365 protein-coding genes, 4 tRNA genes, 4 pseudogenes and 1 riboswitch are annotated in these 387,833 nt (G+C 71.2%); of the genes and pseudogenes, 130 read left to right on the plus strand and 243 right to left on the minus strand.

Features of this window, described 5'->3' with window-relative positions:
• Positions 1 to 466: 466 nt before the first annotated feature.
• Genes DJ010_RS09950 through argC form a run of 11 tightly spaced genes read right to left on the minus strand, consistent with a single transcriptional unit; the run spans position 467 to position 10,631 of the window.
• Entirely contained in the window at positions 467 to 1,051 is a 585-nt protein-coding gene (locus tag DJ010_RS09950) for a DNA-3-methyladenine glycosylase (protein ID WP_109693539.1), read from the minus strand.
• Positions 1,035 to 2,450: an argininosuccinate lyase gene (gene argH / locus DJ010_RS09955; protein WP_109693841.1), complete on the minus strand. Its 1,416-nt coding sequence runs from the start codon at positions 2,448 to 2,450 to the stop codon at positions 1,035 to 1,037. The genes DJ010_RS09950 and argH overlap by 17 nt, the downstream gene beginning before the upstream one ends.
• A gap of 14 nt (positions 2,451 to 2,464) precedes the next feature.
• On the minus strand, positions 2,465 to 2,938 hold the full coding sequence (locus tag DJ010_RS09960) for an NUDIX hydrolase (protein ID WP_109693540.1): 474 nt from the start codon (positions 2,936 to 2,938) through the stop codon (positions 2,465 to 2,467).
• Complete coding sequence (argG, locus tag DJ010_RS09965) at positions 2,938 to 4,377, minus strand: argininosuccinate synthase (RefSeq protein WP_109693541.1); 1,440 nt, start codon at positions 4,375 to 4,377, stop codon at positions 2,938 to 2,940. The genes DJ010_RS09960 and argG overlap by 1 nt, the downstream gene beginning before the upstream one ends.
• Positions 4,378 to 4,890, minus strand: coding sequence for an arginine repressor (locus DJ010_RS09970; RefSeq protein WP_109693542.1), 513 nt, complete (start codon positions 4,888 to 4,890; stop codon positions 4,378 to 4,380). It abuts the gene before it with no gap.
• Positions 4,887 to 5,789, minus strand: coding sequence for an ornithine carbamoyltransferase (argF, locus tag DJ010_RS09975; protein WP_109693543.1), 903 nt, complete (start codon positions 5,787 to 5,789; stop codon positions 4,887 to 4,889). Before argF ends, DJ010_RS09970 begins: the two co-directional genes overlap by 4 nt.
• Positions 5,786 to 7,021, minus strand: a complete 1,236-nt coding sequence (locus DJ010_RS09980) for an acetylornithine transaminase (RefSeq protein WP_109693544.1) — start codon at positions 7,019 to 7,021, stop codon at positions 5,786 to 5,788. Before DJ010_RS09980 ends, argF begins: the two co-directional genes overlap by 4 nt.
• Complete coding sequence (gene argB, locus DJ010_RS09985; RefSeq protein ID WP_109693545.1) at positions 7,018 to 7,968, minus strand: acetylglutamate kinase; 951 nt, start codon at positions 7,966 to 7,968, stop codon at positions 7,018 to 7,020. The genes DJ010_RS09980 and argB overlap by 4 nt, the downstream gene beginning before the upstream one ends.
• Positions 7,965 to 9,116: a bifunctional glutamate N-acetyltransferase/amino-acid acetyltransferase ArgJ gene (gene argJ / locus DJ010_RS09990; protein ID WP_109693546.1), complete on the minus strand. Its 1,152-nt coding sequence runs from the start codon at positions 9,114 to 9,116 to the stop codon at positions 7,965 to 7,967. The genes argB and argJ overlap by 4 nt, the downstream gene beginning before the upstream one ends.
• A gap of 52 nt (positions 9,117 to 9,168) precedes the next feature.
• The gene (locus tag DJ010_RS09995) at positions 9,169 to 9,585 is read right to left on the minus strand and encodes an ACT domain-containing protein (protein WP_158282992.1); all 417 of its coding nucleotides are present in this window, start codon (positions 9,583 to 9,585) and stop codon (positions 9,169 to 9,171) included.
• The gene (gene argC, locus DJ010_RS10000) at positions 9,582 to 10,631 is read right to left on the minus strand and encodes an N-acetyl-gamma-glutamyl-phosphate reductase (protein ID WP_439331692.1); all 1,050 of its coding nucleotides are present in this window, start codon (positions 10,629 to 10,631) and stop codon (positions 9,582 to 9,584) included. Before argC ends, DJ010_RS09995 begins: the two co-directional genes overlap by 4 nt.
• Positions 10,632 to 10,724: 93 nt before the next feature.
• Here argC and DJ010_RS10005 point away from each other — a divergent pair, with 93 nt between their 5' ends.
• Both DJ010_RS10005 and DJ010_RS10010 read left to right on the plus strand, forming a co-directional pair.
• Positions 10,725 to 11,534: a maleylpyruvate isomerase family mycothiol-dependent enzyme gene (locus DJ010_RS10005; RefSeq protein WP_109693549.1), complete on the plus strand. Its 810-nt coding sequence runs from the start codon at positions 10,725 to 10,727 to the stop codon at positions 11,532 to 11,534.
• Positions 11,534 to 12,088: an LOG family protein gene (locus tag DJ010_RS10010; RefSeq protein WP_109693550.1), complete on the plus strand. Its 555-nt coding sequence runs from the start codon at positions 11,534 to 11,536 to the stop codon at positions 12,086 to 12,088. Before DJ010_RS10005 ends, DJ010_RS10010 begins: the two co-directional genes overlap by 1 nt.
• Before the next feature lie 28 nt (positions 12,089 to 12,116).
• Here DJ010_RS10010 and DJ010_RS10015 read toward each other — a convergent pair whose 3' ends face one another.
• On the minus strand, positions 12,117 to 13,718 hold the full coding sequence (locus DJ010_RS10015; protein ID WP_109693551.1) for a TolB family protein: 1,602 nt from the start codon (positions 13,716 to 13,718) through the stop codon (positions 12,117 to 12,119).
• A 76-nt stretch (positions 13,719 to 13,794) separates the two neighbouring features.
• On the opposite strand from DJ010_RS10015, the gene DJ010_RS10020 reads away from it, so the two are divergent.
• Together DJ010_RS10020 and DJ010_RS10025 are read left to right on the plus strand one after the other, a co-directional pair.
• Positions 13,795 to 14,799 (plus strand): ATP-binding cassette domain-containing protein, encoded by a 1,005-nt coding sequence (locus tag DJ010_RS10020; RefSeq protein ID WP_109693552.1) that lies wholly within the window; start codon positions 13,795 to 13,797, stop codon positions 14,797 to 14,799.
• The gene (locus DJ010_RS10025; protein WP_109693553.1) at positions 14,799 to 15,629 is read left to right on the plus strand and encodes an ABC transporter permease; all 831 of its coding nucleotides are present in this window, start codon (positions 14,799 to 14,801) and stop codon (positions 15,627 to 15,629) included. Before DJ010_RS10020 ends, DJ010_RS10025 begins: the two co-directional genes overlap by 1 nt.
• Here the strand turns inward: DJ010_RS10025 and DJ010_RS10030 are convergent.
• From DJ010_RS10030 to DJ010_RS10055, 5 genes are all read right to left on the minus strand, one after another.
• Positions 15,626 to 18,568 (minus strand): ATP-binding protein, encoded by a 2,943-nt coding sequence (locus DJ010_RS10030; RefSeq protein ID WP_109693554.1) that lies wholly within the window; start codon positions 18,566 to 18,568, stop codon positions 15,626 to 15,628. The genes DJ010_RS10025 and DJ010_RS10030 overlap by 4 nt on opposite strands.
• A 40-nt stretch (positions 18,569 to 18,608) precedes the next feature.
• Entirely contained in the window at positions 18,609 to 21,092 is a 2,484-nt protein-coding gene (gene pheT / locus DJ010_RS10035) for a phenylalanine--tRNA ligase subunit beta (protein ID WP_109693555.1), read from the minus strand.
• A 4-nt stretch (positions 21,093 to 21,096) separates the two neighbouring features.
• Entirely contained in the window at positions 21,097 to 22,203 is a 1,107-nt protein-coding gene (gene pheS, locus DJ010_RS10040) for a phenylalanine--tRNA ligase subunit alpha (RefSeq protein ID WP_109693556.1), read from the minus strand.
• Positions 22,204 to 22,245: 42 nt separating this feature from the next.
• Complete coding sequence (locus DJ010_RS10045) at positions 22,246 to 23,271, minus strand: sensor histidine kinase (RefSeq protein WP_109693557.1); 1,026 nt, start codon at positions 23,269 to 23,271, stop codon at positions 22,246 to 22,248.
• A 149-nt stretch (positions 23,272 to 23,420) separates the two neighbouring features.
• Positions 23,421 to 23,636, minus strand: coding sequence for a hypothetical protein (locus DJ010_RS10055; RefSeq protein WP_109693558.1), 216 nt, complete (start codon positions 23,634 to 23,636; stop codon positions 23,421 to 23,423).
• A gap of 166 nt (positions 23,637 to 23,802) precedes the next feature.
• On the opposite strand from DJ010_RS10055, the gene DJ010_RS10060 reads away from it, so the two are divergent.
• A complete protein-coding gene (locus DJ010_RS10060) occupies positions 23,803 to 24,237 on the plus strand; it encodes a VOC family protein (protein ID WP_109693559.1) in 435 nt (144 codons plus the stop codon).
• Here DJ010_RS10060 and DJ010_RS22065 read toward each other — a convergent pair.
• The 7 genes from DJ010_RS22065 to DJ010_RS10090 all read right to left on the minus strand — a co-directional run bounded on the left by DJ010_RS22065 (position 24,213) and on the right by DJ010_RS10090 (position 27,771).
• Positions 24,213 to 24,383 (minus strand): hypothetical protein, encoded by a 171-nt coding sequence (locus tag DJ010_RS22065; protein ID WP_158282993.1) that lies wholly within the window; start codon positions 24,381 to 24,383, stop codon positions 24,213 to 24,215. The two genes, DJ010_RS10060 and DJ010_RS22065, sit on opposite strands and share 25 nt — an antisense overlap.
• 30 nt (positions 24,384 to 24,413) lie before the next feature.
• Entirely contained in the window at positions 24,414 to 25,199 is a 786-nt protein-coding gene (locus DJ010_RS10065) for a TrmH family RNA methyltransferase (RefSeq protein ID WP_439331693.1), read from the minus strand.
• Between the two features lie 28 nt (positions 25,200 to 25,227).
• A complete protein-coding gene (gene rplT / locus DJ010_RS10070; RefSeq protein ID WP_109693561.1) occupies positions 25,228 to 25,617 on the minus strand; it encodes a 50S ribosomal protein L20 in 390 nt (129 codons plus the stop codon).
• Between the two features lie 49 nt (positions 25,618 to 25,666).
• Complete coding sequence (gene rpmI / locus DJ010_RS10075) at positions 25,667 to 25,861, minus strand: 50S ribosomal protein L35 (RefSeq protein WP_109693562.1); 195 nt, start codon at positions 25,859 to 25,861, stop codon at positions 25,667 to 25,669.
• Between the two features lie 15 nt (positions 25,862 to 25,876).
• Positions 25,877 to 26,497, minus strand: a complete 621-nt coding sequence (gene infC / locus DJ010_RS10080) for a translation initiation factor IF-3 (RefSeq protein ID WP_245927414.1) — start codon at positions 26,495 to 26,497, stop codon at positions 25,877 to 25,879.
• A gap of 322 nt (positions 26,498 to 26,819) precedes the next feature.
• Positions 26,820 to 27,215: a hypothetical protein gene (locus DJ010_RS10085; RefSeq protein WP_109693564.1), complete on the minus strand. Its 396-nt coding sequence runs from the start codon at positions 27,213 to 27,215 to the stop codon at positions 26,820 to 26,822.
• 7 nt (positions 27,216 to 27,222) lie between these two features.
• Entirely contained in the window at positions 27,223 to 27,771 is a 549-nt protein-coding gene (locus DJ010_RS10090) for an SseB family protein (RefSeq protein WP_109693565.1), read from the minus strand.
• Positions 27,772 to 27,838: 67 nt separating this feature from the next.
• Here DJ010_RS10090 and DJ010_RS10095 point away from each other — a divergent pair, with 67 nt between their 5' ends.
• Both DJ010_RS10095 and DJ010_RS10100 read left to right on the plus strand, forming a co-directional pair.
• Entirely contained in the window at positions 27,839 to 29,056 is a 1,218-nt protein-coding gene (locus DJ010_RS10095; RefSeq protein WP_211318736.1) for an amino acid deaminase/aldolase, read from the plus strand.
• 49 nt (positions 29,057 to 29,105) lie between these two features.
• Positions 29,106 to 29,663 (plus strand): nucleoside/nucleotide kinase family protein, encoded by a 558-nt coding sequence (locus DJ010_RS10100; protein WP_245927416.1) that lies wholly within the window; start codon positions 29,106 to 29,108, stop codon positions 29,661 to 29,663.
• 30 nt (positions 29,664 to 29,693) lie between these two features.
• On the opposite strand, the gene DJ010_RS10105 is transcribed toward DJ010_RS10100, so the two are convergent.
• From DJ010_RS10105 to DJ010_RS10250, 30 genes are all read right to left on the minus strand, one after another.
• A complete protein-coding gene (locus DJ010_RS10105) occupies positions 29,694 to 30,128 on the minus strand; it encodes a PH domain-containing protein (protein ID WP_109693566.1) in 435 nt (144 codons plus the stop codon).
• Positions 30,129 to 30,133: 5 nt separating this feature from the next.
• A complete protein-coding gene (hisG, locus tag DJ010_RS10110; RefSeq protein WP_109693567.1) occupies positions 30,134 to 30,982 on the minus strand; it encodes an ATP phosphoribosyltransferase in 849 nt (282 codons plus the stop codon).
• A 10-nt stretch (positions 30,983 to 30,992) separates the two neighbouring features.
• Positions 30,993 to 31,256, minus strand: a complete 264-nt coding sequence (locus DJ010_RS10115) for a phosphoribosyl-ATP diphosphatase (protein WP_109693568.1) — start codon at positions 31,254 to 31,256, stop codon at positions 30,993 to 30,995.
• A gap of 11 nt (positions 31,257 to 31,267) precedes the next feature.
• Positions 31,268 to 31,753 (minus strand): 6,7-dimethyl-8-ribityllumazine synthase, encoded by a 486-nt coding sequence (ribH, locus tag DJ010_RS10120; RefSeq protein ID WP_109693569.1) that lies wholly within the window; start codon positions 31,751 to 31,753, stop codon positions 31,268 to 31,270.
• Positions 31,753 to 33,024 (minus strand): bifunctional 3,4-dihydroxy-2-butanone-4-phosphate synthase/GTP cyclohydrolase II, encoded by a 1,272-nt coding sequence (locus DJ010_RS10125; RefSeq protein WP_109693570.1) that lies wholly within the window; start codon positions 33,022 to 33,024, stop codon positions 31,753 to 31,755. Before DJ010_RS10125 ends, ribH begins: the two co-directional genes overlap by 1 nt.
• Positions 33,021 to 33,617 carry a riboflavin synthase gene (locus tag DJ010_RS10130; protein ID WP_109693571.1) on the minus strand — a complete coding sequence of 199 codons (597 nt, stop codon included), beginning with the start codon at positions 33,615 to 33,617 and terminating at the stop codon, positions 33,021 to 33,023. Before DJ010_RS10130 ends, DJ010_RS10125 begins: the two co-directional genes overlap by 4 nt.
• Entirely contained in the window at positions 33,617 to 34,636 is a 1,020-nt protein-coding gene (gene ribD, locus DJ010_RS10135; RefSeq protein WP_109693844.1) for a bifunctional diaminohydroxyphosphoribosylaminopyrimidine deaminase/5-amino-6-(5-phosphoribosylamino)uracil reductase RibD, read from the minus strand. The genes DJ010_RS10130 and ribD overlap by 1 nt, the downstream gene beginning before the upstream one ends.
• Positions 34,637 to 34,761: 125 nt before the next feature.
• A riboswitch (FMN riboswitch) is annotated at positions 34,762 to 34,907 on the minus strand.
• Between the two features lie 85 nt (positions 34,908 to 34,992).
• Positions 34,993 to 35,655 (minus strand): ribulose-phosphate 3-epimerase, encoded by a 663-nt coding sequence (gene rpe / locus DJ010_RS10140; protein WP_109693572.1) that lies wholly within the window; start codon positions 35,653 to 35,655, stop codon positions 34,993 to 34,995.
• 11 nt (positions 35,656 to 35,666) lie between these two features.
• Positions 35,667 to 37,256, minus strand: coding sequence for a RecQ family ATP-dependent DNA helicase (locus DJ010_RS10145; protein ID WP_109693573.1), 1,590 nt, complete (start codon positions 37,254 to 37,256; stop codon positions 35,667 to 35,669).
• 28 nt (positions 37,257 to 37,284) lie between these two features.
• Positions 37,285 to 38,250: a non-homologous end-joining DNA ligase gene (gene ligD, locus DJ010_RS10150; protein ID WP_109693574.1), complete on the minus strand. Its 966-nt coding sequence runs from the start codon at positions 38,248 to 38,250 to the stop codon at positions 37,285 to 37,287.
• A gap of 29 nt (positions 38,251 to 38,279) precedes the next feature.
• A complete protein-coding gene (locus DJ010_RS10155) occupies positions 38,280 to 39,317 on the minus strand; it encodes an LLM class flavin-dependent oxidoreductase (RefSeq protein WP_245927418.1) in 1,038 nt (345 codons plus the stop codon).
• Between the two features lie 4 nt (positions 39,318 to 39,321).
• The gene (locus DJ010_RS10160) at positions 39,322 to 40,728 is read right to left on the minus strand and encodes an RsmB/NOP family class I SAM-dependent RNA methyltransferase (RefSeq protein ID WP_109693576.1); all 1,407 of its coding nucleotides are present in this window, start codon (positions 40,726 to 40,728) and stop codon (positions 39,322 to 39,324) included.
• Positions 40,725 to 41,651 (minus strand): methionyl-tRNA formyltransferase, encoded by a 927-nt coding sequence (gene fmt / locus DJ010_RS10165; RefSeq protein ID WP_109693577.1) that lies wholly within the window; start codon positions 41,649 to 41,651, stop codon positions 40,725 to 40,727. Before fmt ends, DJ010_RS10160 begins: the two co-directional genes overlap by 4 nt.
• The gene (gene def / locus DJ010_RS10170) at positions 41,648 to 42,193 is read right to left on the minus strand and encodes a peptide deformylase (RefSeq protein ID WP_109693578.1); all 546 of its coding nucleotides are present in this window, start codon (positions 42,191 to 42,193) and stop codon (positions 41,648 to 41,650) included. The genes fmt and def overlap by 4 nt, the downstream gene beginning before the upstream one ends.
• A gap of 20 nt (positions 42,194 to 42,213) precedes the next feature.
• On the minus strand, positions 42,214 to 44,274 hold the full coding sequence (locus DJ010_RS10175; RefSeq protein WP_245927420.1) for a primosomal protein N': 2,061 nt from the start codon (positions 44,272 to 44,274) through the stop codon (positions 42,214 to 42,216).
• Between the two features lie 125 nt (positions 44,275 to 44,399).
• Complete coding sequence (gene metK / locus DJ010_RS10180) at positions 44,400 to 45,599, minus strand: methionine adenosyltransferase (RefSeq protein WP_109693579.1); 1,200 nt, start codon at positions 45,597 to 45,599, stop codon at positions 44,400 to 44,402.
• A 105-nt stretch (positions 45,600 to 45,704) separates the two neighbouring features.
• Positions 45,705 to 46,946 carry a bifunctional phosphopantothenoylcysteine decarboxylase/phosphopantothenate--cysteine ligase CoaBC gene (coaBC, locus tag DJ010_RS10185; RefSeq protein ID WP_170124629.1) on the minus strand — a complete coding sequence of 414 codons (1,242 nt, stop codon included), beginning with the start codon at positions 46,944 to 46,946 and terminating at the stop codon, positions 45,705 to 45,707.
• Between the two features lie 13 nt (positions 46,947 to 46,959).
• Positions 46,960 to 47,292 carry a DNA-directed RNA polymerase subunit omega gene (gene rpoZ / locus DJ010_RS10190; protein ID WP_109693581.1) on the minus strand — a complete coding sequence of 111 codons (333 nt, stop codon included), beginning with the start codon at positions 47,290 to 47,292 and terminating at the stop codon, positions 46,960 to 46,962.
• Between the two features lie 39 nt (positions 47,293 to 47,331).
• On the minus strand, positions 47,332 to 47,889 hold the full coding sequence (gmk, locus tag DJ010_RS10195) for a guanylate kinase (RefSeq protein WP_342769486.1): 558 nt from the start codon (positions 47,887 to 47,889) through the stop codon (positions 47,332 to 47,334).
• Between the two features lie 37 nt (positions 47,890 to 47,926).
• Entirely contained in the window at positions 47,927 to 48,247 is a 321-nt protein-coding gene (gene mihF, locus DJ010_RS10200; RefSeq protein ID WP_109693583.1) for an integration host factor, actinobacterial type, read from the minus strand.
• A 144-nt stretch (positions 48,248 to 48,391) separates the two neighbouring features.
• Entirely contained in the window at positions 48,392 to 48,874 is a 483-nt protein-coding gene (locus tag DJ010_RS10205; RefSeq protein WP_109693584.1) for a hypothetical protein, read from the minus strand.
• Positions 48,871 to 49,737 (minus strand): orotidine-5'-phosphate decarboxylase, encoded by an 867-nt coding sequence (gene pyrF / locus DJ010_RS10210; RefSeq protein WP_109693585.1) that lies wholly within the window; start codon positions 49,735 to 49,737, stop codon positions 48,871 to 48,873. The genes DJ010_RS10205 and pyrF overlap by 4 nt, the downstream gene beginning before the upstream one ends.
• Positions 49,734 to 50,774: a quinone-dependent dihydroorotate dehydrogenase gene (locus DJ010_RS10215; RefSeq protein ID WP_109693586.1), complete on the minus strand. Its 1,041-nt coding sequence runs from the start codon at positions 50,772 to 50,774 to the stop codon at positions 49,734 to 49,736. The genes pyrF and DJ010_RS10215 overlap by 4 nt, the downstream gene beginning before the upstream one ends.
• Complete coding sequence (gene carB / locus DJ010_RS10220; RefSeq protein WP_109693587.1) at positions 50,771 to 54,076, minus strand: carbamoyl-phosphate synthase large subunit; 3,306 nt, start codon at positions 54,074 to 54,076, stop codon at positions 50,771 to 50,773. Before carB ends, DJ010_RS10215 begins: the two co-directional genes overlap by 4 nt.
• On the minus strand, positions 54,076 to 55,194 hold the full coding sequence (gene carA, locus DJ010_RS10225) for a glutamine-hydrolyzing carbamoyl-phosphate synthase small subunit (protein ID WP_109693846.1): 1,119 nt from the start codon (positions 55,192 to 55,194) through the stop codon (positions 54,076 to 54,078). Before carA ends, carB begins: the two co-directional genes overlap by 1 nt.
• On the minus strand, positions 55,194 to 56,516 hold the full coding sequence (locus DJ010_RS10230) for a dihydroorotase (RefSeq protein WP_109693588.1): 1,323 nt from the start codon (positions 56,514 to 56,516) through the stop codon (positions 55,194 to 55,196). The genes carA and DJ010_RS10230 overlap by 1 nt, the downstream gene beginning before the upstream one ends.
• Positions 56,513 to 57,463 (minus strand): aspartate carbamoyltransferase catalytic subunit, encoded by a 951-nt coding sequence (locus DJ010_RS10235; protein ID WP_109693589.1) that lies wholly within the window; start codon positions 57,461 to 57,463, stop codon positions 56,513 to 56,515. Before DJ010_RS10235 ends, DJ010_RS10230 begins: the two co-directional genes overlap by 4 nt.
• Complete coding sequence (pyrR, locus tag DJ010_RS10240) at positions 57,460 to 58,065, minus strand: bifunctional pyr operon transcriptional regulator/uracil phosphoribosyltransferase PyrR (RefSeq protein WP_109693590.1); 606 nt, start codon at positions 58,063 to 58,065, stop codon at positions 57,460 to 57,462. Before pyrR ends, DJ010_RS10235 begins: the two co-directional genes overlap by 4 nt.
• A gap of 165 nt (positions 58,066 to 58,230) precedes the next feature.
• Complete coding sequence (gene fdhD, locus DJ010_RS10245; protein WP_109693591.1) at positions 58,231 to 59,256, minus strand: formate dehydrogenase accessory sulfurtransferase FdhD; 1,026 nt, start codon at positions 59,254 to 59,256, stop codon at positions 58,231 to 58,233.
• Between the two features lies 1 nt (position 59,257).
• Positions 59,258 to 61,516, minus strand: coding sequence for an FdhF/YdeP family oxidoreductase (locus DJ010_RS10250; protein WP_245927421.1), 2,259 nt, complete (start codon positions 61,514 to 61,516; stop codon positions 59,258 to 59,260).
• Between the two features lie 110 nt (positions 61,517 to 61,626).
• Between DJ010_RS10250 and DJ010_RS10255 the strand changes: the two genes are divergently transcribed.
• Positions 61,627 to 62,991 carry an FAD-binding oxidoreductase gene (locus DJ010_RS10255; RefSeq protein ID WP_245927422.1) on the plus strand — a complete coding sequence of 455 codons (1,365 nt, stop codon included), beginning with the start codon at positions 61,627 to 61,629 and terminating at the stop codon, positions 62,989 to 62,991.
• 286 nt (positions 62,992 to 63,277) lie between these two features.
• On the opposite strand, the gene DJ010_RS10260 is transcribed toward DJ010_RS10255, so the two are convergent.
• Positions 63,278 to 64,246, minus strand: coding sequence for an alpha/beta hydrolase (locus DJ010_RS10260; RefSeq protein ID WP_109693593.1), 969 nt, complete (start codon positions 64,244 to 64,246; stop codon positions 63,278 to 63,280).
• Positions 64,247 to 64,392: 146 nt separating this feature from the next.
• On the opposite strand from DJ010_RS10260, the gene DJ010_RS10265 reads away from it, so the two are divergent.
• On the plus strand, positions 64,393 to 65,412 hold the full coding sequence (locus DJ010_RS10265) for an AraC family transcriptional regulator (RefSeq protein ID WP_109693594.1): 1,020 nt from the start codon (positions 64,393 to 64,395) through the stop codon (positions 65,410 to 65,412).
• Between the two features lie 26 nt (positions 65,413 to 65,438).
• Here the strand turns inward: DJ010_RS10265 and DJ010_RS10270 are convergent, their stop codons facing one another.
• Positions 65,439 to 66,371 carry a MinD/ParA family ATP-binding protein gene (locus DJ010_RS10270; protein ID WP_109693595.1) on the minus strand — a complete coding sequence of 311 codons (933 nt, stop codon included), beginning with the start codon at positions 66,369 to 66,371 and terminating at the stop codon, positions 65,439 to 65,441.
• Here DJ010_RS10270 and DJ010_RS22665 point away from each other — a divergent pair.
• Positions 66,370 to 66,582, plus strand: coding sequence for a hypothetical protein (locus DJ010_RS22665; protein ID WP_245927474.1), 213 nt, complete (start codon positions 66,370 to 66,372; stop codon positions 66,580 to 66,582). The two genes, DJ010_RS10270 and DJ010_RS22665, sit on opposite strands and share 2 nt — an antisense overlap.
• Before the next feature lie 85 nt (positions 66,583 to 66,667).
• Here the strand turns inward: DJ010_RS22665 and DJ010_RS10280 are convergent, their stop codons facing one another.
• The 23 genes and pseudogenes from DJ010_RS10280 to DJ010_RS10390 form a co-directional block, all read right to left on the minus strand.
• Positions 66,668 to 68,041: a dihydrolipoyl dehydrogenase family protein gene (locus DJ010_RS10280; RefSeq protein WP_109693596.1), complete on the minus strand. Its 1,374-nt coding sequence runs from the start codon at positions 68,039 to 68,041 to the stop codon at positions 66,668 to 66,670.
• A gap of 17 nt (positions 68,042 to 68,058) precedes the next feature.
• Complete coding sequence (gene nusB, locus DJ010_RS10285) at positions 68,059 to 68,475, minus strand: transcription antitermination factor NusB (protein WP_109693597.1); 417 nt, start codon at positions 68,473 to 68,475, stop codon at positions 68,059 to 68,061.
• Positions 68,472 to 69,038 (minus strand): elongation factor P, encoded by a 567-nt coding sequence (gene efp, locus DJ010_RS10290; protein WP_109693598.1) that lies wholly within the window; start codon positions 69,036 to 69,038, stop codon positions 68,472 to 68,474. Before efp ends, nusB begins: the two co-directional genes overlap by 4 nt.
• Positions 69,039 to 69,100: 62 nt before the next feature.
• Positions 69,101 to 69,541 (minus strand): type II 3-dehydroquinate dehydratase, encoded by a 441-nt coding sequence (locus DJ010_RS10295; RefSeq protein WP_109693599.1) that lies wholly within the window; start codon positions 69,539 to 69,541, stop codon positions 69,101 to 69,103.
• Positions 69,538 to 70,638 (minus strand): 3-dehydroquinate synthase, encoded by a 1,101-nt coding sequence (aroB, locus tag DJ010_RS10300; protein ID WP_109693600.1) that lies wholly within the window; start codon positions 70,636 to 70,638, stop codon positions 69,538 to 69,540. The genes DJ010_RS10295 and aroB overlap by 4 nt, the downstream gene beginning before the upstream one ends.
• Positions 70,635 to 71,195, minus strand: coding sequence for a shikimate kinase (locus tag DJ010_RS10305; RefSeq protein ID WP_245927424.1), 561 nt, complete (start codon positions 71,193 to 71,195; stop codon positions 70,635 to 70,637). The genes aroB and DJ010_RS10305 overlap by 4 nt, the downstream gene beginning before the upstream one ends.
• The gene (gene aroC, locus DJ010_RS10310) at positions 71,192 to 72,370 is read right to left on the minus strand and encodes a chorismate synthase (RefSeq protein ID WP_109693601.1); all 1,179 of its coding nucleotides are present in this window, start codon (positions 72,368 to 72,370) and stop codon (positions 71,192 to 71,194) included. Before aroC ends, DJ010_RS10305 begins: the two co-directional genes overlap by 4 nt.
• A 128-nt stretch (positions 72,371 to 72,498) precedes the next feature.
• Positions 72,499 to 73,257 (minus strand): prepilin peptidase, encoded by a 759-nt coding sequence (locus DJ010_RS10315; RefSeq protein WP_109693602.1) that lies wholly within the window; start codon positions 73,255 to 73,257, stop codon positions 72,499 to 72,501.
• A complete protein-coding gene (locus tag DJ010_RS10320) occupies positions 73,254 to 74,063 on the minus strand; it encodes a shikimate dehydrogenase (protein WP_109693603.1) in 810 nt (269 codons plus the stop codon). Before DJ010_RS10320 ends, DJ010_RS10315 begins: the two co-directional genes overlap by 4 nt.
• A complete protein-coding gene (mltG, locus tag DJ010_RS10325; RefSeq protein WP_109693604.1) occupies positions 74,060 to 75,211 on the minus strand; it encodes an endolytic transglycosylase MltG in 1,152 nt (383 codons plus the stop codon). The genes DJ010_RS10320 and mltG overlap by 4 nt, the downstream gene beginning before the upstream one ends.
• Positions 75,204 to 75,698 carry a Holliday junction resolvase RuvX gene (gene ruvX / locus DJ010_RS10330; protein ID WP_109693605.1) on the minus strand — a complete coding sequence of 165 codons (495 nt, stop codon included), beginning with the start codon at positions 75,696 to 75,698 and terminating at the stop codon, positions 75,204 to 75,206. The genes mltG and ruvX overlap by 8 nt, the downstream gene beginning before the upstream one ends.
• Complete coding sequence (gene alaS / locus DJ010_RS10335; RefSeq protein ID WP_245927426.1) at positions 75,695 to 78,403, minus strand: alanine--tRNA ligase; 2,709 nt, start codon at positions 78,401 to 78,403, stop codon at positions 75,695 to 75,697. The genes ruvX and alaS overlap by 4 nt, the downstream gene beginning before the upstream one ends.
• Positions 78,404 to 78,688: a DUF6167 family protein gene (locus DJ010_RS10340; protein ID WP_109693606.1), complete on the minus strand. Its 285-nt coding sequence runs from the start codon at positions 78,686 to 78,688 to the stop codon at positions 78,404 to 78,406. It lies immediately after the preceding gene.
• A gap of 10 nt (positions 78,689 to 78,698) precedes the next feature.
• The gene (locus DJ010_RS10345; protein WP_109693607.1) at positions 78,699 to 79,268 is read right to left on the minus strand and encodes a hypothetical protein; all 570 of its coding nucleotides are present in this window, start codon (positions 79,266 to 79,268) and stop codon (positions 78,699 to 78,701) included.
• A gap of 24 nt (positions 79,269 to 79,292) precedes the next feature.
• Positions 79,293 to 80,672, minus strand: coding sequence for a replication-associated recombination protein A (locus DJ010_RS10350; protein WP_211318737.1), 1,380 nt, complete (start codon positions 80,670 to 80,672; stop codon positions 79,293 to 79,295).
• 49 nt (positions 80,673 to 80,721) lie between these two features.
• Positions 80,722 to 81,825, minus strand: coding sequence for an ABC transporter ATP-binding protein (locus DJ010_RS10355; RefSeq protein ID WP_245927462.1), 1,104 nt, complete (start codon positions 81,823 to 81,825; stop codon positions 80,722 to 80,724).
• 128 nt (positions 81,826 to 81,953) lie between these two features.
• On the minus strand, positions 81,954 to 83,027 hold the full coding sequence (locus DJ010_RS10360) for an ABC transporter ATP-binding protein (RefSeq protein ID WP_109693609.1): 1,074 nt from the start codon (positions 83,025 to 83,027) through the stop codon (positions 81,954 to 81,956).
• Positions 83,024 to 84,025: an ABC transporter permease gene (locus tag DJ010_RS10365; RefSeq protein ID WP_109693610.1), complete on the minus strand. Its 1,002-nt coding sequence runs from the start codon at positions 84,023 to 84,025 to the stop codon at positions 83,024 to 83,026. Before DJ010_RS10365 ends, DJ010_RS10360 begins: the two co-directional genes overlap by 4 nt.
• Before the next feature lie 101 nt (positions 84,026 to 84,126).
• A complete protein-coding gene (locus DJ010_RS10370) occupies positions 84,127 to 85,914 on the minus strand; it encodes an ABC transporter substrate-binding protein (RefSeq protein ID WP_109693611.1) in 1,788 nt (595 codons plus the stop codon).
• 67 nt (positions 85,915 to 85,981) lie between these two features.
• Entirely contained in the window at positions 85,982 to 86,992 is a 1,011-nt protein-coding gene (locus DJ010_RS10375) for an ABC transporter permease (protein WP_109693612.1), read from the minus strand.
• Positions 86,993 to 87,165: 173 nt separating this feature from the next.
• Positions 87,166 to 88,947, minus strand: coding sequence for an aspartate--tRNA ligase (gene aspS / locus DJ010_RS10380; RefSeq protein ID WP_109693613.1), 1,782 nt, complete (start codon positions 88,945 to 88,947; stop codon positions 87,166 to 87,168).
• A 143-nt stretch (positions 88,948 to 89,090) separates the two neighbouring features.
• A pseudogene (gene hisS / locus DJ010_RS10385) lies at positions 89,091 to 90,446 on the minus strand (histidine--tRNA ligase); the annotation flags it as partial.
• 1 nt (position 90,447) lies between these two features.
• Positions 90,448 to 91,170, minus strand: coding sequence for an MBL fold metallo-hydrolase (locus DJ010_RS10390; RefSeq protein ID WP_109693615.1), 723 nt, complete (start codon positions 91,168 to 91,170; stop codon positions 90,448 to 90,450).
• A gap of 46 nt (positions 91,171 to 91,216) precedes the next feature.
• On the opposite strand from DJ010_RS10390, the gene DJ010_RS10395 reads away from it, so the two are divergent.
• The gene (locus DJ010_RS10395; RefSeq protein WP_109693616.1) at positions 91,217 to 92,443 is read left to right on the plus strand and encodes a DUF349 domain-containing protein; all 1,227 of its coding nucleotides are present in this window, start codon (positions 91,217 to 91,219) and stop codon (positions 92,441 to 92,443) included.
• An 18-nt stretch (positions 92,444 to 92,461) separates the two neighbouring features.
• Here the strand turns inward: DJ010_RS10395 and DJ010_RS10400 are convergent, their stop codons facing one another.
• The 14 genes from DJ010_RS10400 to DJ010_RS10465 form a co-directional block, all read right to left on the minus strand.
• Entirely contained in the window at positions 92,462 to 94,696 is a 2,235-nt protein-coding gene (locus tag DJ010_RS10400) for a RelA/SpoT family protein (RefSeq protein ID WP_109693854.1), read from the minus strand.
• Positions 94,697 to 94,818: 122 nt separating this feature from the next.
• Positions 94,819 to 95,385 (minus strand): adenine phosphoribosyltransferase, encoded by a 567-nt coding sequence (locus DJ010_RS10405; RefSeq protein ID WP_109693617.1) that lies wholly within the window; start codon positions 95,383 to 95,385, stop codon positions 94,819 to 94,821.
• A gap of 5 nt (positions 95,386 to 95,390) precedes the next feature.
• Entirely contained in the window at positions 95,391 to 96,638 is a 1,248-nt protein-coding gene (gene secF / locus DJ010_RS10410) for a protein translocase subunit SecF (protein WP_109693618.1), read from the minus strand.
• A complete protein-coding gene (gene secD, locus DJ010_RS10415; RefSeq protein ID WP_109693619.1) occupies positions 96,638 to 98,383 on the minus strand; it encodes a protein translocase subunit SecD in 1,746 nt (581 codons plus the stop codon). The genes secF and secD overlap by 1 nt, the downstream gene beginning before the upstream one ends.
• A 1-nt stretch (position 98,384) precedes the next feature.
• Positions 98,385 to 98,723, minus strand: coding sequence for a preprotein translocase subunit YajC (gene yajC, locus DJ010_RS10420; RefSeq protein WP_158282994.1), 339 nt, complete (start codon positions 98,721 to 98,723; stop codon positions 98,385 to 98,387).
• Between the two features lie 159 nt (positions 98,724 to 98,882).
• Positions 98,883 to 99,971, minus strand: coding sequence for a Holliday junction branch migration DNA helicase RuvB (gene ruvB / locus DJ010_RS10425; RefSeq protein ID WP_109693621.1), 1,089 nt, complete (start codon positions 99,969 to 99,971; stop codon positions 98,883 to 98,885).
• Positions 99,972 to 99,974: 3 nt separating this feature from the next.
• Positions 99,975 to 100,589 (minus strand): Holliday junction branch migration protein RuvA, encoded by a 615-nt coding sequence (gene ruvA, locus DJ010_RS10430; RefSeq protein ID WP_109693622.1) that lies wholly within the window; start codon positions 100,587 to 100,589, stop codon positions 99,975 to 99,977.
• Positions 100,586 to 101,107, minus strand: a complete 522-nt coding sequence (ruvC, locus tag DJ010_RS10435) for a crossover junction endodeoxyribonuclease RuvC (protein ID WP_109693623.1) — start codon at positions 101,105 to 101,107, stop codon at positions 100,586 to 100,588. Before ruvC ends, ruvA begins: the two co-directional genes overlap by 4 nt.
• A 144-nt stretch (positions 101,108 to 101,251) precedes the next feature.
• Positions 101,252 to 102,019, minus strand: coding sequence for a YebC/PmpR family DNA-binding transcriptional regulator (locus DJ010_RS10440; RefSeq protein WP_109693624.1), 768 nt, complete (start codon positions 102,017 to 102,019; stop codon positions 101,252 to 101,254).
• A 35-nt stretch (positions 102,020 to 102,054) separates the two neighbouring features.
• Positions 102,055 to 102,630 carry a pyridoxal 5'-phosphate synthase glutaminase subunit PdxT gene (gene pdxT / locus DJ010_RS10445; RefSeq protein WP_146207313.1) on the minus strand — a complete coding sequence of 192 codons (576 nt, stop codon included), beginning with the start codon at positions 102,628 to 102,630 and terminating at the stop codon, positions 102,055 to 102,057.
• A gap of 30 nt (positions 102,631 to 102,660) precedes the next feature.
• Positions 102,661 to 103,686 carry a signal peptidase I gene (locus tag DJ010_RS10450; RefSeq protein ID WP_109693625.1) on the minus strand — a complete coding sequence of 342 codons (1,026 nt, stop codon included), beginning with the start codon at positions 103,684 to 103,686 and terminating at the stop codon, positions 102,661 to 102,663.
• Positions 103,683 to 104,330: a SipW-dependent-type signal peptide-containing protein gene (locus tag DJ010_RS10455; RefSeq protein WP_109693626.1), complete on the minus strand. Its 648-nt coding sequence runs from the start codon at positions 104,328 to 104,330 to the stop codon at positions 103,683 to 103,685. Before DJ010_RS10455 ends, DJ010_RS10450 begins: the two co-directional genes overlap by 4 nt.
• Positions 104,327 to 104,914 (minus strand): signal peptidase I, encoded by a 588-nt coding sequence (locus DJ010_RS10460; RefSeq protein WP_109693627.1) that lies wholly within the window; start codon positions 104,912 to 104,914, stop codon positions 104,327 to 104,329. The genes DJ010_RS10455 and DJ010_RS10460 overlap by 4 nt, the downstream gene beginning before the upstream one ends.
• 17 nt (positions 104,915 to 104,931) lie before the next feature.
• A complete protein-coding gene (locus DJ010_RS10465; protein ID WP_158282995.1) occupies positions 104,932 to 105,477 on the minus strand; it encodes an alternate-type signal peptide domain-containing protein in 546 nt (181 codons plus the stop codon).
• Positions 105,478 to 105,690: 213 nt separating this feature from the next.
• Between DJ010_RS10465 and DJ010_RS10470 the strand changes: the two genes are divergently transcribed.
• Complete coding sequence (locus DJ010_RS10470; protein WP_109693629.1) at positions 105,691 to 106,485, plus strand: hypothetical protein; 795 nt, start codon at positions 105,691 to 105,693, stop codon at positions 106,483 to 106,485.
• Here DJ010_RS10470 and DJ010_RS10475 read toward each other — a convergent pair.
• From DJ010_RS10475 to pgsA (DJ010_RS10485), 3 genes are all read right to left on the minus strand, one after another.
• Positions 106,482 to 107,105: a hypothetical protein gene (locus tag DJ010_RS10475; RefSeq protein WP_146207314.1), complete on the minus strand. Its 624-nt coding sequence runs from the start codon at positions 107,103 to 107,105 to the stop codon at positions 106,482 to 106,484. The genes DJ010_RS10470 and DJ010_RS10475 overlap by 4 nt on opposite strands.
• A 63-nt stretch (positions 107,106 to 107,168) precedes the next feature.
• Positions 107,169 to 108,062 carry a pyridoxal 5'-phosphate synthase lyase subunit PdxS gene (gene pdxS / locus DJ010_RS10480; protein WP_109693631.1) on the minus strand — a complete coding sequence of 298 codons (894 nt, stop codon included), beginning with the start codon at positions 108,060 to 108,062 and terminating at the stop codon, positions 107,169 to 107,171.
• A gap of 9 nt (positions 108,063 to 108,071) precedes the next feature.
• Positions 108,072 to 108,743, minus strand: coding sequence for a phosphatidylinositol phosphate synthase (pgsA, locus tag DJ010_RS10485; protein WP_109693632.1), 672 nt, complete (start codon positions 108,741 to 108,743; stop codon positions 108,072 to 108,074).
• A gap of 115 nt (positions 108,744 to 108,858) precedes the next feature.
• On the opposite strand from pgsA (DJ010_RS10485), the gene DJ010_RS10490 reads away from it, so the two are divergent.
• Positions 108,859 to 109,413, plus strand: a complete 555-nt coding sequence (locus DJ010_RS10490; protein ID WP_158282996.1) for a TetR/AcrR family transcriptional regulator — start codon at positions 108,859 to 108,861, stop codon at positions 109,411 to 109,413.
• 31 nt (positions 109,414 to 109,444) lie between these two features.
• Entirely contained in the window at positions 109,445 to 110,221 is a 777-nt protein-coding gene (locus DJ010_RS10495; protein ID WP_146207315.1) for a maleylpyruvate isomerase family mycothiol-dependent enzyme, read from the plus strand.
• A gap of 22 nt (positions 110,222 to 110,243) precedes the next feature.
• Here DJ010_RS10495 and DJ010_RS10500 read toward each other — a convergent pair whose 3' ends face one another.
• From DJ010_RS10500 to DJ010_RS22070, 5 genes are all read right to left on the minus strand, one after another.
• On the minus strand, positions 110,244 to 110,780 hold the full coding sequence (locus tag DJ010_RS10500) for an HIT family protein (protein ID WP_245927428.1): 537 nt from the start codon (positions 110,778 to 110,780) through the stop codon (positions 110,244 to 110,246).
• Positions 110,777 to 111,502, minus strand: a complete 726-nt coding sequence (locus DJ010_RS10505; protein ID WP_109693635.1) for a TetR/AcrR family transcriptional regulator — start codon at positions 111,500 to 111,502, stop codon at positions 110,777 to 110,779. The genes DJ010_RS10500 and DJ010_RS10505 overlap by 4 nt, the downstream gene beginning before the upstream one ends.
• A gap of 30 nt (positions 111,503 to 111,532) precedes the next feature.
• Positions 111,533 to 112,519 (minus strand): glycoside hydrolase family 25 domain-containing protein, encoded by a 987-nt coding sequence (locus tag DJ010_RS10510; protein ID WP_109693636.1) that lies wholly within the window; start codon positions 112,517 to 112,519, stop codon positions 111,533 to 111,535.
• A complete protein-coding gene (gene thrS, locus DJ010_RS10515; RefSeq protein ID WP_109693637.1) occupies positions 112,520 to 114,562 on the minus strand; it encodes a threonine--tRNA ligase in 2,043 nt (680 codons plus the stop codon).
• Between the two features lie 364 nt (positions 114,563 to 114,926).
• Positions 114,927 to 115,085 carry a hypothetical protein gene (locus DJ010_RS22070; protein ID WP_158282997.1) on the minus strand — a complete coding sequence of 53 codons (159 nt, stop codon included), beginning with the start codon at positions 115,083 to 115,085 and terminating at the stop codon, positions 114,927 to 114,929.
• Between the two features lie 52 nt (positions 115,086 to 115,137).
• On the opposite strand from DJ010_RS22070, the gene DJ010_RS10525 reads away from it, so the two are divergent.
• The 6 genes from DJ010_RS10525 to DJ010_RS10550 all read left to right on the plus strand — a co-directional run bounded on the left by DJ010_RS10525 (position 115,138) and on the right by DJ010_RS10550 (position 122,874).
• Positions 115,138 to 115,893, plus strand: coding sequence for an MBL fold metallo-hydrolase (locus DJ010_RS10525; RefSeq protein ID WP_109693638.1), 756 nt, complete (start codon positions 115,138 to 115,140; stop codon positions 115,891 to 115,893).
• Positions 115,894 to 116,106: 213 nt separating this feature from the next.
• The gene (locus DJ010_RS10530; protein WP_109693639.1) at positions 116,107 to 117,210 is read left to right on the plus strand and encodes a tyrosine-type recombinase/integrase; all 1,104 of its coding nucleotides are present in this window, start codon (positions 116,107 to 116,109) and stop codon (positions 117,208 to 117,210) included.
• Positions 117,211 to 117,525: 315 nt separating this feature from the next.
• Positions 117,526 to 118,602 carry a zinc metalloprotease gene (locus DJ010_RS10535; RefSeq protein ID WP_146207316.1) on the plus strand — a complete coding sequence of 359 codons (1,077 nt, stop codon included), beginning with the start codon at positions 117,526 to 117,528 and terminating at the stop codon, positions 118,600 to 118,602.
• A 1,026-nt stretch (positions 118,603 to 119,628) separates the two neighbouring features.
• Complete coding sequence (gene mobF, locus DJ010_RS10540; protein ID WP_109693641.1) at positions 119,629 to 122,319, plus strand: MobF family relaxase; 2,691 nt, start codon at positions 119,629 to 119,631, stop codon at positions 122,317 to 122,319.
• 95 nt (positions 122,320 to 122,414) lie between these two features.
• A complete protein-coding gene (locus tag DJ010_RS10545) occupies positions 122,415 to 122,666 on the plus strand; it encodes a hypothetical protein (RefSeq protein ID WP_109693642.1) in 252 nt (83 codons plus the stop codon).
• On the plus strand, positions 122,659 to 122,874 hold the full coding sequence (locus DJ010_RS10550; RefSeq protein WP_109693643.1) for a helix-turn-helix domain-containing protein: 216 nt from the start codon (positions 122,659 to 122,661) through the stop codon (positions 122,872 to 122,874). The genes DJ010_RS10545 and DJ010_RS10550 overlap by 8 nt, the downstream gene beginning before the upstream one ends.
• Positions 122,875 to 122,962: 88 nt before the next feature.
• Here DJ010_RS10550 and DJ010_RS21805 read toward each other — a convergent pair whose 3' ends face one another.
• From DJ010_RS21805 to DJ010_RS10565, 4 genes are all read right to left on the minus strand, one after another.
• Positions 122,963 to 123,376 carry a calcium-binding protein gene (locus DJ010_RS21805; protein WP_146207317.1) on the minus strand — a complete coding sequence of 138 codons (414 nt, stop codon included), beginning with the start codon at positions 123,374 to 123,376 and terminating at the stop codon, positions 122,963 to 122,965.
• A gap of 101 nt (positions 123,377 to 123,477) precedes the next feature.
• The gene (locus DJ010_RS10555) at positions 123,478 to 123,891 is read right to left on the minus strand and encodes a hypothetical protein (RefSeq protein WP_146207318.1); all 414 of its coding nucleotides are present in this window, start codon (positions 123,889 to 123,891) and stop codon (positions 123,478 to 123,480) included.
• 404 nt (positions 123,892 to 124,295) lie between these two features.
• Positions 124,296 to 124,370 (minus strand) — tRNA-Val (locus tag DJ010_RS10560).
• A gap of 50 nt (positions 124,371 to 124,420) precedes the next feature.
• Complete coding sequence (locus tag DJ010_RS10565; RefSeq protein WP_109693645.1) at positions 124,421 to 125,242, minus strand: aminotransferase class IV; 822 nt, start codon at positions 125,240 to 125,242, stop codon at positions 124,421 to 124,423.
• A gap of 129 nt (positions 125,243 to 125,371) precedes the next feature.
• Here DJ010_RS10565 and DJ010_RS10570 point away from each other — a divergent pair.
• From DJ010_RS10570 to DJ010_RS10580, 3 genes are all read left to right on the plus strand, one after another.
• Positions 125,372 to 125,444, plus strand: a tRNA-Gly gene (locus DJ010_RS10570).
• A gap of 26 nt (positions 125,445 to 125,470) precedes the next feature.
• A tRNA-Cys gene (locus DJ010_RS10575) sits at positions 125,471 to 125,544 on the plus strand.
• 11 nt (positions 125,545 to 125,555) lie between these two features.
• Positions 125,556 to 125,630 (plus strand) — tRNA-Val (locus tag DJ010_RS10580).
• A gap of 84 nt (positions 125,631 to 125,714) precedes the next feature.
• On the opposite strand, the gene DJ010_RS10585 is transcribed toward DJ010_RS10580, so the two are convergent.
• Both DJ010_RS10585 and DJ010_RS10590 read right to left on the minus strand, forming a co-directional pair.
• Entirely contained in the window at positions 125,715 to 126,452 is a 738-nt protein-coding gene (locus DJ010_RS10585; RefSeq protein ID WP_109693646.1) for a collagen-like protein, read from the minus strand.
• Positions 126,453 to 126,854: 402 nt separating this feature from the next.
• The gene (locus DJ010_RS10590; protein WP_109693647.1) at positions 126,855 to 127,517 is read right to left on the minus strand and encodes a nitroreductase family protein; all 663 of its coding nucleotides are present in this window, start codon (positions 127,515 to 127,517) and stop codon (positions 126,855 to 126,857) included.
• 126 nt (positions 127,518 to 127,643) lie between these two features.
• Here DJ010_RS10590 and DJ010_RS10595 point away from each other — a divergent pair, with 126 nt between their 5' ends.
• Positions 127,644 to 129,149: an adenylate/guanylate cyclase domain-containing protein gene (locus tag DJ010_RS10595; protein ID WP_211318738.1), complete on the plus strand. Its 1,506-nt coding sequence runs from the start codon at positions 127,644 to 127,646 to the stop codon at positions 129,147 to 129,149.
• 15 nt (positions 129,150 to 129,164) lie between these two features.
• On the opposite strand, the gene DJ010_RS10600 is transcribed toward DJ010_RS10595, so the two are convergent.
• Positions 129,165 to 129,557, minus strand: a complete 393-nt coding sequence (locus DJ010_RS10600) for a nuclear transport factor 2 family protein (RefSeq protein ID WP_109693649.1) — start codon at positions 129,555 to 129,557, stop codon at positions 129,165 to 129,167.
• 55 nt (positions 129,558 to 129,612) lie between these two features.
• Between DJ010_RS10600 and DJ010_RS10605 the strand changes: the two genes are divergently transcribed.
• Both DJ010_RS10605 and DJ010_RS22420 read left to right on the plus strand, forming a co-directional pair.
• Positions 129,613 to 129,825: a hypothetical protein gene (locus tag DJ010_RS10605; protein ID WP_109693650.1), complete on the plus strand. Its 213-nt coding sequence runs from the start codon at positions 129,613 to 129,615 to the stop codon at positions 129,823 to 129,825.
• A gap of 37 nt (positions 129,826 to 129,862) precedes the next feature.
• Entirely contained in the window at positions 129,863 to 130,564 is a 702-nt protein-coding gene (locus DJ010_RS22420) for an SHOCT domain-containing protein (RefSeq protein ID WP_211318739.1), read from the plus strand.
• A 9-nt stretch (positions 130,565 to 130,573) separates the two neighbouring features.
• Here the strand turns inward: DJ010_RS22420 and DJ010_RS10615 are convergent, their stop codons facing one another.
• Together DJ010_RS10615 and DJ010_RS10620 are read right to left on the minus strand one after the other, a co-directional pair.
• Positions 130,574 to 131,692: an SMP-30/gluconolactonase/LRE family protein gene (locus DJ010_RS10615; protein ID WP_109693651.1), complete on the minus strand. Its 1,119-nt coding sequence runs from the start codon at positions 131,690 to 131,692 to the stop codon at positions 130,574 to 130,576.
• Positions 131,689 to 133,179, minus strand: a complete 1,491-nt coding sequence (locus DJ010_RS10620; RefSeq protein ID WP_109693652.1) for a flavin monoamine oxidase family protein — start codon at positions 133,177 to 133,179, stop codon at positions 131,689 to 131,691. The genes DJ010_RS10615 and DJ010_RS10620 overlap by 4 nt, the downstream gene beginning before the upstream one ends.
• A gap of 209 nt (positions 133,180 to 133,388) precedes the next feature.
• Here DJ010_RS10620 and DJ010_RS10625 point away from each other — a divergent pair, with 209 nt between their 5' ends.
• Positions 133,389 to 133,988, plus strand: coding sequence for a TetR/AcrR family transcriptional regulator (locus DJ010_RS10625; RefSeq protein WP_109693653.1), 600 nt, complete (start codon positions 133,389 to 133,391; stop codon positions 133,986 to 133,988).
• A gap of 20 nt (positions 133,989 to 134,008) precedes the next feature.
• Here the strand turns inward: DJ010_RS10625 and DJ010_RS10630 are convergent, their stop codons facing one another.
• Positions 134,009 to 135,121 (minus strand): potassium channel family protein, encoded by a 1,113-nt coding sequence (locus tag DJ010_RS10630; RefSeq protein WP_245927430.1) that lies wholly within the window; start codon positions 135,119 to 135,121, stop codon positions 134,009 to 134,011.
• Between the two features lie 9 nt (positions 135,122 to 135,130).
• A complete protein-coding gene (locus DJ010_RS10635) occupies positions 135,131 to 136,129 on the minus strand; it encodes a YihY/virulence factor BrkB family protein (protein WP_245927431.1) in 999 nt (332 codons plus the stop codon).
• 67 nt (positions 136,130 to 136,196) lie between these two features.
• Here DJ010_RS10635 and DJ010_RS10640 point away from each other — a divergent pair, with 67 nt between their 5' ends.
• Positions 136,197 to 137,327, plus strand: coding sequence for an aminoglycoside phosphotransferase family protein (locus DJ010_RS10640; RefSeq protein ID WP_158282998.1), 1,131 nt, complete (start codon positions 136,197 to 136,199; stop codon positions 137,325 to 137,327).
• Between the two features lie 49 nt (positions 137,328 to 137,376).
• Here the strand turns inward: DJ010_RS10640 and DJ010_RS10645 are convergent, their stop codons facing one another.
• On the minus strand, positions 137,377 to 138,831 hold the full coding sequence (locus DJ010_RS10645; RefSeq protein ID WP_109693865.1) for a glycine hydroxymethyltransferase: 1,455 nt from the start codon (positions 138,829 to 138,831) through the stop codon (positions 137,377 to 137,379).
• Between the two features lie 352 nt (positions 138,832 to 139,183).
• Here DJ010_RS10645 and DJ010_RS10650 point away from each other — a divergent pair, with 352 nt between their 5' ends.
• The 4 genes from DJ010_RS10650 to DJ010_RS10660 are packed head-to-tail and all read left to right on the plus strand — an operon-like array spanning position 139,184 to position 142,611.
• Positions 139,184 to 140,914: a nitrite/sulfite reductase gene (locus tag DJ010_RS10650; RefSeq protein WP_109693655.1), complete on the plus strand. Its 1,731-nt coding sequence runs from the start codon at positions 139,184 to 139,186 to the stop codon at positions 140,912 to 140,914.
• Complete coding sequence (locus tag DJ010_RS22280; RefSeq protein WP_170124631.1) at positions 140,911 to 141,069, plus strand: hypothetical protein; 159 nt, start codon at positions 140,911 to 140,913, stop codon at positions 141,067 to 141,069. Before DJ010_RS10650 ends, DJ010_RS22280 begins: the two co-directional genes overlap by 4 nt.
• Positions 141,066 to 141,809, plus strand: coding sequence for a phosphoadenylyl-sulfate reductase (locus tag DJ010_RS10655; protein WP_109693656.1), 744 nt, complete (start codon positions 141,066 to 141,068; stop codon positions 141,807 to 141,809). The genes DJ010_RS22280 and DJ010_RS10655 overlap by 4 nt, the downstream gene beginning before the upstream one ends.
• Positions 141,810 to 141,867: 58 nt before the next feature.
• Complete coding sequence (locus DJ010_RS10660) at positions 141,868 to 142,611, plus strand: sirohydrochlorin chelatase (protein WP_109693657.1); 744 nt, start codon at positions 141,868 to 141,870, stop codon at positions 142,609 to 142,611.
• A gap of 128 nt (positions 142,612 to 142,739) precedes the next feature.
• On the opposite strand, the gene DJ010_RS10665 is transcribed toward DJ010_RS10660, so the two are convergent.
• The 14 genes from DJ010_RS10665 to DJ010_RS10730 form a co-directional block, all read right to left on the minus strand.
• Entirely contained in the window at positions 142,740 to 143,123 is a 384-nt protein-coding gene (locus DJ010_RS10665) for a DUF3037 domain-containing protein (protein ID WP_109693658.1), read from the minus strand.
• Positions 143,120 to 143,890: a HipA family kinase gene (locus DJ010_RS10670; RefSeq protein ID WP_109693659.1), complete on the minus strand. Its 771-nt coding sequence runs from the start codon at positions 143,888 to 143,890 to the stop codon at positions 143,120 to 143,122. Before DJ010_RS10670 ends, DJ010_RS10665 begins: the two co-directional genes overlap by 4 nt.
• Complete coding sequence (locus DJ010_RS10675) at positions 143,887 to 144,744, minus strand: polyphosphate kinase 2 family protein (RefSeq protein WP_109693660.1); 858 nt, start codon at positions 144,742 to 144,744, stop codon at positions 143,887 to 143,889. Before DJ010_RS10675 ends, DJ010_RS10670 begins: the two co-directional genes overlap by 4 nt.
• 5 nt (positions 144,745 to 144,749) lie before the next feature.
• The gene (locus DJ010_RS10680; RefSeq protein ID WP_146207319.1) at positions 144,750 to 145,286 is read right to left on the minus strand and encodes a GNAT family N-acetyltransferase; all 537 of its coding nucleotides are present in this window, start codon (positions 145,284 to 145,286) and stop codon (positions 144,750 to 144,752) included.
• Between the two features lie 5 nt (positions 145,287 to 145,291).
• Positions 145,292 to 145,798 carry a phosphoribosyltransferase gene (locus tag DJ010_RS10685; protein ID WP_245927432.1) on the minus strand — a complete coding sequence of 169 codons (507 nt, stop codon included), beginning with the start codon at positions 145,796 to 145,798 and terminating at the stop codon, positions 145,292 to 145,294.
• Positions 145,799 to 145,821: 23 nt separating this feature from the next.
• Positions 145,822 to 146,409 (minus strand): regulatory protein RecX, encoded by a 588-nt coding sequence (locus DJ010_RS10690; RefSeq protein WP_109693662.1) that lies wholly within the window; start codon positions 146,407 to 146,409, stop codon positions 145,822 to 145,824.
• Positions 146,406 to 146,696 (minus strand): putative quinol monooxygenase, encoded by a 291-nt coding sequence (locus DJ010_RS10695; protein WP_109693663.1) that lies wholly within the window; start codon positions 146,694 to 146,696, stop codon positions 146,406 to 146,408. The genes DJ010_RS10690 and DJ010_RS10695 overlap by 4 nt, the downstream gene beginning before the upstream one ends.
• 1 nt (position 146,697) lies before the next feature.
• Positions 146,698 to 147,741, minus strand: a complete 1,044-nt coding sequence (gene recA, locus DJ010_RS10700; RefSeq protein WP_109693664.1) for a recombinase RecA — start codon at positions 147,739 to 147,741, stop codon at positions 146,698 to 146,700.
• Positions 147,742 to 147,940: 199 nt separating this feature from the next.
• Complete coding sequence (locus DJ010_RS10705; protein ID WP_109693665.1) at positions 147,941 to 149,203, minus strand: MFS transporter; 1,263 nt, start codon at positions 149,201 to 149,203, stop codon at positions 147,941 to 147,943.
• The gene (locus DJ010_RS10710) at positions 149,200 to 149,394 is read right to left on the minus strand and encodes a DUF3046 domain-containing protein (protein WP_109693666.1); all 195 of its coding nucleotides are present in this window, start codon (positions 149,392 to 149,394) and stop codon (positions 149,200 to 149,202) included. Before DJ010_RS10710 ends, DJ010_RS10705 begins: the two co-directional genes overlap by 4 nt.
• Positions 149,391 to 149,945 carry a DinB family protein gene (locus tag DJ010_RS10715; RefSeq protein ID WP_245927433.1) on the minus strand — a complete coding sequence of 185 codons (555 nt, stop codon included), beginning with the start codon at positions 149,943 to 149,945 and terminating at the stop codon, positions 149,391 to 149,393. Before DJ010_RS10715 ends, DJ010_RS10710 begins: the two co-directional genes overlap by 4 nt.
• 76 nt (positions 149,946 to 150,021) lie before the next feature.
• A complete protein-coding gene (locus tag DJ010_RS10720; protein ID WP_109693668.1) occupies positions 150,022 to 151,065 on the minus strand; it encodes a hypothetical protein in 1,044 nt (347 codons plus the stop codon).
• A gap of 250 nt (positions 151,066 to 151,315) precedes the next feature.
• Positions 151,316 to 151,762, minus strand: a complete 447-nt coding sequence (locus tag DJ010_RS22075; RefSeq protein WP_158282999.1) for a DUF6069 family protein — start codon at positions 151,760 to 151,762, stop codon at positions 151,316 to 151,318.
• 112 nt (positions 151,763 to 151,874) lie between these two features.
• A complete protein-coding gene (locus tag DJ010_RS10730) occupies positions 151,875 to 153,308 on the minus strand; it encodes a PucR family transcriptional regulator (RefSeq protein WP_109693669.1) in 1,434 nt (477 codons plus the stop codon).
• A gap of 85 nt (positions 153,309 to 153,393) precedes the next feature.
• Between DJ010_RS10730 and gabT the strand changes: the two genes are divergently transcribed.
• On the plus strand, positions 153,394 to 154,731 hold the full coding sequence (gabT, locus tag DJ010_RS10735; RefSeq protein ID WP_109693670.1) for a 4-aminobutyrate--2-oxoglutarate transaminase: 1,338 nt from the start codon (positions 153,394 to 153,396) through the stop codon (positions 154,729 to 154,731).
• A gap of 1 nt (position 154,732) precedes the next feature.
• A complete protein-coding gene (locus DJ010_RS10740) occupies positions 154,733 to 156,106 on the plus strand; it encodes an NAD-dependent succinate-semialdehyde dehydrogenase (protein ID WP_109693671.1) in 1,374 nt (457 codons plus the stop codon).
• Between the two features lie 19 nt (positions 156,107 to 156,125).
• On the opposite strand, the gene DJ010_RS10745 is transcribed toward DJ010_RS10740, so the two are convergent.
• Positions 156,126 to 156,452 carry a DMT family transporter gene (locus tag DJ010_RS10745; RefSeq protein WP_109693672.1) on the minus strand — a complete coding sequence of 109 codons (327 nt, stop codon included), beginning with the start codon at positions 156,450 to 156,452 and terminating at the stop codon, positions 156,126 to 156,128.
• 68 nt (positions 156,453 to 156,520) lie between these two features.
• Between DJ010_RS10745 and DJ010_RS10750 the strand changes: the two genes are divergently transcribed.
• Both DJ010_RS10750 and DJ010_RS10755 read left to right on the plus strand, forming a co-directional pair.
• Positions 156,521 to 157,084: a TetR/AcrR family transcriptional regulator gene (locus tag DJ010_RS10750; protein ID WP_109693673.1), complete on the plus strand. Its 564-nt coding sequence runs from the start codon at positions 156,521 to 156,523 to the stop codon at positions 157,082 to 157,084.
• 56 nt (positions 157,085 to 157,140) lie between these two features.
• Entirely contained in the window at positions 157,141 to 157,665 is a 525-nt protein-coding gene (locus tag DJ010_RS10755) for a GNAT family N-acetyltransferase (RefSeq protein ID WP_109693674.1), read from the plus strand.
• Between the two features lie 295 nt (positions 157,666 to 157,960).
• Here DJ010_RS10755 and hutI read toward each other — a convergent pair whose 3' ends face one another.
• The 5 genes from hutI to hutH form a co-directional block, all read right to left on the minus strand.
• Complete coding sequence (hutI, locus tag DJ010_RS10760; protein ID WP_109693675.1) at positions 157,961 to 159,157, minus strand: imidazolonepropionase; 1,197 nt, start codon at positions 159,155 to 159,157, stop codon at positions 157,961 to 157,963.
• Complete coding sequence (locus tag DJ010_RS10765) at positions 159,154 to 160,344, minus strand: formimidoylglutamate deiminase (protein ID WP_109693676.1); 1,191 nt, start codon at positions 160,342 to 160,344, stop codon at positions 159,154 to 159,156. Before DJ010_RS10765 ends, hutI begins: the two co-directional genes overlap by 4 nt.
• 74 nt (positions 160,345 to 160,418) lie before the next feature.
• Positions 160,419 to 161,615, minus strand: a complete 1,197-nt coding sequence (locus DJ010_RS10770) for an allantoate amidohydrolase (RefSeq protein ID WP_211318741.1) — start codon at positions 161,613 to 161,615, stop codon at positions 160,419 to 160,421.
• Entirely contained in the window at positions 161,612 to 163,264 is a 1,653-nt protein-coding gene (gene hutU / locus DJ010_RS10775; RefSeq protein WP_109693677.1) for a urocanate hydratase, read from the minus strand. Before hutU ends, DJ010_RS10770 begins: the two co-directional genes overlap by 4 nt.
• On the minus strand, positions 163,261 to 164,826 hold the full coding sequence (hutH, locus tag DJ010_RS10780) for a histidine ammonia-lyase (RefSeq protein WP_109693678.1): 1,566 nt from the start codon (positions 164,824 to 164,826) through the stop codon (positions 163,261 to 163,263). Before hutH ends, hutU begins: the two co-directional genes overlap by 4 nt.
• A gap of 85 nt (positions 164,827 to 164,911) precedes the next feature.
• Here hutH and DJ010_RS10785 point away from each other — a divergent pair, with 85 nt between their 5' ends.
• Positions 164,912 to 165,679, plus strand: a complete 768-nt coding sequence (locus DJ010_RS10785) for an IclR family transcriptional regulator (RefSeq protein ID WP_109693679.1) — start codon at positions 164,912 to 164,914, stop codon at positions 165,677 to 165,679.
• 2 nt (positions 165,680 to 165,681) lie between these two features.
• On the opposite strand, the gene DJ010_RS10790 is transcribed toward DJ010_RS10785, so the two are convergent.
• Positions 165,682 to 166,269, minus strand: coding sequence for a hypothetical protein (locus DJ010_RS10790; RefSeq protein ID WP_109693680.1), 588 nt, complete (start codon positions 166,267 to 166,269; stop codon positions 165,682 to 165,684).
• Positions 166,270 to 166,431: 162 nt separating this feature from the next.
• On the opposite strand from DJ010_RS10790, the gene DJ010_RS22670 reads away from it, so the two are divergent.
• Complete coding sequence (locus tag DJ010_RS22670) at positions 166,432 to 167,439, plus strand: helix-turn-helix transcriptional regulator (protein ID WP_245927434.1); 1,008 nt, start codon at positions 166,432 to 166,434, stop codon at positions 167,437 to 167,439.
• A gap of 26 nt (positions 167,440 to 167,465) precedes the next feature.
• Here the strand turns inward: DJ010_RS22670 and DJ010_RS10800 are convergent, their stop codons facing one another.
• Positions 167,466 to 168,332: a GNAT family N-acetyltransferase gene (locus DJ010_RS10800; protein ID WP_109693681.1), complete on the minus strand. Its 867-nt coding sequence runs from the start codon at positions 168,330 to 168,332 to the stop codon at positions 167,466 to 167,468.
• A 41-nt stretch (positions 168,333 to 168,373) separates the two neighbouring features.
• On the opposite strand from DJ010_RS10800, the gene DJ010_RS10805 reads away from it, so the two are divergent.
• The 3 genes from DJ010_RS10805 to DJ010_RS10815 are packed head-to-tail and all read left to right on the plus strand — an operon-like array spanning position 168,374 to position 172,320.
• Positions 168,374 to 168,874 carry a DUF2243 domain-containing protein gene (locus tag DJ010_RS10805; protein ID WP_109693874.1) on the plus strand — a complete coding sequence of 167 codons (501 nt, stop codon included), beginning with the start codon at positions 168,374 to 168,376 and terminating at the stop codon, positions 168,872 to 168,874.
• Positions 168,875 to 168,881: 7 nt separating this feature from the next.
• Positions 168,882 to 170,456 carry a non-homologous end-joining DNA ligase LigD gene (locus DJ010_RS10810; protein ID WP_109693682.1) on the plus strand — a complete coding sequence of 525 codons (1,575 nt, stop codon included), beginning with the start codon at positions 168,882 to 168,884 and terminating at the stop codon, positions 170,454 to 170,456.
• A 52-nt stretch (positions 170,457 to 170,508) separates the two neighbouring features.
• Positions 170,509 to 172,320: a hypothetical protein gene (locus tag DJ010_RS10815; RefSeq protein WP_146207320.1), complete on the plus strand. Its 1,812-nt coding sequence runs from the start codon at positions 170,509 to 170,511 to the stop codon at positions 172,318 to 172,320.
• 18 nt (positions 172,321 to 172,338) lie between these two features.
• Here the strand turns inward: DJ010_RS10815 and DJ010_RS10820 are convergent, their stop codons facing one another.
• Genes DJ010_RS10820 through DJ010_RS10835 form a run of 4 tightly spaced genes read right to left on the minus strand, consistent with a single transcriptional unit; the run spans position 172,339 to position 175,652 of the window.
• Positions 172,339 to 172,941, minus strand: coding sequence for a DM13 domain-containing protein (locus DJ010_RS10820; RefSeq protein ID WP_109693684.1), 603 nt, complete (start codon positions 172,939 to 172,941; stop codon positions 172,339 to 172,341).
• A gap of 13 nt (positions 172,942 to 172,954) precedes the next feature.
• A complete protein-coding gene (locus DJ010_RS10825) occupies positions 172,955 to 173,767 on the minus strand; it encodes an ABC transporter permease (RefSeq protein WP_245927435.1) in 813 nt (270 codons plus the stop codon).
• Positions 173,764 to 174,660, minus strand: a complete 897-nt coding sequence (locus DJ010_RS10830; RefSeq protein WP_109693685.1) for an ABC transporter permease — start codon at positions 174,658 to 174,660, stop codon at positions 173,764 to 173,766. Before DJ010_RS10830 ends, DJ010_RS10825 begins: the two co-directional genes overlap by 4 nt.
• Entirely contained in the window at positions 174,660 to 175,652 is a 993-nt protein-coding gene (locus DJ010_RS10835) for an ABC transporter ATP-binding protein (RefSeq protein WP_439331694.1), read from the minus strand. The genes DJ010_RS10830 and DJ010_RS10835 overlap by 1 nt, the downstream gene beginning before the upstream one ends.
• Before the next feature lie 54 nt (positions 175,653 to 175,706).
• Here DJ010_RS10835 and DJ010_RS10840 point away from each other — a divergent pair, with 54 nt between their 5' ends.
• Positions 175,707 to 176,219 carry a TOPRIM nucleotidyl transferase/hydrolase domain-containing protein gene (locus tag DJ010_RS10840; protein WP_211318742.1) on the plus strand — a complete coding sequence of 171 codons (513 nt, stop codon included), beginning with the start codon at positions 175,707 to 175,709 and terminating at the stop codon, positions 176,217 to 176,219.
• A gap of 6 nt (positions 176,220 to 176,225) precedes the next feature.
• On the opposite strand, the gene DJ010_RS10845 is transcribed toward DJ010_RS10840, so the two are convergent.
• A complete protein-coding gene (locus DJ010_RS10845; protein ID WP_109693686.1) occupies positions 176,226 to 177,674 on the minus strand; it encodes an N-6 DNA methylase in 1,449 nt (482 codons plus the stop codon).
• A gap of 59 nt (positions 177,675 to 177,733) precedes the next feature.
• On the opposite strand from DJ010_RS10845, the gene DJ010_RS10850 reads away from it, so the two are divergent.
• The 3 genes from DJ010_RS10850 to DJ010_RS10860 are packed head-to-tail and all read left to right on the plus strand — an operon-like array spanning position 177,734 to position 180,335.
• Positions 177,734 to 179,041 carry a nicotinate phosphoribosyltransferase gene (locus DJ010_RS10850; RefSeq protein ID WP_109693687.1) on the plus strand — a complete coding sequence of 436 codons (1,308 nt, stop codon included), beginning with the start codon at positions 177,734 to 177,736 and terminating at the stop codon, positions 179,039 to 179,041.
• Positions 179,038 to 179,625, plus strand: coding sequence for an isochorismatase family protein (locus tag DJ010_RS10855; protein WP_109693688.1), 588 nt, complete (start codon positions 179,038 to 179,040; stop codon positions 179,623 to 179,625). The genes DJ010_RS10850 and DJ010_RS10855 overlap by 4 nt, the downstream gene beginning before the upstream one ends.
• Positions 179,622 to 180,335 carry an NUDIX hydrolase gene (locus DJ010_RS10860; RefSeq protein ID WP_109693689.1) on the plus strand — a complete coding sequence of 238 codons (714 nt, stop codon included), beginning with the start codon at positions 179,622 to 179,624 and terminating at the stop codon, positions 180,333 to 180,335. The genes DJ010_RS10855 and DJ010_RS10860 overlap by 4 nt, the downstream gene beginning before the upstream one ends.
• Here the strand turns inward: DJ010_RS10860 and DJ010_RS10865 are convergent.
• Together DJ010_RS10865 and DJ010_RS10870 are read right to left on the minus strand one after the other, a co-directional pair.
• Entirely contained in the window at positions 180,284 to 181,588 is a 1,305-nt protein-coding gene (locus tag DJ010_RS10865; protein ID WP_109693690.1) for an APC family permease, read from the minus strand. The genes DJ010_RS10860 and DJ010_RS10865 overlap by 52 nt on opposite strands.
• Positions 181,585 to 182,286, minus strand: coding sequence for a pyridoxamine 5'-phosphate oxidase family protein (locus tag DJ010_RS10870; protein WP_109693691.1), 702 nt, complete (start codon positions 182,284 to 182,286; stop codon positions 181,585 to 181,587). The genes DJ010_RS10865 and DJ010_RS10870 overlap by 4 nt, the downstream gene beginning before the upstream one ends.
• A 70-nt stretch (positions 182,287 to 182,356) precedes the next feature.
• On the opposite strand from DJ010_RS10870, the gene pdxR reads away from it, so the two are divergent.
• A complete protein-coding gene (pdxR, locus tag DJ010_RS10875) occupies positions 182,357 to 183,685 on the plus strand; it encodes a MocR-like pyridoxine biosynthesis transcription factor PdxR (protein WP_109693692.1) in 1,329 nt (442 codons plus the stop codon).
• A gap of 19 nt (positions 183,686 to 183,704) precedes the next feature.
• Here pdxR and DJ010_RS22080 read toward each other — a convergent pair whose 3' ends face one another.
• Positions 183,705 to 183,851: a hypothetical protein gene (locus DJ010_RS22080; RefSeq protein WP_158283000.1), complete on the minus strand. Its 147-nt coding sequence runs from the start codon at positions 183,849 to 183,851 to the stop codon at positions 183,705 to 183,707.
• A 106-nt stretch (positions 183,852 to 183,957) separates the two neighbouring features.
• Here DJ010_RS22080 and DJ010_RS10880 point away from each other — a divergent pair, with 106 nt between their 5' ends.
• From DJ010_RS10880 to DJ010_RS22290, 3 genes are read left to right on the plus strand one after another with little or no spacing between them, the layout of a single operon-like run.
• Positions 183,958 to 184,332: an ArsR/SmtB family transcription factor gene (locus DJ010_RS10880; protein ID WP_109693693.1), complete on the plus strand. Its 375-nt coding sequence runs from the start codon at positions 183,958 to 183,960 to the stop codon at positions 184,330 to 184,332.
• Positions 184,329 to 184,838, plus strand: coding sequence for an SRPBCC family protein (locus DJ010_RS22285; protein ID WP_170124632.1), 510 nt, complete (start codon positions 184,329 to 184,331; stop codon positions 184,836 to 184,838). Before DJ010_RS10880 ends, DJ010_RS22285 begins: the two co-directional genes overlap by 4 nt.
• Complete coding sequence (locus DJ010_RS22290; RefSeq protein WP_170124633.1) at positions 184,835 to 185,416, plus strand: TIGR03086 family metal-binding protein; 582 nt, start codon at positions 184,835 to 184,837, stop codon at positions 185,414 to 185,416. The genes DJ010_RS22285 and DJ010_RS22290 overlap by 4 nt, the downstream gene beginning before the upstream one ends.
• On the opposite strand, the gene DJ010_RS10890 is transcribed toward DJ010_RS22290, so the two are convergent.
• The 3 genes from DJ010_RS10890 to DJ010_RS10900 are packed head-to-tail and all read right to left on the minus strand — an operon-like array spanning position 185,413 to position 187,134.
• Positions 185,413 to 186,048 carry a hypothetical protein gene (locus DJ010_RS10890; protein WP_109693694.1) on the minus strand — a complete coding sequence of 212 codons (636 nt, stop codon included), beginning with the start codon at positions 186,046 to 186,048 and terminating at the stop codon, positions 185,413 to 185,415. The two genes, DJ010_RS22290 and DJ010_RS10890, sit on opposite strands and share 4 nt — an antisense overlap.
• Before the next feature lie 14 nt (positions 186,049 to 186,062).
• Positions 186,063 to 186,467: a VOC family protein gene (locus DJ010_RS10895; protein ID WP_109693695.1), complete on the minus strand. Its 405-nt coding sequence runs from the start codon at positions 186,465 to 186,467 to the stop codon at positions 186,063 to 186,065.
• Positions 186,468 to 186,489: 22 nt separating this feature from the next.
• On the minus strand, positions 186,490 to 187,134 hold the full coding sequence (locus DJ010_RS10900) for a class F sortase (RefSeq protein ID WP_109693696.1): 645 nt from the start codon (positions 187,132 to 187,134) through the stop codon (positions 186,490 to 186,492).
• A 47-nt stretch (positions 187,135 to 187,181) separates the two neighbouring features.
• Between DJ010_RS10900 and DJ010_RS10905 the strand changes: the two genes are divergently transcribed.
• Positions 187,182 to 187,520 carry a TfoX/Sxy family protein gene (locus DJ010_RS10905; RefSeq protein WP_109693697.1) on the plus strand — a complete coding sequence of 113 codons (339 nt, stop codon included), beginning with the start codon at positions 187,182 to 187,184 and terminating at the stop codon, positions 187,518 to 187,520.
• Here the strand turns inward: DJ010_RS10905 and DJ010_RS10910 are convergent.
• The 5 genes from DJ010_RS10910 to DJ010_RS10930 all read right to left on the minus strand — a co-directional run bounded on the left by DJ010_RS10910 (position 187,483) and on the right by DJ010_RS10930 (position 194,738).
• Positions 187,483 to 189,873: an ATP-binding cassette domain-containing protein gene (locus DJ010_RS10910; protein WP_109693698.1), complete on the minus strand. Its 2,391-nt coding sequence runs from the start codon at positions 189,871 to 189,873 to the stop codon at positions 187,483 to 187,485. The genes DJ010_RS10905 and DJ010_RS10910 overlap by 38 nt on opposite strands.
• Positions 189,870 to 190,922 (minus strand): hypothetical protein, encoded by a 1,053-nt coding sequence (locus tag DJ010_RS10915; RefSeq protein WP_170124634.1) that lies wholly within the window; start codon positions 190,920 to 190,922, stop codon positions 189,870 to 189,872. The genes DJ010_RS10910 and DJ010_RS10915 overlap by 4 nt, the downstream gene beginning before the upstream one ends.
• A 237-nt stretch (positions 190,923 to 191,159) precedes the next feature.
• The gene (locus tag DJ010_RS10920) at positions 191,160 to 192,545 is read right to left on the minus strand and encodes a sensor histidine kinase (RefSeq protein WP_211318743.1); all 1,386 of its coding nucleotides are present in this window, start codon (positions 192,543 to 192,545) and stop codon (positions 191,160 to 191,162) included.
• Positions 192,542 to 194,074, minus strand: a complete 1,533-nt coding sequence (locus tag DJ010_RS10925) for an NAD(P)/FAD-dependent oxidoreductase (RefSeq protein WP_245927437.1) — start codon at positions 194,072 to 194,074, stop codon at positions 192,542 to 192,544. Before DJ010_RS10925 ends, DJ010_RS10920 begins: the two co-directional genes overlap by 4 nt.
• Before the next feature lie 253 nt (positions 194,075 to 194,327).
• The gene (locus tag DJ010_RS10930; RefSeq protein WP_109693699.1) at positions 194,328 to 194,738 is read right to left on the minus strand and encodes a VOC family protein; all 411 of its coding nucleotides are present in this window, start codon (positions 194,736 to 194,738) and stop codon (positions 194,328 to 194,330) included.
• Positions 194,739 to 194,780: 42 nt separating this feature from the next.
• On the opposite strand from DJ010_RS10930, the gene DJ010_RS10935 reads away from it, so the two are divergent.
• The 3 genes from DJ010_RS10935 to htpX all read left to right on the plus strand — a co-directional run bounded on the left by DJ010_RS10935 (position 194,781) and on the right by htpX (position 201,114).
• On the plus strand, positions 194,781 to 199,346 hold the full coding sequence (locus DJ010_RS10935) for an ATP-dependent helicase (RefSeq protein ID WP_109693700.1): 4,566 nt from the start codon (positions 194,781 to 194,783) through the stop codon (positions 199,344 to 199,346).
• Positions 199,347 to 199,348: 2 nt separating this feature from the next.
• Complete coding sequence (locus DJ010_RS10940) at positions 199,349 to 200,149, plus strand: DNA-formamidopyrimidine glycosylase family protein (RefSeq protein WP_109693701.1); 801 nt, start codon at positions 199,349 to 199,351, stop codon at positions 200,147 to 200,149.
• A 62-nt stretch (positions 200,150 to 200,211) separates the two neighbouring features.
• Positions 200,212 to 201,114, plus strand: a complete 903-nt coding sequence (htpX, locus tag DJ010_RS10945; protein WP_109693702.1) for a zinc metalloprotease HtpX — start codon at positions 200,212 to 200,214, stop codon at positions 201,112 to 201,114.
• A 273-nt stretch (positions 201,115 to 201,387) separates the two neighbouring features.
• On the opposite strand, the gene DJ010_RS10950 is transcribed toward htpX, so the two are convergent.
• The 9 genes from DJ010_RS10950 to DJ010_RS10990 form a co-directional block, all read right to left on the minus strand.
• Complete coding sequence (locus DJ010_RS10950) at positions 201,388 to 201,687, minus strand: helix-turn-helix domain-containing protein (protein ID WP_109693703.1); 300 nt, start codon at positions 201,685 to 201,687, stop codon at positions 201,388 to 201,390.
• A gap of 97 nt (positions 201,688 to 201,784) precedes the next feature.
• A complete protein-coding gene (locus tag DJ010_RS10955) occupies positions 201,785 to 202,252 on the minus strand; it encodes a CinA family protein (protein WP_109693704.1) in 468 nt (155 codons plus the stop codon).
• A 10-nt stretch (positions 202,253 to 202,262) separates the two neighbouring features.
• Entirely contained in the window at positions 202,263 to 204,587 is a 2,325-nt protein-coding gene (locus DJ010_RS10960) for a bifunctional metallophosphatase/5'-nucleotidase (RefSeq protein WP_109693705.1), read from the minus strand.
• Positions 204,588 to 204,592: 5 nt separating this feature from the next.
• Positions 204,593 to 208,186: an ExeM/NucH family extracellular endonuclease gene (locus tag DJ010_RS10965; protein WP_109693706.1), complete on the minus strand. Its 3,594-nt coding sequence runs from the start codon at positions 208,184 to 208,186 to the stop codon at positions 204,593 to 204,595.
• 244 nt (positions 208,187 to 208,430) lie between these two features.
• Positions 208,431 to 216,656 (minus strand): ExeM/NucH family extracellular endonuclease, encoded by an 8,226-nt coding sequence (locus tag DJ010_RS10970; RefSeq protein WP_109693707.1) that lies wholly within the window; start codon positions 216,654 to 216,656, stop codon positions 208,431 to 208,433.
• Between the two features lie 175 nt (positions 216,657 to 216,831).
• Positions 216,832 to 217,461 carry a CDP-diacylglycerol--glycerol-3-phosphate 3-phosphatidyltransferase gene (gene pgsA, locus DJ010_RS10975; RefSeq protein WP_109693708.1) on the minus strand — a complete coding sequence of 210 codons (630 nt, stop codon included), beginning with the start codon at positions 217,459 to 217,461 and terminating at the stop codon, positions 216,832 to 216,834.
• Entirely contained in the window at positions 217,458 to 218,885 is a 1,428-nt protein-coding gene (rimO, locus tag DJ010_RS10980; protein ID WP_109693709.1) for a 30S ribosomal protein S12 methylthiotransferase RimO, read from the minus strand. The genes pgsA (DJ010_RS10975) and rimO overlap by 4 nt, the downstream gene beginning before the upstream one ends.
• A gap of 49 nt (positions 218,886 to 218,934) precedes the next feature.
• The gene (locus DJ010_RS22425; protein WP_211318744.1) at positions 218,935 to 220,695 is read right to left on the minus strand and encodes a helix-turn-helix domain-containing protein; all 1,761 of its coding nucleotides are present in this window, start codon (positions 220,693 to 220,695) and stop codon (positions 218,935 to 218,937) included.
• A gap of 5 nt (positions 220,696 to 220,700) precedes the next feature.
• On the minus strand, positions 220,701 to 223,286 hold the full coding sequence (locus tag DJ010_RS10990; protein ID WP_109693710.1) for a DNA translocase FtsK: 2,586 nt from the start codon (positions 223,284 to 223,286) through the stop codon (positions 220,701 to 220,703).
• A 310-nt stretch (positions 223,287 to 223,596) separates the two neighbouring features.
• Here DJ010_RS10990 and DJ010_RS10995 point away from each other — a divergent pair, with 310 nt between their 5' ends.
• Positions 223,597 to 226,692, plus strand: a complete 3,096-nt coding sequence (locus DJ010_RS10995; RefSeq protein WP_109693711.1) for a M4 family metallopeptidase — start codon at positions 223,597 to 223,599, stop codon at positions 226,690 to 226,692.
• An 89-nt stretch (positions 226,693 to 226,781) separates the two neighbouring features.
• Here the strand turns inward: DJ010_RS10995 and DJ010_RS11000 are convergent, their stop codons facing one another.
• Genes DJ010_RS11000 through DJ010_RS11010 form a run of 3 tightly spaced genes read right to left on the minus strand, consistent with a single transcriptional unit; the run spans position 226,782 to position 230,345 of the window.
• A complete protein-coding gene (locus DJ010_RS11000; protein WP_109693712.1) occupies positions 226,782 to 228,467 on the minus strand; it encodes a ribonuclease J in 1,686 nt (561 codons plus the stop codon).
• Positions 228,464 to 229,354: a 4-hydroxy-tetrahydrodipicolinate synthase gene (dapA, locus tag DJ010_RS11005; protein WP_109693713.1), complete on the minus strand. Its 891-nt coding sequence runs from the start codon at positions 229,352 to 229,354 to the stop codon at positions 228,464 to 228,466. Before dapA ends, DJ010_RS11000 begins: the two co-directional genes overlap by 4 nt.
• A 46-nt stretch (positions 229,355 to 229,400) precedes the next feature.
• Positions 229,401 to 230,345 carry an LLM class F420-dependent oxidoreductase gene (locus tag DJ010_RS11010; RefSeq protein WP_109693714.1) on the minus strand — a complete coding sequence of 315 codons (945 nt, stop codon included), beginning with the start codon at positions 230,343 to 230,345 and terminating at the stop codon, positions 229,401 to 229,403.
• Between the two features lie 11 nt (positions 230,346 to 230,356).
• Here DJ010_RS11010 and DJ010_RS11015 point away from each other — a divergent pair, with 11 nt between their 5' ends.
• On the plus strand, positions 230,357 to 231,718 hold the full coding sequence (locus DJ010_RS11015; protein ID WP_109693715.1) for a pyridoxal phosphate-dependent decarboxylase family protein: 1,362 nt from the start codon (positions 230,357 to 230,359) through the stop codon (positions 231,716 to 231,718).
• Between the two features lie 140 nt (positions 231,719 to 231,858).
• Here DJ010_RS11015 and DJ010_RS11020 read toward each other — a convergent pair whose 3' ends face one another.
• A complete protein-coding gene (locus DJ010_RS11020; protein WP_245927467.1) occupies positions 231,859 to 232,326 on the minus strand; it encodes a dihydrofolate reductase in 468 nt (155 codons plus the stop codon).
• Positions 232,327 to 232,398: 72 nt separating this feature from the next.
• Here DJ010_RS11020 and DJ010_RS11025 point away from each other — a divergent pair, with 72 nt between their 5' ends.
• A complete protein-coding gene (locus DJ010_RS11025) occupies positions 232,399 to 233,277 on the plus strand; it encodes a hypothetical protein (protein WP_109693717.1) in 879 nt (292 codons plus the stop codon).
• Between the two features lie 21 nt (positions 233,278 to 233,298).
• Here DJ010_RS11025 and DJ010_RS11030 read toward each other — a convergent pair whose 3' ends face one another.
• Genes DJ010_RS11030 through gcvT form a run of 3 tightly spaced genes read right to left on the minus strand, consistent with a single transcriptional unit; the run spans position 233,299 to position 235,533 of the window.
• Positions 233,299 to 234,093: a thymidylate synthase gene (locus DJ010_RS11030; RefSeq protein ID WP_109693718.1), complete on the minus strand. Its 795-nt coding sequence runs from the start codon at positions 234,091 to 234,093 to the stop codon at positions 233,299 to 233,301.
• 28 nt (positions 234,094 to 234,121) lie between these two features.
• Positions 234,122 to 234,391 (minus strand): hypothetical protein, encoded by a 270-nt coding sequence (locus DJ010_RS11035; RefSeq protein ID WP_109693719.1) that lies wholly within the window; start codon positions 234,389 to 234,391, stop codon positions 234,122 to 234,124.
• The gene (gene gcvT / locus DJ010_RS11040; RefSeq protein ID WP_109693720.1) at positions 234,391 to 235,533 is read right to left on the minus strand and encodes a glycine cleavage system aminomethyltransferase GcvT; all 1,143 of its coding nucleotides are present in this window, start codon (positions 235,531 to 235,533) and stop codon (positions 234,391 to 234,393) included. The genes DJ010_RS11035 and gcvT overlap by 1 nt, the downstream gene beginning before the upstream one ends.
• A gap of 56 nt (positions 235,534 to 235,589) precedes the next feature.
• Here gcvT and DJ010_RS11045 point away from each other — a divergent pair, with 56 nt between their 5' ends.
• Entirely contained in the window at positions 235,590 to 237,092 is a 1,503-nt protein-coding gene (locus DJ010_RS11045; protein ID WP_109693721.1) for a leucyl aminopeptidase, read from the plus strand.
• A 35-nt stretch (positions 237,093 to 237,127) separates the two neighbouring features.
• Here DJ010_RS11045 and DJ010_RS11050 read toward each other — a convergent pair whose 3' ends face one another.
• On the minus strand, positions 237,128 to 237,520 hold the full coding sequence (locus tag DJ010_RS11050) for a hypothetical protein (protein ID WP_245927438.1): 393 nt from the start codon (positions 237,518 to 237,520) through the stop codon (positions 237,128 to 237,130).
• Between the two features lie 92 nt (positions 237,521 to 237,612).
• On the opposite strand from DJ010_RS11050, the gene lpdA reads away from it, so the two are divergent.
• The 3 genes from lpdA to DJ010_RS11065 are packed head-to-tail and all read left to right on the plus strand — an operon-like array spanning position 237,613 to position 241,261.
• Positions 237,613 to 239,016, plus strand: a complete 1,404-nt coding sequence (gene lpdA / locus DJ010_RS11055; RefSeq protein ID WP_109693723.1) for a dihydrolipoyl dehydrogenase — start codon at positions 237,613 to 237,615, stop codon at positions 239,014 to 239,016.
• A gap of 44 nt (positions 239,017 to 239,060) precedes the next feature.
• Positions 239,061 to 240,905, plus strand: a complete 1,845-nt coding sequence (sucB, locus tag DJ010_RS11060; protein ID WP_109693724.1) for a 2-oxoglutarate dehydrogenase, E2 component, dihydrolipoamide succinyltransferase — start codon at positions 239,061 to 239,063, stop codon at positions 240,903 to 240,905.
• Positions 240,905 to 241,261 carry a hypothetical protein gene (locus DJ010_RS11065; protein WP_109693725.1) on the plus strand — a complete coding sequence of 119 codons (357 nt, stop codon included), beginning with the start codon at positions 240,905 to 240,907 and terminating at the stop codon, positions 241,259 to 241,261. Before sucB ends, DJ010_RS11065 begins: the two co-directional genes overlap by 1 nt.
• Before the next feature lie 12 nt (positions 241,262 to 241,273).
• On the opposite strand, the gene DJ010_RS11070 is transcribed toward DJ010_RS11065, so the two are convergent.
• Entirely contained in the window at positions 241,274 to 242,224 is a 951-nt protein-coding gene (locus DJ010_RS11070; protein WP_109693726.1) for a hypothetical protein, read from the minus strand.
• A 1,106-nt stretch (positions 242,225 to 243,330) separates the two neighbouring features.
• Here DJ010_RS11070 and DJ010_RS11075 point away from each other — a divergent pair.
• The gene (locus tag DJ010_RS11075) at positions 243,331 to 244,230 is read left to right on the plus strand and encodes a TIGR01777 family oxidoreductase (RefSeq protein WP_109693727.1); all 900 of its coding nucleotides are present in this window, start codon (positions 243,331 to 243,333) and stop codon (positions 244,228 to 244,230) included.
• Here DJ010_RS11075 and DJ010_RS11080 read toward each other — a convergent pair.
• Positions 244,176 to 244,778, minus strand: a complete 603-nt coding sequence (locus DJ010_RS11080; protein ID WP_146207321.1) for a hypothetical protein — start codon at positions 244,776 to 244,778, stop codon at positions 244,176 to 244,178. The two genes, DJ010_RS11075 and DJ010_RS11080, sit on opposite strands and share 55 nt — an antisense overlap.
• Before the next feature lie 70 nt (positions 244,779 to 244,848).
• Between DJ010_RS11080 and lipB the strand changes: the two genes are divergently transcribed.
• A complete protein-coding gene (gene lipB, locus DJ010_RS11085) occupies positions 244,849 to 245,577 on the plus strand; it encodes a lipoyl(octanoyl) transferase LipB (RefSeq protein ID WP_245927439.1) in 729 nt (242 codons plus the stop codon).
• Between the two features lie 13 nt (positions 245,578 to 245,590).
• Here the strand turns inward: lipB and DJ010_RS11090 are convergent, their stop codons facing one another.
• Positions 245,591 to 246,160 carry a DinB family protein gene (locus DJ010_RS11090; RefSeq protein ID WP_109693890.1) on the minus strand — a complete coding sequence of 190 codons (570 nt, stop codon included), beginning with the start codon at positions 246,158 to 246,160 and terminating at the stop codon, positions 245,591 to 245,593.
• Between the two features lie 73 nt (positions 246,161 to 246,233).
• Between DJ010_RS11090 and DJ010_RS11095 the strand changes: the two genes are divergently transcribed.
• From DJ010_RS11095 to DJ010_RS11110, 4 genes are read left to right on the plus strand one after another with little or no spacing between them, the layout of a single operon-like run.
• Positions 246,234 to 247,196 carry an ABC transporter ATP-binding protein gene (locus DJ010_RS11095; RefSeq protein WP_109693729.1) on the plus strand — a complete coding sequence of 321 codons (963 nt, stop codon included), beginning with the start codon at positions 246,234 to 246,236 and terminating at the stop codon, positions 247,194 to 247,196.
• On the plus strand, positions 247,193 to 248,197 hold the full coding sequence (locus DJ010_RS11100; protein WP_109693730.1) for a hypothetical protein: 1,005 nt from the start codon (positions 247,193 to 247,195) through the stop codon (positions 248,195 to 248,197). Before DJ010_RS11095 ends, DJ010_RS11100 begins: the two co-directional genes overlap by 4 nt.
• A 54-nt stretch (positions 248,198 to 248,251) precedes the next feature.
• Positions 248,252 to 249,208, plus strand: a complete 957-nt coding sequence (lipA, locus tag DJ010_RS11105) for a lipoyl synthase (protein WP_109693731.1) — start codon at positions 248,252 to 248,254, stop codon at positions 249,206 to 249,208.
• Entirely contained in the window at positions 249,205 to 249,915 is a 711-nt protein-coding gene (locus DJ010_RS11110; RefSeq protein ID WP_109693732.1) for a DUF4191 domain-containing protein, read from the plus strand. The genes lipA and DJ010_RS11110 overlap by 4 nt, the downstream gene beginning before the upstream one ends.
• 3 nt (positions 249,916 to 249,918) lie before the next feature.
• Here the strand turns inward: DJ010_RS11110 and DJ010_RS22430 are convergent, their stop codons facing one another.
• Genes DJ010_RS22430 through DJ010_RS11125 form a run of 3 tightly spaced genes read right to left on the minus strand, consistent with a single transcriptional unit; the run spans position 249,919 to position 252,093 of the window.
• Positions 249,919 to 251,319, minus strand: coding sequence for a hypothetical protein (locus tag DJ010_RS22430; RefSeq protein ID WP_211318745.1), 1,401 nt, complete (start codon positions 251,317 to 251,319; stop codon positions 249,919 to 249,921).
• Entirely contained in the window at positions 251,316 to 251,609 is a 294-nt protein-coding gene (locus DJ010_RS11120; RefSeq protein WP_109693733.1) for a hypothetical protein, read from the minus strand. The genes DJ010_RS22430 and DJ010_RS11120 overlap by 4 nt, the downstream gene beginning before the upstream one ends.
• A 43-nt stretch (positions 251,610 to 251,652) precedes the next feature.
• Positions 251,653 to 252,093 (minus strand): RDD family protein, encoded by a 441-nt coding sequence (locus DJ010_RS11125; RefSeq protein ID WP_109693894.1) that lies wholly within the window; start codon positions 252,091 to 252,093, stop codon positions 251,653 to 251,655.
• Positions 252,094 to 252,319: 226 nt separating this feature from the next.
• Here DJ010_RS11125 and glnA point away from each other — a divergent pair, with 226 nt between their 5' ends.
• Together glnA and DJ010_RS11135 are read left to right on the plus strand one after the other, a co-directional pair.
• Positions 252,320 to 253,738 (plus strand): type I glutamate--ammonia ligase, encoded by a 1,419-nt coding sequence (gene glnA / locus DJ010_RS11130; protein ID WP_109693734.1) that lies wholly within the window; start codon positions 252,320 to 252,322, stop codon positions 253,736 to 253,738.
• A 349-nt stretch (positions 253,739 to 254,087) separates the two neighbouring features.
• Positions 254,088 to 254,291: pseudogene (locus DJ010_RS11135) on the plus strand (nuclear transport factor 2 family protein); the annotation flags it as partial.
• A gap of 38 nt (positions 254,292 to 254,329) precedes the next feature.
• Here DJ010_RS11135 and DJ010_RS11140 read toward each other — a convergent pair.
• The 3 genes from DJ010_RS11140 to DJ010_RS11150 are packed head-to-tail and all read right to left on the minus strand — an operon-like array spanning position 254,330 to position 257,096.
• The gene (locus DJ010_RS11140) at positions 254,330 to 254,806 is read right to left on the minus strand and encodes a MarR family winged helix-turn-helix transcriptional regulator (RefSeq protein ID WP_109693736.1); all 477 of its coding nucleotides are present in this window, start codon (positions 254,804 to 254,806) and stop codon (positions 254,330 to 254,332) included.
• 45 nt (positions 254,807 to 254,851) lie between these two features.
• A complete protein-coding gene (locus DJ010_RS11145) occupies positions 254,852 to 256,030 on the minus strand; it encodes a DUF3500 domain-containing protein (protein ID WP_109693896.1) in 1,179 nt (392 codons plus the stop codon).
• On the minus strand, positions 256,008 to 257,096 hold the full coding sequence (locus DJ010_RS11150) for a zinc-dependent alcohol dehydrogenase (protein ID WP_109693737.1): 1,089 nt from the start codon (positions 257,094 to 257,096) through the stop codon (positions 256,008 to 256,010). The genes DJ010_RS11145 and DJ010_RS11150 overlap by 23 nt, the downstream gene beginning before the upstream one ends.
• A gap of 232 nt (positions 257,097 to 257,328) precedes the next feature.
• Between DJ010_RS11150 and DJ010_RS11155 the strand changes: the two genes are divergently transcribed.
• Both DJ010_RS11155 and DJ010_RS11160 read left to right on the plus strand, forming a co-directional pair.
• Positions 257,329 to 258,114, plus strand: a complete 786-nt coding sequence (locus DJ010_RS11155; RefSeq protein ID WP_109693738.1) for an SDR family oxidoreductase — start codon at positions 257,329 to 257,331, stop codon at positions 258,112 to 258,114.
• Positions 258,115 to 258,123: 9 nt separating this feature from the next.
• Complete coding sequence (locus DJ010_RS11160) at positions 258,124 to 259,059, plus strand: dihydrodipicolinate synthase family protein (RefSeq protein WP_109693739.1); 936 nt, start codon at positions 258,124 to 258,126, stop codon at positions 259,057 to 259,059.
• Here DJ010_RS11160 and DJ010_RS11165 read toward each other — a convergent pair.
• Positions 259,005 to 259,736 carry a TetR/AcrR family transcriptional regulator gene (locus tag DJ010_RS11165; protein WP_109693740.1) on the minus strand — a complete coding sequence of 244 codons (732 nt, stop codon included), beginning with the start codon at positions 259,734 to 259,736 and terminating at the stop codon, positions 259,005 to 259,007. The genes DJ010_RS11160 and DJ010_RS11165 overlap by 55 nt on opposite strands.
• Positions 259,733 to 260,635 carry a LysR family transcriptional regulator gene (locus DJ010_RS11170; RefSeq protein WP_109693741.1) on the minus strand — a complete coding sequence of 301 codons (903 nt, stop codon included), beginning with the start codon at positions 260,633 to 260,635 and terminating at the stop codon, positions 259,733 to 259,735. The genes DJ010_RS11165 and DJ010_RS11170 overlap by 4 nt, the downstream gene beginning before the upstream one ends.
• 128 nt (positions 260,636 to 260,763) lie before the next feature.
• Between DJ010_RS11170 and DJ010_RS11175 the strand changes: the two genes are divergently transcribed.
• From DJ010_RS11175 to DJ010_RS11185, 3 genes are read left to right on the plus strand one after another with little or no spacing between them, the layout of a single operon-like run.
• Positions 260,764 to 262,275, plus strand: a complete 1,512-nt coding sequence (locus DJ010_RS11175) for an FAD-dependent monooxygenase (RefSeq protein ID WP_109693742.1) — start codon at positions 260,764 to 260,766, stop codon at positions 262,273 to 262,275.
• Entirely contained in the window at positions 262,272 to 263,441 is a 1,170-nt protein-coding gene (locus DJ010_RS11180) for an alpha/beta hydrolase (RefSeq protein ID WP_109693743.1), read from the plus strand. Before DJ010_RS11175 ends, DJ010_RS11180 begins: the two co-directional genes overlap by 4 nt.
• A 6-nt stretch (positions 263,442 to 263,447) precedes the next feature.
• Positions 263,448 to 264,251 (plus strand): amidohydrolase family protein, encoded by an 804-nt coding sequence (locus DJ010_RS11185; RefSeq protein ID WP_109693744.1) that lies wholly within the window; start codon positions 263,448 to 263,450, stop codon positions 264,249 to 264,251.
• Here DJ010_RS11185 and DJ010_RS11190 read toward each other — a convergent pair.
• The 8 genes from DJ010_RS11190 to DJ010_RS11220 form a co-directional block, all read right to left on the minus strand.
• Positions 264,238 to 265,068: an ATP-binding cassette domain-containing protein gene (locus tag DJ010_RS11190; RefSeq protein ID WP_109693745.1), complete on the minus strand. Its 831-nt coding sequence runs from the start codon at positions 265,066 to 265,068 to the stop codon at positions 264,238 to 264,240. The genes DJ010_RS11185 and DJ010_RS11190 overlap by 14 nt on opposite strands.
• Positions 265,065 to 266,957, minus strand: coding sequence for a dipeptide/oligopeptide/nickel ABC transporter permease/ATP-binding protein (locus DJ010_RS11195; protein ID WP_146207323.1), 1,893 nt, complete (start codon positions 266,955 to 266,957; stop codon positions 265,065 to 265,067). Before DJ010_RS11195 ends, DJ010_RS11190 begins: the two co-directional genes overlap by 4 nt.
• A gap of 46 nt (positions 266,958 to 267,003) precedes the next feature.
• Positions 267,004 to 267,951, minus strand: a complete 948-nt coding sequence (locus DJ010_RS11200) for an ABC transporter permease (protein ID WP_109693747.1) — start codon at positions 267,949 to 267,951, stop codon at positions 267,004 to 267,006.
• Between the two features lie 7 nt (positions 267,952 to 267,958).
• On the minus strand, positions 267,959 to 269,482 hold the full coding sequence (locus DJ010_RS11205) for an ABC transporter substrate-binding protein (RefSeq protein WP_158283001.1): 1,524 nt from the start codon (positions 269,480 to 269,482) through the stop codon (positions 267,959 to 267,961).
• A gap of 32 nt (positions 269,483 to 269,514) precedes the next feature.
• Positions 269,515 to 270,678, minus strand: a complete 1,164-nt coding sequence (locus tag DJ010_RS11210) for an alpha/beta hydrolase family protein (RefSeq protein ID WP_146207324.1) — start codon at positions 270,676 to 270,678, stop codon at positions 269,515 to 269,517.
• A gap of 331 nt (positions 270,679 to 271,009) precedes the next feature.
• Positions 271,010 to 271,162: a hypothetical protein gene (locus tag DJ010_RS22085; RefSeq protein WP_158283002.1), complete on the minus strand. Its 153-nt coding sequence runs from the start codon at positions 271,160 to 271,162 to the stop codon at positions 271,010 to 271,012.
• A 333-nt stretch (positions 271,163 to 271,495) separates the two neighbouring features.
• The gene (locus DJ010_RS11215; protein WP_109693750.1) at positions 271,496 to 272,845 is read right to left on the minus strand and encodes an NAD(P)/FAD-dependent oxidoreductase; all 1,350 of its coding nucleotides are present in this window, start codon (positions 272,843 to 272,845) and stop codon (positions 271,496 to 271,498) included.
• Positions 272,842 to 273,600 carry a transporter gene (locus DJ010_RS11220; protein WP_109693751.1) on the minus strand — a complete coding sequence of 253 codons (759 nt, stop codon included), beginning with the start codon at positions 273,598 to 273,600 and terminating at the stop codon, positions 272,842 to 272,844. Before DJ010_RS11220 ends, DJ010_RS11215 begins: the two co-directional genes overlap by 4 nt.
• 244 nt (positions 273,601 to 273,844) lie before the next feature.
• Between DJ010_RS11220 and DJ010_RS11225 the strand changes: the two genes are divergently transcribed.
• Positions 273,845 to 274,480, plus strand: coding sequence for a TetR/AcrR family transcriptional regulator (locus DJ010_RS11225; RefSeq protein WP_109693752.1), 636 nt, complete (start codon positions 273,845 to 273,847; stop codon positions 274,478 to 274,480).
• 33 nt (positions 274,481 to 274,513) lie between these two features.
• Here the strand turns inward: DJ010_RS11225 and DJ010_RS11230 are convergent, their stop codons facing one another.
• From DJ010_RS11230 to DJ010_RS11260, 7 genes are read right to left on the minus strand one after another with little or no spacing between them, the layout of a single operon-like run.
• Complete coding sequence (locus tag DJ010_RS11230; protein WP_109693753.1) at positions 274,514 to 275,974, minus strand: aldehyde dehydrogenase family protein; 1,461 nt, start codon at positions 275,972 to 275,974, stop codon at positions 274,514 to 274,516.
• A 25-nt stretch (positions 275,975 to 275,999) separates the two neighbouring features.
• Positions 276,000 to 277,097, minus strand: a complete 1,098-nt coding sequence (locus DJ010_RS11235) for a Zn-dependent alcohol dehydrogenase (RefSeq protein WP_109693754.1) — start codon at positions 277,095 to 277,097, stop codon at positions 276,000 to 276,002.
• A complete protein-coding gene (locus DJ010_RS11240) occupies positions 277,094 to 277,882 on the minus strand; it encodes an enoyl-CoA hydratase/isomerase family protein (RefSeq protein WP_109693755.1) in 789 nt (262 codons plus the stop codon). The genes DJ010_RS11235 and DJ010_RS11240 overlap by 4 nt, the downstream gene beginning before the upstream one ends.
• 2 nt (positions 277,883 to 277,884) lie before the next feature.
• Complete coding sequence (locus tag DJ010_RS11245; protein WP_109693756.1) at positions 277,885 to 279,498, minus strand: class I adenylate-forming enzyme family protein; 1,614 nt, start codon at positions 279,496 to 279,498, stop codon at positions 277,885 to 277,887.
• On the minus strand, positions 279,495 to 280,277 hold the full coding sequence (locus DJ010_RS11250; RefSeq protein WP_109693757.1) for a gamma-glutamyl-gamma-aminobutyrate hydrolase family protein: 783 nt from the start codon (positions 280,275 to 280,277) through the stop codon (positions 279,495 to 279,497). The genes DJ010_RS11245 and DJ010_RS11250 overlap by 4 nt, the downstream gene beginning before the upstream one ends.
• A complete protein-coding gene (locus DJ010_RS11255; protein ID WP_109693758.1) occupies positions 280,274 to 281,617 on the minus strand; it encodes a glutamine synthetase family protein in 1,344 nt (447 codons plus the stop codon). Before DJ010_RS11255 ends, DJ010_RS11250 begins: the two co-directional genes overlap by 4 nt.
• Entirely contained in the window at positions 281,610 to 282,272 is a 663-nt protein-coding gene (locus tag DJ010_RS11260; RefSeq protein ID WP_109693759.1) for a hypothetical protein, read from the minus strand. Before DJ010_RS11260 ends, DJ010_RS11255 begins: the two co-directional genes overlap by 8 nt.
• Positions 282,273 to 282,492: 220 nt before the next feature.
• Between DJ010_RS11260 and DJ010_RS11265 the strand changes: the two genes are divergently transcribed.
• The 8 genes and pseudogenes from DJ010_RS11265 to DJ010_RS11295 all read left to right on the plus strand — a co-directional run bounded on the left by DJ010_RS11265 (position 282,493) and on the right by DJ010_RS11295 (position 292,038).
• A complete protein-coding gene (locus DJ010_RS11265) occupies positions 282,493 to 284,016 on the plus strand; it encodes a flavin-containing monooxygenase (protein ID WP_109693760.1) in 1,524 nt (507 codons plus the stop codon).
• A complete protein-coding gene (locus DJ010_RS11270) occupies positions 284,013 to 285,074 on the plus strand; it encodes an alpha/beta hydrolase (protein WP_109693761.1) in 1,062 nt (353 codons plus the stop codon). The genes DJ010_RS11265 and DJ010_RS11270 overlap by 4 nt, the downstream gene beginning before the upstream one ends.
• Positions 285,075 to 285,142: 68 nt before the next feature.
• Positions 285,143 to 285,238 (plus strand): annotated as a pseudogene (locus DJ010_RS22675) (FAD-dependent oxidoreductase); the annotation flags it as partial.
• A 508-nt stretch (positions 285,239 to 285,746) separates the two neighbouring features.
• Positions 285,747 to 286,364, plus strand: a pseudogene (locus DJ010_RS23035) (FAD-dependent oxidoreductase); the annotation flags it as partial.
• A gap of 118 nt (positions 286,365 to 286,482) precedes the next feature.
• Positions 286,483 to 287,715 carry an acyl-CoA dehydrogenase family protein gene (locus tag DJ010_RS23060; RefSeq protein WP_211318746.1) on the plus strand — a complete coding sequence of 411 codons (1,233 nt, stop codon included), beginning with the start codon at positions 286,483 to 286,485 and terminating at the stop codon, positions 287,713 to 287,715.
• A gap of 237 nt (positions 287,716 to 287,952) precedes the next feature.
• Complete coding sequence (locus DJ010_RS11285) at positions 287,953 to 288,531, plus strand: SDR family oxidoreductase (protein WP_245927469.1); 579 nt, start codon at positions 287,953 to 287,955, stop codon at positions 288,529 to 288,531.
• A gap of 33 nt (positions 288,532 to 288,564) precedes the next feature.
• Positions 288,565 to 290,163, plus strand: a complete 1,599-nt coding sequence (locus DJ010_RS11290; protein WP_109693762.1) for a long-chain-fatty-acid--CoA ligase — start codon at positions 288,565 to 288,567, stop codon at positions 290,161 to 290,163.
• A 9-nt stretch (positions 290,164 to 290,172) separates the two neighbouring features.
• The gene (locus tag DJ010_RS11295) at positions 290,173 to 292,038 is read left to right on the plus strand and encodes an FAD-dependent oxidoreductase (RefSeq protein WP_211318747.1); all 1,866 of its coding nucleotides are present in this window, start codon (positions 290,173 to 290,175) and stop codon (positions 292,036 to 292,038) included.
• 25 nt (positions 292,039 to 292,063) lie between these two features.
• Here the strand turns inward: DJ010_RS11295 and DJ010_RS11300 are convergent, their stop codons facing one another.
• The 4 genes from DJ010_RS11300 to DJ010_RS11315 form a co-directional block, all read right to left on the minus strand.
• Positions 292,064 to 292,330, minus strand: coding sequence for a DUF6510 family protein (locus DJ010_RS11300; protein ID WP_109693763.1), 267 nt, complete (start codon positions 292,328 to 292,330; stop codon positions 292,064 to 292,066).
• A gap of 27 nt (positions 292,331 to 292,357) precedes the next feature.
• A complete protein-coding gene (locus DJ010_RS11305; RefSeq protein WP_109693764.1) occupies positions 292,358 to 293,083 on the minus strand; it encodes a ferredoxin reductase in 726 nt (241 codons plus the stop codon).
• The gene (locus DJ010_RS11310) at positions 293,083 to 293,682 is read right to left on the minus strand and encodes a sulfite oxidase-like oxidoreductase (RefSeq protein WP_109693765.1); all 600 of its coding nucleotides are present in this window, start codon (positions 293,680 to 293,682) and stop codon (positions 293,083 to 293,085) included. The genes DJ010_RS11305 and DJ010_RS11310 overlap by 1 nt, the downstream gene beginning before the upstream one ends.
• 76 nt (positions 293,683 to 293,758) lie before the next feature.
• Positions 293,759 to 294,085, minus strand: a complete 327-nt coding sequence (locus DJ010_RS11315; RefSeq protein ID WP_211318748.1) for a YidH family protein — start codon at positions 294,083 to 294,085, stop codon at positions 293,759 to 293,761.
• A 66-nt stretch (positions 294,086 to 294,151) separates the two neighbouring features.
• On the opposite strand from DJ010_RS11315, the gene DJ010_RS11320 reads away from it, so the two are divergent.
• A complete protein-coding gene (locus DJ010_RS11320; RefSeq protein ID WP_109693767.1) occupies positions 294,152 to 295,255 on the plus strand; it encodes an aromatic ring-hydroxylating oxygenase subunit alpha in 1,104 nt (367 codons plus the stop codon).
• Between the two features lie 13 nt (positions 295,256 to 295,268).
• Here DJ010_RS11320 and DJ010_RS21810 read toward each other — a convergent pair whose 3' ends face one another.
• Entirely contained in the window at positions 295,269 to 295,928 is a 660-nt protein-coding gene (locus tag DJ010_RS21810) for a hypothetical protein (RefSeq protein ID WP_146207325.1), read from the minus strand.
• A 250-nt stretch (positions 295,929 to 296,178) separates the two neighbouring features.
• Entirely contained in the window at positions 296,179 to 298,269 is a 2,091-nt protein-coding gene (locus tag DJ010_RS11330) for an acetate--CoA ligase family protein (RefSeq protein ID WP_211318749.1), read from the minus strand.
• A 60-nt stretch (positions 298,270 to 298,329) separates the two neighbouring features.
• On the opposite strand from DJ010_RS11330, the gene DJ010_RS11335 reads away from it, so the two are divergent.
• The 10 genes from DJ010_RS11335 to DJ010_RS11380 are packed head-to-tail and all read left to right on the plus strand — an operon-like array spanning position 298,330 to position 309,455.
• Entirely contained in the window at positions 298,330 to 298,995 is a 666-nt protein-coding gene (locus tag DJ010_RS11335; RefSeq protein WP_109693769.1) for a TetR/AcrR family transcriptional regulator, read from the plus strand.
• Positions 298,992 to 300,134 carry a polyamine ABC transporter substrate-binding protein gene (locus DJ010_RS11340; protein WP_109693770.1) on the plus strand — a complete coding sequence of 381 codons (1,143 nt, stop codon included), beginning with the start codon at positions 298,992 to 298,994 and terminating at the stop codon, positions 300,132 to 300,134. Before DJ010_RS11335 ends, DJ010_RS11340 begins: the two co-directional genes overlap by 4 nt.
• Position 300,135: 1 nt before the next feature.
• On the plus strand, positions 300,136 to 301,026 hold the full coding sequence (locus tag DJ010_RS11345; protein WP_109693771.1) for an ABC transporter permease: 891 nt from the start codon (positions 300,136 to 300,138) through the stop codon (positions 301,024 to 301,026).
• Entirely contained in the window at positions 301,026 to 301,853 is an 828-nt protein-coding gene (locus DJ010_RS11350) for an ABC transporter permease (RefSeq protein ID WP_109693772.1), read from the plus strand. The genes DJ010_RS11345 and DJ010_RS11350 overlap by 1 nt, the downstream gene beginning before the upstream one ends.
• A complete protein-coding gene (locus DJ010_RS11355; protein ID WP_109693773.1) occupies positions 301,850 to 302,932 on the plus strand; it encodes an ABC transporter ATP-binding protein in 1,083 nt (360 codons plus the stop codon). Before DJ010_RS11350 ends, DJ010_RS11355 begins: the two co-directional genes overlap by 4 nt.
• Complete coding sequence (locus DJ010_RS11360) at positions 302,929 to 304,272, plus strand: flavin monoamine oxidase family protein (protein WP_211318750.1); 1,344 nt, start codon at positions 302,929 to 302,931, stop codon at positions 304,270 to 304,272. The genes DJ010_RS11355 and DJ010_RS11360 overlap by 4 nt, the downstream gene beginning before the upstream one ends.
• A gap of 2 nt (positions 304,273 to 304,274) precedes the next feature.
• Positions 304,275 to 305,438: an acyl-CoA dehydrogenase family protein gene (locus tag DJ010_RS11365; protein ID WP_109693774.1), complete on the plus strand. Its 1,164-nt coding sequence runs from the start codon at positions 304,275 to 304,277 to the stop codon at positions 305,436 to 305,438.
• A 1-nt stretch (position 305,439) separates the two neighbouring features.
• The gene (locus DJ010_RS11370; RefSeq protein ID WP_109693775.1) at positions 305,440 to 306,225 is read left to right on the plus strand and encodes an enoyl-CoA hydratase-related protein; all 786 of its coding nucleotides are present in this window, start codon (positions 305,440 to 305,442) and stop codon (positions 306,223 to 306,225) included.
• A gap of 45 nt (positions 306,226 to 306,270) precedes the next feature.
• Entirely contained in the window at positions 306,271 to 308,577 is a 2,307-nt protein-coding gene (locus tag DJ010_RS22445) for a sulfatase-like hydrolase/transferase (RefSeq protein ID WP_211318751.1), read from the plus strand.
• A complete protein-coding gene (locus DJ010_RS11380) occupies positions 308,574 to 309,455 on the plus strand; it encodes a formylglycine-generating enzyme family protein (protein ID WP_109693776.1) in 882 nt (293 codons plus the stop codon). Before DJ010_RS22445 ends, DJ010_RS11380 begins: the two co-directional genes overlap by 4 nt.
• Positions 309,456 to 309,475: 20 nt before the next feature.
• Here DJ010_RS11380 and DJ010_RS11385 read toward each other — a convergent pair whose 3' ends face one another.
• Positions 309,476 to 310,216, minus strand: coding sequence for an IclR family transcriptional regulator (locus DJ010_RS11385; RefSeq protein ID WP_158283003.1), 741 nt, complete (start codon positions 310,214 to 310,216; stop codon positions 309,476 to 309,478).
• 164 nt (positions 310,217 to 310,380) lie between these two features.
• Here DJ010_RS11385 and DJ010_RS11390 point away from each other — a divergent pair, with 164 nt between their 5' ends.
• The 8 genes from DJ010_RS11390 to DJ010_RS11425 are packed head-to-tail and all read left to right on the plus strand — an operon-like array spanning position 310,381 to position 319,144.
• Positions 310,381 to 311,952: an ABC transporter substrate-binding protein gene (locus DJ010_RS11390; protein ID WP_211318752.1), complete on the plus strand. Its 1,572-nt coding sequence runs from the start codon at positions 310,381 to 310,383 to the stop codon at positions 311,950 to 311,952.
• Between the two features lies 1 nt (position 311,953).
• Positions 311,954 to 312,988, plus strand: coding sequence for an ABC transporter permease (locus DJ010_RS11395; protein WP_109693778.1), 1,035 nt, complete (start codon positions 311,954 to 311,956; stop codon positions 312,986 to 312,988).
• Positions 312,985 to 313,869 carry an ABC transporter permease gene (locus DJ010_RS11400; protein WP_109693779.1) on the plus strand — a complete coding sequence of 295 codons (885 nt, stop codon included), beginning with the start codon at positions 312,985 to 312,987 and terminating at the stop codon, positions 313,867 to 313,869. Before DJ010_RS11395 ends, DJ010_RS11400 begins: the two co-directional genes overlap by 4 nt.
• The gene (locus DJ010_RS11405) at positions 313,869 to 315,680 is read left to right on the plus strand and encodes an ABC transporter ATP-binding protein (protein ID WP_109693780.1); all 1,812 of its coding nucleotides are present in this window, start codon (positions 313,869 to 313,871) and stop codon (positions 315,678 to 315,680) included. Before DJ010_RS11400 ends, DJ010_RS11405 begins: the two co-directional genes overlap by 1 nt.
• 4 nt (positions 315,681 to 315,684) lie before the next feature.
• Positions 315,685 to 316,815 carry a serine hydrolase domain-containing protein gene (locus tag DJ010_RS11410; RefSeq protein ID WP_109693781.1) on the plus strand — a complete coding sequence of 377 codons (1,131 nt, stop codon included), beginning with the start codon at positions 315,685 to 315,687 and terminating at the stop codon, positions 316,813 to 316,815.
• 13 nt (positions 316,816 to 316,828) lie between these two features.
• Positions 316,829 to 317,713, plus strand: coding sequence for a beta-keto acid cleavage family enzyme (locus DJ010_RS11415; protein ID WP_109693782.1), 885 nt, complete (start codon positions 316,829 to 316,831; stop codon positions 317,711 to 317,713).
• Between the two features lie 10 nt (positions 317,714 to 317,723).
• Positions 317,724 to 318,665 (plus strand): 3-hydroxyacyl-CoA dehydrogenase NAD-binding domain-containing protein, encoded by a 942-nt coding sequence (locus DJ010_RS11420; RefSeq protein WP_109693783.1) that lies wholly within the window; start codon positions 317,724 to 317,726, stop codon positions 318,663 to 318,665.
• Positions 318,662 to 319,144, plus strand: coding sequence for a thioesterase family protein (locus tag DJ010_RS11425; RefSeq protein ID WP_109693784.1), 483 nt, complete (start codon positions 318,662 to 318,664; stop codon positions 319,142 to 319,144). Before DJ010_RS11420 ends, DJ010_RS11425 begins: the two co-directional genes overlap by 4 nt.
• On the opposite strand, the gene DJ010_RS11430 is transcribed toward DJ010_RS11425, so the two are convergent.
• Positions 319,124 to 320,158 (minus strand): RNA polymerase subunit sigma-70, encoded by a 1,035-nt coding sequence (locus tag DJ010_RS11430; RefSeq protein WP_245927444.1) that lies wholly within the window; start codon positions 320,156 to 320,158, stop codon positions 319,124 to 319,126. The two genes, DJ010_RS11425 and DJ010_RS11430, sit on opposite strands and share 21 nt — an antisense overlap.
• A gap of 149 nt (positions 320,159 to 320,307) precedes the next feature.
• On the opposite strand from DJ010_RS11430, the gene DJ010_RS11435 reads away from it, so the two are divergent.
• From DJ010_RS11435 to DJ010_RS11445, 3 genes are all read left to right on the plus strand, one after another.
• A complete protein-coding gene (locus tag DJ010_RS11435) occupies positions 320,308 to 321,843 on the plus strand; it encodes an MFS transporter (RefSeq protein ID WP_109693785.1) in 1,536 nt (511 codons plus the stop codon).
• 105 nt (positions 321,844 to 321,948) lie between these two features.
• Positions 321,949 to 322,866 (plus strand): aldose 1-epimerase family protein, encoded by a 918-nt coding sequence (locus DJ010_RS11440; protein WP_109693786.1) that lies wholly within the window; start codon positions 321,949 to 321,951, stop codon positions 322,864 to 322,866.
• 128 nt (positions 322,867 to 322,994) lie between these two features.
• Positions 322,995 to 323,843, plus strand: coding sequence for an endonuclease/exonuclease/phosphatase family protein (locus tag DJ010_RS11445; protein WP_109693787.1), 849 nt, complete (start codon positions 322,995 to 322,997; stop codon positions 323,841 to 323,843).
• Positions 323,844 to 323,977: 134 nt separating this feature from the next.
• Here DJ010_RS11445 and DJ010_RS11450 read toward each other — a convergent pair whose 3' ends face one another.
• The 6 genes from DJ010_RS11450 to DJ010_RS11475 all read right to left on the minus strand — a co-directional run bounded on the left by DJ010_RS11450 (position 323,978) and on the right by DJ010_RS11475 (position 329,998).
• Positions 323,978 to 324,439 carry an SRPBCC family protein gene (locus tag DJ010_RS11450; RefSeq protein ID WP_109693788.1) on the minus strand — a complete coding sequence of 154 codons (462 nt, stop codon included), beginning with the start codon at positions 324,437 to 324,439 and terminating at the stop codon, positions 323,978 to 323,980.
• Between the two features lie 48 nt (positions 324,440 to 324,487).
• Positions 324,488 to 325,639: an acyl-CoA dehydrogenase family protein gene (locus DJ010_RS11455; RefSeq protein ID WP_109693789.1), complete on the minus strand. Its 1,152-nt coding sequence runs from the start codon at positions 325,637 to 325,639 to the stop codon at positions 324,488 to 324,490.
• Positions 325,640 to 325,691: 52 nt separating this feature from the next.
• Positions 325,692 to 326,513: a glycosyltransferase family 2 protein gene (locus DJ010_RS11460; protein WP_211318753.1), complete on the minus strand. Its 822-nt coding sequence runs from the start codon at positions 326,511 to 326,513 to the stop codon at positions 325,692 to 325,694.
• Positions 326,510 to 327,520 carry a glycosyltransferase gene (locus tag DJ010_RS11465; RefSeq protein ID WP_109693790.1) on the minus strand — a complete coding sequence of 337 codons (1,011 nt, stop codon included), beginning with the start codon at positions 327,518 to 327,520 and terminating at the stop codon, positions 326,510 to 326,512. The genes DJ010_RS11460 and DJ010_RS11465 overlap by 4 nt, the downstream gene beginning before the upstream one ends.
• A complete protein-coding gene (locus DJ010_RS22685; RefSeq protein ID WP_245927446.1) occupies positions 327,517 to 329,190 on the minus strand; it encodes a glycosyltransferase in 1,674 nt (557 codons plus the stop codon). Before DJ010_RS22685 ends, DJ010_RS11465 begins: the two co-directional genes overlap by 4 nt.
• 61 nt (positions 329,191 to 329,251) lie before the next feature.
• Positions 329,252 to 329,998 (minus strand): SDR family oxidoreductase, encoded by a 747-nt coding sequence (locus tag DJ010_RS11475; protein ID WP_109693791.1) that lies wholly within the window; start codon positions 329,996 to 329,998, stop codon positions 329,252 to 329,254.
• 59 nt (positions 329,999 to 330,057) lie between these two features.
• Between DJ010_RS11475 and DJ010_RS11480 the strand changes: the two genes are divergently transcribed.
• The 3 genes from DJ010_RS11480 to DJ010_RS11490 are packed head-to-tail and all read left to right on the plus strand — an operon-like array spanning position 330,058 to position 334,347.
• Entirely contained in the window at positions 330,058 to 331,563 is a 1,506-nt protein-coding gene (locus DJ010_RS11480; RefSeq protein WP_109693792.1) for an FAD-dependent oxidoreductase, read from the plus strand.
• A gap of 28 nt (positions 331,564 to 331,591) precedes the next feature.
• Positions 331,592 to 332,773 carry a zinc-dependent alcohol dehydrogenase gene (locus tag DJ010_RS11485; RefSeq protein WP_109693915.1) on the plus strand — a complete coding sequence of 394 codons (1,182 nt, stop codon included), beginning with the start codon at positions 331,592 to 331,594 and terminating at the stop codon, positions 332,771 to 332,773.
• Positions 332,770 to 334,347 carry a phytoene desaturase family protein gene (locus DJ010_RS11490; RefSeq protein WP_109693793.1) on the plus strand — a complete coding sequence of 526 codons (1,578 nt, stop codon included), beginning with the start codon at positions 332,770 to 332,772 and terminating at the stop codon, positions 334,345 to 334,347. Before DJ010_RS11485 ends, DJ010_RS11490 begins: the two co-directional genes overlap by 4 nt.
• Here DJ010_RS11490 and DJ010_RS11495 read toward each other — a convergent pair.
• Positions 334,344 to 334,784 (minus strand): SRPBCC family protein, encoded by a 441-nt coding sequence (locus DJ010_RS11495; protein WP_109693794.1) that lies wholly within the window; start codon positions 334,782 to 334,784, stop codon positions 334,344 to 334,346. The two genes, DJ010_RS11490 and DJ010_RS11495, sit on opposite strands and share 4 nt — an antisense overlap.
• The gene (locus DJ010_RS11500) at positions 334,784 to 335,668 is read right to left on the minus strand and encodes an SDR family NAD(P)-dependent oxidoreductase (RefSeq protein ID WP_245927448.1); all 885 of its coding nucleotides are present in this window, start codon (positions 335,666 to 335,668) and stop codon (positions 334,784 to 334,786) included. The genes DJ010_RS11495 and DJ010_RS11500 overlap by 1 nt, the downstream gene beginning before the upstream one ends.
• A gap of 139 nt (positions 335,669 to 335,807) precedes the next feature.
• Between DJ010_RS11500 and DJ010_RS11505 the strand changes: the two genes are divergently transcribed.
• From DJ010_RS11505 to DJ010_RS11515, 3 genes are read left to right on the plus strand one after another with little or no spacing between them, the layout of a single operon-like run.
• Positions 335,808 to 336,419, plus strand: coding sequence for a flavodoxin family protein (locus DJ010_RS11505; RefSeq protein WP_211318754.1), 612 nt, complete (start codon positions 335,808 to 335,810; stop codon positions 336,417 to 336,419).
• A gap of 22 nt (positions 336,420 to 336,441) precedes the next feature.
• The gene (gene nadE, locus DJ010_RS11510; RefSeq protein ID WP_109693796.1) at positions 336,442 to 337,251 is read left to right on the plus strand and encodes an NAD(+) synthase; all 810 of its coding nucleotides are present in this window, start codon (positions 336,442 to 336,444) and stop codon (positions 337,249 to 337,251) included.
• 3 nt (positions 337,252 to 337,254) lie between these two features.
• Positions 337,255 to 337,722 carry a CinA family protein gene (locus tag DJ010_RS11515; protein ID WP_109693797.1) on the plus strand — a complete coding sequence of 156 codons (468 nt, stop codon included), beginning with the start codon at positions 337,255 to 337,257 and terminating at the stop codon, positions 337,720 to 337,722.
• Between the two features lie 25 nt (positions 337,723 to 337,747).
• Here the strand turns inward: DJ010_RS11515 and DJ010_RS11520 are convergent, their stop codons facing one another.
• The 8 genes from DJ010_RS11520 to DJ010_RS11555 form a co-directional block, all read right to left on the minus strand.
• Positions 337,748 to 339,025 carry an RNA polymerase sigma factor gene (locus tag DJ010_RS11520; protein WP_109693798.1) on the minus strand — a complete coding sequence of 426 codons (1,278 nt, stop codon included), beginning with the start codon at positions 339,023 to 339,025 and terminating at the stop codon, positions 337,748 to 337,750.
• A gap of 54 nt (positions 339,026 to 339,079) precedes the next feature.
• Positions 339,080 to 339,457: a YciI family protein gene (locus tag DJ010_RS11525; RefSeq protein WP_109693799.1), complete on the minus strand. Its 378-nt coding sequence runs from the start codon at positions 339,455 to 339,457 to the stop codon at positions 339,080 to 339,082.
• 101 nt (positions 339,458 to 339,558) lie between these two features.
• On the minus strand, positions 339,559 to 340,986 hold the full coding sequence (locus DJ010_RS11530; RefSeq protein ID WP_109693800.1) for a phytoene desaturase family protein: 1,428 nt from the start codon (positions 340,984 to 340,986) through the stop codon (positions 339,559 to 339,561).
• 5 nt (positions 340,987 to 340,991) lie between these two features.
• Complete coding sequence (locus tag DJ010_RS11535) at positions 340,992 to 341,507, minus strand: VOC family protein (protein ID WP_109693801.1); 516 nt, start codon at positions 341,505 to 341,507, stop codon at positions 340,992 to 340,994.
• A 5-nt stretch (positions 341,508 to 341,512) separates the two neighbouring features.
• Complete coding sequence (locus DJ010_RS11540; RefSeq protein WP_109693802.1) at positions 341,513 to 342,403, minus strand: Gfo/Idh/MocA family protein; 891 nt, start codon at positions 342,401 to 342,403, stop codon at positions 341,513 to 341,515.
• Positions 342,404 to 342,441: 38 nt separating this feature from the next.
• Positions 342,442 to 342,927 (minus strand): hypothetical protein, encoded by a 486-nt coding sequence (locus DJ010_RS11545; RefSeq protein WP_109693803.1) that lies wholly within the window; start codon positions 342,925 to 342,927, stop codon positions 342,442 to 342,444.
• 10 nt (positions 342,928 to 342,937) lie between these two features.
• Positions 342,938 to 343,516 carry a DUF6529 family protein gene (locus DJ010_RS11550; protein WP_109693804.1) on the minus strand — a complete coding sequence of 193 codons (579 nt, stop codon included), beginning with the start codon at positions 343,514 to 343,516 and terminating at the stop codon, positions 342,938 to 342,940.
• 71 nt (positions 343,517 to 343,587) lie between these two features.
• Entirely contained in the window at positions 343,588 to 344,091 is a 504-nt protein-coding gene (locus DJ010_RS11555; protein WP_109693805.1) for a VOC family protein, read from the minus strand.
• A 126-nt stretch (positions 344,092 to 344,217) separates the two neighbouring features.
• Here DJ010_RS11555 and DJ010_RS11560 point away from each other — a divergent pair, with 126 nt between their 5' ends.
• Positions 344,218 to 345,159 (plus strand): carboxypeptidase-like regulatory domain-containing protein, encoded by a 942-nt coding sequence (locus tag DJ010_RS11560; RefSeq protein WP_109693806.1) that lies wholly within the window; start codon positions 344,218 to 344,220, stop codon positions 345,157 to 345,159.
• 46 nt (positions 345,160 to 345,205) lie between these two features.
• Positions 345,206 to 345,898, plus strand: coding sequence for a hypothetical protein (locus DJ010_RS11565; protein ID WP_211318755.1), 693 nt, complete (start codon positions 345,206 to 345,208; stop codon positions 345,896 to 345,898).
• A 58-nt stretch (positions 345,899 to 345,956) separates the two neighbouring features.
• Here the strand turns inward: DJ010_RS11565 and DJ010_RS11570 are convergent, their stop codons facing one another.
• Positions 345,957 to 346,415, minus strand: coding sequence for a DUF4383 domain-containing protein (locus DJ010_RS11570; RefSeq protein WP_109693807.1), 459 nt, complete (start codon positions 346,413 to 346,415; stop codon positions 345,957 to 345,959).
• 173 nt (positions 346,416 to 346,588) lie between these two features.
• Between DJ010_RS11570 and DJ010_RS11575 the strand changes: the two genes are divergently transcribed.
• Positions 346,589 to 347,947, plus strand: a complete 1,359-nt coding sequence (locus tag DJ010_RS11575) for a helix-turn-helix domain-containing protein (protein WP_158283004.1) — start codon at positions 346,589 to 346,591, stop codon at positions 347,945 to 347,947.
• Positions 347,948 to 347,966: 19 nt separating this feature from the next.
• Here the strand turns inward: DJ010_RS11575 and DJ010_RS22925 are convergent, their stop codons facing one another.
• From DJ010_RS22925 to DJ010_RS11600, 6 genes are all read right to left on the minus strand, one after another.
• Positions 347,967 to 348,092 carry a hypothetical protein gene (locus DJ010_RS22925; protein WP_281271135.1) on the minus strand — a complete coding sequence of 42 codons (126 nt, stop codon included), beginning with the start codon at positions 348,090 to 348,092 and terminating at the stop codon, positions 347,967 to 347,969.
• 350 nt (positions 348,093 to 348,442) lie between these two features.
• Positions 348,443 to 348,997 carry a manganese efflux pump MntP gene (locus DJ010_RS11580; RefSeq protein ID WP_109693809.1) on the minus strand — a complete coding sequence of 185 codons (555 nt, stop codon included), beginning with the start codon at positions 348,995 to 348,997 and terminating at the stop codon, positions 348,443 to 348,445.
• A 289-nt stretch (positions 348,998 to 349,286) separates the two neighbouring features.
• On the minus strand, positions 349,287 to 352,280 hold the full coding sequence (locus tag DJ010_RS11585) for a bifunctional [glutamine synthetase] adenylyltransferase/[glutamine synthetase]-adenylyl-L-tyrosine phosphorylase (RefSeq protein WP_109693810.1): 2,994 nt from the start codon (positions 352,278 to 352,280) through the stop codon (positions 349,287 to 349,289).
• Positions 352,277 to 352,963, minus strand: coding sequence for a type 1 glutamine amidotransferase (locus DJ010_RS11590; RefSeq protein ID WP_109693811.1), 687 nt, complete (start codon positions 352,961 to 352,963; stop codon positions 352,277 to 352,279). Before DJ010_RS11590 ends, DJ010_RS11585 begins: the two co-directional genes overlap by 4 nt.
• 10 nt (positions 352,964 to 352,973) lie before the next feature.
• Positions 352,974 to 354,311: a glutamine synthetase family protein gene (locus DJ010_RS11595; RefSeq protein WP_109693812.1), complete on the minus strand. Its 1,338-nt coding sequence runs from the start codon at positions 354,309 to 354,311 to the stop codon at positions 352,974 to 352,976.
• 17 nt (positions 354,312 to 354,328) lie between these two features.
• Positions 354,329 to 354,793, minus strand: coding sequence for a hypothetical protein (locus DJ010_RS11600; RefSeq protein ID WP_109693813.1), 465 nt, complete (start codon positions 354,791 to 354,793; stop codon positions 354,329 to 354,331).
• Positions 354,794 to 354,819: 26 nt separating this feature from the next.
• Between DJ010_RS11600 and DJ010_RS11605 the strand changes: the two genes are divergently transcribed.
• Together DJ010_RS11605 and DJ010_RS11610 are read left to right on the plus strand one after the other, a co-directional pair.
• Positions 354,820 to 355,509, plus strand: coding sequence for a response regulator transcription factor (locus DJ010_RS11605; protein ID WP_109693814.1), 690 nt, complete (start codon positions 354,820 to 354,822; stop codon positions 355,507 to 355,509).
• 3 nt (positions 355,510 to 355,512) lie between these two features.
• The gene (locus DJ010_RS11610; RefSeq protein ID WP_109693815.1) at positions 355,513 to 356,826 is read left to right on the plus strand and encodes a sensor histidine kinase; all 1,314 of its coding nucleotides are present in this window, start codon (positions 355,513 to 355,515) and stop codon (positions 356,824 to 356,826) included.
• A gap of 2 nt (positions 356,827 to 356,828) precedes the next feature.
• Here the strand turns inward: DJ010_RS11610 and DJ010_RS11615 are convergent, their stop codons facing one another.
• The 3 genes from DJ010_RS11615 to DJ010_RS11625 form a co-directional block, all read right to left on the minus strand.
• Positions 356,829 to 357,215, minus strand: coding sequence for a hypothetical protein (locus tag DJ010_RS11615; RefSeq protein ID WP_109693816.1), 387 nt, complete (start codon positions 357,213 to 357,215; stop codon positions 356,829 to 356,831).
• A 50-nt stretch (positions 357,216 to 357,265) separates the two neighbouring features.
• The gene (locus DJ010_RS11620) at positions 357,266 to 357,634 is read right to left on the minus strand and encodes a hypothetical protein (protein ID WP_109693817.1); all 369 of its coding nucleotides are present in this window, start codon (positions 357,632 to 357,634) and stop codon (positions 357,266 to 357,268) included.
• 133 nt (positions 357,635 to 357,767) lie between these two features.
• Complete coding sequence (locus DJ010_RS11625; RefSeq protein ID WP_109693818.1) at positions 357,768 to 359,861, minus strand: NAD(+) synthase; 2,094 nt, start codon at positions 359,859 to 359,861, stop codon at positions 357,768 to 357,770.
• Between the two features lie 72 nt (positions 359,862 to 359,933).
• Here DJ010_RS11625 and DJ010_RS11630 point away from each other — a divergent pair, with 72 nt between their 5' ends.
• The 4 genes from DJ010_RS11630 to DJ010_RS11645 all read left to right on the plus strand — a co-directional run bounded on the left by DJ010_RS11630 (position 359,934) and on the right by DJ010_RS11645 (position 363,390).
• The gene (locus DJ010_RS11630; protein ID WP_109693819.1) at positions 359,934 to 360,398 is read left to right on the plus strand and encodes a VOC family protein; all 465 of its coding nucleotides are present in this window, start codon (positions 359,934 to 359,936) and stop codon (positions 360,396 to 360,398) included.
• Positions 360,399 to 360,507: 109 nt separating this feature from the next.
• Complete coding sequence (panB, locus tag DJ010_RS11635) at positions 360,508 to 361,338, plus strand: 3-methyl-2-oxobutanoate hydroxymethyltransferase (RefSeq protein WP_109693921.1); 831 nt, start codon at positions 360,508 to 360,510, stop codon at positions 361,336 to 361,338.
• A 48-nt stretch (positions 361,339 to 361,386) separates the two neighbouring features.
• Positions 361,387 to 362,556 (plus strand): PQQ-dependent sugar dehydrogenase, encoded by a 1,170-nt coding sequence (locus tag DJ010_RS11640; protein ID WP_109693820.1) that lies wholly within the window; start codon positions 361,387 to 361,389, stop codon positions 362,554 to 362,556.
• A 6-nt stretch (positions 362,557 to 362,562) separates the two neighbouring features.
• Complete coding sequence (locus DJ010_RS11645; RefSeq protein ID WP_245927449.1) at positions 362,563 to 363,390, plus strand: alpha/beta fold hydrolase; 828 nt, start codon at positions 362,563 to 362,565, stop codon at positions 363,388 to 363,390.
• Between the two features lie 52 nt (positions 363,391 to 363,442).
• On the opposite strand, the gene DJ010_RS11650 is transcribed toward DJ010_RS11645, so the two are convergent.
• The 3 genes from DJ010_RS11650 to DJ010_RS11660 form a co-directional block, all read right to left on the minus strand.
• Entirely contained in the window at positions 363,443 to 364,357 is a 915-nt protein-coding gene (locus tag DJ010_RS11650; protein WP_109693821.1) for a putative endonuclease domain-containing protein, read from the minus strand.
• A 105-nt stretch (positions 364,358 to 364,462) separates the two neighbouring features.
• Positions 364,463 to 366,505 carry a M3 family metallopeptidase gene (locus tag DJ010_RS11655; RefSeq protein ID WP_109693926.1) on the minus strand — a complete coding sequence of 681 codons (2,043 nt, stop codon included), beginning with the start codon at positions 366,503 to 366,505 and terminating at the stop codon, positions 364,463 to 364,465.
• A 32-nt stretch (positions 366,506 to 366,537) separates the two neighbouring features.
• Positions 366,538 to 367,725, minus strand: a complete 1,188-nt coding sequence (locus tag DJ010_RS11660; RefSeq protein ID WP_109693822.1) for a hydroxymethylglutaryl-CoA reductase — start codon at positions 367,723 to 367,725, stop codon at positions 366,538 to 366,540.
• 181 nt (positions 367,726 to 367,906) lie between these two features.
• On the opposite strand from DJ010_RS11660, the gene DJ010_RS11665 reads away from it, so the two are divergent.
• The 7 genes from DJ010_RS11665 to DJ010_RS11695 all read left to right on the plus strand — a co-directional run bounded on the left by DJ010_RS11665 (position 367,907) and on the right by DJ010_RS11695 (position 374,600).
• Positions 367,907 to 368,437 (plus strand): TasA family protein, encoded by a 531-nt coding sequence (locus DJ010_RS11665; protein ID WP_109693823.1) that lies wholly within the window; start codon positions 367,907 to 367,909, stop codon positions 368,435 to 368,437.
• Positions 368,438 to 368,547: 110 nt separating this feature from the next.
• Positions 368,548 to 369,150 carry a signal peptidase I gene (locus DJ010_RS11670; RefSeq protein ID WP_211318756.1) on the plus strand — a complete coding sequence of 201 codons (603 nt, stop codon included), beginning with the start codon at positions 368,548 to 368,550 and terminating at the stop codon, positions 369,148 to 369,150.
• 128 nt (positions 369,151 to 369,278) lie between these two features.
• On the plus strand, positions 369,279 to 371,087 hold the full coding sequence (locus DJ010_RS11675) for an Ig-like domain-containing protein (RefSeq protein WP_109693824.1): 1,809 nt from the start codon (positions 369,279 to 369,281) through the stop codon (positions 371,085 to 371,087).
• Positions 371,087 to 371,509 (plus strand): hypothetical protein, encoded by a 423-nt coding sequence (locus DJ010_RS11680; RefSeq protein WP_109693825.1) that lies wholly within the window; start codon positions 371,087 to 371,089, stop codon positions 371,507 to 371,509. Before DJ010_RS11675 ends, DJ010_RS11680 begins: the two co-directional genes overlap by 1 nt.
• A 1-nt stretch (position 371,510) precedes the next feature.
• Positions 371,511 to 372,209, plus strand: coding sequence for a response regulator transcription factor (locus tag DJ010_RS11685; protein WP_245927451.1), 699 nt, complete (start codon positions 371,511 to 371,513; stop codon positions 372,207 to 372,209).
• Between the two features lies 1 nt (position 372,210).
• A complete protein-coding gene (locus DJ010_RS11690) occupies positions 372,211 to 373,371 on the plus strand; it encodes a histidine kinase dimerization/phospho-acceptor domain-containing protein (protein WP_109693827.1) in 1,161 nt (386 codons plus the stop codon).
• Between the two features lie 41 nt (positions 373,372 to 373,412).
• On the plus strand, positions 373,413 to 374,600 hold the full coding sequence (locus tag DJ010_RS11695) for a sensor histidine kinase (protein ID WP_146207326.1): 1,188 nt from the start codon (positions 373,413 to 373,415) through the stop codon (positions 374,598 to 374,600).
• Between the two features lie 7 nt (positions 374,601 to 374,607).
• On the opposite strand, the gene DJ010_RS11700 is transcribed toward DJ010_RS11695, so the two are convergent.
• The 6 genes from DJ010_RS11700 to DJ010_RS11725 form a co-directional block, all read right to left on the minus strand.
• Complete coding sequence (locus tag DJ010_RS11700; RefSeq protein ID WP_109693829.1) at positions 374,608 to 375,264, minus strand: thymidine kinase; 657 nt, start codon at positions 375,262 to 375,264, stop codon at positions 374,608 to 374,610.
• Between the two features lie 19 nt (positions 375,265 to 375,283).
• Positions 375,284 to 376,432: a hypothetical protein gene (locus tag DJ010_RS11705; RefSeq protein ID WP_109693830.1), complete on the minus strand. Its 1,149-nt coding sequence runs from the start codon at positions 376,430 to 376,432 to the stop codon at positions 375,284 to 375,286.
• On the minus strand, positions 376,429 to 376,959 hold the full coding sequence (locus DJ010_RS11710) for a SigE family RNA polymerase sigma factor (protein ID WP_245927453.1): 531 nt from the start codon (positions 376,957 to 376,959) through the stop codon (positions 376,429 to 376,431). The genes DJ010_RS11705 and DJ010_RS11710 overlap by 4 nt, the downstream gene beginning before the upstream one ends.
• A gap of 92 nt (positions 376,960 to 377,051) precedes the next feature.
• Entirely contained in the window at positions 377,052 to 378,188 is a 1,137-nt protein-coding gene (locus DJ010_RS11715) for an alkaline phosphatase family protein (protein ID WP_245927455.1), read from the minus strand.
• Positions 378,185 to 378,775: a DUF5998 family protein gene (locus DJ010_RS11720; protein WP_109693832.1), complete on the minus strand. Its 591-nt coding sequence runs from the start codon at positions 378,773 to 378,775 to the stop codon at positions 378,185 to 378,187. Before DJ010_RS11720 ends, DJ010_RS11715 begins: the two co-directional genes overlap by 4 nt.
• A gap of 18 nt (positions 378,776 to 378,793) precedes the next feature.
• Positions 378,794 to 381,502 (minus strand): bifunctional acetate--CoA ligase family protein/GNAT family N-acetyltransferase, encoded by a 2,709-nt coding sequence (locus DJ010_RS11725; protein WP_109693833.1) that lies wholly within the window; start codon positions 381,500 to 381,502, stop codon positions 378,794 to 378,796.
• Positions 381,503 to 381,748: 246 nt separating this feature from the next.
• On the opposite strand from DJ010_RS11725, the gene DJ010_RS11730 reads away from it, so the two are divergent.
• Positions 381,749 to 382,045, plus strand: coding sequence for a hypothetical protein (locus tag DJ010_RS11730; RefSeq protein ID WP_109693834.1), 297 nt, complete (start codon positions 381,749 to 381,751; stop codon positions 382,043 to 382,045).
• A gap of 6 nt (positions 382,046 to 382,051) precedes the next feature.
• Here the strand turns inward: DJ010_RS11730 and DJ010_RS11735 are convergent, their stop codons facing one another.
• The 6 genes from DJ010_RS11735 to DJ010_RS11755 form a co-directional block, all read right to left on the minus strand.
• Complete coding sequence (locus DJ010_RS11735; RefSeq protein WP_109693835.1) at positions 382,052 to 382,390, minus strand: cupin domain-containing protein; 339 nt, start codon at positions 382,388 to 382,390, stop codon at positions 382,052 to 382,054.
• 46 nt (positions 382,391 to 382,436) lie between these two features.
• Entirely contained in the window at positions 382,437 to 383,204 is a 768-nt protein-coding gene (locus DJ010_RS11740) for a GNAT family N-acetyltransferase (protein ID WP_245927457.1), read from the minus strand.
• 56 nt (positions 383,205 to 383,260) lie between these two features.
• Positions 383,261 to 383,410: a hypothetical protein gene (locus DJ010_RS22090; RefSeq protein WP_158283005.1), complete on the minus strand. Its 150-nt coding sequence runs from the start codon at positions 383,408 to 383,410 to the stop codon at positions 383,261 to 383,263.
• A gap of 135 nt (positions 383,411 to 383,545) precedes the next feature.
• On the minus strand, positions 383,546 to 384,016 hold the full coding sequence (locus DJ010_RS11745; RefSeq protein ID WP_109693836.1) for an HNH endonuclease: 471 nt from the start codon (positions 384,014 to 384,016) through the stop codon (positions 383,546 to 383,548).
• A gap of 15 nt (positions 384,017 to 384,031) precedes the next feature.
• Positions 384,032 to 384,499 carry a hypothetical protein gene (locus DJ010_RS11750; RefSeq protein ID WP_146207327.1) on the minus strand — a complete coding sequence of 156 codons (468 nt, stop codon included), beginning with the start codon at positions 384,497 to 384,499 and terminating at the stop codon, positions 384,032 to 384,034.
• A 476-nt stretch (positions 384,500 to 384,975) separates the two neighbouring features.
• Positions 384,976 to 386,082, minus strand: a complete 1,107-nt coding sequence (locus tag DJ010_RS11755) for a phage major capsid protein (protein ID WP_109693838.1) — start codon at positions 386,080 to 386,082, stop codon at positions 384,976 to 384,978.
• A gap of 358 nt (positions 386,083 to 386,440) precedes the next feature.
• Between DJ010_RS11755 and DJ010_RS11760 the strand changes: the two genes are divergently transcribed.
• The 3 genes from DJ010_RS11760 (at position 386,441) to DJ010_RS11765 (ending at position 387,695) form a co-directional block, all read left to right on the plus strand.
• Positions 386,441 to 386,743 (plus strand): hypothetical protein, encoded by a 303-nt coding sequence (locus DJ010_RS11760; protein ID WP_109693839.1) that lies wholly within the window; start codon positions 386,441 to 386,443, stop codon positions 386,741 to 386,743.
• Positions 386,744 to 386,862: 119 nt separating this feature from the next.
• Positions 386,863 to 387,153 (plus strand): hypothetical protein, encoded by a 291-nt coding sequence (locus tag DJ010_RS21815; RefSeq protein ID WP_146207328.1) that lies wholly within the window; start codon positions 386,863 to 386,865, stop codon positions 387,151 to 387,153.
• Positions 387,154 to 387,269: 116 nt separating this feature from the next.
• On the plus strand, positions 387,270 to 387,695 hold the full coding sequence (locus DJ010_RS11765; RefSeq protein ID WP_109693840.1) for a hypothetical protein: 426 nt from the start codon (positions 387,270 to 387,272) through the stop codon (positions 387,693 to 387,695).
• Positions 387,696 to 387,833 lie beyond the last annotated feature (138 nt).

A 387,833-nucleotide genomic window follows, 5' to 3' on the forward strand; every position in this document is an offset into this window, starting at 1 on the left:
GCACGCCGCCAGCGTTCGTCCTGAGCCAGGATCAAACTCTCCATAAAAAGCTGAACCCAGCAAGAACCAAACAAACTAGCATTCGCCAGAATCATTTGACTTGCCAAAAACCACGAACACCCACACCAAGATGCAGATGCCGCACAAACAAATCACAACGACATAAATTGCATGACACACTGTTGAGTTCTCAAACATCACACGCACACCGCGGCCGGCTCTCGCCAGGGCCCTCGGGGCAACCTGTGAAACTTTACCGGCGAGGCTTGGGGCCGTCAACTCCGCGACATCAGTGTGTCGGCGGGAGCTGCCGGCCGCGAAGCCGCTGCCGTGTCGTGGCACAGAGCTGACCAGGGACCTGTTGCCTCTCGGCGGGTTTGGGAGCCGCGTGCTGCGACGTGGAGGAAGTTATCAGCACCCCGGTGGTCCGATGCAAATCGGGGTGCACCTCCGCCGGGAACGGCGCTCAATCGCCCTCCGCACGGGGGTGTCGGCGGTACGGCGAGACGGTCGGATCGCCCACCGCCCAGAACCGCCAGGGCCGTCCCGCGGCCAGCCGCAGACCGGTGCGCGGACCGCTGGCGACCTCCGGTGGCGGCTCCCCCGGTGTCAACGTGACCTCCCCGTCCGTGAGGTCGGTGCCGTAGTGGTCGAGCCGGATCCCGAGCGCCTTGCACAGCCTCCCGGGACCCCGGGCCAGGTCGCGGTCGATCACGCCGGGACGGTGGGCCCGGGCGACCTCCAGGCCGTCCACGACCTCACCCGCCCGCATCAGCACCGCGCTCGCCGTGCCCTCGGGTCCGACGCTGACGTTGGCGCAGACGTGGATGCCGTGGCTGAGGTAGCAGTAGAGGAAGCCCGGCGGTCCCCACATCACCTGGTTGCGGGGGGTGGGCCCGCGGAAGGAGTGCGACCCGGGATCGGCCGGGCCGGCGTACGCCTCCACCTCGGTCAGCCGTACGGCGACCGGCCCGTGCCGCAGCACCGCGCCGAGGAGCCGCGGTGCGACCTCCTCGACGGGACCGTCCAGGAGCTCAGCGAGCGCGCTCACGCACCGCGTCCAACGCAGCCCGGGCGTCGGCGACCCGGCTCCGCAGCTCGGCGAGCTGCTCGGCCACCCGCGTGGGTGCGGTGCCGCCGCGGCCGTCGCGCGAGGAGACCGACCCCTCGACGGTGAGCACCGAACGCACCTCCGAGGTCAGGTCCGGCGAGATGGCGGCGAAGTCGTCGTCGGTGAGCTCGTGCAGCTCGATGCCGCGCTGCTCGCACTCCCGGACGCAGGCACCGGCGACCTCGTGGGCGACCCGGAACGGCACGCCCTGCCGCACCAGCCACTCTGCGATGTCGGTCGCGAGCGAGAAGCCCTGCGGGGCGAGCTCGGCCATCCGGTCGACGTCGAAGGTGAGCGTCGCGACCTGCCCGGTGAAGGCGGGCAGCAGCACCTCGAGGGTGTCGATGGAGTCGAATACCGGCTCCTTGTCCTCCTGGAGGTCCCGGTTGTAGGCCAGCGGCAGCGCCTTGAGCGTCGTCAGCAGGCCGGTCAGGTTGCCGACCAGCCGGCCGGACTTGCCACGGGCGAGCTCGGAGATGTCGGGGTTCTTCTTCTGGGGCATGATGCTCGACCCGGTCGACCACGAGTCGTGCAACGTGACGAAGGCGAACTCCTTGGTCGCCCACAGGATCACCTCCTCGGCGATCCGGCTGACGTCGACGCCGGCCTGGGCCGCGACGAACGCGAGCTCCGTGACGAAGTCACGGGACGCGGTGCCGTCGATGGAGTTCGCGGTGGACCCGGTGAAACCGAGCTCGGCGGCAACCAGCTCGGGGTTGAGGCCGAGGCTCTGCCCGGCGAGCGCGCCCGACCCGTACGGCGAGTCCGACTCCACCCGCCGCCGCCAGTCGGCGAGCCGGTCGACGTCGCGCAGCAGCGCCCACGCGTGCGCCAGCAGGTGGTGCGAGAGCAGCACCGGCTGCGCGTGCTGGAGGTGCGTGCGCCCCGGCATGATCGCTACCAGGTGCTCCTCGGCCTGTCCGGCGAGCGCGTCGACGAGGTCGAGCAGCAGGCCGCCGACGATGGTCGAGTGGTCGAGCAGGTAGCAGCGGAACAGCGTGGCGATCTGGTCGTTGCGCGAGCGGCCCGCGCGGAGCTTGCCGCCGACCTCGGTGCCGACCTCCTCGATGAGGAGCCGCTCGAGCGCGCCGTGGACGTCCTCGTCCGACGGGTCGGGTACGACGGTGCCCGCGGCGATGCCGTCCGAGAGCGCGTCCAGCCCGCGATGGAGCTCGGCCTCCTCGGCCGGCGTCAGCAGCCCGGCCGCACCGAGCGCCTTGGCGTGGGCGTGGGACCCGGCGATGTCGTAGTGCGCCAGCCGCCAGTCGAAGTGCGTCGACCGCGAGAGGGCCTCGAGCTCGGGCGAGGGTCCACCGGCGAACCGGCCGCCCCACAGCATCCCGGCGTTCGTGCTCACACCGCACCTCCGATCGTGTCGATCGCGACCCGCATGGCGTCGATGAGCTCCGCCGACGCGGCCGTGCCGTCCGCGGCCAGGCCGTCGGGTGTCCACCAGGCCGAGCCCAGCATGTTGCCCGTCTCCGCCTCGACCAGGTTGTCGAAGGTGACCTCGACGGTCTCCTCGAGCGGCAGCGCGAAGAAGTGGGCGTCGTTGACGTAGTCGCGCCCGTCCCAGGTGAACGGCTGCTCGGCGCGGAGCACCGGGCCCACCAGCTCGTCGGGGACGATCACGATCCCGGTCTCCTCGAAAAGCTCGCGGGTGGCTGCCTCGGTCAGCGACTCCCCCGGGTCGACGGCGCCGCCCACGCTGCCCCAGTAGAGGACGCCGGGTGCGGCGGGGTTCTGCTCGTGCAGCAGCAGGACCCTGCCCTGCGGGCTGACCGGGAGCACGCGGGCCGCGAGCCTCAGCTGGTCGGATGCACTCATCAGTCGGTCCCGAGCTCCATCGCGGCGTCGTCGAGCATCGCCTCTTCGTCACCGGTCAGCTCGGGGTTGGCCGCGATCCGCTCGGCGCCTCCCGACTCGATCTCGCCGTAGAGCACACCGTGCTCCACCGCGACCAGGCCCTGGTGCATGGGCTGGTCGGCGTACTGCTCGAGCTTGGCCCGCGAGTCGGCGATGTCGAGGTTGCGCATCGTCAGCTGGCCGATCCGGTCGGCCGGGCCGAAGACGGCGTTCTCGGTGCGCTCCATCGAGAGCTTCTCCGGGTGGTAGGAGAACGCCGGTCCGTCGGTGCTGAGGATCGTGTAGTCCTCGCCCCGCCGCAGGCGCAGCGTGACCTCGCCGGTCACCAGCGAGGAGATCCAGCGCTGGATCGACTCACGCAGCATGAACGCCTGCGGGTCGAGCCATCGGCCCTCGTAGAGCAGCCGGCCGAGCCGGCGCCCGCTCGCGTGGTAGTTCTCGATCGTGTCCTCGTTGTGGATCGCGTTGAGCAGCCGCTCGTAGGCGATCCAGAGCAGCGCCATGCCGGGCGCCTCGTAGATGCCGCGGGACTTCGCCTCGATGATCCGGTTCTCGATCTGGTCGGACATGCCGAGCCCGTGCCGACCGCCGATCGCGTTGGCCTCGAGGACGAGGGCGACCGCCCCGTCGGCCCCGTCGTACCGCCTGCCGTTGATCGTCACCGGTCGCCCGGCCTCGAACCCGACGGTGACGTCCTCGCTGGCGATCTCCACCGACGGGTCCCAGAACTTCACGCCCATGATCGGCTCGACGGTCTCGAGCGACACGTCGAGGTGCTCGAGCGTCTTGGCCTCGTGGGTGGCGCCCCAGATGTTGGCGTCGGTGGAGTAGGCCTTCTCCTTGCTGTCCCGGTAGGGCAGGTCGTGCTCGGTGAGCCACTGGCTCATCTCGGCGCGGCCGCCGAGCTCGTGCACGAACTCCGGGTCCAGCCACGGCTTGTAGATGCGCAGCTCGGGGTTGGCGAGCAGGCCGTAGCGGTAGAACCGCTCGATGTCGTTGCCCTTGAACGTCGAGCCGTCGCCCCAGATGTCGACGCCGTCCTCGTGCATGGCGCGGACCAGCATCGTCCCGGTGACGGCCCGGCCGAGCGGGGTCGTGTTGAAGTAGGCGCGGCCGCCGGAGCGGATGTGGAAGGCGCCGCACGCCATCGCGGCCAGGCCCTCCTCGACCAGCTCGCGGCGGCAGTCGACGGCGCGCGCGATCTCGGCGCCGTACTCCAGGGCGCGCGCGGGCACCCCGGTGATGTCGGGTTCGTCGTACTGGCCGATGTCCGCGGTGTAGGTGCACGGGACGGCGCCCTTGTCGCGCATCCAGGCCACGGCGACGGAGGTGTCGAGCCCGCCGGAGAAGGCGATGCCGACGCGCTCGCCCTTGGGCAGGGTGGAGAGGACCTTGGACACTTACTGATTCCTTTCGGCAAGGGCGAGGAACTTGTGGGCCAGGGCGTCGCCGCCGGCGGGGTCGCGACCGATCACCAGCACGGTGTCGTCGCCGGCGATGCAGCCGAGCACGTCGGGGAGCTCGACCTTGTCGATGGCGCTGGCGAGGAACTGGGCCGCACCGGGCGGCGTACGGAGGACGACGAGGTTGGCGCTCGCCTCCGCGCTCGTGAGCAGCTCGGCGCACAGCCGCGCCAGCCGCTGCGAGGACGCGGCGCTCTCGCCGTGGATCGGCGTCCGGTCGCCGCCCTCGGCGGGGACCGCGTAGACGAGGACGCCGGACGCGAGCCGGACCTTGACGGCCTCGAGCTCCACCAGGTCACGGCTCAGCGTCGCCTGGGTGACGTGGACGCCGCGACTGCCGAGCAGCTCGGCGAGCTCGGTCTGCGAGCGCACCTCGCGGCTGCCGAGCAGGTCGGTGATCAGCTGCTGGCGGGCGCTCTTGGTCATCGGGGTCAGGGCGCGCTCGCTCACGGCGAACCTCCTCCGCTCTCGTCACGGCGCGCGTCCAGCCACGCGAGGACCGCCTTCTGGGCGTGCCGGCGGTTCTCCGCCTCGTCCCAGACCACGCTCTGCGGGCCGTCGATGACAGCGGCCTCGATCTCCGAGCCGCGGTACGCCGGGAGGCAGTGCAGCACGATCGCGTCGGGCTTCGCGTGCGTCAGCAGCTCGGAGGTGACGGCGTACGGCGCGAACGTGGCCCGCCGCGCCTCGGCCTCCTCCTCCTTGCCCATCGAGACCCAGGTGTCGGTGACGACGACGTCGGCGCCGCTCACGGCCGCCACCGGATCGGTGGTGACCTCCGAGGACCCGAACGCCGGTGCGTAGCCGTCCGGACATCCGAAGACGACCTCCATGCCCGCGATCGCGCCCGCGAGGGCCCACGAGTTGCCCATGTTGCAGGCGGCGTCGCCGAGGAAGGCGACCTTCAGGCCGGCCAGCGAGCCCTTGTGCTCCTGCACGGTCAGCAGGTCGGCCAGCAGCTGGCAGGGGTGGAACTCGTCGGTGAGCGCGTTGACCACCGGCACGCCGGCGTGCGCCGCCATCTCGTCGATCCGGTCCTGGCCGTGGGTGCGCCAGACGATCATCGTGGCCTGCCGCCCGAGCACCCGCGCGACGTCGGCGACCGACTCGCGCTTCCCGATGCCGGCGAGGTTGCCCTCGACCAGCATCGGGTGGCCACCGAGCTCGGCGATGCCCGCCGAGAAGGACGCCTGGGTGCGCAGGGTCGGCTTGTCGAACACCATCGCGATCGTGCGCGGGCCGGTGAACGGCTGGTGCTCGAACGGCTTGGCCTTGAGCTCGGCTGCCAGCGCCAGCACCGCTGCCTGCTCGTCCGCGGTCAGGTCGTCGTCGCGGAGGAAGTGCCTCATGCGCCCTCCTCGGCGGTCGAGCCTGTCGATACCCCCGCTGAACCGAGGATCCCTGGCCAGACGGCGAGGAAGCCGTCGACGTCCTGGTCGGTCAGCACCAGCGGCGGCGCCAGCCTGATCCGCTCCGGGGTCGGGGCGTTGAGGATGTAGCCGGCGTCCTGCGCCGCTGCGACGACGTCGGCGGCCTTCGGTTCGACGAGGTCGAGCCCGATGAGCAGCCCGGCGCCGCGGACCTCGGTCACCCGCGGGTCGTCGGCAAGGCCCTCGCGGAGCCTGGCCCCGGTCGCCGCCGCGTGGGCGAGCAGACCGTCGTCCTCGATCGTGTCGAGGACCGCGAGTGCGGCCGCCGCGGCCACGGGGTTCCCGCCGAACGTGGTGCCGTGGTTGCCGGGGTCGAAGAGCTTGCCGGAACCTCCGGTCGCGATGCAGGCACCGATCGGGATGCCGCCGGCGAGGCCCTTGGCGAGGGTGACGATGTCGGGGGTGACCTGCTCGTCGACCAGGTCGGGGTGCTGGTGGGCGTACCAGGCCCCGGTCCGCCCGACACCGGTCTGCACCTCGTCTAGCCACAGCAGGGCCCCGTGATCGTGGGCGATCCGATGGGCTGCGGGCAGGTAGCCGGTCGGAGGTACGACGACGCCGGCCTCCCCCTGCACCGGCTCGACCAGCACGGCGGCGGTCCGCTCGTCGATGGCTGCCTCGAGCGCGGCCGCGTCGCCGTACGGCACGAAGACGACGTCACCGGGCAGCGGCTCGAACGGCTCGCGGTAGGCCTGCTTGGACGTCAGCGCGAGCGCGCCCATGGTCCGGCCGTGGAAGCCGCCCTCGGTCACGACCACCCGGGTGCGGCCGGTGCGGCGGGTCAGCTTGAAGGCGGCCTCGTTGGCCTCGGCGCCGGAGTTGGTGAAGAACACCTTGGTCTCGAGGGGCTCGACCGCCGAGCCTGTCAGCAGGGCGCCCAGGCGCTCGGCGAGCTCGACCTGCGGCCGACTGGCGAAGAAGTTGGAGATGTGGCCGAGGGTGCCGAGCTGCTCGGTCACCGCCGCCGTCAGCCGCGGGTGGGCGTGACCGAGCGCGTTGACGGCGATGCCGCCGAGCAGGTCGACGTACTCGCGGCCGTCGGCGTCCCACACGTGGGCGCCCTCACCGCGGGTGAGGACCAGCTTCGGCGGACCGAAGGTGTTCATCAGCGCGCCGGCGTACCGCTCGGTCCAGGACTGGGTGATGGTCATGCGCCGATCTCCCTGGCCTTCCGGGTCTTGGTGGTGACGCCGGGCAGCACCTGCGTGCCGACGCCCTCGTCGGTGAACAGCTCGAGCAGCACGGCGTGCGCCTGCCGGCCGTCGACGACGGTCGCGCGCTGCACGCCGCCCTTGACCGCCTGCAGGCAGGCGCCCATCTTCGGGATCATCCCGCTCGCGAGCGTGGGCAGGATCTCCTCGAGGGCCTCCGGCGCGATCTCGCCGATGACCTCCTCAGGGTCGGGCCAGTCGAGGTAGAGACCCTCGACGTCGGTGAGCACGAGCAGCTTCTCGGCGCCGAGTGCGACGGCGAGGGAGGCCGCGGCGGAGTCGGCGTTGACGTTGAGGACCACCCCGCCGACGTCGGGGGCGACGCTGGAGACGACCGGGATCCGGCCGGCCTCGATCAGGTCGAGCACGGACTCGGGGCGCACCTTGGTCACCTCGCCCACGAGCCCGAGGTCGACCTCCTCGCCGTCGACGACGGTGCCGGTGGCCTCGGCGGTGAACAGGCCGGCGTCCTCGCCGGACAGGCCGACGGCGAGCGGGCCGTGCTCGTTGATCAGGCCGACCAGCTCGCGCTGCACCTGGCCGACGAGCACCATCCGGACGACGTCCATCGCTTCCGGCGTGGTCACCCGGAGCCCGCCGCGGAACTCCGAGGCGATGCCGAGCCGGCCGAGCATCTGGGAGATCTGCGGGCCACCGCCGTGCACCACCACCGGCTTGAACCCGGCGAACCGGAGGAACGCGATGTCCTCGGCGAACGCCGTCTTCAGCTCGGGGTCGGTCATCGCGTTGCCGCCGTACTTCACCACCACGACCTTCCCGTGGTAGGCCTTCAGCCACGGCAGGGCCGCGGCCAGGGTGGAGGCCTTCTTCGGGTCGGGACGCCCCGGGTCGTGGAGCGTGCTCTCGATCTGGATGTCGTCGCTCATGAGCTGTAGGCGCTGTTCTCGTGGACGTAGGCGTGGGTCAGGTCGTTGGTCCAGACCGTCGCCTCCGCGGAGCCTGACTTGAGGTCGATCGTGACCGTGACCTTCCGGCCCGTGAGGTCGATGGTCGCGGGGTCCTCCCCCGGGCCCGAGCTCCGGCACACCCAGACGTCGTTCATCGCGACGTCGAGGTCGGCGGGGTCGAACTCCGCGCTCGTCGTGCCGATGGAGGCGAGCACCCGGCCCCAGTTGGGGTCCTTGCCGAAGACCGCGGCCTTGAACAGGTTGCTCCGTGCGACGCTGCGGCCGACCTCGATCGCGTCCTCCTCCGACGCCGCGTTGAGCGTGGTGATCGCGATCTCATGGTCCGCGCCCTCGGCGTCGGCGAGCAGCTGCATCGCGAGCGAGGTGCACACCTCGGTGAGCGCGGCGGTGAACTCCTCGACGCCCGGCGCGATCCCACTGGCGCCGCTGGCCAGCACCGTCACCGTGTCGTTGGTCGACATGCATCCGTCGGAGTCGACCCGGTCGAAGGTGACCCTGGTCGACGCCCGCAGCGCCGCGTCCAGATCGGCGGCGGGCACGACGGCGTCGGTGGTGATCACGACGAGCATGGTGGCCAACTGCGGAGCGAACATCCCGGCGCCCTTGGCCATCCCCCCGATGGACCACCCGTCCCGCTCCACGACGACCTGCTTGCTGACGGAGTCGGTGGTCATGATCGCGTGAGCGGCGTCGTCACCGCCGTCGGAGGAGAGGGCCGCGTGGACGGCGTCGACGCCGGCGAGCAGCGTCGGCCGGTCGTTGCGCAACCCGATCAGGCCGGTCGAGCAGACGACGACGTCCACCGCGCCGATGCCGAGGTGGGAGGCGACCCGCTCGGCCACCTCGTGGGTGGTCTGGAAGCCCTCGGCGCCGGTGTAGCAGTTGGCACCGCCGGAGTTGAGGACGACCGCCCTGACCACGCCGTCCTTGACGACCTGCTCGCTCCACAGGACGGGGTTGGCCTTGCAGCGGTTGGCAGTGAAGACGCTGGCGGAGTCGAAGCGGGGGCCCTGGTTGACGACGAGGGCGAGATCCTTGCCGCCGCCGGCCTTCAGGCCGCAGTGGACGCCGGCGGCGACGAAGCCGGCGGGAGTGGTGACGCTCATGTTCGTGGGGTTTCCTTCGGGTGCGAGCCGGACCGGCCCAGGTCGAGCGGGCTCAGTCGGCGGGGACGGCGGGGGTGACGTCGTGCCCCGATCGTCGCCACGCGTCCTCGGCCCGGTCCGCGTCGTTCTTGGGCACCAGAATCCAGTCGGTGTCGAAGGTGGAGAGTGCGAACACGCTCACGCCCGCCTCGGCGAGCGGCGCCAGCAGCGAGACCAGCACTCCCGTGACACCCGACGACAGGTCGAAGTCGGCGGAGCCGTCCTCCGGCAGCACCGCGAACGCGGTGTAGGGCTTGTGGTGTCGCGCCTTCTTCGGGACGTCCCGGGCGGCGCACACCACCGAGGTCTCGGTCGCGGTGGCGGTCACCGAGAAGATCGACGACGACTCCGCCCAGGCGGGGATGTCGGCGCCGGGGCCGAGCTGTACGACGGCGAGGCTCTCCGGGTAGCGGGCCAGGGTGTAGGTCACGGTGCGACTCCTACGGTCGAGAGGCCGGTGGTCTCGTCGTACCCCAGCGCGAGGTTGAGGCACTGCACGGCAGCGCCGGCGGTGCCCTTGGCGAGATTGTCGACCGCGCCGACGGCGACCAGCCGGCCGGCGGCCTCGTCGACGGTGACCTGCAGGTGGACGGCGTTCGACCCGACGACGGAGCCGGTCTGCGGCCACTGGCCGGGGGCGAGCAGGTGGATGAACGGCTCGTCGGCGTAGGCCTTCGCGTAGACGTCGTGCGCCTCGGCGGCGGTGAGCGGACCGGCGAGCGGCGCGGTGACCGTGGCGAGGATGCCCCGCGGCATCGGCGCGAGCAGCGGCGTGAAGCTGACCTTCACCTGCGCGTCGGTGAGCCCGCCGAGGTTCTGGGTGATCTCCGGCGTGTGGCGGTGCACGCCGCCGACGCCGTACGCCGTCATGCTGCCCATCACCTCGCTGCCGAGCAGGTGCGGCTTGGCGGCCTTGCCCGCGCCGCTGGTGCCGGAAGCGGCGACCACGACGATGTCGGGGGTCACCAGGCCCGCAGCGACGGCGGGAGCGATCGTGAGCGTGGAGATGGTCGGGTAGCAGCCCGGGACGGCGACCCGCCGCGCACCGGCCAGCAGGTCACGCTGACCCGGCAGCTCGGGGAGGCCGTAGGGCCAGGTGCCGGCGTGGTCGCTGCCGTAGAACCGCTCCCAGACCTGCGCGTCCGCGAGCCGGAAGTCCGCGCCGCAGTCGATGACGACGACGGAGTCGTCGAGGTCGCCGAGCTGGGCGGCCAGTGGACCCGACTGCCCGTGCGGGAGTGCCAGCACCACGACGTCGTGGCCCGCCAGCGTCGCCACGCTGGTCTCGTCGAGGACCCGGTCGGCGAGCGGTACCAGGTGCGGCTGGAGCGATCCCAGCAGCTCGCCGGCGTTGCTGCCCGCGGTGAGCGCGCCGATCTCCACGTGCGGGTGGGCGAGCAGCAGGCGCAGCACCTCGCCGCCGGCGTACCCGCTGGCGCCGGCGACGGCGACCCTCACCCGTGGTGGATGACTCATGTGCATGACTATACAGAACTCTGTATGTTTCCTCGCAACCGGGTTCGGGAAACCGCTCGCCGTCGTCGGCGGGTCGCCGTAGCGTCCTGCCGCGTGACCCGACTCGAGTACCCGGACTACCTCGACCATATCCGCCGCGACTCGGCCCGGTTCCGCGAGGTTCTCGCGGACTGCGACCCCGATGCGCGCGTCCCGTCGTGTCCCGACTGGTCGGCCGACGACCTCCTGTGGCACCTCACCGGCGTCCAGCACTGGTGGCACGCGATGATCGAGAACCGGCCGCGGACGGCCGAGGAGATGGGGTACGCCGAGCCCGAGCGCCCCGAGGGCCACGCCGCCCTGCTCGCGGCGTACGACGCGGCGCACTCCGCGTTCGTCACCGCCCTCGAGGCGGCCGATCCGTCCGAGCCGGCGTACTCCTGGTCGGGCGACCCCGCGAACCACACGGTCGCGTTCACCTACCGGCGCCAGGCGCACGAGGCCCTCATCCACCGGCTCGACGCCGAACTGACCGCCGGGGTCGTGACGCCCCTCGACACCGCGCTGGCCGCCGACGGCGTCGACGAGGCGCTGGACTGGATGTACGGCAACCTGCCGCCCTGGGGCAGCTTCGACCCGCTCCCCCGCTACGTCGAGTTCCGGATGCCCGACGCCGGCGTCTCGGTCTGGACCCAGCCGGGGATCTTCGCCGGCACGTCGCCGGGCGGTGACGTCTACGCGGACGAGAAGGACATGCACGTCGTGCCGGCCCCGGAACGACCGGCCGACGTCGTGGTGGAGGGCGTGGCCGCCGCGCTCGACGCCTGGCTGTGGAAGCGCCGCGACGACGCCGGCATCGTCGTGACCGGCGACCGCGAGGTCTACGACTTCGTCCGGACCGTGCTCGACCACCCCATCGACTAATGATCCGACGACTCGCGATCTTTCTCGGCTCCCGCAACGGCTCCGATCCCCGCTTCGCCGACGAGGCCTACGACGTCGGCGTCCGCCTGGCCGAGCGCCGGATCGAGCTCGTGTACGGCGGCGGCGGGTCCGGCCTGATGGGGAGGATCTCCCAGGGCGTGCTGGACACCGGCGGCCGGGTCTACGGCGTCATCCCACGGTTCATGGTCGAGCGCGAGTGGGGACGGCTGCACGAGCCGGGCGTGCAGATGCACGTCGTCGAGACCATGCACGAGCGCAAGGCGATGATGGCCGAGCGCGCCGAGGCGTTCCTCACCCTGCCCGGTGGGCTCGGCACCCTCGAGGAGCTCTTCGAGGTCTGGACCTGGCAGACGCTGGCGCTCCACCGCAAGCCGGTCGGCCTGCTCAACACCGGTGGCTTCTGGGACCCCTTGGTCGGGACGCTCGGTCGGCTCGCCGACAGCGGCTTCATGGACCGCAGCACCGTCGACGACCTGGTCGTCGCGCCGGACCTCGACGGCGCGCTCGACGGCCTCAGCGCCCGGTTGCCCTGACTTCTGATCTTCCCGGTCCGCCGTCGGGTCAGCGGGTCCCCCAGGCGGGGATGCCGACCTCGCCCGGCGGCACGTCGGGCACGACGAGGTTGGTGCCGGTGCCGTCGGCCTTGAGCACGACGCTGGTGAGCACCTCCGTGCCGGTGTCGTCGACGACGGTCGCCGCGATCGCCGTGCCGTCCACCGACCAGGCGGGGTGGGCGTAGGGGCCGTCGACGACGAGCTGCGTCCCGCCACCGTCGAGGTCGAGCGTCCAGATGGCGCCCTCGGACTCGGCGGGCGTCGGCGAGGCGAGCAGCAGCAGCCGGCTGGACTCCTCGGAGTAGTCGAGGTGGCTCAGGTAGCCGGCGATGTCGACCGGCAGCTGCTCGGGCTCCCCGCCGTCGACGGAGACCCGCCAGAACGTGGACCCGACGTTCTCGTCGTCGACGCCGTAGATGAGCTCGGTCTCGGAGATCCAGATCGGCGTGCCCTTCACGTCAGGCTCCTCGACGAGGAGCTCGACCCCGCTGCCGTCGGGGTTCGCGAGCCAGAGGCCGTCAGGGTCGCCGTCGGGGTCGCGGTCCTCGTTGCAGAGCACGGCCAGGCGCGAGCCGTCGGGGCTCCAGGACGGCCGGCTCGCCCGGTGGCAATCGCTCTCCTCGGTGAACAGCGGCCGCTCCTCCGACGACTCCAGGTCGACCCGGATGATGACGTTGGCCGACTGGTAGGTCATCGTGCGTCGGTCGGGCGAGATCGACGGAAGCCGGGCGTCGATGCCGGCCCTGGTGACCGGCTCGTGCTCACCGGTCTGCGCATCGACCCGGTAGACGCGGGAGACGCCGTCCTGGACGTACGGCGCCAGCATCACGTCGTCGGGCACCAGCGCCCCTCGGTCGTCCGGCTCCCCGCTCCCGGTGTCGGTCACGCTCGGGTCGTCCGATCCGGTCGGGTCGTCGCCGTCGTCGTCGCGGAGCAGGAGGATCCCGGCCGCGACCAGCCCGCCGATCAGCAGCGCGACGAGCACGACGAGCAGGAAGACCCCGGCCCGGCTGGATCGCTGCTCGTGGATCACGGGCGGCGGCGCGCCGTGCTGCGGCGGCGGCGCCGCATAGGCCTGCACGTCGACCGTGGGTCCGGGGTCGGGAGATGGTGGGGCCGCGTCCGCCTGCGACGGCACCGGGACGCCCTCGTCGGACAGCACCTGGGTGCCGGGGCGCTCGGCGGTCGAGTGACCGGGCACGATCCCGGGGGCCGGGCCGTTCGGCGCGGTCGGCGGTACGCCGGCGGGCAGGGTGCCCGCGTCCGCGCGGAACATCCGCACCAGCGAGTCGTCGACCTTGCCGAGCGCGTAGGCGAGCGAGGCCAGTGCCCAGCAGGAGCGGGTCGGGTCGTCGGTGCCGCGGTCCCGCGCGAGCGCTGCGCCCGCCTCCCGGATGGCGGCCTCGGGAGCCGCACCGTGGTCGAGCACGTCGAGCACGCGGCGCAACGCCCCCAGCCGGACGGCGTCGACCAGCAGGTTCAGCTCACCCAGCGACGCCTCGTCCTCGGCCAGGAAGTCGTCGAGGATCCCCCGGAACTCCTCCGCCGAGTCGAACACGCCCGGACCGCGGGCCGACACGAGGTCGCGCAAGGAGTCGTGGAGCGCCATGGCGCACATCCTGTCAGGAGCCCCTGCGAAACCGCAGTGAAGGCGCCGTGAAACCGAGCGGCGCGACAGTCGAGCCATGGACAACACCACTCCCTCCCACCCGACCGCGGCCGACCACGCGGTCGACGCGTCCGGACTGGTCAAGCGGTTCGACGACTTCCGCGCGGTCGACGGTGTCGACCTCCAGGTGCGACGCGGCGAGGTCTTCGGCGTGCTCGGACCCAACGGCGCCGGCAAGACGACGATGCTCTCGATGCTCGCCACCCTGCTGCCGATCGACGGTGGTAGCGCCCGGGTCTTCGGCGTCGACGTGGCCTCCGACCCGCACCGGGTGCGGCAGCTCGTCGGCGTCACCGGCCAGTACGCGTCGGTCGACGAGAATCTCACCGCGGCGGAGAACCTCTACCTCTTCGGACGGCTGCTCGGCCTCTCCCGCGTTCACGCCCGTACCACCGGGGCCAACCTGCTCGAGCGCTTCGGGCTGACAGGAGCCGCCGACCGGAAGATCGCCCAGTTCTCCGGTGGCATGCGCCGACGGCTCGACCTGGCCGCATCCCTCATCGCGCGCCCGCCGTTGATCTTCCTCGACGAGCCGACCACGGGCCTCGACCCGCGCACGCGCGGCCAGATGTGGGAGACCATCCGCGAGCTGGTCGCTCAGGGATCGACCATCCTGCTCACGACCCAGTACCTCGACGAGGCCGACCAGCTCGCCGACCGGATCGCCGTCATCGATCGTGGCCGCAAGGTCGCCGAGGGCACCTCCGACGAGCTCAAGTCCTCGGTCGGCAACTCGACCCTGCAGGTGCGGCTCACCGACCGCGACGCCGCTGGGCACGCCGCGACCGTCGTCGAGAGGGTGCTGGGCGAGTCGCCGGTGCTCACCCCGGAGGCCGGCGGTCTGAGCATCGCGCTGCCCGACCCCAACCGCGCGGCCGACGTCCTCATCGCTCTGCGGGAGGCGGCCCTCACCATCAACACGGCCGCGGTCCAGCAACCAACACTCGACGAGGTCTTCCTGGCCCTGACCGGCCACCACAGCGAGCACGACACCGACATCGAGAACGAGGAGGTGGCCTGATGGCGACCCAGACCCTGCTCCCCCCGACCGACGCCGCTCCCTCGGCGCCCGCGCTGTCGGCGCGGCCATCACTCCGCGAGACCGTCAACCAGACGCTCGCCATGGCGTGGCGGGCGACCAAGAAGATGCGCCGGAACCCCGAGCAGTTCTTCGACGTGACGCTGCAGCCGCTGTTGTTCACCGCGATGTTCGCCTACATCTTCGGCGGCGCGATCTCGGGCAGTGTCAGCGACTACCTGCCGATCGTCATCCCCGGCATCCTCGCCCAGACCGCTCTGACGACCTGCATGGCGATGGGCACCCAGCTGCGCGAGGACATGGACAAGGGCGTCTTCGACCGGTTCCGGTCACTGCCGATCGCCCGGATCGCGCCGCTCGCCGGGCCGGCGCTCGCCGACGTCATCCGCTACACGATCGCCTCGACCCTGACCATCCTGGTCGGCCTGGCGATGGGCTTCCGGCCCGGCGGTGGCGTGCTCGGCACCATCGGCGGCTGGGCGCTGACGATCTTCGCCGCGTGGTCGCTCGCGTGGATCTTCACCTGGCTCGGCACCGTCGCCCGCTCGGCCCAGGCGGTTCAGGGGATCTCGCTGATGATCATGTTCCCGCTCACGTTCCTGTCCAACGCGTTCGTGCCGGCCGAGACGCTGCCCGGCTGGCTCGAGGCGTTCGTCAACGTCAACCCGGTCTCGCACGTCGTCACCGCCTGCCGTGACCTCATCAACGACGGCGCGCTGACGGCCGAGGTCGGCTGGGCCGTCCTCGGTTGCCTGGTCGTGGTGGCGGTCTTCGCACCGCTCGCGGTGCGGTCCTACTCGAAGAAGATCTAGTACAAGCGCTCCAACAGCGCCCGGACCTCTTCCTTGAGGTCCGGGCCGCGGCGCTCGCCGTACTCCGCGGCGAGGCGGGCGAGCCCACCCGGGGCCGCGGACTCGGCGGCGTCGACCACGGCGTTCCAGGACAGCGTCGGGTAGAACCGGTTGTAGGCGAACCGGTCGGCCAGCACGAGCAGCCGCAGCGCGTCGTCGGCCGGCTGCGTCCTTCGGTGCAGTCCCCAGCTCCCGAGTGCGAACAGGGCGATTCCGACGACCGGGTAGTCCACCCAGGGGGTGGTGCCGTCGAGCAGACGTGGTACGACGGCCGCGAGCTCGTCGTGGAAGCCCTGCGCCTCGCCCGCCTCGCCGTACCGAGCGTGGGCGACGACGGCGATGGATCGGCCGAAGACGACCCACGGCGTGGCGTCGGTCGCAGGGACCCCGGGGAACCGGATCGTCTCGAGCTCCTGAGCCGCTTCCCGGGCCAGTCGCAGACCTTCGGTCACGTCTCCGCACGCGAGGGCAAGCTCGGCACGAGCCGAGAGGACGGTGCCGGCCGTGCCGAAACCGGTCGTCCGGCGCGGGTGGGCGTCGATCCGGGCGATGACCCGCTCCGCCTCCTCGAGGTCGCCCTCCTTCACGGCGACCATCGCGAGCAGGGCCTCGCACTGGAGCGCGTCGTCCTCGGCTCCGATGCGCCACAGCACGGGGAGCGCCTGCCGCAGGTGCGCCTCGGTGGCGTCCGCCTTGCCGAACTGGGCGTGCAGCCCCGCGAGCTGGGCATGCAGGATGGCCCGGCTCCACGGTCCCTGGGCATCGTCGACGAGCGTCAGGGCCTGCTCACCGTGCTCGATCGCGGCTTCGGGGTCGCCGGCGTTCTCGGCCTCGCGTCCGAGCCACTGGAGGGTGATCGCCCGGACCTGCGGGTCGGGGTCGTCGAGAAGCGAGCGGGCGACGGCGGGGTCTTCGCCCGGCCCGACGGCCAGCGTCACGAGGACCATCGCCCGCAGCGCCGGGCTGCTGGCATCCGGCCCGAGCGCGCGGAGCAGCGCGAAGACCTCCTCGGTCTCGGGGAGCGAGGCCATGGAGGAGTTGATGAGCGCCATCGACCAGGTGGCCCGTGCCTCGTCTGCGTGCTCGGCCGGGGGCGTCCAGTCCCGAAGGGCATGGAGGAGCGGTGCGACCAACAGGATGACGCGGGCGTGGTCGCCGCGCAGCGACCAGTAGGCGCCGAGTCCGGCGAAGAGGGTCACGACCGCCTCCGGTGCCGGCTCGGCGAGGGCCTGCCGGAGGGCGTCGGCGAGGTTGTTCTCCTCGGCTTCCATCCGGTCGATGGCGTCGTACTGGTCGAGGCTGAAGATCCGCTGACCGTGCTCGCGCGCGAAAGCCACCGCCCACGCCCGGTGGGCTACCCGGGCCGCCGCCTCCTCTCCCACCTCGGCGAGCCGGGTGCGCCCGAACTCCCGGACCGTCTCGAGCATCCGGTAGCGCACTCCGCCGCCCCCGGTGTCGGTGACCGTGAGCAGCGACTGGTCGACGAGGCGCTCGAGGGTGCCGATCCCGTCCGCGCCGAGCACGCTGGTGGCGGCGTCGGCGGTGAAACCGTCGTGGAACACCGAGAGCGTGCGCAGCGCCCGCTGCTCACGCTCCTCCAGCAGGACCCACGACCACTCGATCACGGCGAGCAGGGTCTGGTGGCGGTCGGGTGCGGTGCGGTCGCCGCCCCGCAGCAGCGCGAACCGGTCCTCGAGGCGCCGATCGATGTCGTCGACGCTCATCGCCCGGACCTTGACCGCCGCCAGCTCCAGGGCGAGCGGCAGCCCGTCGAGCCGGCGGACGATGCGGTCGACCGCCTCAGCCGGGGTCGCGACGCCGGGGCGGGCGGCCTCGGCCCGCTCCCGGAACAGGCGCGCTCCGTCGTCCGGGTCGAGCCGGCCCAGCGGGAACACCTGCTCGGCTGCGATCGCGAGCGGTGCCCGGGTCGTCGTCAGCACCCGCAGCGTCGGGACGGTCGCCACGAGGAAGGCGACGAGGTCGGCCACCGCTGCGACGAGGTGCTCGCAGTTGTCGATCACGAGCAGGGTCGGTGCGGTGTCGAGGTGCTGCGCGATCCGGGTGCGGACGTCGCTCCGCTGCGCGGGACTCAGCACCCGCCGCCCGGTGACCGAGTCCCGGACGCCCAGCACCGAGCCGACCTCGCCGACGACATCGGCAGGGTCGGCGACGCCGACCAGCTCGACGACGTGGACGACCGGCTGGTCGGCTCCGGCCGCCATCAGCTGGGCGAGCCGGGTCTTCCCGAGTCCGCCGGGCCCGAGGATCGACACCACGCGGTGCTGCTCCACGGCGCTGCGGAGCGCGCGGAGGTCGTCGTCACGGCCGACCAGGCTCGAGGCGTAGTGGCGGATTCCCGACCGCACCGGCCGGTCGCGGGCCAGCAGCTCGAGGTGGAGGGCCTGGAGCGCGGGACCCGGGTCGACTCCCAGCCGATCGGCCAGGTCGGCGCGGTGACGCTCGTACCGGTCGAGAGCGGTCGGCACGCCGCGGACCGCGGCCTCGGCCCGCAACAGTGCGGCCAGCACCTCGTCGTCGTGCTCGGCGCGCTCGAGGAGGGGCAGCGCCTCGTCGTACCGGTGCTCGGCGGCCAGCCGCAGGCCCAGGGGTCGCACCGCCCACGCGTCGACGTCCTCCGGCCCCAGGTCGAGGCGGTAGCCACCCGCGGTGCGGGAGATTGCTTCGGCGGCCGTCGCAGACCGGGCGCGGGACACCACGACCTGCAGCGCCTTGGCCGGGTGGGCGGGTACGTCGTCGATCCCCCACACCTCCTCGACCAGCCGCGCGTCGGAGACCGGGCGCCCGGTGGCTGCGACGAGCGCGCGCAGCAGGGCGTGCGTGCGCTCCCCGGGGACCGGGCGTCCGTCCCAGGTGACCTCCTCGAGGACCGTGAGCCTCACCGCCGGGCGGAGCCCCTCGTCGCCCCAGCCAGCCGCTCGGTCATGCGCGCTGCACGGCTCCGACCCTCTCGGCCGCCCGGGCGACCGCGGCGTCGCGAGCGGCGCTCGTCTCGGTCTCGGTGAGCGTCCGGTCGGGCGCGCGGAAGCGCAGGGCGAAGGCCAGCGACTTGCTGCCCTCGCCGATCTGCTCCCCGGTGTAGACGTCGAACAGCCGCACCGACTCGAGCAGCTCGCCGGCGCCCTCGCGCAGCGCGGCCTCGACGTCGGCGGCCGGCACGTCGTCGGCCACAACCAGGGCGACGTCCTCCTTCGCGACCGGGAACGAGGAGAACGACGGGCCCGGGATCACGACGGCCGCGTTCGCCATCACGACGTCGAGGTCGACCTCGAGCGCCGCGCTGCGGGCGGGCAGGCCGAGCTGGACGCACACCTGCGGGTGCAGCTCGCCGGCGTGGCCGACCTCGACGCCCTCGACGAGGAGCCGCGCGCACCGACCGGGGTGCCAGGGCATCCGGGCGCCCTGGCGCACCTCGAGCGGCGTGCCGAGCTCGTCGGCGAGCAGCCGGGCGAGGCCGACGGCGTCGGACCAGTCGGCGTTGCGGCCGGCGCCCCACCAGCCGGCGCGTTCGCGCTCGCCGGCGACCACGACGGCCAGGTGCAGGGGCTGCCGGGGCAGGGCCTCGAAGAGCTTCGGCAGGTCGGCCTCGTCGGGACGGCGGTCGACGCCGTAGATCGGCGCCGGACCGCGGTCGACGGGGAACGCGACGGTGCCGGTCTCGAACAGCGCGACGCCGGGCGCGCCGCGGCCGACGTTGCGAGCGGCGGCCTTGAGGACGCCGGGCAGCAGCGTCGTGGTGTACGCCGGTTCCTCCGCGGACAGCGGGTTGGCGAGCGGCACCGTGTGTCGCCGTACGTCGTCGTCGGGCAGGCCGAGCGCGTCGAAGGTCGCCTCGCCGACGAACGGGAAGCTGACCACCTCGACGCAGCCGGCTCCCGCCAGCGTCCGGCCGATGCGTCGGCGGAGCTGCTGGGTGCGGGTCAGGCCGCGGCCGGTCGCCTCCCGCGGGACCACGGACGGGACCTTGTCGTAGCCGACGATCCGCACGACCTCCTCGACCAGGTCGAACGGGTCGGTGATGTCGGGGCGCCACGGCGGTGGGGTGACGGTGACCCCGTCGGCATCCGCGTCGACGGTGGAGCCGATCGCGCGCAGGTTGGCCACGACGGTGTCGGCACTGATCGGGATGCCGCTGATCCGTTCGGGGAGGTCGTAGCCGATGCGCACGGAAGGCTGCTCGGGAGCCGTCCCGATGACCGTGACGCCGGGGCCGGCGGTGCCGCCGCCGAGCTCGACGAGGAGCTCGACCACGCGGTCGGCCGCAGCCGCGCAGATGGTGGGGTCGACGCCGCGCTCGTTGCGCTTGCCGGCCTCCGAGCTGATCTTGTGCCGTTTGCCGGTCCTGAACATCGAGACGGCGTCCCAGTGAGCGGCCTCCACCAGCACGTTGGTGGTGGTCTCCGACATCTCGGTGGTCTCGCCACCCATGACGCCGCCGAGGCCGATGATCCCCGAGTCGTCGGTGACGACGAGGTCCTCCGGCGAGAGCGTGCGCTCGTTGCCGTCGAGCGTCGTCATGCGCTCCCCTTCGGCGGCGCGACGGACCCGGATGGTGCCCTGCAGCTTGTCGAGGTCGTAGCCGTGGATCGGACGACCGGTCTCCAGCATCACGTAGTTGGTGATGTCGACGGCCAGCGAGATCGGTCGCATCCCGGCGTGCGTGATGCGCTCGGCCAGCCAGCCCGGGGTCGAGGCCGCCGGGTCGAAGCCGGTGACCGTCCGGGCGACGAAGACCGGGCAGCCGACCGGGTCGTCGACGACGACCGGGTAGCCGTCGTCGTTCGCGTCCGGGACGTCGCGGGCGGCCGGGTCCCGGAACGGGGCGCCGAAGGCGAGCGCCGCCTCGCGGGCGATGCCGCGCAGCGACAGCCCGTAGGCGCGGTCGGGGTTGATCTCGAACTCGATCACCTCCTCGCGGAGGCCGAGCACGTCGAACGCGTCGTCGCCCGGCTTCCCGGCATCGGACGGCAGCACGATGATGCCGTCGTGGTCCTCGCCGATGCCCAGCTCGCGGGCGGAGCAGATCATGCCGGCCGAGACGTGGCCGTAGGTCTTGCGCGCGGAGATCTCGAACCCGCCGGGGAGCACCCCGCCGGGGAGCACGACGACGACGAGGTCGCCGGGACCGAAGTTGTGCGCGCCGCAGACGATGCCCTGCGGCTCGCCGGTGCCGTTGGCCTCGCCGACGTCGACGGTGCACCAGTTGATGGTCTTGCCGTTCTTCTGCGGCTCGGGCTCGGCCGTCAGCACCTGGCCGATGACGAGCGGGCCGGAGATGCCGTCGGCGGCGCTGTGGATCGCCTCGAGCTTGAGCCCGAGGTCGGTCAGCCGGTCGGTGAGCTCCTCGGTCGTGACGTCGGCCGGCAGGTCGACGTACTCCTTGATCCAGGAGAGCGGTGCCTTCACAGGATCAGAGCTCCGTTCCGAATGCGGTCGTGAAGCGGACGTCGCCCTCGAACAGCGCGCGCAGGTCCGCCAGGTCGTGCCGGAACATCAGGGTCCGGTCGATGCCCATGCCGAACGCGAAGCCGGTGTAGCGCTCGGGGTCGACCCCGCAGGCCGTCAGCACGCGCGGGTTGACCACGCCGCAGCCGCCCCACTCGATCCAGCCCTCGCCGCGGCAGGTGCGGCAGGAGGCCGGGTCCACGCCCTTGCAGACGAAGCACTTGAGGTCGACCTCGGCCGACGGCTCGGTGAAGGGGAAGTACGAAGGACGGAAGCGGGTCGTGATGCCCTCGCCGAACAGTCGCGAAGCGAAGTGGTCGAGCGTCCCCTTGAGGTGGGCCATGGAGATGCCCTCGTCGACCGCCAGGCCCTCGACCTGGTGGAACATCGGGCTGTGGGTGGCGTCGTACTCGTCGGTGCGGAAGACCCGGCCGGGGCACACCACGTAGATCGGCGGCTCGCGGTCGAGCATCGTCCGGGCCTGCACGGGCGAGGTGTGGGTCCGCAGCACGACGCCGCTCTCGGTGCCGCCCTCCCCCGCCGTCCAGAACGTGTCCTGCATGGTGCGGGCCGGGTGGTCGGCGCCGAGGTTGAGGGCGTCGAAGTTGAGCCACTCCGCCTCGATGACCGGCCCCTCCGCGACCTCCCACCCCATGGCGACGAAGATGTCGGCGATCAGTTCCGAGCCGGTCGTGATGGGGTGGCGCGCGCCGGCCGGGATGCGGTCGGTGGGAAGTGTGACGTCGACGGTCTCCTCCACCAGGATCCGCGCGGCGTGCTCGGCCTCCAGCACCTCCTGCCGGGCGGCGAGCGCCTGGTTGACCTCGCCCCGCGCGCGGCCGACCCGCTGCCCGGCCTCCTTGCGGGCCTGCGGCGGCAACGCCCCGATCTCGCGGTTGGCGAGCGCGAGCGGCGAGCGGTCGCCCGCGTGGTCGGTGCGGACCCGTTTCAGGTCGTCGAGGTCGGCGGCTGCGGCGATGGCGGCGAGGGCCGCGTCGCGCGCCGCGTCGACCTCCTCGGGCTGCACGGCGGCAACCTCCACGGGGTCGTAGTCGGTGTTGGGTCCGGACACGGACGTCAGTCTAGGAAGCGACCACCGGTGGCAGCGAACCGGTTACCGACCGTGGACGGGCCAGGTCGCGGTCACCGACGCGCCGCCGCCCGGCCGGTCCTCGATGAGCACCGTGCCGCCGTGCGCGCGGACCAGGCCGTTGACGATGTAGAGCCCCAGCCCCGACCCGCCACCGGAGCTCGCTGTCCAGAACTTGGTGAAGACCCGCCCGCGGAGCTCCGCGGGGATGCCGTCGCCCTCGTCGGTCACCGTGATGGCGACGTAGGAGGAGTCGGCCCCGTCCGGCGCGATCGTCACCGTGACGTCCCCTTCGCCGTGCCGGACGGCGTTCTCGACCAGGTTGGTCACGACCTGGGTGACCTTGTCGGGGTCCGCCGCGATCGGCGGCACCTCCTCGGTGTGGAGCGTGATGGTGCGCGAGGTGGCCGCGTGCCGGACCGACGCGACGACCCGCTCCGAGAGCTGGACGAGGTCGCACGGGCGCGGATGCATCTGCAGCCGTCCGGTGTCGATGCGCGCGACGTCGAGCAGCTCCGCGATCAGCCGGGACAGCCGGTCGGCGTCGGCGGCGACCGTGGTCAGCATCAGCTTCTTCTGCTCGTCGTTGAGCTGCTCCCACCGGTTGATGAGCGCGTGCACGAAGCCGCGGACCCCGGTCAGCGGCGATCGCAGCTCGTGCGCGACGGTCGCGACCAGGTCGGAGCGCTCGCGGTCGAGCCGGGCTCGCCCCCGCCCCGACCGCAGGCTGACGGCCACCATCTCCACCGGCCCGCCCCGTTCCGCGCGGTGGAGGGCCGCCGCGACCAGCACCTCCGTGCCGTCCGGCAGGAGCCAGGTCTGCTCCGGGATCGCCTTGCGCGACGGCAGCCCGGCGTACGGCGCGTTGCTCTCCACCCACCCGTTGCCGTCGTGATCGCTCAGTGCCAGCACCGCGACCAGCGGCATCCCGGTCAGGTCCTCGGTGATCCCCAGCATCCGCCGCGCCGCGGCATTGGTCACCAGCACTCGCCCGTCCGGCCCCGCGACCACCACCCCGTCGGGCAGGGCGTCCAGGACGTCGAGCGGCATGCGCTCGATGCTAGTCGGGGCGCTGCTCCTCGCCCCATCGCCCGAGCGCGACGACCGCCTCGCGCAGGGCGAGGCCGCGGTCGGTCAGCGCGTAGGCCCGGGTGTTGTGCCGCAGCGGCAGCCTCGTCGAGACGGCCGAAGAGGAGTCGTTACGCGGCGGGCGCCGCGCTGCGCTTGTCGAGCTTGCTCTTGCGCCAGGCGCAGAAGGCGATCGCGACGAGGAACCCCGGCCAGCTCAGGAAGAAGCCCAGTGTGCCGCCCCATGCGTCGTTCCGGACAGCCGGGTGTCGGTGGGTGTACCAAGCCCCCACCGGCGCTGCCGCCAGGAGGACCAGCATCACGATGACGGAGGCGAGAACGTCCACGGCTGGAGGCTAGTGGTCGCCGGCCGAGTCCGCCGTGGAGTTGCGACATTGGAGTTCTGCTAACCCGCGAAGCTCGGTACGTCACCCCGTCCGGTCCGGCCACGCCACCATGGTGGAAGCGAGGCGCGGACTTCCGCTGTGCGCGTGATCTGGCCATCCTGGGTCCATGAGGTTGGGCAGCGCGATCCCGGCACTCCCGGTCCGGGACGTGCCCCGCGCGGTCGAGCACTACCGGGCTAAGTTCGGCTTCGAGGCGGTGCACCAGGACGACGGGCTCGCGGTCCTGGTGCGCGACGACCTGCGGCTGCACCTCTGGTATGCGGACGACCAGGGGTGGCAGCTGCGCCCGGTGGACGACATGCTGGACTCCCCGGTCCGAACCGGTGCCGAAAGCTTCCTCGCCGGAACGGCCAGCTGCCGGATCTCCGTCGAACCACGTGAGGCCATCGACGAGATCTACTCGGACCTTGCTGCTGCCGGAGTGCTTCACCCCACGGACGCGGGCGCGCCACGTGACACCGACTTCGGCACTCGAGAGTTCGCTGCCCTCGACCTCGATGGCAACTTGCTCGAGTTCTACTGCTGGACAGGGCCCGGCTGAGCGCCGGTCGCCGGTTCGCGGAGGTGGAGCTCGATGCGGGGTCCGTCGTAGAACTCTCCGATGATGTCGCCGTCGCGTTCGCGGACCAGGTTGATCCGGGCGGTGCCGTGGCGGGTGACCATCCGGGCCAGGCCGTGCGGGGTCACCCAGCGGTAGGCACCAGGTCGGACAGGTGATCAGCCGCGCTGCACCCGCGCGCTCGCGTAGAGACAGACTGCCGCGGCCGTCGCCAGGTTGAGGCTCTCGGCCCGTCCGTGGATCGGGATCCGGACGCGGTGGTCCGCGAGCTCGGCGAGCCCGGCGGGAAGGCCCCAGGCCTCGTTGCCGAACAGCCACGCGGTGGGCGCGGCGAGCAGCTCGTCGGCGTCGTAGAGGTCGACCTCTCCCCCGCCCTCGGCGGCGAGGACGGTGAGGCCCGCCTCCTGCGCGGCGCGTACGGCGAGCGCCGGGTCGCGCTCGACGGCGACCGGGACGTGGAAGAGGCTGCCGACGCTCGCGCGGACCGTCTTCGGGTTGTAGGCGTCGACGGAGTCGCCGGCGAGCACGACACCTCCGGCGCCCGCGGCGTCGGCGGTGCGGATGATCGTGCCGGCGTTGCCGGGGTCGCGGACGTCGGCGCAGATCGCGACGAGTGGTGCGGCGAGCGCTCCGGCCAGCGGGACGTCCAGGTGCTCGACGACGGCGACCAGGCCCGCGGGGGTGACGGAGTCGGAGAGCAAGTCGAGGGCGCGGCTCTCGACCAGGGTGACCCGACCGTCCGGGAGGCCGGCGAGGAGGCCGGCGTGCTGCTCTGCCGCGGCGACGGTGGCGAACACCTCCATCACGCGGTCGGGCACCTCGAGGGCGCCCTCGACGGCCTTCGGGCCGTCAGCGAGGAAGAGCCGCCGCTCGGTGCGTACCGAGCGGCGGCTCAACTTCCTTGCCTCCTTGACACGAGCATTGCTCGCGGCGAGGGGCGTCACGGTCTCGACAAGCTCGACCAGCGAGAGATCAGGCCGAGGCCTGGGCCGGAGCGTTGACGTCCTCCGGCAGCGCGGCCTTCGCCTGGGCGACCAGTGCCGAGAAGGCAGCCGGCTCGTTGACGGCCAGGTCGGCGAGGATCTTGCGGTCGACCTCGACGCCGGCCAGGTTGAGGCCCTGGATGAAGCGGTTGTAGGTCATGCCCTCCGCGCGTGCGGCGGCGTTGATCCGCTGGATCCACAGGCGACGGAAGTTGCCCTTGTTCTTCTTCCGGTCGTTGTAGCTGTAGACCAGCGAGTGGGTGACCTGCTCCTTGGCCTTGCGGTACAGGCGCGAGCGCTGGCCGCGGTAGCCGCTGGCGCGCTCGAGGGTGGTCCGACGCTTCTTCTGCGCGTTCACTGCGCGCTTGACGCGTGCCATCTTCTTCTACTCCTTGTTTCGAATGCTCGGTTGCAGCTGCGGAGGCCGGTCAGAGACCGAGCATTTTCTTCGCACGCGGGACGTCGTTCTTGGCGACCTCGGTGGTGCCGGTCATGCGGCGGGTCACCTTCGACGCCTTCTTCTCCAGGTTGTGGCGCTTGCCGGCCTTCTCCCGCAGGATCTTGCCGCTGCCCGTGACCCGGAACCGCTTGCTGGCACCGGAGTGCGTCTTGTTCTTCGGCATCTCTTCTTCTCTTCTCTACAGGTCGATGTCGGGATCGAGGGCTTCGTTGGCGCGCTTCTGCTTCTTGTGGGTCGAGGGCTGGTGGGCGACGCGCTCGGCGTGCTCGGCTGCCTTCTCCGCGTCGCGCTCGGCGGCGGCCTCCACCTTGGCGGCCTTCACCTCGGCCTTCGCCTCGGCCTTCTTCTTGTTGGGACCCAGGACCATGATCATGTTGCGGCCGTCCTGCTTCGGGGCGGACTCCACGAAGCCCAGCTCCTGGACGTCCTCGGCCAGCTTCTGCAGCAGCCGGAACCCGAGCTCGGGGCGGTGCTGCTCGCGACCGCGGAACATGATGGTGATCTTGACCTTGTCGCCGGCCTTGAGGAACCGCACGACGTGACCCTTCTTGGTCTCGTAGTCGTGCTGGTCGATCTTCGGCCGGAGCTTCATCTCCTTGATGATGACGTTGGTCTGGTTCCGTCGTGCCTCACGGGCCTTCTGGGCGTTCTCGTACTTGAACTTCCCGTAGTCCATGAGCTTGCAGACGGGCGGCTTGCCCATCGGAGCGATCTCGACGAGATCCAGGTCGGCCTCCTGGGCCAGCTTCAGTGCCTGGTCGGTCGGGACGATCCCGACGGTCTCGCCGTTGGGTCCCACGAGTCGGACCTCGGGTACCCGGATCCGCTCGTTGATACGCAGCTCGGTGCTGATGTGTCCTCCAGTGTGGTTGGTGCCGGGATGGTCCCCGCGTCCTCGGTGAGGTACCCGAAAACGAAGAACGGCTCCCGCTCATCAAGCGGAAGCCAGTCGCGACACCCCGTTCGCCGCACGCTCACGCGCACGACCAGGTCTCATGGACCGGACCCGACGACCTGTTCTGCTAGGCGGTCGATGCGGGTGGGAGATGTGTTGCCTGATCCCCGCTTGTGGATCAGCCACCCGGGGGTGACTGATCGGTCAACGGAGGATGTTACCGGAATCATTCCCCCGGCGCAGAATCCGCGTCGCCGTCGGCACCGGTCGCCGGCTCGTACGGCGAGTACGTGGTCGCGCCCTTCTTCGGGTACGTCGCCCGCAGGGGCCGGTGCGTCGGCTCGGCCGTCGCCCGACCGCGCCACGAGGTGAACTTCCAGACCGCCCGCGGCGGCGGGGGCTCGTACGGGGCGGCGGGTGGGCCGGCGAGCTCCTCGCTCCGTACACCCAGCGCGCCACCGGTGAACAGGCGCAGCAGGACCAGTGCGTCCCCGATCAGGAAGACAGCCAGCCCCGCCAACCAGCTGATGGCGAGGCCGACGCTCACCGCGACGGCAACGACGGCGACCCACGCGATGGCCAGACGCCTCCGTGCCCTGGACGCGGCCATCGACGTGCTCATGGGTCGATCATCTCGCGCTTGACGCGTCGCTGTCAGCCTCTTCGCTGCCGGCGAGCCACGCCCAGCCCCCGTCCTCCAGGCGCACCGGGCGCCAACCGGCTGCCAGCCGGTGCAGGTCCTCCCCGGCAACCGCGAACAGGTGCGGGCTGCCCAGGTCGATCACGAGCGCGTCGGCGCCCTCCTGGACGGCGGTCGCCGCGGCGAGCGGCGCGGCGACAGGCACCGGCCGGGCCTCGGGGTCCCAGGCGCGCATCGCGTCGGTGCCGGTGAAGGCCAGCAGCCCGCGCCGGCCGTCGGGTGCTGTCATCAGCACCGTGGCCATGTCGCTCGACTTGTCCCGGGCCAGCCCCGCGTCGTCGACCTCGACCTCGCCGAGCAGGGCGACGACCGGCACCAGCAGCCGGGATCCCGCCACGGCGGCGAGCGCCGCCGGATACGGGTCGGTGCCCGCGGCGTACGCCCGCAGTGCGGTGAGCAGAGCGGGTGCGGCCGACCCGTCGTCGTCGACGTACGACGAGCCCTGGATCAGGCGCTGCTTCGGGTGCTCCTCGGCCACCGGTGCATCGTCCCACCGGCCGTGTCGCGAAGCCGCATCCGCGGCACCCCCGTGAAACGATGCGCGGGTGGTGTCCGACTCGATCTCCCGCAACCGGCTGGCGGCCAGGCTCGACGCCGCTGTCCGGGCGAAGGACGAGCCGCTGCCGACCCCGGTCTTCGTGGTGGACGTCGACGCGTTCGACGCCAACGCCGCCGACCTGGTCCGGCGCGCCGCCGGGAAGCCGATCCGGGTCGCGTCGAAGTCGCTGCGCGTGCCTGCCCTGATCCGCCGCGCGCTGTCGCACGACGGGTTCCGGGGCGTGCTCTCCTACACGCTCGCCGAGGCGCTGTGGCTGGAGGAGCAGGACGTCTGCGACGACATCGTCGTCGCCTACCCGACCGTCGACCGCGCCGCCCTCACGCGCCTGGTCGCCTCCCCGCGGGCTGCGTCGCGGATCACCCTGATGATCGACGACGTCGCTCACCTCGAGCTCGTCGACACCGTCCGTGCCTCCACCGCGGTGCCGGTGCGAGTGGCTATCGACGTCGATGCCGGCCTGCTCGTCGGCGGTCGCCACGTCGGGCCCAAGCGCTCGCCGCTGTACGACGCCCGCGACGTGGTCGCGCTCGCACGCACCGTGCTGGAGCGACCCGGGTTCCAGCTGGCCGGCGTGATGACCTACGAGGGTCAGGTCGCGGGGGTCCCGGACGCCGTGCCGCGGCAGCGCGCGAAGTCGCTCGTGGTCCGTCGGCTCAAGGACGCCTCGGTGTCCCAGCTGCGCGTGCGTCGTACCGAGATCGCCGAGGCGCTCCGCCCGGTCGCCGAGCTCGGCTTCTGGAACGCGGGCGGATCCGGCTCGCTCGAGACGTCGTCGGCGGACCCGGTCGTGACCGAGGTGACGGCGGGCTCCGGGCTGCTGGTCCCTGGCCTGTTCGACCACTACCAGGCGTTCGAGCCGCGCCCGGCCTCGTTCTACGGCCTCCCGGTGACCCGACGCCCGTCCCCCGACGTGGCGACGGTCCACGGCGGCGGCCTGGTCGCGAGCGGCACGGGCACCGCGGACCGGCTGCCGGTGCCGTGGGCTCCTGCAGGTCTCCACCTCACCGGCCTGGAGGGAGCCGGCGAGGTGCAGACGCCACTCACCGGCCACCCGGCCGCGCTGCTGAAGATCGGCGACCTGGTGTGGTTCCGCCACGCCAAGTCCGGTGAGCCGTTCGAGCACACGTCGACCGTGCAGCTGCTGTCCGGTGAGAGGTTCGCCGAGAGCGTCCCCACCTACCGCGGGCATGGCCTCGCCTTCTGAGCCTCCGGGAGCGCCACCCGTCCCGGGCTCGCCGGAGGAGACCGCCCGGGTGGTGCTCGACCTCGCCCTCGGGCGACGGCCGACGCTGGGTGACACCCGGCTGGTCGCCATCGACGGGCCCGCCGGCTCCGGCAAGACCACGCTGGCCGCTCGCGTCGTCGACCTCGAGCCGGAGGCGCGGCTGGTCCACATGGACGACCTCTACGACGGCTGGCAGGGCCTCGGCTCCGTCTCGCGCCAGCTCAGCACCCTGATCCGCCCGCTCGCCCTCAGGAAGCCCGGGTTCTACCGCCGTTACGACTGGCTCCGCGGCGAGTTCGCCGAGACCGTCGACGTGGAGCCGCCTCCCCTGCTGGTGCTCGAGGGCGTCGGGTCGGGCGGAGCCGAGCTGGACACGCTCATCACCGTGCTGGTGTGGGTGACCGCGCCGCGGCCCCTCCGACGGGAGCGCGGCCTCGCCCGCGACGGAGAGGCGATCGCCCCGCACTGGGACGGCTGGATGCGGCAGGAGGACGCCCACTTCGCCGGCCAGCGCACCGCCGAGCGCGCCGACCTCGTCGTCGACGGCACCGGCGCCCGCCCCGCCGTACGGAGGAACCGGCGCTAGAGGTGGTCCCGGTCCGGGGCGGCCGCCAGGTCAGCGAGCGTCGACGAGCGCACGCAGCTCCGCGACCTGGCTCTGCGCACGGCCCCCGTCCGAGGCGTGGATGCCCATGGCCGAGATCGTCGTGCCGTCATCGAGGTCGAGCTTGGGCCAGGGCGCTCCGGGCGGCATCGAGACCCGCACCACCTGCGCCCACTCCAGGGTGCGCTTGCGGTAGCCGTTGACGACGACCAGACCGGCCTCGCTGGCGCTGATCCGGGACCGGGCCAGGCCGTTGAGCAGCGCCACGCCGCCACCGACGAAGAGGATCACGGTCGCGCGTTGCAGCCCGCTCACCTGGCCGCGGGTGTAGTCGTCGAAGCTGAACCAGAGCCAGGCGAAGCCGCCGATCAGCACCACGGCGAACAGTGCCGCGGCGATGCGCGGGCCGAAGGGCCGCCAGGTCCGCGGGAGCTCGGTGCCCGTCATGCCCGTCACAGCCGGCAGGCGTGGATGTCGGTGAGCAGGATGGCGCGGGCCCCGAGGTCGTAGAGCTCGTCCATCAGCCGCTGGGCACCGTCACGGGGGACCATCGCACGAACGGCGACCCACCCCTCGCGCTGCAGCGGCGAGATCGTCGGCCCCTCCATCCCAGGCGTCTTCGCCACCGCCGCGTCGACGTTCTCGATGGCGATGTCGTAGTCCATCATCACGTAGCCCCGGGCCACGAGGACACCGTCGATGCGGCGCTTGAAGACCTCGAACGCCGGCGACCCGTTGCCGACGCGGGAGATGAGGACCGCCTCGGACTCGAGGATCGGCTCGCCGAAGACCTCGAGGCCGGCACGGCGCAGGGTGGTGCCGGTCTCCACGACGTCGGCGATCACGTCCGCGACACCGAGCTGGATGCTGGTCTCCACCGCGCCGTCGAGGCGTACGACGTGCGCGTCGATGCCGCGCTCGTCGAGGAAGGCCTGCACGATCCCGGTGTACGACGTCGCGATCCGCTTGCCGGCGAGCTGGGCGAGCGCGTCGTGCTCCCCCGCGGGGCCGGCGAACCGGAACGTGCTCCGGCCGAACTGCAGCGGCATGACCTCCTCGGCCTTGGCGCCGGAGTCGAGCAGCAGGTCCCGGCCGGTGATGCCGACGTCGAGGGTGCCCTCGCCGACGTACAGCGCGATGTCGCGCGGGCGCAGGTAGAAGAATTCGACGTCGTTCTCGGCGTCGAGGAGCCGGAGCTCCTTGGTGTCGGTGCGCTGCCGATAGCCCGACTCGCGGAGGATGTCGGTCGCGGCGGCGGAGAGCGAGCCCTTGTTCGGGATCGCGATCTTGAGGCGGGTCATGGTGGCTCTCTCAGAGGTGTGCGTAGACGTCGGAGGGTTCGAGCCCGAGGGCGAGCATCAGGACCTGGACGTGGTAGATCAGCTGGCTGATCTCCTCGGCCGCCCGGTCCTTGCCCTCATGCTCCGCGGCCATCCACGACTCGGCGGCCTCCTCGACCAGCTTCTTGCCGATCTGGTGCACGCCGGCATCCAACGCCGCCACCGTGCCGGAACCGGCGGGCCGGGTCTGCGCCTTCTCGCTCAGCTCGGCCCAGAGCTCGTCGAACGTCTTCACAGGGGTCAAGGCTACGGCGTGCGCCGCTTGACTTTGCGCAGGGTCTGAGCGGTGAGCAGCGCAGCGGACGTGGCCTCGTAGCCCTTGTCCTCCTTCGACCCCTCCAGCCCGGCGCGGTCGATGGCCTGCTGCTCGTCGTCGCAGGTGAGCACGCCGAAGCCGATCGCGACCTGGTGGTCGAGCGCGACCCGGGTCAGCCCGTCGGTCGCCGCGTTGCAGACGTAGTCGAAGTGCGGCGTGCCGCCGCGGATGACCACGCCGAGGGCGACGACGGCGTCGTACCCCTGGTCGGCGAGAGCGGCCGCGACGACGGGCAGCTCGAACGTGCCGGGCACCCGGACGACGACCGGGGCCTCGACCTGGTGGTCGCGGAAGGCGCGCTCGGCGCCGGCGATCAGCCCGTCCATCACCTCGGTGTGCCAGCTCGCGGCGACGACGGCGACCCGCAGGTCGTGGCAGTCGATGGGCTGTGCGGTGGGGGCGCCGTGTCCGGCCATCAGTTGACTCCTGCTCCGAGGTCGGTCTCCAGGTCGGGGAGGTGGTGGCCCATCCGGTCCCGCTTGGTGAGCAGGTAGGCCAGGTTGTGGTCGTTGGGGTGCGGGGTGAGCGGCACCCGCTCGGTCACCTTGATGCCGTAGTCCTCGAGGTTGGTGACCTTGTCGGGGTTGTTGGTCAGCAACCGGACCTGGCCGATGCCGAGGTCGCGGAGGATCTGGGTGGCCGCGCCGTAGTGGCGCGCGTCGGCCGGCAGGCCCAGGTCGAGGTTGGCGTCCACGGTGTCGCGACCGCCGTCCTGGAGCTGGTAGGCCTGCAGCTTCGCGACCAGCCCGATGCCCCGGCCCTCGTGGCCGCGGAGGTAGACCACGATCCCGCGGCCCTCCTCGACGATCCGGTCCATCGCCTCGTTGAGCTGCGGGCCGCAGTCGCACCTGCTGCTGCCGAAGACGTCGCCGGTGAGGCACTCCGAGTGCACCCGGGTGAGCACCGGCTCGCCGTCGGCGAGGTCGGCCGTGTCGCCGTACACGAGGGCGACGTGCTCGCTGCCGTCGACGGTGATCGTGTAGCCGTAGGCGGTGAAGTCGCCGTGGCTGGTGGGCAGCCGGGTCTCGGCCTCGCGGACCACGTGGAGCTCGGTGCGGCGGCGGTACTTGACGAGCTCCTCGATGGAGATCATCGCCAGGTCGTGCTCGTCGGCGAACGCGCGCAGCTCGGGCGCCCGCTTCATCGTGCCGTCGTCGTTGACGACCTCGACGAGCACGCCGGCGGGCGTCAGCCCCGCGAGCTTCGCCAGGTCGACCGCGGCCTCGGTGTGGCCGCGTCGCACCAGCACGCCGCCGTCGCGGTAGCGCAGCGGGAAGACGTGGCCCGGCCGGGTGATCTCCCACGGCTCGGTGGCGGAGTCGGCCAGCACCCGCGCGGTGTGGGCGCGGTCGGCGGCGGAGATCCCGGTGGTGACGCCGTCGCGGGCGTCGACCGAGATCGTGTACGCGGTGCGCATCTTGTCCTTGTTGTGCGGCGTCATCAGCGGGATCTCGAGCCGGTCGAGCATCGCTCCCGGCATCGGCACGCAGATCACGCCGCTGCTGTGGCGGATCGTGAACGCCATCAGCTCGGGCGTCGCCTTGGCGGCGGCGAAGATGATGTCGCCCTCGTTCTCGCGGTCCTCGTCGTCGACGACCACGACCGCCTTGCCGGCCGCGATGTCCGCGATGGCCCGCTCGACGGGATCCAGTCGCACCTTGCTGCTGTGGCTGATGGGGTCGGTCATTTGATCAACCTTTCGACGTGCTTGGCGATGATGTCCGCCTCGAGGTTCACCGGGTCGCCCGGCTGCTTGAAGCCGAGCGTGGTGCGGGCGAGGGTCTCGGGGATCAGCGAGACCACGAAGGTCTCGTCCTTCAGCTCGGCGACGGTCAGCGAGACGCCGTCGACGGTGATCGAGCCGTGGAGGACGACGTAGCGGCGGATCGGCTCCGGCAGCTCGATCTCGACCAGCTCCCAGTGCTCGCCGGGCGTGCGGGAGACGATGGCGCCGGTGGTGTCGACGTGTCCCTGGACGATGTGCCCGCCGAGCCGGGTCTGCGGGGTGCAGGCGCGCTCCAGGTTCACGCGGTGGCCGACGGCCAGCGCGCCGAGCGAGGTCTTGTCGAGGGTCATCTTCATGACGTCGGCGGTGAACGATCCCCGCTGCTGATCGAGCTTGTCGAGATCCGCGACCGTCAGGCAGCAGCCGTTGACGGCGATCGAGTCGCCGAGAGCGGCGTCGATGGTGACGACGCCCTCGACGGTCAGACGTACGGCGTCGGACTGCTCCTCGATGGCCGTGACGGTGCCGAGCTCCTCGACGATGCCGGTGAACATCAGCGCTCCTCCTCGGGACGCAGGGTCAGGCGGAGGTTGATGAGCTCTCCGTCCTCCTCGGGCAGCAGCACGACGGTGTCGACGAGGTCGAGCCGCCGCGCGTCGCCGATGCTGGTGATGCCGAGCTCGCCGACGGCAGACCTGCCGGCGCCGAGCAGCAGCGGTGCGACGTAGGCGACGACCTCGTCGACCACCCCGGCCTCGAGGAACGCCGCCGCCAGGGTGGGGCCACCCTCGAAGAAGACGTGGTGCCGCTCGTGGTCGGCATAGAGGGTCTTGAGTGCCTCGATCGGGTCGCGGGTGCGGAGGTGCACGGTCTCGGCGGCGTCGTCGAGGACGCGGCGGTCCGCGGCGAGGTCCCGCTCCCCCATCACGACGCGCAGCGGCTGCTGCGGGAGCGGCCGGTCGTCGGCGTCGCGGACCGTGAGCTGCGGGTCGTCGATCTCGACCGTGCCGGTGCCGACGAGCATCGTGTCGCACAGCGCGCGCAGGACGTGGGTGTCTCTACGGGCGGTGACCGAGGTGACCCACCGCGAGCTGCCGTCGGCAGCGGCACTGCGGCCGTCGAGGGTGGTCGCGAACTTCCAGGTGACGAACGGCCGGCCGTTCTCGTGGGCGAAGGTCCACGCCCGGTTGAGGGCGCGGGCGTCGTCGACGAGCAGTCCGTGCTCGACCTCGATGCCCGCGTCCGCGAGGGTCTCGAGCCCGCCGCCGGCGACCGGGTTGGGGTCACGCTGGGCGACGACCACCTTGGCGACGCCGGCCTCGATGAGCGCCTGGGAGCAGGGGCCGGTGCGGCCGGTGTGGTTGCACGGCTCGAGCGTCACGATCGCGGTGGCGCCGCGGGCGCTGTCCCCGGCGGCCTCGAGCGCCTCGACCTCGGCGTGCGGCGAGCCGGCGCCGCGGTGGAAGCCCTCGCCGACGACCGAGCCGTCGGGGGCGAGCAGCACGCAGCCGACCCGCGGGTTGGGGCCGAGCGGCACGCCGGGCGACCCCGCGAGACGCAGCGCGCGCTGCATCGCGTCGTACTCCTGCGCGAAGGTCTCCGCCACTGCTGTCCTCTCGGTCGTCCTCTGCTCGGACTCCGGGGTTCAGCGGCGTCCGACGTCGTGGCTGCCCATCTGGCAGGGCCGACGTCGGCCGCTTGCGTGCGCTTCCCATCCGGACTTTGACCGTCGGTCCAGGATTTGCACCTGGTCAACCGACCACTGGCTGTGATCGGGTCGCGGACTTGTGGGCCTGGGCCCATTCACCGCCGGCTCGGAGTTTCACCGACCCCAGAGCACGCGAGCTCTTGTGTGGTCAATCGTGGCACACACCTGGGGTATTCCCGCAACGTGGCGCTCGTCTCGGACGATCGGCGCTGCCGATCGCCCTATCCGGCCTCCCGCGCCCTGCTCCGCAGGGCGGCGACCATCACGTCGGGGTCGTCCGCGGAGAAGACCGCGCTGCCCGCCACGAACACGTCGGCGCCGGCCTCGGCGCAGCGCTCGATGGTCTCGAGGGACACGCCGCCGTCGACCTGGAGCCAGGTCTCGACCCCGTGCTTGTCCATCAGTGCCCGTGCCCGCCGGATCTTGGGGAGGCACAGGTCGAGGAACTTCTGGCCGCCGAAGCCCGGCTCCACGGTCATGATCAGCAGCATGTCGAGCTCGGCGAGCAGGTCCTCGTAAGGCTCGATCGGGGTTGCAGGCTTGAGCGCCATCGAGGCGCGGGCACCGGCGGCCCGGATCTCGCGCGCCAGCCGCACCGGCGCCTTGGCCGCCTCCACGTGGAAGGTGACGGAGGCGCAGCCGGCCTCGACGTACGCCGGTGCGTTGCGGTCGGCGTCCTCGATCATCAGGTGGGCGTCCAGCGGCGTGTCCGTCGACCGCGCGAGCGCCTCGACCATCGTGGGGCCGAACGTCAGGTTCGGGACGAAGTGGTTGTCCATGACGTCGACGTGGATCCAGTCCGCGCCGGGGATCCGCGCGACCTCGGCGGCGAGGCTGCCGAAGTCCGCGTTGAGGATCGACGGCGTGATCTGGATGTCTCCCACGGGCCGCGAGTCTAGTGCTCGGGAGTCGCGAGCAGCCCCTCCGCCTCGACCACCTCGAGCGACAGCGTCCGGTAGCCGACGTCGTCGAAGAGCACGGTGAGCCGGTCGTCCTCGACGTCGGTGACGACGCCAGGGCCGAACTCGTCGTGCTCGACCCGGGACTGGACGGGGTACGGCGCGTCGGCGCCGCCGGTCTCGGGCGCGACCCCTTCGCGACAGTTGTCGCACACCTCGCAGCGGTCGACCTGCTCGCCGAAGTAGCCGACGAGGAACTCCGCCCGACATCGGTCGGTCTCGGCGTAGCCGCGCATCATGTCGACCCGCGAGCGCTCCAGGCGCTGGTGTGCCTCGGCGACCTCGATGACCGCGGCCGTGTGCCGCTTCGGGGAGGTCGCAGCACCTGCCTCCTCGACCAGCCGGACCAGGTTGAGGATCCGGCCCGCCTTGCGCTTCCCCAGTCCGGTGCGCTCGGCCGCGGCTCCCGGCTCCCGGTCCCCTGCCCGAGCCGCGGCGACGACGCTCCGCACGTCGTCCGCCCTGGGAACGCCCGCCGAGAAGAACCGGCCCAGCGCCAGGTCCTCGGGCCGGTAGACCAGCGTGCCGACCGACGGCTCTCCGTCACGGCCGGCGCGGCCCACCTCCTGGTAGTAGGTGTCGGGCGACTCCGGGACCTGCGCGTGGACGACGAAGCGGATGTCGGGCTTGTCGATGCCCATCCCGAACGCCGACGTCGCGACGATCGTGTCCACCTCACCCGCCATGAACGCGTCGTACGCCTCGTCGCGGCGGCGGTGACCCAGGCCGGCGTGGTAGACCGCCGTCCGGCGGCCGTCCTCGGCGAGCAGCGCGGCGTACTCCTCGGCGGCGGGGCGGGTGCGGCAGTAGACGATGCCCGCGCCGTCGGTGTCCTTCACCGCGGCGCGGACGGCGTCGCGCTGGTCGTCCTCGGACTCCACCCGGACCACGTCGAGCCGCAGGTTCGGCCGGGCGAAGCCGGTCACGACCGTCCGGGCGTTGTTCATCCCGAGCCGCTCGACGATGTCGTCACGCACCGGGGGCGCCGCGGTCGCGGTCATCGCCACGATCCGCTGCGCGCCCAGCTCGGCCACCAGCTCGCCGAGCCGGAAGTAGTCGGGACGGAAGTCGTGGCCCCACACCGACACGCAGTGCGCCTCGTCGACGGCGACCAGGCCGGGTCGGAGCTCCGCGAGCCGGGCGCGGACCTCGGCGTTCGCGAGCTGTTCCGGGGAGAGGAAGAGGAAGTCGATCGTGCCGTCGGCGGCGCCGGCCAACGCGTCCCGGCGCTCCTGCTCGCCCTCCGCAGAGCTCAGCCTGGCGGCCCGTGCTTCGCCGGGAGCGGCGTCGATCCGCTCGACCTGGTCCTGCTGCAGGGCGAGCAGCGGCGAGACGACGATCGTGCAGCCCCCGCGGAGCAGGCCGCCGACCTGGTAGACGAGCGACTTGCCGGCCCCGGTCGGCGAGACGAGGAGCACGTCCTCGCCGTTGGCGAGCGCGCCGATGGCCTCGGACTGCCCGGGGAGGAGGCTGTCGTGGCCGAACTCCCGGCGGGCGAGGTCGCGGATCTGTCGGGCGCTCGTCACCCGCCCGCATTACCCGGCAGGTGGGGCCTCAGTCGTCGTTGTCGTCGGGCTCACCCTCGTCCGCCTTGCCCTCGGCCTCGTCGCGGTCGGCCCACTCCAGCAGCGGCGCGATGTCGAAGACGTGGTCGTCGATGTCGGCGTGCAGGTCGCCGACCTCCGCGAACCGCTTCGGCACCGTCCTGATGGTGAAGTCCCGGGGGTCGGCGTCGTCGATCTCCTCCCACCGGATCGGGGTGGAGACACGGGCGTCGGGCAGCCCGCGGAGGGAGTAGGCCGCGGCGATGGTGTGGTCGCGGGCGTTCTGGTTGTAGTCGACGAACACGGCCTCCGGGTCGCGGTCCTTCTTCCACCAGGTGGTGGTGACCAGGTCGGGGGCGCGCCGCTCGACCTCGCGGGCGAAGGCGAGGGCGCCGCGTCGTACGACCTTGTGGTCGCCGTCGGGCCGGATCCGCACGTAGACGTGCAGTCCCTTGCTGCCGCTGGTCTTCGGGTAGCCGACGGCGCCGAGCTCGTCCAGCACCTCGTGCGCGACGTGGGCGACCTTCCGAACCGTGTCGTACGACGCCTCCGGGCCCGGGTCGAGGTCGATCCGCCACTCGTCGGGCTGCTCGGTCTGGCCGCGGCGGCTGTTCCACGGGTGGAACTCGACGGTGGACATCTGGACCGCCCAGATCACCGCACCGAGCTCGGTCACGCAGAGCTCGTCGGCGGTCCGCTTCCAGCGCGGGAAGAAGAGCTGGACGGTCTCCACCCAGTCCGGGGCGCCGGACGGCAGCCGCTTCTGGTGCACCTTGTCTCCCGCGAGCCCCTTGGGGAACCGGTGCAGCATGCACGGGCGCTCCCACAGCGCGTTGACGATGCCCGGCCCGACGGCGAGGTAGTACTCGACCACGTCGAGCTTGGTCGCCCCGACCTCGGGGAAGTAGACCCGCTCGGGGTTGGTGACCTTGACGACCCGGTCGTCCACCTCGATCTCCACGAACGGGCTCGCCATGGGACGACCCTAACCGGGGCCGACGACGGTCAGCGCCAGCCGAGCTCGGGAGCGACGTGGGTGAGGATCGACTCGAGGACGTGCGCGTTGTAGTCGACACCGAGCTGGTTGGGCACGGTGAGCAGGAGGGTGTCGGCGGCCTGGATGGCCTCGTCGTCCTTCAGCTGCTCGACGAGCACGTCGGGCTCGGCGGCGTACGAGCGTCCGAAGATCGCCCGCATGTCGTCGATCTGCCCGACCTGGTCGGCCGACCGCCCCTCGGCGCCGAAGTAGGCGTGGTCGAGGTCGTTGGTCAGCGCGAAGATGCTGCGGCTGACCGAGACCCGCGGCGCGCGGTCGTGCCCGGCCGCGGCCCACGCCTCGCGGAACGCCTCGATCTGCTTGCGCTGCTGCACGTGGAACGGCTCGCCCGACTCGTCCGCCTTGAGGGTGGAGCTCATCAGGTGCATGCCCTTCTCGCCGGCCCAGCGGGCGGTGGCGTCGGAGGCCGCACCCCACCAGATCCGGTCGCGCAGACCCTCGGAGTGCGGCTCGATGCGCAGCAGCCCCGGCGGGTTGGCGAACATCGGGCGCGGGCTGGGCTCGGCGAAGCCCTCGCCCTTGAGCACCTCGAGGAGCACGTCGGTGTGCCGGCGGGCCATGTCGGCCTCGGTCTCGCCCTCGCCCGGGGCGAAGCCGAAGTAGCGCCAGCCGTCCACGACCTGCTCCGGTGAGCCGCGGCTGATGCCGAGCTGGAGCCGCCCACCCGAGATCAGGTCGGCCGCTCCGGCGTCCTCGGCCATGTAGAGCGGGTTCTCGTAGCGCATGTCGATGACGCCGGTGCCGATCTCGATGCGGCTGGTCCGCGCGCCGACCGCCGCGAGCAGCGGGAACGGGCTGGCGAGCTGCCGGGCGAAGTGGTGCACCCGGAAATAGGCGCCGTCGGCGCCGAGCTCCTCCGCCGCGACGGCGAGCTCGATGGACTGCTGGAGCACGTCGGCCGCCGACCGCGCCTGCGAGGCGGGACTCGGCGTCCAGTGCCCGAAGGACAGGAACCCGATCTTCTTCACGACAGGTTCAACGTTCAACTACTCAGGACATTCCCCCGCCCCGCCGGAGCAGGGCCAGGAACATCGCGTCGGTGCCGTGGCGGTGCGGCCACAGCTGGGCGGTGTCGGGGACCGGGCCGTCGGCGTCGGTGACACCGGGCAGCAGTGGGCGGACGTCCTCGATCGTGACGCTGTCGGCGGACCTGAGGGTCGACGCCACCACGTCGCCGGTCTCGGCGCGGACCGGCGAGCAGGTCGCGTAGAGCACGACGCCGCCGGGGCGCACGAGCGTGAGCGCGCTGGCCAGCAGCCGGCGCTGCAGGAGCACCAGGCTCAGCAGGTCGTCGGGGCTGCGCCGCCAGCGCGCCTCAGGTCGGCGCCGGAGCGCTCCGAGCCCGGTGCAGGGCGCGTCGACGAGCACCCGGTCGGCGCTGCCGGGTGCGACCGGCGGGCGGGTGCCGTCGGCAGTGACGACACCGGCGACCCCGGGGCCGGCGGGCCGGCCGCCCAGGGCCCGGCACACCAGGCCGGCCCGGTGCTGGTGCTGCTCGACCGCGAGCAGGCGTGCGCCACGCTCGGCGGCGAGGGCGGCGAGGAGCGCCGCCTTGCCGCCGGGCCCTGCGCAGAGGTCCACCCACAGCTCGTCGGGGCCCGCGACGGGAGCGGCGGCCAGCGCCAGGGCGACCAGCTGCGAGCCTTCGTCCTGCACGCCCGCCCGCCCCTCGGCGACGGCCGGGACCCGCGCAGGGTCGCCGCCGTCGAGGACCACGCCGTACGGCGAGTACGGGGTCGGTGTGCCCGGCAGCTCGGAGACCTCGGCGCGGCCGGGCCGGGCGACGAGGGTCACCTTGGGCGGAACGTTGTCGGCCGCGAGCAGCGCGTCGAGGTCGTCGTCGGGCGCGGCGAGGTCGAGCAGGTCGACCACCCAGCGCGGGTGGCTGTGCTTGACCGAGAGGTGGTCGAGACGGGCGTCGCGGGAGCCGGTCGACGCGGGCTGGGGCGCCACTGCCGCGATCCAGGCGTCGAGGTCCTGCCGGGCCACGTTGCGCAGCACCGCGTTCACGAAGCCCGCGGCACCCTGACCGACCTTGGCCCGCGCGAGGTCGACGGTGCTGCTGATCGCGGCGTGGGCGGGCACCCGCATCGAGAGCAGCTGGTGGCAGCCGAGCCGCAGCACGTCGAGGATCGCGAGCTCCACGCGGCGCAGCGGCCGGTCGATGCAGGCGGCGAGGATCGCGTCGTACGTGCCCTGCCGACGGATGGTGCCGGAGGCCAGCTCGGTGGCGAAGGCGGCGTCGCGGGTGTCGAGGCCGGCCTTCGCGACGACGGAGGGCAGCACGAGGTTGGTGTAGGCGTCCTCGGTGCGCACCAGGCGCAGCACCTCGAGCGCCGCTGCGCGGGCGGCGTCGACCGGTCGGGACGGTCCGGGGCGTCGGGGCGGTCGGCTCATGCGAACTTCGCGCCGTCACCGAGCCGGGCGCCCCGGGCCCAGGCGGCGGCGGCCATCTGCTTCTTCCCGAACGCCTTGACCTCGCCCAGCCGCACCGGGAGCGTGCCGGTGCCGACCAGGACCTCGGACTTGCCGATCGCCAACACGCCCGGGGCGAGGTCGGGGCCGTTGCCGATCGGCGTGACGGGGCCGAGCTTGACCCGGTCGCCCTCGTGGGTGGTCCAGGCGCCCGGGCCCGGCGTGCAGGCGCGGATCCGGCGGTCCGTGGCGACCGCCGACTCCGACCACTCGACGCGGGCGTCGTCGACGGTGATCTTCGGGGCGAGGGACACGCCGTCGGCCGGCTGTTCCCTCGCTTCCAGGGACCCGTCGGCGATGCCGTCGAGGGTCGCCACGAGCAGGCCGGCGCCGCCCTCGGCCAGCCGCTCCAGCAGGTCGCCGGCGGTGTCGGTCGGCCGGACGGTCTCGGTCATCAGCCCGAACGTAGGACCGGCGTCGAGTGCCTCGACGATCCGGAACGTCGTCGCCCCGCTGATCTCGTCTCCCGCCCAGATCGCGTGCTGCACCGGCGCCGCACCGCGCCAGGCGGGCAGCAGCGAGAAGTGCAGGTTGACCCAGCCGTGGGCCGGGATGTCGAGCGCGCTGCGCGGGAGGAGCGCGCCGTACGCCACCACCGGACAGCAGTCGGGCTCGAGGGCGCGGAGCTCCTGCTGGAAGCCGGGGTCGCGGGGGTGGTCGGGCTTGAGCACCGGTACGCCGAGCTCGGCGGCCCGCGCGGCGACGGGGCTCTCCGCCAGCCTCCTGCCGCGGCCCGACGGCGCGTCCGGCCGGGTGACGACGCCGACCAGCTCGTGGGCCGAGCCGGCGATTGCGTCGAGTGCAGGAACTGCGACCTCGGGGGTGCCGGCGAAGACGACCCTCATCGCCCGAAGCCGCCGGTGGCGTGCGGGGAGACCTTGACCGTGGGCTGCTCCAGCCCGAACCACTCCGACTCGCGGATCTCGCGCATGGCGGCCTTGCGCGCCTCGGCGTCGAGCCGGTCGATGAAGAGCACGCCGTCGAGGTGGTCGGTCTCGTGCTGGATCGCGCGGGCGAGCAGCTCGGAGCCCTCGATGCGCACCGGGTCGCCGTGCATGTTGAAGCCGGTCGCGACGACCGACATCGCCCGGAGGCAGTCGTAGGTGAGCTCGGGCAGCGAGAGGCAGCCCTCGGGACCGTCCTGGGTGTCCTTCGACAGCTCGAGGACCGGGTTCACCAGGTGCCCGACCTCGCCCTCGACGTACCAGGTGAACACGCGGAGCCCGACGCCGATCTGCGGCGCCGCGAGGCCGGCTCCGGGAGCGTCGAGCATGGTGTCGGTGAGGTCGGTGACCAGCTGCCGCAGCTCGACGTCGAAGTCGACGACCTCGATCGCGCGCTTGCGCAGCACGGGGTCGCCGAAGAGTCGGATGGGTCGGATGGCCACGCAGTGAGTCTAGGTGGCGGTCAGATCTCGGGAGGATCGACCTGGACGCGGACGGCGTCGAGCTTGCGGGCCGCGCGCAGCCGCTGGAGCTCGCCGAGGGCCCGCGAGAGGGAAGCGCCTTCCGCCCGCGGGACGCGGACCACCGCCCGTTCCTCGTCCTCACCCGCACCCGGCAGCGGCGCCAGCGGGCCGAGCACGTCGGCGTGCTCGGGCAGGTCGAGGAGCGTGAGCGCGTCGTCGAGCGCGCCGGGCTCACCGCGCAGGGTCGCCACCCGGGTCGCGGGAGGCAGCCGGGCCTCGCGGCGGTCGTCGGCCTCGCGGCGGGCGAACCCGGCCTGGTCCCACCGCACCAAGGCCTGCAGCGCCGGGACCGCCGGCTCGCCCACGGCCAGGGCCCGGCCGCCCGGACGCAGCAGCGCGACCGCGTTGGACCACCGGCGCAGCGCCTCCTCCGCAGCGCGCATGCTGTCGCGCGCGAGCAGCAGCCAGGTGTCGAGCAGCACGACGACGGCGTACCCGCCCGCGGCCACCGGCTCGGCACCGGGCGTGGCGACGACGATCCGATGGTCGCCGTCGACCTCGGCGCGCACCCGGTCGCCGCTCGAGGTCACGACCGGCGCCGGCGCGAACGCGCGGCCGAGCTCGTCGGCGGTGCGGGCGTCCCCGATGACCGGCGCCCGCAGGCCGTGACCGCCGCACTCCGCACAGGTCCAGCCGGGGGCCTCCGTGGCGCACCAGCGGCAGCGGGGCGGCGTGGTCGGCCCGGTGAGCTGGAGCGGGCCGGTGCAGGCCGTGCACCGGGCGGGGGTGCGGCACCGGTCGCAGGCCAGTCGCAGCACGTAGCCGGCGCGGGGCGTCTGCACCAGGACCGGCCCGCGCTCCAGGCCCCAGCGCACGGCGTCGTGCGCCTCCCGCGGCACCCGCGACGCTCCCGAGAACGGGTCGCGGTGGTCCCCGGCGCCCGCGACCGCGATCAGGGCGCGGTCGCGCACCACCGGTCGGGGCGCGGCGATCTCCTTGGCCCAGCCCGTCTGCAGCAGGTGCTCGGCCTCGACGCTTCGGGAGAAGCTGCCGACCAGCACTGCGCAACCCTCGACCTCGGCGCGCTCGAGCAGCACCTCGCGGGCATGGGGGTACGGCGCGCGCGGCTCGGCGTGCAGGTCGTCGCCGTCGTCCCAGACCACGACCAGGCCGAGGTCGGTCACCGGCGCGAACGCCGCGGACCGGGTGCCGACCACGATCTTGCGGGCGCCCCGCCGCAGCAGCAGGAAGTCGCGGTAGCGAGGAGCCGGGCCGGTCTCCGCCCGCAGCGTCACGTGGTGGTCGGGCCCCACCAGCTCGGTGAGGGCGGCGTCGACGCGGGCGACGTCGCGGTGGTCGGGGACGCAGATCAGCACTCCCCGACCACCGGCCCGGGTCGCCGCGGCCAGCTCGGCGAGGCGGCGGGGCCAGTCCTCCCCCGGCGCCGCGCTCCACACCGCCCGGGGCGAGCCTCCGCCGGTCAGGTGGCGGCGGAAGGCCGGCGCGGCAGGGTAGACAGCCCACGGGTCGTCGGTGTCGCCGTCCGCGACGGGTGGCGCCCGGAACGGCGGCTCCGGTGGCGAGGGCTTCTGCTCGGTGGTCGCGTGGCGCGGCGGCACCGCGAGACGTCGTACGTCGGAGCTCACGCCCGCGTAGCGCCCAGCGACTCGCCGGCACAGCTCGGCCACCGCCGGCGTCAGCACCGGCTCGGCGCTCACGACCCGTCGCAGCGGCGCCAGCCGCCCGCCGTGGTCGCTCGCCGCCGTGCGCTCGACGACGAAACCGTCCACGTCCTGGCCGGCGAACCGCACCTTCACCCGGGCCCCCGGCACCGCCTGCTCGGCCATCGTCGCCGGCACGGCGTAGTCGAAGGTGCGGTCGAGGTGGGCCAGCGCGACGTCGACCACGACTCGCGCCACCGGGTCGACCTCGGCCAGCTCGGCCGCGGCCGCAGCCTGCTGGGCCCGCTTCGCACGCGCCGCGGCCCCCGACTTCCGCGCCGCCGCGCGCGCCATCCCCGGCAGGCCGGGCTGCTCGGCGTCGAGGTCGTCGCGGGTCACGGCCGACTGTCTACCAGCAACCCCCGCACCATCGCCGACCCGTCGCAAACTCGCACGAAAAGCGCGCCGACCCGGCCCGAAGTTCGGGCCGGGTCGGCGGGTTGCAGCGGTGAGTTTGCGACGGGTCAGCGACCGGCAGCGGCCTTGAGCGCCTCGGCGCGGTCGGCCTTCTCCCAGGTGAACTCGGGCAGCTCGCGGCCGAAGTGGCCGTAGGCAGCGGTCTTGGCGTAGATCGGCCGGAGCAGGTCGAGGTCGCGGAGGATCGCGGCGGGGCGGAGGTCGAACACCTCGAGCACCGCCTCCTGGATCTTCTCGTCCGGGATCACGCCGGTGCCGAAGGTCTCGATGAAGACACCGACCGGGGCGGCCTTGCCGATGGCGTAGGCGACCTGCGCCTCGCAGCGGCGGGCCAGACCGGCGGCGACGACGTTCTTGGCGACCCAGCGCATCGCGTAGGCGGCCGAGCGGTCGACCTTCGACGGGTCCTTGCCGGAGAACGCGCCACCACCGTGACGGGCCATGCCGCCGTAGGTGTCGACGATGATCTTGCGGCCGGTCAGGCCTGCGTCACCCATCGGGCCACCGACGACGAAGCGGCCGGTCGGGTTGATGTAGGACTTGTAGCCCTCCGACGGCACCGAGTCCTTGAACTGCTCGAGCACCGGCTCGATGACGTTGACCTCGATGTCCTTGGACAACTGGTCCTGCGAGACGTCCTCGGCGTGCTGGGAGGACACCACGACGGCGTCGATGCGGACCGGGCGGTCGTCCTCGTCGTACTCGATGGTGACCTGGGTCTTCCCGTCGGGACGGAGGTACGGCAGCGTGCCGTCCTTGCGCACCGCGGTGAGCCGCTCGGCGAGGGTCTGCGCGATCTTGATCGGCAGCGGGAACAGCTCGGGGGTGTCGTCGCAGGCGTAGCCGAACATCAGGCCCTGGTCGCCCGCGCCCTGGCGGTCCAGCTCGTCGCCCGACCCGCCGACGCGCTCCTCGAAGGCGTCGTCGACACCCTGCGCGATGTCTGCGGACTGGGAGCCGATGGCGACCTGCACGCCGCAGGAGTTCCCGTCGAAGCCCTTCTCGGAGGAGTCGTAGCCGATCTCCAGGACCTTCTCGCGCACCAGCTGCGCGACCGGCGCGTAGGCGGAGGTGGTGACCTCGCCGGCGACGACGACCAGACCGGTCGTGAGCAGCGTCTCCACAGCGACCCGGCTCTTGGGGTCGTGCTCGAGGAGGTAGTCCAGCACCGTGTCGCTGATCTGGTCAGCGATCTTGTCGGGGTGCCCCTCGGTCACTGACTCAGAGGTGAAGAGGCGTCCAGGCACGTGTTTCTCGCTTTCAAAGCTGTCGGTCGCATCGGGCAACGTGGGGGGCTCAGGGCCGATCCTCGATCCAACGATACGAGGCTCGACAGGTGACGGGTGGCTATCTCACGAAGACGGGAGGCGGGCGGCCACCTGGTCCCAGATGACGTGGGCGAGAGCTCCCTTGCTCCCCCGCGGTACGTCGACCGCGGTGCCATCAGCAGCCAGGACGACCGCCTCGTTGTCCTCGGCCCCGAAGACGGCGCCGCCGCTCACGTCGTTGACGACGAGCAGGTCGCAGCCCTTGCGGGCCAGCTTGGCCCGCGCGAGGTCGAGCACCGACCCGCTGTCGTCGCCGGTCTCGGCGGCGAACCCCACGATGACGGCACCCGGGCGTGGCCGCTCGGAGGAGAGCTCCTTGAGGATGTCGGGGTTCTGCTCCAGCGTGATGCTGGGCGCCGATCCGTCCTCGGCCTTCTTGATCTTGGTCTCGGAGCGGTGCACGGGCCGGAAGTCGGCCGGCGCCGCCGCCATCACGACCGCATCGGCGGCTGCCGCGGCGGAGAGCACGGCGTCGCGGAGCTCGGCGGTGGACTCGACGCGGACCACCTTCACGCCCGCAGGATCGGGCAGGGTGACGTTCGCGGCGACCAGGGTGACCTCGGCGCCTCGGGCGGCGGCCGCGCGGGCCAGCGCGTAGCCCTGGCGTCCGGAGGAGCGGTTGCCGAGGAACCGCACCGGGTCGAGCCGCTCGCGGGTGCCACCGGCGGACACGACCACGTGCCGGCCGGTCAGGTCGAGGCCACCGCTGTGGGTGGTCGAACCTGGCGAGAGCCTGCCGAGCAGGTCGCGGCACAGCTCGAAGATCTCCTCGGGCTCGGGCAGCCGGCCCTTGCCGGTGTCGGCTCCGGTCAGCCGGCCCTCGGCGGGCTCCACGACCAGCACCCCCCGCGAGCGGAGGGTCGCGACGTTGGCGACCGTCGCGGCGTGCTCCCACATCTCGGTGTGCATCGCCGGAGCCATCACGACCGGGCAGCGGGCGGTGAGGAGCGTGTTGGTCAGCAGGTCGTCGGCCAGCCCATGAGCGGCCTTCGCCATCAGGTCCGCCGTCGCCGGGGCGACGACGACCAGGTCGGCGGACTGCCCGATCCGCACGTGGGGCACCTCGTGGACGCTGGTCCACACGTCGGTCGCGACCGGCTTGCCGGACAGCGCGGCCCAGGTGGGCGCACCGACGAACTCCAGCGCGGACGCGGTCGGCACGACGGTCACGTCGTGCCCGGACTCGGAGAACCGCCGGAGCAGCTCACAGGCCTTGTAGGCGGCGATGCCGCCCGAGACCCCGAGCACCACGCGAGGCCGCGTCACGGGAGAGCTCAGATCACTCGGCGGCGTCGGCCGGCGGGGCGCTCGCGACGGCGGCGGCAGCGGCCTCCTCGGCGGCGAGCTCGGCCGGGTCGATGTCCTCGCAGGTCAGCAGGTCGTCGTTGATCTCGCGGAGCGCGATCGACAGCGGCTTCTCCTGCACGTGGGTGTCCACGAGCGGGCCGACGTACTCCAGCAGGCCCTCGCCGAGCTGCGAGTAGTAGGCGTTGATCTGCCGGGCGCGCTTGGCGCTGTAGAGGACCAGCTTGTACTTGCTGTCGGTCTTGCTGAGCAGCTGGTCGATCGGCGGGTTGGTCACACCCACGGCGTCGATGTTCGGGGCAGACACGCGTGTAGCCTCACAGGTCGGGGTCTCGGGGACGGAAGGTCAGTCGGCGTCAGATGCTCGACCGAGTGTCATCAAGGCTACCAACTGGTCGGCTGCATCGTGAACTTCGTGGTTGACGATGGTGACGTCGAACTCGTCCTCGGCCGCCAGCTCGGCCTTCGCCGTGACCAGCCGGCGTTCGCGTTCCTCGTCGCTCTCGGTGCCCCGCCCGACGAGCCGCCGGACCAGCTCCTCCCACGACGGGGGCTTCAGGAACACGAAGAGGGCGTCGGGCATCGTGCGGCGTACCTGTCGCGCGCCCTGGAGGTCGATCTCCAGCATCGCCGGGCGGCCCGCGGCCAGCGCGGCCTCGACCGGTCCCCGAGGCGTGCCGTAGCGGTGCACGCCGTGCACGACCGCCCACTCCAGCAGCTGGTCCTCGGCGACCAGCCGGTCGAACTCGGCTTCGTCGACGAACAGGTAGTGGACGCCGTCCTGCTCACCGGGCCGCGGCGGCCGGGTGGTGGCGGAGACCGAGATCCAGACGTCCGGGTGGTGCCGGCGTACGGCGGCCGCCACGGTCCCCTTGCCGACGGCGGTCGGACCCGCGAGGACCACGAGACGACTCGGTCGCGCTGCGCCGGACGTCGCCGGGTCAGTCACCCGGCGCGAATTCCCGCTCGAGTGCGGCGACCTGCTTGGCACCGAGACCGCGCACCCGCCGCGACTCGGCGATGCCGAGGCGCTCCATCAGCTGGCCGGCGCGGACCTTGCCGAGCCCGGGCACGGCCTGCAGGAGGTCGAGCACCTTCATCTTGCCGACGACCTCGTTGGTCTGTCCCTCGGCGAGGACCTCGGCGATCGACGCACCGGAGTTCTTCAGCCGGTTCTTCACCTCGGCCCGCTCACGACGAGCGGCGGCCGCCTTCTGGAGGGCGGCCTGACGCTGTTCGGGGGTCAGGGGAGGCAGAGCCACAGTCCAAGAATCCTTTTGCGAGCGCCGGCGAAGAGACGGGGGCGGCGGGAGTTGCCACCAAGCGGTCACCCTAGTCACGAGGCCGGTCGGCGGGCAACGCGGGCCGGGGTGCGGTCGACGGGGCAGCCGCGAAAAAGTCCGCGGTCACATGAGCAGCGGCGTCTTGCAGACGTCGCGTGCCTGCTGCTGGACGCTGCTCATCGCCTGGGCGGTCGTGGTCGACACCAGCGCCACCGCGGCGGCGTCGATCGCGTCCCGCTGCTCGCGGTCCAGCCCGGTCGGCGGTTTCCTACGGTTGTAGGACTCCGGGTCCACCCCGGCGTCCTCCAGTGCACCGACGAGGACGTCGATCCGCTCGACGACGACCTCCCAGTCGTCGGCGATGTCGTCGGGTGCCTTCTCGGCCAGCGCCTCGAAGCTGGGCAGCGCCCGGATCAGGCCGGTCGCCTCTCCCCCTGACTCCAGCGCCTGGCCGATCGCCGTCTGCTGCTCGGCGACCTCCTCGCAGTAGTCCTCGAAGCGGTCCGGGACGGCGTAGGGATCGTCGTCCTCGCCGCAGCCGGACATGGCTGCCAGCAGCGCGGCGGCCACGCCGGCAGCGGTGACCCTGCGGAGCCCCCTGGTCACCCGAGCAGGCTCCGCAGCTCGTCGTTGGCGCGCTGCACCGCGTCCCGCATGGCGTGGGCGTCGGGACCGAGGCGCAGCACGCCGCGCGAGGAGCTCGCCACCACGTTCGCGGCAGCCGAGCCGAAGATCCGGACGACGTCAGCCGTGGTGCCGCCCTGCTCGCCGTAGCCCGGCGCCAGGATGGGGCCGTTGATCGCGAAGTCCAGACCAGCGTCGCCTCGTCCTGAGCCTGCCGAAGGAGCGATGGTGGCGCCGACGACGGCACCGAACGACCCCAACGGCTGGGTGTCGCCGTTGAGCTCACGCAGGTGCTCGAGCATCGCCGCGCCGACGGTCCGGCCACCGAAGTCCTCGGCGGTGACGGCCTCCTGCACCTCGGGTCCCTCCTTGTTCGACGTCGCCGCCAGCACGAACAGGCCGGCTCCGTGGCTCCGGGCGGTCTCGACGAACGGCGTCAGCGACCCGAAGCCCAGGTAGGGGCTGATCGTGACCGCGTCCGACGCGAGCGGCGAGCTCGGGTCGAGGTAGGCCTCGGCGTACGCCTGCGACGTGGAGCCGATGTCGCCGCGCTTGACGTCGAGCAGCACCAACGCGCCCGCTGCCCGGGACTCAGCGATCACCCGCTCGAGCACCGCGATGCCGCGGCTGCCGAAGCGCTCGTAGAACGCCGACTGGGGCTTCACCACCGAGCAGTACGGCGCCACCGCCTCCACCGCGGCGAGGGCGAACTTCTCGAGTCCCTCGGCGGTGTCGTCGAGACCCCAGTCGCTGAGCAGCGCCGCGTGCGGGTCGATGCCGACGCAGAACTGCCCGCGCGCCGCGAGCGACGCCGCGAACCGCTGACCGAAGGGAGCAACCGTCATGACAGCCCTTTCAGGATCCGGCGGGGCCACAGCGGCCCGCCGTAGACGAGGCCGGTGTAGGCCTGGACGAGGTCGGCACCGGCGTCGAGCCGCTCGCGGGCATCAGCCGCCGAGGAGATGCCGCCGACGCCGATCAGCGCGAGGTCCGAACCGACCCGGTCGCGCAGCAGCCGGACGACCTCGGTGGCGCGCTCGCGCAGCGGGGCGCCGGAGAGACCGCCCGCACCGGCCGCCTCGACCTGCTCGGGCGCCGAGCGCAGGCCGGAGCGGCTGATCGTGGTGTTGGTGGCGATGATGCCGGCCAGGTCCTGCGCCAGCGCCAGGTCGGCGACCTCGAGCACGTCCTCGTCGGCGAGGTCGGGTGCGATCTTGACGACCAGCGGCACCGGGCCGCGGCCGGCCTCCTCGGTGGCGCGGTCGGCCACCCGGCGGACGTGCTCGAGCAGCGGCGCCAGCTTGCCGACCGCCTGCAGGTTGCGCAGGCCGGGGGTGTTGGGGGAGCTGACGTTGACCACCAGGTAGTCGGCGTACGACGCCAGCAGCCTGGTCGACGTCTCGTAGTCCGCCTCGACCGCGGCCTGGTCGTCGTCGGGCACGACCTTCGACTTGCCGATGTTGACGCCGAGCACCGGTCCGCCCGGTCGCCGGCGGCGGCCGGCCAGCCGCGCGGCGACCGCCCCGGCACCGTCGTTGTTGAAGCCCATCCGGTTGACGACCGCGCGGTCGTCGGGCAGCCGCACCAGGCGCGGCTTCGGGTTGCCGGGCTGCGCCAGCGCGGTCACCGTGCCGATCTCGACGTGCCCGAACCCGAACGCACCGAGCTCCTCGAACCCCTGCGCGTTCTTGTCGAAGCCGGCCGCCAGCCCCAGCCGGTTGGGGAAGGTCAGGCCCATCGCCTCGACCGGGGTCCCCGACGGGCGCGGACCACGGCGGAGGGCCGGCCCTGCCGCTCGGAGCGCGTCGAACGTCCGGTGGTGCGCGACCTCCGCGTCGAGCCGGGTCAGCCCGTGCTTGAAGAGGACGTCGTACACCGTCACCGGGGCGCCCAGTCCTGGAGCGGCTTGACGCCCACGTCGCCGCGGCGCATCGCCTCGATGCCGTGCACGGCTGCTCCGAGGCCCTGCACCGTGGTGATGCAGGGGATGTTGGCGCGCACGGCGGCGGTGCGGATCTCGTAGCCGTCGAGGCGGACCGAGCCGCCGCTGCTCGCGCCGAACGGCGTGTTGACGACCAGGTCGATCTCCCCGTCGAGGATCAGCTGGACGGTGGTCTTCTCCCCTGCCGGGCCCTCCCCCTCGAAGTGCTTGCGCACCACGGTGGCCTCCACGCCGTTGCGCCGCAGCACCTCGGCGGTGCCCTGCGTGGCGAGGATCTCGAACCCGTGGTCGGCCAGCACCTTGATCGGGAAGACCATGTGCCGCTTGTCGCGGTTGGCCATGCTGACGAACACCTTGCCGCTCGTCGGCAGCGAGCCGAACGCACCGGCCTGGGCCTTCGCGAAGGCGGTGCCGAAGTCGGCGTCGAGGCCCATCACCTCGCCGGTCGACTTCATCTCCGGCCCGAGCACCGTGTCGACCTGGCGGCCGTCGGGGGTGCGGAACCGGTTGAACGGCATCACGGCCTCCTTGACCGCGATCGGCTGGTCCGGCGGCAGCGTGCCGCCGTCGCCGTCGGCCGGGAGGATGCCCTCGGCGCGCAGCTCGGCGATCGAGGCGCCCATCATCACCCGGGCGCACGCCTTCGCCAGCGGCGTACCGGTCGCCTTGGAGACGAACGGAACCGTGCGGCTGGCGCGCGGGTTGGCCTCGAGCACGTAGAGCACGTCGGAGCCGAGCGCGAACTGGATGTTGATGAGGCCGCGCACGCCGACGCCGGCCGCGATCGCCTCGGTGGCCTCGCGGATGCGGTGGATCTCGGCATCGCCGAGCGTGATCGGCGGCAGCGCACAGGACGAGTCGCCGGAGTGGATGCCGGCCTCCTCGATGTGCTCCATCACGCCGCCGAGGAAGAGCTCCTCGCCGTCGTAGAGGGCGTCCACGTCGATCTCCACGGCGTCGTCGATGAACCGGTCGACCAGCACCGGGTGCTCGGGGGTCACCTCGGTCGCGCGGGAGATGTAGTCCTCGAGCGAGCGCTCGTCGTACACGATCTCCATGCCCCGGCCGCCGAGGACGTACGACGGCCGCACCAGCACCGGGTAGCCGATCCGATCCGCGATCGCGCGGGCCTCCTCGAAGCTGGTCGCCATCCCGTGCTGGGGCGCGACCAGGCCGGCCTCGGCGAGCACCCGCCCGAACGCACCGCGCTCCTCGGCGCGGTGGATCGCCTCCGGGCTGGTGCCGACGATGGTGACGCCGTTGTCCTTGAGCCCCTGCGCGAGCCCCAGCGGCGTCTGCCCGCCGAGCTGGCAGATGACGCCGGCGACCGGCCCGGCCTGCTCCTCGGCGTGCACGATCTCGAGCACGTCCTCGAGCGTCAGCGGCTCGAAGTAGAGGCGGTCGGAGGTGTCGTAGTCGGTCGAGACCGTCTCGGGGTTGCAGTTGACCATCACCGTCTCGTAGCCCGCCTCGCTGAGCGCCAGGCAGGCGTGGACGCACGAGTAGTCGAACTCGATGCCCTGCCCGATCCGGTTCGGCCCGCTGCCGAGGATGATCACGGCCGGCTTCTCGCGCGGCGCGACCTCGGTCTCCTCGTCGTAGGAGGAGTAGTGGTACGGCGTGCGCGCGGCGAACTCCGCCGCGCAGGTGTCGACGGTCTTGTAGACCGGCCGGATGCCCAGCGCGTGCCGCACCCCGCGCACGACGTCGGGCGTCATGTCGCGGATCCGGCCGATCTGGTGGTCGGAGAACCCGTGCCGCTTGGCGTTGCGGAGCAGCTCGGGGGTGAGCTCGTCGGCCTCGATCAGCTCCTGCGCGGTCTCGTTGATGAGCATCAGCTGGTCGACGAACCAGGGGTCGATGCCGGTGGCCTCGAAGACCTCCTCCGGCGTCGCGCCGGCGCGGATCGCGTCCATCACCTTGCGCAGCCGGCCGTCGTGCGGCGTCTGGATCTCCTCGAGCAGCTCGGCCTTGCGCTCGGACGACCCGAGGTCGCTGTCGAACTCCTTGTGCCAGTCGAACGGCGCCTTCTTGTCCTCCAGCGACCGCAGCGCCTTCTGCAGCGCCTCGGTGAAGTTGCGGCCGATCGCCATCGCCTCGCCGACCGACTTCATGTGGGTGGTCAGTCTCGGGTCCGCGCCGGGGAACTTCTCGAACGCGAACCGCGGCACCTTCACCACCACGTAGTCGAGACTCGGCTCGAAGCTCGCCGGTGTCTCCTCGGTGATGTCGTTGGGGATCTCGTCGAGGGTGTAGCCGATCGCCACCTTCGCGGCGATCTTCGCGATCGGGAAGCCGGTGGCCTTCGAGGCCAGCGCGCTGGACCGCGACACCCGCGGGTTCATCTCGATGACGATCACGCGGCCGTCACGCGGGTTGACGGCGTACTGGATGTTGCAACCGCCGGTGTCGACGCCGACCTCGCGGATGATGGCGATCGCCAGGTCGCGCAGCCGCTGGTACTCGCGGTCGGTGAGCGTCATGGCGGGCGCCACGGTGATGGAGTCGCCGGTGTGGACGCCCATCGGGTCGAAGTTCTCGATCGAGCAGACGATGACGACGTTGTCGGCCTTGTCGCGCATCACCTCCAGCTCGTACTCCTTCCACCCGATGATCGACTCCTCGATCAGCACCTCGGTGGTGGGGCTGGCGTCGAGGCCGGCGCCGGCGATGCGCGCCAGGTCCTCCTCGTCGTAGGCGATGCCGGACCCGGTGCCACCCATCGTGAACGAGGGGCGTACGACGACCGGGAAGCCGAGCTCGGAGACGGCCTTCTCGCAGTCGTCCAGCGAGTGGCAGACGAAGCTGCGGGCGACCTCGCCGCCCACCTTCTCCACGATCCCGTTGAAGAGCTCGCGGTTCTCCCCGCGGTGGATCGCGTCGAAGCTGGCGCCGATCATCTCGACGCCGTACTTCTCGAGCACGCCGTTCTCGTGCAGGGCGATCGCCGTGTTGAGCGCGGTCTGGCCGCCGAGCGTGGGCAGGACGGCGTCGGGACGCTCCTTGGCGATCACCTTCTCGACGAACTCGGGGGTGATCGGCTCGACGTAGGTGGCGTCGGCGAACTCCGGGTCGGTCATGATCGTCGCCGGGTTGCTGTTGACCAGCACCACCCGCAGTCCCTCCGCCTTGAGCACCCGGCAGGCCTGGGTGCCCGAGTAGTCGAACTCGCAGGCCTGGCCGATGATGATCGGTCCGGAGCCGATCACCAGGACGGACTGGATGTCGTCGCGCTTCGGCACTAGTCGGTGCCCCCCATCAGGTCGCAGAACCGGTCGAACAGGTAGGCCGCGTCGTGCGGGCCGGCGGCTGCCTCGGGGTGGTACTGCACCGAGAAGCCCTTCAGGTTGCCGTCGGCGTCCCGCAGCTCGAGCCCCTCGACCACGTCGTCGTTGAGGCAGACGTGGCTCACCGACGCCGTGCCGTAGGGCGTCTCGGTGGGCTCGTCGAGCGGCGCGTCGACCGCGAAGCCGTGGTTGTGGGCCGTGACCTCGACCTTGCCGGTCGTGCGGTCCATCACCGGCTGGTTGATGCCGCGGTGGCCGTAGGTCAGCTTGTAGGTGCCGAACCCGAGGGCGCGGCCGAACAGCTGGTTGCCGAAGCAGATGCCGAAGTAGGGCAGTCCTTCGGCGAGCGCGCCCTGCAGCACCTCGATCTGGTGCGTCGTGGCTGCCGGGTCGCCGGGACCGTTGGAGTAGAACAGCCCGTCGGCGCCCACCGCGCGGATGTCGTCGAGGGAGGCGGTCGCCGGGAGCACGTGCACCTCGACCCCGCGCTCGGCCATCCGGTGCGGCGTCATCGTTTTGATGCCGAGGTCCAGCGCCGCGACGGTGAACCGCTTCTCCCCCGCCGCGGGCACGACGTAGGCCTCGGTGGTCGACACCTCCGAGGCGAGCTCCGCGCCCGCCATCTGCCCGGAGTCGAGCACCCGCTGCAGCAGTGCGTCGGGGTCGGTCTCGGTCGTGGAGATCCCGCACCGCATCGCGCCGCGCTCGCGCAGGTGGCGGGTGAGGGCGCGGGTGTCGATGCCGCTGATCCCGACCACGCCCTGGGCGCGCAGCTCGTCGTCGAGCGAGCGGCGTGACCGCCAGCTGCTGGCCCGGCGCGCGGGGTCGCGCACCACGTAGCCCGCCACCCAGATCCGCCGCGACTCCGGGTCCTCGTCGTTGATGCCGGTGTTGCCGATGTGCGGCGCGGTCATCACGACGACCTGCCGGTGGTACGACGGGTCCGTGAGCGTCTCCTGGTAGCCGGTCATGCCGGTGTTGAAGACCGCTTCGCCGTACGTCTCCCCCTCGGCGCCGTAGCTCTCGCCGTGGAAGGTCCGTCCGTCCTCGAGCACCAAGATCGCGTTCAAGATCAGACCAGCTTTCCGTCCATCACCGTGGGTCGTCCGCGCAGGAAGGTCGCCTCGATCCTCCCAGGCAGCTCCCTGCCCGCGTACGGGGTGTTCCTGGAGAGAGACGCCGAGTCGGCGGCGTCGACGACTCTGGTAGCGGCCGGGTCGTAGAGCGCCAGGTTCGCCGGGGCGCCCACCTCGATCGGCTGGCCGTGGTCGGTCACCTGGCCGATCCGGGCGGGCGCGTACGACATCCGCTCGGCGACGCCGGCCCAGTCGAGAAGCCCGGTGTCGACCATCGTGTGCTGCACGATCGAGAGCGCGGTCTCGAGACCCAGCATGCCGAACGCGGCGGCCGCCCACTCGCAGTCCTTGTCCTCGTGCGGGTGCGGGGCGTGGTCGGTGGCGACGACGTCGATCGTGCCGTCCGCCAACCCCGCGCGCAGTGCCTCGACGTCGGCGGCCGACCGCAGTGGCGGGTTGACCTTGTAGATCGGGTTGTACGTCGCCGCGAGCTCGTCGGTCAGCAGGAGGTGGTGGGGGCAGGCCTCCGCAGTGACGTGCCAGCCCTTCCGCTTCGCGTCCCGGACGATCTCGACCGACCCGGCTGTGGAGACGTGGCACACGTGCAGCCGGGAGCCGACGTGGGCGGTCAGCAGGCAGTCGCGGGCGATGATCGCTTCCTCGGCGACCGCCGGCCAACCGGCCAGCCCGAGGCGCCCGGACAGCTCGCTCTCGTTCATCTGCGCACCCTCGGTGAGCCGGGGGTCCTGCGCGTGCTGCGCGATCACGCCGTCGAACGCCTTGACGTACTCCAGCGCGCGTCGCATCAGCAGCGGGTCGCTCACGCAGTGGCCGTCGTCGGAGAACACCCGCACCCGCGCCGCCGAGTCCGCCATCGCGCCCAGCTCGGCGAGCCGCTCGCCCTGGAGACCGACGGTGACCGCCCCGACCGGGTAGACGTCGCAGTAGCCGGCCTCCCGGCCCAGCCGGTGCACCTGCTCGACCACCCCTGCGGTGTCGGCCACCGGGTCGGTGTTGGCCATCGCGTGCACCGCGGTGAAGCCGCCCATCGCCGCCGCGCGGGTGCCGGTCTCGACCGTCTCCGCGTCCTCGCGGCCCGGCTCGCGCAGGTGGGTGTGCAGGTCGACCAGGCCGGGCAGGGCGATCAATCCGTCGGCGTCGATCACGGTCGTCGACCCGGTGGTCGAGTGGTCCGAGCCGCTCGGCGAGGACGTATCGAGACCCGGCGCGATCTCCGCGACCTTGCCCCCCTCGATCCGGATGTCGGTCGGCTCTCCCCCGAGGATCCGCGCGTTCTTGATCAGGTACGACGTGCTCACTCGTTGCTCTCGCTTTCGGATCCCCCGAGGAGGAGGTAGAGGACGGCCATCCGGACGGCGACACCGTTGGTCACCTGCTCGACGATCACCGAGCGGTCGGAGTCGGCGACGTCGGCGGTGATCTCCATGCCGCGCACCATCGGGCCGGGGTGCATGACGATCGTGTGGTCCTGCAGGGTCGCCATCCGCCGGCCGTCGAGGCCGTAGCGGCGGGAGTACTCGCGCGGCGTCGGGAAGAACCCGCCCTGCATCCGCTCGCGCTGGACGCGCAGCATCATCACCGCATCGACCTTCGGGATCACCGCGTCGAGGTCGTACGACGTCTCGACGCCCCACTCCTCGACGCCGACGGGCAGCAACGTCGGCGGACCCACCAGGGTGACCTCCGCGCCCAGCGTCTTCAGCAGCAGCGCGTTGGACCGCGCCACCCGGCTGTGCAGGACGTCACCGACGATCGCGACCCGGCGGCCCTCGAGCCCGCCGCGCTTCTCCTCACCGAGGTGCCGCCAGAGGGTGAACGCGTCGAGGAGCGCCTGGGTGGGGTGCTCGTGGGTGCCGTCGCCGGCGTTGACCACGCTGGACCGCACCCAGCCCGAGTGCGCGAGCCGGTGCGGCGCGCCGCTGGCGCCGTGCCGGACGACGACCGCGTCCGCACCCATCGCCTCCAGCGTCAGCGCAGTGTCCTTGAGGCTCTCGCCCTTGCTGAGGCTCGAGCCCTTGGCCGCGAAGTTGATCACGTCGGCCGAGAGCCGCTTGGCGGCCGCCTCGAACGAGATCCGGGTGCGGGTGGAGTCCTCGAAGAACAGGTTGACCACCGTGCGGCCGCGCAGCGCGGGCAGCTTCTTGATCGGCCGGTCCGCCAGCGAGCGCAGCTCGGCGGCGGTGGAGAGGACCAGCTCGGCGTCGTCGCGGCTCAGGTCGGCCGCGCTCAGCAGGTGCCGCTTCATGCCGGCTCCCCCATCTCCCCGGCCGTGCCGATGGCCACGGCGTCGAGGCCACCGTCGTCGTCGAGCTCGGCGAGGCGCACGCTGACCCGCTCGCCGAGCGAGGTCGGCAGGTTCTTGCCGACGAAGTCGGCCCGGATCGGGAGCTCGCGGTGACCGCGGTCGACCAGCACGGCGAGCTGCACCGCGCGGGGCCGGCCCACGTCGTTGAGCGCGTCCAGGGCAGCGCGGATGGTGCGGCCGGAGAACAGCACGTCGTCGACGAGGACGACGACCTTGCCGTCGATGCCGTCGGCCGGGATCTCGGTGTGCATCAGGGCCCGGGCCGGCTTCATCCGCAGGTCGTCGCGGTACATCGTGATGTCGAGCGACCCGACCGGGACGTCGAGGTCCTCGACGTCGGAGATCCGGGCGGCGATCCGCTGCGCCAGCGGGACACCGCGGCGCGGGATGCCGAGGAGCACGAGGTCACCCGCGCCCTTGTTGCGTTCGAGGATCTCGTGCGAGATCCGGGTCAGTGCCCGGCCGATGTCACGCGCATCCAGGACGGTGCGACCAGAGGTGACGGGGGCGTCGGGGCCAGGGGTTGTCGGGGCGGCAGGCATCAGCGCGCCGGACCTCCTTCTCCGCCTCACGGGACGGCTCGTTAAAGGATGTCGATCGACACCCACCCTAACGGGTCCGGGCGCCGGCGGACGAGGGGCCACGCGTGACGAGAGGCCCGGATCACACCGGGCCTCTCGTCACTCATACAGATCTCGACGGCTGCGTCAGCGGAAGGCGTCCTTGACCTTCTCGCCGGCCTGCTTGAGGTTCGACTTCGTCTGGTCGACCTTGCCCTCGCCCTCGAGGTCCTCGTCGCCCGAGGCCTTGCCCAGGCCTTCCTTCGCCTTGCCGACCTTCTCCTCAGCGGCGTTCTCGAGCTTGTCCTTCGCGCTCATGGGACGTCTCCTCTCGCTCGGGTGCGGTTGATCCACCGTTACCCGGTGCGCCCCGGCGTAGACGTTCATGGACGCACCGCGGAGGAAGCCCACCAGCGTCAGGCCGTGCTCGTCGGCCAGGTCGACGGCCAGCGAGGACGGCGCGGACACCGCGGCCAGCATCGGGATGCCGGCCATCACCGCCTTCTGCACCAGCTCGAACGAGGCGCGTCCGCTGACGACGAGGATGCTCTCCCGCAGCGGCAGCCACCCTTCGCGCAGCGCATGGCCGACGACCTTGTCGACGGCGTTGTGGCGCCCGACGTCCTCCCGCAGCACCTGGAGCTCGCCGTCCGGCGAGAACAGCCCGGCCGCGTGCAGGCCCCCGGTGCGATCGAAGACCTGCTGGGCCGCGCGCAGCCGGTCGGGCAGCATCGCGAGCACCGCGGGACCCACCTGCAGCGGGTCGTCGGCGACCTCCCACGTCGAGGAGGTGCGGACCGCGTCGAGGCTGGCCTTGCCGCACACGCCGCAGGAGGAGGTCGTGTAGAAGTTCCGTTCCAGCGACACCTCCGGCAGCGGGACGCCCGGGGCGAGCTGGACGTCGACGACGTTGTAGGTGTTGGTGCCCTCTGCCGTCGCGCCGGCGCAGTAGCGGGCGGTCACCAGGTCGTCGCCGGACCGGATGACCCCCTCGCCGACGAGAAAGCCGACCGCCAGGTCGAAGTCGTCGCCGGGCGTGCGCATGGTGACCGTCAGCGGCCGGCCGCCCACCCGGACCTCCATCGGCTCCTCGGCGGTGAGGACGTCCGGCCGCCGCGTCACAGCACCGTCGCGGATGCGCAGCACCGGACGGCGGGAGGTGACGCGTCCCATCTCAGCCCCCGCTGCCGGCGGCCCCGAGCGGCTCCAGCCGTACGACGATGCCCTTGTAGGTGGGGGTGTTGCTGCCGTGCGCCACGCTGTCGAGCGGCACCAGGGCGTTCGCCTCCGGGTAGTACGCCGCCGCCGAGCCGCGCGCCGTCGGGTAGGACACGGCGTGGTAGCCCTCCAGCCTCCGTTCGGTGCCGTCCTCCCACACGCTCACGACGTCGACGAGCGCCTGGTCCTCGATGCCGAGCTCGGCGAGGTCCTCGGGATTGACGAAGACCACCTCCCGGGAGTCGTGGATCCCGCGGTAGCGGTCGTCGAAGGCGTAGGGGATGGTGTTCCACTGGTCGTGGGAGCGCAGCGTCTGCAGGACCAGGTGGCCCTCCGGCGCGAGGATCGCGTCGAAGTCGTTGCAGGAGAACTCGGCCCTGCCGCTGGCGGTCTTGTAGACACCTGCGTTGACCGGGCTCGGCAGACGGAACCCGCCGGGCTGGGCCACCCGCTCGTTGAAGTCCTCGAACCCGGGGATCACCCGCGAGATCCGCTCGCGGACCAGCGAGTAGTCGCCCTCGAAGTCCTCCCACGGGATCGATCCGCCCTCCCCGAGCGTGCGGCGCGCGAGCCGACACAAGATCGCGACCTCGCTGAGGAGCCCGGGCGCGGCCGGGTCGAGGCGGCCGCGGGTGGAGTGGACCTGGCTCATCGAGTTCTCGACGGTGACGAACTGCTCCCCCGTCGCCTGGACGTCGCGGTCGCTGCGGCCCAGCGTCGGCAGGATCAACGCGGTCTCGCCGACCACCGTGTGCGACCGGTTGAGCTTGGTCGACACCTGCACCGTGAGCCGGCAGTTCCGCAGCGCCTCCTCGGTGACGGCGCTGTCGGACATCGCGCGGACGAAGTTGCCGGCGACGGCCATGAAGACCTTCACCTTGCCGTCGCGCATCGCCCGCACGCCGTGGACGGAGTCGTAGCCGGTCTCGGTCGGCGGGGAGAACCCGAACTCGCGCTCGAGGTTCTCGCGGAGCGGCTCGGGCAGCTTCTCCCAGATGCCCATCGTCCGGTCGCCCTGGACGTTGCTGTGGCCCCGGACCGGGCAGACGCCGGCGCCAGGCTTGCCGATGCTGCCGCGCAGCAGCAGCAGGTTGACGATCTCGCGGATGGTCGGCACGCCGTGCTTGTGCTGGGTCAGGCCCATCGCCCAGCAGACGATGATCTTCTCGGACGCCGCGACGCGGTCGCGGAGCTGCTCGATCTCCTGCCGGGTGAGCCCGGTCGCGGCGAGCACGTCGTCCCACTCCGTCTTCCGCACGTGCTCGGCGAAGGCGTCGAACCCGTGGGTGCTGCGCTCGACGAACTCCCGGTCGACGACGGTGCCGGGAGCGGCGTCCTCGGCCTCGAGCAGGAGCCGGTTGAGGATCTGGAAGAGCGCGAGGTCGCCGCCGAGCTTGATCTGCAGGAACTGGTCGGCGATCGTCGTACCCCTGCCGACGACGCCGCTCGGCTTCTGCGGGTTCTTGAAGCGCTTGAGGCCGGCCTCGGGCAGCGGGTTGATCGCCACGACCTGGCCGCCGTTGTGCTTGGTCTGCTCGAGTGCGGTGAGCATCCGCGGGTGGTTGGTCCCCGGGTTCTGACCCACGACGATCACCAGGTCGGCCTCGTAGATGTCGTCGAGCGAGACCGTGCCCTTGCCGACGCCGAGGGTGGCGCCCAGCGCCGTGCCGCTCGACTCGTGGCACATGTTCGAGCAGTCGGGGAGGTTGTTGGTGCCGTAGGCGCGCGCGAAGAGCTGGAGCAGGAACGCGCCCTCGTTGCTGAGCCGGCCGGAGGTGTAGAACATCGCCTGGTCGGGCGAGTCGAGCGACCGGAGCTCCTCGGCGACCAGCCCGATGGCGTCGTCCCAGCTGATCGGCTCGTAGTACGCACTGCTCGGCAGCTTCACCATCGGCTCGGTGAGCCGACCCTGCTGGTTGAGCCACTGGTCGGTCTGCTTGTCGAGCTCGGCCACGGAGTGCTCGGCGAAGAACTCCCGGGTCACCCGACGGCTGGTCGCCTCGTCGTTGACGTGCTTGGCGCCGTTCTCGCAGTACTCGTTCTTGTGCCGCTTGTGCGGCTCGGGCCAGGCGCAGCCGGGGCAGTCGATGCCACCGTCCTGGTTGAGGTTGAGCAGCGTCAACGCCGTACGCCGTGGGCTGGTCTGCGACAGCGAGTACTCCAGCGCGTGCGCCACCGCGGGCACGCCGGCCGCCCAGTTCTTCGGCGGGCTCACCGACAGCTCGTCCGAGGGTTCCGTCGCACCAGCCTTCTTCGAACGCACGTCCCGCGCCTCCTGTGCTCGCCCGCCCCGATGGCCTCCGCCTTCATCGTAGGCTGCGGGTCGTGAGCACGGACCTCGGCAACCTGGTCGCGGGCCTCCCTCCGGGCGTCGTGATCACCGGCGCGGACGAGATGGAGAAGTACCGCGAGGACTTCGCGCGGGACGGCTCGGCCGGCAAGCCGATCGCCGTCGTCCGCGCCGAGGACGCCGCACAGGTGCAGCACGCGGTGCGGTGGGCCGCCGAGCACCGGGTGCCCGTCGTCCCCCGCGGGGCGGGCACCGGTCTCTCGGGCGGGTCGTCGGCCGTCGACGGCGGCATCACCATCTCGCTGGACCGGATGCGGGCGATCGAGATCGATCCGGCCTGCCAGGTCGCGATCGTCGAGCCCGGCGCGCTCAACATCGAGGTGAAGCGGGCGGCGGCGGAGCTCGGGCTCTGGTACCCGCCCGATCCCTCGTCCTACGAGATCTGCTCGATCGGCGGCAACCTCGCCACCAACGCCGGCGGCCTGTGCTGCGTGAAGTACGGCGTGACGACCGACTACGTCCTCGGGATGGACGTCGTGCTCGCCGACGGCAGCCTGGTCCGGCTCGGCGGCAAGCAGATCAAGGACGTCGCCGGCCTGTCCCTGCTCAAGCTGTTCATCGGCAGCGAGGGCACCCTCGGCGTCATCACCCGCGCGATCCTCCGGCTGATCCCGGCCCAGACCGCCGGAGCCACCCTCGTCGCCAGCTTCGCGACGATGAAGGCCGCGTCCGAGGCCGTCGTGGCGATCCGGTCGACGGTGCGAGCGTCGATGCTCGAGCTGATGGACAGCACCTCGATCAACGCGGTGGAGGACTGGCGCTCCCACGGACTCGACCGGACGATCGGGGCCCTGCTCATCGCCCAGTCCGACGCCCCCGGCGAGGCCTGCGGCGCCGAGATCGCCACCATGCTCGCCTGCTGTGAGGAGGCGGGCGCCCTCGAGGCGTTCACCACCACCGAGGCCGACGAGGCCGAGCTCTTCGTCTCCGCCCGGCGCAACGCCTTCCACGCCCTCGAGGCGCGCGGCGGCGTCCTCTTCGAGGACGTCGGCGTCCCGGTGCCCCTGCTCCCCGACCTGGTCGACGGCGTCGCCACCATCGCCACCCGCGCCGGCGTCGAGATCGCCGTCGTCGCCCACGCCGGCGACGGCAACACCCACCCGATCATCGTCTACGACGCCACCGACCCCGACTCCGAGGCCCGCGCCCGCAGCGCCTTCGACGAGGTGATGGCCCTCGCCATCTCCCTCGGCGGCACCATCACCGGCGAGCACGGCGTCGGCCGCGCCAAGAAGGGCGCCCTCCCCGCCCAGCTCGGCCCCGACGTCCTCGCCCTCACCCGACGGGTCAAGGACGCCCTCGACCCGCTCGGGATCCTGAACCCGGGAGCCGTTCTGTAGAGGACGATGCCGGCCGAGCCCGGTCTCGACAAGCTCGACCAGAAAGGCTGCTCGGCACAAGACACGTCGGCTGACCCCGCGCCCGGGTCCGGGGCGGCCCGCGCCTAGCCGGAGCGGGAGGGTCGCGCCGGTGGGGCGTGGATGGGTCTGGCTTCGGCGCCCAGCACCGCGGGAGCGAAGCGACCGCGCTGCTGGGCGACGGATGTGGTTGCCCCGCCGGCGCGAGCCCTCACGCGCAGGCCACCCCGGGCCGCCCCTGCCCGAGCGAAAGCCCCGCGCAGCGGCTCTACGCCTTCTTCAACCGGGCAATCACTCCATCCACATCCCGCTGCAGCATGTCCCGCCGGACGAAGTGGGCCCCGGGGAGCTCGTGCCACTCGTGCGGGATGCCGGCTTGCGCGAGCAGGCCGCGGAACTCGCGCTGCCCGGCGCGGACGGGGGTCTCGTTGACGTCCTCGTCGAGACCGCAGACCAGGAAGATCCGCTTGTTGCGGTAGCTCTCGATCCGCTGGACGGGGTTGTCGGCGCTGACCCGGCCCTCGTTCCAGAGGGGGGCGCCGTAGACCGTGCCGCCGTTGAGCTCGGCGAAGGCGGAGCTGGTGTTGGCCCAGTGCACGACGAGGCCGCCGTCACGGCGCAGGCTGGCGGGGCCGGAGTGGGAGCTGACGGAGGCGAAGTGGCCGTAGTACTTCGCGGTGTACTTCAGCGCGCCGAACCCGCCCATGGAGAACCCGGAGACCGCGCGGCCGTCGTACTCCGCGTAGGTGCGGAAGTTCGCGTCGATCCACGGGATCAGCTGGTTCATGTGGAACGACTCCCAGTTGTGGGGGCCGGCGTAGGAAGTGACGGGGTTGCAGTACCAGCCGGCGGGGCCGCCGTCGGGCATCACGACGATCAGCCGGCGGCCGGCGGTGAGGCCGATGATGTCGTCCTCCATGTGGAACTTGCGGAAGTCCTGGAGGCCGCCGTGGAGCAGGTAGAGCACGGGGTACCGGCGCCAGTTGGTGCTGTGGTAGTCGTCAGGCAGCAGCACGTTGACGCCCGGCTGCCAGGCGATGTTGCTGGTGGAGAACCGGAAGTAGTTGAGCCGGCCGAAGACCGCCTGGTCGGTGATCGTCAGCCCGAACCCGTTGCCCGCCGCACCAGCGGGCGACGCCAGCCCGGCCACGCCGGCGGCCGACAGCGAGGCCACCGCGGCGGCGCCGCCCGCCAGCTTGAGCATCGAGCGGCGGTTCATCGCCTCGGACTGGGTCATCGGGTCCTCCTCGGGGAGCCAGCGGGTCTGCGCCCATGCTCCGTGTCGCGCCGGGCGTGGTCCATGACGCGACGGGCCGAACTGCGTAGCACCTTGGGCCACGAGGACCCGCCACCGGACGCCGTCCGGGTGGTATACCGACGGTCATGAAGGTGGCCGAGTTCAGCAGGCCGACCGTGCCCGTGGGGTACGGCCGTCTGATCCTGGACGTCGTCGCCCTGCACGACGTCGCGGCCGACGACCTGCTCGCCGCCGCCGACGTGCCGCGCCCGCTGCTGGAGGACCCGCGGGCGCGGCTGACGGCCTGGCAGGCCGGCGCCCTGCTCCACCACGCGACGGAGCTGAGCGGCGAGCCGGCGATCGGCTACGAGATCGGGCTGCACAGCAGCCTCACCTCCCACGGGATCATGGGCTACGGCCTGCTCAGCTCCTCGACGGTGCGCGACGCGATCGGGCTCGGCGAGAAGTTCCTCCCGCTGCTGCTGCCGATGGTCGGCATGCGGCACTTCGTGGACGGCACGGTCGGCGTCATCGAGGTGGCAGAGAACGCTCCGGTCGGCCCGGTGCGGCGGGTCCTCCTCGACCTGTTCCTGGTCGGCCTGAGCCGGATGGCGCCGGTGCTCACCAACGGCGCCGGCGACCCGGACCAGGTCGAGCTGTGGTTCGAGGGTCCGGCGCCCGACTACTACCCGCGGTTCCGCGACCGGCTGCCGACGATGCGGTTCGATACCGGCACCAACCAGATGCGCTTCCCCGCCAGCGACCTCGATGTCGAGCTGGAGATGGCCAACCTCGTCACCGCCCGCATGGTCGAGGAGCAGTGCCGGGCCGAGCTCGAGCAGCTCGGTCTGGACGCGGACCTGCTCAGCCAGGTCCGGGCGGCGCTGCGCAGCGACGGCGCGGGCTTCCCCGACCTCGAGACGGTGGCCGGCCGGCTGCACATGGCCGGTCGCACCTTGAAGCGACGCCTGGCCGAGCACGGCACCGGCTTCCGGGAGCAGGTCGAGCTGGCACGCCGCGCGGAAGCGATCCGGCTGCTCCAGACGACCGGACTGTCGGTGGCGCAGATCGCGCGGCGCCTGGGGTACGCCGACGCGAGCAGCTTCTCCCGCGCGTTCCACAAGTGGACCTCGGCGTCACCCGGGTCCTACCGGTCGCGACGGTAGGGGATCTCCTAGCCGGGACCCTCCGCTCAGAGCCCCTCGGTCATCGCCGCGCACGCGGCCAGCCAGGACCGCCGGGTCGCCGCGCTCAGCTGGTCGTAGGGCACCACCGAGCCCGATACCAGCGCCGGGTCGTAGGGCACTCGGTAGACACCGCGGCTGCGCTGCTCGTAGACCTGGACCAGGTCGTTCGCCAGCCGGGTGTCCACCTTGTCACTCGGGTCGGACAGCACGGTGATCGTCTTGTGCTTGAGGTTGGCGTAGCCGGCGTCCTGGAGCGCATCGAGCATCCAGAGCCCGCTGTAGCCGGTGTCCTCCCGGATCGTGCTCGTCACGACCAGCAGGTCCGCCGCCTCGGCGGCGGCGAGCCAGTTCTCGGCGCGCATGTTGTTGCCGGTGTCGATGAGGATGACGCGGTAGAAGCGCTGCAGCAGCGCGTGCACCTCGGCGAAGTCGGCGGCGTGGATGATGCCGGTGACGTCGGGCCGCTCGTCGGAGGCGAGGACGTCGAAGTGGGCGTCACCCTGGGAGCGGACGAACGCGCCCAGGTCACCGATCCGGGCCTGGAAGACGTCCTTGAACCGCTCCAGGTCCTCGAGCAGCTCCCGGGTGGTGTTGCGGTGGCCGCCGCGCTGACCGCGGATGCCGAGCGTGCCGCGGGTCTCGTTGTTGTCCCAGGCCACCACTCCCCCGCCGCGGACGGTGCCGAAGGTGTAGCCGGCGGCCAGCACCCCGGTCGTCTTGGCGGCACCACCCTTGGGATTGACGAACGCGATGGTGCGCGGGCCGGTGAAGTCCTTCTGGATCGCCCGGCGGTCGGCGTGGTAGGCCAGCTCCTTGGCCCCCATCCGCGGCTTGATCAGCCCGCCGCTCACGCGACTGACCCGGCCCCGCCAACCCCACCTGGCAGGGCCGAGCCGCGCGTCGCTGTCGCGACGATCGAGGAAGTCGGTCGCGGTCATGAACCGGCGCGGCGCAGCGAGGTGCTGGGGCGCGCCCGCGGGCGGTGGCGCCGACGGAGGCGCTGCCGGGGGCGCTGACGGCGGCGCTGACGGCGCGGTCGGCGGTGCCGAGGGCGGCGGTGCCGAGGGCGGCGGACCGAGCGGCTGCCCGAGCGGTTGTCCCAGCGACGTGCCGTTCGGCGGTGCCGAGGGCGGCGGAACGGTCGGCTGACTCACTGCTACCTCCCGAGAAAGAGCGCAACGACTGCGCCGACCTTAACCCCGGAGGTCGCTGTTGAGCGAGGGTTCCCGGGCCGTCAGATGCCCAGGTCGTTGACGGCGTTCTCGATCGCGCGCCAGAAGGTCGGGTAGGCGTAGTGCATGGTCCGCAGCTTCGCGACCGGCACCGCGGCGTGCACGGCGGTGGCGATGAAGCCGATCATCTCGCCGCCGGACGGGCCGACCGTCGTACCGCCGACGAGGACGCCACGGTCGGCGTCGGCGACCACCTTGATGACGCCGTGGTTGCCCGTCTTGTGGATCCAGCCGCGGCTGGACGTGGGGAGCTCGTAGCTACCGGTCGCGACCCGGAGGCCGGCCTCGCGCGCCTGCGCCTCGGTAAGGCCGACCGAGCCGACCTCGGGGTCGGTGAACGTCGCCCGGCTGACCGCGGTGTAGTCCGCCCACGGACCGTCCTTGCCGAGGACGGAGCGCACGGCGATCTCGGCCTGGTACATCGACATGTGGGTGAACAGGCCCTTGCCGGTGATGTCGCCGACCGCCCACACCCCGTCGGTCGCGCGCAGCTGCTCGTCGGTGTCGAGGTAGCGGGCATCGGGGTCGAGGCCGACCGTGTCGAGGCCGAGGTCGGAGAGGTTGGTACGACGACCCGCCGCGACCAGGAGCTGCGCGCTCGTGAGCTGCTCGCCGCCGAGGGAGATGGTGAAGCCGCTCGCCGGGTCGTGGTCGACCCGCTCGATCGACACCCCGGTGCGCACGTCGATGCCGTCGCCGGCCATCGCCTCCGCGACGACGGCGCTGGCTTCGGGCTCCTCCGGGCCGAGGATCCGGTCGGCGACCTCGAGGATCGTGACCTTCACCCCGAACCGGGCGAACGCCTGCGCGATCTCGCAGCCGATCGCGCCGCCGCCGAGGACGGCCAGGCTCTCGGGGAGCTCGGTGACCTGGACGACGTCGCGGTTGGTCCAGTACGGCACCTCGGCCAGCCCGTCGACCGGCGGCACCGCCGGCTTGGTCCCGACGTTGAGCACCACGCCACGGCTGACGTCGTACTCCTCGGTGCCGTCGGCGGTCTCGACGACGACCTTCCCGGGACCGGCGAGCCGGCCGTGGCCGCGCGCGAAGCGGGCGCCGTTGCCGAGCAGCCGATCCACCGCGACCTGGTCGTTCCAGGCGTCGGTGGCCTCGTCGGAGATCCGCTTCGCGACGGTCGACCAGTCGGGGGTCACCTCGACCGACCCGCCCAGGTCGGGCACGCGCCGCGCCTCGGCGAGCGCGTCGGCCGCACGGATCATCATCTTCGAGGGGATGCACCCGTAGTAGGGACACTCGCCGCCGACCAGGTGCTTCTCCACGCCCAGCACGGTGAGGCCGGCCTGCGCGAGCTGAGCAGCAACGTGCTCACCCCCGGGACCGAGTCCGATGACGGCGACGTCGATGCTCTCGCTCATGCCGCCAGCCTAGGACCTCAGACCACCGAGGGCTTGCTCTTGAGGATGGCGCCGAGGACGCCGTTGACGAACGACGGGGAGTCGTCGGTGGAGAGCTCGCGGACCAGCGCGACCGCCTCGGTGACGGCGACGGCGTCGGGGACGTCGTCGACGTACAGCATCTCGAAGGTGCCGAGACGCAGGACGTTGCGGTCCACGGCCGGCATCCGGTCGAGGGTCCAGCCCTGGGCGTAGCTCGTGAGGACCTCGTCGATGCGGGCCTGGTGCTCGACCACACCCCGCACCAGCGTCTCGGTGTAGGGGTTGGTCGGGGCCGCGCCCTCCTCGATCGCGCGGTCGAGGGCGTCGCCGGCCGACTCCCGCCGCAGGTCCGCGGCGAACAGCAGGTCGAGGGCCCGCTTGCGGGCCTTGGAGCGTGCTCCGCCAGAAGTCACGACTTCACGCGGCTGAGGTACGAGCCACCGTCGCGGGTGTCGACCTTGATCTTCTCGCCCTGCTCGATGAACAGCGGCACCTGGATCTCGGCGCCGGTCTCGAGGGTGGCGGGCTTGGTGCGGCCGGTGGCGGAGTCGCCGACGACGCCGGGCTCGGTGTAGGAGACGACGAGCTCGACGGAGGCCGGCATCTCGACGAAGAGCACCCGGCCCTCGTTCGTGGCCAGGATGACCTCCTGGTTCTCCAGCAGGAACCCGGCGGCGTTGCCGAGGATCTCGGGCCCGACCTCGACCTGGTCGTAGTCCTGGACGTCCATGAAGACGAAGTTGGTGCCGTCGTTGTAGAGGTACTGGAACGAGCGGCGGTCGACCGTGGCGGTCTCGACCTTGGTGCCGGCGTTGAACGTCTTGTCGACGTTCTTGCCCGACTCGACGTGCTTGAGCTTGGTGCGCACGAACGCGGGGCCCTTGCCGGGCTTCACGTGCTGGAACTCGACCACCTGCCAGAGCTGGCCTTCGAGGTTGAGAACCATGCCGTTCTTCAGGTCGTTCGTCGTTGCCATGCGCAGTCTTCTCCGATGCAGATGTCCAAGGATCACAGGCCGGTGAGGGCCAGCGAAGGAGTCTAGTCGCCGCTCTTGGCTGCGATGAATTCGAGAGCCTGCCGGTAGCCGTCGATGCCCTGCCCCGAGATCACCGTCGCGGCGTGCGGGGTGACCACCGAGGTGTGCCGGAAGACCTCCGGTCGCTGCGACGGCTCGGAGATGTGCACCTCGACCAGCGGCGCGGTCAGCTGCGCGCAGGCGTCCCAGATCGCGTAGGAGTAGTGGGTCCAGGCGGCCGCGTTGAGGACGACCGGCGTCGCGGTGTCGGCGGCGTCGTTGAGCCAGTCGAGCAGCTCGCCCTCGTGGTTGGTCTGCCGGACCTCGACCTCCAGCCCGGCCGCCTCGCCCCAGGCGCGGCACAGCTCGGCCAGCTCGTCGTGGGTCGTCGAGCCGTAGATCTCCGGCTGCCGGCGGCCGAGCCGCCCAAGGTTCGGGCCGTTCAGGACCAGCACCGGCCTCATGTCGCGTCCCCTCTCATCCGGTCGTACGACGCCCGCAGGTTGTCCTCGGACGGACCGGACAGCACGACCGGCCTGGCCAGCCCCTCGAGCACGACGAACCGCAACGTGTTGCCGCGTGCCTTCTTGTCGACCCGCATCGCGGCCAGCAGCTCGTCGAACCCGGCACCGGCGTAGGTCGTGGGCAGCCCGACCGCGGCGAACGCCCGTGCGTGCCGGGCCGCCGTCTCCCCGTCCAGGCGCCCCTCGAGCCGGGCCAGCTCGGCGACGTAGCAGCAGCCGATCGCCACGGCCTCGCCGTGCCGCATCGTGTAGCCCTCGGCGCGCTCGATCGCGTGCCCCATCGTGTGGCCGTAGTTGAGGACCTCGCGACCCGGGTGCCCCTCGCCACCCCCGGTCTCCTTCAGGTCGGCCACCACGACGTCGATCTTCACCCTGATCGCCCGCTCGACCAGCTCGGGGAGCACGGTGCCGTGCGGGTCGGTCGCCGCCCCGGGGTCGGCTTCGACGAGGTCGAGGATGACCGGGTCGGCGATGAACCCGCACTTCACGACCTCGCCCATGCCGGCGACCAGCTCCTCGCGCGGCAGCGTGAGGAGGGTGTCGAGGTCGACCAGCACGCCGGCCGGCTCGTGGAAGGAGCCGACCAGGTTCTTGCCGGCCGCGGTGTTGATGCCGGTCTTGCCGCCGACGGCCGCGTCGACCATGGCGAGCAGCGTGGTGGGCACGTGCACGACCCGCACACCGCGCAGCCAGGTCGCGGCGACGAAGCCGCCGAGGTCGGTGGTGGCGCCGCCGCCGAAGGTCACCACGGCGTCGGAACGGGTGAAGCCGGCCTCGCCGAGCGCGTCCCAGCACTGGAAGGCGACCTCGGCCGCCTTCGTGGACTCGCCGGACGGCAGACCGAGCGCGAGCACGTCGTACTCCGCCCGGAGGACGTCGAGCACCGGCTTGGCGAGCTCCTCGAGCTCGGCTGCATGGAGGAAGGCGACCCGCTGCACGTCCGCGCCCAGCAGGCCAGGCAGCCGGTCGGCGAGCCCGCGACCGACCACGACGTCGTACGGCGAGGCGCCACCGACGTGCAGCACGGTGTCCGTCATCGGTCCGCCTCGGTCGTCGAGTAGCCCGAGCCCCCAGGCGAGGGCGTATCGAGACGCCGCAACGCGTCCACCACCTCGCCCGCGACGTCCCCCGGGCTGAGCCCGTCGGTGTCGATCGTGATCCGCGCCAGGCTCTCGTAGACCGGCGTCCGCTCGTCGAGCAGCTGCTTCACCCGCGCGCGCACATTGCCGAGCAGCAGCGGTCGGCCCGCGCCCAGACCAACCCGCTTGACCGCGTCGGCCAGGCCGACGCGCAGGAAGACGACACGGTGCTCGGCGAGCAGTGCCCGGGTGTCGGCGTCCAGCACGGCACCGCCGCCGAGCGCGAGGACGCCCGAGTGCTCCGCGAGCATGTCCGCCACCGCCACCCGCTCGAGGTCGCGGAAGGCCGCCTCGCCGTCGTCGACGAAGATCTCGGACACCGGCTTGCCGGCACGCTCCTCGACCTCGTGGTCGCTGTCGGCGAAGGGCACGCCGAGGGCGTCGGACAGCAGCCGGCCGACCGTGGTCTTGCCGGCCCCCATGGTGCCGACGAGCACCGCGAGCGGACCGGTCACCGATACCTCAGTGACGCCAGGTAGCTCTCCGCGTTGCGCCGGGTCTCCTGCACGGAGTCGCCGCCGAACTTCTCGACCACGGCGTCCGCGAGGACCAGCGCCACCATCGCCTCGGCGACGATGCCGGCGGCCGGCACCGCGCACACGTCGGAGCGCTGGTGGTGCGCGACGGCCTCCTCGCCGGTCGTCACGTCGACGGTGCGGAGGGCCCGCGGCACGGTGGCGATCGGCTTCATCGCCGCCCGGACGCGGAGGACCTCGCCGGTCGTCATGCCGCCCTCGGTGCCGCCGGAGCGCCCGGACACCCGGCGCAGCCCCTCCTCGGTCGGCACGATCTCGTCGTGCGCGAGCGAGCCCGGCGTCGCCGCGAGCTCGAAGCCGTCACCGACCTCGACGCCCTTGATCGCCTGGATGCCCATCAGCGCACCGGCGAGCCGCGAGTCGAGCCGGCGGTCCCAGTGCACGTGCGACCCGAGGCCAGGCGGCAGGCCGTGCACGACGACCTCGACGACACCACCGAGCGTGTCGCCGTCCTTGTGGGCCTGGTCGATGCGCTCGACGATCAGCTTGGAGGTGTCGGGGTCGAGGCAGCGGACCGGGTCCTCGTCGAGACGTGCCACGTCGCCCGGCTCGGGCCAGAGCCCCGCTGGGGCGCGCACGCCACCGATCTCGATGACGTGGGAGACGACCCGTGCGCCGACCGCCTGCTCCAGGAAGTTGCTCGCCACCCGGCCGAGCGCCACCCGGGCGGCGGTCTCGCGGGCGGAGGCGCGCTCCAGCACCGGACGGGCGTCCTCGAAGTCGTACTTCTGCATGCCGGCCAGGTCTGCGTGCCCGGGCCGCGGGCGGGTCAGCGGCGCGTTGCGCGCCAGCCCGTCGAGGACCTCCTGGTCCACCGGGTCCGCTGACATCACCTGCTCCCACTTCGGCCACTCGGTGTTGCCGACCTCCAGCGCCACCGGACCGCCCTGCGTCCGCCCGTGCCGCACCCCGCCGACCAGCCGCACCGCGTCCGCCTCGAACTTCATCCGCGCACCGCGGCCGTAGCCGAGGCGCCGCCGGGCGAGCGAGTCGGAGATGTCGTCGGTCGTCACCTCGACGTGGGCCGGCAGGCCCTCGAGGATCGCGACCAGGGAGGGACCGTGCGACTCCCCCGCGGTCAGCCAGCGCAACATGGGTCACATCCTCCCATCCCGCGCCTGACCAGCCCGCGCGCGTCCCGGCGACCGGGCGAAGCGAGTCCCCGCCGCGGAGAGTTTGCGACGGGTCGGCGTCCTCTCCGCGTGAGTTTGCGACGGGTCGGCTAGCCGTACAACGCCGAGACCAACGGGTCTCCCGCGACGATGCCGAGCCACGCGCCGACCAGCAGGAAGGGTCCGAACGGGTAGGCCTTCTTGAGCACGGACCGGTCGCGCTTGACGAGGGCGAGCACGATCCCGCGGCCGGCGAAGACGAGAAACGCCGCGTAGAGGCCGGTGAGCAGCTCGCTGCCGCCGGCGTAGCCGAGGACACAACCGAGCAGGGCCGAGAGTCGGACGTCGCCGAAGCCCATGCCGGCCTGGCGGATGAACCAGAGCAGCCAGAAGACGGTGCGCACCACGATCAGGCCGATGAGCCCGCGCACGAAGTCGTCCGAGTCGCCGGTCGTCGCCCAGCGGGCACCGCCGTAGCCGAGCGCGACGAGGGTGGCAGGAAGCACGACGATCGAGGGCAGCAGCCGCGTGCGGTGGTCGACGATCCCCAGCAGCGTGCCCACGGGCACCAGCGCGAGGAGCAGCGGCAGCTGCCAGTCCGCTCCGACCGCGGCGCCGATGCCGGCGCCGGCGACCGCCGAGACGAGGGCAGCGAGCAGGCCCAGCCGGGGCCGGCCGCCGAGGTCGGCGTACAGCTCCTTCGGCGGCTCCTCCAGGCGCGCCTTCTGCGCGGCGGTGAGCTCGACCCCTTCCCCCGGCTCCGGGTCGGGCGGGGGCTCGGGCAGCACGCGGATGAGGTACGGCGTCAGCGCGCCGCCGATGCCGCAAGCGACGAACCCGACGATCGCGGGGACCAGGTGCTCGTTCACCGCGCCCGCTCCCGGAGCGCCGCCTCGCCGGCGGCCCGCATCTGCTCGAGCGGAGCGGCGACGCCGGTGAAGGCGGTGAACTGCAGGGCGGCCTGGTGCACGAGCAGGTCGAGGCCGCTCACCAGGGTGCCCGTCGCGGCGCGCGCCAGCGGCGTTGGCCACGGGTCGTAGACGACGTCGAACACCACCTCGGCGTGGCCGACCCGGGAGACCAGGCCCGGGGTCTGCGCCACGACGGGGACGGTGGAGACCACCACGTTCTCGGCATCGGAGAGCTCGACGGTGGCCAGGTCGAGCACCTTCACCCGCGGCCGGCTCGGGTGCCCGGCGATCGCGGCGACGGTGTCGGAGGCGCGGGAGGCGGTGCGGGCGGCGACCGCGATGCGCGTGGCGCCGAGGTCGGCGAGGGCGAGACCGGTCGATGCGGCGGTCGCACCGGCGCCGAGGATCAGCACGTCGCCGACCGCACCGGTGAACCGCTCGCGGATCGCGGCGACGGCGCCCGGCAGGTCGGTGTTGTCGGCGTGCACCTCTTCGCCGGTGAGGAGCAGGGTGTTGGCCGCCCCTGCGAGCCGCACCCGGTCGCTCACGACGTCGGCCAGGATCATGGCCTCCCGCTTGAGCGGGGCGGTGACCGAGAGCCCGCGCCACTCCGCGTCGAGACCGGACACGACGCCGACCAGGCCGCCCGCCGGGACCTGCACGGCGTCGTACTCCCAGTCGAGGCCGACGGCCGCGTAGCCGGCCCGGTGCAGGGCGGGCGACAGGGAGTGGGCGACCGGGTCGCCCAGGACGGCGCACCTCACGAGCAGACGGCGGGGTGGTCGTCGCACCAGTCCCGCAGCTCCTGCTGGTACTGCAGGAACTCGTCGTAGCTCTCCGCGAACTTCGTCTTGCCGGTGTTGAGGTTGACGGTCACGTAGTAGTACCAGTCGCCGTCGGCCGGCCGCAGCGCCGCGTCGATCGCCTCTTCGCCGGGGTTGCCGATCGGTCCCGGCGGCAGGCCGACGTTGGTGAAGGTGTTGTACGGCGAGCGCGTGTTCTCGCGCTCCTCCTGGGTCAGGCCGACGGTGAGCGGGCGTCCCAGGGCGTAGTCGACGGTGGCGTCGATCTGCAGCCGCCCGATCGTGCCGGCGGCGCCGACGTTCTCGATGCGGTTGTAGATGACGCGGGCGATCTTGGCCATGTCGCGCCCACGGCCCTCGGCCTGGAGGAGCGAGGCGACCGTCATGATCTCCGCCGGCGTGTAGCCGACCTCGGCCGCCGCCGCCTCGAGGTCGAGGTCGCTCGCAGCCTGCTCCCAGCGCTCGACCATGTCGCGCAGCAGGGAGGCCGGCGTGGTGTCCGGGGTGACGGGGTAGGTCGCCGGGAACAGGTAGCCCTCCGGGTTCCCCTTCGCCTGCTGCGGCAGGCCGAGCGCCTCGGTGTCCTCCAGCGCGCGACGCACTGCGGCCTTCTTGAAGTCGGTGCTCTCCGCGATCCGGTTCACGATGTCGACGGCGCGCAGGCCCTCGGGGATCGACACCGCCGACTGACTGATGTTGGAGGGGTCGGCCAGGATCTCGATCACGTCCGCGGCCTTCATCTCCTCCTTCAGGAGGTAGGTGCCCGCCTGGATGCCGCGGGTGTCGCCGAACTCGTCCGCGGCGTTCTCGAACGCCTCGACCGAGGCGACGACGCCGAGGTCCTCGAGCTCCTCGCCCATCGAGGAGATGCTCTGGCCGGGATCGATGACGAAGACGACCTCACCCTTGCCCGGGCCCGGGTAGTCCTCGGCGTCGGCGAACAGGTCCTCGAACCAGGGGCCCACGACGTACTTGTAGGCCCCGGCGATCAGCAGCGCGGCGACCGCGATGAACACCAGGATCGGCAGGCACCCCGAGAAACGCTTCTTGCTGCGCCGCCGGCCGGGCTGGGGCGGGGCTTCGTCTGCCAGGACGAACGGGTCACTCATGCGTCTCCTCGACGTCGTCCCCGGAGGTGTCGGTGACTCCCACCGTCACCACCTCCCCGGGTGCGTTGCCTGTCGCCCGCTCCGTGTCGAGAGCGTGCTGCAGGATCACGACGGCCGCGACCTGGTCGACCACGGCGCGCCGCTGCTGTCCCTTGCGTTGATCGCGGAGCATAGCCTCCGCCGTCACCGTGGTGAGCCGCTCATCGACGAGCCGCACCGGCACCGGCGCGATCCGCTCTGCGAGCCGCTGGGCGAACTCGCGGGTCTTCACGGCCGCCGGACCCTCCTCGCCTGACAGCGAGCGCGGCAGCCCGACGACCACCTCGAGGGTCTCCTCGGCGAGCACCAGCTGTCGCAGCCGGCGCAGGTCGCCGCGGCCCCGGCGCACGGTCTCGACCGGCGTCGCGAGCATCCCCGACGGGTCGCACCGGGCGACCCCGATCCGGGCGTCGCCCGGATCCACCCCGAGACGGATCCCGCGCCTCACCCGGCCGACTCGGCGACCGCCGCGGTCACGGCCGCGAGCGCCTCGTCGACGCGGGTCGCGTCGGAGCCGCCGCCCTGCGCGACGTCGTCCTTGCCGCCACCGCGGCCGTCGATGTACGGCGCGACGGCCCGGACCAGCGCGTTGGCCGAGATTCCTCGCTCATTTGCTGCGGCGTTCACCGCCGCAACCACGGAGATCTTCCCGTCCTGCACCCCGATGATCACGACAACACCAGGACGATCAGCCACCAATCGCGCCCGCACATCGAGACACAAAGTACGGACGTCACCACCCCCGGCACCGTCGACCCGGTGGGCCACCACCCGCACCCCACCGACGTCGGCCGCTCCGGCCGCCAGGTCGCCCGCCGCGGCGAGCAGCTGGCCGAGCCTGACCTTCTCGATCTCCTTCTCCGACTGCTTGAGGCGGTCGACGAGGTCGCTGACCCGCCCCACGATGTCGTCGGGCTGGGCCTTCAGCAGTGTCGAGAGCTGCGCGACGACGTCACGCTCCCTCGCCAGGTAGGCGAAGCCCTCCACACCGGTCAGCGCCTCGATCCGACGGTTGCCGGAGCCCACGCTCGACTCCCCCGTCACCACGACCGTCCCGATCTGGCTGGAGTGGTCGACGTGGGTGCCCCCGCAGAGCTCGCGCGACCACGGGCCCCCGATCTCGACGACCCGCACCTTCTGGTCGTCGTAGGTCTCCCCGAAGAGAGCGAGCGCTCCCCAGTCCTTGGCCTCGGACAGGGTCATGTAGTCCCACGAGACCGGGAGGTCCGCGCGGAGCGCGTTGTTGGACACGAGCTCGATCTGGTGGAGCTGTTCGGGGGTCAGCGAGGACAGCCAGCCGAAGTCGAGTCGGAGGTAGCCGGGCCGGTTGTAGGAGCCGGACTGGAGCGCGCTCGGACCGAGCACCTCGCGGAGCGCGGCATGCACGACGTGGGTGCCGGAGTGGGCCTGGCGGGCACCGGTGCGCCACTCGGGGTCGACCTGCGCGTGGAGGACGGCTCCTCCGGTGGCCGAGCCTGTCGAGACCAGCTCGCCGTCGACCACGCGGACCTGGTGGACCACCAACCCGCGCACCGGCCGCTGGACGTCGAGCACCTCCAGCCGACCCCCGTCGAACTCGATGATGCCGGCGTCGGCGACCTGACCGCCTGACTCGGCGTAGAACGGGGTGCGGTCGAGCACGAGCTCGCCGATCTCCCCGTTGGCGAGCGAGGAGACCGCCGCACCCTCCTTGAGGAGGGCCAGCGGTCGGGACTCGGTCTCGAGCGTCTCGTAGGCGAGCCACTCGGTCGGCCCGTTGGCGTCGAGGATCCCGCGATAGACCGACGTGTCGGCGTGCTGCCCCTTCTTCGCCCGCGCGTCGGCCTTCGCGCGCTCACGCTGCTCCGCCATGAGCTGACGGAAGCCGTCTTCGTCGACGGTCAGACCAGCCTCGGAGGCCATCTCCAGGGTGAGGTCGATCGGGAAGCCGTAGGTGTCGTGCAGCGCGAACGCCTTGTCGCCCGGCAGCACCGTGCGCTGCTGCTCCTTCACCTCGGTCGCGGCGAGGTCGAAGATCTGGGTGCCCGCCTGGAGCGTCTTGCGGAACACCTCCTCCTCGGCGAAGGCGACCCGAGCGATGCGGTCCCAGTCGGCGTGCAGGTCGGTGTAGGTCTCGCCCATCTTGTCGCGGCTGACGGGCAGCAGCTCGGGCAGGCACGGGTCCTCGTAGCCGAGCAGGCGCATCGAGCGCACCGCGCGCCGCAGCAGGCGGCGCAGGACGTAGCCACGGGCCTCGTTGCCGGGCGTCACGCCGTCGGCGATCAGCATCATCGAGCTGCGCACGTGGTCCGCGACGACGCGGAACCGGACGTCGTCACCGTGGTCGGCGCCGTACCGGCGCCCGGTGAGCTCCTGCGCCTTCTCGATGACGGGGAACATGACGTCGATCTCGTACATGTTCTCCTTGCCCTGGAGCAGGAAGGCGACGCGCTCGAGGCCCATGCCGGTGTCGATGTTCTTCTTCGGCAGGGACCCCGCGATGTCGAAGTCCTCCTTGCTGCGGACGGCCGAGAGCTCGTCCTGCATGAAGACCAGGTTCCAGAACTCCAGATAGCGGTCCTCCGCGGAGAAGTCGCCGTCGGCGCCGTACGCCGGTCCCCGGTCGATGAGGATCTCCGAGCAGGGCCCGCCGGGCCCGGGCACGCCCATGGACCAGTAGTTCTCCTTCGGCCCGAGCCGGGCGATCCGGTCGTCGGGAAGGCCGGTGACCTTCTTCCAGAGGTGCAGCGCCTCGTCGTCGCCGTCGAGGATCGACGGGTACAGCTTGTCCTCCGCGAACCCCCAGCCACCGTCGGCGACCGGCTTGGTGACCAGGTCCCAGGCCAGCTCGATGGCGCCTTCCTTGAAGTAGTCGCCGAAGGAGAAGTTGCCGCACATCTCGAAGAAGGTGCCGTGGCGCGTGGTCTTGCCGACCTCCTCGATGTCCGGTGTCCGGATGCACTTCTGGACGCTCGTGGCGCGGTCGTACGGCGGCGTCTCCTGCCCCAGGAAGTAGGGCTTGAACGGGACCATTCCGGCGTTGACGAACAACAGGTTGGGATCGTCGAGCAGCAGCGACGCCGACGGCACCACGCTGTGCCCGGCCGCCTCGAAGTGCGCCAGGAACCGAGCGCGGATCTCCGCTGTGCTGATGCCGCCGTCGGTGGCTCCCATTTAGTCCTTGCCTCTTTCGGTGTCGGGTCCGTCGATCGCTGGGTGGGCTCCGGAGGTTAGCTCCCGGCGCCGCGCCGCGGCGATCTGATATCGCTGGCGGAGGTCGGTCTCGGAGTCGGCCATCCCCTGGTGGAACTCCTCGCGGAACAGCCGCGCGCCCACGGACGCGGCACTCGCGCGGTCGCGCAGGCCGTCGGCCGTGAACACCTCGGCCGCCCGCCGGGCCTTCACCATGCCGTAGACGCCGGCGGCCGCACCGGCCGCGAACCAGAAGCCGCGTCTCACCCGCGGGCCCTCATCCGGCCACGTCCGACGCGGAGAACGCGGCGCGCTGGCGCGCCTCCCACTCCCGCCGGGCCTGCTTCATGTCGGTCTTGCGCTGCTTGCGTGAGCGCTTCACCTCGCGCTTCATCTCGAACCGGATCCGGCTGCGCACCTCGGGGGCGAGCGCCCGCCGGAGGCCGGCGGCGATCGACGCCGTGCGGATCAGGCTCTCCCGCAGCAGGATGTCGACGAACTGCGGCCCGGGCACCGTGGGCACCATCGCGAGCGGACCGGTGGGCCGCCGCTCCCCGAGCGCTGTGATCGTGTACTCGTGGTCGTCGACGATGGTGAGATCGGCCAGCCGCAGCGTCCGCCGGGCCTCCTCGAGCTGCTCGGCGTCGGCGACGAGCCGGGCCTGGAGCGTGTTCAGCTCCTCGCGCAGCGCGTCGACGTCGGCCGCGGCGCTCGCGAGCACCTCCTCGCTGTGCACGCGGGTCCGCCGGACCCGGACTGCGAGCCACCCGACGACGACCGCCAGACCGAGCAGGAGGAGCACGTCGAGCACGGCCAACCAGCCGGGGACCTCCAGCGCGCTCGTCATGGGACGCAAGCCTATCGGTGCGTCTCAGCCGCCCTGACCGCGGATGATCCGCCGCACCCGCTCCCACCGCTGCTTGACGGCCGCCTCCGCCCCGAGCTCCGTGGGCTGGTAGTACTCGGCGTCGAGGACGACGTCGGGGGCGTACTGCTGCTCGGCGACGCCGAACGGCTCGTCGTGGGAGTACTTGTAGGTCGCGCCGTGGCCCAGCTTCTTCGCGCCCGGGTAGTGCGCGTCGCGCAGGTGCGGGGGCACGGTGCCGATCTTCCCCGCCCGCACGTCGCCGATCGCGGCGCCGATCGCGGTCGTGACGGCGTTCGACTTCGGCGCGACCGCCAGCGCGATCGTCGCGTGCGCCAGCGTCAGCTGCGCCTCGGGCATGCCGATCAGCTGCACCGTCTGCGCCGCCGCGACCGCGGTGGGCAACGCCATCGGGTCGGCCAGCCCGATGTCCTCGCTGGCCAGGATCATCAGGCGGCGCGCGATGAACCGCGGGTCCTCCCCCGCCTCGATCATCCGGGCGAGGTAGTGCAGCGCGGCGTCGGCGTCGGAGCCCCGCACCGACTTGATGAAGGCGCTGATCACGTCGTAGTGCTGGTCGCCGTCCCGGTCGTAGCGCACGGCGGCCTGGTCGGCGGCCGCCTCTGCCGCCTCCAGGGTGATGCTCCCGCCCTGGCCGCCGGTCGAGCTCGTCGAGACCGCACCGGCGGCGGCCTCCAGGTAGGTGAGCGCGCGGCGGGCGTCGCCGCCGGCCAGCCGGACGATGTGGTCGAGCGCGTCCGGCTCGACGTCGTACTCCCCCGCCAGGCCGCGCTCGTCGATCACCGCTCGCTCCAGCAGCACCCGGACGTCCTCGTCGGTCAGCGACTCCAGGCGCAGCAGCAGGCTGCGCGAGAGCAGCGGGGAGATCACGCTGAACGACGGGTTCTCGGTGGTGGCCGCGACCAGCGTCACCCAACGGTTCTCCACCCCCGGCAGCAGCGCGTCCTGCTGGGCCTTGCTGAACCGGTGCACCTCGTCGACGAACAGCACCGTCTCGCGGCCCGCGCCGACCAGGGTGGCCCGCGCCGCCTCGATGGCCGCGCGGACCTCCTTCACCCCTGCCGAGACCGCGGAGATCTCGACGAACCGGCGACCGGTCTGCCGGCTCAGGATCGACGCGATCGTCGTCTTGCCGGTGCCGGGCGGGCCCCACAGCAGCAGCGACATCGCCTTGTCGCCCTCGACCAGCTGGCGCAGCGGGGAGCCGGGAGCTCGGAGCTGCGGCTGCCCGACCAGCTCGTCGAGGTCCCGCGGCCGCATGCGTACGGCGAGCGGGGCCGCCGCGTGCGCGGCGTGGCTCAGCGACCCTCCGCCGGAGGGTGCCGGGGCCGCCCCGGGGGCGTCGAACAGCGCGTCGTCGGGCACGGTGCCATCCTGCCTGGTGCCGGGGACGGCCCTCACGGGTGCCTGGGACTCAGGCGCGCCCGATCGTCTTCCCGTCCAGGTCGAACCAGGTGTCGGCGTAGCCGGGCTGCTCGACCAGGTCCGTCGCCGGGCTGGCGCCGGGGTCGGGCTGGCCGGAGGCGTCGACGCCGAGCAGCCGGGCCGTCAGCGGCTCCCGCGGGTGCTCGCCGAGGCGGCCCGGGAAGTGGCAGGCGACCTTGTGGCGCTTGCCGATCTGCAGCAGCGGCGGCTCGTGCCGGGCGCAGATCTCCTGGGCGATCGGGCAGCGGGTGCGGAACCGGCACCCCGAAGGCGGGTCGATCGGGCTCGGCACGTCACCGGTCAGCCGGATCCGCTCGCGCCGGCCGCCGGTGGCCGCCTGCTTGACGTCGGGCACCGCCGAGAGCAGCGCCTGCGTGTAGGGGTGGTGGGCGTTGGCGTAGATGCTCTCGCGGTCGCCGATCTCGACGATCTTGCCGAGGTACATCACCGCGACCTCGGGGCAGAAGTGCCGCACCACGGCGAGGTCGTGCGCGATGAACAGGAACGCGATGTCGAACTCGCGCTGCAGGTCCTGCAGCAGGTTGATGACCTGGGCCTGGATCGACACGTCCAGCGCGGAGACCGGCTCGTCGGCGACCATCAGCTTCGGCTGGAGCGCGAGCGCGCGGGCGATCCCGATCCGCTGACGCTGTCCGCCGGAGAACTCGTTCGGATAGCGGTTGTAGTGCTCGGGGTTGAGGCCGACTACCTCGAGCAGCTCCTGCACCCGGGACAGCGTCTTGTTCTTCGGCACCACGTCGTGCACGCGCAGCGGAGCGCCGACGATCGAGCCCACGGTGTGCCGCGGGTTCAGCGAGCTGTAGGGGTCCTGGAAGATCATCTGGACGTCGCGCCGCAGCGGCTTCATCTCGCGGTTGGAGATCGACGCGAGGTCGTGACCCTCGAACGTCATCGACCCGCCGGTCGGCTTGTAGAGCCGGGTGATCAGCTGGCCGGTGGTCGACTTGCCACACCCGGACTCGCCGACCAGGCCGAGGGCACCGCCCTTGGGAACGACGAACGAGACGCCGTCGACGGCCTGCACGTGGCCGACCGTCCGCCGCATCAAGGACGTCTTGATCGGGAAGTACATCCGGAGGTTCTCGACGGTGAGGACCGGCGGCGCCGAGGTGTCGAGCTCGTTGGCCGAGTGGGTGTGCTTGACCAGCTCCTCGAACGACTCCCGCTCCTCGCCGGGCTCCACGATCGTGGCGTCCTCGGTCATCGCTTCTCCTCCACCATCTCCGGTGCGATCTCCGGCAGGACCTCCGCGGCGAACACCGCTTCGGGGTCGGCCAGGTGACAGCGCTTCAGGTGGCCCTCGCCGTGGACGGCCGGCAGCAGCTCGGGCAGCTCGGTCCGGCACAGGTCGCCGGGGACCTTCTCGCGGTGCGCGCACCGCGGGTGGAACGGGCACCCGGACGGCGGGTCGAGCAGGCTCGGCGGGGCGCCGGGGATGGGGATCATCCGCGCGTTGGTGTCGGCGGCGACGTCCGGCACGCTCGAGAGCAGGCCCCAGGTGTAGGGCATCTCCGGACGTGTCAGCACCTCCTTGGCCGAGCCGTACTCGACGGCGCGGCCGGCATACATGACCAGCACGTCGTCGGCCATCTCTGCGACCACGCCGAGGTCGTGGGTGATGATGATGATCGCGGAGTTGAACTCCTGCTGGAGGTCCTGCAGGAGGTCGAGGATCTGCGCCTGCACCGTCACGTCCAGGGCCGTTGTCGGCTCGTCGGCGATCAGCAGCGAGGGGTCGTTGATGAGGCCCATCGCGATCATCGCGCGCTGCCGCATCCCGCCGGAGAACTGGTGCGGGTACTGATCGATCCGCTTGTCCGGCTGCGGGATCCCGACACGCTCGAGCATCTCGAGGGCGCGACTCCGCGCTTCCTTCTTGGTGGCCTTCGGGTGGTGGGTCCGGTACGCCTCGGCGAGCTGCGCGCCGATCTTGTAGAAGGGGTGCAGCGAGGCCAGAGCGTCCTGGAAGATCATCGCGACCGCGTTGCCACGCAGCTCGCGCATGCGGCCCTCGGACAGGCCGACGACCTCGGTGCCGGCCACCTTGATGGAGCCGGAGATCTGCGCCGAGCGGCGGTCGTGGAGACCGAGCACGGCCATGCTGGACACAGACTTCCCGGACCCGGACTCGCCGACGATGCCGAGAGTCTTGCCGAGCTCGACCTGGTAGGAGAGCCCGGTGACCGCCTGGACGAGACCGTCAGCCGTCGGGAACCGGACGGTGAGGTCGTCGACGACCAGGTAGGGGTCCCCGGACGTGGGGGCGGTGCTCACGCAAGCCTCACTCTCGGATCGAGGATGCTGTAGACGATGTCGACGATGATGTTCATGACGACGACGGAGACGGCCAGGACCAGGGTGGTCGCCTGGACGACCGGCAGGTCCTTGATGTTGACGGCGTCGATGCCCCACTTCCCGATGCCCTCCAGGGAGAAGATCTTCTCCGTGAAGACGGTGCCGGACAGGAGGAACGCGACGTCGAGGCCGAAGATCGTGATCACCGGCACCAGCGCCGACCTGAGGGCGTGCTTCGTCACGACCGTTCTCATGCGCAGGCCCTTGGCCCGCGCTGTTCGCACGTAGTCCTCGCCGAGGGCTTCCACCATCGATCCCCGGGAGTAGCGGGTGTAGGCGGTGGCGCCGTACAGCCCCATCACCAACCACACCAGCAACAGTCCTGAGAACCAGGCGAGTGGATCGTCGAGGAACGGGACGTACTTGGCCTCGGGGAAGACCGAGGTGCTCAACGTCAGGATGAGGAAGCTCAGCAGAGCGACCAGGTAGTACGGGATGGAGCTGAAGACCAGGGTCGAGGCCACCAACGCCTTGTCGGCGACCGAGCCTCTTCGTCTGGCCGCGAGCACACCGACGGTCACGCCGATGAGCAGGTAGAGGGCCGACGCCCCGACGGCGAGGCTGACGGTGACGGGGAACCGCTCCTTGAACTGGTCGGTGACCAGGCTCTTGTCGCGGTAGGAGATGCCGAGGCACGGAGCAGGGCAGTCGTACTCACTGGTGCCGTGGATGATGGTGCGGTCGGCGACCAGGCCCTTGGCCCACTTGCCGTACTCCTCGTAGATGGGATTGCTGTACCCGAGCCGGTCCTCGAACTCGACGAGCTTCGCCGGGGTGCACCGGTTGTTGGTGTCGCGTCGGCACAGCTCGAGAGCCGGGCTCTTCGGGCCGTACCAGAAGAGCGCGTAGATCATGACCGAGACGAGCACCACGATCAGCGAACCCGAGAGGATCCGCTTGACGAGGAACGAGAACATGGAGGATCCCTCCGTAGCCAGGGCTTGCGGACTCCCAGGTCCGGGTGACGAGTGCCACCCGGACCTGGGAGGTGAAACGCAACTACCGGATCAGGCCGAGCTCACTGCTCGACGTAGATCGTGCGGTAGTCAGGAGCGCCACCAACGGAGGTGTCGTTGGCGAAGCCACCGATCTGCGAGCCGAAGCCGAAGATGTTCTGGTAGTAGCCGGTGTTGATCACGGGCTGGTAGTCCGTCATCACCGTCTGCTCCAGCTCACCCCACGCTGCGGCCTGCTCGTCGACCGGGAGCTGGCGGATGCGCTCCATCTCGTCGTCCACCGAGGCCTCGGAGAACTGGCCGGTGTTGTAGGCGGCACCGGTCTCGACGATCGGCGGCAGGAAGGTCGCAGCCGACGGCCAGTCCTGGCACCAGGCCGTACCGAGAAGGTTGATCTTCTTGTACAGCTTGTTGTCCGGGTCCGTCCACACGTCGTACAGGCTGCCCGCCGTGTAGGGGTACTTCTGGACCGCGAAGCCGCCCTCCTCGTAACCACGCTGACGCTGCTCGGCAGCGGCCTCGCCCTCGGGCGTCGACGCGTCGTAGACGAAGGAGACCTCGTACTCGCCGGGCTCGAAGCCGGCCTCGGCCAGCAGCTCCTTCGACTTCTCCGGGTCGAACGTGATCGGAGCGTCGTCGAAGGGACCGTTCCAGACCTCGCGACCGGCCATGCCCGGGGGCAGGAGCCCGAAGCCGAGCTCCTCGTCGGTCACACCATTGGCGCGGGTGACACCGGACAGCTCGCCGCCGGCGGACCAGATGTTCTCGTAGTCGTAGGCGTAGGCGAGGGCCTGGCGGACCTCCAGCTCGGGAACCTTGGTGTAGTTCGGCATCACGAAGCTCGTGCAGGGCTGCGGGCCGACGAGGACCTGGTCCTGCAGACCCTCGCTCTGGGCCTTGTTGTAGTCGGTGCCCTGGAGGGCGGTGACCACGGTAGTCGAGCCGGCGTCGCTGAAGACGGTCTCGGCGGCGACCTGCGGGTTCACGTCGAACTTGAAGGTGTACTTGTCGACGAGCTGCCGGCGGGCCGGGTCGGTCTCCGGGTCCCACTGGTCGTTCGGCACCAGGACGAGCTCCTGGTTCGGGACGAACTTCTCGACCTTGTACGGGCCGGTCGAGAGGGCGTTCAGCCGGTAGTCGTTGATCTCCGCGTCGAGCGGGACCGGGCCGATGGCCGGGAAGATGGAGTAGTAGTCCATCTCCGGGAACGGCTTGCCGAACTTCATGATGATGTCGTTGCCCTCGGTGGTGACGGCCGGGAAGTCCTCACCGTCGGTGTAGGGACCGTTGTAGTCCGCGCCACCGTCGAAGTAGGGCTTCGAGTACGCCGTGCCGGGGCCGGTCGCGAACGCGTCGGCGTCGAACGACCGCTTGATGCCGAAGGCGACCTCCTCAGCGGTGACCGGCTCGCCGGTCTCCCACTTGATGCCGTCCTTCAGCGTGAAGCGCCACTCGGTGAAGTCCTCGTTGGGGGTGCCGAGGTCGGTGGCCAGGTCGGGCACCAGCTCGTACTCGCCGGCGTCGTTCTGACGGAACGTGGTCAGCGAACGGAGGACAAGGTCCTGGAGGATGCCGTTGTCGGTCACCGACCAGAGGCTGGCGGGGTCCAGGCTGTCGATGCCGTCGTCGGGGTCCGGCGCGAGGACGGTGATCTCGCCACCCTCGGTCGCGCCCTCGATCTCAGGGGCGGGTCCGACGGCCTCGGGGTTCTTGCCACCCGAGCTGGTGTCGCCCGACGTGAAGCCCTGGTCGCCGCCCTCGTCGTCATCGCCGCCGCCGCCGCAAGCGGCCAACGTCAGCGTCAACGCCGCGGCACTCACGCCAGCGGCAAACGCCTTGGTGCGTTTCATGTGTCCAGCCTTTCTTCCATTTGTTCGTTGACCGATGCACGGGTGCAGGGGTCGACGTCTGATTTCCCTACCGTCGTGTCTTCGGGTCGAACGCGTCCCGGATGGCGTCGCCCAGCAGGTTCAGGGCGACGACGAGGACGGCGATCCCGACGACCGGGGCGAGGAGGAACTGCGGGTACTGCTCCCACCACGGGGTCGCCTGCTCGATCGTGCGACCCCAGGACTCGCGTCCGATGATGCCGATGCCCAGGTAGGACAGACCGGCCTCCGCCGACACGTAGGCCGGAAGTCCGAGCGAGAACGAGATGATGATGGGGGCGATCAGGTTGGGGAGCATCTCCCTGACCAGGATGCGCCGGGTGGGCACGCCGATGACCCGCGCGGCCTTGACGAACTCGCGCTCGCGCAATGCGAGGACCTCGCCGCGCACGAGGCGGGCGACGGTCATCCAGCCGAAGATCGTCAGGATCGCCACCAGCGCCCAGAAGCTCACGTCTCGCAGCTTCTCCGGCTCCGTCGCCCACCGGTCGTTGATGATCGGCGCCAGCGCCAGCGCGCCGACCAGGAACGGGAAGGTGAGGAACAGGTCGATCATGAACGAGATGATCGAGTCGACGATGCCGCCGAGGAAGCCGGCCAGCAGTCCGAGGGCGACCCCGATCGTCGTCGAGAGCACGGCGGCCATCGTCGCCAGGAACAGCGACGTCTGGCAGCCCTTCGTCCACACCGCGAAGTTGTCGGTGCCGTCGCCCGGGGCGACGCCGAACGGGTGCTCGGGGTCGAAACCGTGGTTCGGCGGGCCGTCGAGCGGCAGCAGCGTCACCAGGTTGACCCGCTCGCTGGCGCGGACGACCTCGGTGTTGACGCCCACGAGGGAGTTGATCTGGTCGGCGAACAGCGCGATCACGGCGAAGAGCAACACGATCGCGAAGCAGATGACGGCGATCGGGTCCTTGCGGAGCCGGTCGAAGGCGATCCGGGTCGGGGACCGGCCGGCGATCTTCTTGCGGGCCTCCGGTTCGAGCGATGCATCGGCGGTCTCGTCGTGGACCGCAATGTCACCAGCCGGCAACGCCATCCGATTCCTCCGCAACCCCGCTCGCCGAGGCATCTCGGCAGCACCGCCCGATGCGGCGCCGTCGGAGACTCTAAGCGAGCGCGACCGTGTTGAGGATCACCGAGCGGTAACGATCTGGTCTCGGCTACCGGTTCCGGCCGGAGGCGGGCCGGCCCGGAGGCTTTGCCCGTCGATCAGGCCTCGGCCCGCACATCCTCCGCCGGAACGGCGTCGACCCCGGCCTCCTTGCGCTGCTCCGGGGTGATCGGAGCCGGCGCGGCGGTGAGGGGGTCGAAGCCGCCACCGGACTTCGGGAAGGCGATCACCTCGCGGATGGAGTCGGTGCCCGCGAGGAGCGCGCAGATGCGGTCCCAGCCGAACGCGATGCCGCCGTGCGGCGGCGCGCCGTACTTGAACGCCTGGAGCAGGAAGCCGAACTTCTCCTCGGCCTCCTCCTCGCCGATGCCCATCAGCGCGAACACGCGCTTCTGGACGTCCTCGCGGTGGATACGGATCGACCCGCCGCCGATCTCGTTGCCGTTGCAGACGATGTCGTAGGCCCAGGCCAGGGCGTTGCCGGGGTCCTCGTCGAAGCCGTCGGGGTCCTGCGGGCTGGTGAAGGCGTGGTGGACCGCGGTCCACTCCCCCTGGCCGACCGCGACGTCGCCGGCGGCTGTGGCATCCGAGGCGGGCTCGAGCAGCGGAGCGTCGACCACCCACACGAAGCTCCACGCGCTCTCGTCGATGAGGCCGCAGCGGCGGCCGATCTCCAGTCGGGCCGCGCCGAGCAGCGCCCGGCTGGACTTCGTGGCGCCGGCGGCGAAGAACACGCAGTCGCCGGGCTGGGCACCGACGTGGGCGGCCAGGCCGGCCTTCTCCTCGTCGCTGAGGTTCTTGGCGACCGGGCCGCCGAGCTCCCCGTCCTCCTGGAACAGCACGTAGGCGAGGCCGCGGGAGCCGCGCTGCTTGGCCCAGTCCTGCCACGCGTCCAGCTGCTTGCGCGGCTGGCTGGCGCCGCCGGGCATCACGACGGCGCCGACGTAGTCGGCCTGGAAGACCCGGAACGGGGTGTCCTTGAAGTAATCCGTGCACTCCACCAGCTCCTGGCCCATGCGCAGGTCGGGCTTGTCGGAGCCGTAGCGCGCCATCGCCTCGGCGAACGTCATCCGCGGGATCGGCCGTGGGATCTCGTAGCCGACGAGCGACCACAGTGCGGCGAGGATCTCCTCGGACAGGGCGAGCACGTCGTCCTGCTCGACGAAGCTCATCTCGACGTCGAGCTGGGTGAACTCGGGCTGCCGGTCGGCCCGGAAGTCCTCGTCGCGGTAGCAGCGCGCGATCTGGTAGTAGCGCTCCATGCCGGCGACCATGAGCAGCTGCTTGAAGAGCTGCGGGCTCTGCGGAAGGGCGTACCAGCTGCCGGGCTGGAGCCGGGCGGGCACCAGGAAGTCGCGAGCACCCTCGGGCGTGCTGCGGGTGAGGGTGGGCGTCTCGATCTCGACGAAGTCGTGCTCGGCGAGGACGGCACGGGCCGCCTGGTTGACCCTGCTCCGCAGCCGCAACGCCGCGCCGGGCGCCGTACGACGCAGGTCGAGGTAGCGGTGCTTGAGCCGCACCTCCTCCCCCACGTCGACGTGGTCGTCGATCTGGAACGGGAGCGGCGCCGCCTCGCTGAGCACCTCCACGCCGTGGCCGGGTGCGGCGACGACCTCGACCTCGCCGGTCGCGAGGTTCGGGTTCACGTTGTGCGGCTCGCGGGCCACGACCTCGCCGGTCACCTTGAGGCAGAACTCGTTGCGGAGCCGGTGGGCCACCTCGTCCTCGCGGATCACCACCTGGACGACACCGCTGCCCTCACGGAGATCGATGAACGTCACCCCGCCGTGATCGCGCCGGCTGGCCACCCAGCCGGCGAGGGTCACGGTCTGGCCGACGTGCTCGGCGCGGAGGGCGCCGGCGTCGTGGGTGCGGATCACTGATCTGTCTCCTTCGTGGTGGTCGAGCTGGCCTCGGTGGTCGAGCTGGCCTCGGTGGTCGAGCTGGCCTCGGTGGTCGAGCTGGCCTCGGTGGTCGAGCTGGCCTCGGTGGTCGAGCTGGCCTCGGTGGTCGAGCTTGTCGAGACCCGGGGTCGTAGGTCCTCCAGGGGAGGCTCCCAGGTGCCGGGGTCGGCGGGCACCTGGTTTCCGCTGCGGATGTCCTTCACCTCGTGGGTGGCAGCGCCCGCGTCGTCGGTGCCGGAGAACCAGACGTAGGGGATGCCGCGGCGGTCGGCGTGCTTGATCTGCTTGCCGAACTTCGCTGCCGACGGCGCAACCTCGCAGGGGATCCCGCGGGCGCGCAGAGCGGCGGCGATCGCGTCGGCTTGCGGCCGGGACTCCTCGTCGGCCACGGCGACGAGGACGGCGCTCGGCACCGACCGGTCGCCGGTGACGACGCCGCGCTGGATGAGCGGCACCAGCACCCGGCTGACCCCGAGGGAGATGCCGACGCCGGGGTACGTCGTACGGCCGTCGCTGGCGAGCGCGTCGTAGCGACCGCCCGAGCAGATCGACCCGAGCGATTCGTAGCCGTCGAGCCGGGTCTCGAAGACGGTGCCGGTGTAGTAGTCGAGGCCGCGTGCGATCGACAGGTCGGCCTCGATCCGGACCTTCTCGGTCGCCAGCCCGGTCGTGCCGCGCAGCAGCAGCGCGAGCTCGTCCAGGCCCTCGTCGAGGAGCGGGTGCTCGACCCCGAGCGCCTGCACCCGCGCGACGAACGAGTCGTCGGTGGCGCGGATCGTCGCGAGGGCGAGGCATTGCTGGGCCTGCGCGTCGCTGAGCCCCGCCTCGGCGACGAGCGACGTCGCCACCTGCTCGGGGCTGAGCTTGTCGAGCTTGTCGACCAGGCGCATCACCTCGTCGACGGCGTCGTCGTCGAGGCCGAGGCCACGGTAGAAGCCCTGGATCAGCTTGCGGTTGTTGACCTGGAGCCGGAAGCCCGGCAGGAAGTCCAGCCTGCCGAGGGCGTCGAGCATGACCCGCGCGACCTCGATGTCGTGGTGGAACGGCAGCAGGTCACGGCCGACGATGTCGATGTCGGCCTGCGCGAACTCGCGGAACCGCCCTTCCTGCGGGCGCTCGCCGCGCCAGACCTTCTGGATCTGGTAGCGGCGGAACGGGAACTCGAGCTTGCCGGCGTTCTCGAGGACGTAGCGCGCGAACGGCACGGTCAGGTCGAAGTGGAGGCCCAGACCGTTGTCCAGCCCCTTGTCGCGGGCCGCGTCCTTCGTTTCCTGGAGGCGGCGGAGGACGTAGACCTCCTTCGAGGTGTCGCCCTTGCGCAGCAGCTGGTCCATCGGCTCGACCGCTCGGGTCTCGATGTTGGCGAACCCGTGCAGCTCGAAGGTGCTCGCGAGCGTCGCGATGACCTGCTGCTCCACCACCCGCTGGGCAGGCAGGAGCTCGGGGAAGCCGCTCAGCGGCGCCGGCTTGGCCACGTCAGAGTCCTCGGGTGACGCGGCCGGCGATGCCCTCGTCCTGGAGCTCCAGCAGGAAGGGGTTGGTCGCGCGCTCGCGGCCGATGGACGTCTGCCCGCCGTGGCCGGGCAGGACGACGATGTCGTCGGGCAGCGTGAGCACCTTGGTGGCGAGGCTCCGCAGCATCGTGGGGTGGTCGCCGCCGGGCAGGTCGGTGCGGCCGATCGAGCCTTCGAACAGGAGGTCGCCGGAGAACATGACCTCGCTGACGTCCGCGTCGCCGTCGTACGGCGTGCGGAAGGTGACCGAGCCCGGCGTGTGGCCCGGCGTGTGGTCGACCACGAACCGCAGCCCGGCCAGCTCGAGGTCGACGCCGTCCGCCAGCTCGCGGACGTCGTCGGGCTCGGCGAACTCGAGCCTTTCGTCCGGCATGCCGAGCAGCATCGCCGCCGACTCGCGCGACATCCCGGCGAGCGGGTCCGTGAGCAGGTCGCGGTCGTCCGGGTGGATCCAGGCGGTGGCGTCGTAGGTGCCGGCAACGGGCGCGACGCTCCACATGTGGTCGATGTGCCCGTGCGTCACCAGCACCGCGACCGGCTTCAGCCGGTGCTCACGGATCACCTCGGCCACGCCCGGCGCGGCGTCCTTGCCGGGGTCGACCACGACGCACTCCGCGCCGGCCTCGGTGGCGGCGACGTAGCAGTTGGTGCCCCACGGTCCTGCGGGGAAGCCGGCGATCAGCACCCACCCAGCCTATCGGCCGGGCTCCTCTCCCTTAGCATTGCCCATTGTGACTGCGAGCGAGTGGGGCCGCGTCGACGACGACGGCTCTGTGTACGTGAAGACCACCGACGGCGAGCGGCAGGTCGGGCAGATGCCCGACGCCACTCCTGAGGAGGCGTTGGCCTTCTACGTGCGCCGGTACGAGGCGCTCGCGCTCGAGGTGGACCTGCTCCACAAGCGGGTCAACTCCGGCGTCCTCTCCCCCGAGGAGGCGACCACGGCGGTGAAGACCGTCCGTGCCCAGGTGACCGACGCCCACGCCGTGGGCGACCTCGCCGCGCTCGGCGCCCGGCTCGACGAGCTGGGTCCGGTGATCGCCACCCAGCGGGAGGCACGACGTGCCGAGAAGGCGCGGCGGACGTCCGAGGCCAAGGCGGAGAAGGAGAAGCTCGCTGCGGAGGCCGAGTCCATCGCGAACGGCCGGGACTGGAAGAACGGCGCCAACCGGCTGCGCGAGCTCCTCGAGCAGTGGAAGCAGCTCCCCCGCATCGAGAAGGCGGCCGACGACGCGCTGTGGAAGCGGTTCTCCTCCGCGCGTTCGGCGTACACCAAGGCCCGCAAGGTGCACTTCGCCGAGCAGGACGAGAAGCGCGAGGCCGCCCGTTTCGTGAAGGAGCGCCTGGCCAAGGAGGCCGAGGCGCTCGCAGGCTCGACCGACTGGGGCCCGACCGCGGGTCAGTACCGCGACCTGATGCGCCGGTGGAAGGCCGCCGGCCCGGCGCCCAAGGGCATCGACGACGAGCTCTGGAAGCGGTTCCGCGGCGCCCAGGACACCTTCTTCAACGCGCGTGACGCCGCCAACGCGGCGCTCGACGCCGAGTTCGCGGCGAACGCCGAGGTCAAGGAGCGGTTGGCGGTCGAGGCCGAGGCGCTGCTCCCGGTGACCGACCTGGCCGCGGCCAAGGCCGCGTTCCGCGACCTCGCCGACAAGTGGGACGAGGCCGGCAAGGTCCCCCGCGACCGGATCAAGGAGCTCGAGGGCCGGATGCGGGCGGTGGAGCAGGCGATCCGCAAGGTCGAGGACGAGCAGTGGAAGCGCACGGACCCGGAGAAGTCCGCCCGCGCCGATGACATGGTCGCCAAGCTCGAGGCGGCGATCGCCGAGGCCGAGGCCAAGCTCGAGAAGGCTCGCGCCGCCGGCGACGCCAAGCGCGTCAAGGAGCTCGAGGAGAACCTCGAGGGGCGCCGGTCGTTCCTGGAGATGGCCAAGCAGGCGTCGGCCGACTACCGCTGAGCCGCGGTCCGACCGGTCTCAGCTCGTGACGCGGTAGGCGTCGAACACGCCGGGGATGCTTCGCACGCTCTTGAGCACCGTGTCGAGGTGCTTGGAGTCGGCCATCTCGAAGGTGAACCGGGTCTTGGCGACCCGGTCGCGGGTGGTGTTGAGGTTCGCCGACAGGATGTTCACGTGCGCGTCCGAGAGGACCATCGTGATGTCGGACAGCAGCCGGGCGCGGTCGAGCGCCTCGACCTGGATGTTGACGAGGAACGTGGTCTGGCCGGTCGGGGCCCACTCGACGTCGAGGAGCTTCTCGGGCTGGTCCAGCAGGTAGGCGGCGTTCGTGCAGTCCGTGCGGTGCACCGAGACGCCGCCGCCCTTGGTGACGAACCCGAGGATCGAGTCGGGCGGCACCGGCGTGCAGCACTTGGCGAGCTTGACCCACACGTCCGGGGCGCCCTTGACGATGACACCGGCGTCGGTGCCGGGGGCGAGGCGGCGCGGGCGGCTGCGACGGCCGGTGATCGTGACGGCCTCGGCCAGGTCCTCCTGGGCTCCCTCGTCGCCGCCGTGCATCTCGATGACCCGTCGCACGACGCTCTGCGCGCCGAGGTTGCCCTCGCCCACCGCGGCGTAGAGCGACGAGACGTCGGCCAGCCGGAAGTGCTCGGCGACCTGGGTGAGCGACTCGTGGGTGAGCAGCCGCTTGAGGGGCAGCCCCTCCTTGCGCATCAGCTTGGCGATCTCGTTCTTCCCGTTCTCGATCGCCTCGTCGCGGCGCTCCTTGGTGAACCACTGCTTGATCTTCGAGCGGGCGCGTTGGGACTTCACGAAGTTCAGCCAGTCCCGGGACGGTCCAGCGGTCGGCGACTTGGACGTGAATACCTCGACGACGTCGCCGTTCTCGAGCGTGGACTCCAGCGGCACCAGCCGGCCGTTCACCCGTGAGCCGATCGTGTGGTGCCCGACCTCGGTGTGCACGGCGTAGGCGAAGTCGACCGGGGTGGAGCCCGACGGCAGCGCGATCACGTCGCCGCGCGGGGTGAACACGTAGGTCTCGGTCTGGTTGATCTCGAACCGCAGCGACTCCAGGAACTCCCCCGGGTCGTCGACCTCGCTCTGCCAGTCGAGCAGCTGGCGGACCCAGCTCATGTCGTCCATGTCGCCGCGCTTGTCGGTGTCGGCACCCGAGCGGCCGTCCTCCTTGTACTTCCAGTGCGCCGCGACGCCGTACTCGGCTCGCCGGTGCATGGCGAAGGTCCGGATCTGCATCTCGACCGGCTTGCCCTGTGGCCCGATGACCGAGGTGTGGAGCGACTGGTACATGTTGAACTTCGGCATCGCGACGTAGTCCTTGAACCGGCCGAGGACCGGGTTCCACCGCGAGTGCAGCACGCCCAGGACGGCGTAGCAGTCGCGGTCCTCCTCGACGAGGATCCGGATGCCGACCAGGTCGTAGATGTCGGAGAAGTCGCGGCCGCCCACGATCATCTTCTGGTAGATCGAGTAGTAGTGCTTCGGACGGCCGGTGACCGTCGCCTTGATCTTGGCCTCGCGCAGGTCCTTCTCGACCTGGGTGATCACCTCGGCCAGGAACTGGTCGCGCGAGGGCGCGCGCTCGGCCACCATCCGCACGATCTCGTCGTAGATCTTCGGGTGCAGGGTGGCGAACGCGAGGTCCTCGAGCTCCCACTTGATGGTGTTCATGCCGAGCCGGTGGGCCAGCGGGGCGTAGATGTCGAGCGTCTCGCGCGCCGTGCGCTCCTGGCTCTTCTGCGGCACGTAGCGCAGTGTCCGCATGTTGTGGAGCCGGTCGGCCAGCTTGATGACGAGCACCCGGATGTCGCGCGACATCGCGACGATCATCTTGCGGATGGTCTCGGCCTGCGCGGAGTCGCCGTAGACGACCTTGTCGAGCTTGGTGACGCCGTCGACCAGCCGAGCGACCTCGTCGCCGAAGTCGCGGCGGCACTCCTCGAGGGTGTACGGCGTGTCCTCGACGGTGTCGTGCAGGAGTGCGGCCACCAGGGTCGGCTCGGTCATGCCGATGCCGGCCAGGATGGTGGTCACCGCGAGCGGGTGGGTGATGTAGGGGTCGCCGCTCTTGCGCATCTGCGGGCCGTGCAGGCGCTCGGCGGTGAGGTAGGCGCGCTCCAGCAACGGGAGGTCGGCCTTCGGGTGGTTGGCGCGGACCGCGCGGAACAGCGGCTCGAGGACGGGGTTGGAGGTCGGCGTGCGCGTGCCCATCCGGGCCAGCCGTGCGCGCATACCGCGACCGCCGCCGCCGATGTCGCTCTGGCCGGTCGGCACCTCCGCCGGGCGCGCTGGAACCGGCCGGTCGCTGGCCCGTCCCTCACTCATGCACGGAGTCTATTCACCTCGCCGAAGGGTCAGATCACCGACAGCACCGTCAGCGGGCTGTCGCCCACCGCGGCCCGGCCCGGGAGGAACGAGAGCTCCAGCAGGAAGGCCATGGCCGCCACCGTGCCGCCACAGGCCGCGACGAGCTCGGCGGTGGCCCGGGCGGTGCCGCCGGTGGCGAGCACGTCGTCGACGACCAGCACCCGCTCACCCGCCGTGATGCCGTCGCGGTGCACCTCGAGCACGGCCTCGCCGTACTCCAGGGCGTAGCCGACGGCGTGGGTCTCGCCGGGGAGCTTGCCGGCCTTGCGCACCGGCACGAAGCCGACGCCGAGCGCGAGCGCGACGGGTGCCGCGAGGATGAACCCGCGGGCCTCCATGCCGATCACCTTGTCGATGACGACCTCCCCGCCCTCGCGTCCGGCGTCCGCGAGCGCGGACACCACCGCGCCGAAGCCGGAGTGGTCGGCGAGCAGCGGGGTGATGTCCTTGAAGAGGATGCCCGGCTCCGGGAAGTCCGGGACGTCGCGTACCAGCCGGCCGATGGCCTCCTCGGCGGTGCGGAGGGTCGCCGTCGGGTCGACCGGGCCCGGCACCGTGCCTACTTCTTGCCGCGCTTGGAACGGGTCTGCCGAACCGGCTGCTGCCGGCCCGAGGCGTTGCTCGTCGAGACCGGGCGCTGCTGGGTCGGCGCGACCCGGCCCTTGCCGATGGCGTCCTCCGAGGACCGGGGCCGGTTGCCCGGCTCCGCCTCGTCGTTCTCCGAGCGCGCCGGCCGCGCAGGCCGGTCGGCGTCGGTCTCGTCGGCGACCGGCATGTCTTCCTTGAAGACCGGGACCGTCGCGTAGCGGTCGGCCATGGCGCGCTTGCGCGCCTTGGCGCGGCGGGCCTGCTCGACCACCTCGGTCTCGGAGGACTTGAGGTGCACGAGGATGCGGGGGGCCAGCATCACTGAGGAGTAGACGCCGGCGGCCATGCCGACGAACTGCGCGAGCGCGAGGTCCTGCAGGGAGCTCGCGCCCAGCTGGACCGCGCTCACGTAGAGGATCGCGCCGATCGGGATCAGCGCCACGATGCTGGTGTTGATCGAGCGCACCAGGGTCTGGTTGACCGCGAGGTTGGCGGCCTCGGCGTAGGTCTCGCTGCTCTTGCGCAGCGTGGTGGTGTTCTCCTTGACCTTGTCGAACACGACCACCGTGTCGTAGAGCGAGAACCCGAGGATCGCCAGCAGACCGGTCACTGCGGCCGGCGTCACCTGGAAGCCGGACAGCGCGTAGACGGCGATCGTGATGAGGATGTCGTGAGCCAGCGCCACGAGCGCCGCCACCGACATCTTCCACTCGCGGAAGTAGCCCCAGATGAACAGGACCACGATCACCAGGAAGACGCCGATGCCGATGAGGGCGCGCTCGGCGACCTCCTGGCCCCAGCTGGGCCCGACGTCCTGGACGGAGATGTCCTCGGTGGGCTCCACGTCGGGGAACAGCTCGGTGATGATCGCCTGGCTCTCGTCCTCCGCGGCGTCGTCGAGCGACTCGGTGGTGAGCACGAGCGAGTTGCCGCCGGCGGTGGTGACGGCCGGGTTCGCTGCGCCCTCGATGTCCGCATCGGCGATCGCCTCGCGGAGGTCGTCGGCGTCGGCCTGGTCGACCCCTGCCGAGACCGTGATCTTCTGCTCGGTGCCGCCGCGGAACTCCACGCCGAAGTTGAGCGGCTTGGCGATGATGATGGCGATCGCGAGACCCACCAGCACCGCGGTGATGCCGTACCAGAGGCCCTTGCGGCCGATGAAGTCGATCGACTTCCGGCCGTTGTAGAGGTCGTTGCCGAGCCGGGACATCTTGCCCATCAGGCGTTCCCTCCTGCCGTCTTCGGCGCTCGCACGACGGGAGCGTCCATGCCCAGCGTCTCCGGGCTCAGGCCGGACCACTTCCGTCCGGAGTTGAAGGCCTTGAACTGCGCCAGCCACGAGACCAGCGGCTTGGTGAACCAGAACAGGACCGCGAGGTCGATCAGCGTCGACAGCCCGAGCGCGAAGCCGAAGCCCTTCACGGCACCGGTCGCGAACAGGTAGAGGATCAGCGCTGCGAGCAGGTTGACGGTGTTGGCCGCGAACCGGGTGACCCGCGCCCGGGCCCAGCCGGTCTCCACTGCGACCCGCATCGACTTGCCCTCACGCATCTCGTCGCGGATGCGTTCGAAGTAGATGACGAACGAGTCAGCGGTGATGCCGACGGCGATGATGAAGCCGGCGATGCCGGGCAGGGTCAGCGTGAACCCGGCCGACTCGCTCAGCAGCAGCACCATCGCGTAGGTGACGCCGGCGGCGACGAACAGCGAGCTGACGACGACCAGGCCCAGGCCGCGGTAGTAGAGCAGGCAGTACAGCATCACCAGGCCGAGCCCGATGGCGCCCGCGGTGAGGCCCGCCGACAGCTGGTCGCCGGCCAGGGAGGGTCCGATGTCCTCGGTGGTGACGTCCTTGTCGAAGGAGATCGGGAGTGCACCGAACTTCAGGCTGTTGGCGAGGTCGGTGGCGCTCTGCTCGTCGAAGTCACCGGTGATCTGCGAGTTGCCGTCGCGGATGACCGCCTGCATCACGGGCGCGGAGAGCACCTGGCCGTCGAGCACGATCGCGAACTGGCGACCGGTCTCGGCCAGCTGCTCGGAGATCGTCTCGAAGTCGTCCTCGCCGCCGGTGGAGCCCTCCGGGTGGGCCTTGTCCTTGTCGTTGCCGATGTCGAGGGTCACGGCCCACTCGACCTCGCCCTGCGGGATGCCCGCGCCTGCGTCGGAGAGCTCGGTGCCCTCGATCACCGACCGGGAGAGGAGGTACTTGATGACCGAGTCACCGCGCACCTCGCAGGCGACCAACGGCTTGTCGGGGTCGTCCTCCTGCGGAGCGGGCGTCGTCTGGCCCTGGGCGTCGGTCTGGACGAGCGTGCCGTCGTCGTTGCACTCGAGCGAGTTGTAGAGCGCGATCGACTCCTGGTCCGGCGCCGTGGCCCACGCGAGCTCGCCCTCGGCGGTGCCGGCCCCCGCGGCGACGTCCTCGTCCTCGGGCTCCGTCGGTGTGTCGGTCGGGCTGGTGGTGTCGGTGGGGCTCGCGGTGTCGGACGGGTCGTTCTTGTCCTTGTCCTTGTTCTTCGGCTTGTCGCTCGGCTCGGCGGTGAGCGAGAGCGGGGCCCGGCCCAGCGGGCTGCCGGTCGCGCAGGGTCCGGTGTTGGAGTCGCTGGAGCAGGCCACCAGTCGGAACCGCAGCTGCGCCGTGCGCTGCACCAGCTCCTGGAGCTCGCGCCGGTTCTCGGTGGACCCGGGGATCTCCACGACGATGTACTTGCCCGACTGCGCGGTCACCTCGGCCTCAGTCGTGCCGCGGGCGTTGACGCGCTGGTCGATGATCCGCCGGGCCTCGTCGAAGTTCTCGTCCGACGGACTGCCGTTGGCCGTCAGCGTGATCCGGAGACCGCCCTGGAGGTCGAGACCGAGCGCAGGCTTCCAGGTGCCCGCCAGGGCGACCAGCCCGAAGACGATGGCGACGCCGACGAAGAAGGTGATCAGGGTCCGGCCGGGCCGGTGACGACGGGTCGCCACGTCAGCGCTCCTCGGTGTCTGCGTCGGTGGTGGTTTGGTCCTGGGCCGCCTCGACCTCGGCCGGGGCGGTGTCCTCGCCGTCCTCACGGACCACGGAGCCCACGGCACCGCGGGCCACCTTGACGTGCACGCCGGGCGCGACCTCGAGGGTGATGGTGGCGTCCTCGGTCGCGACGACGGTGCCGAAGATGCCCGAGGTGAGCACGACGGTCTCCCCGGGCGCGATGGACGACTGCACCTGGGCGATCTGCTTCTGCCGGCGCGCAGCCGGACGCAGGATCAGCAGCCAGAAGATCGCAACGATCGCGACGATCCACAGCAGGGGCGCGATTTCCTTCACCAAAGAGCCTTCCGAGGTTTCCTCAAGGACGCGGCCCACGACCGGATCCGGGCAGCCGCACGGAGCCCGGGCGGGCCGACGGGCAAGTGTAGCCGCGCGTGTTGCGCGGACCACATCGCCGTACGCCTGTCGGCGAGCGTGGCGGGCGAGCGACCCGGGCTACTCCTCGAACAGGGTGGGGTCGGACGCGGCGGCGGGGTCCGCCGGCACCGGCGGCGGGGCCAGCCCGAGGTGCTCCCACGCAGCGGCGGTCGCGATCCGGCCACGCGGGGTGCGGGCGAGGAACCCGACCCTGACGAGGAAGGGCTCGGCCACCTCCTCGACCGTCTCGCGCTCCTCGCCGACAGCCACCGCGAGCGTGGAGACGCCGACCGGGCCACCTCCGAAACGACGGCACAGCGCGTCGATCACGGCGCGGTCGAGCCGGTCGAGGCCGAGCTGGTCGACCTCGTAGAGGTCGAGGGCGGCGTGCGCGACCGGGTGGGTGACCACCCCGTCGGCGCGGACCTGGGCGTAGTCGCGGACCCGGCGCAGCAGCCGGTTGGCGATCCGCGGTGTGCCCCGGGAGCGGGACGCGATCTCGGCCGAGCCCTCCTGGGTGAGGTTCACGTCGAGCAGCCCGGCCGACCGATGCACGATCCGGTCGAGGTCGGCCGGGTCGTAGAACTCGAGGTGGGCGGTGAACCCGAACCGGTCGCGGAGCGGACCGGGCAGCAGGCCGGCGCGGGTCGTGGCGCCGACGAGCGTGAACGGCGGGATCTCCAGCGGGATCGCGGTGGCCCCTGGGCCCTTGCCGATGACGACGTCGACCCGGAAGTCCTCCATCGCCATGTAGAGCATCTCCTCCGCCGGTCGCGACATCCGGTGGATCTCGTCGACGAAGAGGACGTCGCCCTCGTTGAGGCCGGACAGGATCGCCGCGAGGTCGCCGGCGTGGGTGATCGCCGGGCCGCTGGTGAGCCGGAGCGGGGCGTTCATCTCGTGGGCGATGATCATGGCGAGGGTGGTCTTGCCGAGTCCCGGCGGGCCGGACAGCAGCACGTGGTCGGGTGCCCTCCCCCGGCGGCGGGCCGCCTCGAGGACCAGGCCGAGCTGGTCGCGCACCCGGGTCTGTCCCACGACCTCGTCGAGGCTACGGGGCCGCAGCGCGGCCTCGACCGCGCGCTCGTCGCCCTCGGCCTCCAACGCGGTGAGCGACCGGAGGTGCGCGTCCTCCGCGACGTCGAGGTCGTCCTCGTGGAACCCCATCGGTCAGGCCTTCGAGAGCATGCGAAGGGCGAGGCGCAGCATCGTGGCGACGTCGACCTCGGTGGTCGCGCCGGTCGATACCCCCGCCTGCTCGGACACGGCTTCGACCGCCTTGTCGGCGTCCTTCGCGTTGTAGCCGAGGCCCACCAGGCCCTGGGCCACCTGGTCCCGCCAGGGTGCGGCCGGCGCAGCGGGCGCGGCGGCGCCGCGGCCGGTCGGTGCGCCGATCCGGTCCTTCAGCTCGAGGATGATCCGCTGCGCGCCCTTCTGGCCGATGCCGGGCACCTTCGTGAGCGTCTTGACGTCGTCGACGGCGATCGCGGTCCGCACGCCGTCGGGCGAGAGCACCGCGAGCATCGCCTGGGCGAGCTTCGGGCCGACCCCGGAGGCGGTCTGCACGAGCTCGAAGACCGCCTTCTCGTCCTCGTCGGCGAAGCCGAACAGTGTGAGCGAGTCCTCGCGCACCACCAGGCTCGACGGCAGCGAGGCCTCCTGGCCGGTGCGCAACGTGGCGAGCGTGCCGGGCGTGCACATCAGCTCGAGGCCGACGCCGCCGACCTCGAGCACCGCGCTGGACAGGGTGACGGCCGCGACCCGGCCCCGGACGTGAGCGATCATCGCCTTCCTCCCGCAGCCGCGACGGCTGCATCGATGCGTGCCTGGGCCCCACCCCGCCAGATGTGGGTGATCGCGAGCGCCAGCGCGTCCGCGGCGTCCGCCGGCTTCGGCATCGCGTCGAGACGCAGGATCCGGGTGACCATCATCCCGACCTGTGCCTTGTCGGCGCGCCCGTTGCCGGAGACCGCGGCCTTGACCTCGCTCGGCGTGTGCAGCGCGATCGGCAGGCCGCGCCGGGCGGCGCACACCATCGCGATCCCGCTCGCCTGCGCGGTGCCCATGACCGTGCTGACGTCGGACCGGGCGAAGACCCGCTCGACGGCGACGGCTTCGGGCCGGTGCTCCTCGATCCACGCGTCGATGCCGCGCTCGATCGAGACCAGCCGCTCGGGCACGGCCAGCTGCGAGGACGTGCGGATGACGTTGACGTCGACCAGCCGCAGCGGCCGACCGACGTCGCCCTCGACCACGCCCATGCCGCAACGGGTCAGACCGGGGTCGATCCCGAGCACGCGCATGGACACCCTTCCGTCGAACACCTGTTCGGCGTCAACGTTAGGTCTGCGTCCGTCCCACCGGGTCTCGACACGCCGGACGCGACCTCGTTCCTCGGTCGCGCGGCTCGCTCGACCGCCATCAGCGAGTCCGCTGAGGCGGCCTCGCTACGCCTCCACGGCCTCCATGACGTCGTCCGGGACGTCGGCGTTGACGAACACGTTCTGCACGTCGTCGAGGTCGTCGACCGCGTCGACCAGGCGGAACACCTTCTCCGCGGCCGCGGGCTCGGAGACCGGGATGTCCATCGAGGCGACGAACTGCACCTCGGCTGAGTCGTAGTCGATCCCGGCTGCCTGCAGCGCCGTACGCACTGCGACGACGTCGGTGGCCTCGGACTGCACCTCGAAGCTCTCGCCGAGGTCGATGACCTCCTCCGCGCCCGCGTCGAGGGTGGCCTCGAGGACGTCGTCCTCGGAGACCTCCTTGCCCTCCTGCGACTTCGGCACGACGACGACGCCCTTGCGGTTGAAGAGGCGTGAGACCGAGCCGGGGTCGGCCATCGTGCCGCCGTTGCGGGTGACCGCGGTGCGCACCTCCATGGCCGCCCGGTTGCGGTTGTCGGTGAGGCACTCTACGAGGAGCGCAACGCCCTGCGGGCCGTAGACCTCGTACATGATCGTCTCGTAGTCGACCCCGCCGCCCTCGAGACCGCCGCCGCGCTTGACCGCGGAGTCGATGTTCTTGTTGGGGACCGACTGCTTCTTCGCCTTCTGGATGGCGTCGTAGAGCGTGGGGTTGCCGGCCGGGTCAGGACCGCCCATCTTGGCCGCGATCTCGATGTTCTTGATCAGCTTGGCGAACAGCTTGCCGCGCTTGGCGTCGATGACCGCCTTCTTGTGCTTGGTGGTCGCCCACTTGGAGTGGCCAGACATCTACTTCCTCTTCCGACTCGACAACGCCAGCGATCTTACTGGCGCACCAGATCCAGGAAGAGCCGGTGCAGGCGGCCGTCGTCGGCCACCTCCGGGTGGAACGACGTCGCCAGCAGGTGGTCCTGGCGTACGGCGACCGGATGCCCCTCGGCCTCGGCGAGCACCTCGACCTCCGCGCCGACCTGCTCGACCCACGGCGCCCGGATGAACACCGCGTGCACCGGTCGGTCGAGCCCCTTCACGTCCAGGTCGGACTCGAACGAGTCGACCTGCCGACCGAACGCGTTGCGCCGCACCGTCACGTCGAGCCCGCCGATGGTCTCCTGGCCGGCGACGCCGTCGAGGATCCGGTCCGCCAGCAGGATCATCCCGGCGCAGGTGCCGAACGTCGGCATCCCGGACCCGACTCGCTCGCGGAGCGGGTCGAGCAGGTCGAACGTCCGCGCGAGCTTCGCCATCGTCGTCGACTCCCCGCCCGGCAGCACCAGCCCGTCGCACCGCGCGAGCTCCTCCGGACGTCGCACCGTGAACGCGTCCGCCCCGAGCGCTGTGAGCGTCTGCAGGTGCTCACGGACGTCGCCCTGGAGGGCGAACACACCGATGCTGGTCACGCGGACAAGCCTAGGGACGTGCCTGTGCTGTCACGAACACCGGAACCCGCTTCCGGTCAATCCGACGACGATGGTCCGACGAAGATCGTCGCTGCTGCGCCACGTGGTGCCATCCACCGTCCCGTACACGACGACGTTCCCCGTTCCCGACCACAGGAAGTCTCGGTTCAGTTCGCTGTGATGGACCACCTGGCTGGTGCCGGTCAAGACATAGCTGTGCAGGAGCTTGGTGTTCTCGCCGCCGAGCAACGCCGCCTGATAGATCTCGACGCGGTACTGGTAGCGCGAGGTCTGGCCTGCCACGGCCGGCCAGCTCAGCGTAATCTGGTTGCTGAACGAGGCCCCGTTCGTGCACCCGACCGCGCCGACCGGCGCGGGCACCGACGCAGCGATGAACGAGACCCCGACCGTCGGTGCGTCGGTGAAGGCCGCCTGTGTCACCGCCGGACGGACTGAGGGGTGCAGCCAGAGACCGCCGATGCCGAGCGCAGCAGCACCGGCGACGATCACAGGCGTCAGGGCCGAGCCGGTCCCCCCACGCTGTGGGGTGCGCCGCACCAACGAGAGGATCAGCGCGACCGCCACCCCGCCGAGTACGAACATGCCGACCGGACCGGACGCCCAGGCGACCAGGTACCCGAGGTGGGGCACGTGGGCGAACACCCTGTCGGCGGTGACGACGACGTACGGCTCGGCATCGGGTACCTCGTTCGCGTCTCCCTGCAGTGTGAGAGCAACGGGCCCGGCACCCTCGGTCGCGACCGCGTGGCGGTCCGTCACGCGATGGGTGATCCGGGTCCCGTTCCGGTCGACGACCGACACCACATCACCTTCGGTGATCTGGTCGGCGGGCACCTCGACCGCGAGGATCAGACTGCCGGTCGGGATGGCAGGGCTCATCGAGCCCGACTGGACGACCATCGGCCGCACGTCGAACACAGCGGCGGCAACACCGCCGATCATGCAGACCAGGCCGAGGACCGCCCCGGCCCACAGCAGCACGTCGCAGACGATCCGAACCGGATCGCGGCGGCCGGCGTGCGCTCCGGCGGTCATGGTTGGCTCGCGTGGAACACGAGGTTGAGCGTCGAGGTCTGGTTCTGCATCGTGTTGGGGGCGGTACCGTCCAAGGCGACCAGCACGCAGATCGAGGTGGTGGCCCCGGGTTGGAGCACGACCGCAGCCGCGGGGAATGACGAGCTTCCTGATGTCGTGCTCACCGGCACCGCCGTCACCCACGGCGTCCCGCCAGTGCAGCTGCCCGTGCGGTTGCCGGTCGCTTGCGAGCCTGAACCCCCCACCGTGCCGTTGGCGACGACGGTGAGCTTGAGCGACGGGCTCAACGTGTTGTTCGTGGTGCTGGCAGCCGCCGTGTACTTCAGCGGGGTCGTGCCGGCGTTCCGGACGGTGATCGGCTTCGCGACGCTCTCCCCCGGCAGCATGGCGGTGAGCGAGAGGGCGGTGTAGTTCCAGGTGCCCCCCTGTCCGGTTAGCTGATCCCCTGCTGTGGCCCCGACGGCCAGGTCGAGGGTGCCTGTCTTCAGCTCGATCCCCGAGACCGTTGCCGTGTCGGTCCACGCCGCGTAGGTGCCCATGACGCCGGGTGTGAGCACCAGTCCCAGGGTCAGGAGCAGGCGCAGCCGGACCGAAGCAATCCGGAACCGACGGCGCGGACTGGAAACGGCACGGTGCGCGCTCATACCCGCTCCTGTTCGGTGGACGCCCCGGGGTCAGTCTCGACGGCAAACACGTCGTCCGACGTGACCGGCTTCCGTCTGCCGATCCCTACCGCCGAGAGGAACATCGCCGCGGCGTAGGCGATCAGCGCGCCCGCAACGACGTACACCCCGATCTGCTTGTCGCGCGCCGTGAGGACGCCGTTGACTCGCCCGAGGTACGGCGCGGCGTACCACAGGCGCCCGCGAACCTGCTTCTCCTGGACGGTCTCTGCGTCCGGTACGCCGTTCGCGTCGCCTTGGGTGAGCAGTCGCGACGTTCCGTCGGGCAGGGTCGTGCGACCGATGACGCGGTGAGTCACCACCTCCGCCTGTCCTGAGCTGAGCTGGTAGGTGATCACGTCACCGATCGCGATCTCGTCGAACGGGACCTGCCGCACCACCACCAGCGTGCCCGGCGGATAGTTCGGCTGCATGGAACCGGTGAGCACGGCGTAGGGGGTGCCGCCGCCGAGGCGCGGCACCACGACGGCGACGGCCAGGACCGCCCCAACCCCGAGGATGGTCAGCCAGGCGAGCACCTGGCCGACCTTCGACACCGCGCGCACCGGGACTACGACCCGACTCAGTCGTGGATCTGGGTCGCGGTGACCACGTAGCTCGACAGCACCGCTGCGAGGTTCTGCGTCGAGTTGTCAGCGCCACCGTCGAACTCGACCGAGATGGTCGCGGTCAGCACGTCGCCGTCGTTGGTGTCCGTGATCGAGGTCGTCGTCTCGCCCGCCACCGTGAAGGAGGCGGTCGGGGCCAGCGAGCTCGCGAGCGCGCCGGAGGTGGTCGCACCGGTGGTAGCGAGGCCCGCCCTCAGGTGCTCACCGGTGGCCTGGATCTCGTAGGTGCAGGTCTTGGTCAGCACATCGCCCGGGACGACCAGGTCGCCCGCGACGTACTCCTTGCTCGGGGCGGACTCGCCGCCATCGAAGAACCAACCGGAGCCCTCCCCCGCGCCGGCGCCGTCGCAGTCCTCGTTGAGCAGCTTCAGCTCGCCGCTGGTGAACGTGCCACCCTCGACGTCGCCTTCGGCGCTCCAGTAGGCGAGCGTGCTCGCCCCACCGAGCAGCAGTGCCGCAGCGCCTCCGGCCGCGAGCGCACCCTTCGTCGTCTTCTTCATCATGTTCCCCTCCCCATGCGCGGCTCCCCCGAGCATGAATCGATGTCCGTCCCGGTCGTTTCTGCGGGCGGATGGTGGTTTCCCCTTCAACCAAGTGTCATCGGATCTGAGAACGAAAAGTAAAGAACCGCGGATCAGGGCGTTTACCTTCCTAAGCGCCCTGGGCGCACCCGGTCGTTAGGCTGCGCGCCACCGAGGATCGGGAGGATCGCTGTGACCGGAAGACCGTCGCTCACGTGGGCTGCCGCGTCGTTCGCGCTCGCTGCCACCCTCACCGGCTGCGGCGACGACGAGCAGGGAGCTGACCAGGAGGACCAACAGCAGCAGCGCAGCGTCGCCGACACCTCCGCCTCGCTCGCGGGGCTCCCCGACGACGGTCCCGCTGCGGCGTACGTCGACTGGGTCGACGCCCTCGCCCGGCAGGACGCAGCCGCCGCGTGTGCCCTCCAAGCGCCGGAGCTCACGATCGCCCTGCGGTACGACGCGATCCTCGCCGACCGCGCCGAGCTCGGGGACCCGTGCGTGGGGTTCGAGGCGCTGCTGTGGGAGGACCCGGAGTTCGACAGCGAGATCGTCGACATCGAGGTCACCCAGGAGACGCAGGAGGACGCCCTGCTGGACGTCGACCACCCCTCCGGCGACCTCACCGTGCGCGTGGTCTACCACCGCGCGAAGTGGCGGGTGTTCTCCACCTCGGCCCGGGCCGACCCCGGCGCCGACCCCGGCGACTCCGGCAGCGACGCGGGTCCCCCGCGATGGCTCCGGGCCTGGTGCTCGCTCTCCCCTCGGGACACCCGCGAGGAGATCATCGCGCTGATGGGGCCACCGTCGGGCGAGTACACCGTCGCCGACGGCGGCGAGCCGCAGCTGTGGTGGGCGCAGGACCAGTACGACTTCCGCGTCTACCTCGACGTCGACGGCTCGGTGCTCGAGCTGGTCGGCGACTACGACGCGCTCGACGGGGAGGACCGGGCTCTGCTCCCCTGCGCGGAGCTGCGGGCCTCCTAGACCGTCTCGGGCACCCGGAGGTGGGCCACGGCGAGCTCGTACTCCGCGGCGTCCATGATGTCGACGTCGGTGTCGCGGATGCCGGCGTCACGGATCGCCCACGCCTCCTCGCGGGAGACCTGGAGCGACTCGAGGCTCTGGAAGGCCGCGGTGGCGCAGGCGGTGTTGTGGACGCGGTCGACCATCAGGCTGGCACTGCAGAAGCCGGGCAGCTCCTTGACCCGCGGGAGCAGGGACCCGCGGTAGACGTCGATGCAGTAGTCGACGTCGGAGTGGTCGGTGCGCAGCCAGATCACCCGGCACCACCGCTCGGCGGCGGTGGTCCCGGCCCGGTGCATGACTGCGACCTCCCACTCCTGCACCTTGGCCGGCGCCTGCAGCATGCCGCCGAAGCGCCCGCGGACGGCGGTGATCCGGTCGCTGCTGGCGCGCATCGCGTCGACGGTCGCCCACGCGGTCGTGGCGATGCACTCGCCGAGACCGCGGTCGACCATCATCGAGAGCCCGACGAAGCCGTGCACCTCGCTCAGGACGTCCATGACCTCGGTCTCGATGTACGTGATGCCGCGCTCGAGGCCGTCCCGGTCGCTGCCGAGGAAGGTCGAGGAGCGCGCGAACACGGGATCAGCGAACACCCGCCGGGGGCCCGCGCGCAATGGCTCGAGAGGTCGAGCCCTCGAGACCTACCAGCCGCGCTCGGCGAGGCGGTGCGGCTGAGGGATGTCCTCGACGTTGATGCCGACCATGGCCTCGCCCAGGCCGCGGGAGACCTTGGCGACCACGTCGGGGTCGTCGGAGAAGGTCGTGGCCTTCACGATCGCCTCGGCGCGCTGCGCGGGGTTGCCGGACTTGAAGATCCCCGACCCCACGAACACGCCCTCCGCACCCAGCTGCATCATCATCGCCGCATCCGCCGGGGTGGCGATGCCGCCGGCGGTGAACAGCACCACCGGCAGCTTCCCGGCGCGGGCGACCTCCACGACCAGGTCGTACGGCGCCTGCAGCTCCTTCGCCGCCACGTACAGCTCGTCGTCCGACAACGAACCGAGCCGGCGGATCTCGCCACCGATGGTGCGCATGTGCGTGACCGCGTTGGACACGTCGCCGGTGCCGGCCTCGCCCTTGGAGCGGATCATCGCCGCGCCCTCGGTGATGCGGCGCAGCGCCTCACCCAGGTTGGTCGCACCGCACACGAACGGCACGGTGAACTTCCACTTGTCGATGTGGTGGGTGTAGTCGGCCGGCGTCAGCACCTCGGACTCGTCGATGTAGTCCACACCGAGGCTCTGCAGCACCTGCGCCTCGGCGAAGTGACCGATGCGGGCCTTCGCCATCACGGGGATCGAGACGGCCTCGATGATGCCGTCGATCATGTCCGGGTCGCTCATCCGCGAGACGCCGCCCTGGGCCCGGATGTCGGCCGGCACCCGCTCGAGCGCCATCACGGCGACCGCACCGGCGTCCTCGGCGATCTTGGCCTGCTCGGGGGTGACCACGTCCATGATCACGCCACCCTTGAGCATCTCGGCCATGCCGCGCTTGACCTTGGTGGTGCCCAGTTCGTGCTGCTCGCTCATGGCCCGATCCTAGTGCTCGGGACCGTCGCTCCCCGCATCGGCGTCGGGAGCCGGAGCCGCGTCCAGCACCACCGCCTGGCGGTGGACCTTGAGCACCCGGAACACGACCGTGTAGGCGCTCGCCGCGGCCAGCGCCCAGAGCGTGACGTACATGAGGATCGGCAGGTCGAACAGTGCGCCGAGGCCGGTCATGACCAGGATCGAGACCAGGCGGTCGGCGCGCTCGGCGAGGCCACCCTTGGCGTCCATGCCGAGCGACTCCGCGCGCGCCCGGGCGTACGACGTCACCGAGCCCATCACCAGGCACCACAGGCTCACGCACAGGTAGAGGTAGCCGTGGTCGCCCTCGTAGTGGTCACCGGCGAAGTACAGCGCCAGCCCGCCGAAGATGGCGCCGTCGCCGATCCGGTCGAGCGTGGAGTCCCAGAAAGCGCCGAAGCTCGACTTCCGCCCGAGCACCCGCGCCATCTTGCCGTCGATCAGGTCGCTGAAGACGAACGCGGTGATGAAGAGGACCCCCCAGAACAGCTCGCCGCGCGGGAAGAACGCGAGCGCCCCGACGACGACACCGAGGGTGCCGACGAGCGTCACCGCGTCAGGGCTGATGCCGAGCTTGATGAACAGCCTCACGAAGGGCATCAGGACGACGCCCTGCCAGAAGTCCTTGAACCGGTCGAGCACCCCGGCACGGTAGCCAATCCCGGCCGAACCCTTGACATCGAGCCAACACCGGCGGATTCTCCTAACCGTGTTAGGAACTCCTACTCGTGATCGGAAGTCCGAACGCCGTGCGGCGGTGCGGCGGGAGATCCTCGACGCCGCCTGGGAGATCGCCCGCGAGTCCGGGCTCAGCCAGATCACCCTGCGTGACGTGGCCTCCCGCATCGGGATGCAAGCGCCGTCGCTCTACACCCACGTCGACTCGAAGATGGCGATCTACGACGCGATGTACGGCGAGGCCTGGGCCGACTACCGGGACAGCATGCTGCGCCTGGAGGAGGAGCTGCCGGAGCACCCGAGGGTCGCCATCCACCGGGTCTCGCGGCACTTCTACGACTACGCCATCGCCGACCACCCCCGGTACCAGCTGATGAACGAGCGGGTGATCCCCGGATTCGAGCCCTCGGCGGAGAGCTACGCCCCGGCCGTGGCGGTGCTCGAGCACGGGCGCAGCCGGATCCTCGACCTCGGCGAGATCACCGAGGCCGACTTCCTCATCTGGGTGTCCCTGCTCGGCGGGCTCGTCAGCCAGCACTTCGCGAACGACCCGGGCGGCACCCGGGTCACCGACGTCCTCGCGCAGGCCGTCGACATGTGGGCCGACGCGGTCGGCCTTCCTCCCACCCCTTGAAGAATCCGCTCGACACCACCCGGAGCACGTCATGATCGCGACCACCCCTCCCCCGACCCGACGAGGCCTCGTCCAGCCGCGGATCCGCCGACCAGCAGCGATGCACCTGGCGGCCACGGAGTACGACCGCACCGCCACGACCCTCGCGGGTCTCACGCCGGACGACTGGTCGCGGTCCACTCCGTGCCCGGCGTGGGACGTCCGGGAGCTCGCGTGCCACATGGTCGGCATGGCGACCATGGTGACCACGCCCTGGGAGACCGCCCGCCAGCAGCGGAAGGCGGCGAAGGACGCAAGGACCGCAGGCACCGACCCGCTGACCGCGCTCACCGCGCTGCAGGTCAGCGAGCGCGCAGACTGGAGCCCGGAGCGGGTCGTCGAGGCTGCGCGCAAGGTCGGGCCCCGTGCCGCTCGCGGACGAAGGCTGATGCCGTCCTTCATCAGGCGCCGCGACCTCGGACAGCCCCAGCGCATCAACGGCCGCGACGAGGCCTGGTCCCTCGGCTACCTCAGTGACGTCATCCTCACCCGCGACCCGTGGATGCACCGGATGGACATCGCCCTCGCCACCGGGACGACGCCGTACCTGACCGAGGACCACGACGGCGTCATCGTCGCCGACGTCGTCGAGGAGTGGGCGACCCGCCACAGCGCTCCCTACGACCTCACGCTGACCGGCGCCGCCGGCGGGCACTGGAGCCGGGGCGAGGGTGGCGAGGTCATCTCGATGGACGCCGTCGACTTCTGTCGCGCCGTCTCCGGCCGGGGCGATGCGCCCGGCCTCCTTTCCGTCCAGGTCCCCTTCTAGGCAACCGACAGCTGGCTTGAGGTCAGGAGGCGGAGTCGGACCAGGCGTCGACCAGCAGGTCGCGGGTGTCGCCGAGAAGCTGCGGGAGCATCTTCGTGCCGGCGATGACCATCAGGTAGTTGGCGTCGCCGGACCAGCGCGGCACGACGTGCTGGTGCAGGTGTGCCGACAGCGATCCGCCGGACGCCGAGCCGAGGTTGAGGCCGACGTTGAAGGCGTGCGGCTGCGACACCTTCCGGATCGTCGTCAGCGCCTCCTTGGTCAGCTGCGCGATCTCGGCGGTCTCGGCGTCGTCGAGGTCGGTGTAGTCGGCGACGTGCCGGTAGGGCAGCACCATCAGGTGCCCCGGGTTGTAGGGGTAGAGGTTCAGCGTCGCGTACGCCGACACACCCCGCCGCACCACCAGCGCGTCGTCGTACGACGTCGCCGGGTCGGGCGTGATCCGACAGAAGGGGCACTCGGGCAGGTCGGGGTCGGCTGCCTTGCCGTCGGAGGCGTTGGCGACGTACGCCATCCGATGGGGCATCCAGAGACGCTCCAGGCCGTCGGGGTCGGTCACTTGTCGGACTTCTCCATCACGCGGATCAGCTCGACCAGCGGGACGTCGGGGACCTGCAGGTCCCGGGCCGCCGCCATCCCGTTGATCTGGAGCCAGAGCGACTGGGCGAGCATGTCGACCAGGGAGTCCGCGGACGGCTGGACCTCGAGCCGCGACGACCAGCGGCGGACGCTGGCGAACACCTGGCCGATCAGGCCGAAGACCCACGGGTCCAGACCGGCCCGGTCCCTGGCGCTGAGCTCGATGCCGTGGAACTGCACGACGGTGTTCATCAGCCGCTCGATGTACTCCCCGACCTGCTCGATGGACTCCGCCAGCGGGTGCGCGCCGGGGCCGGGGAGCTCGAGCTCGACGAACCAGAACAACGTGGGGTGCTTCGTCGCCCAGCCGACGAAGGCCTCGACCATCCGGCGGATGATCTCCACCGGCCGACCATCGAGGGACAGCGCCGGGGTCAGCACCTTCGCGAGGTCCTTGCAGATCCGCTGCTGCACGGCGAGGTCGAGGTCGACCCGGTCGTGGAAGTGGCGGTAGAGCACGGTGCGGGCGAGCCCCGCTTCCTCCGCGATCAGCTGGACCTGGATGTCCTCGCCGGGCTCGGAGCGCTCCAACACCCGGATCGCAGCGTCGATGATGACCCGCCGACGGGCCTGGTTGTGCGCCAACCACCGCAGCCGGCGACCGTCGCCGCCGTACTCGAGGTCGCTGCGCTCGTCGCTCACCTGCCGAAGCCTAACCGGCTCGGTTTCGCCTCAGTACTGGTGGAACCAGAGGCCCAGGTCGAGGGCGATGTCGGGGCAGGTGATGTTGTGGTCGCGGTTGTCCGCCACCCACTGGCCCATGACGGCCTCGCCGCCTTGGATCGACCAGTCGTCGCCGCAGCGGCTCAGCGCCTCGTCGCGGGAGGTCTGCCCCGCGGCACGCCATTCCGGCACGCCGCCGAGCTTGTAGCTGCCGACGACCGTCTCCCAGAGGTACGGGGTGGAGTAGACGCCGATCGCGTAGCCCGCATCGGTGTAGGCGCGGGCCGCCCCCTCGACCACGGCGGCGTTGGCCTCGGGGTCGTTGCTCCACTCGAAGGACGGCACCGGTTCGACGTCGATCCAGATCACCGGCGACGTCAGGCCCGCGGCGATCATCGTGTCGAGGTTGAAGCGCGCCTGCTGGTAGCCGGTGTTGCGGAGCCGGCCGAGCCTGGTCGTGCCCTCGTAGGGGCCGTCCCAGGAGTAGCGCTCGAGGGTCGCGGCGTCGGGATAGCTCGCGACCGCGTACGCCGCTGCCATCAGCTCGCGGTCCTGCACCCAGGCGACCTGGTCGGCCAGGCACGGGTTGGGGGTGAAGCCGGGACCGTTCGTCAGACCCAGGACGACGAACTCGGCCTCCTCGACCGGCATCGGCAGGCCCTGGGAGCGCTTCTCGGGGATGCCCATCCCCTTCGGGCACTGCGGCCAGCTGATGTCGGCGCCCTGGACCGGCTCCAGACGCGGCTCGATCGAGCCCCGGTTCTCGTTGGCCAGGTCCTCGGCCATGTCGGCAAGGTCGCTGGCGTCGGCGCCGGGGTCGGTGGCGTCACCGTCGCGCGGGTCCTGGTCGCGCTTCTTGCGCTCCTTCTTCGTGGGCTCGCTGACGGTGGGCTCCGCGGTCGGCTCGTCGCCGTCCTCGGCGCAGGCCGTCAGCCCGCCCAGCAGCACGACGAGCGCCAGGACCGACGCCGCGCCGCGCACCCCGGCCCGGCCCATCTACACCTGCTCGCGGGAGGCGATCGCCGCAGCGACGCGGTCGATGGCCTCGGCGACCGGCACGCCGTTGTCCTGCCGCCCGTCGCGGTAGCGGAAGCTGACCGCACCCTTCTCGAGGTCCTCCGCGCCGGCGATCAGCATGAACGGCACCTTCTGCAGCTGCGCGTTGCGGATCTTCTTCTGCATCCGGTCGTCGGAGTCGTCGACCTCGACCCGGATGCCGCGCGCCTGCATCTGCCGCGCGACGTCGTACAGGTAGTCGGCAAAGGTGTCGGCCACGGGGATCGCCTGCACCTGCACCGGCGCCAGCCACGGAGGGAAGGCACCGGCGTAGTGCTCGACCAGCACGCCGAGGAACCTCTCGATGGAGCCGAACTTCGCGGAGTGGATCATCACCGGCTGCTGCTTGGAGCCGTCGGGCGCGACGTACTCCAGGTTGAAGCGGTCGGTCGAAGGCTGGTTGAAGTCGTACTGGATCGTCGACATCTGCCAGGTCCGGCCGATCGCGTCCCGCGCCTGCACCGAGATCTTCGGTCCGTAGTAGGCAGCACCACCCGGGTCCGGCACGAGCTCCAGCCCGGAGTCGGTCGCGACGTCCTCGAGCACCTTCGTGGCGATGGCCCAGTCCTCGTCGGAGCCGATGAACTTGTCCTTGGAGTCGTCGCGGGTCGAGAGCTCGAGGTAGAAGTCGTCGAGGCCGAAGTCCTTCAGCAGGCCGAGGACGAAGTCGAGCAGGTGCTTGATCTCCGCAGGCGCCTGCTCGGGGGTGACGTAGGAGTGCGAGTCGTCCTGCGCGAAGCCGCGCACCCGGGTGAGGCCGTGCACGACGCCCGACTTCTCGTGCCGGTAGACGTGACCGAACTCGAAGAGCCGCAGCGGCAGCTCACGGTAGGACCGCTGCCGCGAGCGGAAGATCAGGTTGTGCATCGGGCAGTTCATCGCCTTCAGGCGGTAGTCCATGCCGTCGACGTCCAACGGAGGGAACATGCCTTCGCCGTAGTACGGCAGGTGGCCCGACGTGTAGAACAGCCCTTCCTTGGCGATGTGGGGCGTCCCGACGTACTCGAACCCGTCCTCGATGTGCCGGCGGCGGACGTAGTCCTCCATCTCCCGCTTGATCACCCCGCCCTTGGGGTGGAAGACGGGCAGTCCGGAGCCGATCTCGTCGGGGAAGCTGAACAGGTCGAGCTCGCGGCCGAGCTTGCGGTGGTCGCGCTTCTCGGCCTCCTCCAGGCGGTGCAAGTAGTCGTCGAGCGCGTCCTTGGACTCCCAGGCGGTGCCGTAGATGCGCTGGAGCTGCTTGTTCTTCTCGTTGCCGCGCCAGTATGCCGCCGCGGAACGCATCAGCTTGAACGCCGGGATCCGCTTCGTGGTCGGCAGGTGCGGACCGCGGCAGAGGTCCTTCCAGGCGACCTCGCCGTTGCGGTCGATGTTGTCGTAGATCGTGAGCTCACCCGCTCCGACCTCGGCGCTCGCGCCCTCCACGCCTCCGATCTCGCCGGTCGAGCCGTCCCCGGTGGTCGAGCTTGTCGAGACCCCGCCCTTGAGGCCGATCAGCTCCACCTTGTAGGGCTCGTCGGCCAGCTCGGCCAGCGCGTCCTCGTCGGTGGTCACGCGGCGGGAGAACCGCTGGTTGTCCTTGATGATCTTGCGCATCCGGGTCTCGAGCTTGGCGAGGTCGTCCGGCGTGAACGGAGTCTCGACGTCGAAGTCGTAGTAGAAGCCGTCCTTGATCGGCGGGCCGATGCCGAGCTTCGCCTCGGGGAACAGGTCCTGCACAGCCTGCGCCAGCACGTGCGCGCACGAGTGCCGCAGGATGTCGTGCCCGTCGGCGCTGTCGATCGCGACGCCCTCGACCTCGTCGCCGTCGCCGAGCTCGTAGGAGAGGTCCTTGAGTGCAGGCTCCGTGGTCGAGCCGGTCGAAACCCTGGCAGCGATGACGTCGGGCTGCTCCTTGAACAGTTCCCACGCCTTGGTGCCCGTGGTCACGGTCGTGTCCTGGCGCGCGTCGGCGGACAGTACGGCGACCTTGATCTCAGACATGCCCCGATCGTATCGAGCGGGTGTGCCCACCCGCGCGGCAGTTAGCGCCGGGGCTGCGCGGGGTTCTCGGGGGTGCCGTGCGACGGCGGGTTGACCGGAGGTCCCTCCTTGACCTCGGCCTGGCCGCCCCCTCCGGGCTGTCCGGCCTCGGGGGCCTCCGCCAGCGGCGAGCTGCTCGTGGGCGGGGCGCCCTGGTCCAGCTCGTCGATGCGGTGGGTCAGCAGCTGGACGACGGCTGGACGCGCTGCGTGGGCCTCCTCCTAGTCCAACAGGGTCTGCACGCCCTGCTTGTCGAGGGTTCGGGCGCGGCTGCCGATCGCATTGGTCGGCAGGTCGTCGTAGTCCGGGAGCGGGAGGTCGTCGGTCATGCCGGCTCCTCGGTGTCGTTCTCGGTGTCGTCCTCGGCGCCGTCCTCGTTGTCCTCCGCGTCGTCGACGACGCCGGACGGCGGTGCGTCACCCGGAGCGTTGAGGCTCGGCTCGCTGTCCTGGTCGTGGACCTGCTCGTTCTCTTGTTCGCTCATGCCGGGGCGGTACCCAGCCCGCTGTGGCCGACCCGGTGCCACGATGCTCGGCATGAGCGCACTCGAGGTGGTCCGGGTCGGCGACGACGTGTTCCTCTGCCGCGGCCGGGACGCGAACTGGGTGATCCTCCGCGAGGACGGTGAGCTCACGCTAGTCGACACCGGCTACCCGGCGTACGTCCCGGTGGTCGAGGAGTCGATCCGTCAGGTCGGTGCGCGGCCGGAGGACGTGCGCGGCATCGTGGTCACGCACGGGCACGTCGACCACATCGGTGGGCTCGCCCACTTCCACGGGAGGTGCGGCGTGCCGGTGCTCGCACACCCGACCGAGGTGCCGCACGTGCGTCGCGAGCGCCTCGAGCAGGCGACGCCGGCGCAGGTCGCCCGCAACGCTCATCGACGTGGGGTGCTGACGTGGTCGCTGCGGATCACTCGGGCCGGTGCGCTGAAGGACGTCGCGTTCGCCGACGTGCAGCCGCTCGTGCCGGGCGAGCCGCTCGACCTGCCCGGCCGGCCGGTCCCGGTGCCGACCGCGGGTCACACCAGCGGCCACACGGCGTTCTTCGTCCCGACGGCCGGTGCCGTCGCCACCGGTGACGGGCTGTGCACGGCCCACCCCACCGCGCCGACGACGGGACCGCAGCTGCTCGCCCGGATGTTCCAGCACGGCGACGACGTCGCGGGTCTCGACCCGCTGGCCGGCCTGGACGCCGACGTGGTCCTGCCCGGGCACGGCCCGGTGCACCGCGGACCGATCGCCGAAGCGGTGCGGGCTGCGCGTGAAACCGCAGCCGCGAGGACGTGGTGAGCCGGTAGATCCGGCACATCCGGGAGAACCGGCAGGGTGGGCGATACTGGGTTCGAATCTTATTCTGGCGGTGTGGGCGATACTGGACTCGAGCGGACATTAGGCCCCTGACCTGCAATGATGCAGTAATCTATCGCTCGTCGGGATGGACAAGAACGGCCGCGTTTTGCCATTCTTGTTGCACGTTGTTGCACGCGAGGAGGGTCCGGCACATTGGCGCGAAGGCGCGGCTTCGGAGCGATTCGCAAGCTCCCATCGGGGCGCTGGCAGGCGTCCTACCTCGGTCCGGACACGATCCGGCACAAGGCTCCATCCACATTCGAAACCGCCGAGGATGCCGAAGCCTGGCTGACAGACCGGCGGCGCGAGATCAACAACGAAGAGTGGACCCTGCCGACGTCGAAGCGTCCGATCACCTTCGGCGAACATGCCGAGCGCTGGTTGACGAATCGCAACCTGAAGCCGCGCACCCGCTACCACTACCGCAAGATGCTCGACAGCAAGCTTCTCCCGACGTTCGGGAACGTCCCGCTCAAGCGCGTCACCGCCGATCTCATCGACGACTGGTACTACCGGATGGGGGACGCCGCGCCCACGTCGCGCGCTCATGCCTACGGCCTGCTGAGGACGATCCTCGGCGACGCCGTTCAACGGCGCCTGATCAACTTCAACCCGTGCCACATCCGAGGCGCCGGAAACACCAAGCGAGTCAAGCGCATCGAGCCCGCCACCCTCCCCCAGCTCGAGGCCTTGGCGATGGCGATGCCGGAGCGCTACCGCCTCATGGTGCTGCTCGCCGCCTGGTGTGGCCTCCGGTTCGGAGAGATCACCGAGCTACGGCGCCACGACGTCGACCTCACCAACGGCGTGGTGAAGGTCCGGCGCGCCGTGGTGCGCGTCGACGGAGAGTTCATCATCGGCACCCCGAAGTCCGACGCGGGCACGCGCGACGTGAACATCCCGCCGCACCTCCTCCCCGCCGTGAAGGCCCACCTGGCAATCACCATCACCGGCGGCCGCAACGGTCTGCTCTTCCCGGCTGCCGGCGACCCGACCAAGCACCTGGCTCCCGCCACCCTCTACAAGGTCTTCTACAAGGCGCGGGAGGAAGCCGGCAGGCCCGACCTCCGATTCCACGACCTACGGCACACCGGCGCCGTCCTGGCCGCGAGCACCGGCGCCACCCTGGCCGAACTGATGGCGCGCCTCGGCCACTCGACCGCCGGCGCTGCTCTGCGGTATCAACACGCCGCAAAGGACCGCGACAAGGTGATTGCCGAAGCCTTGTCAAAGCTGGCAACGGCGACAAACCTCTAGCCACCAGGACACAGATCTCAGCGCGGTGGTGTCGACCACGAGCTTGCCGGCCTTGAGCTGGTTTCGCCCCAATCGTCAGAGAAGCTAGCCTCGCTTGGCCCGGACGGCCCCAGCCGGATCACCTTCCCGGCGCTCTGCTGCAAGCAGGGGGTCAGGGGCATTTGCGGTCGAGGCAGCCCTGCTGCGTCGATTTTGCAACGCATGGCGCGAAAGCCCAACACCACTTTACTCATGCGAAGGTGGCGCCTCTTATTCGTTGTGGAGGGAGTTTTACAGATGAGGCAAGGCCGTACGCGTAAGTCAGTGGGAGCCGCTGTGGCAGCGGCACTCGCGGCGAGTCTGGGCATGATCGTGGCGCCGACCGCAAGCCCGTCGGCCGCCGAACCGGTATGCGACGTTCCCGAGTCTGGGCCGGTGGAAGCGTCCGAACTTCCGGAGGGCTCGGACGCGGTCGAGTGCGATGCGGTCGACCGCATGCTTGTTGTGGGTGAGACCGTCATCCCGGTGCCTCCCCCTGGGCTCACAGTGACGATGCACATGGACTACGCAGGAGGGGGTTCGATAACTTCGGAGGCAAGCACTGCCCTCGACGGCACCGTCACCTACGACTCTGAAACGTTGGCACCGCTCGAAGCCGAGAATCCGCCGACTACCACGCTGCCTGACGAGGATCTAACAACGGAGACTGATCCGATTGACCCGGGTCCGGATGAAAACGATCCGAGCATCGATCCCAAGCTTGCGGTCCAGCGCAACGGGTGTGATCGGAACCGCTTCAACTGGTGGAAGCCGGCAAAGGTATACGGCAGCTTTCCGATGAGGGTTTCGACGGACGACGCTGGGGAGCCGGCCGGCGGCACGACCTCGGACACGGCGTCAGCTCTCCGGCGCTCGCTGGGCACCTGGGAAAACGAGAACAGCCCGTGCTTCAGTTCTGACCAGTCCGCTGTTCCGAACCTGTTTTACGACGGTCTTACCACCACGCAAGGGGACTTCGTAGACACCGCGTCAGGCACGGCCTGTGCCCCGCGCGCTGACATCGACAGCCGCAGTAGTGTTGACATCGGCGACCTTGAGCCGAACGCGTTGGTCGCGGGCACGTGCACCTGGACTACTGGACACGATGGATTGAACGAAGTGATTCAAGCCGATATCCGCTTCAACACGACGGATTATGACTTCACCTACACGCCCGGAGATGGCGATTGCGACAGCAACGATTTTGACGTTATCAGCATTTTGACCCACGAACTGGGCCACGTGCTCGGATTCGACGACCTCTACGACCCCGCCAACAGGTACCTCACGATGTCCGGCCGCGTGAACAACTGCACGACATACCTTAGGAACCTGGGCCGGGGCGACGTACTTGGCCTGCGCGAGCGTTACTAGAGGAGGATTGCGAGATGGATCGGTCAATTTTCGCGGTTAGCAAGCTTGGCGCGATGACAGTCGCGGGCGTCCTTCTGCTCGGAGCTTGTTCCGCGACCAGTAGCGACACCGAGGCGGGTGCCAAGGCTGTCGAGGACACGTCTGTAAGTCCCGCGAGTGCCGCCACTGGCCTCTCGGGATCGTGCTCAAGGACCTTCACGTTCGAGAACGTCGCCTATTCGGGCGCCGACCTGCGGAGCCTGCACCTCGTACGGCCCCCGCGTCGCGGTCACGAACTTGGCAAAGTGCGGTTGGATCCATGCCGACGACCTGGTACCTCAACAGTCGATCGACGGCGACTCACCATCTTCAAAATCCGAGGCATCCCCGTGGATCAGTCGGTGATGGGCCCCCAGGAGTCAGACATCTTTCAGGTGCTCCCGGCGGACCTGCCAGATGAAGATTAGTTTGGGCTGGAGCCCATCTAAAGCCTTGGGTCGCCGTCACCCTCGGGCACCCAGCCTGGCTAAAGAGCCAGCACAGGCCGGACACCCGATCCCGGGCTAGCAGGCAGAGGATGGCCCTCCGCGGTTATGACCGGGGAGGGCCATTCTCGTTGGCCGGGGTTTGGTTTTGTCACGGATTCCTCGCACCGTACGGCTCGTCCCCGCCCACCTCGGCTTCAACTCAGGTTCGCAAGTACTGTTGACATCCGGAGATTCGCAGATCCGACCGTCGTCGAACGACTTGATACACCGGTGGTCGCCAGGGCAGAGGAACGGCCAATGAAGCACGGCAGCTACGCCGTAAATCTTGTCGTCGTCACCCACCCGTCGCAAGGCCCCAGCGCCTGCAGATGACGCCGCGGCTGTCGGCAAACGTGACGAAGGTTGACGACTTCGCAATCCGCCGCATCGGTAGCGCCGACACCAACTTCAATCCGAGCGGCACGCATGCTACGAAGGTCCGCAGATCGGTCCGCCCACCTGGGCGGGCCGAGCGTCATTTCAAGGCTAGATGACGACGGATGACGGGTGGTGACGAGGCGTGCACGGTGGGGTCAAGTTCTACCGCGGCTCCGCCGCGGCGGCGCGCTCCTACGTGGAGGCTGATCGGTCTCGAGTCGATGACTACTACCTGGCCGAGGGCACCGGGATCGCGACCAGATACGTCGCCACCAACGACCCGGATGCAGGGGGATACGGCAGCGTTTCTGCAGTTCAGGACGGGGGGACGCTAAACGGGGACGCCTACGAACGGTGGGTCGCCGGCTACGACACCAACGGTCAGGCCAAGGGACGACTCCGAACCGACGAGCGCGGGCTCCGGTTCGTCGAGGTCGTGGTCAACGGGCCGAAGACCTGGTCCCTGGCCGCGACCCTGCACCCGGAGATCGCCGCCGCCTACGACGCCGCCCAGGACCGCGCTGCGGTCGAGATCATCGGCTGGCTGGCCGAGCACGCCACCACCCGGGTCGGACCCCGTGGCCGGCAGGTCCAGGTACCGGTCGACCAGTTGGAGACGGCGGTCGTGCGGCACTACACGTCGAGGGCCGGTGACCCGCACCGCCACCTCCACCTGCAGGTCAACGCCCGCGTGTTCGCCGCCGGCGCGTGGCGGGGGCTGCACTCGGTGGGTGTGGTGGACAGCATCGAAGCGATCAACGGGATCGGGCACGCCGCCGTGATGTGTGATCCCGAGTTCCGTCGAGCGCTCGCGGCCCACGGCTACACCCTCGAACCCGCCACCGGGGAAGTCACTCAGCTCGCGCCATACGCCGGAGCGTTCAGCGCACGATCCTCGCAGATCAGCCGGAACATCGACCGCTACGAAGCCGAGTGGCGCGCCGAGCACCCCGGGCAGGAGCCCGGCCCGGGACTGCGGCGGGCGTGGGACCGCCGCGCCTGGTCGCAGGCTCGGCCCGACAAGGTCATCCCCGAGGACGGCGCCGAGCTGCGCCGACGGTGGGTCGAGGAGCTCGGCGAACTCGGATTCACGCCTCCCGCCGTCGTCGCAGCCGACCTGGCCGGCACGGCGGTCGGCCGGGTCAACCGAGACGCGGTAGCGGACCTGGTGCTGTCGCGATTGGGTGCACGACGCTCGAGCTGGAACGCCGCCGATATCGGCGGCGAGGTGGAACGCATCGTCGCCTCGCTCGACATCATTGCCACTCCCGTCGTGCGGCGGGAGTTCGCCGAGGATTTGACCGCCCGGACCGTAACGCGGTGCGAGCGACTGCTGGGGCGCGGGAACGTGCCCGAACACGTCCGAGCCCTCACCTCGACTCGGGTGCTGGACGTCGAGGCCGATCTGGTCACCCGTCTCTCCAAGCGGGCCGAAACTTCTGGCAGCGTCGACCGGGTCGGTGCCGTCGTCGCCGGACGCCGTCTCGACCCTGCCCAACGTCAGGTGGTCGCCGCACTCAGCGGCAGCCACCAGCTGCTGGTCATCGAGGGCGCCGCCGGTGCCGGGAAGACCACCACCCTGGCCGCGACCAGAGAGTTGCTGGCGATGCAGGACCGGCGGCTGGTCGTGGTCACCCCCACCCTCAAGGCCGCCAGGGTCGCCGAGCAGCAGGTCGGCACCGACGCCTTCTCCGCGGCCTGGCTGATCCACCAACACGGCTACCGATGGAACGAAGACGGTCGCTGGTCCCGCCTCCAGACCCAACCCGACGCCCGAGCGCGGCTGCTACCCGGCGACGTGCTGCTCGTCGACGAGGCCGGCATGCTCGACCAAGACACCGCCCGCGCCCTACTCACCATCGCCGACCATGCCGGTGCCCGGGTCGCGTTCGTCGGTGACCGCCACCAGCTCCCCGCAGTCGGCCGCGGCGGCGTCCTGGACCACGCCGCCCGCTGGACACACCCCGAAGCATCCCTCCAACTGGAAACCATCCACCGGTTCACCGACCCCGACTACGCCGACCTCACGCTGGCCATGCGCACCGGCCAGCGCCCAGGCGAGGTGTTCGACGCCCTCCTAGAACGAGGCCGCATCACCATCCACCCCTCCGACGTCGAACGCCTCGCGGCCCTTGCCGAAACGGCAGGTACGGGTGCCTTGGTTATCGCCGATACACGTGAACAGGTCAGCGCCCTCAACGCTACCGCCCGCGACCAGCGCCTGAGCGCCCATCACCCCAGTCCAGCGCCCGGGTCGCCGTCTGCGGCTGCGGAGGCCCCGGTCACCACGAGCAATGGCGCGCAGATTGGAGTCGGTGATCGGGTCGCTACTCGCCGCAACGACCGCGACCTCGATGTCGCTAACCGAGATACCTGGACCGTGACGGGTGCCGGAGCGGACGGAACCCTGACGGTGCGCGGCCGCGGCGGCGACCGGATATTGCCGCCTGCCTACGTCCGAGCCCACGTTGAACTGGCCTATGCCACCACCGTCCACGGCGCCCAGGGCGAGACCGTCGACCACGCCCACCTCCTCCTCGGCGAAAGCACCGGTGCCGCCGCGGCCTACGTCGCGATGACCCGCGGCCGCCGCGCCAACACCGCTCACCTGGTCGCCGAGACCATTGACGATGCGCGCACCCAGTGGATCGCCACCTTCAGCCGCGACCGCGCCGACCTCGGCCCCCGCCACGCCGCAGACCTCGCCGCCGACGAGATCGAACGCTACGGCCCACAACCTGCTCCACAGCCTGAACGGTCTCGTCGCCGCCCACCCGAACCGGTGTCCAGCAGCTCGCCCTCACCAGGCCAAAATGCCGGGATCCGGTGGTGACGAGCAGTGACGACTTTCCGGTCCACTGATCGCAGGAAGCGCCTTCGGCTCCTTTGGTGACTAAGAGGACATTTCCCGACACTGGAGGCCACGCCATGAACCCGATCGCCATCCCCGAGGACTGGGACGACCGAGCCCTGCTCACCTTCGAAGAGTTCTGCCAACTCATCCGCACCCCCCAACGCACCGTCCGCGACTGGCGCCAACGCGGCATCGGACCACGCTGGGCCCGCTTCAACGGCTGCGGCCGGCTCTACATCACCGTCGCCGAAGCACGCCGCTTCCTCAACACCGCCATCATCGACAAAACGGCCCGCGATTCCAGGGCGGGAGAGTCTCATGGCTAGGAACCGTGAACTCCCGGTCTACCTCAGCATCGAGGAAGCCGCCGAGATTATGTCGCTATCCACCAAGACGATCCGACGCCGCATCAGCGACGGCACCATACCCGCCTACCAATGCGGCAGACGCCCCATCCGCATCCGCCTCGACGAACTCCAAGCCGCGCTCCGACCGATCCCTTCCGCGCGATCCTTACGAAGTCGGACAAGTTGAGTCCGGAAGTCGCCTGGCCCTGCAGCGAACGTCTGGGCAGCCCCCAAACAATGGTGAGTTGTCGAAGCTGTAGAGCGACCTCAAGGTATTAAGGATCGACTGTGAGGTCACAGCCGTGGAAGATATCGGCGCTCGGTCCTCCGTCGCACAGATCAAATCCAGCGCCGCCGTACAACGTGTCGACATCTGCGCCGCCGTATAGATAGTCGTCGCCTTCATTGCCGTCAACACGGTCCTGGCCATCGCCGCCCATTACGCCATAATCGGTTCCAGCTATCGTCTGGAAATCGTGACCGTCTCCACCGCGAACATCGTCTTGCCCTCCCCAGCCGAAGACGATGTCAACCCCGCCGCCTCCATCGATGTCATCGCCAGAGCCAAACCCGTCGGCGAAATCCCCGCCGCCGCTCCCCGGAATGTTGTCGTAGTTGGCTGTGCCGACGAAGTCATCATCATGAACGTGGCCCTCGCACAGACCAGCAGGCCCTGTCGGGCAGTTCACTGTCAAACTGTGGCCGTAGGCGCTTGTCGCAGCTAGTGCAACGCCAACCGACGAGCCGAGAAGTGCAGCCGCCGCGAGGCTTCGCCCTGTAGACGCCATGGCTACCGGCCCCCCGCAAGTTCCCGCAACTCCTGCTCGAAATAGTGATGACCAAATTCAAGCTCACCGTCAGCCAACATGACGTACGCGTTGCAGTACAGCGGATGCACTGGGCCGTCCGTGCCTGTGCGCAGCGACTCCCGGCACTCGTCCACCTTCACGGGATCCAGCGCTTCAAGCCCCTCCACCAGAAGGCTGAGTTGACCAGGTTCGCCGCGCTCGTGCGCGAGGATGAAGCGCTTGGTCATGGGATCGACCTCGTCGAGATCAACAGGCACATTGGGATAGGCCTGATCCTGGCACGATCGCAGATCGACCGCTCGAAGGATGTCCGAGCAATCGACTGCATCGGCCAGCGGCGGGCTAACTACGGTCCGGTTGTCCGGGGCGGCCTCAGCGGAGATCCCGAGCGCCACCGCAGTACCGGCGAACGCGATGCTGACTGTTGACGCAAACACGACTACCACCGGTCGACGACTACCACCGGTCGACTGAGCCTCATTGGCAGAAACCCCTATCGGATGGGCTGATCCTCGTGAGGCTACAGGTCAGTCCGCGTTTGCGGGTGAATCTTGTCGAGAGCGCACGCATTTCGCCACCAGGTACGCGGCGCTTCCTCTTGGTCAGCACTCCAACCGCCCGGTCAACGACTCGGCCGCGCCTCTGATCTCGGTGCCGACTGATCCCAAGCTCAACTGCGCGCCGTCTGCGACGCGCCTGACGAGGCCAGCTTCAGAAGGAGCACTGAGCTGCTGTTGCACGTATGTTGCACGTGAGGCGAGACAATCCTGGCAAAATGCCGTCTGACCTGGGGAAATACTGGTGGGCGATACTGGGTTCGAACCAGTGACCTCTTCGGTGTGAACGAAGCGCGCTACCACTGCGCCAATCGCCCCTAGGTGCTGCGGTCGCAGACTCTAATGTATCCGCCCCGCACGGCCCGAATCAGGGGCGCTGGAGCAGCTCGGGCTCGCGCTGTCGCCAGGTCTGCTGCGCCGCGCGGGTGACCGGTCCGGGCGCGAGGTCGCGGTCGTCCCAGCGCGTCACGGCCTGCACGTCGCGGGTGGTCGAGACCAGGAAGATCTCGTCCGCGGTGGCCGCGGCCTCGATCGGCTCGTCGACCTCGACGCCGCCGATCCACTCGAGCACCAGCCGCCGGGTCACCCCGGCCAGGCAGCCGCTCTCCAGCGTGGGCGTCCGCAGCTCGCCGTCGACGACGTAGAAGACGTTGGAGCCGGTGCCCTCGCACAGGTGGCCCTGGAGGTTGGCGAACACCGCCTCGGTCGCACCCCGCTCCTGGGCGTGGGCGAGGGCGACCACGTTCTCGGCGTACGACGTCGTCTTCATCCCCGCCAGCGCGGCCCGCTCGTTGCGCGGCCACGGCACGGTGACGACCGTGGTCGTGTCGGGGTTCTTGCTCATCGGCCCGGCCGCGACGATCACGGTCGGGTCGCCGCTCCCCCGGCCCGACCCCATCGGCGCCGGCCCGGCGGTGACGGTGATGCGGAGCCGGCCGAGCGGCATCGGGTCGCCGTCGAGCACGGCGGCCACGCCGCGTCGTACGACCTCGACGTCGACGCCCTCGAGGCCGAGCCCCTTCGCCGACCGCGCCAGCCGCTCGAGGTGCAGGCCCAGCGCGAACGGCTGTCCGTCGACCACCTTGACCGCCTCGAACACCGCGTCGCCGACGGTGAGACCGTGGTCGTTGACCGGCACGGCCGGTGCGTTCGGGTCCGCGAGCACATCGCCGTTGATCCACACGCGCATGCACCTCACCCTACGGAGGGGCCGACACGACGGGGGTGGCACCCGGTTTTGGCGGTCCCCGGGCGATCGGCTACTGTTCTCACGCGCACCAGCCGCACCGGGGAGATCCGGCACGATTGGTCGTCGCAAGCGGACGTAGCTCAGTTGGTAGAGCGCAACCTTGCCAAGGTTGAGGTCGCGAGTTCGAGCCTCGTCGTCCGCTCGGAGAGGTCAGACCCCGGCCTCCGTGGTGGGTTGGCCGAGAGGCGAGGCAACGGACTGCAAATCCGTGTACACGGGTTCAAATCCCGTACCCACCTCCACAACTCCACACGGGCGATTGGCGCAGCGGTAGCGCGCTTCCTTGACACGGAAGAGGTCACTGGTTCAAACCCAGTATCGCCCACCAGCACACCGCCCCGGAACCGCGCTCCAGCGCAGCTCCGGGGCGTCGTGCATCTCGGGTGAGACCTTCTGCGGCGACCGGCGCCCGTCACGGCTCGGCGGTCACACAGACCGCCGTGATGTTGACCGTCGCCTTCGTCGCCCCGTTCACCGCGGGCTGAGTAAAGGTGAAGTCCACACCGCCGGTGAGCAGCTGAACGGCGATCGGCGCCGAACCCACCCCGACGAAGCCTCCAGGGCTGTAGAGCTGGACGAGGTAGCCGGAACCGACCGGGCTCTTGCCATCGGGGCAGTCGACGGTGAAGAAGCTGGTGTCATCGATCGGCAGCGGGACATCGGAGAAGGTCTTGTCGACCGGCTCGTAGCCGCTGACGCCGTCGACTCCGTCCTGGCCCGCATCGCCGGTGGGACCCAGCGGTCCGATAGGCCCCTGCGGTCCCTGCTCGCCGGCCGGGCCGGCGGGGCCCGCGGGGCCGGACGGGCCGGTTGGGCCGGCGGGTCCCTCTGGCCCAGCGGGGCCCACCGGGCCGGCGGGGCCTTGAGGCCCCGTGGCGCCATCCGCACCGGCGAGCTTGGCCTTGGCCCGCTCGGCGATGTCCATCAGTCGGATCGTGCCGTCGCGGACGTCGCGGCTCCGCACGGAGTTGTCCGCGATGTCGGCGCTCGTGATCAGGGAGCCGGCGACGGCGCCGCCACCCGCCGCGAGGACGAGGGCCGCTCCGGCCGCGAGCGCAGCTCCGGTGCGCGTGAGTCGAGAGTATTTTCGAGGAGAGCTCATGCGCGACCGTACGTCGGCGTCCGCGTCGCGTTGCGACTTCTTGTCCATCGGCCCCGTTTTCTTGACCTTCTCGACATCGGAACCGATATCCGCCCATCCGTTCGGGCGAGGGCTCCGAAGTACGACGAGGGACCCTCAGGGCCGCCTCGTCCCGTGCTGTCGCTGGCCGGGACGGGGCGGCCCATCTCCACTAGTTCCTGACGTCGACGGAGGATTCGCGGCCCGGCCCGCTGGCCGCCGGTCGATCTCCTCGGCACGACGCCCTCTCGGCGGCAGTCGTCCGGACTCTCGGTGAGCGAGGTCTGAACCGGATGCCAACCGGGTACGTTTCTTCATTCAAGAGCGTCGGGTGGCCCTGGTCCCCCGCCAGCCCCGGCGCTGACCGCCCTCTCAATTGGAGCTGAGAGGGCGGTCGTCTTTCTGCACGGACCTTCTGCTGCGAGGTCGACCTCAGGACAGGGACGCGCCGTCCCACCGGTCCTGCCGGGCGAGCTCCCCCACGCTCACGCGCGACAGCTTCGTGAGCTGCTTGACCGGCCTGCCGAGCGGCACGACGGCGGCGACGGCGTGGTCCTCCGGGATGCCGAAGAGCTCGCGGACCCGTGGTTCCTCGGCGACCGCCATCGTGGTGATCGTGCCGCCGAAGCCCTCGTTGCGGGCGGACAGCAGGATGTTCCAGACCAGCGGGTACACCGAGGCGCCGCCGATGATGCCGACCCGGTCGAGGTCCTGGTCGACGGCGGCGACGGCCCGGAGGTCGACGCAGACGACCAGCACGACCGCGGCCTTCAGCACCGGCTCCGTCCAGAAGCCGGGCACCTCGGTCGCGGCGATCTCCTCGTCCGACAGCCGGGTCGGGAACACCGGGTTCCACGGCCCCTCGCCTGCCGCCTTCTGAGCGGTGTAGCGCCGCGCTCCGGGGATCGTGAGCTCGGCGAGCCGTTGCCGCAGCTCCGGGTCACGGACCACGAGCACCCGGGTGCCCTGCCGGTTACCGCCGCTCGGCGCGAACCGGGCGTTGTCGAGGATGGTGCGCAGCACCTCGTCCGGCAGCGGGTCGTCGGTGAACTCCCGGACGGCAGCCGTCGTGCGCATCACGTCGTACAGGTCCATGTCTTCCTCCCGCTTCCGGTCATCGAACCTATCGCCCCGCGAGCCACCTTCCGAAAGTTCGAGGACAACGCCAGCATGGTGATGTCCAATGGACGCGAGTCAAGGGCTGATCTGAGGATGGGGACGATGCGGCCGAAGACGGGGTACGCGCGCAACGGCGGGGTCAGGATCGCCTACCAGGTCGTGGGCGACGGCCCGATCGACCTAGTGATGACGCCGGGCTACGTCTCCCACCTCGACCTGTGGTGGATGCTGCCGGAGACGACGCGGTTCATGCAGCGCCTCGCCTCGTTCTCCAGGCTGATCCTCTACGACAAGCGCGGCACCGGGCTGTCCGACCCCGCGCCGGGACTGCCCGCCATGGACGAGCGGATGGAGGACCTGCACGCCGTCCTCGACGCCGTCGGCTCGGAGCACACCGCGCTGTTCGGGTTCTCCGAGGGCGGACCGCTGAGCATGCTCTACGCCGCGACCTACCCTGAACGCACGACCGCGCTCACCCTTTTCGGCAGCTTCCCCCGCTACCCGGGGCCGGACTACCTCCCGCACCTGATCCCTCTCGTCGAGGAGGTCGTCGCGACGTTCGACGACATCCACGAGCACTGGGGCGAGGGACGGATGCTCGACCTGTTCGCGCCGGATCATGCCGACGACATCGCGATGCGGGAGAGCGTGGGGCTCTACGAGCGTCTCGCCGCCAGCCCGGCGATGGCGAACGCCCTCCTGCAGGGGGCGATGAAGATGGACGTGACCCACGTGCTGTCCTCGATCAACTGCCCGACGCTGGTGCTGCACCGGTCGGAGGAGGCAGTCCCGCTGGAGATCGCACGCGACATGGCCGGCCGGATCCCGGGCGCGCAGCTGCGTGAGCTGCCGGGCACCAGCCACCTGCCGTGGCTGGGCGAGACCGAGCCCCTGCTCGACAGCCTCGAGGAGTTCCTGACCGGCGCGCAGGTCCCGCACGAGGTCGACCGCGCGCTCGTGACGCTGCTGTTCACCGACATCGTCGGCTCGACCGATCTCGCCGGCCGGCTCGGCGACGGTCGCTGGCGCTCGCTGCTGGAGCGGCACGACGCGTTGGTACGCCGCGAGGTCGCCCGCGCGGGCGGCATGCTCGTGAAGTCGCTGGGAGACGGCGCGCTGGCCCGCTTCGACGGCCCCGCCCGAGCGATCCGCGCGGCACTGGGCATCGTCGACAGCGCACCCGACGAGCTGGGCATCGAGATCCGCGCCGGCGTGCACACCGGTGAGTGCGAGCTGTTGGGCGAGGACGTCGGCGGTCTGGCGGTGCACCTCGGTGCGCGGATCGCCGCGCAGGCACGGGGCGGTGAGGTGCTGGTCTCCGCCGCCGTGCGCGACCTGGTGCTCGGATCGCCGATCTCGTTCGAGGACCGCGGGCTGCACGACCTGAAGGGCGTACCCGGCAGGTGGCAGCTGCTGGCCGCCACCGAGGGTGAGTCCGGTGTCCGGGTCCCGCCGCCCGCCGCCTACGCGGTGGCGCCCAACGCGCTGGCCTCTACCGCCTCGGACCGGGCGGTGGCCAGGGTGGCGAAGGTCGGCCGCGCCTCGCCGCGCCTGAGCGCGCACCTCGGCCTGGCGCTCCGCCGTACGCTGCGTGCCCGCTCGACCTGAGCTCGCCTGTCCGGCTCAGCCAGCCGAGGCGCGACGCACGATGTCGTCGAACCGGGCGCCCATCTGCTCGGCGAGCGCCTGGGCGGCGCTGAGCGGCCGCACCATCACCATGAAGTCGTCGATGAGGCCGTCGTCGTCGACGTGGATGAAGTCGCAGCCGGTGAGCGCCTTGCCGTCGACGGTGGCCTCGAAGACCAGGGCGTGGTCGCGGGCGTCGTCGGCACCGATCTCGCGGACGTAGCGGAAGTCCTCGAAGACCTCGAAGACCGCGTGCAGGATCGCCGAGGTGATCGGCTTGCCTGGGTAGGGCTTGAACGCGACGGGGCTGGTGAACACGACGTCGTCGGCGAGCAGGGCGCTGGCCGCCGCGATGTCGCCGGCCTCGACGGCCGTGCGGAACGGGTGCATGTCGGCACTCTAGAGGGCGTCCCCTTCGTTCGAACAGGTGTTCTATTGTTGGCGGATGGCGAGGACGCGGTTCGTCTGGGTCCGGCCGGCGTTCGCGCCGGCCGAGATGCCCGGCCTGGTCCTCGAGTGGCGGCGCGGTCCGGACGGGGGCTGGTGCGCACTCGTCACCTGGGTCGAGTCGCGAGGGCGGGTCATCACCGCATGGGTGCCGGCCGACGAGCTGCGCCCGGTGGAGGCCAAGCCGCGCACCGGATCGGCGTACGGATGACCTTCCTCCGCCGCCGACGCTGGGGCACAATCCCGCCATGGGCTGGTTCGACGGGTTCAAGCGGATCAAGGACCCGGTGCGCGGGACCGCGCAGATCGTGTCCAACAGCGCAGCGCCCCAGGGCGCCACGTCCGGAACCTGCCGGATGCACCTCGTCGTCCACGTGCCCGGTCATCCGTCGTTCCCGGTCGACGACTCCTTCATGGTCAGCGTGAAGAAGTGGCCGAGTCCGGGGCAGAGCCTGCCCATCGTGGCGTCGCAGGCCGACCCGCGTCGGTTCAAGATCCTCTGGGACGAGATCCAGGACTGGAACTCCCGCGCCTCCGCACAGGCGGCGCAGATCGCGGCCGCCATGAACCAGCAGCCGCCACCCGAGGGGCAGTACCAGCCGTATGAGCCCACGCAGCCCGGGACGCCGGTCGTGATGGTCAACGGCCGTCCGGCGTCGCCGGAGGAGCTCGAGCAGTACGAGCTGATGACGGGCATGGACCTCGACGGCGACGGCCGGATCGCGGGTGGCGCACCCGCCGGGGACGGCCTCCAGGGGCTCATCGCGAGCGCGATGGGCGGCCTGCAGCCCCCGCCGCCCGCGTGGTCCCCGGGCGAGCGAGGGAACGACCACCCAGGCACGGCCGACGACCGGGTCGCGGCGCTCGAGCGGCTCGCGGCACTCCGGGAGAGTGGCGCGCTGACCGAGGAGGAGTTCGCGGCCGAGAAGGCCCGGATCCTCGACTCCTAGCGCGGTTGGTCAGCGCCGCACGCCCGCGTTCGCGGGGACGTAGGTCGGCACGCCCCGCTCCCCCACGTGGACGTCGAGGATCGCGTGGTGGCTGGTGTTGCCGAAGAACCCTTGGTTGGCGACCAGCACGCTCTGGCCGGCGAACGTCATGTTGGAGGGCGTGTCGAACGGCACCGGCGACCCGTTGTCGCCGGTCAGCGGCAGGGCCGGGACCCGCTCCACCTCACGGAAGTCGCGGTCGAGCACGACCAACTGGTTGCTGCCGGCATTGGCGACGTAGACCCGACCCGAGCGCGCGAAGCTGAAGCCGTCGGGCAAGTCGAGAGGCCGCGACTGCCACACCTTGGTGAGCGTCCGTCCGCCGCGGAGCGGCACCCGGTAGAGCTTGCCCTGCACCAGTGACGCCTCACCGAGCCCGAGCGACGACTGCTGCATGACGTAGAGCGCGGTGCGGTCCGGCGCCAGCACCAGGCCGGCGGTGCCGAACTCGATGCCGTCGAGCTTCTTGTCCACCAGCCAGGCCCGGGCCCGGCCTCCGCCCGGCGGCACCCGCCAGATCACGGCCTGGCCGTAGTCGGAGACGTAGAGCGACCCGTCAGGCCCCCAGGCGGCGTAGTTCGGGACGGGGCCGACGTCGCTGACGTTGGGCGTGCAACCCTCGCCGGGCAGGCCGAGCGGGCAGGCGGGGAGGTCCCGGAGGCGGGAGTACGTCGACCAGCGGCCCGTGCGCAGCGCCAGCCGGAGGACGGTGCCGGTGCTCTTCTCGAGCACGAGGAGCCGCCCGCGCACATCCCAGCCGGCGACCTGGACGCCGTGGCTGACCGTGAGGTCCTGACCCGGCACCTCCCACTCGCGGAGCAGCTGCCCCCGCCGTGACCACTCCCGTACGACGGACGGCAGCCCGTCGGTCTGCGGCGCCGCGAACGTGCCCGCGTAGATCCGGCCGTTGGGGTGCAGCACCACGTTGGCCGGGCGACCCGGCGCCTCGACCATCGCCAGCACCTCGGTGTGCCACCGCTCGCGCTCGGCCGCGGACCCGCCCGCAGGCGGAGCGGCTGCCAGGAAGGTGCCGCCCAGCAGGCAGGCCAGCAGCGTGGCGAGCGCGGCCTGCGCGTCTCGTCCGGTCACAGCGCGTCCAGCACCTCTCGAGCGGCCCGCTCCCCCGCGCGGACGGCGCCGTCCATGAAGCCCGACCAGTAGGTCGAGGTCTCGGTGCCGGCCCAGTGGACGCGGCGGAACGGCCGGCGGACCACCGAGCCGTGGCTGGTGATGATGCCCGGCTTCGGCAGCGCGATCGGTCCCCCGGTGGTCCACGGCTCGCGGGTCCAGTCGTGCTCGGTGTACTCGATCGGCTTCAGCGCCCGCTCACCGAACATCTCGGCGAAGCCCTCGAGCACGGCCCGCCGACGCTGGGCCAGCGGGAGCCGGCCGTACTGCTTCCAGGTGGAGCCGCCGACGAAGGCCAGCAGCACGCCGGGACCGCCCGAGGCGGGGGTGTTGTCGAAGACGGCGCGGGTCGCGCCCGCGTGCGCGAGACCCGATCCCGACAAGCCGTCCTCACGCCAGAACGGCTTCTCGTAGACGGCGTCGACCTTCATCAGGTTGCCCATCGGCATCCCTCGCAGCAGCTGGCGCCGGCGCTGGGGCAGCTGCGGGTGCCAGTCGATGTCGAGGACCAAGGGCGGTGGGCAGGCGACGATCACGCGCTTCGCCCGGACCGTGCCCCGGTCGGTGTGCACCTCGGCCCAGCGGTCACCCTGGGTGATCCGTCGCACCGGTGCTCTCAGGGCGACCCGCTCGCCCAGCTGGCGGGCCATGCGCAGCGGCACGGCTTGCGAGCCCAGCTTGAACCGCGAGTCCTGGGCGCCGCCGGCGGTGCTCGAGGACCGCTCGAAGGTGCCGACGTTGTCCTCGTTGCCGGCGGTCGCGATGAACCAGGCGAGGAACAGCACCGAGACGTTGCCGGCGTCGGAGCCCCAGCTCGGCTGGAAGTAGCACTTGAGGAGCGAGTCGGTGTCGGCGGAGAGCGTCTGCTGGGCGACCCAGTCCTGCACCGTCATGGCGTCCCACTCGGCCGCCTTCGGGTGGGCCCAGGGCGCGTCGACGTCGATCGACTTCGCCATGTTGTCGATGCGCATCTGCAGCAGCGCGGCGTCGAGGAGCACGCTGGGGTCGGGCGGCACGGTGCCGGTGTAGAGCGAGCGCTGCCCGCCCTTGATGTAGACGTTGTGGCCCTCGACGTACTCCTTGAACGTCTTGACGCCCAGCTCGTCGGCCAGGCCGAGGATGTGGTCCTGGGTGGGCCCGACGAACGCACCCCCGGCCTCGATCACGCCGCCCGCGCGCAGGTGGTGGTTGAGGACCCGGCCGCCCACCCGGTCGCGGGCCTCGACGACGAGCACCTCGGCGCCGCCCGCGCGCAGCCGCCGGGCGGCGGTGAGCCCGGAGATCCCGGCCCCGACGACGACGACGTCGACCCGCTCGGGGAGCCGTCCCCTCCTCGAGGGGCCGGCCGCGGACGCGGGCGTCCACAGTGCTCCGGCGACGCCTGCCGTACCTGCCGCACCGAGGGCCAGCCCACCGAGCAGCTGCCGACGACCGAGTGCTGTGCCCATGTCCACCTCGCGGGATCAGGTCGTTTGTCCTACTTGCAACGACGGGCGGTGGCGGCGGTTACGGACGACGACGCGGTTCGGCACCGCATCCGGTCGCGCGATTTCCGCGTGCCGGAGGCGCCGGCCTGAAAGTATGACCCGCGGGGGAACGGGCACGGACTCCCCTTGAGAGACCCCGCTTCGGGTCGGCACACGGAGAGGAGCTCCCGATGGCTCGGATGCCGCTTCCACAGCGACGGCAGCAGCTCGTCGACGCCGCGATCGCCGTCCTCACCCGCGAGGGGGTCGCGAAGGCGACCACCCGGGCGATCGTGGCCGAGGCCGACACCTCGCTCAGCGTCTTCCACTACTGCTTCGACTCCAAGCAGGAGCTGCTCGACGCGGTCATCAAGACGCTGGTGCGGACCAACATCGACCTGGCCGAGGCGTCGTTCGACACCGGCGCGTCCCGCCGGGAGATGATCCGCGCCGGGCTCGCGGCGTACTGGTCCCACGTCACCGCCAACCCCGACCAGCACCTGCTCACCTACGAGCTCACGCAGTACTGCCTGCGCAAGCCGGGGTACGCCGCCGTCGCCCGCCAGCAGTACGACTCCTACGCCCAGGCGTTCCTCACCCTGCTCAGCGCCCTCGGCGCCGAGACGGCCGGGCCGCGGGAGACGGTCGGGCGCTACCTCGCCGCCACGATCGACGGCGTGACGATCGACTGGCTGGTGCGCCGCGACGACCGCAGCGCCGAGCAGGTCCTGGACCTGATGGCGCAGCACATCGACGAGGTCCTGCTGGTCCCGGAGCCGGCCCGCACCTGACCGGTCGCGGTCAGTCGAGGTCAGTCGAGGTCGGTCGCGAGGTCCTCGTTGTGGGTGCCGGGACGCGGCGCCCAGGGCAGCTCCTTGGCCGGGCGTACGACGACCAGCCGGTCGCCGCGCGCGAGCAGGGTCACGACCGGGTCGAAGTAGCGGTAGACCTTCTCGTCGCGGACCACCGCGATGACCTGGTCGGCCAGCGATTGCGGCGGCACGCCCACCTCGGACACCAGCAGCTCGCGCTCGGCGACCTCGAGGCCCTCGCCGTAGGTGAGCAGGTCCTCCATCACCCGGCCGAGCGTCGGTGACAGCGTCGAGAGACCGAGCAGGCGGCCGACCGCGTCGGCGGAGATGATCACCGAGTCGGCACCGGACTGCCGCATCAGCGGCGCGTTCTCCTGCTCACGGACCGCGGCGACGATGAAGGCGTCCGGGTTGAGCTGGCGGACCGTCAGCGTCGCGAGCACGTTGGTGTCGTCGCGGTCGGTGGTGACGATGATCTGGTCGGCGGTCGCGATGCCCGCACGGCGCAGCACGTCGCGCCGGGTGGCGTCGCCGGTGATGACGGCGAGACCGTCGGAGTGCGCTTCGGCGAGCCCCTCCGGGCTCGGGTCGACCACGACGACGTGGTCGCGTTCGAGCCCGTTGTTGACCAGGGTGTCGACTGCGCTGCGGCCCTTGGTGCCGTAGCCGATCACCACGACGTGGTGTCCCATGTGCTTCCTCCAACGGGCGATGCGGAACATCTCGCGCCCGCGCTGCGCGAGCACCTCGAGGGTGGTGCCGATCAGCAGCACCAGGAACCCGATGCGTGCCGGCGTGATGACGAAGGCGTTGACCAGCCGGGCCTGGTCCGACACCGGGGCGATGTCGCCGTACCCGGTGGTGGAGAGGGTGACGGTCGTGTAGTAGATCGCGTCGACCAGCGAGACGTGGCCGTACGGGTCAGCCGCCGTGGCGTCACCGGCATCGCGGTAGCCGGAGCGGTCGATCATCACCAGCACGACGGTGCCGACCAGGATCGCGAGTGCCGCCAGCAGCCGGCGGCCCAGCTCCCACCACGGCGAGCGGGTGCGCTCGGGCAGCGCGACCAGGCTGCCAGCCTGGGCGCCGCCCTGCGACGAGAGGTCGTGCACGCGGCGAATCTAGTCGACGGCGCTATCGCCGCTGCGTTCCCTCGCCTGCACGACGCGTCCGCGCAGCCGCGCGACCAGCTCGCGTCGGGCCCGGGTGGTGACCTCCTGGGGGAAGACGGTGTCGAACGCGGCGTTCACCGCTGCTCCGATGAGGACCGCGAGCGCCACGATGTAGAGCCAGAGCAGGATCGCGATCGGGGCGGCCAGCGGGCCGTAGATCGAGCGGGAGTCGGCGGCCGTGACCGTGAGCACCCAGCGGAGGATGTAGGACCCGAGGATCCACGCCACGAGCGAGAACGTCGCGCCCGGCAGGTTGAAGCTCCAGTTGGTCCGCACCGGCACCGACACGTGGTAGAGCGTGGCCAGGAAGCAGATGCAGATGACGACCACGATCGGCCAGTAGAACTCCATCAGGAAGTCCGCCCGGTTGGGCAGCCACTCGCGGACGACGGTCGGTCCGGCGACCACCAGCGGGATCGAGATCGCGCCGGTGATCAGCGCGAGGATGTAGAGCACGAACGACAGGGCCCGGGTCTTCACGATCCCCCGGTGGCCGCCGAGGCCGTGCATGATCGTGATGGTGTCGACGAAGACGTTGAGCGCGCGCGAGCCCGACCACAGCGCCAGGATGAACCCGAGCGAGACGACGTCGAACCGACCGCCCTCCAGGTCCTCCAGCGTGCGGGCGATGACCCGGTTGACCGCCCGGTCGGTGAGGAACGTCGAGAACAGGTCCAGGACCGCTTGCTGGATGTCCTCGACCTGCGCGTCGGTGAACCTCTCCGCGACGTAGCCGACGGCGCCCGCGAGCGCGAAGATCAGCGGCGGCACCGACACGATGGCGAAGAACGCGCCCTCCGCGGCCAGGCCGGTCACCCGGTACTTCAGGCAGGACCCCACGGTCGTGACGACGAGCCGCCACACGTTGTGCCGGAACCGCTGCAGCGGGGTGGGGTCGGCCGGGTCCGCGGCGGCGGCCGCGGGCGTCCCGGGTTCCTCAGCCTGCACGCCCCAAACCGTAGTCGCCGCGATGCCGGATCCTTCGCGCCTCGCGCGGAGAGCGCTACCGTGCCTCATGCACGACCGGACTGTGCTCGGCCCCGCGGACGTCTCCGACGGCGAGCTGGCGGCCATGGTGGCCGACCTCCTGCAGGTGCCGTCGGTCGAGGTCACCTCGTGCCGCGCGGAGCAGGTGGACTACGACATCCCCGCCATCACGACCGCCGGACGCTACCTGGTCACCGGCGACGCGGTCGTCGACGGTGGGCGTCGGCCCTACGCGTTCTTCGTCAAGCACGTGCAGGAGTGGACCCGATCACCGTTCTTCGCGGAGGTGCCGGAGGAGCTGCGCGAGACGGCCGCGACATCGGTGCCGTGGCGGACGGAGGGCGCGATCTACGCGTCGGACCTGGCCGACCACCTGCCCGACGGGCTGGCCGTCCCGCGGGCGGTCGCGGTGCGGACGATCGACGCGTCGTCGTACGCCGTGTGGCTCGAGGTGGTGCCGACGGCCGACGTCATCTGGGACATCGAGCGCGACCTGGCCGCGGCCGAGCTGCTGGGCCGGTTCGCGGCCACGCCCGGGATCCGCGCGCTGGCATCGGCCGGCGGGCACGACGTCGGGGTGCACTCGTACGTCGCCGGACGGCTGGACCACCAGGTCCTGCCGTTGCTCCGCGACGACGACCTGTGGCGGCACCCGATCGTCGCGCCCTCTTTCGGGCCGCTGCGGGATCGCCTCCTGGCGGCGGCGGACGGGCTGCCGGCGTACGTCGAGGAGCTGGCCGCGGTGCCGCAGCTGGTGGCGCACGGCGACGCCTGCCCCAACAACCTCCTCGTGCGCCCGGACCGGCCCGGCTTCACGATGATCGACTTCGGCTACCTCGCCCCGATGCCCGTCGGCTTCGACCTCGGCCAGCTGCTCGTCGGCGACGTCCAGATCGGCCTGCGCAGCAGCCACGACCTCGCCGAGCGCGACGCGGCGTGCGTGCGTGCCTATCGCGACGGCCTCGCGGCCGCTGGCCTCGACCTACCGGTCGCGACCGTGGAGCGCAGCCACGCCCTCCTGCTGCTCCTCTTCACCGGCCTGTCGACGCTGCCGTTCGAGCTGCTGGGCGAGCAGCCGACCCCGGAGCTCCAGGACGCCGCCGCCGTGCGCGCCGACATCGCCAGGTTCAGCCTCGACCTGGTCGACGCGACCGGGTGACCAGGAGCGCTCGGGCGAGCGCGGTGGCCACGCCGGCTCGCTCCGCCCGCTAGAGGTTCAGGCCCGGGTAGAGCGGGTTCTTGTCGAGCAGCTCGGCCGAGGCGTCCTTGACCTTGTCGGCCACCCCGTCCGCCAGGACGTACGACGCCTTCGACGGCTCGCCCGCCTTGGTGGTGCCGGGCTGGGTGTTCTGGAGGACGTGGACGATCAGCTCGGCGACCCGGTCGAACTCGTCGTGACCGAAGCCGCGGGTGGTGAGAGCCGGGGTGCCGAGGCGGATGCCGGAGGTGTACCAGGCACCGTTGGGGTCGGCCGGCACCGAGTTGCGGTTGGTCACCACGCCCGCGTCAAGCAGGGCCGACTCCGCCTGCCGGCCGGTGAGGCCGAACGAGGTGACGTCGAGCAGCACGATGTGGTTGTCGGTGCCGCCGGTCACAAGATTGGCGCCGCGGCTGAGGAAGCCGTCTGCGAGCGACTTGGCGTTGTCGGCGATCTGCTGTGCGTAGCCGCGGAACGAGTCCTGGCGCGCCTCGGCGAAGGCGACCGCCTTGGCAGCCATCACGTGCGAGAGCGGGCCGCCGAGCACCATCGGGCAGCCGCGGTCGACGCTGGCGGAGTAGTCCTCGGTGGCGAGGATGAAGCCGCCGCGCGGACCGCGCAGCGACTTGTGCGAGGTGCTCGTGACCACGTGGGCGTGCGGCACCGGGTCCTCGTCGCCGGTGAACACCTTGCCTGCGACCAGACCGGCGAAGTGCGCCATGTCGACCATCAGCGTGGCGCCGACCTCGTCGGCGATCTCGCGCATCTTGGCGAAGTTCACGCGTCGCGGGTAGGCCGAGTAGCCCGCGACCAGGATCAACGGCTTGAACTCCTTGGCCTTCGCACGGAGCGCGTCATAGTCGAGGAGCCCGGTCTCCGGGTCGGTGCCGTACTGGTTCTGGTGGAACATCTTGCCGCTGATGTTCGGGCGGAAGCCGTGGGTGAGGTGGCCACCGGCGTCGAGGCTCATGCCGAGCAGGCGCTGGTTGCCGAGGTCGGCGCGCAGCTTCTCCCAGTCCGCCTCGCTGAGGTCGTTCATGTTCTTCACGCCGGCGTTCTCGAGCCAGGGGCCCTCGACCCGGTGGGCGAGGATCGCCCAGTAGGCGGTGAGGTTGGCGTCGATGCCGGAGTGCGGTTGGACGTAGGCGTACTCGGCGCCGAACAGCTCGCGCGCGTGCTCGGCGGCGATCGACTCGACGGTGTCGACGTTCTGGCAGCCGGCGTAGAAGCGGTGGCCGATCGTGCCCTCGGCGTACTTGTCGGAGAACCAGGTGCCCATGGTCATCAACACCGCCGGCGAGGCGTAGTTCTCGCTCGCGATCAGCTTGAGCGAGGCTCGCTGGTCGGCCAGCTCCTGGCGGGTCGCGTCGGCGATCCGCGGCTCGACCGAGGAGATCACCTCCAGGGCTTGCTGGTACGCGCTGCTGACGAGGCTGCTGGAGGCGCTGGACACCGGGTCGCTCATGCCGAACAGCGTAGGGGTGGAGGCCGCGCCGGTCACCGCACGCCCTGCCACCAGGGCCGGCGCGGCGTGTGACCTCCGTCGCACGACGCGCCGCTGAGCGCTGAACAGCGCTAACCTGCGTCCGGATCATGAGACTTGCGTCCAGATGTTGAGAATGCGATTTGTGGAAGGAAAGTCCGAGGACTGAGACTGGTTGACATGGTCTCTGCTGCAACCCATGCGTTCCTCGTGGTACGTCGCCACGTGGACCTCGGGCGCACCCGCAGCATGATGTGTTGGCCCCGCTGATCCGCCTCGCTCCCCGACCTCAGCCGCGCGTCTCGCGCCCATCAGCGAAGGACCACACGCCGCCATGCCCGACCTGCGCTACGACTCCCAGCCGCCGCGCCACACCGACGTCCCCCGCCCACGCCGCGCGGAGGGCCAGTGGGCGTTCGGCTACCGCGAGCCGCTGAACAAGAACGAGGAGTCGAAGAAGAACGACGACCCGCTCAACGTCCGCGACCGCATCCTCTACGTCTACTCCAAGCGCGGCTTCGACTCGATCGACCCTGCCGACCTCCGCGGCCGGTTCCGCTGGATGGGCCTCTACACCCAGCGCAAGCCCGGCATCGACGGTGGCAAGACCGGTGCGTTGGAGGAGGAGGAGCTCGACGACCGCTACTTCATGCTGCGGGTCCGCTCCGACGGCAAGCTGCTGTCCCCTGCCGCGGTCCGCGCGCTCGGGCAGATCGGTGTCGACTTCGCGCGTGACACCGCCGACGTCACCGACCGCGAGAACATCCAGTACCACTGGATCGACATCAAGGACGTGCCCGAGATCTGGGAGCGCCTCGACGCGGCCGGGCTCCACTCGATGGAGGCGTGTGGCGACTCGCCGCGACCGTTCCTCGGCTCGCCCGTCGCCGGGGTCGCCGCCGACGAGATCATCGACGGCACCTCGGCCCTGGCCGAGATCGAGCGTCGCTACATCGGCAACAAGGACTTCTCGAACCTCCCCCGCAAGTTCAAGACGGCACTGACCGGCCACCCGAGCCACGACGTCTCGCCCGAGACCAACGACGTGTCGTTCGTGGGCACCGTCCACCCCGAGCACGGTCCCGGCTTCGACGTCTGGGTGGGCGGCGGCCTGTCGACGAACCCGATGCTCGCCCAGAAGATGGGCGTCTGGATCCCGCTGGACCTGGTGCCGGACGTCTGGGAGGGCGTGGCAGGCATCTTCCGCGACTACGGCTACCGCCGGCTGCGCTCCCGGGCCCGCCTGAAGTTCCTCGTCGCCGACTGGGGCATCGAGAAGTTTCAGGAGGTGCTCGAGAACGAGTACCTCGGCCAGAAGCTCGTCAACCTCGACTCCCCCGCCTCCCCCGTCGGACACCGCGACCACATCGGCGTGCACCCGCAGAAGGACGGCAAGTTCTACGTCGGCATCGCGCCGACCGCGGGCCGGGTGTCGGGCACGCTGCTCGTGCAGCTGGCCGACCTGCTCGAGGAGCACGACGTCGCCGGGGCCCGCCTCACGCCGTACCAGAAGATCGTGCTGATCGGCGTGGACGGCGACCGGGTCGACGCCCTGCTGGAGCGGCTCGACGAGATCGGATTGTCCGCACGGCCGTCCAACTGGCGGCGCAACACGATGGCGTGCACCGGCATCGAGTTCTGCAAGCTCGCGATCGTCGACACCAAGGACCGCGCCCGCGACCTGGTCGCGGAGCTCGAGCGCCGGTTCCCCGACCTCGACACCCCGATCACGGTCAACGTCAACGGCTGCCCCAACGCGTGCGCCCGGACCCAGGTCGCCGACTTCGGCCTCAAGGGCCAGCTCGTCCTCGACGACGACGGCAACCAGGTCGAAGGCTTCCAGGTGCACCTCGGCGGCGCGACCGGCCTCGGCGCCAACTTCGGGCGCAAGCTGCGGGCCCACAAGGTGACCAGCGCCGGGCTCGACGACTACATCAGCAACGTCGTGCGCAACTTCCTCGCCGACCGCAAGGAGCAGGAGCGTTTCGCCGACTGGGTGGCCCGCGCCGACGAGGAGCTGCTGCGCGGCGACAAGGTCGTGGCGTCCCTGGAGCCGGTTTCATGAGCGAGCGCGCCGTCCCCTTCCACTGCCCCTTCTGCGGCGACGAGAACCTCTTCCCGCACGAGGAGGCGCACGGCTCGTGGGAGTGCCGCTCCTGCCTGCGGGCGTTCTCGCTGAAGCTGCTCGGCCTGCTGCGCCCCGGTGGTGGTCTGCGATGAGCGCGACCACCGCGAAGGCCCGTCTCGCGCGCGGCGCCGAGACCGCCGGCCGGTCTCCCGAGGAGCTGCGCGAGATCGTGTCCCACTGGGGCGCCGAGCTCGAGCTGGCGCCGGCCGAGGTCATCATCGAGTGGGCCGCGGCAACGTTCGGCGAGCGCTTCTGCGTCACCTCCTCGATGGGCGACGCCGTCCTCGCGCACGTCGCGTCGAAGGTGGTGCCCGGCATCGACGTCGTCTTCCTCGACACCGGCTACCACTTCGCCGAGACCCTCGGCACCGCCGACGCCGTCCAGCACACGATGCCGGTCAACCTGCTCACGATCACGCCCGTGCAGAGCGTGGCCGAGCAGGACGCCGAGCACGGCAAGGACCTCTACAAGCGTGACCCCGACCTCTGCTGCAAGTTACGCAAGGTGATCCCCCTTCAGGAGTCACTGGCCGGGTACGACGCCTGGGCCACCGGCCTCCGCCGCGCCGAGACCCACAACCGGGTCATCGCGCCGGTGATCGGCTGGGACGCCAAGAAGGGAAAGGTCAAGGTTTCTCCGCTGGCTCGTTGGACCGACGAGCAGGTGGAGCGTTACATCGCGGACAACGGAGTCCTCGTGAATCCCCTGGTGTACGACGGCTACCCCTCGATCGGGTGCTGGCCGTGCACGCGCCGAGTAGCCCCGGGCGAGGACCCTCGCAGTGGGCGCTGGGCCGGCACCAACAAGACGGAGTGCGGGATCCACTCGTGAACGCGCTCCCGGACTTCTTCACCACTTCCGTGCACCACATGAGAGGAGACAGCTCCTGATGGCCGCTCCTGCACTGGTGGCCCTGGCTCATGGCAGCCGGGACCCGCGATCCGCTGCGACGGTGACCGCCCTTGTCGACGAGGTCAAGGCGCTCCGTCCGGACCTCCGTATCGAGAAGGCGTTCCTCGAGCTCGCCAAGCCCAGCTTCCAGACCGTCGTCGACAAGCTGGTGCGGGCGGGCCACGACGAGATCGTCGTCGTACCACTCCTCCTCAACGAGGCGTTCCACGCCAAGGTCGACGTACCCGAGCAGATCGCCGAGGCGACCTCCCGTCACCCGGGCCTGCAGGTCCGGGCGACCGACGTGCTCGGCCTCGAGCCGCGCTTCCTCGAGGTGCTCGACGAGCGGATGCGGGAGGCTCTCAAGGACGCCCGCGTCCGTGAGCTCGACGCGCTCGTCCTGGCCGCGGCCGGATCCTCCGACCCGTTGGCCAACCAGGCCGTCGCCCGCTTGGCGCGTGTGTGGGGCACGCACCACAAGCTCCCGGTGACCGCCGCCTATGCCGCCGCCGCTCCCCCGGCGACCGGCGAGGCCGTGCGCGCGTTCCGGGCCGAGGGTCGCCGGCACATCGCCGTCGCGTCGCTGTTCCTCGCCCCCGGCCGGCTCCTCGACCACGCGACCGAGCTCGCCCTCGAGGCCGGTGCGGTCGCCGTGTCCGCTCCCCTGGGCGCGCACCCGGAGATCGCGCGCACCGTGCTGGCGCGGTACGCCGTCGGCGCGGTCGAGCTCGTCCCCGTCTGATCGAGCCGTCGCAAACTCGCAGCTCAACAGCGTCGACCCGTCGTGAACTCGCGACGGGTCGACGTGCTTTTGGCGCGAGTTTGCGACGGGTCGGCGTGTTTTTCGTGCGAGTTTGCGACGGGTCGGCGTCAGGCGACGAGACGCTCGAACAGGTGCTCCAGCTCCCGGGCCGGGTCCGTGGTGAGACCGCCGTGGACCGGGCCGGGCTGGAGCACTGTCGACTTCGGAGCCTTGAGGAAGCCGAAGCGCTGGGTGAGGGGCTGGTCGGCGATGGCGCCCGCGCGCGCGTCGCCGGCGCACACCGCCTCGACGAACCCGAGCGCGTCGCACACCCGTTTCGGGTCGAGCGAGCCGTCGAGCGCCTGCAATCGGTCGGCGTCGCAGTGCCAGGTGACGCTGAGGTAGTCCGCCGCCTGGCAGTAGAGCACCACGCCCACGTTGACGAACTCCTCGCGGTCCACGCGCGGCACGCAGCGCAGTACGACGTACTGGTAGGGCATCGGTTCGGTCATGCCGCCCCCACCACGGGCAGCCACTGGCGGGTGGCGAGGCGGGCGGTGAGGAAGGCGACGTAGGCCGCGCGCAGCGCCTCCGGCGTCTCGGCACCCGGCACCGGTTCGAGCCACTCCTCCGGCACCCGGGCGACGACATCGACCAGGTCGCCGGTCGTGAGGTCGGCGGTGATGGCCGCGTCGGCGGCCGCGACACCCGGACGGTACGAGCGGAGGACGTGGTCGTCGGCGTCCCACGGCTGCCGCGCGAACCGATCGGGGTCGGTGAGGCCCCCGCTCCAGGCGTGGTGGAAGTACAGCGCGGCGCCGTGGTCGATCACCCAGAGGTCTCCGTGCCAGAGCAGGAGGTTGGGGTTACGCCACGAACGGTCGACGTTCGCGCAGAACGCGTCGAGCCACAGCACCTTGGCCGCGACCTCGGCGTGCGGCGCGAGGTCGCCGTCGTAGCCGAAGGCGCCGGGCAGGAAGTCGATGCCGAGGTTGTGACCGACGCTGGCGCGCAGCAGGTCCTGCACCTCCTCGTCGGCCTCGTAGCGGGCCAGGTCGGCGCCGAGGTCGACCACGACCTGACGCGGTGTCAGCAGCCCGATCCGCTCGGCGAGGGCGCCGACGATCACCTCGGCGACGAGGACCCGCAGGCCCTGACCCGCGCCGCGGAACTTGCAGACGTAGGTGCCGAGGTCGTCGGCCTCGACGATGCCGGGCAGGCTGCCGCCCTCACGCAGCGGCGTGACGTAGCGGGTCGCTCTGACGGTCGGGAGGGTCACGAGAGCGGATCCTCATCGGTGAGGCGCCGCTTCTCCTCGACGACGTCGAAGTCGGCCTTCGGCCACTGGAGGGCCATCCGGTGGAGGGTGTCGAGCAGCAGGTGCCCGATCGCGAGGTTGCGGTACCACTTCTTGTCCCCGGGCACGACGTGCCACGGCGCTGCCTCGGTGTTGGTGCGCTCGATGGCGATCTCGTAGGCCTCGCGGTACGCCGGCCACTGCTCGCGCTCGTCCACGTCGCCCGGGTTGTACTTCCAGTGCTTGGTCTCGTCGTCGAGCCGGGCCAGCAGGCGCTTCTTCTGCTCCTCGGGCGAGATGTGGAGCATGCACTTCACGACGGTGGTGCCGTTGGCGACCAGGTCGGCCTCGAAGCGGTTGATCGCGTCGTAGCGCCGTTCGAGCTCCTCGGGCGGCGCGAGCGAGCGCACCCGTGCGATGAGGACGTCCTCGTAGTGCGAGCGGTCGAAGACGCCGACGTACCCCGGCTCGGGCAGTGCCCGGGTGATCCGCCACAGGAAGTCCTGCTCCAGCTCCTCGGGCGTCGGCGCCTTGAAGGAGGTGATGCGCACGCCCTGCGGGTCCATCAGCCCGACCGTCGACCGCAGGGTGCCGCCCTTGCCGGAGGTGTCCATGCCCTGCAGGACCAGCAGGACGCTCCGGTTGCCGCCGGACCGCCCCTCGGCGAAGAGGCGCTCCTGGAGGTCGGCGAGCTCGGGGCCGAGGGCGTACAGCGCGGCCTTGCCGTCCTCCTTCCCCCCGTCGAAGCCCGGTGCGACGTGGGTCTTGATGGCCGTGAGGTCCACGGGCCCGGGCGGCACGCGCAGCGAGGCCACCAGCTCGGCGTTGACGGTCATGGCCGCTATCCAAGCACCGCAGTCACGTCGAGGGTGTGACCGACCATGGTCGCCGTGGTGCCGTCGGCCTGCGGCTCGTCGAACCACAGGCCCTCCACGAAGCCGGCGGCCAGGAGGAGGCGCCGTGAGGCGACGTTGCGGTGATCCGGAGCCGCGAAGTACGTCGACGCCCCGGGGTAGCCCGCGCGGGCGAGGCCGAACCAGAGTCGGAGCATCGCCAGACCCACGCCGCGGCCGAGCTGCTCCGGGACGCCGATCGCATAGTCCACCCCGATCGCGTCCGGCTGTGCGGTCAGCAGCGCGAACTCCGGGTGGTCGCCGATCCGGTAGTCCTGCACGAACCCGACCGGCTCGCCCTCGACGGTGACGACGAACATCCGCTCCGGCGTGCTGCCGTCGATCCGCGGGCCGTACCGCCGCTCAACGACTTCACTGGTCCACGGCTTCGCCGAGGGGAACCACCGCGCCACGTGCGGCGCGAGCAGCCAGCGCAGCAGGTCGGGGAGGTCGGCCCGCGTCATCGGGCGCAGGTCGACGGTCACGTCGGTCAGTGCGCCAGGCCTCCACGCCGGTCGACGAGCGGCGGGGTCGACGACCACGGGAAGTCGATCCACTTGTCGGTGCGTCGCCAGACGTACTCGGCGTTGATGACCGTCCACGGCTTCTCGTAGATCACCGCGGTGCGGGCCTCCGCGACGTGGTCGGCGACGAAGTCGCGGACCACCTCGAGCGTCTTGCCGGTGTCGGCCACGTCGTCGGCGACAAGAACCTTCATGCCGGTCAGGTCGATCGCGGCCGGGGTGGGCGGCAGCATCATCGGGACGTCGAGCCGCTCGTCGATGCCGGTGTAGAACTCGACGTTGACGGCGCTGAGGTTCTTCACGTCGAGCGCGTAGCCGAGCCCCATCGCCAGGCCCAGGCCGCCGCGGGCGATGGCGAGGACGATGTCGGGCTCGTAGCCGTCGTCCACCACCTGCTGGGCGATCTCGCGGACGGCGGTGCCGAACGCCTCGTAGGAGAGGATCTCGCGGGCCGGCGCGTCATCAGTCGTCACCTCGCCCATCATGCCGTGGCGGGTCAGCCGGTGGGAGCCTCTCGCCCGGCCTCGGCCAGCTCGTCCTTCACAACGGCGAAGGCGAGACCGGCCGGGAAGCCCTTCCGAGCCAGCAGGCCGGCCAGCCGACGCGCGGCGGTGGCGTCGTCGACGTTGCGGAGGCTGCGCAGCTTCTTGCGCACCAGGTCGCGGGCGACCTGCTCCTCGTCATCGGGGTCGACCTCGGCCAGCACCTCGCGAGCGGTCTCGTCGGCGATGCCCTTGCGGCGCAGCTCCTGGGCCAGGGCCCGCTTCGCCAGGCCACGGGTGCGCTGCCGGCTGTCGACCCACGATCGCGCGAACGCCTCGTCGTCGATCAGCCCGACCTCCTCGAACCGGTCGAGCAACCGGCTCGCCACCTCCTCGGGGACGTTGCGACGGGCCAGCCGCGCCGCCAGCTCGTGGCGACTGCGGGCCTGGCCGGTCAGCTGGTCGAGCAGGATCTTGCGCGCCACTGCCTCGTGGTCGGCCTCCGGCCCCGCGGCCTCGGCGTCCTCCGGCGGCGGCGGGGGCGCCGCCGCGCCCCACGCCTCCACCCCCAGCCGGACGTCGCCGTCCCACTGCTCGCTCACGCGGACCCGACCTGCAGCGGCCGGGTCTCGTGGAACTGGTCGAACTCCACGATCAGCGGTCGGCCGCGGGCGATCGACGCCTGGACCTCCGGCAGCTCGAGCGAGGCGCGATGGGCTGCCTGGTCGGTCCAGACCTCCGTCACCCAGAGGCCGTCGGCGTCGGCCACGTCCTCCGCCACGACGTAGGACATGCAGCCGGGTAGCGCGTCGCTCCCCTCGAGAAGGATCGCGGCGAGCTCTGCCCGGCGGCCCGGTTGGACCGTGATGTGCCCGATCAACCCGAACACGTCAGAAGGAATCCACTCCGATGGGCTCGTCCGACAGGTCGGTCTGGTCGACCTGGGGGCCGACACCGAGCTTCTCGAGGATCTTCTTCTCGAGCTCGTTGGCGAGGTCGGGGTTGTCGACAAGGAACTGGCGGGCGTTCTCCTTGCCCTGGCCGAGCTGGTCGCCCTCGTAGGTGTACCAGGCGCCGGCCTTGCGGATCATGCCCGCCTCGACGCCCACGTCGATCAGGCTGCCCTCGCGGCTGATGCCCTTGCCGTACATGATGTCGAACTCGGCCTGCTTGAACGGCGGGGCCACCTTGTTCTTCACGACCTTGATCCGGGTGCGGTTGCCGACCATGTCGGTGCCGTCCTTGAGGGTCTCGATGCGGCGCACGTCGAGCCGGACCGACGAGTAGAACTTCAGCGCCCGACCACCGGTGGTGGTCTCGGGCGAGCCGAACATGACGCCGATCTTCTCGCGCAGCTGGTTGATGAAGATCATCGTGGTGCCGGAGTTGTTGAGGGCGCCGGTCATCTTGCGCAGCGCCTGGCTCATCAGCCGGGCCTGGAGGCCGACGTGGCTGTCGCCCATCTCGCCCTCGATCTCGGCGCGGGGCACGAGCGCGGCGACCGAGTCGACCACGATCAGGCTGAGCGCGCCGGAGCGGATCAGCATGTCGGCGATCTCGAGCGCCTGCTCACCCGAGTCGGGCTGGGAGACGAGGAGCGCATCGGTGTCGACGCCGAGCGCCTTGGCGTAGTCGGGGTCGAGCGCGTGCTCGGCGTCGATGAACGCCACGATGCCGCCCTGCGCCTGGGCACTGGCCACGGCGTGCAGGGCGACGGTCGTCTTGCCGCTGGACTCGGGACCGTAGATCTCGACGACCCGGCCGCGCGGCAGCCCGCCGACGCCGAGCGCCACGTCGAGCGCGATCGAGCCGGTGGGGATCACTTCCAGCGGGGCACGCGAGTCGTCGCCGAGGCGCATGACCGAGCCCTTGCCGTACTGCTTCTCGATGTTGAGCAGCGCTGTGTCGAGCGCCTTGAGGCGGTCATCCGCCATGTCCCTCACGTCCTTCGTCTGGTGGTCGAGCCAGGTACATCGGCGACGTTAGGACGGGGGTCCGACACAGCCTGGTCAGCCGGGTCGGGGTTGTGGAGCATCCGCCGGTACGTCGTACCTGTGGACGACTGGTGGGTCGTCGTACCGGAAAACCTAGACGAACACCTGTTCGAAGCGATGCAGGAGGTGCGGCGTGTCGCTAGCCGGCGAGGATCCGGGCCCGGGCCGCGCAGCCGGCGACGCCGAACGCCAGCGCCAGGGTGACCAGCGCCAGCATCGGGTAGCCGGCCAGGTCGACGACCAGCCCGGCGACCGCTCCGGCGGCGGCGGCGGTCAGGCCCATGACGAGGTCGGAACTTCCCTGCACGTCGGTGCGCACCTCGAGCGGCGCGTGCTCGGCGACCATCGTCGAGGCCGACACCATCGCCAGCGACCAGCCGACGCCCAGCAGGAACAGCCCGGCGGTGACCTGCCACGACATCCCCTGCGGCGAGGAGGCGCACAGCAGCAGTGCGACCACCAGGACGAACCCGCCGCTGCCGAGCACGACGGCGCGGCCGAGGCGGTCGGCGAGCATGCCGACGAGCGGGGAGAAGGCGAACATCCCGAGCACGTGGACGCTGATCACGAGCCCGATGACGTCGAGCTCGGCACCGCCGTGCTCCATGTGCAGCGGCGTCATCACCATGACGCTGATCATCGTGGCGTGCGCCAGCGCCAGCCCGGCGATCGCGAAGCCCAGCACCGGCCGCTCGCGCACGGCCTGCCAGGCTCGGGACGCCGACGAGCCGGCGGCGACGTGCCCCACGTCGACACGCTGCGCGTGCTCACGCGCGAGCAGCAGCGGGTCGGGCCGGAGCATGAGGAACGCGACGAGCGCGGCCGCGAGCATGCCGAAGGCGCCTAGCGCGAACGGCCCGGTCAGCTCGGGGATGTCGACGGCGTCGGCGAACGCACCGGCCGGTCCGGTGAGGTTCGGCCCGAGGACGGCGCCGATCGTGGTCGCCCAGACCACCAGCGACAGCGACCGCCCGCGGTTGCTGTCGTCGGCGAGGTCGGTGGCGGCGAAGCGGGCGGCGCTGTTGGCCGAGGTGCCCGCGCCGAGGAGCACCGCGCCGAGCAGGAGCAGCGCCATCGACTCCACGACGCCCGACAGCACCGCCAGACCGCCACCGGCCGCGCCGAGCAGGTAGCCGGTCACCAGTCCCACCCGTCGCCCTCGCCGCGCCATGACCGCCGCGAGGAGGAACGAGATGACGGCAGCACCCAGCACCTGCGCGGTCTGCGCCAGCCCCGACATCGCCTCGGAACCGGACAGGTCGCGCGCGAGCAGCGAGGCCGTGGCGATGCCGATCGTGATGCCGAGCGCGCCGACGGCCTGGGTGAGCACCAGCACCCGGACGGTGCGGCGCTGGACCACCGCAGCGTCGACCGCCGGCACGACCCGCGGGGTCGAGGTCATCGTTCGCTCGCCGGCAGGCCGAGCGCCTCCCACACGGCGGCCCACACCTGCTTGGGCGGGACGCCGGCCTCGAGGGCCTCGGCCGGCGTCCGGTGGTCGAGCTCGCCGAGCACCTGCTGCTCGGCCCAGGTGCGGGAGTAGGCCCGGCCGAGGTGGTGGTCGAGCCGCTGCCAGAGCTCGGTGTGCCTCATCCGGTCGCCCCGGGCGCCCCGACCCAGCGCACGTCCCAGAGGTGGTGCACCACGTCGTGCAGGTGGTAGCGGCCGAGGGTCTCGACCGTGAAGACACTCCCGTTGCTGCGGGTGCCGCGCCGGTCCCAGGCCTCTCCCGCCACGCCGTCGTACGACGCCGCGACCGCCTCTGCGGCGGCCAGCAGCTCGGGCGCGACCTGCTCGGGCCGCTGCAGGTCGTAGCGCTCGGCGACCGCGGTCTCGTCCTGGTCCCAGTTCTCGAACGTGGGGTCGTCCTCGGTCAGCATCAGCGCGACCCGCCCGGAGAACATGCGGTGCACGTCGCGGACGTGCGCGGCGTACTCCGTCGGCGACCACACCGTCGGCTCCGGCCGGCGGCTCGCCTCCGGCGTCGCGAGCACGCGCTGCCAGGCGTCGGCGTTGTCGCGGAGCAGCGCGCCGAGGTCGGCGCGGTCGACCGCGCCGGCGTCGAGCCCGCACTCCGGGCAGGACCGGTCGAGGACCCAGGTCCAGTCCTTGGTGTCAGGGGCGATCTGCGGGCTCGAGGTCACGAGGCACATCCTCCCAACCCGCGCCGACAGCCGCGACGGCAATCCCGCCAGCGAGGCGTGAAGGACTGCCAGTTCGCTACGCGGAGTCGCAGATCCCGCGCAGGTGCGAGCTGTACTGGACGATCCGCACCGGACCCACGAAGAGGGGCGCGCAGGTCTCGCTCGTCAGCTCGCGGCGCTGGACCCCGTCGTCGGTGCCGTTGCCGAAGCACCAGTCGTAGTAGGCGTAGACCTCGTGGGTCTCGTCGCCCACGTGGACGCGGAGCGTGATCGCCGTGTCGCCGAAGTAGTCGTCGACACAGTTCTTCGGCCGGTCCGGCCCGGTGCCGGGTGGCGCGCCCTGGAGGCCGGCGAGCAGCGCAGCCGCGTCGGCCCCTTCCGCCCGCCACGATCCCATCAGCGCCGGGTCGGCCGGCCCGAGCGTCCGCGAGTACTGGCAGACCGAGATCGAGTCGGCCTCGCCGACCCCCGTGATGTCGTGGGGCTCCGGACGGACGAACTCTGCCGCCTGGACCGGAGAGGTCGGCTCGCAGCCGTTGTGGTCGACGGAGAAACGACGCGCCGACGCGACGATCTGGTCCACGAGGTCTGCGTCCCCCTGGGCGGCGAGCGCGCGGACGCGGACGTCGCCGACGGACCGGATCGCGAGCGTCCAGCCGCCGTCGGTCAACGTCCGGTCCTCCGAACCGTCGTCCGGCTCCAGGACGACGTGGGTCGCCCACAGTGCCTCCGGCGCGGGCCCGAACTCCTCGGGACGGTCCTCGCCGGTCTCCTGGCAACCGATGGCGAGCTCGGCGCCACTGGCCGGGTCGAGGTCGTAGTACGGCTCCGGCACCGGCGGGTCGTCGTCCGGGTCGTAGCCGGCGCACCAGTCGCCACCCGGCTCGTAGGCGTGGCCCCAGGCGGTGGGCACCTGGACGGCGACGTCGCGCCAGGAGACCCACCCGAAGCCGTCGTCCGGCTCGGGCAGCCGGTCGGTCGCGTCGGTCCCGTAGGTCCCGTCGGTTCCGTCGGCAGCGGGCGGGTCGTCGGAACCGCCGGAGGACTGGTCGCCGCAGCCGACCAACGCCGTCGTCAGCAGCAGGGTCGCCGTCGCGATCGCCCACCGGGTGCGCTTCATGGTGGTACGACGGTAGCGACGCCCGGCGGGTTCCGCGGCAGGATCGCCCGTGTCGATCCTGGAGCGGTCGGGCGTGGAGCGACCGGTCGTCCAGGCCCGGCAGCAGCCCGGCAGCCGCTTCCTCACGCCGCAGACCGCGACCGACGACGGTCCCGCCGGCAGGGGCCGGCGGGACCGTTGTACGCCGGGGAGACCGTCGCCCGGGTCGACCGCGTGCTCCCCGCTGCGCAGGTCGTCGAAGCGTGTCCACCTAGCCGCGATTGGTCGCGAGACGACCGGCGACCACGGGGACCACGATCGCGGCGGCGACGACGTGAGCCGCGATGAGGGTGGCGGCGGACGCGACGTCGAAGCCGAAGGTCAGGTCGGGGACGAAGGACAGGACCGTCAGCGCGACGGCGGTGCGGACGAAGGTGCGTCGCGGCCGGCGGGCCGTGCGGCCCATGACGGCAGCGATCCCCACGCCGATGAGCGAGAAGACCAGCGTCAGCTGCGGGAAGGCGACGACCGGGATGCTCTCGCCGGTGTGGTCGGCGAACGAGACACCGGCGGCCGAGGCGACGACGGCGACGACGGTGGTGGCGACCGCGGCGACGGCGCCGGCGGCGACGCCGTGGCGCCAGACGGTGGGACGGGCCGGGGTCGCCTCGTGGGTGGTGGTCGAGGTCGGGGCCTGGGTGGTGGTGATGGTGCTCATGTCGTGCTCCTGGAGGTTCGGCGCGGGCCGCCCTGTGCGGCCTGCTCACACCTCCTCCACGAAGACCCCCGGCCGGATCCGACAGGTTCGCGGATGAACTCTTCGAGCCCGACTACCTCCGGGCCTCCACCGCCAGCCAGGCGGCCACGCGCACGTCGGGGTCGTCGAGGTCGCGGTCGAGAGCGGACGCGATCGCGTCGAGCCGGTTGCGCACCGTGTTGCGGTGCAGGCCGAGCTCATCGGCGACCTTGAGCCGCGACCCGTGGTGGCGCAGGAACGCCGAGAGGGTGGCGACCTGGGTGTCGTCGAGCGGGGCCAGGAACGACGCCGAGAACGCGGCGGCTACGTCGTCGTCGAGCAGGCCCACCGGCCCCTCGCGGACCAGCCGGTCCCAGTGCACGACCGGTTCCGCCGCCGTCGCCCGCGCGAGCGCCCGGCCCGCCGCGAGAGGCGTCTCCCCCACCCCGACCCGCAGCCCCGCGGCGGCCAGCGTGCCGGCGAGACGGGTCGACCGCGTCGTCGCGCAGAACGCCCAGAGCTCGTCGTCGACCGGCGCGGCCAGCACCCTGACCCGCTCCAGCGACGCCAGCGCGTCGTCCAGCGCGTCGATCGGGCCGGCCGCGCGCAGCACCCGGCCGCGACGCGGAACCGGCGGCGCGTCGACCGCTCCGGCCAGCAGGGCCGCCGCGTCGGCGTCCCCCGACGCCAGCAGCTCGAGCACCGTGCGTCGCACTCGTCGCCCGGCCTCTCGGTCGGAGCGCTCCTGCTCGGCGACCAGGCCGAGGACGGCGACCGCGGTGGTCACCGCGCTACGCCGCACCCCGGACGCGCGGCCGGCCATCACCGCGCCGAGGTAGCCGACGGGCCGGTCCCGCAGTCCGACCGGCACCAGGAGCGTGGTGACCAGCTCGTCGCCGTACGTCGAGGCGGCGCGCAGCCCCTGCGGCCGGATCCGCGCCAGCACTTCCCGCGCCTCGTCGAGGTCGGCCTGCTCGCGGCGCGGGCCGCGCGGCTCCTGCACGACGCGGCCGTCCGGCGCCAGCAGGAAGGTGGCGCCGTCGAGCAGCCGGGCCAGCTCCGTCACCACGCCGACCGACGGCTCGTTGCGCGTGGCGGCGGCGGTCAGCCGGCGCTGGGCTTCCATCGCCAGCCGCGACTCCGCGTCCTCGCGGGCCTGGATCAGCCGCGCAGCGGCCCTGCTGATCGCGACGAACGTCGTCGCCGGCGGCACGACGACCAGGTTGAGCCCGTGCTCCTCACAGGCCCGCCGCAGCCCGGCCGGCACCCGCTCGTGGGTCAGGCCGACCCCGAGAGCGAGGCCGACGACTCCCGCCTCGGCCAGCCGCCCGACGTACCCCCGCCACTGGCTCCGCCAGCCCTTGGTCGCCAGCCCGGTGGTGAGCAGGAGCTCACCGCCCTCGAGGAACGGCGCAGGGTCGGCGAGCTCGCTGGTGGCGACCCACCGGACCTCTGCGTCCGGACGCGGCAGGTGCACCGGCTCGAGAGCGAGCTCGGGCTGCGCGAGCAGCTGGGCGACGTCGACCACCGCGCCATGTTCGCACAGCAACCGACTTGAGGTTGTGCAGATCGGACATCCGACAGTTGCGCTCGACAGGACTAGCGTCGGCCCCATGACCGACCACGTCACCGGAGGCCCCGGACTCCCGCAGGAGCGTCGCCTCGTCACGGCCGTCCCAGGCCCCGAGTCCACCGCCCTCCAGGCGCGCAAGATCGCCGCCGTCGCGCCCGGCGTCGGCACCACCCTGCCGGTCTACACGGTCGCCGCCGGCGGCGGCGTGATCGTCGACGTCGACGGCAACTCGCTCATCGACCTCGGCTCCGGCATCGCCGTGACGTCGGTCGGCAACAGCGCTCCGCGTGTGGTCGAGGCCGTCACCGCGCAGGTGGAGTCGTTCACGCACACCTGCTTCATGATCACGCCGTACGACGGCTACGTGCGTGTCGCCGAGGCGCTCAACCGGCTCACCCCCGGCACCCACGAGAAGCGCACCGCACTCTTCAACTCCGGCGCTGAGGCCGTCGAGAACGCGGTGAAGATCGCCCGCGCCGCCACCTTGCGCCAGGGCGTCGCCGTGTTCGACCACGCCTACCACGGCCGCACGAACCTGACGATGGCGATGACCGCCAAGAACATGCCCTACAAGCACGGCTTCGGCCCGTTCGCGTCCGAGGTCTACCGGGCGCCGCTCTCCTACCCGTTCCGCGACGGCGGGCTCAGCGGGGAGGAGGCCGCCCGTCGCGCCATCGACGTGCTCGACAAGCAGGTCGGCGCCGGCAACCTGGCGGCCGTCGTCATCGAGCCGATCCAGGGCGAGGGCGGGTTCATCGCGCCCGCCGACGGGTTCCTGCCGGCGCTCGCGGAGTGGTGCCGCGCCAGCGGCATCGTGTTCGTCGCCGACGAGGTGCAGACCGGGTTCGCCCGCACCGGCGACCTGTTCGCGTGCGACCACGAGGGCGTCGTGCCCGACCTGATCGTCACCGCCAAGGGCATCGCTGGCGGCCTGCCGCTCGCCGCGGTGACCGGGCGCGCCGAGATCATGGACGCCCCGCACGTCGGCGGCCTCGGCGGCACGTACGGCGGCAACCCGCTCGCGTGCGCCGCTGCGCTGGCCGTCATCGAGACCATCGAGGCCGACGGCCTCGTCGACCGCGCCCGCGCGATCGGCAAGACCATGCTCGACCGGCTGCACGCCTTCGGCGACGACCGCATCGGTGACGTCCGCGGCCGGGGCGCGATGATGGCCGTCGAGCTGGTGAAGCCCGGCACCACCGAGCCGGACCCCGAGCTCACCCGGACGGTCGCCACCGCGGCGCACGCCGAGGGCGTCGTCGTGCTGACCTGCGGCACCTACGGCAACGTGCTCCGTTTCCTGCCGCCGCTCGCGATCCCGGACCACCTCCTGACCGAGGCGTTCGACGTCCTCCAACAGGTGTTCGAGGAGCACTGAGGTGACCGCGACCCTGGGCACCGCGACGCGCACGTTCGCGGTGCGCGACCCCGCCACGACCGAGGTCGTCGCCGTCGTCCCCGACGGTGACGCCGCCGACGCCACCGCCGCCGTCGACGCCGCCGCGGCGGCGTTCCCCGCCTGGTCCGCCACCGCACCGCGCGTGCGAGCGGAGGTGCTGCGGCGCGCCTACGAGGCGATCGTCGCCGACGCCGACCGCCTGGCCGCGCTCATCACCTCGGAGAACGGCAAGTCCGACGCCGATGCGCGCGCCGAGGTCGGCTACGCCGCCGAGTTCTTCCGCTGGTTCTCCGAGGAGGCGGTCCGCACCGAGGGCGGGTACGGCGTCTCCCCGGCAGGCGGCACCCGCACGATCGTCACCCACCGGCCGGTGGGCGTGGCGGCGCTCGTGACGCCGTGGAACTTCCCCGCGGCGATGGCGTCCCGCAAGATCGCGCCCGCGCTCGCTGCCGGCTGCACGGTCGTGTTGAAGCCCGCAGCCGAGACGCCCCTCACCGCACTCGCCATCGCGGAACTGCTCACCGTGGCCGGCGTCCCCGAAGGGGTGGTCAACGTGGTCGCCACGACTTCGCCGGCCGAGGTGGTCACCACCTGGCTGGAGGACCCGCGGGTCCGCAAGGTCTCGTTCACCGGGTCGACCGGCGTCGGTCGGACCCTGCTCAAGCAGGCCGCCGACCGGGTGCTCAACAGCAGCATGGAGCTGGGCGGCAACGCGCCGTTCGTCGTGACCGGCGACGCCGACGTGGAGGCGGCGGTCGCCGGCGCGATGGTCGCCAAGTTCCGCAACGGCGGGCAGGCGTGCACCGCCGCCAACCGCTTCTTCGTGCACGCCGACGTGGTCGAGGAGTTCGTGGCGCGGTTCGGTGCGCACGTCGACGAGCTCGAGGTCGCGCCGCTGATCAGCGACCGGGCGGTCGAAGAGGTGGCCGCACTGGTGGACGAGGCGATCGCCGACGGCGCCGTCGTACGGCACCGCGGGCCGGTCGGCGACCGCGGTTGGCGCTACCCGGCGACCCTGCTCACCGGTGTCCGCCCCGACATGCGGATCGCGCGGGAGGAGATCTTCGGTCCGGTGGTCACGATCATCCCCTGGGACGACGAGGCCACGATGCTCGAGCAGGCCAACGACAGCGAGCTGGGCCTGGCGGCCTACGTCTACGCCGGACGGCTCCAGGACGCGCTCCGGATCGCGGAGGCACTCGACGCCGGCATGGTCGGCGTGAACCGCGGCGTGGTGTCCGACCCCGCCACACCGTTCGGTGGCGTCAAGCAGAGCGGCATCGGGCGCGAGGGCGCACGCGAGGGCATCCGGGAGTACCAGGAGACGCAGTACTTCAGCGTCGACTGGTCCTGACCGCTGGAGTGAAGGGCGCTCAGTGGGCGCCGTGCAGGTTGAGCAGGACCACGCCCACGACGATCATCGTGATCGCAGCGATCTTCAGCGGGTCCGCGGACTCCCCGAGCCAGAGCGCGCCGATGACTGCGACCGAAGCGGTGCCGAGGCCGGACCAGATCGCGTACGCCGTCGACACCGCCATCTTCTCCACGACCACGGCCAGCAGCCAGATGGACGCCGCGTAGCCGACGATCACGAACCCGCTCCACCCCAGGTCGCGGAATCCCTCGGTGCGCGGCAGCGCGGACGTGGCCGCGACCTCGAGCGCGATCGCGACGAGAAGGAGGCCGAAGGCGGCGAGCATGGTGGACACTTCCTGACGATGTGTAGCAGTTGCTACAGATAAGTGTAGCACCTGCTACAGTCGTCGCCATGGCGAAGGACGGCGAGCGCCGGGAGGCCTGGACCGGGCCGGCGACCGACTACGTGCTCGAGCACGGGCTGATCGGCCTCAGCCTCCGACCCCTCGCCAAGGCGCTCGGCACCAGCGACCGGATGCTGCTCTACCACTTCGGCACCAAGGACGACCTGGTCGCCGCGGTGCTGACGGAGTCGAACGACCGCGCGGTGGCGGCGGTCGAGTCCCTGTCCCCGTCCCCCGACCTGCGGTCCGCCGTGCTCGACCTGTGGTCGGTGGCGGACAACAGTCAGTTCGCCCCGTGCACCCGGCTCTACGTCGAGGCCGCCGCGCTCGGCCTGCTGGGGCGCGAGCCCTACGCCTCGCTGGTCTCCGAGGCGAATGGTCGCTGGCTGGCGTCCCTGGTCACCCACCTCACCCGGTCCGGCGTCGACCGGCCGCTGGCGAGGCGGCTGGTGACCGTGATCGACGCCGCCTTCCTGGGCTTCCAGCTCGACGCCGCGCTCGACGCCAGCGGCACCACGCGCAAGCGCGCCGTGGCCGACCTCGCCGACGCGGTCGCCGAGCTCGGCTCCTGACGACGGCGACCGGCCAGGTCGGCTGCGGTGGCGAGGACGGCTGGGAGGATGTCCTCGTGGAGCTGACGATCCGGGACGCGACGCCCGAGGACGCGGTGGCGGTGGCGGCGATCTACGGCCACTTCGTGCGCACGACGGCAACGACCTTCGAGCTGGAGCCGCCGTCGTCCGAGGAGGTCGGTCGGCGGATCGCCGCCTGCCAGACCTCCCACGCCTGGCTGGTGGCGGAGTCCGGCGGGGCGGTGACCGGGTTCGCCTACGGCACGAGGTTCGCCGAGCGGGCGGCGTACCGCTGGTCGTCGGAGGTCAGCGTCTACCTCGACCCTGCGACCGTGGGCGCCGGCACCGGCAGCGCGTTGTACGGCGTGCTCCTCCCCCGGCTGCTCGACCGCGGGATCCAGGTCGCGTTCGCGCGGGTCGCGCAGCCCAACGACGCGAGCGAGGCCCTGCACGCGAAGTTCGGCTTCCGGCGGGTCGGGCTCCTCGAACGGGTCGGCTACAAGCTCGGCCGCTGGCACGACGTGGCGATCCTGCAGCTCGACCTGGCGCCGGCGGTGAACGAGCCGGTGGAGCCCAGCTAGCGGCGACCCTGTCGCTGGTCGAGCAAGCCCGAACGCCTCGAGGGGCGTATCGAGGCCCTGCCGATGGCTCGGCCAGCCGAGCGGCCGCACGCTCGCTGCTTCAGGCATCAGCCGCTCGTCACCGCCTCTGGGCCAGCTCGGGCGCGAGCCGGTGGCGATTGGCGGTCGAGCTGAACAAGATCGCGGAGGATCCGATCAACCTGCTTGATGCGATCCTCCGCAGTCATCTCAGAGGCTTCCGTGAGTCGATCGTGACTCCAGCACACGGCCGCTCTTGTCGTCCGCAGCCCGCCGATCAGCAGCCCCGCGGCGCCGCACCCGCCGACGTCGGGTGAACCTGCTCGCCGCCGACCCAGACCTGCCGCACCAGCGGCACCCCGGGTCGGTAGGCCAGGTGCACGTGAGCAGGAGCGTCCAGCAGCACGAGATCCGCACGCCGGCCGGGCACCAGAGCGCCGACGTCGTCACGACCGAGCGCCGCAGCGCCTCCGGCGGTCGCCGCGTGCACGGCTTCGGCCGGCGTCATCCCCATCTCCCGCACGGCCAGCGCGATGCAGAACGGCAGCGAGCTCGTGTACGACGAGCCCGGGTTGCAGTCGCTCGCCAACGCGACCCGCACGCCGGCGTCGAGCAGCCGACGCGCGTCCGGAAAGGGCTGCCGGGTCGAGAACTCCACGCCTGGCAGCAGCGTCGCCACCGTGCCGCTGTCCCGGAGCGCGGTGACGTCGGCGTCGGTGAGGTAGGTGCAGTGGTCGACCGCGGCCAGGCCGAGCTCGGCGGCGAGCGCCACGCCAGGGCCGGGACCGAGCTGGTTGGCGTGGAGCCGCCCCTTCAGGCCGGCGGCGGCGCCGGCGGCGAGCACCGCCCGCGCCTGGTCCTCGTCGAACGCGCCGGTCTCGCAGAACACGTCGATCCAGCGAGCGTGGGGTGCGGCCGCGGCCAGCATCGGGCCGGTGACCAGGTCGACGTAGCCGGCCGGGTCGTCGGCGAACTCGCTCGGCACGACGTGGGCGCCGAGGAACGTGGTGTCGTCGGTGAAGCCGCGCGCGATCCGCAGCGAGCGGGCCTCGTCGTCGACCGTCAGCCCGTAGCCGGACTTGATCTCGACCGACGTCGTGCCCTGGCTGCGCATCTCGGCGACCAGCCGCTGCACGGTGGCCGCGAGCTCGTCGTCGGTGGCCGCGCGGGTCGCCGCGACCGTCGTACGGATCCCGCCGGCGGCGTAGGACTCCCCCGCCATCCGGGCCCGGAACTCCTCGGCGCGGTCGCCCGCGAACACCAGATGGCTGTGGCTGTCGACGAAGCCGGGGATGACGGCCGCCCCGCTGGCGTCGACGCGCTCGTCGGCGGCCGGTGCGCCGGTGGCGGGGCCGACCCAGGCGATCACGTCTCCGTCCATGACGAGTGCCGCGTCGGTGCGCACGCCGAGCGGGTCGTCGGCCTCGGGGTCGTTGGTGACCAGCTCGCCGATGTTGGTGACGAGGACGCTCATGCCCACACCTTGGTGATCGCAGCGTCGAGGTCGCGGCCCACGCGCCCATGATCGCCGTCGAAGGCGGTCTCGCCGGCGAGGACGACCTCGGTGACATCGGCGGCGGTGGCGGCGAAGACGGCGGCGTGCTCGTCGGCACCGGCGCCCGCCGTCCGCGGGCTGGCGGGGTCGAGGAGGACGACGCCGTCCGCCTCGAGACCGAGGGAGGCGTGGCCGTCGCTGGTGGCGCAGCGCAGCAGCGCCTGGGCGGACCAGTGGCCCCGTACGCCGGTCCGGAGCCGGTCGTGCATCTCGACGCCGCGCATCTCCTCGAACAGGTCGACGACCGCGTGGCTGTCGCTGCCCAGCGAGATCCGCGCACCGGCCGCACGCAGGTCGGCGCCACGGCCGACGCCGTCGGCCAGGTCGCGCTCGGTCGTCGGGCAGAGGCAGACGAAGCAGCCGCTGTCGCCGATGAGGCGGACGTCGGTGTCGGTGACGTGGGTGGCGTGGACGAGGGTGGTCCGCGGCCCGAGCACCCCCGCCTCCGCGAGCAGCTGGGTCGGGGTGAGGCCGTAGGCCGCCAGGCAGGCGTCGTTCTCCGCGGGCTGCTCGGAAAGGTGCACGTGCAGCGGCCGGCCCGCCGCCCAGGCGGCGACCGTGGACATCTGGTCCTGCGGCACGGCACGGACGCTGTGGATCGCCGCGCCGACCCGGTCGTCGTCGAAGGCCGCGACCCGTTCCGCCCACGCGTCCGCCGACCCGTCGCTGAACCGGCGCTGCACCCCCTCGGCCGGATGCCCGATGCCGGCGGTCAGGTAGCAGGTGTCGAGCAGCCGGATCCGGATGCCGACCTCGTCGGCTGCGGCCAGCAGGGCGCGCCCCATCTCGTTGGGGTCGTCGTACGGCGTGCCGTCGGGCTGGTGGTGGAGGTAGTGGAACTCCCCCACGGCCCCGATCCCGCCGGCCAGCATCTCCGCGTAGGTGGCCCGGGCGAGCTCGAAGTAGCTGTCCGGCGTGAGCCGGGCCGCGAGGTCGTACATCTGCTCGCGCCAGGTCCAGAAGCTCCCCGTCCCCTGCTGGGTCCGGCCCCGCAGGGCGCGGTGGAAGGCGTGCGAGTGGGCGTTGGCCAGGGCGGGGAGGGTGAGGGGGGCCGGGCGGGGCGCGGAATACCCGGTCGACCGGGTATTCCGCGGGTTGTCAGGCATTGCAGAGGCGGACAACCCGTGGGAGTGGCTGTCCCGTGTTGCGGATGAGGCGTCGGGGGCGTCGGCTGCCACGCTCACACCCCCAGGCTGGTCAGCGCGTCGGCGAGCGCCTCGACGCCGGCGAGGCAGTCGGCCGTCTCGGCGTGCTCCTCCGGCGAGTGGGAGACGCCGGTGGGGTTGCGGACGAAGAGCATCGCGGACGGGTGGCCGGCACCGGCGAGGATGCCCGCGTCGTGGCCGGCCTGGGTCGGTAGCACCGGCCAGTCGTGCCCTGCCCCGACCTGATCGGTCAGATCCCGGCTGAAGGAGATCGCCCTGGATACCGACTCGGCCGTGACTGCCACCGAGGTGCCGTCGCGGCCGGCGCGCTCGGTCGACTGCTTCTCGACGGCGGCGACGAGGTCGGCCAGCAGCTCCGCGGTCTCCGCGCGGGCGTCGAGCCAGGCGGTGACGCGGGAGGGTACGGCGTTGGTGCCGTTCGGGGCGACGTCGATCCGGCCGAACGTCGCGCGCGCCCCGCCGAGCCGGGCCTGCTTGTTGGCCGCCAGCGCGGTCATCGCGTAGGTCAGCATCGGGTCGGCCCGGTCCTCCATCCGAGTCGTGCCGGCGTGGTCGGCGCGCCCGGTGAAGTCGAAGCGGTAGCGGCCGTGCGGCCAGATCCCGCTGGCGAGCCCGACCGGCCGGTCGAGGTCGACGAGCGCGCGGCCCTGCTCGACGTGCAGCTCGACGAAGCAGCCCACCTCGGCGAGGATCCCGCCGGCACCGTCATCCGGCGCGTCCGTCACGTCACCGAGCGCGACCCCGTCGCGGTCGCGCAGGCCCTCGACATCGGCCCACTCCACCGACCCGGTCGCCAGCCGCGAGCCCAGGCAGGCCAGCCCGAACCGCGAGCCCTCCTCCTCGCGGAAGACCCCGACGCCGACCGCACGCGACGGCTGCGCGCCACGCTTGCGGAGCAGGTCGATCGCGGCCAGCGCGGAGACGACACCGAGCGGGCCGTCGTACGCACCGCCGTCGAGGACGCTGTCGAGGTGGCTGCCGGTGAGGACCCCGAGGGTCGCCACCCGGCCGGGCACCGGATCAGGCCGCCACCAGGCGACCTGGTTGCCGAACGCGTCGGTCTCGAGCGCGAGCCCGCGTGCGGCCGCCTGCTCGGCGAACCACGCCCGCAGCTCCTCCTCGGCGCTGCGCCAGGGCTGCCGGAAGTAGCCGCCGGAGGTGGCGGAGCGGCCGATCGGCGCGAGGTCGCGCCACATCTGCTCGAACGTCATGAGTCCATGGGTACGACGACGCCCCGCTCGCGCGCCACCTCCGCGGCGCGGTCGTAGCCCGCGTCGACGTGGCGGATCACGCCCATGCCCGGGTCGTTGGTGAGCACCCGCTCGATCTTCTGTGCCGCGAGCTCGGTGCCGTCGGCGACGCAGACCTGCCCGGCATGGATCGAGCGTCCCATGCCGACCCCGCCACCGTGGTGGATCGACACCCACGTGGCGCCGGACGCGGTGTTGACGAGCGCGTTGAGCAGCGCCCAGTCGGCGATCGCGTCGGAGCCGTCGAGCATGCCCTCGGTCTCGCGGTACGGCGAGGCGACCGACCCGCAGTCGAGGTGGTCGCGGCCGATCACGATCGGCGCCGCCAGCTCGCCGGAGGCGACCATCTCGTTGAACTTCAGGCCGGCCAGGTGCCGCTCGCCGTAGCCGAGCCAGCAGATCCGCGCCGGCAGGCCCTGGTAGTGCACCCGCTCGCCCGCCATCGTGATCCACTTCCGCAGCCGCTCGTTCTCGGGGAACAGCTCGAGGATCGCGCGGTCGGTGGCGGCGATGTCGGCCGGGTCGCCGGAGAGCGCCGCCCACCGGAACGGGCCCTTGCCCTCGCAGAACAGCGGCCGGATGTAGGCCGGCACGAAGCCCGGGAACGCGAACGCCCGGTCGTAGCCGCCCTTGCGCGCCTCGTCGCGGATCGAGTTGCCGTAGTCGAACACCTCCGCGCCGCGGTCCTGCAGCTCGACCATCGCCCGCACGTGCGCCGCCATCGACTCCCGCGCGCGTTTGGTGAACCCGACCGGGTCCTCGGTGCGCTCCCGCTCCCAGTCCTCGAACCGGGTGCCGACCGGCAGGTAGGACAACGGGTCGTGCGCCGAGGTCTGGTCGGTGACGATGTCGACCGGGGCCCCCTGCTCCAGCAGCGCGGGCAGCAGCTCCGCGGCGTTGCCGAGCACGCCGATCGACAGCGGCCGCCGCTCGTCGCGCGCCGCGAGCGCGAGCTCGACCGCGTGCTCCAGCGAGTCGGCCCGCACGTCGAGGTAGCGGTGGTCGATCCGTCGCTGGATCCGCGAGTCGTCGCACTCGATGCAGATGGCGACACCGTCGTTCATCGTGACGGCCAGCGGCTGGGCGCCGCCCATGCCGCCGAGGCCGGCGGTGAGGGTGATGGTCCCGGCCAGCGTGCCGTCGAACCGCTTGTCGGCGACCGCGGCGAAGGTCTCGAAGGTGCCCTGGAGGATCCCCTGGGTCCCGATGTAGATCCACGAGCCGGCCGTCATCTGGCCGTACATCGTCAGCCCCAGCTCCTCCAGCCGCCGGAACTCCTCCCAGTTGGCCCAGTCGCCGACCAGGTTGGAGTTGGCGATGAGCACCCGCGGCGCCCACTCGTGGGTGCGCATCACGCCGACCGGCTTGCCGCTCTGCACGAGCATCGTCTCGTCGGGCTCCAGGTCGCGCAGGGTGCGGACGAGCGCGTCGTACGCCTCCCAGCTGCGGGCTGCCCGTCCGGTGCCGCCGTAGACGACCAGGTCCTCCGGGCGCTCGGCGACCTCGGGGTCGAGGTTGTTCATGAGCATCCGCAGCGGCGCCTCGGTCTGCCAGGACTTCGCGGTCAGCTCGGTGCCGGTGGCGGCGTGGATCGGCAGCCGGTCGTTCATCTCAATTCTCCGATCACGGACTCGGCGGCCGCGAGGACGGCGCCGGACTGGACGAGCGAGACCGCGGTCTCGATCTCGGGCGAGAGGTGGCGGTCGGGGCCGGGGCCGGCGATGCCGGCGTCCCGGAGACGTCGTACGACGGCGCCCGTGGCGGGTGCAGGCTCGAGCGGCGACCTCAGGTCGAGAGCCCGGGCGGCGGTGAGAACCTCGATCGCGACCACCCGGGTGAGCCCGTCCACCGCGCGGCGCAGCTTGCGCGCGGCCGACCAGCCCATGGAGACGTGGTCCTCCTGCATCGCGCTGGAGGGGATCGAGTCGACGCTGGCGGGGACCGCCAGCCGCTTGAGCTCGGAGACGATCGCGGCCTGGGTGTACTGCGCGATCATGTGCCCGCTGTCGACGCCGGGGTCGTCAGCGAGGAACGGCGGCAGCCCGTGGTTGCGAGCCTTGTCGAGGAACCGGTCGGTGCGCCGCTCACTGATCGACGCGACGTCGGCAGCCGCGATCGCGAGGAAGTCGAGCACGTAGCCGACCGGCGCTCCGTGGAAGTTGCCGTTGCTCTCCAGCCGGCCCTCCTCCGGCAGGACCACCGGGTTGTCGACCGCGCTGGCCAGCTCGCGATCGGCGACGGTGGCGGCGTGCTCGACGGTGTCCCGGGCCGCGCCGTGCACCTGGGGCGAGCAGCGCAGGGAGTAGGCGTCCTGGACCCGGTTGCACTGTGTCCCACTCTCCGGGGTGCCCCGGTGCGACGCGACGACGCCCGACTCGGCGAGCAGCGCGACCAGGTTGGCAGCGGCCGCGGCCTGACCCGGGTGGGGACGCAGCGCCTGCAGCTCGGCGGCGAACACGCGATCGGTGCCGAGCTGGGCCTCGACCGACATCGCCGCGGCGATGTCGGCGGTGCGCAACAGCCGGCGCAGGTCGGTGATCGCGAGCACGAGCATGCCGAGCATGCCGTCGGTGCCGTTGATGAGCGCCAGGCCCTCCTTCTCGGCGAGCTCGACCGGCTCGAGACCCGCCGCAGCGAGCGCGTCGGCAGCGGGGACCAGGTTGTCGGCGCGGTCGCGCACCTCGCCCTCCCCCATCAGCGCGAGCGCACAGTGCGCGAGCGGCGCCAGGTCGCCCGAGCACCCGAGCGAGCCGTGCTCGCGCACCACCGGGGTGATGCCGTGCGTGAGCAGCGCGGCCAGCAGCTCAGCGGTCTGGCGTCGGACGCCGGTGTGGCCGGTCGCGAGCGTCGAGAGCCGCAGCAGCATCAGCGCGCGCACCACCTCGCGCTCCACCTCGGGACCCGACCCCGCCGCGTGCGAGCGCACGAGCGAGCGCTGCAGCTGGGTGCGCTGCTCGAGCGCGATGTGCCGCGTCGCGAGCGCGCCGAACCCGGTCGACACGCCGTACACCGGCGTCGGCGACGCCGCCAGCTCGTCCACGACCTTGCGCGCGCGGTCGATCGCCGTCAGCGCGTCGACCCCCAGCCGGACCCCGGCGTCGTCGCGCGACACCGCCACGACCTCGGCGAACGAGACCGGGCCGACCCCGACCTCGACGTACGTCTGCTCCATGCGCCCATCCAACGCCGGTCGGGCTTGTGCCGCCAGCATGCGGAGGAGGATGGTGTCTCGGATACGAGACTCGGGAAGGAGCACGATGGGCCAGGTCCCGTCCGCCACGCGCGCCCTGCGGGTGCTGCGGTTCCTGGCCGCGCAGCCGGAGCCGGTGCCGCTGGAACGAGTCACGGCCGCGGTCGGCATCCCCCGCTCCTCGGCCTACCACCTGCTCACCGCGATGGTCGAGGAGGGCTTCGTCGTGCACCTCACCGAGGAGCGGAGGTACGGCGTGGGGCTCGCCGCGTTCGAGGTCGGTTCGGGCTACGCCCGCCAGGAGCCGTTGCAGCGGATCGCGCGGCGTCCGCTCGCGGCGTTGGTCGACCAGGTCGGCCAGTCCGCTCACCTCGCCGTGCTCCACGGTCGCGACGTCCTCTACGTGCTCGAGGAGCGGGCGCCCGGTCGCCCGTCGCTGGTCACCGATGTCGGTGTCCGTCTCCCTGCTCATCTGACCGCCAGCGGCCGGGCGGTCCTGGCCCGGCTTCCCGCTGTCCAGGTCCGCGCGCTCTACCCCGACCGCGCCGCCTTCGTCGACCGCCACGGCACCGGTCCCCAGTCGCTCACCGCGCTCCGCGCGGTCCTCACCGCCACCCGCCGCCGGGGCCACGCTCGTGAGGACGGCGACGTCACCCCCGGCCTCGCCAGCGTCGCCGCCGCCGTCCTCGACCACAACGAGCACCCGGTCGCCGGCGTCGCCGTGACCTTTCCCGTCGACGCTGTCGACGCCGTCGACGGCCCTGGCGTGACCGCCCTCGCGGCCGCCGTCACCCGCACCGCCGACCAGCTCACCCGCCGGCTCGGGGGCCGGTGAGGCTACGGGCGGACGGCTTGGCGGCAGCTGCCGAGGGCCGCCAGCATGATGATCCCGTCGATGATCGCGAGCCACGAGATGTTGGCGACGTGCGCGACCGGGAAGAGCAGAGCGCCGAGGACGAGGAGCGGCGGCCACCAGGCAGCGGCACGGCGACGGAGCGCGAACGCGACGACCAGGAAGGTGAGCGGGAAGAAGAAGCCCATCATCTTGAAGACGTTGGCGGCGCCGGCGGCGTCGAAGAGGTCGTTGCCGCCGAAGGCGACGTGGAGGCTGTTCTCCGCGACTCCCGCATTGCCGATCACGCCGAGGACCGCGATCACCAGCACGACGGCCTGGACGCGCCCGCGCACCAGGCCCACCAGGGCGAGGGCCGCCAGGCCGTAGAGGGCGGCGGCCAGCAGGTGCGCAGCGGCGGTCGGTCCGTGGTCCCACCCCTGGACGGCGTAGCTGCAGTCCACGGCGAGGTAGGCGGTCGGGGCCAGCAGGAGGGAGGCGCTGAGGAGCCGCTCGGTCGGTAGGGCGACGGCGGGCGCCGCGGGGGTGCCGGGGGCGAGGTCGTGCGCGAGGTCGTGGGCCAGGTCGGACATGTCGTGCCTCTCGGTCGGGATCGGGCGATCGATCTGATTGGTCCCAGGCTGCGGCGGGACCGACGCTCCGCGCTCCGGGGGCCGCCCTGCACCTGCCGCTCGACGACATCCCAGGGATAACCCTGTAGGTCGGCGGAGCGCGTTCTGCGTCACCATGGGCCGGTGCGCAACGACGAGCAACGCTCCTGGGACCTGCTCGTCCCGCTGCTCGTCCTCGGCGCCGTCGTCGCACTGACATCGGCCGGGATCGCCCACGGTCTCTGGATCGGCAACCTCCACAACGGGCTGCTCGCCCTGGCTTTCGGCATGGTCGCGGCGTGGACCCTCCTCCTGCGCCCGAAGCAGCCGGAGGCGCTGTTGTTCGGAGCCGTGGGCATCCTCGAGGGCATCCTGTTCCTCGGGCGCCAGGTCGCCCACGAGGGCGGAGAGGCAGCGAGCCAGTGGTGGGCCTGGTTCGGCGTCTGGCCGATCGCGACCATCCTGGGGCTGACGACCTGGGCAGTCCTCTGCTTCCCCGAGGGGCGCTTCCTCTCACGCGGCTGGCGGTGGACGGCGTACGTGGTCGTGGCCGTTGCCGTCACCTGCTCGGCCCTCTCAGCCCTCTGGCCCGTCGAGTACTCCGCCGCGGGTGTCGACACGCCGCATCCTCTCGACCTCGGCGGGGTGTCCGTCGTCCGCGACGTCTGGAACCTGGTCGCGCACCCGGCGTACGCGATCTTCCAGATCCTGTGGGTCGTGGCGGTCGCCGCACGCTGGCGCAGCGCCAACGGGGTCCTGCGGAGCCAGCTCGCGCTGCTCACCGGCGCCGTCGGCGTCGCCGCCGCAGCACTGCTCGTCGGCCTCGCCGTGTGGCAGTCGCCCCGGCTCGGACTCCTGACGACCACGCTGGTGCCGCTCGCCGGAGGCTGGATCATGGTGCGCCTGAGCCTCGGTCGGGTGATCGAGGAGACCCGGGCCACCGGCGGCCTCGCCGGCCTCTCGCCGAGGGAGAACGAGGTCCTGGACCTCATCGCGCAGGGATTGTCCAACAAGGCGATCTCCGAACGCCTCCACCTCAGCATCAAGACGGTGGAGCCCGTGGTCAGCTCGATCTTCGTCAAGCTGCGGCTCCCGGCCGACGAGACCACGAACCGGCGCGTGCTGGCCGTGCTCGCGCTCCTCGACAAGTAGCCGGCCACCCTGCTCGTCGCGACGTGTCAGGAGGGACGCAGCGGGCCCTGCCACCAGTGCGTCGTCGCCACGGTCGCAAGACCGATGTCCTCGAGGAGGTGCCGAAGGGCCGGGGCTCCGGTGGTCGAGGCCAAGGTGCGGGCGCCTTGCGCGCGGAGGCGGTCGACGCTCGCCGTCACGAGGGCACGAGCGAGTCCCCGGCCTTGGTGATCGGGGTGGACGACGACGATCGCCAGGTAGGCCGCGCCGCCGTCGACGTAGGTCGTCGCCGCTCCGAGCAGCGCGCCCGCTGCGTCGACCGCGCAGAGATCGAGGTCGCCACGGTGGTCCGGCCTCGCCCTCCACTCCCGCTTGCGCTCCGGTGTCAGGTACGTGGTGGCGAATCCCTGCCGGTGCACGTCGACGTACTCCTCGACCCGCTCCCCCAGCGGCTCGACCCGGATGTCCCGGCCGGCCCCGCCCGCCCACGTCACCCGGAGGTCGTCCAGCCCGGCCTCGTGGTGCGTCACGCGGTCGACCGGCGCGAAGCCCTCGGCGCGCAGCAGGTCGGCGCGCCAGTCCTCGCCGTCCACGACCGGCGTCCGTACGACGGCCGCGCCGCCTGCCCGCAGCCGGCGGCGCCCGAACGCGAGCACGTCGCGGTGCACGTCCGCCACGGCGGGGAGGGCTCCGAACAGCAGGTTGGAGAACGTCGGCTCGACGACGGCCCACGCCACGACGCGGCCGTCCTCCACCCACACCGCCTTGTCGTCGCCCGGGACGTCGGCGGCGCGGCGGCGCAGCTCCTCCGCGCCGGGGTGGAACCCGCGGGCGTCGGTCGCCGTGGCGAGGTTCTCCGCCACCAGCGCGGCGACGGCGCCGAACGACACCGACTCGAACGCCGCACGCTCCATGCCCGCAGGCTAGCGGCGCGTCGCACGGGTACCGCCGCCCCATGGACGGCGACGGAACGGCGCTCGGGAAGCCGCCGACCAGGGCACCCGGGATCCTCTACGGGCTGGGCCTGGGCGGGTTCGTCGACGGCATCGTGCTCCACCAGGTGCTTCAGTGGCACCACATGGTGAGCCACGTCGACGACCACCCGACGACGACGGTGGCGGGGCTCGAGGCCAACACCGTGGCTGACGGGTTCTTCCACCTCGCGACATGGGTGTTGGTGCTGGCGGCGTCGGTCCTCACGCTCAAGGCGTGGCGCGCGGGCCGCGTGGCCCCGAGCTGGTCGTTCCACTTCGGCCTGGTCCTGGCGGGATGGGGCGTCTTCAACCTCGTCGAGGGCCTCGTCGACCACCAGCTGCTCGGCGTCCACCACGTCCGCGACGACCTCGGCGCTCCGCTGTCGTGGGACCTCGGGTTCCTCGCGTTCGGTGCCGTGCTCGTCCTCGGCGGGTGGCTGCTCCACCGGAGCGGCGTCTGCCGCGAGCCCGACCGGGCATAGTCACCACATGGGTGACCTCGCCAAGTACCGCCGGATGCGGGACTTTCGCCGTACGCCCGAGCCGGCCGGCGAGGCGGCGAGCGACGGCGACGGCGCGCGGCGGTTCGTGGTGCAGCGGCACCGCGCGAGCCGGCTGCACTACGACCTGCGGTTCGAGATCGACGGGGTGCTGGTGAGCTGGGCCGTGCCGAAGGGGCCGACGCTCGACCCGGAGACCAAGCGGATGGCCGTGCACGTGGAGGACCATCCGATCGAGTACCTGCACTTCGAAGGCGTCATTCCCAGCGGTGAGTACGGCGGCGGCGACGTCATCGTGTGGGACACCGGCACCTGGGAGCCCGCGAAGACCGACGCCCCCGCCGCCCAGCTGGCCGACGGTGAGCTGCACGCGGAGATGCACGGCGAGAAGCTGCGCGGCCGGCTGGTGCTGGTCCGGCGTGGTGGCTCGGACGGCGACGCCGACAAGGAGCAGTGGCTGCTCCTGCACAAGCACGACGAGCACGCGGTCGACGGCTGGGACCCCGAGGACCACCCCCGATCGGTGCTCACCGGCCGCACCAACGACGAGGTGAAGGAGGACCCGGACCGGATCTGGAAGTCGGGCGCGCCGGCCGCCGACGCCGAGGAGACCCTGCTGCCCGACCCGGTGCCGGACGAGGCGATCGCGGCACTGGAGGAGATGGGCAAGCAGGGCACCTGGGAGGTGTTCGGCCGCGAGCTCAAGGTCACCAACCTCGACAAGGTGCTGTTCCCCGGTGACCCGCCCGTCACCAAGCGCGAGCTGCTGGCCTATGTCGCCCGCACCGCGCCGGTCGCGGTCCCCTACCTCGAGGGCCGCGCGATCAACCTCAACCGCTTCCCCGACGGGGCCGACACCAAGGGCTTCTGGCACAAGGAGCTGCCCGCCCACGCCCCCGACTGGCTCCCCCGCTGGGACAACCCGGAGGCCGACAAGGGCGAGACCAAGACGTACCTCGTGGTCGACGAGCCCGCCGCGCTGCTGTGGGCCGCCAACTTCGGCGCGCTCGAGTGGCACCCGTGGACCTCCCGGACCTCGGCCATGCACGAGCCCACCTACGCCCTCATCGACCTCGACCCGGGCGAGAAGACGACCTGGGACCAGCTGCTCGACCTCGCCCGCCTGCACCGGACGGCGCTCGACCACCTCGGCGTGCTCGGCCGCGCGAAGGTCACCGGCAAGCGCGGCATCCAGATCTGGATCCCGATCCGCCCCGGCTACACCTTCGACGAGACCCGAGCCTGGACCGAGAAGCTGTCGAAGACCGTCGGCAAGGTGCTGCCCGACCTAGTCAGCTGGAAGTGGGAGAAGAAGGAGCGCAAGGGTCTGGCTCGGCTGGACTACACGCAGAACGCGATCAACAAGACCCTGGTCGCGCCGTACTCCACCCGGCCGGCGGCCGAGGCTCCCGTCTCCGTGCCCATCGGCTGGGCCGAGCTCGACGACCCCGACCTGCGTCCGGACCGTTGGACGATCCGCACGGTCCTCGACCGGCTCGAGGAGCGCGGCGATCCGTTCCAAGCGCTGCTGGGCGTCGAGCAGGATCTGCCCGAGATCAGCTGACGGTCCCCATGGCATGCTTCCCGCATCAGCGCCGCCTTCTCTCGGGGAAATCATGCGTCTTTCTGTCATCGGTCCGGCCGCCTTGGTGGCACTCGTCGGCACCATGCTCGCCCCGGTCGACGGGCTCCAAGACGAGGCGCCCGCGGCGTCGGTCGCCGCCACGCCGGTCCTCACGATTACCGGCCGGGACGTCTCCGGCGTAGGGCCGATCGCGCCGGGGATGGTCGGCGCCAACCAGCGTTGGGTCGATGACGGCGACGGCGCCTGGGACCCCGAGACCCGGAAGCCGCAGGCGTCGATCACCAGCTTGGCGGAGCAGATCGGGCTCAACGCGGTGCGTTACCCGGGCGGGACCGTCGCGAACATGTTCGACGTCGGCCAGATGCTGGCGCACGGCTGCCAGACCAACGGTGGCGGCATCGGCGGTGGCGTGCGCGGAGCCATGTACCAGCCGATCACCGCTGACCGCTCGGGATACACGATCACCCAGCACGCGAAGGTCATCGACGAGATCGCAGGCCAGTCGACTCTCATGGTGCCGATGGTGAACTCGAGCCCGAAAGAAGCCGCGACGTTCGTCAATCGGCTCATCGACGCGCGGCCCAGCCAGGCCGACATCTACGTCGAGCTGGCCAACGAGCCCTACGGTCCCAACCAGGCCTACTGGCGCTCGCGCGAGCCGCGGGTGACGCTCCGCCAGTACATCCAGGGCGGCGTCCAGCACCAGCCCAGCACGGGAGGCGCGAACCGGCTGTTCGACGCGGACAACTGCAACCTCGAGGGCCCGGCCGAAGGGGACGGATCGACCCGACGGTTCCGGACCCGGTTCGGCCCGATCGCGCTCGACCTGAAGCCGACGGTGTTCGTCAACGGCAAGCCGCACACGTTCGTGCGCGGAGCACCGGGGCCGCGTGAGTTCACTGTCGAGCAGCAGAACGTCGTCGTGCTCGGCCGTGCACCTGCCGACGAAGCCAAGCTTCGGATCTCGTACTCGGTGCGGCACGGGGGCTTCGTCCAGTTCCGCAACGCCATCGAGAGGCTCGACGACGAGCACGACGGCGTGCGGATCCACGTCTGCAGCTCGTGGGCTACACAGGGCTTCGTCGACGCGATGGGCTCGAGGCCGTTCGAGTGTCTCGCCGTGCACTCGTACGCCGAGTTCGAGGACGGGTCGGAGTCGCCGACCGCGGCGGACGGTTTCCGGCGGTTGATGCGGCAGACGAGTCGTGAATCGGACGAGCTTCACGCCCTTCGGACCCGAATCGTCAAGGGCCACCCGAACCGCTTCCTCATGGTCACCGAGTTCGGCTCATTGGGCGTCGCGTACCAGCGGCAGAAGGACCGGTTCATGCACACGGTCGTGCTTGCCCGGATGCTCGCCTCCCAGGGCAACGAGGGCGTACGGATCTCGAACCTGTCGAACTTCAGCACGCTCTTCTGGCAGCGCGCCAGCGGGCCCGTGCTGTCCGACCAGGGCTATCTGCTCGAGCTGGTCAGGCACCTCGTCGGACAGCAACCGGTCACGACCGCCGAGAGGCATGCCGGCGTCACCACCTTGGCCACGACGGCTGGCGACGAGGTGCAGCTGTTCGTGGTCAACCAGCGCACGACCGCGTTCTCCCCGACCGTGCAGATCCCCGCCCGCACCGGAGCGACCTGCGTGAAGACTCGATCGCTGCAGGGTCAGATCGACCAGCTCAACGACGACGGCACAGGCCCGCCGACGACCCACCGGCCCGCCGCCGCCGCCGCGACGTGGCCCGCGGGCCAGCTGTCGGGCAACGTCGAGCTGCCGCCGGTGTCGATCACCCTGCTGACCTTCGCCCCTGTCGGCGCGGGTTGCACCGATCCGACCGATTGGTGAGTGACGGCACCGGCCGCCTCAGGCGATCGCGGCCGTGCCGAACGCGACGTTGAACCGGTCGCACCAGATGACGACGGACTTCATGTTGGAGAGGTCGGCGCCGTCGGGGATCTCGTAGTTCTGGTCGCCGATGTTGCCCTTGAGCGAGCCGAGCTTGACGTAGTCGCCGTCGTCGTAGATGCCCCACGAGTCGCCGCAACCCTCGCAGTCCCCGCCGCTCTTCTGGTCGGTGATCCACACGTGCACGTCGGGGCCGTTGGAGGTCTCGAAGCCCTCGAGCCGCAGGTAGCGGGTGCCGTCGTCGCGCAGGTAGATGACCGCGCGACCGGAGGTGTCGTGCTCGGCGTCGATGAAGTCCGCCGCCGCGAGCTCGACCCGCTTCGGACCGTCGTCGGTCGCGCCGCCGTCGGGAGTGCTGCCGTCCTCGGTGGTCGGGCTGTCGGGGAACGCGGTCTGCGAGAGGCCGTCGGACGCCGTACCGACGACGGTGCCGGCGTCGTCGGCCTCGTCGACCTCGTCGTCGATGAACAGCAGCCACGGCTGGAAGAGCAGTAGCGCGGCGATCACGACCACGACGAAGACGCCGCCGATGCTCAGCCAGACAGCTTTCTTGCGGCTCATCGGCCATCTCTCCTCAGGTCAGCAGCAGGGTGTCCAGCCGCCTGCGTACGACGAGGAGGCCCACCACACCCATCACCAGAAGGTAGACGACCGAAACCACGGACGCGACGGAAACCGTGCCGGTCGTGAGCTCCCGGCAGAGCACGACACCGCGGTAGAGCGGGGTGCACTCGACGATCCACCGGACCGGGCCGGAGTAGGTGTCGACCGGGAAGAACGTCGCGGAGAAGAGGAACAGCGGCAGCTGGACCAGCGTGATCTTGTCGAAGTCCTGGAAGCTCCGCATCCAGGTCGTCGCCGCCATGCACACGGCGCTGAACGCGAATCCGATGAGCAGCACCGCCGGTAGCGCCAGCAACGCCCACCACGACTCGATGAGCCCCATCAGCAGCATCACCAGCAGGAACATCGCGGCGTACGACGACCCGCGCAGCTGTCCCCACGCGATCTCGCCGCGCGCGATGTCGCCGGTGGACAGCGGGGTGGCGAGCATCTGGTCGTAGAGCTTGACGTACTTGAGCTTGAAGAAGACGTTGAACGTCGAGTCGAGCAGCGCGCCGTTGAACGCCGAGGCCGCGAGCATGCCCGGCGCCACGAACGCGGCGTAGGAGATCTCCTTGCCGCCGACGTCGAAGCTCTCGATCAGCGCGCCGACGCCGATGCCGATGGAGAGCAGGTAGAAGACCGGCTCGAGGAAGCCGGTGAGGAACAGCTTCCAGGCGCCGCGGTAGACGAGGTAGTTGCGGAGCACCAGCAGCCGGGTCGCCGCGACCGGCGTCAACGGGTGGACGTCGGTCGTGTCGGAGGCCAGCACGGCGGCGCTCACGACAGCATCCGCTTCGTCAGGCCGGACACCGACCAGAACCAGCCGAGGACCATCAGCACCACGAGCACCGCGACGTTGACCCCCGCCTGCCACCACACGACGTTGTCGAGGGCGAACATGCGCGACAGGTTCACGCCGTGCCACAGCGGCGTCAGCCGCGCGATCGTGCCGCCGACGTCCCCGAGGTTCGAGACCGGGAAGAACGCCCCGGAGAACAGGAACAGCGGGAACACCCCGAGCCGGAACAGGACGCCGAAGCCCTCCTCCGACCGGTTGCGGGTCGTGAACGCGTAGACGAGCGTCGCGAACGTCATCCCGCACAGCACCTGCGCGAGGAACGCGACGAACGGCCCCCACCACGACTCGTAGACCCCGAACGGCGCGAGCACCAGCGCGTAGAGGCCGCAGGTCGCCACCAGGTGCAGCGCGACCGACCCGAGGTGCGCGCCGACGACGTGCTGGGGCTGGAGCGGCGTGGCGAGCATCGACTCGTAGATGCGCTGCCACTTGATCATGCCCATCACCGGGTAGGTCGTCTCCGAGACCGCCGTCTGCATCGCGTGCGCGGCGATCAGGCCGGGCACCACGAAGGCGAGGTACGACGACGCCCCCTCGAGCGTCTCGGAGTCGGCCTCGACGAAGCCGCCCAGCAGCACGCCCATCGCGATGACGTAGAGGAACGGCGAGAGGAACGAGGACGCCACGACCCCGCGCCAGGTGCGGGCCCAGAGCGTGGCCCAGTAGTCGACCTGCCGGAGCAGGCCGTCGACGAACGGCAGGTCGCCACCCCCACTGGTGGAGCCCTCCCCGGTGATCGAGCCCTCCCCGGTGCTCGAGCCCTCCCCGGTGATCGAGCCCTCCCCGGTGATCGAGCCTGTCGAGATCTCCGCCATCAGTCGACCAGCGTCCGGCCGGTGAGGCGGAGGAAGACGTCCTCGAGGGTGGACCGACGGACCAGCGTCGCGATCGGTTGGAGTCCGCGCTCGTGGGTGCGGGCGACGACCTCCTCGCCGTCCTCGGCATAGACGAGGAGCCGGTCGGGCAGCTCCTCGATCCGGTCTCCCAGGTCGGCCAGCAGCTCGGCATGCGCGGCGTGCTCGCCGACGCCGAACCGGAGCTCGGCGACCTCGCGGGTCGAGTGCTCGCGGATCAGGTCGCGCGGTGCGCCCTCGGCGACGATCACGCCCTTGTCCATGATCACGAGCCGATCGCAGAGCTGCTCGGCCTCGTCCATGTAGTGCGTGGTCAGCACCAGCGTGACGCCGGCCTGCTTGAGGCGGAACAGCTGGTCCCAGAGCAGGTGCCGGGCCTGCGGGTCGAGCCCCGTGGTCGGCTCGTCGAGCAGCAGCAGGTCGGGCCGGTTGATGAGCGAGCGGGCGATGGTGAGGCGGCGCTTCATGCCCCCGGAGAGCTCGTCGACCTTGGCCTTCGCCTTCTCGGTGAGCTTCGCGAACTCCAGCAGCTCCCCGACCCGCTCGCGCACGACCTGCTTCGGCAGCCCGAAGTAGCGGCCGTAGACGTAGAGGTTGTCGAAGACGTTGAGCTCCTGGTCGAGGTTGTCCTCCTGTGGGCAGACCCCGATCCGGCCGCGGATCGCCGGGCCGTCCACGGCCGGGTCCATGCCGAGGATGCGCAGCTCGCCCCCGGTGACCGGCGAGACCGACGCGATCATCCGCATGGTCGAGGACTTCCCGGCGCCGTTGGGCCCCAGGAACCCGAACGCCTCGCCCTTGCGCACGTCGATGTCGATGCCGCGGACCGCCTCGAAGCCGTCCCCCGAGGTCTGGCGGAACCTCTTCCGCAGCCCGCGCGCGGTGATCATCGCCGGCTGGTCCGGCGTCTCGACCGCGTCGTCGGCGGTGCCTTCGGAGAGGGTGTCGCTCACCCGACCGATCCTAGGAGCCGCGGCCGACACGAGCCCTCGAATATCGTCGGAGTCGTGCCCGCCTCCCTCGTGCTCGTCGAGGGCGAGAGCGACCGGACCGCGCTGGTCACCCTCGCCGCCCGGCTCGGCCACGACCTGACCGGGGTCGACGTCGTCAGCATGGGCGGCATCACGAACCTCCGCCGGCACCTCTCCGAGGTGCCCGAGCACGACCAGGTGGCGCTGCTGCACGACGCCGGGGAGTCGTCGTACGTCGACCGCACCTTGGCCGATCACCCGGGCCGGGTCGCGCCGTTCGTCTGCGTCGCCGACCTCGAGGACGAGCTGGTCCGCGCCCTCGGGATGGATCGCGTGCTCGAGGTGGTGGAGGCCGGCGGCGACCTCGACGCCTGGCACATCCTGCTCAACCAGCCCTACCACCGCGGCCGTCCCGAGGACCTGGTGCTGCGGCGGTTCTGGGGCACGACGAGCGGGCGCAAGGAGAAGTACGCCGCGCTCCTCGCCGCCGCGCTCGAGCCGGCCGCCGTGCCCGCGCCTCTCGCAGGGGTGCTGACCGCGGTCCTCTAGCCGCCGCTAGGCGCCGCGCCCGGACCCCACCCGCTCCTGCCACCAGGCGAGGGCCGGGTGCGGGCCGCCGTAGGCACAGGTCATCGCGGCGCCGGCCTCGGCAAGGTAGACCGCCCGCTCGTCGGGGGTGCCGTGCTGGGCCCAGCGGGCCAGGCAGGCGCCGGCGAGCCAGGCGTCGTCGTCGGCGGGGAGCGGCAGCGCCGCGAGCTGCTGGGCGCTGATCTTGATCGAGCCGGGCGTGAGGCCGGTGCCGACGTAGCGCGCCGCGGCGTCGGCGACGACGGGCGGGGCCAGCAGGACGGCGAGGACCCGCCAGAGGTCGGCGGGGTCGTGCGGGACAACGGTGAGCACGGGCACCGATGGCAGCCACTCACCCTTCTCGTCGACGACGGCCTCGACGACCCGGCCCTGCCCGGCGACGAGCACCTTCGGCGCCAGGCGGGCATCCACCCAGGCCGCGAGCGCCCCTCGGCGGACGGCATCGACGTCGACGACGGGCGCGTCGTACTGCCGGCGTGCGAAGCGGGTCGGCCGCCTCCCCCACTCGCAGGAGGCGGGCTCGATCAGGCCGCTGGTGACCAGGGGGACGCCGGGGCCGCCGTCGGACACGTGCGGGACCAGGCCGTAGTACTGGTCGCGGAAGTCGGCAGTGCAGGAGGCGAGGTCGCCGAGCGTGCCCTCGCCGGCCTCGAAGCCAGCGACCGGGATGCCGAACGACGGCGCGGCGAGCCGGCCCCACTCGGCGGGACCGGGGCCGCCTCTCGCGCCGACGCGTACGACGGGCACGCACACCAGCACCGACGTGCCCCGGAAGACGGGCCGGTCGGTGACCCACAGGTCGGTCAGGGCGCCGGCGTCGGTCACGGCCGCGCGGACCGGTCCCGCGTCGCGGGCGCCGAGCACCGAGAGCGGCTGCACCAGGGCGACCACCCCGTCGGCGCCGACGAGTCCGAGCGCGCGGTGCAGGAACGCAGCACTGGTGTCGGTGTAGGCGCCGAGACCGCCGCGCTGGCCGGCCGTTCGGCTCTTGAGCTGGCCGAGGAACGGCGGGTTGCCGACGACCGCGTCGAACCTCTCGCCCGCCCAGGCGGTGAGCCCGTCGGCGACGACGACGCGCGTCTCGATCTCCGCGGCCGGCACAGTCGGGTCCTCGGCCTGGAGCCGCTGTCGCGCGATCGCCACCGCCTCGGGATCGAGGTCGGAGCCGTGGACCGCGCGGACGTCGCCGAGCCGGCGCGCTGCCGCGACGAGGAAGTGCCCGGTGCCGCACGCGGGATCGAGCACGCGCATGCCGGTGGTCGAGCCTGTCGGGGCCAAAGCCCGGTCGAGCACCCACTCGACCAGCTCCGGCGGGGTATAGAACGCACCGCGGGCCCGGCGCTCGTCGGCGAGCTCGCTGACGAGCCGGTCCTCGTAGGCGGTGGCGAGCTGCTCGGTCCGCATCCGCTCGTCCACGGGGACAGATTATCGACGGCATGTTATAGTCAGATTGACTACAACGAGGAGGCGTCACCGTGACCCACCGCTCCGGGCTCCTGACCGACCGCTACGAGCTGACGATGCTCGACTCCTGGGTCGAGGACGGGTCCGTGGGCCACCCGGCGGTGTTCGAGTGCTTCGCGCGGCGGCTCCCCGAGGGCCGGCGGTACGGCGTGCTCGCCGGGCTCGGTCGCCTGCTCCCCCTCGTGGAGGCGTTCACGTTCGACGCCGACGAGGTGACATGGCTGGTCGAGCAGGGCGTGGTCGGCGAGCGGACCGCGGCCTACCTGCAGGACTTCCGGTTCCGCGGCGACATCGAGGCCTATCCCGAGGGCGACCTCTACTTCCCCGGCAGCCCGGTGCTGACCGTCCGCGGCACGCTCGGCGAGTGCGTCGTGCTGGAGACGATCGTGCTCAGCGTCCTCAACCACGACACCGCGATCGCTTCGGCCGCCGCGCGCATGGTCACCGCCGCCGCCGGCCGGCCGCTCATCGAGATGGGCGGTCGTCGTACTCACGAGCAGGCGGCGGTCGCCACCGCCCGCGCCGCCTACCTCGCGGGCTTCGGCTCGACGAGCAACCTCCGCGCCGGGCTCGACTACGGCATCCCCACCGTCGGCACCGCGGCGCACGCGTTCACGCTGGCGCACCGCAGCGAGGAGGAGGCGTTCCGCAGCCAGGTCGAGGCCCAGGGCCCCGGCACCACGCTGCTGGTCGACACCTACGACATCGCCGAGGGGATCCGCACCGCCGTCCGCGTCGCCGGCCCCGCGCTGGGCGCGGTCCGCATCGACTCCGGCGACCTCGCCGAGGAGGCCGTCAAGGCGCGCGCCCTGCTCGACGATCTCGGCGCGCCCGACACCCGGATCGTCGCGACCAGCGACCTCGACGAGTTCGTCATCTCCGCGCTCGCCGACGCCCCGATCGACGGCTACGGCGTCGGCACCCGGGTCGCCACCGGCTCTGGCCACCCGACGGCGAGCATGGTCTACAAGCTGGTCGCGGTCGCCGACAGCGCCGACGGCCCGCTGCGCCCGGTCTCGAAGAAGTCCAAGGACAAGGTGTCGGTCGGGGGCCACAAGACCGCCTGGCGGGAGTACGACGACGCCGGGCTGCTCGTCCGCGAGACCTTCACCATCCCCGGCGACCCCGCACCAGCCGGTGCCTACCCGGCGCAGGTCCCGGTCATGAAGGACGGGGTCGCGGTCCACGCACCGAGCACCGAGGAGATCCGCGCCCACACCGCCGCGGCCCTGCGCCGGCTGCCGCCGGAGGCGCTGGCCGTCGCGGCCGGCCCGCCGTACCTCACCGTCACCCGCAACAGCGAGGAGGAGACAGCATGACCACCACCGCCACCACTCGAGCACTTCTCGTCGTCGACGTGCAGAACGACTTCGTCGAGGGCGGCTCGCTCGGCGTCACCGGCGGTCGCGACGTCGCGACCCGCATCAGCGAGCACCTCGCCGCGCACGCGGGCGACTACGCCGTCATCGCCGCCTCGCGGGACTGGCACCACGGCCACGACACCAACAGCGGTCACTTCGCCGCGCCCGGCGAGGAGCCCGACTTCGTCACCACCTGGCCCGTGCACTGCGTCTCGGACGGCCCGGGCTCCGACTACGCACCGGAGCTGGTGACCGACGCCGTGACCCACCACGTGCGCAAGGGCCAGGGCGTGCCGGCGTACTCCGCCTTCGAGGGCGTCACCGACGACGGCGCCTCGCTGGCTGACGTGCTGCGGACGGCCGGGGTCACCGACATCGACGTCACCGGCATCGCGACCGACTACTGCGTCCGCGCGACCGCGCTCGACGCACGGCGGGAGGGCTTCGCCGTACGCCTGCTCGACGGGCTGCACGCCGGCGTCGCACCCGGCACCAGCGAGGCGGCGGTCCGCGAGATGGCGGACGCGGGGGTGACCGTATGAGCGACCACCCGCCGTTCGCCGTCGCCGTCGACCTGGCGATCTTCACGATCCGCGACGGCGCGCTGTCGGTGCTGCTGGTCGAGCGCGGCGAGGACCCGTTCGCGGGCCAGTGGGCCCTGCCGGGCGGCTTCGTCGAGCCCGACGAGGACGCCGAGCAGGCGGCCTGGCGCGAGCTGCACGAGGAGACCGGCGTGGAGAAGTTCGCCGGTTACCTCGAGCAGCTGCGCACCTACTCCGCGCCCGACCGCGACCCGAGGATGCGCGTGGTGTCGGTGGCCCACGTGGCGCTCGCCCCCGACCTGCCGGAGCCGACCGCCGGCACCGACGCCTCCGACGCCCGCTGGTGGGTGGTGGACGACCTGCTCTCCCCCACCGGCGACGCCGCCGAGGAGGCGCCCGACCTGGCCTTCGACCACCGGCAGATCCTGCTCGACGCGCGGGAGCGGGTGCGGGCCAAGCTGGAGTACACGACGCTCGCCGTCGAGTTCGTCAACGAGCCGTTCACGCTGCCGGAGCTGCGACGCGTCTACACCGCCGTCTGGGGCAAGCCGCCGGACCTCGGCAACTTCCGCCGCAAGGTGCTCGGCACCGAGGGCTTCGTCGTGCCGACCGACGTCCACGGTTCCCCCACCGGCGCCGGTGGCCGGCGGGCGCTGCTCTACCGGAGGGGCTCGGCGACCGTCGTCTCGCCGCCGATGGTGCGCGGCTGAGCCGGGTGCGGTGACCGCCGCAGCGTCCACAGCAGCCCGGCGATCCCGGTCGCGATCGGGATCAGCACCGGCAGACCGGTGAGGACGACCAGGCAGACCGACGCAACGAGCGAGACGACCGCGGCCGCTCGCGGCCAACCACCCGGCAGCAGGCGTACGGCGGCCGCCGTGCCCACCACGTAGACCAGCGCGAACGTGCCCGTGGTGACGAGCAGGGTGGCGTCGGTCGGCTGGTCGAGCAGGGCCTCGCCGACAAGGACCGCCAGGCCGAGCCCGGCGACGACCAGCAGCGCGTGCCGGGGCGTGGCCCGGCCGTCGCCGACGTCGGAGCCGAGCCAGCGCGGCATCGCGCCGGTGATCGCGAGTGAGGCGCCGAGCCGGGAGGCCCCGGCGAAGTAGGAGTTGATCGCGCCGATCGTCAGCAGCACCGCGATGACGGTGGTGAGGGGCCGCGCCCAGTCGCCGAAGGCACCGGCGAGCAGGTCGGCGAGCGGCGCCCGGCCGGTGGCGGCGCCGAGCACGGCGACGGTCACGAACGCGATGCCGAGGTAGAGCACGGTCACCACGCCGAGCGTGATCCCGGTGGCGCGGGCGATGTCGCGCTCGGGGTGGCGGTACTCCGCCGACAGCGAGCTCACGATCTCCCAGCCCGCGAACGCCCACACCAGCACCGCCGCGGCGGCGCCGACACCGGACCAGCCGTGGGTCAGGAACGGCGTCAGGTTGTCGGTGTCGACCCGCGGCAACGACGCCAGGATGGCGACGAGCAGCAGGGTCGCGATGACGGCGGCGATGGCGAGCTGCACGCCGGCCGAGATCCGGATGCCGAGCCAGTTCATGATCGTGACGACGACGATGATCACCGCCGTCGCGCCGATCTCCGTCGTCCGTCCGCCACCGGCCGCCTCCGCGACGTACGACGCCCCGAACCCCGCCGCGACCGGCGCGCCGATGGGGATGGCGAGGAAGAACGCCCAGCCGACCATCGTCGAGACGCGACCGCCGAACGCGAGCCGCGCGTACGTCGCCACGCCCCCGCCGTCCGGGTGCCGCGCGCCGAGCGCGGCGAAGGTCGCGGCCAGCGGCACCGAGACCACGATCAGCACCGCCCAGGCGAGCATCGATGCCGGGCCGGCCTCCTCGATCGCGAGGGCGGGCAGCGTCACCACACCGACCCCGAGCACGGCCGCGAGCGTCAGCGCGGTGCCCTGGAGGACGCTGAGCGACCCGCCCGCGGTGGTGGGTGCCTTCACGCGAGATCCTCCGCGCGCCGGCGCACGTCGGCCGGCACCGGTCCCGGTGCGTCGTCCGCGCTGACCGGCGCGAGCGCCACCCGTCGCAACGGGATGACGCCGGCCCAGACGGCGGGATCGATGTCGGCGGGGTCGTCGACCGGACCGCCGGCCCGCTCCTTCATCGAGGCCTCCCGCAGGGGGAGCGCAAGGACCGCGGTGGCGGCGAGCTCCTTGCGGGTCGCGGCCCGCAACGTGGCCGACCGGCCGGGGATCATGTGGTCGACGATGAGGTCGAGCGCGTGGGAGCGCTCGTCCGGGTCGACGACGGAGCGCGCCCGTCCGATGATCACGGCGGAACGGTAGTTCATCGAGTGGTGCATCCCCGACCGCGCCGCGACCAGCCCGTCGAGCTCGGTGACCGTGAAGCACATGTCGGTCTCGATCGCCGACCGGAGCCAGCCGGCACCGGTCGAGCCGTGGACGTAGAGCGTTCCCTCGGCGTCGGGACCGGCCGGGTCGACGGCGTACGCGACGGGCAGCACGACCGGGTGGGTCGCGCCGGCCTTGCCGTCGGTCGGGCCGGTCGAGAGCACCACCCCGAGGTGGCCGACGAGACCGTCCTCCAACAGCGCCATCATCCGGTGGCGCTCGGAGACGGCCCGGGCGGACTCCCGGGTGCCGGTGGTGCGGCGGGTGGGCGACAGTGCGGTGGTCATGGAGCTAGCCTGTCGCGAGAGTGGCCCGTGGTCACGGGCCACTATTCGACGATTCTGACAGGACACTCTCATGAAGACGCTGCCGGTCCGGCTCGACCGCACGCGACCCGAGCCGCTCGGCGTGCAGCTGTCGACCCAGGTGCGCGAGCTCGTGGTCGCCGGCACGCTGGCGCCCGGCGACCGGCTCCCCAGCACCCGCGCGCTCGCCACCGACCTCGGCGTGGCGCGGTCGGTGACCGAGCAGGGCTACGACCAGCTGCTGGCCGAGGGCTGGCTGACCACCCGCCAGGGGGCCGGGACGTTCGTCGCGTCCGGAGGGGTGCCGCAGGCCGCCGTCCGGTCCCGGCCACCGCGGTCGAGTGCGCCGGCGCTGATCCCCCTCGACCTCGGGTCGCCGTGGATCGATCCGCGCCACCGCGCGGGCTGGCGGCGCGCGTGGCGGGACGTGTCGGCGGCCGCCCCGCCCGCCGGCTACCCCGACCCGCGCGGGATCCCCGAGCTGCGGATCGAGCTCGCGGACCGGCTGGCCCGCACGCGTGGGCTCTCCGTCGACCCCGACGAGGTGCTGCTCACCTCGGGCACCACCGACGGCCTGCGGCAGCTGCTCCCTCACGTCCCGGTCGGGGCGGTCGGCATCGACGACCCCGGCTACCGCGCCGCGGTAGAGACCGTGCGCGCCGCCGGCCGGGCGGTGGTCGGCCTCGAGCCCGGCCGGCCGATCGACGTGACCCGGCTGGCGGCGGCGTACGTCACCCCTGCCCACCAGCACCCGCTGGGCCACGTGATGCCGGCGGCCGACCGGCTCGCACTGCTCGCCGCAGCGCGCGAGCACGGGACGGTGGTGATCGAGGACGACTACGACTCCGAGTTCCGCTACGACGTCGCGCCGATCCCCGCGCTGGCCTCGCTCGACCGGTCGCAGGTCGCCTACCTCGGCACCGCGTCGAAGTCGGTCGGGCCCGGGCTCAGGGTGGGTTGGATGGTGCCGCCACCGGACCTGCTGCGCAGGCTGGTCGCCCTGCGCGAGCAGACCTACGACATGCCCTCGTGGCCCGCCCAGCGCGCGCTGCTCACCCTGCTGCGCGAGGGCTGGGTGGACAAGGTGGTCCGCACCGCACGTCGGGTCTACGCCGACCGGGCTCCGCGGGTGGGCGAGGTGCTCGCGCCGTACGGCACCGCCGCCGGTCCCGCCGCCGGGATGTACTCGACCTGGTTCCTGCCGCCCGCGGCCGTACGACGCGCCCGCGCCGCCGCCCGCGACGCCGGCTTCGAGGTCGCGCCGATCTCCAACTACTGCCGCACCGCGCGACTCAGCGGGCTGGTGGTCGGCTTCGGCGGGGTCACCGACGAGCAGCTCGACCGGGTGCTCGCCGCGATGGCACGCGGCCTGGCCGGCTAGATCGGCCTGGTCGCTCCGGTCAGGTCGTGTAGCGCAGCCAGCCGGTCACGGCGAAGGCCGCCAGGACGAGCAGCAGCACCAGCACGACCCAGAGGATCGGGGTCCACGGCCGCTTCTCGGCGTTGAGCGGTTGCCGGACGGTGGGTCGCTCGCGTTCGTCGTTCATGGGTGTGCGCTACCCGCCCAGGGGCGGGGCATCCGGCGGGGGTGCGGTCGCACCTTGTTCAACCAAAAGGTTGACAAAGCCGGTCGACCCTGCTGTACTCAACCACATGGTTGAGCACGAGGACCGGTTGTCGCGGGTCTTCTCCGCGCTCGCCGACCCGACCCGTCGCGACATGGTCGCCCGGCTGGCGGCCGGCGACGCGACGGTGAGCGAGCTGGCGGCGCCGTACGACGTCTCGCTGCAGGCGGTCTCCAAGCACATCCAGGTGCTCGAGGAGGCTGGCCTGGTGAGCCGGAGCCGGGACGCGCAGCGACGCCCGGTGCACCTGGACGCGGAGGTCTTCGACCTGATGACGAAGTGGATCGAGCGGTACCGCCAGCAGGCGGAGGAGCGCTACCAGCGGTTGGACGCGCTCCTCGACCGGATGCAGGGCCGCGAGCAGGACCTGACCGACAGACGCAACGAAGGAGCAGCAGGATGACCACCACCCCCACCGCCCACCCCGAGGCCGTCATCGAGGCGGACCCGGACCTCCCGGTCGTGCGGATCTTCCGCGAGTTCGACGCCCCGCCGGAGCTGGTCTACCGCGCGCACATCGAGCCCGAGCTGGTCAAGCAGTGGCTCGGTCCGCGGTCGATCGACATGGAGATCGAGAAGTGGGACCTGCGCACCGGCGGGGAGTACCGCTACACCGCGCTCCGCGAGGGCGAGGCGGTCGCCCACTTCTACGGCTCGGTCCACCGGGTCGAGGAGAACGAGAAGATCGTGCAGACCTTCGGGTTCGAGGAGATGCCGGAGGCGGTCAGCCTCGACATCCTCCTGTTCGTCGACCTCGGCGACGGTCGCACCCGGCTGGAGGCCACCTCCGTCGTGGAGTCGATGGAGGCCCAGGCCGGGATGATGGCCAGCGGGATGGAGGTCGGCGTCAACGAGGGCTACGCCGCGCTCGACGACGTCCTCGCCGGGCTCGCGGAGCCGCAGCAGTGATCCCGACCGATCCCGCGGAGGAGCACCGCGCGATCGCGAGCGCCTTCACCGACCGGGTGCGCGGCGTCGGGGCCGACGGCGCGGGCGGGTGGGACGCGCCGACCCCGGTCGCGGACTGGCAGGCCCGCGACGTCGTACGACACCTGGTGGAGTGGTTCCCCTCCTTCCTCGCCGCCGGCTCTGGGATCGAGCTCGGCGGCGGACCGTCGGTCGACGACGACCCGGTCGGGGCGTGGGAGCACCACGCCGGGGCGGTGCAGGCGGTGCTGGACGACCCGGCCCAGGCGACCACGACGTTCGCGCACCCGCGGCTGCCCGAGATGCCGCTCCCCCAGGCGATCTCGAGGTTCTACACGAACGACGTCTTCATGCACACCTGGGACCTCGCCCGCGCCACCAACCAGGACGATCGCCTCGACGAGGCGCGGTGCCGGGAGCTGTTCGAGGGCATGGAGCCGATGGACGAGGTGCTGCGCCAGAGCGGGCAGTACGGCGCGCGCGTGCCCGTCCCCGACGACGCCGACTGGCAGGCGCGGCTGCTCGGCTTCATCGGCCGCGACCCGGCCTGGAAGCGCTAGAGCCAGCTCGGACCGTCCCCGCCGAACCGCTCGCGAAGGCGGGCCCCGACGTGCGCCGCGTTGGCACGGTGCACGTCGGTCGGCACGAGCGGCAGGTTCTCCTCCCAGTCCAGCAGCGGTGAGCCGCGGAGCTGGAGGATCCGCCGCGGCCGCCCGAGGAACATCAGGTGCAGATGGGCACCGCCGTCGCCGAACCGGTAGAGCTGCGCCCGACCCACGCTCGGCAGCTCCTCCATCGCCGCGGCGACGGCGACGACCAGCCGGCCCATCTCCTCAGCGAGATCGTCGGGCACCGTCGCCAGGTCGCAATGCGTCAGCGGCTCGAGTATCAGCCACGCCGGGACCCGCGTCTCCTGGGCGAGCACCAGCCGCCACCGCTCGTTGCTCCAGGCGGTCCCGGCGACCGAGAGCTGCGCGCCCGGGTCGTTGCACCAGCACTCGGCGGGGTCCTCGCCGCGACGCGGGGGCTCCTCGTCGTCGAGCGGGCGGAGCGGCTTGATCCGCAGCGAGGCGATCTCGTAGGGGTAGATGTCCCACCCGGGCATCTCCTCGACCGCCACCGGCAGCCGTCCCTCGGCATCGGTCGCCGCGGCGATCCGCGCGTAGTACTCCTCCGGCGTCTCCAGGGTCATCCCGGCATCCTGCCTCAGGTGCGGGTGGGGCCGGTCGCCAGCTGGTTCAGGAACCACCGGTGGCCGAACGGGTCGCGGAACACTGCCACCCGTCCCGCCGGTGGGCTGTCCTCGGGGCCGCGGTCGAGAGTGGTGCCGGCCGCTGTCACGGCCGCGCAGGTCCGGTCGACATCCGAAACGGTCAGGTGCAAGGTCACCGCGGCACCGCGCTCGGGGAGCGGCGGCTCGCTGCCGCGGTCGGGAAAGGCGTCCGCCATCATCCAGCCGGCTCCGTCGAGCGCCAGCTCCACGTGCCCGACGCGGCCGTCCGGCATCACGATCGGCTCATGGGTCACCTCGGCCCCGAGCACGTCGACGTACCACTCGATCGCCGCCCGCGCGTCGGCCACGCACAGGTAGGGGGTCAGCTCGCTGGTCATGCGTCCACCATGGCCCATCGGCTCACGCGCGCGACAGAGCCCGCGCGAACCAGATCGTCCGATGGCTCCAGACGCCGTTGGGCCGGCGCTCACCGGAGCAGACGACGATCGCCACGCGGGGCGGGCCGTCCTCCTCGTAGTAGGGCCGGTACCCCTCCTCGACCGGCACCTCGATCCGCATGCTGACCTCGTAGCAGAGGGAGGAGCCGCCGCCCTCCACCATCAGCCGGTCGCCGAGGTGGAGCTCCTCGAGCAGCGCGTTGCCGAGCGCGCTCCCGTCCTCCCAGGTGTGGGTGTTGAGGAGGACGTTGCCGCGCCGGCTGCCGGGACGGATGCCGCCGAGGTCCCACGCGAGCTCGACCTTGTTGCTGATCGGCAGCACGCCGGTCACGCCGCGGGCGTCCCGGGGCACGCCGACGACCGCCGCGTCCGCGACGACGTCGTCGATGGTGACCGACTCCGGGGTGAACGGCCGCCGCGCCCCGCCCGCGCACTCCCCCGCCTCCTCGATCGAGGGTGCCGGAACGACCTCCAGCGCACCTGCGGGCGGTTCCGCCATCAGCGTGGGCTGCTCCTCGCCGTCCTCGGCCGCCAGCCACCAGGCCAGCACGCACGCCAGCAGCGCGACCGCGACGACGGCGGCGATCCAGCGGGTACGACGGGACACCGCTCCATTGTGGATGCACTGTCGGCGTCGCGTCCTACGCTCCGGCCATGGCGTACGACGAAGTCCTTGCCGCCCGGATCCGCGACCTGGTCGGCGGCGAGCCCCTGCTCACCGAGCAGAGGATGTTCGGCGGGCTCGCGTTTCTCATCGGCGGCAACATGGCCGTCGCCGCGAGCAGCACGGGCGGCATCCTGGTCCGGGTCGACCGCGACGAGGGCGAGCGCCTGGTCGCCACGACCCCGGCGTACCCGATGGAGATGCGCGGCCGCGAGATGTCCGGCTGGCTCCGCGTCGAGCCCGCCGACGTCGCTTCCGACGCCGCTCTCGCGGAGTGGGTGCGCCGCGGGGTCACCTTCGCGTCCGCCCTCCCGCCCAAGCAGCCCTGACCCGCCGAGCGAGGTACGGCGCCGTCACGCTCTCCTTCACCCCCACGATGTCCTGGGGGGTGCCGGTCGCGACGACCCTCCCACCGGCGTCGCCACCACCGGGCCCGAGGTCGATGACCCAGTCGGCGGTGGCGACGACGTCGAGGTCGTGCTCGACGAGGACGACGGTGTTGCCGGCGTCGACGAGGCGGTGCAGCAGGCGGAGCAGCAGGGCGGTGTCGGCGGGGTGGAGGCCGGAGGTCGGCTCGTCCAGCAGGTAGAGCGCGTGGCCGCGGTGGGCGCGCTGGAGCTCGGTCGCGAGCTTGATGCGCTGGGCCTCGCCCCCGCTGAGCTCGGTGGCGGGCTGCCCGAGCGGCAGGTAGCCCAGCCCGACCTCGCGCAGCGCCCGCAGGCTCCGGGCGGCGGCCGGAACGTCCTCGAGGAAGTCGGCGGCCTCGTCGACGGTGAGGCCGAGGACCTCGGCGATCGACAACCCCCGGTAGGTGATCTCGAGCGTCTCGGCGTCGTACCGCCGACCGTGGCAGGTCGGGCACGGTGCGTAGGTGCCGGGAAGGAAGAGCAGCTCGACGGAGACGAAGCCCTCGCCCTGACAGGTGTCGCACCGGCCCTCGGCCACGTTGAAGGAGAACCGGCCCGCGTCGTAGCCGCGCGCCTGCGCCTCTTTGGTCGTCGCGTAGAGCCGGCGGACGGCGTCGAACAGCCCCGTGTAGGTCGCGAGGTTCGACCGCGGCGTCCGGCCGATCGGGCGCTGGTCGACGAGCACCAGCCGGTCGAACGACTCCTGCGCCACCGGGTCCTCGGTGAGCACCTGGCTGACCAGCGTCGACTTGCCCGAGCCGGACACCCCGGTCACGGCGGTGAGCACGCACAGCGGGATGTCGACGGAGACGTCCCGCAGGTTGTGCCGCGACACCCCCTCGAGGCGCAGCCATCCCTGCGGGTCGCGGACCTCGTGTTGCAGTGGCTCGGCACGGCCGAAGAGGTGGGCGCCGGTGGCCGACTCCGCGACGTCCTCCAAGCCTGCGACCGGCCCGCTGTAGAGCACCCGGCCGCCGGCCGCGCCCGCACCGGGGCCGAGGTCGACGACCCAGTCCGCACGTCGCACCACGTCCAGGTCGTGCTCCACCACGAAGAGCGAGTTTCCGGAGGCCTTCAGCCGGTCCAGCACGTCGAGCAGCGGTGCCGCGTCCGCCGGGTGCAGCCCCGCCGACGGCTCGTCCAGCACGTAGACCACACCGAACAGCCCCGACCGCAGCTGGGTCGCGATCCGTAGCCGCTGCGCCTCACCGGGCGAGAGCGTGGTCGAGCTCCGTCCCAGGCTGAGGTAGCCCAGGCCGAGGTCGAGGAGGACCTCGATGCGCGTCACCAGGTCGGTGCAGATCCGCACCGCCACCTCCTGGGTCTCCTCCGGCAGCTCGGTGACGGGGCGGAGCAGCGCAGCCACCTCGGTGAGCGGCAGCTCCTTGAGCTCGCCGATCGAGCGGTCGACGAAGGTCACCGCCAGTGCCTCCGGGCGCAGCCCGCTGCCGTGGCAGTCGGGACACGGCGCGTCCCGCACGAACCGCAGTGCCCGCTCCCGTGACCGCTCGCTCTGGGAGTCGGCCAGCACGTGCAGGACGTGCTTGCGCGCGCTCCAGAACTTGCCGTAGTAGCCGTGGTCGACGCGTCCCTCCTCGGGCTCGACCAGCACCGAGGGCTGCTCGTCGGTGTAGAGCAGCCAGTCGCGGTCCTTCCTCCGGAGCCGCCGCCAGGGCCGGTCGATGTCGATCCCCAGGCCGGCCACGACGCTGCGGAGGTTGGCGCCCTGCCAGGCGCCCGGCCACGCGGCGATCGCGCCCTCGCGGATGCTCAGGGACGGGTCCGGGACGAGCAGGTCCTCGGCGACGTCATGCACCACACCGAGGCCGTGGCAGCGCGGGCACGCGCCCGCCACGGTGTTGGGCGAGAACGCCTCGGCCGGGAGCAGGTCGGCACCCGCTGGGTAGTCCCCCGCGCGGGAGTAGAGGATCCGCAGCAGGTTGGACAGCGTGGTGATGGTCCCGACCGACGATCGGGAGGTGGGTGCCCCTCGCCGCTGCTGCAGGGCCACCGCCGGGGGTAGCCCGCTGATCTCCTGCACGTGCGGCGCCCCGACCTGCTGCAGAAGCCGCCTGGCGTACGGCGCGACCGAGTCGAAGTAGCGACGCTGGGCCTCGGCGTACAACGTCCCGAACGCCAGCGAGGACTTACCCGACCCGGAGATGCCGGTGAACACCACCAGCGCGTCCCGCGGGATGTCGACGTCGACATTGCGCAGGTTGTGCTCGGTGGCGCCACGGACGCGAACGACGTCGTCGGTCCCTGCCGTCGTCAATCGCTTCCCCCGTCCGGACGTCGATCAGTGCGGGTCGACCTGTCGGTCTCCTTGGTCCGCTCACGGGCCAGCCGCGCGCGGCGGTCCTCCTCGCGCTTGGAGTACGCGGCGGCACGGATCGCATCGTCGGACTCCACCCCCGTGCCGAGAGCGCCTCCGACCGTCGCCGCCGACGCGATGAACCACGCCAGGACGAACAGGTCCCCGTAGCCCATCGACGCGTTGAGATAGCCGCCCATCACTGCCGGATCGAGGACGAAGAGCGCCCACAGGAGGTTTACGGCGTAGAGCGCGACGTAACAGATGAGTGACCCGAGAGTCAGCGTCAGGATCGTGGAGAGGTTGTAGAGGCGCGATCGCTCCCGTGCCTCCGCGGTGTCGTCGTTCGGGCGATCCCACAGCTCGCCGTCGACGATGATCCATCCCACGATCAGGGCGACCGAGGCGATGGTGGCGACCGCGAGACGCCACCACGACAAGGAGTCCGCGAGCAGCCACACGGTGGAGTTGATGGTGGCTACCGCGCCGGTGGCGAGGGCAGCGACGAGAGCCGACTTCAAGCCGGGCACCAGCAACCACGGCCGATTGGCGAGCACCATGCCCGACAGCAGTCGCCAACGGCCGCCGAAACGGGACAGCGGCACGCGGTGGTCGTCGCCTGGCTCGGCGCCGGCCATCGCGTGGACGAGCTTGCCGACAGCGCGCCGCGCGCGCCGCTGCATGCGCAGCCCGCCGAGCGCGGGCAGCGACAGCACCGCCCGTCGTTCTCGACGGTCGACGTCGACCAGCAGGTACCGGCCGTCGCTGTCGTGGAGGGGCAGCTCCGTCAGGCCGACCACGACGTCCCACCCGTGCCGACGCGCGTGGTCGTCGAGTCGCTCCAACGCGTCGTCGACGTCCTCGGACGCGAGGGTGAACGGCTCGCTCACCACCTCGACGTCCCAGTTCACGCGATCCTCGCTGTCCGGCGGGGTGAGGTCGGCCATCCGGCGGGCGAGGTCCGAGGGCGCGGCGGGATCTGCCATCAGTCCAACGCGGACGGGGGTCATCTGAGCACGTTCTTCACGGCGATCTCCTCAGATCGAGTGCAGCGTCAGGAAAGACACGCGCTCTGTCCAGTACCCGTCGACGCCGGAAGAACCGCAGCTCCTCGGAGGCGACGGTCATGTCGATGTGCATCTGCTGGCGGCGGCGCTCGCCGGGTCCGGCACGAAAGACGCCGCTCATCGGCATCCGGCAGACCGCGGCTCGGCGAGAGCGACGCGCGGGACGCCGGGGTGGATCGCTCAGCCGGCCCTGAGCGGTAGGCGGACCCGCACGGTGGTGCCGTCGGGGCTGCTGTCCAAGAAGATCTCGCCGCCATGCCGTTCCTCGATGATGCGGCGCGCGATGTCGAGCCCGAGGCCGGTCCCCTTGCCGACGTCCTTGGTGGTGTAGAAGGCCTCGAAGGCGCGCGCGACCACCTCGGGCGGCATGCCGCCACCGGTGTCGGCGATCTCGACCACGACAGCCTCCCCCTCGGCCGACGTCGAGACCCGCAGCGTCCCGATCCCCGGCATCACGTCGATGGCGTTGTCGAGCAAGTTCGTCCAGACCTGGTTGAGCTCACCGGGGTAACCGTCGATCGACGTCCCAGGGGCGTAGTCGCGCACCACCTCCAAGCCTGGGTGCAGCTTGTGGCCCAGCACGGTCAACGAGCTCTCCAGCCCCTCCCGCACGTCCACCCGCTGGCGAGCACTGCGGTCCATCTGGGAGTAGGACTTGACGGCGCCGACGAGATCCGAGATGCGGCGGGTCGACTCGCTCAGCTCGCCGAGCATCGCCCGTGCCGCCAGCGCGCCGGTCATCCAGGTCAGCGCCGCGGCCAGGCCGTCGCGCCCGGCCTCCGCGAGCACCCGCTCGCACCAAGCGGGGTCCGCGCCCGCGGCGGTCAGGGCCGGCGCGAGTCGCCAGCCGTCGCCGACGCCGTTGCCCTCGAGCCAGTCGGCGAGCTCGTCTTCCGCGTCCGCAGCAGCGATCGGGTCCCGGGCCACGGGCGCGGTGTCCAGCTCGTCGCGCAGCATCGCCAACCTCACCAGCCGCTCGCCGTCCGTCAGGGTGCTCGACAGCGTCGCGACCGACGCGGCCAGCTGCTCCACTGTCTCCGTGAGTGAGTCGACGGCGCGGGTGGCCGCAGCGGCCGGGTTGTTGATCTCGTGGGCGAGTCCCGCGGCCAGCGTCCCGAGAGCGACCAGCGACTCGCGCTGACGCGCGGTGGCCTCGACGCTTCGGATGGTGCGGGAGAGTCCGTCCATCAGGTGCACCCCGAGTGCGAACCAACGCTGGAGCAGCTCTCGCAACAGGGCAGCGTCCAAGCGCAGCATCCGAGTGTCCTCGGCGACCCTCCCCGTCACCAGGTAGACGCCGGTCTCGTCCCACGCCCGCAGCCCGCCGGCCCACATGCCGGGCGAACGCATGGCACCGATGGCGATCTCGTCGCGCCCGGTCAGGCGCACGAGGTCGACCGCGCCGTCCAGCAGCACCCACCACCCGTCTGCGGGCTCGCCCGCCGACCAGAGCACCTGCCCGGGCGCGGCAACGACCTCGATGGCGACGTCGAGCAGGTCCTGAAGGCGTCCGTCGTCCAGTCCCTCGAGCAACGGGAGCGCACGCAGCTCCTCGAGGGTGATCACGTCGTGGCCAGGTAGCGGTGGACCTGGTAGATCGCCATCGCCCCCTCTCCGACGGCCGACGCGACGCGTTTCATCGAGTCGAACCGGACGTCGCCTGCGGTGAAGACGCCCGGCACGCTGGTCTCCAGCCCGAACGGTGGGCGCTCCAACGGCCACCGTTCGGGAGCCACGCGCACCAGGTCCTGACCGGTCACCACGAAACCGTGCTGGTCACGCACGACGTCGTCTCCTAGCCAGTCGGTACGCGGCGAGGCTCCGATGAAGACGAACATCCACGTCGCGAGCACGTCCTCCTCCTGTCCGGTTGCACGATCGACGAGCGTCAGCGACTCCAGGTGGCCATCGCCGTGGGCAGCACCGACCTCGGTCTGCAGCCGGACCTCGATCGTCGGCTCGGACAGGATGCGCGTCACGAGGTACTGCGACATCGACGCCTCGAGCGAGGGTCCCCGCACCAGCAAAGTCACTCGTTTGGCGAACTTCGAGAGGTTGAGTGCCGCCTGGCCGGCGGAGTTGGCGGCTCCGACGACGAAGACCTCGTCGCCACTGCACTGGGCGGCGTCGGTCGCGTTGGCGCCGTAGTAGATGCCGCGGCCGGTCAGCTCGTCGACACCGTCGGCCACGAGACGCCGGTAGGAGACGCCAGTGCACACGATGACCGCCCGAGCCTCGATCTCCACGTCACCCGCCGTGAGCACCGCGTGCACCGGACCCCGGGCCTCGTGCGCCACGACCTCCCGCGGGAGGACCAGCTCGGCGCCGAACCGGCCGACCTGGGCGCGGGCCCGCTGGGTGAGGTCGGCACCGCTGAGGCCCTTCGGGAATCCGAGGTAGTTCTCGATCGCAGCGCTCGTCCCGGCCTGCCCGCCGGCGGCCTCCCGCTCCACCAGGACGGTGCTGAGCCCTTCCGAAGCCGCATAGACGGCGGCGGCGAGGCCGGCGGGTCCGGCGCCGACGATGCAGACGTCGTAGAGCGTCTGTTCGGCCCGGGTGCGCAGTCCGAGCGCGTCGGCGAGGGCCAAGGTGGTCGGTGCTCGCAGCACCCCACCATCGGAGGGGAGCAGCACCAAGGGCAGCTCGTCAGGTCGCGCACCTGCGAGCTCGACCAGCTGGAGGGCATCACCGTCGACGTCGACGTCGAGCCACCGGTAAGGCACGTGGTTGAGCGCCAGGAAGGTCTTGACCTCGTGGCTGCGGTCGGACCATCGGTGGCCGACCACCCGCACCTCGCTGGTCCGGTCGGGGTGCTCGCGGACCCATCCGTCGAGGAGGTCGTCGAGCATCGGGTAGAGACGTTCGGGCGGCGGGTCCCACGGCTTCATCAGGTACCGGTCCAGGCCGATGTCGTTGATGGCGGTGATCGCGACCTCGGTGTCGGCATACGCGGTCAGCAGCACGAGCTTGGCCTCGGGCGCCAACCGACGTGCCTCGGCCAGCACCTCGATGCCGGTCATCTCCGGCATCTTCTGGTCCGCCACGATGAGGGCGACCGGGTCGTCCCGTAGCGCCAGCTGTTCCAGCGCCTCCAACGCCTGGGGCCCGAACCGGCGCGCACGATCCGGAACCGGTCTCCGTACTCCCGGCGCAGGTCCCTGCCGATCGCTGCGGACACACTGGCATCGTCATCGACGGTCAGGATCGTTGCTTTCCCCACGTCTGCTCCCGGAACTCGGCGTCCGGAGGAGTATTGCCGCCGCCGAGGTCCCGCGTCCCGCGAATCCGCGCCCTCCCCTCGATATCAGCGCGCCGAGATCGAGCCGGGGCGGCTGGAGGCCATCGAGGTCACTTCACGAACACGCAGAACGGGTGACCCGCCGGGTCGGCCAGCACGTAGAGGGGCTCGTCCTCGTCGTCGGTGCGGTCCAGCAGCACCTTGGCACCGAGCAGCTCGGCCCGGGCCTTGTTCCACTCCAGCTCCTCGACGTCAGCGACGGTCATGTCGACGTGAAGCTGCATCGGGACGTCGGGATCGGGCCAGGTCGTCGGTTCGAGCCGCTCGACCTTCTGGAACGCCAGCATCCGGTGGCCGTTGGCGCCGACGATCACCAGCCAGTCCGGGTCGTCGCGCGAGCCGTCTTCGGGCGGCTCGTCGCCGGCGCGGTACTGGGCGCCGAGCAGCTCCCGGTAGAACTCCGCCAGACCGCGGCAGTCGGTGGTGTCGAGGACTGTCTGGCACAGCCGGGGGTACTCCATGTCGGGACCGTCCTCCCTGTCGGTGGCGTGCGCAAGGATGTGATGGTGGCGAAGTACCCCGAAGCGCTGAGCGGATTCAGCGAGCCCACCCGGACCTGGTTCCGGGCTGCGTTCGCGGAGCCGACGTCGGCGCAGGAGGGCGCCTGGAGCTCGATCGGAAGCGGCCACCACACGCTGGTGGTTGCCCCCACGGGGTCCGGCAAGACGCTGAGCGCGTTCCTCGCCTCGATCGACCGGTTGCTGACGACGCCCACGCCCGAGGACAAGACCAAGCGCACGAGGGTGCTCTACGTCTCCCCGCTCAAGGCGCTCGCCGTCGACGTCGAGCGCAACCTGCGGGCACCGCTCATCGGCATCCGGCAGACGGCCGAGCGGCTCGGCGAGACCGACGTGCGGGACGTCCGGGTCGGCATCCGCTCCGGCGACACGCCGGCCAACGAGCGCCGTACCCTCACGACCCGGCCGCCCGACATCCTCATCACCACCCCCGAGTCGCTGTTCCTCATGCTGACCAGCCGCGCCCGGGAGTCGCTCCAGGGCGTGGAGACGGTCATCGTCGACGAGGTGCACGCCGTCGCCGGCACCAAGCGCGGCGCCCACCTCGCGATCACCCTCGAGCGGCTCGACGCACTGCTCGCGAAGCCTGCGCAGCGCATCGGCCTGTCCGCGACGGTGCGCCCCACCGAGGAGGTCGCCCGGTTCCTCGGCGGTCACGCCCCGGTCGAGATCGTCGCCCCGCCGGCCCACAAGGAGTGGGACCTCGAGGTGGTCGTGCCGGTCGAGGACATGACCGAGCCCGACGGCGGCCGTCCCGAGGTGGAGGAGTACGACGAGCTCGGCGAGTCCGTCGACCGGCGCCGGGCCAGCATCTGGCCCCATGTCGAGGAGCGGGTCGCCCAGCTGATCGGTGAGCACCGCTCGACGATCGTCTTCGCCAACTCCCGCCGCACCGCCGAGCGGCTGACGGCGCGGCTCAACGAGATCGCCACCGGGGACTCCGCCGACGACGTGGCTCCCCCCGCGCAGATCCTCGCCCAGTCCGGCGCCTCGGCCGGCGCGGCGGCACTGATGGCCAAGGCCCACCACGGCTCGGTGTCGAAGGAGCAGCGCGCCCAGATCGAGGACGACCTCAAGGCCGGCCGGCTGCCGGCGGTGGTCGCGACCAGCAGCCTCGAGCTCGGCATCGACATGGGCGCGGTCGACCAGGTCCTCCAGATCGCCTCGCCGCCCAGCGTGGCGAGCGCCCTGCAGCGCGTCGGCCGTGCCGGCCACCAGGTCGGCGAGACCTCCAAGGGCGTGTTCTTCCCCCAGCACCGGGGCGACCTCGCCCCGGCGGCGGTCTCGGTCGCGCGGATGCGCACCGGCGGCATCGAGGCGCTGCGTGTCCCGGCCAACCCGCTCGACGTCCTCGCGCAGCAGGTCGTCGCCGCGACCGCCCTCGACGAGTGGGACGTCGACGAGCTCTACGACACGATCCGCCAGGCGGCGCCGTACAACGGTCTCCCGCGCTCGGCCTACGAAGCCGTCCTCGACCTGCTGGCCGGCCGCTACCCGAGCGACGAGTTCGCCGAGCTGCGGCCGCGGATCACCTGGGACCGGGTCACCGGGACGATCGCCGGCCGGCCCGGCGCACAACGGCTCGCGGTCACCAGCGGCGGCACCATCCCCGACCGCGGGCTCTACGGCGTCTTCCTCGTCGGCGAGGGCACCGGCCGCCGGGTCGGCGAGCTCGACGAGGAGATGGTCTACGAGAGCCGGGTCGGCGACGTGTTCGCGCTCGGCGCCACCAGCTGGCGCATCGAGGACATCACCCACGACCGGGTGCTCGTCTCGCCCGCCCCGGGGGTCCCGGGACGGCTGCCGTTCTGGAAGGGCGACACCCTCGGCCGTCCCGCCGAGCTCGGCGAGGCCGTCGGCGCGTTCAACCGCGAGCTGGCCGGCCTCCCCGACCAGAAGGCTCGCGACCGCGTGCGCGAGGTCGGCCTCGACGACAACGCCGCGAGCAACCTGGTGACCTACGTCCGCGAGCAGGCCGAGGCCACTCGCCTGCTCCCGAGCGACACCACGCTGCTGGTCGAGCGGTTCCGCGACGAGCTCGGCGACTGGCGCCTGGTGCTCCACTCCCCCTACGGCACCGCGGTCCACGCGCCGTGGGCGCTGGCGATCAACGCCCGGCTGCGCGAGCGCTACGGCCTGGCCGGCCAGGGCAGCCAGGCGATCGCCTCCGACGACGGCATCGTGATCCGGATCCCCGACACCGACGCCGAGCCCCCCGGTGCCGACCTGGTGGTGTTCGAGCCCGACGAGATCGACGAGATCGTGACCCGCGAGGTCGGCGGCTCCGCGCTCTTCGCCAGCCGGTTCCGTGAGTGCGCGGGCCGCGCGCTGCTGCTGCCGCGTCGCGACCCCGGCCGCCGCAGCCCGCTGTGGCAGCAGCGCCAGCGCGCGGCGGCGCTGCTCGAGGTCGCCGCCCGCTACCCGTCCTTCCCCATCGTGCTCGAGACGGTCCGCGAGGTCCTCAACGACGTCTACGACCTGCCCAGCCTCACCTCCCTGCTGACCCGCGTGCAGCAGCGCGAGATCACCGTCACCGACATCGAGACCACCTCGCCGTCGCCGTTCGCGCGGACCCTGCTGTTCGGCTACGTCGCGCAGTTCGTCTACGAGGGCGACTCCCCCATCGCCGAGCGCCGCGCCGCCGCGCTCACGCTCGACCAGGGACTGCTGGCCGAGCTGCTCGGTCGCGCCGAGCTCCGCGAGCTGCTCGACCCCGACGTGCTCGCCGAGGTCGAGGCCGAGCTCCAGCGGGTCGCCCCCGACCGGCGGGCGCGCGACGCCGAGGGCATGGTCGACCTGCTCCGCCTGCTCGGACCACTCACCCTCGACGAGGCCGTCGCCCGCGCCGTGCCCGACGCTCCCGTCGCCGACTGGCTGAGCGACCTCGCGGCCACCCGTCGGGTCGTCGAGGTCCGCATGACGTACGGCGACGCCTGGGCCGTCGTCGAGGACGTCGCCCGGCTCCGCGACGGGCTGGGTGTGCCCGTCCCGCCAGGCACCCCCGCGGCGTTCACCGAGCCGGTCGACGACCCCCTGGGCGACCTGGTCGCCCGCTACGCCCGCACCCACGGCCCGTTCACCGACCGTCAGGTCGCCGAGCGGCTCGGGCTCGGCATCGCCCCCGTCCGCCACACCCTGCAGCGGCTCGAGGGCCAGGGCCGGGTGCTCACCGGCGAGTTCCGCCCGACCGGCGTCGGGGACGAGTGGTGCGACGCCGAGGTGCTGCGCCGGCTGCGACGCCGCTCGCTGGCCAAGCTGCGCCAGGAGATCGAGCCGGTCGAGCCGGTCGCCCTCGCCCGCTTCTCCTCCGCCTGGCAGCAGGTCTCGACAAGCTCGACCACCGGCGGGAGCCGCGGTCTCCGCGGCGTGGACGGCGTGGTCCGCGCGGTCGAGCAGCTGGCCGGCGCCCCGGTGCCGGCGTCGGCGCTCGAGCCGCTGGTGCTCGCGGCGCGGGTCCGCGACTACGAGCCGGCCTACCTCGACGAGCTGACCGCCACCGGCGAGGTCGTGTGGGCCGGTCACGGCGCGCTGCCCGGCAGCGACGGCTGGGTCTCCCTTCACCTCGCCGACCAGGCGCCATTGACCCTGCCCGACCCGCAGACCGACATCGACGACGAGCTCCAGCGCCAGGTGCTGGCCGCGCTCGCACCCGGCGGTGCCTGGTTCTTCCGCCAGCTCAGCGACTCGATCGGCAGCAAGAGCGACGCCGCGCTGAGTGCCGCGCTCTGGGAGCTGGTCTGGGCGGGCCGCGTCAGCAACGACACCCTCGCGCCGCTCCGCTCCCTGACCAGCTCCGGACGTCCTGCGCACCGCACCCGCCGGGCCGCGCCGCGGCCCGGTCGCGTCGCCCGCTCCGGTCCACCCGAGACCGCCGGTCGGTGGGCACTGCTGCCCGCGATCGACACCGACCCGACCCGGAGGGCCCACGCCACGGCCGAGCGGCTGCTCGACCGGCACGGCGTGGTGACCCGCGGTGCGGTGCAGAGCGAGCGCGTCCCGGGCGGCTTCGCAGCCGTCTACCGCGTGCTCGCCGCGTTCGAGGAGACCGGCCGCTGCCGTCGGGGGTACTTCGTCGAGGGCCTCGGTGCCGCCCAGTTCGGAACCGCGGGCTCGATCGACCGGCTGCGCACCTTCGCCTCGGTCTCCGAGCACGACAAGCCGGTCGCCGTCGCACTCGCCGCGACCGACCCGGCCAACCCCTACGGCGCCGCCCTCCCCTGGCCGGCCGCCACTAGCTCCACCGAGGACGGCGCGAGCGGGCACCGGCCCGGCCGCAAGGCGGGGGCGCTCGTCGTACTCGTCGACGGGGCCCTGGTCCTCTACGTCGAGCGCGGCGGTCGCACGCTGCTCACCTGGACCGACGACCCCGACCGGCTCGGCCCGGCTGCGGAGGCGCTCTCCACCGCGGTCCGGCGCGGCACCCTCGGCCGGCTGACCGTCGAGAAGGCCGACGGCGCCCCTCTGCTCGGATCCGGTCCGAGCGCGCTGCGCGCGGCGCTCGACGCCGCCGGCTTCGTCGCCACCCCGCGCGGGCTGCGGATGCGGGGCTAGCGGTGCCTGAGGGCGATGCCGTCTACCTCACCGCGCGCCGGCTCGACCGCGGGCTCAAGGGCAAGGTGCTCACGGCCAGCGACTTCCGCTGGCCGTCGCTCGCGACCGTCGACCTGACCGGCGCGACCGTGCTCGGCACCGGCACGCACGGCAAGCACCTGCTGACCCGGCTCGAGCACGACGGCACGCCGCTGACGCTGCACACCCACCTGAAGATGGAGGGCGTGTGGCGGGTGCTCGACAAGGGCCGCCGGTGGCCGCGGCCGGCTCACCAGGCCCGGGTGGTGCTCCGGGTGGAGGGCACGGAGGCCGTCGGGTTCTCGCTCGGCCTGGTCGAGCTGTTCCCGACCGCGGACGAGGAGGGCGTCATCGGTCACCTCGGCCCGGACCTGATGGCCGAGGACTTCGACGAGGGCGAGGCTCTCCGCCGCCTCCTGGAACGGCCGGACCGGCCGCTGGGCGAGGCGCTGCTGGACCAGACGGTCGTCGCCGGCATCGGCACCATCTACCTCGCCGAGACCTGCTTCCTCCAGGGTGCCCACCCGCTGGCCGCGGTCAGCGCCGTGAGGGACCCCGCCCGCCTGCTCCGCCGCGCCCACCTGCTGCTCCGCAACGGCGTCTACTACGGCCGCCCCACCACCGCCGGCGAGCGCAAGGGCACTGTCTGGGTCTTCCGCCGCACCCGTCAGTCCTGCCTGCGCTGCGGCACCCCGATCGAGGCCGGCAACGTCGGCGAGGAGGGCCGCGAGCGCACGACGTACTGGTGCCCCCGCTGCCAGCCGCGCGACCCGGTCGCAACCTGAGAGTCCCCTGTGACCCCGCTCGCACCGGGAACGTGCCACCGCGGGGCGGCGTTGAACCGGACGTGGAGCACAAGCACTTCAACGGACTGAAGACCACCCTGCTGTTCGCGGCCATCATCGGGCTGCTGCTGGCCGTGGGTGGGACGATCGCGGCCGCGACCGGCAACGCCCTCTTCATCTGGGTCTTCGCGCTGATCGGCGTGGGAATGACCGCCTACGGCTACTGGAACTCCGACAAGCTGGCGATCCGTGCCATGCACGCCCGGCCGGTGACCGAGCAGGAGCAGCCGGCGATGTACCGCATCGTCCGCGAGCTCTCGACGAAGGCGGGCAAGCCGATGCCGCGGCTGTACGTGTCGCCGACGGCGGCGCCCAACGCGTTCGCCACCGGCCGCAACCCCGAGCACGCGGCGGTGTGCGCGACGGAGGGCATCCTCCAGCTGCTCGACGAGCGGGAGCTGCGCGGCGTGCTCGGTCACGAGCTGATGCACGTCTACAACCGCGACATCCTCACCTCGTCGGTCGCGGCGGCGGTGGCCGGCGTGATCAGCTCGATCGGCCAGTTCCTCGCGTTCACGTCGATCTTCGGCGGCGGCTCCGACGAGGACCGCCCCAACCCGCTCGCGATGATCGCGATGGCGCTGCTCGCCCCGTTCGCGGCCACGGTGATCCAGCTGGCGATCAGCCGCACCCGGGAGTACGACGCCGACGAGGACGGCGCCCGGCTCACCGGCGACCCGCTCGCGCTGGCCTCGGCGCTGCGCAAGCTCGAGCACGGCACCCAGCGGGCCCCGCTGCCGCCGACCCAGAAGCTGCAGAACGCCAGCCACCTGATGATCGCGAACCCGTTCCGCGCCCAGGACGTGTCGCGACTGTTCTCGACCCACCCGCCGATGGCGGAGCGGATCGCGCGGCTCGAGACCGCCGCTCTCCGCCCGGTCGTCGGGCCCTCGGTCGTCGAGTAGTCCGAGCCGCTGGGCGAGGACGTATCGAGACGCCCGCACCCGCCCGGGTCGTCGAGCCCTCGGTCGTCGAGTGGTCCGAGCCGCTGGGCGAGGACGTATCGAGACGCCGCTCTCCGCCCGGTCATCGAGCCCTCGGTCGTCGAGTAGTCCGAGCCGCTGGGCGAGGACGTATCGAGACGCCCGCACCCGACCGGTCGTCGAGCCCTCGGTCGTCGAGTAGTCCGAGCCGCTAGGCGAGGACGTATCGAGACGCCCGCACCCGACCGCTCACCGCTAGGCAGCGGAGGCGACGACCTCTTCGGCCCGCAGCGGCGCGATCGACGCGGGCACCAGCGTGCCCTCCTCGACGGCGACGGCGTCGGCGACGTTGCGCAGCACCTCGGACAGGGGCACCTCGAGAGCCTCGCACAGCGAGGCGAGCAGCTCGGAGGAGGCTTCCTTCTGGCCGCGCTCGATCTCGGAGATGTAGCCCAGGCTGACCCGGGCGACGCCGGAGACCTCCCGCAGCGTCAGACCCAGCTCGGAGCGGCGCTCGCGCAACACGTCACCGAGCATCCGGCGGAACAGTGCCATGGCGGTCTCCCCTCTCGATCCGACTCTGGCCCCAACGCTACCGGAGCCGTGGATGTTCCGGTGCCCCGACCGGCCCGGGTTCATCCTCGTGGCTGAATCATCCCCGGATCATGCCAGTGAGTGCCGACAGTGCGCCGTCGACCGCCGCGGCCTGGATCGCGGCCCGGTCACCGGTCAGCGCGAGCCGCACGACCTCGGTCCCCACGGGCCCGGCGACCGCCACGAAGACGGTGCCGACCGGCTGCCCGTCCTGGGTGTCCGGACCTGCGACACCCGTCGTGCTGACGCCGTACGACGTGCGCAGCAGGCCGCGCACGCCCTCGGCCATCGCCCGGGCGCACTGCGCGGAGACGACTCCGTGGGCGGCCACCAGGTCCTCCGGCACGCCGAGCAGCGAGATCTTCACCTCGGTCGCATAGCTGACGACTCCCCCGGCGTAGACCGCCGAGGCGCCCGCGACGGCCGTGATCCGGGCGGCGAGCTGCCCACCGGTGAGCGACTCCGCCGTCGCGATCGTCGCGCCCTCCTCACGAAGGCGCGAGATCGCAACGGCGGCGTCACTCACTCGGCAGCTCCTACTTCTTGAAGATCCGGACCACCTTCTTGATCTGGGTCTGCTTGAGCTGCTTGCTGCCCAGGTACTTGACGGTCAGCGTCTTCTTGCCGGCCGACGAGAACTTCGGCAACGTGATCGTTACCTTGCCGTCCTTGAGCTTCGCGGTGATCGCCTTGAAGCCCTTGCCGGTGATCTTGACCTTGCCGGCCACCATGATCCCGTCGGCGCTGGTGACCTTGACCGGCACCTTCACCTTGGTCCTGCCCTTGACCGGGTGGGCGGGCCGCGAGCCGGCCGTGACCGTCGCGGTGCCCTTGTTGACCCAGACGGCGACGCGCGCCACGGTGCCGGTGTCCTTGCCGACCAGCCGCAGCGTCGTCAGGCCCGCCGGGGTGTTGGCCGGCAGGTCGACGTCGACGGTGGCCTTCCCGGTGTTGTCGTAGACCTCGTCGGTGACGGTGTTGTCGAGGGCCGCGGAGCCGAGCAGCTTGTTGCCCAGCCGGACCTCGACCTCGGTGTCCTTGACGTCCTGGGGGTGCGACATCGAGAACGACTCGATGTCGAGGGTCAGCGACCCACCCGGGAGCACCGGCGAGACCGGTGCCACCTCGACCGCGCGCTGGCTGTAGTCGACCGGCAGCGGGGCCTCGGCCGTCTTCTCGGCCATGTAGTCGACCATCGCCTGCAGGTCGGTCACGCCCCACTGGGCCTGGCCCTTTGCCTGGGCGAAGGTGCGGAAGTTGTCGCCGCCCGAGGCCAGGAACGCGTTCGCGGTGACCGAGTACGACTCCTTCGGGTCGATCGCGACACCGTTCAGCCACATGCCGGTCACCTCACCCTCGAAGGTGTCGACCGTGCCGGTGGCCGGCGGCGCCGCAGGCACCTGGACCGGGGTCTCCACGTAGGTGTAGGTGAAGCCCTTCGACACGCCGAGCCGCAGGAAGGGACGCGAGGGCAGGTTGCCGTTCGAGTCGCGCTGCCACTGCTCCTCCAGGACCTCCTCGATCTGGGCTCCGGTCATGTCCATGTTGGTCAGGCCGTTCGCGAACGGCTGCACGGTGGCGGCGTTGCGATAGGTCAGCTCGCGGACGTCGCCGTTGAGGGCGCCGACCATGTCTGCCCGGAGGCCGCCGGGGTTCATGAACGCGATCTCTGCGCCACCCTGCTCCTCCGGCGTCTCGGCGCGCTGCACCTCGGCGACCAGGTTGCCCAGCGTCGACTCGCCACCACGGTTGTCGGTGGTGCCGTTGGACAGCTTCGCCCGGTAGAACGGGGCACCGATCTCACCCAGCACCTGGGCGCCGATCGGCGCCGCGAACTCGATCGCGTCGTGAACGATCGAGACCACCGCCGGGTCCTCCGGGAACGCTCCCTCGGTCAGCGCCACGATCTCCTGGGTCTTGGCGGCGACCGTGTCGGTCTCGCGGTCGTAGGTGAACACGAGCTTGTTGAGGTTCTGGCCGTACTGACCGGACGAGACGACCGGGCGGTCCGTGACCGCACGACCCTCGGTGACCCACTCGTCCACGGGGAACGAGCAGTTGTAGGCCAGGTGGGTGTGGCCGGAGATGATCGCGTCCACGTCGGCCGAGGTGTTCTGGGTGATGTTGCCCCAGACCGTGTTCGGGTCGGTGAAGCTCGGCGAGGAGCAGGACGTCGACGACGAGCCCTCGTGCACCAGGAGGAACACCATGTCGGCGCCACCGGCCTTCAGGTCGGCCGCCGCCGCGTTGGTCGCGGCGACGATGTCGGTCACCGTGACGCCGGCGATGCCGGCCGGCGACACCAGCGCCGGGAGCTCCTGGGTCACGGCGCCGACGAAGCCGAGCTCGACGCCGTCGACGGTCTTGGTCCAGGTCTCGGCGAGGTCGTCACGACCCGCCGGCTCCTCGACGTTCGCGCCGATGTACTCCCAGGCGGCCCGGTCCTGGACCCGGCCCACCAGGTCCTCGTAGCCCTGGTCGAACTCGTGGTTGCCCACGGCGGACACCTCGAGACCGGCCTCGTTCAGCGCATCGATCGTCGGCTCGTCGTCCTGGACGAACGACTCGAACGTCGAGGCTCCGATGAGGTCACCCGCGGCGGCGAACACCGTGTTCGGGTTGTCAGCCCGCATCGACTTCACCGCGCTCGAGAGCACGGCTGCCGGGCAGGTGTAGTCGTCGCAGTCCTGGTCCACCGGCGCCTCGTCACGAACGAGCCGCCCATGGAAGTCGTTGGTCCCCAGGATCTGGATGTCGGTCGGGTCGGCCGCGTGGGACGCGGCCGGGGTCGCGAGCTGCAGACCGGTGACCGCCAGTCCGAGCCCCAGTCCTCCGACGAGGACCTGCTTCGGTGAACGCATGTCGCCTACTTCCTCACTCTCACGGTTGCTGTACCGGTGCCGCTCTTCACGTTGTCGTCTCCCTCGTAGGTGATGGTGACCGAGTACGGCGTCGCTGCCACCGGGAGGACGTTCTTCGGGATCGTCACGTTGGCGATCCCGTTGGTGTTGAGGTTCGCGGTCCCGAGGACCGTGTCCCCACGCTCGACGGTCACCGTGCCGGTCGCCTTGACGTTCGGCGCCGCGACCCGGACCCGCATGACGGCGGTCCTGCCGAGTTTCTGGGTCACATTGGTGCCGCGAACCGTCGGCGTGGCCTTCTGCACGGTCAGCGTCGACGTGCCGGTGGCCGGCGGGACGTTGGCGTCACCCGAGTAGGCGATGGTCACAGTGTGCACGCCGGCTGGCAGCTTCTTCGGCGGGATCGGCACCCGTGCCTGACCGCGACCCAGCGCCTTGCTGCCGAGCGTCACCCCACCCGAGGTCAGCACGACCCGGCCCTTCGGGACTACCCCGTCCGGTGCGGTCACCTTGACCACCATGATCGCGGGCTTGCCGTAGACCACGGTGACCGGCGCTGCTGTCACGGTCGCCGACGCGGGCGCCTCGGTCACCGTGATCGTGGCCGTGCCCGTGGCCGGGTTGACCGCCTCGTCGCCGGAGTAGCTGATCGTCACCGTGGAGGTGCCGACCGGGAGCGAGCCGGGCGTGATCGCCACGTCGGCCTCCCCGCCCACCAGGGTCGCGGACCCGATCGGGTTGCCGCCGGACGTCACCGTCACCTCGCCGGTCGGCACCGGGCCACCATCGGTGGAGACGGTCACGTGCATCGAGGCAGCGCTGCCGTGGACCACGGTGACGTCCGAGCCGGTGACGGTCGCGTCCACAGTGGTGTCGGGGATGCCGATCCCGACGATCTCCGGGTTGTGGTCCGAGGCGCTGAACGGCGCCTCGGAGTACAGCTGGGCCGCGTTGTAGTTGTAGCGGCTGTACTGGTTGAAGACCGTCTCGTTGGAGTTGATCTCCCAGATGTCGACCCCGGCGACCTGCTCGGTGGCGGCGGCGTTGCCGAGCACGTGGTCGAGCGAGCCGACCTGGCCGTCGAAGTTGTAGGACCACTCGCCCTCGGGCGCGAGGTTCTCGTAGCCCGCGCCGTAGAGGACCTGCATCGGGTCCTCCTGCGAGTAGGCGTTGAAGTCACCGGTCAGGAACACCGCCTCCACGCCGCGAGCCGCGGCGAGGTCGTCGGCGTACTCCGCGAGCGCCTCTGCCTGGGCGATCCGGTCCGGGTTGGCGTTGCCCTGGCCGGTGCCGTCGTTGATCCCCGAGCCCTTCGACTTGAAGTGGTTGGCGATGACGAGGAACTCCTCGTCCGCGGTGCCACCGAGCGGCTTGAAGACCGCAGCGAACGGCTCGCGAGCGTTGTCGAAGGCAGGCTCGTCGAAGAGCATGTCGGCGGCGCCGACCGTCTCGACCGTGGCGGGCTTGTAGATCATGCCCTGCCGGATGACGTCCTGCTCGGCGATGTTGCCCGGCAGCGACGCCGACGCGGGCGACTCGACGTAGTCCCAGGTGCCGGCACCGGCGTCCTCGTTCAGCGCGTCCACCAGCGTCGAGAGCGCCTCGTCCCGGTCGTGACCGTCGACGACCAGGCTGTTCTCGATCTCCTCGAGCGCGATCACGTCGGCGTCGAGGGCGTTGATCGCGTTGACGATCTTGGCCTCCTGACGCGCGAAGCTCGCCTCGGTCCAGGCGCCCCGCGCGTCGCAACCCGTGCGCACCGCGATCGGGTTCTCGTCGCGGTCGCGGTAGGGCTGGCAACCGGCGAGGTCCTCGCCGAGGGTGGTGAAGTAGTTGAGCACGTTGAACGTCGCGAGCTTGATGTCACCGGCGACCTCCTCGGGGGCCGACGGCCGGTCCTGCTCGAAGGTCACCAGCCCGGTGGGCTCCTCGACGACCTGCTCGACCGGCTGCACCTTCCAGCCGAAGCGGAAGTCGAGGATGACCGGCTGGTCGAACGTCACGTCCGCGCCGACGCGGACCTGGTGGTCCGGCGTGTAGTACGGGAACGGCGTGTCCTGGCCGCTCGCGTCGTTGGACGTGTTCCAGTACGTCGTGCTCGACCCGTCGTCGAGGACGACCCGGTGCGCGTTGTTGTAGGCCGTGCGAGCCGCGATCGCCGATGTTGCCTGGGCGTCGATGATCTCGGTCGGGGCGATCAGCGGGATCGTCGAGTTGGCGGCGAGGCCGATCTCGCCGACGAAGTTGTTGTTGATCGACTGCGGCGGGTTGTAGGCCGAGCCGTCGTACACGTCGGTGACGGTGAAGGCGCCGGTGGGCTGGAACGCCTCACCCTCGGACTTCTCCCGCGCCGCCTCCAGCGCCGCGCCGCTCAGGCAGCCGGTGCCGGGAAGCGCACAGTCGGTGCCGGGGATCACGGTCTTGGGCACCACGTCGCCGAGGTCGGCGACCTCCGTGACGGCGGTCGCCTCGATCTCGGTCAGGGTGCCGAACTCCTTGGCCACGCCGGTCACCTCGACCGAGTCGCCCGGGTCGAGCGTGCTCTCGTCGAAGCTCGGCCCGTAGACGAAGATCCCGTCCGAGGCGTTGGGCGTCGTGTCGGGACCCGGGGTCTGCAGGTAGAACCCGTTGAAGCCACCCGTCGGATAGGTCGCGGTGACCACACCGCGCGTGGTGACGGTCTGGTTGGCCATCGGGGTGGCGGCGCCGGTGCCCTGGATGTCCGCGATCGTCGTCGGCGCGGCGGGGTCCTTGACCGCGAGCGTGAACGAGACGTCGTCGGTCGCACCCTCGTCGTCGGTGACGACGGCGGTGATCGGGAACGCGCCCACCTCGGTGGGCGTGCCGGTGATCTCGCCGTCGGCCGACAGCTCCGTGCCCGCCGGCAGGTCGCTCTCGGTGGTCCACGTGTACGGCGGGGTCCCGCCCGCCGCCTGCAGGACGACCGGCGTCATCGCCTCGTCCACCGTCACCTCGACGTCGGGCTCGACGGTGGCAGCGAGCTCGCCGCCGGTGCCGCCGCCGTCGTAGCCGTTCGGGACGCCCTTGGTGTTCTCCACGGGCCCCGTCCAGGTGCCGTCCACCTGCCGCTGGAGCGTCTGGCCTGCCGGCGCGCTCGTCTGTGAGACGCCGATGTCGGTCGACGTCACACCGTTGGCCGGACCGCCGGAGCCGGTGGCCCCGCCCTCCCAGGTGAGGAACTCGACCAGCGTGCCGTTGTGGACCAGCGCGACGCCGTCGTTGCCGCCGTTCTGGAGCCCGTCGGTCGGGTAGTTGACGACCCCGGTGCCCCAGCCGTCGGCCTGGTCGGCCACGGTTCCGGTCAGCGCGTTGGAGGCAGCGGGCGAGGTGTAGACGGTGGCTGCCGACGGGGTCGTGCCGTTGTAGCGGACGATCGAGTACGCCGAGAGGTCGGTGCCGGCCGGCGCCGTGATCTCGACGAACTCACCAGTGTCGGTGCTGGCGTTGTCGTAGTGGATCTCGGAGATGAAAACCCCGCCGACAGCCTGGGCAGGTGCGGCGGGGAGAGCGAGGGTGAGACCGGTGAGGGCCACGGTGGACCCGAGGACTCCGGCCAGGGCGTTCTTCAACAGGGGCATGAGGCACTTTCCACGAGAAACGGCGCAACAGGGAGACTGCCCCGCAGGCCAGGAGGACCACGAGCAGAACTGGGGGAAGAGCCTCGACCCTAGGTGCGATCCGAGGGCCTTGCCAGGACTTTGACGCAACTATTTCGTGACGAAACGAGGTTTTCACCCCTCGTTCGTCCGGCCGGTCGGACGACGAAGGGACCGGCCCGCAGGTCGCGGACCGGTCCCGTTTCGCCACCGGGGCTGGAGGGCGCTAGTTGCGCACCTTCAGCGTCGCTGTCCCGGTGCCGGTCGTCACGTTCTCGTCACCCGAATAGGTGATCGTGACCGTGTACGGCGTCGGCGACGCCGGCAGGGTGCCTGCCGCCAGCGTCACGTTGGACACGCCTTGGGCGTTCAGCGTCCCCGTGCCGAGGACCGTCGCGCCGCGGGTGATCGTGACGGTGCCGGTCGGGATCACGTTCTGCGCCGCCACCCGGACCCGCATCGTGCCGGTCTTGCCGGAGACCTGCGTGACGTTGGTGCCCGTCACCGTGGGCGTGGACTTCTCGACCGTGACCGTCGAGGAGCCCGTGCCGGGGTCCACGTTGGCGTCTCCGGAGTAGGCGATCGTCACCTGGTTGACCCCCACCGGCAGCTTCTTCGCCGGGATCGGCACCGTCGCCTGCCCGTTGAACACGCTGCGAGTGCCGATCGTGACCGCGCCGGACGTCAGCGTGACCGTGCCGGTGGGGACGACCCCGCCCGGAGCGGTGACCTGGACGACCATGGTGGTGGCCTTGCCGTAGACCACCGTGACGGGCGCCGCGGTGACGGTCGGGGTGATCCCGGTGACCGTGAGGGTCGCCGATCCCGTGCTCGGGCCGTACGTCGCGTTGCCGTTGTAGGTGATCACGATCGGGTAGACGCCGACCTTGAGGATCTTCGCCGGGATCGGCACGTCCGCCTCACCGCCTGCGAGGTTGGCGATGCCGATCGTCTTGGTCCCCGACTTCAGCGAAACCGAGCCGGTGGGCACCGGACCGGACCCGGTGACCTCGACGTGCATCGAGCCGGCCTGGCCGTAGACCTGGACGGCGTCCGTGCCCGTCACCGTCGCGGACGGTCGCACCACCTTGACCGTCGTGGAGCCCGTGCCGCCCTGGACGTTCGCGTCACCTTCGTAGGTGATCGTCACCGTGTGGGTGCCGATCGGCAGCGCGTTCGCCGGGATGGTCACGGCCGCCTGGCCGTTGGTCAGCTGGCCGGTCCCGAGGAGGTTCGTCCCCTTCTTCACCGTGACAGCACCGGTCGCGACGACGCCGGTCGCACCGACGCTGACGACCACGACGCCCGAGCTGCCGTACTCGACCGTTGCCGGGGTCCCGATCACCGTCGAGGGCGCCTTGGTCACCGTGACCGTGGCGGTCCCGGAGCCGGGCTTGACCTCGTCGTCGCCGGCGTAGCTGACTGTCACCGTGTGGGTGCCCACCGGGAGGGCGTCGCCCGCGATGGCCACGTCCGCCTCCCCGTCGGTCAGCGTGCCGGTCCCGATCGTCTCGCCGCCCGAGGTCAGCGCCACCTCGCCCGTCGGCGTCGGGCCGCCGGAGGTCGACACCGTGACGTGCATCGTCGTACCGGTGCCGTAGACCATCGACAGGTCGGTGCCGGTGACCGTCGGAGCCACCCGGTCCTTGACCGTGATCGGGACGATGATCTCCGTGCCGGTGTCCGGACCGACGAGCGTCAGCTCCGCCGGGCCGCCCGGCGTCTCCGCCGGGAGCGGCACGTCGACGTGCGCCTTGCCGTACATGTCGAAAACCGCAGTGCCGACGGTGTTGTCCAGCGCCGCCGTTCCGAGGACCTGGTCGCCCAGCTTGACCTGGATCTCCGTGTCCTTGACGTCGCCCGGGGCCGTCATCGACCACGACGCCACGTCGAGCTCGACGTCCTTGCCGGCCGTGTAGGTCGCGGCGACGTTGTGGACCTCGACCGCGCGTTGGCTGAAGTCGACCGGCAGCGGAGCCGAGGCGGTGTTCTCCGCCATGTAGTCGACCATCGCCTGCAGGTCGGTGACGCCCCACTGCGCCTTGCCGGTGCCGTTGGCGAACTCGCGGAAGTTGTCACCGCCGGTCGCCAGGAAAGAGTTCACCGTCACCGAGTACGACGTCCCCGGCTGGATGCGCTCGCCGTCGAGCCACATGCCGGTCACCTCGCCCTGGAAGGTCGCGGTCCCGTTGACGGTGACCGGCGTCTCCACGTAGGTGTAGGTGAAGCCCTTCGACACGCCGAGCCGCAGGAACGGACGCGTCGGCACGGTGCCCGACGGGCCGTCGGCTGTGCGCTGCCACTGCTGCTCGAGCACCTTCTCGATCTGGGCACCGGTCATGTCCATGTTGGTCAGCCCGTTGGCGAAGGGCTGCACCGCGGCCGCCTGCCGGTAGGTGAGCTGCCGGTCGCTGCCGACGACGGTGCCGACCATGTCGGCCCGCAGGCCGCCCGGGTTCATGAACGCGATCTGGGCCCCACCCTGGTCCGCCGGCGTCTCGGCGCGCTGCACCTCGGCCACCAGGTTGCCGAGGGTCGACTCGCCACCACGGTTCTCGACCAGCACCGGCGGGGTCGCGGAGCTGTTCACCCGCGCCCGGTTGAACGACGCCTCGATCTCGCCCAGCACCTGCGCCCCGATCGGAGCGGCGAAGTCGATCGCGTCCTGCACGATCTGCACGGTCGCCGGGTCCTCGGTGTAGAGCGCCTCGGTCAGCGGCAGCACCTTCTGCGTCTTCGCGGTCACCTCGCCGGTCGCGGTGTCAACCGTGAACAGGAGCTGGTTGAGGTTCGTGCCGTACTGGCCCGAGGACACGACCGGCCGCTTGGTGACGGCCCGGCCCTCGCTCACCCAGTCCTGCACGGTGAACTCGCAGTCGTAGAGCAGGTGCGTGTGACCCGAGATGATCGCGTCCACGTCGGAGGAGGTGTTCTGGGTGATGTTGCCCCACACCGTCGACGGGTCGGTGAAGCTCGGGCTCGTGCAGCTGGTCGAGGGCGCGCCCTCGTGGACCAGCAGCACGACGATGTCCGCACCGGCGCCCTTGAGGTCGGCCGCCGCCGCGTTGGTCGCGTCGACGATGTCGGTCACCGTGACGCCCTCGATGCCGCCCGGCGACACCAGCGCCGGGAGCTCCTCGGTCACCGCGCCGACGAAGCCGATCTCGACCCCGTCGACGGTCGCCGTCCAGGTCTCGGCCAGGTCGTCGCGACCCGCCGGCTCCTCGACGTTGGCGCCGATGTACTCCCACTCGGCCAGGCCCTGGATCCGGCCCACGAGGTCCTCGTAGCCCTGGTCGAACTCGTGGTTGCCGACCGAGGAGACGTCGAGGGTGGCCTCGTTGAGCGCCTCGATCGTCGGCTCGTCGTCCTGGACGAACGACTCGAACGTCGTGGCGCCGACCAGGTCGCCGGCCGCGGCGAACACGGTGTTCGGGTTGTCGTTGCGCAGCTTCTTCACCGCGCCCGCCAGCAGGGCGGCCGGGCAGATCCGGTTCGAGCAGTTCTGGCCGGGCTGCGACTCGTCCTGGATCAGGCGGCCGTGGAAGTCGTTCGTGCCGAGGATCTGGACCTCGGTCGTCTCCCGCTCGACGGCCAGCTCGACGTGGACCTCGGTCCCGGTCTGCTGCCCGACCAGCGTCAGCTCCACGTCACCCGAGGGCAGGTCCGCCGGCAGCGCGACGCTCACCGAGGCGGTGCCGTAGCTGTCGTAGGGCTTGTTGCCGATCGTGTTGTTCAGCGTGGCCGTGCCGAGCACGTCGTCGCCGAGCTTCACCTGGACAGCCGTGTCCTTGGTGTCGCCGGCGTTGGACATGGTCCACGACGCGACGTCGAAGGAGACCGTGTCACCGGGGACGTAGGTCTCCGGCGCCGACGGCGGGAACTCCACCTCGACGGCCCGCTGGCTGTAGTCGACCTCGAGCGGGTTCGCGGCGTCGTAGTGGTCCATGTAGTCGACCATCGCCTGCAGGTCCACCACACCGGTGTCGACCTTGTTGGTGCCGTTGGCGAGCTCCCAGAAGTTGTCGCCGCCGGTGCCGAGGAACGAGTTCACGGTGACGGAGTAGGTCGCCGCCGGGTCGATCGGCTCGCCGTCGAGCCACATCCCGGTGACCTCGCCCTCGAAGGTGTTGACGTTCTCGGAGCCCGGGATGCTGACGACCTTCGGCTTCTCCACGTAGGTGTAGGTGAAGCCGTCGGACACACCGAGCCGCAGGAACGGGCGCGACGGCACGTTGCCGTTGGCCGTGCGCTGCCACTGCTGCTCGAGCACCGTCTCGATCTGGGCGCCGGTGAGGTCCATGTTCACCAGCGTGTTGGCGAACGGCTGGACGTTGGCGGCCTCGCGGTAGGTCAGGTCGCGGAGCGAGCCGTTGACGACGCCGACCATGTCGGCGCGCAGACCGCCGGGGTTCATGAACGCGATGTCGGCCTCGACGCCCTGGTCCGGCAGCTGGGTGGCCCAGCGCTGCACCTCGGCGACCTGGTTGCCCAGGGTCGACTCGCCGCCACGGTTCTCCAGCAGGCCGGACGAGGTCTGGTAGACCGCACGGTTGAACGGGCCGTCCATCGAGCCGAGGACGTTGTTGCCGATCTCGTCGGCGTAGTCCTTCGCGGCGTCCACGATGGCCTGGACCTCGGGGTCGGGCGCGTAGCCGACGCCCGCCGTCGCGATGATGTCCTGCTCGATCTCGACCAGGTCGCCGGTGTCTGCGTTGATGTTGAACACCAGCTGGTTGAGGTTGGTGCCGTACTGACCGGCGGAGACCACCGGACGGCGGGTCACCGCGCGCGACTCGTCGACCCAGTCCTGCACCGTGTAGCGGCAGTTGTAGGCCAGGTGCGTGTGACCGGAGATGATCGCGTCCACGTCGGCCGAGGTGTTCTGGACGATGTTGCCGAACACCGATGCGGGGTCGGTGAAGCTCGTCGACTGGCAGTCGGTCGTCGGCGAGCCCTCGTGCACCAGCAGGACGACGATCTCGGCCCCGTCGGCCTTGAGCGCGTCGGCCTCCTCGTTGACCGACTCGACGACGTCGAGCACCTCGACGCCCGCCAGTCCGGCCGGGTTCACCAGGGCCTTGAGGTCCTCGGTGACCGCGCCGACGAAGCCGACCTTCACGCCGTCGATCGTCGTGGTGTAGCTCTCGGCCAGGTCGTCGCGGCCGGTGGGCTCGTCGATGTTGGCCGCGATGTAGTCCCACTCGGCCAGGTCCTGGACCCGGCCCACGAAGTCCTCGTAGCCCTGGTCGAACTCGTGGTTGCCCGCCGCGGAGACCTCGAGGTCCATCGCGTTGAGCGCCTCGATCGTCGGCTCGTCGTCCTGGACGAAGGACTCGAACGTCGACGCACCGATCAGGTCACCGGCCGCGGAGAAGATCGTGTTCGGGTACTCCGCACGCAGCTCGTCGACCGCGGTCGCGAAGGGCGCGGCACCGGCGGCGTTGCCGCCGTCGGGCAGCAGCCGGCCGTGGAAGTCGTTGGTGCCGAGCACCTGGATCTTCTTGGTCGTGGTCGGCGTGAAGTCCGGCAGGTCCAGCCCGACGATCTCGGGGTTGTGGTCGGAGGTCGCGAACGGGTCGTCCGGGTTGAAGAGGATCGTGGCGTTGTAGTTGTAGCGGCTGTACTGGTAGGCCACCGACTCGTTGGCGTTGATCTCCCAGATGTCGGCGTCGGTCACCAGCTCCATCGCAGCGTCGTTGCCGAGCACGTGGTCGAGCGAGCCGGACAGCCCGTTGAAGCTGTAGCTCTCCTCGTCCGGGTTGTCCGTCGACTCGATCAGCTCGTAGCCGCCCTCCTCGAGGATCCCGATCGGGCGCTCCTTGGTGTAGGCGTTGAAGTCGCCGGCGAGGAAGACCGCCTCGATGTCCCGGGCCGCGGCGAAGTCGTCGGCGAACTGCACCAGCCGGGTGGCCTGGCGCTGGCGGTCGCCGTTGAAGGCGCCGACGAACTCGCTGTTGGCGTTGTCGCCGGGCGCGCACTTCCAGGGCTTGGTCGTCTGCTCCGCCGTGGTGCAGCTGTCGCCCTTGGACTTGAAGTGGTTGACGATGACGGCGAACGCGTCGCTGTTGGGCGCCCCGACCGCCTTGAACGCCTGGGCCAGCGGCTCGCGGGCGTTGGCGAACTGGGTGGTGCCGAACAGGATGTCGGACTGACCCACCGGCTGCACGAGCGCCGGCTGGTAGATGAACGCCGGGCGGATCGCGTCCTGCTCGGCGACGGCCGAGGCCGTCGTGGCCTCACCAGGGCTCCTCACGAACTTCCACTTGCCCGGGCTGGCCGCGTTGAGCAGGCCGACCAGGTAGGACACCGCGTCGTCGCGGTTGGTCTCGCCCGGCATCTTGATGGAGTTCTCCATCTCCTCCAGCGCGATGATGCTGGCGTCCATCGTGTTGATGGTGTGGACGAGCTTGGCCTGCTGGCGGGCCAGGCTCGCGTCAGTGGCGGCGCCACGCGGGCCGCTGCCGTTGTTGGTGCTCGCCTCGTTCTCCGGGGTGTCCGGGTCGTCGAGGTTCTGGACACCACAGGAGTCGTTACCGATCCGGTTGCCCTCGCGGTCGTTGAAGTAGGTGCAGCGCAGGTCCTGCGGCGGGTTGGTCGCGTTGTCGGCGTTCGCGTAGGCCTCGCCGGTGGTGTTGAAGAAGTTGAGGACGTTGAACGTCGCGATGGAGATGTCACCGCCGACGTCGGCCGGGGCCAGGTTGTCGGCACGGGTGTTCTCGAACGTCACCAGGCTGCTGCCGCTGTCGGTGATCTGCGCCTGCGGCTGGAACTTCCAGATGTTGTTGCGCCAGTCGAGGATCACCGGAGCGTGGAACTCGGCGGCCGCACCCACGCGCGGTGGGGACGTCGTGCCGGTGAGCCACGGCAGCGGGACGCCCTTGTTGGTGTTGTTGCCGAGGTAGTTGAAGGTCGAGCCGTCGTCGAGGGTGATTGCCCGCTCGGCGTTCTCGGCGAGGACCGCGTCCGCGGCCGGCGTGCCCGGCGCGGCGAACTCGGTCGGCTGCTTCAGGGGCAGGTCGCCGGTGGCGAGCCCGATCTCGGCGAAGCCGTTGGTCTGGAAGTTGTTGGTGACGGTGAAGTCGTCGGTCGGCGCGAGCAGCATGCCCTCGTGCGCCTCACGGCCGGCGTTCGTCGTCGGGTAGGCGATCTCGAGCGGCGTGACGGCGGCGAGCGGGGTGCTCAGCTCGACCACCGCGGCGGCGTTGGCCGGGGTGATCTGGGTGCTGTCGTTGAACTCGCTGACCGGGCCGGTCACGCGCACCGAGTCGCCGAGGACGACGCCGGCCGGGATGTTCACCATGTTGCTGCCACCGAAGATGAACAGCGCGTCCGAGGCACCCGGCGTGGCGTCGGTCGTGCCGCCGGTGCCGGCCGTCTGCACGAACATGCCGTTGAAGCCGCCGGTGCGGTAGATCGCGGTGACGACACCCTCGACCGACTTCACGGTGCCGGCGCCGCCCCCCGTGGGCGGGGCGAACGGCGAGCGCGCGCCGGTGCCCTGGATCTCGTGGATCGGGGTGATGTCCACGCCCGCGGCGACCGTGAACGTGAAGTCCTGGGTGTCGGTGGCGTTGGTCGCGTCGGTCGCCGTCACGGTGACGGTGCAGGTGCAGACGGCCGACGGGGTGCCGGTGACCTGGCCGGTGGTGCTGTTGATGTTCACACCGTTCGGCAACCCGGTCGCGCTCCACGTGTAGGGCGAGGTGCCACCGGTCGCGGCCATGGTGAACGACGCGATCGCCTCGCCGACCACGCCGGACTTGGGGCCGGGGTCGGTCACAGCCAAGACCCCGGCAGGCTTCGGAGTCGGAGTCGGCGGGCTCGTCACCGTGAAGTCGGTGTTGTTGTTGTCGGTGTCCGTGCCGGTGGCATCACGGCTGACGGATTGAGTGTTGTTCGCCAAGGACGGAGTACGGCCCGCACCTTCGTAGATCGCGGCGGTGCCGCCAAAACCGACGAAGTCGATAACCGAAGCCGCGAAGGTCCAAGGCGCGGCGGCGTTGGTCTGGGCCGCGATCCCCGCCGTGCCGTTGACGAGATAGATCTGACCTGCAGTGCCGGACAGGTTCAGACCACAGCTCGTCGTGTCCGCCGGCTGCGGGAGTGGTACGCCAGTGGCGCCGCCCGCGCACTGCACCAGATAGTGCTCACCTGGTCCGACCTCGACGTTCGGCAACGAGAACACGTTGGTCGCCGCACCCGTGGTTGCCGCGGCTCGGTACTGAAGGCTCTTGCCGTTCAGCGAGATCGGGCCCGCGCTCGAGTTGTAGAGCTCGATGAAGTCGTTGGTGAAGGTGGCGTTGCTGTTGCCGCCGCCGCCGTACACCTCCTTGATCACCAGACCCGGGCCGGCGGCCTGGGCCGGGGCGGCGGGGAGAACGAGCTGGAGGCCGGTGACGGTCAGGACGGAGCCAAGGACTCCGCCGAGGACCTGCTTCAGAGAAGGCATGGGGCACTTTCCACGGGTACGAACGCAACAGAAGGAAGACCTGCGACGTAGGCGTGCCGAGCCAACCAGCAGAGCAGGACGTGGGGAAGTGACCTGACCTTAAGGGCGACCACCGACTCGTGCGCAAGGAATCGGCGGAAACGTGACGCAACTATTTCGTGACGAAACCTGAATTTCACCGAGACCGGATGTCGTGGCGCTGCCGCCAGACGTCGCGGAAGAACTGGTAGCCCGAGACCAGGGTGAGCACGAAGGCGATGCCGAGGAGGACGAGCGCGACGACGTACGCCACCTCGCCCGGGACGTCGAGCCAGCTGACCTCGTCACCGACCTCGAGGAGAGGCAGCGTCAGCAGGCCGAGGGCGAGCGCCTGGGCCATCGTCTTCCACTTGCCGATCTCGGCGGCGGCGATGACGACGGACTTGAGGACGGACAGCCGGAGCAGCGTGACCGCCCACTCGCGCACCAGCACGATGACGGTGATCGTCCACATCCACCAGGTGTCCATGATGATCGACAGGCCGATGAAGGCCATGCCGGTCAGCGCCTTGTCGGCGATGGGGTCGGCGATCTTGCCGAAGTTCGTGATCAGGTTGCGCTTGCGGGCGATGTCGCCGTCGATCTTGTCGGTGACCATCGCGAGGAAGAAGATCACGTAGGCCACCGTGCGCCAGGTGATCGAGTCGCCGTCCTCGACGAGCAGTGCCCAGCCGTAGAACGGGACCGAGAGGATCCGGAGCGTGGTGAGCGCGTTCGGGAGGTTCCAGTTGCTGGGCTTCTGGGTCGTGGTCTCCGGCGTCGTCATCGCTTGTCTCCCGTCGCTTCCGCGACCAGGTCGACCCCGTCGCTCTCGACCACGACGGCCCGCACCAGGTCGCCGGTCTTCACTTCCTGGCCGAGCCTGTCGAGACCCCGCACCAGCGTGCTGCCGTCGACCTCCGGGCCCTGGTGGGCCGCCCGGCCCTCCACGTGACCCGGCAGGTCGGTGTCCAGCTCCTCGACCAGCACCTCCACGGTGCTGCCGATCCGCTCCTCGGCCCGGTCCGCGTTGAGCGCGGTGACCAGGTCGGTGACGTGCGCCAGCCGGGCGCGGACCTCGTCCTCGTCGTGCTTGCCGTCGAACGACTCGGCCTCGGTGCCGTCCTCGTCGGAGTAGCCGAACACGCCGGTGACGTCGAGCCGGGCCGCCGTGAGGAAGTCGCAGAGGATCTCGAGGTCGCGCTCGGTCTCGCCGGGGAACCCGACGATCACGTTGGACCGGACGCCGGCCTCCGGCGCCAGCGACCGCACCTGGTCGAGCAGGCCGAGGAAGCTCTCCGGGTCACCGAAGCGGCGCATCCGGCGCAGCACCGTGTTGCTGGCGTGCTGGAAGGAGAGGTCGAAGTACGGCGCGACGCCCGGCGTCGTGGCGATGGCCTCGATCAGTCCGGGGCGGGTCTCGGCGGGCTGCAGGTAGGACACCCGCACCCGCTCGATGCCGTCGATCGCCGCGAGCTCGGGCAGCAGCGTCTCGAGCAGCCGGAGGTCGCCGAGGTCCTTGCCGTACGACGTCGAGTTCTCCGAGACGAGGAACAGCTCGCGAGCGCCCTGCCTCGCCAGCCACGCACCCTCGACCAGCACGTCGGAGGGCCGGCGGCTGACGAACGAGCCGCGGAACATGGGGATCGCGCAGAACGTGCAGCGCCGGTCGCAGCCGCTGGCGAGCTTGAGCGCGGCCATCGGGCCGGAGTCGAGCCGGGCGCGGAACGCCTCGGTGGTCGAGCCTGTCGAGACCCCGGTCGTGCCCTGCCGCTCCGCGGGGCTGATCGGCAGCAGCTTCCGCCGGTCCTGCGGGGTGTGCGGGTGCGGCCGGTCGCCGGCGACGATCGACCGCAGCCGCGCGGCGATGTCGGTGTAGTCGTCGAACCCGAGCACGGCGTCGGCCTCGGGCAAGGAGTCGGCGAGCTCGGCGCCGTACCTCTCCGCCAGGCACCCCACCGCCACCACGGCCTGGGGCCTGCCGGTCTCCTTGAGGTCCGCGGCGGCGAGCAGGGTGTCGATCGAGTCCTTCTTGGCGGCCTCGACGAACCCACAGGTGTTGACCAGGACCGTGTCGGCGTCCTCGGGGTCCTCGACGAGCGCGAAGCCGTCGGCCGCCAGCCGACCGGCCAGCTCCTCGGAGTCGACGTCGTTGCGCGCACACCCGAGGGTGAGCAGCGCGACGGACAGCGGCGCGGACGATTCACTCATGGCTACCCGTCAGTATGGCGGCTCGCCCCGCCCGGGCGCGAAACGCCGGTCAGCAGGCGGCGAGGGTCTTGCTGGCCTCGACACCGGTCTCGCCGAGCGGAGCGGCGTCCTTGCAGTCGACCGCAGCGGTGACCGAGCCGTCCGACGTCCAGAGCCGGACCGGCGGCACCACCTCGAGGTCGGCCGTCTGCCCGAACGCCAGCGGACCGTCGTAGACGATGACGCCGCGCCCGTCGCGGACGACGACCTTGGCGCCGCCAGCGGTGGCGGTGAGCACCACCGGCACCGCCGGGACCTTGCCGCTGCCGTTGCCGTTGGGACCGCCGCTGAGGTTGAGCGTCTCCGGCTCGTCCAGCGGCACCGGACCGTCCATGACCAGCTTGGCGATGGACCACAGCAGCACGGCCGCCATGATCGCGGCGACCAGCACCGACCAGTTCCGGCCGCCGCGGGTGCCGCGGATCGAGCCGCCGACCCCGGTCGCGAGCTCCGACTCGAAGACCCGGCGCGGGTCGACGGGGGCATCGGCGTACTTCTCGTCGTACGTCGCGATGAGCGGGCCGGCCTCGACCCCGAGCACGCGGGCCAGGGTGCGCAGGTGGCCGCGGGCGTAGAAGTCGCCGCCGCACGGCCCGAAGTCGTCGACCTCGATCGACTCGATGACGTGCGGGCGGATCCGGGTGCGGTCGGAGAGCTGGTCGATCGTCAGCCGCAGCCGGTCGCGCGCGGCCTCCAGCTGCGGGCCGATGACCGGCTCGGTGGCCGGGTGCACGGCGAGGTCGTCGAGGACGACGGTCAGCGTGTGCTCGACCGCCTCGGGCTGCGGGTCGTCGGCGACCGGGTCGCTCGCCAGCGCGTTGGCGCCGATCGTCGGGTGCGAGCCGGTGTCGCCCGCGCCGGCGCTCGAGCCGCGCAGGAAGCCGCCGAAGCGCGGTCGGTCGACGCGCGCCGGCGCGCTCACCGCACGGCCGGGCTCGGGCGCCGGCGGGACCGGGTCGATCTCGTCGGTCGAGGCGTCGGCCAGTACCGGGTCGATGGTGTCGACGGTGTCCTCGACGTCCGCATCCGCCGTGTCCACCGGGGTTTCGGGATCCTCGCTCGCGGGCGGGACCAGCGGCGAGTGGAACCGGCGCTCCACCTCGGCGGCGATCCCGCGGCGCTCCAGCTTGACGGTGTCCTCGGACAGCGGACCGATCTCGCTGCGGGTGACGGACGGCTCCGACAGCTGGACGGCGTCGGGCTCGATCTCCGGGGTGGCCGGCCCGTCGTGGCCGACCGGGACGTCGTCTTCCTCCGCGAGACCCGGCACCACCTCGACGACGTCGGCACGACCGTCGGCCAGCGCGGCGAGCTCGTCGCTGAGGGTGCTCGGGTCGGCGCCGGCGACGCGGGTCGCCAGGGTCAGCGGCACGATCAGCTGCTGACCGCTCTCCCCCACCACCAGTAGGTGCCCGTCGTGGAACGGCAGCCGGCGCGGCAGGTGCTCGAGGCACTCGACGTCGTCCCACGCGATGCCCTGCCACTCCGCACCCTCGCGGAGCCGGACGCCGAGCCCGTCGGCGACGAGCAGTGGCGCGCGCCCGTCGGCGACCGCGGCGGCGTGGGTGAGCGTGATGACCGCCAGCACGGCGAAGAGCGCCCAGTCGAGGGCGGTGCCGTCGCCGAGCGCGCGGACCGCGAACGCCACCGTCAGCCCGGCGGCGAGCAGCCCGACGATCCCCGAGAGGACGACGTTGCGGCGGACCTCCACCTGCTGCGGCGACGCCGCATCAGTCGGGCCGTGGGTCGGGTCGAGGATCTCGTCGTTCATGTCCGTCACTCCCCCTGGATGGTCGCGATCACGGAGTCGAGTTCGTCGGGTTTCACCAGCACGTCGCGTGCCTTCGAGCCCTCGCTGGGCCCGACGACGCCGCGGCTCTCGAGGATGTCCATCAGCCGGCCCGCCTTGGCGAAGCCGACGCGGAGCTTGCGCTGCAGCATCGACGTCGAGCCGAACTGCGTCGACACGACCAGCTCGATCGCCTGGACCACCAGGTCCATGTCGTCGCCGATGTCGTCGTCGAGCACCTTGCCGCTGCTCTGCGGCGCGGTGACGTCGTCGCGGTAGGTCGGCTCCAGCTGGGACTTGCAGTGCCGCACCACCTGGTGGATCTCGGCCTCGGTGACCCAGCTGCCCTGGACTCTTATGGGCTTGGACGCACCCATCGGCAGGAACAGCCCGTCACCTTGACCGACCAGCTTCTCTGCACCGGGCTGGTCGAGGATGACGCGGCTGTCGGCCAGCGACGAGGTCGCGAACGCCAGCCGGGACGGGACGTTCGCCTTGATCAGACCGGTGACGACGTCGACCGACGGGCGCTGCGTCGCCAGCACCAGGTGGATGCCCGCGGCCCGTGCCAGCTGGGTGATGCGGACGACCGAGTCCTCGACGTCGCGCGGCGCGACCATCATCAGGTCGGCGAGCTCGTCGACGATCACCAGCAGGTAGGGGTACGGCGTCAGCACGCGCTCGCTGCCGGCGGGCACCTCGACCTTGCCGGCGCGCACGGCCTTGTTGAAGTCGTCGATGTGGCGGAAGCCGAAGTTGGCGAGGTCGTCGTACCGCAGGTCCATCTCGCGGCACACCCAGGCCAGCGCCTCCGCCGCCTTCTTCGGGTTGGTGATGATCGGCGTGATCAGGTGCGGCACGCCCTCGTAGTTGTTCAGCTCCACCCGCTTGGGGTCGACCATGATCATCCGCACCTCGTCCGGCGTGGACCGCATGAGGATCGAGGTGATGAGCGAGTTGATGAAGCTCGACTTGCCGGAGCCGGTCGCACCGGCGACCAGCAGGTGCGGCATCTTCGCCATGTTGGCCACGACGAAGCCGCCCTCCACGTCCTTGCCGAGCCCGGCGACCATCGGGTGGTGGTCGTTGCGCGCCGCGTTGGAGCGCAGCACGTCACCGAGGGAGACGATCTCCTTGTCGACGTTGGGGATCTCGACACCGACCGCGGACTTGCCGGGGATCGGGCTCAGGATCCGCACGTCCTCGGACCCGACGGCGTAGGAGATGTTGCGCGAGACGCCGAGGATCTTCTCCACCTTCACACCGGTGCCGAGCTCGATCTCGTAGCGGGTGACGGTCGGACCGCGCGTGTAGCCGGTGACCTGGGCGTCGATGCCGAACTCCTCCAGCACCTGGGTGAGCTTCTCGACGACCTCGTCGCTGGCCTTCGACCGCGCCTTGTGGGGCGAGCCGGGCTTGAGCGTGTCGCTGGTCGGGAGCGAGTAGGCGATGTCGCCGGACAGCGCGAGCTGCTCGACGCGCTGCGGCAGCTGGGCGTGCGGCGGCGGCTCGAGCTCGCCGGTCTCGTGGTCGGGCACGGCCTGCGGCTCGTCCGCCAGGGGTACGTCGATCGGCGTCTCGAGCGCCATCGACTCCTCGACGTCGGCGGCCGCCTTCCGGCCCCGGCGCTTCTTCGGCGGCTCGGCCAGCAGCGGCGAGTCGTAGGCCGGGTCGCCCATCAGCGGGTCGAGGGTCTCGTCGGTCCCGCCCTTGCCCCTGCCGCGCCGGGTGCGGATCGGCTGGGTGGGCTCGCTGTCGTCGGTCGCGCGCTCGCGGCCCAGCACCAGGTCGCCGAGGTCGCGCAGCCGGTCGGGCACGCGGTAGAGCGGCGTCGCGGTGATGACGAGAACGCCGAAGAACGCGAGCAGCACGAGCAGCGGCACGACGACCGCGGAGGACCGCAGCAGGTCGAGCAGCAGCGCGGAGACGACGTAGCCGACTGCTCCCCCGCCCTCGCGCAACGGCGTGGTGTCGCCGGCGACCGGCTGCGGGCTGCCGTTGGCGATGTGGACGATGCCGAGGAGGCCGAACGCGAACGTGGTCCAGCCGATCACCTGCCGGCCGACCGGTCCGTTGGCGACCGGGTCGCGCATCACCCGCCAGGCGGCGAGCAGCACGAGGAACGGCACCAGCCAGCCCACCTTGCCCACCGACCCGGCGACGACGGTGCGCACGAAGTCCATGACCCCGCCGGGCACCTCGAACCAGACACCGGCGGCGACGACGAACGCGAGACCGACGAGCAGCAGCCCGACACCGTCGCGGCGCTGCTCGGGCTCGATCTCCTTGGCGCCCCCGACGATGCCGCGGACCACCGCGCCGACGCCGTGCGCGATGCCGAGCCAGACCGCGGCGACGGCCCGGGCCAGCGCCCGGAACATCTGCGACACCGGACCGGGCCCGTTGCGGACAGCACGAGGCGCCGGCCGACGGCTGGCAGTGCTGCGCTTCGCGGTCGGTCGCTTCTTGGCTGTACTACGAGATCGCGAGCTGTTGCCTGTCCTGGTGCTGCCTGACTTCGTGGACGTGCTCCGGCTGCGCGACCGCGTCGGGGAAGACGTACGGGTCGCCATGGTGCGACCCTACTCATTCGTCACATCGGCCCCACGGATCACACGAGCGTGTCGCCGTCCCAAACACCACGGCGTGTTGGGGGTGGACCAACCTCTCAGGCGCTTCTAAGGTGCCGGAGGTGCGTGGCTCGTTGCCCGCATCTCCCGGAAATACATCCTCGGAAGGGATCACTCGGTGAAGATTCTCAACCGGGGCCGGAGTATCACTCTCGGTCTCGCTCTCGTCGCTGCCGGTTTGGCAGCACCACCGGCGCTCACGGCCGCGGCAGCCCCCGCGGCGGCGCCGTCGGACCCGTCGATCGTCGGTCGGATGAAGGACACCGCGGACGGAAAGGTCGCTGTCCGGAACAACCGCGCCACCGGCAAGGTCGGCTTCATCGGCGCGCGGAACGCGCGTACGGACCTCTTGCCCGGCGTCGCCGCCGACAACCGCGGCGAGGCGATCGGGAAGGCCGACGCGTACGTCGACCGGTTCTCCAACGCCTTCGGCGTGCCGGCGAGCCAGCTCGAGCGGGCCGAGGTCGCCAGCGACCGCTACGGCTGGTCGGTCACCTACACCCAGAGCTACCAGGGCGTCCCCGTCTTCGCCGCCGAGCTGAAGGCCCACGTCGACAAGTCCGGTGACCTCACCGCGGTCAACGGCTTCGTCGTCCCCGACGCGAGGATCGACACCGAGCCGCGGGTCACCGCGGACCAGGCCGCCGACCGCGCGCTGGAGATGGTGACGGAGCGCCCCTCCGGCTACGAGGACGGCCTCCCGGAGGCCGCGACGAAGGGGCTCGAGGTCGCGTCGAACGACCTGATGATCTACCGGACGGGCTCGACCCGCGGGATCAAGGGAGAGTCGCGGCTGGCCTACGTCCTCGAGGTGACCAACGAGAAGACGGTCCGCGAGACGGTCATCATCGACGCCCTGACCGGCAAGTACCTCAACCGCTGGTCGATGATGGCGCACGCCCTCGACCGGTTGCTGATCGAGGCCTACGACGGCGAGCAGGACCCCGCCGTCGTGTGGAGGGAGGGCGAGGAGTTCCCCGGCACGCTCGACGAGGACCAGCAGAACGAGATCCTCGGCACCGCCGAGGCCTACTGGATGTTCAAGAACACCTTCGGTCGTGACTCGTACGACGGCGAGGGTGCGCGGATGATCACCGTCAACAACGACCCGGGCATCAACTGCCCCAACGCGAACTGGAACGGCGTCAGCACGAACTACTGCGACGGCGTCACCGGTGACGACACGGTTGCCCACGAGTGGGGTCACGCCTACACCGAGTACACCTCGGGCCTGATCTACCAGTGGCAGTCGGGCGCGATGAACGAGGCCTACTCCGACATCTGGGGCGAGACGGTCGACATGCTCAACGACCGGCACAACGAGGGCGGCGAGACCCAGGCCGACCCGGTGCTCCGCACCCCCGGCACCTGCTCGGACTACACCCGGTCGCCGATCACCATGGAGATCACTGCTCCTGCCTCGGTGGCCGGTGCGTGCACCGCGGCACCCGCCTCGTTCGGTCCCGTGTTCGGCCAGACGCCGGTCACCGGCACTGCCGTGGTCGGTGTCGACACGACCGGCACCCTGCCCGACGGCACCGTCGACAACTCCACCGGCAACGGGTGCTTCGCGTTCACCAACGCCGACGAGATCGCCGGCAGCTGGGTCTACGTCGATCGCGGTGAGTGCACGTTCGCGATGAAGGCCGAGAACGCCGCCGACGCCGGTGCCGAGGGCATCGTCGTGGGCGACAACGCACCGGACCGGGCGCCGATCTCGATGAGCGGCACCACCGACATCTACGGCGTGATGGTCACCCAGGCCGACGGCACCCGGTTCAAGACCGCCGGTGAGCCCGTCGACTTCACGATCGCAGCCGTCCCGGCCGAGTCCGACGAGACCTACCGCTGGCTGTCCGGCGAGTCCGACCCGTCGTTCGGCGGTGCGATCCGCGACATGTGGAACCCCAGCTGCTACGGCCACCCGGGCGCGGTCTCTGACGAGGAGTACCACTGCGACGAGAGCGACAGCGGCGGCGTGCACTCCAACTCGGGGGTCGTCAACCGCACGTTCGCGATCCTCGTCGACGGGCTCGAGCCCGGCGGCGTGGAGGCGATCGGTCTCGACAAGGCGGCGAACATCTTCTGGCACACCCAGACGAACTACCTGACGCCGACGTCGAACTTCGTCGACCTGGCCGACGGCCTGGAGACGTCGTGCGCCGACCTGACCGGCCAGCCCATCAACGAGGTCACCCTCGGCAACCCGACGGAGGCCGACGGCTCGGACGGCGAGGCGGTGGCGGAACGCGCCGAGGACATCACCGCCGACGACTGTGCAGAGGTGGCCGACGCGATCGCCGAGACCGAGCTGCGGGTGGAGCCCACCCAGTGCAACTTCCAGCCGATGCTGGACAAGGGCAAGCTCACCTGCGGTGACGACACGGTGACGACGACCACCTGGTCGGAGGACTTCGAGGACGGTCTGGGCGAGTGGACCGCCGACGTGGAGTTCTTCTCGCACCCGGCGTACGGCTCGGGCGCCGTCTCGCACCCGTGGGAGACCACCACCGACCTGCCGGAGACCACCGACATCCCGGGTGGCGACCACCCGCAGTCGACGGTGATCTACTCCGCGGACCCGAGCACCGGCAGCTGCCTCGGCGACGAGGAGGACGAGTCGTCGCGCGACGGCCTGACCTCGCCGGTGATCACCGTGCCGGAGGGCAAGTCGGCGCGGTTCTCCTTCGAGCACCTGGTCGCGACCGAGTCGGGTTGGGACGGCGGCAACGTCAAGTTCAGCACCGACGGCGGCGACACGTTCGAGGAGATCCCCGCGGACGCGTGGATCCTCAACGGGCCGCACGGCCAGATCAACACCCTGGCCGAGGGCAACACCAACCCCCTCGCCGGGCAGGCCGGGTTCACCGGGACCGACGGTGGCGAGGCCACCGGCTCGTGGGGCACCTCGGTGGTGAGCCTGGGCAAGCTCGGGCTGCTGGCCGGCGAAGAGGTCCAGTTCCGGTTCGACATGGGTCGTGACGGCTGCAACGGCGTCGACGGCTGGTACGTCGACAACGTGGCCGTCACTGTCTGCGAGGACGCCCCCGCCGGGCCGGTCGCGACCACCACCAAGGTGCAGTCGGTCAAGCCGAAGACGGTGAAGAAGGGCAAGACCTTCACCGTCCGGGTCAAGGTGACCGCCGAGGAGACCCCCACCGGTCGCGTCCAGGTCAAGAAGGGCGGCAAGGTCCTCGAGGGAGCCAGGCTCAACGCCAACGGCGTTGCGACCCTCCAGGTCAAGGCGGACCTCCCGGTCGGCAAGAACACCCTGGTCGCCCAGTACGTCGGCAACTCCTCGTTCAAGAAGAGCAGCCAGACGTTCACGGTCACGGTGAGGAAGAAGTAGCCCGCCAGGGCTGACCGACGAAGCGGCCCCCGCTCTCCGAGAGGAGGGCGGGGGCCGTTGTCCGCAGTGGTGGTCGAGCTCGTCCTGTTCTACGCCTCGACGACGACCGGGATGATCATCGGCCGGCGGCGATGGGTGCCGGAGACCCAGCGGCCGATCGTGCGTCGTACGGCCTGCTGCATCTGGTAGGTGTCGTCGGTGCCCTCGGCGAGCAGGCCGTTGACGGCGTCGACGATCGGCTGCTTGATGGCCTCGAAGTCCTCGTCGCGCCAGGCGTGGCCGCGGGCATGGATCTCGGGGCCGGCCGAGACCTTGCCGGCGACCGAGTCGACGACCACGATCACCGAGATGAAGCCCTCCTCGCCGAGGATCCGGCGGTCCTTGAGCTCGGCCTCGGTCACGTCGCCGATCGACTGGCCGTCGACGAAGACGTAGCCGACGTCGACCTTGCCGGTCACCGACGCGTGCCCCTCCACGAGGTCGACGACGACGCCGTCCTCGGCGTAGACGACGTTCTCGACGCCGACCTGCTGGGCGAGCGCCCCGTTGGCGAGCATGTGCCGGATCTCGCCGTGCACCGGCAGCACGTTGCGCGGTCGCACGATGTTGTAGCAGTAGAGCAGCTCGCCGGCGCTGGCGTGGCCGCTGACGTGGACGAGCGCGTTGCCCTTGTGGACCACGCGGGCCCCCCAGCGGGACAGACCGTTGATCACCCGGTAGACGGCGTTCTCGTTGCCGGGGATCAGGCTGGAGGCGAGGACGACGGTGTCGCCGGACTCGAGGTGGACGAAGTTGTGGCTGCGGTTGGCGATCCGCGCCAGCGCGCTCATCGGCTCGCCCTGGGAGCCGGTCGAGATCAGCACCTGGCGCTCGGGCGGAAGGTCGGCGAGCTCCTTGGCCTCGACCATCACGCCGGGCGGGATCGTGAGATAGCCGAGGTCGCGCGCGACGCCCATGTTGCGCACCATCGAGCGGCCGACGAACGCGACCTTGCGGTCGTGGGCGACAGCGGTGTCGAGGATCTGCTGCACGCGGTGCACGTGGGAGGCGAAGCAGGCCACGATGATGCGCTGGTCGGCCTCGCGGAAGACCTGGTCGAGCACCGGCGTGATCTTCTTCTCGGCGGTCGTGAATCCCGGCACCTCGGCGTTGGTCGAGTCGGTGAGGAACAGGTCGACCCCCTCCTCGCCGAGCCGCGCGAACGCTCGCAGGTCGGTGATGCGGCCGTCCAGCGGCAGCTGGTCCATCTTGAAGTCGCCGGTGTGGAGCACCAGTCCGGCGCCGGTGCGGATGGCCACCGCGAGCGCGTCGGGGATCGAGTGGTTGACCGCGACGAACTCCAGGTCGAAGGGTCCGAAGCTGATCCGGTCGCCCTCGGCCACCTTGTGGTAGGCGGGCTGCTTGAGCCGGTGCTCGCGGAGCTTGCCGCCGAGCAGCGCGAGCGTGAGCTCAGAGCCGACCAGCGGGATGTCCTCCCGCTCGCGGAGGAGGTACGGCGTCGCGCCGATGTGGTCCTCGTGGCCGTGGGTCAGCACCAGCGCCTCGACGTCGTCGAGCCGGCCGCGGATCGGCGTGAAGTCCGGGAGGATCAGGTCGACGCCGGGGTGGTGCTCGTCGGGGAACAGGACGCCGCAGTCGACGATGAGCAGGCGGCCGTCGTACTCGAAGACCGTCATGTTGCGGCCGACCTCGCCGAGGCCGCCCAGCGGGGTGACGCGCAGGCCGCCGGCGGGAAGCTCCGGCGGGGTGCCGAGCTCGGGGTGTGAGTGGCTCAACCCAGCACTCCCGCCGCCTCGAGACCGGCGCGGAGATCGTCGAGCTCGCTGTCGTCGAGCTCGACGAGGGGCGACCGCACCCGGCGGTTGTCGAGGACACCGATCAGCTCGAGCGCGGCCTTGGCCGCGGTGGCGCCGTAGCTGGGCCGGCCCATGATCGCGTCGATCGCCGGCAGCATGCCGGTGAAGATGTCGAGCGCGGCCATCGGGTCGCCGTGGTGGAAGGCGTCGTACATCGCGCGCAGCTGGTCGCCGACCACGTGGCCCGCGACCGACACGAACCCGGCCGCGCCGTGCGCCAGCCAGGCCAGGTTGAGGACGTCGTCACCGGAGTAGACGGCGTAGCCCAGGTCCCTGATCCGGACGCCGCGGGCCATGTCGCCGACCGCGTCCTTGACCGCGACCACCTGCTCCCACCCGGCGACCTCCTCGTAGGTCTCCATGGCGATCTGGCTGCCGGTGCGACCCGGCACGTCGTAGAGCATCACCGGCAGGTCACCGGCGTCGGCGACCTGGCGGAAGTGGTGGAGGATGCCGCGCGGTCCCGGCTTGTTGTAGTACGGCGTCACGAGCAGCACGCCGTCGGCGCCGACCTTGGTCGCCTGCTGGGCCAGCCAGATCGAGGTGCTGGTGTCGTTGGTGCCGACACCCGCGACCAGCTTGGCCCGGTCGCCCACCGCGTCCTTCACCGCGGCGAGGACCTCGCCGTCCTCCTCCTTGGTCGTCGTGGCGGACTCGCCGGTGGTCCCGGAGACCACCAGCCCGTCGTGGCCGTGGTCGACGAGGTGGCGGGCGACCCGCTGGAGCGCGTCGAAGTCCACCGAGCCGTCCTCGCCGAAGGGCGTGACCATCGCGGTCAGCACGGTGCCGAAGGGGGCGGAAGTCATGGTCCCAGGCTATCCCCACGCCCGACCTGCGCCGCACCACGCCACGTCAGACGTGCGGCATGACCTCCTCGGCGATCAGGTGCACGTGCTCGAGGTCGGAGAGGTCGAGGACCTGGAGGTAGATCCGCTGGGACCCGAGGGCGGCGAACCGGCTGATGGTGTCGATCGCCTCCTGCGGGGTTCCGGCGACGCCGTTGGCGCGCAGGTCCTCGGTGGTGCGGCCGATGGCGGCGGCGCGGCGCTCGACCTCGGCCTCGTCCCGGCCGACGCAGACGACGAGCGCGTTGGACCAGGTGAGTCCGTCGGGGTCCCGGCCGGCCTCCTCGCAGGCGGCTCGGACCCGGGCGAACTGGGTCTTCGTGAAGTCCTCGTCGACGAACGGCAGGTTGAACTCGTCGGCGTACCGGGCGGTCAGGGCGGGCGTCTGCCGCTTGCCGCGACCGCCGATGATGACCGGCGGTCCTCCGGCGTGGCCGATGCCCTGCGCCGGCTTGGGCAGCGCGGGCGACTCGCTCAGCTGGTAGTGGGTGCCGGCGAAGTCGTAGGTCTCCCCCGGCTTCGTCGACCACAGGCCGGTGACCACCTCGAGCTGCTCGGCGAACCGCGCGAAGCGCTCCTGGGTGTCGGGGAACGGGATGCCGTAGGCGGAGTGCTCCCGCTCGAACCACCCGGCGCCGATGCCGAGCTCCACCCGGCCGCCGCTCATCGCGTCGACGCCGGCGACCTGGATCGCGAGCACGCCGGGGTGGCGGAACGTCGCGCTCGTCATCAGCGTCCCGAGGCGGATGGTCGACGTGTCGCGGGCCAGGCCGGCCAGCGTGGTCCACGCGTCCGACGGACCGGGCAGCCCGTCGCCGCCCATCGTCAGGTAGTGGTCGGAGCGGAAGAACGCACCGAAACCGAGCTGCTCGGCGGTGCGGGCGACCGCGAGCAGGTCGTCGTACGACGCCCCCTGCTGCGGCTCGGTGAAGATGCGGAGCTCGACTGCCATGCTCACACCTTATGGAGGACCTCCAGACGCTCCGCGCCGCAGCCGAGGCGGCGCTCGCCTATGCCGGGTCGGTCGACGACCGGCCCGCCTTCCCGCCTGCCGACGCCGTCGCGGGACTCGCCGCTTTCGACGAGCCGCTGCCCGAGACGGGGACCGACGTCGCTGACACGTTGCGTCTGCTCGACCGGGCCGGGTCACCGGCGACCGTCGCGAGCACGGGGACCGACTACTTCGGGTTCGTGGTCGGCGGGGTCCATCCGGCTGCCCTGGGCACGGCCTGGCTGGCCGACGCGTGGGACCAGAACGCCGCGCTGCCGGTGATGTCGCCGGTCGCGGCGCGGGTGCACGACGTGGTGCGCGACTGGCTGGTCGACCTGCTGCGGCTGCCGGCGTCGACCGGCGTCGTCTTCACGACCGGCGCCACCGTGGCCAACGCGACCGGCCTCGCTGCGGCGCGGGACGCGCTGCTGGAGCGGGCCGGCTGGGACGTGCAGGCCGACGGCCTGTTCGGGGCGCCCGAGATCACGGTGGTGGTCGGCGCCCAGCGGCACTCGACCTTGTCGAAGTCGCTCGGGCTGGTCGGCCTCGGCCGGGACCGGGTGATCGAGGTGCCCGCGGACGACCAGGGACGGCTGCGGGCCGAGGAGCTGCCCGACGTCTCCGGGCCGGTGCTGGTCTGCGCGCAGGCGGGCGAGGTCAACACCGGCGCGTTCGACCCGTTCGACCGGGTCGCCGACTGGGCCGACGCGCCCGGACGGGACACCTGGGTGCACGTCGACGGCGCGTTCGGGCTGTGGGCGCTCGCCGACCCGTCGCGGGCCCACCTGGTCGCCGGGCTCGACCGCGCCGACTCGTGGGCCACGGACGGGCACAAGTGGCTCAACGTGACCTACGACTGCGGGATCGCCTTCGTGCGCGACCCGGCCGCGCTGCGTCGTACGTTCACGGCGGTGGCGGGCTACCTGCCGCCAGACGAGGGCTTCGAGGCGATGCACCACACCCCACAGTCCTCGCAGCGGGCGCGCCAACTCGAGGTCTGGGCCGTGCTGCGTTCCCTCGGCCGCGGCGGTGTGGCCGAGCTCGTGCAGCGCACCAGCGACACCGCCGTCGCGATCGCCGACCGGCTGCGCGCCGGCGGGCTCGAGGTGGTCAACGACGTGGTGCTCAACCAGGTGCTCGTGCGGGCCGGGAACCCGGCGGCGACCACCGCGCTGGTCGCCGCCGTCCAGGCCGACGGCCGGATCTGGTGCGGCGGCACCCAGTGGCAGGGTGCTCCCGCGATGCGGATCAGCGTGTCGTCCTGGAAGTCGTCACCCGCCGACGCCGACACCGTCGCGACGGCGGTCCTGGAGTGCGCTCGCGTCTCCGCCTGAGAGATCACCGGCGGCCGACACCGACCCGGCACAAACTCGCACGACCAGCACGCCGACCCGGCGCAAACTCGCACGACCTCATGTCAGTTTGCGACGGGTCGAGGCTCCGTGGACGTGAGTTTGCGACGGGTCGACCGTGGTCAGCCGCAGGCGAAGACCCGCTCCCAGGTGACGATGTCGAAGCCCTCGCGAGGCTCGCGGGCGGTCTCGCGCCACTTGGCGCGGTTGAACTCCGGGTAGTAGGTGTCGCCGTCGGGTGCAGCGTGAACCTCGCTGATGAGCTGGACGTCGGCGTACGGCATGGCGGCGTCGTAGACGGCTGCGCCACCGCCGATCATCACCTGGCCCTCGAGGGTGTCGGCCAGGGTGAGGGCGTCGAGCACGGTCGGCGCGACCAGCACGCCCTCGTCGCGCCACTCTGGGTCTCGGGTCAGCACGATCGTGGTGCGGTCCGGCAGCGGCTTGCCGATGCCCTCGTGGGTGGTGCGGCCGAGGACCAGCACGTGGCCGACCGTCGTGGCCTTGAAGTGCGCGAAGTCCTCGGGCAGGTGCCAGGGGATGTTGCCGGCCAGCCCGATGACCCCGTTCTCGGCGACGGCGGCCACCATCGTCACCGTCTTGCCCCCAGGCGTCATTTTCCGGTGGCGCAGGTCGGGGATCCGGGAGAGACTCGCGCAGTCATGGGACGAAGACTGCCATCCGCGCTCGCAGCCGTCGCCCTCCTGGGTGCCCTCTCGGGATGTGGGCACGAGGACGACCGGGACCGGCAGGTCGTCGCGGAGCCGGACCCGTCGTACTCGATCGTGCCGGTGCCGCCCCGCGAGATGACCGGGACGCTCGACGCGGTGCTGCGGCAGTCGTCGCGCGACGCGGCGCGCGGCCGGATGCAGGTCTGGATCTTCAACGGCACCGACAAGGACGTGGACCCCACCGCGATCACGTACGACGACCCGCGGCTCAGCCGGGCGATCGAGGCGCAGCGGCTGCGGACGATGCCGTCGGGGCTCGAGCGCGGCTTCCCGCTGCCGCTGCCGGACCCGGAGTGCGGCGGCCACACCAAGCAGGCGCCGGTCGTCACCGTCGAGACGGCCGCCGGGACCGAGGCGCTGGCGGTCGCCGACGACCTCGGGATCGTGCAACGGCACCACGACGCGGTGTGCTTCGAGCAGGCCGTCGAGGCCGTCGTCGGGCTCGAGTGGGACGAGGCCGTCCCGTCCACCGACGACGTCGGCACGCTGACCCTCCTGGCCACACCGACGGGGCGGCCGGGTCGGCTGGAGATCCTGCGGGTCGGCGCGACACCGGTCCTCAAGCACCCCACGACGACCACCTGGCGGGTCGGCCGCGAGGTCCGGGGAGAGGACGAGCCGCAGCGCATCGAGCTGCCCGTGGTGCCCGCGCGGTGCGACAGCCACGCCTTCTTCGAGGCCGGCGGCGCGACGGCGTTCCGGCTGGGGCTGCGGCTCGACGGGCAGGAGGGCGAGTACGTCCTGCGCATGTCGTCGACCGGCGCCGAGGCCGCGATCGCCTATGCGATCGACGCCTGCGGCCTGTCCTAGCCGTCGGCCCGCGTCGCTGCGTCAGACCGCGATCGGGGCCTTGATCCCCGGGTGCGGGTCGTAGCCCTCGACGCTGATGTCCTCGAGGTCGAACCCGTCGATCTCGGCGATCGCGGGGTTGAGGACCAGTGTCGGCAGCGGCCGCGGCTCGCGGGTGAGCTGGAGGCGCGCCTGCTCGAGGTGGTTGGAGTAGAGGTGCGCGTCGCCGAGGGTGTGCACGAAGTCGCCGACGCCGAGCCCGGTGACCTGGGCGACCATGTGGGTGAGCAGGGCGTAGGAGGCGATGTTGAACGGGACGCCGAGGAAGACGTCGGCCGAGCGCTGGTAGAGCTGGCAGCTGAGCCGCCCGTCGGCGACGTAGAACTGGAACAGGCTGTGGCAGGGCGCCAGCGCCATCTCGGGAATGTCGGCGGGGTTCCACGCCGAGACGATGTGACGGCGGCTGTCGGGGTTCGCGCGGATCTCGGCGATCACCTGCGCCAGCTGGTCGATGTGGCGGCCGTCCGGCGCCGGCCACGAACGCCACTGTGCGCCGTAGACGGGGCCGAGGTCGCCGTTCTCGTCGGCCCACTCGTCCCAGATCGTGATGCCGCGGTCCTGCAGCCACTTCACGTTGGTGTCACCGCGGAGGAACCACAGCAGCTCGCCGAAGACCGAGCGGGTGTGGATCTTCTTGGTCGTCACCAGCGGGAAGCCGGCGGACAGGTCGAACCGCATCTGGTGGCCGAACACGCTCAGCGTGCCGGTGCCGGTGCGGTCCCCCTTCTCGGCGCCCTCGTCGAGGATCCGCCGGACGAGATCGAGGTAGGCCTGCACGCCGCCAGACTAGAACAGAGGACCCGACTCAGGCGGACAGGCTCATCGGGCCGTAGACGACCCGGTCCATCTCGAGCAGGGTGACCGCCTCGACGCCGGCCGCCTTGAGCTCCGACCAGGTCTCGCCGATCCACGACTCGGCATCGGCCTGGCTCGGGAACCGGCGCTCGCCGTACTCCTCGGCGAGGTCGCCGGGCAGCGCCACCTCGGCGCCGCCGGCGTCCTCGAGGCGCCACCACCAGGGCCGCTCGGACGGCGTCGGCGGGCGGAAGGTGGGCGGGGGTTCGGGCAGGTTCATCAGGACTCCCGGACCGAGGTGTCGACGAAGGGTGGCTTGACGATCTGGAAGACCTCGCGGCGACCGCGTACGTCGACCGCGACCTCGGCGTCGTCGGCGACCACGGTGGACACGAGCGCTAGGCCGATCCCCTGCTTGAGGCTCGGGGAGAACGTGCCCGAGGTGACCTCGCCGAGGAGCACGTCGGGGACGAGCGAGATCGACATGTGCGGGCGCGGGATGGCACGGCCGGTCGCCTTGAGGCCGACCAGCTTGCGGCGGGCGCCCTTCTCCTTCTCCGCGAGCACGACGTCGCGACCCCAGAACTCCGGCTTGCTCCAGCCGACAGCCCAGCCGAGGCGCGCCTCGTTGGGGGTGACCGTCGGCCCGATGTCCTGGCCGTGCAGCGGGTAGCCCATCTCGGTGCGCAGCGTGTCGCGGGCGCCGAGGCCGCACGGGAGGATGCCGAACTCCTCGCCGGCCTCGAGCACCTGGTCCCACAGCTGCGGCGCGACCGCGCGCGGGGCGATCAGCTCGTAGCCGCGCTCGCCGGTGTAGCCGGTGCGGCAGACGATGACCTGCTCGCCCTCGACGTCGGCCTCGACGAAGGTGAGGTAGTCGTGCCCTACCGGCAGGCCGACCTTGGCCAGCACGTCGTCGGAGCGGCTGCCCTGGATGGCGAGCACGGCGTAGTCGGCGTGGTGGTCGACGACCTCGACGCCGTCGGGCGCCGCTGCCTCGAGCCGCCGGAAGACCTCTGCGTTGTTGGACGCGTTGGGCACGAGCAGCACGTGCTCGTCGTCGCGGTAGTAGCTGAAGATGTCGTCGACGATGCCGCCGGTCTCGGCGTCCAGGCAGAGCGTGTACTGCGCCCGGCCCGGGCCGATCCGGCTCAGGTCGTTGCTGAGCGTGCTGTTGACGAACCCGGCGGCGCCGGGCCCCCGGACCACGATCTTGCCGAGGTGGCTGACGTCGAAGACGCCGACGGAGGTGCGCACCGCGTTGTGCTCCTCCACGATGCCGGAGTACTGCAGCGGCATGTCCCAGCCCCCGAACTCGGCGAACTTCGCACCGAGGGTCGCGTGGCGGTCGTGCAACGGCGATCGGGACAGCGAGGCGCCTCCCCGTCGATCAGCTGGGGCGGGCTGGGATCCGTCGACCATGACGGCGACTCTACCGACGTCCTCGGCGGTGGAGACGGCCGTCTACCCTCGCCTGCATGACGTCGTTCGCGCTGCGTACCGCCAGCCCTGCCAAGACCCGGGCGGAAGCGGTCGTCGTGGGTGTGGTGCCCGCTGCTCGCGGTCGCTCGGGCGGCGCGCGGCTGGCGCCGGGCGGCGAGGACATCGCCGCAGCGTACGGCCGCAAGCTCTCGCCGCTGCTCGCCACGCTGGGCCTGACCGGCAAGCCGGGCGAGGTGGCGAAGGTGCCGACCAGCGGTGCGATCGGCTCGCCGCTCCTGGTGCTCGTCGGCCTCGGCGCCGACCCCGACCAGATCGCTCTCCGGCGAGCGGCCGGTGCCGCTGCGCGGGCCGTCACGAACGCGGCCTCGGTCGCGCTCGCGCTGCCGGCCGAGTCGCCCGAGCAGGTGCGGGCGGTGCTCGAGGGCTACCGGCTCGGCGGCTACACGTTCACCCGCTACAAGAGCGGCTCCTCACCCTCCGGTCCGGCCGAGATCGTCGTACTCTCCTCGGCGGCGCGGCGCAAGGAGACCGTCGCCGCCTTCGACGAGGCACAGCTCGTGGCCGACGCCGTCATCGCGACCCGCGACTGGGTGAACACTCCCCCGGGCGACCTGACGCCGGAGATCTTCGCCGATGCGATCGCAGGCGACGCCCGCTCGGTGAAGGGCGTCAAGGCGACGGTCTTCGACGAGACACAGCTCGCGGACATGGGGTGCGGCGGGATCCTGGGCGTCGGCGCCGGGTCGGACGCACCGCCGCGGCTGGTGGAGCTGGAGTACCGGCCGCCGAGGTCCGCCGGTCCCGTCCCGCACCTCGCGCTCGTCGGCAAGGGCATCACGTTCGACTCCGGCGGCCTCACCATCAAGCCAGCCGCGAGCATGCCGACGATGAAGGAGGACATGGCCGGCGCCGCGGCCATGGTGCAGGCGGTGTTCACGGTTGCCCGGCTCGGCCTGCCGGTCCGCGTCACCGGCATCGCGGCGCTGGCGGAGAACATGGTCGGCGGCGCCTCGTTCCGGCCGGGCGACGTGCTGACGACGTACGGCGGGCTGACGGTCGAGGTCTCCAACACCGATGCCGAGGGCCGGTTGGTGCTGGCCGACGCGCTCGGTCGCGCCGTGGAGCGCAAGCCCGACCTGGTCGTCGACATCGCCACCCTCACCGCCCACATGTCGCTGGCGCTCGGCGACCGGATGTGCGGCGTGATGGGTGACGACGAAGCGGTCGCGCGGGTGCTCGCGGCTGCCGCTGCGGGTGGCGAGGACGCGTGGCCGATGCCGATCCCCGAGCACATGGAGGAGCGGATCCGCACCTCCAAGGTCGCCGACCTGTCCCAGCACGACTGGATCCGCTGGGGCGGCGGGCTCTTCGCCGCCGCGTTCCTCCGCGAGTTCACCAGCGGCCTCCCCTGGGCCCACCTCGACATCGCCGGGCCAGCCTTCAACAAGGGCGGCCCCGTCGGTCACTGGACCTCGGGCGCGACCGGCTACGGCGTCGCCACGCTCGTCGAGGTCGCGCGCTCACTGGTCGTCGAGTAGTCCGAGCCCCTGGGCGAGGACGTATCGAGACGCCCTCAGTCCCGCGGCTTGTACGGCGGGTAGTCCGCCGCCTTCTGCTCCTTGCGCTTCCGGGAGTTGTAGTCGCGCATCCGCTGCGGGATGCCGACCACCGCGGCGTCGTACGACGGGACCTGGTGGCGGTTGCAGAAGTCGTGCGCCCACTTCACGCCGGGCACCCGGCGGCGGGTCCACTCGCCGTCGTGCGCGACCAGCAGCAGCGTCACCTCGCTGACGGCGGTGCGGGGCTCCACGAAGCCCTCCACGCCGCGCCGCTCGGCGACCCACTCGTGCAGATGGGCCTCGTCGACCTTGTCGGCGGCGCGCACGCGCGTCGACCCGGTGCGGGCGGCGTCCTTGGCCGGCCCGCTCATCTTCGGTCCCCTCCGGAACCGGTCGAACAACCCCATGCCGGGAGTCTACTGATGAGTACGCGGGCCGTTGCGCACCGTGTGGCCCGTGGTGCAAGGATGGGCGCACTCGACAGAGAGGGAGGACAGCGGTGGCCGAGGCCGACGGCGACAACGAGGTCGACGTTCTGATCCTGGGCGCGGGTTCCGGCGGCTACGCCTGCGCCCTGCGCGCCGCCCAGCTCGGCCTCAGCGTGGCGCTGGTCGAGCAGGGCAAGCTCGGCGGCACCTGCCTCCACGTCGGCTGCATCCCGACCAAGGCACTGCTGCACGCCGCCGAGGTCGCCGACTCCACCCGGGAGGCCGAGACCTTCGGCGTCCTGGCGAAGTACGACGGCATCGACGCCGCCGCCGTCCGCAACTACGCCGACGGCGTGGTCAACCGGCTGTTCAAGGGTCTCACCGGCCTCATCAAGAGCCGCGGCATCCGCGTCGTCGAGGGCCGCGGCACCCTGACCGGGCCGAAGCAGGTCACCGTCGAGGGCGCCGACGGCACTACCGTCCTCACCGGCCGCAACGTCGTGCTGGCGACCGGCTCCGAACCGCGGCTGCTGCCCGACATCGAGCCCGACGGCACCCACGTCCTGACCTCCGACGACGCCCTGCGCCTCGACCGTGTGCCGAGGTCCGCGGTCGTGCTCGGTGGCGGCGTCATCGGCTGCGAGTTCGCCAGCGTCTGGCGCAGCTTCGGCGCCGAGGTCACCATCGTCGAGGCGCTCCCCCGGCTGGTGCCGCCCGAGGACGCCGCGTCGTCGGCCGCCCTCGAGCGGGCGTTCCGCAAGCGCGGCATCACCGCACGCACCGGCACCTCGGTCACCGGCGTCGCCACCTCCGAGGAGGGCGTGGTCGTCACGCTGTCGGACGACAGCGAGCTGCGCGCCGACGTGCTCCTCGTCGCGGTGGGTCGGGGCCCCCGCACCGCCGGCCTCGGCTACGAAGAGCACGGCATCACCCTGGACCGGGGCTTCGTCACGGTCGACGACCACTGCCGCACCGGCGTGGACGGCGTCTGGGCGGTCGGCGACATCGTGCCCGGTCTGCAGCTCGCACACCGCGGCTTCCAGCAGGGCATCTTCGTCGCCGAGCAGATCGCCGGACTGGCGCCACAGCCGATCGACGAGCGCGGCATCCCGCGGGTGACCTACTCACGGCCCGAGGTCGCGTCGGTCGGGCTGACCGAGGAGCAGGCGAAGGAGGAGTACGGCGACGACGGCGTCACCGCGCTCACCTACGACCTCGGCGGCAACGGCAAGTCCCAGATCCTGCGCACCCAGGGCTTCGTCAAGCTGGTCCGCCAGGTCGAAGGTCCCGTCGTGGGTGTCCACATGGTCGGCGAGCGGGTGGGCGAGCTGATCGGCGAGGCCCAGCTGGTCTACGGCTGGGAAGCGCACGCCGACGACGTCGCCCCGTTGGTCCACGCCCACCCGACCCAGAACGAGGCCCTGGGCGAGGCCTTCCTCGCCCTGGCCGGCAAGCCCCTGCACGCCCACAGCTGATCTCCACCGACAACCTGGTTCACAAGAGCGAAGACGAGGATTTCATGGCCACCGAAGTCAACCTCCCGGCCCTCGGCGAGTCCGTCACCGAAGGCACCGTCACCCGCTGGCTGAAGCAGGTCGGCGACGAGGTCGCCGTCGACGAACCGCTGCTCGAGGTCTCGACCGACAAGGTCGACACCGAGATCCCCTCGCCGATCGCGGGCACCCTGCTCGAGATCAAGGCCGAGGAGGACGAGACGGTCGAGGTCGGCGCGGTGCTCGCCGTCATCGGCGACTCCGACGAGCCGTCCGGCGACGACGCCGGCCCCGCCGAGGAGGCCACGCCGGAGGCTGAGCCCAAGGACGAGGAGAACGCGGAGAAGAAGGCCGAGCAGGAGGAGCAGATCGCCGAGGAGACCGGCGAGACGCCTCCGGGCGACGAGACGACCGAGGCGGAGAAGTCCGACGAGGGATCGTCCGGCGGTTCCTCGGGCGGGTCGTCGGGTGGCTCCGGCGAGAGCACGCCGGTCACGCTGCCCGCGCTCGGCGAGTCGGTCACCGAGGGCACCGTCACCAAGTGGCTGAAGCAGGTCGGCGACGAGGTCGCCGTCGACGAGCCGCTGCTCGAGGTCTCGACCGACAAGGTCGACACCGAGATCCCCTCGCCGGTCGCGGGCACCCTGCTCGAGATCAAGGCCGAGGAGGACGAGACCGTCGAGGTCGGCGCCGAGCTCGCGATCATCGGGTCGGGGTCCCCCGCGCCCGCCAAGTCCGAGCCGGAGCCCGAGCCCGAGCCCGAGCCCGAGCCCGAGCCGGAGCCGGAGCCCGAGCCGGAGCCGGAGCCGGAGCCGGAGCCCAAGGAGGAGCCGGAGCCGGAGCCCAAGGAGGAGCCCGAGGCGGAGGCGCCGAAGCAGGAGGAGGCGCCCCAGCAGGAGGCCGCCCAGCAGAGCAACGACAGCGGCGAGGACCGCCCCGGCTACGTCACTCCCCTGGTCCGCAAGCTGGCCGCCCAGCACGGCGTCGACCTGGCATCGGTGAAGGGGTCCGGCGTCGGCGGCCGGATCCGCAAGCAGGACGTCATCGACGCCGCCGAGGCTGCGAAGAAGCTCGAGACCCCTGCGGCGTCGTCCGCGCCCGCCCCCGCTGCCGCATCGTCGGCCCCCGCGAAGTCGTCGCAGCCCTCGCAGCCGTCGCCGCTGCGCGGCCAGACGGTCGCGGTCAGCCGGCTGCGCAAGATCATCGCCGAGCGGATGGTGGAGTCGCTCCACATCTCCGCCCAGCTGACCCAGGTGGTCGAGGTCGACGTCACCAACGTCGCCCGGCTGCGCGAGGCCAACAAGGAAGACTTCCTCGCCCGTGAGGGCGTGAAGCTCACCTACCTGCCGTTCTTCGCGAAGGCCGCGGTGGACTCGCTGAAGCAGCACCCGTCGCTCAACGCCACGCTCGACCTGGAGAAGGGCGAGGTGACCTACCACGACCGCGAGAACGTCGCGTTCGCGGTGGACACCGAGAAGGGCCTGCTGACGCCGGTCGTGAAGGACGCCGGCGACCTGTCGGTGTCCGGTCTGGCGAAGAAGATCGCCGACATCGCCGGCCGCACCCGGTCCAACAAGATCGGTCCCGACGAGCTGTCCGGCGGCACGTTCACGATCACGAACCTCGGCAGCGTCGGCGCGCTCTGGGACACCCCGATCATCAACCAGCCCCAGGTCGCGATCCTCGGCCCGGGTGCGGTCGTGAAGCGGGCGGTGGTCATCGACGACGAGGACCTCGGCGAGACGATCGCCGTGCGCTACATGTGCTACCTCGCCCTGACCTACGACCACCGTCTGGTCGACGGTGCCGACGCCGGCCGGTTCCTGCAGGAGGTCAAGAGCCGCCTGGAGGCTGCACAGTTCGAGGTGTGATGGCGCGTTACGAGCTGAACGACGCCGCGGTCGCCAAGGCCCGGTCGCTGATCGAGGGCAGGCAGTACGTCCTCGACAGCGACTGGGGCGAGGTCCAGCCGAACGCCGCGGCGGACAACGCCTTCCTCGAGCGCCATACCTGGAACGACTACGCCGCCTGGCACCTCGGGCTCACCGTCGGCGCGAACGACGAGACGAAGGCGCGCTACGCCTTCGTGTACGGCGACTACCGCCGGGTCCACCGCACCGGCCTGATCGCCTGCGTGTACCGCGCCGCGGAGTGGCGCCACAAGAAGGTCGAGGTCGCGGCTTACGAGCTGCTCCAGTTGCTGGACCGGACCGCCGGGATCGACTGAGGTCGACGCCCCTCAGCGCCGAGTTGTCGTCATGGTCGTCTCCACGTCGACCTCGGACTCGACACGGCTGCCGTCGACGTCCACCACCAGGGTGGTCGACCCCGTTGACGCGGCCGAGGACGGCAACAGGTCGCCCACCGTGCCGGAGGCATCGCCGCTGCCGGTCGTAGAGCCACGCACCAGCTCTGCCCCGTCGATGTCACCGGGCTCGAACGTCCCCTCTACCTCCAACGACATCTCGTAGGCGTCGCCGTCGAGCTCCTCGAGCACGTAGGTCGTCGCCTGCGTCAGGACCAGCCCGTTCGACTCCGTGGTGCTGACCACGCGCCAGGACGCGCCTTCGCCCACCGGCTCCGACGGGAAGGCGACACTGCCGATCGACAGCGAGTCGGCGATCTGCTCGACGACCTGGTGGGCCGCCGGCGGCGCGTCGTCGGGCAGCGAGAACCGGGTGTCGAGGACCGCACCGGACCGCGACTGCTCGAGGGTGACAGCGAGGCCCCGGACGACATCGAGCCCGGACTCGATCCCCGTCACCAGGTCCTCGGGCAGCCCCGAGTCGTCGACCTCGACCTCGTCGAAGATGGTGCGGACGGTCACCACGTCCTCGGTGACCTCCAGGACCTCCGTGGAGGTGTTCGTGCTCATCGGCACCGCCGGAGACGGTCTGGGACCGAACGACGTCGTCATCGTGAGCTGCTGGCTGCTCTCGTACTCGTCGCCGACCTCGGGGTCCGGCAGTGCGACGACACGCGGTTCGGCACCCGTGTCCAGGACCTCGACCTCTTCGGCAGTCTGCGGCGCCGGGTCGGTGGCCTCGGGCTCGGACGCTGCCGACGACGTCGGCTCCGCCTCCGGTTCCGCACGGTCGTCGGCCCCCTCACCACAGGCCGCCAGTGCCAGCGCGCACGTCGCGACGGCTGCGATGACGCGCCACCGGGTCGACGAGGTGTTGTTGGACATCCGAGACCTCCCCCACAAACAACCTGCACAGGCTTTCACATCCTGGGCTCGCGCCGGCGCAGGGGGCTGCGCACGTTGCGACCTCTCGCCACGCCCTCGCCTGGCGGCACGAGCAACTCGACGATCAACTTGCGGCGACCCGGTCGTCGAGTAGGAGCAAGCGCAGCCGCGACCCGGTCGTCGAGTAGGAGCGAGCGCAGCCGCGACCCGGTCGTCGAGTAGGAGCGAGCGCAGCCGCGACCCGGTCGTCGAGTAGGAGCGAGCGCAGCCGCGACCCGGTCGTCGAGTAGGAGCGAGCGCAGCGAGCGACGTATCGAGACGCCGCAACCAGAGCACCCACGACCCCCACGCACCTCACCGCGTCTCGATACGACCTCGCGCCAGAGCGCTCGGCCTACTCGACGACCAAGAGGAGCGCCAGAGCGCTCGGCCTACCCCAACTGACGGCGACCCGGTCGTCGAGTAGGAGCGAGCGCAGCCGCGACCCGGTCGTCGAGTAGGAGCGAGCGCAGCCGCGACCCGGTCGTCGAGTAGGAGCGAGCGCAGCCGCGACCCGGTCGTCGAGTAGGAGCGAGCGCAGCGAGCGACGTATCGAGACGCCGCAAGCCGCGACCCGGTCGTCGAGTAGGAGCGAGCGCAGCCGCGACCCGGTCGTCGAGTAGGAGCGAGCGCAGCCGCGACCCGGTCGTCGAGTAGGAGCGAGCGCAGCGAGCGACGTATCGAGACGCCGCAAGCAGAGCACGCACGGCCGCCACGCACCTCACCGCGTCTCGATACGGCCTCGCGCCAGAGCGCTCGGCCTACTCGACGACCAAGAGAAGCGCCAGAGCGCTCGGCCTACTCGACGACCAAGAGAAGCGCCAGAGCGCTCGGCCTACTCGACGACCGAGAGGAGCGCCAGCGCGCTCGTCCTACCCCAACTGACGGCGACCCGGTCGTCGAGTAGGAGCGAGCGCAGCGAGCGACGTATCGAGACGCCGCAAGCAGAGCACCCACGGCCCCCACGCACCTCACCGCGTCTCGATACGGCCTCGCGCCAGAGCGCTCGGCCTACTCGACGACCGTCGACGACTGAGGGTCGACCACCGACCTGACACTCTGGAGTCATGCCAGCACTGTCGATCGTCATGGCGGGCAGCTCCGGTTTTCTGGGGACCCATCTGCGCAATGAGCTCGAGGGGCGGGGGCACAGCGTGACGGCGCTCGTCCGCCGTCCGACGACCGAGGACGACGAGTCTCGATGGGACCCCGCCCACGGGAAGGTCGACCAGGGCGTGATCGACGGAGCCGACGTCGTCATCAACCTCGCGGGAGCGCCGACCATCGGCAACCCGCACTCCAAGAAGTGGTCGACGGCGTTGCGGGAGTCCCGGGTCGACACGACGAGGACGCTGGCGGAGGCGATCGCGAAGGCCCCCACCCCGCCGTACTTCGTCGCCGGCAACGCCGTCGCGTGGTACGGCGACCACGGGGCGGTCGAGCTCACCGAGTCGGCCGACAGCCGGGGGCACACGCTGATGACGACGGTGTGCCGGGACTGGCAGGCGGCGGCCCAGCCCGCGCTCGATGCCGGCGGTCGGGTGGTCTTTCTGCGGACGGCGCCGGTCATGGACAAGGCAGGGGCGCCGCTCAAGCAGCTGAAGCTGCTGTTCCAGGCCGGGCTCGGGGGAAAGCTGGGCAACGGTCGGCAGCACATGCCGATGATCTCGTTGCGCGACTGGGTCGGCGCCGCGGCGTACCTCACCGAGCACCCGACCGCCTCCGGGCCGGTCAACATGACCTGCGTCGAGACGCCGACGAACGCCGAGTTCACGCAGGCGCTGGCGAAGGCGGTCCGCCGGCCGGCAATCGCGCCGGTGCCGGGCCCGCTGCTCAAGGTCGCGGCGGGGCGGGTGGCCCCCGAGGTGCTGGGCTCGGTGAACACCCGGCCGCAGGCCCTGCTGGACCTCGGCTACGAGTTCTCCGACCCCCACGTGACGGCGGTCGTGGCCAGCGGTCTGGCGTAGGCCGCCGCCATCCGCCAGGAGCCGTCGTCGAGCCGGAAGACGAGGCGACGCGTCGTCAGGCCGTCCCGGGGCAGCACCCGCCCGTGGCCACCGCCGACCGGCACCGCGATGGCGTCGGCGAGCCGATCGGTCACGTCGAGCACGATCCGGCGGTCCGTCCGCACCCGCAGCTCGACCGAGAGCACCTGCATCGTCAGCCGCCGCACCCGCAGTCCGCGCTCGACCCAACGACGGAGCATCGCGACGTCGTGCGCCCCTACCCGCGCGCCGGGCTGGTAGATCCGACGCAGCGCCCGCACGTCACCCGAGGACCACGCCGCGGACCGCGCCCGGTCCCAGTCGCGCAGCACGCTCACCGCCGACGCCGCCTCGGTGATCGTCATCGTCGACGGCCGCGGCACGGCGGGCGAGGGTGCCGGGCTGCTGCGGTGCTCCTCCCCCGGTTCCGACCGCAGCAGCCCGGCGATGACCAACGCGACCGCCGCCACGACGATCACCGCGGCTACGGCGATCGTCGTGCGCGCCATGGGGTCGCCTGCGTCGGTCATGGCTCAGTCCTACCGCTCCTGGGCCGGCAGCGCATCCAGTGATCCACAGGCCGCCGAGTACCCTCGTGACGTGACCGATCTGCAGTTCGAGGAGGCCGGACTCGGCCCCGACGCGATCGACTACCTCGACGCCTGGGAGCTGCAGCGGCGGGTGCACGCAGAAGTCTCCGCCGGCGAGCGCCCGGACACCGTGCTCCTGCTCGAGCACCCACCCGTCTTCACCGCCGGCGGGCGCACCGAACCGCGCGAGCGGCCGGTCGACCCGGGCGGCGCAGCCATCGTCGACGTCGACCGCGGCGGCAAGATCACCTTCCACGGTCCCGGCCAGCTGGTCGGCTACCCGATCGTCCGGCTCCCCGACCTGAGGGTCGTCGACTACGTCCGCCGGCTGGAGGAGGCGCTGATCGCGGTCTGCGCCGACCTCGGCGTGGCGACGAGCCGGGTGCCGGGGCGCAGCGGCGTCTGGGTCGCCGCCGACGGCCGGGGACCCCAGCGCAAGGTCGCCGCCATCGGCATCCGCGTCAGCCGCGGCGTCACGCTGCACGGGTTCGCGATCAACTGCGACGTCGACCTCGGCTGGTACGACCGCTTCATCCCCTGCGGCATCGACGACGCCGGCGTCACCTCCCTCAGCCAGGAGCTGGGCCGCGACGTCACCGTCCAAGAGGTGCTGCCCTCGGTACGACGCCACCTGGCCGACCTCCTCGCCTGGCAGCCGTACGACGCCACGCCGCCCTACGAGCCGCGCCCCGAGCCCGGTCGCACGCCGCGGGTCCCGGTGCTCACTCCCGGCGCCTGACCGACCACGCAGCTCAGAACTGCTCGGCGAGCGCGGTCAGCCTCTCGACGTACGCCCGGAAGTCGATCTCGGGCAGGTTGTGGCCCGGTGCCATGAACCCGACCGACTCGTCGATGCCTTCGCGCAGGATGTCGGCGTGGCCGGCGTGCCGGGCCAGGTCCTGGATGACGTGGACCAGGACCTGGCCCAGGGTCACTGCCGCGTCGTCACCCCACCACGGCACCTCCCCCGGCGCATCGACCGGCAGGGCACCGATGGTCTCGTCGCAGAACGCCTGTATCCGCAGGTAGAGGTCGACGATCCCGTCCTTCGTCTCGTCCGCCGTGGCGTACCAGTCGGCCTGGGGGTCCGCGTCCCACTGCTCGTCGGTCACGAGACCGGTGGTGTCGTCGAGCGCGCGCCCGAAGGTGGGCCCGAAGTATCCGTACTCGACGTTCGTGCAGTGCTTGACGATTCCGAGCAGGTTGGTGCCGGTCGGCGTGCGCGGCATCCGCAGCTCCCGCTCCGGCAGGTCGTCGAGCTTCGTGAGGAGCACCTTCCGCTGCCCCGCCAGGTAGTGCTGCAGCGCTTCCTTCATCTCCATCACCACAGTTGACCACCTCCCACCCCCGGCGTGTCCCGAGGCACACCCGCGAGGTTCGTGGTCGGATCGTGCGGTGAGCGACCTGGTCATCGAGACGACGGGCCTGCGCAAGGAGTTCAGCAGCGTGCGCGGCGAGAAGCGGGTCGCCGTCAGCGACCTCGACCTGGCGGTGCCCGCCGGCGGTGTGCACGGCTTCCTCGGGCCGAACGGGTCGGGCAAGACGACGACCATCCGGATGCTGTTGGGACTGGCCCGGCCGACCCGCGGCACCATGCGGCTCTTCGGCCAGCCGGTGCCCGAGCAGCTGCCGCACGTGATCGGCCGCGTCGGAGCGGTCGTGGAGTCCCCCAAGTTCTCCCCCAACTTCAGCGGCCGCCGCAACCTCCAGCTGCTCGCCGGCGCGATCGGCGCACCGAGCTCCGTCGTCGACTCGGCGATCGAGACCGTCAAGCTGGGCGGACGGGAGAAGGACCGCTACAAGGGCTACTCCCTCGGCATGAAGCAGCGGCTCGCGATCGCCGCCACCTTGCTGAAGACGCCGGACCTGCTCATCCTCGACGAGCCGACCAACGGACTCGACCCGTCCGGCATCCGCGAGATCCGCGAGACCATCCGCGACCTCGGCGAGTCCGGGGTGACTGTGCTGCTGAGCTCGCACATCCTGGCCGAGGTCCAGCAGGTCTGCACGTCGGCGACGATCATCGGCAACGGACGGCTCCTGGCTTCCGGTCGCGTCGACGACCTCCTCGGAGCCGGTACGGCGTACCGCGTCGTGGTGCCGGACCCCGCAGCGGCCGCGGACGTGCTGGCCCGCGCCGAGCTGGAGGTGACACCCCACGAGGGCACGCTCCACGTCGAAGCGGAACGACCCGAGGAGATCACCCGCGCACTCGGCGAGGCCGGGATCTGGCTGACCGAGCTCACGCCGCTGCGTGCCGACCTGGAGTCCTACTTCCTCCGGCTGACCGAGGGCGAGCAGCTCGGCCAGGGCGGTCAGGGCGGCCACGACGGCCACGACAACGGAGCGATCGCATGAACCGCCTGCTGCGGGTCGAGCTGACCCGGGTCCTGTGCCGGCGGGCCGTGCTCGTGCTCCTCGCGGCCGCAATCGTGGTCCCGGCGGTCATCGGCGTCGCCCGGGTGCTCAACACCCGCGAGCCCAGCGCCGAGGAGGTCGCCAGGGCGGAGCAGCTCATCGCGGAGGAGCGGGACACCCGCTGGGCCAAGCGCGAGCTCGCGAGCTGCCAGAAGGACCCGGCGGAGTACTTCGGCGGCGACGTGCCGGAGGGCGACCTGGAGCAGGCCTGCCTGGAGTGGATCGGCCTCAGCCTCGACAACTACCTCTACGTCGACCGGCTGGAGCTCGCCGAGGAGCGCGACGAGGGCGCGGGCTTCGCCGTCGTCGTCGTGCTGGCGATCCTGATGATGCTCGCCGGCACCACGTTCGCCGGCCATGACTGGGCCAGTGGGTCGGTGAGCAACCAGCTCCTCTTCGAGCCACGTCGACCGCTCGTGTGGACCGCCAAGGGCGTGGTCGTCACCGCGGTCGCGGGCGTGTTCTCGGCCGCGGTGCTGACGGTCTACTGGCTGCTGCTCTACGCGGTCGTGACGGCGCGGGACGCCGGGCTCGGCGACGGGGTGCTGCTCGACTGCCTGCAGAGCGGCTGGCGCGGCGCCGGGGTCGCGGCCGCGGCGGCGCTGGCCGGCTACTCGCTCACCATGCTGTTCCGCAGCACGGTGGCCGCGCTCGGCGTGCTCCTGGCCGCGAGCGTCGCCGGCGGCATCGTGCTGGCCGTGCTCGGCGTCGACCCCGTCTGGAACCCCGGACTCAACATCGGTGCCGTGATCCGCGACGGGATGCCGTACTGGACGGAGGGTCCCTGCCCGAACCTCGACGACGGCGTCACCTACGGCGGCGACGTCTGCGAGGTCGAGAAGACGCTGTCGCTGGGGCGCGCGGTCCTGTTCCTGGGCACGATGCTGGTGGTCTTCATCGCTGCCTCGCTGGCCTCGTTCCGGCGCCGCGACGTGCCCTGACCGGCGGCGTTCTCGAGGACGGGAAAACTGGAGGTCGCGGGTAGGCTGGCGGACGTGTCAGCCCCCCTCCCCGAAGGCCGCAAGCTGCTCCGTCTGGAGGTCCGCAACGCCGAGACCCCGATCGAGCGCAAACCGTCCTGGATCAAGACCAAGGCGAAGATGGGCCCGGAGTACACCGCGCTGCAGAGCCTGGTGAAGTCCGAAGGTCTGCACACGGTGTGTCAGGAAGCCGGCTGTCCCAACATCTTCGAGTGCTGGGAGGACCGGGAGGCCACCTTCCTCATCGGTGGTGACCAGTGCACCCGGCGTTGTGACTTCTGCCAGATCGACACCGGCAAGCCGCAGCCGCTGGACCGCGACGAGCCGCGCCGGGTGGCGGAGTCGGTGCGCTCGATGGAGCTGCGCTATGCCACCATCACCGGCGTCGCCCGTGACGACCTCGCCGACGGCGGCGCGTGGCTGTACGCCGAGACCGTGCGCGCCATCCACGAGCTCAACCCCGGCACCGGGGTGGAGAACCTGATCCCGGACTTCAACGGTCGTCCCGAGCTGCTGGCCGAGGTGTTCGAGTCGCGCCCGGAGGTGCTGGCCCACAACGTGGAGACGGTGCCGCGGATCTTCAAGCGGATCCGCCCGGCGTTCCGCTACGAGCGGTCCCTGGACGTGCTGACCCAGGCTCGCGCGTTCGGGCTGGTGACCAAGTCCAACCTGATCCTCGGCATGGGCGAGACCCGTGAGGAGGTCAGCCAGGCGATGCGCGACCTCCACGAGGCGGGCACCGAGCTGCTGACCATCACCCAGTACCTGCGCCCCTCGGTGCGCCACCACCCCGTGGAGCGGTGGGTCAAGCCGGAGGAGTTCGTCGAGCTCCAGGCCGAGGCGACCGAGATCGGGTTCGCCGGAGTCCTCTCCGGGCCGCTGGTGCGTTCGTCGTACCGCGCCGGACGGCTGTACCGTCAGGCCGTCGAATCCCGTGAGTCGCAGAAAGAGATGCAGGGCACCAACGCATGAGTGACACGCAGCTGGACCCGTCGACGATGAGCCGCCGCCGGCAGATCATCGAGACGTTCAAGATGACCAAGCAGGTCGACCGGGCCGCGCCCTGGTGGATGCTCGGCGCGTTCCTGCTGTTCGGCGGGATCGGCTTCGGCATCTTCTGGCTGCTTCCCGGCAGCGGCACGATCAGCCTGGTCTTCTCGATCATCGGCGGCCTGCTGCTCGGCTTCCTCGGCATGATGATCGTCTTCAGCCGCCGCGCCCAGCGGGCGGCGTACGCCCGGCTCGAGGGCCAGGTCGGCGCCGGTGCCCGCGCCCTGAGCATGCTGCGCCGCGGCTGGCGGGTCGAGGAGGTCGTCGGCTTCACCAAGCAGCAGGACATGGTCCACCGCGTGGTCGGCCCCCCGGGCATCGTGCTCGTCGGTGAGGGCAACCAGCACCGGCTGCGGCAGCTGATGGCCAGCGAGCGCAAGAAGCACGAGCGCGTCGCCGCCGACTTCCCGGTGCACGAGGTCTACGTCGGCAGTGACGAGGGCCAGGTCCCGCTGCCCAAGCTCGTGCGCCACGTGCAGAAGCTCGGTCGTCAGGTGAAGCCCGCCGACCAGACCGACCTGCTCCAGCGGCTCAAGGCGCTCGACGCGCAGCGCCCGAAGGTGCCGCTCCCCCGCGGCCCGGTGCCGACCAGCATGAAGGGCATGCGCGGCAACCTGCGCGGTCGCTGACCCTCACCGGTAGCCCCCGTCGCCGAGGCCGGCTTCCTCCTCGGTCTCGTTGCCGCCGGTGAGCTGCTCCCAGCCGTACGACGCGAGGAACCCGCCGTACCCCTCGTCGGCCCACTGGTGGGAGTGCCGCTCCTCGTGGTGGAGCAGGCGATCGAGGTCGAGGCTGCCGGTCCGGTAGCCGCCGTTGCCGTCGTCGTAGACCGACGTGCCGGACTGGATCGCCGTCCGCATCGCCGCGATCGGGTCACCGTCGTCGATGTTCAGCATGAAGATGTCGCCGTACGTCGTGCCGCCCTGCTGGCTGTAGAGCCCTTGGAGCCAGTTGCCGCCGGCGCCCATCAGGATCCCGTTGGGCGTCGCGACCAGGCGACCGCCGTTGCCGTGCACGAAGTCGACGTCGTCGTCGTAGCTCCAGTTGTTGGCCTCCTGACGGGCCTTGATGTACTTCACGTAGGCCGCGCTGTAGGGCTCGATCGGGAAGTCGTGGTCGGTGCCCTCGCCGTAGTCGGTGCCGGCGTTGAGGATGAACGTCATCAGCACGACCTCGCGGGCGCGGTCGCCGCCGATGTCGGAGGGCAGGACGAAGAACGACTTGCCCTGGGGATCGGTGATCTTCTCCAGCCCGTCGAGCACCGAGAACGACGCAGGCGTGAGGTTGTTGTCGCGAGCGATCTGCACCAGCACGCCCGGGTCGACGCCCTGCCGCTCGGCGTTGGCGAGCCACTCGGCGTAGTAGCCGTCGGGCGAGGCGCCGGAGAGCAGGCCGGCCTGGCGGAGCTGGAACTCGTAGCGGCCGCCGGTGAGGTCGAGCCCGTGCGACGCCCGCTCGAACGCGACCTCGCCGAGCGACATGCTCGTGGGCGGGTTCGCCCCGACGAACCGGGTCAGCACGGTCGCGAGGGTCGCGAGCGGACCCTTGCTCCGCTCGGTGAGCGTGTCGAGCACTGTCGTCCGCTCGCCGTCGAGCGCGGTGGCCGTGGAGCTGAACGTGGCCTGGGTGCTCATCCGCCACTCCTCGCGCAGGAAGCGGTTCTTCGCCCAGTCCGGCGGGTGCTGGTTGTCGTGGAGGAGCTGGTCGACGGCCTCGTCATAGCGCCTGCGGATGCCGTCGATGTCGGCGCGGGCGTCCTCGACGTGGCCGACGTAGCTGACGACCGCGGCGGCTGCATCCGCGAGCGCGGAGCTGTCGCCCTGCATCAGGCTCGACAGGTTCTTCACGTCGGCGACGGCCTCGGTCGCAGTGTCCGAGCGCCACGACTTCGTGAGCTTCAGCTCGCCGTCGTCGACCTCCGCGTGGGTGTCGAGGAGCAGCTGGCCGAGGTTGCCGAGGGTGCGGGCCTGCTGCCGGAGCACGTCGGGCTCCTCGACCGGGTAGGGATAGCGGAGGTCCGCCGCCTCGCTCACAGCCGGTACTCCACGTCGATCTCGTTGGTCACCTGGATGGTGTCCCCGACCAGCGTGCTCAGTGCGAACAGCTCGGCCGAGAAGACCCGGAGCCGGCCGCCGAGCGCGACCAGCACGTCGTCGGCTGCGGACTGGACCGGTGCTGTCGCCGCGCCCATGGGTCCCTGCATGCCGGTGACGCCCGCCTCGGCGCCGTCTGCTGCGGCGTGCTCGAGGTCGGTGCCCTTCGTCGCGAACCTGCTCGCCGCGCTGCCCGAGCCCTCGTAGTCGAGATAGAAGTCAGTGGCCACCCGTCGCCTCCTCGCAGAGGAGACTGACCGGAGTGGATCCTCGCTAAACGCCGGTGGTGGTGAGCTTGCGGTAGACCGGCATGGTCACGGTCGCGGTCCCGGCCAGCAGGTCGTGCAGGCCACGACCGTCGGAGCGGAAGACCAGCGGGGGGATGACCAGCGCGATCGCGACCTGGCGGCCCAGCAGCGGCAGCGGGTTGGCGAGCCGGCCGCGACCGGCAGCGGGTACGACGCGCAGCCCGGTCGCGATCTTGCCGAACGAGCCGCCGAGCAGCCAGGTGAACAGCGTCGCCTCGACCACGAACACGACCAGCGTGTAGAGCTGCGCGGGCGACCCGGGTTCGCCGTACTCCTCGAGGCCGACGAACAGGATCACGACCAGCGTCGAGGCGATCCAGTCGACGAAGATCGCGAGGGTGCGGCGCCCCCACGAGGCGGTGGGGAACGGGACGGTGGAGGCGGTCCGGGGCGGCTGATCAGGCATCGCGAACACCCTAGTGACCTGCGGTTTCACCCTCGGGGTCAGCCCTCCGAAACCTGTTACATCCCGGAAACAATTCGGTCATGGCCGCGCAACGGCCTCTCCGTAGGTTGCTGGACAGGCGGATCGCTGCGCAGTGTGGCGTAGGTACGATGCCGCGGTCACCCTCGATTCCGGGGACCCGGATCAATGACTGGTGGCTGACCTCGTGTCAGCCGAGGAGGAACGAATGTTCAGCAACAGCGAAGAGCTGCTCAAGTTCATCGCGGACGAGGGCGTCGAGATGGTCGACGTCCGCTTTTGCGACCTGCCCGGAGTCATGCAGCACTTCACGGTGCCGGTGTCGTCGTTCGACCAGTCGGTCTTCGAGGACGGCCTCGGCTTCGACGGCTCCTCGATCCGTGGCTTCCAGGCCATCAACGAGTCGGACATGTCGCTCTTCCCGGACCCGACGACGGCGTACGTCGACCCGTTCCGTCGCTCCAAGACGCTGAACCTCAACTTCTTCATCCACGACCCGATCACCGGTGAGCCGTACTCCCGCGACCCGCGCAACATCGCGAAGAAGGCGCTGGCCTACCTCAACACCACCGGCGTCGCGGACACCGCGTACTTCGCCCCGGAGGCGGAGTTCTACATCTTCGACAAGGTCCGCTACTCCACCGGCCCCAACGAGGGCTTCTACCACATCGACTCCGTCGAGGGCTGGTGGAACTCGGGCGCCGAGGGCGACAACCTGGGCTACAAGACCCGCTTCAAGGGCGGCTACTTCCCCGTGGCGCCGTACGACCACTACGGCGACCTGCGCGACGACATGGTCAACAACCTCGAGCGGGTCGGTCTCCAGGTCGAGCGCGGCCACCACGAGGTGGGCACCGCCGGCCAGGCCGAGATCAACTACAGGTTCGACACGCTGCTCAGGGCCGCGGACGACGTGATGAAGTTCAAGTACATCATCAAGAACACCGCGTGGGAGCAGAACAAGTCGGTCACCTTCATGCCGAAGCCGATCTTCGGTGACAACGGCTCGGGCATGCACGTGCACCAGTCGCTGTGGAAGGACGGCGAGCCGCTGTTCTACGACGAGACCGGCTACGGCGGCCTCTCCGACATGGCCCGCTGGTACATCGGCGGCATCCTCAAGCACGCCCCGGCGCTGCTGGCGTTCACCAACCCGACGGTGAACTCCTACCACCGCCTCGTGCCGGGCTTCGAGGCCCCGATCTCGCTGGTCTACTCCTCGCGGAACCGCTCCGCCTCGGTCCGGATCCCGATCACCGGCACCAACCCCAAGGCCAAGCGCATCGAGACCCGCTTCCCCGACCCGTCGGCGAACCCCTACCTGGCGTTCTCCGCGCTGATGCTCGCCGGCCTCGACGGCATCCAGAACAAGATCGAGCCGGCCGCCCCGATCGACAAGGACATCTACGAGCTCCCGCCGGACGAGATGGCCGAGATCGACCAGGTCCCGACCTCGCTCGGCGCCGTCCTCGACGCCCTCGAGGCCGACCACGAGTTCCTCACGGTCGGCAACGTCTTCACGCCCGACCTGATCGACACCTGGATCACCTACAAGCGCGAGCACGAGATCGCTCCCGTGCAGCTGCGCCCGCACCCGCACGAGTTCGAGCTCTACTACGACATATAGTCACTTGTGCACGTAGAGCTCGAACTGAGCATCAGCGAGGGTCCCGCTAAGGCGGGGCCCTCGCTGCGTCTGGGCGCGAGCGCGCAGCCCGGAAAGTAGCGACAGCCACATTGAACAATGCTAGTTGTGTATATATGGTTGTTGGTATGACTTCACCGGCTTCGGCAGTTCGCGCCCTCTACGCTGCTATTGAAAGAGGCCAGCATGGAGATGCGCTGGCCCAGTTCCTGTCTCCGGACGAGGTGACGATCGAGCGGCCCAATCTGTTAGTACCAGGCGGGCGCGTCAGCGACCGAACGGCGATGCTTGCAGCCAGCTCGGCCGGGGCCAGTCTGCTGGGAGTCAGCGCTACGACATCCATTCAATCCACGAGCTCGGCGACCTCGTGGCCGTACGGCTCACGTGGACTGGGACGGTCGCGCAGGACGCTGGCCCGTTCGGCGCCGGCCAAGAGCTGACCGCGCACATCGCGCAGTTCGTCCGGGTCGATGGTGGGCTCATCACTGAGATCGAGACCTACGACTGCTACGAGCCGTTCCAGGTCGAGAAGTGATCGGGGAGCGTGGTCGGACGCGCTCCTTCACCTGAAGGCTACGACGCCGGCCGCACCGATCGGGTTCGCACCGACTCCGCTCCACCGACGAGGTCGAGCAGCGCTGTCAGAGCGCGGCGAGCTGCAGCGAGGTCGCGCGCGTTGATCGTCTTCGCGAGCTCACCCTGCAGCTCGTCGCGCACGCGCCGCGCCACCGCGACGGCGTCGGTCCCCTTGGCCGTGAGGACCAGCCGAGTGACGCGACCATCCGCGGCGTCGGCGTACCGGTCGACATACCCGAGGTCCTCCAGCTCGCGCGCCGCCTTCGACGCGGCCTGCTGGGTGACGCCGAGCGATGCCGCCAGCTCCCCCACCGTCGGCTGCCCGTCGATCAACCGCTGGAACACGTAGCCGTGCGAGATCCGCAGACCGGGATGCCCGGCGTCCCGGATTCGACGGAGGAGCACCTCGTTCACGGCGCTACCGGCGATGAACGCCAGCGTCGCCAGGTCCAGCTGAGGATCTTGCTCGGCCATGCCTCCATCGTGGATTGGACAACCCGCGTTGTCCAACCAGACACGCTAGAACGTCGGTCCCGCCGCGTCCCGGTGGTGACGGGCGCGGTGCCGGGCCAGGACGTCGGCTCCGAAGTCGTTCGCCGGGTCGCGGACCACCGAGTGCGCGTGGTTCGCCCCCCGCTGAGTGTTGTCGTACTCGATCAGCAGCCGCGGACCGGTCACCCGGTAGTAGAGCGGCTCTCCGGCCTCGGCGCTCCCCGCCCAGCCGAGCCGCAGGCCGTCGATCCCTGCCGCCATCCGGTACTCCGCTCGGCGACGCTCGGCGATGGGCGCCGGTGCGCGGCCGAGGTAGTCGTCGACCAGCGAGACCAGCAGGTCCCGCTGGTCGGGCGTCATGTCGGTGGCCCGGAGCCCGGCGCCGGAGTCGAGGGCGACTCGGGCGTGATCGGTCGCGTCGTACCCGCTCTGGGTCTCGGCGACCTCGTCGATGCGGTCGACCAGCCGTCGCAGCCGTGGCTGGGAGAGACTGCCCCGGAACAGGACCTGCATGTGCATCATCTGGTCGCCGTCGGCCACCCGCGGCCGGTTGCCCGAGACGATGTCCGAGACCGCACGCGGGTGCAGCAGGGTCTGCTCGCGTTGGTCGGGGGCGAGGGAGTGCATGAGCTCGCGCGCGAGGTCCTCGCTCGCACCGAGCGGACGCAGGGTCCCCGAGAGCATCGGGGAAGAGGCGGGATCGGCGCCGATGAAGGACGGCGTGGCGGCGACGACCCGTCCGTCATGGAGGAGCAGGTTGACCGACACATGGTGGCCGCCGAACCGCCACCCCCAGAACCCGTCGCCGGGTCGTCCGAAGATCCTCAGCCAATACAGTCCCGGGTCGCGGCCGCGCTCCCGACCCCAGTCGACTCCCCACCCCTCGAGCTCGTCGAGCACGTTCTCCAGGCCGAGCACCACGCAGACCGCGACGTAGGCCTCGCGGGTGAGTCCCGCGGCGAGGAGCTGCATGGTCAGGCTCTGCTGCCGCGGCGTCATCGCGCTCAGCTCCACTCCGCCGTGGTCAGTCGGCGTGTAGAACCACCGCTTCCGTTCCGCCTCGGTGTCCTCGCTCGCGAACGGCCGAAGCCATACCCGGCGCCGCAGCAGCGGATCGAACGACGCGATCAGCTCCTCGGCGAGCGCCACCATCCGCGCGACCAGCGCGCGCTCGGCGTCACCCTCAGCCGCCTGCGAGACCGTCATCGGCACGGACCTCCAGCATCACCTTGAGGGCGTCGTCACGGCGGCCGACGTAGATCTCGAACGCATCGGCGATCGAGGTGAGCGGGACCCGGTGGGTGACCAAGGCCTCAAGATCGAGACGGCCGCGCGCCGCGAGCGCGACGGCTCGCTGCAGCGACCCGGTCCCCTCCCCGCGCACCGACAGCAGCGAGATCCCGTTGACGACCGCGTGGTTCAGGTCCGTGGTGACCGGCCGGTCGAAGAACCCGATCAGCACGACCCGGCCGCCGCGCCGCGCGTAGCGCAGCGCGTCGTCGACCCCGCCGCCAGACCCCGAGCACTCCAGGACGACGTCTGCCGAGCCCAGGAGCGCCTCGGCCTCACCGCCCCCGCCGCCAGGAGCGAGGGTGACGTCGGCGCCGAACGCGCGCCCGTGGGCGAGCCGGGACTCACGGGTGCCGACCAGCGCGATGTGGGCGGCACCCAGCTCGCGCGCCACCTGAACCGCGAGCAGGCCGATCGGGCCGGGGCCGATTACGACCACGCGGGCGCCCGTCACCAGCTCGCCGAGAACGTCGAACGCGTGCATGACCGTGCCGACCGTGCTGAGCACGACCCCCGACTCGAACCCGACGCCGTCCGGCAGCCGGTGGAGCGTCGAGACGTGGTTGCGGACGTACTCCGCGAAGCCGCCGTTGACGGTCATCCCTTGGGCCCGATGCCCCTTCGCGTGGACTCCGTAGTTGAGGCAGTCGGTGTAGTGCCCGCCCAGGCACGCGCGGCAGCGCATGCACCCGCGGTGAGCCTCGCTCACGACGCGGTCGCCGACCCGGAGCTCGTCCACCGACTCACCCACGCCGACCACCGTGCCGGCGTACTCGTGCCCGGGGACGAACGTCCCGGGTTCCGGTCCCCCGCCCTTGAAGAACGTGCGGTCGAGGATCTTGACGTCTGTGCCGCACAGCGACGCTCGGTGCACCCGGACCAGCACGTCCTCCGGCCCGGGGTCGGGCATTGGGAGGTCCACGACCTCGATGCGGCCGGGGTCACCCAGGACGGCAGCCTTCATCGACGCCGGGATCTGCACTACTCGTCACCTCGTTCACTCGTTCTCCGGGCTCTGCGCTCGAAGCGTGGTAGACCGGGACGGCCACTGTCCAAGACGGCTCAACTACCTGCGCGATAGGCCGCTGCTATGACGCCGACCGCCATAGCCGACGCCTATCCGGGACGCAGTCGTTCGGTCTTGGACCCGGACGCCGTGGCCGCGGTTGGGTTGGCCCGTCAGGAAGTTCCGACCGTTCCAACTGAGGAGTCCCGTGGATCTGGGCATCGAGAGCAAGGTCGCGCTCGTCACCGGCGGTGCCGGCGGGCTCGGCAGCGCGATCGCACGAGCGTTGGCGTCCGAGGGCGCGGCGGTCGTCGTCGCCGACCTGCGCGGCGACGCCGCAGAGGCGGTCGCGGCCGGGATCCGCGACGACGGCGGCACGGCGCTCGGCCTGGACTGGGAGCTCGGTGACCTTGACGCCTGCGGCGACCGGCTCGCCACCGTCGAGAGCGAGCTGGGCCCGGTCGACATCCTCGTCAACAACACCGGCGGCCCGCCGGCGATGACGGTCACGGAAGTCACCGAGGACGCGTGGCGCGACCACTTCGAGTCGATGGTGCTGACCGTCGTCGACCTGACCGGTCGTGTCGTGCCCGGGATGCGGGAGCGCGGCTGGGGCCGCGTCATCACCAGCACCAGCTCGGGCGTGGTCGCCCCGATCCCGGGGCTCGGCCTGTCGAACGCGCTGCGGTCGACGCTCCTCGGCTGGTCGAAGACGCTCAGCCGCGAGGTCGCCCGCGACGGCATTACCTGCAACATCGTGGTTCCCGGGCGGATCGGGACGGCGCGCACCCGCCACCTCGACGAGGTGCGCGCGCAGCAGGCCGGCCGTCCTGTCGAGGAGGTCGCCGAGGAGAGCGCGAGCGGGATCCCGCTCGGCCGTTACGGGACCCCGGAGGAGTACGCCACCGCGGTCGCGTTCCTCGCCGGGCGGCCGGCGTCGTACATCACCGGCTCTGTCGTCCGCGTCGACGGCGGCCTGATCAACGCGGTCTGAGGAGGCATCGTGCAACGCATCGACAGAAACACCCGTGGGGTCTACTCGATCGCACCGACCCCGTTCCACAAGGACGGCGGCCTGGACGTGGCCGGGATCGACCGGCTCGCCGACTTCTACGACGCTGCCGGCGTCGACGGGCTCACGGTTCTCGGCCAGATGGGCGAGGCACCGAAGCTGTCGTCCGCGGAGTCGCTGCTCGTGGCGCGGCGGTTCGTCGAGCGCGCGGGGCGGCCGGTGGTCGTCGGCGTCACCGCCCCCGGGTTCGAGACCATGCGCGAACTGGCGCACGAAGTGATGGATCACGGCGCGGCGGGAGTCATGGTCGCACCGCCGACCTCGCTCCGGACCGATGACCAGATCGTCGGCTACTACACCCAGGTCGCGGAGCGCCTCGGACCGGACGTGCCCCTCGTGGTGCAGGACTACCCACTGACATTCTCGGTCGTGATGTCCGTGCCGGTCCTGGTCCGGATCGCCTCGACGATCGACTCCGTCGTCATGCTCAAGCACGAGGACTGGCCCGGGCTGGAGAAGATCACCACGCTGCGCGAGGCCGAGGCGGCGGGGCGCGCCCCGCGGTTGTCGATCCTCTGCGGCAATGGCGGCCTCTTCCTCGACTTCGAAGTCGAACGCGGCGCCGACGGCGCGATGACCGGATACTGCTTTCCCGAGCTGCTCGTGGACGTCGTCGCGTCGGTCGCGGCCGGGCGACGGGACGAGGCGCACGACCGATTCGACGCCCACCTGCCGCTGATCCGCTACGAGCAGCAGCCCGGGGTCGGTCTGGCGGTGCGGAAGCACGTGATGGTGCGTCGCGGGATCCTCGCCAGCGCCACGATGCGACAGCCCGGCCGCGCGCTCTCCGCGGCCGAGCGGGCAGAGGTCGACTACCTGCTCGAACGACTGCGGGAGCGGGAACCCGCGGCCGACCTCGTCGCGTGATGCTCGCCGCCGGTCATCTCCGCCGAACGGAGGCCCTCGACCAGCAGGTCGATCGCGAGCTCGAACTCGTCGGCCAGGCTGGTCGGCAGGTGCGCGGAGACCGCGGCGATCGAGGGATGACGCTCCGGGTCGGCGCTCTCGATCGCCGGAACTGGCGCCGGGTCGGTGACGTCCTCGCCGACATCGGCCTGCATGGCGAAACCCAGGACGGTGCGGGAGAACGCGGTAGCGAAGTGCGCGGCCGTGCGCGGGTCGAAGCCGCCCCGCAGCACCGACCCGACGACCAGCTCCCGGAAGTCCATCGCGTGCGGGCCGGTCGGCACCTCCACGCTCAGCAGCCGGGCCGAGTCTCGGTGCTGGACGAGCACCGCGAACAGCGCGTGGGCGAGGGTGCGGCAGGCGTCGTCCCAGGGACGCTCCTGCAGCTCGCCGGGGTCCACCTCGATCTCGCCGACGACGTGGTCGACGACCAGCGACACCAGGTGCGCGCGGTTCTCCACGTGTCGGTAGAGCGTCGATGTGCTCGACCCGAGCCGTGCGGCCAGGGCCCGGAGGGTCAGCGCCTGGGCGCCCTGCTCGTCGATGATCGCGACGGCAGACCGGACGATCCGGTCCAGCGGGATCGGCGGTCGGCCGACCTTGCGGCGGCCGGACGTCCTCGGTGCGGGGTCCGTCATCGGACAAGAGCGTCCGGCGGAACGGCGTCGGGCCCGACCAGCGGGAGCTCAGTCTCGCGCATCGTCGCGACGAAGAGCTTGGTCAGTTGAGCCATCTCGGACCGGCTGTAGGCGACCAGCTCGCGGAACAGCTGCGGGGTGGTCGAGCGCACCCGGCCGAGATACTCGGCCGGGACCGCGTTCTCGGGCACGACGGTAAGCCCGACGCCCTCGACCGCGAGTCGCACCGCGGCCGCTACCTGCCCGACCCGCACGGCCACGCGCGGCGTGAAACCGAGCGAGGCCGACACCCACTCCAGCACCTCCGACATCCCCTGCTCCGGCTCGAAGTGCACCCACTTCGCCGTCGCCAGCTCGGCCACGGTGGCCACACCGCCGACCTCGGCACTCCCGCCGGCCACCACCAGGTGCTCGAAGCCGATCGACTCCACCGGTCCCTCCCAGTCGAGCGGGCGCGGCCCGATCGCGAGATCGCCCTTGCCCTCGCGCACCGCCGTCTCGAGGTCACGACGGTGCGAGACGTCGTGGAGGCGGAGGATGGTTCCCGGGTAGCGGTCGTGCCAGCGGCCGACCGGAGCCGGGAGAACGCCCGAGGCGACCGAGCGGACGGTCACGACATTGAGCTCTCCCTCGCCCCCACTGGTCACGTTCGCGACGGCGCGCCGCGCCTCCTGCGTGGCCTGCAGCGCCGCGCGGGCATGCGGCAGGAACGCGCGTCCCGCTGCTGTCAGCGACACCCCACGCTGACCGCGCTCGAGCAGCTCTGCCTCGACCTCCTTCTCCAGGGCGCGGATCTGCTGCGAGAGCGACGGCTGCGCAACGAACAGCTGCGCGGACGCCGCGGTGAACGAACCGCACTCGCAGATCGCCACGAAGTACTCCAGCTGCCGCAACCGCACAGCGGCGAGGCTACCTAGGACCGCTGCCGCTGTCCCGTTATTTCGACTACATTGTTTCTGTTAATCGCGGAACGACGCCGACCCCGCGGATCGGCGACCAACGCCCTCACCGAGGAGCACCTCACCTGATGAGCGACCAGATCGACGTCCTGATCGTCGGCGCCGGCCCGGCCGGCCTCACCCTCGCCTGCGACCTCCAGCGCCGTGGCGTCCGTCACCGCGTCGTCGACGCCGCGTCAGGGACGTTCCCCGGGTCCCGGGCCAAAGGGATCCAGCCCCGCACCCTGGAGGTCCTCGCCGACCTCGGCGCACTCGCGCCGATCCAGGACCACGCCACTCTCTACCCGCGGCTCGGCCTCCACCTCGGACCGATCACGATCCCCAAGGTGATGTATCGGGAGCACCCGGTCGCCGACGACGTCCCCTACCCCAACACCCTGCTCGTCGCCCAGCACGACACCGACCGGATCCTGCTCGAGCGGCTGCGCGAGCTCGGTGGCGACGTCGAGCACGCCACCCGTCTTATGACGCTCGACACGGGCGACGCCGACGTCCCGGTAACCGCTACCGTCGAGCGGGACGGGGGGCGGGAAACGATCCGCGCCCAGTACGTCGTCGGTGCCGACGGCGGCGGCAGCACGGTCCGGTCGCACGCCGGGATCCGGTTCGAGGGGACGACCGACGAGAGCGACCGGATGATCGTCGCGGACGTGGACATCGACGGACTCGCCCGCAACCGGTGGGACGTGTGGCCGCGCAACGGCGGGCGGATGATGGCGATCTGTCCACTTCCAGGTGGCGACCGACACCAGCTCATGCTCAAGCTCAAGCCAGGCGACGACACCGAGTCGCCGGAGTCGGTGGAGCGACTTCTCGCGACGGTGACGGACCGGGTCGGTCTCCGGCTCGGACGGATCCACTGGTCATCGACATGGCGGCCCAACATCCGGCTCGCCTCCGCGTACCGCCAGGGCCCCGTGCTGCTCGCCGGCGACGCCGCGCACGTGCACCCCCCGGCCGGCGCCCAGGGGATGAACACCGGGATCCAGGACGCCTACAACCTCGGCTGGAAGCTCGCCCAGGTCCTCGCCGGCGCACCGGACAACCTCCTCGACACCTACGAGGAGGAGCGGCGGCCGGTCGCCGCCCGCGTCCTCGGCCTGTCCACGGAGCTGTACTCGGCGCTCAACTCCCGGCAGCTGGCCGGCACCAAGCGAGGCGACGAGGAGCGGCACCTCTCCCTGACCTACGCGGGCCTGACCCTCACCGACGACGCCACCGCGAGTGGGTCGGCCACCGCCCGGGCCGGCGACCGGGCGCCTGACGCGCCGTACCGCTCACCGGGAGGCGCGACCCGCCGGGTGCACGAGGACCTCCAGGGGCCCCAGTTCACCCTGCTCGAGATCGGCGCGGCCGCGTCGGCCGAGGCCGACCTGCCGATGCCGACGGCGGGCGCGGTCGTGAAGCGAGTGGCGATGTCGGATCCCGGTCCCGCGTTCGAGCGGATCTACGGCATCCGCACGGCCCACCGCGTCCTCGTCCGGCCGGACGGGTACGTCGGCGCGGTGGCCGAGGCCACCACGGAGCCGATCGCGCGGTTTCTCCGCCGGGTCGCCCCCGGCACGGAAGCGATCGGGTGAGCGGCGTGTCGACCGAGGCCGCGGCTGCGGCCCGCCCGGTCTCTCGCACCCTCTGGGAGCACCGTGACGCGGTCCCGGAGACGGCCGATGCGGTCGATCGCCTGTCGCCGGTCTCGCAGGCGGCGCTGCGCCAGCTCTCGCCGGAGCGGATGACGGCGTACGGCGTCGACCCGGCCGACGCGATCGACCTGCGGGGACGGGTGGTCGAAGGCGAGGACTGGCAGGCGACGGCCACCGAGCTCGCCGAGCGGCTGCTCGCCCGGGCCGCCGTGTCCGGCGCGGCCGTGCCGCCGACGCCTGTCACGCGCGTCGGACTGCTCCGACGTTCGTCCGCGCTGCTCCGGATGAGTCAGATGATGATGCTCGAGGACACCGACGAGCGACGCGAGATCTACCGCCGCTCGGCAGGGCTGTATGCCGAGGCCGCTGCCCTCACCGGCGACCGGGAACGGGTCGTGCTCGACTCCGCTGCGGGAACCGTCGTCGGGTGGCTGATCCCGGCGGCGCAGCCGGTGGCCGCAGCGATCGTGATCGGCGGCGTGGAGGGCTGGGCGTTCGACTTCGACAGCGTCGGCGAGGCGCTCGCGGTCCGCGGCGTCAGCGCCCTGATGCTGGACGCGCCGGGACAGGGCGAGACCCGGTTCGGCCACGGCACGTACCTCACGTCCGGGTGGCGGGCGGCCTACGACAGCGCGGCGACGTTCCTTCAGCGCGACGGTGACCTCCCGCTCGGTCTCGTCGGCAACAGCATGGGTGGCAGCTTCGTGATCGCGTACGCCGCCGGCGACCCGCGGGTCCGTGCCTGCTGCGACAACGGCGGCGCGCCGCAACCGTGGACGGTCACGCCCGAGTACGGAACGTTCTTCTGGAAGATGGCCGCCGCCTGCGGAACGGCCGACGCCGACCGGGCGATCGCGACCTGGCGGTCGGTCACGCCGGAGACTCGCGGCCCCCATCGCGACTACGACCTACTGGTCGTCCACGGCGCCCGCGACCCGATGGTGTCCCAGGAGATGGTGGACGAGATCGTCGCCGACGCGGCCGCCCGCCGGATCGACGTCCATACGTTCTCCGACGGCGTGCATTGCGTGTACAACCACCGTGCCGACCGCGACGACCTCATCGCCGACTGGATGCTCGCCGCGCTCCAACCGGCCGTCGGCTAGCACCCGATGCCCGTCGTCGACGCCCAGATTCACCTCTGGACCGGGCCCGGGGCGCCACCGCACCACCATCGCGCCCCTTTCTCAGCCGAGGACGCGATCGACGCGATGCGGCACGCCGGCGTGGACCGTGCCGTGAACTGTCCGGCGGTCTGGGACCCAGCCAGCGTCGGGTACGCCGCCGAGGCGGTGCGCGCACACCCAGGCCTGTTCGTCACCATGCCGTGGTTCCCCCTCAACGGTGCCGACGAGTCGGACCTGGAACAGGCGCTCGCCGCGCCCCGGATCGTCGGCCTCCGGTTCGTCCTCGCCACGCCGCAGGAGTCGGCCGCCCTGCGCGCCGGCGGGCTGGAGTGGTTGTGGACCGGCGCGGCCGACCGGGACCTGCCGGTCGCGGTCATGGTGGCCCCGGGGGACCTGCCGCTCCTCGACGACGTCGTGTCCCGCCACCCGCGGCTGCGGGTCGCCCTCGACCACCTCGCCGTGCTCCCGTTCGACCGCTTGCCGACGGCCGCCGCTCACCTCGACGACCTGGTCGCGCTCGCGCGGCACCCGAACGTCGTCGTCAAGGCGACCGGTGTCCCGAGCATGGCGACCGACGACTGGCCGTTCCCCAGCACCCACGACGTCCTGCGCCGAGTGTACGACGCGTTCGGCGCCGACCGGATGTTCTGGGGCACCGATATCACCCGGATGCAGTGCTCGTGGGCCGACTGCCTCGCGATGTTCCGCGACCGGCTGCCGTGGCTGCGCGGACGCGCCCGGGAGCTCGTGCTCGGCGATGCCGTGACGTCCTGGCTCAGCCTGCCCTGAGCCGGCGCTCCTCACGACGCCGGCGCTGGACCGCTGGGTCCGGCACCGGTTCCGCGTCGAGCAGCCGGCGGGTGTAGGCGTGCTGCGGCCTGCGATAGACCTCGTCGGCCGGCCCGCACTCGACCAGCCCGCCGGCCGACATCACGCCGATCCGGTGGCTGAGGTGGTGGACCACGGCCAAGTCGTGCGCGATGAAGAGGTAGGCGAGGCCGAGCTCGGCCTGGAGGTCCTGGAGGAGGTTCGCGATCTGGCTCTGCGTGGAGACGTCGAGCGCGCTCACCGGCTCGTCACACACGATAAGCCGCGGCTCCACCGCTAGCGCCCGCGCGATCGCGACCCGCTGCCGCTGCCCGCCCGACAGCTGCGCCGGCAGCCGGTCGGCGTGGGCCGGCGGCAGCCCGACCAGCTCGAGCAGCTCCGCGACACGGCCGCCCTCGGCGGAACGGCGCACTCGCCGGTGCCGGCGCAGCGGTTCAAGCAGGGCCCGGCCGACGGTCGCGCGCGGGTTCAGCGACGACCACGGGTCCTGGAAGACCACCTGCACCTGGCTGCGGTACTCCAGCAGCGAGCGCCCACGGAGGGAGCGGACGTCCTGCCCGTCGTACCGCACCACGCCGCGCTCGGGCTGCACGAGGCGAAGGATCGCCTTCCCGACTGACGACTTGCCCGAACCGGACTCGCCGACCAGGCCGAACGTCTCGCCGGCGGCGACGTCGAAGCAGACGCCGCGGACCGATGGTTCCTTGCGCCGGTTCGTGAGGAACGACCCGCTCCGATAGCGGATCCAGAGGTCGTCGACCTCGAGCAGCGCGCTCATTGGACCTGGCTCCGTCGCTCGTGCGCCGCGTCCCCGGCCTGCCAGGCCGCACCCGCGTGGAGGCACCGGACGCCGGCGCCCAGCTCGACCGGTGCGGCGTCACACGCGTCGGTCCTGACGGCGCAGCGCGGCGCGAACCGGCACCCGGGTGCCAGCGCGGTCATCGGCGGCACCCGGCCGGGGATCGTCGGCAGCCGGTCGTCACCGCCCGCCCCGGTCGGCATCGCCGCGAGCAGTGCCCGCGTGTAGGGGTGCCGCGGCGCCGCGAAGAGGTCGTCGACCGCGGCCTCCTCGACGACCTGGCCGGCGTACATCACTGCCGCGCGGTCGCACGCGTCCGCCACGACCCCGAGGTCGTGGGTGATCAGGACGATCGCCGTGCCCAGCCGCTGCTTGAGGTCGGTCAGCATGTCGAGGATCTCCTGCTGGGTGGTCACGTCCAGGGCGGTGGTGGGTTCGTCGGCGATCAGGACGCTCGGGTTGCTGGCCAGGGCGAGCGCGATCACGATGCGCTGCGCCATGCCGCCGGAGAACTGGTGCGGGTAGTCGCCCAGGCGCGCCTCCGGGTCGGCGATCCGCACCATCTCGAGGAGCTCGACGCACCGCCGTCGTACGTCGGCCCGGCTCAGCGTGGGCGCGTGGTTGCGGACCGCCTGGCCGACCTGGCGCCCGATCGTGTGGACCGGCGACAGGGCGACCATCGGGTCCTGGAACACCATCGCGACGCGCGAGCCGCGCACGTCGTTGAGCGCCGCCTCGTCCCGCCCGACGATCTGGGCGCCGTCGACGTGGATCGAGCCTGCGGTGACCGCGCCGCCGGCCGGCAGGATGCCCAGCACCGCCCGTCCGGTCATGGTCTTGCCCGAGCCGGACTCCCCCACCAGGCCGAGGGCCTCGCCGCGGCGAACCCGAATGCTGACTTCGCTCACGACCTCGACGTCGCCGTCCTCGCCGGGGAACGCGACCGAGAGACCGCGCACGTCGAGCGGGACGTCGTCGTCGGGCAGCTGGGCGAGACTGGGTTGCGCGGCCGCCCGCCGCGCGCGCACGCGCGGCCGGCGCCGGGGGGTTCGGTCCCGCGTGCCGCCGGCGAGCACGTCGCGCACGCCGTCGCCGAGAACGTTGAAAGCGAGCACGGTCAGGGTGATCGCGAGCCCGGGTGGCCACGGCAGGAACGGCTGCTGAAACTGCCACCGCGTCGAGCCGCTGAGCATGCCGCCCCAGCTGGCCGAGCCGGTCTCCAGGCCGAGACCGAGGAAGCTGAGCGCGGCCTCGATGAGCAGCGCGGTCCCCATAAAGATCGTCGACTGCACGATGAGCGGCGCCGCCATGTTCGGCAGGATCTGCCGCAGCAGGATATTGCGCTGGGTGAGCCCGGAGGTCCGCGCGGCGTCGACGTACAACCGCTCCCGCTCGCCGAGCGCGAGCGCCCGGCTGAGCCGCATGAAGTTCATCGAGAAGATGATGCTCACCGCGATCATCGCGTTCGTCAGCCCAGTGCCGAGCACGGCGATGACCGCGAACGCCAGCACCAGGCCCGGGATTGCGTCGGCCACGTCGAGCAGCCGCATCATCACCCGGTCCCACCAGCCGCTGCGGTAGCCGGCGATCAGACCGAGCGGCACCCCGATCAGCAGGGCGATCGACACCGTCTGCAGCGACGCCTGCGCCGCGACCCGGGCGCCGAAGACCAGCCGCGACAGCACGTCCCGGCCGAGGTAGTCGGTGCCGAGCAGGTGGTCCGCGCTCGGGCCCTCCAGGGTCCGGGCGTAGTCCTGCGTCAACGGGTCGTACGGCGCCAGCGCAGGCGCGAGGACCGCGATCACGCCGATCGCCAGCACGAAGCCGGCGGCGGTCGCCGTGGCCGGCCTGCGCAGAAGCTGCAACACGACTCTCTTCATCTCTCCTCTTGACGTCCTGGTGGGGCGGAGCCGGCTACTGGGGCCGGGCGCGCGGGTTGACGATCGCGTAGCCGATGTCGGCGACCAGGTAGATGACGATCACCGCCAGGGCGACGACCAGCGTGATCCCCTGCACCACCGGGATGTCCTTGCGCGCCACCGCGTTGATCAGCTCGCTGCCGATGCCCGGCATCGTGAAGACCTGCTCGATGACGAAGCTGGCGGCGATGAGGGTGGAGACCTGGAACGCGACGACGGTGAGGATCGGCGTCATCGCGTTCTTGATCGCGTACCGCAGCACGATCGTCCGCCGGGGCGTCCCGATCGCCCGCAGCGTTTGGACGTACGGCGCTTCCAGGGCCTCCAGCATCGCGCTGCGGCTGTGCCGCGCGATGATCGCCGCGCCGGCCGCGCCCGCCGCCAGCGACGGGAGCACCAAGCCGCGCGCCCAGGCACCGAGGTCGCGGTCGGGCGGCGTCCAGGAGAGCACCGGGAGCCAGCCGAGCTGGACGGCGAACAGCGACAGCAGCAGCAGGCCGAGCCAGAAGGACGGGACCGCAATGCCGGCCGCCGTGATCACACCGACCACCCGGTCGACGATCCCGCCCTGGCGCAGCGCCGCGAGGACCCCGGCACTCAAGCCGAGGGTGACCGCGACGATCGTCCCCCCGACGATGAGACAGACCGTCGGCAGCAGGTGCTGGCCGATGACGTCAGTGACCTCGCGGCCCCCGTACCAGGACGTGCCGAGATCCCCACGCGCGACACCGGAGACCCAGTCTTGGAACTGGACCCAGACCGGGCGGTCGAGGCCGAGCCTGGCCTCGAGCGCTGCGATCCCCTCCGGCGTCGCACGGGACCCGAGGAGGACGGCCGCCGGACTGCCGGGCACGAGGTAGGTGAGGGCGAACACCAGTGCCGACACGAGGGCGAGCTGGGGCACCACCCCGAGCAACCGCAGTCCGACGAGCCGTCCGAGCACCGCTGCCTCAGTCCTTCCGCTCGAGCGCCGTGAACTCCACCGAGCTCGGCTCCCAGGTCACCGTTCGGACGCCGCCGATCTTGTCGCTGTCGTAGCCGATGGCCTGGTTGACGAGGACCTCGCTACAGGTGAGGACCTCCTCCTCGAGGATGATCCGCATCACCTCGGCCCAGAGGGGCTCCGCCAGCTCTGGGTCTGGCTCGGCCAGCGCGGCATCGGCGGCCGCATCGAGCGTCTCGGACTCGACGCCGGCGGGGTTGCCGGGAGCGTTGGCCGCGAACCACCGCAAGTACCACTCCTCCGGAGTGAGCTCGGTGTTGTCGCCGAGGCCGAGGGAGTAGGCGCCGTCGTACCAGCTGGCGAAGTACTCGGCCGCGGTGACGGTCTGCACCTCGAGGTCGACGCCGACCTCGCCCAGCATGCCGGAGAGTGCTTCGGCGAACTGCTGGGACTGCTCGAACGCGAGCATCGTCAGCCCGGGGACTCTCCCGTCGAGGGTTCCCTCGGCCTGTTCCGGGTCGAAGGCGATCGGCGGGAGGTCCGGGTTGTGCCCGTACTCGCCCTCCAGGAATCGCTGGTTCGTCGCCGTCAGGAACTCGCCGCCGGCAGCCGCCGCGAGGCCTTCGACGTCGAGGCCCTGACAGATCGCGCGGCGTGCGTCGACGTCGGCGACCGCGCCGCCCGGACCGCGGTCGAGGAACAGCAGCCCGTAGTGGATGCCGGGGTACACGTCGACGGTGAGCCCGGCCGAGCGGGCTTGGTCGGCCTGCGGGACCGACACGTCGCCGAGGTCGATCTCACCGGTGGTGAGTGCGTTGATCCGCGCGTCGGAGTCGTCGATCGCGACGAGCACGACCTGGTCGACGACGTCTGCGTCGACGTCCCAGTGGTCGTCGTACCGGCTGAACCCGATCTCGCTGCCCGCGATCGACAGGTCCTCGTCGTATGCCCACGGGCCGGTGCCGACGGGGTGGTCCTTGATGATGCCGTCCTCGATCGCGGTCGGGCTGACCATCACACCACCGCGCCCGGTGAGCGCGCTCATGACTGCCTGACTGGGCCGGGACAGCTCGAGCACGAGCGTGTGCTTGTCCGGCGCCGAGATCTCCTCGACCGCATCAAAGCCGGAGCTGAACGGCCCCTGCTCCTCGATGACGTACTCGAGGTTGAACTTCGCGGCCTCCGCGTCGAACGGCGTGCCATCGTGGAACGTGACGCCGTCGCGGAGATTGAACGTGAGCGAGTCGGCCGCGATCTCCCAATCGGCGGCGAGCTGCGGCACGAACTCGTTGGGGTCGTCGGCAGTGCGCGCGACCAGGGTCTCGTAGGGGACCCGCACCCAGGCGTAGCCGTTGTCGGTGCCGGGCAGCCACTGGCTAGGGATCTCCTCGATGCCGACCCGGATCGTGTCACCTCCCCCGCTCGAGCCTCCGCTCCCGTCGCCATCAGCGGAGCACCCCGCCAGCACCAGGCTGATCGCCACGAGGCCGCCCCCCAGCAGGCGGGCCTGTCGTAGACCGATCGATCTCATCCGCACACTCCGATCCGTTGTCGTCTTCTGTGTCATTCGCCAGCCCCCGGTCGGGAATCGGCGCCGAGCTTTGTGGCGAGCCAGTCGAACGCCTGCGGGATCCACTCCCCGGCGTGCTCCGGCGCGCAGTGGCCGGCCCCCGCGTAAATGCGCGCCTCCTTGCCAGCCAGCGGTCCATGCTCGAGGACCGTGTAGATGTTGCTGATCGGCGAGTGGTCGTCCTCGCTGCCGTTGATCATCAGCAGCGGCTGGGTGATCCGGTCGAGGAGACCGAGCTCGGCCAGCGACCACGCGCTGTGCCGGGCCGTCAGCTCCTCGAGGGTGAGCGGCTCCGCGAACGGGCCGTCACCCGGCGCGCCGAAGAACCACGCTGACCGCTCGTTGACGGTCGCCAGGTGGCGCTCGAGCTTCTCTCCCTCCGGCAGCCGTCCGACCGGCGAGCCGGCGACGGCGACGACCGCGGCGAGCTTCTCCGGCGCGGTGCCGGCGAGCTGCATGACCGAGTACCCGCCACGACTGATGCCGAACGCGGCGATCCTGTTCGCGTCGACGTCGGGCCGCCCGGCGAGGAAGTCGACAGCCGCCTCCCACGCGCCGACCGAGTCCGGCGACCACGGAACCGGGTTCTCGCCGGTGCCCGGCGCGTCCATCACCAGTGCCGCCAGGCCGCGGCCGACGCACTGCTCCTGCACCCAACCGCGGTCCTCCTTGAACACGTCGGACCCGCACATGACGAGCACCGCCGGCACGGCTGTGCCGGCGGCCGGCACCCGCAGGTGGGCGGTCATCGTCCACTCGCCATACGAGATCTCGACGACCTGGAGCGGCGGCTCCAGGTGGGCGCACGCGCGGAGGTAGGCGCGGACGCAATCGCGTGAGACCTCACCCTTCTCCGGAGTGATGGCGTCGGGGAACCGGGCGATGGACAGGTAGGTCTTGGTCGCCAGGAACTCCACCCGCGCGAGCGCGAGGTCTCCCTCCTCCTCTGCCTGTACGGCGCGCGCCTCATGACGGTCTGCGACCGCTCGCCAGTGCGGCACCCACACGTCCTGCGTGGTGCCGCCGAGTGTCCGGACCGCCTCCACCAGTTCGTCCCGATCGGGGACCGCCTGCCACCAACGCCGGTAGAAGCCGCGGGCGGAGGCGTCCCAGGGATCCTCCGTCGCGACCGTCTCGGCTGCGTCGACCCGTCCCATCTCCACCCCCGTCCGGCGGCCACTCAGCCGGCCGCTCGGCCGGGCAGGCACCGCCTGTAACGGGGATCACTCAAGCCGCCGATGCCCCCGCCTGACAAAGACCAAACGCCGCCCGCAGCCATAGGCTTCGGCTATGCCGCGAAGTAAGTGCCACAGCCACATCCTGCTGGTGGGAAGAATACACAATCATTGATGCACAAGTGCGGTAGTTGAAAGGCCGACGCCCGCGCGGGCCCACCGCACAGGTGGGCCCCGCGGACCGTCGATGACGGCCTGCGGCGACTTAGAAGTGGTTGCGAACCGCGAAGTCGCGCAGGGCGTCGATGGCGGCCTACTGGTCGAGCGTCACGCTGGCGAGGTCGGGGTCCTTCTCGAACCGCTCGGACTGCGCATCGAGGTAGCCGATCCACGCCCGGCGGGCGCCGCCGGCGTCGTTCTCGCGCAGCAGCTCGACGACCCGGCCGCGCTGGTCGTCGAGCTCCATCCGCCAGCCAGGAGACTCCAACCGAACGCGGGCACGCGACTGATCGGCATTCTGTGTTCTCCCTGCCGCCAGGCGCAGCCGCCTACCTAGAGAAGTGCCGCTCTCTAGATCTGTCTAGGCGGGCTGTCGGCTCTGGGCACGCTGCCAAGAAGAGCTAACCTGTCACAAGCCCGGTACAAACGACCGGAGAACTTCGACGTTTGCGCAGGTCAACGTGGGTCAGTCAGTCAGTACTACGACATCTGAGACACGAGCTCGAACTCGAGCTGAGCCTGCGACCCGAAGGCCCCGGTTGTTCAGACCGGGGCCTTCCGTCATGTCAGCCGGTCCGTCTCAGCTGATCTGCGCCGCCACGCCGCGGCGCGCATTGCGCTTGCTCCCGTTGACCCGGTCATTGAACCGGTCGACGGCCCAGATCAATCGCAATCCCAGACGACCCATCATCATCGGCGGAGGGAACTTCGGCTTCTCCTGCCAAAGAGTCTCGAGGTCGGGGTGGCGGGCGCCCTCGACGATCGCGTCGGCGATCAGCGTGCCCACGTAGGGCGCCTGGGCGAGGCCGTGACCGTTGCACGCGATCGAGTAGTGGACCCGGTCGCCGATCCGGCCCGCGACGGGCAGCCAGGACGAGGTGATCGCGATCCAGCCACCCCACGCACGCTCGACCCGCACGTCGGCGAGGGAGGGGAACCGCAGCGCGAACGCCTTGGTCAGCTCCTCGACCAACCCGGGGTCGGGCGCCTTCGCCGGGAGGGGGTACGACGTGCCGCGCTCCAGCCTCCGCACCCCGAACACGATCGTGTTCCGCGGCGTGAGTCGGTAGTTCTCCATGATCGCGTGCTGGGTGACCAGCCCCATGCCGCTGGTCCAGCCGAGGGCCGTGATGCGGGCGGGGTCGATGGGTTCGGTCTCCACCTCGATGACGTAGATCGGGACGGAGAGGTGCTTCGGGGTGATGTCCCACTCCCCTGCGAACGCGTTGGTCGCGAGGACGACGTGGTCCGCGCGCACCCGACCGTGCGGCGTCGTGACGACGACCTGGCCGCCCTCGTCGACGACGTCGGTGACCTTCGTCTGCTCGAAGACTCGAGCCGCTGAGTCGAGCAGGACCTGACGCATGCCGAGGCTGAGCTTCCCGGGGTTCATCCGTCCACCGACGACCTCGCGCATCCCACCTACGAAGCCACGGGGGATGCCGAGTTCCTCAGCGGTGCCGACCTCGACGTGGCCCCCGGCGCGAGTCACGATCCTCGCCACCCGGCGCACGCGGCCCATCTGCCCTCGCGAGACGGCCGCGAACGCGTTGCCGGTCGCCTCGTACTCACAGTCGATGTCGTACTTGGCGATGAACTCCTCGACGTGGTGCGCGGCGTTCTCCGCGAGCCGCATCATCCCCGGCATCTTCCTGCGCGACAGCAGGTTCAGCAACTGAAGATCGCCTCCGGGCGCCCCGGCCAGCTGACCGGCGTTGCGCGAGCTCGCGCCGTGCCCACAGAAGTCCGCCTCGAGGAGGACGACGTCCTGGCCGCGCTCGGCCAGGCGCAGGGCGCTGGACATCCCGTTGATGCCGCCACCGATGACGGCGACATGGCAGGTCAGGTCGCCGTCGAGGGCCGGGCGCACGTCCGTGGGTGCGTCCACCCAGCCGGTGAAGGACTCGTACCGGACGCTGTCAGTACTCACGCGAGCACGGTCTTCGACTCGTCCGCCTCCGGCGCCGGGCCAGCCGCCACGTTGTGGTCGTGCAGTGCACGGTAGGCGAACAGGTAGGTGAAGAGCTGGAGGCCCCACACCGTGAGCGCCAGCGCGTAGAACAGCGCGCGGTCCTGGAGCGGGTCGACCGACGCCGGGAACGGGAAGAAGTCGTAGGTCAGGGCGATACCGGTCCCCGCCAGGCTGACCAGCAGGGTGGCGATGGCGACCTTCGTGGCACCGATGTCCCACAGCCGCTTGGTGAGGTAGACGAGGAAGACCAGTGTCAGCAGGTTGACGACGAGGTAGATGGTCGCCGGACCGGCGTAGAGGATGTGGTGACCGGAGTCGTCCACGTGGTCCTGGAACTTCGGCTGCCCGAGGTAGAGGCCGGCGCCGATGCCCACCGCGAAGATGGCGACGTCGACCGCCTTGCTCGACTTGTGGCGGTGGGTCACTGCCAGGAACCCGACGACCAGCAGCAGGGTGATGCCGACCGAGCGCGAGAAGGCGTCGAGGAAGAACGCGACGTCGTACTGCACGCTGGCCTCGCCGGCTTCCTTGTCCTCGGGGAAGCGGAGTGCCCAGATGAGGAAGTTGACGCCGGACGTGGCGATGATGAACCACTCGATCCCGAGCAGGTAGTTGCGGTACTGCTTGATGAATTTCCAGCCTGCCCAGTAGCCGCCGGCAATCATGACGACGTCGCCGATCAGGAACGCAAGCGCGTAGATGTCGTCTCTCATCGTTCTCTTCCTTCTGTCGGGAGGCTTGGTCTACTGCGGCTGGATGAGCGGCAGCAGCGGCGGGAGGATGAAGATCACCGCGTTACCGTAGGCCTTTCTTAGTCATTCGATCAAGATGTATGACCAAGATGTTGCCCAGGTTTCGTCACCGCTTGGAGTCCGCGGCTCAGCAGGGCGCGCTGATAGGCTCAGCAGTGACTAAGACAGGTGCCCAACTTCAGGGCCCGGAGCCCAGGAGGACCGCATGGCACGCATTCCCGTCGCCCAGCGACGCCGCGACTTCATCGAAGCCGCTGTCGAGGTCATCTCTGCCCACGGGATCGACGGAGCGACCACGCGGCGGATCGCCGAGCAGGCGAAGGCCAATGTGGCGATGCTGCACTACTGCTACGACTCCAAGGAGGACCTCTTCGCCGACGTCTACGAGTACGTCGCCGGGAAGTACCGCGAGGTCATCGAGGGCAGCGACTCCCACACGACGTTGCCCGAGGCCGCGCAGGCGATCCTGCGTGGCGTGATGGAGTGCTACCTGGACTCGCCGAGCTTCACCGCGGCCACCTTCGAGCTGGTCAGCTGGGCGCGCCGCCAGCACGGCGACCGCGGAATCGCGGTCTACGACCACGCATTCGAGACCCTCCGCAAGGCGCTCACGGAGGCCGCTGCGGATGATCCGGTGACGCCTGAGGTCATCGACGAGATCGCGTACGTGCTCGCCACACTGGCCGACGGGTTCGCCGTCAACTGGCTGACCTTCAACGACGTCGCGGTCGCTCGGGGGCAGATGGAGGTCAACTGCTCCGTGCTCGACGCCTGGCTCTCCAGCCGGCTCGCAACGGCCGCAGCCAAGCCCGCACGACGCAAGCGCGCGGCCAAGGCCTGAGCCCCGGCCGCGCGCTGGCTCCAACACCCTGCGTCAGAGCGGCAGGTCGGGCGAGTCCACTCCGACCACCCGGTCGCCGCAGAACACACGGACCGATTCGGCGGGGCCGTGGCCGCCGATGCCCGACGGGCCCCAGAAGCTCTGGGCCGAGTCATCGCCGAGGTCGGCGACCTTGGCCCCGTTGACCCGCACCTCCCCCGCCACGATGCAGGAGCCGACCTCGATCGCGCGGTCGGTGTCGGTGCCGAAGACGTAGGCGTCGAGCCCGGAGGGGTTCGCGTTGGCGATGTGAAGCGCCTCCTCGGCCGAGTCGACATCGTGCACCGAGATGACCGGGCCGAACAGCTCTGCCGTCACGCGGGCCGGGCCGGCGCCCGCCGCCACCGTGGGCGAGAGGAACAGGCCTTCCAGGTCCGGCAGCTGAGCGGGCTGATGGATTGTGGCGCCGAGGTCGCGCAGGCCCTCGATCCGCGACTGCAGGGTCCGCAAGTGTGGCTCGTTGGAGATCGGCCCGACCTGGACGTCGTCGTCGAGCGAGTGGCCGACGACCAGCTTGGAGATCCGCTCGGTCAGCGCGTCGACAAGCGGCCCGACGAGCGCCGACGGGGCGAGAACCTTGCCCGGTCCCTCGCACCACTGGCCGTTGAGCTTGGTCATTCCGTCGAGGATGCCGTCGGCCGTGACGTCGACGTCCGCGTCGTCGAGCACGATCACCGGGTTGTTGCCCCCGAGCTCGAGCTGCAGCACCTTGAAGTCCTCCGCAGCGGCGCGGGCGATGGCCCGTCCGGCTCCCGGTCCGCCGGTGAACGAGACCACCTTGACCCTCAGGTCGCTGGTGAGACGCGCGCCGACGTCACCGGCGCCGTGCACCAGCTGCAGGGCACCGGCCGGTAGCCCTGCCTCGACGAAGCACTCGACGACGACCTGGGCGCTGGCCGGGGCGTGCTCCGACGGCTTGAGGATGACCGGGCAGCCGGCGGCGATCGCGCTGACGACCTTGGCGGCCGGGATGAAGCTGGGGCCGTTCCACGGGGTGAGGATCGCGGCGGGACCCCACGGGACCTTGTGGAGGCGAACGTCGCGACCGCCCGCGTCGAGAGCCGTGATCCGCGGGATCGTGCGCAGGTCGGCGGCGGTGGACCGGATCCGGTGGGGCAGGAAGGCCGCCACCAAGCGGGTCACGGCGATCGGAGTACCGCTCGTCAGCGCGTCCGCTCTGGCGATGTCCTCCGATCTCGCTTCGAGCAGGTCTGCGACGCGGTCGAGCACGTCTGCTCGCTCGCGGCGTTCCGCTTCGTGTCCGAATCTGGGGTCGTAGGACTGCTCTGCGTGCCGCAACGCGCGGTCGATGTCCTCCGGAGTCGTGCTCACGGTGCGGTGCACGGGGGTGCGCGTGTTGGGGTCAAGGTTCCACGCAGCGTCGGCGGTGGTGCACTCGGTCCACTCGTCGGCGATGTAGTTGACCGGCTGGGGAAGGGTCGTCTCGTGGTTCATGGGTTCACCTCTGGGTGCAGGGGGCTCAGGACTGGAGGTCGACGACGATGCGGGTCACGTCGCCGGACTTCATGGCCTCGAAGCCCTCATTGATCTCGGCGAAGGGCACGACCTGGGTGACCATCTCGTCGAGGAGCAGGCGGCCCTGCTGGTAGAGACGAGCGAACTGGGCGATGTCCTCACGGGCTTGGCCCGAGCCCATGTAGGAGCCGATCAGCTTCTTCTCCTGGAAGAAGAAGTCGAGGGCCGGCACGCTCAGCTCGGTGCCCATCGGTGCGATGCCGACCAGGCAGGCGGTGCCGGTCGGCCGCACCAGGGCCAGTGCGGTCTGGGCAGTGCGGGCCGAGCCGACGGCCTCGAAGGCGTAGTCGACGCCGTCGCCCAGCTGGGCACGCACCTCGTCGACCGGGTCACCGTCGCCGCCGTTGACGACGTGGGTGGCGCCGTACATCCGGGCGGCCTTGAGCCGGGCGTCGTCAAGGTCGATGGCCACGATCGCGGAGGCGCCGGCGAGCCGCGCCCCCTGGATGATCGCGGATCCGACCCCGCCGCAGCCGATGACGGCGACGGTGCTGCCGGGTCGCACCTGGGCGCCACGGAAGACTGCGCCGACGCCGGTGACGATGCAGCAGGACAGCAGGCAGCCCACGGGGAGGGGTACGGCGTCCGGCAGCCGCACCAGCGCGTTCTCCCGCAGCAGGATGTGCTGCGAGAACGCACCGATGGCGGCGAGCCGCTCGATCGGCCGCCCGGCGAGCGTCTCGAAGGCGGGGCTCTGCCGGCGGCGTACCTCGTCGAGCCGGAGGCACTGGGTGGAGTGCCCGGCGTCGCAGTTCACGCAGCCGCCACAGGGCGGGGTGAGGGCGCCGGTGACGCGATCGCCGGGGCGCAGCGTCGTCACGGCCGAGCCGACGGACTCGACCACGCCGGCCACCTCGTGGCCGACGACGACCGGGAGCTCGGTCGGCACGGTGCCGGTCATGTAGTGAAGGTCGCTGTGGCATAGGCCGACGTGGGTCACCGCGATGCGCACCTCGTGCGGCTCGGGGTCGTCGACGCGGATGTCGGTGAGCTCCAGGGGTGCGCCGATCGCGTTCAGGACGGCAGCTCGGGTGGTGATCATGCGTCGGCCTCCTCGGCCTGGGTCGACTTGGTGTTCCAGAAGCCGGCGACGCCGGCAGTGAGCAGTCCGCTCGTCCATGCCTCATGGGCCGCGGCGTCCTCGCGCTCGAAGGCCGCCTCGACGTCGGCGAGGAGCGGGCGGAGCAGGGCGAGGTGGAGCGCCGTGGTGTTCCCCTCCGGCGTCCACGCGTGCACCGTGTCGACGGCGCGCTCGACGAGCTGGTCCGCCTCGACGACCTCGTCGAGCAGGCCGATGCTCAGCGCTTCGGCCGCGTGGACCCGCGGCGACGCGAGGACCATGCGCATCGCGTGGTTGCCGACGAGGCGACGCAGCAGAAGGCTGGTCGCGTTGGAGATGGTGAGCCCGCGTGCGTTCTCAGGCTGGAAGTACTCCGTGGCCGGCGTTCCGATACGGGCGTCGCAGCACAGCGTGATCTCGGAGGCGCCGCCGACAGCGAGGCCGTTGACCGCAGCGATCACGGGAACCCGGGTCTGCAGGATGGCGCGGGTGACGTCGTGGAAGCTCTCGAACGCCTCGTGGACCTCGGCCTCCGTGGTGGGCGCGTGCGCCAGGTCCTCGCCGGCCGAGAAGGCGCGGCCCCGTCCGGTGAGGACGATGCCGCGGACCGTCTCGCCGGTGCCGTGCTCACGGACCAGGGCGGCCAGGCGCCGCCTCATGGCGACGGTGAGGGCGTTGAGCTTGTCGGGACGGTCGAGGGTGAGGACCACGACGCCGCGCACGAGCGCGATGTCGACGTGCTGTGCGGCGCTACCGGGCGTGGTCATCGTCAGCTCCTCGGTCGGGCGAAGTCGTAGGTGGCCCCCGGCTGCTCGGAAGCCCGGGTCTTGAGGGCGGGCTTCGACACCCGCTCTGAGGCCGTGCGGGGGAAGTCGGCGACGAACTCGACGTAGCGGGGCACCTTGAACCGCGCGAGCTGCGCGCCAGCACGCTCGAGCAGCTGCTGCGCCGTGTCCCGGCTCGCGGGCACGCCGTCGCGGAGCTGGACGAAGGCCTTGACCTCCTCGCCCAGCAGGTCGTCGGGCACGGCCACGACGGCCGCCGCGACGACCCGGTCGTCCCGCTCCAGGGCGGCCTCGACCTCGGCACAGGCGACGTTCTCCCCACCGCGACGGACCATGTCCTTGATCCGGCCGACCAGCTGGATGCCGCCGTCCGGTCGACGGACCACCAGGTCGCCGGTGTGCAGCCGACCGTCGCGCAGCACGCCGGCCGTCGCGTCGGGGCGGTTCCAATAGCCGCTCATCATCGGCACGCCGGCGACGACCAGCTCGCCGGCCTCCCCGTCGGGCACCTCGACCTGCGGATCGGCGGGATCGGCGACCCGCACCTGTTTGGTGGGCACCGGGTGGCCCAGGCTGCCACTGCCGACCGCGTCGGCGTCGTCGAACGGGCTGAACAGGTCGATCCCCGACTCGGTCATGCCGTAGACCTCGCGCCAGGGCGCACCCCACCTCTCTTGGAGCTGGGCGTGGAGCGCCACCGGGATGCCCGAGCAGAGCACCATGCGCAGGTCGTTGTCACGGTCCTCCGGGGAGGCCGGCTGCTTGAACAGCAGCGTCGGCATCGACCCGAGCACGTAGAAGAAGGTGGCGCGGTGGTCTCGTACGTCGGCCATGAAGGTGGAGGCGGAGAAGCGCGGCAGGACGACGAGCGGCGCGGCCACGGTGAGTGCCAGCGCGGTGTTCCACTGCGGGTCCATGTAGGAGAACGGCTGCGAGGTCAGCAGCACGTCGTCGAGGCCCAGGCCGGTGGTCGCCGCGCAGATCCAGCCCAGCCGGACCCAGTAGCCGTGGGTGAGCATGCACGCCTTGGGGAAGCCGGTCGTGCCCGAGGTGTACTGGAGGTTGGCGAGGGTGTCGGCCGCGACATCGACGGCGGGCGGCGTCACGGGGAAGCCCTCGGAGCCGTCGTCCGCGACGTCCACGACGCGCACCTCGCCCAGCTCCTCCCCCGCCACGACATCGGCCACCAGGTCGGCGCGTTCCGCGTCGGTGAAGACGACCCGTGCACCCGAGTCGCTCAGGACGAAGGCGAGGTCGGCGCGCTGGTAGCCGCAGTTGACCGGTACGGCGACGCCGCCGGCCTTCAGCGTCGCGAGCCACACGACGGGCCAGTGCACGACGTTCGTCAGCATGATCGCGACCCGGTCGCCGGCGCGGACACCGTCGAGCTCACGCATCCGGTGGGCGAGGCGGGAGGTCCACTCGTCGATCTCGGCGAAGGACCAGGAACATTCACCGAAGCGCAGGAACTCACGATCACCTGCGTCTCGGGCGCGCTCCGCCAGCAGTCCGGTCAGGGTCGGGACCGTCGGCTCGTCTCCCGCCAGGTCCGCGGGGACCGCCGGCCGGCGCGCCAGGTCGGTCAGCTGGGTGTTCACGGCTCACTCCTCTGCAGTAGCTGGGCCGCCTCGCGGACGACCCAGGTGAGCGTGGGGTCGGTGCTCTTCATCCACTCCGGGTGCCACTGCACGCCGAGGACCGGCTGGCCGAGCACCTCGATCACCTCGACGACGCCGTCGGAAGTGCGGCCGGTGACGACCACCCCGGCCCCGCAGCGGTCGACGGCCTGGTGGTGCCAGGAGTTGGTGACGACGTCGCCGTCGAACAGGCTCGCGGCGACGGATCCGGCCTCGAATGAGACGAGGTGGTCGACAGTGCCGTCTGTCGGTGCCGTCTCGGGCGACAGGTGGCTCACGGACCCGGGCGCGAGGTCGGGGACGAGCGTGCCGCCGAGGGCGACGTTGAGGACCTGCATCCCGCGACACACACCCAGCACGGGGATCCCCCGCTCCTGGGCTGCCCGGACGAGGGCGATCTCGTACGCGTCGCGCTCGGGGTCGTGCACCATCGGGTCCGTTCTCGGGTCGATGCCCCGGACCACGGAGGTGTCGCCGCCCCAGTACGCCGGATGCACGTCCTGTCCCCCGGTGATCACGACTCCGGCGAGCCAGGCGCAGACGCCTTCCGGGTCGGTGTCGTAGGACAGGTGCACCGGAAGGCCGCCGGCCTCGGCGACCCGCGTCGCGAAGTCCGACATCGACGTGTCGATGCACCGGTCACCGTACCGCTCGTCGGAGCCCTCGATCAGGGACAGGCGGAGGCGACGGCCGGTGATTCCGATCAACGGCCGCCGTACGGTCTGTCTGGGCGCGCTCACGGGAACTCGAAGTAGCGCTGGGACTCCCACGCGGAGAGCTCGGCGAACGGGTCGCCGCCCTTGGTGTGGAACTCCATCCACTCCCACCGACGCGACGCGACCCAGAAGTCGACGAACTCGTCGCCGAGGTACTCCCGCAGCAGCGGGTCGGCGTCGAGAGCGGCGCCGGCCTTCGACATGGTGTCGGGGATCCGGGACACACCGGAGCTCGCTGGCAGGCACCAGGCCATGTCGGTGACCTGCTCCGGCGGCTCGATCTGCCGCTCGATGCCGGCCAGCACGCCGGCCAGCACGGCGGCGATCGCGAAGTACGGGTTCACGTCGGCTCCGGGCAGTCGGTACTCCAGGCGTGAGTACTTCGGGTGTCCGGTGATCGCGCGGACCGCGGCAGTCTTGTTGTTCACTCCCCAGCTGATGGTGGTCGGCGGGCCGGTGAGGTCGACGAGCCGGCGGTAGGAGGTGATCTGCGGCATCACGATGGAGGTCGCTCCGGCCATGGTGGCCAGCAGTCCCCCGACCGCGTGCTTCATGAGGTCCGAAGGGCCCTCACCGGCGAAGAACCGGTTCACGCTGTCGCTGTTGAGGGAGATGTTGATGTGCGCGCCCTGGCCGAAGCCGGCTGTGGGCTTGGCCATGAACGACACCGTGTGGCCCAGCTCGAAGGCGACCTCGCGCATGATCTGCCGGGTGCGTGCCCAACTGTCTCCGAGCCGGACCGGGTCGGTCGGGGCGAGGTTGAGCTCGGTCTGCCCGGGCGCCGCCTCGTCAGTCCACGCCTCCCAGGTGATGCCGATCTGGTCGAGCCGCTCGACGACGGCGTCCATGTAGACGACCCAGTCGCTCGACCGCGCCAGGTGGTACGTCGCCCCGGCGCTGCCACCGAGCGGCGTGAGGTCCCGGTAGCCGCGCTCCCGGGCCTCCTGGACGGACTCCTCGAACAGCGTCGCCTCGATCTCGACGGCGACCGTGGCGTCGTACCCGCGCTCAGCGAGGCGGGCAACCAGCTTGCGCACGAGGTTGCGGGGACAAATCGGGACGGGCGTGCCGTCCTTGAGCCAGTAGTCACCGATGACCGAGTCCAGGCCGGGCCTCCACTCCACCAGGGTGGCCATGTCGGGGACCATCTGGATGTCGTAGATGTTGCCGCGCCAGTCGGGAAACGCATCGCCGAGCACGATCTCGTTGTTGAGGTCGATCGCGAACAGGATGTCGGCGAACGCGAACCCGCTGTCCTTCCCGACCCGGAACTTCGTGGGCGACACGTTCTTGCCCAGGAGGCTGCCCTCGTGGTTGGTGGCCTCGAGGCGGACGGCGCGCCGGGGCCGGGTGAGCTCAGACATCGAAGCGGACCCTCCAGGAGGCAGCCGTCATCACCGACAGCTGGGAGAGGGTGCCGTCGACCTGCAGGCCGGCGGCCAGTGCGACGAGGAAGTCGTCGGCGCCACTGAAGACGCCGGAGAGGAGGTCGGCGGGCCCGGCAATCCCGTACGTCGTCGCGCCCTCGCCGAAGCGGCCGCGCTCTGAACCGTCGGGTCCGGTGGCTTCGACGACCAGGACGTCCGGGATGCCCGGGATCTCGCGAGTGGCCGCCCAGAACCGCGCGGCCGCATCCCGCCACGGGGCCATCGGGCGCCGGAGCGCACCGAGCAGCGCGGCCGCCAGCTCGGCGTCCCCCGTCGGCTCCTCCGTGGGCGCAAACCGGGCGTTGAGGTCGACCACGACCGACGCAGTCGGCTCCAGGAAGACACCGCTCGTCACCTCGACCACGTCGCCAGCGAGCGTGACCGTGGCTGCCTGCGGGGTGTCGTGCGATCGGACCGCCACGGTGCCGAGGAACCCGGCCACCAGTTCGTCGCCGCCGTCGCGTGCGACGGCCGCCGCGTCGCGCAGCGTGCACCCGATCAGGCGCACCACGGGGGTGGCGTCCTCCTCGACGAGAATGCGGGTCACCTCCAGAGGCGGGGGCGGCGCCTCGATCGTCGTGCTCTCGGTCATTGCTGGTCCTCCGGACTGGTCCGCCATCGTCGATCTTCTTAGTCACATGACTCGATCGTTTGACCATGATGGTGGGACGCGGACCACTTCTTGTCAACCACACGCCGCAAATCCCCACCCGGCACGCAGCTCGCAATCGGCTCCCCCTTGACGGCGCGTGATCACTGCCACAAACTTAGTCATCCGACACAATCAGATGACTAACTCGAAGGACGCAGCGATGAAGCACGAGACGACCACCGAGACCGCCGACATCGTCGTCATCGGCGCCGGGCTCTCGGGCATCGGCGCGGCGAAGTACCTGACAGATGAGTTCCCCGACAAGAGAATCCTGCTGCTGGAGGCCCGAGCTTCGATCGGAGGCACCTGGGACCTGTTCAAGTACCCGGGCATCCGGTCCGACGACGCCGTGCACCACTACGGCTTCGCCTTCAAGCCGTGGCTGCACGAGGACGCGATCGCCGAGGGCCACCTGATCATGGACTACCTGCACGAGACCATGACCGAGTTCGGACTCGACGAGATCCTGCGCCTGCGGCACAGGGTGACCGCCGCCGACTGGTCCAGCGAGCGCGCGGAGTGGACGCTGCAGGTCACCGCAATCGACGAGGCCGGCAACGAGACCCACAAGACCATTCGCACCAGATTCGTCTTCAGCAGCACCGGCTACTACCGCTACGACGAGGGCTACGAGCCGCGGTTCGAGGGTCGTGAGGACTTCCAGGGCGACATCCTGCACCCGCAGAACTGGCCCGAGGACTACGACTACAGCAGCAAGCGCGTCGTGATCATCGGCAGCGGCGCGACCGCCGTGACCATGCTCCCCGCGATGGTCAAGGGCGACAGCGCGGCAGCCCACGTCACCATGCTGCAGCGGACCCCGAGCTACATCGCATCCATCCCCCGGGTGGACAAGGTCGCCCACGCGCTCATGAAGGTCTTCGGCGTCGAGCGCGGCTACGCCCTGACGCGCCGCAAGAACATCTGGCGCGACCACTTCCTCGTCACGGTCATGAGCCGGTTCCCCAGGTTCGGGCGCTGGCTCGTCCGCAGCATGACGGCCAAGGAGCTGCCCAAGGGCTTCGACGTCGACGCCCACTTCTCGCCGCCGTACAACCCCTGGGACCAGCGCCTGTGCGCCACCCCGGACGGCGACTTCTTCCAGGCGATCCGCGAGGGGAGTGCCGACGTGGTGACCGACCAGATCGAGCGGATCACCAAGGACGGCATCTTGTTGAAGTCCGGCCAGCACCTCGAGGCCGACCTCATCGTCACCGCCACCGGCCTCGCCCTGCAGATGCTCGGCGGCATCAAGCCGACCGTGGACGGGACCCTGGTCAACGTCGCCGACTCGGTGCTCTACCGCGGCGCCCTGATCTCCGGCGTCCCCAACTGGGCCATGATGCTCGGCTTCACGAAGGCGACCTGGACCCTGCGCATCCCCAATGTGACCCGCCTCGTTGCCGAGGTGATCCGCGAGATGGACCGCAAGGGCTTCGACACCGCACTGCCCGTCGCGCCGGAAGGCATGCCCACCACGGACCTCTTCGACCTCTCGTCCGGCTACATGCAGCGGGCGAAGGACAAGCTCCCGCGCCAGGGCACCGGCCTGCCGTGGCAGATGCACACGACGTTCGTCAGGGACAACCGGCTCTTCAAGGGACGGCTCATCCACGACGACATCAAGTTCTCGAATCGAGCCGCCGAGGCCCCGCACGTGGCCAGCGTGGAGGCAGCATCATGAGCGAGCCGCGCTTCACGGTCGCCCAGCGCCTGCAGCGGACCCTGCTGGTCCTTCTGAGCCGCCTGCCCGCGGGCCTGCAGCGGCTGCTGGCGAAGCCGCCGGTCAACAGAGCCGGCGACACCATGGCCCCGGATGTCGCGCTGCTGATGAAGCTCAGTGAGCCGGGTCCCGACTACAGCGACCTGCCACCCGCCGAGGCGCGGGCCACGACCGAGCATGACCTGCTCCTGTTCGCATCGCGTATCGGGGCCTGCGCCGTCGAGGAAGAGATCGAGGTCTCGCCAGAGGTCCAGCTCACCCGCTGCAGCAACGGCACCCCGTCGCGCGGGCTGATCCTCTTCTTCCACGGTGGCGGCTTCGTCATCGGCAGCCGGGCCAGCTACACCGCACCCGCGCGCATGCTCGCGCACGGCACCGGGGCCGACGTCGTCTCGGTCGAGTACCGCGTGGCGCCGGAGGATCCGTTCCCGGCCGCCCAGGACGACGCGGTCGTCGCCTGGCGGTACGTCGTGGAGCACGCCGCTGAGTGGGGGGTCGACCCGCAGCGCATCGTCGTCGCGGGCGAGAGCGCCGGGGGCAACATCGCCGCCGTACTGTGCCAGCAGCTGCGGGACGAGCAAGTGAAGCCGATGCTGCAGGTGCTCATCCAGCCGGTCACCGATCTTGTGGAACACCGCCCCTCCCAGGATGAGTTCGCGGGCTCTCCGGCGCTGTCGGCCAAGCAGATCGCCTGGTTCATCGACAACTACCTTCCGGAGGGCACCGACAAGGCGGACCCCCGCGTCTCGCCGCTCCGGGCGACCTCGCTGGAGGGCCTGCCGCCCGCGATCGTCAACCTGGCGGGCTTCGACCCGCTCCACGACGACGGCACGGCCTACGCCACCGCCCTCCTCGAGGCCGGCGTGCCCGTCGAGGTCACGCGCGAGGCAGGCCAGGTCCACGGCTACATCTCCTACACCGCGGTCAGCCCGAGCTGCCGGCAGGCGACCGAGCGACTCGTCGCCTCGGTCTCCGCTGCGCTCGACCGCGCCGACCACACCGTCACGAAGGCGAGCTGAGCATGGCCACCACACCCACCCCCCACGTCCGCGAGGAGACCCACGAGGTCGTCGTCATCGGAGCCGGCATGGCCGGCCTGACGGCGGCCACCACCCTCGCCGGCCGCGACGTGGTCGTGCTCGAGGCGAGCGACCGCGCGGGCGGCCGGGTCGACACCGTTCGCCGGGGCGACTACTGGATCAACGTCGGCACCCAGTTCACCGAGGGCACCGGCCCGCTCATCGATGCGTTGCACCGGCACCGGGTGCCGCTCGGCACCCTCGAGGGCAAGTCGGTCGCCCTCGCACTCGGTGGAAAGCACGTCGACACCTCGAACCCGTTCGCCCTCATGTTCAAGTCGAAGATGACGTGGCGCGACCGCTACGGACTCGCCCTGGTCGGCGCCCGGATCCTCGCGAACGTGCCGTTCCTGGAGATGGGTGAGACCAACCGGTGGGCCAACCGGGTCCGCGCCAAGCTCGACCGCCGGCGTGCGGACTTCGTGCTCGAGGGCGTCTCGTCCGAGCTGACGCACGAGATGGTCCGGTCGTGGTCGGGGCAGTGGATGGGCTGCGAGCCCGAAGAGACCGCCGCGCGGCAGTTCGTCTTCTCCATGGGCATCCTGCTGACCGACCCCGAGAAGGCCGAACCTGACGCTGCCGCAGGGCGGCAACCAGACGCTCACCGACATCCTGGCCGAGGACCTCGGGGAGAGGATCCGGCTCAGCTCGCCGGTGAGCTCGGTCGAGTGGACCGACGACGGCGTCGTCGTCGACTACCAGGACGCCGCGGGGCCTGCCCGGATCGAGGCCCGCCGGGCCGTCGTCGCCGTCCCCGCCGACGTGGCCCTGAAGATCATGCCGGGGCTGCCGCCGGCGTACCGCACGGCTTTCGAGTCGATCCACTACGGCCGCTACGTGGTGGTGGGCTTCTTCACCCACGAGGAGGGCGAGCCGCAGCGCTGGGACGACTTCCTCGCCGTCTCGACCCCGGGGCGCTCGTTCCAGGCGATCTTCAACCACGCCGCCGCCGTACGCCGTGGGAACGTGCGCCGGCCCGGCGGTGCGCTGGCCTGCTTCGCGGGTGGTGCCGAGGCCGACCGGCTCTTCGAGCTCAGCGACGAGGAGATCATCGCGCGATTCACCGCCGACCTGTTCGAGGTCTATCCGGAGCTCGAGGGCAAGGTCGACGCCGGCATCCTCCGACGCCACCCGCGCGTCGTGCCGTTCTGGGGACCTGGCGGTCGTGCGTCGCTCGAGACCCTCCAGCAGAGCCTGGGGCCGGTCCACCTCGCGGGCGACTACGCCCTCGACATGCCCTCCCTCGCCGATGCCGCCGCCTCCGGCGAGCTGGCCGCCCGGCGGGTGCTGGCGAGCCTGCCCCTGCTTGACCGTCCACCCTGCCCCATCAGCAGCCCGAAAGGCGACCATGACCCCCGCGCAGCACCCCGTCCGCCAGGCCGACCGGCTCTACCACGACCTGCTCTCCCCCACCGAGACCCTCGACGTCCGGGAGCGGACGCGCAAGATCGCCACCGACGTGGTGGCCCCGGCCGCGCGCCAGATCGCCAACGGCGACGAGCGCGTCGAGGGGTTCCCGCGCGAGGTCTTCGACGGGCTCGCCGCGGCCGGCCTGTTCCGGGTGCCGTTCGCCGCCGAGGTGGGCGGCGAGGGCCTGGCCCACACGGTCACCGCCACCGCGGTCGCGATCGAGGAGCTGGCCTACTACTCGAGCTCCGTCGCCGCCGTCTTCGACGTCCACTGCATCCTCGCCGGCAACGCGCTGACCCACGGCACCGAGGCCCAGCAGCAACGGTGGCTGCGGCCGGTCGCCGAGGGCACCATGGTGGGGGCGTTCGCCACCACCGAGCCGCTCGCCTCCTCCGACCTGAGTCCGCAGGCGGTGCAGACGGTCGCCGTACGGCACGGCGACGCCTGGGTCCTCAACGGCCACAAGCGCTGGATCTCGAACTCCCCGGTCGCCGGCTTCATCGCCACGCTGGCCCGCACTGAGGATCGGCTGTCCATGTTCATCGTGGACACCCACCCTCCCCGGCGTGCGCGTCGGCGAGCCGGACCAGAAGATGGGCAACCGCGGCCAACTCACGGCCGACGTCTGGTTCGAGGACGTCGAGCTGTACGACGACGCACTCCTCGGCGGCGAGCCGGGGCAGGGCCTCCGCCACGCGCTGGCCACGCTGACCCTCGGGCGGATCGGCATCGCGGCGGCCGGCGTCGGCATGGCGCAGGCGGCGTTCGACCACGCCGTCGGGCACCTGTCGACTCGGGAGGCGTTGGGAGGAAGCTGGCCGCCAACCAGCACTGGCAGTTCCTGATGGCCGAGCGGGCGACGGAGATCGAGAACGCCCGAAGCCTCTACCTCAAGGCGGCGCTGCGCCGCGACGCCGGCGAGGTGTTCCCCGAGCCGGAGGCATCGATGTCGAAGTTCTATGGCAGTCGCCTGGCGGTCGACATGGCGCGCGACGCCATCCAGGTGTTCGGCGGACTCGGCTTCGCCCGCGAGCTCAGCGCCGACAGCACCCCCGGACCGGTCGAGGCGATCTACCGCGACAGCAAGATCGGCGAGATCTACGAAGGCGCCAACGAGATCCTCAAGTGGGTCGTGGCGCGCAACATCTTCGGCAAGGAGATCACCGGATGAGCCTCTCCGGCCGCACCCTCCTCATGTCGGGCGGCAGCCGCGGGATCGGCCTGGCCATCGCGGTCGCGGCCGCCCGCCGCGGCGCGAACGTCGTCCTGCTGGCGAAGACCGACACCCCGCACCCGCGTCTGTCCGGGACCATCCACACCGCCGCCGCCGAGATCGAGGCAGCCGGCGGGCGCCCTTCCCGTCGTCGGCGACGTCCGCGACGAGGCGTCGGTCGAGGACGCCGTCGCGCTGGCCGTGGACCGGTTCGGCGGCATCGACATCGTCGTCAACAACGCCTCAGCGCTCGCCGTCGACGGCACCGAGACGCTGCCGATGAAGCGATTCGACCTGATGACCGCGATCCAGCTCCGCGGCACCTACCTGCTCACCGGCAAGGCGCTCCCGCACCTGCGCAAGGGGGCCAACCCGCACATCCTCTCGCTCAGCCCACCCCTCAACCTGTCCCCCGCCTGGCTGGGCGCGCACCCGGCGTACACGATGGCCAAGTACGGAATGACGCTGCTGACGATGGGATGGGCGGCGGAGTACGCCGCGGACGGCGTGGCCGCCAACTCCCTGTGGCCGCAGACCTACATCGCCACTGACGCGGTGAAGAACATCCTCGGCGGCGATGCTGCTCTGAGCAGGTCCCGTTCACCCGAGATCGTGGCCGATGCCGCCGTCGCCATCCTCGAAAGGCCGGCAAGCGAGTGCACCGGCAACACGTTCCTGGACGTCGAGGTGCTCCGCGATGCCGGGGTCACCGATCTGTCGCCCTACGGCGGGACGGGTGAGCTCGAGTACGACATCTTCGTCGACCGTCCGTGAAGACCGAACCAACGAACAAGCCTGAGGATCACCATGCTGAACCTTGCCTCCCTGCTCGAGGACTCCGTCCGCGCCTACCCCGACCGCGATGCCGTCGTGCTCGGCCCGACCCGGCTGACCTACGCGCAGGTGGACGCCGCGGCCAACCAGGTGGCGAACCTGCTCGTGCAGCGCGGGATCGAGCGCGGCGACAAGGTCGCCCTGATGTGCCCGAACCTGCCGTACTTCCCGATCGTCTACTACGGCATCCTCAAGGCCGGTGCCGTCGTCGTGCCTCTCAACGTGCTGCTCAAGGGACGCGAGGTCGCCTACCACCTTGCTGACTCTGACGCGAAGGCGCTGTTCGCCTTCGAAGGCAGGGGAGAACTGCCGATCGGCGCCGAGGCGAAGGCCGGCTTCGACCAAGCAGACGCCTGCACGGAGCTCTTCCTCGTCACGGTCGATCCGGGCGCGCCCTCGCAGATGGACGGGGTCGAGACACTCGGCCAGGCCGTGGCGGGCCTGCCGACGACCTTCGCGACGGTGGCGACCGATGCCAACGACACCGCGGTCATCCTCTACACCTCCGGCACCACCGGCCAGCCGAAGGGCGCCGAGCTGCGCCACCGCAACATGCGCGACAACGCGCTGGTCAGCAGGGAGTTGTTCGGCTGCGACGCAGGTCGGCCGGACACCTACCTGTGCGTGCTGCCGCTCTTCCACTCCTTCGGCCAGACCGTCATCCAAAATGCCGGCTTCGCCTTCGGCGGCACCGTGGTGATGCTGCCGCGCTTCGAACCAGCCGCCGCGATCGACGCCATGCTCAAGGAGTCGGTGACGTTCTTCGCCGGGGTACCGACGATGTACTGGGGGCTGCTCGGTGCGCTCCGAGAGGACACCGACGTGCAGGCGCTGGCGAAGAACCTGCGCATGACGGTCGCCGGCGGGTCCGCACTACCCGTCGAGGTACACCGGGAGGTCGAGCAGCGCTTGGGCGTGTCGATCGCCGAGGGCTACGGCCTCTCCGAGACCTCCCCCGTCGCCTCGTTCGCACCGTACGGCGAGCCGCCGCGTCCCGGCTCCATCGGCAGGCCCATCCCCGGGGTCGAGATGAAGCTCATCGCACCCGACTCCTGGGCCGAGATCGAGTGGTCCCCCGACGCGATCGGCGAGATCGCCATCAGGGGCCACAACGTGATGAAGGGTTACTACAAGCGCCCGGACGCGACCGCCGAGGTCATCGACAACGAGGGCTGGTTCCGCAGCGGCGACCTCGCGCGACGAGACGATGAGGGCTACTACTACATCGTCGACCGGTCCAAGGACCTGATCATCAGGGGCGGCTTCAACGTCTACCCGCGTGAGATCGAAGAGGTTCTCCTGACGCATCCCGACATCAGCCTGACGGCAGTCGTCGGTGTCCCCCACGAGAGCCACGGCGAGCAGGTCAAGGCCTTCGTCATCCTCCAGCCCGGGTCCCGCCTCACCGAGGAGGAGCTCATCGCCTGGGCGAAGGCGCAGATGGCGTCGTACAAGTACCCGCGTCTCGTCGAGTTCGTCGACAGCCTGCCGATGACCGCCACCGGGAAGATCCTCAAGCGCGAGCTGGTGCGAGGAACCTCGATGACCGCACCGCTGACCGCGGGCGCGTGAGACTGCTTCGTGACCGACGCAACCGAGAGCCGGATGCCACGAATTCAGCCCGCGGCAGCGGGGCATCACATCCTCGTCGAGGCTGAGGAGTTCGACGACTTCGGCGGGTGGACGCTGGACTCCCAGTTCGAGACGGAGATGGGGTCGCCATACCTTCTCGCCCACGGCCTTGGTGTCCCCGTGGCCGATGCCACCACGACGATCGACGTCGAGCGGGCCGGCTCCTATCGAGTATGGGTGCGTTCCAAGGATTGGGTGCCCACCCACCATCCCGGTCGCTTCGCCGTCTCTGTCAACGGTCAGCGGCTGCCGATTGAGTTCGGCGCTGGCGGTGGTGATTGGGGCTGGGAGGACGCCGGCCGGATCGACCTGGGCGTGGGCCGGGCCGGGATCACGCTCACCGACCTGACCGGCTTCGACGGTCGCTGTGACGCCATCTACCTGACCACCAACGACGACGAGCCACCTAACGGAGCCGACCCGGACAGCCGGGCCTGGAGGCGCCGGCTCCGCGGACTCCCCGACCATCTGGTGGACGGCGGATCCTTCGATCTGGTGGTCACCGGCGGTGGCGTGACGGGCTCTGCGGCCGCGCTCGCCGCAGGTCGTCTCGGCCTGACCGTTGCCCTCATCCACAATCGCCCCGTCCTGGGTGGCAACGCGAGCACCGAGATCGGCCTGACCCCCCGGGGAGAGACCGGCCCCCTCATCAAGGCACTGTCCGCGCGCTCGGAGGACGGCGATCTCGCCGCTCTCGATCTCCTGCGAGCAGAGCCGACCGTGTCGGTGTTCCTCGAACACCAGGTCTTCGACGTCCTGCGTGTGGGTGACCGCATCGTCTCGGTCGACGCCCGGGAGGCCCGCTCCGGGCGCGAGAGCCGATTCCGCGCCGAGATGTTCATCGACTGCACCGGGACCGCGATCCTCGGCCTGCTCGCCGGCGCCGAGACCATGTTCGGCTACGAGAACCGCGCCGAGTACGGCGAACCACTGGCACCAGACGAGCGTGTCGAGTCGCACCACGGAAACACCTTGTTCTTCAGGACCCGGGAGCGAGACCACCTCTCGGAGTTCCCCGACGTTCCGTGGGCAGTCGAGGTCGCCCATGACTACGCCAACCTGGGCGGTCAGCTTGAACGCCCTGGCGTCGACAATGTCGCGGGCCCGGTCGCCGGACCTGCCCGAATTCCTGACCCATCCGTCCGACGCCGCATGCTCCAACCGTTGACCCACTTCTGGGAGTACGGCCATGACCTCGACCCGTACACCGAGGCCGAGCACATCCGTGACCACCTCTTACGGGCGGTGTACGGCACGTTCTCCAACGTCAAGACGCTCGAACCGGAGACCCATGCGAACCTCGCCCTCGACTGGGTCGCGTTCGTGCCGGGGCAGGGCGAGTTCCGGCGCTACAAGGGTGCCTACGTGCTGACCGAGAACGACATCCGGGAGCACCGCAGGTTCGATGACACGGTCGTGTGGAACTCCGGCGCGTTCTGCTTGCACCATCCGGGTCACGAGAGGTACGACTTCCGGCTCCGGGACTGGACGTGGGACACCCGCGACGGCAAGCCCTTCGCGGTGCCCTTCCGGTGCCTGTACTCGATCGACCTCGACAACCTGATGATGGCCGGCAAACACATCAGTGTGACCCACATCGCCGGGTCCGTGACCAAGTTCATGGGCAACGGTGGCCAGCACGCCATCGCGACGGCAGCCGCGGCCGAGCTCTGCCGGAAGTACGACGTCACGCCAAGGGAGCTCTGCGACAACCACCTGGACGAGCTCCGCGAAACAATCGAGGAGCTCGGCGGATCAGTCGTAAGCCCGGTTCGCAGCACGACGGGACGGCGGCGGCCATCGACGCGATGCTGACGTCGCGCAACGCTGGCGCGTCAGCTCATCCTCCGGCTGCAGGCAGACGCAGGCTTGCCATCCCCGCGAGGTCGAGCCAGATCGAGTCCGCTGTCCTCGTCACGCGCAGCAGGACGTCGTCACAGCCCGGGCAGCGGGCGACGAGTCCCGGACCCGGACCATAGACCGCGAGCTCTGCGACGGTGGAGTTGCGACCGCATCCGCCGCAGCAGGCCGTCGCCGTCGTCACCTCGACCGCGAAGACATCGGACAGCGGTCCGGCCAGCATGTTCCCGTCGTACGTCGCCGTCATCTCGGCTCCTTCTTCCTCGTGGTGCGCTCAGGCGCCGCCGAATCGCTCGGTGCGGATCCGCGTCGCGTCGTGGCCCGTCGCCAGCAGCATGGCGGCGACCGACTCGACGAACCCGGTCGGCCCGCAGACGTAGACGGTCGGCTCGAAGTCGGGTGGCCAGCCGTGGGCCGCGAGGTCGTCGGGGGTCAGCCGGCCGGGCGGCCGCGGGTCGTTCTCGGGCGCCACCCGGGTGTGGACCCAGGCGACGTCGAGGCCGCCGTCCTCAGCCGACCGCCGACGGAGCTCCGCAGCGTAGATCCGGTCGGCGGGCGAGCGCACGGAGTAGATCAACCGGAAGGGCGCACGGCTCGTGCCGGCCCTGACCCGGATCATCGACATCAGCGGCACGATCCCGGACCCTCCGGCGACCAGGAGCACGGGTTCCCGTTGCTCGGGCCGCCAGACGAACCAGCCACCGAGGGGCCCGCGGAGCTCGACCTCGTCGTCGACGGCGAGGTCGTCCGCCAGGAACGGGGAGACTTCCCCGTTCTCGAGCCGCTGCACGGTGACCTCGATGCGGTCACCGTCCGTGGGTGCAGCGATCGAGTAGCTTCTCGATGCTTGGTACCCGTCCTCCGCAGTCAGCCGGACGTCGACGTGCTGGCCGGGGAGGTGGCCGGGCCAGTCCTGAGCTTGGAGGACGAGAGTGGTGGCCGTTGCCGTCTCCGGCCGCCGATCCACCAGGGCAGCCGGCCGCCAGGCGCTCCGCACCATCAGTCGCCCTGGTACCGCTGCTCGCGCCACGGGTCGCCGTACTCGTGGTAGCCCAGCTGTTCCCAGAAACCAGGGTCGTCCTCGAGCAGCAGGTCGATGCCGCGGACCCACTTGGCCGACTTCCAGAGGTACAGGTGAGGCACCAGCAGCCGCGCCGGACCCCCGTGCTCGGAGGTGAGCGCGTCGCCGTCGTACTCGAAGGCAACCCAGGCCTGCCCGTCCAGCAGGTCCTCGAGGGGGAGGTTGGTGGTGTAGCCGCCGTGGCTGTGGACGAGTGCATAGTCGGCGACCGTCTCCACGTCCTCCAGCAACACGTCGAGCGACACTCCGCGCCAGGCGGTGTCGAGCTTCGACCACCTCGTGACGCAATGAAGGTCGACGGTGACCTCCTCGGCGGGCAGGGTCATCAGGTCCGTCCAGGACCACTCGTGGCGGACGCCGGTCTCGGTGGTCACCGTGAACGACCACTCCTCGGGTGGGATCAGTGGCGTCGGACCCGTCGACAGCACCGGGAAGTCGTGGGTGAGGTACTGCCCCGGCGGCAACCGTTCGTCGTCGCCCGACCGGTGGCCACGAAATCCACGGGTGATGATCGGCATCGGTTCCCTCCGTCCCCGGCAGGGCCCCAGCATGCCCGATGCCGGATGCCGGCGACCAGATGCGCAGAGCCCGCGTTCAGGCCACGAGGATGAGCACGACCACCGCGCCGGCGACGGCCGCGACCGCGAGCGCCACCAGCAGGTGGGAACGCGGCTGGGGGACGGGCGCTCCGGCGGCGATCGCGTCCTCCACCCGACGCCACCGGGCCCACGCCAGGATCGCCGCCCCGCCCCCGGTGAGTGCGAGCAGACCGGCGATGACGCGGACCGCGGGGTCCGGCCACGGGAGGTCGATCGCCACGATGGCGGCGGCGGCCGCGAGCAGACCCAGCGCGGTGCGCACCCAGGCCAGGAAGGTGCGCTCGTTGGCCAAGGAGTAGCGCGGGTCGACGTCGTCAGGCACGACGTCATGATGCCCTGCGCACAACGACTCGTGACAAGCGCAACTGACTGACCGTACAGTTAGTGAATGGCAACGGACGTCCGTCAGACCCTTCCCGGTGCGGCCTACCACTCCGCGGAGACCTACGCCCTCGACACCGAGCGGGTGTTCTACCGCAACTGGATCTACGTCGGTCGCGCCGAACGGGTCGCGAAGCCGGGAGCCTGGTTGCGGGTCGAGATCGCCGACGAGAGCATCCTGGTGGTGCGGGGCAAGGACGAACGGATCCGCGCCTTCTACAACGTCTGCCGGCACCGCGGCTCCCGGATCTGCGACGACGAGCGGGGCGAGGTTCGGACTCATCTGCGCTGCCCCTACCACGCGTGGGGCTACGCCCTCGATGGCACGCTGGTGACCACGCCGATGATCGAGAAGGACGAGATCGACCGTCCCTCGACGTCGCTGTGGCCGGTGCACGTCGATGTCTGGGAGGGGTTCGTCTTCGTCAACCTCTCGCGCGACGAGCCGATCCCGCTGCTCGACCACCTCGCCGACCAGCAGGACGAGCCGCTCGCTCTGGCGAAGTACGGCCTCGCCGACCTTCGGATCGCCAAGGTCACCGTCAACGAGGTCCGGGCGAACTGGAAGGTCGTCATCGAGAACTACAACGAGTGCCTCCACTGCCCGACCATCCACCCCGAGCTGGTCGCCGTCGTCCCGGCCTACAAGAAGGGTGACATCTTCGAGGAGGGGCGGTCGGACGGCGGCGTGTCCCTGGCCGACGGGCGGACCGCGATCGTCGACGATCCGCGACTCAGGCTGCCGCTACTGCCCGGGTTCGAGAACGCGGGCGACGCGGCGTCGTACTTCGGGGCCCTGGTCTACCCGACCATGTTTCTCGACGTCGACGGGTCGAGCTGCCTGGCCACCGCGGTGTTCCCCACCGGGCCCCAGAGCTGCCGGCTGGTGACCGAGTACCTCTTCAGCCCGGAGGCGCTCGCCGACCCCGCCTTCGATCCGTCGCCCGTCGTCGAGTTCAACGAGCGGGTCACCCGGCAGGACAACGAGGCCTGCGAGCGGGTGCAGCACGGCGTCACCTCGCGCGCGTTCGAGCACGGGGTCTTCCCGGCCAAGGACGGCTGGGTCTACGAGTTCGACCAGCGGTACCTGAGGGACGTCGAGACCATCTGACGATCAATCCACCTCATTCGGCGCGGCGAAACAGGTAGGTCCGGTACTCGACGGTCTCGCGCCTGACCTCGTGGGTCCCGTCATACAACGGCCGACTGCTCGACGTCCTCTCATGTCGCCGTCCAAAGCTCTGCTGGCGCCAGCCGGCGTTCACCACGGCGTTGAGATGGTCCGCCAAGTCGCCATCCACGGTGAGTTCAATCGAGAAGAACTGGTCGCCGCGCTCGTAAGCCATCGTGGCTTGACCCTCGGTCGATTGCTCCCAGGCACGACGTGCCTTCGCAGCCGCTCGCTCTCGGATGAGTGCAGCCTTCGTCGCCGCTCGATTCGCGCGTAGAGCAGCCTTCATCGCGCTGCGCTGCTGCGCCGCTGTTGCCTGCGCTACTCGATACGCGCGGCCCTCAGGTGATAGTTCCCAGATTCGCCGAGCTTCCGCCGCGTCGCGGCGCCGCTGCCGAGCTACTTGGCATTGACGCCTGAGCGACGGGACAAGTTCCGCGATGACAGCAAGAAGCGTCGCGCATGCCACCGTGGCACCGATACCGGCCAGCAGGAACGGACGCCTCTCGCTGAACGGGACCTCTCGTCTCACGTTCCACCAGGCTGGGCCCACGGTCTCCGTCGTCTGCCAAAAGATCACGAAGAAGATGACCGCCCCAACAGCGCTGAACACGGACAGTGCTACCAACACGCCGGCGGCGAGGGCGTGGAGCGATGGCGGTAACCGCGACAGCAATCGCGGCATCATCGACCTAACGCGGTGACTTGCGGGCTACGTCGAGCCAATATCGACAACTGGACTCCCGGCGACGCTGATATTCGTTCGCTGGCGGAAAACGGCCAGCGGCAGTCATGGTGAACCTTAACGTCGTGCACCCCCAGATTCCCCCGTACTGCACGACGTCACGATCGGCTGACCGCGCTCAGCCGAGGACGAGCCGGGCGTCGAGGGCCAGCGCACCGGACGGGCCGGCGAGCACAGGGTTGAGCTCGAGCTCGACGAGCTCGGGGTGCGCCGCGGCGAGGCCCGCCACCCGGGCGACCACCTCGGCCAAGGCGTCGAGGTCGACCGGCGTCCGGCCGCGGGCTCCCAGCAGCAGCGGCGCTCCCTGGAGCGAGAGGAGCAGCTGCCTGGCTGCCGCGACCGACACCGGGGCGATCGCGCAGGCGGTGTCGGCGAGCACCTCGGCGAAGACCCCGCCGAGACCGACCATCACCACCGGGCCGAACTTCGGGTCGCGGACGCTGCCCACGATCAGCTCGACGCCGTCTCGGACGTCGGCCATCTCCTCGACGGTGACGGTCGGCGGGGCCAGCCGCGCCACCAGGTCGTCATACGCCGCGCGCACGGCTGCTCGGTCGGCGAGGCCGAGGACGACGCCGCCGTCCTCCGACTTGTGCAGCCGGCCGGTGGCCTTGAGCACGAGCGGGAAGCGAAGTCGGTCGAGTGCAGCCTCCAGACCCGCGACGTCGGTGACCGACACCGCCGCGGGGAAGGCGATCCCGGCGTCGGCGAACAGCGCCCGGGCCCCGTCGTACGACGTGTCGGTGGCGGGTGCCGCCGGGTCCGGCAGCTCTCCCCCGAGGCCTGCCGGCGACGGATCCGGCTCCACCAACCCGGCCAGCACGGTGCAGGCGCGGTCGATGTCGCGGTGCACCGGGATCCCGGCGGCGCTCAGCACGACCGCAGCCGGGCTGTCGGGATAGATCGTCTGGACGACCAGGGGCTTGTGCTGCGCCACCACCGCGTCGGCCATCAGGCCGGCCGCGGCGAGCTCGGGGGCGGCGAGGTCGGACTGCCCGGCCGAGTAGCCACCGAAGAAGCCCGTCAGCAGCACGCCGTCGACCTGGTCGGAGGCGAGCAGGACCTGCACTCCGCGCACGTAGCTCAGGACGTCCTGCTCCCCCGCACCCGCGAGGTCGACGGGGTTGGTGACGGTCGCCGATGCCCAGAGCGCGGACCGCAGCTCCTCGGTCACCGGACCGGTGAGCACGGGGGTGGACAGCCCGACCGCCGACAGCGCGTCCGCGCCGACCGCGCCGTGCCCACCCCCGTCGGTCAGCACGGCCGCCCGCCGCCCGGACATCCGCCGCGGTTGGCGCAGGGCGAGCAGGAGGTCGGCCATCTGGGTCGGGTGGTCGACGCGGTGGGCGCCGACCGCGGCGCAGGCGGCGTCGACCACCATCGACGAGCTGGTCAACGACCCGGTGTGGGATGCGGCGCTCCGCACCGCCGCCTCGCTGCGTCCGGGCGCCAGCAGCACCAGCGGCTTCCCCGCCGTCCGCAGCGCCCGGGCGGCGGCGAGGAACCTCCGCCCTTCGACGACGTCCTCGGCATAGACGGCCACGGCCCGGGTGGCCTCGTGGTCGGCGCACGCGTGCAGCAGCTCGACGACGCCGAGGTCCGCCTGGTTGCCGAGCGACACGAAGCGCGAGATGCCGAGCCCGCGGTCGGCCAGCAGGCTGGCGAGGTCGAGCACCAGGTTGCCGCTCTGACTGAGCACCGCGACGTCACCGGCCGGCAGGGCAGCGTGCGCCAGCTGCAGGTCGGTCGAGGTGTCCACGATGCCCAGGCAGTTGGGCCCGACCAGCACCGCGCCCGCCTCGCGCGCGACCGCGACCGCCTCCGTCTCCACCCGGGCACCCTCGGCGCCGGTCTCGGAGAGCCCTGCGGTGATCCCGACGATCGCCCGCGCGCCGGCCGACACCGCGTCGGCCACCGAGGCGACGAAGCCGTGCGCGGGGACGCACACGACGGCCAGGTCGACGCGGACGTCGAGTGCCCTCGCACCGGCGACCGCGGACACGTGTACCGGCTCGCCGAGCACCGTCCCGCCCCGATGGTTGACCAGCAGCACCGCACGACCGTCGCCCGAGGCGAGGGCCCGCTGCGCGAGGATGTTCCCCCACTTCGCGGAGTCGTCGCTGGCACCGATGACCGCGACCGCGCGGGGCGCGAACAGGGCCTGGAGGTGGTCGCCCGACAGCGCGGACGGCGACGCTTGACGCCTCACGCGCCGGATCCTAGCATCGCTGACTGACTGAACAGTCAGACCGATGGAGGCCGTGCAGCCGTGTCGTCCCCGCGTCCCAGCCAGCGTGAGCAAGCCGCTGCCGACGCTCGCTCCCGGATCCTCGCGGCCGCCGTCGAGTGCATCGTCCGCGACGGGCTCGCCCGGGTCAGGATGGCCTCGATCGCTCGCACCGCAGGGGTCTCGGCAGGACTGCTGCACTACCACTTCGACACCAAGGAGCAGCTGTTCGGGGAGGTGCTGACCTACTCCCACGAGGTCTCCGCGGAGCTCAACCAGCGCGCGATGTCCGAGGCGGGCGACGGCGCCGCCGAGCGGCTGTCGTCGTTCCTCGACCGCTGCCTGCCCAGCGACCGGCAGCGCGCCGACGAGTGGCTGCTGTGGCAGGAGCTGGCACTGCTCTGCATCCGCGACCCGCACCTCGCGAAGGTCGGCGCCGACCTCTACGAGGACCTCTACGCCACCACGGCCGACATCATCCGCGAAGGCACCGCCACCGGGGTCTTCGCCACCGCCCTCGACCCGCGGCAGATCGCCGAGACCGCGATCGCCATCACCGACGGACTCGGCGCGCGGGTCCTTGCCGGAGACCCGAACCTCGGCATCGAGGAAGCCCGGGCGACGATCGCCACCACGGTCGGGATCCTGGTCGGTCACGACGGGCCGCTCCCGGACCCCGCCTCACTCGAAGGCGGAGCACGGGCATGATCCCGAGCGCCGGCCTCGAGCTCCCTCGCCCGTCGCGGCGGGGGCTCCTGACCGGCGGCCTGGCGCTGGGAGCGTCGCTGACGTTGCCCGGCTGCGCCTACATCCGCGACGACGCGTCCACCGACGCCCCGTTGCCGGAGTCGGCGAAGGCCGAGATCGACGGCGACCTCGTCTACTTCAACTGGGCCGACTACCTCGCGCCCACGGTGGTCAAGGGCTTTCAGGAGGAGTACGGCGTCAAGGTGATCGAGTCCAACTACGACTCGATGGAGGGCATGTACGCCAAGCTCGCCGCCGGCAACGAGTACGACATCGTCTTCCCGATCGCCAAGTGGGTCGTCAAGCTCAAGCGCGAGGGCAAGATCCGCGCGATCGACCCCGCGCAGCTCGGCAACGCCGAGCAGGTCTTCTACTCCGGCTCCTACTTCAACGACCCCTGGTACGACGAGGGATCCGCGGCCTCCGTCCCGTTCACGGTCTACAAGACCGGCATCGGGTGGCGCACCGACAAGGTGTCGTCGATGACCGGCAGCTGGCGAGACCTCTGGAACGACGAGGCCCGCGGCCACGTGTTCACCCTCGACGACCAGGACGAGGCACTGGGGATGGCCGCGCTCCTGCTCGGGTACGACGTCAACACCGCCGACTCCTCCGAGCTCTCCGACATCAAGGACCTGCTGATCAGCCAGAAGGAGTACCTGCGCGCCTACTCCTCCGACGACGTCAACAACATGGTCGGTGGCGACGCCTGGGTGCACCACATGTGGAGCGGCGACTACCTCTACCTCCGGAACTGGCTGGTCGACGACCCGACGATGTACGACTTCGAGGCGCCGAGCGAGGGCTGTCCGATCAACTCCGACGCCTACGTGATCCCGACCAACGCCCGCCACCCCGGTACGGCGATGGTGTTCATCGACTACCTGCTGCGGCCCGAGAACGCCATCAAGAACACCAAGTACCTTTCCTACCCGTTCCCGGTGAAGGACGCCCTGCCAGCGTTCGCCGAGCTCGCCAAGGACGCGCCGGCCTGCAACGTCGAGATCTCCGACCTCGAGAACGAGAACGTCTTCCGGCTCCTCGGCACCGACGAGGTCCAGCGCCGAGCGGCGGTCTGGACCGAAGTGAAGGCGAGCTGACGTGGCGGCCCCGACCGCCGAGGCGACCCGGCGGACCGCGCCACGCTCGGCCCAGCGCACCCGGCTGTGGGCGTTGCTGCTGGCCCTGCCGACCGCGTGGATGATGACGTTCTTCGTCTCCAGCATGGTGATCGTGGTGCTGCTGTCCTTCGGGCGGACCACCAACGACGGTTTCCCGGCGTTCGCGCTGCGCACCGACAACTACGAGGCGCTGTGGAACGACGTCTACCTCGAGCTGTTCCTGCGCTCGCTCGGCTACGCGCTCGCGACCGTCGCCATCTCGCTGCTGATCGCCTACCCGGTCGCCTACGTCATCGCCCTGCACGGCGGCCGCTACAAGAACGCACTGATCGCGGCAATCGTGGTGCCGTTCTTCGCCAGCTACCTGATCCGGATGTACGCCTGGAAGGCGCTGCTCTCCGACGACGGTCTCGTCAACAGCGCCCTGCGCAACCTCGGTCTCAGCGACGGGATCACGTTCCTCAACACGTCGTACGCCGTGGTCGGCGGCCTGGTCTACGGCTTCGTGGTGTTCATGATCCTGCCGATCTACGCCTCGCTCGAGCGGCTCGACACGTCCTTGATCGAGGCCGGCAAGGACCTCTACCACGGGCCGGTGCGCACGTTCTTCTTCGTCACCGTTCCGGCCACCAGGGCCGGTCTGTACGGCGGGATCCTGCTGGTCTTCCTCCCCGCGCTCGGCGACTTCGTCAGCGCCCAGCTGCTCGGCGGCGCCGGCACGTTCATGGTGGGCAACCTGGTGCAGCAGCAGTTCATGGAGGGCCAGAACTGGCCGCTCGGCTCGGCGCTCACCGTCGGCATGATGACCGCGCTGACCGTGCTCATGGTCGCCTACCTGCGGGCCACCTCGACCCAGGCGCGTGAGCTCTGATGGCCCGCCGCGTCGAGCGCAAGCCGGTGGTCGCGGTCGGGGTGACGATCGTGTTCTTCGCCTGGCTCTACCTGCCGATCCTGGCGGTGGCGCTGTTCAGCCTCAACGACAAGAAGTCGCTGTCGTCGTTCTCCGGCTTCTCCCTGCGCTGGTACGACGACCTCGTCCACAACGAGGCGCTCCTCGACTCGCTGGTCGCCAGCCTCCAGGTCGCCGCAGCGGCGACGCTCGGCTCGCTCGTCCTCGGCACGATGCTGGCGCTGGGCCTGGAGCGCATCCGCGGGCGGCGCGGCAACCTCATCGGCGCGGTCACCCTGCTCCCGCTGGTCACCCCGGAGATCGTCACCGGCGTCGCCGCGCTGCTGCTGTTCACCGGCATCGGGCTCAAGCTGTCGTTGACGACGGTGGTCCTCGCCGAGATCACGTTCTCGATCGCCTACGTCACCGTGATCGTCCGCGGTCGGCTGGCCGGCATCGCGCTCGAGGTCGAGGAGGCCGCCCGCGACCTCGGGTGCACGCCGTTCCAGGCGGTCCGCCTCGTCATCCTGCCGATGCTGCTGCCCGCGCTGCTCGGGGCCGGGCTGCTGGTGTTCGCGCTGGTCTTCGACGACTTCGTGCTGGCGTTCTTCACCACCGGCGTCGACCCGCAGCCGCTGCCGGTGCGGGTCTACTCCTCGATCCGGTTCGGCGTCTCCCCCGCCATCAACGCGATCGGCACGCTGATGCTGCTCGCGTCCGCCCTGCTCATCGTGGCCGCGCTGGTGCTTCCGCGCCTGCTCGGCCGTGGCACCTCGAGCCTCGACCTGATCACCGGAGGCCGCCGATGAGCTCAGCGCCGACGACCAATCCCTCGGTCACCCTCCGCGGCCTGACGAAGCGGTTCGGCGGCACGACCGTCGTCGACCACCTCGACCTCGACATCGAGAGCGGCGAGTTCTTCTCGCTGCTCGGCCCGTCGGGTTGCGGCAAGACCACGACACTGCGGATGATCGCCGGGTTCAGCGACCCGACCGAGGGCACGATCCTGGTCGGCGGCGAGGACGTCACGAGCACTCCTCCGCACAAGCGCGACGTCAACACGGTCTTCCAGAGCTACGCCCTGTTCGAGCACCTCGACGTCCGTCGCAACGTCGGGTTCGGACTGCGCCGCAAGGGCGTCGACAGGTCGTCGATCGACAAGCGGGTCGCGGAGATGCTGGAGCTCGTCGAGCTCGGCGACCGCGCGAAGGACAAGCCCAGCCGGCTCTCCGGCGGCCAGCGTCAACGGGTCGCGCTCGCCCGGGCGCTCATCAACCAGCCCAAGGTGCTGCTGCTCGACGAACCCCTGGCCGCGCTCGACCTCAAGCTGCGCCGGGCGATGCAGGCCGAGCTCAAGTCCATCCAGCGGGAGGTCGGCATCACGTTCCTGTTCGTCACCCACGACCAGGACGAGGCGCTGAGCATGAGCGACCGGGTCGCGATCATGTGCGACGGGGTCGTCGAGCAGTGCGGCACCCCCGAGGACGTCTACGAGCGGCCGACCTCGGTGTTCGCCGCCGGCTTCATCGGCACCAGCAACCTCATGAACGGGTTGTGGTCCGACGGCTGCGTGTCCGTCTCACCGACGGTCTCGATCCCGGCCCCCGGCCACCAGGGATCGGCCGACGGCGACCCGGTGAGCGTCACGGTGCGGCCCGAGAAGATCTGGCTCACCGAGCACACCCCCGGGATGTTCCGGCTGCCCGGCACCATCGTCGAGACCAGCTACCACGGCGCCACCACGCAGTACGTCGTCTCGGTCGGCCCCGACCTCACGCTGACCGTCCTCGAGCAGAACCTGCCCCGGATGCGGGCCGAGGACCGCTGGAGCCCGGGCGACCGGGTCGAGGCCGGCTGGCTCCCCGAGCACACGGTGGTGCTCCGGTGACCCGCGCGGACGTCGTCGTCGTCGGCGCCGGCCTCGCCGGGCTCGCGGCCGCCCGCGACCTGGAGGCGGGCGGCGCCGAGGTCGTCGTCCTCGAGGCGCGGCCCCGGGTCGGGGGTCGCGTCGAGCAGGAGGAGCTGCCCGACGGCCGCCGGGTCCAGCTCGGCGGCGAGGTCGTCGGCACCGCGCACACCAGCTACCTCGGGCTCGTCGCGGAGCTCGGCCTGACGCTGGTCCCGTCCTACGTCGCCGAGCCCGGCGAGATCACCCGCCAGGTCACGGAGAGCATCGACGTCGGCGACTGGCCGGCGTGGTGCACCGACGCCGACCGCGCGTCCTACGACGTGGTCGAGGCGGCGCTCGACAAGATCTGCTCCTCCATCGACCCCGACGACCCGTGGACCTGCCCGGACCTCGGCCGGCTCGACCGGCTCAGCGTCGGCGACTGGCTGCGGGAGGTGGGGGCGACCGCCAACGTGCTCCGGCTCTGGGAGCTCGTCCACCTCAGCCTCTCCGACGGCTCGATCGAGCGGCAGAGCCTGTTCGCCTACGCCCGCAAGATCGTCGTCGGCGGCACCACTGGCAGCTACGACGTCGAGCAGTGGGAGAACCTCCGGGTCACCGAGGGCTCGGCGACCGTCGCGCTGACGATGGCCGCCGCGCTGCGCGACGTCCGCCTCTCCACGCCGGTGGCACGGATCCGAGTCGGCGCCCCCGGCTGCGCGGTGACCACGGCCACCGGCGAGCGGGTCGACGCCCGGGCCGTGGTGCTCGCGGTCCCCTCGGGCCCGGCCCGCGACATCGAGATCGAGGGCGTCAGCGAGGACCGGCTCACCTCGCTCCGGCGGCAGCGGCACGCCTGGGCGGCGAAGTTCGTCGCGGCCTACGACCACCCGTTCTGGCGGGACCGTGGCCAGAACGCACTGTCGGAGAGCGAGGGCGTGCTCGGCTCGACCTGGCCGCAGCAGGACGGCGTGCTGTCCGCCCTCGTGCCTCCCGAACGCTTCGCCGCGTTCGCGAGCAGCGACGCTGACACCCGCACCCGCGAGGCGCTCGCCCAGGTCGCCGAGCTGTACGGCCCGGAGGCCGAGGCGCCGCTGCGCACCTGGACCCGGCTCTGGGGCAGCGATCCCTGGACCCAGGGGTACGTCACGAACTGGCGGCCCGGCGACGTCGAGCTCGTCGGTCCGCTGCACGGCACGCACGAACCGCCCTTCTACGTCTGCGGCTCCGACCAGTGGGTCGCCGGCTACATGGAGGGTGCGGTCCGCACGGGCCGAGCGGCCGCCGCGGCGGCACTGGCCCAGGGTCACGACAGGCTCGACCACCAGGGAGAGAGGTAGCGATGGACTTCGGGCTGACCGACGAGCAGCGCAGCATCGTCGAGACGACGCGCACGTTCGTCGAGAAGGAGCTCTACCCCCACGAGGAGGAGGTCGAGCGCACGGGTGTGCTCCGCCCCGAGCTCGCCGCCGAGATCCGCCGCAAGGCGCTGGCCGCGGGGCTCTACGCCGCCAACATGCCCGAGGAGGTCGGCGGCGCCGGCCTCGACACGGTCACCTGGGTGCTCTACGAGAAGGAGCTCGGCCGCGCCAGCTACGCGCTGCAGTACTGCGGCGTCCCGCGCCCGTCGAACATCCTGCTCGCCGGCACCGAGGCGCAGCGTGAGAAGTACCTCTACCCGACCGTCCGCGGCGAGAAGATCGACTGCCTGGCGATGACCGAGCCGGGCGCCGGGTCCGACATGCGCGCCATGCGGACGAAGGCCACCCGGGACGACGGTGCTGACGGGGGCTGGCGGATCAAGGGGTCCAAGCACTTCATCAGCCACGCCGACGAGGCCGACTTCGTGATCCTGGTGGCGGCGACCGGCAGCGACGACGCCGGACGCACGCAGATGACCATCTTCCTGATCGACCTCGACACCCCCGGCGTCGCCGTGCACGACGGCTACCGCAACGTGTCGCACCGCGGCTACACCAACTCGATCCTCGACTTCGACGACGTGCGGGTCGGCGACGACGCCGTGCTCGGCGAGGTGGGCAAGGGGTTCGAGCTCTCCGGCGAGTGGCTCGGCTCCACCCGGCTCCAGGTCGCCGCCTCCTGCCTCGGCCGGGCCGAGCGCGCGCTCGAGCTCTCGGCCCAGCACGCGGCGACCCGCGAGCAGTTCGGCCAGCCGATCGGGAGGTTCCAGGGCATCGGCTTCAAGCTCGCGGACATGGCGACCGAGCTGCAGGCCGCCGAGCTGATGACCCTGCACGCCGCGTGGAAGGTCGACCAGGGCACCGCCACCGACGCGGACATCGCCATGGCCAAGGTCAAGGCCACCGAGATGCTCGCGATGGTGGCCGACGAGGCGATCCAGATCCACGGCGGCATGGGTCTCATGGACGAGCTCCCGCTCGAGCGGATCTGGCGGGATGCCCGGATCGAGCGGATCTGGGACGGGACCTCGGAGATCCAACGCCACATCATCAGCCGGTCGATGCTGCGTCCCCTGGGAGCCTGAGATGAACGACGTCCTGAAGGCTCACGTCGAGGACCGCGTCCTCGAGGTCACGCTGGACCGGCCGCCGGCCAACGCCATCGATCTCGCGACGAGTCGGGCCATGGGCGAGGTGTTCGCGACGTTCCGCGACGACCCCGAGCTCCGGGTCGCGATCGTGCGCACGGAGGGCGACAAGTTCTTCTGCGCCGGTTGGGACCTCAAGGCCGCGGCCGAGGGTGCCGCGATCCAGGGCGAGTACGGCGTCGGCGGCTTCGGCGGGCTCCAGGAGCTGCCCGGACTCAACAAGCCGGTGATCGCGGCGGTCCACGGCATGGCGGTCGGCGGCGGCTTCGAGCTCGCGCTGTCGTGCGACCTGATCTACGCCTCGGCGACGTCGACGTTCGGCCTGCCCGAGATCAACGCCGGCACCCTCGCCGACGCCGCCACGATCAAGCTTCCCAAGCGGATGCCCTACCACGTGGCGATGGAGCTGCTCCTGACCGGACGCTGGATGCCCGCGGAGGAGGCCGCCCGCTGGGGGCTGGTGAACGAGGTGGTCCCCGACGGAGAGGCGGTCCGCGCCCGGGCCTGGGAGACCGCCCGCTTGCTCGCCTCCGGACCGCCGCTGGTGTTCGCCGCGATCAAGGAGACCGCGCGGGCCGCCGAGTCGCTCGGCTTCCAGGAGGCGCTGGACCTGGTCACCAGCAGCCGCCTCCCGACGGTTGCGACGCTCTACTCCTCGGAGGACGGGGTCGAGGGGTTCCGCGCCTTCGCCGAGAAGCGCCCGCCGGTGTGGAAGGGCCGCTGAAGAAGTCCTGTGCCGGCGCCGAACCGTCGTGCGAGACTCCGGCTCGTGACAGACCAGCCCGACCGCACGCGCCTCCCGCTCGACGTCGACACCACCGCCCGGCCGATCCGCCCGGTGGAGACCGACAAGGGGGCTCCGAACGTCGTCGTCGTGCTCATCGACGACATGGGGTTCGGCGCCTCCTCGCCGTACGGCGGACCTTGCGAGATGCCGACCGCGCAGCGACTCGCCGACGAGGGCCTGCGCTACAGCCGCTTCCACGTGACCTCGCTGTGCTCCCCCACCCGCCAGGCGCTGATGACCGGCCGCAACCACCACTCCGTGGGGATGGGCGTCACCAGCGAGATGTCCACCCCGGAGCCCGGCTACCACGGCTACCGGCCGGCGAGCGCCGCGACGATCGCCCAGATCCTGAGCGGCAACGGGTACTGCACCGCTGCGATCGGCAAGTGGCACCAGACGCCGCCGGTGGAGGTCAGCCCGAGCGGGCCGTTCCCCCGGTGGCCGATGGGTGAGGGCTTCGACTACTTCTACGGGTTCATGGGCGCGGAGATGAACCACTGGTACCCCCAGCTCTACCAGGGTCGGTACGCGATCGAGCCCGACAAGCTGCCCGAGGACGGCTACCACCTCTCCGAGGACCTCGTGGAGAAGGCGATCTCCTGGATCGAGAACCAGCAGGCGATCACGCCCGACCGACCGTTCTTCACCTACGTCGCCCTCGGCGCGACCCACGCCCCGTTCCACGTCGCCGCCGAGTGGCGCGACAAGTACGCCGGCCGGTTCGACGCCGGCTGGGACGCGCAGCGGGAGGCCACGCTCGCCCGCCAGAAGGAGCTCGGCATCGTGCCCGGCAGCGCCGAGCTGTCGCCGTGGGCCGAGGGAGTGCCCCACTGGGACGAGCTCGACGAGACCGAGCAACGGGTCGCCGCGAAGTTCATGGAGACCTACGCCGGCTTCGCCGAGCACGCCGACGTGCAGGTCGGTCGGCTCGTCGACGCGCTCGAGGAGATGGGGGTGCTGGACGACACGCTGATCTTCTACCTGCTCGGGGACAACGGTGCCTCCGGCGAGGGCGGGCCGCGCGGCACCTTCCGGGAGCACCTCGTCGGCCACGGGATCCAGGACCAGACGGCCGACATGGCCGCCCGGCTGGAGACGCTCGGCGACCCCACGACGTACGCCATCTACCCGGTCGGCTGGGCCCTGGCCATGAACACGCCCTACCCGTGGACCAAGCAGCTGGCGCACCTCGGTGGCACCCGTGACGGGATGATCGTGCGCTGGGGCAACGGCATCGAGGCTCGCGGGGAGATCCGGCACCAGTGGCACCACGTGATCGACGTGCTGCCGACGATCCTCGAGGCGGCGGGCGTCCCGCACCCGGAGACCTACGGCGGCGTCCCGCAGCAGCCGATCGAGGGCACCAGCCTGCGCTACAGCTTCGACGACCCGCAGGCACAGGACCGCCGGACCACGCAGTACTTCGAGATGATCGGCAACCGCGGCATCTACTGCGACGGCTGGACCGCGGTGACCCGCCACGGCATCCCCTGGGAGATGGTCGACACCCCCGACCGTCCGTTCGAGGACGACGTCTGGGAGCTCTACGACCACACCAGCGGTGACTGGAGCCAGGCCCGCGACGTGGCGGCCGAGCACCCGGAGAAGCTGCGCGAGCTCAAGGCGCTGTTCCTCCAGGAAGCCGAGCGGTTCAACGTCCTCCCGCTCGACGACCGGGTGACCGAGCGGGAGAACCCCGACGTGGCCGGCCGACTGGACCTGCACCTCGGGCGCCGGTCTCTCTCCTTCGGCCCCCGGGTGGGGCGGCTGACCGAGGAGGCGGCTCCCAACGTGAAGAACCGCTCGCACGTCATCACCGCCGACCTGGAGCTGGTCACCGGCACCAACGGTGTGGTGGTCGCCCAGGGCGGGCGGTTCGGGGGCTGGTCGCTCTACCTCGTCAACGGCGTGCCGCACTACGCCTACAACTTCGCGGGCCGTGACCTCACCGTCGTGCGCGGCGGCAAGCCGATGCCGCCCGGGCGGCACGACCTGGTGGTCCGGTTCGACTACGACGGCGGCCCGCCCGGGAGCGGCGCCTCCGTGACGCTCGAGGTCGACGGTGCGTCCGTCGGATCGGGCCGGGTTCCCGTCACCACGGCGTACTACTTCTCCTTCGACGAGACCTTCAACGTCGGCGTCGACCGCGGCACGCCGGTGGTCGACGACTACCTCCCGGTGCGCAATGCGTTCGAAGGTCTCATCCACCGGGTGCGGTTCGACCTCGACGACGTGGCCGACCCGGGGACCGACGAGGAGCGCGACCGTGTCGTCATGGTCCACCAGTGAGCGGCTGCTGCGCGCCCTCACGCCCGGCAGACCGACCGGAGAGCTCGTCGGGCGCGCCGACCCCGCGGACGCACGGTGGGCCGGCGCCGGAGCTCGTGGAGATCGCCGGCGGGACGACCCTGGTCGGTAGTGACGACCCCCAGCACCCGGAGGAGTGGCCGGTCCGCGAGGTCGACGTGGAGACGTTCCGGATCGCGCCCTGCGCGGTGACCAACGCCGAGTTCGCCCGGTTCGTCGCCGCGACGGGCTACCGCACGGAGTCGGAGACGTTCGGCTCGTCGTTCGTCTTCGCAGGCTTCCTGCCCGATGACTTCCCACCCACCCGCGGCGTCGCCGAGGCGCCGTGGTGGCGGGAGGTGCTCGGTGCGTCGTGGGAGCACCCGACGGGCCCGCACTCCGGGCTCTCGGGGCTGGCGGACCACCCGGTCGTCCACGTCTCCCGGGCCGACGCCGAGGCGTACGCCGGGTGGCGGGGCGCCCGGTTGCCGAGCGAGGCCGAGTGGGAGCGCGCCGCCCGCGGCGGGCTGGTGGGCCAGCCGTTCCCGTGGGGCTCCGAGCTCGAGCCCGACGACCGGCACCGGATGAACGTCTGGCAGGGCACGTTCCCGACCGAGGACACCGGAGCGGACGGTTGGCGAGGCACGTGTCCCGTCGACGCCTTCCCTGCGAACGGCTTCGGTCTGCACAACATGACCGGCAACGTCTGGGAGTGGTGCGCGGGCGACTGGGAGACCGACGGTCCCGACGGGGTCACCCGCGGTGGCTCCTACCTGTGCCACGCGTCGTACTGCCGTCGCTACCGGGTCTCGGCTCGGCAGCGACAGTCCGCGGACTCGAGCGCGGGCAACCTCGGGTTCCGGCTCGCTGCGGACGCCTGAGCCGGCTTCGGTCGGCCCGCTCAGCGGCCGGCGAGCTCCTCGGCTCCGGCGAGGACGAGCCGACCCAAGGTCGGGAAGCGCTTGGCCGTGACCCGCTCGGGCGGCCCCCAGATGCTGATCACGGCGACCGGTCGGCCCGCGGCGTCGAGCACGGGCGCGGAGACTCCCCAGGCAGACTCGTCGAACTCGCCCCGGCACTCGGAGTAGCCGCGCTCGCGGGTGCTCGTCAGCTCGCGCGCCAGCGCCGCACGTGAGGTGATCGTCGAGGGCGTGAACCGCTGCAGGCGGCCTCCGAAGGGAAGGTCCAGCAGCTCACGCACCTCGTCGCCCCCGGAGAACGCGAGCAGGGCCTTGCCCGTCGACGTCGCGTGCAGCGAGACCGGACGGCCCTGCCAGGTGACCGAGACGATCGCGCCGGCCACCGCCTCCGCGACGTAGGTCAGGTCACCGTCGCGCATCACCGCGAGCGCCGCCGTCTCGCCGGTCTTCGCCGCGATCCGCGCGAGCACGGCGTGGGCCCTGCGCACCATCGACTCCCCACCCGCCTGACCGGCCAGGTCGATGAGCCCGAAACCGAGCGAGTACCGCCCGGTCCGGCGGTCCAGGCTCACCAGTCGCTGCTGCTCCAGGGTCGCGAGGATCCGCCAGGCCGTGGTCCGGTTGAGGCCGACCTTCTCGGCGAGCGCGGTGGCTGTGCTGTCGGCGCCGCCGGCCGAGGCGACCGCCCTGAGCAGGGCGGCAGCACGCTCGACGGACTGCACGACGGGGGCCTCGCGAGGTGCCGTCGTTGCGCTTGACACAGCGTGTTGCGCATAACGCACCATCACAAACCCTCCTCGTTAGCCATTGACCAGCGCTGCACGCGACTTTATGTTCGCTTCATCACATAGCCGATGTTCGGATAGTGAAACAGAGGAGTCACCAAGTGAACCAGCCTCGGATCAGCCCCGGTCTCTCCCGGCGCTCGATGATCAAGTACTCCGGACTCGGCGCGGCAGCCGTCGTCGGCGGCAGCGCGTTCCTGTCAGCCTGCGGCAGCGACAGCGGCGGTGGCGGCGGTGGCGGCAGGGGCGGCCAGCTGATCCACGGTGCCACCGGCGGTGGCAGCAAGGACACGCTCGACCCGCACCAGCCCGTCCAGGCCGCCGACATCTCCCGGTGCTGCAACCTCTACGAGCCGCTGCTGTTCTGGAACAACAACTACGAGCTCGAGCCGGCACTCGCCGAGTCGGTGGAGCCCTCGTCCGACGCGAGGACCTGGACGATCAACATGCGCCAGGGCGTCACGTTCCACAACGGCCAGACGGTCACCGCCGAGGACGCCTGGCTCAGCATCCGCCGGGTGGCCGATCCCAAGGCGCCGCTGTCCGCCGGCGGCCAGCTCTCGACGATCATCGACTTCGAGTCCTCGAAGGTCGTCGACGACGCCACGCTGCAGATCGTCCTCAACACGCCGTACGCGCTGCTCGACTCGCTGCTGGCCGAGTACACGCTCGGCATCATCCCGGGCGGCGAGTTCGACCCCGCCAACCCGGTCGGCACCGGTCCGTTCGCCTACAAGTCCTTCGAGGCGGGCAAGTCCAGCACCTTCACCCGGTACGACGACTACTGGGGCGAGGCGGCGCTGCTCGACGAGCTGGTGATCCAGGACTTCAACGACGACAACGCCAAGGTCAACGCCTTCCAGGCCAACCAGATCCAGACCCTGGACAACCTCCCCTACAACCTGATCGAGACCATCAAGGGCGCGGGCGGCGGCGTGCTCGAGGCGGACGGCGGCCAGTGGGTGCCGTTCACCATGCGGGTCGACCAGGCGCCGTTCAACGACGTCCGGGTGCGCCAGGCGATGCGCCTGATCGTCGACCGGCAGGCGATGATCGACCAGACCCTGAGCGGCTACGGAACGCTGGGCAACGACCTGTACGCACCGCTCGACGTCATGTACGCCGACGACCTGCCTCAGCGCGAGCAGGACATCGACCAGGCCAAGTCGCTGCTCGCGTCCGCCGGAGCCGAGGGGCTGCAGGTCGAGCTCTTCACCGGCGACGACATCGGCTCGGTCGCCGTCCCGGCGGCGAACCTCTTCGCCGAGCAGGCCAAGGCCGCCGGCGTCGAGGTCAAGGTCACCAAGAAGACGCCGTTCTACGACGACGACTACCTGTCCTACACGTTCGCCCAGGACTTCTGGAACACCCGCAACTACATCCCGCAGGCCGTCGTGGGGACGTTCCCGCCCGAGCTCGGTGGCACCTACAACGAGACCCACTGGGACAACGAGGAGCACCGCGAGCTCGTCAACGCCGCCGCCAAGGAGGTGGACGAGGCCAAGCGGGCCGAGCTGGTCCACCAGGCGCAGGAGATCGAGTACAACGAGGGCGGCCTCATCATCTGGGGCTTCCGCAAGCAGGTGGACGCCTACGCATCCACCGTCAGCGGCCTCGAACCGAGCAAGTACCTCCCGCTCGGCAACTACAAGTTCAGCAAGGTCTCGGTCTGACATGACCCTGGAAGCGACCCTCCCCGACCCGCTCGCGGAGGGCGCACCTCCTCGGGGTCGCTCCGGCGGGGCGGCGTGGGCCCTGTGGCTGGCACGCCGCCTCGGGCTGGCCGTCCTGACCCTGTGGCTCGTGTCGGTCGTGGTCTTCCTCGCCACCGCCGCCCTCGGCGACCCGGTGCGCGCGATCCTCGGTCGCGACTACGAGACGAACGTCGCCCGACGCGAACAGCTCGAGGCCCAGCTGGGCGTGGGCGACTCCATCGTGAGCCGCTACCTCGACTGGCTGGGCGGCCTGGTGACCGGCGACTTCGGCACCTCGCTGGCCAACCAGCTGCCGGTCTGGGAGCAGATCTCCAGCACCGTGGCGAACACGCTGGTGCTCGTCCTCCTGTCGGCCCTGGTGATGATCCCGCTCGCCTTCGGCATCGCGATGATCTCCGCGCACTTCCGGCGGCGGCGTCCCGACACGGTCATCCAGACGATCCTGCTGGCGCTGGCCGGCGTGCCCGAGTTCGTGACCGGCATCCTGCTGGTCGCACTCCTCTCGACCTCGGTCTTCCACGTCTTCCCCGCCGTGACCATCTCGACGTTGGACGGTCATCCCTGGGACGAGCCCAAGGGCATGGTGCTGCCGGTGGCGACCCTGGTGCTCGCGGTGACGCCGTACGTGTCGCGGATCGTCCGGGCGACGCTGCTCGAGGTCCTCGACAGCGACTACGTGGAGCTGGCTCGGCTCAAGGGCATCCCGGAGGCCGTGGTGATGCGCAAGCACGCCCTGCTCAACGCGATCGTGCCCGGCATCCAGGTCATCGCCCTCCAGCTGGCGTGGCTGGCCGGTGGTGTCGTCCTCGTCGAGACCCTGTTCGCCTACCCCGGCGTGGGCAAGCAGCTCGTCGACTCGGTCCGCAACCACGACGTCCCGATGGTCCAGGCGCTCAGCATGATCATCGCGGGTGTCTACATCGTGGTGAACCTCGTCGCCGACGTCCTCTCGATCCTGCTGACACCCCGAGCGAGGACGGCGATCTCCTCATGAGCACAGAGACATCAGGGATATCAGGAACGTCCGGGACACCCGCGGCCCCGTCCGGGCCCGCACCGGCCGGCTTCCTCCGGCGTGCGCTCCGGCAGAAGCGGTTCGCGTTCGGCTTCACGGTCACCGTGCTGGTCGTGCTCTTCGCGGTCGTCGCACCGTTCTTCGCTCCGTACGGTGAGAAGGAGACCGCCGGGCCGCCGTACGCCAAGGACGGCGTGTTCGGCACCGACTACCTCGGCCAGGACGTGCTGAGCCGGGTGATGCACGGCGGTCAGTCGGTCCTGGCGATCTCGGTGCTGGCCACCCTGCTCGGCATGGTCGTCGGGGTCCTCATCGGCGTCGTGGCGGCGTACGCCGGCGGCTGGTGGGACGAGGTGATCATGCGGCTCAACGACGTGCTGCTCGCCTTCCCGCAGATCCTGCTCGCACTCGTCGTCCTGACCGCGCTCGAGAACCCCGCGTCCTGGGTGATCATCCTGCTCATCGGCGCCTCGCACGCCCCGCGCGTGGCCAGGGTGTCCCGCGGGGTCGCCCTCGGGATCGTCTCGCGGGACTTCGTGGTCGCCGCCGAGGCGCTGGGCGAGAAGCGGTCGCGCATCATCCTCGCCGAGGTGCTGCCCAACATGACCGGACCGCTGCTGGCCGAGGCCGGCCTGCGACTCACCTACTCGATCGGCGTCGTCGCCGCCCTGGGCTTCCTCGGCTTCGCCGCCGACCCGGGTGCGGCGAACTGGGGCCAGATGATGAACGAGAACCGACTCGGCCTGCAGACCCAGCCCTGGGCCGTGATGGCACCGGTGCTGGTGATCGCCATCTTCACGATCGCGACCAACCTGATGGCGGACGGGCTCGCCCAGATCAGCCAGAGAGGCGACGACTGATGGCGACCACCACCCCCGACGCGGGCCAGGGCCACGAGGTGAGGGCGACCACCGGCCTGATCATCGAGGACCTCGGCGTCAGCCTCACCGGCAGGGAGGTCGACGTCGTCGACGACATCGACCTGGTCCTCAAGCCGGGCGAGGTGGTCGGCCTCGTCGGTGAGTCCGGGTCCGGCAAGACGACGGTCGGCACCTCGCTGCTCAACTACTCGCGGGCCGGCGCGTTCATCTCCTCGGGCAAGGTCCTCCTCGAGGACCGCGACGTGCTCAAGATGCACTGGAAGGAGGTCCGCAAGCTGCGCGGGGAGGAGATCGCCTACGTCCCGCAGGACCCGGCCTCCGCTCTCAACCCGAGCATCCGGATCGGCAAGCAGCTGGTCGAGCTCCAGCAGCTGCGCGGCATCGGCACCAGCGAGTCGCGGCTGCAGGCGGCCCGCGACGGCCTCGCCGAGGTGGGGCTGCCGACCGACGACGAGTTCCTCAAGCGCTACGCCCACCAGCTCTCCGGCGGCCAGGTGCAGCGGGTGGCGCTGGCGATGGCGTTCCTGCCCAAGCCGAAGGTGCTGGTGCTCGACGAGCCGACCACCGGCCTCGACGTCACCACGCAGAAGATGGTGCTCGACACCATGGCCGAGCTGTGCCGCGCGTACGGCGTCAGCGCGCTCTACGTCACCCACGACCTCGCGGTGGTGGCGAACATCGCCGACCGGGTCGCGGTGATGTATGCCGGTCAGATCGCCGAGCTCGGCCCGCGGGACACCATCTTCGCCAACCCCGCCCATCCCTACACCCGCGCCCTGCTCGACTCGATCCCGCACCTCAGCCAGGCCCGGGCGCTCAAGGGCATCCCGGGCCGGACCCCCTCCCCCGGCCGCCGGCCGGACGGGTGCCGCTTCAACGACCGCTGCGCGTTCGTGGTGGACCGGTGCCGGCAGGAGGTGCCGGAGCTGCGCACCGTGGCGCCGGAGCACGAGGCCCGTTGCCACCGGGTCGGGGAGATCGGCACCTGGGACATCAACCTCGGCACGGTGCCGGACGCCGACCCGGAGAAGCCGCGCGACGTCATCCTCTCGGTCGAGAGGCTCGACGTCTTCTACGGACGCAAGCACGTCGTGCACGACGTGAGCTTCAACCTGGCCAAGGGCGAGGTGGTCGCCCTGGTCGGCGAGTCCGGCAGCGGCAAGACCACGATCTCCCGCTCGGTAGGAGGCCTGCACAAGGACTGGACCGGGGACATCACCTTCGAGGGACGCCGGCTGGCCAACAGCGCCCGCAGGCGCAGCGCCGACGACCGCCGCCGGATGCAGTACATCTTCCAGAACCCCTACCTCTCGCTGAACCCGCGACTGTCGATCGAGCAGATCATCAAACGGCCGATGGAGCTCTTCGGGCTGGCCAAGGGCAAGGAGGCCACCGAGCGCGTGGTGGAGCTGATGGGGCAGGTGGCGCTGGGGTCGCAGATGCTGCACTACCCGGCGAGCCGGCTCTCCGGCGGTGAGCGGCAGCGGGTCGCCATCGCCCGGGCGCTCGCCGCGGAGCCGGACGTGATGATCTGCGACGAGATCACCTCGGCCCTCGACGTGTCGGTGCAGGGCTCGATCGTCGAGCTGCTCGAGGGGCTCCGGCTCGAGCGCGGCATCAGCATGCTGTTCGTCACGCACAACCTGGCACTGGTCCGCTCCATCGCTGCTCGCGTGGAGATCCTCCAGGCCGGCCGGGTGGTCGAGGCCGGCTCGGTCGTGACCGTCATGGACACGCCGCAGCAGGACTACACCCGCAAGCTCCTCTCCAACAGCCCGCGGATCGACTAGGCCCGTGCCCACCTCCACCGGGGGCGCCCGCCTCTCGGACCTGCGGTTCGCCGACCCCCAGCACGAGCCGGGGTGGGGTCATGTCGTCGTGCCCGCGGGAGGCAGCAGCGAGCTGCCGGTCGACCTGCGGCCGGTCGCGGTCGAGGTCGCGGGCGCCGGGCGCCTGCACGACCTCGGCGAGTGGGTCGCAGCGACGTGGACGACGTCGCTGCTGGTGCTGGACCGCGGGGTGGTCGTCCACGAGTGGTACGCCGACGAGGTGGGCCGCGAGACCTTGTTCCTGGGCGCCTCGATGACCAAGTCGGTGCTGGCGCATCTCGTCGGCCGCGCCGTGGGCGAGGGAGCGCTGGCGCTGTCGGACGCCGTGACGGCCCTCGTGCCCGAGCTGCGCGGCACCGGCTACGACGGCACGACCGTCCACGACCTGCTGACGATGACGAGCGGGACCGACTGGGTCGAGGACCACCGCGACCCCCGTGGCCCCGCGTCGCGGCTGCTGGCAGCGTTCGCCGACGGCGGCGACTCGCGTGCCCTGCTCCACGGGGTGGGGCCGGCGGTCGTTCCCGGCACCAGGTTCGCCTACAGCACCGCGGACTCGCAGGTGCTCGACTGGGTGCGTGAGCGCGCGACCGGCCGCTCCTACGCCACCGAGGTGGCCCGGCTCTGGAGGGACCTCGGCTGCACCAGCGACGCAGTGGTTGCCGTCGACGGCTCCGGCGCGGCGCTCGCGGGCGGCGGGTTGGCCGCGAGCGCGCGGGACTGGGCGCGGGTCGCCCTGCTCGCCGTCGACGGACGCGCTGTCGACGGTCGTCGGCTGCTGGACGCTGCGTGGGCTGAGGATGCCGCGCGGCCGCCGTACCCGTTCCTCGCGCCGGGCCGGCTGCCCAGCAGCATCACGACCCACGCCGGCTTCGGCCGCCACTGGTGGCCGCTGGACCCGTCAGGCGGCCGCGTCACCGCCGACGGCAGCCGCGGTCAGCTCGCCGCTGCCGACCGACATACCGGCGCGGTGGTGGTGAAGACCTCGCTGTGGCCCTACGACGACTTCCTCGTCGACCGGCAGGCCCGGGACCTCAGCTACCTCGGCATCCACGCACTCCTCGACCTCCTCGACCCAGCACGAACCCCTGACTGAAGGGAGACCCCCCATGAACCGCAACGTCATGATCACCTGTGCCCTGACCGGTGCCGGCGACACGGTCGGCCGCTCCGAGCACGTCCCGGTGACGCCCGAGCAGATCGCCGAGTCCGGCATCGCGGCCGCCCGCGCCGGCGCGACCATCATCCACATCCACGTCCGTGACCCTGAGACCGGCAAAGGTTCCCGGGACGTGGCGCTCTACCGCGAGGTGGTCGAGCGGGTTCGGGCCTCCGACGTCGACGTCATCATCAACACGACCGCCGGCATGGGCGGCGACCTGATGCTCGACCCGCACGACCCGACCACCTTCGTCGAGGGCACCGACCTGGTGCGCGGCGTCGACCGGCTCCCCCACGTCGAGGAGCTGCTGCCCGACATCTGCACGCTCGACTGCGGCAGCCTCAACTTCGGCGAGGGCAGCCTGGTCTACGTCAGCACCCCCGACATGCTCCGCGAGGGCGCGAAGAAGATCCAGGAGCTCGGCGTCCGCTGCGAGATGGAGATCTTCGACACCGGCCACCTGTGGTTCGCCAAGACGCTGGTGGAGGAGGGCCTGATCGACGCGCCCGCGATGTACCAGCTCTGCATGGGCATCCCGTACGGCGCGCCCGCCGACCCGATGACGCTGATGGCGATGGTCCAACAGCTGCCCGAGGACGCCGTCTGGGCGTCGTTCGCCCTCGGCCCGATGCAGATGCCGTGGGTGGCGCAGTCGGTGCTGCTCGGCGGTCACGTGCGCGTCGGCCTCGAGGACAACCTGTACCTCTCCAAGGGGGTCAAGGCGACCAACGCGCAGCTCGTGGAGCGCGCCCGGACGATCATCGAGTCGATGGGCGCCAAGGTCGCCACCCCCGACGAGGGGCGCGAGATCCTCGCCCTCCGGCGCCGGTGAGGGGGCGACGATGAGCCGCCCGGCACCCCAGGACGTCCGGACCGTCGTCTGCGCCGGGGCAGGCGTCATCGGGGGCGGCTGGGTGGCCTACTTCCTGGCCCGCGGCTACCGGGTCGTGGCCTGGGACCCCGCCCCCGACGGCGAGCAGCGGCTGCGCCACCTGGTCGCGGCCGCGTGGCCGGCGCTGACCGAGCTCGGCCTGGCCGAGGGCGCGAGCATCGACAACCTGAGCTTCGAGCCCGACCTCGCGAAGGCCTGCGCCCAGGCCGACTTCGTCCAGGAGAGCGCGCCGGAGGACCTCGAGCTCAAGCGCACGCTGCTCGCCGACATCGACGCCGCCACTCCCGAAGGGGTCGTGATCTCGTCGTCGACGTCGGGCTACGGCATGAGCGAGATGCAGGACAAGTGCACCCACCCGGACCGCACCGTGGTCGGGCACCCGTTCAACCCGCCGTACCTGATCCCGCTCGTCGAGGTCGTCGGCGGCGCCAGCACGTCCCCGGACGCCGTCCAGTGGACCGCGGACTTCTTCACGCTGGCCGGCAAGTCGGTGATCAGGATGGAGCGCGAGGTGCCGGGCTTCGTCGCCAACCGGCTGCAGGAGGCGCTGTGGCGGGAGGCGTTGCACATGGTCGAGAACGGCGAGGCGACGGTGGAGGAGATCGACCTCTCGATCACCGACGGGCCGGGCCTGCGCTGGGCGTTCATGGGCCCCATGCTCACCTTCCACCTCGCGGGTGGTCAGGGCGGCATGGCGCACATGCTCGACCACTTCGGCCCCTCGCTGCTGTCGCCGTGGACCCGGCTCGAGGCACCGGAGCTCACGCAGGAGCTGCGAGACGCGGTCGTCGACGGGTGCGAGCGCGAGGCCGCGGGCCGGACCATCGACGACCTGGTCGCGGAGCGGGACCGGGGCGTGATCGCGATCCTGCGGGCGACGGGGCGCGCATGAGCGGACCCGTCGTCTGGCGGGAGCCGGTCCAGGACGCCTGGATCGACTACAACGGGCATCTCTCCGAGCCGTTCTACGTGCTCGTGTTCGGCCACGCCACCGATGCGGTGATGGACGAGGTCGGGCTGGGGCCGGAGTACCGCGAGGCCAACGACGCCTCGCTCTACACCGTCGAGGCGCACGTGCGGTACCTCGACGAGGTCTCGGCCGGCAGCGAGCTCGAGGTGCGCTCCTCGGTGATCGGCGCGACGCACAAGCTGCTGTGGATCTGGCACGAGCTCTGGGTCGACGGCCGGCTGCGCGCCACCGAGGAGGTGCTCGGGGTGCACGTGGCCGGGCGGAGCTCCGCGCCGTTCCCCGAGGACGTTGCCGACCGGGTCCGGGCAGCCTGCGTCGACGCGCCCGAGGAGGCCGGCGGTCGGATCCGTCCGTTGCCGCCGGCACCGGTGGAGGAGGGGTCAGGCGGGCTCGAGCTCTGACGGCAGGCCGAACCACTCGAACTGGTCACCGTCGAACGTGGTGATCTCCGCGATCAGCCCGTCCGCGATGCCTAGCACGTCCAGCGTGAAGGCGTCGTAGGTCGGTGCCCCGGGCCGGCGGAGGTAGATCGCGACCGCGGGCTGACCGTTGGCCGTCGTCGTCCGGCACCGGAAGTCGACGTACTGGTCCCGGCCGAAACCGCCGTCGAGCCACGCCTGGACGGTCGCCTCCCGGCCCACCCAGACACCCGGCTGCGGCGGCATCGCGAACCGCAGGTCGGCACGGAGCAGGGCGGTCAGGGCGTCGATGTCGAGCCGCTCGTGGGCCTGGACGTACGCCGACACGAGCCGCTGCTGCTGGTCGTCCAGCTCGCGCCGACCGGCACCCTTCCAGTCGAGCCTCCCGTTCGGGAGGTGCACGCGCAGGGTGGCCCGGGCGCGCTGGAGGGCGCTGTTCGCCGATGCCAGCGTGAGCTCGAGCGTGTCCGCCGTCTGCTGCGCGGGCCACCCGAGAACGTCCCGGAGGATCAGGACCGCACGCTGCCGCGCCGGCAGGTGCTGCACGGCGACGATGAACGCCAGCTCGACGGTCTCCTTGGCCACCGCCTGCTCGTGCGGGTCCTCCGGCGCGCTGCCCGGCCACGGCTGGAGGTACAGCACCTCGGTGCCGTTCTCGGCGGCGCCGTGCAGGTCGGCCGGGACCGGCGTGCGGTCGCGGCGCTTGTCGAGGAAGTCGAGGCACGCGTTGGTCGCGATGCGGTAGAGCCAGGTGCGCAGGGACGCGCGGCCGTGAAACGTCTCGCGCTTGGCCCAGGCGCGGAGGAACGTCTCCTGGGTCAGGTCCTGGGCGTCCTCGTAGGAGGCGAGCATGCGGTAGCAGTGCACCAGCAGCTCGCGGCGGTAGCGCTCGGTCAGCAGCGCGAACTCGCCGGCGTCGCCGCTGCGGGCGACGCGCAGGAACGCGGCCTCGTCGGCGCCCATCGGGCTCGTGGGTCGGTGCTCGGTGGTCTCCACGGTGTCTCCTACGGTCGCAGGGCTGTCTCCTGATGTCGACGGCCGAGCGCACCGGAACTGATCGGTCGCTGGTCCGGACGCCACCGATCATTTGTTCCGACCTGCGTCGTCGTCCCTTCCTGACCGCTGCTGAGAGGACGGGACGGGTGATGGAGAAGACGAGTACGACGACGGCGCCGCCGCGGGCCGGACGCCGCGAGTGGCTGGGGCTCGCGGTGATCGCGCTGGCCTGCGTGCTGTACGTGATGGACCTGACCGTGCTGCACCTGGCGGTGCCCGAGATCAGCGCCGACCTGCAGCCCAGCAGCACCCAGATGCTGTGGATCATCGACGTCTACGGCTTCATGGTCGCCGGGGCGCTGATCACGATGGGCAGCCTCGGCGACCGGATCGGACGGCGCCGGCTGCTGCTGATCGGGGCTGCGTCCTTCGGGATCACCTCCGTGCTGGCCGCGTTCGCGACCTCGGCCGAGATGCTGATCCTCAGCCGGGCGCTGCTCGGGCTGGCCGGGGCGACCCTGGCGCCGTCGACGCTCTCCTTGATCCGGAGCATGTTCCACGACCCGCAGCAGCGGTCCACCGCGATCGCGATCTGGATCGCCAGCTTCTCCGCCGGCGCCGCGCTCGGACCCGTGCTCGGTGGCGTCGTGCTCGAGCTCTTGTGGTGGGGCGCGGTGTTCCTGCTCAACGTGCCGGTCATGGTCGCGCTGCTCGTGCTCGGGCCCCGGCTGCTGCCGGAGTACCGCGACCCCGACGCGGGCCGTGCCGACCTGTCCAGCGCGGTCCTGTCCCTGACCGCGATGCTCGCGCTCGTGTACGGGCTCAAGCAGGTCGCGCAGGACGGCGCGACCGCGACAGCACTGGTGAGCGCACTGGCCGGCGTCGGGTTCGGGGTCGTCTTCGTCCGCCGCCAGCGGAGGCTGTCCGACCCGTTGGTCGACCTGTCGCTCTTCCGCATCCCGGCGTTCAGCGCCGCGCTCGTGACGTACGGCGTCGGCATCTTCGTGGTGTTCGGCGGCTTCCTCTTCATCCCGCAGTACCTGCAGCTCGTGCTCGGGATGACGCCCCTCGAGGCGGGGCTCTGGACCCTGCCCTGGGCGCTCTCCTTCGTCGTGGGCGCGAACGTCACCCCGGTCCTGGCGCGCCGGATCGCCCCTGCCCGGCTGACGGGCGGCGGTCTGGTGGTCGCGGCCGTCGGGTTCGGCCTGCTCCTCGGCATCGAGCCCGGCTCCGGGCTCGCCCTCATCGTCGGGTCCTCGATCGCGTTCTCGCTGGGCATGTCGCCGGCGATCACCCTGACCAACGACCTGATCATGGGCGCCGTCCCGGAGGAGCGGGCCGGCGCCGCGGCCGGCATCTCCGAGACCGCGTCCGAGCTCGGCGGCGCTCTCGGCATCGCCCTGCTGGGCAGCATCGGCGTGGCGGCGTACCGCCGCGGCGTCGACGACAGCATCCCCGGCTCGCTCGCCTCCGACCAGGCGGAATCCGCCCGGGGCACGCTCGGTGGCGCGATCGAGGTGGCGGCAGGCCTGCCGTCCGCATCCGGCGAGGCGCTGGTGGCGGCGGCCGAAGCGGCCTTCACCACCGGGCTCCATCTCGGAGCGCTGATCGCCGCGGTCGTCTCCCTCGGCCTGGCCGGCTTCGTCCTCGTCCACGCGCGCCGATCGGGAACGACGGAGGCATGACTGGCTCTCCCCCGCCCACCTGTTCCGTCTGCCTCCACCGCCCCTAGGCTTCATCGTCCCGTCCGAACCGACCGGGGCTGATCCCAGGACAGGAGCCGATCCGGCATGGACCACGTCGCCGCCTCCCGGCAGCAGGTCGAGCTGCGCCACGGAGCCCAACGCGCCGTGGTCGTCGAGGTCGGTGGGGGCCTGCGGGAGTACTGGCACGGCGACCTTCCCGTCCTCGACGGCTACCGGGCGGACGAGCTCGCCCCGTCGGCACACGGCCAGCTGTTGATCCCGTGGCCGAACCGGCTGCACACGGGTCGCTACACGTGGGACGGCGGCACGCACACCGTGCCGCTGGACGAGCCGGAGCAGGAGAACGCCATCCACGGCCTGACCCGCTGGCGGAGCTGGACAGCCGAGGTCACCTCCGCGGCCGCGGTGACGATGCGGCACACGCTGCGACCCCAACCGGCGTACCCGTTCCCGCTCGAGCTCGAGGCCGACTACGAGCTGCACGACGCGGGACTGACGGTGGACATCAGGTGCACCAACATCGGTGAGGTCGACGCCCCTTTCGGGTACGGCGCCCACCCCTACCTCACCGTCGGCACGGAGCTGATCGACGACGCCGAGCTCCAGATCGGCGCTGCCACCTGGCTCCCCACCGGACCGGCACAGGTCCCGACCGGCCACGAGAGCGTTGCCGGCACCCGCGCCGACTTCCGGGAGCCACGCCTGGTCGGCACGACGCAGCTCGACCACGCGTTCACCGACCTCGACCGCGACGAGGACGGCCTGGCCTGGGTGCGGCTGGCCTCCCCCGGCGGCCGTCGGGTGGAGGTGTGGATGGGTCCGGGGCTCGACTACGTCGAGATGTTCACCGGCGACACCCTCCCCGACGCGGGCCGGCGGCGACGCGCGCTCGCCGTCGAGCCGATGACCTGTCCGCCCGACGCCTTCCGCTCGGGCGTCGGCGTGATCCGGCTCCGTCCCGGAGCGACCTTCGAAGCTCGTTGGGGCATCAGGGTCGGGTGACGTCCGCTCCCGAGCACCTCGGCCTCCGACCGTGGCGCCGGGAAGAAGTGAGGCTCGCCGAGCGTTCTGCGAGCGCTGACCACCACGGCCCGCCCGTCCGGGCCCCTTCGATCTCGGGACACCACTTCATGCTTCTGGCGCGCCGCGACCTCCGTTCCGCCTGCCTCGCCCTCCTCGCCGTCCTCACCGCCGTCGCCGGCCTGACGGCACCGATCGCGCCCGACCGTGCGGCCGCGGCCCCTGGCGGGAAGGACCCGGTCGACCCGGCGGACGTCACCGCCGTGACGTTCAATGCCCTCGGGCACGGACACACCCGGCCGGGCGGCAACAAGTGCTGCACGTGGGACCAGGCCCCGAGGCGGACCCGAGGGCTGGTGCAGGTCCTCGCCGGCCACGGCTTCCCGGCGCTCGTGGGCCTGCAGGAGTTCACGCCGGTGCAGAAGAGGGTGTTCGTCCGCAATGCCGGCAAGGTCTACAACCTGTGGGGCGAGGTCGACAACCATGTGGCGTGGCGCCCCGACACGTTCAAGCTGGTGGGGACCCGGACCGTCACCATCCCCTACCTCCGCAACCACGACCGGAGGATGCCGGTGGTGACGCTCCGGCACCTGCCGACCGGACGGACGACGACGGTGATCAACGTGCACAACCCCGCCGGCAAGAGCCCCGAGGCGGCGAAGGACCGCAGCCGAGCGGTGACGCGCGAGCTGAAAGTGGTGAGGCAGGAGCAGGCCAAGGGCCGCGCCGTGGTGCTGGTCGGTGACTTCAACGACAAGCAGGGCATCTTCTGCCGGGCCGCGCGTGCCGGGCTGGCCTCCGCCAACCCCGGGACCGCGAAGCCGTGCGCACCCCCACGCCGACCGAGCATCGACTGGATCTTCGCCGACGGTCAGCGGGTGGCCGACTACCGGGTCGACGGATCGGTCTACGGCACGATCTCCGACCACCGGATGGTCCTGTCGCGCATCGACTACTGACGCCGGACCGCGCCGGGACGCGAAGAGCCCCGCCGGACGTTGGAGTCCGACGGGGCGGGCCGGCCGAGACATGCACCGTCGTGGCCGGCCATCTGGTCTTTACCCAACAGCGCCCGGAGCAGCCGGGCGGGTCGTCAGGAACCGGCGGGGATGTCCCCCCGCCACGCGCCGCTCTCGCTGCCGCGGCTCTCGATGAAGGACTTGAACCGCTCGAGGTCGCCCTTCACGCGGTGCTCGTCGAGGTTGACGGCGGAGCCGACCTTCTCGACGACGCCCGAGGGCTCCCAGTCGATCTGCACCATCACCCGCGACTTGTCGTCGTCGAGCCGGTGGAACGTCACGACGCCGGCGTGCTTGGCCTCGCCGGTCGTGCTCTCCCACGCGACGCGCTCGTCGGGGTGCTGCTCGGTGATCCGGGCGTCGAACTCCCGCTCGACACCGGCGATGTCCGTCACCCAGTGCAGGTTCTTGTCGTCGATCTGGGTGATCGACTCCACGCCCGACATGAACTCGGGGAAGGACTCGAACTGGGTCCACTGGTTGTAGGCCGTGCGGACCGGCACCTCGACGTCGATGGACTGCTGGATCTGGGTCATGCCTCACTCCTTCACTGGACGTGAGGGAGCGTTACCCAGCGCAGGTGCTCAGAGACCCATGCTCTTGGCGATGATCAGCTTCATGACCTCCGACGTGCCGCCGTAGATCCGGGTCACGCGGGTGTCGGCGTACAGCCGGGCGATCGGGTACTCGTTCATGTAGCCGTAGCCGCCGTGCAGCTGGAGGCAGCGGTCGATGACCCGGCCGGCGACCTCGGTGCAGAACAGCTTCGCGGAGGCCGCGTCGACGGGCGACAGCTCGTCGGCGTCGTGGGCCTCGATCGCGCGGTCGATCACGGCCTCGGCGGCGTCGACCTCGGTCTGGCACGAGGCGAGCTCGAACTTGGTGTTCTGGAAGGAGGCCACCGTCGTGCCGAAGACCTTGCGGTCCTCGACGTACGCCTTGGTGAAGCGGATCGCCGCGGCGGCCTGGGCGTAGGCGCTGACCGCGATGCCGAGCCGCTCCTGCGGCAGGTTCTGGCCGAGGTAGGAGAAGCCCTCGTTCTCCTCGCCCAGCAGGTCGGTCGCGGGCACGCGGACGTCGGTGAACGACAGCTCCGCGGTGTCGGAGGTCTTGAGGCCGATCTTGTCGAGCTTGCGGCCGACCTCGTAGCCCGGCGAGGAGGTGTCGACCGCGAACAGCGAGATGCCGTGGCGGCGGTTGTTCTCCAGCGGCGGCGAGGTGCGGGCACACACGATCACCCGGCCGGCAAGGACGCCGCCGGTGATGAAGGTCTTGGCGCCGTTGAGGACGTAGCTGTCGCCGTCCCTCCTGGCGGTGGTCTGCATGCCCGCGAGGTCCGAGCCGGCGCCCGGCTCGGTCATCGCGATGGCCCACATCTCCTCACCGGAGATGAAGCCGGGCATCCAGCGCTTCATCTGTTCCGGGGTGGCGAGCTTCTTCAGGTACGGCAGGCAGAGCTCGAGGTGTACGGCACTGGTGCCGAGCGTGACGCCCGCCCGCGCGCTCTCCTCGGTCATGATCGCGGAGAACTTGAACGTCTCGATCCCGGCGCCGCCGTACTCCTCGGGCACCTCGATGCCGTAGACGCCGAGGTCGCCGAGCTTGGTGTAGAGCGAGCGGTCGACCAGCCCCGCGTCGTACCACTCCTGGTGGTGCGGGACCACCTCCGCCTCGATGAACGACCGCATCGTCCTGCGGAAGTCGTCGTGCTCCTCGGTGAAGATGCTGCGGCGCATGGTGTCCCTCTCTCACTACAGACGTGGTGCGCCCATCTTTACACCATCGCTGTCACGGTGCGCTCACAGCCCGCCAGCCCTGCCCGAGCCGCTCGACCAGGCCGAGGTCCTCGAACTCCTCGAGCCAGCCTTCCATCGGCCAGTCGCCCCACCGTTCATGGAAGATTGCGCCGTTGCGCAGGATGTCGGCGAGGTGCTGGACGGGCGGGTCGTTCGTGGCGTGATACTGGTGGTACGCACGCGCGGACCCGACCCATCCGAAGCCGAGACCTCGGGACTGTGCGATCCGGGCGAAGTCGGTGTCCTCGCCCCCGTAGCCGACGTAGCGCTCGCAGAATCCGCCGCACGCCGTCCAGGCATCCCGGTGGAGGGCGAACGAGAGGGACCAGAAGAGAGCCGGGTCCGCATCGGTCAGCACCTGCCCGGACCGCGGCGCCGGCCGGGCAGGGTGCGGATCGTCGAGGATCCACGGTCGCTCCAGCTGTCCCTCGGTGAGACCGGGCGGCAGGTAGGTCACCGGTCCGGACCAGACGGTCTGCGGGCTGCGACGCACCGCGTCGTCGTACGAGGCGACCAGCTCGGGGCCGGCGATACAGTCGACGTCGAGGAAGACGAGCACCTCCGCGCCGCGCTCGATCGCCACGGTTGCGCCGAGGTTGCGGGCAGCCGCGAGCGGCAGCGCGGCCGGGTCCGCCTGCACCGCCACCAGCTCGAAGGGTCCGGCGCCGTCCGTCTCCTTGCCGACTTCTGGGTCTCCCATGGAGACCACCACGTGCTGGGCTCGGCGGGTGCCGCGTGCCAACGACCGCAGCTGTCCGCGCAGGTGGTCGTGCCGTCCGTGCACGATGGTCACGACGGCGATACCCCCGGTCACGCCGACCTCCGCCGGCGACGGTCGGCGCCGACCTCCACGAGCAGCCGCGCGAACCGTTCCGCGGCGTGCCCGTCGCACCACGCCTGCCAGCGCCCCCCGTCGAGAGCAGCGGCACGGTCGAGGATCCCGAGCCACTCGTGCTCGGCGGGAAGGCGTGGTCGTACGACGGCGGGCCACCCGTGGCGGCCCAGCGCACTCGCGGTGACGTGCTGCTCCGCGAAGGGCCGCTCGGCAGGGACGACGACCGCCGGTCGGCGGTGGGCAGCCACGTCGGCGAGCGACCCGTCGCCGGCGTTGGTCACCACGACGTCGGTCTCGCGCAGCGCGGTCGAGATGTCGTCGACCCACTCGTCAGGTCCTCCCATCCGGGCCCAGGTCCACCCCGGGGTCGCTGCTTCGAGCCTGGTCACGTCGAGCGAGGCCATCGCGCTGCCACCGCGCCCCACGAGCACGAGCACCCTTCTGTCGGCGCCGGCGACCGGGGGTGCGTCACTCGCCGGGAACCGCGACAGCGCCCCGACGGCAACGACCCGTTGCACGACGTCCTCCGGCACGCCGGGCAGCAGCTCGGCGGGTCGCACCGGTGAGAACGCGGCCAAGGCGGTCGATGCCCGGAAGCCGAGGAGGTGCGCGGGATCGGCGCGTCGGCCCGGGAGCACGACGGTCACGACCGGCACGCCGTGGAGCCGGGCCAGCAGCGCGAACTCCACCGAGACGTCGGCCACGACCAGGCGTGGCCCGGCGCGGTCGATCCACTGCGAGATCGCTGCCGACCGGGCACGGAGTCCGCTTTCGTGGACCGGCACCCAGTGCAGCTGGTCGCCCGCGGTGACGTCCTCGGGATCGGCCTCGGCGTCGTCGCGCGGGAGCTGCACCCAGTCGCCTCGCCAACCGGACGGCGGCGGCAGGGAGGACAGCCCGGTGACGGGCTCGTCGAGCGCGGCCGCGACCGCCTCCGCCCGGTGCAGGTGACCGTTGCCGTGGTGGTGGGCGTAGTAGCCGATCACGCCGCGTCGACCAGTCGGGCCATGGACTGGTAGACGACCTCGTAGTCGTCGACCATGCGGGCCCGTGAGAACTGCCGGCACACCCGTCGACGGACGGCGTCGCGGTCCCGGTCCTGCGCCTCCACCATCGCGCTCGCCAGCGCGTCGACGTCGCCAGCGGCGACGAGCACCCCGGACGCGTCGTCGACGATCTCGTTGAGAGCACCACGGTCGTAGGCCGCCACCGGCGTGCCGCACGACATCGCCTCTGCGGCGACCAGCCCGAACGGTTCCTCCCACTGCGGAGTGACGACTGCGACGGACGCGGCGGCCACCAGTCGGCGCAGGTCCCTGCGGTCGAGGTGACCGACGTAGCAGGCACGATCGCCCAGCCGCGGAGCGATCTCCTTCTCGTAGTACGACTGGTCGTGGACCGGACCCGACAGCGCGATGGGCATGCCTGCCCGTGCCGCCGCGTCGAGCGCCTCGTGCGGCGCCTTCTCGGGCACAAGGCGCCCCGACCACACCGCACCGCCGCCGCCGTTCCCGGCGTGCCAGAAGTCGGTGTCCACACCGTTGTGGATGACGACGGTGTCGGTCACCTCCGCCCAGGCGCGGGACATGCACCGGCTCACGGCGACGAAGCGGCTGCCCGGGGCGGCGAAACGGACCGCGGACTCCAGCCAGGACAGTGGTGGGGTGTGGAGGGTCGTGACCACCGGTGTCGCCACGACGCCGCTCATCGCCACCGGGAGGTGGTGGAGGCTGTTGTTGTGGATGACGTCGAACCGACCGTGGTCGCCGCGCGCGAGCGCGAGCATCAATCCCAGGTAGGCGTGGTGCTCCTCCATCCACGACTCCGACGTGTAGCCGACGTCCGCGCGCCCCGCCGCGCTCATCGTGTACGACGACAGCGGGAGCTCGCGCACGCCGAGGGCCGGGTCGGAGCCCGGGGCGGCGAACAGGCTCACCCGGTGCCCCCGCCGCAGCAGCTCCTCCGCGAGCGCGTGGGTGTGTGCTTCCAGACCCCCCATGAACGGCTCTCTGACAGGGAACCGCGAGGAGGCGATCAGGCAGATGTCGAGCGGCCGGCTCATGCCGGCGACCGAAGCGACCGGTACAGCGCGCGGTGGGCGGCGGCGACGGACCGTCGCTGCCGTCGACGCTCCGCCACGGTGACCGCTGCGACCGGGCCGGCGTCGTACGCGTCGCGCGATCTCCTCCGCCGCCCCGGGGGTGAGCGTCAGCACGGCGTCGGCGTGCTCCATCAGCACCGCGAGCTGCGCGTCGTGCTGACCGCGCTCCGCGTGGTGCGGGTTGCGCAGGTCGTGTGCGGTGTAGACGAAGGCCCGGCCGCGGGCGTGCACCGTCTCGACCACCCGGCGGAGGTCCTCCGGGGCCCAGGCGTCGAACCCGAACTGCACGTGGAACACGTCGAAGTCGTGGTGCTCGATCCACGTCGGGTCGAGCATGACCGGCGGCCACCACCGTTCGGTGGCCGACCGCTGCGGCGAGTCCGGATCGGGATCGTCCAGCCGGACGACGCCGTCCGGCTCCTCCGCGGCGATGTGACGCACGTAGACGTGACCTGCAGGCACGGACGCGACGACGAGGTCGGCGCGCTCGGCGCGATCGGGATGGTCGGTGTCGGAGTGCTGGCGAGGGCCGAGGGTCTGCGCGACGTCGGTCATGCCGGGGCTGGAGCTTCCGCGGGCGTCATTGGTGCGGAGTACCCCTCACGGAAGGCGTCAGTCACCTACCGCCGGCGACCCGCAGCGTCGTCCCGGTGACGTACGACGCCTCGCCGCTCATCAACCACGCGATCGCGTCGGCTACCTCGTCGGGCTCGCCGACCCGCCCGAGCGGGACGAGCGGGCCGACCCGGTCCCTCCGGTCCGGCTCGCCGGCGTCGGCGTGGATCGTGGTGTTGACGATGCCGGGGGCGACGCCGACGACGCGGATGCCGTCGCCGGCGACCTCCTGCGCGAGCCCGGTCGTGAGGGCGTCGACACCGGCCTTGGCGGCGGCGTACTGCACGTACTCGCCCGGCGCACCGAGGGTCGCGGCCCCGGAGCTGACGTTGACCAGCACGCCGCCCGATCCGCCATAGGACCGACCCATCGCCCGGACGGCTGCTCGGGCCACCCAGACCGCCGCCGTGAGGTTGAGGTCGATCGTCCGCTGGACGACCTCGACCGGGGTCTCAGCGAGCGGGGCGATGTGCAGGGTGGCTCCGGCGTTGTTCACGACGCCGGTGAGCTGACCGACGTCGGCGGCCGCGGCGAACAGCTCGTCCACCCCGGCAGGACTCGTCAGGTCACAAGGGACGACTCGACAGGCGACGCCCAACGACTCGACGGAGGTGCGGGTGGCCTCGGCCGACGCGGTGTCCTGGTGGTAGCCCAGGACGAGGTCGTGGCCGTCGGCGGCGAGGCGGAGAGCGGTGGCCCGGCCGATGCCGCGGGTGCCACCGGTCACGAGCGTCAGGGCGCGTTCCATGCGCCCAATCTAGGGAACGTCACCCGTTCAGCGGCGCCCCGTTCGGGTACCCCCGACCCATGCCCTCCTTCTGGTACGACGACCCTGCCGCCCACGTGCCCCGGATCGACCCGGTGCCCGAACGCGCTGACGTCGTGGTGGTCGGCGCGGGCATCACCGGCCTGACCACCGCCCTCCTGCTGTCCCGGGCGGGCAAGCACGTCGTGGTGCTCGAGGCGCGCAGCGTGGGCGCCGGCACCACCGGGCACACGACCGGCAAGCTGTCGCTGCTCCAGGGCACCAAGCTCTCCCAGATGCTGCGCCACCAGTCCGAGCACGTCGCCCGCGCGTATGTCGAGGGCAACCTCGAGGGTCGCGACTGGCTCGCGCGCCTCTGCGAGGACCACGGCCGGCCCCTCGAGGTGCGGGACGCGGTGACGTTCGCGCTGAAGCCGCAGGAGCGCAGCACGGTCGAGGAGGAGCACCGCGCCTGCCAGCGGCTCGGCCTGCCCACCACCTTCGTCGACGACCCGGACCTCGGCGTGCCCAACCACGGGGCGGTCGTGCTCAAGGACCAGTACCAGCTCGACCCCGCCCCCGTGCTCGACCTGCTCCTCGACGAGTTCAGCCGCCACGGCGGCCTGCTGCGCGAGGGCAGCCGGGTCATCTCGGTCTCCGCCCTCGGCGGACCCACCGTCAAGACCGACGACGGCGTGACGATCAGCTGCGACGACGTCGTCATCGCGACCGGGACCCCGACCCTGGACCGCGGCCTCTACTTCGCCAAGGTCGAGCCGCAGCGCTCCTACGTGCTGATGTACCGCGGCACCGAGACCCCGGGTTCGATGCTGCTCTCGGCCGGCTCACCGTCGTTCTCCGTGCGCGACGTCACCGGCCCGGCGGGCGAGCGGCTGCTGATGGTCGGCGGCAACGGCCACGTCGTGGGTCGCGCCGCCTCCGAGCACGGGCACCTCGACGGCCTCCGCGCCTGGGCCGAGGAGCACTTCCCCGGCGGCACCGAGACCCACGCCTGGTCGGCACAGGACTACAGCTCCCACGACGGCCTGCCGTACATCGGCCGCCTGCCCCGCGGGCTCGGCCACATCTACGTCGCGACCGGCTACGACAAGTGGGGCCTGACCAACGGCACTGCGGCCGGCCTCCGGCTCGCCGGCGAGCTGCTGGGCGAGGCGCCCTCGTGGGCCACGCCGATCAGCCGCCGCATCACCCGGCCGCGCGGCGCGATGTCGCTCGTCTCGACCAACCTCAAGGTCGGCCTGGCCCTGGCCAAGGGCATCACTCTGGCCGAGCTCCAGTCCGTCGACGACACCCCGGCCGAGGGGCAGGGCTCGGTCGGGCGCGCCGGCGTGAACCCGCTGCCGGTCGGCACCTCGACCGTCGACGGCACCACCTGCAGCGTCGTCGGCATCTGCACCCACCTCGGCGGCGTGCTGGAGTGGAACGACGCCGAGCGCACCTGGGACTGCCCGCTGCACGGGTCCCGGTTCTCCCCTGAGGGCGAGGTCATCGAGGGCCCGGCGACCAAGCCGCTCAAGCGGGTCGGGCGCAAGGTCCCCACCGGGTAGGCCGGTGTGCGTCGGGTACTACCCCGCCATGCGAGCAGTCACCTGGCAAGGAGTCCGAGACATCCGGGTCGAGGAAGTGCCCGATCCCACCATCAAGGAGCCGACCGACGCGATCATCCGCGTCACCACGACGGGGCTGTGCGGGTCGGACCTCCACCTCTACGAGCCACTCGCGCCGTTCATGACGCCCGGCGACATCGTCGGCCACGAGCCGATGGGGATCGTCGAGGAGATCGGGTCGGAGGTCACCGCACTGAAGCCCGGCGATCGCGTGGTCGTGCCGTTCAACATCAGCTGCGGCGAGTGCTGGACCTGCAGCCGCGGCCTCCACAGCCAGTGCGAGACGACCCAGAACCACGAGTACGACACCGGCGCCAGCCTGCTCGGCTACAGCAAGCTGTACGGCCAGCAGCCGGGCGGCCAGGCGGAGTACCTGCGCGTGCAGTTCGCCAACTTCCTCCCGATCAAGGTGCCGGACGGCCCGCCCGACGACCGCTTCGTCTACCTGTCCGACGTGCTGCCCACGGCCTACCAGGCGGTGCGCTACGCCGACGTCCCCGACGACGGGACGCTCCTCGTCATGGGCGCCGGCCCGATCGGCGACATGGCGGCCCGGATCGCCATGCACGAGGGCCGGCGGGTCATCGTCGCCGACCGGGTGCCCGAACGGCTGACCCGCGTCGGCGCCCGCGGCGCCGACACCATCGACATCGACGCCGTCGACGACTTCGCGACCGAGGTGCGCGACCGCACCGGCGGCCGTGGCGCCGACTCGGTGATCGACGCGGTCGGCATGGAAGCCCACGGAAGCCCGGTGTCCGAGAAGATCATCAAGGCTGTCGGCCTGATGCCCGACGCCATCGCGGAGAAGATGATGTTGAAGATCGGCATCGACCGCCTGGCGGCACTGACCGGCGGCATCGAAGCCGTACGACGCGGCGGCACCGTCTCGATCTCGGGTGTCTACGGCGGACAGACCAGCCCGCTCCCGCTGATGCGGATGTTCGACAAGCAGCTGCAGATCCGCATGGGTCAGGCCAACGTGCGCCGCTGGTCCGACGAGATCCTGCCGTTGGTGACCGACGACAGCGACCCCCTCGGCACCGAGGACTTCGCGACCCATCGGCTCCCGTTGGAGGAGGCTCCCTCGGCGTACGCGAAGTTCCGCGCCAAGGAGGACGGCATGGTGAAGGTAGTCTTCACGCCGTGACCTCCGCTGACGCCGTCGTCGTCGGAGGAGGGCCGAACGGGCTGGTCGCGGCCAACGCCCTCGCCGACGCCGGGTGGTCGGTCGTGCTGGTCGAGGCCAACGAGACGCTCGGCGGGGCGGTGCGGACGGCGGAGGTGACCGCCCCCGGGTTCCGCAACGACCTGTTCAGCGCGTTCTACCCGCTGGCGGCGGCCTCGCCGGTCATCCAGGGACTCGACCTGCACCAGCACGGACTGGCGTGGACCCAGGCCCCGACGGTCCTGACCCACGTCTTCCCCGACGATCGCAGTGCCTCCCTCGAGCGCCGCGCGGTGGACACCGCCGCGGCACTCGAGGAGGAGGCGCCGGGCGACGGCGCCGCCTGGCTCGCGATGGTCGAGGAGTGGAGCCGGATCCGCGACCCGCTGCTCGACGCCCTCTTCACCCCGATCCCCCCGGTGCGCTCGACCGTCTCGCTCCTGCGCCGGCTCGGCACCAAGGGCGCCTTCGACTTCGCCCGGATGGCGGTGCTGCCCGTACGTCGGCTCGGCGAGGAGCTCTTCGACGGCGACGGCGCTCCCGCGCTGCTGACCGGCAACGCGATGCACTCCGACGTCGGCCCGGACGCCGCCGGCAGCGGCGTGTTCGGCTGGCTGCTGTGCATGCTCGGCCAGGACGTCGGGTTCCCGGTGCCGGTCGGCGGCGCGCAGCGGCTCGCCGACGCCCTGGCCGCACGGTTCCGGTCGATCGGCGGCGAGATCCGCACCGGCGCCCGCGTCGTCGGCATCGACGTCCGCGGCGGCCGCGCCGCCGGCGTACGGCTCGCCGACGGCCGGCAGGTGAGCGCCCGACGGGCGGTGCTCGCCGACGTCGACGCGCCTGCCCTCTTCAACGAGCTCGTCGGCCGCCACCACCTGCCGACCCGGTTCACCGATGCCCTCGACCGGTTCCACTGGGACAACCCGACCCTCAAGCTCAACTGGGCGCTCTCCGGGCCGGTCCCCTGGACCGCGAAGGACGCCCAGCGCGCTGGCACCGTCCACCTCGGCGTCGACCTCGACGGCTTCGTCCACCACGCCGCCGACCTGTCCACCGGCCGGCTGCCGCACAGCCCGTTCGTGCTCTTCGGTCAGATGACCACCGCCGACGCGTCCCGCTCCCCCGCCGGCACCGAGAGCGCGTGGGCCTACACCCACCTCTCCCGCGAGGTCGCCGACGACCCGGACGCGGTGACGACGCTCGTCGACCGGGTCCGGACGCTGCTGGAGGACCGGGCTCCGGGATTCTCCGACCTCGTCCTCGCCGAGCACGTGCAACGGCCCGACGACCTCGAGGCCGCCGACAGCAATCTGGTCGGCGGCGCCATCAACGCCGGCACCTCCAACCTGCACCAGCAGCTGATCTTCCGGCCGGCGACTGGGATGGGCCGACCGGAGACCCCGATCGAGGGGCTCTACCTGGCCGGCGCCTCAGCCCACCCGGGCGGCGGCGTCCACGGCGCGTGCGGCTGGAACGCCGCCCGGTCCGCGCTCGGCGCCTCCGGCGCGATCCGGCGCCGCCTGATGCGGACGACCTGGGGTCGGCTCGTCTACTAGCGGTTCTCGGCCAGCAGCGCGAGCCGGCGCAGGGCCTCGCGGTTGCGCGGCGCGATCGTGAGCTGGCGCAGCGGCTTCGGCACCAGCATGCCCGGTCCCTCGATGGCGTCCTCGCGGATGTGCACGCGCGAGGCGGAGCCGATGCTCTCGATCTCGACGACGACCTCGGCCGCGCCGGCCGGCCACCCGCGCGCCTTCAGCCGGATCATCCGGCCCGGGTCGAGCTCGAGCACCTCGGTGCTGTCGTCGAGCAGCAGGGGCCAGTTGCCCACCGAGTGGTGCAGCTGGGCGCCGACCGCCGGCCAGTGGTCGTCGACGTCGCGCATCCGCGCGGCCCCGACCACCCACAGCGGGTAGAGCCAGCCGTCCGAGAGCACCTTCCAGACCGCCTCTGCCGAGGCGTCGACGTCGCGGCTGATCGTGATCGTCTCCCCCATCATCGGCCGCTCTGCGCGGGCTCGGCCAGCGGCTCGAAGAGGTTGCCGGTGTGCTCCGGCGCCGGGGTGTCGTCGAGCGCGAACCGCTTCATCAGCGGCGCGGCGATCAGGTCGTAGACCGCCGGCAGCGCCCGGAAGCCGAAGGACATGAAGTGGTTGAGCGCGCCGACCGACCGCTGCTTGCGCGAGGAGTCGAGCATGGCCACGGTCGCCCGCGCCACCTTCTTCACGTCGTCGACCGGCGGCGGCGGCTTCCCCTGGACGCCCAGGTAGGTCGCAGCCTTGTCGTAGATGCTCGTGTCCACCCCGCCCGGGCCGACGAGGCTGATCCGGTGGCCCTGGTAGCCCTGCTCGGCCTGCAGGCTGCGCGCCAGGCCGTGCACGGCCCACTTGCTGGAGACGTACGGCGACAGGAACGGCGCGCTGATGCGCCCGACGATCGAGCCGACGAGGACCAGGTTGCCGCGAAGGCCGAGACCGTCGAAGTGCCGGATCGCTGCGCGGGCGACGTTCGCCGTACCCGCGACGTTGATGCTCTGCACCCGGTCGAAGACGTCGGACGAGATCTCCTCGAACCGGCCGTAGGCCGCGACCCCGGCCGCGTGCACGACGCTGTCGATCGGGCCGATCTCCTCGGCCGCCCGCTGGAACGCGGCGTCGATGGCGTCGGTGTCCGACACGTCCGCCGGTACCACGACCGTGCGCGGGCTCCCCGCGAGGAAGCACTCCTTCTCGACCTCCTCCAGCTCAGCCCGCCGGCGGGCCAGCAGCGCGACGGAGTCGCCGCGCCGCGCGAGCTGGAGCGCCACCTCCCGCCCGATGCCGCTGGAAGCGCCGGTGACCAGCACGGTCCGGCCGGTGTCGGAGTGGCTGCGCGAACTCACGTCGTCTCCTCGGGAGTCGATCGATCTGGGGTGGCGGAGGCTCCGAACGAAGCGGAACGTGGGGCTACTACCCGATCCGGCGGCGTCCACCCGCCTCCTGCCGCTGCATGGAGCCGGGAGGTGCGGGTACCAGCGCACAGTGAGCGATTCACCGACCGCCCTGGTCCTGTCCTGCACCCTCAAGAGGTCTCCTGACGAGTCGAGCTCGGTCCTCATCGGGCAGGAGTTCCTCGACGCGCTGGGCACTCACGGGGTGACCGGGGAGCTGGTGCGCGTGGTCGACCACGACGTCCGCTTCGGCGTGACCACCGACGAGGGGGATGGCGACGAGTGGCCGACGATCCGGGAGAAGGTGCTGGCGGCCGACATCCTCGTCATCGCCACCCCGATCTGGATGGGCCAGCCGTCGTCGGTCTGCAAGATGGTGATGGAGCGGCTCGACGCCGAGCTCAGCGAGACCGACGACGAGGGTCGGATGTCGACCTACAACAAGGTCGCCGCCGTTGCTGTCGTCGGCAACGAGGACGGCGCGCACCACACGACCGCGGAGGTGCTGCAGGGCCTCAACGACGTCGGCTTCAGCGTCGCGGCCAACGGCTCGACGTACTGGGTGGGCGAGGCCATGCAGGGCACCGACTACCAGGACCTCGAGCAGAAGCCCGAGAAGACCACCAGCACCACCACGACCGCGGCGGCCAACACCGCCCATCTCGCCCGGCTGCTGCGCAGCCAGGGCTACCCGCCCGCCTGACCCGCCGGACCGGAGAGCCACCATGACCATCGACCTCGACCTCCCCGTCAGCCAGCCCGCCATCCGCGCTGCGCTCGGCGTGCCCGACCTGTTCGTCGCGGCCACCGAGAAGGAGCGCCGGATCGCCTTCCTCGCCGACTACCTGGCCTCGAGCGGGGCGAGCGGCTACGTGCTCGGCATCAGCGGCGGCCTCGACTCCACCGTCGCGGGCCGGCTCGCGAGCATCGCCTGCCAGCGCGCCGGCGCGACCTTCACCGCCATGCGCCTCCCTTACGGCGTCCAGAAGGACCAGGCCGACGTCGACGACGCGATCGCGTTCATCGAGCCGACCGCGACGGTCACCGTCGACATCAAGCCCGCCGTCGACGCGATCCACGAGGCCACCACCGACCCCGACGTGCCGCCGAAGACCGCGGACTTCGTGAAGGGCAACATCAAGGCCCGCCAGCGGATGGTCGCGCAGTACGCCGTCGCCGGCCGGCTCGGCGCCCTCGTCGTCGGCACCGACCAGGCTGCCGAGGCGGTGATGGGCTTCTTCACCAAGTACGGCGACGGCGCGTTCGACGTCGCCCCCCTGCTCGGCCTCACCAAGTCCCGGGTGCGCGACATCGGGCGGCAGCTCGGGGCGCCGGCGCACCTGGTGGAGAAGGTGCCGACCGCCGACCTCGAGGACCTGCGTCCGGGCCTCCCCGACGAGGACGCCTACGGGGTGACCTACGAGGAGATCGACGCCTACCTCGTCGGCGAGAAGGTCAGCAGCCGCGCCCAGCAGGTCATCGAGGACGCCTACCGCCGTACTGCCCACAAACGCCAACTCCCCCCAGGACCCTGAGCCATGCACAAGAACAAGTCCGTCGAGGTCATCGCCGACCGCGCCAACAATGACTCCCTGATCGTCGCCTGCGCCGAGTCGCTGACCGCCGGCGCCATCGCCTCCGAGCTCGCCAAGGGCGAGAACGCCTCGGAGTGGTTCGCCGGCGGCGTCGCCTCCTACATGAGCGAGACCAAGTTCAAGGTCCTCGGTGTCACCCCGGGGCCGGTCATCACCGAGTCCTGCGCTCGGGAGATGGTCGAGGGGGTCTGCCGGCTGATGGCGGCCGACGTCGCCGTCGCAGTCACCGGCGTCGGCGGCCCCGACGAGGAGGAGGGCGAGCCCTCCGGCACCGTCTACATCGCCACCCACGTCGAGGGCCGCACCGAGGTCACCCGGCACCAGTTCGAGGGCGACCCGCCCGAGGTGCTGGAGCAGACCACCCAGGTCGCGCTCGAGCGGCTGGCGGCGCGGTACGAGACCGAGACCTGAGCCGGCACCACGAGGGGAAGCTCGTCTAGGAGCCCGCCCGCTCCGACTCCTCGGCCCGTCCGATCAGCAGTGCCTGCTCGCTCTCGTTGCGGGTGAGGGTCGCCGCCTCGCGGAACACTGCAGCCGCCTCGTCGTGCCGGCCCGCCCGGGCCAGCAGGTCGCCCCGCACGCTGGGCAGCAGGTGCGAGCCTGCGAGGGCGCCGTCGGGGAGGGCGTCCAGCACCGCCAGGCCGGCGGCCGGGTCGGATGCGCGGCCGTGGGCGACCGCGCGGTTGACCTCGACGACGGGGCCGGGAGCGGCCTCGGCCAGCACGTCGTACAGCTGCGCGATCGTGCGCCAGTCGGTCTCCTCGGCAGTGGCGGCTCGCGCGTGGCACGAGGCGATGGCCGCCTGGAGGTAGTAGCGGCCGACCGGGTTGCCCTTCGCGGCCAGCCGCTGCGCCCGCTCGAGTGCCGCGAGACCGCGGCGGACCAGGAGCTCGTCCCAGAGGCTGCGGTCCTGGTCGTCGAGGAGGACCGGCCGTCCGTCGGTGTCGAGGCGAGCGGTGCCGCGGGACGCCTGCAGCTCCAGCAGCGCCTGGAGGCCGTGCACCTCCGGCTCGTCCGGCATCAGGTCGGCCAGCATTCGCGCCAGCCGGATCGCCTCGTTCGTGAGCTCGGGCCGCATCCAGTCGTCCCCTGCGGTGGCGGTGTAGCCCTCGTTGAAGATCAGGTAGATCACGGCCATCACGTCGTCGAGCCGGGCCGCCCGCTCCTCGCCCACCGGCAGCTCGAACTCCGCGCGCGCCTCGCTGAGCGTCTTCTTCGCCCGCGAGATCCGTTGACCCATCGTCGTCTCGGCGGCGAGGAAGCCGCGGGCGATCTCGGTCGTGGTCAGGCCTCCGACGAGGCGCAGCGTCAGCGCCGCACGGGACTCCGCGGTCAGCTGCGGGTGGCAGGACAGGAAGATCAGCCGGAGGACGTCGTCCTCGATGAAGTCGACCTGGCTGGAGAGGTCGGGCATGCCGTCCTCCTCACTCAGGCCGTGGCCGAGCTCCTCGGTCTTGCGACGCAGGTTGTCGGCGCGTCGGAAGGTGTCGACGGCTCGGCGCTTCGCGGTGGTCATCAGCCAGGCCGCGGGGTTGGCAGGTACGCCGTGGGTGGGCCACTGCTCGAGCGCGCTCACGAGCGCCTCCTGGGCCATGTCCTCGGCAAGGTCGAGGTCCCCGGTCATCCGGGTCAGGGCGCCGACCAGTCGAGCGGACTCCTCCCGCCAGGTGGCGGTGATCGCTTCGGCGGTCGTCGGCGCCGCGGGTCCAGCCATGCGGCCAGCCTAGGAGCGAGCTCCGACCGGCCGCAGGCTGGATTCGCGCCACCCTCAGGCGGAGGCCGCCTCCGGCGCCTCGTCGGACACCTGTCGGAGCGTCGCGACCATCTCGCACTCAGGCCAGTACTTCGCGTGCAGCTCGGCGAACTCCTGCTGCCCGGCGATGGCCTCCTCGAGGGTGTCGTACTGCAGCAGCGCCCAGCCGCCGACGACCTCCTTGGCCTCGGCGTAGGGCCCGTCGACGCGGGTCGTCTCGCCCTTGCGGACCACGAAGTTCACGGCGTCCTCGGTGCCGAAGAGACCACCACCGTCGAGGAAGTGGCCGGCCTGGGCCTGCTCGCCGATGTACTTGTCCATCGCGTCGAACAGCGCCTGCGGCGGCATCCCGCCACCCTCGACCATCCGCACGAATCCCATGAAACGCGGCATCTCTCGCTCCTCATCATCCGGGCCCACCGCTGCTCGGCGGCCGCTTCACCCACACGTCGAACGGCATCCTGCTCCTTCGACATCGGCCTCGGAAGTTTTTCTCAGAGCCTGCGCAGCGCGGCCTCGGCGGCGTGGAAGCCGCCCATGCCGTGCACGCCACCGCCCGGCGGAGTCGCCGAGGAGCAGAGGTAGACGCCGGGGATCCCCAGCGCGTACGGGTTCAGCGCCACCCGCGGCCGGAACGCGATCTGGCGGGGGCTGTTGGCACCGGCGCTGATGTCGCCGCCGACGTAGTTGGCGTTGTCCGCCTCCAGCTCCGCCGGTCCGCGTGTCGCGACCGCCACGACCCGGTCGCGCACCCCCGGCGCGAACCGCTCGATCTGCCCGAGCACCGCCTCGGTCGCGTCACCGTCGAAGCCGTGCGGCACGTGCGCGTAGGCGTAGACCGGGTTGATCCCGTCCCGCGACCGGGTCGGGTCGCAGAGGTACTGCTGGCCGAGGAGGACGAACGGGCGCTCCGCGAGCCGGCCGCGGACGGTGCCTTTCTCGTTGGCCGCGATCTCGGCGGCCGACCCGCCGAGGTGGAGGGTGCCGGCCCGCCGGCACTCCTCGTTGGTCCAGGGGATGTCGCCCTCGACCGCGAGGTCGACCTTGAACGCGGCCGGACCGTAGGTGAATCCGCGGAGGCCACGCTGCACGCGTCGCGGCAGCGCGGCTCCCAGGATGTCCAGGGCGCCTGCGGGGGCCGTGGCCAGGACGACCACCTCGGGCCTGGTGCCGCCGGCCAGCTCCCGGACCTCGTCGAGCGAGGTGACCGACGTGTTGGTGACGACGCGACCGCCGTGAGCCGCGAGCTCGGCGAGCAGCGCGCGGGTGATGCTCTCGGTGCCCCCGACCGCCACGGGCCAGCCGACCGCGTGGGCGGCCGCGGTGAGCAGCATCGCCACCGAGCTGCTCAGCGGCGTGTCCAGCCGGTTGAACGTGTGGGCGGCCACCCCCATGAACAGTGCCTTCGCCGGCTCGTCCGCGAACCGTCGTACGGTCTGGGTCGCCGGCCTGAGCGCCTTGAGGCCGAAGGCCGCGAGCACCAAGGGGTGACGCGGCCCGTGCAGGACCGGCTGGAAGACCTCGTCGACGAGAGCGTCGAAGTTGCGGGTCGCGCTCGCGAACAGGCGCTGCCACCGGGCGGCGTCGGGGCCGAGGGAGTGCTCGGTGTGCGCGGCGTCGCGGCTCGCCAGGCCGGCCCGGCCGTCGTCCAGCGGGTGGGCGAGGTCGATCTCCGGCCACGCCCACCGCAGTCCGTGCCGCTCCAGGCCGAGCGAGGCGAAGTACGGCGAGGCCACCCCCGTCGGGTGGAAGGCGGCGCACTCGTCGTGCAGGAGTCCGGGCACCGTGGTCTCGGCGGTGCGTGCTCCGCCGCCCGGTCGCTCGTTGGCCTCGACCACGGTCACGTCGAGGCCGGCCTGGGCGAGGCGGATCGCGGCGGCGAGCCCGTTCGGCCCGCTGCCGACGACGACGGCAGAGGTCATCCGGGCTACAGCACCTTGGCGCCGTACATCTCGCCGAGCGGGTCGGCGATCAGCTCGACCCGGGCGCCGTCCGGGTCGCTGAAGTACACGGAGACCTCACTGTGGACCACGTGCTCCACGCCTGCCTCGGCGAGCCGCGAGACGATCTCCTCCCACCGCTCGGGAGCGACCGAGATGGCGATGTGGTGCAGCCCGCCGAGCACCTCGGCGTAGGGGCCGACGTCGAGGCCCGGGAAGTCGAAGAACGCAAGCAGGTTGCCGTTGCCGATGTCGAAGAAGAAGTGGGTGGAGCCCGGGTAGTCCCGGTTCTCGATGACCTCGGTCAGCGGGAAGCCCAGCAGGTCCTGGTAGAAGCGCACGGTCTGCTCCACGTCGCTGCTGATCAGCGCGGTGTGGTGGACACCGCGGGCCGTCGACGGCGGCCGCTCCCCCGGCGGTCTGAGGTGCTCGCCGCGGATCCGTTCACGCTCCGCCTCGAAGGCTGCGAGCTGCTCGGGGGTGTTGGCAGGGCTCTCGCTCATGGTGCTCAGTCTTCCTTCCGGGCGCCGAGCTGGGCCGCGGCCTCGGCCAGCAGCTCGACGACATGGGTGCCGAGGGCGAGGTCCGCCGGGTGCGGCCGTCCGTCGGTGACGGCCGTGACCAGCTCGGCCGCTGCGACCTGGAACGCCTCGAGGTTCGCGTTGTTCGGTCGGGGCGGCATCGGGAGCACACCCGCCTCGCCCCACACCCCGGCGTCGAAACCGGTGGCGGGCAGCGGCGCGTACGCCGTGAGGGTGACCGTGCTCGTTGCGCCGGACTCGTGGGTGAAGGTGAGGACGACGAGGTCCCGCTCGCCGCCGACGGCGCGCACCCTCGTGACCGGGCCGAGGGCCGCGGTGAGCGTCGAGATGGCGTGCGGGCCGATGTCCCACAGTGCGCCCTTCTCGTGGCGCCACGGCGACGCGCCGAACGGGTTGTCCGGGTCCTCGAGCGCGCTGAACCACCGCAGCCAGCCGCCGCGCCAGCCGCCGGTCGCCTGCACCTCGTCGAACCATGCCCGGGACGGTGCGATGAACCGGTCGGTGAAGAACACCACCGACGAGACCCCGGCGCGGTCAGCCGCGTCGCGCACCGCACGAGCGTCCTCGACCGACGTCGCGACCGGCTTCTCCAGCAGCAGGTGGCAACCGTCGGCCGCTGCCCGCACCGCCAGGTCCGCCTGGACCTCCGGCGGCACCGCGAACGCGACCGCCTCGACGTCGGCGAACAGCGCCGCGGCGTCGTCGTACGCCGTGGTGCCCAGGTCGGCCGCGAGCGCCGTGCAGTGCTCGGCGGAACGTCCCCACACGCCGACGAGCTCCACCTCGGGTGCCGCCGCGAGCCCCGGCCCGTGCACCATCGACGCCCAGGGGCCGGTCCCGATCAGTCCGAATCGCACGGGGACACTCTGCCTCAACCGACGGCTCTGAAGACGGCTCAACCGGCGGTGTTGCTGAGCATCGTCACGGTCATCACGACCTCGCCGTCGCTGCAGGTGACCGTGCGGACCGGCATGCCCGGCAGGCTGGTGGCGAACCAGAACACCTTCTCGAGCGTGCCCTCCGTCACCGCGTAGCGCAGGCAGTCGAGCTCGCCCATCGGCGTGTCGATGCGCTCCTCCTCGACCGCGGTCCGCTCGTCGGGGAAGGACGCGTGCGCCTGCAGCTCACGCCAGGTCACGCGCTCCGACTTCGGCTCGCCAGTCGGGGTGCCGTCCAGGGTGACCTGGGTGCGCTCGAGGGTCGCGCCTTCCTCGTCGACGTCGAGGTAGCGGTTCTGCCGGAACAGCGGCTCCTCCCCGGCGATCTCGATCCGCACCCGGATCGCCTTCCCTCCCCGACTGCCTTCCCGGATCTCCTCGGCGGTGAAGGGGGTGGGTGCCGTGCCCGGCGCCAGCACGCGCGGGTCGGCCTCGTCGGTCACCGGGAACCGATCATCGGCTGGGCCAGCCCTTCTCGTCGAGGTACCAGCCGGCAGAGGTCAGCACGACCACGATCAGCAGCGCGAACAGCAGGCCGCCGGCCACCGGCAGGAACCACCCGGGCGCGCGCCGACTCCGAACGGCCACGACCTTGACGACGACGGCACCGAACACCCCGCAGGCGACGACCTCGTGGACGATCGCGCGCGGCGGCACGTCGTACCCGTGCACCGTGCCGGTCTGGAACCCGAAGGCCCAGATGCAGTGGTAGCCGACGAACACCGACAGCACCAGGGCGGCGGTGCCGGAGGCTCGGTGGGCCTTGCCCAACCAGGCGGGCGCCCTGATCCCCAGCTTCCCGTAGATCCACAGCGCGCCGACGACCTGACCGATCGCGAGCACGCCGATCACGACCGACAGCACGACCTTCATGTCGCGCACGTCGGCGAAACCGAGCGTCGTCGTGCCGTCGAGGGTCGCGTCGTGGAACCGGCTGAAGACACCGAGCGCCACCGCGACCACGGCGCCGGCCGCGAAGGCGGTCAGCGGCACGCCCAGGCTCTTGTGCGGGGAGGTCGCGGTGTCGGCCACGGCAACAGGATGCTCCGGTCGCCGGGTCGTTGGGAATGGCCCGGACGGGCCGGAATCCCGGACGTCGCGCCTCAGCCGTTGCCCGAGCTCCCCTTGATGCCGGCGAAGAACGCGCGGATGTCGTCGGTGAGTTCGACGAGCTCGACGTACGGCGCTCCCCAGCGCGCGCCGTCGACGTACGCGAACGACATCAGGCCCCCGCCCATCGTCCCCCGCATGACCACCTCGATGCCGGCCTGCTCGGCCCGCGCGACCGCCGCCGCGAGGTCGTCGGTCTCGAAGCAGACGTGGTGCAGTCCGCCACTGGGGGTGCCGCTGAGGAACTCGGTGTAGATCGACCGCCCGGTCACCGGCTGGATCAGCTCGAGCTGGAGATCGCCGGCGTAGCCGAGCGAGACGTGGGCGGTGAAGTCCGCAGGCTCACCGCGGTAGGTGGCATCCTCGGGACCGAACCGGACGTCGGGCATCCGGGTCCAGGCGCCCGTGCCGAGCTGCTCGCGGTGGAACTCCTCGGCGGCCTCGATGTCGTCGACGACCCAGCAGACCTGGGCGATCGGACCGGTCGCGATCGTCATGCAAGACCTCTTATCAGATGTGAGCCGCGCCGGTTGCGGTTCGGTGCTCCCGGGCGTCACGGCGCCTAGACTTGCCGGTGCGTGACCGGAGGGAGATCGGGTCACGCGCTCCAGGGGGACCACCGTATGCGCTCCACGCTCCGAACCATCCTGTGCGCAGTCGTCGCCGTCGTCGGCCTCGGCGCACTGCCCCCTGCGGCGACCGGCGCGGACACCGACACCTCGACCGGCGGCACCCTGGCCGGCACCGTGCTCGATGCCAGCGGCACACCCTTCGACTCCGCCGAGGTGCTGCTCACCCAGGACTGCGGTGAGGCGTTCTGCGGCAGCTACCACGCCGTCGACGCCACGGGCCAGTATGCGATCACCGACCTCGTGCCCGGCGCGGACTACTGCGCCCGCTTCTACAACGGCGCCAACGAGCAGACCTTCTGCTTCACCGCCACCGCCGACGTCCTCGTCCACGACGTCACCTTGGCTCGCGCCGCTCCACCGGCGACCATCAGCGGGACGGTCACCGACGTCGGCGGCAGTCCCGTCGCCGGCGCGCACGTGTGGTTCAGCGGGTCCTACGACGCAGAGACCGACGACGCCGGCCACTACGAGATCTCCTTGCCTCCCGGAGAGCATGCCGTCGAGGTCTGGCTGACCACCGCGCGGCCGATGGTGCCCGCCGGCGTCGTGGTCGTCCCGCCGGGCGTCACCGAGACCTTCGACATCCGGCTGCCCGCCGAGAACCGGGTGCCCGACGGTGCCATTACCTGGGCCCGCGGACGCCACGGCCGGCTGGTCGTCGGCGGCCGGGCCGCCGACGACTCCGGCGTGCTCAAGATCCGGGTGGCCGTGCTCGACCGCGCGACCGGCAAGTGGCTGCGGGCGAACGGGCGGTGGGGTGGGTACACGAAGCTGCGCGCGCACGTCGCCCGGTCCAAGGCGCCCACCACGACGTGGCGGTTCAGCCGTAAGCTGCCGCGCGGCAGCTACGGCGTCTCGCTGGTCGTCATCGACGACCAGCGCGTGCGGAACCCCGTGCCCCGGCCGTGGCGGCCGGTGCGGGTGCGCCGCTGACCCGGCTGACGGCGTTGGCAGCGGTCGGTGCGGGTACTGCCGGAGCGTGACCGCCCACCCGCACGTGCCCTCGCTCCCCGGGCTCGTCTCCGACGGCGCCTCCGCCGTCGGCGGCGCGCTGGCCGGGATCACCCGTCAGCTGACCCGGCTGCGCCGGTCGGCGAAACCGCTGCACCCCGCCGGGAGCGTGGTGGTCGGTCGGCTGGTCCGGACCGGCGACTCGGACAGCGGGGTCCGGTGGCTCGACGAACCCGGCGAGGATGAGGTGATCGTCCGGATCTCGCGGGCGATCGGCCTGCCCGGAGCGGTCCCCGACATCTACGGCCTCGCACTGCGGGTCCCGACCACCGAGGGACGTGCCGACGTCCTGTTGGCCACGACCGGCCTCGGGAAGGTGACCCGCTTCGTGCTGACGGCGGGGAGGCAGGTCACCGCCCGGCCCCTCACCACCCTCGTGCCCTACCGCAGCCCGCGCGGCCCGCTGCTCCTCGCAGCCAAGCCGCTCGGGTCCGGACCGGACGGCAGCGCCGGGCTCCGGTTCGAGCTGCAGTGGTCGGTCGGCCTCGGCCCGTGGGCGACCTTCGCCGTCCTGGACGTGCCCAGCACCTCCGGGCCGGACTCCGCGATCTCCTTCGACGCGGTCGAGAACCCGCCCCCGGGCCTGGAGAACTACCGGTGGGTCCGGCGGCTCCGCGAGCCGGCCTACGCCACTGCGCGCAAGACCAGCGGACGAGACTGAGCCCCGGCAGCGCATCAGCGCCACCGGGGCTCGGTCCGAGCGGGTAGGTGGTCCGCCGTCAGACGGCGCGACCCACGTTGCGGTGCTCCGACCGGTTGCCGAGGAGCAGGCCGAGAGCGATCATCCCGATCCCGAGCACCAGGTGCAGCCAGTTGTCGGCGGCGTTCAGCGGCACGAAGTTGGCGTCGTCGTGGCGGTCGACGACGAGGCCGTAGACCGTGAGCACCAGGTAGATGATGCCCCCGCCGATCAGGTAGGCGCGGGCGCCGTCGAACGACTTGGCCAGCACGAAGCCGACGATGCCGAAGGCCAGGTGGACGAGGTTGTGGAGGACGGAGACGGCGAAGATGCCGAGCAGCTCGGCCCCGGAGTGGTGACCGATGAACTCCATCTGGTCATAGTTCGTCGTGATCCCGGGGATGAAGCCCAGGACGCCGACGAGGGCGAAGGTGGCCGCCACAGCGAGCGCGGCCTTCTGGAGGAGGGTCGACGATGCGACCTGGGTGTCGTGTGCCATAAAGAGGTGGTACCCGGCCCTCCCGGTCCGAGTCGGGGTCGGCCTCGACCGGCGGCACCCAAGCGCTGTGACGGAAGATGACCGCTCGTCCATCGGGACAAATTTTCGGTTCAGATACGCCGCCCGGGAATCTCTTTGACCGTTTTCGCCCAGATTGCGTCACAATGAGTCACATGCATCCCAGCAACGCAGAGCTCCTGCACTCGGTCGACCTCAAGACCCTGGGGTCCCGGGTCCGGGCCGCCCGGGTTGCGAAGGGCTGGACGCAGACCGAGCTGGCCGGTGAGGAGATCTCCGTCGGCTACGTCTCCCGCATCGAGAGCGGGTCCCGACGGCCCAACCTGGCCGTGTTGACCAGTCTTGCCTCCCGTCTCGGCACCCCGATCGAGCAACTGCTTCAGGGCGTCACGGCGAACCAGTATGACGAGATTCGCCTCGGGCTCGACTACGCCGAGCTGGCGCTGGAAACCGGCGAGGCGGTCGACGCGGAGCGCCAGGCGCAGAAGTTCCTCTCGCTCGCGCTCCAAGCCTCGCTGACCGACCTGACCCACCGTGGCCGCTACCTCTACGCCCGCGCCCTCGAGGTCAACGGCGACCTGGACGGCGCGATCAGTCAACACGAGCAGCTGGTCGCCGAGGCCCCCGGCCCGTTGCTGATCGCCGCTGGCATCGCCTTGGTCCGCTGCTACAAGGAGACCGGTGACCTCGCCCTCGCGATCGAGGTGGGCGAGCGGCTCGAGGCCCGCATCCAAGAGGCCGGGCTCGGCCAGTGCGACGAGGCTGTCGTCTTCGCCGTCAACGTTGCCGGCGCCTACATCCTCCGGGGTGACCTCCACAAAGCGTCGCGGATCTGCGCGGATGCGGTCGAACGAGCAGACGAGCTGTCCTCGGCGCGTGCCCGCGCCGGGGCGTACTGGAATGCCAGTCTCGTGCATGCCCAGCGTGGCGACGTCGCGACCGCCGCGCCGATGGCCTCGCGCGCTCTCGCCCTGCTGACCGAGGGCAACGACGCCCGCAACTTGGCTCGCCTCCGCACTCAGCTCGGCGAGCTCCAGCTCCAGCTCGATCCCCCGTTGGTCGAGGAGGCGAAGCAGAACCTCGAGCGCGCGCGCGAGGAGATGACTGCGTCCAGCGCGAGCGAGGTCGACCTCGCCATCACAGACGTGCGGATCGCACAGGCGCACCTGCTGTCCGGGGACCCGGAAGTCGCGTTGGACCTCGCACGCGTCGCGCAGGAGTCCGCCGGCGAGCGGGCCGCGATCGCCAAGGCTGAGTCCTTGGTCGTGCAGGGCCAATCGCTTGCGGCCATGGGCCGGCAGGACGAAGCGCACGCCGCCTACATCCACGCCATGCACGTGATGACGGCCGCAGGCGCAGACAGACCCGTGGCGCAGCTGTGGTTCGAGCTTGCCGACCTGCTCGAGGAGGCAGGCGATCTCGACGGCGCGCGCGAGGCCTATCGCAACGCCGCTGCAACGACTGGTCTTACCTCACGCCGGGTGAGGGCGCGGCAGATACCAGCTGGGTTGTAGCTGGGTTGTAGCTGGAGGATCAGCAGCAGGTAAGGATCTTCTGGGTCGACACTGGCGCTTTCGCGTCGGCCGGCGCGGCCATCCCGACGGTGGTGGCCAGCGCGACGATGAGGCTTGCGACCGTGACCTTGATGGTCTTCTTCATGGGTACTTCCCCCTTGGTTTGGAGCCGATGGGTCATGCCCGGAAAAGATTTCCGTTCAATGCGCAAAGACTGTCACATTTGGTCACATTGGCAAGTCAATTCTGTGCTAGCGTCTCCTCATCGGATACGGGTAACCGACCCGAGGACCAGCGCCGGTGCTCCCCCCACAGGCGCACGGTCCGAGGAATTGGCCGTTCCGGCCGGGCTATTCCCCCAGTCCGGAGCTCGACCCCCTGCCGTTGGAGCCGGCGGGGGGTCGACAGTTTTTGGCCCAGAACGAGGCAAATTCTGGACACCGGTTCCGATAACCCGCGGTCGGTGGGATCGCGGTCGAACGGGTCCTGATCAGCTCAGAGCAGGTGCTCGAGCAGGATCCGCAGGCCGATGAGGACGAGGATCACGCCGCCCACACGCTCGGCCCAGCTGCCGAGTCGCTCCCCCACCCGGGCGCCGAGGTAGACCGCGCCGAGGGACAGGACGGCAGTGATCACGCCGATGACCGCGACGGCCGGAGCGACGTCGACCTCGAGCACCCCGAAGGTGACGCCGACGGCGGCCGCGTCGATGGAGGTGGCGATCGCCAACGGTGTCACCGTGCGGAGGGTGACCACCGCCGTGGTGTGGTCCTCGTCCTCACCGAACGACTCCTTGATCATGTTGCCGCCGATGAGGGCCAGCAGGCCGAAGGCGATCCACGGGGTCGCCGTGCTCACCTCGTCGGCGAACCCGAACGCCAGCGCCCACCCGAGCACCGGCATCAGCGCCTGGAACAACCCGAACATGCCCGCGATGAGGAGGGCGTCGCGCCACGACGGCCGACGCAGCCGGAGCCCCTCGGCCAGCGAGACCGCGACCGCGTCCATCGCGAGCGCGAAGGCCAGGACGACGATCTCGTAGGGACTCACCCGTCAATCCCATCAGAGGCACGCGAGCCACGAGGAGGCGGGCACGTCAAGGCGTCTCGATACGTCCTCGGCTAGCGCCTCGGACTACTCGACGACCGACCGCCTCGGACTACTCGACGACCGAATGGCTCGCCGGCCGCGGAGGCCTCGAAAAGCGGCGACACGCTCGCGAAGCGGAGCCGAAAAAGGGCGCCGGGCCGTGACCTCTGGGGGGGTCGGCCACGGCCCGACCGCCCCATCATTACACACCTTGGTGCCGAAGCTGTCACGTGCCTGAAGCGTTCACCGATCATTCCCAGAAAACGCGTTCGACGACGGCGCGAGCCCTCCTCGTGACCCTCAGATAGTCGTTCACCATCGCGTCGGACTGGTCGAGCTGGTAGCCGAGAACCGCGGCGACGGCGCGGCGTTCGCGGGACGGCCGGGGCATCTGGTCGGCGGGCTTGCCGCGGGCCAGGGTGGCGGCGTTGCGGAGTCGGCTGACGGTGCGCCAGCCGGCGGCGAGCACGCCGGCGTCGGCGCTGTCGAGCAGGCCGGCCTCGGTGGCTGCGGCGAGGGCTGCGAGGGTCTGGGTGGTGCGCAGGCCGGGCACCTCGGCGCCGTGCCGCAGCTGCAGCAGCTGCACCGTCCACTCGATGTCGGCGAGACCGCCGCGCCCGAGCTTGAAGTGGAGGGCGGGGTCGGCGCCGCGGGGCAGCCGCTCGTGGTCGACCCGGGCCTTGATGCGGCGCACCTCGATGATGTCGTCCTCAGCGAGGCCGGCTTCCGGGTAGCGCAGCGGGTCGACGAGCTCGGTGAAGCGGTCACGCACGCCGGGGTCGCCGACGACGGCGTCGGCGCGCAGCAGCGCCTGCGCCTCCCAGACCTTCGACCACTTGGCGTAGTAGGCCGCGTAGGCGTCGAGGGTCCGCACGAGCGGGCCCTGCTTGCCCTCGGGGCGGAGGTCGGCGTCGACGACGAGCGGCGGGTCGCCGCCGGGCAGGGCGAGGGTGCGGCGTACCTCCTCGGCCACCGCCTTGGCGTACGACGCCGCCTCGTGCTGGTCGACCCCGTCCTCGGGCTCGTGGACGAAGAGGACGTCGGCGTCGCTGCCGTAGGACAGCTCGAAGCCGCCGTAGCGACCCATCGCGACGATCGCAATCCTGGTCGGGGCGGCGTCGAGCCCGCGCTGCTGCCGGACAGACTCCCCCACCGCCGCGAGCGTGCCCTCGAGCGTCGCGTCGGTGATCCGGGAGAGCGCGTGGCCGACGTCGGCGACGTCGACGAGCCCGAGCACGTCGCCGGCGGAGATCCGGAGCAGCTCGCGGCGACGTACGGCCCGGAGCGCGCGAACCGCGGCGTCGACGTCGTCCTGCCGGCCGGCGGTGGCGAGCATCTCCTCGGTGAGCACTTCCGAGGACTGCGGCGTCAGGTCGCCGCCGAGCAGCTTGATGCCCTGCGGCTCGCGCTCGAGCAGGTCGGAGCAGTAGCGCGAGCTCGCGAGCAGGTGGGCCAGCCGCTCGGCGACCTCGCCCTCGTCGCGGAGGGTGGTGAGGTACCAGGGGGTACGGCCGAGGGCCTCGCTGATCCGCCGGAAGCCGAAGAGGCCGCCGTCGGGGTCGGCACCGTCGGCGAACCACTGCAGCATCGCCGGGAGGATCGCTCGCTGGATGTTGGCGGTGCGGGTGACCCCGGCGGTCAGCGCCTCGAGGTTTCGGAGCGCGGCGGCCGGGTCGTCGTACCCGAGCGCGGCGAGCCGCACCCGGGCGGCCTCGGAGGACAGCCCGACGTCGCCGGGAACCCGGGCGACCGCGGTGAGGAGCGGTCGGTAGAAGAGCTTCTGGTGGAGCCGGCTGACCTCGCGGCGGTGGTGCTCCCACGTCCTGGTCAGCCGCTGGTCGGGCTCCTTGAGGTAGCCGAGGCTCCGGCCGAGCCGGCGCAGGTCGGCCTCGTCGTCGGGCATCAGGTGGGTGCGCCGCAGCCGGTGGAGCTGGATCCGGTGCTCGACCTGGCGGAGGAACGAGTACGCGCTGTGCAGGGCCTCGCCGTCGTCGCGCCCGACGTAGCCGGCCTCGGTGAGCGCGTGCAGCGCACTCAGGGTGGTGGGCTGCCGGATCCGTTCGTCGGCGCGGCCGTGGACGAGCTGGAGCAGCTGGACGGCGAACTCCACGTCGCGCAGGCCGCCGACCCCGAGCTTGAGCTGGCGGTCGGCCTCCTTGGCCGGGATGTGGTCGACCACCCGACGCCGCATCGCGCGGGCAGCGTCGACGAAGCCGTCGCGGTCGGCGACCGACCACACCATCGGGCTGACCATCTCGACGAACTCGCGCCCGAGGGCGAGGTCGCCGGCGACCGGCCGCGCCTTGAGGAGGGCCTGGAACTCCCACGGTTCTGCCCAGCGCTCGTAGTAACCGCGGTGCCCGGCGAGGGTCCGGCTGAGCGCGCCGGCCTTGCCCTCGGGGCGGAGCGCGGCGTCGACCGGCCAGATCGTGCCCTCGCCGGTCTGGGCCGAGCACACCTGCATCATCTGCGACGCGAGCCGGGCCGCGGTCCGGGCGACTGCGGCGCCGCTGCCGTTGCCGCTCTCCTCCGCTGCGTCGTCGGCGGGCTCGTGGACGAAGACCACGTCCACGTCGGACATGTAGTTGAGCTCGTGCCCTCCGCACTTGCCCATCGCGACCACCGCGAGCCGGGCTGTGGCAGCCTCCTCCGCACCCACCTGGGCCCGCGCCACCGCGAGCGCGGCGTCGAGGGTGCCGGCCGCGAGGTCGGAGAGCTCGGCGGCCACGTCGTCGACGCCGAGCTCGTGGGTGAGGTCGCGGGCGGCGAGCGGGAGGAGCAGCCGGCGGTAGGTGACCCGGAGCGCGTCCACCGCCTCGGGCTCGGGCCGGGTCGCAACCGGTGCCGCTGCGGCCGGATCCGCCCCGACCGCCTCCATCAGCGCGGCGCGGAGCGCCCAGGCAGCGGGCCGGCTGGTGCCGAGGGTCGGGTCCCGGAGCACCTGCCAGTGCTCGGGATGGCCGGCCAGGTGGTCGGTCAGCGCGGTGCTGGCACCCATCACTCCGAGCAGCCGCATCGCGGTGCCCTCGTCGGTGACGAGCGCGTCGAGCAGCGTGTCGCGGTCGTCCACGGCGTCGGCCAGCCGGAGCAGCCCCGACAGGGCGGCGTTCGGCTCGGCCGACCGCCCCAGGATCGCCACCAGCTCGCTGGCGGGACCGCCCAGCTCCGCGAGCTCGCCGAGGGCGCGGTCCACGTCGGTGAACCCGAGACGGAGCAGGTCGCTCCGCAGCGTTCCCCGGTTCATGCGAGCCTCGCCGCGAAGGCCTTCCCCAGCTCTCGCCACGCGAGCTCGAGCTCGACCGCTGCCCCCCGCACGGCGTCCAGCCCCGCGTCGGCCGCCGGGCCGGGCTCGCTCGCCGCCCAGCTGGTGAGGATCTCCAGCGTCGCCTCCGGGTGCCACTGGATGCCCCACATCGCCGGCCCGAACCGCAGTGCCTGGACCTCGTCGAGCGCGGTCGCGGCGAGGAGGGTCGCGCCCGGCGGCGGGGTAAGGACGAGGTCCTCGTTCCACTGGATGGCCCGGCGCGGGCTCGCGAGTCCTGCGAACAGCGGGTCGGTGGCCGCGGCGTCGGTCCAACCGACGTCGTACACCCCGATCTGGCGGCCGCGCGGGCACCGGCCGACCTCGCCGCCGAGGGCGACGGCGGCCAGCTGGTGGCCGAGGCAGACGCCGAGCGTCGGTACGTCGTCGCGGGCCGCTGCGCGGATCAGGTCCTTCGTCGGGGCCAGCCACGGATGGGTGCCGTCCTGGTTGGCGTTCATCGCGCCGCCGAGGACCACCAGCCCCTCGTGGTCGGCCAGGTCGGACGGCAGCGCCTCATCGGCGTACGGACGTCGTACGTCGAGCGCGACTCCGGCCTCCACCAGCCAGTCCCCGAGCAGCGCGGGCGGGCACTCGTCCTCGTGCTGGACGACCAGGACGCTCACGCGGCACCGCCTACAGGACGGGGAGCATGCGGTCGCGCTCGAAGGCGGAGACCTGGCCGCGGTACTCGTCCCACTCCGCCCGCTTGTTGCGCAGGAAGAAGTCGAAGACCTGCTCCCCCAAGGTCTCGGCGAGCAGCTCGGAGGTCTCTGCGATCTCGATCGCCTCGTTGAGGTTCTTGGGCAGTGGGGAGATGCCGAGGCTGCGGCGCTCCGCCTCGGTCAGCGCCCAGACGTCGTCCTCGGCCTCGCGCGGCAGCTCGTAGCCCTGCTCGATCCCCTTGAGGCCGGCGGCCAGCACCGCCGCGTAGGCGAGGTAGGGGTTGCAGGCGGCGTCGATGGTCCGCAGCTCGATGCGGGTGGAGACGCCCTTGAGCGGTTTGTACATCGGCACCCGGATCATCGCGGACCGGTTGTTGTGGCCCCAGCAGACGTACGACGGCGCCTCGCCTCCGAACATCATCCGCTTGTAGGAGTTGACCCACTGGTTGGTGACGACGCTGATCTCGCTGGCGTGGTGGAGCACGCCGGCGATGAACTGGCGGCCGATCTTGGAGAGCTGGTACTCCGCGCCCGCCTCGTAGAAGGCGTTCTGGTCACCCTCGAACAGCGAGACGTGGGTGTGCATGCCCGAGCCCGGGTTGTCGGTGAACGGCTTGGGCATGAACGTCGCCCAGATGCCCTGACCGAGCGCGACCTCACGGATGACCGTGCGGAAGGTCATGATGTTGTCGGCGGTGGAGAGCGCGTCGGCGTACCGCAGGTCGATCTCCTGCTGGCCGGGCCCGCCCTCGTGGTGGCTGAACTCAACCGAGATGCCCATCGCCTCGAGCATCGTGATCGCCTCGCGGCGGAAGTCGGAGCCGTTGGAGTGCGCGGCGTGGTCGAAGTAGCCGCTGCGGTCGATCGGCACCGGCTCGACGCCCGGCCGCGGTTCGTCCTTGAACAGGTAGAACTCGATCTCGGGGTGCGTGTAGAAGGTGAAACCCTGCTCCGCGGCCTTCCCGAGGGTGCGCTTGAGCACGTTGCGGGGATCGGCGTACGACGCCGAGCCGTCGGGCATCACGATGTCGCAGAACATCCGGGCCGTCGACGGGCCTTCGCCGCGCCACGGCAGGATCTGGAACGTCGACGGGTCGGGCTTGGCGAGCATGTCGGCCTCGTAGACCCGGGCGAAGCCCTCGATCGCCGACCCGTCGAACCCGATGCCCTCGGCGAACGCTCCCTCGAGCTCCGCGGGCGCGACCGCCACCGACTTCAGGAACCCGAGGACGTCGGTGAACCAGAGCCGGACGAACCGGACGTCACGCTCCTCGAGAGCGCGGAGAACGAAGTCTTCCTGCTTACCCATGGGGAGAGCCTAGAGCCTCAGTCGTCCGTGTCCGGCCGGGTGCCGACCTCCTCCTCGGCCAGCGTCGGCCGCCCGCCGTTGCAGTAGATCTCGACCTCGATGATCGCGTCGGCGGACTCGAAGGTGGCGTCCACGTCGTCGTCGGGCCCGGTCTCGAAGGTGACCGTCCGCCAGCCGGGCGCGGTCCGCGGCTCGAACCCGCGGATCACCACGCCCTGGCACTCGACGTCGAACTCGCCGTAGTCACCGGTGATCGTGTCGGCGTGCTTCGGGTCGTCGGGGTCGGGGGCCAGGTCGGAGGGGTCCTCCCGGCCGACCAGGTCGCTGCTCCCGACCGGACCGCGGTCGCGGAGCCCGGCGCCGGCGATCTCCACCGCGAGGACGCCGACCGCGATCGCGGCGATCGCACCGACGACCCACACGAGCACGTAGCCGGCGCGGTGCCGTCCCTCGGTGCTGCCTGCGCTGCCCTGACCCGTCATGTCCCCATCCTCTCTAGAGTTCCCTTGTGGCGCAGGTGCTGATCATCGAGGACGACCCGCGGATCCGTCCGCTGGTCATCAAGGCCCTCACCGAGCGCGGCCACGCGGTGAGCTCGGCGGCGACCGGGATGTCCGGCCTCACCGCCGCGATCGACGGCCGGCCGGACCTGGTGGTGCTCGACCTCGGGCTTCCCGACGTCGACGGCACCCAGGTGCTGTCGATGCTGCGGGCGGTCAGCGACGTCCCGGTCATCGTCGCCACCGCACGTGACGACGACCCGTCGCTGGTCGCCTGTCTTGACGGTGGGGCCGACGACTACGTGGTGAAGCCGTACACGACCGACCAGCTCGCGGCGCGGATCGGTGCCGTGCTCCGGCGGGTTGCTCCGGGTGGCCGCGCCGCGGACCCGGCGATCAGCATCGGCGGGCTGCGGATCGACGTACCGGCGCGACGCGCGACGCTCGACGACGTCGCCCTCGACCTGACGCCGAAGGAGTTCGACCTGCTGCGCTACCTCGCGGAGCGGCCGGGCGAGGTCGTCACCAAGCGCACGCTCCTCGCCGAGGTGTGGCAGCAGCCCTGGGGCGGGTCGGAGAAGACCGTCGACGTCCACCTGTCGTGGCTGCGCCGCAAGCTCGGTGAGACCGCCGCGGAGCCGCGCTTCCTCGAGACGATCCGTGGCGTCGGCGTGCGGCTGTCGACCGAGGGGTCCTGAGCCGTGCGGCGCAGCCTGATCGTCACCGTCGCCGCCGCGGTCGGCATCGTCCTGCTGGCGATGATGGTGCCGATGGCCTTCCTCATGAGCGACTACGCGCTCGAGGACCGGCTGACGAAGGCGGCGCTGGAGGTGCAGGCCACCGAGACCGTGGTCGCCCGGCAGGACGCGGGCTCGGTGGCGTTCTACCTCGACAAGATCAACGACGGTGAGGACGGCATCACCACCACCGTCCTGTACCCCGGTGACGTCGCGGACATCGGCCCCGACCAGGGCGAGGACGACCGGGTGGCACAGGTGCGCAGCACCGGCGTCGCCCGTGTCGACGACGTCGACGACGGCACCCAGCTCCTGGTCCCGGTGTCTCGCGGCGGCAGCACACCCGCCGAGGAATCCACTGCGGTGATCCGCGTGGTCGTGGAACGGCCCGGTGTCGACAGCGAGCTGTTCGGCGGGCTCGCGGTGCTGCTGCTGCTCGGGCTGGCGCTGGTCGTCGGCTCGTTGCTCGTCGCCGACCGGCTCGGTCGCGGGTTCGTCGAGCCGATCCGGGCGGTGGCCGCGCACGCCGGGCGGCTGGGTGCGGCCGGTGAGTCCGTCACCGACGTGGAGCCGGTCGCCGTGACCGGGCCGGCCGAGGTCCGCGAGCTGGCGACCGCCCTCAACCGCCTGGTCGCTCGCATCCAGACCCTGCTGGCCCGCGAACGCGAGGCCAACGCCGACATCTCCCACCGTCTGCGGACGCCGGTGACCGCCCTGCGGCTCCGGGCCGACTCGCTGGCCGACGCCGATGAGCGGCAGCGGCTCTCGGCCGACCTCGACGACCTCCAGGCGACCATCGACGCGATCATCCGCGAGGCCCGGCGCTCCGAGCGGGAGGGCCTGGTCGCCTCGACCGACGCCGTCGCGGTGGTGCGGGAGCGGGTGGAGTACTGGCGGCTGCTCGCCGAGGAGCAGGAGCGCGACCTCACCGCCGACCTCCCGCCGACCCCGCTGCCGGTCCGGGCCTCCGCGGAGGACCTGGCCGCGTTGGTCGACGTGCTGCTCGACAACGTCTTCACCCACGCCCCCGCGCCGGCGGCGGCCCGGGTCACGGTCACCGCGCGCGCCGAGGGCGGTGCGCGGATCCGCGTCGAGGACGCCGGCCCCGGGTTCCCCGAGGGGATCGGGAGCCCCGGCCGCGGGGTGTCGGGGGCCGGGTCGACCGGGCTGGGGCTCGCCATCGTCGAGCAGACCGCCACCTCCTCGGGTGGCGGCCTGCTCGTGGACGGCTCCCCGCTGGGAGGAGCCCGGGTGACAGTCGACCTCGGGGTGGCCTGACGTCAGCGGACGGTGATCGACGCGCCGCACGACGCGGTGCCGCCGACCCGCTTGACCTTCATCTTGAACGTGTCGGCGCCGGCGGAGCCGCGCGCGTAGCGCTCCACGTCGATGTCGCCCTCGCGGTCGGCGCGGCGGGTCACCGAGGCGATCTTGGTGCCGTCGTGGCGCAGGACGATCTTCCAGCGGGAGCCGGGCTTGAGGCCGTCGACGTCCGCGGAGACCTCGAAGCCGGCGCCCTCGCGGTCGACGGAGAAGTCGTAGACGCCGGGGCCGCACTTGCCGTGGCGCTCGACGTCCGCGTGGGCGGAGGGCGCCGTGGCGACCAGGGCGACGGGGGCCGCGAGCAGGGAGCCGGCGGCAAGGGCAGCAGTGATGCGGTGGGACATGGTGGAACTCCTTGTTGTTGGTGGTGTCGTCTGCGGTCCGAGTGGAGGGATCAGCGGTCGAGCGTCGCCGTGCAGGCCTCGCCGGACTCCGGGGTCGCGGCGATCTCGAAGGACTGGGCGTCCTCGTCGGCGATCGCGTCGATGTCGAGCTCGCCGTCCTCGTCGGTCGTCCGGGTGCCGTCGAGCAGCGGGTCGCCGTCCTGGAGCAGGACGAAGTCCCAGTTCTCACCGGGGCCGCTGGACTGCAGCTCGAACGAGACCTCGAGGGCGCCGTCGTCCTTCTCGGCGCCGAACTCGTACGACGCTCCGGCGCAGGTGCCGCGGTCGTTGACCTCGTCCTCGCGGAGCAGCAGCCAGGCGCCGACTCCGATGCCGGCGAGGATGACGACAGCGAGGCCGGCCAGGGCGATCTTCTTCATTGCTTCTCTCTCCTTGTGTTGCAGCGTTGAGAAGAGAGTCGCGCGGGTCGCGCTAAGCGCGCGTCAGGCGATTGCTAAGCCGGGGCTAAGGATTCGGCTGGTCCGGCTGGTCCGGCTGGTCCGGCTGGTCCGGCTACCTGTCCGGGACGTGCTCCAGCTCGGCCAGCCACGCGGCGGCGCTCGCGTCGGAGGGCATCCGCCAGTCTCCGCGCGGCGACATGGTGCCGCCGTTGCTCACCTTGGGGCCGTTGGGCAGGGCAGACCGCTTGAACTGGCTGGCGAAGAAGCGATTGATGAACACCTCGAGCCACGTCCGCACCGTCGCCAGGTCGTACGACGCGCGCGCCTCCTCCGGGAATCCCGGCGGCCAGTCCCCCACGGTCGCGTCCTTCCAGGCGTGCCAGGCGAGGAAGGCGATCTTGCTCGGCCGGTAGCCGCGCCGGATGACGTGGTAGAGCGTGAAGTCCTGCAGCGCGTAGGGCCCGACCGAGTCCTCGGTCGCCTGCGGCTTGGCGCCCTCGACGGTCGGGATCAGCTCGGGGGTGATCTCCTGCTCGAGGATCTCGCGCAGCACCCCATCGACAGGGTCGGCCTCGTCGTCGTACTCGCCGTCGTGGAGCTGCTTGCTGTCGATCACCCATCGGATCAGGTGCTGGATGAGGGTCTTCGGGACGCCGGCATTGACGTTGTAGTGCGACATCTGGTCGCCGACGCCGTAGGTGCACCAGCCGAGGGCGAGCTCGGAGAGGTCGCCGGTGCCGAGGACGATGCCGCCGCGGTGGTTGGCGAGCCGGAACAGGTAGTCGGTGCGCAGGCCGGCCTGGACGTTCTCGAAGGTGACGTCGTAGACCGACGCGTCCGTGGTCGCCGAGCCGGCCGAGATATAAGGGTGGTCGAGGTCCTTCAGCATCTGCTCGGCCGCCGGCCTGATGTCGATCTCGGCGAAGGTGCAGCCGAGTGCCGTCGCGAGCCGGGTGGCATAGGACTTGGTGGTGTCACCGGTCGCGAACCCCGGCATCGTGAACGCGTGGATGTCGCTGCGCGGGCGCCCGAGCCGGTCCATCGCGCGGGCGGCGACGATCAGCGCGTGGGTGGAGTCGAGGCCCCCGCTGACGCCGATGACGACCTTGGGTTGGCCGATGGCCGAGAGCCGCTGGACCAGGCCGGCGACCTGGATGTTGTAGGCCTCGTAGCAGTCCAGCGCCAGCCGCTCGGCGTCGTCGGGGACGAACGGGTAGCGGTCGAGCTTGCGGACCAGGCCGATGTCGCCGGTGGGCGGGGCCAGCTCGAAGTCGACGACCCGGAACGCCTCGGGGGTCGAGCCCGTCGAGATCCCGACCCCGCGCCGGTTGTCGTCATGGCTCCCCTGCCGGATCCGCTCCTGCCGCAGCCGGTCGAGGTCGACGTCGACGACCGTCGCCCGTGGGCCGTCGGGAAAGCGCTCGCTCTCCCCCAGTAGGTCGCCGCACTCGTACACCATCGTCTGGCCGTCCCAGGAGAGGTCGGTCGTCGACTCCCCCGGTCCGGCGGCGGTGTAGAGGTAGGCGGCGTTGCAGCGGTTGCTGGCCGACTGCACCAGCTGGCGCCGGCTCTCCGACCGTCCGACGGTGACCGGGCTGGCGCTGAGGTTGGCGAGGACGGTCGCGCCGGCCAGTGCCGCCTGGGCGCTCGGCGGCACCGGCACCCACATGTCCTCGCAGATCTCGACATGCAGGTGCAGGCCCGGTACGTCGGTCGCGGTGAAGATCAGGTCCGGCCCGATCGGGACCTCGTGGCCGGCCAGCACGATCGTGTCGGCCTCGAGGTCGTCCCCGGGGGCGAACCAGCGCTTCTCGTAGAACTCGCGGTAGTTCGGGAGGTAGGACTTCGGCGCCACCCCGAGGATCCGGCCGCGGTGGATGACGACGGCGCAGTTGTAGAGCCGGTTGCCGTGCTCCATCGGCGCGCCGACCACGATGACCGGCAGCAGGTCCCCCGAGGCCTCGACCAGCCCTGCGATCGCCGTACGCACGGACTCCAGCAGCGCGTCCTGGAGGAACAGGTCGTCCACCGCGTAGCCGGTCAGCCCGAGCTCGGGGAACACAGCGAGCGCGACGCCCTGCTCGTGCAGCGCGCGGACCTGCTCGAGGGTGCGAGCGGCGTTGGTTTCCGGGTCGGCCACCGCGACCGGCACCGTGCACGCGGCGACCCGGGCGAACCCCTGGGCGTAGGCGGAGTAGAAGTCCACGGGTGGAGTCTAGGGACCGGCCCGCACCCACGGTCGCGATGAGTACGGCGCCCCCGGCCGGTCGGCACAGGCATGACGGTGACAACGGGCTCGTCCAGCATCGCGCCCTGCCTGTGGTTCGAGAGCGACCTCGCCGAGGCCGTGCGCTTCTACACCGGGCTCTTCCCGAACTCGTCGGTCCGCCACCTCACCCGCGACGTCGGCGAGTTCGTGCTCGACGGAATGACGTTCCGGGCGATCAACGGGGGCACCGCGCCGTTCGGGTTCTCCGAGGCGGTGTCGTTCGCGATCTCCTGTCGCGACCAGTCGGAGGTCGACTACTACTGGGACGCACTCACCGACGGCGGCGAGGAGTCGGTCTGTGGCTGGCTCAAGGACCGGTTCGGGCTGTCCTGGCAGGTGGTGCCGACCCGGCTCTACGAGCTGGTGTCCGACCCCGACCCCCTCCGGGCGCGGGCCGCGAGCGAGGCGATGCTGCGGATGCGAAGGATCGTGGTCGCCGACCTCGAGGCGGCCGCCGACGCCGCGACCGGGTGACGCAGCACACAACGCACTTCTGGTCGTACCGGGACTAGCCTCGTGTTGTTCCTGGAAGTCCGTGGACCCGCACCAGGCGGGCCGCGAGATGCAGATGAGGAGCTCGACGATGAGCGAGGAAACGACCGCGCCGTACGGCCCCACCATCAAGCGCGTCCGCACCGCCCACCTGCGGGAGATGAAGGAGCGCGGCGAGCGCTTCTCCATGCTGACGTCCTACGACATGCTCACCGCGCAGGTCTTCGACGAGGCCGGGATCGAGGTCCTCCTCGTCGGCGACAGCGCCTCCAACAACGTCCTCGGCAACACCACCTCGCTTCCGGTCACCGTGGACGAGCTGATCCCGCTCACGCGGGCAGTCAGCGGCGCGGTGCAACGGGCGATGGTCGTCGGCGACCTGCCGTTCGGCTCCTACCAGGCCTCGCCCGAGCAGGGGTACCTGACCGCGGCGCGGTTCATGAAGGAGGGCGGCGCCCACGCGGTGAAGCTCGAGGGCGGCATCGAGATGGCGCCGCAGATCGAGCGGATGGTCAAGGGCGGCATCCCGGTGATGGCCCACATCGGCTTCACCCCGCAGTCCGAGCACGCGCTCGGCGGCTACCGGGTGCAGGGTCGCGGCGACGCGGCCGAGCGGATCCTCCGCGACGCCGAGGCGGTGCAGGAGGCCGGCGCCTTCGCGGTGGTGATGGAGATGGTGCCGGGCGACGTCGCCGCGGAGATCACCCGCAAGCTGCAGATCTCGACCATCGGCATCGGCGCGGGCAAGGAGTGCGACGGCCAGGTGCTGGTGTGGCAGGACGCGTTCGGGCTGCGCAGCGGGCGGATGCCGCGCTTCGTCAAGCAGTACGCCGACGTCCGGTCCGTCCTGCTCGACGCGGCCAGGGCCTACGACTCCGAGGTGAAGTCCGGCGAGTTCCCCGGACGCGACCACACGTTCTGAGGTTCGCGCACCCGTTCTGCCGCGGCGGACCACGGGTAACGTGGCCGCATGCGCAAACTCGGTGCCCCCGCCGCCACCCTCACGCTCCTCGTCGGCCTGCTCGCCGGACTCTCCCCGAGTCCCGCCGGCGCGTCGTACGACGACGAACGGGCTGAGCAACGCAGGGCGGTGCCCCAGCTCCGGGTCACCACGGTGGCCAACAACCTCGACATCCCGTGGGACGTCCGCCCGATCGGCGAGGGCCGGCTGCTGTTCACCGAGCGCACCCGCGCGAAGCTGACGATGATCGAGGCCGACGGCGACCTGCGCACCATCAACTTCCCGAGCGAGAAGGTGTGGACCTCCGGCGAGACCGGCCTGATGGGGTTGGCGATCGACCCCGGGTTCGCGGAGAACCGGCGCATCTACACCTGCCAGGGCTGGAAGCTCGGCGGTGGCAAGAAGGACATCCGGGTCATCGCCTGGAAGATGAACAAGGGGCTCACCGCGACCACGGAGCCCAAGGTCCTGGTCAAGGGTCTGCCGACGGTGTCCGGCCGGCACGGCGGCTGCCGCCTCCTCATGGCGAAGAACGGCGCGCTGCTCGTCGGCACGGGTGACGCCGCCCAGACCAAGAACCCGCAGAGCCTGCGCTCCTTCGGCGGCAAGACCCTGCGCCTCAACCCGCAGAACGGCAAGCCCTGGCCCAGCAACCCGTGGGCCGGGCGGGAGGGCCGGAAGCGCTACATCTACACCTATGGGCACCGCAACGTGCAGGGCCTCGCGCAGCGCGCCGACGGCACGCTGTGGTCCGTCGAGCACGGCACCTACCGCGACGACGAGATCAACAAGCTGGGCGCCCGCCGCAACTTCGGCTGGCGGCCCGGCCCCGGCTACAACGAGTCGCCGCCGATGACGAACTTCTCCATCCCCGGCCGCCAGTGGGGCGCGGTCTGGAGCTCGGGCAACCCGACGATCGCGACGTCCGGCGCCGACTTCGTCGCCGGCAAGGGATGGGGGTCGCTCAAGGGCACGCTCGCCGTCGGCTGCCTCGCCGGGTCGCGACTGATGTTCGTCAAGCTCACCGCCGAGGGCGAGCTGCGCTGGACCAAGGCACCGAGCCGGCTGCGCGACTTCGGCCGTCTCCGCGGCGTGACCGCCTACCGCGGCGGGCTGCTCGTCACCACCTCGAACGGCGGCGGCAACGACAAGATCCTACGGGTCCGTCCGGCACGCTGACCGCGCGTGAACCCCGAGGTCCTGATCGCCGTCGAGAGTGACGGCCAGCAGGTCCGGTTGTGCGCCCAGTCCTTCGGCGACCCCGCCGATCCGGCGATCCTCCTGATCCACGGCGCCAGCGCGTCGATGCTGTGGTGGGAGGAGGAGCTGTGCGAGCGGATCGCCGCCGGCGGCCGCTTCGTCATCCGGTTCGACAACCGCGACACCGGGCGCTCGACCTTCTACCCGCCCGGTGAGCCGGGCTACAAGCACAGCGACCTCGTCGCCGACGCGGTCGCGGTGCTCGACGCGTACGACGTCGAACGGGCCCACGTGGTCGGTCGATCGATGTCGGGCGGCACCGCCCTCGCGCTCGCCGTCGACCACCCAGGTCGGGTGGTGACGGTGACCTTCGTGACCACCACGACCGGTGACGTCGAGATGGGCAGCGCCGACTTCCCGCCCGAGCCCGACCCCACCGACGCCGACAAGGTCCTCGACCACCTGGTGGGGGCGATGGCGGCGTACTCCGGTGGCTCCCCGCACTTCGACCCCGCGGCGGTCCGGGCACTCGGTGAGCGCGACCTCGCCCGCGGCGGACCGATCGCCTCCACCCTGGCCAACCACTACCTGATGGAGTTCGACGCGCCGGCGAACGGCGGATTCGGCGACATCGCCGTTCCGACGCTGGTGGTGCAGGGCGAGGTCGACCCGGTCTTCGGACCCCGCCACGGCGAAGCCCTGGCGGCAGCGGTCCCCGGTGCGCGACTGCTCGTCCTTCCCGACACCGGGCACGACGTCCCGCCGCCCACGTGGGATCTGTTCGTTCCGGCACTGCTCGAGCACACCGCATGACCGCTGAGTTGGGTGGGTGAGAGTGACCTTAGACCACTCTCATCCACCCGACTCACGCAGGGGGCACCCCGAGCAACTTCAGGTCCCGCGCCACCCGCCACGGCTCGTCGCGCAGCTCTCGGGCCGTGCACCGGACCTGGTGCCGGTCCGGCGAGGTGAGGGCGCGCTGCCGCGCGATGTCGTCCTCCCAGCTCGCGACGTCCATGTGGAACGCGCCGTCCACTTCCAGGACCAGGACGCGGCCGTCGGCCAGTCTCCACTCGCAGTCGGTGAACCTCAGCCGTCCTGAGGCGTCCCGTCGCCTGACCTGTCGGGTCGGTGGGGCGAGGCCGTAGGCACGGCACATTCGGCGCACGTCGATCTCCGCGACCGAGTGCGCCCCGCCTGCGATCTCCTCGAGCGAGCGGCGGAAGCGTGCGGCTCCGCGGAGCGGGGCCAGCCGACCGATCCAGTCCGACAGCGCCTCGGGCGTGGTCAGCTGCTGTTGGACGACGGCCGCCAGCACCCCTTCGGCTGTGCGTGGTGACCGCTGCTGCGAGGCGAAGCAGAGCACGGCCGGCTCGATGCGGCAGACCGGGACGCCCGGCCGACTCGCCCGCTGAGCCGCCAAGGTCCGGCGGGTGCGCACATAACGGATGCCTGAATAGCCAGAACCGATGTCGGTGCCGTGCGGCACCACGATGGTGACGTCGTCGCGGTGCCAGTTCCGCAAGCCGTGGACCTCGCCGGCCGTGAGCTCGCCGACCATCGCGTCGCGCCCGCCGTGGAGCACGCCCAGCCACATCAGCTGCTCCCGACTGAGGATGCCGGTCGCGGTGCCGACGACCGTGGGCGTGAGCTCGACCCAGCGTTCGGTGCGGACCCGGTGGCGGATCGCCCACCGGTCGATGCCCAGCGACGCCAGCTGCGCACGCGTGAGGAGCCCTGCCTGCACCTCCGCGAGCTGCCGCCACCGGTCCCGAGCCATGGGAGCAGGGTGCCCGACAGCGGCGGCGTCGGCCGCCGCTCTCCACAACCCTCGAGTTGGGTGGGTGAGAGTGACCTATAGACCACTCTCACCCGACCAACTCGGTCAGGCGAGCCCGCGGCGCTCCAGCAGCGGCTCGATCGGGGCCGGGCGACCGCGCCACTCGGCGTACGACGTGAGCGGGTCCTTGGTCCCGCCGATGCCGATGACGTACTTCTCGTAGAGGGCGCCGTTCTCGCGGGTGAGACCGCCGTTCTCCTCGAACCACTTCACCGTGTCGGCGTCGAGCACCTCGCTCCAGATGTAGGAGTAGTAGGCCGAGGCGTAGCCCGAGCTCATGCTGTGCGCGAAGTAGGGCGTCGAGTAGCGCGTCGGCACCGCCGGGTTGTCGAGGCCGACCGCGGCCAGCGCCTCCGCCTCGAAGCGGAGCACGTCGTCGGGGTCCGTCGGCACCTCGTCGGGGCCGAGCTCGTGCCAGGCCAGGTCGAGCAGCGCCGCAGCGAGGTACTCGCTGGTGCCGAAGCCCTCGTTGAACGTCGAGGACGCCTTGATCCGATCGACCACGTCGGCCGGGATCGGCTCACCCGTCTCGTGGTGGACCGCGTAGTTGGCCAGCACCTCCGGCCACAGCATCCACATCTCGTTGACCTGCGAGGGGTACTCGACGAAGTCGCGGAAGACCGAGGTACCGGAGAACTTCGGGTACGTCGCGCGGGCCAGCAGGCCGTGCAGCGCGTGCCCGAACTCGTGGAACAGCGTGCGGGTCTCGTCGTAGGTCAGCAGCGTGGCCTCGCCCGGCGCCGGTTTCGGCACGTTGAGGTTGTTGTAGACGACCGCGGTCTCGACGCCGAGCAGCGTGGATTGCTCGACGAAGCTGCTCATCCAGGCACCGCCGCGCTTGGAGTCGCGGGTGTAGAGGTCGAGCAGGTAGAGGCCGATCGGCTCCGTGGTCCCTGAGTCTGTCGAGGGGTCCCGGAAGACCTCGAACACCCGGACGTCGGGATGGTAGCCCTCGAGGTCCTCGCGCTCGGTGAACGTCAGCCCGTAGAGCCGGCCGGCGGCGAAGAAGACGCCGTCCTGCAGCACCCGCTCGGCCTCGAACCAGGGCCGCAGGGCGGCCAGGTCGACGTCGTACTCCGCGGCCCGGACCTGGCCGGCGTAGAACGGCCAGTCGTGCGCCTCGACCGCGAAGCCGGCCTGCGCGGAGAGCGCCTCCTGCTCGCGACGGGCGTTGCGGGCGGCGGGCGCCGCCAGCCGGGCGAGCATCTCGCGGACGGCGGCGGGCGTGCCGGCCGTGTTGTCCTTGGTGACGAGCTCGGCGTGGTTGGCGAAGCCGAGCAACCGCGCCCGCTCCGCGCGCAGCCGGAGCACGTCGAGCGCGATCTGGCGGGTGTCGTGAGCACCACCGCGGCTCCCCCGCGCGCGCTGGGCCTCGGACAGGCGGCGCCGGACGTCGCGATCGGTGAGCGAGGCGAGGTGCGGGTGCGCGGTCGGCAGCACGAGCGTCAGCAGCCACTTGCCCTCGAGCCCACGGGAGGCCGCGGCGGCCGCGGCCGCGGAGATCTCCCCGGGCGTGAGCCCCGCGAGGTCGGCCTCGTCGTCGATCACGACCGCGAGGTCGTTGGTGTCGGCCTGGAGGGTGATCTCGAACGCCGTCTCCTGGGCGGAGATCTCCTCGTTGAGCTTGCGCAGGCGCGCCTTGTCGTCGTCGTCCAGCGCGGCGCCCGCGAGGGTGAGCTCGACGACGTGGCGCTCGACGAGGTAGCGCGACTCCGGGTCGAGCTGGTCGCGTTGCTCGTGCACCGCTAGCAGCCGCTCGTAGAGCACGGGGTCGAGGGCGATGGCGTCGGCGTGGGCCGCCAGCCTCGGGGCGTACGTCGCCCGCAGCTGGTCGATCTGCTCGTTGGTGTCGGCGCTGGCCTTGTTGTAGAACACCCGCAGCACCCGGGCGAGCGGCTCGCCGCTCCGCTCCAGCGGGACCACTGTGTTGTCGAAGGTCGCGGGCTCCGGGTCGGCGGTGATCGCGGCGACCGTCTCGAGCTGGGCGGTCATGCCCTCGTCGATGGCGGCAGCGAGCTGGTCGTCGGTGAAGTCGGCGAACCTCGGCAGCTGGTAGGGCAGGTCGCTGGGCATGAGCAGGGGGTGCATGGAGCCCACCCTAGGCACGAGCGGCAACGGGTTCACGGGCGGTTGCGGCCCAGGTCGTCGTGCGCCTGGACCCATTCCTCGGCGACGACAGCCGAGCCCAGCGACAGCTCGCCGGCGAGCACGGTCGCGGCGATGATCTCGGCCAGCTTGTGCACCTTGCCGGCGCCGTAGCAGTCCATGATCTCGAGGCACTCGCGCTGGGTGGCGAGCCCGGTACCGCCGCCGTACGTCGCGACGATGAGGGACGGCAGCGTGACCGACGTGTAGAGGTCGCCGTTCGGCAGGAGCTCCGAGAACCCGTACAGCGCCGAGCTCTCCGCGACGTTGGCGACGTCCTGGCCGGTGGCGATGAACAGCGCGGTGATCCCGTTGGCGGAGTGGTTGCCGTTGTTGTTGGTGACCGACATGACCGCACCGAGCTGGCCCCGGAGCCGGGCGGCCCACAGCTTGTCGGTGCTGACGTTCATCTGCTCCTCGACCAGGGCCGCGGGCAGCGTGATCTCGGCGACCACCCGCTTGCCGCGGGTGTGGAGCATGTTCACCACCGAGGTCTTCTTGTCGGTGGCGAACTGGCCCTCCAGCAGGAAGTGCAGCTCGCCGGGGTAGTTCTGCTTGATCCAGGCGCAGGCCGCGAACGTCGCCTTGCCCGTCATGTTCTGGCCGGCCGCGTCGCCGGTCGTGTAGTTGAACCGCGTGTAGAGCAGCTTCGACACCGAGAACTGCTGGATCTCGACCAGCTTGCCCGACGACGTCGTGGCCTCCGCGGCGGCGGCGATCGGCTCGAAGTTCTCCTCCAGCCACGTCGAGAACGCCTTCGCCTCCCGGGCGCTCCCGAAGCTGAAGACCGGCGCCCGCTGCATCCGGTCGTCGAGGACGGTGGTCGTGATGCCGCCGGCGTCGCGGCACAGCTTCATCCCCCGGCTGTACGACGCCACGAGGGTCCCCTCGGTCGTCGCCAACGGCACGAGGAACTCCCCCTGCGCGTGCTCGCCGTTGACGAGCACCGGCCCGGCGAGACCGATCGGCACCTGCGCGACGCCCACGAAGTTCTCGATGTTGCCCGGCAGCGTCGTCGGGTCGAGCGAGTGGCTGCCGACGTGGTCGAGCGCGCTCTGCGTGTGCGTGCGCACCAGCTCGCGGCGCGCCGCGATCGCCGTCGCGGAGTAGTCGTCGTCCCGGGAGCGCGGGATCTTCAGCGGGCTGGTCGACAGGTCCGGCATGGGCAGGAGGATGCCATGTGGGCCACCCGTTCCTCGCTGGTTCCGAGGTGTGGCCCCGGTGAGTGACTTCTGTTGCCTTCTCGTGGATCTGGACTTGAGAGCGTTCTCGTATCGGGAAATCGACAACAACCCAAAAGCCTTCGCAGCCGCCGGCCGCGACACCACAAGGAGAACCACTCGCATGAAGACCAACCGCAAGATCCTCGTCCCGCTCGCCACCCTCGTCGCCGCCGGCGCCATCGCCGTGGGCTCGGGCGCCACCTTCACCAGCACGAGCGGCAACACGATCAGCGCTGTCACCGCCGGCACCCTGACGCACTCGAACTCGAAGGCGGACCAGGCGATCTTCAACCTGAACAACATGAAGCCGGGCGACACCCTCAACGGCACGCTGACCCTGCAGAACACCGGTTCGCTGCCGGCGAAGTTCTCGCTCACCGAGGTCTCCTCGGCCAACGGCTTCAGCGCCTCCAACCTGTCGCTCGACATCGTGGACACGACCACCAACACCTCGGTCTACTCGGGCACCTTCGGCGGCCTCGTCGACGGCTCCAAGAACGAGCTGGGCACCTGGGCCGCCGGCTCGGCCCACACCTTCAAGTTCACGGTGAAGCTCAACCAGGACGCCCCGAACGCGGACCAGGGCAAGACCGCCAACGCCGTCTACAAGTGGGACTCGATCCAGCTCGACGGCGAGACCTTCGAGCAGTGACCTGACGAGGCGGGACGCACCTGGGGGGCGTCCCGCCTCGTGCCGTTCCCGCACGTCTGCACACCCCGCAGCCTGACCGTCCCACAGCAAGACCGCCCGAGGAGCCCGCCGTGCCTGCTCACCACCGCCGCAACAACGCTGCCCGCCGCCCGCTCGGCTGGACGCTCAACCTCACGCTCCTCGCGATCGTGCTGATGTGCGTGGCCTGGATCGCGCCGAGCGCGATGGGCTACAGCCGCTACGTGATCACCGGGGGCTCCATGACCGGGAGCATCGACAAGGGCTCGGTCGTGTTCGAGAAGCCCGTGGCGGTGGAGGACCTCGAGGTAGGCGACGTGATCACCTACCAGCCCCCCGCCGGGGCAGGCACGCAGGATCTGGTCACCCACCGGATCATCGCGATGGAGCCCGCCGAGGGCGGCGGCACCCTGTTCACCACGCAGGGTGACGCCAACCCGCAGCCGGACCCCTGGCACTTCAAGCTGGTCGACGAGGACCAGCCGGTCGTGCAGTTCAGCGTGCCCCACGCCGGCTGGGTGTTCATCGCGCTGGCCGACCGCACGACGCGGCTGGTCCTCATCGGCGGGCCGGCCGCACTGATCGCCCTGGGTGCGCTCGCCCAGCTGCTCGGCGCCCTGCGGCCTGCCCGCCGTGAGGAGGAGCCGGCGCCGGTCGCTGCCGACACCGAGGCAGCCGTCCCGGTGCTCGTCTGAGCACCTTCTCCGCAGTTTGTTACCGAGCTGTGGAGCTCGGGCGCGCTGTTGTTGCCGGGCCGTGGGCCACGGCTCCCTAGCGTGGAAGCACCACCGAATCGAGATCCACCCCGACCGAGGAGAACCCCATGGCACGCCGCTCGCTGATCCTGATGGCCTACGTGGCCGTCGTCGGACTGGCGCTCTTCGGCCTGCCCTCCTTCTCCAGCGCCACCTTCAGCACCGTGTCGTCCAACGTCGCCAGCGTCACCGCGGCCAACGACTGGACCGCGCCGACCGTCTCGGTGCGCAACCCGGGCGCGATCGTGGGCGGCACCGTCGTCATCACCGCCGACGCCGCCGACGCTCGCTCGGCGGTCGCCGGCGTCACGATCCAGTACCTCGCACCCGACGCCGGCTCGTGGACGACGCTCTGCACCGCGACCACCACGCCGTACTCCTGCTCGTGGAACACGAGGAACGGCGCCGACGGCGACTACGCACTGCGCGCGGTCGCGACGGACACCGCGGGCTACGCGACGACCTCCGAAACGGTTTCCACCACCGTCGCCAACACCTTCTCGATCGTCCTCGGCAACCCCGGGGACGTCGTCCGAGGCAACGTGACCCTCTCCGCGACGCTGCACAACAACCTGCTGCCCTACGTCGTGCGGATCGAGTACGCCGTTGCGGGCACCGGCACCTGGAGGACGCTCTGCGGCAACCTGGTCGCGGCGCCGTACAGCTGCACGTGGAACACCGCCAGCACCACGTTCGTGCAGGGCGAGTCCTACGACCTGCGCGCGGTCGCCACCAACGGCCTGGTCTCCACGACGTCGGCCGTGGTCAGCGACGTGATGATCGACAACGTGGCGCCGACCGTGACGATGGCCGACCCGGGAACCCCCTTGCGGGGTACGGCGACGTTCGCCGCCACCGCTGCCGACGCGGATGCCGGCATCGCTCAGGTGCAGCTCCAGTACCAGCGCAGCGGCACCAGCACCTGGACGACGTTCTGCACGCCCACGGCGGAGCCCTACAGCTGCCGCTACAACACCACCCAGCTCACCGACGGGACCTATTCCTTCCGCGCCGTCGCCACGGACGCGATCGGCAACACCAGCACGTCGGCCACCGTGGCCAACCGCGTCGTGGACAACACCGTCGCGACAGTCAGCGTCGAGGACCCGGGCGCCTACCTGAGCGGCTCGGTGACCGTCACCGCGAGCGCCAGCTCGACCGCGGGCATCACCTCGGTGCGCATCGACCGGGCACCGAGCGGCTCGACCACCTGGTCCGCGCTCTGCACCGACTCCAGCGCGCCGTACAGCTGCACCTGGGACACCACCGCGGTCGCTGACGGTCTCTACGACCTCCGCGCGGTGATGACCGACAGCCAGGGGCGCACGACGACCTCGACGATCGTCTCGGCCCGGCGCGTCGACAACAGCCCGCTGCGCGGCTACGACGTCCAGGCGACCAACGGCGGCGCGTCGGCCGGCAAGCTCGGTCAGGGCGACGTGCTCAAGCTGACCTACACCGACCAGGTCAACCCGGGCAGCATCAGCACGGGATGGACCGGTGGCTCGCTCGCCGTCGTCGTCCGGTTGCGGGACGCCCTGTCGGTCGGCTCGAGCGGCAACAACGACACCGTCGACGTCCTGCGCAACGGTTCCACGCTGCCCCTGGGCTCGATCAACCTGAAGCAGAACTTCATCAAGAACAACAAGCAGGCGCAGTTCGCCGCCACGATGGTCGCCTCGACGACGACGGTGGACGGCACGACGGCGACGGTCCTCACGATCACCGTGGGCGCGCTGACCAGCGGTGGCAGCCTCCGGACGGCAACGGCCGCGACCGCGGTGTGGACCCCGTCCGCGACCGCCCTCGACCTCCAGGGCCGCCCCTGCTCCACCGCCCCCGTCTCCGAGCGCGGCGCGCTCGACAGGGACTTCTGATGACAGGCCTCGGGAGGGAGGTCGTGGTCCGGGTCCGGCCCGCCCCCGGGCGGTGCCTGACCCGTACCACGGCGATGTCGACCGGCATGCTCGCTGCGCTGGTCGTCGTGGAGCTGGTGACGGCCGACTCGGTCGAGCGCTACGCATGCGCGCTCGTCGGGGCGGTCGTCGCCAGCGCCGTCGGCCTCGCCTGCCGGACGTGGTCCTGCTGGTCCTACAGCGTCCGCCTGGCAACGGGCGGTCTGGCCGCGACGATCCTTGTCGGCCAGGTGATGGTGTCCTCGCTCGGTGGCCCTGGGGGGCCGGCCGCCCGATGGCACCTCGACGGGGTCGCGGTGGCGGCAGTGGCGGTCCTGGTGCTGGTGCTCGCCGCCGCCGCGCCTCGCCCGGACGAGACGCGACGGCATCCGTATGCTCTCTGACGTGACCCACAGGATCCTCGTCGTCGAGGACGACGACGGCATCGCGCTGCCCCTGGTCCGGACCCTCGAGCGTGAGGGGTACGACGTCGACCGGGTCGCCACCGGTGGGGACGGTCTCGACCGTGCCGCGCAGGGCGACATCGACCTGGTGCTGCTGGATCTCGGCCTGCCGGACATGGACGGGCTGGACACCTGCCGGCGGCTCCGCAGCGGCGGCTACGCCTCCGGGATCATGATCCTCACCGCCCGCGGCGGTGAGCTCGACCGCGTGGTCGGCCTCGACGTCGGCGCCGACGACTACCTCGGCAAGCCCTTCGCGCTGGCCGAGCTGCTCGCCCGCACCCGGGCACTCCTTCGTCGTACCCTCCGCCCCGCCGGCGAGGGCACTGCCGCAGCGCCCGACCCCGCGGACGAGGCCGGCCTGCGCGTGGACGTGCAGGGTCGCCGGGTGTGGGTTGACGACACCGAGGTCGCCCTGACCTCGAAGGAGTTCGACCTGCTGGCCCTCCTCGAGTCCGAGCGCTCCACGGTGCTCACGCGCGAGCGCCTGATGGACGAGGTCTGGGACGAGAACTGGTTCGGATCGACCAAGACCCTCGACGTGACCATGGGCCGGCTCCGCCAGAAGCTCGAGGACGCCGACGCCCCAGTGCGGATCGTGACCGTGCGCGGCGTGGGCTTCCGACTCGAGTCGAGCTGACGTGCGCGAGCGCCTGGTCGCCGTCTTCGTCGGACTCACGATCGTGGTGGTCGCGCTGTACGGCGTTCCGCGTGCCTACTACCTCGCCGACCTGGTGCGGGACCAGGAGAAGGACCAGGTCGAGCGAACCGCCGACCTCGTGGCGGCAGCCGTCGACGAGCGCCGGGCGGCCGGCCGACCGGTCGACCCCGACTACCTCGACCGGCTCGCGAGCGAGCACGAGGCCATCCGCGTCAGCGTCGACGGCGAGGTGGTCGGGACCTCACGGTGGTCGGACCCCGAGGGCGCCGACATCGCGGCGGACGTCGACCTGACGGACGGCGGGACCGTGACGGTGGCTCGGGACGGCGAAGCCGTCGGCGACGAGATCTCCCGCGCTCTGCTGCCGCTCGTGCTGCTCGGCCTGGGGCTGGTGGTGACCTCGGGGCTGGCGGGCTACCTGATGGCACGGCGGTTCGCGCGCCCCTTCCAGGACCTCGCCACCGCGGCGCGCGGGCTCGGCGCCGGCCGGTTCCATCCCGACCTCCCCCACTACCGGGTTCCCGAGGCCCGGGAGATCGCCACCGCTCTCGTCGGCAGCGGCGAGAAGCTGAGTGCCCTGCTCGAGCACGAGCGCAAGCTCGCGGTCCATGCGTCGCACGAGCTGCGCACCCCGGTCGCCGCACTCCGCCTCGAGCTGGAGGACCTCGCCCAGTGGCCGCAGACCCCTCCGGACGTGGCCGCTGAGCTGGAGCGCGGCGTCCGCGAGCTGGACCGCCTCTCCACGGCGATCACCGACCTCCTCGCCAGCTCACGGGAGGCCTCGGCGACGGGTGAGATCGATCTCGACCTCGATGCCCTCGTCGGGGACACGGTCGCCCGCGTGGCGCAGCTCGGCCGGAACGTGACGCACGTGCCGACCGGTCCGATGCCGACGCGGCTCGACCCGACGCCGGTCACCCAGGCGCTCGAGCTGCTGGTCGGGGCGGGCAGCGTGGTCACGACCTCCGACCGCGGCTCCTACTTCGAGGTCGCGATCACCACCGCCGACCAGGATCCGACCTCCGCCGCCCGCCGCCGGGCGTCCGCGGCCGCGCTGGTGGCTGCCGCCGGCGGCTCCTTGAGCCAGACCGCGGACGGCGTGGCCCTGAGCCTCCCGAAACGCGCGGTCGCCGCGCCCTGACCGTCCTTGGCTTTACCTTTCTCCTCGGTAAAGATCGGTGCGTGGTCCCGACGACGAGCACCGCAGTGGACGAGGCGATCGACCGGTACGGTGGCCTGGAGCAACCGGGCGGCCGCGACCTCGAGGCGCTGGCCGCGCTGGCAGCGCTCGTCTGTGGCGTGCCCAACGCGGCGATCAACCTGATCACCCGCGACCACCAGCACCAGATCGCGACGGCCGGGATCGACCCGTCGGTGTGCGGTCGCGAGGACTCGATGTGCGCGGTCGTGCTCGACGAGCCCGAGCCCGTGATCTCGCCCGACGCCCGTCTCGACCCTCGGTTCGCCACCAACCCGTTCGTGTCCGGTGTCATCGACACGGTGCGGTTCTACGCGTCGGCGCCGCTCGTCACCCCGGACGGGACGACCATCGGGCGGCTCTGCGTCTTCGACGTCGAACCCCACGAGCTGGCCACCGAGCGAGCGAAGGTCTTGTCGATCGTCGCGGCGCGGGTCGTCGACGTCCTCGAGCTGCGACTCCGCACCCGCCAGCTCGAGCAGTCGCAGCACGAGCTGCGGCGGTCGAACGAGCTGCTGACGCTCTTCGCCGGTCAGGTGAGCCACGACCTCCGGTCCCCCCTCACGGCCGTGCTGGCGAACGCCGAACTGCTGGCGACCGAGCCCGCCGTCGTGGCGGACGCGGGGGCGGCCGAGCTCGTCCAGGCCACCATCAAGGCGGGGCACCGGATGGCCGCCCTGATCGACACGATCCTCGCCTACGCGACGGTCGGCACCGAGCTGCGACGCGCGCCGGTCTCCTTGCAGGAGGTGCTCACCCACGTCGTCGCCGACCTCGCCCCGGTGATCGCGGCCCGCTCGGCCGAGGTCCGGTGGGAATCGCTCCCTGAGGTCCTCGCCGGTGCGGAGCAGCTGTACGCCGTGCTGCTCAACCTGGTCTCCAACGCGGTGAAGTTCACGCCGGCGGACCGCGCACCCGAGGTGCGCGTGACCGCCGAGCCGCTCGACGGGGGCTGGATCGTCGCCGTGTCGGACAACGGACCGGGATTCCCGGCAGCGGGCCGGGACTCGATCTTCGACCTCCACGCTCGCGGCGACAGGTCGGTCGAGGGCTTCGGCATCGGTCTGGCCACCGCCCGTCGCGCGGTCGAGGCGCACGGTGGCGCGATCGGCATCGACGACGCGCCCGGTGGCGGGAGCCGGGTCTGGTTCACGCTCCCGGCGCCGGGCTGAGGGACCGTCAACCGAACGGCAGCGGGTCCGGGGCGAGGGAGACGGCGCGTGCGCGCGCCGCGGTGAGGCCCCGGCGGTGGTGCTGGCGGCAGAGCACCTCGTACGAGACGACCGTGGGCTCGTCGGCGGGAGTCACGTCGACGTCGCCGACGACGATCACCTCCCCCTCCGTCACCATCGCGCCGTCCTCGGTGCGGGCGTTGTGCGTCGCCCGCTTGCCGCACCAGCAGAGTGCCTCCACCTGGAGCACCTCGGTGCGGTCGGCGAGCTCGACCAGCCGGGCCGATCCCTCGAAGAGCCGGGTACGGAAGTCGGTGAGGATCCCGAAGCAGAAGACGTCGATCTGCAGCTCGTCGACGATCTTGGCGAGCTGGTCGATCTGCTCACGGGTGTAGAACTGCGCCTCGTCGCAGACGAAGTAGTCGATCCGCGCCCCCTGGGTGAGCGCGTCCACCGTCGTCCGCCAGAAGTCGAAGTCCGGTGTCACCTCGTGCGCCTCGGCGGTGAGGCCGAGGCGGGACGAGACCGTTGCGATGCCGGCCCGGTCCTGCGAGGTGTAGAGCCGCCCCACCCGACCGCGCGCCGCATGGTTGTGGTTCGTCTGCAGCGCCAGCGTCGACTTCCCCGCGTCCATCGTGCCCGTCCAGAAGGTCAGCTCCGCCACGCGGTGAAGGATGCCAGACCTAACCGGCTTCGGACGCCGACACCTCCGACGACTCAACGGTCAGTCCCCCGCTCTCACCGCGCAGCATCCAGAGCAGGTCGCTGTCGGGGACGGCGAACAACGTGCTGAAGTCGTCGAACGTGGTCAGCTCCTCGCATTCACCAGAGGGGACCTCGCACGACATGAGGACCAGAGCCTCTGCCGTCTGCGCAACCACGAGCATCGTGTCGCGGTCCGCCCATGCGATGCCCATGCCCGGGATGGCGTCGGTGGCGCCCAGATCGACCGAAGCTCCTGTGGCCGTGTCATAGACGCTCACATCGTCTGCACCGACGCTGATCCAACGGCCACCAGGCGACAGGACGCCGAGCCCGTCGACGCCGAACCGGATCTCGACCACGCCCCGATCGTCGCTGCGGATCTCCAGTCCTAGTTCCGCACCGTCTGCGTCCTCGAGCAGGTACGCGCTCAGGTCGCCCTCCACGTCCACGAAACCGAGGCCGTCATCACCGAGGACCACGTCCTCGCCCGTGACCAAGTCGACCAGGTGCGTGGGGTGCTCGTCCGCGTCGGCGAGGTAGACCGAGCTGCCGTCGATCGCCACGATCGGGAACGAGAAGGACAGCTTCGCCGGAGCGCTCCACACCCGGTCTCCCGACCCCTGGTCGATCACCACGGCCTCGGGTCGGTCGCCCGACTGGTCCAGCCAGCCGGCGTAGGGGCCGTCGGGGTCGGACCGCAGGTGCGGGTCCTCGGTCTCGCCGATCTTGTCCGGATCACCCTCGCCGGTGAACGAGTAGACGCCCAGCCGCTCCTCGGAGATCTGGCCGGTGAAGACGATCCCCTCGCTGGTGCGGACGAAGGTGAAGACGTCGACACCGAGCTCGTAGGTCGCCTCCGGCGTGTGCAGGACGCTCCCCTCGGTCCACATCGGCACGTCGGTGCGGAAGCCCGGGTCGTCGGAGAAGTCGGCCTTGTCGTCGCCGCTCCCGGCGAGCGCGGCTACGGTTCCGCCGATCACGGCGAGCACGGCCACACCGGCGACACCGGCGGCGACCCGGCGACGACGCACGGTGCGGTCGCCGGCGGCGGTGATCGCGTCGACATCGACCGGGTCGAAGTGCTGGGCCGCGGCGCGGTCCAGCATGGTCTTGAGCTGCTCGGTCATGCCGGCACCTCCTTGCTGATCAGGTCGGTGAGGTCGAGCTGGTCGCCCATGAGGGCGCGGAGCTTCCCGAGCGCGGCGGCGCCCTGGCTCTTCACGGTGCCGACCGCGCAACCGAGCACCGCGGCGGTCTGGGCCTCGGTGAGGTCCTCGTAGTAGCGGAGCACCACCACCGCGCGCTGGCGGGGCGGCAGCTGGGCCAGGGCGTCCATCAGCGAGGTGCGGACGGCGACCGCGTCGGCATGCCCCGCCTCAGACGTCTCGGGCAGCTGGTCGGCCGGACGCTCGCCGTACCAGCTCTTCCTGCGGAACCAGGTGATCGCCGTCGTGGTGATCGCCTTGCGCGTGTAGGCCTCGGCGTTGGCGGGGTCTCGTAGCCGGGGCCAGGCGACGTAGGTCTTCGTCAGCGCCTCCTGGACCAGGTCCTGCGCGAGCCCGACGTCGCCGACCATGAGGTAGGCGGCGCGGTGCAGGGCGCCCGACCGGGCAGCGACGAAGTCCGCGAACGCGGCTCTGTCGCGAGCAGCCATCATGCCTCCGAGTCGTCCGGGCCACCCCGTGTGTCCCGCTCACCCTCCCCGACGACGTGGGCGGAGGAAATGGTTCGGTCGATCTGCAAGGCTCAGTCGACGAGGAGCGGGATCAGCATCTCGTCCTCGCTCAGCGAGCCGTGCATGCCGATCAGCTTGGTCTCGTAGGGGAAGCCGGCGGTCGAGAGCACGGCGGCGTTGCCGCGGCAGGCGACGACGATGTCCCCGATGCGCGGCACCACGGTCGGGTCGACGGTGCCGAACCACCCCCGCCCGATCGCCTCGCCGCGGGTCAGCACCTCGGCCCGCTCCCCCAGCTTCTCCCGCCAGGTCTCGAGCACGTCGGTCTCGGCCCCGCCCACGCAGTAGAGGTGCCGGAACCGAGCCTCGCCGCCGATGAGGAACACACCGGCGCTCAGGTCGTCGTCGGCGGCGACGTCGACCCGACCCTCGACGGGCACGTCGACCATGCCGTGGTCCGCGACGACGAGCAGGCGCCGGTCGGCCGGCAGCGCCTCGCGGAGCTGCTCGGCCTCGTGGTCGATCATCGCGAGCTGCTGCTCCCAGTGGCTGGAGTGCACGCCCCAGCGGTGGCCGGTCCAGTCGAGGTCGCCGTCGTAGACGTAGGTCAGCGACGGGCCCTCCGCCGAGGCGGCGAGCACGGCGGCGATCCGCTCGCCGACCCGGTCGACACCCACGTAGTCGGCACCGCGGTGGGCGGCGACGGTGAGGCCGCTGCCGAAGAACTCCCGCTTGTTCACGACCGTGACCCGCACGCCGGAGGCCTGCAACCGGGAGAACGCGGTCTGGTGCGGCTGCCACTCCAGCGGGTCGACGTCGGCATCCCAGACGAGGGCGTTGAGGAGGTCCTCGGTGCCCGGCACCCGGGTGGTGAAGCCGACCAGCCCGTGGCCGCCCGGCACCAGCCCGGTGCCGAGCGAGGTCAGGCTGGTCGAGGTCGTCGAGGGCACCCCGGCGGTGCCGATGGTCGAGGCCGCGAGGAGGGAGTGGAGGTACGGCGCCGCCTCGGCGTTTCGTCGCAGCAGGTTGGCGCCGAGACCGTCGATGAGGAACACGACGTACGACGACGCGCCGGGCAGCTCCAAGCCGCTCGGCGGCGGTCCGAGCGGGTGGCCCAACGCGGTCGCGACGGCGGGCACGACGTCGCCCAGGGACCGGTCGCCGTAGGCCGGCTCGCAGAACCCGTCGACGGGCAGGAGCGCGCTCACCCTCGTGTGCGCGCGGAGAGCGAGGCGGCGAACGACAGAAGTCCCGGGACGGCGTCGGTGCCGTCCGCCGCGGCCGAGACGCGGAGGGAGAAGTCGTCCGAGGACAGGGTGCCGGTGTAGCCGTGGTCGGCCTCGCACTGCGGGTCGTTGCACCCGGCCGGCTCGAGGTCGACCCGCTGGACCGCGCCCCAGCCGATCGTGAGCACCGCCTCGGCCGGCGGCCGTGGGCCGGCGGTCGGGTTGGTGGTCATCCGGGTGACGACGACCGACGTGACCGCGCTGAGGCTGACCGCCTCGGTCGAGGTCGACGTGTACGGCTCGGGCAGCAGGTCGTCACCGGCGTGCTCGTCGGTGTGCGCGAGGATCAGCCGGCTCGGCGTCAGCACGATCACGCTCTGGTGCCGGCGTACCTCGTCGCGCTCGAAGGTCGGCTCGTGGTGGACGTAGAACGACACCACCTGCTCACCGCCGACCGCCTCGGTCACGGCTTCGGCGACCACCTCGGGGTAGTAGCCGGTGCGGTCGAGCGCTTTCCTCAGCTCGGACGCACGGTCCCGGTCGGACGCGCGAGAACGGACGTCAGGCATGTCCGCATCCTGTCACGCTCACCCCGGCAGGGTGAGGGTGACGTCGGGAAGCCGCCGCACCAGCGAGTCGGGGCGCGGGTCGCGCAGCGGGGCGAGGCGCGCGGAGGCCGTGAGCACGGTGACGCCCTCGCTGCCGGCCAGGGCGAGTGAGACCTCGAGGGCGCTGACCTCGGGCAGGTCGTTCTGGAGGTGCGCGACCTTGGTGATGAGCTGCTCGATCGAGGGGATGTCGACCGGCTCGGCGCCGCGGTAGCCGAAGAGCAGCGGCGAGCTCTTGACCTCGCGGACCATCCCGGCGACGTCGTGCTCGCCGAGCGGCGGGATCCGGTAGGCCCAGTCGGCGAGCAGCTCCACGATCGGCCCGGAGATGCCGAACGAGACCACCGGCCCGAACAGCGGGTCCTCGAAGGAGCGGATCGCGATCGGCACGCCGGCGGGCGCGTTCTTCTGGACGACGAAGTCACCACCGTCGGCGTCGACGACCAGCCCGTTGAGGGTCTGCCACGCCTCCTTCATCTCGCTCGCACCGTCGATGTTGCGCCACACGTGCTGCTGGTCCGGCCGCTCCCGCACCGACTCCCGGGTGGCCTTCAGCACGACGTCCCAGCCCAGGTCCTTGGCGGCCGCCTGCGCCTCCTTCAGGGTGCCGACCCGGACCGCCGGCCAGAGGTCGATGTCGTACGCCGCCAGCAGGTCGGTCACCTGCTCGCGGTCGAGCACGACCTCCTCCTGCCGGTCGGCCAGGGCGCGCTGGACCAGCTGCTTGGCCCGAGCCGGACGCACCTCACCGGGATCGGCCGGCGAGCCGTCGGGAGTGCGCAGCCAGACCGCGTACTCGACGACCTTGGCCAGGGCGCGCACCGCCGACTCGACGGCGGGGTACGACGGCACCGAGCCTCGTCCGGCCGTCGACCCGGCCACGTCGGGCACCCGGAGCAGCTCGGGCACACCCTCGGCGCCGAGGAAGGAGGACACCAGCGGCTTGTCGGACTGCTCCCCCACCGCGGCGAGGACGTTGGCGACCTCCTCCCCGGACACGTTGAGCGGCGGGATGTAGAGCGCGACCACGCAGTCGACGTCGGGATCGTCGATCGCCTCGTCGAGCGCGTCCTCGAAGTCCTCGGCGGTGGCGTCGGCCCCGAGCGCGACCGAGCGGTTGACCACCAGCCCGACGGCAGCGGCCGCGTCGGTCGCGAGCAGGCCGAGCGCGTCGCTGTTGCCGACGATGGCCACCCGGCGGCCGCGCGGCAGCGGCTGGTGGGCCAGCAGCTGGGCGACGTCGAACATGTCCTCGAGGGTGTCGACCTGGATCACCCCGGCCTGGCGGAACATCGCGTCGACCGCGGCCTGGGGAGCGGAGATCTGGCGCACCGTGTGCCCCATCGGCACGCCCTGCGTCGTACGCCCGGAACGGACGGCGACGACCGGCTTGCGGAGGGAGACCCGGCGTGCGATGCGGGAGAACTTGCGCGGGTTACCGATCGACTCGAGGTACATCATCACGACCTCGGTGGCGTCGTCCTCCTCCCAGTACTGGAGGAGGTCGTTGCCCGACACGTCGGCGCGGTTGCCCGCGCTGACGAACGTGGAGATGCCGAGGCCGCGGTTCTTTACCTTCTCAAGGATCGCGGAGCCGAGCGCACCGGACTGGCAGAAGAACCCCGCGCGCCCGCGGGCCGGCATGACCGAGGACAGCGAGGCGTTGACCGAGATCTCGGGGTCGGTGTTGATGACGCCGAGGCAGTTCGGGCCGATCAGCCGCAGGCCGTAGGAGCGGGACAGCCCCACCAGGTGCCGCTGCCGGCGGCGACCCTCCTCGCCGGTCTCGGCGAAGCCCGAGGAGATGACGATGAGACCGTGGACGCCCTTGGCCGCGCAGTCGAGCACGACGTCGGTCACCGCCTCGGCCGGCACCGCGACGATCGCCACGTCGACGTCGTCGGGGATCTCGTTGACCGACTTGTACGCCGGCATCCCGCTGACCGCGCCCGCGGCGGGGTTCACGACGTAGACGCGGCCGGTGAAGTCGGCGTTCACGAGGTTGCGGACCAGCAGCTGCCCGATCGTGTCCTGGCGGCGGCTGGCGCCGACGATGGCGACCGACTTCGGGTGGAAGAAGCGGTGGATCGAGGCCGACTCCGCGACGTGCTCGCGGTCGTGCATGACGCCGATCGCGGTGTCCGTCGGGTCGATCGGGAACTCGAGCGTGATCACGCCGTCGGCGTACCCGCTGGCGACGCGGTAGCCGGCCTCCCGGAACGTCTGGATCATCTTGTTGTTGTCCGGCAGCACCTCGGCGACGAACCGCTCGACGCCGCGTTCGCGGCCGGCCTGGGCGAGGTGCTCGAGGAGCAGCTGGCCGATGCCGCGCCCCTGGTGCTGGTCCTCGACGAGGAAGGCGACCTCCGCCTCCGACGGCCGCACCACGTCGTAGCGGCCGACCGCGATCATCCGGCCACCGAGGATCATCACGAGGGCGACCCGCTCGCGGTGGTCGACGTGGGTGAACCGGCGGACGTCGCGGTCGGACAGGCGCGGCATCGGCGAGAAGAAGCGGTAGTACTTCGACTCGTCTGAGACGCGGGAGTAGAACTCGACCATCAGCTGCTCGTCGTCCGGGCTGACCGGCCGGATGTGCGCGGTGCCGCCGTCGCGGAGCAGGACGTCGGCCTCCCAGTGCGAGGGAGGCAGGCCGATCTCCTCGGTCGGAGTTCCGGAGTCGGTCACGGTACGAATCTAGTGGCTGGCAGTGGACCGTGGGCGACCGGAGTGCGGCTCACAGGATCAGGTTGAGCAGCAGGGTGAGTGCCACCGACAGCACGATCGACACGAGGATCATGACCAGGCAGCCCATGGCGCCGCCGACCGGGCGGATCTGGAAGCTCATGAGCGCCTGGTACCCGGTCAGCCGGGATCGACGCGGCCGGCGCCGACGATTCCACGGGCTCTTGGGTCACCCGCGAGAATCGGGCCGTGGTCGGGTTCCTGTTGTCGGTGACGTTCGCGTGCGGTCTCTTCATCGCCGCCGCGCACGTGGTCAACCGACGCTTCGTCGCGCCGGTGTACGACGTCGTCGCCAACCTGGCGGCCTTCGTCAGCGCGACCTCCGCCTCCCTGCTGCTCCATCACTGGGTCCCGGCCGCACTGGCCGCGTTCGCGGTCGGTTGCTGGGTGTCGCTGGGCCTGCGGACCGCCCGGGCGCTGCGTCGTGGTCAGCCGCTGGTGGGGCAGGTACCAGGCGCCGGCCTCAGCCGGGACGGGGTCCGATAGCCGCAGTCACAGTCGTGGACCGAGCTCCTCGCCCGACGCCGGCTCGGCGGCCCCCTTCAGCTCGACGAAGATGGCGTGGGAGTCGGTGTCGCCGATGTTCTCGCCGTGGTGCGTCTGCGCCGGCAGCCACCCGATCGTGCCGGCCCGGAGGTCCACCTCGCGCTGGGCGTCTCCCTGCACGATCCGGCGTCGGAACGAGGACAGCGTGTACATCACGCTGTCGGGATGTGCGTGCGGACGGGTCACCGTGCCGGGCTGGTCGGTGTACTCGAGCACGCGAACTCGGTCGTTCTCGAAGATGACCTTGTAGTGGTCCGGGTTCGTCTCCGCTGGGTCAAGGCTCATCGATCGATGATGGCAGCCGGACGCGTCCAGGACATCGTCCTTCGGGCTAGATCCCTGCCTGCTGCGACGGGCCGCCTCCGAGTCCCGTGCGGTGGACGACCCAGACGTTCGGCTCGACGTACGTCGCGACCCCGTGGTCGAGGTCGCACTGGACCGGAGCGAGCGCGCCGGGCACGAGCACGGGGCCGGTCCGGTCGAACGGCAGCCCGGTCCACTCCCGCCACTCCTCCACCGTGCCGGGCACCACCATCGACCGCGGCGCCACCTGCTCGATGCGCCCGCCGGCCCGGACGTGCACGCGCAGCCACGGGTCGACCGGCAATCCGTCCTCGCGCGTCCGGAAGGCGTACGTCGCCATCGGCTCGTCGACGTCCTTCTTGCCGTTGGGCCGGACCGGGGCGACGAGCGTGGCGAACCCGAGCCGCGCCGCGTTGTCCCGCATCGCCGCGAGCATCTGCCCGGAGAGGCCCGTGCCCTGCCGGTCGGGGCGAACGGCGATCTCCACGGCCGACATGGTGTCCGGCGTACCGCCGTTGAGGTTGGTCAGCAGGCCGTTGCGGATGACGAACCCCCACCCGTTGAGCGGCAGGTCGTCACCACCGAGCGAGAACGGCACCGAGTACGCCACCCCGACCACCTCCCCCGCCTCGTCCTGCGCGACGACCACGCAGTCGGCGAACCGGGTCTCGACCTGGCTGTAGAACAGTCCGCCGATCGGGTCGTGCCGCATGAACTCGGGCCAGGAGGTGGGCATGTCCCACATGGGCTCGACCAGGTCGGGACGATCGGCAAGGACGGAGAAGGTCAGCGACACCCGCTGCATCGTGCCCGATCCGGGCTGGCGGAGCGAGGCGGTTTCGATCGTGGCGGTCAGCGGCTGGCCGAGCGGGACTCGGTCGGTTCGTCCGCCGGGTACGAGCAGGCGCACGGGTCGTCGTTGCTGCTGCACGCGCTCAGTCCGAGACCGATCGCGCCCACCGCGACCAGGCTCGCCAGCGCGTGCACCAGACCGGCCCTCACCTGTGCAGGCTATGCCTCCGGCTCACGAGGCGCGGTGCTTCATGTGCATGAAGTCACGGGCAACCACACGCCGGCGCAGTTCTGACGCCGGATCCCCCGAGCACCTGCGTCCCTGAGCAGGCCAGCAGGGGCGGTCTAGGGTCGTCGGTGGAAGCGGATGTCGCCGTTGGGGAGCTTCTCCGCGGTGTGGGTGGGGTCGTGGGCGCGGTGGTGGTGCCAGGAGCAGAGGAGCACGCCGCGGTCGAGGTCGGTCTTCCCGCCTCGCGACCAGGGGTCGAGGTGGTGGGCTTCGCACCAGCCGGCGGGGATGGTGCAGCCCTCGGCTCGGCAGTGCTGGTCCCGGAGTCTCATCGCTTTGCGTTGGGCGGGTGAGAACAGCCGGCGGGTGCGGCCGAGGTCGAGGACCTCGCTCTGGCCGCCGAGGACGACCGGGATGATCCCGGCGGTGCACGCCAACCGCCGCACCGCGGATGCCGACATCGGCTCCCCGCCGACCACCGTGCCGGTGCCCAGCTCGTCGCGCAGGGACTCCAACGGGATGGTGACGAGCACGGTGGTGGTGTCGCCGCCGTGCACCGGGAGCTTGTTGGGGGCGAGGTGCTCCAGGAGGGAGAATCGGTGTTACTGGTACCTAGAGTTATAGCCAATGTGCCAGTCGTCGTCGAGTGAGTACACCGCATCGCGCCTTTCTGGTTCGGTGTACCACGTGACCCATCGATAGTGCTCGCGGTACTGGACTTCGTTCGGTCCACTGGTCCACATGCCTGTTAGGTGATCGTGGTACTCCGCTCGCAGTTCGGCGGCGTACTCCAAGGTGGCCTCACCCGCAGGAAGTCGAGCGAAGAGCATCTCCCGGCGCGTCCATCCGCGCTGAGCCAACTGGGACCGGACGCTGATGTCAGCCAGTCGCAGTTCGACGTGGTTAGCAGCCGCCAGCCCGTGGGCAGCTCGGCGACGCGACTCGCGGTGTTCGCCGAGGTTCAGGTCCACGGTTGTCACGCACAGCCACAGTTCGGGGCGAAGGTCGGTCCAGACGTCCTCGACCGCTCTTAGGAGCGCTCGTTGCACGACACCGAATCCACGTGACACAGGAGCACCGTAAGTGTTGGAGGAACCCCCCGTGGTTGTCGGCCGCGGTTGAGATCATGGAAAAGCAGCAGCGGCGCTCGGATCAGGAGCGCCGCTGCGAATCCCCATCACCCGGTTGCATACGAGAAACGGAGTACTAGTCATGGTAGACGAGAAGCGGCGCCGCGGCGCAAGTACGAAGAAGCGGCGGCTGCGGCCCCGATGGGCGGCGGTGGGCGCTGGCGCGGTCGGGGCTTACGCGGCCAGCCTCGGCGCGGGCAGTGGCATGGCGATCACGGCGTCGGCTGCCGTCGCGGTGGCGCTCCACCAGATGCTGGAGTAACCGGCCCCCGTGGCACCACAAGCGCCCCCGGCCCATGCAGATAGACCGGGGGCGCTCGGTGGTGGCTCAGCGCGGGGAATCCTAGGCCCCGTCACCCAGGCCGGTGAAGAGTGAAGCCCGGCCAGGGCTAGCGCTTGGCCACCAGCTACAGCACCTAGGTCAGAGTGACCTTGGTGAGCATCGACGGGCGCACCACGGCGGTGGCGAAGCGCTCCTCCACGCGCATCGTGCGGCTATTGGTGATCCAATCGTCGGCGTTAGTGCCGATCTCGGCGGTGATGCCGCCCTTCCGGTAGATCACCACCCCGGCCCCGTTGACCACCCACGCCGTGCCCGCAGCGGTCGCGGGCGTCGAGACAACGCGCACACCGTGCAGGGTGGTGACGGTGCCGGAGAGCGGGTCCACGAAGTAGTCGCCGCCCGTGCTCGCCTTGGCCTTGCGGATGGTGGCGAGCACCGTGGGGTTGACCACAACCGCCGAGGGGCTGGAGCCGTTCAGTGCCTCCTGCCCGGCGATGGCGTCGGCCAGGAGATCGATAACGGTCCCGGCTGCCCCGGTGCCGGTCAGCACGCCGCTGGTGGCGTTGAACGTCGCCAAGACCTCGGCGTTCTCCTTGGTGACGACCGCTGCCGTCAGCTCCCGCTCCAGGTAGTCGAGGAGGAAGCCCGCGTCCTCAGCGAACTCGTCGGAGAACCGGACGGTGGTGGCGATCTTGGTGAGCACCAGGTCAACCGGCTGGATCGTCACGCTGCTGTCGGGCTTGGTGCCGCCCTCGGCCACCACGCCAGCGGTGGCGTCACCGAGGCGGTAGTAGCGGATTGACGGCCCGGGAGCCTCCTGGCTGCGGAACAGGGTGGAGAGCGGGAAGGCGTTGGGGTATAGCCCGGCCTCGACGCCCTGCCCGCTGGTGGGCAGCACCGTGTTGGTCAGCGCTGCCTTGACGTTCACCTCGGCGCGGTAGGACGAGCGGCTCTTGACCGCCGTCACCAGTTCCTTGGCGTCCCGCTCGGCGAACAGGTGCCCCCCGTGGTTCGGGTGGTCCGGGTCGTCCTCGGCGCTGCCGAGCCGCATCACCGAGTCGGCCAGCGCCTTGCCCTTGATCTGGCTGTCGATCTTGTCCACCTTGGCTAGCAGGTCGGTGACCTGCTGCTGCTCGGTGGGGGTCAGTTCACGGCGCGCTGTCTTGGCACCGTCCACCACCTTGGTGGCGTCTTGGAGGAGGGTGACGCGCTCGTCGCGCATCTGCTGAAGGGTTGGCATGAGACTGCTCCGTCAGTGCACGGCGCAGTGGCGCACGTGCTCGAAGGGGAGCAACACCCACCGGGGCGGTTCCACGGACCAAGAAGGTCCGGGCGTGGCCTAGGGCGGCTCACCAGCGGGCGGGTGCCCGTGGTGCATGGCTTTCGGGTGGATTGTCGGTCGTCTTACCTACCTCGGCTCCTCGACCTTGGCCCCGGAGGGCTCCTCGGTCTTGGCTTTGGTGTCAGCCTCGGCGACAAGCACCAGCTTGCCGCCCCTCGGCCCAAACTTCAAGTGACGTTGAGGTCTTGCGGAGGGCGAGCCGCCCCATATTGCCGAGTAGCGGACGTTGCGCGTCTTGGCCCCTAGTGTCTGGGGAATGTTCGAATTCGCCATCCAGTCGCCGCTTCGTATCCGGCTCCGCGTCGGGCGATGGCACCTCCGCACCTGGCGGTATCCGGTGATGCGGCTGCCACGCGGCTACCGCGAGCCCGAAGAGATCTACACCGTGGAGTGGCTCGACGGAGAGGGCCGCAGTCTCGGGCAAGCGGGAGGCTTCTTCTCGCTGCAAGCGGCAGAGGCGTGCCTGTCGGAACTTGCCGCAGGTGCGGGGAGTGGCGAACTCTTCATCAACACGATTGTGGTCCACGACCGCCTTGAAGACTGGCGCTGGGACCGGTAAGTGACCGCACGATATTGCCGCACGGCGTGCGCGGTGCCGCACGTTACTGCCGCTTGAGATGTGCGGCTCCGTCCGAGGAGCGGATGCGCAGGACGCCCGCGGGGATAGGCTCGATGTTGATGGGTGACGATGACGCAGCGGAGGCGTACAACGCGGACCTGACGCAGCTGTTCAACGCCGTGCGTGGACGCGGCGTTGCTGAGGCAGAAGCGCTGCTTCGAGACTGGGCGGCGCGGCACGCTCCCTACATGCGTGAGGTGGACGTGCAGATTCTTGCGCGAGTGATGCCTGATGCGAAGTGGGCGCGAAGGCATCCTGCGGCAGCGCTCGCCCTTGCTTGGAACTACCGTCGCTCGCGTCCGATGCGTAGGTCGCTCGGCATGCTCTGGCGACCTCGATTCGCGGGCTGAGAACGTCCGGTCCAGTGCATCGACTGACCTCTAATGCCGCCCTGCGTGCGCCCTGCTGCCGAGTAGCGGCCGTTTCAGACTGGACGCACTGCGACGGGCGGAGCGAGGATTGCCGCATGGGAGGCGCCGGCTTCACCGTCGCAGCGAGGCTGGATGACGAACTTCGTCGTTGGCTGCGCTGCGAAGAGTCCCTTCTCGTTGAGATGGCTCTGACGCATCACGGCTACGGGGTCAGACTCGGGTTCAACCTGACCTGGGCCTCGGAGGGCGTGCTTCGTCCCGACCTCGATAGCCGCGAGCAGCGTTTGACCATCGAGATGCGAGGTGTCCAACGGCTCCACATGGAGGGCGGTCTCAGCCAGCGGATGCTCGACTACCCCGAGGCCATCAACTGGGGCCTCTCAGAGGTGTCATTGCTACGCGCTGAGCCGTGCGCGGCTGGCCTCCAACTCCAGGTGCTCTGGGAGGGCGAACGGCGCATCGTCATCGACGCTCAGTCGGCAAGCGTCATTGGGCCGGACGGCGTGCCGTCCCTACCCTGAACGTCCGCTACTGGCGCCCCTCTGTGTCAAGACGCGGCTGGAAGAACTGGCTTAGGCTCGGGTCTGGCGGGTCCGGGAAGTGGCTTGTCCGAAGAGCCGGTATGGGGTTGTGAGCCGGTCGCGCTGGATTCAGAGTCG

It is taken from the genome of Nocardioides silvaticus (assembly GCF_003160695.1).
GTDB lineage: Bacteria > Actinomycetota > Actinomycetes > Propionibacteriales > Nocardioidaceae > Nocardioides > Nocardioides silvaticus.

Bases quoted from the DNA above. Each gene is read 5' to 3' on its own strand.
- DJ010_RS10495 (WP_146207315.1), top strand. From the start codon at position 109,445: ATGATCGCGACCACCCCTCCCCCGACCCGACGAGGCCTCGTCCAGCCG.
- ribH (WP_109693569.1), bottom strand. From the start codon at position 31,753: ATGGCCGGACACGGCGCCCCCACCGCACAGCCCATCGACTGCCACGAC.
- argJ (WP_109693546.1), bottom strand. From the start codon at position 9,116: ATGAGCGTCACCACTCCCGCCGGCTTCGTCGCCGCCGGCGTCCACTGC.
- DJ010_RS11435 (WP_109693785.1), top strand. From the start codon at position 320,308: ATGGAGAAGACGAGTACGACGACGGCGCCGCCGCGGGCCGGACGCCGC.
- hutU (WP_109693677.1), bottom strand. From the start codon at position 163,264: ATGAACGACCGGCTGCCGATCCACGCCGCCACCGGCACCGAGCTGACC.
- DJ010_RS11035 (WP_109693719.1), bottom strand. From the start codon at position 234,391: ATGAACCTGCCCGAACCCCCGCCCACCTTCCGCCCGCCGACGCCGTCC.
- DJ010_RS10265 (WP_109693594.1), top strand. From the start codon at position 64,393: ATGAAGGTGGCCGAGTTCAGCAGGCCGACCGTGCCCGTGGGGTACGGC.
- DJ010_RS10655 (WP_109693656.1), top strand. From the start codon at position 141,066: ATGAGCGCGACCACCGCGAAGGCCCGTCTCGCGCGCGGCGCCGAGACC.
- DJ010_RS22685 (WP_245927446.1), bottom strand. From the start codon at position 329,190: ATGACCGACGTCGCGCAGACCCTCGGCCCTCGCCAGCACTCCGACACC.
- DJ010_RS10450 (WP_109693625.1), bottom strand. From the start codon at position 103,686: ATGACCGCCGGAGCGCACGCCGGCCGCCGCGATCCGGTTCGGATCGTC.
- DJ010_RS11705 (WP_109693830.1), bottom strand. From the start codon at position 376,432: ATGACCGAGCAGCTCAAGACCATGCTGGACCGCGCCGCGGCCCAGCAC.
- DJ010_RS11010 (WP_109693714.1), bottom strand. From the start codon at position 230,345: ATGGCAGTCGAGCTCCGCATCTTCACCGAGCCGCAGCAGGGGGCGTCG.
- DJ010_RS11595 (WP_109693812.1), bottom strand. From the start codon at position 354,311: ATGGGTAAGCAGGAAGACTTCGTTCTCCGCGCTCTCGAGGAGCGTGAC.
- DJ010_RS10765 (WP_109693676.1), bottom strand. From the start codon at position 160,344: ATGCCTGACAACCCGCGGAATACCCGGTCGACCGGGTATTCCGCGCCC.
- hisG (WP_109693567.1), bottom strand. From the start codon at position 30,982: ATGACCCGCCTCAAGATCGCGATCCCGAACAAGGGCTCGCTCTCCGCC.
- DJ010_RS11070 (WP_109693726.1), bottom strand. From the start codon at position 242,224: ATGTCCAACAACACCTCGTCGACCCGGTGGCGCGTCATCGCAGCCGTC.
- ruvB (WP_109693621.1), bottom strand. From the start codon at position 99,971: ATGGGGTTCCACGAGGACGACCTCGACGTCGCGGAGGACGCGCACCTC.
- DJ010_RS10375 (WP_109693612.1), bottom strand. From the start codon at position 86,992: ATGGCGTTGCCGGCTGGTGACATTGCGGTCCACGACGAGACCGCCGAT.
- DJ010_RS10880 (WP_109693693.1), top strand. From the start codon at position 183,958: ATGGTTGAGCACGAGGACCGGTTGTCGCGGGTCTTCTCCGCGCTCGCC.
- DJ010_RS11570 (WP_109693807.1), bottom strand. From the start codon at position 346,415: ATGGCACACGACACCCAGGTCGCATCGTCGACCCTCCTCCAGAAGGCC.
- rpmI (WP_109693562.1), bottom strand. From the start codon at position 25,861: ATGCCGAAGAACAAGACGCACTCCGGTGCCAGCAAGCGGTTCCGGGTC.
- DJ010_RS10280 (WP_109693596.1), bottom strand. From the start codon at position 68,041: ATGAGCGAGAGCATCGACGTCGCCGTCATCGGACTCGGTCCCGGGGGT.
- DJ010_RS11760 (WP_109693839.1), top strand. From the start codon at position 386,441: ATGTTCGAATTCGCCATCCAGTCGCCGCTTCGTATCCGGCTCCGCGTC.
- rimO (WP_109693709.1), bottom strand. From the start codon at position 218,885: ATGAGTGAATCGTCCGCGCCGCTGTCCGTCGCGCTGCTCACCCTCGGG.
- fdhD (WP_109693591.1), bottom strand. From the start codon at position 59,256: ATGGGACGCGTCACCTCCCGCCGTCCGGTGCTGCGCATCCGCGACGGT.
- DJ010_RS11355 (WP_109693773.1), top strand. From the start codon at position 301,850: ATGAGCTCAGCGCCGACGACCAATCCCTCGGTCACCCTCCGCGGCCTG.
- DJ010_RS10270 (WP_109693595.1), bottom strand. From the start codon at position 66,371: ATGACCGCGACCGACTTCCTCGATCGTCGCGACAGCGACGCGCGGCTC.
- DJ010_RS10045 (WP_109693557.1), bottom strand. From the start codon at position 23,271: ATGCCGCTCGACGTCCTGGACGCCCTGCCCGACGGGGTGGTGGTCGCG.
- DJ010_RS11425 (WP_109693784.1), top strand. From the start codon at position 318,662: ATGAGCGGACCCGTCGTCTGGCGGGAGCCGGTCCAGGACGCCTGGATC.
- DJ010_RS22665 (WP_245927474.1), top strand. From the start codon at position 66,370: ATGAACCGGCGCGGCGCAGCGAGGTGCTGGGGCGCGCCCGCGGGCGGT.
- DJ010_RS09960 (WP_109693540.1), bottom strand. From the start codon at position 2,938: ATGAGTGCATCCGACCAGCTGAGGCTCGCGGCCCGCGTGCTCCCGGTC.
- DJ010_RS23060 (WP_211318746.1), top strand. From the start codon at position 286,483: ATGACCCCCGCGCAGCACCCCGTCCGCCAGGCCGACCGGCTCTACCAC.
- DJ010_RS11305 (WP_109693764.1), bottom strand. From the start codon at position 293,083: ATGGTGCGGAGCGCCTGGCGGCCGGCTGCCCTGGTGGATCGGCGGCCG.
- DJ010_RS10365 (WP_109693610.1), bottom strand. From the start codon at position 84,025: ATGTTCTCGTTCCTCGTCAAGCGGATCCTCTCGGGTTCGCTGATCGTG.
- ruvA (WP_109693622.1), bottom strand. From the start codon at position 100,589: ATGATCGCTCACGTCCGGGGCCGGGTCGCGGCCGTCACCCTGTCCAGC.
- ribD (WP_109693844.1), bottom strand. From the start codon at position 34,636: ATGCAGCGCGCGCTGCGTCTCGCGGGGTCGCCCGGCGTGCCGCTCGGC.
- DJ010_RS10010 (WP_109693550.1), top strand. From the start codon at position 11,534: ATGATCCGACGACTCGCGATCTTTCTCGGCTCCCGCAACGGCTCCGAT.
- DJ010_RS10355 (WP_245927462.1), bottom strand. From the start codon at position 81,825: ATGTACTTCCCGATCAAGACGTCCTTGATGCGGCGGACGGTCGGCCAC.
- DJ010_RS11555 (WP_109693805.1), bottom strand. From the start codon at position 344,091: ATGACGATCGCGACCGGTCCGATCGCCCAGGTCTGCTGGGTCGTCGAC.
- DJ010_RS10640 (WP_158282998.1), top strand. From the start codon at position 136,197: ATGCACGACCGGACTGTGCTCGGCCCCGCGGACGTCTCCGACGGCGAG.
- DJ010_RS10665 (WP_109693658.1), bottom strand. From the start codon at position 143,123: ATGACCGAACCGATGCCCTACCAGTACGTCGTACTGCGCTGCGTGCCG.
- DJ010_RS10020 (WP_109693552.1), top strand. From the start codon at position 13,795: ATGGACAACACCACTCCCTCCCACCCGACCGCGGCCGACCACGCGGTC.
- DJ010_RS11640 (WP_109693820.1), top strand. From the start codon at position 361,387: ATGCGCAAACTCGGTGCCCCCGCCGCCACCCTCACGCTCCTCGTCGGC.
- DJ010_RS10930 (WP_109693699.1), bottom strand. From the start codon at position 194,738: ATGGAGTACCCCCGGCTGTGCCAGACAGTCCTCGACACCACCGACTGC.
- DJ010_RS22080 (WP_158283000.1), bottom strand. From the start codon at position 183,851: ATGAACGACGAACGCGAGCGACCCACCGTCCGGCAACCGCTCAACGCC.
- argB (WP_109693545.1), bottom strand. From the start codon at position 7,968: ATGAGCGACGACATCCAGATCGAGAGCACGCTCCACGACCCGGGGCGT.
- DJ010_RS10645 (WP_109693865.1), bottom strand. From the start codon at position 138,831: ATGAGCGACCCGGTGTCCAGCGCCTCCAGCAGCCTCGTCAGCAGCGCG.
- gabT (WP_109693670.1), top strand. From the start codon at position 153,394: ATGACCGACCACGTCACCGGAGGCCCCGGACTCCCGCAGGAGCGTCGC.
- DJ010_RS11710 (WP_245927453.1), bottom strand. From the start codon at position 376,959: ATGGCTGCTCGCGACAGAGCCGCGTTCGCGGACTTCGTCGCTGCCCGG.
- DJ010_RS22085 (WP_158283002.1), bottom strand. From the start codon at position 271,162: ATGGAGCTCGACGACCAGCGCGGCCGGGTCGTCGAGCTGCTGCGCGAG.
- ruvC (WP_109693623.1), bottom strand. From the start codon at position 101,107: ATGCGCGTGCTCGGGATCGACCCCGGTCTGACCCGTTGCGGCATGGGC.
- pyrR (WP_109693590.1), bottom strand. From the start codon at position 58,065: ATGCCTGCCGCCCCGACAACCCCTGGCCCCGACGCCCCCGTCACCTCT.
- DJ010_RS11515 (WP_109693797.1), top strand. From the start codon at position 337,255: ATGCACAAGAACAAGTCCGTCGAGGTCATCGCCGACCGCGCCAACAAT.
- DJ010_RS10400 (WP_109693854.1), bottom strand. From the start codon at position 94,696: ATGCGCGCACGGCTGGCCCGGATGGGCACGCGCACGCCGACCTCCAAC.
- DJ010_RS11525 (WP_109693799.1), bottom strand. From the start codon at position 339,457: ATGCCGCGTTTCATGGGATTCGTGCGGATGGTCGAGGGTGGCGGGATG.
- DJ010_RS10810 (WP_109693682.1), top strand. From the start codon at position 168,882: ATGGGTGACCTCGCCAAGTACCGCCGGATGCGGGACTTTCGCCGTACG.
- DJ010_RS10160 (WP_109693576.1), bottom strand. From the start codon at position 40,728: ATGAGCCGACCGCCCCGACGCCCCGGACCGTCCCGACCGGTCGACGCC.
- DJ010_RS10890 (WP_109693694.1), bottom strand. From the start codon at position 186,048: ATGACCCTGGAGACGCCGGAGGAGTACTACGCGCGGATCGCCGCGGCG.
- DJ010_RS11535 (WP_109693801.1), bottom strand. From the start codon at position 341,507: ATGAGCGAGAGCCCTGCCAACACCCCCGAGCAGCTCGCAGCCTTCGAG.
- DJ010_RS10950 (WP_109693703.1), bottom strand. From the start codon at position 201,687: ATGGCACTGTTCCGCCGGATGCTCGGTGACGTGTTGCGCGAGCGCCGC.
- DJ010_RS11495 (WP_109693794.1), bottom strand. From the start codon at position 334,784: ATGGGGGAGACGATCACGATCAGCCGCGACGTCGACGCCTCGGCAGAG.
- ligD (WP_109693574.1), bottom strand. From the start codon at position 38,250: ATGGCGAGCCCGTTCGTGGAGATCGAGGTGGACGACCGGGTCGTCAAG.
- DJ010_RS10675 (WP_109693660.1), bottom strand. From the start codon at position 144,744: ATGACCGTCAACGCCGAGCTGGTGGCCTCGCTGCGCGTGCCGCCCGGG.
- DJ010_RS10295 (WP_109693599.1), bottom strand. From the start codon at position 69,541: ATGAGGCCGGTGCTGGTCCTGAACGGCCCGAACCTTGGGCGGCTCGGC.
- DJ010_RS10660 (WP_109693657.1), top strand. From the start codon at position 141,868: ATGGCCGCTCCTGCACTGGTGGCCCTGGCTCATGGCAGCCGGGACCCG.
- DJ010_RS10815 (WP_146207320.1), top strand. From the start codon at position 170,509: ATGCGTCTTTCTGTCATCGGTCCGGCCGCCTTGGTGGCACTCGTCGGC.
- panB (WP_109693921.1), top strand. From the start codon at position 360,508: ATGAGCGAGGAAACGACCGCGCCGTACGGCCCCACCATCAAGCGCGTC.
- gcvT (WP_109693720.1), bottom strand. From the start codon at position 235,533: ATGGTCGACGGATCCCAGCCCGCCCCAGCTGATCGACGGGGAGGCGCC.
- DJ010_RS10260 (WP_109693593.1), bottom strand. From the start codon at position 64,246: ATGACCCAGTCCGAGGCGATGAACCGCCGCTCGATGCTCAAGCTGGCG.
- DJ010_RS10015 (WP_109693551.1), bottom strand. From the start codon at position 13,718: ATGGCGCTCCACGACTCCTTGCGCGACCTCGTGTCGGCCCGCGGTCCG.
- fmt (WP_109693577.1), bottom strand. From the start codon at position 41,651: ATGAGGGTCGTCTTCGCCGGCACCCCCGAGGTCGCAGTTCCTGCACTC.
- DJ010_RS10060 (WP_109693559.1), top strand. From the start codon at position 23,803: ATGAGGTTGGGCAGCGCGATCCCGGCACTCCCGGTCCGGGACGTGCCC.
- DJ010_RS11185 (WP_109693744.1), top strand. From the start codon at position 263,448: ATGCCCGTCGTCGACGCCCAGATTCACCTCTGGACCGGGCCCGGGGCG.
- DJ010_RS11110 (WP_109693732.1), top strand. From the start codon at position 249,205: ATGAGTGACACGCAGCTGGACCCGTCGACGATGAGCCGCCGCCGGCAG.
- DJ010_RS10960 (WP_109693705.1), bottom strand. From the start codon at position 204,587: ATGCGTTCACCGAAGCAGGTCCTCGTCGGAGGACTGGGGCTCGGACTG.
- hutI (WP_109693675.1), bottom strand. From the start codon at position 159,157: ATGAGCGTCCTCGTCACCAACATCGGCGAGCTGGTCACCAACGACCCC.
- DJ010_RS11265 (WP_109693760.1), top strand. From the start codon at position 282,493: ATGAAGCACGAGACGACCACCGAGACCGCCGACATCGTCGTCATCGGC.
- DJ010_RS10595 (WP_211318738.1), top strand. From the start codon at position 127,644: ATGCGGCCGAAGACGGGGTACGCGCGCAACGGCGGGGTCAGGATCGCC.
- DJ010_RS11755 (WP_109693838.1), bottom strand. From the start codon at position 386,082: ATGCCAACCCTTCAGCAGATGCGCGACGAGCGCGTCACCCTCCTCCAA.
- DJ010_RS10860 (WP_109693689.1), top strand. From the start codon at position 179,622: ATGAGCGACCACCCGCCGTTCGCCGTCGCCGTCGACCTGGCGATCTTC.
- DJ010_RS11050 (WP_245927438.1), bottom strand. From the start codon at position 237,520: ATGGGGTTGTTCGACCGGTTCCGGAGGGGACCGAAGATGAGCGGGCCG.
- glnA (WP_109693734.1), top strand. From the start codon at position 252,320: ATGTTCAGCAACAGCGAAGAGCTGCTCAAGTTCATCGCGGACGAGGGC.
- rplT (WP_109693561.1), bottom strand. From the start codon at position 25,617: ATGGCACGCGTCAAGCGCGCAGTGAACGCGCAGAAGAAGCGTCGGACC.
- DJ010_RS22925 (WP_281271135.1), bottom strand. From the start codon at position 348,092: ATGAAGAAGACCATCAAGGTCACGGTCGCAAGCCTCATCGTCGCGCTG.
- DJ010_RS11475 (WP_109693791.1), bottom strand. From the start codon at position 329,998: ATGGAACGCGCCCTGACGCTCGTGACCGGTGGCACCCGCGGCATCGGC.
- DJ010_RS11485 (WP_109693915.1), top strand. From the start codon at position 331,592: ATGCGAGCAGTCACCTGGCAAGGAGTCCGAGACATCCGGGTCGAGGAA.
- DJ010_RS11255 (WP_109693758.1), bottom strand. From the start codon at position 281,617: ATGTCTGAGCTCACCCGGCCCCGGCGCGCCGTCCGCCTCGAGGCCACC.
- DJ010_RS10785 (WP_109693679.1), top strand. From the start codon at position 164,912: ATGGGCCAGGTCCCGTCCGCCACGCGCGCCCTGCGGGTGCTGCGGTTC.
- DJ010_RS10820 (WP_109693684.1), bottom strand. From the start codon at position 172,941: ATGAGCCGCAAGAAAGCTGTCTGGCTGAGCATCGGCGGCGTCTTCGTC.
- DJ010_RS11620 (WP_109693817.1), bottom strand. From the start codon at position 357,634: ATGAAGAAGATCGCCCTGGCCGGCCTCGCTGTCGTCATCCTCGCCGGC.
- DJ010_RS11145 (WP_109693896.1), bottom strand. From the start codon at position 256,030: ATGACGGTCTCGCAGGCGGCTGAGGGTGACGCCGAGCGCGCGCTGGTC.
- secF (WP_109693618.1), bottom strand. From the start codon at position 96,638: ATGGGCAAGATGTCCCGGCTCGGCAACGACCTCTACAACGGCCGGAAG.
- DJ010_RS10620 (WP_109693652.1), bottom strand. From the start codon at position 133,179: ATGGGCACAGCACTCGGTCGTCGGCAGCTGCTCGGTGGGCTGGCCCTC.
- hutH (WP_109693678.1), bottom strand. From the start codon at position 164,826: ATGGAGCAGACGTACGTCGAGGTCGGGGTCGGCCCGGTCTCGTTCGCC.
- DJ010_RS10525 (WP_109693638.1), top strand. From the start codon at position 115,138: ATGAGCGCACTCGAGGTGGTCCGGGTCGGCGACGACGTGTTCCTCTGC.
- DJ010_RS11100 (WP_109693730.1), top strand. From the start codon at position 247,193: ATGAACCGCCTGCTGCGGGTCGAGCTGACCCGGGTCCTGTGCCGGCGG.
- DJ010_RS11440 (WP_109693786.1), top strand. From the start codon at position 321,949: ATGGACCACGTCGCCGCCTCCCGGCAGCAGGTCGAGCTGCGCCACGGA.
- DJ010_RS11190 (WP_109693745.1), bottom strand. From the start codon at position 265,068: ATGAGCGCGCTGCTCGAGGTCGACGACCTCTGGATCCGCTATCGGAGC.
- DJ010_RS11400 (WP_109693779.1), top strand. From the start codon at position 312,985: ATGAGCACAGAGACATCAGGGATATCAGGAACGTCCGGGACACCCGCG.
- DJ010_RS11530 (WP_109693800.1), bottom strand. From the start codon at position 340,986: ATGACCTCTGCCGTCGTCGTCGGCAGCGGGCCGAACGGGCTCGCCGCC.
- DJ010_RS10800 (WP_109693681.1), bottom strand. From the start codon at position 168,332: ATGGAGCGTGCGGCGTTCGAGTCGGTGTCGTTCGGCGCCGTCGCCGCG.
- DJ010_RS10965 (WP_109693706.1), bottom strand. From the start codon at position 208,186: ATGCCCCTGTTGAAGAACGCCCTGGCCGGAGTCCTCGGGTCCACCGTG.
- DJ010_RS11680 (WP_109693825.1), top strand. From the start codon at position 371,087: ATGACAGGCCTCGGGAGGGAGGTCGTGGTCCGGGTCCGGCCCGCCCCC.
- DJ010_RS11735 (WP_109693835.1), bottom strand. From the start codon at position 382,390: ATGAGCCTTGACCCAGCGGAGACGAACCCGGACCACTACAAGGTCATC.
- DJ010_RS11225 (WP_109693752.1), top strand. From the start codon at position 273,845: ATGGCACGCATTCCCGTCGCCCAGCGACGCCGCGACTTCATCGAAGCC.
- DJ010_RS10465 (WP_158282995.1), bottom strand. From the start codon at position 105,477: ATGAAGAAGACGACGAAGGGTGCGCTCGCGGCCGGAGGCGCTGCGGCA.
- DJ010_RS11065 (WP_109693725.1), top strand. From the start codon at position 240,905: ATGGCGCGTTACGAGCTGAACGACGCCGCGGTCGCCAAGGCCCGGTCG.
- DJ010_RS10650 (WP_109693655.1), top strand. From the start codon at position 139,184: ATGCCCGACCTGCGCTACGACTCCCAGCCGCCGCGCCACACCGACGTC.
- DJ010_RS10790 (WP_109693680.1), bottom strand. From the start codon at position 166,269: ATGTCCGACCTGGCCCACGACCTCGCGCACGACCTCGCCCCCGGCACC.
- argC (WP_439331692.1), bottom strand. From the start codon at position 10,631: ATGAGTCATCCACCACGGGTGAGGGTCGCCGTCGCCGGCGCCAGCGGG.
- DJ010_RS11395 (WP_109693778.1), top strand. From the start codon at position 311,954: ATGACCCTGGAAGCGACCCTCCCCGACCCGCTCGCGGAGGGCGCACCT.
- DJ010_RS11075 (WP_109693727.1), top strand. From the start codon at position 243,331: ATGCCAGCACTGTCGATCGTCATGGCGGGCAGCTCCGGTTTTCTGGGG.
- DJ010_RS11720 (WP_109693832.1), bottom strand. From the start codon at position 378,775: ATGCCTGACGTCCGTTCTCGCGCGTCCGACCGGGACCGTGCGTCCGAG.
- DJ010_RS11600 (WP_109693813.1), bottom strand. From the start codon at position 354,793: ATGACGGGTCAGGGCAGCGCAGGCAGCACCGAGGGACGGCACCGCGCC.
- DJ010_RS11655 (WP_109693926.1), bottom strand. From the start codon at position 366,505: ATGCACCCCCTGCTCATGCCCAGCGACCTGCCCTACCAGCTGCCGAGG.
- DJ010_RS10750 (WP_109693673.1), top strand. From the start codon at position 156,521: ATGGCGAAGGACGGCGAGCGCCGGGAGGCCTGGACCGGGCCGGCGACC.
- aroB (WP_109693600.1), bottom strand. From the start codon at position 70,638: ATGACGGACACCGTGCTGCACGTCGGTGGCGCCTCGCCGTACGACGTC.
- DJ010_RS10990 (WP_109693710.1), bottom strand. From the start codon at position 223,286: ATGGCGACCCGTACGTCTTCCCCGACGCGGTCGCGCAGCCGGAGCACG.
- DJ010_RS11630 (WP_109693819.1), top strand. From the start codon at position 359,934: ATGACGGTGACAACGGGCTCGTCCAGCATCGCGCCCTGCCTGTGGTTC.
- sucB (WP_109693724.1), top strand. From the start codon at position 239,061: ATGGCCACCGAAGTCAACCTCCCGGCCCTCGGCGAGTCCGTCACCGAA.
- recA (WP_109693664.1), bottom strand. From the start codon at position 147,741: ATGGCGGATGACCGCCTCAAGGCGCTCGACACAGCGCTGCTCAACATC.
- DJ010_RS11140 (WP_109693736.1), bottom strand. From the start codon at position 254,806: ATGGCCGAGCAAGATCCTCAGCTGGACCTGGCGACGCTGGCGTTCATC.
- DJ010_RS10025 (WP_109693553.1), top strand. From the start codon at position 14,799: ATGGCGACCCAGACCCTGCTCCCCCCGACCGACGCCGCTCCCTCGGCG.
- DJ010_RS11165 (WP_109693740.1), bottom strand. From the start codon at position 259,736: ATGACGGACCCCGCACCGAGGACGTCCGGCCGCCGCAAGGTCGGCCGA.
- DJ010_RS09980 (WP_109693544.1), bottom strand. From the start codon at position 7,021: ATGACCATCACCCAGTCCTGGACCGAGCGGTACGCCGGCGCGCTGATG.
- DJ010_RS11480 (WP_109693792.1), top strand. From the start codon at position 330,058: ATGCCCTCCTTCTGGTACGACGACCCTGCCGCCCACGTGCCCCGGATC.
- DJ010_RS11660 (WP_109693822.1), bottom strand. From the start codon at position 367,725: ATGCCGGACCTGTCGACCAGCCCGCTGAAGATCCCGCGCTCCCGGGAC.
- DJ010_RS10970 (WP_109693707.1), bottom strand. From the start codon at position 216,656: ATGCCTTCTCTGAAGCAGGTCCTCGGCGGAGTCCTTGGCTCCGTCCTG.
- dapA (WP_109693713.1), bottom strand. From the start codon at position 229,354: ATGACTTCCGCCCCCTTCGGCACCGTGCTGACCGCGATGGTCACGCCC.
- DJ010_RS10745 (WP_109693672.1), bottom strand. From the start codon at position 156,452: ATGCTCGCCGCCTTCGGCCTCCTTCTCGTCGCGATCGCGCTCGAGGTC.
- DJ010_RS11240 (WP_109693755.1), bottom strand. From the start codon at position 277,882: ATGACCACGCCCGGTAGCGCCGCACAGCACGTCGACATCGCGCTCGTG.
- mltG (WP_109693604.1), bottom strand. From the start codon at position 75,211: ATGAGTGACCCGTTCGTCCTGGCAGACGAAGCCCCGCCCCAGCCCGGC.
- pdxS (WP_109693631.1), bottom strand. From the start codon at position 108,062: ATGAGCGAGCAGCACGAACTGGGCACCACCAAGGTCAAGCGCGGCATG.
- DJ010_RS11665 (WP_109693823.1), top strand. From the start codon at position 367,907: ATGAAGACCAACCGCAAGATCCTCGTCCCGCTCGCCACCCTCGTCGCC.
- DJ010_RS22420 (WP_211318739.1), top strand. From the start codon at position 129,863: ATGGGCTGGTTCGACGGGTTCAAGCGGATCAAGGACCCGGTGCGCGGG.
- DJ010_RS11220 (WP_109693751.1), bottom strand. From the start codon at position 273,600: ATGAGAGACGACATCTACGCGCTTGCGTTCCTGATCGGCGACGTCGTC.
- DJ010_RS10440 (WP_109693624.1), bottom strand. From the start codon at position 102,019: ATGTCTGGCCACTCCAAGTGGGCGACCACCAAGCACAAGAAGGCGGTC.
- DJ010_RS10830 (WP_109693685.1), bottom strand. From the start codon at position 174,660: ATGGCGGAGATCTCGACAGGCTCGATCACCGGGGAGGGCTCGATCACC.
- DJ010_RS11320 (WP_109693767.1), top strand. From the start codon at position 294,152: ATGGCAACGGACGTCCGTCAGACCCTTCCCGGTGCGGCCTACCACTCC.
- DJ010_RS11420 (WP_109693783.1), top strand. From the start codon at position 317,724: ATGAGCCGCCCGGCACCCCAGGACGTCCGGACCGTCGTCTGCGCCGGG.
- DJ010_RS11405 (WP_109693780.1), top strand. From the start codon at position 313,869: ATGGCGACCACCACCCCCGACGCGGGCCAGGGCCACGAGGTGAGGGCG.
- DJ010_RS10585 (WP_109693646.1), bottom strand. From the start codon at position 126,452: ATGGACAAGAAGTCGCAACGCGACGCGGACGCCGACGTACGGTCGCGC.
- DJ010_RS10855 (WP_109693688.1), top strand. From the start codon at position 179,038: ATGACCACCACCGCCACCACTCGAGCACTTCTCGTCGTCGACGTGCAG.
- DJ010_RS11290 (WP_109693762.1), top strand. From the start codon at position 288,565: ATGCTGAACCTTGCCTCCCTGCTCGAGGACTCCGTCCGCGCCTACCCC.
- DJ010_RS11080 (WP_146207321.1), bottom strand. From the start codon at position 244,778: ATGACCGACGCAGGCGACCCCATGGCGCGCACGACGATCGCCGTAGCC.
- DJ010_RS11045 (WP_109693721.1), top strand. From the start codon at position 235,590: ATGACGTCGTTCGCGCTGCGTACCGCCAGCCCTGCCAAGACCCGGGCG.
- DJ010_RS10455 (WP_109693626.1), bottom strand. From the start codon at position 104,330: ATGAGCGCGCACCGTGCCGTTTCCAGTCCGCGCCGTCGGTTCCGGATT.
- DJ010_RS10605 (WP_109693650.1), top strand. From the start codon at position 129,613: ATGGCGAGGACGCGGTTCGTCTGGGTCCGGCCGGCGTTCGCGCCGGCC.
- DJ010_RS10130 (WP_109693571.1), bottom strand. From the start codon at position 33,617: ATGTTCACCGGCATCGTCGAGGAGCTCGGCACCGTCACGGCCATCGAG.
- DJ010_RS11575 (WP_158283004.1), top strand. From the start codon at position 346,589: ATGCATCCCAGCAACGCAGAGCTCCTGCACTCGGTCGACCTCAAGACC.
- argH (WP_109693841.1), bottom strand. From the start codon at position 2,450: ATGCTGTGGGGCGGCCGGTTCGCCGGTGGACCCTCGCCCGAGCTCGAG.
- DJ010_RS11350 (WP_109693772.1), top strand. From the start codon at position 301,026: ATGGCCCGCCGCGTCGAGCGCAAGCCGGTGGTCGCGGTCGGGGTGACG.
- pyrF (WP_109693585.1), bottom strand. From the start codon at position 49,737: ATGACGGTTGCTCCCTTCGGTCAGCGGTTCGCGGCGTCGCTCGCGGCG.
- DJ010_RS10625 (WP_109693653.1), top strand. From the start codon at position 133,389: ATGGCTCGGATGCCGCTTCCACAGCGACGGCAGCAGCTCGTCGACGCC.
- DJ010_RS22075 (WP_158282999.1), bottom strand. From the start codon at position 151,762: ATGAGCACCATCACCACCACCCAGGCCCCGACCTCGACCACCACCCAC.
- DJ010_RS10105 (WP_109693566.1), bottom strand. From the start codon at position 30,128: ATGACGGGCACCGAGCTCCCGCGGACCTGGCGGCCCTTCGGCCCGCGC.
- DJ010_RS11650 (WP_109693821.1), bottom strand. From the start codon at position 364,357: ATGGCTCGGGACCGGTGGCGGCAGCTCGCGGAGGTGCAGGCAGGGCTC.
- DJ010_RS10805 (WP_109693874.1), top strand. From the start codon at position 168,374: ATGGACGGCGACGGAACGGCGCTCGGGAAGCCGCCGACCAGGGCACCC.
- DJ010_RS10510 (WP_109693636.1), bottom strand. From the start codon at position 112,519: ATGGGCCGGGCCGGGGTGCGCGGCGCGGCGTCGGTCCTGGCGCTCGTC.
- DJ010_RS11205 (WP_158283001.1), bottom strand. From the start codon at position 269,482: ATGAGATCGATCGGTCTACGACAGGCCCGCCTGCTGGGGGGCGGCCTC.
- DJ010_RS10370 (WP_109693611.1), bottom strand. From the start codon at position 85,914: ATGAAACGCACCAAGGCGTTTGCCGCTGGCGTGAGTGCCGCGGCGTTG.
- DJ010_RS10600 (WP_109693649.1), bottom strand. From the start codon at position 129,557: ATGCACCCGTTCCGCACGGCCGTCGAGGCCGGCGACATCGCGGCGGCC.
- DJ010_RS22070 (WP_158282997.1), bottom strand. From the start codon at position 115,085: ATGAGCGAACAAGAGAACGAGCAGGTCCACGACCAGGACAGCGAGCCG.
- DJ010_RS11370 (WP_109693775.1), top strand. From the start codon at position 305,440: ATGAACGACGTCCTGAAGGCTCACGTCGAGGACCGCGTCCTCGAGGTC.
- DJ010_RS22425 (WP_211318744.1), bottom strand. From the start codon at position 220,695: ATGAACGACGAGATCCTCGACCCGACCCACGGCCCGACTGATGCGGCG.
- DJ010_RS10710 (WP_109693666.1), bottom strand. From the start codon at position 149,394: ATGAGGCACACCGAGCTCTGGCAGCGGCTCGACCACCACCTCGGCCGG.
- DJ010_RS10545 (WP_109693642.1), top strand. From the start codon at position 122,415: ATGAACCCGATCGCCATCCCCGAGGACTGGGACGACCGAGCCCTGCTC.
- pdxR (WP_109693692.1), top strand. From the start codon at position 182,357: ATGAAGACGCTGCCGGTCCGGCTCGACCGCACGCGACCCGAGCCGCTC.
- DJ010_RS10125 (WP_109693570.1), bottom strand. From the start codon at position 33,024: ATGACCGACCCCATCAGCCACAGCAGCAAGGTGCGACTGGATCCCGTC.
- DJ010_RS10565 (WP_109693645.1), bottom strand. From the start codon at position 125,242: ATGCGCGTGTGGATCAACGGCGATGTGCTCGCGGACCCGAACGCACCG.
- argF (WP_109693543.1), bottom strand. From the start codon at position 5,789: ATGAGGCACTTCCTCCGCGACGACGACCTGACCGCGGACGAGCAGGCA.
- DJ010_RS11175 (WP_109693742.1), top strand. From the start codon at position 260,764: ATGAGCGACCAGATCGACGTCCTGATCGTCGGCGCCGGCCCGGCCGGC.
- DJ010_RS10235 (WP_109693589.1), bottom strand. From the start codon at position 57,463: ATGAAGCGGCACCTGCTGAGCGCGGCCGACCTGAGCCGCGACGACGCC.
- alaS (WP_245927426.1), bottom strand. From the start codon at position 78,403: ATGGGAGCCACCGACGGCGGCATCAGCACAGCGGAGATCCGCGCTCGG.
- DJ010_RS10915 (WP_170124634.1), bottom strand. From the start codon at position 190,922: ATGACCCCCGTCCGCGTTGGACTGATGGCAGATCCCGCCGCGCCCTCG.
- DJ010_RS11675 (WP_109693824.1), top strand. From the start codon at position 369,279: ATGGCACGCCGCTCGCTGATCCTGATGGCCTACGTGGCCGTCGTCGGA.
- DJ010_RS11365 (WP_109693774.1), top strand. From the start codon at position 304,275: ATGGACTTCGGGCTGACCGACGAGCAGCGCAGCATCGTCGAGACGACG.
- DJ010_RS21815 (WP_146207328.1), top strand. From the start codon at position 386,863: ATGGGTGACGATGACGCAGCGGAGGCGTACAACGCGGACCTGACGCAG.
- efp (WP_109693598.1), bottom strand. From the start codon at position 69,038: ATGGCAACGACGAACGACCTGAAGAACGGCATGGTTCTCAACCTCGAA.
- DJ010_RS11560 (WP_109693806.1), top strand. From the start codon at position 344,218: ATGCGCTCCACGCTCCGAACCATCCTGTGCGCAGTCGTCGCCGTCGTC.
- DJ010_RS11340 (WP_109693770.1), top strand. From the start codon at position 298,992: ATGATCCCGAGCGCCGGCCTCGAGCTCCCTCGCCCGTCGCGGCGGGGG.
- DJ010_RS10770 (WP_211318741.1), bottom strand. From the start codon at position 161,615: ATGACGTTCGAGCAGATGTGGCGCGACCTCGCGCCGATCGGCCGCTCC.
- DJ010_RS10550 (WP_109693643.1), top strand. From the start codon at position 122,659: ATGGCTAGGAACCGTGAACTCCCGGTCTACCTCAGCATCGAGGAAGCC.
- DJ010_RS11235 (WP_109693754.1), bottom strand. From the start codon at position 277,097: ATGATCACCACCCGAGCTGCCGTCCTGAACGCGATCGGCGCACCCCTG.
- DJ010_RS10705 (WP_109693665.1), bottom strand. From the start codon at position 149,203: ATGACCTCGACCCCGCGGGTCGTGCCGGCGGTCGACGCTGCGGTGGTC.
- DJ010_RS11300 (WP_109693763.1), bottom strand. From the start codon at position 292,330: ATGACGGCGACGTACGACGGGAACATGCTGGCCGGACCGCTGTCCGAT.
- DJ010_RS11230 (WP_109693753.1), bottom strand. From the start codon at position 275,974: ATGAACCACGAGACGACCCTTCCCCAGCCGGTCAACTACATCGCCGAC.
- DJ010_RS22280 (WP_170124631.1), top strand. From the start codon at position 140,911: ATGAGCGAGCGCGCCGTCCCCTTCCACTGCCCCTTCTGCGGCGACGAG.
- DJ010_RS11415 (WP_109693782.1), top strand. From the start codon at position 316,829: ATGAACCGCAACGTCATGATCACCTGTGCCCTGACCGGTGCCGGCGAC.
- DJ010_RS10870 (WP_109693691.1), bottom strand. From the start codon at position 182,286: ATGACCACCGCACTGTCGCCCACCCGCCGCACCACCGGCACCCGGGAG.
- DJ010_RS11310 (WP_109693765.1), bottom strand. From the start codon at position 293,682: ATGCCGATCATCACCCGTGGATTTCGTGGCCACCGGTCGGGCGACGAC.
- DJ010_RS11615 (WP_109693816.1), bottom strand. From the start codon at position 357,215: ATGTCCCACCGCATCACTGCTGCCCTTGCCGCCGGCTCCCTGCTCGCG.
- DJ010_RS11125 (WP_109693894.1), bottom strand. From the start codon at position 252,093: ATGCCTGATCAGCCGCCCCGGACCGCCTCCACCGTCCCGTTCCCCACC.
- DJ010_RS11015 (WP_109693715.1), top strand. From the start codon at position 230,357: ATGGAGGACCTCCAGACGCTCCGCGCCGCAGCCGAGGCGGCGCTCGCC.
- DJ010_RS11025 (WP_109693717.1), top strand. From the start codon at position 232,399: ATGGGACGAAGACTGCCATCCGCGCTCGCAGCCGTCGCCCTCCTGGGT.
- pgsA (WP_109693708.1), bottom strand. From the start codon at position 217,461: ATGACGACGCCGGAGACCACGACCCAGAAGCCCAGCAACTGGAACCTC.
- nadE (WP_109693796.1), top strand. From the start codon at position 336,442: ATGACCATCGACCTCGACCTCCCCGTCAGCCAGCCCGCCATCCGCGCT.
- DJ010_RS10085 (WP_109693564.1), bottom strand. From the start codon at position 27,215: ATGAGCACGTCGATGGCCGCGTCCAGGGCACGGAGGCGTCTGGCCATC.
- DJ010_RS10895 (WP_109693695.1), bottom strand. From the start codon at position 186,467: ATGACCAGCGAGCTGACCCCCTACCTGTGCGTGGCCGACGCGCGGGCG.
- DJ010_RS10590 (WP_109693647.1), bottom strand. From the start codon at position 127,517: ATGGACCTGTACGACGTGATGCGCACGACGGCTGCCGTCCGGGAGTTC.
- DJ010_RS11450 (WP_109693788.1), bottom strand. From the start codon at position 324,439: ATGACCCAGATCCAGCAGTCCATCGACGTCGAGGTGCCGGTCCGCACG.
- DJ010_RS11520 (WP_109693798.1), bottom strand. From the start codon at position 339,025: ATGGCTGGACCCGCGGCGCCGACGACCGCCGAAGCGATCACCGCCACC.
- DJ010_RS11260 (WP_109693759.1), bottom strand. From the start codon at position 282,272: ATGACCGAGAGCACGACGATCGAGGCGCCGCCCCCGCCTCTGGAGGTG.
- DJ010_RS10720 (WP_109693668.1), bottom strand. From the start codon at position 151,065: ATGAAGCGCACCCGGTGGGCGATCGCGACGGCGACCCTGCTGCTGACG.
- DJ010_RS11020 (WP_245927467.1), bottom strand. From the start codon at position 232,326: ATGGTGGCCGCCGTCGCCGAGAACGGGGTCATCGGGCTGGCCGGCAAC.
- DJ010_RS11455 (WP_109693789.1), bottom strand. From the start codon at position 325,639: ATGCGCCGCAGCATCTTCACCGAGGAGCACGACGACTTCCGCAGGACG.
- DJ010_RS22285 (WP_170124632.1), top strand. From the start codon at position 184,329: ATGACCACCACCCCCACCGCCCACCCCGAGGCCGTCATCGAGGCGGAC.
- DJ010_RS10345 (WP_109693607.1), bottom strand. From the start codon at position 79,268: ATGACGAGCGCGCTGGAGGTCCCCGGCTGGTTGGCCGTGCTCGACGTG.
- DJ010_RS11270 (WP_109693761.1), top strand. From the start codon at position 284,013: ATGAGCGAGCCGCGCTTCACGGTCGCCCAGCGCCTGCAGCGGACCCTG.
- DJ010_RS11090 (WP_109693890.1), bottom strand. From the start codon at position 246,160: ATGGAGATGAAGGAAGCGCTGCAGCACTACCTGGCGGGGCAGCGGAAG.
- DJ010_RS11210 (WP_146207324.1), bottom strand. From the start codon at position 270,678: ATGGGACGGGTCGACGCAGCCGAGACGGTCGCGACGGAGGATCCCTGG.
- thrS (WP_109693637.1), bottom strand. From the start codon at position 114,562: ATGTCTGAGATCAAGGTCGCCGTACTGTCCGCCGACGCGCGCCAGGAC.
- DJ010_RS10995 (WP_109693711.1), top strand. From the start codon at position 223,597: ATGAAGGACACCGCGGACGGAAAGGTCGCTGTCCGGAACAACCGCGCC.
- DJ010_RS11585 (WP_109693810.1), bottom strand. From the start codon at position 352,280: ATGAACCGGGGAACGCTGCGGAGCGACCTGCTCCGTCTCGGGTTCACC.
- DJ010_RS10935 (WP_109693700.1), top strand. From the start codon at position 194,781: ATGGTGGCGAAGTACCCCGAAGCGCTGAGCGGATTCAGCGAGCCCACC.
- aroC (WP_109693601.1), bottom strand. From the start codon at position 72,370: ATGTTGCGCTGGCTGACCGCGGGGGAGTCGCACGGTCCCTCCCTGGTC.
- DJ010_RS11765 (WP_109693840.1), top strand. From the start codon at position 387,270: ATGGGAGGCGCCGGCTTCACCGTCGCAGCGAGGCTGGATGACGAACTT.
- DJ010_RS10905 (WP_109693697.1), top strand. From the start codon at position 187,182: ATGGCGTACGACGAAGTCCTTGCCGCCCGGATCCGCGACCTGGTCGGC.
- DJ010_RS11445 (WP_109693787.1), top strand. From the start codon at position 322,995: ATGCTTCTGGCGCGCCGCGACCTCCGTTCCGCCTGCCTCGCCCTCCTC.